The 461,373-nt window shown below is 41.8% G+C and carries 364 protein-coding genes, 3 tRNA genes and 3 pseudogenes (1 of these 370 running past the window's edge); 179 read left to right on the forward strand and 191 right to left on the reverse strand.

Annotation, left to right across the window (positions count from 1 at the left end):
* Window positions 1-2 precede the first annotated feature (2 nt).
* The 3 genes from MB380_RS00745 (at window position 3) to MB380_RS00755 (ending at window position 3,583) form a co-directional block, all read left to right on the forward strand.
* Complete coding sequence (locus MB380_RS00745; protein WP_253532130.1) at window positions 3-518, forward strand: dihydrofolate reductase family protein; 516 nt, start codon at window positions 3-5, stop codon at window positions 516-518.
* Window positions 519-693: 175 nt separating this feature from the next.
* Window positions 694-1,920: a hypothetical protein gene (locus MB380_RS00750; protein ID WP_253532132.1), complete on the forward strand. Its 1,227-nt coding sequence runs from the start codon at window positions 694-696 to the stop codon at window positions 1,918-1,920.
* A gap of 37 nt (window positions 1,921-1,957) precedes the next feature.
* On the forward strand, window positions 1,958-3,583 hold the full coding sequence (locus MB380_RS00755) for a hypothetical protein (RefSeq protein ID WP_253532134.1): 1,626 nt from the start codon (window positions 1,958-1,960) through the stop codon (window positions 3,581-3,583).
* 3 nt (window positions 3,584-3,586) lie between these two features.
* Here MB380_RS00755 and MB380_RS00760 read toward each other — a convergent pair whose 3' ends face one another.
* From MB380_RS00760 to rplK, 8 genes are all read right to left on the reverse strand, one after another.
* On the reverse strand, window positions 3,587-4,486 hold the full coding sequence (locus MB380_RS00760) for an AraC family transcriptional regulator (protein ID WP_253532136.1): 900 nt from the start codon (window positions 4,484-4,486) through the stop codon (window positions 3,587-3,589).
* Between the two features lie 10 nt (window positions 4,487-4,496).
* Window positions 4,497-5,192: a siderophore-interacting protein gene (locus MB380_RS00765; protein ID WP_253532137.1), complete on the reverse strand. Its 696-nt coding sequence runs from the start codon at window positions 5,190-5,192 to the stop codon at window positions 4,497-4,499.
* A gap of 98 nt (window positions 5,193-5,290) precedes the next feature.
* A complete protein-coding gene (locus MB380_RS00770; protein ID WP_253532139.1) occupies window positions 5,291-6,187 on the reverse strand; it encodes an alpha/beta fold hydrolase in 897 nt (298 codons plus the stop codon).
* A 70-nt stretch (window positions 6,188-6,257) separates the two neighbouring features.
* The gene (locus tag MB380_RS00775; protein ID WP_253532141.1) at window positions 6,258-7,703 is read right to left on the reverse strand and encodes a Gfo/Idh/MocA family protein; all 1,446 of its coding nucleotides are present in this window, start codon (window positions 7,701-7,703) and stop codon (window positions 6,258-6,260) included.
* A 181-nt stretch (window positions 7,704-7,884) separates the two neighbouring features.
* Window positions 7,885-8,268 (reverse strand): 50S ribosomal protein L7/L12, encoded by a 384-nt coding sequence (gene rplL / locus MB380_RS00780; protein ID WP_253532143.1) that lies wholly within the window; start codon window positions 8,266-8,268, stop codon window positions 7,885-7,887.
* Between the two features lie 122 nt (window positions 8,269-8,390).
* Window positions 8,391-8,924, reverse strand: coding sequence for a 50S ribosomal protein L10 (rplJ, locus tag MB380_RS00785; RefSeq protein WP_101728265.1), 534 nt, complete (start codon window positions 8,922-8,924; stop codon window positions 8,391-8,393).
* Window positions 8,925-8,926: 2 nt separating this feature from the next.
* Window positions 8,927-9,625 (reverse strand): 50S ribosomal protein L1, encoded by a 699-nt coding sequence (rplA, locus tag MB380_RS00790; RefSeq protein WP_101728264.1) that lies wholly within the window; start codon window positions 9,623-9,625, stop codon window positions 8,927-8,929.
* Between the two features lie 81 nt (window positions 9,626-9,706).
* Window positions 9,707-10,144 (reverse strand): 50S ribosomal protein L11, encoded by a 438-nt coding sequence (gene rplK, locus MB380_RS00795; RefSeq protein ID WP_253532145.1) that lies wholly within the window; start codon window positions 10,142-10,144, stop codon window positions 9,707-9,709.
* A 485-nt stretch (window positions 10,145-10,629) separates the two neighbouring features.
* Here rplK and MB380_RS00800 point away from each other — a divergent pair, with 485 nt between their 5' ends.
* The 3 genes from MB380_RS00800 (at window position 10,630) to MB380_RS00810 (ending at window position 13,325) form a co-directional block, all read left to right on the forward strand.
* Entirely contained in the window at window positions 10,630-11,316 is a 687-nt protein-coding gene (locus MB380_RS00800; protein ID WP_101728262.1) for a response regulator transcription factor, read from the forward strand.
* An 89-nt stretch (window positions 11,317-11,405) separates the two neighbouring features.
* Window positions 11,406-12,440, forward strand: coding sequence for a cell wall metabolism sensor histidine kinase WalK (locus MB380_RS00805; RefSeq protein WP_253532147.1), 1,035 nt, complete (start codon window positions 11,406-11,408; stop codon window positions 12,438-12,440).
* 108 nt (window positions 12,441-12,548) lie between these two features.
* On the forward strand, window positions 12,549-13,325 hold the full coding sequence (locus MB380_RS00810) for an RluA family pseudouridine synthase (protein WP_253532149.1): 777 nt from the start codon (window positions 12,549-12,551) through the stop codon (window positions 13,323-13,325).
* A gap of 9 nt (window positions 13,326-13,334) precedes the next feature.
* Here the strand turns inward: MB380_RS00810 and MB380_RS00815 are convergent, their stop codons facing one another.
* From MB380_RS00815 to MB380_RS00830, 4 genes are all read right to left on the reverse strand, one after another.
* Window positions 13,335-14,255 carry an EamA family transporter gene (locus tag MB380_RS00815; protein WP_253532151.1) on the reverse strand — a complete coding sequence of 307 codons (921 nt, stop codon included), beginning with the start codon at window positions 14,253-14,255 and terminating at the stop codon, window positions 13,335-13,337.
* A gap of 58 nt (window positions 14,256-14,313) precedes the next feature.
* Window positions 14,314-14,733, reverse strand: a complete 420-nt coding sequence (locus MB380_RS00820) for a Fur family transcriptional regulator (protein WP_253532153.1) — start codon at window positions 14,731-14,733, stop codon at window positions 14,314-14,316.
* 78 nt (window positions 14,734-14,811) lie between these two features.
* Complete coding sequence (locus MB380_RS00825) at window positions 14,812-16,713, reverse strand: ABC transporter ATP-binding protein (RefSeq protein WP_253532155.1); 1,902 nt, start codon at window positions 16,711-16,713, stop codon at window positions 14,812-14,814.
* A gap of 61 nt (window positions 16,714-16,774) precedes the next feature.
* Entirely contained in the window at window positions 16,775-17,770 is a 996-nt protein-coding gene (locus MB380_RS00830) for a gliding motility protein (protein ID WP_253532157.1), read from the reverse strand.
* A gap of 577 nt (window positions 17,771-18,347) precedes the next feature.
* Here MB380_RS00830 and MB380_RS00835 point away from each other — a divergent pair.
* From MB380_RS00835 to MB380_RS00850, 4 genes are all read left to right on the forward strand, one after another.
* Complete coding sequence (locus MB380_RS00835; RefSeq protein WP_253532159.1) at window positions 18,348-20,486, forward strand: peptidylprolyl isomerase; 2,139 nt, start codon at window positions 18,348-18,350, stop codon at window positions 20,484-20,486.
* A 238-nt stretch (window positions 20,487-20,724) separates the two neighbouring features.
* Window positions 20,725-21,318 carry a HupE/UreJ family protein gene (locus MB380_RS00840; RefSeq protein ID WP_253532161.1) on the forward strand — a complete coding sequence of 198 codons (594 nt, stop codon included), beginning with the start codon at window positions 20,725-20,727 and terminating at the stop codon, window positions 21,316-21,318.
* Window positions 21,319-21,405: 87 nt separating this feature from the next.
* Complete coding sequence (locus MB380_RS00845) at window positions 21,406-23,781, forward strand: M1 family metallopeptidase (protein WP_253532163.1); 2,376 nt, start codon at window positions 21,406-21,408, stop codon at window positions 23,779-23,781.
* 85 nt (window positions 23,782-23,866) lie between these two features.
* Window positions 23,867-24,673: a crotonase/enoyl-CoA hydratase family protein gene (locus MB380_RS00850; protein ID WP_253532165.1), complete on the forward strand. Its 807-nt coding sequence runs from the start codon at window positions 23,867-23,869 to the stop codon at window positions 24,671-24,673.
* 72 nt (window positions 24,674-24,745) lie between these two features.
* Here MB380_RS00850 and typA read toward each other — a convergent pair whose 3' ends face one another.
* Together typA and MB380_RS00860 are read right to left on the reverse strand one after the other, a co-directional pair.
* Complete coding sequence (typA, locus tag MB380_RS00855; protein ID WP_253532174.1) at window positions 24,746-26,566, reverse strand: translational GTPase TypA; 1,821 nt, start codon at window positions 26,564-26,566, stop codon at window positions 24,746-24,748.
* Window positions 26,567-26,895: 329 nt separating this feature from the next.
* Window positions 26,896-27,405, reverse strand: a complete 510-nt coding sequence (locus MB380_RS00860) for a hypothetical protein (protein ID WP_101728250.1) — start codon at window positions 27,403-27,405, stop codon at window positions 26,896-26,898.
* Window positions 27,406-27,511: 106 nt separating this feature from the next.
* On the opposite strand from MB380_RS00860, the gene MB380_RS00865 reads away from it, so the two are divergent.
* Window positions 27,512-28,576 (forward strand): acyl transferase, encoded by a 1,065-nt coding sequence (locus MB380_RS00865; RefSeq protein WP_253532176.1) that lies wholly within the window; start codon window positions 27,512-27,514, stop codon window positions 28,574-28,576.
* On the opposite strand, the gene MB380_RS00870 is transcribed toward MB380_RS00865, so the two are convergent.
* Window positions 28,573-29,457, reverse strand: a complete 885-nt coding sequence (locus tag MB380_RS00870) for a fructosamine kinase family protein (RefSeq protein ID WP_253532177.1) — start codon at window positions 29,455-29,457, stop codon at window positions 28,573-28,575. The two genes, MB380_RS00865 and MB380_RS00870, sit on opposite strands and share 4 nt — an antisense overlap.
* A gap of 281 nt (window positions 29,458-29,738) precedes the next feature.
* Here MB380_RS00870 and MB380_RS00875 point away from each other — a divergent pair, with 281 nt between their 5' ends.
* From MB380_RS00875 to MB380_RS00895, 7 genes are all read left to right on the forward strand, one after another.
* Window positions 29,739-30,884 (forward strand): 1-deoxy-D-xylulose-5-phosphate reductoisomerase, encoded by a 1,146-nt coding sequence (locus MB380_RS00875; RefSeq protein WP_253532178.1) that lies wholly within the window; start codon window positions 29,739-29,741, stop codon window positions 30,882-30,884.
* Window positions 30,885-31,033: 149 nt separating this feature from the next.
* Window positions 31,034-31,759: an RluA family pseudouridine synthase gene (locus MB380_RS00880; protein ID WP_253532181.1), complete on the forward strand. Its 726-nt coding sequence runs from the start codon at window positions 31,034-31,036 to the stop codon at window positions 31,757-31,759.
* Between the two features lie 81 nt (window positions 31,760-31,840).
* Window positions 31,841-32,773: a hydroxypyruvate isomerase family protein gene (locus MB380_RS00885; protein ID WP_253532183.1), complete on the forward strand. Its 933-nt coding sequence runs from the start codon at window positions 31,841-31,843 to the stop codon at window positions 32,771-32,773.
* Between the two features lie 647 nt (window positions 32,774-33,420).
* A complete protein-coding gene (locus MB380_RS21915) occupies window positions 33,421-33,768 on the forward strand; it encodes a Spi family protease inhibitor (RefSeq protein ID WP_409014705.1) in 348 nt (115 codons plus the stop codon).
* Window positions 33,769-33,804: 36 nt separating this feature from the next.
* Complete coding sequence (locus tag MB380_RS21920) at window positions 33,805-33,978, forward strand: C10 family peptidase (RefSeq protein WP_409014644.1); 174 nt, start codon at window positions 33,805-33,807, stop codon at window positions 33,976-33,978.
* Between the two features lie 12 nt (window positions 33,979-33,990).
* On the forward strand, window positions 33,991-34,371 hold the full coding sequence (locus MB380_RS00890) for a C10 family peptidase (protein WP_253532185.1): 381 nt from the start codon (window positions 33,991-33,993) through the stop codon (window positions 34,369-34,371).
* Between the two features lie 10 nt (window positions 34,372-34,381).
* The gene (locus MB380_RS00895) at window positions 34,382-34,855 is read left to right on the forward strand and encodes a hypothetical protein (protein ID WP_253532187.1); all 474 of its coding nucleotides are present in this window, start codon (window positions 34,382-34,384) and stop codon (window positions 34,853-34,855) included.
* A gap of 199 nt (window positions 34,856-35,054) precedes the next feature.
* Here MB380_RS00895 and MB380_RS00900 read toward each other — a convergent pair whose 3' ends face one another.
* The 10 genes from MB380_RS00900 to MB380_RS00945 form a co-directional block, all read right to left on the reverse strand.
* On the reverse strand, window positions 35,055-35,231 hold the full coding sequence (locus tag MB380_RS00900; RefSeq protein ID WP_253532188.1) for a hypothetical protein: 177 nt from the start codon (window positions 35,229-35,231) through the stop codon (window positions 35,055-35,057).
* A gap of 134 nt (window positions 35,232-35,365) precedes the next feature.
* Window positions 35,366-35,860, reverse strand: coding sequence for a GtrA family protein (locus MB380_RS00905; RefSeq protein ID WP_253532190.1), 495 nt, complete (start codon window positions 35,858-35,860; stop codon window positions 35,366-35,368).
* Window positions 35,861-35,900: 40 nt separating this feature from the next.
* Window positions 35,901-37,295, reverse strand: a complete 1,395-nt coding sequence (locus MB380_RS00910) for an NADH-quinone oxidoreductase subunit N (protein WP_253532192.1) — start codon at window positions 37,293-37,295, stop codon at window positions 35,901-35,903.
* A gap of 62 nt (window positions 37,296-37,357) precedes the next feature.
* Window positions 37,358-38,806 carry a NuoM family protein gene (locus MB380_RS00915; RefSeq protein WP_253532194.1) on the reverse strand — a complete coding sequence of 483 codons (1,449 nt, stop codon included), beginning with the start codon at window positions 38,804-38,806 and terminating at the stop codon, window positions 37,358-37,360.
* A gap of 50 nt (window positions 38,807-38,856) precedes the next feature.
* A complete protein-coding gene (gene nuoL, locus MB380_RS00920) occupies window positions 38,857-40,800 on the reverse strand; it encodes an NADH-quinone oxidoreductase subunit L (protein WP_253532204.1) in 1,944 nt (647 codons plus the stop codon).
* 71 nt (window positions 40,801-40,871) lie between these two features.
* Entirely contained in the window at window positions 40,872-41,204 is a 333-nt protein-coding gene (gene nuoK / locus MB380_RS00925) for an NADH-quinone oxidoreductase subunit NuoK (RefSeq protein ID WP_101728284.1), read from the reverse strand.
* Window positions 41,205-41,357: 153 nt separating this feature from the next.
* A complete protein-coding gene (locus MB380_RS00930) occupies window positions 41,358-42,173 on the reverse strand; it encodes a 3'-5' exonuclease (protein ID WP_253532206.1) in 816 nt (271 codons plus the stop codon).
* Between the two features lie 218 nt (window positions 42,174-42,391).
* Window positions 42,392-43,336: a glycosyltransferase family 2 protein gene (locus MB380_RS00935; RefSeq protein ID WP_253532208.1), complete on the reverse strand. Its 945-nt coding sequence runs from the start codon at window positions 43,334-43,336 to the stop codon at window positions 42,392-42,394.
* A gap of 345 nt (window positions 43,337-43,681) precedes the next feature.
* On the reverse strand, window positions 43,682-46,288 hold the full coding sequence (locus MB380_RS00940) for a carbohydrate-binding domain-containing protein (RefSeq protein WP_253532210.1): 2,607 nt from the start codon (window positions 46,286-46,288) through the stop codon (window positions 43,682-43,684).
* 204 nt (window positions 46,289-46,492) lie between these two features.
* Entirely contained in the window at window positions 46,493-46,630 is a 138-nt protein-coding gene (locus MB380_RS00945; protein WP_253532212.1) for a hypothetical protein, read from the reverse strand.
* A gap of 64 nt (window positions 46,631-46,694) precedes the next feature.
* Here MB380_RS00945 and MB380_RS00950 point away from each other — a divergent pair, with 64 nt between their 5' ends.
* Entirely contained in the window at window positions 46,695-48,185 is a 1,491-nt protein-coding gene (locus tag MB380_RS00950) for an IS1634 family transposase (protein WP_253530585.1), read from the forward strand.
* Between the two features lie 84 nt (window positions 48,186-48,269).
* Here MB380_RS00950 and MB380_RS00955 read toward each other — a convergent pair whose 3' ends face one another.
* The 6 genes from MB380_RS00955 to rsmH are packed head-to-tail and all read right to left on the reverse strand — an operon-like array spanning window position 48,270 to window position 55,190.
* On the reverse strand, window positions 48,270-49,595 hold the full coding sequence (locus MB380_RS00955; protein ID WP_253532214.1) for an NAD(P)/FAD-dependent oxidoreductase: 1,326 nt from the start codon (window positions 49,593-49,595) through the stop codon (window positions 48,270-48,272).
* A gap of 22 nt (window positions 49,596-49,617) precedes the next feature.
* The gene (locus MB380_RS00960; protein ID WP_253532215.1) at window positions 49,618-51,429 is read right to left on the reverse strand and encodes a hypothetical protein; all 1,812 of its coding nucleotides are present in this window, start codon (window positions 51,427-51,429) and stop codon (window positions 49,618-49,620) included.
* A 35-nt stretch (window positions 51,430-51,464) separates the two neighbouring features.
* Window positions 51,465-52,382, reverse strand: coding sequence for a glycosyltransferase (locus MB380_RS00965; RefSeq protein ID WP_253532217.1), 918 nt, complete (start codon window positions 52,380-52,382; stop codon window positions 51,465-51,467).
* A 60-nt stretch (window positions 52,383-52,442) separates the two neighbouring features.
* Window positions 52,443-53,282, reverse strand: a complete 840-nt coding sequence (locus MB380_RS00970; protein WP_253532219.1) for a glycosyltransferase — start codon at window positions 53,280-53,282, stop codon at window positions 52,443-52,445.
* A gap of 6 nt (window positions 53,283-53,288) precedes the next feature.
* Window positions 53,289-54,272, reverse strand: coding sequence for a glycosyltransferase family 2 protein (locus MB380_RS00975; RefSeq protein WP_253532221.1), 984 nt, complete (start codon window positions 54,270-54,272; stop codon window positions 53,289-53,291).
* Window positions 54,273-54,281: 9 nt separating this feature from the next.
* Entirely contained in the window at window positions 54,282-55,190 is a 909-nt protein-coding gene (gene rsmH, locus MB380_RS00980) for a 16S rRNA (cytosine(1402)-N(4))-methyltransferase RsmH (protein ID WP_253532223.1), read from the reverse strand.
* A gap of 367 nt (window positions 55,191-55,557) precedes the next feature.
* On the opposite strand from rsmH, the gene MB380_RS00985 reads away from it, so the two are divergent.
* A complete protein-coding gene (locus MB380_RS00985) occupies window positions 55,558-56,760 on the forward strand; it encodes a PAS domain-containing sensor histidine kinase (protein WP_253532225.1) in 1,203 nt (400 codons plus the stop codon).
* 7 nt (window positions 56,761-56,767) lie between these two features.
* On the opposite strand, the gene MB380_RS00990 is transcribed toward MB380_RS00985, so the two are convergent.
* Complete coding sequence (locus MB380_RS00990; protein WP_253532227.1) at window positions 56,768-57,982, reverse strand: acyl-CoA dehydrogenase family protein; 1,215 nt, start codon at window positions 57,980-57,982, stop codon at window positions 56,768-56,770.
* A gap of 167 nt (window positions 57,983-58,149) precedes the next feature.
* Between MB380_RS00990 and MB380_RS00995 the strand changes: the two genes are divergently transcribed.
* From MB380_RS00995 to MB380_RS01015, 5 genes are all read left to right on the forward strand, one after another.
* The gene (locus MB380_RS00995; protein WP_253532237.1) at window positions 58,150-59,544 is read left to right on the forward strand and encodes a BamA/TamA family outer membrane protein; all 1,395 of its coding nucleotides are present in this window, start codon (window positions 58,150-58,152) and stop codon (window positions 59,542-59,544) included.
* Window positions 59,545-59,652: 108 nt separating this feature from the next.
* Complete coding sequence (locus MB380_RS01000; RefSeq protein WP_143706146.1) at window positions 59,653-60,129, forward strand: hypothetical protein; 477 nt, start codon at window positions 59,653-59,655, stop codon at window positions 60,127-60,129.
* A 165-nt stretch (window positions 60,130-60,294) separates the two neighbouring features.
* Window positions 60,295-61,023, forward strand: a complete 729-nt coding sequence (locus MB380_RS01005; protein ID WP_253532239.1) for an SOS response-associated peptidase — start codon at window positions 60,295-60,297, stop codon at window positions 61,021-61,023.
* A 279-nt stretch (window positions 61,024-61,302) separates the two neighbouring features.
* Window positions 61,303-61,734: an Hsp20/alpha crystallin family protein gene (locus MB380_RS01010; protein WP_101728226.1), complete on the forward strand. Its 432-nt coding sequence runs from the start codon at window positions 61,303-61,305 to the stop codon at window positions 61,732-61,734.
* A 265-nt stretch (window positions 61,735-61,999) separates the two neighbouring features.
* Entirely contained in the window at window positions 62,000-63,541 is a 1,542-nt protein-coding gene (locus MB380_RS01015; protein WP_253532241.1) for a Do family serine endopeptidase, read from the forward strand.
* 347 nt (window positions 63,542-63,888) lie between these two features.
* Here the strand turns inward: MB380_RS01015 and MB380_RS01020 are convergent, their stop codons facing one another.
* Window positions 63,889-65,499, reverse strand: coding sequence for an IS1634 family transposase (locus tag MB380_RS01020; protein WP_253523758.1), 1,611 nt, complete (start codon window positions 65,497-65,499; stop codon window positions 63,889-63,891).
* Window position 65,500: 1 nt separating this feature from the next.
* Between MB380_RS01020 and MB380_RS01025 the strand changes: the two genes are divergently transcribed.
* From MB380_RS01025 to MB380_RS01100, 16 genes are all read left to right on the forward strand, one after another.
* Window positions 65,501-65,758 (forward strand): hypothetical protein, encoded by a 258-nt coding sequence (locus MB380_RS01025; protein ID WP_253532242.1) that lies wholly within the window; start codon window positions 65,501-65,503, stop codon window positions 65,756-65,758.
* Window positions 65,759-66,116: 358 nt separating this feature from the next.
* Window positions 66,117-67,136 (forward strand): UDP-N-acetylglucosamine 4,6-dehydratase (inverting), encoded by a 1,020-nt coding sequence (pseB, locus tag MB380_RS01030; protein WP_253532248.1) that lies wholly within the window; start codon window positions 66,117-66,119, stop codon window positions 67,134-67,136.
* Entirely contained in the window at window positions 67,137-68,324 is a 1,188-nt protein-coding gene (pseC, locus tag MB380_RS01035; RefSeq protein ID WP_253532250.1) for a UDP-4-amino-4,6-dideoxy-N-acetyl-beta-L-altrosamine transaminase, read from the forward strand. It begins immediately after the preceding gene.
* Window positions 68,321-68,953 carry a pseudaminic acid biosynthesis-associated methylase gene (locus MB380_RS01040; RefSeq protein WP_253532260.1) on the forward strand — a complete coding sequence of 211 codons (633 nt, stop codon included), beginning with the start codon at window positions 68,321-68,323 and terminating at the stop codon, window positions 68,951-68,953. The genes pseC and MB380_RS01040 overlap by 4 nt, the downstream gene beginning before the upstream one ends.
* Window positions 68,954-68,960: 7 nt before the next feature.
* Entirely contained in the window at window positions 68,961-69,647 is a 687-nt protein-coding gene (gene pseF, locus MB380_RS01045; protein ID WP_253532262.1) for a pseudaminic acid cytidylyltransferase, read from the forward strand.
* Entirely contained in the window at window positions 69,644-70,663 is a 1,020-nt protein-coding gene (locus MB380_RS01050; protein WP_253532264.1) for a GNAT family N-acetyltransferase, read from the forward strand. Before pseF ends, MB380_RS01050 begins: the two co-directional genes overlap by 4 nt.
* Window positions 70,660-71,700, forward strand: a complete 1,041-nt coding sequence (gene pseI / locus MB380_RS01055) for a pseudaminic acid synthase (protein WP_253532266.1) — start codon at window positions 70,660-70,662, stop codon at window positions 71,698-71,700. The genes MB380_RS01050 and pseI overlap by 4 nt, the downstream gene beginning before the upstream one ends.
* Window positions 71,701-71,917: 217 nt before the next feature.
* The gene (gene rfbA / locus MB380_RS01060; protein WP_101728218.1) at window positions 71,918-72,775 is read left to right on the forward strand and encodes a glucose-1-phosphate thymidylyltransferase RfbA; all 858 of its coding nucleotides are present in this window, start codon (window positions 71,918-71,920) and stop codon (window positions 72,773-72,775) included.
* A 306-nt stretch (window positions 72,776-73,081) separates the two neighbouring features.
* Entirely contained in the window at window positions 73,082-75,451 is a 2,370-nt protein-coding gene (locus tag MB380_RS01065; protein ID WP_253532268.1) for an SLBB domain-containing protein, read from the forward strand.
* A 77-nt stretch (window positions 75,452-75,528) separates the two neighbouring features.
* Window positions 75,529-76,569: a Wzz/FepE/Etk N-terminal domain-containing protein gene (locus tag MB380_RS01070; protein ID WP_253532270.1), complete on the forward strand. Its 1,041-nt coding sequence runs from the start codon at window positions 75,529-75,531 to the stop codon at window positions 76,567-76,569.
* A gap of 289 nt (window positions 76,570-76,858) precedes the next feature.
* On the forward strand, window positions 76,859-78,139 hold the full coding sequence (locus tag MB380_RS01075) for a nucleotide sugar dehydrogenase (protein ID WP_305882495.1): 1,281 nt from the start codon (window positions 76,859-76,861) through the stop codon (window positions 78,137-78,139).
* Between the two features lie 654 nt (window positions 78,140-78,793).
* On the forward strand, window positions 78,794-79,753 hold the full coding sequence (locus tag MB380_RS01080; protein ID WP_253532272.1) for an ATP-grasp domain-containing protein: 960 nt from the start codon (window positions 78,794-78,796) through the stop codon (window positions 79,751-79,753).
* Entirely contained in the window at window positions 79,750-80,403 is a 654-nt protein-coding gene (locus MB380_RS01085) for an HAD family hydrolase (protein WP_253532274.1), read from the forward strand. The genes MB380_RS01080 and MB380_RS01085 overlap by 4 nt, the downstream gene beginning before the upstream one ends.
* Before the next feature lie 140 nt (window positions 80,404-80,543).
* On the forward strand, window positions 80,544-81,668 hold the full coding sequence (locus MB380_RS01090; protein ID WP_253532286.1) for a DegT/DnrJ/EryC1/StrS aminotransferase family protein: 1,125 nt from the start codon (window positions 80,544-80,546) through the stop codon (window positions 81,666-81,668).
* A gap of 227 nt (window positions 81,669-81,895) precedes the next feature.
* A complete protein-coding gene (locus tag MB380_RS01095) occupies window positions 81,896-82,657 on the forward strand; it encodes a hypothetical protein (protein WP_253532288.1) in 762 nt (253 codons plus the stop codon).
* Between the two features lie 435 nt (window positions 82,658-83,092).
* Window positions 83,093-85,042: a nucleoside-diphosphate sugar epimerase/dehydratase gene (locus MB380_RS01100; protein WP_253532290.1), complete on the forward strand. Its 1,950-nt coding sequence runs from the start codon at window positions 83,093-83,095 to the stop codon at window positions 85,040-85,042.
* Here the strand turns inward: MB380_RS01100 and MB380_RS01105 are convergent.
* From MB380_RS01105 to MB380_RS01125, 5 genes are all read right to left on the reverse strand, one after another.
* A complete protein-coding gene (locus MB380_RS01105; RefSeq protein ID WP_253532292.1) occupies window positions 85,016-86,494 on the reverse strand; it encodes a capsule assembly Wzi family protein in 1,479 nt (492 codons plus the stop codon). The two genes, MB380_RS01100 and MB380_RS01105, sit on opposite strands and share 27 nt — an antisense overlap.
* A gap of 291 nt (window positions 86,495-86,785) precedes the next feature.
* Window positions 86,786-87,760 (reverse strand): hypothetical protein, encoded by a 975-nt coding sequence (locus MB380_RS01110; RefSeq protein ID WP_253532294.1) that lies wholly within the window; start codon window positions 87,758-87,760, stop codon window positions 86,786-86,788.
* 7 nt (window positions 87,761-87,767) lie between these two features.
* Window positions 87,768-89,171: an MBOAT family protein gene (locus MB380_RS01115; protein WP_253532296.1), complete on the reverse strand. Its 1,404-nt coding sequence runs from the start codon at window positions 89,169-89,171 to the stop codon at window positions 87,768-87,770.
* 392 nt (window positions 89,172-89,563) lie between these two features.
* A complete protein-coding gene (locus MB380_RS01120; RefSeq protein ID WP_253532298.1) occupies window positions 89,564-90,766 on the reverse strand; it encodes a DUF1501 domain-containing protein in 1,203 nt (400 codons plus the stop codon).
* Window positions 90,767-90,817: 51 nt separating this feature from the next.
* Entirely contained in the window at window positions 90,818-92,248 is a 1,431-nt protein-coding gene (locus MB380_RS01125; protein WP_253532300.1) for a DUF1800 family protein, read from the reverse strand.
* A gap of 226 nt (window positions 92,249-92,474) precedes the next feature.
* On the opposite strand from MB380_RS01125, the gene ileS reads away from it, so the two are divergent.
* A complete protein-coding gene (gene ileS, locus MB380_RS01130; RefSeq protein WP_253532302.1) occupies window positions 92,475-95,912 on the forward strand; it encodes an isoleucine--tRNA ligase in 3,438 nt (1,145 codons plus the stop codon).
* A gap of 48 nt (window positions 95,913-95,960) precedes the next feature.
* On the opposite strand, the gene MB380_RS01135 is transcribed toward ileS, so the two are convergent.
* The 4 genes from MB380_RS01135 to nadA all read right to left on the reverse strand — a co-directional run bounded on the left by MB380_RS01135 (window position 95,961) and on the right by nadA (window position 99,740).
* Window positions 95,961-97,247, reverse strand: a complete 1,287-nt coding sequence (locus MB380_RS01135) for an aminotransferase class V-fold PLP-dependent enzyme (protein WP_253532304.1) — start codon at window positions 97,245-97,247, stop codon at window positions 95,961-95,963.
* Window positions 97,248-97,563: 316 nt separating this feature from the next.
* Complete coding sequence (locus MB380_RS01140) at window positions 97,564-98,169, reverse strand: superoxide dismutase (RefSeq protein WP_101728205.1); 606 nt, start codon at window positions 98,167-98,169, stop codon at window positions 97,564-97,566.
* 88 nt (window positions 98,170-98,257) lie between these two features.
* On the reverse strand, window positions 98,258-98,677 hold the full coding sequence (locus tag MB380_RS01145; protein WP_253535493.1) for a nucleoside deaminase: 420 nt from the start codon (window positions 98,675-98,677) through the stop codon (window positions 98,258-98,260).
* A 103-nt stretch (window positions 98,678-98,780) separates the two neighbouring features.
* On the reverse strand, window positions 98,781-99,740 hold the full coding sequence (gene nadA, locus MB380_RS01150; protein WP_253532306.1) for a quinolinate synthase NadA: 960 nt from the start codon (window positions 99,738-99,740) through the stop codon (window positions 98,781-98,783).
* Between the two features lie 247 nt (window positions 99,741-99,987).
* Here nadA and MB380_RS01155 point away from each other — a divergent pair, with 247 nt between their 5' ends.
* A complete protein-coding gene (locus MB380_RS01155; RefSeq protein WP_253532308.1) occupies window positions 99,988-101,529 on the forward strand; it encodes a YifB family Mg chelatase-like AAA ATPase in 1,542 nt (513 codons plus the stop codon).
* A 97-nt stretch (window positions 101,530-101,626) separates the two neighbouring features.
* Here MB380_RS01155 and MB380_RS01160 read toward each other — a convergent pair whose 3' ends face one another.
* The 9 genes from MB380_RS01160 to MB380_RS01200 all read right to left on the reverse strand — a co-directional run bounded on the left by MB380_RS01160 (window position 101,627) and on the right by MB380_RS01200 (window position 113,294).
* Complete coding sequence (locus MB380_RS01160; protein WP_253532310.1) at window positions 101,627-103,084, reverse strand: Gfo/Idh/MocA family protein; 1,458 nt, start codon at window positions 103,082-103,084, stop codon at window positions 101,627-101,629.
* Window positions 103,085-103,287: 203 nt separating this feature from the next.
* Window positions 103,288-104,814: a S9 family peptidase gene (locus MB380_RS01165; protein WP_253532312.1), complete on the reverse strand. Its 1,527-nt coding sequence runs from the start codon at window positions 104,812-104,814 to the stop codon at window positions 103,288-103,290.
* Between the two features lie 169 nt (window positions 104,815-104,983).
* The gene (locus tag MB380_RS01170) at window positions 104,984-105,277 is read right to left on the reverse strand and encodes a type II toxin-antitoxin system RelE/ParE family toxin (protein WP_253532314.1); all 294 of its coding nucleotides are present in this window, start codon (window positions 105,275-105,277) and stop codon (window positions 104,984-104,986) included.
* Between the two features lies 1 nt (window position 105,278).
* Window positions 105,279-105,524 (reverse strand): type II toxin-antitoxin system ParD family antitoxin, encoded by a 246-nt coding sequence (locus tag MB380_RS01175; protein WP_253532315.1) that lies wholly within the window; start codon window positions 105,522-105,524, stop codon window positions 105,279-105,281.
* Window positions 105,525-105,630: 106 nt separating this feature from the next.
* Window positions 105,631-106,974, reverse strand: a complete 1,344-nt coding sequence (locus MB380_RS01180) for a TolC family protein (RefSeq protein ID WP_253532317.1) — start codon at window positions 106,972-106,974, stop codon at window positions 105,631-105,633.
* Window positions 106,974-108,065: an efflux RND transporter periplasmic adaptor subunit gene (locus tag MB380_RS01185; RefSeq protein ID WP_253532318.1), complete on the reverse strand. Its 1,092-nt coding sequence runs from the start codon at window positions 108,063-108,065 to the stop codon at window positions 106,974-106,976. Before MB380_RS01185 ends, MB380_RS01180 begins: the two co-directional genes overlap by 1 nt.
* 48 nt (window positions 108,066-108,113) lie before the next feature.
* Window positions 108,114-111,329 carry an efflux RND transporter permease subunit gene (locus tag MB380_RS01190; protein ID WP_253532319.1) on the reverse strand — a complete coding sequence of 1,072 codons (3,216 nt, stop codon included), beginning with the start codon at window positions 111,327-111,329 and terminating at the stop codon, window positions 108,114-108,116.
* A 43-nt stretch (window positions 111,330-111,372) separates the two neighbouring features.
* Complete coding sequence (locus MB380_RS01195; RefSeq protein WP_253532321.1) at window positions 111,373-112,197, reverse strand: aldo/keto reductase; 825 nt, start codon at window positions 112,195-112,197, stop codon at window positions 111,373-111,375.
* A 179-nt stretch (window positions 112,198-112,376) separates the two neighbouring features.
* Window positions 112,377-113,294 carry an AraC family transcriptional regulator gene (locus MB380_RS01200; protein WP_253532322.1) on the reverse strand — a complete coding sequence of 306 codons (918 nt, stop codon included), beginning with the start codon at window positions 113,292-113,294 and terminating at the stop codon, window positions 112,377-112,379.
* Window positions 113,295-113,511: 217 nt separating this feature from the next.
* On the opposite strand from MB380_RS01200, the gene MB380_RS01205 reads away from it, so the two are divergent.
* The 3 genes from MB380_RS01205 to MB380_RS01215 all read left to right on the forward strand — a co-directional run bounded on the left by MB380_RS01205 (window position 113,512) and on the right by MB380_RS01215 (window position 116,911).
* Window positions 113,512-113,847, forward strand: a complete 336-nt coding sequence (locus MB380_RS01205; RefSeq protein ID WP_253532324.1) for a PadR family transcriptional regulator — start codon at window positions 113,512-113,514, stop codon at window positions 113,845-113,847.
* 78 nt (window positions 113,848-113,925) lie between these two features.
* Window positions 113,926-116,436, forward strand: a complete 2,511-nt coding sequence (locus MB380_RS01210) for a PspC domain-containing protein (protein WP_253532326.1) — start codon at window positions 113,926-113,928, stop codon at window positions 116,434-116,436.
* Between the two features lie 253 nt (window positions 116,437-116,689).
* On the forward strand, window positions 116,690-116,911 hold the full coding sequence (locus tag MB380_RS01215; RefSeq protein WP_015028821.1) for a DUF2795 domain-containing protein: 222 nt from the start codon (window positions 116,690-116,692) through the stop codon (window positions 116,909-116,911).
* A gap of 62 nt (window positions 116,912-116,973) precedes the next feature.
* Here MB380_RS01215 and uvrA read toward each other — a convergent pair whose 3' ends face one another.
* The 5 genes from uvrA to mutL all read right to left on the reverse strand — a co-directional run bounded on the left by uvrA (window position 116,974) and on the right by mutL (window position 125,553).
* On the reverse strand, window positions 116,974-119,817 hold the full coding sequence (gene uvrA, locus MB380_RS01220; RefSeq protein ID WP_253532328.1) for an excinuclease ABC subunit UvrA: 2,844 nt from the start codon (window positions 119,815-119,817) through the stop codon (window positions 116,974-116,976).
* Window positions 119,818-119,931: 114 nt separating this feature from the next.
* Window positions 119,932-121,866 (reverse strand): 1-deoxy-D-xylulose-5-phosphate synthase, encoded by a 1,935-nt coding sequence (dxs, locus tag MB380_RS01225; RefSeq protein WP_253532330.1) that lies wholly within the window; start codon window positions 121,864-121,866, stop codon window positions 119,932-119,934.
* Window positions 121,867-122,045: 179 nt separating this feature from the next.
* Window positions 122,046-122,954: a rhomboid family intramembrane serine protease gene (locus MB380_RS01230; RefSeq protein ID WP_253532331.1), complete on the reverse strand. Its 909-nt coding sequence runs from the start codon at window positions 122,952-122,954 to the stop codon at window positions 122,046-122,048.
* A gap of 36 nt (window positions 122,955-122,990) precedes the next feature.
* Window positions 122,991-123,644: a rhomboid family intramembrane serine protease gene (locus tag MB380_RS01235; protein ID WP_101728186.1), complete on the reverse strand. Its 654-nt coding sequence runs from the start codon at window positions 123,642-123,644 to the stop codon at window positions 122,991-122,993.
* Between the two features lie 10 nt (window positions 123,645-123,654).
* Complete coding sequence (mutL, locus tag MB380_RS01240; protein WP_253532339.1) at window positions 123,655-125,553, reverse strand: DNA mismatch repair endonuclease MutL; 1,899 nt, start codon at window positions 125,551-125,553, stop codon at window positions 123,655-123,657.
* A gap of 326 nt (window positions 125,554-125,879) precedes the next feature.
* On the opposite strand from mutL, the gene MB380_RS01245 reads away from it, so the two are divergent.
* From MB380_RS01245 to MB380_RS01260, 4 genes are all read left to right on the forward strand, one after another.
* On the forward strand, window positions 125,880-126,404 hold the full coding sequence (locus MB380_RS01245) for a DUF2911 domain-containing protein (RefSeq protein WP_253532341.1): 525 nt from the start codon (window positions 125,880-125,882) through the stop codon (window positions 126,402-126,404).
* Between the two features lie 43 nt (window positions 126,405-126,447).
* Complete coding sequence (gene prmA, locus MB380_RS01250) at window positions 126,448-127,275, forward strand: 50S ribosomal protein L11 methyltransferase (RefSeq protein ID WP_253532343.1); 828 nt, start codon at window positions 126,448-126,450, stop codon at window positions 127,273-127,275.
* Between the two features lie 35 nt (window positions 127,276-127,310).
* The gene (locus MB380_RS01255) at window positions 127,311-132,074 is read left to right on the forward strand and encodes a hypothetical protein (protein WP_253532345.1); all 4,764 of its coding nucleotides are present in this window, start codon (window positions 127,311-127,313) and stop codon (window positions 132,072-132,074) included.
* Between the two features lie 217 nt (window positions 132,075-132,291).
* The gene (locus MB380_RS01260) at window positions 132,292-132,684 is read left to right on the forward strand and encodes a MerC domain-containing protein (protein ID WP_253532347.1); all 393 of its coding nucleotides are present in this window, start codon (window positions 132,292-132,294) and stop codon (window positions 132,682-132,684) included.
* 49 nt (window positions 132,685-132,733) lie between these two features.
* Here the strand turns inward: MB380_RS01260 and MB380_RS01265 are convergent, their stop codons facing one another.
* Complete coding sequence (locus tag MB380_RS01265; RefSeq protein ID WP_253532349.1) at window positions 132,734-134,215, reverse strand: M20/M25/M40 family metallo-hydrolase; 1,482 nt, start codon at window positions 134,213-134,215, stop codon at window positions 132,734-132,736.
* A 192-nt stretch (window positions 134,216-134,407) separates the two neighbouring features.
* On the opposite strand from MB380_RS01265, the gene MB380_RS01270 reads away from it, so the two are divergent.
* Window positions 134,408-136,495, forward strand: coding sequence for a S9 family peptidase (locus MB380_RS01270; RefSeq protein WP_253532351.1), 2,088 nt, complete (start codon window positions 134,408-134,410; stop codon window positions 136,493-136,495).
* Window positions 136,496-136,726: 231 nt separating this feature from the next.
* Window positions 136,727-138,439, forward strand: coding sequence for a DUF6089 family protein (locus MB380_RS01275; RefSeq protein WP_253532361.1), 1,713 nt, complete (start codon window positions 136,727-136,729; stop codon window positions 138,437-138,439).
* A 181-nt stretch (window positions 138,440-138,620) separates the two neighbouring features.
* Here the strand turns inward: MB380_RS01275 and MB380_RS01280 are convergent, their stop codons facing one another.
* Window positions 138,621-140,027, reverse strand: coding sequence for a serine hydrolase (locus MB380_RS01280; protein WP_253532363.1), 1,407 nt, complete (start codon window positions 140,025-140,027; stop codon window positions 138,621-138,623).
* Between the two features lie 169 nt (window positions 140,028-140,196).
* Between MB380_RS01280 and MB380_RS01285 the strand changes: the two genes are divergently transcribed.
* On the forward strand, window positions 140,197-140,637 hold the full coding sequence (locus MB380_RS01285; RefSeq protein ID WP_253532365.1) for a thioredoxin domain-containing protein: 441 nt from the start codon (window positions 140,197-140,199) through the stop codon (window positions 140,635-140,637).
* 83 nt (window positions 140,638-140,720) lie between these two features.
* Here MB380_RS01285 and MB380_RS01290 read toward each other — a convergent pair whose 3' ends face one another.
* A complete protein-coding gene (locus tag MB380_RS01290) occupies window positions 140,721-141,926 on the reverse strand; it encodes an RsmB/NOP family class I SAM-dependent RNA methyltransferase (RefSeq protein ID WP_253532367.1) in 1,206 nt (401 codons plus the stop codon).
* A gap of 517 nt (window positions 141,927-142,443) precedes the next feature.
* On the opposite strand from MB380_RS01290, the gene rpoB reads away from it, so the two are divergent.
* The 3 genes from rpoB to MB380_RS01305 all read left to right on the forward strand — a co-directional run bounded on the left by rpoB (window position 142,444) and on the right by MB380_RS01305 (window position 151,535).
* Entirely contained in the window at window positions 142,444-146,301 is a 3,858-nt protein-coding gene (gene rpoB / locus MB380_RS01295) for a DNA-directed RNA polymerase subunit beta (protein WP_253532368.1), read from the forward strand.
* 78 nt (window positions 146,302-146,379) lie between these two features.
* Window positions 146,380-150,696: a DNA-directed RNA polymerase subunit beta' gene (gene rpoC / locus MB380_RS01300; protein WP_253532370.1), complete on the forward strand. Its 4,317-nt coding sequence runs from the start codon at window positions 146,380-146,382 to the stop codon at window positions 150,694-150,696.
* A gap of 281 nt (window positions 150,697-150,977) precedes the next feature.
* Window positions 150,978-151,535 (forward strand): fasciclin domain-containing protein, encoded by a 558-nt coding sequence (locus MB380_RS01305; RefSeq protein ID WP_253532372.1) that lies wholly within the window; start codon window positions 150,978-150,980, stop codon window positions 151,533-151,535.
* 66 nt (window positions 151,536-151,601) lie between these two features.
* Here MB380_RS01305 and MB380_RS01310 read toward each other — a convergent pair whose 3' ends face one another.
* The 6 genes from MB380_RS01310 to secA form a co-directional block, all read right to left on the reverse strand.
* Window positions 151,602-152,105, reverse strand: a complete 504-nt coding sequence (locus MB380_RS01310; RefSeq protein WP_253532381.1) for a methylated-DNA--[protein]-cysteine S-methyltransferase — start codon at window positions 152,103-152,105, stop codon at window positions 151,602-151,604.
* Between the two features lie 206 nt (window positions 152,106-152,311).
* Window positions 152,312-153,163 (reverse strand): T9SS type A sorting domain-containing protein, encoded by an 852-nt coding sequence (locus MB380_RS01315; protein ID WP_310587380.1) that lies wholly within the window; start codon window positions 153,161-153,163, stop codon window positions 152,312-152,314.
* 27 nt (window positions 153,164-153,190) lie between these two features.
* Window positions 153,191-154,681, reverse strand: coding sequence for an IS1634 family transposase (locus MB380_RS01320; protein WP_253530585.1), 1,491 nt, complete (start codon window positions 154,679-154,681; stop codon window positions 153,191-153,193).
* Window positions 154,682-154,743: 62 nt separating this feature from the next.
* The gene (locus MB380_RS01325; RefSeq protein ID WP_253532383.1) at window positions 154,744-155,667 is read right to left on the reverse strand and encodes a hypothetical protein; all 924 of its coding nucleotides are present in this window, start codon (window positions 155,665-155,667) and stop codon (window positions 154,744-154,746) included.
* Between the two features lie 67 nt (window positions 155,668-155,734).
* Window positions 155,735-156,145 carry a hypothetical protein gene (locus tag MB380_RS01330; protein WP_253532385.1) on the reverse strand — a complete coding sequence of 137 codons (411 nt, stop codon included), beginning with the start codon at window positions 156,143-156,145 and terminating at the stop codon, window positions 155,735-155,737.
* Between the two features lie 494 nt (window positions 156,146-156,639).
* Window positions 156,640-159,960: a preprotein translocase subunit SecA gene (secA, locus tag MB380_RS01335; protein ID WP_253532387.1), complete on the reverse strand. Its 3,321-nt coding sequence runs from the start codon at window positions 159,958-159,960 to the stop codon at window positions 156,640-156,642.
* Window positions 159,961-160,269: 309 nt separating this feature from the next.
* Here secA and MB380_RS01340 point away from each other — a divergent pair, with 309 nt between their 5' ends.
* Window positions 160,270-163,191: an FAD-binding and (Fe-S)-binding domain-containing protein gene (locus MB380_RS01340; protein ID WP_253532389.1), complete on the forward strand. Its 2,922-nt coding sequence runs from the start codon at window positions 160,270-160,272 to the stop codon at window positions 163,189-163,191.
* A gap of 66 nt (window positions 163,192-163,257) precedes the next feature.
* On the opposite strand, the gene panB is transcribed toward MB380_RS01340, so the two are convergent.
* From panB to MB380_RS01375, 7 genes are all read right to left on the reverse strand, one after another.
* Complete coding sequence (panB, locus tag MB380_RS01345) at window positions 163,258-164,073, reverse strand: 3-methyl-2-oxobutanoate hydroxymethyltransferase (RefSeq protein ID WP_253532391.1); 816 nt, start codon at window positions 164,071-164,073, stop codon at window positions 163,258-163,260.
* Between the two features lie 134 nt (window positions 164,074-164,207).
* Complete coding sequence (locus tag MB380_RS01350; protein WP_253532392.1) at window positions 164,208-165,479, reverse strand: murein hydrolase activator EnvC; 1,272 nt, start codon at window positions 165,477-165,479, stop codon at window positions 164,208-164,210.
* 32 nt (window positions 165,480-165,511) lie between these two features.
* On the reverse strand, window positions 165,512-166,342 hold the full coding sequence (locus MB380_RS01355) for a DUF4292 domain-containing protein (protein WP_253532394.1): 831 nt from the start codon (window positions 166,340-166,342) through the stop codon (window positions 165,512-165,514).
* Window positions 166,343-166,444: 102 nt separating this feature from the next.
* Window positions 166,445-168,169, reverse strand: a complete 1,725-nt coding sequence (locus MB380_RS01360; RefSeq protein ID WP_253532396.1) for a tetratricopeptide repeat protein — start codon at window positions 168,167-168,169, stop codon at window positions 166,445-166,447.
* Between the two features lie 219 nt (window positions 168,170-168,388).
* A complete protein-coding gene (locus MB380_RS01365; RefSeq protein ID WP_253532398.1) occupies window positions 168,389-169,240 on the reverse strand; it encodes an SDR family NAD(P)-dependent oxidoreductase in 852 nt (283 codons plus the stop codon).
* Window positions 169,241-169,307: 67 nt separating this feature from the next.
* The gene (locus MB380_RS01370) at window positions 169,308-170,813 is read right to left on the reverse strand and encodes a lipopolysaccharide biosynthesis protein (RefSeq protein WP_253532400.1); all 1,506 of its coding nucleotides are present in this window, start codon (window positions 170,811-170,813) and stop codon (window positions 169,308-169,310) included.
* Between the two features lie 26 nt (window positions 170,814-170,839).
* Entirely contained in the window at window positions 170,840-174,139 is a 3,300-nt protein-coding gene (locus tag MB380_RS01375; protein WP_253532402.1) for a VCBS repeat-containing protein, read from the reverse strand.
* Between the two features lie 279 nt (window positions 174,140-174,418).
* Here MB380_RS01375 and MB380_RS01380 point away from each other — a divergent pair, with 279 nt between their 5' ends.
* The 6 genes from MB380_RS01380 (at window position 174,419) to MB380_RS01405 (ending at window position 184,891) form a co-directional block, all read left to right on the forward strand.
* Window positions 174,419-177,364 carry an FAD-binding and (Fe-S)-binding domain-containing protein gene (locus MB380_RS01380; protein WP_253532411.1) on the forward strand — a complete coding sequence of 982 codons (2,946 nt, stop codon included), beginning with the start codon at window positions 174,419-174,421 and terminating at the stop codon, window positions 177,362-177,364.
* A 205-nt stretch (window positions 177,365-177,569) separates the two neighbouring features.
* Window positions 177,570-178,661: an alpha/beta hydrolase gene (locus MB380_RS01385; RefSeq protein ID WP_253532412.1), complete on the forward strand. Its 1,092-nt coding sequence runs from the start codon at window positions 177,570-177,572 to the stop codon at window positions 178,659-178,661.
* 97 nt (window positions 178,662-178,758) lie between these two features.
* The gene (locus tag MB380_RS01390) at window positions 178,759-180,237 is read left to right on the forward strand and encodes a M17 family metallopeptidase (RefSeq protein ID WP_253532414.1); all 1,479 of its coding nucleotides are present in this window, start codon (window positions 178,759-178,761) and stop codon (window positions 180,235-180,237) included.
* Window positions 180,238-180,307: 70 nt separating this feature from the next.
* Window positions 180,308-181,822, forward strand: coding sequence for a serine hydrolase (locus tag MB380_RS01395; RefSeq protein ID WP_253532416.1), 1,515 nt, complete (start codon window positions 180,308-180,310; stop codon window positions 181,820-181,822).
* A 301-nt stretch (window positions 181,823-182,123) separates the two neighbouring features.
* Window positions 182,124-182,510, forward strand: coding sequence for a BlaI/MecI/CopY family transcriptional regulator (locus MB380_RS01400; RefSeq protein WP_101728277.1), 387 nt, complete (start codon window positions 182,124-182,126; stop codon window positions 182,508-182,510).
* Between the two features lie 38 nt (window positions 182,511-182,548).
* Window positions 182,549-184,891: a M56 family metallopeptidase gene (locus tag MB380_RS01405; RefSeq protein ID WP_253532418.1), complete on the forward strand. Its 2,343-nt coding sequence runs from the start codon at window positions 182,549-182,551 to the stop codon at window positions 184,889-184,891.
* Window positions 184,892-184,956: 65 nt separating this feature from the next.
* On the opposite strand, the gene MB380_RS01410 is transcribed toward MB380_RS01405, so the two are convergent.
* Window positions 184,957-185,946 carry an aldo/keto reductase gene (locus MB380_RS01410; protein ID WP_253532420.1) on the reverse strand — a complete coding sequence of 330 codons (990 nt, stop codon included), beginning with the start codon at window positions 185,944-185,946 and terminating at the stop codon, window positions 184,957-184,959.
* Between the two features lie 226 nt (window positions 185,947-186,172).
* Complete coding sequence (locus MB380_RS01415) at window positions 186,173-186,961, reverse strand: DUF1080 domain-containing protein (protein ID WP_253532430.1); 789 nt, start codon at window positions 186,959-186,961, stop codon at window positions 186,173-186,175.
* Window positions 186,962-187,947: 986 nt separating this feature from the next.
* Between MB380_RS01415 and MB380_RS01420 the strand changes: the two genes are divergently transcribed.
* Together MB380_RS01420 and MB380_RS01425 are read left to right on the forward strand one after the other, a co-directional pair.
* The gene (locus tag MB380_RS01420; RefSeq protein WP_253532432.1) at window positions 187,948-188,322 is read left to right on the forward strand and encodes a hypothetical protein; all 375 of its coding nucleotides are present in this window, start codon (window positions 187,948-187,950) and stop codon (window positions 188,320-188,322) included.
* A 117-nt stretch (window positions 188,323-188,439) separates the two neighbouring features.
* Window positions 188,440-188,829 carry a hypothetical protein gene (locus MB380_RS01425; RefSeq protein ID WP_253532434.1) on the forward strand — a complete coding sequence of 130 codons (390 nt, stop codon included), beginning with the start codon at window positions 188,440-188,442 and terminating at the stop codon, window positions 188,827-188,829.
* A gap of 155 nt (window positions 188,830-188,984) precedes the next feature.
* Here MB380_RS01425 and MB380_RS01430 read toward each other — a convergent pair whose 3' ends face one another.
* On the reverse strand, window positions 188,985-190,259 hold the full coding sequence (locus MB380_RS01430) for a DUF349 domain-containing protein (RefSeq protein WP_253532442.1): 1,275 nt from the start codon (window positions 190,257-190,259) through the stop codon (window positions 188,985-188,987).
* A 198-nt stretch (window positions 190,260-190,457) separates the two neighbouring features.
* Here MB380_RS01430 and ettA point away from each other — a divergent pair, with 198 nt between their 5' ends.
* Window positions 190,458-192,122, forward strand: coding sequence for an energy-dependent translational throttle protein EttA (gene ettA, locus MB380_RS01435; protein WP_253532444.1), 1,665 nt, complete (start codon window positions 190,458-190,460; stop codon window positions 192,120-192,122).
* 64 nt (window positions 192,123-192,186) lie between these two features.
* Here the strand turns inward: ettA and der are convergent, their stop codons facing one another.
* From der to era, 3 genes are all read right to left on the reverse strand, one after another.
* Window positions 192,187-193,497 carry a ribosome biogenesis GTPase Der gene (gene der / locus MB380_RS01440; RefSeq protein ID WP_253532446.1) on the reverse strand — a complete coding sequence of 437 codons (1,311 nt, stop codon included), beginning with the start codon at window positions 193,495-193,497 and terminating at the stop codon, window positions 192,187-192,189.
* 199 nt (window positions 193,498-193,696) lie between these two features.
* On the reverse strand, window positions 193,697-194,596 hold the full coding sequence (locus MB380_RS01445) for a DMT family transporter (RefSeq protein WP_253532448.1): 900 nt from the start codon (window positions 194,594-194,596) through the stop codon (window positions 193,697-193,699).
* 30 nt (window positions 194,597-194,626) lie between these two features.
* A complete protein-coding gene (gene era / locus MB380_RS01450; RefSeq protein WP_253532450.1) occupies window positions 194,627-195,529 on the reverse strand; it encodes a GTPase Era in 903 nt (300 codons plus the stop codon).
* 85 nt (window positions 195,530-195,614) lie between these two features.
* Between era and MB380_RS01455 the strand changes: the two genes are divergently transcribed.
* Window positions 195,615-195,687 (forward strand) — tRNA-Met (locus MB380_RS01455).
* A 108-nt stretch (window positions 195,688-195,795) separates the two neighbouring features.
* Here the strand turns inward: MB380_RS01455 and MB380_RS21925 are convergent.
* The 3 genes and pseudogenes from MB380_RS21925 to MB380_RS01465 all read right to left on the reverse strand — a co-directional run bounded on the left by MB380_RS21925 (window position 195,796) and on the right by MB380_RS01465 (window position 198,090).
* Window positions 195,796-196,265: pseudogene (locus tag MB380_RS21925) on the reverse strand (transposase).
* 26 nt (window positions 196,266-196,291) lie between these two features.
* On the reverse strand, window positions 196,292-197,245 hold the full coding sequence (locus tag MB380_RS01460) for a transposase (RefSeq protein ID WP_253535497.1): 954 nt from the start codon (window positions 197,243-197,245) through the stop codon (window positions 196,292-196,294).
* Window positions 197,246-197,370: 125 nt separating this feature from the next.
* Window positions 197,371-198,090, reverse strand: a complete 720-nt coding sequence (locus tag MB380_RS01465) for a hypothetical protein (protein WP_253532452.1) — start codon at window positions 198,088-198,090, stop codon at window positions 197,371-197,373.
* 135 nt (window positions 198,091-198,225) lie between these two features.
* On the opposite strand from MB380_RS01465, the gene MB380_RS01470 reads away from it, so the two are divergent.
* Window positions 198,226-198,663, forward strand: a complete 438-nt coding sequence (locus tag MB380_RS01470; protein WP_253532460.1) for an SOS response-associated peptidase — start codon at window positions 198,226-198,228, stop codon at window positions 198,661-198,663.
* 201 nt (window positions 198,664-198,864) lie between these two features.
* On the opposite strand, the gene MB380_RS01475 is transcribed toward MB380_RS01470, so the two are convergent.
* Window positions 198,865-200,094 carry a type II toxin-antitoxin system HipA family toxin gene (locus MB380_RS01475; RefSeq protein ID WP_253532462.1) on the reverse strand — a complete coding sequence of 410 codons (1,230 nt, stop codon included), beginning with the start codon at window positions 200,092-200,094 and terminating at the stop codon, window positions 198,865-198,867.
* Entirely contained in the window at window positions 200,091-200,399 is a 309-nt protein-coding gene (locus tag MB380_RS01480) for a helix-turn-helix domain-containing protein (RefSeq protein WP_253532464.1), read from the reverse strand. Before MB380_RS01480 ends, MB380_RS01475 begins: the two co-directional genes overlap by 4 nt.
* Window positions 200,400-200,989: 590 nt before the next feature.
* On the opposite strand from MB380_RS01480, the gene MB380_RS01485 reads away from it, so the two are divergent.
* Window positions 200,990-202,099 (forward strand): hypothetical protein, encoded by a 1,110-nt coding sequence (locus tag MB380_RS01485; protein WP_253532466.1) that lies wholly within the window; start codon window positions 200,990-200,992, stop codon window positions 202,097-202,099.
* A gap of 179 nt (window positions 202,100-202,278) precedes the next feature.
* Here the strand turns inward: MB380_RS01485 and MB380_RS01490 are convergent, their stop codons facing one another.
* Window positions 202,279-204,636, reverse strand: coding sequence for a hypothetical protein (locus MB380_RS01490; protein WP_253532467.1), 2,358 nt, complete (start codon window positions 204,634-204,636; stop codon window positions 202,279-202,281).
* Between the two features lie 292 nt (window positions 204,637-204,928).
* Here MB380_RS01490 and MB380_RS01495 point away from each other — a divergent pair, with 292 nt between their 5' ends.
* Window positions 204,929-205,279 carry a hypothetical protein gene (locus tag MB380_RS01495; RefSeq protein WP_253532469.1) on the forward strand — a complete coding sequence of 117 codons (351 nt, stop codon included), beginning with the start codon at window positions 204,929-204,931 and terminating at the stop codon, window positions 205,277-205,279.
* 460 nt (window positions 205,280-205,739) lie between these two features.
* Here MB380_RS01495 and MB380_RS01500 read toward each other — a convergent pair whose 3' ends face one another.
* From MB380_RS01500 to MB380_RS01540, 9 genes are all read right to left on the reverse strand, one after another.
* On the reverse strand, window positions 205,740-207,089 hold the full coding sequence (locus MB380_RS01500) for a lipase family protein (RefSeq protein WP_253532471.1): 1,350 nt from the start codon (window positions 207,087-207,089) through the stop codon (window positions 205,740-205,742).
* Between the two features lie 123 nt (window positions 207,090-207,212).
* Window positions 207,213-207,866, reverse strand: coding sequence for a glycosyltransferase family 25 protein (locus tag MB380_RS01505; protein WP_143705987.1), 654 nt, complete (start codon window positions 207,864-207,866; stop codon window positions 207,213-207,215).
* Between the two features lie 76 nt (window positions 207,867-207,942).
* Complete coding sequence (locus tag MB380_RS01510; protein ID WP_253532473.1) at window positions 207,943-209,283, reverse strand: glycosyltransferase; 1,341 nt, start codon at window positions 209,281-209,283, stop codon at window positions 207,943-207,945.
* A 138-nt stretch (window positions 209,284-209,421) separates the two neighbouring features.
* Window positions 209,422-209,859 carry a hypothetical protein gene (locus tag MB380_RS01515; protein WP_253532474.1) on the reverse strand — a complete coding sequence of 146 codons (438 nt, stop codon included), beginning with the start codon at window positions 209,857-209,859 and terminating at the stop codon, window positions 209,422-209,424.
* 4 nt (window positions 209,860-209,863) lie between these two features.
* Entirely contained in the window at window positions 209,864-212,137 is a 2,274-nt protein-coding gene (locus tag MB380_RS01520; protein WP_253532476.1) for a peptidase domain-containing ABC transporter, read from the reverse strand.
* The gene (locus tag MB380_RS01525; RefSeq protein WP_253532477.1) at window positions 212,122-213,126 is read right to left on the reverse strand and encodes a hypothetical protein; all 1,005 of its coding nucleotides are present in this window, start codon (window positions 213,124-213,126) and stop codon (window positions 212,122-212,124) included. The genes MB380_RS01520 and MB380_RS01525 overlap by 16 nt, the downstream gene beginning before the upstream one ends.
* A 65-nt stretch (window positions 213,127-213,191) precedes the next feature.
* Window positions 213,192-213,401: a hypothetical protein gene (locus tag MB380_RS01530; protein ID WP_253532479.1), complete on the reverse strand. Its 210-nt coding sequence runs from the start codon at window positions 213,399-213,401 to the stop codon at window positions 213,192-213,194.
* Window positions 213,370-214,368, reverse strand: a complete 999-nt coding sequence (locus tag MB380_RS01535) for a hypothetical protein (protein ID WP_253532485.1) — start codon at window positions 214,366-214,368, stop codon at window positions 213,370-213,372. Before MB380_RS01535 ends, MB380_RS01530 begins: the two co-directional genes overlap by 32 nt.
* Window positions 214,369-214,969: 601 nt before the next feature.
* Window positions 214,970-217,336 (reverse strand): outer membrane beta-barrel family protein, encoded by a 2,367-nt coding sequence (locus MB380_RS01540; RefSeq protein ID WP_253532487.1) that lies wholly within the window; start codon window positions 217,334-217,336, stop codon window positions 214,970-214,972.
* 779 nt (window positions 217,337-218,115) lie between these two features.
* Here MB380_RS01540 and MB380_RS01545 point away from each other — a divergent pair.
* Both MB380_RS01545 and MB380_RS01550 read left to right on the forward strand, forming a co-directional pair.
* On the forward strand, window positions 218,116-218,565 hold the full coding sequence (locus MB380_RS01545; RefSeq protein ID WP_253532489.1) for a site-specific integrase: 450 nt from the start codon (window positions 218,116-218,118) through the stop codon (window positions 218,563-218,565).
* Between the two features lie 286 nt (window positions 218,566-218,851).
* Complete coding sequence (locus MB380_RS01550) at window positions 218,852-219,052, forward strand: hypothetical protein (RefSeq protein WP_253532491.1); 201 nt, start codon at window positions 218,852-218,854, stop codon at window positions 219,050-219,052.
* Window positions 219,053-219,668: 616 nt separating this feature from the next.
* Here MB380_RS01550 and MB380_RS01555 read toward each other — a convergent pair.
* From MB380_RS01555 to MB380_RS01580, 6 genes are all read right to left on the reverse strand, one after another.
* Entirely contained in the window at window positions 219,669-220,883 is a 1,215-nt protein-coding gene (locus MB380_RS01555) for a site-specific integrase (protein ID WP_253532493.1), read from the reverse strand.
* Between the two features lie 404 nt (window positions 220,884-221,287).
* Window positions 221,288-222,085 (reverse strand): class I SAM-dependent methyltransferase, encoded by a 798-nt coding sequence (locus MB380_RS01560; RefSeq protein ID WP_253532494.1) that lies wholly within the window; start codon window positions 222,083-222,085, stop codon window positions 221,288-221,290.
* 1 nt (window position 222,086) lies between these two features.
* Window positions 222,087-222,848, reverse strand: a complete 762-nt coding sequence (locus tag MB380_RS01565; protein ID WP_253532504.1) for a biotin--[acetyl-CoA-carboxylase] ligase — start codon at window positions 222,846-222,848, stop codon at window positions 222,087-222,089.
* A gap of 9 nt (window positions 222,849-222,857) precedes the next feature.
* Window positions 222,858-223,325: an avidin/streptavidin family protein gene (locus tag MB380_RS01570; RefSeq protein WP_253532506.1), complete on the reverse strand. Its 468-nt coding sequence runs from the start codon at window positions 223,323-223,325 to the stop codon at window positions 222,858-222,860.
* Complete coding sequence (locus tag MB380_RS01575) at window positions 223,318-223,719, reverse strand: avidin/streptavidin family protein (RefSeq protein ID WP_253532508.1); 402 nt, start codon at window positions 223,717-223,719, stop codon at window positions 223,318-223,320. The genes MB380_RS01570 and MB380_RS01575 overlap by 8 nt, the downstream gene beginning before the upstream one ends.
* Before the next feature lie 595 nt (window positions 223,720-224,314).
* Window positions 224,315-225,139, reverse strand: coding sequence for an SGNH/GDSL hydrolase family protein (locus MB380_RS01580; RefSeq protein WP_253532510.1), 825 nt, complete (start codon window positions 225,137-225,139; stop codon window positions 224,315-224,317).
* Between the two features lie 205 nt (window positions 225,140-225,344).
* Between MB380_RS01580 and MB380_RS01585 the strand changes: the two genes are divergently transcribed.
* From MB380_RS01585 to MB380_RS01595, 3 genes are all read left to right on the forward strand, one after another.
* Window positions 225,345-227,078, forward strand: a complete 1,734-nt coding sequence (locus MB380_RS01585) for a glycoside hydrolase domain-containing protein (RefSeq protein ID WP_253532512.1) — start codon at window positions 225,345-225,347, stop codon at window positions 227,076-227,078.
* Window positions 227,079-227,105: 27 nt separating this feature from the next.
* Window positions 227,106-228,218: an SGNH/GDSL hydrolase family protein gene (locus tag MB380_RS01590; RefSeq protein ID WP_253532514.1), complete on the forward strand. Its 1,113-nt coding sequence runs from the start codon at window positions 227,106-227,108 to the stop codon at window positions 228,216-228,218.
* A gap of 905 nt (window positions 228,219-229,123) precedes the next feature.
* Window positions 229,124-230,122 carry a hypothetical protein gene (locus tag MB380_RS01595; protein WP_253532516.1) on the forward strand — a complete coding sequence of 333 codons (999 nt, stop codon included), beginning with the start codon at window positions 229,124-229,126 and terminating at the stop codon, window positions 230,120-230,122.
* A gap of 150 nt (window positions 230,123-230,272) precedes the next feature.
* On the opposite strand, the gene MB380_RS01600 is transcribed toward MB380_RS01595, so the two are convergent.
* From MB380_RS01600 to plsY, 5 genes are all read right to left on the reverse strand, one after another.
* Window positions 230,273-231,262 carry a VWA domain-containing protein gene (locus MB380_RS01600; protein WP_253532518.1) on the reverse strand — a complete coding sequence of 330 codons (990 nt, stop codon included), beginning with the start codon at window positions 231,260-231,262 and terminating at the stop codon, window positions 230,273-230,275.
* A 55-nt stretch (window positions 231,263-231,317) separates the two neighbouring features.
* Window positions 231,318-232,142 carry an N-acetylmuramic acid 6-phosphate etherase gene (gene murQ, locus MB380_RS01605; protein ID WP_253532522.1) on the reverse strand — a complete coding sequence of 275 codons (825 nt, stop codon included), beginning with the start codon at window positions 232,140-232,142 and terminating at the stop codon, window positions 231,318-231,320.
* A gap of 70 nt (window positions 232,143-232,212) precedes the next feature.
* The gene (locus tag MB380_RS01610; RefSeq protein ID WP_253532524.1) at window positions 232,213-233,331 is read right to left on the reverse strand and encodes an FG-GAP-like repeat-containing protein; all 1,119 of its coding nucleotides are present in this window, start codon (window positions 233,329-233,331) and stop codon (window positions 232,213-232,215) included.
* A 160-nt stretch (window positions 233,332-233,491) separates the two neighbouring features.
* A complete protein-coding gene (locus MB380_RS01615; RefSeq protein WP_253532532.1) occupies window positions 233,492-234,871 on the reverse strand; it encodes a dipeptidase in 1,380 nt (459 codons plus the stop codon).
* A gap of 135 nt (window positions 234,872-235,006) precedes the next feature.
* Complete coding sequence (gene plsY / locus MB380_RS01620; protein WP_253532534.1) at window positions 235,007-235,609, reverse strand: glycerol-3-phosphate 1-O-acyltransferase PlsY; 603 nt, start codon at window positions 235,607-235,609, stop codon at window positions 235,007-235,009.
* A 372-nt stretch (window positions 235,610-235,981) separates the two neighbouring features.
* On the opposite strand from plsY, the gene MB380_RS01625 reads away from it, so the two are divergent.
* Complete coding sequence (locus tag MB380_RS01625) at window positions 235,982-237,340, forward strand: MATE family efflux transporter (protein ID WP_253532536.1); 1,359 nt, start codon at window positions 235,982-235,984, stop codon at window positions 237,338-237,340.
* Window positions 237,341-237,380: 40 nt separating this feature from the next.
* Window positions 237,381-237,962: a ribonuclease HII gene (locus MB380_RS01630; protein WP_253535499.1), complete on the forward strand. Its 582-nt coding sequence runs from the start codon at window positions 237,381-237,383 to the stop codon at window positions 237,960-237,962.
* 49 nt (window positions 237,963-238,011) lie between these two features.
* On the opposite strand, the gene MB380_RS01635 is transcribed toward MB380_RS01630, so the two are convergent.
* Both MB380_RS01635 and MB380_RS01640 read right to left on the reverse strand, forming a co-directional pair.
* Window positions 238,012-238,848, reverse strand: a complete 837-nt coding sequence (locus tag MB380_RS01635) for a sugar phosphate isomerase/epimerase (protein WP_253532538.1) — start codon at window positions 238,846-238,848, stop codon at window positions 238,012-238,014.
* Between the two features lie 179 nt (window positions 238,849-239,027).
* Window positions 239,028-239,810 carry a TIGR00266 family protein gene (locus MB380_RS01640; RefSeq protein WP_101726884.1) on the reverse strand — a complete coding sequence of 261 codons (783 nt, stop codon included), beginning with the start codon at window positions 239,808-239,810 and terminating at the stop codon, window positions 239,028-239,030.
* Window positions 239,811-240,050: 240 nt separating this feature from the next.
* On the opposite strand from MB380_RS01640, the gene MB380_RS01645 reads away from it, so the two are divergent.
* On the forward strand, window positions 240,051-240,467 hold the full coding sequence (locus tag MB380_RS01645) for a hypothetical protein (RefSeq protein WP_253532540.1): 417 nt from the start codon (window positions 240,051-240,053) through the stop codon (window positions 240,465-240,467).
* Window positions 240,468-240,509: 42 nt separating this feature from the next.
* Here the strand turns inward: MB380_RS01645 and MB380_RS01650 are convergent, their stop codons facing one another.
* Entirely contained in the window at window positions 240,510-240,812 is a 303-nt protein-coding gene (locus MB380_RS01650) for a YtxH domain-containing protein (protein ID WP_253532542.1), read from the reverse strand.
* A 121-nt stretch (window positions 240,813-240,933) separates the two neighbouring features.
* On the opposite strand from MB380_RS01650, the gene MB380_RS01655 reads away from it, so the two are divergent.
* Window positions 240,934-241,602, forward strand: coding sequence for a YdcF family protein (locus MB380_RS01655; RefSeq protein ID WP_253532543.1), 669 nt, complete (start codon window positions 240,934-240,936; stop codon window positions 241,600-241,602).
* Between the two features lie 68 nt (window positions 241,603-241,670).
* Here MB380_RS01655 and MB380_RS01660 read toward each other — a convergent pair whose 3' ends face one another.
* Window positions 241,671-242,033, reverse strand: a complete 363-nt coding sequence (locus MB380_RS01660; protein ID WP_253532546.1) for a CoA-binding protein — start codon at window positions 242,031-242,033, stop codon at window positions 241,671-241,673.
* A 206-nt stretch (window positions 242,034-242,239) separates the two neighbouring features.
* Here MB380_RS01660 and MB380_RS01665 point away from each other — a divergent pair, with 206 nt between their 5' ends.
* Entirely contained in the window at window positions 242,240-242,821 is a 582-nt protein-coding gene (locus MB380_RS01665) for an NUMOD4 domain-containing protein (RefSeq protein WP_253532547.1), read from the forward strand.
* Between the two features lie 87 nt (window positions 242,822-242,908).
* Here the strand turns inward: MB380_RS01665 and blaOXA are convergent, their stop codons facing one another.
* Window positions 242,909-243,697: a class D beta-lactamase gene (blaOXA, locus tag MB380_RS01670; RefSeq protein ID WP_253532551.1), complete on the reverse strand. Its 789-nt coding sequence runs from the start codon at window positions 243,695-243,697 to the stop codon at window positions 242,909-242,911.
* Window positions 243,698-243,862: 165 nt separating this feature from the next.
* Here blaOXA and moaD point away from each other — a divergent pair, with 165 nt between their 5' ends.
* On the forward strand, window positions 243,863-244,105 hold the full coding sequence (gene moaD / locus MB380_RS01675) for a molybdopterin converting factor subunit 1 (RefSeq protein WP_253532554.1): 243 nt from the start codon (window positions 243,863-243,865) through the stop codon (window positions 244,103-244,105).
* A 24-nt stretch (window positions 244,106-244,129) separates the two neighbouring features.
* Window positions 244,130-244,546 (forward strand): molybdenum cofactor biosynthesis protein MoaE, encoded by a 417-nt coding sequence (locus tag MB380_RS01680; RefSeq protein ID WP_253532556.1) that lies wholly within the window; start codon window positions 244,130-244,132, stop codon window positions 244,544-244,546.
* An 11-nt stretch (window positions 244,547-244,557) separates the two neighbouring features.
* Here the strand turns inward: MB380_RS01680 and moaC are convergent, their stop codons facing one another.
* Entirely contained in the window at window positions 244,558-245,040 is a 483-nt protein-coding gene (moaC, locus tag MB380_RS01685; RefSeq protein ID WP_253532559.1) for a cyclic pyranopterin monophosphate synthase MoaC, read from the reverse strand.
* 5 nt (window positions 245,041-245,045) lie between these two features.
* A complete protein-coding gene (locus MB380_RS01690) occupies window positions 245,046-246,947 on the reverse strand; it encodes an ATP-dependent DNA helicase RecQ (RefSeq protein WP_253532562.1) in 1,902 nt (633 codons plus the stop codon).
* Window positions 246,948-247,256: 309 nt separating this feature from the next.
* Here MB380_RS01690 and MB380_RS01695 point away from each other — a divergent pair, with 309 nt between their 5' ends.
* Together MB380_RS01695 and MB380_RS01700 are read left to right on the forward strand one after the other, a co-directional pair.
* On the forward strand, window positions 247,257-249,947 hold the full coding sequence (locus tag MB380_RS01695) for a T9SS type A sorting domain-containing protein (protein WP_253532565.1): 2,691 nt from the start codon (window positions 247,257-247,259) through the stop codon (window positions 249,945-249,947).
* A 169-nt stretch (window positions 249,948-250,116) separates the two neighbouring features.
* Window positions 250,117-251,421, forward strand: coding sequence for a D-alanyl-D-alanine carboxypeptidase/D-alanyl-D-alanine-endopeptidase (locus tag MB380_RS01700; RefSeq protein ID WP_253532568.1), 1,305 nt, complete (start codon window positions 250,117-250,119; stop codon window positions 251,419-251,421).
* Here the strand turns inward: MB380_RS01700 and MB380_RS01705 are convergent, their stop codons facing one another.
* Window positions 251,422-252,267, reverse strand: a complete 846-nt coding sequence (locus MB380_RS01705; protein ID WP_253532571.1) for a PIG-L deacetylase family protein — start codon at window positions 252,265-252,267, stop codon at window positions 251,422-251,424. It abuts the gene before it with no gap.
* A gap of 121 nt (window positions 252,268-252,388) precedes the next feature.
* Here MB380_RS01705 and MB380_RS01710 point away from each other — a divergent pair, with 121 nt between their 5' ends.
* The gene (locus MB380_RS01710) at window positions 252,389-253,606 is read left to right on the forward strand and encodes an anhydro-N-acetylmuramic acid kinase (protein WP_253532573.1); all 1,218 of its coding nucleotides are present in this window, start codon (window positions 252,389-252,391) and stop codon (window positions 253,604-253,606) included.
* Between the two features lie 72 nt (window positions 253,607-253,678).
* Here the strand turns inward: MB380_RS01710 and MB380_RS01715 are convergent, their stop codons facing one another.
* On the reverse strand, window positions 253,679-256,240 hold the full coding sequence (locus MB380_RS01715) for a phosphoenolpyruvate carboxylase (protein ID WP_253532576.1): 2,562 nt from the start codon (window positions 256,238-256,240) through the stop codon (window positions 253,679-253,681).
* 238 nt (window positions 256,241-256,478) lie between these two features.
* Between MB380_RS01715 and MB380_RS01720 the strand changes: the two genes are divergently transcribed.
* The 8 genes from MB380_RS01720 to folK all read left to right on the forward strand — a co-directional run bounded on the left by MB380_RS01720 (window position 256,479) and on the right by folK (window position 263,528).
* On the forward strand, window positions 256,479-257,633 hold the full coding sequence (locus MB380_RS01720) for a cysteine desulfurase family protein (RefSeq protein WP_253532579.1): 1,155 nt from the start codon (window positions 256,479-256,481) through the stop codon (window positions 257,631-257,633).
* A 105-nt stretch (window positions 257,634-257,738) separates the two neighbouring features.
* Entirely contained in the window at window positions 257,739-258,194 is a 456-nt protein-coding gene (locus MB380_RS01725) for a nucleoside deaminase (protein WP_305882496.1), read from the forward strand.
* 30 nt (window positions 258,195-258,224) lie between these two features.
* The gene (locus tag MB380_RS01730; RefSeq protein WP_253532585.1) at window positions 258,225-259,346 is read left to right on the forward strand and encodes an XdhC family protein; all 1,122 of its coding nucleotides are present in this window, start codon (window positions 258,225-258,227) and stop codon (window positions 259,344-259,346) included.
* A gap of 146 nt (window positions 259,347-259,492) precedes the next feature.
* Window positions 259,493-260,254: a hypothetical protein gene (locus MB380_RS01735; protein ID WP_253532587.1), complete on the forward strand. Its 762-nt coding sequence runs from the start codon at window positions 259,493-259,495 to the stop codon at window positions 260,252-260,254.
* A gap of 215 nt (window positions 260,255-260,469) precedes the next feature.
* Entirely contained in the window at window positions 260,470-261,663 is a 1,194-nt protein-coding gene (locus MB380_RS01740; RefSeq protein WP_253532588.1) for a molybdopterin molybdotransferase MoeA, read from the forward strand.
* A gap of 239 nt (window positions 261,664-261,902) precedes the next feature.
* Window positions 261,903-262,301, forward strand: a complete 399-nt coding sequence (locus tag MB380_RS01745) for a hypothetical protein (RefSeq protein WP_101726863.1) — start codon at window positions 261,903-261,905, stop codon at window positions 262,299-262,301.
* Window positions 262,282-263,040: a geranylgeranylglyceryl/heptaprenylglyceryl phosphate synthase gene (locus MB380_RS01750; protein WP_253532590.1), complete on the forward strand. Its 759-nt coding sequence runs from the start codon at window positions 262,282-262,284 to the stop codon at window positions 263,038-263,040. The genes MB380_RS01745 and MB380_RS01750 overlap by 20 nt, the downstream gene beginning before the upstream one ends.
* Entirely contained in the window at window positions 263,040-263,528 is a 489-nt protein-coding gene (gene folK / locus MB380_RS01755) for a 2-amino-4-hydroxy-6-hydroxymethyldihydropteridine diphosphokinase (RefSeq protein WP_253532592.1), read from the forward strand. Before MB380_RS01750 ends, folK begins: the two co-directional genes overlap by 1 nt.
* A gap of 46 nt (window positions 263,529-263,574) precedes the next feature.
* On the opposite strand, the gene MB380_RS01760 is transcribed toward folK, so the two are convergent.
* From MB380_RS01760 to MB380_RS01785, 6 genes are all read right to left on the reverse strand, one after another.
* Window positions 263,575-264,903, reverse strand: a complete 1,329-nt coding sequence (locus tag MB380_RS01760) for a TolC family protein (protein WP_253532594.1) — start codon at window positions 264,901-264,903, stop codon at window positions 263,575-263,577.
* A 39-nt stretch (window positions 264,904-264,942) separates the two neighbouring features.
* Window positions 264,943-265,605, reverse strand: a complete 663-nt coding sequence (locus MB380_RS01765) for an ABC transporter ATP-binding protein (RefSeq protein WP_253532597.1) — start codon at window positions 265,603-265,605, stop codon at window positions 264,943-264,945.
* Window positions 265,606-265,820: 215 nt separating this feature from the next.
* Window positions 265,821-266,591, reverse strand: a complete 771-nt coding sequence (locus MB380_RS01770) for a pentapeptide repeat-containing protein (protein ID WP_253532599.1) — start codon at window positions 266,589-266,591, stop codon at window positions 265,821-265,823.
* Between the two features lie 49 nt (window positions 266,592-266,640).
* Window positions 266,641-267,681 (reverse strand): DUF4097 family beta strand repeat-containing protein, encoded by a 1,041-nt coding sequence (locus tag MB380_RS01775; protein ID WP_253532611.1) that lies wholly within the window; start codon window positions 267,679-267,681, stop codon window positions 266,641-266,643.
* 193 nt (window positions 267,682-267,874) lie between these two features.
* Window positions 267,875-268,780 carry an OmpA family protein gene (locus MB380_RS01780; RefSeq protein ID WP_253532614.1) on the reverse strand — a complete coding sequence of 302 codons (906 nt, stop codon included), beginning with the start codon at window positions 268,778-268,780 and terminating at the stop codon, window positions 267,875-267,877.
* Between the two features lie 359 nt (window positions 268,781-269,139).
* Window positions 269,140-271,722 carry a T9SS type A sorting domain-containing protein gene (locus MB380_RS01785; RefSeq protein ID WP_253532617.1) on the reverse strand — a complete coding sequence of 861 codons (2,583 nt, stop codon included), beginning with the start codon at window positions 271,720-271,722 and terminating at the stop codon, window positions 269,140-269,142.
* 166 nt (window positions 271,723-271,888) lie between these two features.
* Here MB380_RS01785 and MB380_RS01790 point away from each other — a divergent pair, with 166 nt between their 5' ends.
* Window positions 271,889-272,542: an ankyrin repeat domain-containing protein gene (locus MB380_RS01790; protein ID WP_253532620.1), complete on the forward strand. Its 654-nt coding sequence runs from the start codon at window positions 271,889-271,891 to the stop codon at window positions 272,540-272,542.
* A 67-nt stretch (window positions 272,543-272,609) separates the two neighbouring features.
* On the opposite strand, the gene MB380_RS01795 is transcribed toward MB380_RS01790, so the two are convergent.
* The 8 genes from MB380_RS01795 to MB380_RS01830 all read right to left on the reverse strand — a co-directional run bounded on the left by MB380_RS01795 (window position 272,610) and on the right by MB380_RS01830 (window position 280,741).
* Window positions 272,610-273,704 (reverse strand): NAD(P)-dependent alcohol dehydrogenase, encoded by a 1,095-nt coding sequence (locus MB380_RS01795; RefSeq protein WP_253532623.1) that lies wholly within the window; start codon window positions 273,702-273,704, stop codon window positions 272,610-272,612.
* A 234-nt stretch (window positions 273,705-273,938) separates the two neighbouring features.
* Window positions 273,939-275,315: an alkaline phosphatase family protein gene (locus MB380_RS01800; RefSeq protein WP_253532626.1), complete on the reverse strand. Its 1,377-nt coding sequence runs from the start codon at window positions 275,313-275,315 to the stop codon at window positions 273,939-273,941.
* 22 nt (window positions 275,316-275,337) lie between these two features.
* The gene (eboE, locus tag MB380_RS01805; RefSeq protein ID WP_253532629.1) at window positions 275,338-276,531 is read right to left on the reverse strand and encodes a metabolite traffic protein EboE; all 1,194 of its coding nucleotides are present in this window, start codon (window positions 276,529-276,531) and stop codon (window positions 275,338-275,340) included.
* A 1-nt stretch (window position 276,532) separates the two neighbouring features.
* Entirely contained in the window at window positions 276,533-277,681 is a 1,149-nt protein-coding gene (locus tag MB380_RS01810; protein WP_253532631.1) for a 3-dehydroquinate synthase, read from the reverse strand.
* Window positions 277,682-277,727: 46 nt separating this feature from the next.
* On the reverse strand, window positions 277,728-278,609 hold the full coding sequence (gene eboC / locus MB380_RS01815) for a UbiA-like protein EboC (RefSeq protein WP_253532634.1): 882 nt from the start codon (window positions 278,607-278,609) through the stop codon (window positions 277,728-277,730).
* Window positions 278,610-278,624: 15 nt separating this feature from the next.
* Window positions 278,625-279,644 carry a TatD family hydrolase gene (locus tag MB380_RS01820; protein ID WP_253532643.1) on the reverse strand — a complete coding sequence of 340 codons (1,020 nt, stop codon included), beginning with the start codon at window positions 279,642-279,644 and terminating at the stop codon, window positions 278,625-278,627.
* A 7-nt stretch (window positions 279,645-279,651) separates the two neighbouring features.
* Window positions 279,652-280,494 carry an EboA domain-containing protein gene (locus MB380_RS01825; protein ID WP_253532645.1) on the reverse strand — a complete coding sequence of 281 codons (843 nt, stop codon included), beginning with the start codon at window positions 280,492-280,494 and terminating at the stop codon, window positions 279,652-279,654.
* Window positions 280,495-280,668: 174 nt separating this feature from the next.
* Window positions 280,669-280,741 (reverse strand) — tRNA-Lys (locus tag MB380_RS01830).
* Window positions 280,742-281,028: 287 nt separating this feature from the next.
* On the opposite strand from MB380_RS01830, the gene MB380_RS01835 reads away from it, so the two are divergent.
* From MB380_RS01835 to MB380_RS01845, 3 genes are all read left to right on the forward strand, one after another.
* Window positions 281,029-281,589 carry a hypothetical protein gene (locus MB380_RS01835; protein ID WP_253532647.1) on the forward strand — a complete coding sequence of 187 codons (561 nt, stop codon included), beginning with the start codon at window positions 281,029-281,031 and terminating at the stop codon, window positions 281,587-281,589.
* A 48-nt stretch (window positions 281,590-281,637) separates the two neighbouring features.
* On the forward strand, window positions 281,638-282,609 hold the full coding sequence (locus MB380_RS01840; protein ID WP_253532649.1) for an aldo/keto reductase: 972 nt from the start codon (window positions 281,638-281,640) through the stop codon (window positions 282,607-282,609).
* Between the two features lie 66 nt (window positions 282,610-282,675).
* The gene (locus MB380_RS01845; RefSeq protein ID WP_253532652.1) at window positions 282,676-283,446 is read left to right on the forward strand and encodes a TSUP family transporter; all 771 of its coding nucleotides are present in this window, start codon (window positions 282,676-282,678) and stop codon (window positions 283,444-283,446) included.
* 45 nt (window positions 283,447-283,491) lie between these two features.
* Here MB380_RS01845 and MB380_RS21930 read toward each other — a convergent pair whose 3' ends face one another.
* From MB380_RS21930 to MB380_RS21940, 4 genes and pseudogenes are all read right to left on the reverse strand, one after another.
* Window positions 283,492-283,596, reverse strand: coding sequence for an IS3 family transposase (locus MB380_RS21930; protein WP_409014706.1), 105 nt, complete (start codon window positions 283,594-283,596; stop codon window positions 283,492-283,494).
* A 153-nt stretch (window positions 283,597-283,749) separates the two neighbouring features.
* The gene (locus tag MB380_RS21935; protein ID WP_409014654.1) at window positions 283,750-283,944 is read right to left on the reverse strand and encodes a DDE-type integrase/transposase/recombinase; all 195 of its coding nucleotides are present in this window, start codon (window positions 283,942-283,944) and stop codon (window positions 283,750-283,752) included.
* A 47-nt stretch (window positions 283,945-283,991) separates the two neighbouring features.
* On the reverse strand, window positions 283,992-285,482 hold the full coding sequence (locus tag MB380_RS01850; protein ID WP_253530585.1) for an IS1634 family transposase: 1,491 nt from the start codon (window positions 285,480-285,482) through the stop codon (window positions 283,992-283,994).
* 226 nt (window positions 285,483-285,708) lie between these two features.
* A pseudogene (locus MB380_RS21940) lies at window positions 285,709-285,816 on the reverse strand (IS3 family transposase); the annotation flags it as partial.
* 71 nt (window positions 285,817-285,887) lie between these two features.
* On the opposite strand from MB380_RS21940, the pseudogene MB380_RS01855 reads away from it, so the two are divergent.
* Window positions 285,888-287,161 (forward strand): annotated as a pseudogene (locus MB380_RS01855) (IS256 family transposase).
* Between the two features lie 68 nt (window positions 287,162-287,229).
* Here the strand turns inward: MB380_RS01855 and MB380_RS01860 are convergent.
* From MB380_RS01860 to MB380_RS01905, 11 genes are all read right to left on the reverse strand, one after another.
* On the reverse strand, window positions 287,230-287,799 hold the full coding sequence (locus tag MB380_RS01860; RefSeq protein WP_310587381.1) for an IS3 family transposase: 570 nt from the start codon (window positions 287,797-287,799) through the stop codon (window positions 287,230-287,232).
* On the reverse strand, window positions 287,726-287,938 hold the full coding sequence (locus MB380_RS21945; protein WP_409014655.1) for an IS3 family transposase: 213 nt from the start codon (window positions 287,936-287,938) through the stop codon (window positions 287,726-287,728). Before MB380_RS21945 ends, MB380_RS01860 begins: the two co-directional genes overlap by 74 nt.
* Window positions 287,938-288,459: a helix-turn-helix domain-containing protein gene (locus MB380_RS01865; RefSeq protein WP_253532655.1), complete on the reverse strand. Its 522-nt coding sequence runs from the start codon at window positions 288,457-288,459 to the stop codon at window positions 287,938-287,940. Before MB380_RS01865 ends, MB380_RS21945 begins: the two co-directional genes overlap by 1 nt.
* A 61-nt stretch (window positions 288,460-288,520) precedes the next feature.
* A complete protein-coding gene (accC, locus tag MB380_RS01870) occupies window positions 288,521-289,864 on the reverse strand; it encodes an acetyl-CoA carboxylase biotin carboxylase subunit (protein WP_253532657.1) in 1,344 nt (447 codons plus the stop codon).
* A gap of 92 nt (window positions 289,865-289,956) precedes the next feature.
* The gene (accB, locus tag MB380_RS01875) at window positions 289,957-290,433 is read right to left on the reverse strand and encodes an acetyl-CoA carboxylase biotin carboxyl carrier protein (protein ID WP_253532659.1); all 477 of its coding nucleotides are present in this window, start codon (window positions 290,431-290,433) and stop codon (window positions 289,957-289,959) included.
* Between the two features lie 306 nt (window positions 290,434-290,739).
* Window positions 290,740-291,309, reverse strand: coding sequence for an elongation factor P (efp, locus tag MB380_RS01880; RefSeq protein WP_253532669.1), 570 nt, complete (start codon window positions 291,307-291,309; stop codon window positions 290,740-290,742).
* A gap of 33 nt (window positions 291,310-291,342) precedes the next feature.
* Window positions 291,343-292,011 (reverse strand): hypothetical protein, encoded by a 669-nt coding sequence (locus MB380_RS01885; protein ID WP_253532672.1) that lies wholly within the window; start codon window positions 292,009-292,011, stop codon window positions 291,343-291,345.
* Window positions 292,012-292,053: 42 nt separating this feature from the next.
* Window positions 292,054-293,040, reverse strand: a complete 987-nt coding sequence (locus MB380_RS01890; RefSeq protein ID WP_253532674.1) for a beta-ketoacyl-ACP synthase III — start codon at window positions 293,038-293,040, stop codon at window positions 292,054-292,056.
* Between the two features lie 135 nt (window positions 293,041-293,175).
* Entirely contained in the window at window positions 293,176-294,117 is a 942-nt protein-coding gene (gene plsX, locus MB380_RS01895) for a phosphate acyltransferase PlsX (RefSeq protein WP_253532676.1), read from the reverse strand.
* Window positions 294,118-294,214: 97 nt separating this feature from the next.
* Window positions 294,215-294,406, reverse strand: coding sequence for a 50S ribosomal protein L32 (rpmF, locus tag MB380_RS01900; protein WP_101726835.1), 192 nt, complete (start codon window positions 294,404-294,406; stop codon window positions 294,215-294,217).
* Window positions 294,407-294,475: 69 nt separating this feature from the next.
* Complete coding sequence (locus MB380_RS01905) at window positions 294,476-295,024, reverse strand: DUF177 domain-containing protein (RefSeq protein ID WP_253532678.1); 549 nt, start codon at window positions 295,022-295,024, stop codon at window positions 294,476-294,478.
* A 62-nt stretch (window positions 295,025-295,086) separates the two neighbouring features.
* Between MB380_RS01905 and MB380_RS01910 the strand changes: the two genes are divergently transcribed.
* Window positions 295,087-295,734, forward strand: a complete 648-nt coding sequence (locus MB380_RS01910; protein ID WP_253532680.1) for a phosphatase PAP2 family protein — start codon at window positions 295,087-295,089, stop codon at window positions 295,732-295,734.
* A gap of 6 nt (window positions 295,735-295,740) precedes the next feature.
* Here MB380_RS01910 and rsgA read toward each other — a convergent pair whose 3' ends face one another.
* On the reverse strand, window positions 295,741-296,649 hold the full coding sequence (gene rsgA, locus MB380_RS01915; protein WP_253535503.1) for a ribosome small subunit-dependent GTPase A: 909 nt from the start codon (window positions 296,647-296,649) through the stop codon (window positions 295,741-295,743).
* A 582-nt stretch (window positions 296,650-297,231) separates the two neighbouring features.
* Window positions 297,232-298,212 (reverse strand): bifunctional heptose 7-phosphate kinase/heptose 1-phosphate adenyltransferase, encoded by a 981-nt coding sequence (locus MB380_RS01920; protein WP_253532682.1) that lies wholly within the window; start codon window positions 298,210-298,212, stop codon window positions 297,232-297,234.
* A 219-nt stretch (window positions 298,213-298,431) separates the two neighbouring features.
* Here MB380_RS01920 and MB380_RS01925 point away from each other — a divergent pair, with 219 nt between their 5' ends.
* Window positions 298,432-300,054 (forward strand): OmpA family protein, encoded by a 1,623-nt coding sequence (locus MB380_RS01925; RefSeq protein WP_253532684.1) that lies wholly within the window; start codon window positions 298,432-298,434, stop codon window positions 300,052-300,054.
* A 148-nt stretch (window positions 300,055-300,202) separates the two neighbouring features.
* On the opposite strand, the gene purU is transcribed toward MB380_RS01925, so the two are convergent.
* The 6 genes from purU to MB380_RS01955 form a co-directional block, all read right to left on the reverse strand.
* Window positions 300,203-301,042, reverse strand: coding sequence for a formyltetrahydrofolate deformylase (gene purU / locus MB380_RS01930; RefSeq protein ID WP_253532686.1), 840 nt, complete (start codon window positions 301,040-301,042; stop codon window positions 300,203-300,205).
* Between the two features lie 48 nt (window positions 301,043-301,090).
* Window positions 301,091-301,498, reverse strand: coding sequence for a Holliday junction resolvase RuvX (gene ruvX / locus MB380_RS01935; protein ID WP_253532688.1), 408 nt, complete (start codon window positions 301,496-301,498; stop codon window positions 301,091-301,093).
* Window positions 301,499-301,519: 21 nt separating this feature from the next.
* The gene (mazG, locus tag MB380_RS01940) at window positions 301,520-302,335 is read right to left on the reverse strand and encodes a nucleoside triphosphate pyrophosphohydrolase (protein ID WP_253532690.1); all 816 of its coding nucleotides are present in this window, start codon (window positions 302,333-302,335) and stop codon (window positions 301,520-301,522) included.
* 102 nt (window positions 302,336-302,437) lie between these two features.
* On the reverse strand, window positions 302,438-303,097 hold the full coding sequence (locus MB380_RS01945) for a thioredoxin family protein (protein ID WP_253532693.1): 660 nt from the start codon (window positions 303,095-303,097) through the stop codon (window positions 302,438-302,440).
* A 138-nt stretch (window positions 303,098-303,235) separates the two neighbouring features.
* On the reverse strand, window positions 303,236-303,763 hold the full coding sequence (locus MB380_RS01950) for a DinB family protein (RefSeq protein ID WP_253532695.1): 528 nt from the start codon (window positions 303,761-303,763) through the stop codon (window positions 303,236-303,238).
* A gap of 104 nt (window positions 303,764-303,867) precedes the next feature.
* Window positions 303,868-304,425, reverse strand: a complete 558-nt coding sequence (locus tag MB380_RS01955) for a TetR/AcrR family transcriptional regulator (RefSeq protein WP_253532703.1) — start codon at window positions 304,423-304,425, stop codon at window positions 303,868-303,870.
* A 225-nt stretch (window positions 304,426-304,650) separates the two neighbouring features.
* Here MB380_RS01955 and MB380_RS01960 point away from each other — a divergent pair, with 225 nt between their 5' ends.
* Window positions 304,651-305,928 carry a metallophosphoesterase gene (locus tag MB380_RS01960; protein WP_253532706.1) on the forward strand — a complete coding sequence of 426 codons (1,278 nt, stop codon included), beginning with the start codon at window positions 304,651-304,653 and terminating at the stop codon, window positions 305,926-305,928.
* Between the two features lie 56 nt (window positions 305,929-305,984).
* On the opposite strand, the gene MB380_RS01965 is transcribed toward MB380_RS01960, so the two are convergent.
* Entirely contained in the window at window positions 305,985-306,725 is a 741-nt protein-coding gene (locus MB380_RS01965) for a glycosyltransferase family 2 protein (RefSeq protein ID WP_253532709.1), read from the reverse strand.
* Between the two features lie 202 nt (window positions 306,726-306,927).
* On the opposite strand from MB380_RS01965, the gene MB380_RS01970 reads away from it, so the two are divergent.
* The gene (locus tag MB380_RS01970) at window positions 306,928-307,992 is read left to right on the forward strand and encodes a TerC/Alx family metal homeostasis membrane protein (protein ID WP_253532714.1); all 1,065 of its coding nucleotides are present in this window, start codon (window positions 306,928-306,930) and stop codon (window positions 307,990-307,992) included.
* A 79-nt stretch (window positions 307,993-308,071) separates the two neighbouring features.
* Window positions 308,072-308,401: a hypothetical protein gene (locus MB380_RS01975; RefSeq protein ID WP_253532717.1), complete on the forward strand. Its 330-nt coding sequence runs from the start codon at window positions 308,072-308,074 to the stop codon at window positions 308,399-308,401.
* Here the strand turns inward: MB380_RS01975 and MB380_RS01980 are convergent.
* A complete protein-coding gene (locus MB380_RS01980; protein WP_253532720.1) occupies window positions 308,369-309,772 on the reverse strand; it encodes an IS1634 family transposase in 1,404 nt (467 codons plus the stop codon). The genes MB380_RS01975 and MB380_RS01980 overlap by 33 nt on opposite strands.
* Before the next feature lie 380 nt (window positions 309,773-310,152).
* On the opposite strand from MB380_RS01980, the gene MB380_RS01985 reads away from it, so the two are divergent.
* Window positions 310,153-310,515: an REP-associated tyrosine transposase gene (locus tag MB380_RS01985; RefSeq protein ID WP_409014707.1), complete on the forward strand. Its 363-nt coding sequence runs from the start codon at window positions 310,153-310,155 to the stop codon at window positions 310,513-310,515.
* Between the two features lie 45 nt (window positions 310,516-310,560).
* Here MB380_RS01985 and MB380_RS01990 read toward each other — a convergent pair whose 3' ends face one another.
* Window positions 310,561-314,466: an AAA domain-containing protein gene (locus MB380_RS01990; RefSeq protein ID WP_253532726.1), complete on the reverse strand. Its 3,906-nt coding sequence runs from the start codon at window positions 314,464-314,466 to the stop codon at window positions 310,561-310,563.
* Between the two features lie 233 nt (window positions 314,467-314,699).
* On the opposite strand from MB380_RS01990, the gene MB380_RS01995 reads away from it, so the two are divergent.
* Window positions 314,700-317,552: a pitrilysin family protein gene (locus tag MB380_RS01995; RefSeq protein ID WP_253532729.1), complete on the forward strand. Its 2,853-nt coding sequence runs from the start codon at window positions 314,700-314,702 to the stop codon at window positions 317,550-317,552.
* 56 nt (window positions 317,553-317,608) lie between these two features.
* On the opposite strand, the gene MB380_RS02000 is transcribed toward MB380_RS01995, so the two are convergent.
* Window positions 317,609-318,244, reverse strand: coding sequence for a TetR/AcrR family transcriptional regulator (locus tag MB380_RS02000; RefSeq protein WP_253532733.1), 636 nt, complete (start codon window positions 318,242-318,244; stop codon window positions 317,609-317,611).
* 160 nt (window positions 318,245-318,404) lie between these two features.
* Window positions 318,405-319,646, reverse strand: coding sequence for a PQQ-dependent sugar dehydrogenase (locus MB380_RS02005; RefSeq protein WP_253532736.1), 1,242 nt, complete (start codon window positions 319,644-319,646; stop codon window positions 318,405-318,407).
* A gap of 263 nt (window positions 319,647-319,909) precedes the next feature.
* Between MB380_RS02005 and MB380_RS02010 the strand changes: the two genes are divergently transcribed.
* Window positions 319,910-320,254 (forward strand): hypothetical protein, encoded by a 345-nt coding sequence (locus MB380_RS02010; protein WP_101726817.1) that lies wholly within the window; start codon window positions 319,910-319,912, stop codon window positions 320,252-320,254.
* A 218-nt stretch (window positions 320,255-320,472) separates the two neighbouring features.
* Entirely contained in the window at window positions 320,473-323,496 is a 3,024-nt protein-coding gene (locus MB380_RS02015; RefSeq protein ID WP_253532750.1) for a PVC-type heme-binding CxxCH protein, read from the forward strand.
* 45 nt (window positions 323,497-323,541) lie between these two features.
* Here the strand turns inward: MB380_RS02015 and MB380_RS02020 are convergent, their stop codons facing one another.
* Window positions 323,542-324,345: an HpcH/HpaI aldolase/citrate lyase family protein gene (locus MB380_RS02020; protein ID WP_253532753.1), complete on the reverse strand. Its 804-nt coding sequence runs from the start codon at window positions 324,343-324,345 to the stop codon at window positions 323,542-323,544.
* A gap of 33 nt (window positions 324,346-324,378) precedes the next feature.
* A complete protein-coding gene (smpB, locus tag MB380_RS02025) occupies window positions 324,379-324,834 on the reverse strand; it encodes an SsrA-binding protein SmpB (protein WP_101726814.1) in 456 nt (151 codons plus the stop codon).
* A gap of 842 nt (window positions 324,835-325,676) precedes the next feature.
* Here smpB and hflX point away from each other — a divergent pair.
* The 4 genes from hflX to MB380_RS02045 all read left to right on the forward strand — a co-directional run bounded on the left by hflX (window position 325,677) and on the right by MB380_RS02045 (window position 332,004).
* Window positions 325,677-326,912, forward strand: a complete 1,236-nt coding sequence (gene hflX / locus MB380_RS02030) for a GTPase HflX (protein WP_253532756.1) — start codon at window positions 325,677-325,679, stop codon at window positions 326,910-326,912.
* 251 nt (window positions 326,913-327,163) lie between these two features.
* On the forward strand, window positions 327,164-327,814 hold the full coding sequence (locus MB380_RS02035) for a transposase (RefSeq protein ID WP_253532759.1): 651 nt from the start codon (window positions 327,164-327,166) through the stop codon (window positions 327,812-327,814).
* A gap of 47 nt (window positions 327,815-327,861) precedes the next feature.
* Window positions 327,862-330,210, forward strand: coding sequence for a ribonuclease R (rnr, locus tag MB380_RS02040; RefSeq protein WP_253532763.1), 2,349 nt, complete (start codon window positions 327,862-327,864; stop codon window positions 330,208-330,210).
* 3 nt (window positions 330,211-330,213) lie between these two features.
* Window positions 330,214-332,004 carry an acyl-CoA dehydrogenase gene (locus MB380_RS02045; protein WP_253532766.1) on the forward strand — a complete coding sequence of 597 codons (1,791 nt, stop codon included), beginning with the start codon at window positions 330,214-330,216 and terminating at the stop codon, window positions 332,002-332,004.
* 27 nt (window positions 332,005-332,031) lie between these two features.
* Here the strand turns inward: MB380_RS02045 and MB380_RS02050 are convergent, their stop codons facing one another.
* Window positions 332,032-332,448 (reverse strand): DoxX family protein, encoded by a 417-nt coding sequence (locus MB380_RS02050; RefSeq protein ID WP_253532769.1) that lies wholly within the window; start codon window positions 332,446-332,448, stop codon window positions 332,032-332,034.
* A gap of 124 nt (window positions 332,449-332,572) precedes the next feature.
* Between MB380_RS02050 and MB380_RS02055 the strand changes: the two genes are divergently transcribed.
* Window positions 332,573-333,025: a hypothetical protein gene (locus tag MB380_RS02055; RefSeq protein ID WP_253532772.1), complete on the forward strand. Its 453-nt coding sequence runs from the start codon at window positions 332,573-332,575 to the stop codon at window positions 333,023-333,025.
* Between the two features lie 81 nt (window positions 333,026-333,106).
* On the opposite strand, the gene MB380_RS02060 is transcribed toward MB380_RS02055, so the two are convergent.
* Both MB380_RS02060 and murB read right to left on the reverse strand, forming a co-directional pair.
* Window positions 333,107-333,838, reverse strand: coding sequence for an outer membrane beta-barrel protein (locus MB380_RS02060; RefSeq protein ID WP_253532774.1), 732 nt, complete (start codon window positions 333,836-333,838; stop codon window positions 333,107-333,109).
* 219 nt (window positions 333,839-334,057) lie between these two features.
* Window positions 334,058-335,074, reverse strand: a complete 1,017-nt coding sequence (gene murB, locus MB380_RS02065; protein ID WP_253532776.1) for a UDP-N-acetylmuramate dehydrogenase — start codon at window positions 335,072-335,074, stop codon at window positions 334,058-334,060.
* 590 nt (window positions 335,075-335,664) lie between these two features.
* Here murB and sucD point away from each other — a divergent pair.
* The 9 genes from sucD (at window position 335,665) to MB380_RS02110 (ending at window position 345,563) form a co-directional block, all read left to right on the forward strand.
* Window positions 335,665-336,540 carry a succinate--CoA ligase subunit alpha gene (gene sucD / locus MB380_RS02070; protein WP_101726805.1) on the forward strand — a complete coding sequence of 292 codons (876 nt, stop codon included), beginning with the start codon at window positions 335,665-335,667 and terminating at the stop codon, window positions 336,538-336,540.
* A 129-nt stretch (window positions 336,541-336,669) separates the two neighbouring features.
* On the forward strand, window positions 336,670-337,779 hold the full coding sequence (locus tag MB380_RS02075) for a DUF4271 domain-containing protein (protein ID WP_253532778.1): 1,110 nt from the start codon (window positions 336,670-336,672) through the stop codon (window positions 337,777-337,779).
* Window positions 337,780-337,861: 82 nt separating this feature from the next.
* Window positions 337,862-338,647, forward strand: a complete 786-nt coding sequence (locus MB380_RS02080; RefSeq protein ID WP_173830544.1) for a uroporphyrinogen-III synthase — start codon at window positions 337,862-337,864, stop codon at window positions 338,645-338,647.
* 113 nt (window positions 338,648-338,760) lie between these two features.
* Window positions 338,761-339,711, forward strand: a complete 951-nt coding sequence (locus tag MB380_RS02085; protein WP_253532787.1) for a type IX secretion system membrane protein PorP/SprF — start codon at window positions 338,761-338,763, stop codon at window positions 339,709-339,711.
* A 441-nt stretch (window positions 339,712-340,152) separates the two neighbouring features.
* Window positions 340,153-341,241 carry an SUMF1/EgtB/PvdO family nonheme iron enzyme gene (locus MB380_RS02090; protein ID WP_101726801.1) on the forward strand — a complete coding sequence of 363 codons (1,089 nt, stop codon included), beginning with the start codon at window positions 340,153-340,155 and terminating at the stop codon, window positions 341,239-341,241.
* A gap of 199 nt (window positions 341,242-341,440) precedes the next feature.
* A complete protein-coding gene (gene gldL / locus MB380_RS02095) occupies window positions 341,441-342,256 on the forward strand; it encodes a gliding motility protein GldL (protein ID WP_253532789.1) in 816 nt (271 codons plus the stop codon).
* Between the two features lie 96 nt (window positions 342,257-342,352).
* On the forward strand, window positions 342,353-343,954 hold the full coding sequence (gene gldM, locus MB380_RS02100; RefSeq protein WP_253532791.1) for a gliding motility protein GldM: 1,602 nt from the start codon (window positions 342,353-342,355) through the stop codon (window positions 343,952-343,954).
* A gap of 23 nt (window positions 343,955-343,977) precedes the next feature.
* A complete protein-coding gene (gene gldN / locus MB380_RS02105; RefSeq protein WP_101726798.1) occupies window positions 343,978-344,853 on the forward strand; it encodes a gliding motility protein GldN in 876 nt (291 codons plus the stop codon).
* Between the two features lie 359 nt (window positions 344,854-345,212).
* On the forward strand, window positions 345,213-345,563 hold the full coding sequence (locus MB380_RS02110; RefSeq protein WP_253532793.1) for a hypothetical protein: 351 nt from the start codon (window positions 345,213-345,215) through the stop codon (window positions 345,561-345,563).
* Between the two features lie 103 nt (window positions 345,564-345,666).
* Here the strand turns inward: MB380_RS02110 and glyA are convergent, their stop codons facing one another.
* The 6 genes from glyA to MB380_RS02140 all read right to left on the reverse strand — a co-directional run bounded on the left by glyA (window position 345,667) and on the right by MB380_RS02140 (window position 350,882).
* On the reverse strand, window positions 345,667-346,959 hold the full coding sequence (gene glyA / locus MB380_RS02115) for a serine hydroxymethyltransferase (RefSeq protein ID WP_253532795.1): 1,293 nt from the start codon (window positions 346,957-346,959) through the stop codon (window positions 345,667-345,669).
* A gap of 145 nt (window positions 346,960-347,104) precedes the next feature.
* Window positions 347,105-348,298, reverse strand: a complete 1,194-nt coding sequence (locus MB380_RS02120) for a hypothetical protein (protein WP_253532797.1) — start codon at window positions 348,296-348,298, stop codon at window positions 347,105-347,107.
* 107 nt (window positions 348,299-348,405) lie between these two features.
* Entirely contained in the window at window positions 348,406-348,906 is a 501-nt protein-coding gene (locus tag MB380_RS02125) for a hypothetical protein (RefSeq protein ID WP_253532799.1), read from the reverse strand.
* A gap of 24 nt (window positions 348,907-348,930) precedes the next feature.
* Window positions 348,931-349,182, reverse strand: a complete 252-nt coding sequence (purS, locus tag MB380_RS02130; RefSeq protein ID WP_101726793.1) for a phosphoribosylformylglycinamidine synthase subunit PurS — start codon at window positions 349,180-349,182, stop codon at window positions 348,931-348,933.
* A 44-nt stretch (window positions 349,183-349,226) separates the two neighbouring features.
* The gene (gene pssA, locus MB380_RS02135; protein ID WP_253532801.1) at window positions 349,227-349,979 is read right to left on the reverse strand and encodes a CDP-diacylglycerol--serine O-phosphatidyltransferase; all 753 of its coding nucleotides are present in this window, start codon (window positions 349,977-349,979) and stop codon (window positions 349,227-349,229) included.
* Window positions 349,980-350,159: 180 nt separating this feature from the next.
* Window positions 350,160-350,882, reverse strand: a complete 723-nt coding sequence (locus MB380_RS02140; RefSeq protein WP_253532803.1) for a GNAT family N-acetyltransferase — start codon at window positions 350,880-350,882, stop codon at window positions 350,160-350,162.
* 327 nt (window positions 350,883-351,209) lie between these two features.
* Between MB380_RS02140 and MB380_RS02145 the strand changes: the two genes are divergently transcribed.
* The 5 genes from MB380_RS02145 (at window position 351,210) to MB380_RS02165 (ending at window position 355,189) form a co-directional block, all read left to right on the forward strand.
* Window positions 351,210-351,836 carry a hypothetical protein gene (locus MB380_RS02145; RefSeq protein WP_253532805.1) on the forward strand — a complete coding sequence of 209 codons (627 nt, stop codon included), beginning with the start codon at window positions 351,210-351,212 and terminating at the stop codon, window positions 351,834-351,836.
* 118 nt (window positions 351,837-351,954) lie between these two features.
* The gene (locus MB380_RS02150) at window positions 351,955-352,533 is read left to right on the forward strand and encodes an RNA polymerase sigma factor (RefSeq protein WP_253535505.1); all 579 of its coding nucleotides are present in this window, start codon (window positions 351,955-351,957) and stop codon (window positions 352,531-352,533) included.
* 42 nt (window positions 352,534-352,575) lie between these two features.
* Entirely contained in the window at window positions 352,576-353,154 is a 579-nt protein-coding gene (locus MB380_RS02155; RefSeq protein ID WP_253532807.1) for a hypothetical protein, read from the forward strand.
* Complete coding sequence (locus MB380_RS02160) at window positions 353,129-354,214, forward strand: DUF4097 family beta strand repeat-containing protein (protein WP_253532809.1); 1,086 nt, start codon at window positions 353,129-353,131, stop codon at window positions 354,212-354,214. Before MB380_RS02155 ends, MB380_RS02160 begins: the two co-directional genes overlap by 26 nt.
* Window positions 354,215-354,289: 75 nt before the next feature.
* Window positions 354,290-355,189, forward strand: a complete 900-nt coding sequence (locus tag MB380_RS02165; protein ID WP_253532811.1) for an SDR family oxidoreductase — start codon at window positions 354,290-354,292, stop codon at window positions 355,187-355,189.
* Here MB380_RS02165 and MB380_RS02170 read toward each other — a convergent pair whose 3' ends face one another.
* The 5 genes from MB380_RS02170 to MB380_RS02190 form a co-directional block, all read right to left on the reverse strand.
* Entirely contained in the window at window positions 355,190-356,347 is a 1,158-nt protein-coding gene (locus tag MB380_RS02170) for an endonuclease/exonuclease/phosphatase family protein (protein ID WP_253532813.1), read from the reverse strand. It lies immediately after the preceding gene.
* Window positions 356,348-356,403: 56 nt separating this feature from the next.
* On the reverse strand, window positions 356,404-357,345 hold the full coding sequence (locus MB380_RS02175) for a hypothetical protein (RefSeq protein ID WP_253532815.1): 942 nt from the start codon (window positions 357,343-357,345) through the stop codon (window positions 356,404-356,406).
* A gap of 96 nt (window positions 357,346-357,441) precedes the next feature.
* Window positions 357,442-358,818 (reverse strand): HAMP domain-containing sensor histidine kinase, encoded by a 1,377-nt coding sequence (locus MB380_RS02180; RefSeq protein ID WP_253532817.1) that lies wholly within the window; start codon window positions 358,816-358,818, stop codon window positions 357,442-357,444.
* On the reverse strand, window positions 358,818-359,498 hold the full coding sequence (locus MB380_RS02185; RefSeq protein WP_253532828.1) for a response regulator transcription factor: 681 nt from the start codon (window positions 359,496-359,498) through the stop codon (window positions 358,818-358,820). The genes MB380_RS02180 and MB380_RS02185 overlap by 1 nt, the downstream gene beginning before the upstream one ends.
* Window positions 359,499-359,597: 99 nt before the next feature.
* Window positions 359,598-360,731, reverse strand: coding sequence for a glycoside hydrolase family 88 protein (locus tag MB380_RS02190; protein ID WP_253532829.1), 1,134 nt, complete (start codon window positions 360,729-360,731; stop codon window positions 359,598-359,600).
* Window positions 360,732-360,959: 228 nt separating this feature from the next.
* Between MB380_RS02190 and trxA the strand changes: the two genes are divergently transcribed.
* A complete protein-coding gene (gene trxA / locus MB380_RS02195) occupies window positions 360,960-361,259 on the forward strand; it encodes a thioredoxin (RefSeq protein WP_253532831.1) in 300 nt (99 codons plus the stop codon).
* A 61-nt stretch (window positions 361,260-361,320) separates the two neighbouring features.
* Here trxA and MB380_RS02200 read toward each other — a convergent pair whose 3' ends face one another.
* Both MB380_RS02200 and MB380_RS02205 read right to left on the reverse strand, forming a co-directional pair.
* On the reverse strand, window positions 361,321-361,473 hold the full coding sequence (locus tag MB380_RS02200) for a hypothetical protein (protein ID WP_253532833.1): 153 nt from the start codon (window positions 361,471-361,473) through the stop codon (window positions 361,321-361,323).
* 192 nt (window positions 361,474-361,665) lie between these two features.
* On the reverse strand, window positions 361,666-363,000 hold the full coding sequence (locus MB380_RS02205) for a 4Fe-4S dicluster domain-containing protein (protein ID WP_253532838.1): 1,335 nt from the start codon (window positions 362,998-363,000) through the stop codon (window positions 361,666-361,668).
* A gap of 192 nt (window positions 363,001-363,192) precedes the next feature.
* On the opposite strand from MB380_RS02205, the gene MB380_RS02210 reads away from it, so the two are divergent.
* A tRNA-Phe gene (locus MB380_RS02210) sits at window positions 363,193-363,268 on the forward strand.
* 111 nt (window positions 363,269-363,379) lie between these two features.
* Here MB380_RS02210 and MB380_RS02215 read toward each other — a convergent pair.
* Entirely contained in the window at window positions 363,380-366,676 is a 3,297-nt protein-coding gene (locus MB380_RS02215) for a VCBS repeat-containing protein (RefSeq protein WP_253532840.1), read from the reverse strand.
* 230 nt (window positions 366,677-366,906) lie between these two features.
* Between MB380_RS02215 and MB380_RS02220 the strand changes: the two genes are divergently transcribed.
* The 23 genes from MB380_RS02220 (at window position 366,907) to MB380_RS02330 (ending at window position 402,106) form a co-directional block, all read left to right on the forward strand.
* Window positions 366,907-370,038, forward strand: a complete 3,132-nt coding sequence (locus tag MB380_RS02220) for a TonB-dependent receptor (protein ID WP_253532842.1) — start codon at window positions 366,907-366,909, stop codon at window positions 370,036-370,038.
* A 33-nt stretch (window positions 370,039-370,071) separates the two neighbouring features.
* Window positions 370,072-371,622 carry a RagB/SusD family nutrient uptake outer membrane protein gene (locus MB380_RS02225; RefSeq protein WP_253532844.1) on the forward strand — a complete coding sequence of 517 codons (1,551 nt, stop codon included), beginning with the start codon at window positions 370,072-370,074 and terminating at the stop codon, window positions 371,620-371,622.
* 341 nt (window positions 371,623-371,963) lie between these two features.
* Window positions 371,964-374,420, forward strand: a complete 2,457-nt coding sequence (locus MB380_RS02230; protein WP_253532846.1) for a glycosyl hydrolase family 95 catalytic domain-containing protein — start codon at window positions 371,964-371,966, stop codon at window positions 374,418-374,420.
* Window positions 374,421-374,469: 49 nt separating this feature from the next.
* Complete coding sequence (locus MB380_RS02235) at window positions 374,470-376,122, forward strand: glycoside hydrolase family 43 protein (protein ID WP_253535507.1); 1,653 nt, start codon at window positions 374,470-374,472, stop codon at window positions 376,120-376,122.
* Window positions 376,119-377,696: a glycoside hydrolase 43 family protein gene (locus MB380_RS02240; RefSeq protein ID WP_253532848.1), complete on the forward strand. Its 1,578-nt coding sequence runs from the start codon at window positions 376,119-376,121 to the stop codon at window positions 377,694-377,696. The genes MB380_RS02235 and MB380_RS02240 overlap by 4 nt, the downstream gene beginning before the upstream one ends.
* Window positions 377,697-377,718: 22 nt before the next feature.
* Window positions 377,719-378,567, forward strand: a complete 849-nt coding sequence (locus MB380_RS02245) for a sialate O-acetylesterase (protein WP_253532850.1) — start codon at window positions 377,719-377,721, stop codon at window positions 378,565-378,567.
* A gap of 96 nt (window positions 378,568-378,663) precedes the next feature.
* Complete coding sequence (locus MB380_RS02250) at window positions 378,664-379,569, forward strand: alpha/beta hydrolase (RefSeq protein WP_253532852.1); 906 nt, start codon at window positions 378,664-378,666, stop codon at window positions 379,567-379,569.
* A 13-nt stretch (window positions 379,570-379,582) separates the two neighbouring features.
* Entirely contained in the window at window positions 379,583-381,148 is a 1,566-nt protein-coding gene (locus MB380_RS02255; protein WP_253532854.1) for a carboxylesterase/lipase family protein, read from the forward strand.
* A gap of 19 nt (window positions 381,149-381,167) precedes the next feature.
* Window positions 381,168-383,252, forward strand: a complete 2,085-nt coding sequence (locus MB380_RS02260; protein ID WP_253532856.1) for an alpha-L-fucosidase — start codon at window positions 381,168-381,170, stop codon at window positions 383,250-383,252.
* Window positions 383,253-383,268: 16 nt separating this feature from the next.
* On the forward strand, window positions 383,269-384,384 hold the full coding sequence (locus tag MB380_RS02265; protein WP_253532860.1) for an esterase: 1,116 nt from the start codon (window positions 383,269-383,271) through the stop codon (window positions 384,382-384,384).
* A 31-nt stretch (window positions 384,385-384,415) separates the two neighbouring features.
* Entirely contained in the window at window positions 384,416-385,576 is a 1,161-nt protein-coding gene (locus tag MB380_RS02270; RefSeq protein ID WP_253532870.1) for an esterase family protein, read from the forward strand.
* A gap of 10 nt (window positions 385,577-385,586) precedes the next feature.
* Window positions 385,587-386,666, forward strand: a complete 1,080-nt coding sequence (locus MB380_RS02275; protein ID WP_253532878.1) for an esterase family protein — start codon at window positions 385,587-385,589, stop codon at window positions 386,664-386,666.
* Window positions 386,667-386,702: 36 nt separating this feature from the next.
* A complete protein-coding gene (locus MB380_RS02280; protein ID WP_253532881.1) occupies window positions 386,703-387,824 on the forward strand; it encodes an alpha/beta hydrolase-fold protein in 1,122 nt (373 codons plus the stop codon).
* Between the two features lie 80 nt (window positions 387,825-387,904).
* Window positions 387,905-389,827, forward strand: coding sequence for an alpha/beta hydrolase-fold protein (locus MB380_RS02285; protein ID WP_253532885.1), 1,923 nt, complete (start codon window positions 387,905-387,907; stop codon window positions 389,825-389,827).
* A gap of 52 nt (window positions 389,828-389,879) precedes the next feature.
* Window positions 389,880-392,156 carry a glycoside hydrolase family 127 protein gene (locus MB380_RS02290; protein WP_253532887.1) on the forward strand — a complete coding sequence of 759 codons (2,277 nt, stop codon included), beginning with the start codon at window positions 389,880-389,882 and terminating at the stop codon, window positions 392,154-392,156.
* 30 nt (window positions 392,157-392,186) lie between these two features.
* Window positions 392,187-393,728: an alpha-N-arabinofuranosidase gene (locus MB380_RS02295; protein WP_253532889.1), complete on the forward strand. Its 1,542-nt coding sequence runs from the start codon at window positions 392,187-392,189 to the stop codon at window positions 393,726-393,728.
* 197 nt (window positions 393,729-393,925) lie between these two features.
* Complete coding sequence (locus MB380_RS02300; RefSeq protein WP_101726764.1) at window positions 393,926-394,624, forward strand: NrtR DNA-binding winged helix domain-containing protein; 699 nt, start codon at window positions 393,926-393,928, stop codon at window positions 394,622-394,624.
* A gap of 76 nt (window positions 394,625-394,700) precedes the next feature.
* Window positions 394,701-396,338: a ribulokinase gene (locus MB380_RS02305; protein ID WP_253532896.1), complete on the forward strand. Its 1,638-nt coding sequence runs from the start codon at window positions 394,701-394,703 to the stop codon at window positions 396,336-396,338.
* Window positions 396,331-397,821 (forward strand): L-arabinose isomerase, encoded by a 1,491-nt coding sequence (gene araA, locus MB380_RS02310; RefSeq protein WP_253532897.1) that lies wholly within the window; start codon window positions 396,331-396,333, stop codon window positions 397,819-397,821. The genes MB380_RS02305 and araA overlap by 8 nt, the downstream gene beginning before the upstream one ends.
* Window positions 397,818-398,522, forward strand: a complete 705-nt coding sequence (locus MB380_RS02315) for an L-ribulose-5-phosphate 4-epimerase (protein ID WP_253532899.1) — start codon at window positions 397,818-397,820, stop codon at window positions 398,520-398,522. Before araA ends, MB380_RS02315 begins: the two co-directional genes overlap by 4 nt.
* 36 nt (window positions 398,523-398,558) lie before the next feature.
* Window positions 398,559-399,215, forward strand: coding sequence for a fructose-6-phosphate aldolase (gene fsa, locus MB380_RS02320; RefSeq protein ID WP_101726760.1), 657 nt, complete (start codon window positions 398,559-398,561; stop codon window positions 399,213-399,215).
* A 51-nt stretch (window positions 399,216-399,266) separates the two neighbouring features.
* Window positions 399,267-400,922 (forward strand): sodium/sugar symporter, encoded by a 1,656-nt coding sequence (locus tag MB380_RS02325; protein WP_253532901.1) that lies wholly within the window; start codon window positions 399,267-399,269, stop codon window positions 400,920-400,922.
* 20 nt (window positions 400,923-400,942) lie between these two features.
* On the forward strand, window positions 400,943-402,106 hold the full coding sequence (locus MB380_RS02330) for an aldose epimerase family protein (protein WP_253532903.1): 1,164 nt from the start codon (window positions 400,943-400,945) through the stop codon (window positions 402,104-402,106).
* A 49-nt stretch (window positions 402,107-402,155) separates the two neighbouring features.
* Here MB380_RS02330 and MB380_RS02335 read toward each other — a convergent pair whose 3' ends face one another.
* Window positions 402,156-402,494: a hypothetical protein gene (locus MB380_RS02335; protein ID WP_101726758.1), complete on the reverse strand. Its 339-nt coding sequence runs from the start codon at window positions 402,492-402,494 to the stop codon at window positions 402,156-402,158.
* A 90-nt stretch (window positions 402,495-402,584) separates the two neighbouring features.
* Window positions 402,585-403,688: an endo-1,4-beta-xylanase gene (locus tag MB380_RS02340; protein ID WP_253532905.1), complete on the reverse strand. Its 1,104-nt coding sequence runs from the start codon at window positions 403,686-403,688 to the stop codon at window positions 402,585-402,587.
* Window positions 403,689-403,830: 142 nt separating this feature from the next.
* Between MB380_RS02340 and MB380_RS02345 the strand changes: the two genes are divergently transcribed.
* Window positions 403,831-403,977 (forward strand): hypothetical protein, encoded by a 147-nt coding sequence (locus MB380_RS02345; protein ID WP_253532907.1) that lies wholly within the window; start codon window positions 403,831-403,833, stop codon window positions 403,975-403,977.
* On the opposite strand, the gene MB380_RS02350 is transcribed toward MB380_RS02345, so the two are convergent.
* The 8 genes from MB380_RS02350 to MB380_RS02385 all read right to left on the reverse strand — a co-directional run bounded on the left by MB380_RS02350 (window position 403,978) and on the right by MB380_RS02385 (window position 418,444).
* The gene (locus tag MB380_RS02350) at window positions 403,978-405,789 is read right to left on the reverse strand and encodes a RagB/SusD family nutrient uptake outer membrane protein (RefSeq protein ID WP_253532909.1); all 1,812 of its coding nucleotides are present in this window, start codon (window positions 405,787-405,789) and stop codon (window positions 403,978-403,980) included.
* Between the two features lie 13 nt (window positions 405,790-405,802).
* Window positions 405,803-408,934, reverse strand: a complete 3,132-nt coding sequence (locus MB380_RS02355) for a TonB-dependent receptor (protein WP_253532911.1) — start codon at window positions 408,932-408,934, stop codon at window positions 405,803-405,805.
* Between the two features lie 497 nt (window positions 408,935-409,431).
* Window positions 409,432-410,262 carry a fumarylacetoacetate hydrolase family protein gene (locus MB380_RS02360; protein ID WP_253532915.1) on the reverse strand — a complete coding sequence of 277 codons (831 nt, stop codon included), beginning with the start codon at window positions 410,260-410,262 and terminating at the stop codon, window positions 409,432-409,434.
* Between the two features lie 101 nt (window positions 410,263-410,363).
* The gene (locus tag MB380_RS02365) at window positions 410,364-411,593 is read right to left on the reverse strand and encodes a mandelate racemase/muconate lactonizing enzyme family protein (protein WP_253535508.1); all 1,230 of its coding nucleotides are present in this window, start codon (window positions 411,591-411,593) and stop codon (window positions 410,364-410,366) included.
* Window positions 411,594-411,699: 106 nt separating this feature from the next.
* Complete coding sequence (locus tag MB380_RS02370; RefSeq protein ID WP_253532917.1) at window positions 411,700-412,641, reverse strand: RraA family protein; 942 nt, start codon at window positions 412,639-412,641, stop codon at window positions 411,700-411,702.
* Between the two features lie 32 nt (window positions 412,642-412,673).
* Window positions 412,674-413,627 (reverse strand): bile acid:sodium symporter family protein, encoded by a 954-nt coding sequence (locus MB380_RS02375; RefSeq protein ID WP_253532919.1) that lies wholly within the window; start codon window positions 413,625-413,627, stop codon window positions 412,674-412,676.
* A gap of 92 nt (window positions 413,628-413,719) precedes the next feature.
* Complete coding sequence (locus MB380_RS02380) at window positions 413,720-415,270, reverse strand: SusD/RagB family nutrient-binding outer membrane lipoprotein (RefSeq protein ID WP_253532921.1); 1,551 nt, start codon at window positions 415,268-415,270, stop codon at window positions 413,720-413,722.
* 12 nt (window positions 415,271-415,282) lie between these two features.
* Window positions 415,283-418,444, reverse strand: coding sequence for a SusC/RagA family TonB-linked outer membrane protein (locus MB380_RS02385; RefSeq protein WP_253532928.1), 3,162 nt, complete (start codon window positions 418,442-418,444; stop codon window positions 415,283-415,285).
* A 305-nt stretch (window positions 418,445-418,749) separates the two neighbouring features.
* Here MB380_RS02385 and MB380_RS02390 point away from each other — a divergent pair, with 305 nt between their 5' ends.
* The 17 genes from MB380_RS02390 (at window position 418,750) to MB380_RS02475 (ending at window position 441,152) form a co-directional block, all read left to right on the forward strand.
* Window positions 418,750-419,919 carry a LacI family DNA-binding transcriptional regulator gene (locus tag MB380_RS02390; RefSeq protein ID WP_253532936.1) on the forward strand — a complete coding sequence of 390 codons (1,170 nt, stop codon included), beginning with the start codon at window positions 418,750-418,752 and terminating at the stop codon, window positions 419,917-419,919.
* A gap of 1,619 nt (window positions 419,920-421,538) precedes the next feature.
* Window positions 421,539-423,908 carry a polysaccharide biosynthesis tyrosine autokinase gene (locus tag MB380_RS02395; protein WP_253532938.1) on the forward strand — a complete coding sequence of 790 codons (2,370 nt, stop codon included), beginning with the start codon at window positions 421,539-421,541 and terminating at the stop codon, window positions 423,906-423,908.
* A 31-nt stretch (window positions 423,909-423,939) separates the two neighbouring features.
* Window positions 423,940-425,472: a lipopolysaccharide biosynthesis protein gene (locus tag MB380_RS02400; RefSeq protein WP_253532940.1), complete on the forward strand. Its 1,533-nt coding sequence runs from the start codon at window positions 423,940-423,942 to the stop codon at window positions 425,470-425,472.
* A gap of 287 nt (window positions 425,473-425,759) precedes the next feature.
* Window positions 425,760-426,908, forward strand: a complete 1,149-nt coding sequence (locus tag MB380_RS02405; protein WP_253532942.1) for a polysaccharide pyruvyl transferase family protein — start codon at window positions 425,760-425,762, stop codon at window positions 426,906-426,908.
* Window positions 426,905-427,897 (forward strand): glycosyltransferase family 2 protein, encoded by a 993-nt coding sequence (locus MB380_RS02410; RefSeq protein ID WP_253532944.1) that lies wholly within the window; start codon window positions 426,905-426,907, stop codon window positions 427,895-427,897. Before MB380_RS02405 ends, MB380_RS02410 begins: the two co-directional genes overlap by 4 nt.
* Window positions 427,898-427,975: 78 nt before the next feature.
* Window positions 427,976-429,142, forward strand: a complete 1,167-nt coding sequence (locus MB380_RS02415) for an EpsG family protein (protein WP_253532945.1) — start codon at window positions 427,976-427,978, stop codon at window positions 429,140-429,142.
* Window positions 429,143-429,155: 13 nt separating this feature from the next.
* Window positions 429,156-429,860, forward strand: a complete 705-nt coding sequence (locus MB380_RS21875) for a DapH/DapD/GlmU-related protein (RefSeq protein ID WP_305882497.1) — start codon at window positions 429,156-429,158, stop codon at window positions 429,858-429,860.
* A gap of 3 nt (window positions 429,861-429,863) precedes the next feature.
* Complete coding sequence (locus tag MB380_RS02430; protein ID WP_253532947.1) at window positions 429,864-430,910, forward strand: glycosyltransferase; 1,047 nt, start codon at window positions 429,864-429,866, stop codon at window positions 430,908-430,910.
* 146 nt (window positions 430,911-431,056) lie between these two features.
* On the forward strand, window positions 431,057-431,545 hold the full coding sequence (locus MB380_RS02435) for a serine acetyltransferase (protein ID WP_253532949.1): 489 nt from the start codon (window positions 431,057-431,059) through the stop codon (window positions 431,543-431,545).
* A 53-nt stretch (window positions 431,546-431,598) separates the two neighbouring features.
* On the forward strand, window positions 431,599-432,690 hold the full coding sequence (locus MB380_RS02440; protein WP_253532951.1) for a glycosyltransferase family 4 protein: 1,092 nt from the start codon (window positions 431,599-431,601) through the stop codon (window positions 432,688-432,690).
* Between the two features lie 125 nt (window positions 432,691-432,815).
* Entirely contained in the window at window positions 432,816-433,568 is a 753-nt protein-coding gene (locus MB380_RS02445) for a WecB/TagA/CpsF family glycosyltransferase (RefSeq protein WP_253532953.1), read from the forward strand.
* Between the two features lie 17 nt (window positions 433,569-433,585).
* Window positions 433,586-434,536 carry a GDP-L-fucose synthase gene (locus tag MB380_RS02450; RefSeq protein WP_253532955.1) on the forward strand — a complete coding sequence of 317 codons (951 nt, stop codon included), beginning with the start codon at window positions 433,586-433,588 and terminating at the stop codon, window positions 434,534-434,536.
* Between the two features lie 105 nt (window positions 434,537-434,641).
* Complete coding sequence (gmd, locus tag MB380_RS02455; RefSeq protein ID WP_101726735.1) at window positions 434,642-435,712, forward strand: GDP-mannose 4,6-dehydratase; 1,071 nt, start codon at window positions 434,642-434,644, stop codon at window positions 435,710-435,712.
* Window positions 435,713-436,237: 525 nt separating this feature from the next.
* The gene (locus tag MB380_RS02460; protein WP_253532956.1) at window positions 436,238-437,278 is read left to right on the forward strand and encodes a hypothetical protein; all 1,041 of its coding nucleotides are present in this window, start codon (window positions 436,238-436,240) and stop codon (window positions 437,276-437,278) included.
* Between the two features lie 26 nt (window positions 437,279-437,304).
* On the forward strand, window positions 437,305-438,192 hold the full coding sequence (locus MB380_RS02465) for a YjbH domain-containing protein (RefSeq protein ID WP_253532958.1): 888 nt from the start codon (window positions 437,305-437,307) through the stop codon (window positions 438,190-438,192).
* A complete protein-coding gene (locus MB380_RS02470) occupies window positions 438,176-439,297 on the forward strand; it encodes a YjbH domain-containing protein (protein WP_253532960.1) in 1,122 nt (373 codons plus the stop codon). Before MB380_RS02465 ends, MB380_RS02470 begins: the two co-directional genes overlap by 17 nt.
* A gap of 466 nt (window positions 439,298-439,763) precedes the next feature.
* Window positions 439,764-441,152: an undecaprenyl-phosphate glucose phosphotransferase gene (locus MB380_RS02475; protein WP_253532962.1), complete on the forward strand. Its 1,389-nt coding sequence runs from the start codon at window positions 439,764-439,766 to the stop codon at window positions 441,150-441,152.
* A 36-nt stretch (window positions 441,153-441,188) separates the two neighbouring features.
* Here the strand turns inward: MB380_RS02475 and MB380_RS02480 are convergent, their stop codons facing one another.
* Entirely contained in the window at window positions 441,189-441,926 is a 738-nt protein-coding gene (locus MB380_RS02480) for a tyrosine-protein phosphatase (protein WP_253532964.1), read from the reverse strand.
* A gap of 972 nt (window positions 441,927-442,898) precedes the next feature.
* Between MB380_RS02480 and MB380_RS02485 the strand changes: the two genes are divergently transcribed.
* The 4 genes from MB380_RS02485 to MB380_RS02500 all read left to right on the forward strand — a co-directional run bounded on the left by MB380_RS02485 (window position 442,899) and on the right by MB380_RS02500 (window position 447,274).
* Window positions 442,899-443,711 (forward strand): polysaccharide biosynthesis/export family protein, encoded by an 813-nt coding sequence (locus tag MB380_RS02485; RefSeq protein ID WP_253532966.1) that lies wholly within the window; start codon window positions 442,899-442,901, stop codon window positions 443,709-443,711.
* A 623-nt stretch (window positions 443,712-444,334) separates the two neighbouring features.
* Entirely contained in the window at window positions 444,335-444,931 is a 597-nt protein-coding gene (locus MB380_RS02490; RefSeq protein ID WP_253532968.1) for a hypothetical protein, read from the forward strand.
* The gene (locus MB380_RS02495) at window positions 444,928-445,842 is read left to right on the forward strand and encodes a hypothetical protein (protein ID WP_253532969.1); all 915 of its coding nucleotides are present in this window, start codon (window positions 444,928-444,930) and stop codon (window positions 445,840-445,842) included. Before MB380_RS02490 ends, MB380_RS02495 begins: the two co-directional genes overlap by 4 nt.
* Complete coding sequence (locus MB380_RS02500) at window positions 445,835-447,274, forward strand: NAD(P)/FAD-dependent oxidoreductase (protein WP_253532971.1); 1,440 nt, start codon at window positions 445,835-445,837, stop codon at window positions 447,272-447,274. The genes MB380_RS02495 and MB380_RS02500 overlap by 8 nt, the downstream gene beginning before the upstream one ends.
* A 256-nt stretch (window positions 447,275-447,530) precedes the next feature.
* On the opposite strand, the gene MB380_RS02505 is transcribed toward MB380_RS02500, so the two are convergent.
* From MB380_RS02505 to MB380_RS02515, 3 genes are all read right to left on the reverse strand, one after another.
* The gene (locus MB380_RS02505) at window positions 447,531-448,070 is read right to left on the reverse strand and encodes a ferritin-like domain-containing protein (protein WP_253532973.1); all 540 of its coding nucleotides are present in this window, start codon (window positions 448,068-448,070) and stop codon (window positions 447,531-447,533) included.
* A 451-nt stretch (window positions 448,071-448,521) separates the two neighbouring features.
* A complete protein-coding gene (locus MB380_RS02510; protein ID WP_253532975.1) occupies window positions 448,522-449,001 on the reverse strand; it encodes a response regulator in 480 nt (159 codons plus the stop codon).
* Window positions 449,002-449,187: 186 nt separating this feature from the next.
* On the reverse strand, window positions 449,188-450,072 hold the full coding sequence (locus MB380_RS02515) for an AraC family transcriptional regulator (protein ID WP_253532977.1): 885 nt from the start codon (window positions 450,070-450,072) through the stop codon (window positions 449,188-449,190).
* 279 nt (window positions 450,073-450,351) lie between these two features.
* On the opposite strand from MB380_RS02515, the gene MB380_RS02520 reads away from it, so the two are divergent.
* From MB380_RS02520 to MB380_RS02545, 6 genes are all read left to right on the forward strand, one after another.
* Entirely contained in the window at window positions 450,352-450,705 is a 354-nt protein-coding gene (locus tag MB380_RS02520; RefSeq protein ID WP_253532979.1) for a cyclophilin-like fold protein, read from the forward strand.
* Between the two features lie 331 nt (window positions 450,706-451,036).
* Window positions 451,037-451,597: a Crp/Fnr family transcriptional regulator gene (locus MB380_RS02525; RefSeq protein ID WP_253532981.1), complete on the forward strand. Its 561-nt coding sequence runs from the start codon at window positions 451,037-451,039 to the stop codon at window positions 451,595-451,597.
* A gap of 249 nt (window positions 451,598-451,846) precedes the next feature.
* Window positions 451,847-452,245: a hypothetical protein gene (locus MB380_RS02530; RefSeq protein WP_253532983.1), complete on the forward strand. Its 399-nt coding sequence runs from the start codon at window positions 451,847-451,849 to the stop codon at window positions 452,243-452,245.
* A gap of 7 nt (window positions 452,246-452,252) precedes the next feature.
* A complete protein-coding gene (locus MB380_RS02535; RefSeq protein WP_253532985.1) occupies window positions 452,253-453,287 on the forward strand; it encodes an efflux RND transporter periplasmic adaptor subunit in 1,035 nt (344 codons plus the stop codon).
* Window positions 453,288-453,295: 8 nt separating this feature from the next.
* A complete protein-coding gene (locus MB380_RS02540) occupies window positions 453,296-456,382 on the forward strand; it encodes an efflux RND transporter permease subunit (RefSeq protein WP_253532987.1) in 3,087 nt (1,028 codons plus the stop codon).
* Window positions 456,383-456,393: 11 nt separating this feature from the next.
* Window positions 456,394-457,734, forward strand: a complete 1,341-nt coding sequence (locus MB380_RS02545; protein WP_253532989.1) for a TolC family protein — start codon at window positions 456,394-456,396, stop codon at window positions 457,732-457,734.
* 184 nt (window positions 457,735-457,918) lie between these two features.
* On the opposite strand, the gene MB380_RS02550 is transcribed toward MB380_RS02545, so the two are convergent.
* The 3 genes from MB380_RS02550 to MB380_RS02560 form a co-directional block, all read right to left on the reverse strand.
* Window positions 457,919-458,641, reverse strand: coding sequence for a hypothetical protein (locus tag MB380_RS02550; protein ID WP_253532991.1), 723 nt, complete (start codon window positions 458,639-458,641; stop codon window positions 457,919-457,921).
* Window positions 458,638-459,522 (reverse strand): RHS repeat domain-containing protein, encoded by an 885-nt coding sequence (locus tag MB380_RS02555; protein ID WP_253532993.1) that lies wholly within the window; start codon window positions 459,520-459,522, stop codon window positions 458,638-458,640. Before MB380_RS02555 ends, MB380_RS02550 begins: the two co-directional genes overlap by 4 nt.
* A 416-nt stretch (window positions 459,523-459,938) precedes the next feature.
* Window positions 459,939-461,373, reverse strand: partial view of a TlpA disulfide reductase family protein gene (locus MB380_RS02560; RefSeq protein ID WP_253532995.1) — the 3' portion only. It continues 119 nt past the right edge of the window; only the last 1,435 of its 1,554 coding nucleotides appear in the window; its start codon lies beyond the right edge, outside the window — the gene reads right to left on this strand; its stop codon occupies window positions 459,939-459,941.

A 461,373-nucleotide genomic window follows, 5' to 3' on the forward strand; every position in this document is an offset into this window, starting at 1 on the left:
ATATGAGAAAAGTTATTTTAGGTTTAGCAGTAAGCCTTGACAGTTTCATTGAAGGCCCTAACGGAGAATACGACTGGTGTTTTACCGACCAGGATTACGGCTTGAACGAGTTCTATCAAAAAATAGATGCTGTTTTTGTAGGCAGAAAAAGCTATGAAATGTCTTTCGGGTTAGAAAATAACGACTTCGGGTTTCCGAAAATGCAGGAGTACGTCTTTTCAAATACCATGCAAGAAGCAAAGGATGGCACAACTATTATATCAGGCGACATCAGGCCTGTGGTTGAAGCCATAAAACAACAGAAAGGTAAAGACATCTGGCTCTTTGGCGGTGGTAGCCTGACAGCCTCTTTAATGAATCTGGGGCTGGTAGATGAATTGTGGTTATCGGTGCATCCCATCCTCTTAGGCAAGGGTAAACCACTGTTTCAAGGGCTTCAAGGCCGGGTATCGCTTCAATTGACAGAAACCAAAACGTATGAAACCGGTCTCGTTTCTTTAAAATATACCATAGCCTGAAATATAATATTAGGGCCGGGTGCAGCTTTGTCAGGCTCCGGAAGTTTATGATTTGCCAGCCAGCCGTGGTTTGACAGGGATGATATTTATTTTTTGGTAGAGTCTGAGTTTTTTTTCTTTAACTTGGGGGAAATATCATTCTGGCTTGTCTTTAAGAAAATAACAACTTATTTAGATGGAAACAGCACTTGACCAATCGCTCGGAGGCAAACGGGCGGTATCATCTATACAACAAATTCTCTTGGGGATTCCCATTTATGTTTACATCAGCGTAGTTGCCTCAAAGCTGGTTATTTTAGGTATACTGTGGGACATCGCCTGGCACATGAGCATCGGGCGTGACGGCCTTTTCTCGGCTCCTCATGTGCTAATTTATATCGGTGCAGCTTCTGCCGGGTTATTTTCGGGCTTTAAGGTATTAAAGACGTCTTTCTGGGGTAATGACCGCGAAAAAAACAAAATGGTCAATTTCTGGGGCATTTTTTATAGTTCGCTCGGCGGTCTATTCTGTATCTGGGGTGGTCTGGCTGCCATTACCTCTGCCCCGTTCGACGATTGGTGGCATAATACCTACGGGCTTGATGTGGAGATTTTCTCTCCGCCACACACGGTGCTTCTGTTGGGCTTAATGAGTGTGCAGGTAGGAGCTATGGTGTCGGTACTGGCTTTTTTGAACAGAAAAGATACCTTTTACTTTTTATCTGCCAGCCAAGCCGAAAGGCGGTTGAAACGGCTTCAATGGATGTTTGTATTTACTGCAGGGTTTCTGGTTACTACTATGTTTACGGCACTTTCTGAATTTCTCGACCGTTGGCAATTACATGGGGTTTCTTATTATCAGATTGCCTCTGCCGCATTTCCGGTATTATTGCTGGCAACAGCACGCGGCTCGGGCATGAAATGGGGCGCTACCTACATTGCAGCTACGTTTATGTTTTTTTTCTGGGCGGTTAATGCCACATTGCGCCTGTTACCTGCCGAACCGCTTTTAGGACCTGTTCATAACAGAATCACAACGTATCAGACCCTGGGGTTTCCAATATTACTGATTTTCCCGGCAATAGGGCTTGATTTGCTGAGAGCCAGACTGGCAAATGTAAATGACTGGTTCTTAGCTTTGCCGCTGGCATTTATTTATCTGCTTATTCTGGTAGGTTTCAGTTATCCTTTTGGCAATTTTATTCTTGAATCCCCCATGGCACGTAGTTGGTTCTGGGGTAGTAGCTCGTGGTCTTATCAAAACAGCCCCGACTGGGAGTTTCGTTATAAATTTACCGAATGGAGCTCTACAAAAGGTTTGGGTAATTGGGCAAGCGGGCTAGGCATTGCCTTATTATTAAGCATGCTGTCTACACGCATTGGCTTAGCCTGGGGAAAATGGATGCAAAAAGTACAACGCTGATGACCAATAATTGAAAAGCATAAAAATGAAAAAGCAAATGACATTAAAAATAATAGCCTTTATCTTGTTAAATCTGTGCTTTTTAGTGCAGGTAAATGCCCATATCGGAAGTGCAGGCATAGTGCAGGAGGGCAAAGCCGGTAAATACCAGATACAGGTATATGTAGAACCGCCGGATGTGATTCCGGGTGTTGCCAGGGTTTCGGTTTCAGTAGATGGAACAGACATTGAAAGTGTAAAACTGAGCCCGATTTACTATTGGACAGGCGACGAGGGCTCGCCCAAGGAAGATGAAGCATTGCCGGTGGCAGGAGAACCCGGCAGATATGAGGGTAATATTTGGTTAATGGAAACCGGAGCAGCCAGTGTAAAAGTTAGGATATCAGGCAACAGGGGCGCCGGCGAGACGCTGATACCGATTGCTGCCCTGGCCACCGCTAAGCGAGACTTGCCTGAGTCTTTAGGGTGGATTTTAGGCGGTCTGGCTCTATTGCTGGTGGGAATAATGACTACCATAGTAGGCGCAAGCAATAGTGATAGCCTTTTGCAACCCGGAGAGACAGGCGGGCAGGGCTTTAAAAGACGCAAGGTGGTGGGTTCTACCATTGGTTTAAGCTTCTGCGGGCTTTTGTTGTTTGTGGGCAATTCGTGGTGGGGCTCTATATCAAAAGAATACCAGCAAAACTATATTTACAAACCTTACACGGCTACTACAAAAATAAAGGTAGAGAATGCCCGGCGGGTATTGAATTTTCAAATTGATTCTAACTCTGTTCAGGGGCGATGGACCAGTTTTCTGATTCCTGACCACGGCAAACTGATGCACCTGTTTCTGGTAAGGCAAGGCACGCTTGACGCCTTTGCGCATTTGCACCCAAGCCGGAAGGACACGCTTACTTTTGAAGCGTCCCTGCCGGATTTACCTGCCGGGAAATATCTGGTATACGCCGATATCCTTCGTTTTCATGGCTTACAATATACCATTGCTGATACGGTTGAGATTCCGGCTTTGAGAGTCGTTCAGGAAAGTTATGAGAAGCAAAACAGCGATACTGACGATACCTATGTAATTAATAACCCTATTAACAGAAAAACGCCCGGCGTGGCAGATGCCGGCATTAGTATTTGTGGCTCACCGGGGGTAAAAACCGTTTTAAAAGATGGCACAAGTATTATTTGGGAAGAGAAGCCCGGGCAGGTGCTTAGAGCAGGGCAGGTTAATACCCTTAATTTTGCTGTGATAAGTCCTGACGGTAAACCCGCCGAGTTGCAGACTTATCTGGGTATGATGGGCCATGCAGTTGTGCTGAAAGACGATGGCTCTGTTTATATTCACCTGCACCCGAACGGAACATTTTCATCAACTGCTCAGCAGGTAATGGAAAAGCGCGTTAGCGAAAATACAAATCCTGGCTATAGAGTTACCAGTGCCAGACAATTCAGAGACAGTGTTGATAACCTTTTGTTAAACTTACAGGCAATGCCCGAAACCCAGAGAGACAGACTGTTAATGGGGGGTATGACCCATAACATGAGCAGCCATCATGGGGGCAGTGTCAATTTTCCTTATGTTTTCCCCACACCGGGTAATTACCGCATCTGGTTGCAGGTAAAACGTAACGGGAAGATAATAACAGGCGCTTTTGATGCAAAAGTAATTTAAAAGTCAGGTAGGAATGTCAGTGTCCGTTATAACTGAGGCTGATTGTTGACTGTTTCGGAAATTGGATGGAGACATTCCTATAATTTTACTGAATAATCTTATAAAGTATTTATAATCTTCATAGCCTAACTGAAAGGCAATTTCTTTGATGCTTTTGTTGGTATAGAATAATAAGCGTTGCGCCTCGCGGAAAATTTCCTGTTGTATAAAATAGGTAGAAGAAAACCCTGTAACTGCCTTGATGGTGTCGTTGAGATAACTAACCGTGATATTCATTTTTGAGGCGAAATCGGCAGGTCTTTTCAGTTCCAGATAATGGTTCTGCACTAATTGATTGAATGTTTTTACAATCTCAACACTTCTGGAAGAATACTCTTGTATGCGTTTATCTTCCTGTTGCTGAAAAATGGAAACGACTTTATAGAAAAAAGAGTTGATAAGGGTTTGTATGAGTTGATGCTGAAAAGTTTCAGATTTTTTCTCTTTTAAAGAAGAATAAAGTAACTGGAATATATGATTGAACCATTTTTTTTCAATATCATGCAAACGGAGGATTACTATTTTGGTGAATGATTGCTCAATAACAGTACGGGCATTTTCATCAATCAGTTTGGCATCAAAGGCAATTAACCATCCTGCCGGAACATCCCCCAAGCCGGGTTGATGAACCTGCCCCGGAGATGAAACTAAAAGTGACGGCGAGCTAATTTCTATTTCCTGAAAATCAATATTAAAATTCAAATTACCTTCTTCAAGAAAGAAACAGGTGTAATGGTCATGGCGATGCGGAATGGAAACTTCTTCAATCAGATCTATCAATGGGTCGATTTCTGACATCGAAAAAACCTCTACCCCTATATGCCTTTCAGGCAGGTGTAATATATGGATGTGCTCTTTTGGCATGCTTATCTGTTTATGACCAGAATCCGTAGGCGTATATTTTGGCTTTTATACCCGAAATAGCTTTCAGTTTTTTTCGTAGTCCGGTTACCATCGGTATATATCCTGCAATATAAATAGAAGCATAACTACTTAAGTCTTTAGACAGATACCATTTTTCAAGTACATCTGTTGCATCGCCCTGCGGATTAGCTATAAATTCAAAATCGGGATTATCGTTTACAAGTGAAGAGGGGATTTGATAATTGTTGTCTAATACTACGGCTACATCCAGCGGGTAGTATTCCCGGTTGGTTAATTGTTTCAGACTTAAACAATGCCCTAACGCGCTGCCATCTGCCAGACAAAGTATTTTGCCATTAGTGGCCGGTAGTTGCGCCGCATGGGCTACGCCCAATAAAACCTCATCTCCTGTTTTCAGGTTCTGAGCCCAGCGGCTACCTGCTCCGTTGTGGCCTGCCTCTACAAACAACGTGCATATCTTTTTATCAGTGTTCCATAAGGCAGGCGTATAATCTCTGAACTGTAAATTATCTACTTTACATTTTACCCGCTTAATCGTGTTCCATTTGTTGAAATCAGTTGTAGGGAGGTGCACATCTATTTCATAGAGTGTTGCAGGTTCCCAGACCCTGATTCCCACTACTATTGATGGACTGAACAATTGGTCCATCAGGTTTGATACCGCCTTTGCCAGAATATTTGCCATTTTTTCTCATTTATCTGGCAAATGTACGGCAGCAATAAATGGCTTTTGTCCGACAAATAGCTTTGATAGGTGGACAAATGGCAGCTGTTTCTGTTCTGTTAATTACTATTGCTTTTGATTTTCTTAATGGCCTGTGCTAAAAGCTTATTAAATGCTTCTGGTTTTTCAATCATGGGGTAGTGCCCTGTTAAGCCCACATCAAACATTTTTACGTTTATGCCGCCTTTGCTGAAAGATAAGGTATCTGTTGGGTGCATAGAACTATTAATCAGATAAAGTACCTTGTGCCATTCTTTCAGCCGGGCATCAGCCGGATACCGCATGTTCAGTTCAAGGCTGTTTACAGCAATTACAGAATCTGATTGAATAATGTCCTCTGTAACTCGTTTCCTGACGAGGCTGTCTGTAGATGGGGCAAATAGCGTCTGATTAACAAAGCCAGAAACCACTTTTTTATAATTGGCTCGTGCCATGTTGAAAAACGCATCAGTTTCCTTTTTAGATGCTGGGGTTTCTACCCAACCGTAGGTATTAAAATTATCAATGCCTATGATACCCAGCACTGTTTGCGGATTGGTGAGAGCGGTTTCCAGAACAATGAACCCACTCATAGAGTGGCCTATTAATATGACATGCTTCAGTTGCAAGGTTTTTATAACGGCCGAAATGTCTTTCGCATAGTTTTCTACCGTCCAGCTCTGGCGATTCTTACCTGATTCACCAAAGCCGGGCAGGTCTACTGTAACTACCCTGTAACTTTTCTTAAATGCATTTACCTGGGGGCTAAAGTAAGCCCGGTTTATCCCCCAGCCATGCACAAAAAGCAAGGTAGTATCGCCGGTCCGGGTATCGTCATAAGCTATCTTCACGCCTTCATTTTCAATAACAGGCTTTATGGTTGATTCTGAACCCTTTTGCGTTGCATTACTACATGCCAGTTCAGAAACTATCAAGAGTGCAAGAAGGGTATGCTGATAAATGGTTCGTAACTTCATAAAACAGAAAGGTAAGCTTTATAACAAAAAGAGGGCATGTAACCATGCCCCCCGATGGTTTTATTATCAATTATATCCAGCCTCCTGCACGATACTCTCTTTTTACGAAAGCATTGGCCGGGTCAAAATTGGTGATTTTCATATTTTTGCCGTCCCAAAGTAGTTTTTTGCGACCAATGAACTTGTTGTTCGAATCACGGAGCAGGAACGAGCGTACGGCCAGATTACCCATCAGGACAATTTCAGTAAGTGGGCCGGCCTCTGCGAAAGCAGAGCTTGTGTAAGCGCCGTAACCTTCTTTACAGGCTTTTACCCATTGTTGCTGATGCCCTTCTGTATCGCCCTCTACCAGTGCCCGTTTCGGAGCCGGTATTTTTACGTTCAGGAATTTGGCCTCAGGAAAAAACTTAGGATTATTACCAAACAACTCGGTAGCCAGTATACCTTTTGTGCCTTTAAACAGAATACCACCGTCAGCACTGGCAAATACTTTGTCGTAATCGCAACCCTCAGGCAATTCCGGGCGGATTCCGCCATCATACCACGATAGCCCAATTTCTTTATGTACTTTTCCGGTCGGATTCGGGAATTTGAGATGAATAGCCGCCGATGGGGGGCATACATCATCATAGAAAGCCTCCTTAAAGAAATCGGCATATACTTGCCCCACCGAACATTCTACCGAGGTAGGGTAGCCCAGTTTCAAGGCACGAAAGGGTACATCAATAAAATGGCAGCCCATATCGCCAAGGGCACCGGTGCCGAAGTCCCAGTATCCACGCCAGCGGAACGGCATGTAGGCTTCGTGGTAGTTGCGCATGGGTGCAGTACCCAGCCACAGGTTCCAGTCTACGTCACCTGGTACAGGTTGTTTTTCTCCTTTATCTTTTGGCGATTGTACGCCTTGCGGCCATACGGGGCGGTTTGTCCATACTTCTACTTTACTTACCTCACCAATCATTCCGCTCTGTATAATTGCCTCGGTAATACGGGTTCCTTTACCGCTACTACCCTGATTACCCATCTGGGTAACCAATTTATATTTTTGGGCAGCTTCGGTCAGTTGGCGAGCCTCCCAGATATCGTGCGTAAGAGGTTTTTCTACATACACGTGTTTGCCCAGTTGCATGGCTGTCATGGCAATGGGGTAGTGCATGTGGTCTGGGGTGGTTACAATTACTGCATCAATGTTTTTTGCCTCTTTCTCCAGCATCTGGCGGTAATCGCGGTAATAGGGGGCTTTTGGAAATTGCGTGCGAAATTTCTTAGACATCCGGTCGTCTACATCACAAAGCGCTACAATATTATCTGAACCGTTATTAAAGGAGTACCGGATGTTCACATCGGCCTTGCCGCCACAACCTACTGCGGCTATGTTTAGTTTATCGCTGGGTGCTACAAAGCCTTTGCCCAGCACATGGCGGGGCACAATCATAAACCCGGCCGATGCCAGAGAGGCGCTCTTGATGAAGGTGCGTCTGGTAGTGTTGCCCGGATTTTTTTCAGTTTTTTTCATAGGTAAACGGGGTTTGAATGAGTTTGTTTGGTATACGCTTGTATAGGGGGGGAAATCCTGCTGAAAAATACAAAATTATATTGAGACTGAACAAATGGTAGCCAAACTTTAAGTGAACAGCAAAAAACAACAAAAGCCCGGCAGTTACCTACCGGGCTTTGAGTATGACTGTGCGAGTAAATTATTTTACTTCTACTTCTGCACCAGCTTCTTCCAAAGATTTTTTCAAACCTTCAGCTTCGTCTTTAGCTACACCTTCTTTCAAAGGTTTCGGAGCAGAGTCAACTAAATCTTTAGCTTCTTTCAAGCCAAGACCTGTAAGGTCTTTAACCAATTTCACAACTGCAAGTTTGTTAGGACCAGCAGCTTTCAAGATTACGTCGAAAGATGTTTTTTCTGCAGGAGCTTCAGCAGCTTCGCCACCACCAGCATTACCGGCTACCATTACTGGAGCAGCAGCTGCAGGCTCAATACCATATTCATCTTTCAATATTTGTGCTAATTCGTTTACTTCTTTTACAGTCAAATTTACTAATTGTTCTGCAAATGCTTTCAAATCTGCCATTTTTGTATAGAATTTAAAAGTTAATACTTGATTTTGATAAATAATTTTAATGAATAATCAGTCTGTATGACTGATGGGTGTTTACTGTATAAAGCCATTGACGGCTAAGATTGGTAAACGAATCAGGCTGCTTCTTTCTCTGACAAAGTCTTGAGAATACCAGCCAATTTGTTGCCACCGCTTTGCAAGCCAGAAATAACATTCTTGGCAGGTGATTGCAACAAACCGATAACCTCGCCAATCAATTCCTGCTTTGACTTCAGGTTCAACAACGTATCTAGTTGGTCGTGACCTATAAACAAAGCTGAATCAACCGAAGCACCTTTTAATTTGATGCTGTCTTTATTAGCTTTCAGGAAATCCTTAATCAATTTTGCAGCTATTTTGCCCGACTCTTCGTGGAACATCACACCTGAAAAACCTTTAAGAACAGTTCCGTCAAACGGCGTATAATCGGTATCTAATCTTTCCAGAGCTTTGCTGATCAATGTATTTTTCACTACACGATACTCAATACCACGCTCGAAACACAAACGACGTAATTCATTGGTTTTAGCAACGTTCAATCCGCTTGCATCGGTGATATAGAAGTAAGGGGTAGCTGCAAATTTCTCTGCAAGCTCTTCAATTATTGCTCCTTTTTCTTCTTTTGTCATGATTACAATCCATTAATGGTTGTTTTGTCGATTTGAATACCAGGTCCCATTGTGCTGGCAAGTGCTACGCTTTTCACGTAGGTACCTTTAGCAGAAGACGGTTTCAATTTCAACAAAGTTTGAATCAATTCTGTAGCATTTTCTGCTAATTTCTCAGGTGAGAAAGAAACCTTACCGATGGAAGCGTGAATGATACCGGTTTTATCAACTTTGAAGTCAATTTTACCCGCTTTCACTTCTTTTACAGCTGTTGCTACGTCGAGCGTTACAGTACCAGACTTAGGGTTTGGCATTAATCCGCGAGGGCCGAGGATTTTACCTAACTTACCAAGTTTAGCCATAACAGTTGGCATCGTAATGATTACGTCGATGTCTGTCCAGCCTTGTTCGATTTTCTGAATGTATTCGTCCAACCCTACGTAGTCAGCGCCAGCAGCTTTTGCATCAGCTTCTTTGTCAGGTGTACATAATACAAGAACACGAACAGTTTTACCGGTTCCGTGTGGTAGTGCAACCACACCACGTACCATTTGGTCTGCCTTACGAGGGTCAACACCTAAACGAACGTGAACATCTACTGAAGAGTCGAATTTAGTGTATGAAATCTGCTTCAATACATCAGCTGCTTCTTTAAGAGAATAAGCCTTTGAAGCATCATACTTCGACATTGCTTCCTTTCTTTTTTTGGTCAATTTTGCCATTGCTTTTTGTTTGGTTATAGCGTTATGCCGTGCATAACTCCCATGAATAATAACGAGCGATCTACATCACTCATTTGTTTTTTAGAACGGTGCGTTGCCTGTGATGGTAATACCCATGTTTTGGGCTGTACCGGCAATCATCTTCATTGCTGATTCCACAGTAAAGCAATTCAGGTCTGGCATTTTGGTTTCGGCAATTGTTTTTACCTGATCCCAAGTAACCGAGCCCACTTTTTTACGGTTGGGTTGGTCTGAACCTGTCTTGATTTTGGTTGCTTCTAACAGCATGATAGCAGCGGGCGGAGTTTTGATGGCAAACTCAAACGACTTGTCGGTAAAGTATGTAATTACAACCGGCAATACCATACCCATTTTGTCTTGAGTACGGGCGTTGAATTGTTTACAAAATTCCATGATGTTCAAGCCTTTAGAACCCAACGCCGGACCAATCGGTGGTGAAGGGTTAGCCTGACCGCCTTTTACCTGAAGTTTCACATAACCTGCGATGTCTTTCGCCATTGTCTTTCAGATTTTAAGGAATTTTACAATAAGATTTGATTGAATCTTGAAGAAGGGCTCACATTCCTGCCTCATTATCAAGCATTTCCGTTGATTTGGTTCAGAAATTTCGCCTGTTATCAGGGGAAGCGACATCTGTTTAAAGAGACATCAAGATAAAGACTGATTTCCGCCGTTCCGAAAAGTATTTACACACCTTTAGAAAATCGGACTGCAAAAGTAGATGTTTTCAAATTGTTTTGCAACGAAACACCAAAGTATTTTCTAAAAATCTTACAAATAGCCCCGGCAAATACGCTTGCCTCAAGCAATTGATAATAAACTGATTATACAACCCTTGCTGAAATGGCTGCCAAAGAATTTTTAAGGTAAAAATGCTATAAACAGGGGGTTAATAGCCCCATTAGATAATATTTAACATTGGCTTAACACACCTAACGATTTTTTAATCATAAATTTGCACCGCACTAATTTAAAACGCCTTTATGAGTTCTGCTCACCGTGTGTTAGTAGTTGATGATGAAGCTGATATTGTGGAGTTGTTAAGCTACAACCTTGAAAAAGAGGGGTACAAAGTTGCTACTGCCCCCGATGGTAAAAAAGCTATTGAAGTTGCACGCGAATTTCTTCCTGAATTAGTAATTCTCGATATCATGATGCCACATCTGGATGGCATAGAGGTAGGCCGGACCCTGAGGGGGATTCCGGAAATGAAAAATACGTATATTCTGTACCTGACGGCTCGTTCAGAAGAGTATTCTGAAATTGCTGCCTTTGAAGTAGGTGCCGACGACTACCTCAACAAGCCCATTAAGCCCCGGGCATTAATGAGCCGTATCAATGCGTTTTTCCGCAGGGAAGCTCAGAAAACCGACACCAGCGATTCGCTTGAAGTGGCAGGCCTAAGCATTAACCGCCAGAACTACACCGTTACCAAAACAGATGGTACTACTATAGTGCTCCCTAAAAAAGAATTTGAGTTACTTTTCTTCCTGGCGCAGTATCCTAACAAAGTATTCAGCCGGGATGAAATCCTGCAGAAAATCTGGGGTGTTGATATCTTCGTTGTTGAACGTACCATTGATGTACACATACGTAAGGTTCGGGAAAAAGTTGGCGAAAACTACATCAAAACCCTTAAAGGAGTAGGGTATATGTTTACAGATGAATAATAATCTGTAATTTTAAGAGAAAATTATCTTTTAGATTTGTGGTGTTTACATGCACTGATGATTTTCTGTATTTAATCGCGCCCTTCAGTATGTCGTTCAGCCCCCGCATCATTGCGTTTTTTCTTGCCGTAATAATTACGACAGTCTCTATTGTATTCCTCAGTTTTGTGCCTAATGTTAGCGCGGCCATGTTGTTTGTGGTGGGGGTATCTTCGTTTTTTTCGTCTTTCTTTTTTGTTTTTTATACCATTGATATCCTGATTTTCAAAGAAGTTGGGCAGATATACAAGAGTATCCAGAAGCTGAAAATCCGTGATTTTGATATCTCGCGCAAGTCACTTATTAAAAGTGTCAACCCCATCAAGATGCTCAATACCGAGATTTCTACCTATGTAAGCCGTAAACAACAGGAAATTGATGAGTTAAAAAAAATGGAGCAATACAGGCGAGAGTTTCTGGCCGATGTATCGCACGAACTGAAAACACCCATTTTTGCGGCACAGGGCTTTATTCATACCCTGATTGACGGTGCCAAAGAAGACCCTGTCATTTTAGACCGTTTTCTGAATAAAGCGGCCAAAAGTCTGGATGGGCTTGATGCGCTCGTGAGAGACCTCGTTACCTTATCGCAGGTTGAAAAGGGTGATTTAAAAATGCACTTTGAAAAAATAGAGCTGAAGCACATAACTGAAGAAATATTTGAGCAGCTGGAGTCAAAAGCCAAAACCAGGGGTGTAACGCTGAAAATAAAACCGAAAGATTTACAGGTAGCCTGGGTAATTGCAGACAAGCAGCGGATATCTCAGGTATTGACTAACCTGGTCGACAACGCCATTAAATACGGTAAAGAAAACGGCAAAATAATTGTAGAAATAGAAGAAGAGAAAAAGTATTTCCAGGTTTCTATTGAAGATGACGGCCCCGGCATTGCCCCTGAGCATCTGTCACGCATTTTTGAACGCTTCTACCGTATAGACAAAAGCCGCTCGCGCGAAACCGGAGGCACAGGCCTTGGCTTGGCTATTGTTAAGCACATACTTAACGCCCACCATTCTAAAATAACCGTAACCAGCAAAATTGACAAAGGTACCAGATTCACTTTCAAACTGCCGGTTGTGAGTTAATCATTTAACAACCATACCGGCAGGCTAAATAGACCTGAGTGTAAATTTTAAGGCATGTTTTCATAATAATAACCTACCTTTGTATAAAATTTACTTTCTTTTAGCAGTATGGATTTCGAGTTTGAGTTTGAGGAAACCCCCAAAATAAAGACTACACCAAAAAATGTTGTTTTTGAAGATCTGATAATCTTTGAAAACAACGATTATATAGTAATTAATAAGCCGCCGTTTCTGTCTAGCCTTGACGAACGCACCCAAGACAAACACCAGAGCATTCTGCGTCTGGCAAAGGCCTACTCAGATGATGCCCAGCTTTGCCACCGGCTCGATAAAGAGACATCAGGGGTATTGGCCATTGCTAAAAACCCTGCAGCTTACCGGAACCTGGCCATGCAGTTCGAAAACCGTGAGGTAACCAAGCGCTACCATGCAGTAGTAAATGGCGTACATGATTTTGACAGTATATCGGTATTTTTGCCTATTGCCCAGTTGAAAGACGGCACGGCTGTAAGGATAGACCGTGAGAAAGGTAAAATAGCTGAAACTATCTTCTTTACGCTCAAGGCCTACAGGTATCATACATTGGTAGAGTGTATTCCGGTTACAGGCCGCATGCACCAGATACGTGTGCATTTGCAATGCCTGAAAGCCCCCATTGTTTGTGACCCTACTTATGGTGGAGAGGACATCTTCCTTTCGCAGCTGAAAAGCAAAAAATTCAACCTTAAGAAAGGTACTGAAGAATTACCCTTGATAAAAAGGGTGGCTTTGCATGCGCATTCGCTTACTTTCCGATTACTGGATGGCGAGGTAATAAAGATAGAGGCTCCTTACCCGAAAGACTTTGATGTGCTGGTAAAACAGTTGGATAAGTTTACTGCCTGATATTCGGGTCTACTCAGCAGAAGTGTTTATGGCTACATTTTTTTTTCGCCCCATGGTCATTAAAATCACGCCTGTCAGAACAATGGCTGAGGCAACCAGTGAGCGTGGGGTGAGCACCTCTCCTTTAAAAATCCATCCCAAAAAGAAGGCCACTACCGGGTTTACGTACGCATAAGTAGCTGTAACCTGTGGCGGTGCGTTGTTAATCAGCCACAAGTATGCGCTGTAGCCTATATAAGAGCCCACTACAATGAGGTAAATTAATGCCAGCCAGGTTTCCTGTGTCATATTACGAAAGGCCTGCACATGATTCTCTTCAAATATCAGGCTCATTACCAGAGAGAAGCATCCGCCGGTTATCATTTGTATGGCGGTAGACTGAACAGGTTTCGGGAGCGACATATATGGGGATTTCAAAGAACCAAAAGCCCAGGCAACTGAACCCGCAAATACCAGTAAGGCCGGGAAAACGGCCACTTCCCGATTGGCAGTATTGGCCGGATTCATCGGGTCAAGGAGGTAAGCCATCCCGAATAGGCCTATCACCAACCCAATTAAACCGATAAATGTTGGCTTGGCTTTGCTGAAAAACAGAAAGTCGAGCATTATCATCCAGGCAGGTAAGGTAGCAACCAGCAATGCAACCAGGCCTGACGGCATGAAGCGCAGCGCATACGCCACTGTACAATTGCCAATGCCACTCAGTGTTACACCCACAACAGCAGCGTTACGTATCTCTTTGAAGTCGGGTATGCCATAGCCTTTCCACAAAGTAAAGATAAACAACAGTATACCGCCGGTAAGGAATCGTAAGCAGGAAACCATCATGGGCGGAAGCACCTCAATGGCATACTTCATACCTAAAAAAGTAGAACCCCAGACCACATAGACAAGCCCGAGAGCAATAATAAGCTTGGTTTTATAAGACATGGATTAAAGCAGTGAAAGCAAGGCAATTCTAAAAACAGCATGCTGAAACGGCTGGGTTTCAGGCATTGCATACAGGGCAGGTGCCTTGCATAAGCATATTAATTTCAGACAGCTTGTAGCCATCGGGTAAGCTAATCTTAGGTATATGCACACTTTCAAGGCAGGTAGTATTACCGCACGACAAACATTTAAAATGAACGTGGTCGTGATGGTGCTCTTCATGAGAGCACTCAGTAGAACGGCAGAGTGCATACTTGGTGCCGCCTTCGTCGTCCAATACTTTATGTATTATACCTTTTTCAACAAAGGTTTTCAGGGTTCGGTAAATGGTTACCCTGTCAAAGCGCTCTCCGAACAGGTTTTCCAGGTCTCCGTGCGAAAGCGCATGGCTGTAAGTCTGAAAAGACGCCAATATATCTTCACGACAGCCCGTATGGCGCAAGTCGTATTCTTTCAGTGTATTTTTAGAGAGACTCATAATTTATAAACGATAAATTCATGAAAGTCGTTTTGTATTGTCAATATCTGCACTTTTCGAGTACATTAATTACAAGACCTATTCTACCAGCAAATTTACGTTTTCAAACTGTAATTTAACCAGATTTGCGTAAATTCCTTCTTCTTTTAGTATCAATTCGTCGTGCGAACCCAATTCGGCAATCCTGCCGTCTTTTAAGACATAGATAGTATCTACATTTCGGATGGTTGCCAGGCGGTGCGCAATAATAATGGTAGTGCGGTTTTTCATCAGTTCATCCAACGCATCCTGTACCAGTTTTTCAGATTCCGAGTCAAGTGCACTGGTGGCTTCATCCAGAATCAGAATAGACGGGTCTTTCAGAATAGCCCGCGCAATGGCCACACGCTGTCTTTGTCCGCCCGATAGTTTCACACCTCTTTCGCCCACAATTGTCTGGAATTTCTCAGGAAACGACGTGATGAAGTCGTAGGCATTGGCTTTCCTGGCGGCCTCAAACACCTCGGCTTCAGTGGCGCCCGGTTTGCCATAGGCTATATTCTCAAAAATGGTGCCTCCAAAAAGCATTACCTCCTGCGGTACTATGGCAATGTTACTTCTGAGTTCGGTTACATCTTGTGTGGCAATATCTTTACCGTCAATCAGTATCTGGCCTTTTGTAAGCGGATACATCTTCATTAAAAGCTGCACCAGTGTCGATTTACCAGCCCCGCTTTGCCCAACCAATGCAATTTTCTCTCCCGATTTCACCTCAATTGATACATCTTTCAGCACGCTTACGTCAGCCCTTGAAGGATACTCAAAACCTACCTGTTGAAATGAAACATTTCCGGCTGTTTTCTTAAATTCAACCGTACGCGAAACATCTACTTCTGATTCCTCTCCCAGAATTTCCAGTACCCTTTCAGACGCCCCAATCGTTTTTTGAATCTGAGCATACATATCACCCAAACCACCAACCGAGCCTCCGATAAAACCTGTATAGATAATAAATGTAAACAGGTCTTTAAAATCAAGCTCACCACTCAGCACCAGATTACCGCCATACCATACAACCCCTACAACGCCACCAAACAATACAAAAATAATGAACGAAATAAAACCACCCCTGAAAGTAGCTGCTTTGAGGGCATATTCAACTACTTTCTGTATAGAAGAAGTGTATCTTGCTACCTCCAGACGTTCGTTGGTAAAGGCTTTTACTACATTGACCGACTGCAGGGTTTCTTCTACAATAATATTTGTCTTGGCCAGTTCGTCTTGTACAATTTTAGAATTTTTTCTGATAAACCGTCCGAAAATAATAGCGGCCACCACCAGAAACGGAAACGTAGACAGCATAAAGAGTGTCAGTTTGCCAGATATAAGCGTAATCAGTAACACACCGCCCACCAGCGTAAATATCTGTCTGAACAGCTCGGCCAGTGTGGTAGAAAGCACATCCTGCAACTGTGTTACGTCAGACGTTATCCGGCTCATCAGCTCACCCACCCGGCTTTTTTCAAAGAAAGTAACCGGCAGCGTGATAATTTTGGCATATAACTCTTTGCGGAGGTCTCGCATGGATTGCTCAGATACCCTCGTAAAAGTGTACACCCTCAGAAAAGAGAAACCCGCCTGCAGAATCAGTAAAACAACGAACAGAAAAGTAACCTCGTTTAAAGTAAATTCAGGTGCAGCATGAAAAACATTCTGAAGCTTGTCGCCTAAAATACTTGCATTGCCAATAGGGTTTGAATTAGGTATTGAAGCCGCTTTTTCAGGCGAAACAATGGCTCCTACCATCTGGCCCATTAAAAGCGGAATACTCATTGACGTAAGCTGCGACAACACCAGAAAAATGAAGCCAATCGCAAATGTCCATTTATAAGGCAACGTAAATCTGAAAACCTTCAGCGCCTTTCTGAATCCTTCTTTACTTAGTTTTTTCTTGTCTTTTTCTGAAGCCTCTTCTCCAAAACTTCGGGTTCTTTTTGCCATAGTACTTTATCCTCAGATACCGCCGGGGATTTTAAATTTTAAAAGGTAATAGGCAGGCAGACTATTCTTCTGTTTGCCCTTTATATTTCGATTGCTCAAAAATCTCGCGAGCATTGGTGTTTTCCATCAGTTGTACTAACGTAACCGCCGGGTTTTCGGTTCGATACCGGCTCACTATTCGCCAACCCACCCATTGGCCAATGCGCCCGGGGCAGTCAGCCCCTATTTCGGTTACAAATGGTCTTTCAGACACATACTTGTCTTTTATTCTGTCGTTGGTTTCAAAAAGTAGTTTGTTGTCAAGAAAATACCCCCACACGTATTCCTGATTATGCCAGGTCTTTACAAGATTTGAGTCGGCATAGGCAACTACGAGCGAATCAGCAATGTTGGGTATAACCGCCCGGGTAAACTCAAAACTCTTGCCATAAAACACCATATCGGCCAGTAAAGAACGGTCGTTCAAATCAACTCTGTTGTATTTTCTTGACAGCAAAGTAATCACCGTAGGTACCAGATAAGGTTTGTCGTATCGTTTCAGCATATAGTTAGGGTGCTGCGGGCGGTATTTGGCTCCGGGGCCAATGAAAGATTCCAACGGAATCACTATCAGACTATCAGTAACTACCAGTTCATTGTCCAGACCGGCAAACGTAGTGATAATCTTTGGCTCTTTGAAATCGGGGTAATAGAATTTTATGTGCCTGAAGGCATTTTCAAATTGAAGCCTCAGGCTGTCTGAATTGCCAAATGCCTGTTGTGTCTGCTGGTACAATTCATGAATGGCAGGGTGATGAATCAGCATATCAATCCGGTCAATGAGAGCCGGGTCATTGGCCGATGTCTGATAGAAGGTTTCAACAAAGACCGGGTGTTTTTCAAGAAAACCTTTGATTTCTTCTTTGCTTTTCAGGTTCATCAATGTGTTTTCAAGGTGCTCAATTGTCACATTTACCTGTATCTGAGATACATCTGCTTCAGCAGCAGAATCGGTATTCTGGCAGGCATAAAAACAGGATGCAATCAGAAAGAAAAAACCGGGGATACGATATTTCATACGATGAATAAGTGTTTTTTCGAAAAACGTACAAAATTAGGCAATTATTTGTCTCTAATCATGTACATTCACAAATTATAGTAGTTTTTAATGTGCCTGCCAAATAGATACAAACAACCGTGGTTGCGGCAGCTTTGATAGTTTCAATAGCCCATCAGTAACTTTTTGTTTTTGCGTAGGGTTGTGGGGCAGGTTTTATTAAAACGCAACTTTTTTGTGGCAAAGTTTGTGCAGCAATGGGTAACAGGATTTGCTGCCAGTATGCGGTTTTTAATTTTAACTGTGTTTTGGGGTACATCAAACAACTGAAAATAAATAATTTACAAAAAATAATTTGTCGGCTTTGTTGAAGAAAACGGGCAGATAGAACCCTGAAAAAGGATTTTGGCTACACCCCTGGGCAATCGGTTAAGTTACCGGATATAAAACTTCTTAAAAAACACATTTTACTAATTGTATTTCTTTGATATTATGTATGAATGTGTGTATTTTTGCGGTTCGTTTTTTTGAGTACTTTACTATTTAAACCTATATTCCTAAAAACACGGACCAAAATCTAAGTATAAAATAAAAACTAATGGCTTTAATTAACAAAATTCGGGAGCGTTCGGGAATCGCAGTTGCAGTTATTGCAGTTGCCCTTATTCTATTTATCGTTGGAGGAGACTTATTCTACGGAAGTGGCGGAAATGGAGGCTTGTTTGGTGGTAATAAAAACAAAATCGGTGAAATAGCCGGTACTACCATTGATGCCCAGGCATTTCAGGCAAAGCTGGATGCAGCACGTTCCAACTACGAACAACAGGCAGGCAGAGCTCTTCAGGAGCAGGAAGTTCAACAACTCCGCAATCAGGTATGGGAGGAGATGATTTTCGACATTGCCTATAATGAAGAATTTGAAAAATTAGGTCTGAAAGTAACACCTGAAGAGTTAAGCGAGATGATTCAGGGCACCAAAAACCTTAGCCCGCTTATCAGGCAGCAATTTACTAATCCTCAAACAGGGCAGTATGACCGCAACAGTCATATTCAGTTTATTGACGCAGCAGCTAAAAACCAATTGCCTGCACCTCAGAAAATGGCCTGGGAGCAAATCAAAAAACAGGCAATCAAACAACGTTTGTTAGAAAAATACAATGCATTAATTAGTGCGGCCACATTTGTAACAACAGCAGAAGCCAAAAAAGAATACGAAGGCCAGGTTAGCAAGGCAGACGCCCGTTATTTGTATGTGCCATTCTTTAGCGTAAACGATACTACCATTAAAGTTACAGACAGCCAGTTGTCTGATTACCTGAGTAAACATAAAAATGAATATACAGGTTATGACAGCCGCTCTTTCAACTATGTGGTGTATCAGGTTGCTCCTACTAAAGAAGACAGCGCCGCGCTTTATGAAGACATCAAATCTTTTGCAAAAGGTTTGGCTGCAGCTAAAGACCCGCAAGATTATGCCACCATCAATTCAGAAATCAGATTGCCGTTTGAGCGTTCAGCCAGCGAACTGACCCCGGAATTGAAAGCGGCTTTGGCATCGGCTATCCCTGGTGCGGTAATCGGGCCGTTTAAGGAAGGAAGCGTATATTCTATTCATAAATATGAAGGTACCACTACCGACACCGCATACACTGCAAGAGCAAGCCATATCCTGATTCCGGTAAACAAAACAGCGCCAGATTCTGCAAAAGCATTGGCGCGCAAACAGGCACAGTCTATTCTTGACCAGCTGAAACAAGGTGCAGATTTTGCAACGCTGGCTCGTACCAACAGCCAGGACGGTTCGGCTCAGCAAGGCGGAGACCTGGGTTTCTTTAAACAAGGTGCGATGGTAAAACCATTTGACAACGCCGTGTTTGGCTTTAGCGGAACTGGTCTGATACCTAATCTGGTAGAGACAGACTTTGGTTACCATATTATTAAAGTAACTGAGCCTAAGTCAAACTTAAAATATAAAATAGCCAGCATCAGCCGCGAATTACAGGCCAGCGAAGCAACCCGCAATGCGGCGTATCAAAGAGCTGAAACATTGCGTTCAGGTGCAGGTTCAGAAAAAGAGTTTGAAGAGGCCGTTAAGAAAGACCCTAAACTGGTTATGCTGAAAGCCGAAAGGGTTTTCCCTGAAGCAACTGCTTTCAACACAATACAGAACGCACGCGAAGTTGTTTTGTGGGCATTTAATGACGACACCAAAGTAGGCTCGGTTTCTAACCGCGTTTTTGAAATAGGCGATAATTTTATTGTGGCAGCAGTTACAGCTAAATCAGAAAAAGACAGCCCTAAGGTAGACGACTTCAGAGAAGCTTTAACAGCCAAAGTGCGTAACGAAATTAAAGGAGAACAGATTCTGAAAAAATTGAACGGGGCTTCGGGCACTTTAGAGCAAATTGCACAAAAATATGGTGCGGGTGCTATAGTTGAGGCCGCCAATGGTATCAGTTTTGCCACTGGTCTGTTAACTACTCCAGGTGTTGACCCTATCGCCATCGGTAAGATTTTCAGTCTGGCATCAGGCAAACGCTCAAAACCATTTGTTGGCGAAAACGGTGTGTTTATTGTAGAAACCACGCGTCTTGAAAACGCCCCAGCCATTGCAGACTACAGCCAGTATAAAGCACAGGTATTGCAACGTACCGGAGGTTTTGGCGCTTCATATATGGCCAACCAGGCTATCCGCGATAACGCGAAAATCGTAGATAACAGATCGAAATTCTTCTGATACGTCAGAAACCGTTATAAATTAAAAAATAGCAGCTTGTTTACAGGCTGCTATTTTTGCTTTATGTGCATCAGGTGTTTGTGCCAAATACAACCCAACCGGATAAAAGCCCTGCGTAAAATGTTTATGAAAGCGGGTAATTCTTAAAAATTTTAAAAATAAGCAGTGGCTTTATAATCAGGGTTTTGCAAAACTTGTATTTTTGCTATTACTAATATACTGCCTAACCACTAAACTAATGACCGAATTTTCAATTTACCTTCAGTTGGGTTATCAACATATAACCGATATCAACGGCTATGACCATATCTTATTTGTAATAGCCTTATGTGCCATTTACAGGATATCTGACTGGAGACGAATTTTAATTTTGGTAACAGCATTTACCATCGGGCATTCGGTTACACTTGCTTTAGCAGCTTTAAATGTGATTGATTATAGTACCGAACTCATTGAGTTTCTGATACCCGTAACAATTATTATTACCTGTATCAGCAATCTGTTTCATAAGAGCAGCACAAGTGTATTGGTACCAGAGCATTTTTCGCCGGTAAGGTATTTTTTAGCCCTGGGTTTTGGGCTTATTCATGGCATGGGGTTCTCTAATTACCTCCGCAGTTTATTAGGTAAAGACCAGAACATCATTCAGCAGTTGCTGGCATTTAATGTGGGGCTTGAGTTCGGGCAGATACTGATTGTATCCATCGCACTGGTATTGTCTTTTTTAATGCTCAATGTTTTCCATGTAAAAAAACATACCTGGAATCTCATACTGTCAAGTTTTGTTGCAGGGGTGGCATTTAAACTGATGACCGAGAAATGGTTTTTTTAACTGCAATCGCCCAAGGCATAAGACTAAAATAAATTGTATCAATCGCAAACATTTAACACTAACAGAGTATTAAACCTTCATCAAAGCATGAAAAAAATCTCCATTTTTATCGCGACGGTTTTGTGCGGCATGGTTTCGGCGCAAGCGCAGCAGGCGCCTGCTACCCAATACAATGCCAATACCAAATTTGAGCAAATGGGCACTGCCCTGCCTACGCCTAATACTTTTCGTACAGCAGCCGGAGCACCTGGCAGAGACTACTGGCAGCAAAAGGCAGACTACGACATCAAAGCTGAACTAAACGACAACAACCAAAGCATAACCGGTACAGAGAAAATAACCTACACCAACAATGCGCCTGAAGAGCTCCGTTACTTATGGATGCAGCTTGACCAGAACGTTTTCTCTAAAAACTCAGACGGAAACACTACCCGCCAGAGTGCCATTAACCCAACCAGTGGGTCTAGTTTTACCAGCATTGGTAATCTGAGTGGCGCTAATGATAAAGACTACGGGTATAAAATTCTGGCTGTGAAAGATGCCGCTGGAAAAGATTTGAAATATACCATTAACGGAACTATGATGCGTATAGACCTGCCAGCGCCATTGGCTAAAGGTATGGCCTTTGTGTTTCAGGTCGACTGGAAATTTAACATCATCGATTTGAAACTGGTAGGTGGTAGAAGCGGTTTTGAGCTATTTCCGAAAGATGGTAACTTACTATATGAAATTGCCCAGTGGTTTCCTCGTATGGCTGTTTACGATGACGTAAATGGATGGCAGCACAAACAGTTCTTGGGTCAGGGAGAATTTACTCTTCCTTTCGGAGATTATAAAGTAGCGCTGACAGTGCCTAACGATATGGTATTGGGTGCCACCGGAGAGCTGCAAAATCCTAAAGAAGTGCTTACTCCAACTCAATTAAAACGCATGGAGCAGGCCAAAACATCAAAAACACCGGTACTGATTGTTACACAGGCAGAAGCCGAGGCTGCCGAAAAGGGCAAGCCAACCGGCAAAAAGACCTGGATTTATGCAGCCAAAAATGTACGCGATTTTGCCTTTGCTACTTCTCGTAAATTCATCTGGGATGCCATGCAGGTAGACGTTGAAGGCAAAAAAGTATGGGCAATGTCTTTATATCCTAAAGAGGCTAACCCGCTTTGGGGACAATACTCAACCCGTGTAGTGGCACACACATTGGTTAACTACTCAAAACGCACCGTTGCTTATCCGTATCCGGTGGCTTATTCGGTTCATGGTTCGGTAGGGGGTATGGAGTACCCGATGATGAGCTTTAACGGCGCACGCCCTGAGGCTGACGGCACGTATTCAGAAGGAACTAAAAACTTTCTGATTCTGGTGATTATTCATGAGGTTGGTCATAACTTCTTCCCAATGATTGTGAATTCTGACGAGCGCCAGTGGTCATGGATGGACGAAGGCCTGAACTCTTTCCTGGAAGGGTTAACCTGTCTTGAGTGGGACAGGAACTTCCCGGCTACTGGTATAGAGCCACAATACATTACCAGTTACATGAAACTGGATGCCGATAAACAGAACTCAATTATGAGTAGTTCAGATAACATTCTGCCGGGTACTTTTGGGCCTAATGCTTATTCAAAACCTGCAACAGGGCTGAACATTCTTCGGGAGACCATCATGGGGCGTGAACTGTTCGACTACGCGTTTAAAGAGTACGCACGCCGATGGGCTTTTAAACACCCTACACCTGCCGATTTCTTCCGTACAATGGAAGACGCATCAGGCGTTGACCTTGACTGGTTCTGGAAAGGCTGGTTTTATGGCGTTGAGCCGGTTGACCAGGCCATTGCTAATGTAGAATGGTATAGTATAGACTCGCAGGACCCCACCAAAATTAAAGCAGCAGCTAAAGCGGATGCGGATGCCAAAAAAGAAACGCTGAGCAATATCCGCAACAAAACAGATATTAAACAGACGGTGGTAGAGGCAGATTCAACCATGCGAGACTTCTATAACGCTTATGATAGATTTGCAGTATCAGACGCCGATAAGAAAAAATATGAGCAGTATCTTTCTACTCTTTCAGCCGATGAGCGTAAAATGGTAGATGAAGGCAAGAACTTTTACGTTTTAAGCCTGAAAAACAAAGGTGGTTTGGTAATGCCTGTAATTATCAGAATGGAGTTTGAAGACGGCACCTTTGAAGACGTAAGAATACCGGCCGAACTTTGGAGGTTGAATGATAAAGAGGTGAAAAAGACTTTGGTAACTACCAAAAAAGTAGCGAAGTTCAAGCTGGACCCTTACCATGAGATTCCGGATATTGATACGTCTGACAACACCTTCCCTAAAGAGCCAGAACAACCTACCCGTTTCCAGGCTTTCAAGCAGAGAAGTTTTAATCCGGGGCCTAATCCAATGCAGGAAGCTAAAAAGAACCAGCCTTCTGGTGTGCAAACAAGCGGAGATAAGAAATAATAATTCTTTATAAAATAATGTTAAATTTAGCCGGAGATATGACCCTCTCCGGCTTTTTTTGTTAAACTCAGCCACGTTTAAAGCTATGCAAACAATAAAACTTACGATACAGAATCATATCGCCCATGTAGTACTGAATAGGCCCGAAAAAGCCAATGCACTCAACCAGACCGCCTGGGACGAACTCAAAGATACTTTTGAGAATCTGGATGAAAACCCTGAAGTGCGGGTAATTGTGCTGGAAGGCGGCGAGAGCAAACACTTTTGCGCAGGCATAGATTTAAGCCTGCTGATGTCGGTAGCACAAACAGATATTACGTGTGAGGGCCGTAGGAGAGAAAAAGTCAGGAAAGACGTTCTCAGGCTGCAGGCACCGGTTAATGCCATTGAAAACTGCTCCAAGCCTGTTTTAGCAGCAGTTCACGGTGGATGTATTGGTGGCGGGCTGGACATTATCTGTGCCTGCGATATACGCTATTGCACCGAAGATGCATTCTTTACTATTAAGGAAATTGACATGGGTATGGTAGCCGATTTAGGTACACTTCAGCGGCTGCCAAAGCTGATAGGAGAGGGCCGGGTGCGTGAAATGGCCTATACAGGGCGGCATGTAGGCGGCAAAGAAGCTGAAAAAATAGGCATTGTAAACAGTGCCTACAATGATAAAGCTACCATGATGGAAGAGGTTTTTAAACTGGCCGCTACTATAGCTGCCAGGTCGCCCTTGTCTATCCGTGGTACCAAGCATATTCTGTTGCATACCAGAGACCACACTGTTGCCGACGGCCTGAACTACATGGCAACCTGGAACGCCGCCATGCTGCTATCAAACGATTTGCAGGAAGCCTTCATGGCTAAAAGCCAGAAGCGGGATGCCAGTTTTGAAGACTGAGTTTTTATATGCCCATAAACGAAGAAACCCTACCGGCCGGCAGGGTTTCTTCGTTTATTACTTCTGAGCAAATTAAGCTATTGCAAAAGCGCCTTTGCTTTCATAACGTTTACGCTCGTTTTCGTCAAGGTATATTTTACGCATACGAATCGACTTAGGCGTAATCTCCAGATATTCATCTTTCTGGATATACTCCATGGCATCTTCCAGAGAGAAATTAATCTTCGGTGCAATACGCACGTTGTCATCAGAACCCGAAGCACGCATGTTGGTCAGCTTTTTGGCTGTTTGCAGGTTAATCACGAGGTCATTCTGACGGTTGTGTTCGCCTACTACCATACCCATATAAATTTCTTCGTTCGGGTCAATAAAGAAAACCCCTCTGTCTTGCAGTTTATCAATTGAATAAGGTGTTGCAGGGCCGTTACCCATCGATATCAACGAACCATTGATACGACCCGGGATTGCACCTTTAAACGGCTCATAGGCCTTGAAGCGGTGGTTCATAATGGCCTCACCGTAAGTAGCAGTCAATACATTTGAACGTAAACCAATCAAACCACGAGACGGAATATTGAACTCAAGGTGTTGTAAGTCACCTTTGGGTTCCATAATCAATAATTCGCCTTTGCGTTGCGTTACCAGCTCAATTACTTTTCCGGCTGTTTCTTCCGGTACATCTACTACAAGGGTTTCAACCGGCTCAAGTCTTTCACCGTTTTCACCTTCTTTGTATAATACCTGTGGCTGGCCCACTTGTAGTTCGTAACCTTCACGACGCATGGTTTCAATCAGAACCGACAAGTGAAGGATACCGCGGCCATACACAATAAATTTATCTTCAGTATCGCCGGTTTCAACGCGAAGGGCAAGGTTTTTCTCTGTTTCTTTCATCAGACGGTCACGTAAGTGGCGCGATGTAACAAACTTACCTTCTTTACCAAAAAACGGCGAATTATTGATGGTAAACAACATGTTCATGGTTGGCTCATCAATAGCGATACGTGGCAGGGCTTCCGGATTTTCTGCATCGGCAACGGTATCACCAATTTCAAAATCTTCAATACCTGTTACAGCACAAATTTCACCCGAACTCACTTCTGCTACTTTTGCTTTACCAAGGCCCTCAAAAACGTGTAGTTCTTTAATACGCATCTTTTTGGCGCTTCCATCTGCTTTGCAAAGCGCTACCTGCATACCTTCTTTCAGTACACCTCTGGCCACACGGCCTATGGCAATACGACCAACAAAAGATGAGTAATCAAGAGAGGTAATCTGCATCTGCGCTGTACCATCTACAACCGGTGACGCCGGAATATTGGCAACAATGGCATCAAGTAAAGGAATAATGTCAGTCGTTGGTTTTTTCCAGTCGGTACTCATCCAGCCTTGTTTAGACGACCCATACAAACACGGGAAATCAAGCTGGTCTTCGGTAGCCTCAAGGTTAAACATCAGGTCAAACACCTGTTCGTGTACCTCTTCAGGGCGACAGTTTTCTTTATCAACTTTATTTACTACCACAATTGGTTTCAAACCTAATTGCAGGGCTTTGCCTAATACAAAACGGGTTTGAGGCATCGGGCCTTCAAAAGCATCAACTAACAGAATAACACCGTCAGCCAGTTTCAAAACGCGTTCAACCTCTCCTCCGAAGTCGGCGTGGCCCGGGGTATCTATAATATTGATTTTTACATCGTTATAACGTACTGATACGTTTTTCGACACAATGGTGATTCCGCGCTCACGTTCAAGGTCATTGTTATCAAGAATCAAATCACCAAATTCCTGATTTTCTCTGAAGATTTTTGAAGCATGAATAATTTTGTCAACCAGGGTTGTTTTACCGTGGTCAACGTGGGCAATAATGGCAATGTTTCTAATATTTTGCATGAAGTCTAAAGTTATCGTAATGCGCCAATCTTTACCCCAACGCATCACGGATAAACGACTAACGAACTACACCTTTTTGAAATAAACTGCAAAATTAGAAAAATACAATGAGAAAACCTTGTTTTTGGTAGATTATCCTATCATTATTAAATTGTTAATAGGAATAGTGCAATAATATCTGGTTTTAAGGCAGGTGGTTTTTATGAAGTACTAAAACTAAACCAAAATTACGGGTTGGCTTGAAACTATTTCAGGCCTCAGGCAGTAAAAAACCGGGGCATATAAAAGTTTTTGGTAACGCTGAAAACCGGGCATTAAAAATCAAATCGTTAAAACTCTCTGAGAATAATGGGTTTCGATTCTACCGTATTTGAAACATTTCCTGCCCGGTCTTTAATCGTAATCTGATACTTAACGGTGTCTTTGGCCGGAACAGAATTATGAAAATATACAATTGAGTAGTTAAGCGTTCCTTCTATTGGGCGCTTTTTATCATCTAATTTAAGACGCGGAAAGAAGCCCGAATAAGGTACCGGTTGTGGAATCTCCTGAAATACGCCGTCCTTGCTTCTGAATATCTTTAGCAAATAATTAAAGTCCTGCTTATCTACAGCTACCTTTTTTTCTTCTTCGCTCAGGCCTAAATCTCCGTCGCCGTCTTCAAAATGTATGCTTATAATTACTGAATCTTTCTTTGAACCCGAGAAGCTGTCCAGGGTGGTTTCTTTACGTAAATCTCTAAACTCAATATATGGTATTAAATCGAACGATATGTCATTATAACAGCCAATTAGCAATACTGTTACACTAAAAACAACCAATACTGAAACCTTTTTCATCTGTAATCTGTAATTTTAGAAGCAATTTAGTATAAAAATGAAAGTTTTAGGCTTAACCGTAACATTTTTTGTTGTTATGCCCCGAAACTACCAATAAATCTATTTCATGGGTATCCGAGACGAACTCAAATCGGCAGTTCTTCAGTTAAGTGACTATCCTCAGAATCAGCATACTTTTGATGAGCTGGCTCTTGAGATTTTCCGGTTTCAGGCTGTGGCCAATCCGGTATATAATCAATATCTGGGTTTTCTGAAAATTGACCCCAGACGAATCAATCGTTTGGAGAAAATTCCGTTTCTGCCTATTCAGTTCTTCAAGCATCATAAAATCATTTCTGGCAATGCCCCCGAACAAATAGTTTTTGAAAGCAGCGGCACAACTCAGCAGAATGTAAGCAGGCATTACGTAAGCGACCTGCCTTTTTATGAACACATCAGCCAGAAAATCTTTGAGCAGTTTTATGGGCCATTAACCGACTACCATATTCTTGCTTTGCTGCCCTCGTATCTTGAACGAAATAATTCGTCGTTGGTGTATATGGTGCAAAGTTTTATTTACCGCACATACTCGCGTGAATCAGGATTCTACCTTCATAACACCGCAGAGATGCTCGATAAGCTGCAGCAGCTTTCAGAAAACAACCAGACACACCGTAAGGTTTTGTTAATAGGTGTAACTTTTGCCCTGCTTGATTTGGTAGAAGAAGGCTACGATTTGTCTTTCATGGAAAATCTGAAAGACAGGCTCATTGTAATGGAAACCGGTGGTATGAAAGGACGAAGAAAAGAGTTATTGCGTGAGGAAGTACACGCCATTCTTACAAAAGCTTTGCCGGTTAAACAGATTCACTCTGAATACGGTATGACTGAACTGCTTTCGCAGGGATATTCTATGGGTGAAGGTGTATTTCAGCTACCGGCCTCAATGAAAGTGCTGTTGCGGGAAATCAACGACCCTTTCAAAATTATCTCGACACAGTTTCATACGGGTTTATCGAAAGAAGCAGTTGTTCGTGGAGGTATTAATGTAGTAGACCTGGCCAATGTTGATTCTTGTTGCTTCATTGAAACCCAGGATTTAGGGGCTTATCAGCCAGCAAACCAGCAGTTCAGTGTTATTGGCCGGTTCGATAACTCCGATATCAGAGGCTGCAATCTGCTTGTGGTTTAAGATAAATACCGGTTAAGTGTTCTCAATACGGGCGGCAGATAAATTGCCCCGAAAATATTGACATGTACCATAAGTGCATACAAATTATAAATGCCGGCGCGGTCTTCAAACCGTGGCTGTAATGGGAAACTCTCATGATAAGCCTCGTAGAAACGGTTATCGAAACCATCAAAAAGACGGGTAAAGGCCAGTTCTACTTCGCGGTTGCCATAATATACGGCAGGGTCTATCAGGCAGGGTTCACCAATGTTGTCGGCAATAACATTGCCTGCCCACAAGTCTCCATGTAATAACGAGGGTCTTTCATCCGGAAGCAGCGAAGGAAGTAACTCGTAGAACTTCTGAAACTTGTCATATACTTCTTTATCTATCAGCTCATTATAATAAGCCAAACCAGCCTGCACATTCAGCCTTTTCTCAATAAAAAAAGGTATCCAGTTAATGTTTGGTTCATTGTTTTGTTCCAACGAGCCAATGTAATTATTAAAGCCCAGCCCGAAACAATCGCTGGTGTTTCTATGCAAGGCGGCCAGTTTATGCCCAAGGGTTTCCCAATAAAACTTATTCTGTTTATTGGCCTCTATATGTTCCAGAATCAGGTAATCGTGTCCGTCTCGCCTTCCCCAGTTTATTACTTCGGGTATTCTAATCACCTTCGTTTCGCGCAGCAGGTCAAGTCCGCGTGCCTCGGCCGCAAACATCTGGTCGTAGTTAAGCGTATTATATTTAACAAAATACTTGCCTTCACTGGTAAGTATCTGGACCGTAGCATTGATGCTTCCACCCTGTAACAGACGATACTCATTCACCTGCACATCGTGCCCCAGTGTTTCAAAAAGTATTCCCTCAAAAAATTGAAATTGGTCTTCAGCCGTTTGCATGGTTTGGTTCCTCACTTAAATATTCCTAAAGCCTTTCATGTTGCAATAAATGAAAGTTTAATCCGAATGGCAAAATAAAAACTTTCTCGTTAAATTTTACGAACTTTGCCAGCCAGACTGGCTTCAGGATGTTATTTGATTTGTAATAACCACATTTGCCCTCATATAACCCTTGTAACCGGTTTTGTTAACAGCAACAATTATAACAGCTTTGTAATAAGGATACTAATAACGCCGGTGTAATACGTTTTATTCTAAGAAAAAAGCATTCACGACACTACATGAAAAGAAGTCTCGCTATTTTGGGCTCAACAGGGTCAATTGGTACACAAGCATTGGAAGTGGTTGCCGCCAACCCCGATATTTTTGAAATAGAAGTACTCACAGCCCAGAACAATGCCGATTTGCTGATTGAGCAGGCTGCCAGGTTCAGGCCGAATGTAGTGGTAATTTCAAACGAAGCGCTATATGATCAAGTTTTTGCAGCACTTGACCCCCTTCAGATAAAAGTCTATGCCGGAGAGAAGTCGCTGGCATCGGTAGTACAGATGGAATCGGTTCAAATGGTGCTGACTGCTCTGGTTGGTTATGCAGGGCTGATACCCACCCTGGCAGCTATTAAAGCCGGTAAACATATAGCTTTGGCTAATAAGGAAACAATGGTAGTAGCTGGCGAACTGGTAACAGATTTGGCACAAAAAAATAAAGTTGATATTCTGCCGGTTGACTCTGAACATTCGGCGATTTTTCAATGCCTGGTCGGAGAATTTCATAATCCCATTGAAAAAATCATTCTAACGGCTTCAGGCGGGCCGTTTCTTGGTAAAGACCGCGAATTTCTGAAAACTGTTACCAAGCAGCAAGCCTTGAAGCACCCTAACTGGAGCATGGGCGCGAAGATTACCATTGATTCGGCATCGTTGATGAACAAGGGGCTGGAAGTGATTGAAGCCAAATGGTTGTTTGACCTGACCCCCGAGCAGATTGATGTGGTTGTGCATCCGCAAAGTATTATTCATTCTATGGTGCAGTTTGAAGACGGCAGCATTAAGGCGCAGATGGGCTTGCCTGATATGCGCGTGCCTATACAATTTGCTTTGTCTTATCCTGTCCGTTTAAAATCAGACTTCCCCAGGTTCGATTTCACAAAGTATCCGTCGCTTACTTTTCAACAGCCAGACACGCAGACATTCCGTAATCTGGGCTTTGCTTTTGAGGCACTCAGAAGAGGAGGCAATATGGCCTGTATTGTCAATGCCGCTAATGAAATAGCCGTAGCATCATTCCTGAAAGAGGAGATTGGTTTTCTTGAGATGTCTGACCTCATTGAGGCTTGTATGCACAAGGTTAGCTTTGTTAAAACCCCAACCCTGGAAGACTACATCCGTACTGATGAAGAAACCCGCCGCATAGCTTTAGAATATTGATTGAAATAAACAGCCCGTACCAGAAGTTTTATTAAACCGCAATAAGCCTGTGCAGTATGGGCTTGTTGTACCCACTAAATACCCCTGCAGATACAGTTTTGTAGTTAAACTACAAAAAACTAAGTATCTTTGTAGCAAATTATAATGATATGAAACATCCATTTTATGTTCTCTATGAAGACAATCACCTTATTATTGTTAATAAGGCGCCAGGGATTTTAGTGCAGGGAGATGCCACAGGAGACAAAACATTAGCAGACTACGTAAAAGATTATATTAAGAAGAAATATAACAAACCCGGTGACGTTTTTCTGGGTACGGTTCACCGGCTTGACCGCCCCGTGAGTGGTATTGTGGTTTTTGCACGCACCTCAAAGGCACTTGAGCGCATGAATGAACTTTTCAGGCGCCGCGATGTTCAGAAAATCTATTGGGCTGTAGTAGGCAAAAGACCAGAGAAAAAAAGCGGCAAGCTGACCCACTGGCTGGTAAAAAATGAAGAGAAAAACGTTGTTACGGCTTATGATACAGAAGTGAACGGTTCGCAGAAAGCAGAATTGAACTACCGCTATCTGGGAGAAATCAATCACTTTCATTTGTTAGAGATAAACCCTATAACGGGGCGCCCACATCAGATAAGAGTTCAGCTGGCAACTATGGGCTGCCCGATAAGAGGAGACATAAAGTATGGTTTCCCCAGAACCAACCCCGAGGGTAATATTAATTTGCATGCCCGCCGTTTATACTTTGTGCATCCGGTTAAAAAAGAACCCATTCTTTGTATTGCACCACTACCAGAGAACCCCTTCTGGGAAGAGTTTCTTGAACTGGACCCCGAAGATATCAAAACCGAGAATCTTGACTTTTTGTATTAACAAAACTCAGGATATACCCCGGATTGGTCTAAGGCATTACTTTCTTTAGCTTGCATCAATCAACCCCTTAATAGAATAAAAATGAATCGCAGAAATTTTATTTCCAAAAGCGCTATGGTTGCCGGAGCGTCTGCACTGCCATTGGGTGCTTCTTTGGCAGCTGAGGCGCCGCAAAACAACCTGGTAGCGGCCAATCAATTCAAGCTCTTATATGCACCACATTTTGGTATGTTTGAGAATCTGGCTGGAAAAGACCTGATTGACCAGCTAAAATTTATGGCCGACAACGGCTTTATGGCGCTGGAAGACAACGGAATGCTGGGGCGCCCCGTAGATGTACAAAAGAAGATTGGGGAAACCCTTGCAAAGCTGAATATGAAAATGGGGGTATTTGTGATTGACGGCGGCGATAACTGGAAAATATCTCTTACCACCGGAAAGAAAGAGTTTCTTGAAAATTTCCTTAAAACCTGCCGTGCCTCTGTAGAGGTAGCCAAGCGTGTTAACGCCAAATGGGCCACAGTAGTACCTGGATTTTTTGAAAGAAGATTACCCCTGGGCATACAAACCGCAAACGTAATTGATGCTTTACGACGCGCATGCGACATCCTGGAGCCACATGGCTTAACTATGGTGCTTGAGCCCCTTAGCGATACGCCGGAGCTGTTTTTGCGCCATTCAGACCAAACCTACATGATTTGTAAAGCAGTTAACAGCCCGTCGTGCAAGATTCTGTTTGATATGTGGCACATGCAACGCAACGAAGGCCGCCTGACACAAAATATGGACTGGTGCTGGAGCGAAATCGGGTATTTTCAGATAGGGGATGAGCCCGGCCGTAATGAACCTACTACCGGAGAGGTAAATTACAGGAGTCTGTTTAAACATATCTATAATAAGGCAAAGGCCAATAATCAGGAGTTTATTTTGGGTATGGAACACGGAAATGCCTATAAAGGGGCAGAAGGAGAGAGGAAGTTAATAGAGGCCTACCGTTGGAGCGATAATTTTTAAAATGGGTGTATTGGCTATAAAAAAGAGGTAGTTTTGAAGAAATTCTAACTACCTCTTTTTTATAAGCGTCAAAGGAAGAAATCGAACTGCAGGCCAAAGATTTTAAGGCCTTAAAGGTGTATAGGATTGGCTAATAGGGTCTTATATGGCAGTTTTGCTCGTATTTATATCATTTTGGTTCACGCCAACACTTATAAAACCTTGTCTACAAATATCGAAACATACAACTCATAAATAAACATATCGCTTTTGGGGTACGTAAAACAAAAATGAGATTTAGATTTTTTAGTGGGTAAATTATCATACAGATACGTTTCATCTTTTAGGTACCAGTAAATAAATTTAATTTCTATCCTAAAGAAAACTATGCAAAATTTATGAGTAATTAGTTAAAACAATTTAATTGTGACTTATGAAAGCGTACATTTACTATCTATTAATATTGTTGACTTTCTTCGCGTGCGATAAAGAAAAGGTTATAGCAGAACAGGAGATTGAATCACCTATGGCAGTCTCATTGAGTGAAGCTTCCAAAATCGCCCAATTAGTTACTACATCGTCAACTCCTAAAGCAAGAGCTACCCCTTGAACCTAATTTTAAATTAACGCCAATCCCCGATGAAAAAGGAGAGAATATTTGTTATGTCATAAATTATGAAGGTGGTGGCTTTGTAGTTTTAGCTGCTGACAAACGCATTATTCCAATTTTAGCTTATTCTAAAACTGGAAATTTTGAAGTTTCAAAAGATTTAACATCGTCAATCATTTATTGGCTCCATACCGTAAAGGAGGCGTTAAAAGAAGCAAGAAAAACGAGTGACAAGGCGTTAGAACTGTGGAATATTAAATATATAAACCGAATTTTAAAGAGTAATTTCGATAGTAAGCTTTTTAACAGTGCTGGTAAGGGCAGAGAAACCACTGAACCCCCAGGAGAAGACCCTGGATGTCAGTTTAGTGAGTATAATCTCGGCCCGCTTATGGCAACTATATAGGGGCAAAATGCTGGATATAACGACTTTGCACCTTATTTGGGCTGTAATTCGGCTACTGAGACTTCTAATGGTCGTGCTTGGGCTGGATGCGTTGCAACTGCAATGGGTCAGATAATGAAGTACAACCAGAAGCCATCAACTTGGAATTGGTCTGCAATGCCAAATACGCCTGGCAGTGTAACAACATCACTTTTATTAAAAGATATATGAGATAATGTTGATATGGATTATCAATGTACAGGATCTGCAGCAGCTACATACGATGGGTATTTATCGTTTAAAAATGATTATGGTTACTCTTCTGCTCAATATGATAATTACAACTATCAAACTGTAATTTCTAACTTAGATAATTTACATCCTGTAGTTCTTGCAGGAGGAAAGTATTCTGGATGGTGGATATTTGCTACCTATGACAGTGGGCATGCATTGGTTACTGATGGGTACCATACTTATAATTTTTGCGAATCAGGCACATATTTATATTTACACATGAATTGGGGACGAGAAGGGTCGCAGGATGGCTTTTATGCATATGACTATTGGTCCCCACCTTATCATTATTATGAAAGCAGCAAAGAAATGATTTATAATTTATATTAAAATACATGCTATGAAAACTACACTTCCAATTATAATAATTTTTTTCTTAGTGTCTTCATGCGAGAAGCATCCTAAGATATATGATAAAAAGGTAGAAATATATTTTGATGTATTTATTACCCAGAAGGTGACTAATAAAGATATGTTAAATCCAAATTTGAGTGATAATTTTAACTTTGGTCATATAAGTCTTGATTTTACGACACCTCCGAATCAGGATAAGTCAATAAGCTATATAGGGTTTAAAATTCCAGAATTAGGCCAAAGAGATGGCAAGTACTACTTAAGAGTTACTCCGACAATATACGAGCCCACAGAGGATGAATACAAGGTAACTATAAACTGGCCCGATGGCGGTAAAGATGAAATCTCTTGTCGGATATCCCATGTTCCATATATCATTTCAACTTATGAAATTCTACTCAATGGAACTACGATATGGAAGGCACCAAATGGTAAAAGAGAGATAACTATTATGAAATAATAAAGTTACTATTTCTAGATATTGTAAGGAAATTAATAATCGGCTTTTAAAAGATGAGAGGAATTTGAAGTTTATAAGATTGTCAATAATAAAGGTATCGGGCTCCAACCTGATACCTTTTTTATTATTGGTGTTAAATAAAAAAGTCTTATTCGTTTAAATCGAATAAGACCTTCTTTTGAAACTATCTGATTAAGAATTATTTCTTAGTTGTATCAGCAGCAGCTGTAGTATCAGCAGCAGCTGTAGTATCAGGAGTAACGGCAGTTGCAGTTGTATCAACAGATGTTGAATCAGCAGTAGTTTCTGATTTAGAAGTACAAGCTGCTAGAGATGCCATACCGGCTACGAATAAAATTGCAAATACTTTTTTCATTTCTTTATGATGTTTAAGGTTTGAAACGCATTGCAAATTTAAGTTTATTTTAAGATATAAAGCAAGCGATTCTTAAATTTTTTTTAAAATCACCTTAAATGAGGCTTAAAAAAGCAATATTATCTTGATAAAGTTCAATTCTGGCGTTCGTTACGGGTTTTTATCCTGTTATAAATACCTGTGCTTCTGAAAGTAAGAAACTTATGGCCAAAGTAATTGGCAAGAAAACTGACTCCCATACCAATTACATGAGAGCTCTTTTCACGAACAAGTAACGACTGTTCAGCAAAATACCGGTTGGCCAGATGATCAAATGCCAGAGATGAAACGCCCACCTGTATTCCCCAGGCTAATAGAGCAATGGTTAAAAATTTTACCGATTCGCGCCGCGTATTGCCTGACTCCCTGGCAGAAAATGCAAAAACTTTTGCCGGAATAAAACTTACCACAGTGGCTGTCAGATAACCAGCCGAAACACTGAAATTAAAGGCCGGTTTATCGGCAAAGCCCAAATGAAGGAAAAGATATTTATAAGGGATCTGTGTAATAAAATTTGTACCGGCGCCTAAGATAGCTGTTAAGAAAAAAGACACGAAAACCCGTAATTCTTTATTCTTTAGTTTTTTCAATATTTTAAGCAAGACATTAATATTTATAGCAATATTTCAATCACATAAGGCTTCTTAGTAAATCAGGGAAGAGGCCCAGTAATAATGTACCAAATGCGGCAGCGCCCAGAATAATCTTATGAAAGGCCGTCAGGTTAATACTTTCACCTTCTCCCTCCTTCATGTAAGCGGCAATAATGGGTTTGAAATAGTAATAGATACCAACTGCCGACATCAGAATAGCCACTACAAGCAACCAGATTTTGCCTCTGAAGGCAGCATCTGCAAAAACATAGAACTTGCCCCAGAAACCAGCCGTAAGCGGAATACCCGCCAGTGAAAGCATAGAAATGGTAAGTATAAAGGCCAGGAAAGGGCTTCTTTTACCTAGGCCATTCAATACAGATATACTCTCATCAGGGCGGCCGTTAACCAGTTTTTCTTTAGATACAGCCATTAATACGCCAAAGGCACTAATAGTGGCTAACGAATAAGCCAATGAATAGAATACTATTGAATCGTCTGATTTATTGCTTAAGCCAATGACAGCTAAAAGCATGTATCCGGCATGCGAAATGCTCGAGAAAGCAAGCATCCGTTTGAAGCTGCTTTGCGAAACCGCAGTAATGTTTCCGATAACAAGGCTAAGTACGGTCATGATAACAACCATTACCCACCAGAAGCCATACAGTGGAGAGAACGAAGCATCTAAAATACGATATATAGTTGCAAAGCCCGCTGTCTTTACAATTGTAGACATAAAGGTGGTAAAAATACTAGGGGCGCCTTCATACACATCAGGAGTCCAGAAGTGAAACGGTGCCGCCGATACCTTAAACAATAAACCTATCAGTAAGAATGTAACACCTATGTAAAGATATACCGGGCCACCATTCATTTGTGCCTGTTGTGCTACTGCTCTGGTTACATCAATATTAAACGAATAGTTGGCGCCATAAAGCATGGCAATACCAAATAGCATGATACCCGTAGCAAACGACCCCATCAAAAAATACTTAAGGGCCGCTTCGTTTCCTCTCAGATTCCGCTTGTCGCTTCCTGTCAATACATACATAGATACCGAAAGAATCTCAACTCCGATAAAAAGCATAATAAGATTCTGGAAACCTGTCATCATGATGGCACCCACCAGCGAAAACTGAAGGATAGCAAAATACTCTGCAGGTTGTGCGTGGTCTTCATCAATAAATCCCTTCGACAACGCCATAATCAGAAAAGCCGAAATCAGGAGTATTGCCGTAAAGAGTATCGACAGGTTATTTACCTGAAGCATATTGTTGAAATACAGACCCGGCTTATTCCACTCATAAAAATTGGCAATAAAGGCAATTGTTATAAATAAAAGAGAAGCAGGAAGTAGCACCTTCTTCGATTTAAGAAAACCTAAGAAAAGGGTAATAATTCCGGAAATAGAAAGTACGAGTATAGGATACATAAGGTCTATTTATCATTATCAGTTCAGGAGCAGTATAAAAACAGCCATGTATGAACTATGAATTAAGGATGAATCAGTTGTAATAAACTATTTACCGCAGGCTCAGTAATTTTCAGAAATACATTAGGGAAAACACCCATCAGTAGTACAACGGCTGCTATTGGCAACAGCACAGCAATTTCTGAGCCTTTCACATCGCTGAATTTAGCCGTTACCTCGTTGCTTGGGCCAAACATAGAACGTTGCATCAGGCGCAGCATGTAAACTGCTCCAAAAATAATGGTCAAGCCTGCAACGCCGCCTAACCAGGCATTTTTATCAAACACGCCTTTCAGCAATAAAAACTCACCTACAAATCCGTTGGTAAGGGGCAGCGCCACACTACCCAGCATAATAATCATAAAATAGATACTCAATGCGGGGGTCTGCTGTGTTATGCCACCTAATGCCTGCAGGTCTCTGGTTTGTGTGCGGTCGTAAATGATTTTCACAATAAAAAACAAACCAACTGCATTAATGCCATGCGCTACCATTTGCAGCAGGGCACCTTGTATTCCGCTCAAAGTGCCAGATAAAACACCGGCAGCCATTAAGCCCATGTGTGCAAATGACGAATAAGCAATAAGACGTTTAATATTATTTTGCTGTATGGCAATAATTGAGCCGTATATAAGACCAATTACAGACAGTACCATGGCAATTGTGCCGAAGTTGGACAAGCCTACCGGCGAAAGTGGCAGCAGAATACGAATAAGACCATAAACCCCCATTTTTGAAAGTAGCCCAGACAACAGCATGGTAGCCGGAGTAGGAGACTCACTGTACGCATCCGGTTGCCAGGAATGAAAAGGTAACACCGGCATTTTAATGGCAAAAGCTATAAAGAAAGCCCAGAAAAGCAGATTCTGATTAGCCGGCGATATAAACTTGGCTGCGTTGTAAAGTTCCTGAATATTGGCTGTTGAGGCGTTAATGTACAGATACACAATGGCTACCAGCATAAACAAGCTGCCAAACATGGTATATACAAACATTTTGAAAGTGATTTTGGGTGCATTGATACCACCCCACAAAGCAGCCAGAAAATAAACCGGTATAAGGGCTATTTCGTAAAAGAAATAGAAAACAAATATATCTTTAGCCATAAAAACTCCCATCAAAGCCGCTTCAGTCAATAGAATAAGCGAGTAAAAAGAGAATGGTTTGTTATAGCTGTTTTTAAACGTAGAAACAATAATTAAAGGCACTAAGAAGCCGGTAAGGGCAATCATTAAAAGGCTGATGCCATCAATACCCAAATGGAAATTGATTCTCAGGTCTTTAATCCAGGCATATTTTACTTCTATAATGGTCTGAGAGTCAAACGAAAGAAAAGTGTAAGCAGCTAAGGCAAACTCTGCAAGGGCTGTTATCAAGGCCACATTTTTTGATACTCCAGCATTACTACCTCTTAACAAAAACAGAATAAGACTGCCGATAAGGGGAATTAGTATAAGGATTAGTGCTAACATCCGTAATGAGTTTTAATTTTTAAGTCGTAATGTTTGGTTGAAATAATGGGTTATTTTATTCCAACAATTGCTTTAATTGTTTCCAGAACCTGAAAGCCCAGATTGATACCGATAATAACCGCGATGCCGATAACCATGGCAAACAAATAGAAGCCTGTACCACCGGCCTGTAATTTACGGGCCGCATTGCTGAACGAGTTCACAAAACCACCTACGCCGTTTACGATACCGTCGAATCCTTTCGGCTCGAAAACACCTGAAAACAGATTAGACAATCCTTTTACCGGATTCACGAATACAGCCTGGTAAATTTCGTCAATATAATACTTGTTATAGATAACTTTCTGAATGCCTGTAATTTCGCTGTCTTCAACCGGTACATTTTTGCTGTTGCCAAATCGGGTATAGGCCACAAATATTGAAATAACTGCTGCAGCTACAGAAATACCCATTAAAATCCACTCTGTTGAATGATCTACCGGATGGCCTCCAAATTCAGGATTAACCGCTTTTGACCCTTCATAAATCGGGTTCAGGAAGTCGGCAAGCGCATGAGGGAAATGGAATATTTCAGGCATACCTATAAAACCACCTACTACTGATAAAGCAGCCAGAACCATCAATGGAATGGTCATGCTCGCAGGCGATTCGTGCAAATGATGCTCTTGCTCATGCGTGCCTCTGAACGACCCCGTAAAAGTAAGGAAGAAAAGACGGAACATATAAAAGGCTGTCATCATTGAGCCAGCCACAGCCAGCACCCACATAATTTTGCTATGCTCGTAAACATGGGCAAGGATTTCATCTTTTGAGAAGAAACCTGCAAAAGGCGGAATACCTGAGATGGCAATGGTACCAATCAGGAAGGTGATAGCAGTAATTTTAATTTTGCTCCACAAACCACCCATCCGGCGGATGTCCTGCTCACCACCCATGGCATGAATCACACTACCTGCGCCAAGGAATAACAATGCTTTGAAAAACGCGTGCGTAACCACATGGAAGAAACCAGACGTATAGGCTGATACCCCTAATGCCATAAACATATAGCCTAACTGGCTAACGGTTGAATACGCCAATACCTTTTTGATGTCGTTCTGGAAGATACCGATGGTAGCTGCAAGCACAGCAGTTGCCACGCCAATCCAGGCAACAAATTCAAGTGTGGCAGGTGATAGCGTGTATAAAATATTTGAGCGTACAATCATGTAAATACCTGACGTAACCATGGTAGCGGCGTGAATAAGGGCCGAAACCGGAGTAGGGCCTGCCATGGCATCAGGTAACCAGGTATACAACGGAATCTGCGCAGATTTACCCATGGCACCTATAAACAAAAAGCCGGTAATGGCAATAATAGCGCCATTGCCAACACTTAAGCCCTTGGCTTTGTCAAAAACCTCTGCATACTCAACTGTACCGAAGTTAATGATAATAAGGAAAATACCAATCAGAAAGCCCAAGTCACCAATGCGGTTCATGATAAAGGCTTTTCTTGCGGCATTGCCGTATTCGGTATTTTTGTTCCAGAAACCAATAAGCAGGTAAGAACACAACCCGACGCCTTCCCAACCAATAAACATTACGATGTAGTTGGAACCCATCACCAATAAAAGCATTGAGAAAAGGAACAGGTTAAGGAATGACATAAATTTGCCATATCCTTCATCGTCATGCATATAGCCCATTGAATACAGGTGTATGAGCGTACCCACACCGGTAATAACAAAGAGCATCAGAATGGAAAGCTGGTCTATCTGAAAAGCGAAGTTAATCTGTAACGTGCCGACGGTAATCCAGTCGAAGACATTGACAATGATAGGCTGATTGGTTTCTGCAAATTGGTTGTAGGCTATTATAGTACCAATAAATGATAGTAATGAAGCCCCAACACCTATGGGTCCGGCTATGCTTTTTGAGATTTTACGAAAACCAAGACCGTTGATTAAAAAACCAATGAGTGGAAATAAAGGTATTAGAGTAATGATTGACATATATTAATAGCCTCAGCCTCAAAGGCATGAATAAGGTTTAAAAACTATTATATCTAAATTCTGAAGGGCAATTACCACTTCAGTTTATCCAACAAACCAACATCAATAGAGCGGATATTTCTATAGATCATCACAATAATTGCCAGCCCAACGGCTACTTCAGCCGCGGCTACTGCCATAATAAAGAATACAAAAACCTGCCCTGAGGGGTCTGCTCTGTATGACGAAAACGTAATCAATAAAAGATTAACCGCATTGAGCATCAGCTCAATAGACATAAATATGATGATTGCATTGCGGCGTATCAATACACCCACTACGCCAATGATGAATAAAATACTTGCCAATAAGACATAATTGAGCAATGGGACGGTCTGGATAATGTCTGGTATTTTATTTTGCATCTGCAGATTTGTGATTGTTTTTCCGAAAATTTTTTCGCAAAAATAATGAACAATTATCAATAAACAATTATCAACCTGAATTTTAACGGCTGGCTGATGTCATATAAATTGCTGTTGAATATAGAAGAAAAACGGTGTTTATAATCGCAAAAACTATTTTTCTATCATCATTTTCAGCTTTATTTCGGTTAATTTTCTTTTGGTGTCAAGCGGGAAATCTCCGTTTATCATCCAATCGTAATACTGAGGCTCATTTTTCAATACCAGTTTTACCGGTTTGCCATTGTGTTTGCCAAAATTAAACAGTACTTCGCCTTTGCTGTTCAGGGTCATCCGTTGTGCAAAGTCTACAATATTGGCCGATGTTAACAGGTGCAGGGCGTCCATGTCGTTTTTAACAGGCTCGTATTCTTCACCTTTGTCGTTTTTCAGTTTTACACCATCATATTTTTCAACCTGCGAGCACAGTACCTCAAGCGTAGCCAGTGTGTCAACCTCTGCACTATGGGCGCCTTCAAGGGTTTTGTTGCAATAGAATCTGTAGGCTGCCGATAACGTTCGGGGTTCCATTAAATGAAAAATCCTCTGCGCATCAATCAACTTGCGGTTTTTAATGTCAAAATCTACATCAATACGTAGAAACTCCTCAACCAGCATGGGTACATCAAAACGGTTGCTGTTAAAACCGGCCAGGTCGCATCCTTCAATAAACTGAGCCAGCGATCTCCCGATTTGCTTAAAAGTGGGGGCATCTTTTACGTCTTCATCATAAATTCCATGAATCAGGCTTGTTTCAATCGGAATCGGAATACCCGGATTAATCAGTTTTGTCTTTACCTCAACGGTTCCGTCAAGCTTGGCTTTGGCAATACACAATTCCACAATTCTGTCTTTGGTAATATTCACTCCTGTTGTTTCGAGGTCAATTACGGCAAGAGGTTTTCGGAGTTTAAGTGTATGAGTAAGCATTATTTATTATTTAAATCAGAGGCACAAAGTTAGAAAATAATCAAAAGGATTGGCCAAAACAGCATTAAATTATATTGTTGTGTCTGTATCACTAATTGGTAATCCGTGTCGGGTTCTTCTATGCGCACCAACTGTTTTATGGCAGAGGCCCGTCGCACCAAACAAAAAATGCCACCTCCTGGCAGAGCATGGCACAATATTATTTCTGGTTATAAACGTTATTTATTTTCAATTATCTCATCAATTACAAAGAAAGGGCGCTTTTTTACTTCAATGTAAATTCTACCTATGTATTCTCCAAGAATACCCAGTATAATCAGAATCACACCACTCAGAAAGTACATACCTACCGCCAGCGAAGCCGTACCCGGTGTTTCTTCAGGGGCATGCCCGAACACCTTAAAGCCTATTAAACGGTGTAATATAAAGAATGTGCCCAGAAAAAACGAAGGGATAGAGATTAGAAAGCCCATGTAAGTAGCCAACCGAAGCGGGAAACTCGAAAACCCGAATAGGCCGTCAAGGGCCAGTTGGACAAGCTTCTTGAAAGTATATTTTACTTCTCCTGCTGCCCTTTCTGCTCTTTCATAAGTAACACCCACTTGTTTAAAGCCCGCATAGGCACGCATACCTCTTACAAATCGGATCTGTTCCGGCATTTCTTCTACCAGCACATTTACTACTTTTCTGTCCATTACACAAAAATCTCCTGAGTCTAACGGAATCTCAATGTCTGATATCCAGGCCAGAATTCTGTAAAATGCCGAGTAAGCTACTTTCTTAAAGAATCCTTCTTTTCGTTTTGTTCTTACAGCATATACAACCTCATAGCCTTCCCGCCATTTATTTAAAAAACGGTTGAGTTCTTCCGGGGGGTCCTGCAAATCGCCATCCATTATCACAATGGCATCACCCTTAGCAACTTTTATACCGGCAGAAATGGCAGGTTGATGCCCGAAATTGCGCGAAAGTTTTACCACCTTAACGCGCGGGTCTTTTGCGGCCATCACCCGCATCATGGTTAAAGATTGATCTCTTGAGCCGTCATCTACCAATACAATTTCGTAATCCTCACTCCACGACGGAGCGGCAGAGGTTAGTCGATTATAAAGATTTTGCAGGTTTTCTTCTTCGTTAAAAATCGGAATGACAATAGAAATCATTATAACAGGGGCTTAGTGCAATCTTTAAATCGCAAAGATAGATTATTTAAAATACAAAAGGGCAAAGAAGAAAAATATAGACATAAAAAAGTCCTGCGTGTGGGGCAGGACTTTGGCTTATTCAGCGCGTATGATGTATAAACGACCAGTGTTCATGAAAAGTTTCGTGTTTGAAAAATTATTGTATTATTTTTCAGAATTGTTTTTTGAGTTGTATTGATAGAACTCCAATCTATAAAAAGTGTATTTCCGGATGCTATTTGTATAATGATTAGATATGCTATTTACCCAAGAAGCAAGAGGCTGCCAGTTTCTGTACAGCCTCTTGTGAAAAACTCAGATAGTTCAAAAAGTAATGGTATTCACCGTACTGGATGCCGATGTGGTGGTAGTACTTTTCAAAGTGGCACCCGAAGTAGAGTAGGTACCTCCGGTATATAAACCCCATCCTGACGAATTGCCTGTAAAACTGCCTCCCGTATAGCTTCCGCCAAAGTAAATTTTATACTGCGTATTTTTTAATAAACCAGGTGAAGAGAAGTGGAAATAATAAGTGGCATTTTTAGGCTTGAAAGTAACCAGTTCTGTGCCGGATGCGTTTTCAATATGCAGCAATGAAGAAGCGGCCAGTTGGGTGCTCGATTTGATAAACATACCTACCTGGGTTGAGGCGGCCCCCATCGCCTTCGACATATTTGAACTTGAACCTGCCGCAATCAGTGTGCCTCCGTTTACAAGAAATGTGCCGTTTACATCTATGGCTTCTTCGGGTTGGTTGGTAGGGCCGTTTACAATGGTTATACCGCCTTTAATGGTAATGTTGCCATTGCTATCTATGGCATCGCTTCCTGACACTATCAAAACACCGTTGTTAATGAACAGATTGCTTCCATCATTAGATTCTGTTCCGCCAGAAACCGTTCCTTTCGTAACATTAATACCATCGTTTGACGCAGATACATTGGTTATGCCTCCATCAAAAGTAATGGTTGGCGCTTCAATTCCCTCTGTCGATTTGGTGATATTAATAGTACCGTTGCTCACCGTAACACTGGTTTCTGATTTAATGCCATCATCGGTGGCAGCAATATTCAATTCGCCATTTGTGATTATGAAACTGCCATCGCTCTTAAAGCCTTTGGCTTCACTGGTTTGCGAACTGCTATAAGTGTATTTGCTTCCTGTGGCCGAAATAGCAGTGGCACCTCCGCTAATAGTGGCAGTACCGTCCACAGTTATGCCTTTGCCACCGGTACCGGTGTTGGTAATAGTAAGATTACCACCTTTAATAGCCAGGTTTTTATCACAATTGATACCGGCAGAAGCAGCAATGTCAGCATCGTCAGTTACATAATAAGCTGCGCCTGATACGGTTATTTTTACTGTACCTGCCGAAAGCGTGAAGTCGCCATCTGTTTTAATACCTTTGGCGCCTTTTCCGCTTACGGTAAGGGTAACAGCATCTGCTGTACCGATTGAGGTGTAACTGGTGCTTTTGATGGCGTTGCCTTTGTCTCCGGTGGTAGTTACTTTTACAGTTCCGCCTTTAATTAAAACATAGGGTGTTATGCCTGCGTCTGTTCCGTCATACTGCGCGCTGATGCCATCGTCTACACTATTAACAGTTACCGAGCCACCATTAATAGACACGTACCCTTCTTCTGCCACAATACCATCACTTGTAGCGGTTACGTTAAGGGTTCCATTATCAATCATAAAGTAATCATTGGCATGTATCCCGTCTTTTACTGCCGATTTTACAATGATATTAGATTCTTTAACATAGATATAATCGTCTGAAACTATGCCGTGCTTGTAGTTTCCGGTTATATTGAGTGTACCAGTACCCATAAAACCCAGTTGCCCTTCGCTGAAGAATGTTCCTTTCTGGTCTTCACTGCTGCTGGTATAAGTAGTGCCGTCTGCCAGAGCGTTAGTGGTTCCGCTCAGTATATTAATTGTTGCCTTTTTGCCTGACTGTATATTTATAGCAGGGCCGCTGCTGTTGGTCAGGTTCAGACCTTTCATGGTAATATTGAACTGATAATCGCTGTAAATCTTGAAACTACCTTTTGTAGCCGTACCCGATAACAGATATACAATTTCTTTGGTCGTGTTTTTAGAGGTTACGGTTACATCGGCACCATTTACGTCTACACTAACGCCATCGTTGATGAATGCGTTGTTTACCGCTGCACTGGTACCTGAATAAGCTATCACCACTGTATCTTTGGCTGGGTTCGCTATACCTGCTGTGCCGGCTGCTATGGCTAAAGTAAGGGTAGTGGTTTGCCCGCCAAAGCTAATATTAAATATGGCGGTTCCGGCTGATGTGGGTGAACCTGATATGGTATAGGTCAGACTCCCGCCTCCGCTGGCTAATGTACCCGCTGCCAGTGTTGCCGTAAGCCCTTCAACACCTGTTGATGAGGCTGTTGATGCATCGTATACTCCTCCGTTCCCGCCTGTGTATTCAAGTGTGATTGTTCCGGCATAGGCAGTTCCGCTGGTACCAGCATCGGGCGTACTTTTGACTGTAAGACTTGCTACACTGGCCTGCGATAGCGCCACAGGTAATGAAAGCGTACAGCTTTGTCCGCCTAATTCAATCGGAAAGATGGCCGTTCCCGCGGTGGCGGGTGTTCCGGTGATAATAAAGCTGGCAGTTCCGCTTCCATTAGCTAAAGTGCCTGCCGATAAAGTAGCTGTTAACCCGGTTACACCAGTTGAGGCAACGGCTGTTCCTTGGGGATATTCAGCGGCATTTCCGCCTGAATAAGGAACATTGGCAGTAGCCGTAAAAGATACCCCACTGGTTGCGTTTGCCGAGAATGTTGCTTTTGAACAATCGAGTGCTGAAATGCTCGCGGTTTTTGTGAGTTCGTCAGTTTTACATGATTGAAATAGTGATAAAACTGTTAAAAATAACAATTGAACTACGGTTTTATTCATATTGGTGGTTGTTTTAGAAAAGAAACATTGTGTATTGTGGGTATAGACGAACAAAAACTGAAAAGAGTGGTATAGGAAAGACAAACTTTATGGGCATACCAGAAAATTGAAGTGCGCCCAAATTGGATTGTAAAAACAAACAATAAAAAAAGAGACCGCCGGTTTATGGCAGTCTCCTGAATACTTATCTTATTTGTCTAATTCTTAAAAACCTATCTGGCCTGAAAGAGACGCTCCGTAAGGTACAAAATCGGCATTTATGCCCATTACTTTACAGGCTTCGGCCGCAACTCTGATAGAGTTGTTAGTCCCGACTTGTCCACCTCTTAAATTTAAAATCATAAGTTGCTGAAATAGAGTATATTAACTCTATTAATTTTGTAATTTGCTGACCTAATGGGTCAAAATGTATAAAATCAGGCAAATAAAATATTCAGAAAGTTCGGTTTCTATCCAGGTTTATAAGATTGAAAACAGGAAGCGAGTCATTGTTCGCCACATCGGCACTGCTCGTAACGAGCAGGAGAAATCTGACCTACTTGTTCTTGCTAATGATTTTATTGAAAAAATCTCTAAACAACTTTTTCTCTTTGAAGACCAGCAAGCAGGCAATGTATTTTATATCAGACAAACCGAATTTATCGGGGTTCATTATACTTTTCTTTATGATGTACTATCCAAAATTATCCTTGCCATCGGTTTTGACAAGCTAAACAATACTCTGCTTCTGGATTTGGTCATTATGCGGATAATGGAACCGGCCTCTAAACTTCGTTCTATTGCGCTTCTGGAGGAATATTTTGGTATCAAACATCGCAGACAAAATTATTATAAGACTGCTCCTGAGTGGCTTAAACTAAAGTCGAAAGCCGAGGGCATTGCTCTCGCATTTGCCAGGAAGCATTATGCCTTTAATTATGACTTATTGTTTTATGATGTCACTACCTTGTACTTTGAGACTTTTGAAGAAGATGAATTGCGTAAGAATGGATTTTCTAAAGATAATAAATTCCAACAACCACAAATTTTAGTGGCACTAATGGTCAGTAAAGAGGGATTTCCGATAGCTTACGAAGTCTTTGCTGGCAATACTTTCGAGGGGCATACCATCATTCCCGTTGTAAAAAGTTTCATCCTTAAAAATAAGGTAAAAAACTTTACAGTAGTGGCTGATGCGGCAATGATTAGTACCGAAAACATTGAGGCGCTAAGAGAAAATGACATCAGCTACATTGTAGGAGCCAGATTAGGTAATCTTTCCCATGAGTTGATAGAGGCAATAGACAAAAGTATTTTGCGTGAAGATGGCAAAAGCATCCGCATCAAAACAGACAAAGGATATTTGGTTTGCAGCTACTCCACAGTCAGGTATCGTAAGGATAAGTATGAAATGGAAAAGCAAATAGAAAATGCTAAATACATCATCGAAAACCCCTCCAAAAACAAAAAGCTAAAGTTCACCACCACGAAAGAAGAAATTATAGCACTCAACCAGAAACTAATTGATAAAACACAAAAGATTCTGGGAATCAAAGGCTATTATACCAATATAGAAGAAAGCCTTCTCAGCAATGATACCATCATAGAACGTTATCACGAATTGTTCAGAATAGAACAGGCTTTCCGAATAGCTAAAAGCGATTTACAGACAAGACCCATATTTCACTACAAAGAAGAACCTATCAAGCTACATCTGTTAATTTGCTTTACAGCACTGGTTATATCCAAGCACATAGAACTTCAAACAAACAAATCCATCCGCAAATGTATCCATGAATGTAAAAGGATAACAACGGCAAGGCTAAAAAACAAGATTACAGGAAAAGAAATAAAAATAAAGGCAAATCTAAACCCAGTAATCATGGAAATCCTAAGAAAAATCAACTTGCTGACCTAATTTGAACAAGTCAGGACAAACAATAAAAAAAGAGACCGCCGGTTTATGGCAGTCTCCTGAATACTTATCTTATTTGTCTAATTCTTAAAAACCTATCTGGCCTGAAAGAGACGCTCCGTAAGGTACAAAATCGGCATTTATGCCCATTACTTTACAGGCTTCGGCCGCAACTCTGATAGAGTTGTTGGTACTTCTTTCGTCAGGGTAAATATGAGCCATATTGGCTATGTAAAGATTTTTGGTTGGGGTCTCGCAAGCCGGTACTTTTTCAGAGAAATTCAAATCGCATACAGTTGCAGCTGTATTGGTTTTGAAGATGTACACATTTTTTATCCAGTCTTCTGAGAACTCCGGATTAATGCGTTTCAAAGGCGGAATCATCAGGTCTTTGATTTCTTCATTACTCATTTTCGCCAGGTCTTCACTCATGGCAAAGTAGCGGGATAAATACAGAATATGTGAGCCATTGTATTGCTCTTTCGGTATAAAATTGGTGTGCTCAATTACTCCACCAAACGGAAAACCCTGGTCGGCCACGTTCATCCAGTAAATATGGCTGAACGATTTTTTCATTTCCAGAATTGTACACACTGCACCGAAATACTCAATGCCGTTGGCACCAAGCGGTGAGTTTTTAATTTTATCGAAATAAATAGAAGGTATAGTCAGCAGGAATTTATCTCCTTCAATGTTCAGATTTTTGGTTTTTATACTTTTTATTTCGTTATTTTCAATCTTAAATTCTTCAACGGGTTCATTTTTGATGAGTTCCACGCCCATTTCATCCAATCTTTTCAGAAGCGTTTCTATCAGGGTTTTCCAACTTCCCTGAATATAGCCCAGGCGCTCGTCTCCCGATTTCCTTGAACCCAGTCTTTGAGCCATCCGGCCAATCATCCACGACAACGGTACCTGCCCTGCATAAGGCCCGAATTTGATATTGAGCATGGGTTTCCAGAGGGCATCTGTTATATCTCGCCCTGCCCATTTATAAAACCATTCCAGGGTAGGGGTGCCTTCATTCTCGCGCCACTTGGCCAGTTTACCCAAAAAAATACTGGTCAATCCAAAACGGATTTTGCCTAAAAAACCTACGGGCTTAAACTTCAGTAAATCAACTGGTGAATTAAAATCATATATTTTTCCATTTCTGAAAACCCCCATAGTGGTTTTTTTATAGAAGGCTTTATCAGCAATACCCAGATCTTGCAACAACCAGCGTAATTCGGCATCCTGCGTAAAGAAATGGTGGTAGTAATACTCCAATTGGTTGCCGCCAATCTCAAAAGTATTGAGTAGCCCGCCAAATTTATCGCTGCCTTCAATTACGGTTACCTTAATGCCCTGTTTGGCTGCAACGTATGCAGCCGCCAGACCGGTCATGCCACCACCTATGATGTTTAATTTCATATCAGCTTTTAATATCTTTATTTTATTGAATCTTGATTGCTTGTTCTTTTATAACTTTAAACCTGCTGTTTTCCAGCTTGCCTATCTTCATACTGTAGGATCCAACCGGCAGGTCTGGTTTGGCCACTACGGCTTCAATATGGCTATTATAGAAATTACCCGAACTTAAAAAGGTTGTAAATTTATTGGCCGGCGCCTCCAGAGTAAATGCCAGACGGGTTTTATCGTTCGTAAAAATGGCATAATAACCATCATATCTGGTACAGGCAGGAACGGCCATGTTTTCAATTTCTATCTGAATAGAGTTCGAATCGTCGGTAATTTTCACGGTTTCTGCTCCGGTGTTAGGTACCTGGTTTATATAAAGGGCTTTGTTTAGGCTGTCAATTTCTGCCGGCGTAGTATAGTTCTTAAAATGCACCCTGCTGATCCAGAGTATGTCGTTCACATATTTCATTATTCCCGGCACAAAACCTGCATAGTTGAAAGGCGGAATGGGCAGGCGTTGATATTGGTTAATTGGCACGTGGTCGTCAGGGTTCCGGGAGTTCTCAAAGGCATAGTAGTAATAACGGCCGTTGTTTTTCCAGTTCAGAATGGTAGTTCCAAAGAAACGCCTGTGTTTTTCAACCTCGTCCAGGCTTTCGTAATAAGAAAAAAGACTGAATAAAATGGCTGCAAGTATCGAAATCCGGAGGTACTTTTTCCACTGTGCAACAGCCACTACATTGAAAAAGCTCAGGTAAACAATGGCAAACAAAATAATGGAAACAGTTTTATAACGGCTGGCAAAGGCTTGTTCTAAACCCTGGCTGGCTCTTGATACCGAAAAGGCCGCTCCGCTTAAACCAACAAAAATAAAGGCAGCCAGCAAATAAAGATTGAATTTTGGGTGTGCCAGCAGTCGGGTATAAAGTCTGTAAAACCAATTGCTGTTGTCTTTCTTTGCTTTTGGCAGAAAGTGATAATACAAAAAAGTAAATAGCTGCACAGCCAGCCAGCCAACTAAAACCACCCCCGCCGAAATAGCCACCACATGTTTAAGTGTTACGTTATAGAACTGAACGGTGCTATCAATAGGAGAGCCGAAAAAGGCAAAGAAATCGCCGATGATAATATGCGGAAACTGTGTGATGTTCACCTTTACATCCGGCCGTATGCCCGGTTTCTCAAAATCATGAAAATAAAGCCAGAAACTGAATGCCAGAAATACAAAATACTGTATTTTCTCGCCTCGCGAGCGGGTGTATAGTAAAATGGGTATGGCCGCCAGAAACGCAAACATACCATTGCCATTGGTAAACATGGCTATAAAAAACAGTACAATGCTTAAATAAAAAGCCCATTTCTGTTTATTGAACAAAAGCAGACTAAAACCCCATAAACCAAAAATAATAACTACATTGGGCTGCAGTGAGGTAATTGCCCAGAAGATGTTTTCAATAGGTTGGGTGTTGAAAACAATGAACAGAATAGGTATTAAATAGGCCATTCCAAGATTTATTTCGCGAAGCAACCGATAAAAAACAAAGGGAAGAATGAGCAAATGGGCCACGCCCATCAGCATTAAAATCTTATAGTTAACTTCGCCAAACAACTGGTAGCATAATAATGTGCTGAGCCTTACATAGATTATGCGGTGCTCGCACATCTGCGAAAAAAGCAGTGTCATCTTTTCGCCAAAGGTGCTTTGCTGCATCCAGCTGGCCAGAAAACCCTCTATGCCGTGCCAGTCGTCGTTCCAACCTATGTTAAACGCATTTTTGAACGCAAAAGCATAAAATGCTACAATAGGAACCAACACCAGAATATAAATACCTAACTTTTTTTTCATAAAAGAACACGCTAAAAGGTTGGGTAGCTCTCAAACTAAACTTTCTCGACAGACCCCACGTAATCCTGAAAATGCACTGCAGGAAGAAAATTGAAATTTACACGATATGACAGTACCGTAAAAACCAGAATCAGTGAACTTAGAAAGGCCTGCATCAATATACCTAAAAACAGCAATACGCCCCACATCGGGATGTAAACACTATAGGCAAAAACAATAATAATGCTTGCAATGGCCACCATAATAAGTAATGAAATGGCTATCATTAGCCGAACCGAAACGGTGTCAATATAAACAGCAATGGCGCTCAGGCCATGTATAACCAATGAGGTATAGTTCATCTTTGACTTGCCCGTGTATCTCTCTCCTCTTTCAAGCCCAACCGATTTGTACGTTAGCCTTGACCGGATAATGCCACCGGGGTAGTGGTTCCAGATGTCTGATACGTGTGTAACCTTGTTGAGCAGTTTAAGCGGAATAACTGAAAAATTACCAAAGTTGATTACCTTACCGGTTAAAAGAATAAAAATGTATTTATATATTTTGTAGAAAATCTTGAAGAAGAAACTCTCGTTACGTTTGGTGCGGCGGGCAAAAACAATTTCTTTTCCGTTGCTTTTTATGGCTTCTGCAAGTAACAAAGGTAAATGCTCGGGTTGGTCTTCACCGTCTACATCCATTACCACCACAAAGTCGCTGTCATAATTTACATTCAGGTAAGACAGCCCAATGGCTATTGCTTTCTGGTGGCCAAGGTTTTTGTTCAGGTGCAGAATTTCAAGGGGGTGTCCTTTCAGTTTGTCTATGTTTACTTCCAGACTTGAGCAGTCGTCTACTACTAGTATCTGGTAGTTGCTGTATTCGGTGTTAGCCAATACCAAATGTATTTGGTCAGCGAGTTGATACAAGCAGTCCCAGTCATTAAAAAGTGGTGTAACAATAGTTATTTTCATAAAAAAGCGTCTTCTGTTTTTGGACTCTAACCCCCGCTCAGAAACCAGTAACACACAAAATTAGGAAAAATTACGCTCGTGTGCTTGAATTTGTTCGTCGTATCTCCTGTTTGTTTCGGCAATGGTGGCATCGTATCTGTAATCCAGCCATTCGTTCACATCGGCAAACATTTGTTTTCTGTTTTTCAGAAACCCTACATTTGTGGCCGACTGTACATTGCTTAGCCCGCCTCTGTGTTTACGGTACACACCCATCGGCTCTGGTATATAATGAATGTCGCCCTGCGCTGCCAGTTGTATCACCAATGCCCAGTCGCCGGCGGCGGCACGGCTGTGCCATGCTGCAAAATCATGGTCGCGGAAATGGTTTCTGTAAAATGTGCTGGCAGTAGCAATAAACCATCGGTCTTCCAGAATATCCTGAATGGTTGAGTGCATCTTCTGGTCTGAAGTATTGAAAAAATGCCCCGGCGAATGGTCTTCATATATCACCTGCATATTATGGTGGCAAATCATATAGCTTTTATTGGCCTCCATAAAATCAAACTGCTTTTGCAGCTTCAGGGGGTCAGTCCAGTAGTCATCTCCCTCGCACAAGGCCACATAATCGCCTTTGCAGGCTTTTATAATACCTAATACATTATTGCGCCCAGCAAACTCTTTAGGTTCTGTTGGCCCCTGGTTTTCCTGATGAAGAAAAGCATTGAATAGCTGTGGGTGCTGCGCTATGTATTCTCTGATAATGGTCTGATTATTATCGGTAGAGGCATCATCACCTATTACAATTTCATAGCTAAAATCAGTTTTTTGCATCAGAATACCATCTAATGTCTGCCTTATAAACGATTCATGGTTATAAGTAGGAACACAAACACTTACTTTGGGTCTGGTAGATTCCATGCCGTTTTATTGATTTTTTTTGAGTCGATGTGGCAATAAAGCAAAAAAACTATAGGTACTTACAAGCCATACCGGTAGTATATAATCGCGGATTATTTCCTTTTTAGTTGCATAAGACGGGTTTGCTAAACGCAGGTATTGAATAGCTGCAAAAACCTTTTTGAAGTAGGTGTTGGCATATTGTCTGCTGTCTAAAAGCATACGGTAATAGCGGGCAATATTCTTGTTGAGCGTGGTATGAAACCGGAGGTTTAGCTCTTCATCTATACCGCGGTACATTCCAATACGGTTTTCCAGAAATTCTGCATCGGCATAGCCGTCGGTGAAGCTCATGCCGCTGTGGCGGTTTTTTCGGTAGACTGACATCACCTTGTTTATGTACCTGAACTTGCCTCCGTTTTTACCCAACAGGATATACCGCGGGATGTCGCCGCTTTTTGATTCATGAAACCATTTCGGATAATTGGTAATTACTCCATGACGAAACAAAATGGCCGAAGTGGCTATAAACCAGACTTCGTCTTCACCAATAAAATCTTCAATGGTAACTATCTCTTTCTGGTCTGGAGGATTCACGAACTGATTCGGATGAGAATCATCATCAAAAATGATTTCGGCATTATGAAAACAGGCCACATAATCTGGGTTGGTGTCCAGAAAATCAGCCATCTCTTGCAGCTTGTTGTCGTCTGTCCAGTAGTCATCGCCATCCATGGGCGCAATGTATTGTCCTTTGGCTACTTCAAGGGCCACCAATGTATTATTTTTACCAAAGCCACCCAGGTTTTTTTCATGCAGCAGCGGTACAATTATGTTGGGGTATTTCTGATGATATTCTTTTATAATAGCGGCCGTGTTATCTGGCGACGCATCGTCACCCACTATTACTTCAAAACTAAAGTTCACCTTCTGGCTAAGAATAGAATCTAAGGTTTTACGAATAAACGGCTCATGTTTATAAGTTAAAACCACTACACTTACTTTTATCATCTCATGCTTCTATTTAAGGCATTCAGCAATGCGCAACTTAGCGCTTCTTGCTCGTGGATTTCTCTCTATTTCTTCCGCTCCTGCTTCAATGGCTTTTCTTGTTACAGCTTCCAGAGGTTTTATGTCGTTTCCGAAGAAATCTTTCTCAACTTCACCACTAAACTTACCGCTTCTGATGAAGTTCTTCACCAGCCGGTCTTCCAGCGAATGGTAAGACATCACCACCAATCGCCCACCGGGTTCCAATACTTCGGGCGTTTGTTGAAGAAACTCTTCCAGCACTGCCATTTCCTGATTCACCTCAATTCGCAATGCCTGAAAAACCTGTGCAAAATACTTGTTTTCTTTACCGCGCGGAGTAAATTTATTGAGTATGCCCTTTAAATCATTTATGGTTTCAATGCTTTTATTCAGGCGGGCTGTATAAATGGCCTGAGCGGCGGTGCGGGCGTTTTGGATTTCTCCGTACATGCCCAGTATTTTATGTAATTGATCAACCGAATACTCGTTTACAATGTTTTTGGCCGTGATATCAGCTTTTTGGTTCATTCGCATATCCAGCTCGGCATCAAACCGGGTTGAGAAGCCACGTTCGGGGGTATCAATCTGATGCGAAGAAATACCGAGGTCCGCCAGAATACCATCTACTTTTTTTGCACCAAACAAACGCAGGTATTGCCTGATATTCCTGAAATTAGCATCAATAAAGGTGAAGTTTTTAGAATCTATCAGTTTCGATTCTGCTTTGGCATCGGCGTCCTGGTCAAAAGCATACAATTTACCTGTGGTGAGTTTTTCCAGAATTGCCCTTGAATGGCCGCCTCCACCAAATGTTACATCTACATAAACACCATCGGGCTTGATATTCAGGCCGTCGAGGCATTCTTTTAACATAACAGGAACATGGTAGGCAGACATAAATTGCGGTTTAGTGAACCTGTTTGAACTTTTAATTCAGTGCCGAAAATGAGATATTTTTGCTCAGATAAAGTAATTTTTGAGTTCGTAGCATCGCTACAGACGAAACAAATTACTGAAATATGAGTCTAAAAATAGCCATTTGCAGACTAAAGAAATAAGTTTAAACAGGTTTCGAATCAATAATAATTGCAAAAATAGTGAAAAAACAAAATACTTCTGCCCCGTGCAAAGTATATCTGTCTGTAATGTGAGTTGGGCCAAACTAAAAATGGTGCTGTTATCGTTAAAGTTTTATGCGTTAATTAGCAGATTATCTGAAAAACATGCAGTTTTATCATAAAAACCAGTCAAACTTATTTAGTAAATGGCACGCAGAGAGGTATTTGTAAATATATATGAGCAGGTTACGGGTTGGAGATTCGTACTGATTTTTCTTTTACTGATAATAGGTGCAGCCGTATTGTATTATTTTAACCAGCTGGGGCAGCAGGTTGAAGACCGTGAAAAGAAGTATGCGTCTCTCTACGCAGCTGGTATAGGCTTTACCATTCAGGAGAACGGAAAAGATTGCCAGTATACCTACGTACAGGAAATGCTCGAAGCCAATGAAACCGTGCCTATGATAATAGTTCTGAACGGTGTGCCGTCTGAGTATTCGCAGAATATACCCGAGCTGGAAGACAAGAAAAAGAAATGGACAGCAGAGGATAAAATGGATTTTAAGTATAAAATGGTAGCTGCTATGGGGCAGGAGCATCCGCCTATACAGTTTGTGGTAGGCAGAGACATTGGCTATGTGTATTACAGCAACTCGGTAGTGGTAAAACAATTACGATACTTCCCATACATATTGCTGGCTACGTTTCTGGTCTTTGGTTCAATGGCTTATATTGCTTACAGTTCGTCTCGTAAGGCAGAACAAAACCGTGTCTGGGTTGGGTTGGCTAAAGAAACGGCGCATCAGCTCGGTACGCCGATTTCTGCCTTGATGGCGTGGGTTGAGGTATTGCGGTCAAATCCTGATTTTGATACGTCTATTGGCGATGAAATGGAGAAAGACGTAAAACGTTTGGAGACTATCACCACTCGTTTTTCAAACATCGGGTCTGTGCCGCAAATGAGTCAGGAAACATTGCCCGAAATGGTTGAGCAGTCGTTGAAATATCTTGAAAGAAGAATTTCTACCAAGGTAAAGGTTCATTTTGAAAGCCGCATACCTGCCGAAACCAGAGTGGAAGTAAACAGGCATTTATTTGAATGGGTAATAGAAAACCTCTGCAAAAATGCAGTTGACGCCATGAGCGGCAAAGGAGAATTATTTGTAAGCCTTATGCCCTTAACAAAAAGCAGGATAGCCATTGATATCCGCGATACAGGTAAGGGTATTACCCCGGCCAATCTGCGTAAAATATTTAAGCCGGGGTTCAGTACCAAAAAAAGAGGCTGGGGGCTTGGCTTAACACTTGCCAAGCGTATTATTGAAAACTACCATGATGGTAAACTTTTTGTGAAAGAAACGCAAACGGATAAAGGCACTACTTTCAGAATTGTGCTGCATGAGGCCTAGCTTCAAGTTATTTCTTTCTTACATCAAGCCCATAGCCTTTCAGAATACCGCGGGCAAGTGCGGCTTTGTGCACCTCATCCGCACCGTCATAAATACGGGCAGCCCTTTCGTGCGAGTACCAGTGTGCCAGCAGTATGTCGTTGGTCATGCCCAACGCTCCGTGCGTCTGTATTGCTCTGTCAATTACCCTCAGCATCATGTTGGCCGTAAAGAATTTTATCATAGATATCTCATCGCGTACGGCTGCGGCGCCCTGCTCGTCTATATTTTTGGCGGTTCTTAAAACCAGCAGTCGGGCGGCATCAATCTCAGCACGGCTTTCGGCAATAAAGCCCTGAATAAACTGTTTTTCGCCCAAAACAACCCCTTCTTCCATTTCTCTTGAAACGGCGTAATGGCACATCAGCTCAAAACTTCTTTCGGCTATGCCAATAAAACGCATACAGTGGTGTATTCTTCCGGGTCCTAGTCTTTCCTGTGCCAGTAAGAAACCGCTACCCTCTGCTCCAATAAGGTTGGCCTGTGGCACACGCACGTTTTCATACATAACTTCGGCATGGCTTGCCCAGCTGTCGCCGGCATGGCCCATAATCGGTATGTTTCTTACAAGGGTAAAGCCCGGGGCATCGGTAGGTACCAGTATCTGGCTGGCTCTTTTGTGCGGCGCAGCATCCGGACTCGTTACCGCCATTACAATAGCAAAAGCGGCGCCATCAGCTGAAGACGTAAACCATTTGTGCCCGTTAATTACATAATCGTTTCCGTCTTTTACGGCAGTGGTTCCCATGCGGGTAGGGTTAGAGCCTGCAAATTCGGGCTCTGTCATAGAAAAACAACTTCTGATATCCCCTTCCATCAGGGGTTTCAGGTACTGGTCTTTCAAATGTGCTGGGGCATATTTGTGCATCAGCTCTGTATTGCCAATATCGGGTGCCTGTGTGTTAAACACAAAATGGCCAAAGGGCGTCATGGCCAGTATTTCGCTAATCTGTCCAAATTCGCAAAGGCTTAACTCAAGTCCCCCGTCAGCTTTAGGCAAATGCAAGCCCCATAGCCCCGCCTTTTTTACAAGTTCCCGCTTTTGTTGAAGAACAGGCTCTATGTATGAGAAATTATGCGTCAGATTTTCAGTGGTTTCCAGCGGATATAATTCATTGACAACAAATTCTTTAATTCTGGGTAATAGTTTGCTTATTTTATCGGTAATGAAAAGGCGCTCCATACAATATGGTTTTTTAGGTTGAATGCGTAAATATGGTAATAATTTAGTTTTCCTGTATTGATTTCTGAAATTTTAAGATTATTCGTAGAAAATACCTTAATTTTGGATTTTAGAATTTGATTCCGCCTTTCTGTTCTGAAACAAAATTTCCTATCTGCCTGCATTGAATGAGTAAATTCAGCCTTTTTTTTCTGTTTGGTTTGCTGACACATTTCGGCTGTCTCGGCTTTGCGCAAGACTCCGTTTATGTAAGGCAGATATTAATTAAGGGCAATACACGCACCAAAGCCAAAATTATTATGCGCGAGGTGGCTGTAAGAGAAGGAGACAGTCTTAACAAAGCAACGCTGACAGATGTGCTTGAAACCGACCGCCGGAAGATTGTTAACACGAATCTGTTTATTACAGTTAATATTGCCGTTGCCGAAGTAAGCAGCACAGTAATTGATGTTGAGATTGAAGTAAAAGAGAGGCTCTATTTTGTGGCGTATCCGGTTTTTTATCTGGCCGACCGCAACTTTAACGAATGGTGGTATGAACGTCGCCGCGATTTAAGCCGAACCATTTTTGGCGTTTACAGCAGGCACTCAAACCTGACGGGCAATAATGACCAACTGAAACTAAGGGCCGAATTTGGATTTGTGCCTAATTTTGAAGTGGCGTACTCAACGCCTTATCTGGACAAAGAACTTACCAAACGTATTTCGCTGGGGGCCTTGTATGTAATGAACAAAACAATGGCCTACCGCACCTGGCAAGATAAGCTGCAGTTTTTTCAGAGCGAAGCCCGGCAGCGTGAGCGGCTGTATCTGTATTCTGTCTTCAGCCAGAGAAAAGGCTTTTATCAGAGCCAGCAATTAGAATTGAGTTATACGCAGGTCCAGATTGGAGATACCATAGCAGCGCTTAACCCTGATTATTTTCTTCTTGCCAGGCAAAAACAGAGTTACTTTCTGGCTAGTTATGCTTATATTTATGATAAACGCGACAACCGCCAATATGCGCTCGACGGGTACCTGATAAGTTTTTCGGCAGCCAAATATGGTTTGTTGCCTACCGATAACGTTAATCTGTTTAGTATTGCGGCTGCTTACACGCAGTATATACCACTAGGTAAGAAATTTTATGCCAATTACAGCCTGAGAGGGCGGATGTCTTTCCCTCAGAAACAACCGTTTTTACAAACACTGGGGCTGGGTTACCGAAATGACCTTGTGCGGGGCTACGAGCTGTACGTAATTGACGGCCAGCAATATGGTCTTCTGAAAACTAACTTGAAGTACAACCTGTTTAACCGTACCTTTGACCTGAAACGATACCTTAAGATAAAGCAATTTAATACTTTTCCACTCGCGGCATACTTAAATTCATTTATCGACGTTGGGTACGTTAGAAACCGTTATTCAGCGCTCAATAATAGCCGATTGGCCAATAAACTGATAACCGGAGCAGGCATTGGCCTTGATGTTGTAACGTTTTATAACGTGGTGGGGCGGGTAAATTATTCATTAAATGGTTTAGGAGAGAGAAGAGTGTTTTTTGCAGTAACCAGAGATTTTTAAATACGGAACAATAAATATTGTTATAATTCAAACAAATCCATGAAAGTCTACATTTTTGTATTAATTTTGTTCATCCTTGCTTGTAGTAACCCCCAAGAAAACCAAAAAGTGGAATCAAAAGAAGTGCAACCAACAGATGCGCCTGCAACCACTAATGTTCAGAATCTGGCGCGTACAATTATGGGTACTGGCGAAGGATTGCTTAGAGGTGTAAAATTCGGCGACTCAATTGAAGATGTCAGGAAAAAAGAAACTGTTGAGCTCTTTGAAGAGGATGAATCTCATCTGGGTTATTCTTTTGACACCGAAAACCTTGAAACGGTAGATATACTGTATGAAAAAAACAGCCAGAATCGCGTTTCGGGTATTGGTCTTGATATTTACATGAATACCGACGACACCAATGAAAAACTCAAACGGGAGCTGTCTGACTTGTTTACGGTCAGGTACGGAAAACCGGTTTCTGAGAATCCTAGTCTGGTATGGGCCATCAAACCTGCAGGGCAGGTGAGCATTAAAGTTGTTAAAAACAAGTTAGACAGAGGGTTGGAGATTAGGTTCTCTCAACCACCAAAGTCTATTTAAATATGTGCAGGGCGGCGCTCAATACCTCTGCCTGCAAGGCATCTCAAAACAAAAAAGGCACTTAACGGGTGCCTTTTGTATTTACAGGGCGGTTTTAAAGCCCGGCCATCAGCATTGATTTACTGGCGCCCTTTGTATTCAGGCCTAATTTATTTAAATGTAGCTATGTGCAGTCATTTATCGCTTAATCAAAAACCACAGGTAATTGCCGAAAGGTACCGGCTTCAGAGTTGGCAAAAAATCAAAGAGCTGCTACCGGTGTATCATAACAATGCTTATAACTACCAGGTATGGCCGGTTATTACTGGTATTGAGCCAGATGCACTGCAATTGATGCATTGGGGGCTGATTCCATCATGGGCCAGAAGCAACTTGCAGGCAGACGAACTAAAGAAGAATACCATAAATGCCCGCATTGAAAGTATATTTGAAAAACCATCTTTTGAAGACGCAGCCCGCAGAAGACATTGTCTGATACCAGCTACAGGTTATTTTGAATGGCAGGACATTAAAGGAAAAAAATACCCATATTTTATTTATCTCAAAAGCGGTGAAGTTTTTAGTATGGCTGGAATATGGGATACCTGGACAGACCATGACACCGGAGCCACCAAAGACACGTTTTCTATTCTTACTACAGAGGCCAATCCGCTGATGGCCAGAATCCATAATCTGAAACAACGAATGCCGGTAATATTAACCGAAGAAACAGAGAATGACTGGCTCACCGGCGGATTTGATGCTACCTCCATTCAGGCATTTATGAAGCCCTTTGATGCGCATAAAATGGATGCTTACACCATTGGCAGGCATATCACAGAAAAAAATTCTGACACACCCGCTGTACTAAAGCCATACACCTATCCGGAATTTATGCAAACCAGTTTGTTTTAAGTACTTTCTTAAATGAGATAATAAACGTAATAAGTCAGGTAAAAAAGCATTTGGCATAGTGGAATTGGTCACAGACCGGTTCCACTATTTTTTTTATGCCGTTTTAGCAGTGTTCAAAACAGGGTATGTGTCAAATTGGCATGAAAAATAACGTGTAAAATGCGGTATGCAGCCACTTTGTCATTGTTTTACGGGTGGTACACAAATTGTATATTACGAATCCGTAGCCACAACGGAGTGGCAAATAAAAATGTTAAACAATATTAAATTTATAAAACCATGGCAACATTAGTTAGAAGTTTCGCACCTGCATTCCCATCATTATTAGAAAACTTTTTGAACGACTTTGAGCGCGTTGCGCCAACACACCAACATTCATTCCCGGCTGTTAACGTCCTGGAGAACGAAAACTTATATAAACTAGAACTGGCTGCTCCGGGATTAAAAAAAGAAGATTTCAAAATCAATGTTCATGAAAATGTATTGACCATTTCAGTTGAACAAAAAAGTGAAACAGAACAAACCCAGAACAACGGTAAGTACACACGCAAAGAGTTTAACTACTCTTCATTCAAGCGTTCGTTTACATTACCGAAAACTGTAGACAGCGAAAAAATTGCAGCAGCATATAATGATGGCGTTTTAGCGCTTGAATTGCCCAAAAAAGAAGAGGCAAAACCAAAAGAGCCTCGCCTGATTGAAATAGCTTAATTTAAGTGTGATTTACAACAAAGGCAAGATTCTGCAAGGTTTCTTGCCTTTTGTTGCATACTGCATACCCCTAGTTAAAATTTGTTAAAAATACCGCCGGCTACGAATTATCATAAATACTTTTGCGTTAAATTTGTACAAAGCGTTAGTATAATTTTATTTGTACCCTAAAAGAAAGAAGACAGGATTTGATAATATTTTACTAATGACCGGTTTCCGGTCAGTGTAATCAGAATAATTCAGTTTTAAATTAGCTTCCAGAACTATGAACAACACATTAAAAACAATCGGTATTGCTATTGCAAGTAGTATCGTTACCATAGGTGGTTATCGTATGTTGGGTCTTGAAGGAAAAGATGTTATTTTTAATGAGTCATCTTCAACTCCTGCTATCAACAGACTAGCTAACTATTCAGGCGGAGCGGCCGTTCCCGGCGACTTTACCTATGCAGCAGAACTTTCAACGCCATCAGTAGTACACATTAAGGCCAAGTCGTCTCGTATGGTGCGTCAGCAACGCTCTATGTTTGATGATTTATTCGGCGATGATTCCCCATTCGGTTTCGGAGTCCCCCGGGGCGGAAGCCAGCAACAGGAATCTTCAGGTTCCGGAGTAATTATAGCGGCAGATGGCTACATTGCCACAAACAACCACGTAGTAGAAGGAGCTGACGAGCTGGAGGTTATTACTTCAGACCACAAAACCTACAAAGCCAAAGTGCTGGGTACTGACCCTTCAACAGACATCGCTGTTATTAAAATAGATGGCAGTGGTTTTCCTGCCATGTCGTTTGCCAACTCAGATAACGTAAAAGTTGGCGAGTGGGTATTGGCCGTAGGTAACCCTTTCAATCTCGAGTCAACAGTAACAGCAGGTATTGTAAGTGCCAAAGGCCGCAATATTGGTATTCTGGCGCAAAAACAACAAATGTTCAGACGTAACAGCGACGACCGCCAGCAAAGAACATCAGACGCCATTGAATCATTTATTCAGACTGATGCCGCCGTGAATCCCGGCAACAGTGGTGGGGCTCTGGTGAACCTGAAAGGTGAGTTAATAGGTATTAATACTGCCATAGCCAGCCCTAACGGCGCTTATGCAGGTTATGCATTTGCGGTGCCTTCAAGCATTGTGAAAAAAGTAACTGCCGACATCGTGAAATACGGTAATGTTCAACGCGGATACTTAGGCATTAACCTGTTGGAGCTTGACGGCAAAAGAGCTGAAGAAGTTGGTTCAAAAGAAACATCGGGTATCTATGTAGCTGACGTAATTGAAAACGGCGCTGCTAAAGCCGCAGGTATCAAAAAAGGTGACGTAATTGTGAAAGTTGATGGTGTTGAAACCAAAAGCGGCCCAAGATTACAGGAAATGATTGGTCGTAAACGTCCGGGTGAATCAGCAATGGTTACCGTAATACGCGACGGCAAACCAAAAGATTTTGATGTAGTGCTACGTAACAGAGACGGCGGACGCGACATTCTGAAAAAAGAAGCTGTTGAAGCCGACAGAGCTTTTGAAAAACTAGGGGTAGAGCTGTCTGACCTAACGCCGGCAGAAAAACAAAAACTGGGTGTTCAGGGCGGTGTAGTAGTAAAAAGAATTTATGATGGCGATATTGCCGATTATACCGAAATGCGTGAAGGATTTATTGTTTTGAAAGTAGGTGAGCGCAAAATTAAATCGGTCAGTGAATTTAAAGAAGCCATCAAAAATGCAAAAGAAAATGGAGACGATGGCGTATTGATTTGCGGCACTTACCAAAGCATATCACGCACGGTTTGTTATGGCGTTTCTTTAGAATAGTACCAGGGTGCCATCAGGTATTAATAATCAGGCCCTTACAATCAGATATTGCTTTAAAAAGCAGTAGTAATTCAAAAATTGCTACTGCTTTTTGTTTATATCACACTGTAAAAGCCGTAATGGGTTTTCACAAAATGCCTTATATGTTTTATGATGCCAGTTTCTGATTATTGAATCAAATCCTCTGCCAATACCGTGTATCAATAGAAGTAGTTGGCTGTTCTGTTCTTTTTTCGTTCAATCTTAACTAATTTCTTGAGTTTGACACGATTTTGGGATAAGTGGCTGATAATAAGGCACATGAATATCCAATCGGCTCTCTACAAACCGTTATTTGGAGTGCGAGTTCAGATTTTAAACTTTGCTTGCGTTTGTATGGGTAATATTGGTTTTAAGCCCAGTTTTTGGAGGATAGTTTTTTCGTTTTCTGTTGGCATAGACCTTAGATAAGATTTGGCTCCGTTATTTTCTATCAGGCTTACTTGCATTTTGTCAAGGGTATCCCTCAACCCTTTTTCAGTGATTACATTTTTATCGCGGTTAATTTTTTGTAAGACAAAGTTTTGTATGGCGAAGGCTATGTAACACAGGCATATATGTCCTTCGATTCGCTGGTCTGTCCAGTGAAACATGGGCCTGGTTTCCAGATGGGATTTGAAGGTTCTGAAGCTATGTTCTATTTTGAATAGTTGTTTGTATTGGTCCAGAACTTCGGCTACCGGCATGCTTTGATTATTGGTGCTTATAGCTAAAAACCCATCATACTTTTCGGAGACCTTTATTTTTTCTTCATTCAGGCTATATTTCTGGTTTTCATCTGATTTTAAGAAGAATCTGGTGGCTTTATTGTTGATTTTCGAAGGGTTCTTCAAGAGGTGCTGTGCGTGCTGTAGTTTATCTTCCCGGTCTTGCTTGTCTTTGGCCGCTCTTTTTGCCGAGTAGGTAGTAATAAAGGTCTTGCCTTCCTGTTTTAATGTGGTGTAGCGAATCAAAACATCTTGTCCGGTAGCATCTTTGTATATCCACTGCTGATGGTAATTCTTTAAGTCGAGTAGGGTTTGCTGCGTTTTTTGGGGCAGGCTTTTCAAACGTTCTCCAATGATAAATTCGTAGCCTTTGCTATTTGTTATTTCCAGGTTTTTCTTTGAAAGCATCCCCCTATCGGCTACTACAATTACTTTGTCAATCTGGTATCGCTTTTTAAGGTCGCCCAGTGCTTCCCTAAAAGTATCCCCTTCATAGGTGTTGCCTTTGAAAACCCTATAACCGATAGGGTTTTTCAGGTGGTCTATGAGCATACAAAAAAGAACTTGTGTTTTACCTATTTTGCCATCCTTACCAAAACCCATTTGTCTAAGTTGTCCTTCTTTCTCAACTTCGCTGGCAAAGTAGAAGGTCGTTACATCATAAAATACCACATCCAGGCTTTGATTGAAAAGATTCCGACCCGTTTGAAAAATCTGCTGCTGGATTAACTCAGTATACTGAGCCAACTTATCCAGAGCCCGATACAAGTGCTGTAATGACAATTCGGGAAGGTTTATGTACTCATCACGATGCTGAAAGTTGCTGCGTTTGCTGCAAGGGCTTTGCAGTCGTTCCAAAAGCATCAGAAATACACTGTCAAAAAGACTGAACTGAAGCTTGCTCTTTTGCTGAAGACGATCCAAAAGAAGCCTTAACCCATACTGCTCCAGGGCATAACCAAATACTTTTTGATAACCATAATTGTATCGACCTAATTCGATTAGGTCCCCTTCCAAAATAGTCTTCAACTCTCCTCCACCTAATTCGTAAAATCTGATGCCAATGTTACGAAGTTCTTCAGGCTTATAATCTTCAACCTTACCAAGAGAATACAAAACCCTCGAACTAGGCTTCCCTGACCCATTTCGGAAACTCTCCAAAATGCGCAAATAAGTGCCTGATTGCTTTCTCTCTACTTTCAAATATGCCATAATGCAAAATTACAACCATATAGCTTTGAATGTCAATAGACAAAAACACAATCGGCTCTCTACACTTTTTCCGAAAAATAGCCAAAATAGCCCCCAGTTAGCCATCCAAGAGCTTTTTCCAAAAACAACTGTCAAACTTAAGAGTGAATTTAAAGAAGCCATCAAAAATGCAAAAGAAAATGGAGACGATGGCGTATTGATTTGCGGCACTTACCAAAGCATATCACGCACGGTTTGTTATGGCGTTTCTTTAGAATAGTACCAGGGTGCCATCAGGTATTAATAATCAGGCCCTTACAATCAGATATTGCTTTAAAAAGCAGTAGTAATTCAAAAATTGCTACTGCTTTTTGTTTATATCACACTGTAAAAGCCGTAATGGGTTTTCACAAAATGCCTTATATGTTTTATGATGCCAGTTTCTGATTATTGAATCAAATCCTCTGCCAATACCGTGTATCAATAGAAGTAGTTGGCTGTTCTGTTCTTTTTTCGTTCAATCTTAACTAATTTTGTGCCTTCATGCACTCATGGGTTAGTGAACTGTTAAAAAAATATCATCAGGGTTATATCATAAATTTACCTTTGATATTTTTTGAGCCAAACTTAAACATTCTATGTCATTTACGCTGAAAGATAAATCAATCCTTATTACCGGAGGAACAGGCTCGTTAGGTAAAGCGCTTACTAAGCATATATTAAGCAGGCATCCTGAAATAAAGAAATTAATCATCTTTTCAAGAGATGAGCAAAAACAATTTCAGATGGCGCAGGAATACCCCGACAGCAAGTATCCGCAAATGAGGTACTTTATAGGCGATGTACGTGATTTTGAACGCCTGAAGCGAGCCTTACGTGGGGTTGATTACGTGATTCATGCCGCAGCCATGAAACACGTGCACATTGCAGAGTATAACCCGATGGAATGTGTAAAAACCAATGTTTTAGGTGCAGAGAACGTTATCAATGCCTGCCTGGAAACAGATGTAGAAAGGGTAGTGGCTTTATCGACAGACAAAGCCTGTGCACCTATCAATCTTTACGGAGCCACCAAGCTGGCATCAGACAAACTATTTGTGGCAGCCAATAACATAAAAGGCTGGAACCCCATCCGGTTTTCGGTAGTTCGTTATGGCAACGTAATGGGGTCAAACGGTTCGGTTATTCCCTTCTTTATGAATAAGCGTAAAGAAGGAATTATTCCTATTACAGACCCCAACATGACCCGCTTCAATATCTCTCTGCAAGGTGGAGTAGACATGGTCATGCATGCGTTGGAACACGCCTGGGGAGGCGAAATTTTTATACCTAAGATTCCTTCATACCGTATTCTGGATGTGGCTGAGGCCATAGCGCCTGAATGCGAAACAAAAATTGTTGGAATAAGACCCGGCGAGAAAATTCATGAAGAAATGATTACAGAGTCAGATTCGTTCCTGACCTACGATCTGGGTAAGTACTTTACCATTCTGCCTTCTATGCATAAATGGAAAATTGAAGATTTTACGGCCGCGTTTAATGCGCAAAAGGTACCGGTGGGCTTCAGATATACATCTGCTGAAAACACAGAATGGGAAACAGTTGAGAGCCTGAGAAAATTGATTAAAGAACATGTCGACTCAAACTTTAGTGTTTAAATGAATGTCATTCCCTACGGAAAACAACATATAACTGAAGAAGATATAGCCGTTGTTATTGAAACCCTTAAAAGTCCGTATCTGACACAGGGGCCTAAAATAAAAGAGTTTGAAGATAACTTTGCCCGGTTTATTGGCGCACGTTATGCCGTGGCGGTTTCAAACGGCACAGCAGCTCTGCACTTATGTACTTTGGCATTGGGTGTAAAAGAGGGGCAAAAGGTTATTGCCACACCCATTACTTTTGTGGCGTCGTCTAATTGTGTACGTTATTGTGGTGGCGAAATAGTGTTTGGTGATATTGACCCTGAAACCTATCTGCTAGATATCAACGCTGTAAGAGCATTACTGGAAAACGCGCCCGAAGGAACATATACCGGAATTATCCCGGTCGATTTTGCCGGAAGAGCCGTTAACATGGAAGAGTTCCGGAAACTGGCCGATGAATATAACCTCTGGATAATTGAAGACGCCTGCCATGCGCCGGGTGGATTTTTCAAGGATTCAAAAGGTGTAAATCAATATTGTGGAAATGGTAATTTTGCCGACCTGGCAGTGTTCTCGTTTCACCCTGTTAAACACATTGCCTGCGGAGAAGGGGGCATGATAACCACCAATGACGAAGAACTGTACAAAAAACTGCTTCAGTTAAGAACACACGGTATTGTGCGCGACACCAACTTATACACCAACAGCATTGAGCTGGCGGGCGGAGCAGACGCCTACCCCGGCTGGTATATGGAAATGCAGTCGCTTGGCTATAATTACAGAATTACCGATTTTCAGGCAGCGCTAGGCAGCAGTCAGTTACAAAGGATTGACCATAATCTGGCCAGCCGAAGAGCCATTGCAGCCCGGTACGATGCGGCCTTCAGAGATTGTCCTTTCATTAAGGGGCATTCGGGTGTTGTAGAAGGCCATGCCTATCACCTGTATGTAATAGAGGTAGACAACCGCCTGGGTTTGTATAACCATCTGCACGCGCATAATATTATGGCTCAGATACACTACGTACCCTCGCATATTATGCCTTATTATCGTGATTTAGGCTGGAAAGAAGGCGACAGACCAATGGCAGAAGCATATTACAAGCGCTGTTTGAGTATTCCGATGTACCATACCCTTACAACCGACGAGCAAAACTTTGTTATAGATTCCATACTTAATTTTCTGAACACCCAACCATGATAGAAAAGAATTATATCACACCGCAGGAAGAGTTTTGGGCGGGTAGCTTTGGTAATGAGTACATTCAGCGTAATCAAAGTCAGGAGTATCTGGCGTCTAACCTCAACTTCTTTGTAAAAGCTTTGCATCAGGCAGGCAAACCCAAATCTCTTATAGAGTTTGGCGCTAATATCGGTATGAACCTCAGAGCCATCAAGGCTTTGTATCCGGGCATTGATTTAGGAGGTATTGAAATTAATGAAGAAGCTGCGGGTGAATTAAGAAAAGTTATAGGTTCTGAGAACGTCTTTCAAGGTTCTATTCTTGAGTATGAGCCGGTAAAAAAATATGAGGTTGCGCTTATAAAAGGGGTCTTGATTCATATCAACCCTGAGGTGTTGCCTGTCATTTACCAGAAACTCTATGAAACCTCGGGCAGATACATTCTCATTTGTGAATATTACAACCCGTCTCCGGTCTCAATTAACTACCGCGGGCATACAGACAGGCTCTTCAAACGAGATTTTGCCGGAGAAATGCTAGAGAAATACCCTGATTTAAGCCTGGTAGATTACGGCTTTGTTTATAGAAGAGACCCGGCGTTCCCTCAGGATGACATCACCTGGTTTTTAATGCAGAAAAAAGACTGACAGGCACATGGGCAATATAGCTATTATTCCGGCAAGAGGAGGAAGCAAGCGGATTCCTCGGAAAAACGTAAAAGACTTTTGCGGAGAGCCTATTATTGCCTATTCCATAAAGGCTGCATTAAAAAGTGGTTTGTTTGATGAGGTAATGGTATCTACTGATGATAGCGAAATTGCCTCTGTCAGCCGGCAATTTGGCGCCAGTGTCCCTTTTTTCCGGTCGGCGGCAAACGCCAATGACTATGCCACAACCGCCGCTGTATTAACAGAGGTGCTAACCCAATACCAAGCCATAAATAAAAGCTATCAGTACGGGTGTTGCATCTACCCCACTGCCCCCTTTACGTCTGTTCAAAAGCTAAAGGAGGCTTATGCGCTGCTTAATGCCAATGGGTTTGATACCGTCTTGCCTGTTCAGCGTTTTTCGTTTCCAATTCAGCGTGCTTTTTATAAAGAACAAGACCAAATCAGTTGGGTAGAGCCACAACATGCCCTTACCCGCTCTCAGGATTTACCCCAGACCTATCATGATGCGGGGCAATTCTATTTCTTTCATGTAAGTTCTTTTCTGAAAAGCCAGAAACTGATTACCTCTAATTCAGGAGCGGTTGAAATAAGCGAGCTTGAAGGACAAGACATTGACAATGAAACCGACTGGAAACTGGCTGAACTGAAATTTAGACTGATGAATCCATGAGAAAATATGCCTGCCTGACGCAACAGATATTTGGTTCTGAAAAATATACCATTGTGCCTCTGCGAGACCAGGATAAATATGACATAATGCAGTGGCGGAATGAGCAGATTTATCATTTAAGGCAGGCCGCCCCGCTTACTACTCAGCAGCAGGAATGGTATTTTGATAAGGTGGTGGCTCAATTGTTTGAAACAGCCAAACCAGCTCAGTTGCTTTTCTCTTATCTTGAAAATGACACCTGCATTGGCTATGGTGGATTGGTACATATTAACTGGACAGACAGGCACGCAGAGATATCGTTTATCATGAAAACCAGCCTCGAAAAAGATTTTTTCGAATTTCACTGGCGTACGTATCTTTCTTTAATTGAAAAAGTTGCTTTTGAAGAGCTGAATCTGCATAAAATATTTACTTATGCCTTTAATTTGAGGCCTCATTTGTATGTGGCTATTGAAAAAAGTAATTACCATTTAGAAGCCACATTGCCAGGCCACTGCTTGTTTGAAGGTAAATTTATTGATGTGCTTATTCATTCAAAGTTTAATGATATCAATATCAGAACAGCCAATGAAGCCGATTTGATGCGCTATTTTAACTGGACTAATGACGAAGAGGTACGGAAACAATCTTTTAACAGCCAGCCGGTGGTACTTGAAAATCACCGGCAGTGGTTTCTTAAAAAAATAAAAGACCCCAACTGCCTGATGCTTGTTTTTGAAGATGCCCGCCAACAGCCAATAGGGCAGGTAAGATTTGAAAATAACCCCGATAAGCAAAATAGCATTGTTGGTGTATCGATTGATAAATCATTCAGAGGTAAAGGGCTGGCTGGGCAATTGCTAACAAGGGCTGTGCGGTATTTTTTAAGAGAAAACCCCGGGTACACCATTGAGGCGTACATAAAAACCGAAAATAAAGGGTCAATAGGCGCATTTAAAAGTGCCGGCTTTTTGTTTACTAAAAACTTAGATTATCAGGGCTTTGAAACTGTATTATATACAAAGAGGAATCAATGAAAATAGCGAATTACAGCATAGGGCAAAACCATAAGCCATTTATAATTGCCGAAATGAGCGGCAATCATAATCAGTCTTTAGAAAGAGCCCTGAAAATAATTAAGACAGCCGCTGAATGTGGGGCCGATGCCATTAAATTACAGACTTATACAGCCGATACCATAACTATTAACCAGAGAGGCGGGCTTTTTGATATCAAAGACGATACTTCGCTCTGGAAAAACCGGAATCTTTACGAATTGTATGAAGAAGCGCACACCCCCTGGGAATGGCACGAAGCCATGTATAAATGTGCCGCCGACAATAACATTATCTGTTTTTCTACCCCATTTGATGATACGGCTGTAGATTTTCTTGAAAACCTGGGCACACCGGCGCATAAAATAGCTTCTTTTGAAAACAACCATTTCCCGCTGTTGAAAAAGGTTGCCCAGACGGGAAAGCCCGTCATTATGTCAACAGGTGCCAGTACACTGGCCAACCTTGATGAAGCCGTAGCTGTTTTACGGGCTAATGGTTGTAAAGACCTGGTGCTGCTGAAATGCACAAGCAACTATCCGGCCAGTCCTGAAAACTCTAATGTTCGTACTATTCCACACCTGCGCGATTTGTTTCAGTGCGAAGTAGGCCTGAGTGACCACACCATGGGCATTGGCGTACCATGTGCAGCAGTAACATTGGGGGCAACCGTTATAGAAAAACACTTTTGCCTGAGCCGCGCCGAAGGCGGAGTAGATTCAGCTTTTTCGTTAGAACCTGACGAACTGAAATCGTTAGTGATTGAAACCGAAAGAGCCTGGCAGTCGTTGGGGGTTATTCAGTATGGTGTTCAGGAATCAGAAAAGAAAAGCCTTTTGTTTAAACGCTCAATTTATGTAGTAAAAGATATCAAATCGGGCGAGGCATTTACTGAAGAAAACTTAAGGGTAATTCGCCCGGGAGACGGACTACCGCCTAAATACTATGAGGGGCTGCTAGGCAAAATCAGCCATACAGACTTAAAAGCCGGTACTCCGTTGCAGTCAGTCGAATCATAAAAAACTTGTTTGGGCTGGCAAACAGGGTATTTGATACCCCGTTAATCCTTCAATCTGGATTTTTCAATTACTGGTTATTTATAAATTTTCTATAAATTTACTATACCATTACGTAAGAAAGATTTAACTTTCCGCCAAAGTACCTTCTTGATTACGTTACAGTTTAAGTTAACCTGACACGAAATCTTAAAGTTTCGTTTTACTTTATATTAAACATATGAAAGGAATTATTCTCGCCGGAGGCTCTGGAACCCGTTTACATCCGCTTACACTTGCTGTGAGTAAACAGTTAATGCCAGTATATGATAAGCCAATGATTTACTACCCATTGTCAATACTTATGTTGGCAGGAATCCGCGAGATTCTGATTATCTCTACTCCTCATGATTTACCTCACTTCAAAAAGTTATTGGGCGATGGGAGCAGAATAGGTTGTGAATTCAGCTATGCCGAACAACCATCGCCTGACGGCCTGGCGCAGGCTTTTATCATAGGTGCCGATTTTATCGGTAACGACAGTGTGGCATTGGTATTAGGCGACAATATATTTTATGGTAGCGGTTTAAGCAAATTATTGCAGAGCAGCACCAACCCCGACGGCGGCATTGTGTTTGCCTACCAGGTGCATGACCCGGAAAGATACGGTGTTATTGAGTTTGACGATAACCGTAAGGCCATATCTATTGAAGAAAAACCTCAAAAGCCTAAGTCAAACTTTGCTGTGCCGGGTTTATACTTCTATGATAACAACGTGGTAGAAATTGCCAGAAACATAAAACCATCACCGCGTGGCGAACTGGAGATTACCGACATCAATAAAGTGTATCTTGAAAGTGGCAGGCTTAGTGTAGGTATTATGAACCGAGGCACTGCCTGGCTCGATACCGGCACGTTTGTTTCTTTAATGCAAGCCGCACAGTTTGTACAGGTTATAGAAGAAAGACAAGGCCTTAAAATTGGTTGCATTGAAGAGGTGGCGTACAGAATGGGCTTTATAGATGCAGGCCAGCTTGAAACCATAGCCAAGCCCCTTGTTAAAAGCGGGTATGGTCAATATTTGTTGAATTTAATCTGATATTCATATATTTTGTTGTTGCTGAAATTCTTTAAAAAGAAAACAGGCAGAGTGTTTCTTTAATGGAAACTAATTCTGCGCCTAACCAAAATATCTTTCTGCTTTGACAACACAACCTGACTGTGAACAGAAAACACATCGGAGATGATTAATGATTCTCCGGCACATGGATGGAATAATATGTGATTGCAATGGCTGAAATTGGGTTTTATCAGATATGTAAAATGGGCGCCTGCTAATGGGTTTGCCGTAATTGTTGTTTTTTAATTTTACCCTAATTTAAGATTCCTACGTATCATTCAAATCATGGCTTCACTTAAAACTATTTTTAAGGTTCTGGTATTAATGTTTTTTATTTCGGAAGTAGCTTATTCTCAGGTTACCCAACAAATGCCCGAAAATGTTGATAAACTAACCGACAAGCAGCTGGAAGCACTTATTAAAGCCGCAGAAAAAAGAGGACTGTCTGATGCACAAATAGAGGCAATGGCTATTGCTAATGGATATAGCACTCAGGACATTGCCAAAGTAAAAGAAAGAATAAACCGCCTCAATAACAAATCGACCAACGATAAAACCGGTGTTGATAAAACAAGGAAATCAGATGATTCGAACAGAAAAAGAGAAACCGGCGGCCGTGAGCAATTAGGAGACGTTGATGTAAAAGATTTATCTGCCGAGTCGAGGCCGGAAATAGTTAATAGAAAAGATTCAGTTGCAAAGAGACCCGTCATATTCGGGAGTCAGCTCTTCAACAATAAAAACCTTACTTTTGAGCCGAACCTGAGGCTACCAACGCCAAAAAACTATGTTCTCGGGCCTGACGATGAGCTAAGAATTGATATTACCGGCTATGCGTATCAGCATTACAGCACTACGGTGTCGCCAGAAGGCACCATAAAAATTGAAAATCTACAGCCCATTTACGTAAACGGCAATACTATAGAGCAGGCAAAAGGCAAAATTGTTGCCCGGCTTAAAACTATCTTTGCAGGCTTAAGAAACGGCACGCTGAATGTAGATGTTACACTGGGCGATGTAAGAACTATAAAAATAACGGTTGTCGGAGAAGTACAAAACCCGGGTACTTATTCGCTCTCTTCGTTGGCAACTGCTTTTAACGCATTGTATCTATCTGGCGGCCCCACAGAAAAAGGGTCTTTAAGAAATATTCAGATAATACGCGACAACGCTGTTATCAAAAAAATAGATGTGTATAACTTTCTGCTTAAAGGAACCCGCGAAGATGACATGAACCTGACAGACCAGGATGTCATTCTGGTTCCGGTAGTTCAGAACCGGGTCAGAATTACAGGGCAGGTAAATAAAGAAGGTATTTTTGAGCTGAAAGAGAATGACAATTTCAAAACCCTGCTTGAATATGCCGGAGGCTTCACCGATAAGGCCTACACAGCCACAGTGAACGTAACAAGAAATACCCAGAGCGAGAAGAAAATCCTGACTTTCGACCCTCAGGCCAATCCGGAGTTTATTACCCAAAACGGTGACCAATTTCTAATAGGCACTATACTTGAGCGTTTCGAAAATAAAGTAGCAATAAGAGGAGCAGTAATGAGACCGGGTGAGTTTGCCTTAGGCGGTCAACTAAAAACTGTCAGGCAACTGATTGAGTTCGCCAAGGGTTTGCGTGAAGATGCTTACCCTGATCGGGCCATTTTAGTAAGAAAAAAAGATAATTTTGATTCTGAATACCAGGCAATTAACTTAAGGAAACTGCTGAATGGAGAAATAAGTGATATAGAATTGAAGAGGGAAGACCAGTTGCTGATAAAATCTATCAGCGAAATCAGAGAAGATAGGCTGGTTTATATTGAAGGGGCCGTTAATATTCCGGGCTTTTATGAATTTGCAGAAAACATGGAAGTAAAAGACCTGATTCTTCTGGCCGGAGGGTTATCTGACGGAGCCACCTCAAAGCGCGTTGAAATTGCACGACGGCTGTATAATGACGAATCGAACGATAAAACAACTGAAATTATTAATTTTAGTTTAGGCTCGGTACAGGAAAACGAAAATTTGACCAAACTAAAGCCTTTCGATAAGGTGTTTATCCGGAATCTGCCTAATTATGACGACCAGCCAACGGTACAGATAGTTGGTGAGGTAAATTATCCGGGTAGTTATGCGATAGAAAATAAAAGCGACCGCATTGTAGATATTATTGACCGGGCAGGAGGGTTGAGAAAGGAATCAGATATTACCAGCGCTAAACTTTACAGAGATAACAGACTGGTTTTTGTAGATTTTGAGAAGGCACTTAAAAACAGAAATACCCCATCTAATCTTTTTCTGGAAAACGGAGACAGAATAGAGATTCCTAAAGAAAGGCAAACGGTTACTATTGCAGGGCAGGTGCTTAATCCTACCAGTGTGGCTTATCAGCCGGGTTTTGTTTTCAGAGATTACATAGCACAAGCTGGGGGCTTTACCGACAGCGCTTTTGTAAGAAAAACCTACGTAATATACTCTAACGGTAGCACTGACAGAACCAGAAGCTTTTTAGGTATAAAGGCGTATCCGAAGGTAAAGTCAGGTATGACCGTAATGGTGCCAAAAAGAAACAGGGTTAGAATGACCACCGCCGAGCGAATTGCATTGAGCACTGGCTTAGTTTCATTATCTGCCGTGTTGCTAACGCTAATCAGGCTTTTATAGATATTTTTTTGATTGAGCGCACCAATAGTTGTTGAAGTAGAAAGTGGAAGTTAAAAAGAAAGCATAAGGATTACCCAATGAAGGAATCAACAAATAATACAGTTAGTCTTAATTTCAAGGCCCTTTTTCAGGTTATCTGGAAAGAAAAAATTCTTATTTTTATGATCATACTGGCTTCGGCAGGTATAGGTCTCTGGTATGGCTTTTCACAAAAAGAACAATTTACTGCTCAGGGAAAAATACTGCCCGAGATGCTGGGCAGAGGAGGGCTGCGGCTCGGTAATTTAGCAGGCATTGCAAGCCTTGCCGGTGTAGACATAGGTAGTGCAGACGGCACCGAGGCGGTAAGGCCTGATTTGTATCCGGATATTCTTAAGAGTACTCCTTTCTTTCTGGAGCTTTTCAAGCAGCCTGTTGTAACCAGAGATAACAGAAAGATAACCTTTGAACAGTTTTATGAGGGCGAATTTGAAAAAAAATCTGACGAAAAACAGAAAGATACTGTCAAGGCGCCACATAATCAAAATGGCGTTCTTGTAATTGGTAAAAAATACGAACGGAGAATCCAGGCCTTGAAAGCAAGAATTGTTGGGGTTATTGACAAAAAAAGTGGGGTTATTAATATATCTGTTAAAATGCCCGACCCTTATGTGGCAGCTGAGGTAGCAAATTTTGCTATGAATTACCTTACACAATATGTAACGCGCTACAGGGTAGATAAGGCACAGAAAGACCTTGATTTTCTGGAAGAAAGGGTAAATGTAGCCAAAGGCAAATATTACTTTAACCAAACAAAAAAGGCACAGTACAGCGACCAGTTTCAGGAGTCAACCATGAGGTTGCAATCAGCTGATATTCAGCGTGAAAGAATAGAGTCAGAATACCGCATGGCTTCTACTTTTTATAATGAACTTTTAAAAAAATATGAGGAAGCAAAAATTAAAGTTCAGCAGGAAACACCCGTTTTTAAGGTTTTAGAACCCCCAACAGTGCCTACCAGAAAAAGTGAGCCAAGAAAAAGTTTAATTCTTTTAGTAGCAGTATTTATAGGCGGCTTAATTGCCCTGATAGCCGCTTTGATAAGAAATAACAATTACTCAAAAGTTATAAATAGCTAAGGCGGCCTTTAGCTATGGTGCTGGTTACAATAATACTTGCTGCTAAACACCAAGAGGTGTTTTAATGTACAATATAGCAGCAGATAACTAATGCTACAATAAAGAAATGCCTCGTGCAATAAAATTTTCAGGGGTGTGCTAAAGGTTCACCCTGTTTTTTCTACTCTCTGTCGCTGCGTTTGCAATCAATCGGCTTTAATGCCAGTTCTAATGAATAGAATTTTAATTAGAGTTGAACTGAAATTCTGAATAGCCAATAGAATCAATACAAGCAAGCCATTTCATCATCATGCGCTTTAACGATATACAAATTACAATAGTGGGTCTGGGATATGTTGGCTTACCGCTTGCTGTGGAATTCGGGAAGAAGTTTGCGACTATAGGCTTTGATATAAATATCGATCGTATCCGTGAACTTCAGAATGGATACGACAGAACAAAAGAACTAAGCAGTAAAGATTTGGAGTCTGCCGACAAGCTTTCATTCTCTTCTTCACTGGTTACCGATGAGAAAAAACCAGGCGGGCAAAATGTATACATAATCACTGTTCCAACACCGATAGACAGCTTTAAAAGGCCTGATTTAAAATACCTGCTGGCGGCATCTCAATCGGTTGGCAGGGTATTGTCAAAAGGCGATATTGTCATTTATGAAAGCACTGTGTACCCCGGTTGCACAGAAGAAGATTGCGTGCCGGTTTTAGAGGGGTACAGTAGCCTTCGCTATAATCAGGACTTTTACTGTGGTTATTCACCTGAGCGGATTAACCCCGGAGATAAACTGCATACACTCACAAAAATTAAGAAAGTTACTGCAGGAAGCACCCCCGAAATTGCAGACTTTGTTGATAAACTATATGCTACTATAATTGAAGCCGGCACTTTTAAAGCTACATCAATTAAAGTGGCTGAGGCTGCCAAACTGATTGAAAACTGCCAGAGGGATATCAATATAGCTTTTATGAATGAGCTGGCACTTATTTTTGATAAAATGGGGCTTGATACGCTTTCTGTGCTTGAAGCAGCTGGGACAAAGTGGAATTTTCTTCCGTTCAGGCCAGGCCTTGTTGGTGGCCATTGTATAGGGGTTAATCCGTATTATCTGGCTTATAAGGCAGAGGCATTGGGGTATCATCCACAGGTGATACTTGCCGGCAGGAAGATTAATGACTACATGGGCAAGCATGTAGCCGTAGAGACGGTAAAACTTCTGATAAAAAATAACGTAATTGTAAGTAAAGCAAAGGTACTGATTTTAGGTATTACCTTTAAAGAGAATTGTCCGGATATCCGTGATACAAGGGTGTTAGATGTAATAAATGAACTGACTGACTATGGCATTTCTACTGATGTTTTTGACCCCTGGGCAGTAGCAGACGAAGTAAAGGCGGCTTATGCAATTGAATTAAAAGAAGATTTGAATTTTAAAGATTATGACGGCATAATACTGGCAGTAAATCATTATCAGTTCAATGAGTCTGCCATTCAAAATTCTCTGAGAGATTTTACCGGAGTAATTTATGATGTAAAAGGCCAGCTTGCTAAAGAGATAATTGATAAAAGGCTGTGATAAACCCAGGTTTTTCTACTTTAATATGTTTTTTTCTTTTCCTTCTAAAATCAAGTTATTTTCAAGTTAAGTCGTTGATTAAATTATTTTAATTCGTGTCGTAAAGATTTTTTAATGTTCATTTTCAAAAATAAATAGTATTTTAGCAATAATTTATTTTGATACTATCAATCACGGTAGAATAACAAATTATCCCTCTGATTTCTGATTGTTGTTTTTACTATTATTTAGCTCAATCAGTCATTTTTCTTAAAGTATTTTTAAAAATGTGTCATGGCCATTTGGCATTAGTTAATTGTGGGCACTATGGCTTCATGAAACCAAGGGTTTGATGTTAGTTATCTGCGCATGATGATAACTTGTGTTTTCTTTGTTAAACAGTTGAAAAGAGACTATAATTTATTCTGTCGAGTTCGGCGCCACGGTTGTTGAGATTTAAATGAATGGGTTGGAATAAACCAGCATATCCAGAGAGAATAATAGTCATTAAGTTTAGAAAATGCAAAGCAATTTCTGACTCCCGGGTAAGATATAATCTATAGGCTTAATCTGGTTGGTTCAATTGATTATTGTATTAAAAGACGACTGCATCAGTGTCAGATTTAGAATCGAAGAGAAAACAAACAATTAACGTTAAGTATTTAAAGTCTAAAAATGGATAATCTATTAATTACTTCTGCTGGAAGAAGAGTGTCACTAGTTAAAGCGTTTAAAAAAGAACTAAAACTATTTTTTCCCGAAAGCAAAGTTTTTGCCGTTGATTTAAATCCTGATTTATCTGCTGCTTGTTATGTTGCTGATGGCTACTTTAAAGTTGGTAAAGTAACTGACGAAAATTATATTAATGAACTATTAGAGCTTTGCCTGAAACATCATATTAAGCTTATTATTCCAACAATTGACACTGAGCTCCAGATACTTGCTAAAAACAAGCAGTTTTTCAAAGATAATGGTATAAATGTGATTGTATCTGACCCGTGCTTTGTTAATATTTGCAGAGACAAAAGAGTTACCAATAGTTTTTTTCTAGAGAAAGGTATTTTGTTCCCTAAAGTGATTGATAAAACAGAAAACTACTTTCCGATATTTATTAAACCTTACGATGGCAGTCTTAGCAGAGATACATTTACCGTTCGTAAAGCTGACGAATTAACTGCTTACCATTTTTCAAATCCTAAACTGCTTTTTTTTGAATTCATCGACCCCGAATTTCATGATGAATATACATTGGATATGTATTATGATAAGAATAATCTCTTAAAATGTGTAGTTCCCAGAAGAAGAATTGAGACCAGAGGAGGTGAAATAAGCAAAGGGCTAACGGTAAAAAATGAAATTGTTGAAATTGTAAAAGAAAAATTAAACTTCATTGAAGGAGCTATAGGTTGTATCACGTTTCAGGTTTTTTATAATTTAGAAAAAAAGAATTTGATAGGGATTGAAATTAATGCACGCTTTGGTGGAGGATATCCTTTAAGCTATCTTGCAGATGCCAACTTTCCGAGATTTTTAATCAGTGAATACCTTTTGGGAAAAGATATTGAATATTTTGATAACTGGAAAGAAAACACACTAATGTTAAGGTATGACCATGAAATTATAGTTCAGTTATGAGTTCAAAATTTGTAATTTTTGACTTGGATGATACACTTTACAAAGAAATCAGCTATTTGAAATCCGCATTTTACTCAATAGCCTACTCCCTTTTTTCAATTAAAGACGCCCCCCATGTGTATAATCAAATGCTTTCATGGTATTTTAATAAAGAGAATGTTTTCGCTAATTTGATTGAAAATTACTCGCTATCAACAGAAGTTACTAAGCTTATTGAATCTTACAGGAACCACTATCCCAATATTCAGCTTGATAAAGAAACTAGTCACTTACTTAGTGAGCTTAAAAGCAATAAAGTTAAAACGGGGTTGATTACTGATGGTTTTTCTATTACACAAAGAAACAAACTTAAAGCACTAGGTCTTGATTCATATTTTGACTCTATTGTAATATCCGAAGAGTTTGGAACTTCAAAACCCCATATAAATAACTTCGCTCATTTTTTGCAATTCGGCGCTACTGATTACTTTTATATTGCAGATAATATAAAAAAAGATTTCATTACTCCAAATGAGTTAGGGTGGTGTTCTATTTGTCTTCAGGATAATGGAGAGAACATCCACAAACAGGATTTTGATATTGAGACAAAATATCTGCCTAAATATGTACTAACTTCAATGAATGATTTACTTCCATTAATTTTTGATTGAAAATTAGTTGGTCTAATGTTTTTAAGACTTTCCACCATTAGAATGTTTATTGGAAATCGGTTGTCATTTTGTTTAAGTTATATGTTACTTTTGAGTTTTAAAAAATTCTTTGAAAGGGAAAACCAAGCAACTTTAGTAAAATGAGTAGTAAAATATGGTTGTCATCTCCTCATATGGGAGATAAGGAGATAGAATTTGTAACAGAGGCTTTTGAATCAAATTGGATTGCCCCTCTAGGCCCTAACGTGAATGGCTTTGAGCAAGATATCTGTAATTATACAGGCATTGCGCACACAGCTGCTTTAAGTTCAGGAACAGCGGCTATTCACCTGGCCTTAATTTTACTCAACGTTGGCAACGGAGACGAAGTACTTTGCTCAAGTTTTACTTTTTCAGCTACCTGTAACCCAATCGTTTATCAGGGAGCTACGCCGGTTTTCATTGATTCTGAAGAGTTAACCTGGAATATGGACCCCGAAGCACTGGAAACCGCAATTAAAAATCGGTTGGCCATGGGTAAAAAACCAAAAGCTATTATTCTGGTGCATTTGTATGGAATGCCAGCGCAGTTAGACAAGATACTTTCTATTGCAAGTAAGTATGATATTCCGCTGATTGAAGACGCCGCAGAGGCACTGGGCTCTTTCTTTAAAGGCAAAAGTTTGGGTACTTATGGTAAATTTGGCATCTACTCTTTTAATGGCAACAAAATTATTACCACTTCGGGTGGAGGGGCATTGGTATCTGATGAGAAAGATATGATTGACCGCTCCAGATATCTGGCTACACAGGCGCGTGATAATGCGCCTCATTACCAGCATTCGGCTATTGGGTATAATTATCGTATGAGCAATGTTTGTGCGGGTATTGGCAGAGGTCAGATGTTGGTATTGAATGACAGAGTAAGTCAAAGAAGAGCCAACTATTTTTATTACAAAAACGAGTTGGAAGGTAATAGTGAAATAACGTTTCTTGATGAGCCTTCTTCTGATTATTTTTCAAATAGATGGTTGACCTGTATATTGTTTGAGAATTATGAAAAAAGAGAAAAAATCAGACTTCATCTGGAAAAACACAATATAGAATCACGGCCCCTATGGAAACCCATGCATCTTCAGCCTGTTTTTACTGATGCCCCTTTTTATGGGGCCGGGGTTTCGGAAGTATTGTTTAACAGGGGTTTATGTTTACCCTCTGGCTCTAACCTGAGTGTATCTGAACTGGAAAGGATTGTTTCAGAGATAAAGATATGTATTCAAGAATAATTAATTGCCCTTATTCAATCAAACTTAGATACACTTTAAAACCATAAATGCTTGCCTGGTTTCAATTTGTTTTTTCAAAGAAGTTAAACATCAGGCTGTTTAGGGTATTTTTATCAATAATTAAAAAAATAGCACCCAATCAATAAAAAAAATAAATAATATTTTTTTTGACGTAAAAACCTGTATATATTAGCGCGTAATCAAGTAAAAACTTTAATTTGCCACGTATGAAAACAATCTTTACCAAATCATTTTGCATACTTGCCATGTTTTCTGCAAGTACTTTGGTGGGCTTTGCTCAAAAAGAAAGGAGTAACGTGGGTATTGGTACAACATTACCGCATGAATCTGCCGTTTTAGATATTAAGTCTTCAAGCCAGGGTCTTCTTATACCCCGTATGTCATTGCAGCAACGTAATTCCATTCAGAATCCTGCCAATGGGTTGATGGTCTACCAAACTGATTTAATTTCAGGGTTTTACTACTATAATGGTAGCGAATGGAAAGGTATGAGCTCAGATAACCTTAGCCCACTTATTAAAGGAGAATTTGACAATAAAAATGTCAGAATAAACCTGGGTTCTTCTAAGTCGAGCTCCCTGGGGTTTCTTGCTGTAGGTAATTTTGATGCTGAATTCCCCATGCCGACCAACAACGAGTATCGCCTTATTGTTCAGGACGGAATCATTACTGAAAAAGTAAAAGTTGCCTTGAAAAGCTCTAAAGACTGGGCCGATTATGTATTTGAGCCTTCTTATGAGTTAATGCCTCTTGATAAAGTTGAGTCTTTCATAAAAGAGAATAAGCACCTGCCTAATGTTCAGTCAGCAGAAGAATTTCATAAAAACGGCCTTGATGTATCTAAAACAAGCGCCAAATTAATGGAGAAGATAGAAGAGCTTACGCTGTATATGATTGAATTAAATAAAGAAGTAAAAGCCTTGAAGTTGGAAAATGAGCAACTAAAAAAGGCGGTTTCTAATAAATAATTCTAAGCCTTTGTAGGGAGTTGCCGTTTTAAAAGTAGCTCCCTTTTTCTATGTCCACAGCATAAGAACAGGGCTTTTGAGTGTACCAAGTGCAGGGTTTTATCTGACAACTGAAGTAATGTGTTTAGCTGAAAGATTTAATAATGTACTAAATATCAGTTATTCCTTCCGTATATGAACGTTTGTATTGGAGTGCCGCTGGTTTTGACTTTTTTATAACACCCTAAGTCTTCTCTTGTAATTTATTTATTCTATTGACTATTGCATTCTGATAGTATAAAACCAATCAAAAATGCGCTATCATTAAAACAGGTTGCAAAAGGTTATCCGCTTAAAAAGTTTTCGGTGTTAAAAAGAGTTTTTTGATTGTGCCTTGAATGATAAATAATAAATTTGCTGTGCTTTCCGATTTATAAAATTAATGATTCAGAGTCTATGACGATTTCTACACGAAAATATTCTGAGAAATTCGCCTCTAAATGGCTGATTTTTTTGGTTGATCTTATTATATGTTCCATAACTTTTACACTTGCTATTTTTGTTCACTTTGATTTCGAACTTACTTATGTAGAGCCTCAGTTTTATAAATATCATTTGTTTTTTGTTTTGCTTATTAACGGCCTCTTTTTCATTATTTTCAAGTCGTATGAGGGCATTGTAAGGCACACCAGTACAGAAGATATTACACTATTGGTGAAGGTCGTATCATTAAGCAGCATATTTATATTCTTCCTGTCAAATTTTGGGTGTTATCATAACATCATTTATTTGTGTATACCACCTCGTATAACTATTATTAGTTATTTTGTTACCCTTTTTGCACTTATTTTCAGCAGATTCCTTGTAAAAAGCCTTTATGAAACATTTTACAGAAACATTAAGGCTATCAGCCCCATTATTATTTACGGAACCGGAGACCTGGGGCGTATAACCAAAAACAGCCTGCTTAACGATAAAACCAAAAGCTATAAAATCTTATGCTTTATTGATGATAACCCACAAAAAACCAATAAAACTATTGAAGGAATAAGGGTTTTGTCAAGAAAAGACGCAATTGAAAAGTATATTACTAATCCAAGGTCTACAGAAGAAGACCTGGAAGTTGTTTTTGCCATAGAAAAAATAACGCCATTAGCAAAAGCTAAAATTGCCGAAGATTTTCTTGCTCTGGGCATTATACTTAAGTCAATTCCGCCTATTGATAAGTGGATAAATGGGGAATTAACTACCAAGCAAATACAAAATATTGAAATTGACGATTTGCTTGAGCGTGACCCGATATTTATAAATAACCGTTTTGTAGAAAGGTTTATAAAAGATAAAAAAGTGCTAGTTACCGGTGCTGCCGGTTCAATAGGGAGTGAGCTAGTACGGCAACTGCTGAAGTTTTCGCCGGGAAGAATTGTTTTGATTGACCAGGCAGAGTCGGCGCTTTATGACTTAGAGAGTGAGATACTCAGAACCTCAAATGTTGATAACAGCCAGTTGCCCGACATACGTGTAGAGGTGTACGATGTAACGAATGAAGGGTTAATGGACCACCTCTTTAATGAAGAACGACCTCAGGTGATTTTCCATGCTGCGGCATATAAGCATGTGCCTCTCATGGAAAAAAGTCCGTATCAGGCTGTTAGAGTAAATGTGCATGGTACAAAAATTATAGCAGAGCTTGCCTCAAAATATGAGGCTGAAAAATTTGTAATGATTTCTACCGATAAAGCCGTGAATCCCACCAATGTAATGGGTGCTTCCAAACGTCTGGCAGAAATGTACGTGCAGGCATTGGATAGCCACCACGGTAACAGAACAAGGTTTATAATTACCAGATTTGGCAACGTGCTTGGGTCTAATGGTTCGGTTATCCCGTTATTCAAAAAACAGATAGAGAACGGCGGCCCCGTTACGGTAACGCATAAAGAAATTATCAGATATTTTATGACTATCCCGGAGGCATGCCAATTGGTGCTTGAAGCAGGTACAATGGGTAAAGGTGGTGAGATATATGTTTTTGATATGGGCAAGCCTGTGAAAATATATGACCTTGCCAAGAAAATGATTCAGTTGTCTGGTCTGGAGCTCGATAAAGATATTGAAATAAAAATAACGCAACTCAGGCCCGGTGAAAAACTGTATGAAGAACTACTGAATAGTAACGAAAATACACAACCAACCTATCATTCAAAAATTATGATAGCCAAAGTTGTACCTGAAGACTATGACCTGCTGAAAGTGGCAATTGCCCATCTGGAAACCACTATTGCTTCGCTCAATAATAACCAGATTGTATCAGAAATGAAAAAACTGATTCCGGAATTTATCAGCAATAATTCAGTTTACGAAAATCTTGACTTTGATGAGTTAGAAGAAAGTTCTTTGTATCCCTAGGTAACCCCCTAAGGTGCTTGTGAACAGATTACCTTCATCAAATGATACAGAAGAAACAATAGAAAATTTAGGAAGTTTGTACCTTACCCGGCACAGCAAGGCAAATTGCCGGCGGTCTAGTACAAATGGGTAAGTACCTGTATTTATGTTATAAAGTGCTTTGGTATAATAATCCATGTTTTTGGCTTTCCCGCTTATACCCAAAGAAAACGCCTGAACCCGGTTTAGTATATAGGTGTCATCCTGCATTACCAGCTCTGCCGGCAAACCTTCTTTATTTACTGTCCACAAAGGCACTAACAATGGGGTTCCTATGGTGTTGCCGTAATAGGTCCAACCCCTTGTATAAGTACCATTCTGGAAATAATTATCCATACCTCTTAGTTCTGGAACTGTGTTTTCACTTCCGGTTGATCCTCCCTGGCTTCTGGTATCCAGATATTCGAAGGTAACTCTTGTTATACCTTTCTCTACGAATTTACGCCTTAAAGATACGCCAAGTAGTCCATCAGTTATATTATTGAGGTAAAACAGTGAACCATCTTCATAAATGCTTTGCCGGTACAGAAACACATCAAACAGGCGGGTGTTAATTTCTGCTGCAATATCAAAACTGCCGAGATGGTTTCCGGGTCTGTTCCAGGCTTCATTTATTGGTATGTTTGAGTTTAGGCTGCTCTCTCCTTTATTGATACTTAAACCTGAAATTATCTTTAGGTATGTAGCAAAATCTGAAGGATAGGTTGTGATAAGTGCACCTGATTTTTTGTCAATAAATGGCTCAGCTGGTCGTCCCCCCCATTGGACCTGATGGTTACCACCGGCATATAATTTTACACGCCAGTTGGGTTTCCCGATTCTTAAATACAGGTGCTTCTGGTGCAAAAAAAAGTTCTGAACAGGGCCGTTCTCAAACCAACCATGGGCAAATGCCCCTTTCACAGAAAATAGACCTTTTCCAAGAATAGAAACATAGTTGGGCAGGCCAATTTGTACTTTAGGAATAGGTAAGGCATTGCCCGACCAGATGTAAGAACCCATAGTAAGAGCGGTATCTACCAGGCCTGTAATTTCTTTTCTTCGGCCGCCGTATAATTCAAAAGCGCCAAACCTTATTTTAAGATAGGCTTCAGGAAGTAAAAACTGATTGGCTTTACCCGCATTAGCTACGGCGCTGATGCCGTATCCGTAAGAGAATTTTCTTAGTTTATGGCTTGATGATGTTTTGGTAGAATCATATTCTTTGATAAGCCCTGCCCTTAATGTAAAGATGGGGTTTTCAATCGGAACAGTACCATACTGATTAGAGTGTATCAAAAAAGGTGTTTTGCCTGAACTGGACACAAAGACTCCGCTTTCGATATGAAGCTTTGCGCCATTGGTAGGGTTCTGGCTAAAAGCAAAAGACATCGAAAGAAATATTAAAATACCAGTTCTGTAAAAAAAACTCATATATAGGGCTTTAGCAAAAAATTATCTTTTAAAAAATTTGGGTTGCTGCAATTCACGAAGTCATAATCCAATCATTCATCCTCAGGCTATCTAATGAAAGATGAAATTAAAAAGAGGGTTTAACCATGCTGATTCTTAACAATTAACATTTAATTCACAATAATCATGAGCAGTCGTTTTTCTCTCAATAGCATTAATAGTCTTCCCGGCAAAATTATTCATTGCAATATAGCAAAGATACCGTAGCCTGCAAAATGAATCGGGCATTAGAGGTTATTATATCAAATACCCTTAATTAAACTTTGAGACATATTTTCTGTTTATGTTTTCTTTGAGGCTGTCGTTAAGGTAAGCCGAGAACAACAGGGCACCTGCTTTATTCAGGTGGGTTTCGTCTTTCCATTTATCAGGTTGTTGTAAGTCTGCTAACTTATAAACATCGCTCATATCAATAACTCTGGCCGGGTTTTTTTGGGCAGAAACGAATGCTTTTAGTTTATCGCTATAAACTTTGTGGTAATAGATGTTTTTGAAATTCGGCGGAAAAACTATATAGAGTTTTACATTGAATTTTGCACATTGATTGATTACGTGCCTTAGAGCTTTTAGCTTTAGCTTATCGAGTTTAATAGGTTCAACTTTGTGCTTTACGCTTTCATGTCTGATTTTTGAGGTATCTAATCTGGCTAGCAGAGGAGAAAAACCGAATGGATTTATCATGTTTTTTTCGTTTATGTAATTAAACATAATAGGATAAACCTTGAAATTATATTTAAACATATCAGATTGTACCAGCATTGTTTCTTTCCATCCAATATCTTTTACATATTCTTTTAATAACTCGCTTTCTGCATAAAACGGATAAAGTGCTCTAAGCTCCAGATTATTCTGTTTCTGCCGCGATTCATCAAAATAATTTGCATCCATTTGCAATATTACCGAATGCGGCCTTATTTGTTCGGCAAGCAATAAATCCAGCAATATACTGCTATATAAAACGCCACCAACGGCGTTTTCACCGGCATTATATCCTTTACCCTTTAGGTTCGTAAGCAAGAGCGGGTCTATTTGGTGCCTGGCTCTTGAAGACCCCAGAATAAGAAAGTTGATGTTTCTGTTTTTTTGCAATATGTAATTGATTGTACCCCCACGTTCTCCAGAAATGGTCTTCTTAAATATAAAATGAGAGAACAAAACACCAAACAGTTTGTCTATCACCAGCAAAATCAAAATCAGAAAAGCAAGTTTAGCTAATATTTGTTTCATGGGCTGGTCAGAATTGGAAATAAATAAATTGCGTTTCGTTGATATTGCCTTGCAAAAAAACAGAAACAGTAATGAAAATAGTTAGAGCATTGAGATAGAGATTACCGGATTTCATCTCGTATATATCATCAAAGCTGAATTTTCTAAGCACAAAGTACTCAAACGCTGTCATGAGAGTCCAGCTGATAATGGCAGGCATCAAAATAAAGATATCTAACGCGTTAAATTTTGAGGGGTAAAAATCGGTAAATATGGTATGAATGATATAACTGGCCTGGTCAAAAGTTACAGACCTGAATAGAATAAGGGGAAACATTATAAGTAAATGAACATATATGTAGCCAATGGCTTTATAAATAAATCCCGGACGGCTCCGCAAAGTGAAATTCAATAGTTTTTCGGCCGTTAAATAAACACCGTAAATAAGGCCCCATATTACGAAATTCCAGGATGCACCATGCCATAAACCACCTATCAGCATAGTAATGAACAGATTCCTGTAGGCAATCAGTTTTCCTTTCTTTGTGCCGCCTAATGAAAAATACACATAATCTCTCAGCCAGTTGCTTAAAGAAATATGCCATTTTCGCCAGAGTTCGGTGATACTTGTTGAAAAAAAAGGCAGTTTAAAGTTTTCATTAAATCTGTAGCCCAGCATTCTGGCAACACCAATGGCCATATCTGAGTAGCCTGAAAAATCACAATACAGCTGATAAGTGAACATCAGCATGGTTATAAAAAAAGTAAAGCCTGAGTGATGCGTGTAGCTGTTAAAAATGGTATCAACATACTGGCTTAATACGTCTGCAACGGCTACTTTTTTAAAGAGTCCCCAAAAAAACTGGCTTAGCCCCACAGTAAAATCACGGTAAGTTATTGGGTTATCTTTTCTTAATTGGGGCAATAGATTCTCTGCTCTCTCAATTGGCCCGGCAACCAATTGCGGAAACATCATTACAAAATTTGAATAAATGAGCAGGTTCCGCTCGGCTTTTATTTTGCCTTTGTAAACTTCAATAACGTACCCCAGGCTTTGAAACACATGAAATGAAAGCCCTATTGGTAGTATTATTTCCCAGTGTCTGGCACTTCTGAATCCGAGGTAATTCAGGTTGTCGACAAAAAAGTTGTAGTACTTAAATACAAATAAAACAATACATGTATTGATGATACCAAACAGCAGATGAAGCTTTTTTGTAGCAGGTTTTGTACTGTCTTCAATTCTGATAGCGGCAAAATAATCAATAAGAATAGTTAAAAACAATATGAGAATATACGAAGGAATAAACCACATGTAAAAAACAGAACTTGAAACCAGAAGAATTACCTGCCTGTTGAATCCGCGGGAATAATAGAATAAAATAAATACAATAATGAAGAAAATTAGAAAGTCAATAGAATTAAAAACCATATAAGTTTTTCAATTAAGTATCATCAGGGTTTAGAAAAAAGCCGGAAATGTTTCTGGCGGTTATTGCTATTTGCCTTCCATAAAGCTGAAAATTATAGATATAAGCACAGCATTTGGCCTAATATCCGGCAGTATGCCAAAGTATACCAGTGTTTAGTGGTTGCAATGCTAATTATCTTAATTGAAGTAAGATAAATTAAGGTTTAGGCAAAAAGGTTAATTTTAAAAAGTCAGGGCACAAAATAACAGAAATATAAGTGAATTTAGCCTACAATTCTAGTAGAAAATTCTCTGTTTTCAGGTAGAAAACAAAAAATTCATAACCATAAAAGCAGAAAAAAAGAAGATGTATAAACTAAGTGGTTTTTATGTGAAGCAGGATATTTTTAAAATTAGACGAGTTTTAAATTTCCTGATACACGGCCCAGTATTTTTTTTGCGTCAGAGTGCAACCAGTCATTTAGCAACGATTCATAAATATCTCTGAAATCAACTGAAAATTTCAAATCGCCCTCATCCAGATTGGTTAAATCAGGGGCTTCATTCAATATTTCAGGGCGTTTGAGGCTACCGCCTATTAAAAATAAATTATTAGCTGTTCCGTGGTCTGTACCGGCACTGGCATTTTCTTTTACTCTTCTGCCAAATTCTGAGAAAGTCATAATCACAACATCGTTAATTTTATTGTTTTTTTGCAGGTCATTAACGAATACCTGTATGGCCGAAGAGTAGTTCTGCAGAAGCCTTTCCTGCTGATTTAGCTGATTAAAGTGGGTGTCGAAACCAGAAACGCTTACATAATATACTCTGGTGGGCAGGTCTGATATAATAAGTTCTGCAATAGTTTTCAGGCGCTGGCCCAGTTCTCCGACCGGATAAGTGGCCGAAGATTTATAAATTTTTGATTGAGTATGTAAGAACTCGGCTGAAGACGATGTTTCAGCAAGGGTTTTATACATATATGACAGATTCTGATTGACTGACACCGGCGCAACACCTGCAACCTTTCTGATAAACGGACGGCTAACCTGCCGGTATAGTTTTTCTGTATCTTTTACTGCCAATGCCTTTACATTTTCGCCTTTCATTGACAGGCTTAGGGTGTCGTCAATTTCCAATGCCTGATAAGGTGTACAATGCCCGGCGCAGTTGGCATCCAGGTATCGTCCCAGCCATCCGGTATTCAGGTATTCGGTTGATTCACTGGCGGTATGCCAAATATCCATAGAGCGGAAATGAGAACGGTCAGGGTTAGGGTAACCAACATTATTAATGATACTCACCAGGCCATCGTCATATAATCGTCTGAGGCCGTCCATGGCAGGGTTAAGGCCAAGTTCTCCGTTTAGTTTTAGTACTTTGTCAGGCGCAATACCAATATTGGGCCGGGCTTTATAGTAAATATCGTTTGTGTATGGAATTACCGTGTTTAGGCCATCATTACCACCTGACAACTGAACAACAACCAAAACCTTGCCGTTCACCGGCTCTACACCCAAGTGTTGTGTTTCGTAGGCTTTCAGAAAATGAGGAACCAGCATACCGCCTATGGTTGCCAATGCCGATTGCTTGATAAAATCTCTTCTTGATGCCATTATTGATAAACCAATTTAAATGTATAAATAAAAAAGACTGACAGGTTATGCCTAGCATAGCTGGTATTCAGGGAGCATCCATAAATACATGGTTGTTTTTTTCATGGCCTCTACCTGTGGCCCGGCCTTAACGTGGCTCTCAATTTCTTTCAGTATGCTTTCATCGGGCATTGCCTGCAGCAAATAATTAGTCATTTCTTCCAGCAGGTTAGTTTTTTTGCCTGCAAAGTATGGCGCTAATTTTAGCCAGTCAGATTCACCGCTGAACCCTCTTTTACGTGTCTGGTACTCCGTATTGATGTCGCCATCGCTTTTAGCGCTTATTTCGGGTTGCCTGTCTGTAAAAATAAGAGACGGAAGCTGCATTCTGAATAAAAGACTGGAGCTGTCGATCCAGTTTTTGCCTCCCGGCCACCCCGCTACATTGGGCGGATACAGTAATATCTGGCCTAACAGCCGCTCAATAAGCAATGGTGCCTCCGGGTCATCAAAATGTATTTGCATGGTTGTTTTCATGCCCACCAGTAATTCTATGGGTGATTTAATATGCGACCCGATGTTGCGCGCATCGAAGAACCAGTCTGAAGTAAAAATATGTTGAAGCAAAAGCGAAATTTCATAGCCCGATTCATAAAACCGCTCAGCAAGTTTTAGTATTTTTTCGGTATGCCAGGGGTTAGCGGTATCTTCATTTACAAGCTGCCTGTAAATTTTTTCTGTTACAAAAATGGCAGTTTCTTTTTTTTCAAGAATCATAGAGATAACTTCTTCTCCCTTAAAGTTTCCGGTTTTGCCAAAAATGGTTTTATCGCCGTCGTCATGTTGTTTTTCTTTAAAAACAAACTGGCCGTTTGTGTCAAAGTCCCATCCTGTAAACGCTCTGGCTACCTGTTTAATGTCTTTTTCGGTGTAGTTGCCTCTGCCAAGTGTAAACAACTCCATCAATTCTCTGGCAAAGTTTTCATTCGGACTTTTTTTTCGGTTCTGCCTGTTATTTAAAAACTGTAGCATTGATGGTTCTTTAGAAACCGCAAGCAGCAAATCTCCGAACTTCCCCAAAGCATATTTACGAAGGGTATTTACATAGCTTTGCGAATAATAGGCATCCTGACTTCTGGATACCAGATGTCCATGCCAGTAAAATGCCATTTTTTCTCTCAGAACCTCTTTGCCCGAACTCATCTTTTCAATCCAGGCAATATTAAGTCTGGTTTGGTCTTCCTTTCTTTGCTTCTCAATTTCAAGCTGCTTCTCTTTTAGGCGTGCCAGGTCTGTTTTGTCAATGGCATTTGCCTTTGACTTAGAATAGGTATCTGTCGTATCCGGAGGCTTCACCACTTCGATAGGGCTGAAAGATTCAGAATCTTTCAGCAGCCTCTTGAAAATTCTTTTGGCAGAATGGTGTTTGGCCTCTTTTATGGTTGAGAGTGGCGCTCCGAATCCCGCTCTCCAGAACAAGTGCTGGGTTTGCTTTTGTAACACGGCTTGTTATTTATGTGTGCAGTGTTAGATAACAATACAGTTTGTCGGTTTAATTCTGAATGATTTAATCTCAAAATTTTAATCTTAAACCCGGATAAACCAGGTTTTGAATTTGATTAAAACCTTAAATCTGTTGGTTTCAATTATTTCTATGGGCTAAAAATCGTTATCTTTGCACTCTGTTTCAGGCAGGATTTGTAAAGCCTGCCGATATTCGCTTTTACATATGCATTATAAAGAATATAAATCTGTTAACTACGCAGCCATCGCTGACGAAATTCTGGAGTTCTGGAAAAAGAATAAAGTATTTGAGCAATCGGTAGAGGTAAGAGAAGGCGCACCTGCTTTTACTTTCTATGAGGGGCCTCCGTCTGCTAACGGAACGCCGGGTATCCACCACGTAATGGCTCGTACTATTAAAGATATTTTCTGCCGGTACAAAACCCTGAAAGGCTTTCAGGTAAAACGTAAAGGTGGTTGGGATACCCACGGCCTGCCGGTTGAACTGCAAGTGGAAAAAGAACTGGGTATTACCAAAGAAGACATTGGGATTAAGATATCGGTTGAAGAATATAACCGGAAATGCCGTGAAACGGTGATGCGCTTTACCGACCAATGGAATGACCTGACCGAAAAAATGGGTTACTGGGTAGACCTTGACAACCCATACATTACCTATAAAAACGAATACATAGAGTCTATCTGGTATCTGATTAAGGAGTTCTACAAAAAAGGACTGCTCTATAAAGGGTATACCATTCAGCCATACTCGCCTGCTGCAGGAACGGGGCTTTCGTCTCATGAGTTAAACATGCCCGGCACTTACAAAGAAGTGAAAGACACTTCTCTTACGGCACAGTTTAAGGTGAAGAAATCAGACAAGTCTGACTTTTTGTTTGAAGCAGCCCAAGGCAATGAGGTGTACATATTGGCCTGGACCACCACACCGTGGACACTCCCTGCCAACTCTGCACTTACTGTAGGTAAAAACATTGACTACGTATTGGTAAAAACGTTTAATCCGTACACCTACCTGCCGGTAAATGTGGTGTTGGCAAAAGTGTTGGTGAGTAAATATTTCTCTGAGAAAGGGCTGGACGGTGATTTTGACGGCTTTGCTGCGTCAGACAAAAAACTGATTCCGTGGACAATCCTAACTGAATTTAAAGGCGCTACATTAGAAGGTATTGAGTATCATCAGTTATTGCCCTATGTTCAGCCTGATGCAGCTGCTTTCAGAGTTATTATAGGTGACTTTGTTACTACTGAAGACGGCACAGGGGTTGTACATACTTCACCAACCTTCGGTGCTGACGACTTCCGTGTTGCACAGCAAAATGGTATTCCGCCGATAATGGTGAAAGACGAAAACGGCAAAGAGGTGCCTATTGTTGATAAGCGTGGCCGTTTTGTAAAAGAAATTTCTGACTTTGCCCTGGAGTATGTTAAAGAGGCATATCTGACAGACGACGAAAAAGAAACAGAACGCCAGAAACAGGGCCGAGACAAATATCTGTCGGTAGATGAGCGCATCGGTATCAAACTGAAAACAGAGAATAAGGCTTTCAATGTTCAGAAGTTTGACCACCCTTACCCACACTGCTGGCGTACTGATAAACCGGTGCTATACTACCCGCTTGATAGCTGGTTTATTCGCACCACAGCCATGAAAGAAAGGCTGGTAGCCTTGAATAAGACCATTAACTGGCAGCCTGAAAGCACCGGAACGGGTCGTTTCGGCAACTGGCTTGAAAACGCCGTAGACTGGAACCTGTCTCGTAGCCGTTACTGGGGTACTCCGCTACCTATCTGGCGGTGCGAAGATGGTGAAGAGGTTTGTATTGGCTCATTGGAAGAACTGAAAAACGGTATTCTGCATGCCCTGAAAGATGAGGCACTATCTGCCGAACAAAAGCAGAAAAACGAGTATTTTCTTGCATTGCTGGCCGATAACAAAGAAGACCTGCACCGCCCTTATGTAGATGAGGTGTATCTGGTATCTACCAGCGGTAAAGTAATGCAACGTGAAACCGACCTGATTGACGTTTGGTTTGACTCTGGCGCTATGCCGTTTGCACAATGGCATTATCCGTTTGAGAACAAGGAGGTTTTTGATAATAATTACCCTGCTGATTTCATTTCGGAGGGTGTTGACCAGACACGCGGTTGGTTCTTTACGCTACATGCCATATCTGGTATGTTGTACGACTCTATTGCCTTTAAAAACGTGGTGTCGACAGGATTGGTGCTTGACAAAAACGGCAACAAGATGTCTAAACGCCTGGGTAATGCCGTCAATCCGTTTGAGACGCTATCTCAATATGGGGCCGACCCAACCCGCTGGTATATGATTACCAATGCCGAGCCCTGGGATAACCTGAAGTTTAATATTGACGGTATCACAGAAGTGCAACGTAAGTTTTTTGGTACACTTACCAATACTTATAATTTCTTTGCACTGTATGCCAACCTTGATAATTATAAAATGACAGAGGCCGACCGTGTGCCTTATGAGCGTTTGCCTGAAATGGACCGTTGGATTCTGTCTAAATTATATACGCTTATTAAAGAAGTTGAAGAGCAATATGAAACCTACAACCCTACTAAAGCAGGGCGTTTGATACAGGATTTTGTATGTGACCAACTCTCTAACTGGTATGTGCGTTTGTGCCGCCGCCGTTTCTGGCAAGGCGAAATGACCGAGAACAAAAAGGCAGCCTATGAAACATTACAGCATTGTCTGGTTGCAGTTTCGCAGTTGATGTCGCCTATTGCGCCTTTCTATGGAGACTGGTTGTATAGAAACATGACTGATTGTATCCGTGAGGAAGCTAAAGCCAGCAAAACCCGTTTCTTGCATGAGTCTGTGCACTTTACTGAATGGCATAAATATGACGAAACGTTGGTAGATTCTGATTTGGAAGAGTCGATGGATTTAGCGCAGAGAATATCATCGCTGGTACACTCATTGCGTAAAATACATAAAATTAAGGTTCGCCAGCCACTGCAAAGAATTTTGATTCCGGTGCTTTCTGAAAGTACGCGTGAGAAGATTCGTCATGTAGAAGAGATCATCAAGTCGGAAGTAAACATTAAGGCTGTTGAATATCTGGATGACGATTCTGGTATCCTGAAAAAGAAAGTGAAGCCAAACTTTAAAGTACTGGGCCCTAAATACGGCAAGGACATGAAAGAGGTGGGCAACTTTATTACTGCCATAACTCCGGAACAACTGAAAGAACTGGAAAAAACCGGCGAACTGGCCACGCAGTCAGCACTGGCAGCGTTTACACATCTGAAACTGGAAGACGTTGAGATACTGACAGAAGACGTACCGGGCTGGTTAGTTGCCAGCGAAGGTGGGCTAACAGTTGCGCTGGATATGACCATTTCTGAAGAACTGCGTTATGAAGGTATCGCCCGCGATTTTGTAAACCGTATTCAGAACTACAGAAAAGATAATGGTTTTGAAGTAACCGATAAAATCAGGATATCGTTAGCCAACAATAATGAAACGCTGGTAGCGGCGGTTCAGGCCAATAAAGATTATATCTGCCAGGAAGTGCAGGCGCTTTCGCTGGATGTAACTGAGGCAATTGTACAAGCCGCTGAAATTGAAATGGACGAGTTCCTGTTGCTTGTTAACGTAGAAGTAGCAAAGTAAATACTGATTAAACAGATACAGAAAAGGTGGAGCGCGCTCCACCTTTTTTTATGTTTTAGCAATGTGCTTTATGCCATCCAGCAGCCGGTCTAAGTCGTTAAGAGTAGTGTACACATGAGGTGTTACCCGTACGCCATCCAACTTTTCCCATTTAACGGGCGAGGTATGTATTTTGAATTTCCCGAGCAATTCGCCTTCAATTTTGCCGGCTTCCAGGCCTTCTATGCCAAAATGCGCCAATGCACCCGAGTATTCGGCTTTTAAAGGCGTATTCAGCTTAAACTTTGTAATACCTGAAGCCTCTTTGGCCCAGTAGTTTTTCAGATACCGCAAGCGGGCTTCTTTACGGGCATTGCCAATAGCCAGCTGGAAATTAAGCGCCTGCCCAATGGCCTGCTCTATCATAAAAGGTCTGGTACCCAGATTTTCAAACTTACGGATATTGTCAGACGTGGGCTTATCATTAGGTATCAACGGAAACACCTTGCTGATTTTCTCTTTCTTTATCCATAACATACCAGAGCCTATGGGTGCCGATAGCCATTTATGCAGGCTGGTGCCGTAATAATCACCTCCTAAATCAGGTATTTTATATTCCAGATGCGCAAAAGAATGAGCGCCGTCTATCAGTACTTCAATGCCTCTTTTATGGGCCTCGTCAGCTATTCTTCTTGCCGGTAGAATTTGTCCGTTCCAGTTTACAATGTGGGTAATATGCACCACTTTAGTTCGGGGTGTCATTTTCTCCACAAATTTCTTCACAATCAGGTCGTTGTCTTCAAGCGGCAGGTCTATATCTACATAGTTGATTTTCAGTCCGTCGCGCATTTCTCGCATCCGCCAGGCATGCAGCATATTCGGGTAATCGTAGCGGGTCATTACCACCTCATCACCTTTTTGTAACGGTAAGCCCAGAATCACGGTGTCCAGTGCTTCGGTTGCATTGCGGTTGATAGCAATTTCTTCCGGCGATACCCCCGCATATTTTGCCAGATTCTCTCTCAGGGGTTCTCTTCCCTGGTCTAGTATGCGCCACATAAAATAACTGGGCGCTTCGTTGGCAAATTTTCCATAACGTTCTACGGCATTTTGTACCACCAGGGGTGCAGGGCTTACGCCACCGTTATTCAGGTTAATAATCTGAGGAGACACCGTATAAGCCTGTTGAATCTGATACCAGTAGTCTTCGTCAGATGCCAGTTCCAACGCTGATTTATTGGTTTTTAATGAGCCGATGGTTACGAGCTCGTCGGCTGAAAGTGCCTTTAATGAGGGTAAGAGCGATGCTCCGGTGAGCGCAGATACACTGCGGATGAAGTGCCGGCGTGAGTTCATTGATTCAGTAGTTTAGGAATTGAGTGTTTGCGAATATAAGTAAAAGCAAAACAGATACAAATGGAAGAATTATATTTATTGCTGATTAGACCGGATGTCATTAAAATACATTACAAAATCCAAAAAAAACACAAAATGCCAATGTATATACATGTATGCACTTTAGCTGAAGTGGCTTAAAGCACCTCCGGAGTAAACACTCAATAAACCAAAACACTGAAAGAACAAAGAAACGGGTAGGCCGATTGATAAATTAAAAGCCGACTCAAAATCTGATTTGAGCCGGCTTTTATATATCAATAGAACGAGAATAATTTTATTTACCTGAATACAATTTCGCTACTGCATCCCAGCTCACTACATTCCAGAATGTATCTACGTAGTCAGGGCGTTTGTTCTGGAATTTCAGATAATAGGCGTGTTCCCAAACATCAAGACCCAGAATCGGTGTGCCTTTTTTATCTGCCACGTCCATCAAAGGATTATCTTGATTAGGAGTAGACGTAATAAATAACTTCCCATCGGCATCGGCTGCTAACCATGCCCAACCCGAACCGAAACGTCCAAGAGCCGCTTTTTTAAACTCATCTTTGAAAGTATCAAAAGAGCCAAAAGCCTCATCAATTGCTTTGCCAAGGTCGCCGGTAGGGGCACCACCGCCATTAGGAGACAAAATGTTCCAGAATAAATCATGGTTGAAATGGCCACCACCGTTGTTTCTTACAGGCGCAGGGTATTTGCTGATATTTGTCAACAATTCTTTCAAACTTAAACCTTCTAATTCAGTACCGGCAATGGCATTGTTGAGATTAGTTACATAGGTTTGGTGATGACGGTCATGGTGGATTTCCATTGTTGCCTTATCAAAATGAGGCTCCAGTGCGTCACTTGCATAAGGGAGCGGATCGAGTGTGTATGCCATATCTTAAAGAAAGTTTTAATTGTGATTATCAAATAACTTAGTGTTGAATGTAACGCCGTAGCTATTAGTTTAACGCGAAGCGCTAAAATTATGTTCGCAAATTTCTGAAAAAATTCTTCATTAGTGTTTCGCAATCCTTTTCCAGAATGCCTTTTACGAGCGTAGTTTTAGGATGAAGAATATTGGGAGAAACCCTGGAAAAACCACGTTTCGGGTCAGATGCCCCATATACAATCCGGTCAATCTGCGACCACCCCAAAGCCCCGGCGCACATCACACAAGGTTCAAGCGTTACGTATAAGGTGCAGTCTTTCAGGTATTTGGCACCCAGAAATTGTGCGGCTGCCGTAATGGCAATGATTTCGGCATGCGCCGTTACATCGTTCAGTTGTTCGGTCTGGTTGGTACCTTTGCCTATAATTTTGCTGCCACCTGCTACTACAATTGCACCCACCGGAATTTCCCCGGCATCACCTGCCTGAATGGCTAAATCTAATGCTTTGGCCATGAAGTATTCGTGCGAGTATAGCGGATAAGAGAGACCCACAATAGTAGAATGTTATAATAATGGCTTCCTGAAACAGGAAGCCCGGGTAAAATCAAAATTAAATTTACAACCCAAACTTCGCCGAAAGCTCCAGCATCCTTTCAATAGGTTTGCGGGCCTCTGCAATAATTTCAGGTGATAAGGTTATTTCAGGTGCTTCGTCTCTTAAACACAAATAGAGTTTCTCAAGGGTGTTAAGCTTCATGTGCGGACAATCAGAACAAGCCAGGCAGGCATGGCCATTCTTAGAGGTGGGCGCTACAATGAACTTCTTATCTGGCACGGCTTTGCGCATCTGATGCAGAATGCCCGACTCAGTAGCCACAATAAATTCTTTCTCAGGGTTGTTAATTACGTATTTTAATAATCCGGTAGTAGACCCAATATAGTCGGCCAGTTGCAAAACAGATTCTTCGCTTTCGGGGTGCGCCACAACCAGCGCGGCAGGGTGTTTGGCTTTCAAATCCTGAATCATTTTGCCAGAGAAGGTCTCATGCACCATACAGGCGCCGTTCCACAAAACCATGTTCCGGCCTGTAACTCTGTTAATGTATCCACCCAGATTTTTATCAGGTGCAAAAATTATCTTCTGGTCTTTCGGAAAACTCTCCACAATCTTCACCGCATTGCTGCTGGTGCAAACCACGTCTGTCAGGGTTTTCAAAGCTGCTGAGCAGTTTACGTAAGATATCACCAGGTGGTCCGGGTGCTGCGCTTTAAATGCCGCAAATTCATCAGCCGGGGCTGATTCTTCCAGCGAACAACCAGCGTTCATATCCGGAAGCACCACTTTCTTTTGCGGCGACAATATCTTTGCTGTTTCTGCCATGAAGCGCACACCGGCAAAAACAATCATGTCGGCATCTGTTTTAGCTGCCTGCTGAGAAAGCCCCAGGCTGTCGCCTATGTAATCGGCAATGTCCTGAATTTCAGCTACCTGATAATAATGTACCAGAATAACGGCATTCTTTTCTTTCTTCAGTCGTGCTATTTCAGCAACATAATCAATATTTTCCTTTACCATCTTCATTCTATTTGTAAAAACTGTCAATAAAACGCAAAACCTTTACTGGTTTTAGCTGCAAAGATATTGCTACTTTTGTATCTTTAATGCAATAACAATTTTTACTTACGCAAAATCTCATTCATACTGAAATAGTTTCCCGGGTCAGCCAAAACAATAGCCCTTACAAGCCGAAGTTTGCCTGATTGAAAGCAGGATTTGTTTAGTATTAAAATGATGGTTTAATTTGACAGAAAAAAACGATTATATGTTATCAAAAACCTTTGGGGCTGCTGTATATGGAGTAAATGCCACCTTGATAACAGTTGAAGTAAGTGTAGTACAAGGCATCGGGATGTCTATAGTAGGGCTGCCCGATGGTGCTGTGAAAGAAAGTCAACAACGTATTGATGCTGCGCTAAAAAACTGCAATTATCAGATTTCCAGACAAAAAACGGTTATTAATCTGGCTCCGGCCGATATCCGGAAGGAAGGGTCGGCTTATGATTTGCCGATGGCTGTGGGTATCCTGACAGCGGGTGAGTTAATCAGCCCGGCTAAAAATCTGGTAGAATATGTGATTCTGGGCGAACTGGCCCTCGATGGTACCCTTCGGCCCATTAAAGGCGTGCTGCCGATTGCTATAGAAGCGCGGAGGTCAAAGCTGAAAGGTTTTATTCTGCCTGCTGAAAATGCCATGGAGGCTTCTATCGTTAATAATCTGGATGTTATTGGGGTAAAGACCTTAACAGAAGCCATTGATTTTATAATCGGTGAGAAAGAAATAGAGCCGCTGGTAACCGATACACGTGATATTTTCTATAACTCGATTAACGAATATGAAGCAGATTTCTCTCATGTGCAGGGGCAGGAGAATATCAAACGAGCCATGGAAATTGCCGCGGCCGGTGGGCATAATGTAATTATGATAGGCCCGCCGGGGGCAGGTAAAACCATGCTTGCCAAACGTATTCCGTCTATCTTACCTCCGCTGACACTCCATGAAGCGCTTGAGACAACCAAAATCCATTCGGTAGCCGGAAAACTGGGCTTAAAGGCCTCATTAATTGCCCGTAGGCCGTTCCGCGCACCACATCATACCATTTCAGATGCGGCTCTGGTAGGAGGGGGCGGGTTTCCGCAACCCGGTGAAATTTCGCTGGCACATAACGGGGTTTTGTTTCTGGATGAATTGCCCGAGTTTAAACGCACCGTACTGGAAGTAATGCGCCAGCCACTGGAAGAACGGAAGGTGGTGATATCAAGAACAAGACAGGCGGTTGAGTTTCCGGCCAATTTTATGCTCATAGCCAGCATGAACCCATGCCCCTGCGGATTTTATAATCATCCGGAAAAAGAATGTACCTGCCCACCCGGAACCGTTGGCAAATATCTGAACCGGATTTCAGGGCCCTTGCTCGACAGAATTGATTTGCACGTAGAGGTAACACCGGTGAGTTTCGACCAGATATCATCTACCCGCAAGAATGAATCATCGGCTGTTATCAGAGAAAGGGTAATAAAAGCAAGGGAGATACAGACAAATAGATTTGAAAAATATCCGGATATTCATTCTAATGCCATGATGCCGCCCGAAATGGTGAAAGAAATATGTGAAATAGGCGATGCCGGAAAAGCGCTTCTGAAAAAAGCTATGGAACGGCTGGGTTTATCGGCCAGAGCTTACGACAGGATTCTGAAAGTATCGCGCACGATTGCCGATCTGGCAGAGTCGGAAGAAATAAGGATTGAGCATCTGGCAGAAGCCATTCAGTTCAGAAGTCTGGACAGAGAAAGCTGGGCGGGCTGATAATTGAAAGTAGCTTAAAAAAGAGAAGGCTGTTCTTGATTTTGATTGCTCAAAACTCAATGACAGCCTTCTTGATTATCTCTGAAAATCAAATTTACTAAACTTTCCAGCCATCGCGGTAAGAAGTTCTTCCTACAAACTGGTTGGCTTCTTCCAGGTTAGTAATTCTCATGTTCTCTCCGTCCCAAAGTAGTTTTTTGCGTGCGTAGAATTCCGCCTGCCCTTTGCTGTTTTCTCTGCGTAGCATATAGCTTCTGATAGCCAGGTTACCCATTAAAACAGTTTCTGTCATTGGTCCTGCATAATCAAAAGAAGAGGTAAGCCCTTTGTGTTCTTTGCTGTTAAAGCCGGCCTTACAGGCGTCTACCCATCTGCGTTGGTGTCCGTATTCCGGCTCTATATCCTTTGGCAGGTCAGGGCCTAGTTCTTTTGTGCCATCATTCAGGAATAATTTAGGCATCATTGGCGAGCTGTCATTGATATTCGTGGTTATAATGCCCTTTTCACCAATAATCATTACACCATTGCTGCTGTTGGTGCCGCCAATATCCTCATTAGCCGGTATGATATCCGGGTGAGCAGGTCTGATACCTCCATCACTCCAGGTCATTTCAATCGGCGATTTACTTTTAGCAGTAGCGCCAAAATGAAGGGTAATAAATGAAGAAGCCGGGCAACCTTCAGGGTTGTATTCTGGCGACCACATTTTTGTATAAACCGAAGCAACACTACATTCGGCGTCAGTAGGGTATTTTAATCCTAATGTTCTGAACGGAATATCTATCAGGTGGCAGCCCACATCGCCCAAAGCTCCGGTGCCGTAATCCCACCAGCCTCTCCAGCCAAACGGATGTAGATTCGGAATATACGGTTTATATTCATTTGGCCCCAGCCAGAGGTTCCAGTCTAAGTCTTTAGGTTTCAGGCTGTCGTCTGGTTTTGGCATAGCATTTCCTTGTGGCCATACCGGGCGGTTGGTCCATATCTGTACTTTGGCAATTTTACCCAGTTTGCCAGAGTCTACCCAAGCCTGTACGGTTTTAAGCAAAGGGTTAGAAGCTCCCTGATTACCCATCTGGCTCACAATTTTATGCTTTCTGGCCATTTCGGTTAGCATACGTGCCTCGCGGATATTGTGCGTCATTGGTTTTTGCACATACACGTGTTTGCCGCGTTCCATGGCAAAAGCTGCTGCAGGCCCATGTACGTGGTCAGGCGTAGAAATGGTTACAGCATCAATGTCTTTTTGCTTATCCAGCATCTCGCGGTAGTCGGCAAAAAGCTTGGCATTAGGGAATAGCTTGACAGTTTCTTTGGCTGAGCCTGAAAAGTCGACATCGCAAAGTGCCACAATTCGTTCTCTGCCTTTTACTGAAGCATTGGTGATGTCGCTGCGGCCTTTACCTCCGGCACCGATAGCAGCAATGTTAAGCTGGTCGCTGGGAGAAATAAACCCTATACCACCGAGCACGTTCCGGGGAACTATAAAAAAAGAAGACGCAATGGCTCCTTTTTTAATGAATTCTCTCCGGGATTCACTTGATTTTTCTTTCATGTTTAAAACGCTGTATAAAAGGATTGAATGATTACGTTTTTAGGTAATAAGGTCTGAAGCAAAGCTAGTTGTTTTGGCTTTGCTAAAGTAAATAATTATGCATTTATAATGGGTCAGTGAGGAAATTATTTTATTGCCAATCAGCTAAATAGAATAAATTTCGCGCCTTATTACCAAAAGCAAAATAAATGTGGCGCCGCGCTTTACTTCTGATACTTCAAAACCCTGCTGGCCCATGGTATAAAGTGCTGCATATTCGGCCAGTCGGTATGGCCTCCGTCGTGTTGTCGCCAGGCAAGGTGCCCATCCAGCATGTCTTTGTTTACAGGCGGCATCTTTTCTTTGGTGTAATCGTTCGATACCCCCAGGTCTTTTGCACCTAATAACCTGAATACTTCTCCTGCTGCTATGGTTGCCATATAACTGCCCTGCTGGTCCAGCCAGCGGGCGTCTCCTTTCTCAGGTATGCCGTAACTGATAAACGTGGGTCTTGGCGCACATAAGGCAATTAATTCGTGCGAGTCAACGGGTAAGTCACAGCCGGTTTTTCTGCCAAAAGAGGCTTCTTCCGCGCCGTATTTCATATAATTACCGGCCATCCAGTAGTATTCTCCGCCTGTAAGGCTTTCAACGGCTTCGCCAAACACCCGGCGGTGAAGCGTAGCACCCCCTTTGCCTGAAGAGCCAATCAGTCCGATAGCGAAACGGGTTTCAAAAGCCAGCGTAACCAAAGCAGCTTTACCATAGCGTGAAACGCCCTCAATACCTACCCGTTTGGCGTCTACGGCGGGGTCGGTCTCTAAATAATCAAGGCCTCTTGCGGCACCCCAGGCCCATGCTCTCAAGGCTCCCCAGTCATCTGGTTTGCGGGGCTGGCCTTTATTGACCAGGCCTATAATACCACGGGTTATGCCTGCACCGTTATCAGCCTGTATACTGGCAGGGTCAATAGTGGCATAGCCCCAGCCTGCGGCCAGCAGTTGCTCGGTAGAGGGCGACTCGCCGTTTACTGGTGGCGCAAAGAAGTTAGGCCCCGGTAAGCGGGTAATAGGCAAGTACGCAGGGTATTGGTCAAAAACAGCCTTCAGAGAAGGGTCATGCTTAATCATCATGTCTTTAAAAGCGGCGTTGATTTTCTCCATGTGCTCCGGGCCGGGCTGTGCCGGGGCAGGGAACGACGGCCTGCCGAACATCATCAAAACCGGTACGGGGCCTTTTACGTTGGCTGGTACCACCAACATCATATTGATGTCGACATTGATGAGCGGGTATTCACTATTGTCTACATGGCCTATTAGCTGTTTCGCTACCACAGGTATGCGTCCTATCAGTTCTTTGTCGGTTATTTTTACTGTCCAGGTTACGGCAGGTATTTTATCAGGCAGGCGGCCATACACTTCGCGTTCCAGGTCTTCTATCAGTTCGGGGCGGCGCTTGTTCCACCAATCTTCGGGTGTGCTTACCTTTTTCCCGTTTTTGAGGGTTAGTGCATCGGGTAGTACCGGACACGGATTCGCCATTGCTTCATCATAGTTGGCATGATTCGGAGCAGATTCATTACCACTCGGGCCGGGTCTCAGGCGTTTAATACCCAGTTGCTGCATCATGTTTTCATGGTCCTGTTGGTCGGTAAAAGTTACAGGAGAGGGTAGTTGCGCCTTAGAAGAGGCCGCTTTTTGCGCCACAACGCATGTTGACAAAAGCCACAGAGCAAAGAAAATTCTTTTCATCGGTTTATAAGATTGAATAGTTTCTTTTTTAGGAGAGTTGTGGATTTACAGAACTGTCAGGGAGTATCAGTATTCTGATTTAAAGCTAAACCGGAAAGCGGGGATTTCAAAGTATTAGTGGATTTTTGTATAAAGGGAGTTTAGGCACTAAACAGCAAATAGCATCATGTTAAAGACGGTTTTTTACATCAATGCTTACATGTGATATACGGATTATTTCTGTTATACCCTCAGAAGATATTCTGTAGAAAATGTAGTGCTTACCATATAGTGCCTTTTTGTAGCCGGGTAACACATAATCAATAGGTTTCCCAATTGCATGTCCATTTGCTATTGAGTTGAAAGATGCCAGTATGCCTTCAATATATTTATCGGCTTGTTCACGAGACCATTCGTGAATTGTATAGTCCCAAATATCCTCTAAATCCTGTTGTGCAAGTTGCGAAATTCTGTATTCAGACATATCAACCTACAGATTTTCGTCTTAACTTTTCCTGAAATTCCTGAGGATTAAAGCCTTCAACAAACCCGCTCTGCTCGCCTTCTCTCAATGCCTGTTTCAAAAGCTTTAGTTTTTCTTCTTCCTGCTCTAGTAAACGTAATCCGGCTCTAATCACCTCACTGGTTGATGCGTAACGGCCTGCTTCAATCTGCCTTTGAATGAAGGAGTCAAAATGAGACCCAATGGATATAGATGTATTTTTGCTCATGGTATTAATTGTTACCTAAACAAAAATACCAAAAATTGGTAACTTTGACAAATGCTTTACCCAACAAAAAAGAGAAACATTCAATGCTTCTCTTTTTTGTTTACGTTTACTCCTGCACATCACCCGTATAAAACTGCAGCAGTTTCTGCTGGTAACGGACCTGAATAGTGGCCCGGGCCACATTTACTTTGGCTGATGCCAGCGAGTTTTGTGCCGTAAATAAATCTATTAAGGTAGCCAGACCATTCTGAAAGCGGCCTTGCTGTAACTCAAAAGCGGCTTGTGCTGCTGATAACTGCGCCTGTGCAGTGTTGTACTGTTGTTGTGCGGTTTCGTAGTCGGTCAAGGCTTGTTTAATTTCTGCTCTGATCTGGTCTTGCCTGTCCTGAATATCCAGTTGGCGGTTCATTTCTTCTATGCGGTTTTTGGCAACAGCCGTTTTGGTCTGGTTGCGGTCAAATATATTCCAAACCAGATTTAACCCTGCATATACGTTTACCTGGTTACCCAACTGGCGCAGCATATTGCGTTGCTCAATGCTGCTCAATACATCATTACCATTGATATTCTGCTGGAAAAGGTACCTGCCTGCGGTGGTTAAACCTCCCGTAGCAACCAGTTGGGGTTTTAAATTGGCCTTAATAATCGGGGTTCTCAAGGCAATGGCCTCACGTTGCTGCTTCAGTGTCAATAAATCATTTCTTCTGCTATAAGCTGAACTGATTGCCTCCTGCGCTGAATAACCAGGCAGGCTCTCGTCGGGTAAATCCTGAAAATCGTATTCCCCGGCTGGCAGGTTTAACCTGCGTATTAAGAATATCTTGTGGTTCTGTAGCAGGTTTCTGGCAGCTATTACCTGTTGCTCGTCCAGTCGGGTTTGTGCCTGTTGCTGGTAAAGTTCATTGGGTAATCTAAGGCCGGCTTTTACAAGGCCTGTCAGTACAGTATCGCGTTCTTTAGACAGTTGCCAGTTCTGTTCGGCAATCTCAATTAACCGGCGGTCGAGCGATAATTGCAAAAATGCCAGGCTCAAGTCATTGGTTAGTTGCTGACGCGTAAATTTAAGCTGAGTGGTTGCCGCTTCTTCTGTTTTTTCTGATACCAGCACCTGATACCTACGGGCAGCGCCATCGGCCAACACATAGTTACTGTTGGCCTGCAGGTTTAGCCCTGTATAAGTACTGGCTACCAGAGAAGGCGTAGCCACGGTAAGCAGGTTACTGCCCGACTGGAAATTGAAGCCGCCGTTAAATGTAGCATTAGGCAGGAAGAGGTTCTTGCTTCCGTAAACATCCCATCTGGCAGATTCTACGCTATTCTGTGCTTTTTTAATGCCCACATTCTGCTGTACGGCCATTTGAAGCGTTTCCTGAAAACTTAAAGTTTTTACCTGTGCCGAAAGAGTGAATCCACAGCCCCAGATACATAAAATCAATATGACTCTTTTCATTATTTAGTTGCCGGTTTATTAACCACTTTTACCAGTGTGCTATCTATTAATGAGTTTCCTACGTTCAGGGCCACCACGTCTCCTTCGTTCAGGCCTGCATAAACCCGGTAATGAAGCCCGTCTCCTGCACCTATTTTGATGGGTCTGTAAAACACACGGTTGTCTTTAATAACAGGTGCAAAATACTTATCACCTTTCACCACCAATGCCTGAGCAGGCATGCTTAGAAACTCCTGAGCAGGCAGGTGAATCAGCACTTTCAGAAAACTGCCTGCCAGTATCTGGTTATTGGCGTTGTTGTATTCAATCTCGGCCAGCATCATGCGCGTGCGCGCATCCAGTTCGCCGGTCATACGGGTAATGCTGGCATGCAGGGTATCGGCCGAGCCCGGTACAAGAATATCAACCGGTGTACCCGGGCGGATAGAGGCGGCATCGGCCTGCTCTATAAATATTGTAATCCTTAAACGATTTACCTGCGACACCGTAACCACAGGCAAGGCACTGGTTTGTGAGGATGTAGCAGCCTGCAATAAAGCGCCTACGTCGGCATAACGTGCTGAAACGTTACCCGCAAATGGAGCTCTGATGATGGTGTAAGACAACTTCTCCCGCTGGGCATCCAGGCGGGCCCTGGCCATCTCAACATCGGCGCGTGCTTTATCGGTTTCCTGCTCGGTTACATATTTTTTCGACAGCAAAGACTCAACCCTGTGCAGGTAGCTTTGCTTTTGTTTCAAATCTGCCTCTAAGGCCAGTTTTTCCTGTTCCAAATCCGGAGACTCTATCACAGCAATGGTCTGGCCTGCTTTTACGTTCTGCCCTTTGTCTACATATAATTTTTGCAGATAACCACTTATTTTGGCAAAAAGTGTAACCGATTGGTAAGGACGCGCCTCTGCCGATAGCATCAGGGTTCTTTCTGACTTTTGCCGGCTAATGGTAATGGTGCTTACCGAGGTAGCATCGGCTGTTTTAGAAACCGGAGGTTCGGCAGAATCAGCCCGGTTTATCACAAAAATCCCAACCCCTATAGCCACCACAATGATGGTCAATAATCCGATCCGGCGAAGATTTTGTTGATTTTTCATATTACTTACTTGTTTTAAATGTCTGTTTGTTTCAAGGTTTTTGTTTGATCAGGCTTCTGATTGGCTGTTGTCATCCTGGTCGTCCAGCAGGCTTATATTTGCTTTGGCTTTACCTTTATATAAACCGGCATACACGGCCGGAACTACAAAAAGCGTAAACAGCGTGGCAACAATCAGGCCACCTATAACGGCACGTGCCAATGGTGCATTTTGTTCTGAGCCTTCGCCCAGGCCAATCGCCATCGGAATCATCCCTAACACCATGGCAAGGGCTGTCATCAGAATAGGGCGCATACGTACCTTTCCTGCCTCGGTAATGGCTTTTAGCACGGTATAACCTTCTGCCCGCAAATCATTGGCATAGCTCACCAATAAGGTTGCGTTAGAAGCGGCAATACCCACCGCCATAATTGAGCCCATCAGCGATACTACATTGATGGTAGTGCCTGTGGCAAAAAGAAACAGGATGATGCCCATCAATGCACCCGGGATTGATACCAGTACAATAAGCGGGTCTTTCAATGACTGAAACAAAACTACCATCAGTACATATACCAGCAATATGGCCAGCACCAGACCCTGAGCCATATTAGTAAATGACTCGTTCATTACCTGGCCTTGTCCGCGCACGTTAATGCTGAATCCCTTAGGCAACTGCCCCATGTTTTTTATGATGCGCTCAATATCTGCTGACACTGAGCCTAAGTCGCGGTCTTCTACATTGGCAGATACATTCAGCACACGCTGGATATTCTCATGGTTTATCTGGCTTGGCATAACGCCGGGGGTAATTTCTGATACATTACGCACCGTCTGGGCTATCTGCCTGGGCACGTCTGTTGGCTGCAATGTCGAGTTACTGCTTAAGGCATTGGCCGTAGCGCTGGTGGTGAGCGGCAGATTCATCAGGTCACTTACCGACTGAATCTTACTGCTTGGTGTTTTTACCACTACCGTATAGTTTACATTATTGGCCGGGTTCAGAAAATAAGAAGGTGCAAACAAACCACTCGACGACAGGTTTACCAATAAATTACTGGCCACGTCTCTCTGGCTAAGGCCCACCTGTGCTGCCCTTATGCGGTCAACGTCTACTTTCAGGGTAGGGTAGTCTAGTACCTGTTTAATGGTAACATCTTTTAAGCCGGCTACTTTTCTCAGTGAATCCCGCAATACTTTGGCCATTTCGTAGCCTTTGTTATAGTCGGTTACTTCTATCTGCACATCAATCGGCGAACTCAAGCCGAAGTTCAATACCTGCCCCACCATGTCGGCTGTCTGAAAATACGACTGTGTTCCGGGAAACTCGTTATTCAGAACCTCCCTTATCTTGTTTCTGTATATCTCGGTTGGTTTGTGGTCTTTCTTCAGGGCAATCATAATTTCGGCGTCCATACCGTTTACGTTGTCAGACTGCACATAGGCCAGGTTAAAGAAAATCGGCACACCGATATTGGCGCTGATAGTACTTAATTCTTCCGGAGGAACAATCTTCCTTACGGCTTCTTCAATTCTTTCTACATATTTTTCTGTTTCTTCAATACGCGTGCCAAAAGGCGCTCTGAAATGCAGTTTCATAAAGCCCGTATCTGTAGTGGGGAAGAAGTCGGTACCTACCATTGGGGTTATGAGTACAACCGTTAGCACTACCAGAACAAGCGAGCCTGCCAATAGTAAGCCCTTCTGTTTCAGCATTTTGCCCAGGCGGCTGGCGTAGGTATTTTGCAGACGTTCAAACTGGCGGTCTCTCCAGCGGTCAAATCGGCTGCCATGTGCTTCATGCGCCCCTGCCGAAAGCATTAATCTTGAAAGCAGCGGCACGAGTGTGCGCGATAGCACGTAAGAGGTAAGCATGGCCACTACTACCGACAAGGCCATTGGCACAAACAGAAACCCTGCCGGGCCAGTAATGAACAAAACCGGAATAAATACAATACAGATAGATAGCGTAGCAACCAAAGCGGGCGTAGCAATTTCGGCTGCCCCGTCTAGTATGGCCCGAACGAGCGATTTACCCATGCCTAACTGGCGGTGGATACTCTCAATGGCCACGGTGGCGTCGTCAACCAGCATACCTACGGCTAATGACAAGCCGCCGAGCGTCATGATGTTCAGCGAGTTACCCGTCAGGTCTAAAACAATAATGGCTGTCAGGATTGCCAACGGGATAGACGTGATAACAATGAATACGTTACGCCAGTTACCCAGAAATCCGAATATCATCAAACCAACCAGAAATATGGCCAGAATCATCTCGTGCAATACGTTATCTATGGCAGCACTTACAAATATACTCTGGTCGAAATCGGTCGTTATTTCCAGACCTTCAGGCGCCACTTCTTTTATTTTAGGAATCATGTTTTTTGATGATTCCACAATGGTAAGAGTAGAAGCGCTTGATTTACGCAATATGGTAAGATAGCTGGCGTGCTTGCCGTTAATGCGTACAATATTGGTTGGGTCGGCAAATGAGTCGGATATCTTACCGATGTCTTCAATTTTAATGGTCTGGCCGTTAATTACCTTTACCGGAATATCATAAAACTGGTCAACCGTACTCGGGCTGGCGTTCAGTGCTATGTTATATTCGGTTTCGCCCATACGGGCTGTTCCTGCCGGCAGAATAACGTTTGAGTTCTGCAGGGCAGAAATAACATCGGCGGCCGACAACCCTTTGGCTGTTAGCTGGGCAGGGTCTATGTCAATATTAATCTGGCGTTGCTTCCCCCCATAAACACCAGGGGTCTGCAAGCCCGGAATAGTAAATAAACGCAAACGCAGAAAGTTATTGGTGTAGTCGGCCACGGCATCTTCTCCCATGGTGTTACTTGAAATAATCATGTGTAACACGGGTAGGTTAGAGGCATTATAAGGCAGTAAAACAGGTGGCTGCATACCCGGAGGCATCTGCCGGAGGGCTGTGGATGATACTGCCGAGATTTGTGCCAGCGCCTGGCCCAGGTCTGTGCCGGGTTGAAAATACACCCGTAACAAGCCAATACCCGGAATAGAGCTTGACTCAATACGCGACACCCCCTGTACCTGAGAGGAAATACCCCTTTCGTTATTAATAACAACCCGGCGCTCCATATCCTGAGCTGAAAGACCCGGATATGCCCAAACGATGTTAACAACAGGTATATCAATTTTCGGGAAAATATCCGTTTGCATCGAACGGATTGCCATAATGCCCCCGAGCATCATCAAAAATGCCATGACAGCAATGGTATAGGGGCGATTAAGGGCTAATCGAACAATCCACATAAGTAAAGATTTAGGTTTTAATTATAACTATCAGACCGGCAGATTAACTAAGAACCGAGGGTTCCAGTTGCCATACAGCCAGGTTTTCCTGCAAATGTTTTTCAGATGATGTTCCCGGAATGGGAATAATATTTGATGACTTTCTCAAAAGCCAGAGTAACGAAAGTTGAGGCAGGGTAATACCCAGCTCTGCGGCTTTCTGCCGGTATTTCGGGGCTTTATCGGTGTCAATCATTGCTGTGGGGCAATAGGCAATAAACGCAATGTTTTCGGCGGCACAGGCTTTGGCAAAGTCCAGATGTGTTTGGTTAGTAATGCTGAGCGAATTTTGTACCGAAACTATTTTTGTAATGCCCTGAGCCAGCCTTAACTGCGCCGGTTTTACATTAGATAAGCCAATCTCTTTGATTTTCCCCTGTTTCTTCAGTGTTGCCAGCATCCAAACCGATTCCTCAATTGGTACTTCGGGGTCTACATCATCCAGCTGATACAAATCAATGGCTTCCACATTCAGGCGTTTCAGGCTGGCTTCAACAGCGGTTTTCAGATAACCGGGCTTACCACTGGCGAATATCTTGCCGGGAGCATATTTAACCGACCCACCTTTGGTAGCTACTATTACTTCATGCCTGAAAGGCTCTATGGCCTCGGCTAAAATCAGTTCAGAACAACCCGGGCCGTAGGCATCTGAAGTATCAAAAAAATTGACACCCAGTTCGTAGGCCTTCCGTATCACTCTGATAACCGCCTGGCGGTCGGTGGGTTCACCCCACAACCCCGCCCCGGTTGTAGCACGCATGGTACCCAGGCCAATCCGGTTTATAACCAGCGAATTGCCGATGGTGTATTGTTTGGTAAGTATGTCCATGAATACTATAATAGAAAATAGGCCACAAAGTTCAGTTTACAAAGCCTGTCAAGCACGGTAAGTATTGCATGAAGAATGGTAAAAATCGAAGATGCAGATACCCAAAACTCATGTATTATATAATTATAGCAAGATTTATTATAATTTGCAAATCATAGCCGTTCTCTTATAGTGTACTTTCAGGCGGTTTGCATGCGGTATTCGCGGGGTAACATCCCTGTTGATTTTTTAAAGAATTTGGTAAAGTTGGTTGGTTCGTCAAAGCGTAGCCGGTAGGCAATCTCTGTTACAGAGAGTTCTGTTGTATGCAGCAAAGATTTGGCCTCAAAGGCCAGTCGTTCATTAATCAGCTGTTTGGCCGACTTCCCCAGCTCACGGCGTAGCATATTGCTCAGGTGATTAGGGTGTACATTCAGTTGCTCGGCAAATTCGTTCACCGAAAATACCTTTCCTGTTCTGCCTTTTGATAGCAGCAGAAAGTGTTCTTCCAGCAGGCGTTCAAAAGCGCTGGTCAGTCGTTGGTTTTTTGAATCACCAGCGGTTTGATTGGTATGTGCCTGGTAGGTTTCCTGTGCCTTAATAAAAAAGATTTGCATCAGATGGCGCAGGATGTCCCAGCGAGATGCCCCCGTATTACCTGCTTCTTTCAGCATGAGCTCAAACAGGTCTATAAAGGGCTGTTGCTGGTCGGCTGTCAGGTCAAAAACAGCCCTGCCTTCCAGCTGATACATGGGCAGGTCTTTTACGCACTGCAGGCCTTCCGGGGTAGAGGCAAAGAAATTCTCGTTGAAAAAGCAAATGTATCCCGTCAGGTCTTCCAGCCGGTGGTATTGCTGCAAATGCCAGGGGCTTAAGAAATACAGCGTGCCGGCCTGCATCATAAAGTCTGAAATACCAACTTTAAACGCCAGCCGTCCGCTTGTTATAAGGGCAAAAATGTAGCAGTCGCTTCTGTAAACAGGGCTAAGGGCAGGTCTTGTTTTCATGGCTTCTTCAAACCTGTATAGCTGGAAATCAGACGAATACGGATTGGGTAAGCCTAAAGCCTGCATCAGTTTTGTGATGCCAATAAATACTTCGAAGTCAGGCGTTTTCACAAAAATTGGTTAAAAGCCCAAAAGTACAAAATGAAAGCAGAAATAGAATTTAAAAACTAATTAAATTCGTCCTTAAAAAACCTGATTTGCTCATGTTTTTTGGCCGTTCATCCCAAACGCATAATTTTTTAGACCAAGTATCTTGCATTGCATAGTACCTTTTATTATCTTTGTTATGTTAAATCGAGCAGAAACTGCTTTAAACGATATAGATAATATGGATTTAGAAAATGCTCAAGTGCAGATGCGGAAGGGGATACTGGAGTACTGCATCTTACACATAATTTCGAGGGGTGAGATTTATGCCTCCGAAATTCTGGACGAACTTATCAATGCCAGAATAATGGTAGTTGAGGGTACGCTCTATCCACTGTTGACACGCCTTAAAAACTCTGGTCTTTTAGATTACAAATGGGTTGAGTCAACCTCGGGGCCGCCAAGAAAATATTATGTATTAACCGAAACCGGGCAAATGTTTCTGGAAAACCTTAATGGTACCTGGAATGAGCTGTCAGAATCGGTAAGTACCATTATCAGCAAGAAAACCAAATAATCTTACAATACTGAAGACTTACCTTTCTTTTAAATAAGCCACAGCGGCAATTTCCGGTGGTATTTACAGTTTAAGACAATGAAAAAGACAATACAGATAAATATAGCAGGCGTAGTTTTTAATATTGAAGAAGATGCCTACGACAAATTAAGTAACTATCTGCGTTCTATCCAGCAGTATTTTTCTTCTTATGAGGGCAGTCAGGAAATAGTTTCTGACATCGAAGCCCGCATAGCCGAAAAATTCTGGATCAAGGGCAAGTCAGACACCGTGGCTCAGGTAATAACCCTTGAAGGCGTAAACGACCTCATCCAGTCGATGGGCAGTGTGGCCGACTTTGAGGCATTTCAGGAAGAAGAAGACCTTAAAAGCAAAGCTAATGCCAAAGCAGAAAGTACCGCGGCAGGTTCTGAGCCATCTGGGGCTTCTGCTCAGGATACCACCTCTGCCGGCCAGGCAGCCCAGCCTGCAGCCCCTAAACGCCTGTATCGTGATGTAAAACGCAAAGCACTCGGAGGCGTACTCTCTGGTCTGGCGCATTATTTCAATATGGATGTGGTTTGGGTACGCATCATATACTTGTTTTTATTTCTGGGTATTCCGCCTTTGATTGATGACCTGGCGTCAATTTCTGCTTTTGTTTTTCTTGGCTACTTTGTTTGCTGGATAGTGTTTCCACCCAATGCCAACCTTGAAGAAGACGAGAAAATCAAGAAATTTTATAGAGACAACGACAACAAGGTGCTGGGTGGGGTAGCCAGTGGTCTGGCGGCTTATTTCGGAGTCGACGTTACGGTTATCCGCTTATTGTTCGTTATTGGTGTGCCTATTGTGTTTATTGGTGGTATAACCTATATTATTCTCTGGATTGTGGCGCCTAAAGCACAAACCCTTACCCAAAAGATGGAAATGAAAGGTGAGCCAGTTACACTTTCTAATATTGAAACCAATATTAAAGAGGGTCTTAAAGTAGACAAAAGCGCTCCTGAAAATGCCTTGACCAAGGTATTGTTATTCCCATTCCGTTTAATAGCGGTTGTTATTAAGGGTATCGGCGATGTATTAAAGAATCTGGGGCCTGTAGTAAGAATTCTTGCGGGTATAGTGCTGATGTGTTTTGCATTGGTAGCTTTAGTAGCGGTAGTAGGCTCTGTGGCTGCGTTTTTCGGAGTAGCCAGTGGTATAGAAGGTACCGAGTTTTTTGATAACAGCCCTTTCAGGGTGTTTGCAGATGACATTCATCCAACTGCCGGTCTGTTTGCCTTTATGGCTATGTTTACCCCTTTTCTTGCTCTTTTACTGGTTGGTTTAATATTAATAACCAACCGCCGGATAGGTACCCGTAATTTCTGGGTTTCTTTACTCGGGCTATGGCTGGCCGGTTTAATGGGAACGGGTATTCTGGCAACTAAATATGCCATGAATTTCAAGAAAAGCGGCAGGGTTGAAGTAACCAAAAACTTCCCTTTACCAACCCAGACCCTGGTTATTGATTCTTATGACAACCATGATGATGAGTTTGACGGAATAGAAGTTAAAAATCAGGTGAGCGTAGAGCTGAAAGGCTATGAAGGCACAGACCTGAAACTGGAACAACGCTTTGAAGCAAAGGGCCGCACAAAAGCAGAAGCAGAGCAAAACGCCAGAAATGTATTATATGAAGTAAAACAGCGTGACTCGGTGCTTGTGTTTAATGAAGAAATGCTATTGGGAGAAAAGGCGCGTTTCCGCCGCCAAGACCTTGATATGACACTTTACATACCTTATAACAAAGATTTTAAGCTAACAAGAAGATTCTATTATGAGGTGTTTAGTCGTTGGAATAATGAATTTGATGTAAACGATGACGATATAGACCGATATACCTTCGTAATGAAGAGGGATTCTGGTATGGTTTGCCGCGATTGCCCCAAACTAAGCAATGAAGAACGCGAAGCCTTAAGAAACAGAGACAATTATAACGACGATGAAATATCGTTTGATACTGAGGTTTTTGAAGGCAAAGGTCAGTTTGATAAAAAGTTTGATGTACGCAATTTTAAAGAAATTGAAGTTGGAGGCGCATTTGTTGTAACGGTGCGGCAGGGAGAAACGTTTAGTGTTGAGGCTAATTCAGACAGCCAGGATAATATTGATGATCTGGATGTAAATGTAAACGGTGGGACCCTTGAAATAGAATACAGAGATAAATTCAGTTTCAGCCGCCGGAATGAAAGAACACGCATTAATATTACGATGCCAAAACTGGAAGGTCTTGACCTATCGGGCGCATCGAGCGTAAAAGTAATAGGCTTTAAAGACAAAACTCAGGACATTAACATTGAATTGTCTGGTGCAGTAAAACTGGCCTTGGACGTTGATGCACGTGAAATAGGCCTGAACGCCTCTGGCGCCTCTAATGCAGACATGCGCGGTTCGGCTAATAAGGTAGATGTAGATGCATCTGGTGCCAGTCATATTAACGCACGCAACATGGCAATTGACCAGGTTGAGGCTGACGCAAGCGGGGCAAGTAGCATAAGGCTGGGTAAAGTAAGAGCGCTGAACTCTTCTCATACCAGCGGCGCAAGTAAAATTACCCGTGAGTAACATAAACACGGAGTAGCCCGTAACAAAAAAACTCCTTTTTATTTTGATAAAAAGGAGTTTTTTTTATTTTTGTAATAGATTGATAGTCAGTAGGCTTATCTATAAAATGTAGTTTTTTTTGACGTTTATATAATATTTTAGAAAAAAAACGTTTGACAATTAGTACATTTTAGCAACAAAATACTTGACAAATTAAAAATTGTTATACTTTTGCAGCCACAAATTTTTTGTAACATTAAATAAGGAATAAACTATGTATTGGACACTCGAACTTGCGTCATACCTTGAAGACGCTCCGTGGCCCGCTACAAAAGATGAGTTGATAGATTTTTCGATTCGTTCAGGAGCACCCATTGAAGTTATTGAAAATTTACAAGAATTAGAAGACGACGGACAACCGTACGAAAGCATCGAAGAAATTTGGCCTGATTATCCGACCAAAGATGACTTTTTCTTCAACGAAGATGAATATTAGGTTTTCAGTTATAAAAAGAGCAATAAACACCGTTTATTGCTCTTTTTTCTTGATGAGGCTTGTTATTTTAATTCTTCTTTCAGAAAATACCCCGTATAGCTGCCTTTTACTTTGGCAACCTGCTCAGGTGTGCCCTCGGCAATAATCTGCCCTCCTTTGGTGCCGCCTTCCGGCCCCAAGTCAATCAGATGGTCAGATACCTTGATTACATCCAGATTATGTTCAATAATCAATACCGAATTACCCTTATCTGCCAGCTTTTGAAGTACCTCCAATAGCTTTTTGATATCCTGAAAATGCAGGCCTGTGGTAGGCTCGTCTAGTATATAAAGTGTTTTACCTGTATCTTTCTTAGATAACTCTTCGGCCAGTTTCACGCGCTGAGCCTCACCGCCAGACAACGTTGTGGCATGCTGGCCAAGCGTAATATAGCCCAGGCCTACATCAAAGAGCGTTTGTACTTTTCTGAAAATTTTCGGCTGAAACTCAAAAAAATCAAGTGCCTGTTCAACCGTCATGTCAAGCACATCTGCTATTGATTTGCCTTTAAAGCGTACTTCCAGGGTTTCACGGTTAAACCGCTTGCCTTTGCAGGTCTCGCAGGCTATGTGTACATCAGGCAGAAACTCCATCTCAATCTTTTTCATTCCTGCGCCTTCGCAGGCTTCACAACGGCCGCCTTTTACATTAAACGAGAACCGACCAGGCTTATACCCTCTTATTTTGGCTTCCGGTAATTCGGCAAACAAAGTACGTATGTCAGAAAACATACCTGTGTACGTGGCAGGGTTACTTCTGGGCGTACGTCCAATCGGGCTTTGGTCTACCTCAATTACTTTATCAATAGCCTCAAGCCCCTCAACCGATTTATATGGCAGTGGCTCTCTTTTAGAATTATAGAAATGACGGTTCAGAATCGGGAATAGGGTTTCATGAATCAACGAAGATTTGCCGCTACCACTTACACCGGTAATAGAAACCATTTTACCTAACGGTATTTTCAGGGTAACGTTTTTCAGGTTGTGCCCGGTAGCCCCTTTAATTACCAGTGCTTTATCATTGCCTTTTCTACGTTCTTTTGGTATGTCTATATTTATACGGCCACTTAGGTAGTCAGAGGTGGTACTTCTGTTTGCCAGAAACTCCTGTGGTGTACCTTTGGCTACAATGTTTCCGCCATGTCGGCCGGCTCCGGGGCCAATGTCCAAGATATAGTCTGACTCCAGCATCATGTCTTTGTCGTGCTCTACTACCAGAACCGTATTGCCCAAATCTCGCAGGTCTTTCAGGGCCTGTATCAGTTTTACGTTGTCTCTCTGGTGCAGGCCAATGCTGGGTTCGTCCATGATATACAATACGCCCACCAGCTGTGTGCCAATTTGCGTGGCAAGACGAATCCGCTGCGATTCTCCCCCTGAAAGCGTTCTTAAAGGCCTGTTTAGTGTCAGGTAGTCTAAGCCTATACCCAGCAGAAACCCAAGCCTCTTTCTTATCTCTTTTAATATCTCTTTGGCAATAATATTCTGGCGGTCAGACAACCTGCTTTCCAGGTTTTCAAACCAGGCAGCAATTTCACTGATATCCAATTCTGCCAGTTCGGCAATATTTTTTTTGTCTATTCTAAAATGCAGCGATTCTTTTTTTAACCGCAAGCCATTACAATCAGGGCAGGTTCTTATTACCAGAAAGTCGCGTACCCAATCCTGTATTTTATCGTTGTCAGAGTCCTGCTGGCGTTTCAGGAAGGTAATAACCCCTTCAAAATTGGTGTTCCATTCAGTGCCAGGATGTTTTTTTGATGGCACGGCCACCGGCTCTTCACTGCCATAAAGAATGGTCTTAAGTGCCTCGGGTGGTAGTTTATCAATCGGCGTTGAGATATTGGCCTTAAAACTTTTCAGTATAATTTCTATCTGCTTGAAAATCCACAAATCGCGGTATTCGCCCAGTGGTGCAATACCACCGCGGCTAATGCTCAGCGATTTATCAGGAATAATTGATTCTTCGGTTATTTCTTCAATCGTGCCCAAACCATTACAGGTAGGGCAGGCGCCATAAGGCGAATTGAACGAAAAACTGTTGGGCGATGGGTCTTCGTAAGAAATACCCGATTTAGGGTCGGTCAGGTTCTGCGAAAAATACTGTGCTTTGTCTTGTGCATCTACCAGCATCATAGACCCCTTGCCTTGCTTCAAGGCCGTGCTGACCGACTGGTTTAAACGATATCGGTCTTCAGATTTGGGTACTATTCTGTCAATAACCACTTCAATATCATGTATCTTGTAGCGGTCCAGCTGCATTTTTGGCGTTATGTCTGCTATTTCGCCATCAACGCGCACTTTGTTATAGCCCATTTTTGCTATCTGAACAAACAATTCCCGATAGTGTCCTTTCCGGCCTTTTACCAATGGCGCCAGTAAAGTGATTTTCTGGTTTTCGTGCTGTTGCAGAATATGGTCAATAATCTGGTCCTGCGTTTGCTTCACCATTTTATCGCCAGATACATAGCTGAATGCCTCACTGGCACGCGCAAATAGCAGGCGAAGGAAATCGTAAATTTCGGTGGTTGTACCCACTGTAGAGCGGGGATTTTTTGAAGTAGTTTTTTGCTCGATTGAGATAACCGGCGACAAACCATTGATTTTATCTACATCCGGCCGTTCCATGTCGCCGATGAAACTTCGTGCATAAGAAGAGAAGCTCTCCATGTATCGTCTCTGGCCTTCGGCATAGATGGTATCGAAAGCCAGTGAAGATTTACCACTACCCGAAATACCTGTAATAACTACAAGCTTGTTACGGGGAATGTTGACGTCAATATTTTTTAGATTATGTTCTCTGGCACCTAAAACCTCTATCTGGTCAAAGCCGGTAAGGTCGATGTCGTTCAATTGTTTTTCGCTCACAAGTATAAGGCAGATTATTTAAAACTAACGAAAAACAGGGGCTTGTGGTTCCTGTTTAAAACTAATTAAGCGGCCATAGCCGCTTAATTTCAGTATCATACATGTACAGATTTCTTAGTACACCAGAATCCTGTTATTAATCATCTCCCGGGCAGCTTCAGCTATACCTTCAGGGTCAAAACCACACTCACGGTGCAGCTCAATCTGCTCTCCATGTTCCACTATACGGTCCGGAATACCCAGGCGTTTTACCTTGGCGGTATATTCATTGTCGGCCATAAACTCTAGTACGGCACTTCCCATACCACCTTTCAGGCAACCGTCTTCTACGGTTATTACTTTATCAAATTGTCTGAACACCTCATGCAAAAGACCTTCGTCCAGTGGTTTTACAAATCTTAAATCGTAGTGTGCTGCGCTTATACCCTCGACCTCTAACATTTGGCAGGCCTCTACTGCATAATTGCCTATGTGGCCAATAGTTAGAATGGCAATGTCTGCGCCATCTTTTATTTTTTGCCCTTTACCGATGGTCATTTTTCTGAGCGGTCGTCTCCAGTCAGGTAAAACTCCCTCGCCACGCGGATACCGTATCGTAAAGGCTGTTTTCAGCTTTTGCGACTCATCCAGCTGGAAGGTGTACATCATATTCCGCAGCTCTTCTTCATTCATAGGGGCGGCTATTACCATATTCGGTATGCAGCGCATGTAAGCAATGTCATAAGCGCCATGATGCGTAGGGCCGTCGGCACCGGCAAAACCCGCTCTGTCGAGGCAAAAGATAACCGGTAGCTCTTGTATGCATACATCATGAATTACCTGGTCGTAGGCGCGCTGCATAAAAGTTGAATAGATGTTGCAATAAACTACCATTCCCTGGGTAGCCATTCCGGCAGAGAACGTAACGGCATGTTGTTCGGCAATGCCTACATCAAAGGCCCTGTCTGGTATGGCTTTCATCATTATATTTAATGATGACCCTGAGGGCATGGCAGGTGTAACACCAATAATTTTAGTGTTTACTTCGGCCAGCTCAACAATGGTATGGCCAAATACATCCTGATACTTAGGAGGCATTGGCTTGTCATAGACTTTTTTCTTTATTTCGCCGGTAACTTTATCAAAAAGCCCTGGGGCGTGCCATTTGGTCTGGTCTTTTTCAGCCGGGGCATATCCTTTACCTTTTACTGTAAGACAGTGCAGGATTTTCGGGCCCGGAATATTCTTCAGGTCTTCCATTACGCTTACCATGTGGTCAAGGTCATGACCATCAATGGGGCCAAAATAACGGAGATTTAACGCTTCAAATAAATTACTCTGGCTAAGCAAGGCGCCTTTCATGGCGTTTTCTACCTTTTGCACAATTTCTCTGGCACTTTTGCCAAAGGTGCTCATTTTACCCAGAAGATTCCAGACATCATCTTTGGCCTTATTGTAGGTCTGTGATGTGGTAATGTCGGTCAGATACTGCTTCAATGCCCCAACGTTGGGGTCAATAGCCATGCAGTTATCGTTCAGAATAATCAGCAGATTGGCATCTTTTACATCACCGGCATGGTTCATTGCTTCAAAGGCCATTCCGGCTGTCATAGAGCCGTCGCCGATTACGGCAATGTGCTGGCGTTTTTTGTTGCCGTTTTGCAGCGAGCCAACCGCCATACCCAGTGCAGCTGATATTGAGGTAGAAGAATGCCCAACACCAAACGTATCGTATATGCTCTCTTTTCGTTTCGGGAAACCAGAAATACCGCCATAAAAGCGGTTAGTATGAAACTGTTTTCTGCGGCCGGTAAGAATCTTATGGCCATAGGCCTGATGCCCCACATCCCAAACGAGCTGATCATCCGGCGTATTGAATACATAATGAAGGGCTACAGTTAGCTCAACCACACCAAGGCTTGCGCCAAAATGCCCACCATAAACAGACACAATATCTATAATAAACTGTCGGAGTTCGTCGGCAACCTGCGGAAGTTTTGAGCGGTCAAGTTTTCTTAGATCGTAGGGTTCTTCAATATTTTCCAGAAGTTCGCCGGGTGTGATGAGCATATCTTTATAACAAATTACAAGTCGATTGTTCTGCTTAAACTAAAGAAATTATAAAATGTTTATTTTCATTGTAAAAATTTACATTTTTCGCCCAAACAGTTTGCCAACCATACTTAATTTTGAAGTATGAAGTTAAATGAAGCCAACAAAGGTATAAAAAATAACAGAATTTACTTGAACTAATCTTTCTTTTGGCTGGCACGATAAAGCTTATGCTTTTCTTCTTTGGTAAGGCTTTCATAGCCAGATTTCCCAATTTTGTCCAGAATAGCATCTACTTCATCCTGGTCCGGAAAATAATTGGGGTCCAGGCCGGAGCTGCTCATACCTTTGTTAGATACCGTAGACTCACTGTATCTTCTTTGCGGTATTTTCATTTTGGGCTTTGGTCTCCAGAAATCACTCCACCAGTCAGCAACGGCTTCGATAGGGCTGCCCAGGTTAACCCCTTTGCGCAATAAATAAATGTAAGAATAGCCTGCCAAAGCACCACCCAGATGAGAAATTCCACTGCTGGGCACTATAAAAGAAAGTAGCAGAAAAAACCAGGCAATGTATTTTATTTTAATAAGAAAAAGCCCGAAAAAATAAAACTCGTATTCAGGCAGAAGCGTTACGGCCGCAAACATAACCGCACATACCGCTGCAGAAGCCCCCAGTATTGTTGAATTGATGTTATTAACCTGAGGCGCCAATAAAAGCAGGTTATAAATACCCACGTAAATAATGCCACTGAAAACCGCCCCGAGAATATATATACTTAGCAGTTTACGACTGCCTATAAACTCCTGTACCAGCGTTCCAAACCAGAACAGGGTCATCATATTAAAGAGCAGGTGCCAGAAACTGTAATGCGTAAAACCGTAGGTAAGGAGGGTCCAGGGTTGCATCACAAGTTCCCTTAAAGGCGCAACCAATATAATGTTGTTATTGATGGCTCTTTCAATAACACTGCCGCCGGGAACAAAAGACAAAATAAAGCCTGCCAGAATTAAAGACAAGAAAACCACCGCATTGATGAGCATTAGTTGCACCAATGTGTTCCCACGACGAAAAGGTCTTTTTATGTCTTCTAAGAAATTTGCCAACTTCTCTGTTTTCCTTAAACAAATTTAAACAAAAAATTAATACCGCATTTTTCCGAAACCGAAATATCTTAACAGAATGAAGCCTACCAGCAGGCCGCCTACGTGTGCAAAATGAGCTACTCCCATTGATGAGCCATGAACCCCAGAGTATAACTCATAGATACCATAAAAAGCGACCAGATACTTGGCCTTAATGGGTATCGGGAGCGGGAAAATAATCAGCTCGTTATTCGGGAACAGATAAGCGTATGCTATCAGAATACCGAAAATCGCGCCCGATGCCCCCACCATTGGCGTTAAGGCCAGTAAAGCGTAAGCATCTGACTCCGGCGAGAACTGTAGCATATCGTAAATATTTACAAAAGTGTAAATAAAGCTAGCTCCGACCCCCGTTATTAAATAGTATATTAAAAAACGTTTCGAACCCAAAAATGTTTCAATGCCCGAGCCAAAAATAAGTAAAGCAAACATATTACTTATTAAGTGGTTGAGGTTGGCGTGCATAAACATATAAGTAACGGGCTGCCATATCTTAAAATTCGGGTTCAGTAGCATCGATTCGCCAGGCAGAATCGGATTATAGAACGCAAATTGTTGTGTAATGTAATCATCATTGAGAAAGCGCGACAGAAAAAATACTACAACATTTATTATCAATAAATTACGGGCAACAGGGCTTAAATAAAACATATCTTTTGATTTATTTTTTAATAATGAGTTCGGCCAGGCGTTCTACCGATAAAATGGTCATAATCGGTTCTCCACTCGGAGTATAACCTGGAACAGCCGTTTCAAAAAGTTGATGAATCAGTAAATTTATTTCAATTTTCGAAAGTTCGCCAATATATTTGGCAGAAGATTTTTTTGAGAACGAGCGCGCCACATTCTCAATCACATCCAGATGTAAATCGCTTTGGTTGGTCTTATATTGTTGTAATAACCCCTCAAAAATCTCTTTTTCGTTTTCTTCCTGCACCTCCGGTGGTACACCACTTATTTTGATGGTGTTCTGCCCGAATTCTTCAAAAGAAAAACCCAATGCCTTAATCTCATCCTGTATCTCAAGCACCAGTTGAAAATCAGCAGGATGGAGGTCCACAGTTTTCGGGAAAAGCAGTTGTTGCGTAAACGAGTTTTTATTTTTCAGGTTGTTATGATACTTCTCGTAAAGAATACGCTCATAAGCGGCTCTCTGGTCAATAAGCATCAAACCACTTTTGGCCTGCGCCACAATAAACCTGTTCTGAACCTGAATAGCCGTTATTTCTTTTATTTCGGCCAGCCTTTTACTTTCGTCAAGAATAATATCATTGGCTTTGCTGCCCAGTGTTATGGGTGCATCGGCAGGAGAGGCGGCACTCTGAAAACCCAGGGTACTCTGGTTATTGGGCTTGAAACTCTCCATACCTTCAAACAGTTTACGCCAGTTTTCGGTATTTCCTCTGTCTCTTAATGAATCACTCATTGACGCTAGTGACTCAAGCCCCCTTCGTGGTTTTTCAAAATCTGAAATGGACTGGCTGATGGGCGTTGGTGTGTCGCTGAACCTGCCGGTTGAAGTGATATTGCCAAAATTAATATCAGATTCAAAATCAATAGTAGGTGTCAGGTTATATACGCCAATGGCCCGTCTTACTGCCGACCTGATGATGGCATACACGGCTCTTTCATCATCAAATTTTATCTCCGTTTTGGTCGGATGAATGTTAATGTCTATGTGTGATGGGTCAATCTCAAGAAATAACACGTAAAACGGGCTGCTGCCTTCGGGTATTGTGGCCTCAAAGGCACTTAGCACGGCATGGTGCAGGTAATTATGCTTGATAAACCGTTTATTGACAAAGAAAAACTGCTCACCGCGCCCTTTCTTGGCCGACTCCGGCTTACCCACAAAGCCTTCTACATTTACAAAAGGTGTTTCTTCTTCGCAATTAGCTAATTGCTCGCGGTAGTTTTTGCCAAAAATATCAATAATCCTGCGGCTTAGTTTTCCGGCCGGAAGGTTATAAACCTCCACATCGTTATGGTAAAGCGTAAACTGAATTTCGGGGTGTGCCAGTGCCACACGCTGAAACTCGTCCAGCACATGCTTCATTTCAACCGGGTTCGACTTTAGGAAGTTTCTTCTGGCGGGCACGTTAAAAAACAGATTTTTTACCTGAAAATTAGTACCCTTGGTACAAGATACAGACTCCTGACTTTTTAACTCCGAGCCTTCAATTCTAATCATCGTTCCCACCTCGTCATTTTGTCGGCGTGTACGTAATTCTACCTGAGCCACCGCGGCTATTGAAGCCAGCGCTTCGCCCCTGAACCCCATGGTACGGATGGCAAACAAATCATCGGCTGTTTTAATTTTTGAGGTAGCGTGCCGTTCAAAACTCATGCGTGCATCAGTGGCCGACATCCCCACACCGTCGTCAATTACCTGTATCAGGGTTCTGCCGGCATCTTTTACAATCAGTTGTATGGTCTGGGCCTGGGCGTCTATCGAATTCTCCAATAATTCTTTTACTACTGAAGCCGGTCTTTGCACAACTTCTCCCGCCGCAATCTGATTGGCAATCGAATCAGGTAGTAAATGAATAATATCTAGCATTTGTATGTATTTTTGCCCTCTTAACTGTTTTTAATTATTTAATTAACCTTAATTTTAAACCAAATTGTTCCTGTCTTGCAAATAAATTCAACCCCAAAGGCTTACACTTGCTCAGGGCCGCTTACAATTTTACACATATTGGTTTTCAAAAAAAGTATAAAGCATTTGCACCGCAAAATTGACGTTTTCTGAAATGAAAACAGAAAAAAACTTTATTTAATTTTAGTGGCTCTTCAAACGAACCGCCTCAAAGATGAGTTCTTATAAAAAAGCAGCGTCTTTAAATAGTGGCTCAGCATTAATCAATTACTTTAAATTCTTCTCGTATGAACAAAAAGATAGGAATACTTCTTGCCGGGGTGGCTGTATTAGCTCTGGCTTTTTTTGGCGTAAGGGCCTATACCAAAAGCAAAAGCCCTGCTGATACCGCATCGTTTAATCAGAATGGCTTATCGGTTCAGGTAGATTACTGCCGCCCTTACAAAAAAGACCGTGTGGTTTTTGGCCAGCTGGTGCCTTATGGCAAAGTCTGGAGAACCGGTGCTAACGAGGCCACGCTCTTTACAGTAAAGCAAGATGTAAAAATTGCAGGCAAACCACTAAAAGCCGGAACATATACTTTATGGACAGTACCCAATGCGGATGTATGGACTATAGTGCTGAACAGACAAACCGGGCAGTGGGGTACCAAATATGACGAGTTGCAAGATGTACTAAGGGTAGATGTGCCAGCCGGCAAAACCACCGGAACCGTAGAGCAATTTAAAATAGACTTTGCTGCAATGGCCGGGGGAGCAAACATGGTTTTGCTTTGGGAGAACACCGAGGTAAAAGTACCTGTTACACTTTAAGATAAATACTTTGTAAGTAAGAAGAATTTCCGAACTTTACAGCATGGATTATATAGAATTAACGTTACAGGCAGATGCCGATTTTGTGGAAATTCTGATGGCAGAATTGGCCGAGTTAGGTTTTGAATCGTTCGTTGAAACCGAAGACGGGCTGGAGGCCTACATTCAGGAAGAAATTTTCAATGATATGGCCGTGAAGCAAATGCTGGAAAGCTACGCTGCGCGCACGGGTATTTCGTATCAGTTTAAAAAGATAGTAAGGCAGAACTGGAACGCAGAATGGGAGAAGAATTTTCAGCCGATTCAGATTGGTGAACAGATTTTTGTTCGGGCTGATTTTCACGAACCCAGGCCCGGGTTTCCTTATGAAATCATTATTACACCTAAGATGTCGTTCGGTACGGGGCATCATGAAACCACCTCTATGGTAATGGAGCATCAGCTTAACATTGACCATACGGGCAAAAAAGTGCTTGATGTTGGCACAGGTACCGGTATTCTGGCTGTTTTGGCGTCAAAACTGCAAGCAAGCCATATTAGTGCATTTGATATTGACGAGTGGTCTGTTGAAAACACCATAGAAAACATACGGCTGAATAATGTAACAAACGTAAGTGTAAGGCAGGGTACCATAGAAGACCAACCACAAGATGTTTACGAAATTGTACTGGCCAATATTAACCGGAATATCCTTATCAGCCAGATACCGGCGTATGTTAAATTCATGGCTCCGGGCGCCGAACTGATAGTAAGTGGGTTTTATGAAAAAGATATTGCTGATATTCAAACAGTTGCCGAGTCGGCGGGGCTAAAAAAACTGGCTCATCTAAGCAAGAATAATTGGGCGGCAGTCGTTTTTAAATATAAGTAATTTAAAAGGGCGAACACAATCGCAGTTCTTTTCATATGCGGCACCTAACTATTATCTTCTGTTGTGGTATTCTTTTGTCGGTTGGGGCAAAGGCACAATCAATCAGGTTGTCAGAAAACCCACAGACCTTTATCAGTGAGATTAAGACGGTAATGGGCGCAGAAAAAAATGCCATAGCCATTGCCATGGGCGATAAGTTTGAGGTTTACTGGACAACCCGCTTTACCGACAGCCAGAAAACGGTATTGATGAACACAACCAGGCGGATGGGGCTGAAAGGGCATAAAATGGCACAGTTTTATTACCTCTTTCTGCTGATTGATAAACTGATAACACAAGAAAACTATAACAATACACGCCTTGATAATTTTCTGGGGGTGGCGCAAAAGACGGTTGAGCAATATGACCTAAAAACAGCTACCCGTGTTTTTGAAACCTTCAAGGATTTTCTGGAGAAGCGGAGAATCTATGCCTCGGGCTTTAACCGGTTATATGTACTTGGGGGTACATTCGATTTCACTTTCTCTGGTAAAATGCCAGAAGCAGCAAAAGCTGCCCCACCTGCCACTACGGCAGCTCCTGCCCCTGAAGAAGAATCAAAATTATTTGATGGCTGGGACGCCCCCGTACCCGTAACACCGCCGCTTTCTGCTGGCAATGGGTTACAGGAGTTGACTAAGAAACCCATGCCGGTGTTGTCTGGTGTGGCTGTTGAGTTCAGCAATGCCGACCTGGTTATGGCCACCGCCAGCGACTCAGTGGCTATTAGCCAAACTTCAGGCACCATAGCGTTGAAAGACGGCGTTTTTGTAGGTAAGGGCGGCACAATCACCTGGGCTAATCTCGGACTACCTCAGATTTCAGCAACCCTGGCCGACTATACCTTTGAAGTCAGAAACCCGCGTTTTACAGCAGAAGATGTTGCTTTTACCTATCCCGACCGCCTGACAGCCCCGGTAAAAGGAGTGCTGGAGTTTAAAGGCGAAAAGCGCGCCAAAAATGTACCGGCATCGTATCCGCGTTTTATGTCTTACCAGAGCGACGCCTTCATCAAGAATATCGATAAAAGTATTGAGTACAAAGGTGGGTTTTCTATTATCGGCAAAAGAATCTTTTCTTCATCTGCCAGCAATAGTTATGCATACATTACAGTAAAACAAGACGGCAAAACTGTTTTTAAAACCAGTAGTACGCGCTTCGAAATTAATGATGCTTTCATCAATGCGCAGTTGGCCAGCTTTGTAACCTACATCGGCCAGGACTCCATCTATCATCCGGCCGTAAAACTCAATTACATACCTGCCGACGGCCTGCTGAAATTGAATAAAATAGAAGCCGGCAGCTACAGAGATGCCCTGTTTATAGATTCGTATCATCAGTTGGGTATCAAATGCGATGCCATGCGGTGGAATCTGGCAGAAGGCAAAATGGATTTCTATATTGTATCCGGCAAAACGCAGGTACCGGCCTTGTTTGAATCGCTCGATTTCTTTGACGCCCAAAGGTTAGGCAGGCTCAGCGGTGGTGGCAGTTTTAATCCGTTGCTGGTGGCCTCTAATTTTGTGCAGAAAAACAACAAATCTTCTTTCAGTGTGCATGAGGTAGGCGCATTTAATAATAACCGGGTATCGGCCCAGAACCTGAAATCAGGCTTTATGCTGGCCGAGCAGCAGGGGTTTTTATACTATAACCCCATAACAGACCTCTACAGCATTACCAGAAAAGGGCAGCATTATCTGGCTGCCAACACTGGTAAAAAAGATTTTGACGACCTGCTCATACCTTCTATTTATGGCAGCAGTAAAGACTCTACCGCTAATGCTTCCTTAAACCTGACAGACAAATCACTGTTGATAAGGGGTGTGAAGCGTTTTAACCTGAGCGATTCGCTGGAAGCGTATGTATTGCCTTATGATGGTATCGTAAAAGTAGGTAAAAACAGAACCTTTGCCTTTAATGGTCAGTTAAAGGCAAAGAACTTTCGTTTTTCTGGTAAAGAACTGGTACTCGATTACGAGAAGTACTCGCTCTCTTTGCCGAGGATAGATTCAATTACCTTTACACCCCCTGATGCCTATGCCAAAGGCGCTACCAAAGAGATAGGCAGTAAATTTAAATATGATAACGCAGGCGTGGTGTATCTGAACAAACCTGATAACAAGTCGGGCCGGATGCATTTGCCGCAGTATCCAATACTGAAAATAGATAAGGGAGTAATTGTTTATTTTGATGATGCCTACAGAGGCAACCGGGCATTTAACCGTGAAGTGCGATTTGAGGTGCCGAAAATAGACTTTGACAGCCTGAACGTAAAACCTTTGGAGTTTAGTGGTACCTTCTATTCGGGTAATATATTTAAACCGTTTAAAGAAAAGCTAAAAATTCTGACAGATACCACCATCGGCTTTTCGCATAAAGTGCCCGGCGGTAAGTACCCTGTATATGGCAGCGAAACCTCTGTTAAGTTTGCCTCTGAGCTGGTGATGGACGACAAAGGCCTGCATACTAAAGGAGACATTAATCATCTGGCTGCCACTTTAACATCTGACGAAATCTTCTTTTTTACCGACTCATTAACAGCCAAAGGCAAGGTGGGTAAAGTGCTGGAAACCGCCAGGCCCGGTGGGGCTTATTACCCTAAGGTAGATGTAAAAGACTACACCCTGAAATGGATACCCAAAGCAGATTCAATGCTGATTGCCTCTACTGAAGGGTTTGATTTTTATCAGGCATCTTCATCTTTAAAAGGAAAAATACTATTAAGAAAAACCGGATTATTTGGTGCAGGCAACCTGGTTCGAAATGATTCAGAGACCGGCTCTGAACAATTCAAGTTTAATAAAGAAGGCTTTTTTGCCGATAACTCGCAGTTTAAAATCAAGGCCAGTTCTCCCTCAACCAAAGCGGTTTTGTTGGCAAAAAACGTAGATATTAATTTCAATATTACCAAAAGCCTGGTAAACATTGTGGGTAATGAAGGCAATAGCTTTAATGATACCACAAGGCAGACATCGCTGGAGTTCCCTTATGCAGCCTATAAAACCAACATAGACAAAGCAGAGTGGAACATTAAGAAAAAACAGATAAGCATGAAAGGCGATTTAGCCTCTACGCTGTTTGCATCAACTAATTCTGCCCAGGAAGGGCTGGCTTTCAAAGGGAGTTCGGCAGTATACGATATTGAGCAACTAACCTTGAATATCGGCGGAGTGCCATACATTCAATCGGCAGATGCCAGAATCATGCCTAACAAAGGGCAGGTGGCTATCAGAAAAGATGCCGAAATGCTACCTTTCAAAAATGCCCGACTGACAATTGACACCCTGAACGGCTTTCATAACCTGAGCAACGGTAACATACAGATTCTTTCCAAAAGCAGATTTACCGGAGATGCCTCCTATCAGTTTGTGAATGCCAGAAAAGATACTTTCAATATAAAAATGGGTGACTTTGAGTTAAGGGAGGTAAAGCTCCCGGCAGGGCCTGACGGCAGGAAAACAAAAGAGAAGGGGTATTCTACCTATGCTCATGCCACCGTCAGAGACCGCGATAGCGTGTATCTGTCACCAAAAATCATCTATCAGGGAGAAATTTCTATGTGGGCGCCTGTTAAAACCCTGGCTATGGATGGTTTCGTATTGCCGGTACTTAAAAAATATCCTAAACTGGGTGGTTACTGGATACCATACAAAGGAGAAAAGTCTGAAGAAGTGGTTATTACAGTTGATAAAAACCTGAAAAGTGATGAAGAACCGCTGTTTGCCGGTTTGCATTTCAGAACTACAACTTCTACTAATGGATTGTATCCTACGTTTTTGTCTGCCAAAGAAACCGAAGAAGACCAGGATGTTTTTGTGGTAAACGGTGTCTTGCGCCGAGACGAAACAAACAGGCTGTTCAGTATAAAACCTGATGACCCCAAAGCCACAGCTGTTAATAAATACGAGCTGATTGAAGACAAGGGTATTATTAATCTTGAAGGCAAATACAACCTGTTGGGTAAAGAACTGGCACAGTATATGCAAACAACAGGTTTTGCTACTTTAAGACTCGATTCGTCAAGGCATCAGTTTAATACCATGATGCTGGTAAACTTCCCGGTGGCACAGCCTATACTGGCTAATATGGCTACTAAAATTGTAAAAACTAACCTTGACCTGGGTGTAAACGAAGCCGCCATTGAGCTTAATTCGCCTGAGTTGATTTCAAAAATCTCGTATATCGTAGGCGAAAAAGACATTGAAGACTACAAGCTGCGGTCTGCTAAAGAATATGTGCCGTTATTCAGGTTTTCGCCCCGCTTTATCAATACCATTGTATTCAGCGACCTGCAGTTGGTCTGGGAGCCTAAGCAGAACGCCTACAGAAGTGTAGGCAAGCTGGGGGTATCAAACATTGGCGAGACAGATATCAATGCCAAAATAAATGGTTATGTAGAGATACGGAAAAACCCAGTTACCGGCGACGAGGTCTATGTTTTTCTGGAGCTATCGCCAGAAAGCTGGTATTATATGGGGTATAAAGAAAATGAAATGGGTATTATATCTTCTGATGATGCCTTCAATGCGCTGGTAACTAAAGGAGAGCGAAGAAAAGACCGTGGGTATCAGGTTATAGCCGTCGACCACTCAGAGGCCATTCTTTTCAGAAAGATGTTCCTGGAAACCTACCGCGGCCTGAAAGAACCACCTAAAGGAACCAAAGTTGACCCCAAGAAGCTGGCAGACGCCCCCAAAGAGGCAACGCAGAAAAAGGAAGAAAAGAAAAAGAAAGAAGAAGCAGAAAAAGAGGGTTTTTAACAGAATTAAGGGTTGGCCGACTAAGAAGCCAGCCCTTTTTTGCAAAGCAAATAACCTGAAACAGCAGCAGGAATATTGATTGATCAGCACAGCCCTGCACAACCCGAATAATGAAAACCGAAAGAACAGATAAGATTGAACTAAAACAATTGCAATGATGTTGCATATTTGTTCTATCTTTGTGTCACGGTTTCTGTGATACAATTTCACATGGAGTATGCGGAAAATATTCACTCATTATCATAATCTCAATAAAGTAGGTCTGTGGCTTTCTATACTCTGCATGGTGCATTGTCTGGCTATGCCTTTTATAATAACATCATTACCTTATCTGAGTAAAAATACCATCAGCGAAAAATCAGAGTTTTTTCTGATTGCCATAAGTGCCTGCCTGGCGGTTTATCTTTTGTTAAAAGATTACAAGAATCATCGTAATTCGCTTCCCCTTGCTTTGTTAACTCTGGCATTGGCATTTAATATGCTGGGTATCTTTATTGTTTCTAACGCCTACGAAACCATTTTTAATGTAAGCGGCGGCCTGTTAATGGCCCTTGCTTATGGCTTAAACTGGTATTTTCATAAAAGAGCCTGCCATAGCCACCAGCATTAATCATCCATAAAAAAGGCCCTCATTTTCATGAGAGCCCCGGTATAAAATCTTATTCTTTCCAACGCCAGTCTTTGCCAATTATCAGCTCGTTTTTCAGATTCTGTTTAATCAAAAACTCTTTGGTTTCTTCATCATTCATTTTCTTTGTAGGCAATGCATCAGCATTGGCCAGGGCATAAAGCATCATGGCTGTGAATCGAACATTATTGTTAATTTGTTTTTTATCAATTAAATCAAAGCGGTCGCAGTTGGCATGATAACAGTTGTAGGCTTTTACCGGGAAACTGCCCGACGGCGAGCAAACCGGCACCCCCTGTATCATAAACGGCTGGTGGTCTGAGTGCAAACCGGCTCCGTTCGGATTGGTGTTGGTATAGCTGGAATCAATTTTTCTGATTTTAGTGCCTACTTCATCAAAGAAAGCCCTCAGTTCAGGGCGCCCCATTGCATTAAACCCGCGGGCATTGTTTACCATGTCCAGATTCATCATTAACTGAACTTTATCCAGTTTTCCCTCATCCAGATATTTTTTCACCATGGCCTTAGAGCCCAGCAGGCCTTGTTCTTCGCCCATAAACATCACAAACTCAATAGTTCTTTTGGTTTTCAGTTTCAATGCCTGAAACACCCTTGCTACGTCTAAAACAGTAAAAGAGCCAATACCGTTATCCATTGCACCTGTTGCCAGATCCCACGAGTCCAGGTGTCCGCCAATTACAATTTTGTCATCTTTAAGTTTTTTAGAGCTTCCGGGTAGGGTAGCTATCACGTTCCTGGCTTTAATAGGGCGGCTGAAATTCTGCATATCAATTACCGCCAGCAGATTAGGCTCTTCGTTCATCCATTTCCGAATCTGCTTGCCACTTTCAACCGATACACAAACAGCAGGAATCGGAATCAGCGCGCCGGTAACAGAGGCCGTTCCTGTAAGCAGTACGCCTCCTTCAACCGCGTTGGCAATAATTACCCCCGCTGCGCCGTATTTAATGGCCAATGCTGTTTTTTCAGAGCGGTGCAGGTTTTTCTTGCCTTTGTTTTCCGGCGATTGCAGGTTGATATTGAACAACGCAATTTTACCTTTAACCTGATCTTTTACTTTTTCAAAGTCAGCCTCTACACCGTCGCCACAATCTACAATCGGGCCTTTGATGTGCGACGAAACCGGCGAGTGCGCCAGTGCCACTACCTCAACATCTCTGAAATTATCACTGCCTTTGGGTACAATAGCCAGGCTAACGGTGTCTCTTGCCCACGATTCAACCTCAAAAGGCATATATTTCACGTCGGCAAAACCGTATTCCTTCAACAAGTTATAGGCAAAATCCTCAGCTTTTTTACCATTCGGGCTTCCTGTAAGGCGATGCCCGATGCTTGAGGTGGCTTCACCCAGAGTTTCATACGCACGGCCGCGATTCAGAACATCATCATTGATTTTTCCGAAAACTTCTTCCAACTCGTCTTTGGGTAAAGTAAAAGCAGAAAACAACGAGACGCTTACAACAACTGTCAAAAGTAAAATTCTCTTTCTCATCTACACTGTATTTATTTTAATTTCATTTAGTTTATACCCGTAATATTAGGTATAAAAATCGTAATTATTTCTTTGTTGAACAAAAAACCGTTTTTTAACGGTTAATATAAAAACCAAAAGCCGGCGAAGGTATGCCGGTTTAAAATTCATATATTATCTGAATACAGAAAGAAAATTCCTAAAAATAACAATATGAGTACAATACAACTAATGAAACACGATGGGATTACCCCGCCCGTAGCAAAACCGCAACCCAAAGAATTATCAGTACATGGCCACACCCGCATAGATGAATACTATTGGCTTAATGAAAGAGAAAACCCCGAGGTTATAGCATATCTGAATGCTGAAAATGCCTACCTTGAGCAGGTGATAGCTCCGGTAAAGGATTTTGAAGAAAAGCTATTTCAGGAAATGAAAAGCCGTATTCAGGAACAAGACGAATCGGTGCCGGTTAAGGAAGGCAACTATTTTTACTACTACCGATATATGGAAGGTGGCGAATATCCCATTTATTGCCGCAAAAAAGAAAGTTTGAATGCGCCTGAAGAGATACTGCTCGACGGTAATAAACTCGGGAAAGCTAAATCTTACTTTAATATTGGTGGATACGAAATTACCGATAACGATGAGGTGATGGCCTATGGAATAGATACCGTTAGCAGACGCAACTATACCGTCAGATTCAAAAACCTGAAAACAGGTAAATTATATAAGGAACAGATAAAAAATACCGAGGGAGGCTGCTATGCCTGGGCGGCAGATAACAAAACATTTTTTTATATCCGCCGCGACCAGCAAACGCTGCTGGGGTATCAGGTATGGCGCCACGAATTAGATACCGACGTAAAGACCGACGTACTGGTATATGAAGAAAAAGACAACCAGTTTTACATGGGGCTTTATAGAATGAAATCAAAAAAATACATTGCCATCAGTTGCGACCACAACGGCGTATCTACCGAATACAGATTGTTAGAGGCTGCAAAGCCATTGGGCGAATTTAAAGTATTTGCCGAAAGAGAACGCGGGCATGAATACGTAATTGAGCATTTGCATGATAAATTTTATATCCGCACTAATCAGAACAAGGCCGTTAACTTTAAACTATTGGAGGTAAAGGAAAATGAAGCAGCCGATAAAACAAAATGGAAAGAGGTAATTGCTCACAGAAAAGATGTTTTTCTGGAGTCGATGGAGGTATTCACCAACCATCTGGTATTGCAGGAAAGGACAGAGGGGCTTATTCAATTGCGGGTAATTAATCAGACCAACGGCAATGACCATTATATTGAGTTCAGCGAACCCGCCTATGATGCCTACATTGGCGCTAATCCAGACTTTAACACCCATGTGCTCAGATACATTTATACATCGCTTACAACGCCCGGTTCTACATTTGACTATAACCTTGATTCCCGTGAGGTAGAACTGAAAAAACAGCAGGCCGTTTTGGGCGACTTCAATAAAAACAATTATGTATCTGAACGGGTTTTTGTAACAGCTCGCGACGGAGTAAAGGTACCGGTATCAATTGTTTATCGTAAAGACACACTGCTAAACGGCACGGCCCCTTTGTTACAGTATTCTTATGGTTCTTACGGATACTCAACCGATGCCACCTTTAGTTCGGTACGTTTAAGCCTCCTCGACAGGGGGTTTGTTTATGCCATTGCGCACATACGCGGGGGGCAGGAAATGGGCCGCGAATGGTATGACAGCGGCAAAATGTTTAATAAGAAAAATACATTTTATGACTTCATTGACTGTTCCCGATTCCTAATTGCTAACCAGTATTGCAGCCCCGCCAAATTGTTTGCCATGGGGGGTAGCGCAGGTGGGTTACTGATGGGCGCCATTAATAATATGCAGCCTGATTTGTACAAGGGCATAGTAGCAGCCGTACCATTTGTAGATGTGGTTACTACCATGCTTGATGAAAGCATACCGCTAACCACCGGAGAGTTTGAAGAATGGGGTAACCCCAAAAACAAAGCGTCTTATGACTATATGCTGTCTTATTCTCCTTACGACAATATCGATACTAAGAATTATCCTAATATATTGATAACTACCGGTTTACATGATTCGCAGGTGCAATATTTTGAGCCCGCAAAATGGGTGGCCCGATTACGCACCAGAAAAACCGACCAAAACCTGCTGTTATTGTATACAGACATGGAGGCAGGGCATGGGGGTGCATCAGGTCGTTTTTCTTCTCTGAAGCTGATAGCGAAAGAGTATGTATTTATGCTCGATTTAGCCAATGCCTTACATTGAAATTTCGAAAGGCAGGTGTAGTTCAGAAATATTCAGGGCTAAATGCGGTTTTAACCGGGTGTTTTTACCAATTAATCATATTTTCAAAAAAAATGAGCCCGTTTTTTTTAAATTTCTAACTATTTGTTTTTTATTTGCCACCATATTCCGAACAGATTGTGACCTTAATATTTTATTTAGTCCAATTTTTTTACAACATTTTATTTTTGAATTAACAAAAAATTCCCCAACATGAAGAAGGCAATACTAGTATTTGCGTCGTTATTCGTCTTTGCCCTGACAACGCAAGCTCAAGACACCTGCAAAGTTTGCAAGCCATACAAATGGGAGGCAGGCCTCCTGCTTGGAGTTAACCAGAACTATGGAGACATGCAAGAAGATGCATCTTATCTTTCACAAAACCGTCCTATGTTCGGCGCATTTGTTCGTCGTCACCTGGGTAACTATTTTGCGTTAAGAGGTCAGGTCTTCTTTGGTGGTTTAGCCGGAAACGATTTGGATAACCCTAACGGAAGATGGAATTATCGTCGCCTGAAATTTACTTCACCTCTTTCAGAATTATCTTTACTAGCTGAAGTATATCCTTTCGGCGAGCGCAAGTATTTCTGTGACGGAGGCTTTAAAAGAAACCTGACACCTTATCTATATGGTGGTCTTGCAGGTGTTTTCACTAATCCTACAGTAACGGTTCAGTCGGGTGCTACTGCCCCTCCGTTGCAATCATGGATGGATGAAGACAAAGCAAACCTTAAAAAAGGTGCGCTTGCAATTCCGTTTGGTTTAGGTGTAAAATATAATGTAGCAGAAAGATGGACATTGGGTCTTGAAGTGGGTTACCGCTACGCATTCTCTGATTATCTTGATGGAACAAGCCGCGCTACTACAAGCCTTGTGTCTAATAAAGCTTATAATGATGGTTACGCTGTAGGTAATTTACTGGTATCTTACCGTTTTGGTGATAAAGACACAGATAAAGACGGTGTTGTTGATCGTTGCGACGCCTGTGTAAATGAAAAAGGTCTTCGTAAATTCCAGGGTTGTCCTGATACAGACGGTGACGGTATCCCTGATAAAGATGATGCCTGCCCTACTCAGGCTGGTCCAATGGCCTTGAACGGTTGTCCTGACACAGATGGTGACGGCGTAGCTGATAAAGATGATGCCTGCCCAACTTTAGCGGGTCCTGCTTCTTTGCAGGGTTGTCCTGACCGCGACAAAGACGGCGTAGCTGATAAAGATGACGCTTGTCCTGACGTGCCTGGTTTGAAAGCCTTGAAAGGTTGTCCTGATACAGACGGTGACGGTATTACAGATAAAGAAGATGCTTGTCCTAACGAGCCTGGTCCGGCTTCACTGAAAGGTTGTCCTGATACAGACGGCGACGGTATTCCTGATAAAGATGATGCTTGCCCTAGAGTTGCCGGTTCTGTAGCAGCTAAAGGTTGCCCTGACCGCGACAATGACGGTGTAGCTGACGATAAAGATAAATGTCCTGACCTGCCTGGTCTTGCGTCAAACGATGGTTGTCCTGAAGGTTACGTAAACGGTATGGCTCCGGGTTACAGAACGCTAAGCGGATGTATGATTACCAAAGAAGAATTGGATGAACTAAGCGCAGCAGCTCAGGGAATTGAATTCTACAGCGGAACCAACAAATTGAAACCAACATCATACAAAAAACTTGACCGCGTTTGTACATTGTTGCAAAGATGCCCTGATAGTATGCTTACTGTAGTGGCATACAACGATGGCCCAAGCACAGCCGCCAACCTTCGTGCTGCTAAATTGCGTGCCTGCGCTGTTTATGCTTACTTCTTGAAAAAGAAATGTATCAGCAAAGCACGCATGACCTACGAAGGAAAAGGAGACGAAGATCCTTCAACTCCTTACACAACTCCGGATGGCAAGAAAACCAACACTCGTATTGAGTTCCAGTTGAAATAAGAGCTAAGTAATAAAGCAATAAATAAACCCCGGCTACGCAGTATGTGTATCCGGGGTTTTGTTTTGTATCAATGCAGATGGCCTGTTTTAAGCGCTATATTCTCTTTAAAATAAACTGTTATTGTTGTGTGATATCCATATTGGTTATACTCCATCACACATTCAGCAATACCTGGGGTTTTTATTTGTTTAATTTTAATAATTCAAAACCAATAGGCGCTACTTCTTCGGCTGAGTTAGACAATACCACAACCGCTGTTTTTTTGGTTTTATCAAAAGCAACCAGAGTTCTGAATCCCCCTGTTCCTCCCGAATGCTGATAAATGTTTCTATTTTTAGTTAAATGCCAGCCCAGACCAATAATCTGTTGGCCCTGTTCAAATGTAATGGCGTGGGTAAGGTCTATTGCTTTTTGTAGATTTGCAGGTGCCTTGTTCATGTTGGCTTGTGTATATATAACCATGTCGTTAATTGTCGACCGTATGCCGCCCGCCCCTGCCAGGCTGTTCAGGTCCCAGGGTGAGGTGGCTTCACCTTTTTCGTTGTAGCCCTGCGCAAAGTTGCCTTCCTGTTTTGCGGGTATAGTAATGAATGTATGCTTCATATCCAGAGGGCCGGTTATTTTCTGAGCCAGAAGTTTTTCGTAGGTGGTGTGGTTTTGTACAGCTAAAATATTACCTAACAATCCCACGGCAAAATTAGAATATTCATAGTTGAGGCCTACCTCACGGAACGGCTTAAAGTGTTTCAGATAGGTGTACATCCGTTCGGTATCATAATTTTTGTAGGGGTCATCTATGGGGTCTCCTTTTTTGTAAAGGTTAATTGGCAGCCTCGGAAGCCCCGAACTGTGGTTTGACAAACTTTTAAGCGTAATAGGTACACCCTTGAATGCCAATGTAGGAATAGAATCCGGAAGATATTTGTTAATTGGGTCATCGAGCGCCATTTTGCCTTTTACTACCTCATCAGCCAGTAGAATAGCAGTAAAGGTTTTACTGATAGAGCCTATCTCGAACAACGTTTTGTTTGGGTCTGGTAATTGGTGGTTTCCTCTTTTGGTTTCGCCATAATTGTAGTTGTACACCTTGCCATCAGTAACAATGGCCAAAGCCAGGCCTGTGGTATGTTTTAACTGGATATATGGCCTTACTATACTATCAACCTTAACATCTAAGGCGGTCTGCATCTTGTTATCGGTTGCAACCAGATAATCTTTTTTAGGTTTATTATCTGCATTAGGCCGGAAAAGTAGCGTAGATATTTTATCTGAGGCGTCTAATGCTAAATAAACGTCCTGGGTTGCTTTTTCAAAAATACCTTTGTAGAAAGCCACACCATCAACGCTTTTTACAAACACTGAAGATTTCCATGTACCCAGTTGGTTATGAAGCTGCGTTATTACATTTTTTAGTTCAGTTTCGGGCAGTTGCTTCCTGAACACTTCTCCGGTCAGTTGAAAGAGATTAGCCGGATTTTTTTCGTTGAATGCCTTCTCGACCAGCACCCTTACTGAATCAATTTTTTTTTGGTTTGATTGCCGTGCGGCAGAAAATGAAAGTAGCAGAAGAAATAGTATTTTTTTCATGAGGTATTGGTTTAACAGGCTAAATGTCGGTCTGTCTGGTTATATCTCAAAGTAAAACTTTATAAGAGGTAACCAGGGTGCCTAACGATTATCATGTTTTTTTGGCGTAACAAACTAAAACTCCGATTTTTATCGTTATTCTTGCAAAAATTTTAAATCGTTTTTAGAAATGAATAAAAGATTGTTTCTGGCAACTCTAGGGCTGTTTTTGAGTTGGTCAACCTTTGCTCAGCATTCATCTGCCACCGGTATTAAGTTTGAAGAGAAAACTTCATGGAAAGAAATAATTAAAAAGGCCAAAGCAGAGAAAAAGCTAATTTTTATGGATGCCTACACTACCTGGTGTGGCCCATGCAAGGCGCTTCAGGTAAAAGTATTTCCCGATAAGCAATTGGGCGAATTCTTTAACCAGAACTTTGTTAATGTAGCTATGGATATGGAAGAAGGCGAGGGCGTAAAGTTGTCTGGCATATATGATGTACAGGCCTACCCAACCTTGTTTTTTATTGACCCTAACAACGGGAAAGTGGTGCAGTCGGTTTTAGGATATACCGAAGCCCCCCAGTTGCTGAATACGGCAAAGCGTGCCGCTGCTAAAAGAAAAGTATAATAGCAGGCTGATGCCGGTTTTGTAAGATATGAACGAAAAAGAGGGGCGGATGTTCCTCTTTTTCGTTCACAGGCAATCGGGTTTTACTGTTTTTGCAGTAGAGCCATATAAAAGCCGTCATACCCCTCTTTGGCAGGTGAAGTGCGCTGCTCGCCAATGAGCTCAAAACCTGTATGGGTGGCCAGAAACTGCTGCACCTGCGCTTCGCTTTCAGAGGGCAGTAAACTACAGGTGGCATAAACCATTTTGCCGCCAGGTTTCAGCATTTTTGAGTAGTTACTTATAATTTCGGTCTGGGTTTTTCTGATGTTATCCAGAAACTCAGGCTTTAGTTTCCACTTCGCGTCGGGGTTACGTCTTAAAACACCCAGGCCAGAACACGGCACATCTAATAGCAGTCTGTCGGCGCTTTCTTTCAGCCTTTTAATGGTTTTAGCCTCTATCAGTTTAGTCTCTACATTACCAATACCATTGCGGCGGGCACGTCTTTGAAGTTCCTGCAGCTTATAATCTTCTACATCCATGGCAATAATGCGGCCTTTGTTTTCCATCAGCGTAGCCAGATGCAATGTTTTGCCTCCTGCACCGGCGCAGGCGTCTATAACACGCATACCCGGCTGAACATCCAGAAACGGCGCTATTAACTGGCTGCCGGCATCCTGCACTTCAAAGAGGCCGTTCTTAAAGGCCTCGGTGGCAAATACATTGGCTCTGCGTTTCAATACCAATGCATCATGGGCATCAGGCAGGGTTTCTGTTTCAATACCAGCCTCGTTGAGTTTCTTTTGTAGTTCAGCTACACTGGTTTTTAAGGTATTGGTGCGTAACACTACCGGAGCCTGGTGATTCATGGCTTGCAGTTCGGCGTTCCATTGTTCGCCCAATTCTTTTTCACCGGTTTCATCAATCCAGTCCGGCACTGATTCTTTTATTTTTCTGGTGTGCTGGGCTTCTTCATAACGGGCTGTAATATTTTTTAGATTCAGACCAGCAAATTCCTGCCAGTCGGGTAGTTTATCTCCCTGCAACACGCGCCAGGCGCCGAATATCTGCCAGAATTGAGCCGCCTCTGTAACTTTAGAGCCAGAGAGCTGAGTTACAAATTTCAGTAACCGCCACCAGCGTACAATCTCATAAGTGTTTTCGGCAATAAAGGCTCTGTCGCGGCTGCCCCATTTTTTGTTAGATTTCAGCACATATTCAATTACCTTGTCGGCCTGCCGGTTTTCAATAAAAATTTGTTGCAGCGCGTAAACGATGGCTTCAACCAATACTCTATGGTATTTCATTAATCAATATCTGTTTATAAAAAGCACAAAGTTCAGGCTTTTTTGTGGGATGCGGAAATACAGGGGTGTATTTTTCGAAGGCGTTCAGTTTTCAACATAAATACTGGTTCTGGTAAAAACCTTGTTCAGAAGGCCGTAGCCAGAGTAAAGTACCCTAATTACATGCTGATGGGGCGGTATTTAATGCCAAAAATCAGCAAATAAAGAAAAATTTCAAATAATACAAACATTTGTGCAATAAGAATTTGTTATTTAAGTTAATATTTTATAACTTCGCACCCTATTTAGCGATACTCTCTTTAAAAACGCTTATCATTCATGAGATTTTTGTCCGATACACAACTTGTTTCACGTAGGGCAGTTGAACAGGGGCAATTATTTTCTTCACTACGAAATATATATTTTCAGCTGGTTTTATAAGCATAAGTACCTCACTCTCAAGAGTCTGTCATAAGCTTGTTGCTATTATGAAACAGCATGTAGTTTAAAAAATTATAAACTTAAAACTTTCAAAGCCTTGAGTCTTACAGTAACCGGTAGAAAAAGTTTTGCAACGGTTTTTCCTGCTATTGATTATCCTGATTTTCTGGATGTGCAGGTAAGATCGTTTCAGGATTTCTTCCAGATTGACACACCAGCCGAAAGCCGCAAAAAAGAAGGGCTTTACAATGTGTTTGCTGAAAACTTCCCAATCGCCGATTCACGCGAGAACTACGTATTGGAGTTTGTTGATTATACAATTGACCCACCGAAATATTCGGTAGATGAGTGTATCGACAGAGGTCTTACTTACGCAGTTCCTTTAAAAGCGAAATTACGTTTGATTTGTAATGACGCCGATAACGAGGATTTCGAGACGATTGAGCAGGAAGTATTCCTGGGCAACATTCCTTATATGAACGAAAGAGGTTCTTTCGTTATCAACGGTGCCGAGCGCGTTATCGTTTCTCAGCTGCACCGTTCTCCGGGTGTATTCTTCTCTATGAGCAAGCATACAAACGGAACCAAGCTTTACTCTGCCCGTGTGATTCCGATGAAAGGTTCATGGATAGAGTTCTCTACAGATGTAAACAACGTTATGTATGCTTACATTGACCGTAAGAAGAAATTCCCGGTTACTACACTTCTTCGTGCCATCGGGTTTGGTTCTGATAAAGAAATCCTGAACCTGTTTGGTCTTTCAGAAGAAATTCCGGGTTCAAAAGAAGCCCTTACCAAAGCTATCGGCCGTCGCTTAGCAGCACGTGTTCTGAGAACCTGGACTGAGGACTTTGTTGACGAGGATACAGGTGAGGTGGTATCAATTGACCGTAACGAAGTGATTTTAGAACGTGACTCTATCATTTCGGAAGGTGACATTGATATTATCCTGAGCACAGAGCAGAAGTCGGTTATTTTACACCGCGAAGACGCCAACGTTTCAGAATTCAACATTATTTATAACACTTTGCAACGCGATAGCTCAAACTCTGAAAAAGAGGCCGTTGAGCAAATTTATCGCCAGTTGCGTAACACGGAAGCTCCTGATGAGGCCACTGCCCGTGAGATTATCCAGGGCTTGTTCTTCTCTGACAAACGTTATGATTTAGGAGAGGTAGGTCGTTACCGTGTAAACACAAAACTGAACCTGACAACTCCATTGGAAACAGGGGTGCTAACCACTGAAGATATTGTTGAGATTGTTAAGTTCTTAATCAGCCTTATTAACTCTAAGGCGGTTGTCGATGATATCGACCACCTTTCGAATCGTCGTGTGCGTACAGTAGGCGAGCAGCTTTATGCCCAGTTTGGCGTAGGTCTGGCGCGTATGGCACGTACCATCAAAGAACGTATGAACGTTCGTGATAACGAAGATTTCAAACCTGTTGATTTGATTAATGCCCGTACGCTTTCGTCGGTTATTAACTCATTCTTCGGTACCAACCAGCTGTCGCAGTTTATGGACCAAACCAACCCACTGGCCGAGATTACGCACAAACGTCGTATGTCTGCCCTTGGGCCGGGAGGTTTGAGCCGCGAGCGTGCCGGTTTCGAGGTTCGTGACGTTCACTATACCCACTATGGTCGTTTGTGTACCATCGAAACGCCAGAGGGGCCGAACATCGGTCTTATTTCATCGCTTTGTACGTATGCCAAAATCAACAGCATGGGCTTCATTGAAACCCCATACCTGAAAATTGAGAATGGTAAACTTACCAGCGAACTGATATATCTGACAGCCGAAGAAGAAGATGGTAAAAACATAGCCATGGCTACGGCCGATGTAGATAAAGAGGGTAACTTCCTGGTTGATACCTTGAAATGTCGTTATGAGGGTGACTTCCCGATGAAGACTCCTGATTCAATTGACTACATGGACATTGCCTCTAACCAGATTGTATCGGTTGCTGCATCGTTGATTCCGTTTATTGAACACGATGACGCCAACCGTGCCCTGATGGGTTCAAACATGCAACGCCAGGCAGTGCCATTGTTACGCCCTGAAGCGCCAATTGTAGGTACAGGTCTTGAAGGCCGCCTGGCTCGTGACTCACGTACCCTTGTAGTAGCAGAAGAAGATGGTGTGATTGAGTTTGTGGATGCTAACATGATTAAGGTACGTTATAACTGGACCAAAGAACAAAATCTGGTTAGTTTCGATACCAACGTTACCACCTACGAATTGATTAAGCATCGTCGTACCAACCAGGATACCTGTATCAACATCCGTCCGATTGTATTAAAAGGACAGGAAGTGAAAAAAGGTCAGATTCTGGTAGAAGGATATGCTACTCAGGGTGGAGAACTTGCATTGGGTCGTAACCTGTTGGTTGCTTTCATGCCTTGGCAGGGATACAACTTTGAGGATGCCATCGTAATTTCTGAAAGAGTTGTACGTGAAGATATCTTTACTTCTATCCATATTGAAGAATATGAACTGGAAGTACGTGACACCAAACGTGGTGAAGAGGAGCTAACAGCTGAGATACCGAACGTTTCGGAAGAAACCGTTAAAAACCTTGACGAAAACGGTATTGTACGCATTGGTACAAGAGTAAAAGAAGGAGATATCCTGATTGGTAAGATTACACCAAAGGGTGAGTCTGACCCAACACCTGAAGAAAAACTTTTACGTGCCATCTTTGGCGACAAAGCCGGCGACGTGAAAGATGCTTCGAAGAAAGCGCCACCATCAATGGACGGTGTGATTATTGATACAAAATTATTCTCTCGCCCAAGTAAAGAAGAACGTTCGAAACACAAAGACGAGCTGAAAGCCCTGATGAAAAAACACAGCAGAGCTTTGATTGAATTGCGTGACAGAATGCTTGATAAAATCGTAGAATTGCTTGACGGCAAAACTTCGGCAGGCGTGAAACATAAATTCGGTGATGAGCTGATATCGAAAGGCGTGAAATTCAACCGTTCGAATATTGCCAACAACTTGTTCCCGGATAAAAACAATTATGTTGACGAAAGCCAGTATAACGTGCCTGAAGAGGTTAACCTTTTGGGAGACGTGATTCTGGATGGTTGGACAGATGAGTTAGACACCAACAAACTGGTAGTAGCGCTTTGTAAAAACTACCTGGCTCGCCGTAGCGAGGTAATCGGCCGTTTCAAACGTGAAAGATTCGTTCTTGAAGTAGGTGATGAGCTACCGGCAGGTATCGTGAAGCTTGCTAAAGTTTACATTGCTAAAAAACGTAAACTAAAAGTGGGTGATAAAATGGCGGGTCGCCACGGAAACAAAGGGGTTGTTGCCAGAATTGTGCGTGACGAAGACATGCCATTCCTGGAAGACGGCACAACAATGGATATCGTGCTGAACCCACTTGGGGTACCTTCTCGTATGAACATCGGTCAGCTTTATGAAGTTGTACTGGGTCTTGCGGGTCGTAAGTTAGGTCGTAAATATGCTACACCAATCTTTGACGGCGCTACTGAGCAACAGGTTTCGGCAGAGTTGTCAGAAGCGGGGCTTCCTCCGTTTGGTCGTTCGCAGCTATACAACGGTCTTTCGGGTGAGCCATTCGATCAGAAAGTTACGGTAGGTATCATGTACATGATGAAACTGGGCCACTTGGTTGATGATAAAATGCACGCCCGTTCTATCGGACCATACTCTCTTATTACACAACAACCGCTGGGTGGTAAAGCACAGTTTGGTGGTCAGCGTTTCGGAGAGATGGAGGTGTGGGCGCTTGAGGCCTTTGGTGCGTCTCATATCCTGCAGGAGATTCTGACAGTTAAGTCTGACGACGTGGTGGGCCGTGCGAAAGCATACGAGGCTATCGTTAAAGGAGAAAACCTTCCGAAAGCCAACATCCCAGAGTCATTTAACGTATTAGTGCACGAGCTGAGAGGCCTTGCACTTGAAATTACCCTGCAATAAGCAATATTACCTGCGTGTTTCTTTCGGGAAACACGCATCAGATTTTAAAAAATCATTTTCACATCAATCATAAGGAAAATGTCTTTAAAGAAAAATAAAAAACTTAACAGCGACTTCAACAGCATAACCATCAGCTTGGCTTCACCTGAGTCAATCCTGGAAAGCTCGTTTGGAGAAGTTACACAGCCGGAAACTATCAACTATCGTACATACAAACCCGAAATGGGTGGGTTGTTTTGCGAGCGTATTTTCGGACCTGTGAAAGACTGGGAGTGTCATTGTGGTAAATATAAGCGTATTCGTTACAAAGGCATTATCTGCGACCGTTGTGGTGTAGAGGTAACCGAAAAGAAAGTGCGCCGCGAGCGCATGGGGCACATCGAACTTGTAGTACCTGTGGCGCATATCTGGTACTTCCGCAGTTTACCTAACAAAATCGGGTATTTGTTAGGAATGTCGTCTAAGAAGCTTGACCAAATTATTTATTATGAACGCTACGTGGTTGTTCAGCCGGGAATCAAGGCAGAAGATGGTATCTCTGCCAACGACTTCCTGACTGAAGAAGAATATCTTGACATTGTTGATAAACTGCCAAGAGAAAACCAGATGCTTGACGATAAAGACCCGAACAAATTTATCGCCAAAATGGGTGCGGAGGCATTAGAAATGATGCTTTCTCGTATCAAGCTGGATGAATTGTCTTATGACTTACGCCACGCCGCCGCTACTGATACTTCTCAACAACGTAAAGCTGAGGCTTTGAAACGTCTGAAAGTAGTAGAGGCATTGCGTGACGCCAATACACGTATTGAAAACAAACCAGAGTGGATGGTTATCCGTATGGTGCCGGTTATTCCACCAGAATTGCGTCCGCTTGTACCTCTTGATGGTGGTCGTTTCGCAACTTCTGACCTGAATGACCTTTATCGCCGTGTGATTATCCGTAACAACCGTTTGAAACGTCTGTTGGAAATCAAAGCGCCAGAGGTAATCTTGCGTAACGAAAAACGTATGTTGCAAGAGGCTGTCGATTCACTATTTGACAACTCTCGTAAAGTAAACGCCGTTCGTTCTGAAGGTAACCGTGCTTTGAAATCACTTTCAGATATGTTGAAAGGTAAACAAGGCCGTTTCCGCCAGAACCTTTTAGGTAAACGTGTTGACTACTCGGGTCGTTCGGTAATTGTGGTAGGTCCGGAATTGAAACTACATGAGTGCGGTTTGCCAAAAGATATGGCAGCAGAGCTGTTTAAACCGTTTATTATCAGAAAACTGATTGAACGCGGAATCGTGAAAACAGTGAAATCTGCCAAGAAAATTGTTGACAGAAAAGATGCCGTAGTTTGGGATATTCTTGAAAACGTATTGAAAGGCCACCCGGTTCTGCTAAACCGTGCCCCTACGCTTCACCGTTTGGGTATTCAGGCTTTCCAGCCTAAATTGGTAGAGGGTAAGGCTATCCAGTTGCACCCATTAGTTTGTACGGCCTTCAACGCCGACTTTGACGGTGACCAGATGGCGGTACACGTGCCGCTTGGCCAGGAAGCCATCATGGAGGCATCTATCCTGATGCTGGCTTCGCACAACATCCTGAACCCTGCCAATGGTGCACCAATTACGGTACCATCGCAAGACATGGTGTTGGGTCTGTACTACGTAACTAAAGGACGTGTTTCTTCTGCTGATGATCCGGTTCCTGGTGATGGAATGACATTCTATTCTCCTGAAGAGGTAATCATTGCCTTGAACGAAGGTAGAATCTCTAAACACGCACACATTAAATGCCGTGTGAAAGTGAAAGATGAAAACGGCCAGTTGGTATTGAAAATAGTAAATACAGTGGCAGGTCGTATTCTGTTCAACCAGTGTGTGCCTGAAGAAGTAGGTTATCTTGACGAATTGTTGACCAAGAAAAAACTTCAACAGCTGATTGGTCGCGTATTTAAAGAAGCCGGATATGCCCGTACAGCAAAATTCCTTGATGATATTAAAGAACTGGGTTATCAGACGGCCTTCAGAGGTGGTTTGTCAATCGGTTTGGATAACATCATTATACCGGAAGAAAAAACAAAATTGATCACCGATGCCAAAGCAGAAGTAGAAGAGGTACAAAACAACTATATGTTTGGTATCATTACCGAGCGTGAGCGTTACAACCAGATTATTGATATCTGGGGCCGTGTAAACACACGTATCCGTGAGGTATTGTTGAGACAATTAGAAGCAGACCAGAAAGGTTTCAACCCAATCTATATGATGATGCACTCTGGTGCACGTGGTTCGCAAGAGCAGGTGCGTCAGTTGGGCGGTATGCGTGGATTGATGGCGAAACCACAGAAAAATATTCAGGGTTCAGTAGGTGAAATCATCGAGAACCCGATTTTGTCAAACTTCAAAGAAGGCCTTGACGTACTAGAGTACTTTATCTCTACCCATGGTGCCCGTAAAGGTTTGGCCGATACAGCCTTGAAAACAGCCGATGCGGGTTATCTGACACGTCGTTTGCATGACGTAGCTCAGGACGTGGTAGTAAACGAAGTAGACTGCGGTACACTACGCGGTATTCAGGTTTCTGCATTGAAAGACAACGAAGATATCGTTGAGCCGTTATCAGAACGTATTCTGGGTCGTACATCAGTTTATGATATCATTGACCCACTTACCAAAAAACTGATTATCAAGTCAGGTGAGGAAATTACTGAAGAAATTGCTGCTGAAATTGACGAAACAGCCATTGAAACAGTAGAGATTCGTTCGGCATTGACTTGCGAAACGCAAACAGGTGTGTGTTCGAAATGTTACGGACGTAACCTGGCAACCGGCCGTATGGCCGACATCGGTGAAGCTGTGGGTGTTATTGCCTCGCAGTCAATCGGTGAGCCTGGTACACAGCTTACACTTCGTACGTTCCACACAGGGGGTACTGCCCAGAACGTTGCCTCTGATGCCAGCATCAAAGCCAAATTCGGTGGGGTTGTTCAACTGGAAGAGATGCGTACCGTACAATCGTCTGACCGTGAAGGTAACGAAATTACCATCGTGTTGGGTCGTCGTGGTGAAATCCGTATCGTTGAAGAAGGTACCAACAACATCCTGATTACCAATAACGTACCTTACGGTGCCACGCTTGAAGTAAAAGATGGCGATGTTGTGAAGAAAGGTGACCCGCTTTGTCACTGGGATCAGTTCAATGCCGTTATTCTTTCTGAGTTGGATGGTACCATTGAGTACGAAGCCATCGAAGAAAATATTACCTTTAAAGAAGAGGCTGACGAACAGACCGGTTTCCGTGATAAGGTTATTATTGAGTCGAAAGACCGTTCTAAAAACCCGGCCATTATTATCAGAACCGCCAGCGGCGAAGACGAAAAAGCATATAACTTACCTGTAATGGCACGTTTGACTGTAGAAAACGGTCAGGCTATCAAAGCAGGTCAGGTTCTGGCCAAGATTCCTCGCGCTATTAATATGAACCGCGACATCACCGGTGGTTTGCCTCGTGTAACCGAGTTATTTGAGGCACGTAACCCATCGAACCCTGCCGTTGTTTCTGAGATTGACGGTATCGTTCAGTACGGTAATGTTAAACGTGGTAACCGTGAGATTTTTGTAGAAGCAAAAGACGGTGTTAAAATGAAATACATGGTGCCTCTGTCGAAACTGATTCTGGTACAGGATGGTGACTTCGTTTTAGCTGGTGACCCACTATCTGATGGCGCCATTACTCCGGCTGATATTCTACGTATCAAAGGGCCTACCGCCGTTCAGGAATACCTCGTTAACGAAGTACAGGCCGTTTATCGCCAGCAAGGTGTGAAGATTTCAGACAAGCACATTGAGGTTATTGTACGTCAGATGATGCAAAAAGTTGAAATCGTTGATTCAGGAGATACTTTGTTCCTTGAATACCAGATGGTAGATAAATGGGTGGTTCGTTTAGCGAACGACAAAATTATGGACAAAAAAGTAGTAATGGATGCCGGTGCTTCTGACAAGTTTAAGCCTGGTCAGATTATCACCGCCCGCGAAATGCGTGATGAAAACAGCCGTTTAAAACGTGCTGACCTTGCGCAGATTCAGGTGCGTGATGCCATGCCGGCCGTTTCTCGTCCTACCTTGCAAGGTATCACTACTGCTTCGTTAGGTACAGAGTCATTCATTTCTGCGGCATCGTTCCAGGAAACCACCAAAGTATTGTCAGAGGCTGCTGTAAGAGGTAAGCGCGATATGCTTGAAGGTTTGAAAGAAAACGTTATCGTAGGTCACCTGATTCCTGCCGGAACTGGTAACCGTAAATACCAGAACATTCTGGTTGGTAGCAAAGCTGAACTGGAAGCCGCCGCTGAAAAGCGTCGCTCTCAGGAAGCTGCGAAACAACGCAGAGAATATGTGTAAATAATACAGTGATTTAAGTCTTTGAATCACGTAATGATAAGAACTCCTCCCTGCCTTTTGGTGGGGAGGAGTTTGTTTTTTATTGGGGTTATTAACGTATTCAGCATTACCTTAAGTTGGTAGTTTTATTTTTTTTGTAGGAACAAAATCTACAACAAATGGGGTATTATTACCTTTTTGGGCTAGTAAAAAGGTAGATAAAAGGTGTGGAATGTTTTCTTTATAGTTAATACAGAGCCTGACAGGCTCCGTAACTAATTTTCACATAAACCAATAAAAGCATGAAAACTATATCATTGTTATTAGTGTCTGCTTTCATTTCATTTGCGACACTTGCGCAGCAGTCAGACGCAAGAAAGGTGTCAGTTGGCGGCGCAGAGATGAGTTCTTATAAGAATGTGGTGACAAATCTGGAGAATTCGAGAGACCATACCAAGTTTATTTCGGCGGTTAAAGCGGTATGGTTATCCAATGCGCTGCAAGGGCCAGGGCCATTTACTGTTTTAGCGCCTACAAATGACGCTTTTGCCAGAATTGCTTCAAGACAATCTAAATCGGCGCTAAACAAGGTTTTGATGTACCACGTAATAGATGGTATCTGGGATTCAAACAGTATAAGAGCCGCCTTGAATGGAAACGGTGGTTCGGTATCAGTAAAGACTATGCAAGGTGGGTATCTGAAGTTTACAACCAGCGGAGATAACATAGTTGTTACTGACGAAAGCGGCGCAATGGCATCTATTACATCTAAGCCAATATACCAGAGTAACGGTATAACCTATGTGGTAGATTCAATACTGATGCCTTCTGAAAGCAAAATGGTAGTAAGTGGGCAATAAGAAAATCAGCGGGTTAATATATAAAGCAGTAAAAGGTTATTCAGATAATCTTTTGCTGTTTTTGTTTTAGAAGAGGTTGAGTTGCTCTTGTTTTGGCAGGCTGCCTTCATGGCGAAGAAGCCATTCTTTACGCCATAAATCTCCGCCATAGCCCACCAGTGTTTTATCAGAACCTATTACCCGGTGGCAGGGTAAGATGATAGTTAAAGGATTGTTGCCATTGGCTACGCCTACAGCTCTGATAGCCTTTTCATTACCCAACCGACGTGATAGCTCAAGATAGGAGATGGTCTTGCCATAGGGGATGCTTTTGAGTGTTTCCCAGACCAGTTTCTGGAAGTCGGTTCCTCCGGGTAATAGTGGCAAATCAAAGTCTTTTAATTCTCCCTTAAAATAGGCATCCAATTGCCTGATACATTCATCAATAATGGGTGAATTTTCGAGCGTTTCCTGCAATTGTCGGCTGGGTTTTTTCTGTGCTTCCCGAAAAAGAACATGGGTAAGGTGTGTATCGGTAGCTATAAGTTCCAGGGCTCCCAGCGGAGATTCATAGTGTTTGATATAGGTCATACAGGGCTGGATTTTAATAAAGAATACGCTCTCAATTATTTACAAATTTTTAATAAATTGGGGCTTTAAAACAAATGAAGTCACTAAAACTTAGTGACTTCATTATAATAATCTTATTTAAGACAAAAGGCTTAAAAGATAATATCAGAGTTGAATTAAAAAAGGATTCAATCTCTAATAATTAAATCTTTTTATTTTTAAGAGAGTTACTCTAATAATATGCGAATAGTTTCTTTAGGTTTGTCTTTTAATTGTGAATTATTTATGACTAAATAATAAGTACCTCTTTTAAGATTTTTTACGTCTAATTCAATTTTATTATTGCTTATTGTTTTCGCAGCATATAATTCGGAAAGAATAACTGAAATAACAGGTGCAGACGAATTCTCACTGAATAATTCTAACTTATCATTAAGATTTTTAATTTCTTTAGGACTTTCAAATTCAATAAATAAAATATCTGTGGTTGGATTGGGATAAACATTGAGTCGAAAACAACTCGATACTTCAAACGGATAATACCTATCTATAGTACCACAAGCATTAGTTTTATTTGCTTTAACAACAAAGTCACCAGCTGTACTTCCTGCTGAAATAGTGGCGCTGGAACTATTACTTGTGACTACATAACCGCTAGCACTGTAATTTTGTACTGTCCAAGTTATAGATTGAACACCAGGGCCGGATGAATTCATACTATACCATGTATATAAACAACCATAATTTGTATCATAAGGATTTACAGGGCTCCCATCTTTATTTACATTAATCTCCCCTGTGTTTAGACAAGATTCAAGTCCACCAGTCAAATTTGTTCTTATTTCAGATATAGAAGCCGATGCAAATGTCGTTGTGCCAGTAATACTAGATTCCATTAAAGTAGATGGGGTTGTAGCGCTAACATGACCGGCACCCAAGATGTGACCTAATTCATGGGCGAGAGCTTGATAATCATATAAAGGATTAGCAATCATACCATAAGCATTTGAAGTACACATTGAATTTTGAATTGCAACACCAATATACGAACCAGTGAAACTTCTTTTAGAAAAAAGTATAGCGCAATCTCTCCTGACTTGTTCAAATTAGGTCAGCAAGTTAATTTTTCTTAGGATTTCCATGATTACTGGGTTTAGATTTGCCTTTATTTTTATTTCTTTTCCTGTAATCTTGTTTTTTAGCCTTGCCGTTGTTATCCTTTTACATTCATGGATACATTTGCGGATGGATTTGTTTGTTTGAAGTTCTATGTGCTTGGATATAACCAGTGCTGTAAAGCAAATTAACAGATGTAGCTTGATAGGTTCTTCTTTGTAGTGAAATATGGGTCTTGTCTGTAAATCGCTTTTAGCTATTCGGAAAGCCTGTTCTATTCTGAACAATTCGTGATAACGTTCTATGATGGTATCATTGCTGAGAAGGCTTTCTTCTATATTGGTATAATAGCCTTTGATTCCCAGAATCTTTTGTGTTTTATCAATTAGTTTCTGGTTGAGTGCTATAATTTCTTCTTTCGTGGTGGTGAACTTTAGCTTTTTGTTTTTGGAGGGGTTTTCGATGATGTATTTAGCATTTTCTATTTGCTTTTCCATTTCATACTTATCCTTACGATACCTGACTGTGGAGTAGCTGCAAACCAAATATCCTTTGTCTGTTTTGATGCGGATGCTTTTGCCATCTTCACGCAAAATACTTTTGTCTATTGCCTCTATCAACTCATGGGAAAGATTACCTAATCTGGCTCCTACAATGTAGCTGATGTCATTTTCTCTTAGCGCCTCAATGTTTTCGGTACTAATCATTGCCGCATCAGCCACTACTGTAAAGTTTTTTACCTTATTTTTAAGGATGAAACTTTTTACAACGGGAATGATGGTATGCCCCTCGAAAGTATTGCCAGCAAAGACTTCGTAAGCTATCGGAAATCCCTCTTTACTGACCATTAGTGCCACTAAAATTTGTGGTTGTTGGAATTTATTATCTTTAGAAAATCCATTCTTACGCAATTCATCTTCTTCAAAAGTCTCAAAGTACAAGGTAGTGACATCATAAAACAATAAGTCATAATTAAAGGCATAATGCTTCCTGGCAAATGCGAGAGCAATGCCCTCGGCTTTCGACTTTAGTTTAAGCCACTCAGGAGCAGTCTTATAATAATTTTGTCTGCGATGTTTGATACCAAAATATTCCTCCAGAAGCGCAATAGAACGAAGTTTAGAGGCCGGTTCCATTATCCGCATAATGACCAAATCCAGAAGCAGAGTATTGTTTAGCTTGTCAAAACCGATGGCAAGGATAATTTTGGATAGTACATCATAAAGAAAAGTATAATGAACCCCGATAAATTCGGTTTGTCTGATATAAAATACATTGCCTGCTTGCTGGTCTTCAAAGAGAAAAAGTTGTTTAGAGATTTTTTCAATAAAATCATTAGCAAGAACAAGTAGGTCAGATTTCTCCTGCTCGTTACGAGCAGTGCCGATGTGGCGAACAATGACTCGCTTCCTGTTTTCAATCTTATAAACCTGGATAGAAACCGAACTTTCTGAATATTTTATTTGCCTGATTTTATACATTTTGACCCATTAGGTCAGCAAATTACAAAATTAATAGAGTTAATATACTCTATTTCAGCAACTTATGATTTTAAATTTAAGAGGTGGACAAGTCGGGAAGGATTAGCAATCATACCATAAGCATTTGAAGTACACATTGAATTTTGAATTGCAACACCAATATACGAACCAGTGAAACTTCTTTTAGAAAAAAGTATAGCGCAATCTCTACTTATACTGCCATTATTAGTATTCCAATAGCTTATGACTTCGCTAATAGCAGTACTTTTTTCTATAGGGCCGTTTGAATAAGGGTCAGCTGAAAATGCCCATAGAGATGTGTTTGAAACTTGAACGACAAAACCTAATTGTGCTGAATATAAACTTGCTACATTACTCATAATGCTTGCCATTGTGCTTAACCCTGTAAAATACCCATATGTAGAGAACCATTCATAATCTCCCTCAATAGCAACATTTACTACTCTACAGTAAGTGCCACTTCCCCACATTACCTTTGCATTTCTATTAACTTTATTAATTATTGAATTTGTACCACAGGTATAGGGAGTCTCTGACTTGTAAGAACTGGATTTAAAGAAGACTATTTTATTACTACTAAAGTCTTTGCCTAAAATATAGCTTAAAGGCGTAAAATGGTAATCTTCTCCAGATTCATCATGAAATAAGCCACTAATAGAAGAGTTTATTATTGAAAGGCTGAAATATTCCCCTGATTTCAATTTAATACCCTTTATAAAATATGTAGTTTCTAAAAAAGAAGAAATCTCTTTAGAGCGAGCATTTAGTTTATTAAATAATTCATAGTTTTCAAACTGAAATGAATTATCAGGGAAATATGCTCCTTTTAAATCGAATCGTAATTGCTTACTTTCTTTCAATTCTTTTATAGAACTTTCCGAAAATTCATATACCTGATAGTCCTTAAAAATAGCACTTAATTTTTTTTCCTCAGCGTCATTTAATGATGCTGATATACCTTTCATAGTCACAGCCCTTGGGCATTTAGAATAATTGCATTAGTCAGCAGAAAAAAAAGAATTTTTTTCATTGTTATAGTTGTTTTATATTTAAAATTAAAAATGGATGAGTGACTCTTCCACTACATGGGTGTAATGGTTTGCAGCGAGTAACATAAGCTGCGCCAGAAATGAGAATTTTAGTATTGTCATGTTTAAGCTCTTCTGGTAGTTTGCAACAATCAAATTTCGTTTCTTCGTAACCTTTAATTTGTAGATAATAAAGCTTGTAGTACGAGTCATATTTAATAAAAGCTGCTTCGTTAATAAACTCTACATCTTTAGTAGGCGTTAGTTCATTTTCTACATCCAAACATAAATCATTTAATAGTTTTATATCTACCACTTCTTCCTTTTTGTCTGTGGAAGGATCTAAATTTCTTTTGTTACAAGAAATATTGCATACGGTTACTAAAAGGAATAATAAAAAAAAATGTGGTTTCATAAAGATGTAATAATTTAATAGTTAAAAAATAGTTGTTCCTAAAATTGATGTAAATTAGACTCGATTTAAGTGTAAATAAAGTTATACTTAAATGTTAATTTATTGATGAAGTAAGAATTTGACAAAAAAATCAGTTATATAGCAGATGACAATTGTTTTTTAGTGGCACAGTGAGTTATTTTTATTAACTCAATTATTTTACAAGTAGTTTTATAAAACTCAAAAAATATATAAAGGTAAAATTATTTGATTAAAATAAACAAATATTCAGGTAGATTTTTATTTAAAGGCACTAAGTTTATTTATAGGTGAAATTCTTTTTATTAAATCATTAAGTTTTTAATTTCATTGATTAAATTTTGCGCCTTTTTTTTGATATAAAGTTCTTGACTGAAAGCCTGTAAACGTATAGCACAGAGCAATGACTAATGCCTTAAAACAAAAGAAGCCGCTAAAACTTAGCGACTTCCTTAATACTAATGTATTTCAATATTTTAATCAACCAGAACGGCTTTTCCGCTTATTACGTCTTCTTCCACGTGTTTATATTTTACATCACGTTTTATGGTACCATCTTTGTACTGCACGCTTACACGTTGGTTTCTATCGGCAATTTTCTGCTGGCGGGCCGGGGTGGCGCGTACAGAAGAATCAGAACCACCATCGCCCTCGTCGGCCTTATTGGTTTGCAATTTCGGTTTGTCTTCTTTCTGAGGAGCCGCCATTTGTTGGAAACGAAGCTCTACCACATTGGCTTTCATCAAGAAACTCACGGTATCTGTATTAACCTTGTTCAGGAAATTCTTAAACAACTCTACCGCCTCAAATTTATAGATTAACAAGGGGTCTTTTTGCTCATAAGAGGCATTCTGAACCGATTGTTTCAGGTCGTCCATGTCACGCAGGTGTTCTTTCCATTCCTGGTCAATTACCGTCAGCGAAATATTCTTTTCAATTTCTTTAATCAGCTCACGGCCATCACTATCTACGGCGCTTTTCAGGTTGCAGTATAAGCCTATATTTTGGGTGCCGTCACCAATAATGGCAATAAACGGCTCATCAACCATCGCACGGCGGTCTTTCAGCACATCAGCCAGTACAGGCACCATGTTTTTACGGATGGCATCATTCTTGGCTTTGTAGGTTCTTTCAGCCTGCTGATACAATCGGTCTACCAGTTTGCTGTTTCCCTTAGTGAACTCATGGCGTTCTATTTCAGGCTTAATGCTTAACTTCTGAATGCAACGCAGCTCAAACTCATCATAATTGCCCTCTGCGTTCATCACAATATCATTACAGGTATCGTAAAGAATATTGGCGATGTCTAAAGAAAGGCGGTCACCAAAAAGCGCATTTTTACGGCGTTTATAGATAGTATCACGCTGGATATTCATTACGTCGTCATACTCAATCAAACGTTTACGGGTACCAAAGTTATTTTCTTCTACTTTTTTCTGGGCTCTTTCAATAGAGTTGGTAATCATAGAGTGCTGAATCACCTCGCCTTCTTGCATACCCATTCTGTCCATTACTTTCGCTATGCGGTCAGAACCGAACAAACGCATCAGCTGGTCTTCCAGCGACACAAAGAACTGCGATGTACCCGGGTCTCCCTGACGACCTGCACGCCCTCTCAACTGGCGGTCTACACGGCGCGAATCGTGGCGTTCGGTACCAATAATGGCCAATCCACCGGCAGCTTTACTTTCAGGTGTAAGTTTAATATCCGTACCCCGACCCGCCATGTTGGTAGCAATGGTAACTGTACCTGGTTTGCCGGCCTCTGCTACAATATCTGCCTCACGGGCATGTTGCTTGGCGTTCAATACCTGATGCGGAACCTTCAGAAGTGTCAGTTTTTTACTCAATATTTCCGAGTTCTCAACCGAAGTTGTACCAACCAGCACCGGGCGACCAATTTTTACCAGTTGTTCAATTTCTTCAACTACTGCATTATATTTTTCACGAACGGTTTTATACACTTTATCTTCTTCGTCTCGGCGAACAATGGCTCTGTTGGTAGGGATACTCACTACGTCCAGCTTATAGATTTTCCAGAACTCTCCTGCTTCTGTTTCGGCCGTACCGGTCATACCGGCCAGCTTATGGTACATACGGAAATAGTTCTGAAGCGTAATGGTAGCGTAGGTCTGGGTTGAATCTTCAACCTTTACGTTTTCTTTGGCTTCAACTGCCTGGTGCAAGCCATCTGACCAACGGCGGCCATCCATGATACGACCTGTCTGCTCGTCAACAATCATTACCTTGTTGTCTAGTACTACGTATTCTACGTCTTTCTCAAACAGGGTATAGGCTTTCAATAATTGGTTAACGGCATGAATACGCTCGGCTTTGGTAGAGTAATCACGAATCAGCTCGTCTTTTTTAACAATTTTCTCCTGCTCGCTTAAATCAGATTTCTCAATGGCGTTCAGGTCAACACCCAAATCAGGCATCAGGAAGAAGTTTTGCTCTTCGCCTTCGCTGGATATAAAATCAAGACCTTTATCTGTTAACTCAATAGAGTTGTTTTTTTCTTCAATGGTAAAGTACAACGGAGCATCGGCTTCCGGCATCAGTTTCTGGTTTTCTGCCAGGTAAGTAGACTCTGTTTCATGCAAAATCTGTCTCATGCCTTGCTCAGACAAGAACTTAATCAACGGTTTGCTTTTAGGTAAACCTCTGAAAGCACGAAACAAGGCCAGGCCACCCTCTTTTTTATTACCGGCTGCTATCAGTTTTTTGGCTTCGTTCAGGTAGCTGTTGGTAAGGGTTTTCTGTGCCTCAACAATGCGCTGGATACGCGGCTTGAGCGATAGGAACAACTCTTCATCACCGGTGCGAGACATAGGCCCGCTGATAATCAAAGGCGTACGGGCATCATCAATCAAAACTGAGTCAACCTCATCTACCATAGCATAGTGGTGTTCGCGTTGTACCAGTTCTTCGGGGTCATTTACCATGTTATCGCGCAGGTAATCAAACCCGAACTCATTATTGGTACCATAGGTGATACCTGCCTGGTAGGCTGCTCTGCGAGCCGACGAGTTGGCAGGGTATTTATCGATACAGTCGCACGTGATACCGTTAAACTCAAAAATAGGTGCCATCCACTCCGAGTCACGGCGGGCAAGGTAGTCGTTCACGGTTACAATGTGTACACCTTTACCGGCCAGTGCATTCAGAAACGCAGGGAAAGTAGCCACAAGGGTTTTACCTTCGCCGGTTGCCATTTCAGCAATTTTACCTTTATGAAGCGCCGCGCCACCAATAATCTGTACATCGTAATGTACCATGTTCCAGGTTATCATGTTACCTGCTGCCTGCCATTGGTTTTGCCAGATAGCCTTATCGCCCTCAATTCTGATATGCCCTTTCTTCATGGCCAGTTCGCGGTCAAGATGTGTGGCGGTAACAACAATTTCGTTATTTTCAGTAAAACGGCGGGCTGTTTCTTTTACAATGGCAAAAGCCTTGGGTAGTATTTCAATCAGAACTTCTTCCAGTTCTTTATTGCGGTCGAGTTTAAGCGAATCAATTTTTTTGAAAACAGCCTCTTTTTCATCCACCTCCATATCAGGGTTTTCGCTGATACTTGTTCTCAATTGATTGATCTGGTCGTCGATATGAGCCAGTTTCTGGGCAATATAATTTTGTAAATCTACTGTTTTCTGACGAAACTCATCATGGGAAAGATTTTGTAACCTGGCAAACTCTTCGTTTGTCTGTCCTACATAAGGCTGTAACTCCTTATTATCTCTATCAGACTTTGTTCCAAAAATCTGGGTGATTCCCTTGGTTAAAAAATTCAACATTTGTATATCTTGTTCGTTAATTTCTGATGTATAAAAAATATTACCCGTCAAATACCTCTCCAAAGCGGGTAAACCTGCCATTTTGTCAATTATTAAATGGCTGATTGCAAACCGTTTCTGAATGAAAGGCTGCAAATTTAAGATTTTATGACAGTTTAATAACCACAAAAATAGAGGAATATTGTTAATATCTGTCCATGAAATAGGGTGAACGGTAAAATTTTAAACTTTATTTAATACTTTTTCTTTTTAGATACGTAGCAAATCTGCCTTTTCTTCTTCAATTTTGGATTTAAAAAACAGTACCCGATGTTTGAATCATTGCAGAGAGATTTTGAGGGAGAATTGTACTTCAGAAATACCGTTGTTGACGACGCCATAAGAACCGTTTATGCCACCGATGCTTCAGTGTATCAGGAAAAGCCCATTGCAGTGGCCTTGCCTAAAAGTGTAAATGATATCCGTGGCCTGATAAACCTGGCCAGTACCAGACAGCTCACTATTATACCGCGTGCAGCCGGAACCTCTCTGGCAGGGCAGGTAGTAGGCAAAGGGCTGGTGGTTGATATTTCCAAAAACTTTACCGGTATTCTGGAAATAAACAGAGAAGAGAAATGGGTGCGCGTGCAGCCGGGGGTGATTCGTGACGATCTGAATGCATATCTGAAACCTTACGGGCTAATGTTTGGCCCGGAAACTTCAACTTCAAGCCGGGCCATGATTGGCGGTATGATTGGTAATAATTCATGCGGGTTGCATTCAATTATATGGGGCACAACCAGAGATAACCTGCTGGAAGTAAAGGCTTTGTTGTCTGATGGCAGTGAGGCCGTTTTTGGAGCGCTGACAACTGAAGAACTGGATAAAAAATGCGGGCTGCAAAACACTGAGGGCCGTATTTACAGAGAAATACTAGCGCTGGTGACAGATGCTGAGAACAGAGAGGCAATCAGAGAAGGATTCCCGAAAAAAAGTGTTACCCGCAGAAATACAGGCTATGCTTTGGATGTGCTGGAAGAAATGGCCGCATTTGAGGATGACCGCCTGTTTAACCTGAGCAGCCTGATTGCCGGGTCTGAAGGTACGCTGTGTTTTGTAACAGAAGCCAAATTAAAGCTGATAGACCTGCCACCTGCTGTGGCCGGTATGGTAGCTGTGCATACTTCTACGCTCCATGAAGCGCTTTTGGCCAATCTGATTGCCCTGAAGCACGGGTGTTCGGCTTCTGAGTTGGTGGATGATTTTATTATGGAGTTCACCAAAACCAATATTGAGCAATCAAAAAACAGGTTCTTTATAGAAGGCGGCCCCAAGGCTATACTGATGGTGGAGTTTTTTACCGATACCCCTGCCGATTTGCAGGATAAGGCAGAAAAGCTGATTGCAGCGCTTAAAGAAAATAATCTGGGATACGCCTACCCCATACTTTTGGGCGATGATGCCAGAAAGGCCTGGGATGTACGGAAAGGGGGGCTGGGCTTATTAAGAAACCTGCCCGGCGATACGCAACCCGTTAACCTGATAGAAGATTGCGCAGTAGCAGTAGAAGACCTGCCTGCCTATATAGATGAACTGGAAGCATTGCTGAAAAAGCATGAGGTACAATACTCTATGTATGCGCATGCCGGGGCAGGGGAGCTGCACGTTGAACCTATGGTGAACCTGAAATCTACTGAGGGCAGAGCGCTTTTCCGTACTATTCTGGCAGAAACGGCAGCATTGGTGAAAAAATATGGTGGCTCGCTTTCAGGAGAACATGGCGACGGCAGGCTGAGGGGAGAGTTTATACCCTTTATGATGGGCGATAAAAACTATGCGCTCTTTAAAGAGGTGAAGCAGATTTTTGACCCTGCCGGTGTTTTTAATAAAGGTAAAATTGTGGATACTCCACCAATGAACGAGTTTCTGCGTTATGAAGCCGATAAACCTGCACCCCAACAAAAAACGGTATATGATTTTTCGAGGCAGGAAAGTATGCTTCGCCTGGCAGAGAAATGTAGTGGCTCTGGCGATTGCCGGAAAACCGAAATAACCGGAGGCACCATGTGCCCCAGCTACATGGCTACCCGAAGCGAAAGAGACACCACCCGGGCAAGAGCCAATATATTACGGCAGTATCTTACTGCCTCAGAAGAAAGAGAAGTAGCGGGTGAAGAAGAAACCAAAGAGATTCTCGACCTGTGTTTGTCATGCAAAGCATGCAAGTCAGAATGCCCGTCAAGTGTGGACATAGCCAAAATGAAAGGCGAGTTTTTGCAACAATATTATGATAAAAACGGTGTTCCGTTTCGGGCCAGACTGATAGGCAATTTTACCAGACAGATGCGGCTGGCAAGTGTAGCACCCTGGGCTTATAATTTTATTTTCAAGACTGAATTTACCCGCCGAATAGCCAACCGCTTGGTAGGTTTTCATTCAGACCGCTCTATGCCTTTGTTACCGGGCCAGACATTAAGAAGTTGGTTTAAGCATAACAAGGAAGTAAACGGTTTCAGGTCTGACAAGAAAGTGCTTTTATTCTGTGATGAGTTTACTGACTTTAATGATGTAGAAGTAGGCAAAAAACTGATTCTGCTTTTACAAAAGCTGGGGTATCAGGTATTGATACCGAATCATGTAGAAAGTGGCAGAACGTATCTTTCAAAAGGAATGATACGTGAGGCTCAAAAGATAGCCATACAGAATGTGAATCTGTTGAAAGATGTAGTGACACATGAAATACCCATTATAGGCATAGAGCCCTCGGCCATTCTGACACTGAAAGATGAATATCTGGAGCTGGTGCCTGAAAATTTGAGAGAAGCAGCGCAAAAGATTGCTGCCAACACTTATATTTTTGATGAATGGTTTGCTTTGGAAATAGACAGAGGGAACATCAGCAAAGAGCTATTTACCACTGAAAAGCGATTGATTAAACTGCATGGGCATTGCCATCAGAAAGCATTGTCTTCACTTACACCCAGCAAAAAGAGTTTATCATTGCCAATCAATTATGAGGTGCATCTTATTCCGTCGGGTTGTTGTGGTATGGCAGGATCATTCGGATACGAAGCCGAACACTATGAGGTATCAATGCAGATAGGTGAGTTGGTGCTTTTTCCGACGGTGAGAAAACAGCCGGAAGAAGTGATAATAGCTGCCCCGGGAACCAGCTGCCGGCATCAGATAAAAGACGGAACCGGCCGCATAGCCAAACATCCGGCTGAAATATTGTATGAAGCCTTGCTATAATGTGGGGCGAACACGTATTTCGTGCTTTTTTAATAAAGGCAACTAAAAGTTCGCCCCACAAATACTTTAATAAGACTCCCTCTCGTTCGGGAAATCTGATGATTTCACATCTTTTGTGTAGTTCACAACGGCCTCGGTCATTATGGTATGCAAATCGGCATATCGACGTAAAAAACGCGGCGAAAATTCTTTGTTAATGCCCAGCATATCGTGTACCACCAGAATCTGTCCGTCACAATGCGGGCCAGCCCCGATACCAATGGTAGGTATGCTGATACTCTCTGTTACCTGTTTAGCCAATTGTGCCGGAATCTTCTCTAACACCACACCAAAACAGCCGATTTCGTCCAGCATTTTAGCATTTTCTATCAGTTGTCCGGCCTCTTCTTCTTCCTTCGCTCTTACGGCATAGGTACCAAATTTATAGATTGACTGTGGGGTAAGCCCCAGATGGCCCATTACCGGAATACCCGCACTAAGAATACGGACAATCGATTCTTTCACCTCAATGCCGCCTTCCAGTTTCACTGCATGCCCGCCTGATTCTTTCATGATTCTGATGGCCGAGCGAAGTGCTTCTGACGAATTACCCTGGTAAGAACCAAAGGGTAAATCAACCACTACCAGGGCTCTTTTAACGGCTTTTACCACAGCCTGTGCATGATAAATCATGTTATCAACCGTAATTGGCAGGGTTGTTTCATGACCTGCCATGACGTTTGAGGCCGAATCACCCACCAGAATTACTTCTACACCGCCACCATCAATGATTTTGGCCATTGAGTAGTCGTAAGATGTTAGGCAGGCTATTTTATCGCCTTTACTTTTCATTTCCTGAAGGGTATGAGTGGTAATGCGTTTTATTTCAGAATGAGTAGACATGTCAAAAATTGTGAATTAGTGATTGAGCGAATTAGCGAATAACACTTACACTCGTTTAATTATGCGTATATGCAGATTTTCCTATAACGTTTCTGTGTGTTTTTAGTTCTTTCACTGCATTAAGAAACCCCGGGCTATTTCGGTGCCAGCCAGTTTTCGGGGTTCAGCCTTGCCGTATTATGCCATATCTGAAAGTTAATCTCGGTGGCTCCGCCTGACTCACCTGCAGTGCCAATGGTTTCTTTGGTATTTATTTTCTGGCCAACAGCGGCAAATACCTGGCTCAGATTCGCATAAACCGTAAAGTAGTCGCCGTGCTGAATAGCCACTACTTTGCCAAGCCCGGGTATAGAGGTAATGTCTTTAACTACCCCGGCATAAACGGCACGCACCGTGGCATTTGAGGGCGTCTGTATATCTATACCGTTATTGTTTATCATTACTCCATGCAGCACCGGATGTTCTTTTACGCCGAACCGGTCTGAAATAAATCCTTTTTGCACCGGCCAGGGAAGACGCGCGCGTGAAGCCCCGAAAGAACGCCCCAGGGTAGTTTCGGTTGCGTCCAGTTCAATTATTGCTTTGTTATTCTTTTTGGCTGGCGCTATGTTTTTCAATTTAGCGTCGTTATCCTGCTTTAACTCAGTTTCTTTGTTTTTTCTTGAAATCTCTCTTGAAACAATGCCGGCAATGAGGTTATCCAGTTTGGTAACTGATTGTCTGGTTGCTTCAATTTCTCGCCTTAAATCTTTTTCTTTTTTAGATAGCTCGCCCACCATCAGGGTCTGTTTGGTTTTAAGCACCTCCAGATTTTTTGTTTCTACTACTTTGGCCGTTATTATCTTTTTCTTGTCGGTACGTTTGCCTTCCAGGTTGGTTTGCCGCTCGCGGAGCAAGGCAGTAACCTTGTTCATTTGTAGAACCTGTGCCTTTCGGTTTTCGGTATATTGCTGCAGATACTTGTAGCGCATCAGCAACTCGTTAAAAGACGAGGCTGAGAATAAAAAACTGAGCTTATTAAGCTGCCCGCTATGCTTTGAGGCAGCGTAAAGCATGGCGGCGTATTCTTGTTGCAGTTTATTCAATCTGTTTTCCAGTGTTCCTTTGGCGCTGATAATATCCTGCATTTCCATGTCAATCAGCTCAATATCCTGCTCCATCAGGCTTATTTGCTCTTCCTGAGACGAAATCTGCTCTTTTAATGCCTTGATATTGCCAACGGTTACTTCTTTTTTAGCTCGTGCTGTTTCAAGCGCTTTTCTGGTTTCGGCAATTTTTTCTAGATTTCTTCTTTTTTCTGCCTCCAGTTGTGCGCGTGTTTTCCGCGTCCGCTGCGCAAACGCCGGTTGGCCTAACAAGAATAAGGAAACAAAGCAGGTAAGTAAGAAATATGTTTTATGCTTCAAAGACATCAGGTATTAAAGGTGGCTTTGCCGGGCTAATTAGACGAGTATCCTCTGGGTATGCTAAACGAGAACCCGGGACTTTCATTTAAAAATTCGACTCTATTATGCTGCAAATTTATGAAAGTCTGCGTTGTTTTATCATCTTTTGGGGTATCAATCTTGGTAATGATTTCCTTGGGGAACAAAAAATTGTTGATTTCCAGAAAATTGCTGTAGTCAATCTGCATTCTGTTGCCGCTGGTTGACTCGGCCGCTGTCAGCTTCTGCAATTTCAGGTTGCTCTCGGCAATGAAGTTTTCAATGGCTATGCCGTTTTCCAGCTGTCTGATTACAAAGTTGCCATCTTGCCTGGTTATATCATCAGTTTCGCGCTTGAGCAAAGGCATATTGCCAATGAGAATAGACTGCACCAGATTATAATTAAGATTGAATTTAAACCGGCGGCTAAGAGAGGCAAAATCGTATTTGTAATAGGTGCGGTGTAGTCTGTCAATAAAAATAACCGAGTCCTGGGTAATAATACCCCTGGCTACTTCAAGCCCTACGGCTATAGATAACCAAATTTTATTGTCTTTTTCAACGTGCACTGTTACGGGGAACGACTGAGACTCGGTACCCGAGGTGTAATTAATTTTAGAGCGTATTTTCAGAAATCTGAAATCAACTTCGGCCGGTGTTACATTTATTTTAGCCAGATTAACCGAAGGAGCCACACTATCACTTTGGGCCGGGGCACCCTCTTGAGCTATTGCTACATTGGTGGAATCGCTGGTTTCTGTTTTATATATTTTATGACGCTTACAAGCCGATGTAAATATTATTACCAGGCACGAAAATGTAAGAACTATATAACGATTAAGCATGCAAGTGCGGGTTTAATGAATTGATACAGGTTTTTCAAACGAAAAATTCAGAGTAAAAATCTTTTTAAAGCTGGTGTATCAAGGTTTTATTAAGGTGAGCAATTACTCAATCAACTGTCCTGATTGTATTTTCTTGTCTATGTTCGCGCTGTTTTCACCCAATTGGCGGGCTTTTTTCCATTGTTCTATGGCTTTATCTTTTTCACCCAACTGGTATAGCACGTCGCCATAGTGTTCAATTATGGTGCCACTCACCTCATTGTTTTGCTTTATGGCACGTTCTAATATCTCCCGCGATCTCCGGAAGTCTTTCATCACATACAACACCCATGCATGCGTATCAAGATAAGTGGCATTGTTGCCTGCCTTTTCAATTAACCTTGTAGACATCTCCAGTGCCCGGTTCAGTTTGTCTTTTCTGAGCGACAAGTAATAGGCATAGTTATTCAATACGTGTTCATCATTCGGGTCAATTTTCAGTGCGGCTTCATAGGCGTCGTCAGACTTGCTGTATTTCTTTACCTCATTGTAGGCATCGCCCAGCAAGCCATTTACAAATTTTACAAGTTCTTTATTATCAAGAGCCAGATTACGGGCTTCTTCCAACGACGTAATGGCTTTATCATAGTCTTTCTTTGCAAAATTAGCCACCCCGTTGTGGTACCAGAACAGCGCCTGATTAGGGAAATATTCAATGGCTTCTTCCGAATGTCTGGCCAGATTATCGGTCTCGTTCAGTCTCGAATCAATTTCTACAATGGCCATCCATACTTCAATAATTGATTTTTCCAACCCGGTCGATTGTACATAGCTGTCGCGGGCACCTGCTAAATCGCCTTTTTTCATTAACAAATCGCCCAATACAACATAGGCTTTGGCTTCGTCAGGCGCCTGTTTAATTAACGCTCTGGTAAGGTTGATGAGGCTTTCTGTTGTTTTCTCGTTCTTATCGTCTTCCAGCATCAGCATATAGCTTGACAATATCTTGAACTTTACATCAGACGAAAGGTTTTTATTAGAGAACGCAACCTGGAGTTCCTGACTGGTTTTATCTAAATCACCTTTTTTTCGGTATATTTCAGCAAGTAGAATGTGTGCCTCAGCAAAATCCGGATTGTGTTTTAGCGTAGTTTCAAGCATCTTCAGGGCCTGGTCATACCGTTGGTTAGAAATCAGTATTTGTGCCTGCTGTACTACATATTCTGGTTCGGTTGGCTCAGAGGCAATCAATTTGTCTCCTTCTTCAATGGCTTTTTCAAGCTTGTTTTGTTTCAGGTAAATCAGCTGTTTCTGATGCGTAATTTCTTCGCTCATCCCGATCGTTTTCTCAATCTTGTTATACACATCTATGGCGTCTGAGTATTTCTCCTGAGCAATATAGGCATTAGATAACTCCAGGTAGTTATCAATATCTCTGGGGAATCTATCTGCCAGTTTTTCATATACCGCAGCAGCTTCTTTAAAGCGTTTCTGCTTAATGTATATTTCTGCCAGGAATTTCCGGTAAAACTTGTTTTCTTCATCAAGTTTTGTGGCTTTTTCGCTGTAGATGGTAGCATTGACAATGTCGTTGGTGGCAAGGTAACTCTTGGCAATCATGAAAGTGGCACCGGGGCTGGCCGGATTCATTTCCGCTGCTTTTTTAAAATGTGTAAGGGCTTTATCGTAGGTTTCGGCAATGAAAAACTTCATGCCGTCGGTAAAAATGGCCTCTGCCTGCAGTTCCTTTTCAGAGATGGTTCCGGCATCAACTTTTTTAGTTTTCTGTGCCGTACCTGCAAAAGGCAGCAGTAGCAATGCCCAATATATGATGCTTGATAATTTCATTAATCAAAGTTTGTAGGTACTTTAACGCCCCTAAAGCCATAATATTGCCCGGTATATTTGTTGCCCGATAACGCCGATATTCAAAGTTCTCTAAATTATCTGATAATACAAAAACCATGTATTCAATCCTGGGGAGCTTTTCAGCAATCTATGAAATCTGTGCCGGATTTACAAGTTGTAATAATGCAAACGGAAAAATGAAGGTTGGCACTATTCAAACTAAATAACTGTATCCGGCTCGGTGGTATCAGGCAATTGATAGAAAAAATCTAATGGGTTTTTGAACAGGAAACGATACCCGGACCGCTCAAGCCACTTATCAGGGTTTATTACTTTAAAAGGTTGTGGTGTTGCCGGTTCTGAAAATTCGGGCACATCAAAACCAAACTCTTCGCAATTTCTTAGGTACACTTCCCGTCGGACGGGATGCTCAGGAGATACTACATTGAAAGTTTCTCCCCAGATATCTTGTTCTATTATAGTTTCAATAATTCTGATGATGTCATCGCGATGAATATAGTTTACCGGAATGCCGCCGGTGGTAAGTCCTTTCCACCCGGCAAAATATTTAGCCGGGATGCGGTCGTAGCCCATCAACCCGGCTGCTCGTAGAATGGTTACGCCGGGTATAAAATCTTTCAGCAGGTTTTCGGCTTTTACCATAGTAGGGCTGGCCGATTCCCCGGGAGTTTGCACGTCGGCTTCCACAACTTCACGATTGAGTTCGGGATATACAGAGGTAGAACTGATGTAAATAATTTTTTTAACGGCAGACATACGCACGGCCTTTAGCAAATGTGCTACCTGCTCAACATGCGCATCTGTTTTTTGCTTGCTAATGCGTGGAGGGATGTTGATAATCAGGATTTCACTATCCAGTAGTTTATCCAACTGCGCGCCTTCCGGTTCTGGATTGAGCTTGAGAATAAAAGGCTCTATGCCGTTTTGCTGCAACTTGCTCAGTTTCTCAGGTGTGGTAGTACTGCCTTTTACCAGATAGTTTTTTTCTGAAAGATAGGCGCCCAAAGGCAGTCCCAACCAACCACAACCTATAATGCTTATTGTTTTCATGTATGCCTGATGTAATTCTTAAACCAAACTGTGCTATTAAAACATCATTTCTGCCTGACTGGTTATCTCAGACACGAAAATACCGGGTAAGCCCCAGACTCTTACGCTCAAGAAAAGCAATAATGAGTATAAATAAGAGGCTCAGCGCAAGGCGGAATGGAATAGAATAGTAGGGATTGTCTATTTTGATTTGCCATACGGCAAAAATCAGTACACCTGCCGCTGTAAGATAAGCCGTAACGCTGCTTAGCTCATAGGGTATGGGGTAGTACTTTTGGCCGAACCAATAACAAAGGGCCATCATTACAAAAGAAGAGGAGGCAAAGGTAAGCGCACAACCAACATAGCCCATCTGAGGAATGAGGATGAGGTTCATAACGACTGAAATAAAAACCCCTATAAAAGTAAGAATGGTACCAAAATGGGTTCTGTTGCTTAGCTTAAACCAGATAGACATGTTCTGATACACACCTATAAACAAATTGGCCAATAATAGTATGGGTACAACTTCAAGCCCGAACCGGTAATTTTTGCCAAGCAACAGGCTGATTAAATCTATATTGAGGCTTACCCCAACCCAGATAATAATACAGGCTATGGTAAACCATTTGGTAGCTGTGGCGATCATAGCCGGAGAGTTTTTGTCTTCTGCCTTAGAGAAAAAGAAAGGGTCTGCCGCATACCGGTACGCCTGCACAACCAGCAGCATAAAAATAGACAGCTTATATACATTGGCATAAATACTAAAAGCGGCATCGGTAGAAAGGCCCTCGTAGAAACCCTCCGGTAAAATGCTTCTGAACATCAGCCTGTCGGCTAACTGATTGGTAGCACCTGCCAGACCCATAATTAACAGTGGGTAAGCATAGATAAGAACCGGTTTGAATTTCTGGAAATCGAAAGTAAACCTGAAACCGACAAACTCGCGCCAGAGCAACAACAATGTAACAAGGCTTGCAATAAAGTTTGCCCAAACGATGTAATCCGGCCCTATTTTCGGGTTATAGAAGAAATCGGCAAAGGGTTTCCAGTCTGGCAGCATGAAGCCATCATGAATGTATTTACAGAAGGTCAGGTAAAAGACGTTCAGACCTATATTGACAAATATGTTAACCAGCCGTATGGCTACAAATTTTTTGGCTCGGTTTTCGGCACGTAGTTTAACAAATGCAATGGCGGCTACGGCATCAGTTGCCAGAATAATAGCAAACCAGACAATTAGCCTTTCTTTACCGGGGAAACCCATCAGGTTAATGATTGGGGTAGCTGCAAAATAGATTATACCAGAAAAAACTACACTGGTTAGGATAACGTTTGATAATATCAGATTATAGTATTCCTGGCGGTTTTCTTGTTTACTGCCATAGCGGAAGAAAGCAGTTTCCATGCCGTAGGTATACACAATGTTTAACAGCACAGCATAAATATAAAGCTGGTTGTTGTCGGCAAGTAAGCTCTGTTCAGGAAAAACCCTTGTGTGTACGGCCACCAGAAGCCAATTCAGAAATCTACCGGCAATACTGCTGATACCATAGAGGGCCGTATCACTTGCTAATTTTTTTACTACGCTCATGTTTTAATTGAAGGGGGGTGTCCCGCTCAGAATCTGATTACCTGAACCTTGTCGTTATTTTTTGCCAAAATTAGCATATTTTTCTTTGCCCCTTTTACAATTTTCATGCGCCGTACCTGTCCGGTACTGAAAAGGCCTGTGGCGTTTGGTTTCATTACTTCAAATTTACCCTGTCCGGTACCGTGAAGTACTAATCCGCGGTTACTATCATAACGCCCTATTTCAGGTAGTACATCATAGAAATTGCCTGTAAGAATAATATCAAGCTGATTGTCATGGTCGAAATCGCAGGTTTCTATGCCATAAACCGGAGAAAACTGTACTTCAATGGGTAAGGGCAAAACACTGAAATTTCCTTTGCCGTCGTTGATAAAGAAAGAAGTCTGCGGTTGCACAACCGATTTCTCAATCATGCCCTCTTTTTGAGCGCCGGTAAATATTTCATCCACCGATTTATTAGCATAGTCTTTGTGATACACAAACCGTTCTTTGATAGACGGAATGGCTCTTTGTAAGTCAGGCTTTTGCATCATGGGTACCAGCTTGCCGCCGTTATACACGCAAATGAGTTGTTCTACCGAGCCGTTTTTATCAAAGTCGTTCACATAAAGCATGGCTGGTTGTTCTTTAGTGGCTCTGAGTTTAGAGTTTAAGCCCAGATTACCCACAATCAGGTCGGGGTCTCCGTCGTTATCAATGTCCGCCACTTTTATGGCATTCCACCAGCCTTGCGTGTTTGCCACAGGTTCTGGCATAAGTTTTCCTTTCTGATTTTTGAGAATCGTAACCGGCATCCAGTCTCCGGCCAATATCAGGTCTTGCCAGCCGTCGTTATCAATGTCAGCCCATGACGCATCCGTTATCATGCCTAATTCGCCCAGGTCTTCGGTAGTAAATTGTCCTTTGCCGTTATTTCTTAATATATGGCTTTTAGGGCTTTTGCCATATTGGGCGCTAATCATTCTTGAACCCACAAATAAGTCCTGGTCTCCATCTTTGTCAAAGTCGGCCGCCACTACACAAGAAGCATTCTGGTAAAGAGCAGGTAAAACTCCGGGCGTGAAATTCCCCTTGCCATCGTTAATAAACAGATTGTCTTTCAGTAGCGGGCTACCATTCAGAAATTCATTACCACCTGTGGCCACGTATAAATCCAAATCTTTGTCGCCGTCTGCATCAAAAAACGTAGCGGCTACCTCGTCGGCATGAGTACTGGCAAACAATTGCCCGGATACTTTGAAAGCCCCGGCTGGTGTTTGTAAAAACAGCTGACCTACGGTTTTGGCAGCAGCGCCAACATATACATCTTCCAGGCCGTCACCGTTTACATCTCCTACCGCCAAAGCAGGCCCTTCTCTTGAAAACATCTGCTTCAGGGTAGCATCACGGTTATAGTCAACAAAATCGTTTTCTATATGTTGATAGTTTAAACCCGATTGTGCAGTAATATCGGTAAAATATCTGGTTTGTGTTGCGGGTGTCTGAATGGCAGCCTGATTTGCATTTCTTTGTTCTAATACTAAATCGGCATCAGCTTTAGGGTTTTTTATGGTTTGCTTTCTGTCATTTTGCCAGATAACCGTCAGCGAGTCAATGGTTGGGTTATTGTCAAGCCCAAAGATTAAGATATGGTCGCTTGATGACTGAAACCCGTGATTGGGTATGGCCTGGAGAAACTGTATTTTGCCTTGCTGATACACATAAACTTTGGCTCCTATACCCAGCGTATTTTTATTCTGACCTTTCAGATTTATTCTCAAAAAGTGTTTTTTAAGTTTTTCAACCGTATGGTTTCTGTAAATAGATACCGGCATATTGTTGTTATTAACTACCAGGTCAAGGTCTCCGTCGTTATCTAAATCGCCATAGGCAGCACCGTTTGAGAAGCCCGGCTCGCCCAGCCCCCATGCTGCTGCTCTGTTTTCAAAGGTTAGACCACCCAGATTACGAAACGCATAATTGGCAATTGGCTGAGAAGGCATTTTCTCTACCATTTTATTGATGTTGAGCTGCCCGTTCTTGTCTAGCATTTGTGGCACCGTATTTTTATCAGCCAGAAAGCTGATAAAATCCTGGTCGGTCAGGTCATGTACTATACCATTGGCTACGAAGATGTCTTTCCGGCCGTCATTATCCATATCAAAAATTAAAGCGCCCCAGCTCCAGTCGGTGGCATATAAGCCTGACAAGGCCGCTATTTCGCTGAAAACCGGAAGGCCGTCACGGTTATAGCCACTGTTCAATTGCAGGGTATTGCGGGTATATTGATGATAGAAGTCCCGGTTTAATTTGATTTGCTCTAATTCATACGCCTCAAAGCTGGCGGTAGTTTTCAGGCGGTAGTCGTCATGGGGCAGCATGTCTGTAACAAAGATATCCGGCTGGCCGTCGTTATTGATGTCACCGATATCAGCCCCCATCGAGTTAAGGCTGGTATGCCCCATCGATTCTTCAACGGCTTCTTTAAAGGTGCCGTTTTTCTGGTTAATATACAGGTAGTCGCGTTCGTAGAAATCGTTTGAAATGTAGATGTCCAGCCAGTTGTCGTTATTCACATCTCCTACGGTAATACCAAGGCCGAAACCTATCAGGCTTCCGTAAATACCTGCCTGTTGGCTTACATCTACAAAATGATTGTTATCGTTTCTGAATAATTTATGCCCGCCAAAAGGGTCTCGCTGGCCGCGCAGGTTCTGGTATTGCAGTTTATTGACCTGTATAAAACTGTTATTGAGCAGATACATATCGAGGTCGCCGTCGCGGTCATAATCAAAAAAAGCGGCGTGGGTAGAATATCCCCCATCAAAAAGGCCATATTCCTTTGCCATTTCTCTGAAAGACGGAACACCGTTCCGTCCTACGCCCTGATTAATAAACAGCTCATTTCCCCGGGTATCATTTTTTAATTCACCAGAGTTACAAACGTAAATATCCATCAGGCCATCGCCGTTTACGTCGGCAAAGGTTACGCCGGTACTCCAGGCCTTGGTACCCTCAACCCCAGCGAGTTGAGTGATGTCTTCAAACCGAAATGAACCATCTTTTTGAGCGCCTTTATTGAGATACAGTTTATTGTCTCCCTGATTAGCCGTAAGATAAATATCAGCAAAGCCATCGTTGTTTACATCGCCAATGGCAACCCCTGCCCCGTTATAAAAATTACGGTAGTTAATGATATTCATTTCGGGGGTATCCACAATTTTATTCGTAAACTCAATGCCCGTCTGCGAGGCATCGAGCGTTTCAAACAGATAGTCCTGAGAATTTTCTTTGCAGGAAAACAGTGAAATGAGAATAAAACAATAAAGCAGTGATTTGGTCATCATGAAAATATAAGCATGTAAAATTAACAATAGAAATGGAATATTATTGCTATTGAAGAGCCAGGCGATAATTATAATTAGCACCAGATAGAGGTATTTTAATAAAGCAAAGCACAAAAAATTGACAGGCAGGGTTTTAGGCGAAAGGCTTTTTGGGGTAAATCATACACCGGCTTCCACTTTCTGACAGCGGCATGCCGAATAATTCTTTTATACTTTTTAAATTATTTAGCTTCATAATCAGTAATTTTGAGGTCTTGAAAACGCGTACAGGAAAGATAAATGACCACCGAAAGAATGCTTGATACCGAACTTAACCAGCTTGCCCGAACATTAGAAGGAGAACTCCATTTTGATAAAGTGATGCGCACACTCTATGCCACCGACGCATCGGCGTATAGAGAAATGCCATTGGCCGTTGCCATTCCAAAAAATGAATCTGATTTAAAAAAACTCATATCTTTTGCCAGAGCCAACAACACGTCGCTGATACCCCGCACCGCGGGTACATCACTGGCCGGGCAGGTAGTAGGGAACGGCATTGTGGTTGACGTATCAAGAACCTTCACCCAAATACTGGAGCTTAACCGCGAAGAAAGCTGGGTAAGAGTACAACCCGGCGTAGTGCGCGACGAGCTGAACATGTTCCTGAAGCAGCACGGGCTGTTCTTTGGCCCCGAGACCTCAACGGCCAACAGAGCCATGATTGGCGGCATGGTGGGTAATAACTCATGTGGTTCTAACTCGGTAGTGTATGGTTCTACCCGTAACCACCTGATGGAGGTAAAAGGATACCTGAGTGATGGCAGTTACGTAGAGTTTAAGGATTTAAGTATTGATGAATTTAAGAAAAAGGCCGGTTCAGCCGACGACAGTCTGGAAACCAGAATTTACAGGCATGTGAACCAGATATTGAGTAACCAGCAAAATCAACAGGAAATAAGGAATGAGTTCCCGAAGCGAACCATTGAACGCCGCAATACAGGCTACGCCATTGACGAGCTGCTGGAAACAGAAGTGTTTACCCCAAATTCAACAGCGCCTTTCAACTTTTGTAAGCTGATAGCAGGCTCAGAAGGGACGCTGATTTTCATTACTGAAATCAAGCTGCATGTAAATCCGCTGCCACCCAAATTTTCAGGACTGGTATGCGTGCATTTCAATTCGGTAGACGAGTCGCTGCGTGCCAATCTGATTGCGCTTCAATACAAGCCATCGGCCGTAGAGTTGATAGACCATTACATTTTAGAATGTACCAAAGAAAATAAGGAGCAGCGGCAGAACCGCTTTTTTGTACAAGGCGACCCCGGGGCAATACTGGTAGTAGAATTGTCAAGAGACAGCATAGAAGAAATTCAGCAACTGGGAGCTGCTATGGAAGCCGAAATGCGTGCCGCCGGGCTGGGCTATCATTTTCCGGTATTGTTCGGAGAAGATACCAAGAAAATATGGACTTTGAGAAAAGCAGGATTGGGTTTATTGTCGAATCTGCCAGGTGATGAAAAAGCCGTAGCTGTGATTGAAGACACGGCAGTTGATGTAAACGACCTGCCCGAGTTTATCGTAGATTTCAATAAGATACTGGCGCAACAGGGTATGTCGGCGGTGCATTATGCCCATGCAGGGTCAGGGGAGATCCACCTTCGCCCCATTATTAACCTGAAAACGCAGGAGGGGCATCAGCAATTCAGGTTAATTGCTGAAGAGATTTCAACCCTTGTAAAAAAATATAAAGGCTCGCTTTCTGGTGAGCATGGCGACGGACGTTTGAGAGGAGAGTTTATCCGCCAGCAAATAGGGGATAAAAACTACGATTTAATTAAAGAACTGAAGCAGGTCTGGGACCCTCAGCATATCTTCAATCCGAATAAGATTGTAGATACCCCGCCAATGGATAAGTTCTTGCGTTATGAGGCCGGCCAGCAAACACCAGCATTTAAAACGGTGTTCAGGTTTCATAATCAGGATATTTTGCAGCACGCCGAGCAATGCAATGGCTCAGGCGACTGCCGTAAAACAGAGTTGAGTGGGGGCACTATGTGCCCCAGCTATATGGCTACCCGCAACGAAAAAGATACTACCCGCGCCAGAGCCAATATATTGAGAGAAACCCTGACACGCTCTGACAAGCTCAATCGCTTTGATAGCAAAGAAGTAAAAGAGGTGATGGATTTGTGCCTGGTTTGTAAAGGCTGTAAGATGGAATGCCCGTCAAACGTAGACATGGCCAAGCTGAAAATGGAGTTTTTGCAACATTACCACGACGAACACGGCGTGCCGGTGCGCTCATGGCTGGTGGGTAATTACTCAAAAATGAGCAAGATAGCGTCTTATGTACCCTGGGCCTATAATCTGGTTTTCGACAACGCACCTTTACGTAAAATAGCGAATAAATTAGTGGGCTTCCATCCGGAGCGCACCATGCCGCTTTTGCAGAAGGATACCCTTAAAAGCTGGTATGATAAAACCGTAGCCAGAACAAACGACAAAAACGCTGAAAAGAAGGTTTATCTGTTTTGTGATGAGTTTACCAATTTTAATGATGTTGAGATTGGCAAAAAGACGGTATTCCTGCTGCAAAAGCTGGGGTATCAGGTTGTTATCCCCGAGCATACAGATGCAGGCCGGGCGTTTCTGTCTAAAGGTATGCTGAAAGATGCACAAAAACTGGCCAATAAGAATGTTAATCTCCTGAAGGGTATCATAAATGAAAATACACCTTTGATAGGCATTGAGCCGTCAGCCATTTTAACGTTCAGAGATGAATATCCTGACCTGGTTGATGCAGAGTTAATTGATGACGCCCGCGAACTGGCTAAAAATGCCCTGATGGTAGACGAGTTTATTGCCCGTGAAATAGATAAAGGAAATATCAGCAAAAACAGTTTTACTAACGAGAAAAAACTCATAAAACTGCACGGGCATTGCCAGCAAAAAGCGGTGGCATCGCTTACACCCACCAAAAAAATGCTGTCGTTCCCGGCCAATTATGAGGTCCATCTCATTCCATCGGGCTGTTGCGGTATGGCGGGTTCATTCGGTTATGAAGAAGAACACTTTGATATATCAATGAAAATAGGTGAGTTGGTGCTTTTCCCTACGGTTAGAAAACAACCCGAAGAAGTAATTATTGCGGCACCCGGTACCAGTTGCCGCCACCAGATACATGATGGCACCGGCAGAAAAGCCCTGCATCCGGTAGAGATTCTATGGGATGCCCTGGTCTGACCAGCGCTGCCGGCAAGGGTTGGTTTGTATCCAACAATATCAAAGAATATAATTTTTTAAAGAAGGGTTGTTTTTATTATGTGTACAAACAATTGAAAATCAGTTGTTTGTAAGTAAAAAATTGATTGTTTTTTTGAACTCAAACTTATAAAAGACAGTTTTGTTAGGTAAGTTTGACAGTTAATCAGGATACAAAAAGTAAAAAATGAGCAATCGCACACTGTTAAGTTTAGAGTTAACAACACCCACCGACGACGATAGACCTGTTTACCTTACCGGAAATTTCTGTAACTGGTATCCGGATATGGCAGAGTTTGAAATGCAGAGGGTAGCAAAAGGAAAATATAAGTTTAATTTTTCGCCAGAAGGGCCGCTTCCCGAAAAAATAGAATACAAATATACCAGAGGCGGTTGGGACCACGTAGAACTGGATGATTACGGTAACTCTCCGGCTAATCGGATTATCACCAGAAAACAGGGCAGTGTAAAAGACTTTGTGCCTTACTGGCGGCTAGAAGGCTCTACCGCATTTATTGCTAATCTGATGCCCGAGGTTGAATTGGTTTCCGACAGTTTTGCCATTCCGCAATTGGCAACAACCCGTGCCATTCATGTGCTTTTACCGCATGATTATAAAACAAACACAGAAAAGTATTATCCGGTATTATATATGCAGGATGCCCAGAACCTTTTCGGTGAGGGCTCTGACTATGGTAACTGGGAAATAGACAAACGCTTGTCATTACTGGCCAGGCAAAAGAAAGGCGATGTTATTATTGTAGCCATAAACCATGGAGACAAAGACCGCTTTAAAGAATACTCGCCCTACACCGTGCCCTCAAAAGGCAAAGGGTTGGGCATGAAATATGCCAATTTTGTAGTTCGCACGCTGAAACCTTATATTGATAAAAACTACCGTACCAAACCAGAGGCTACCGCAACGGGTATAGGTGGTAGTTCAATGGGCGGATTAATCAGTTTATACGCAGGTTTGATGTACCCGGAGACCTTCGGTCGATTAATGGTATTTTCACCTTCTTTGTGGGTATCAGGCAAGATTTATTTTGATATCGGCGAATTCTTCAGTCCCGTTAGCAGTAAAATATACCTTTATGGTGGCGGCAAAGAAGGTACTCCTATGATACCGGACTTGAAAAAACTAAAGCAGACCATGGAGGCACAGGGCTGGAGCCAGGAAAAACTGGAAATAAAGATTTCGCAAGACCCGAAAGGCGGGCATGACGAAAAAAGATGGGGGGAAGAGTTCCCGAAAGCCCTTGAATGGCTGTTTTATTAATGCCATGAAGCTATTTAATTGTTTTTAGCCACTGCGTTATTAAGGCATTGGCATTGGTGTATTTATTGTACAGGTCTTATTACTGAACACAAAGCTTATGAAAATTAATATCTCTTCTCAACTGAACAGCCCGCAGGCGATTGTATATCCATTGTTAGACAACGAGGAGCTATCAGCTAATCTGGTTAAAATTGCCGGTGAGGCCGGGCTCAGTGCAGACGCATTGCAACAAGATTTTAAAGCAGGGCTGAAAGAGATTCTACCACTTTACACAGCCCAAAAAGACCTTCAAAAGATTTATCTTATTGGGCTTGGCAAAGAGCCTAAACAGGCTGATTTTATCAAAGTTTTCCGTTCATTCTTTTATAAGCATAAAAAAAGGCTACCGTTGGCGGTAGGCATAGACCTGAATGCAAGCAAGCTGGAAACCAGCATTGAGTATATAATCAACGGTGTTTGTCTGGCCGAATACGAAATCGGAGTTTTTAAAACTGATAAAAAAGCGGAGGCTGATTTCTTTTCAGCTGATTCGGAGCTGACTATCGTCGTTCCTGAAAAAACTGTGGAAAAAGCTCGTACATCAGCGGAGATAGGGGAGGAGACTGCCAAAACGCAAATCAGGATTATGAGCCTGGTAGATGCCCCGGCCAATATCAAATATCCGCAAAAAATGGCTGAATACGCCCGGCAGGCAGGCGAATTGTATGGTTTTGATGTTAAGGTATTTGACGAAAAAGAATGTGAGAGCCTTGGCCTCGGTGCCTTAGTGGCCGTTGGCAAAGGCAGCACCGAAAACCCGCCGCGATTCATAGTGCTTGAATATAACCTGTCAGCACTGGCTGAAAAACCCCTCAGAAAAATCGGTCTGGTAGGTAAAGGCGTAACTTTTGATACCGGAGGGGTTTCTATTAAAGGTTCGGGTAGCATGAGCTACATGAAGTCTGACATGGGCGGGGCTGGGGCGGTATTAGGTACCATTGAACTGGCCGCTAAGTTAAAACTTCCGGTACATCTGATTGGGGTGATTCCTGTAACAGAAAACTGTGTGGATGGAAATGCTTTAAAACCCAGTGATGTAATCAATACTTATTCAGGCAAAACTATTGAGGTAATTGATACTGACGCCGAGGGTCGCATCATTCTGGCTGATGGTCTGTCTTATATAAAAAAGGTATACGAACCGGAAGTAATCATAGATTTGGCAACGCTTACGGGCAATTGCATTGCGGCACTGGGGTATAATGCTGCCGGGCTGTTATCTAATAACGATGAACTGGCAGAGCAATTATTGGCTACCGGACAACTGAGTGGCGAGAAACTCTGGCGCCTGCCTTTGTGGGATGATTACAAAGACATGATGAAGTCTGACATTGCCGATGTAAAGAACCTTTCTTCATTGCCCATTGCAGGGGCGATTACGGCGGCCAAATTTCTGGAGATTTTTATCGATGGGCACAGCAACTGGGCGCATTTAGATATCGCCGGTATGGCCTTTGCAGACTCTGAGTACGGCTCTATGAAGTCGGCCACTGCCTATGGTGTAAGGTTGTTGACCACTTGGTTGAGAGGGCTGTAATTTCAGCTTAGCTAAAACGTAATTTTCATCAGATTTTGTTTAAATTTGACCACTACCTAAACAAAATCTGATGAAAAACATTTCTCTCTTTCTTCTCCTTTTTGTTCTTTTTCCTGCCTTTGCTCAAAAGAAAAAAGCAAAGGCGCCTGTTGCTCCCGATACCCTGCGACAACTGGATGTATTTGTTAATAAAATGCTCACTGAATGGAGCGTGCCAGGTGCGGCTTTGTGTATAGTGAAAGACGGAAAACTGCTATATGCCAAAGGATACGGGGTTAAAGATGTAAAGACCCAGGCCCCGGTAACTGCGCATACGCTTTTCGGCATTGCCTCATGCTCTAAGTCTTTTACGGCGGCCTGCCTCGCTATTCTGGCTGATGAAGGTAAGCTGGACTGGAATAAGCCTGTAAAGGAATATATGCCCGATTTTCAGCTGAATGATGAATATGCCACGCGCACCATTACAGCGCGTGACTTGGTTTCGCATCGTTCAGGTCTGCCTCGTCATGATTACGTCTGGGTATCGGCTCCACTGAATAGAAAAGAAATGTTTGAGAGACTGAAATATCTGCCCCTCAATAAACCCATATATGCCCAGTATCAATATAATAACCTGATGTACATGGCAGCAGGTGTGTTGATAGAACGCCTGTCGGGTAAAACCTGGGAGGCGTTTATGCAGGAGAAAATCCTTGACCCCCTGGGCATGAAAACCACAGTATTGACCTACCCCGAAATGCTGAAAAGTAGTGATTACGCCCTTTCTTATGATGACGAGAAGAACCCCACCAAAGAAGCAGGCTTTGATAGCAATGTAGACGGCATTGGCCCAGCCGGGGCAGTAAAAGCAAACGTAACCGAAATGAGCAACTGGCTTATGCTGCAACTCAATAAAGGAAAAGCCGATGGTAAGGTAATAATATCAGAGAAAAACCTGAACGAAAACCACACCCCCTGGGCGGTTGTGCAGCCTGCTGAAGCAAAATACCCTGAACTGGGCTTTAGCACCTACGGCATGGGCTGGAACATCAACACCTATCGCGGGCATCTGCGTCGGCAGCATGGTGGTTCTATAGAAGGTTACCGGTCTTTAATGACCGTTCTCCCGAACAATAACTTGGCGGTGTTCATCACCACCAACACCGGTGCAGTGGGCTACAATTTGGTAAACACCGTTACCAATTACATTGTAGATACCTACCTTGAAAAAAACGTAATAGACTGGAACAGCCGTTTGAGAAAAGATTTCACGGATGCCAAAGAGAAATCGACCCAAGCAAAACTAGATAACGAAGCCCATCGGCAGAAAGATACCAAACCTACACACACGCTCAGCAGCTATGCAGGTTTTTATGAGCACCCTGCCTACGGAACGCTTACATTGGCAATGGATGGTGAAACACTGAAGGCCGACTTCCACACAGAAAAAATAGCGTTGCGCCATTACCATTACGATATCTTTGAAGGCCAGGGCGATTGGGAGGGTATTAAATTCAAATTCCTGATGAATGCCAAAGGAGACATCGACCGGGTCTCTGTTGAAATGCCTGCTGCCACTATGGACATTGAGTTGAAGAAGAAGTGAAGTTTATCTAACCTAACTGGCGGTTTCAAATTGATTTTCTGCCAAATAATATTTTTAACTTTTCTTTTTGAAACACCAACCAGAAAAACCATTTCGCTGGGCTGTTCTGTTTTAATCTACTCATCAACAGGCTTTTAGTAAGGCTGTTCAGTTAAAAAATCTTAATCCCAATCTATCTACGAAAAAATTCGTAATAAAATTTGGAAGTGTAATTCCTTTTATATTACATTTGTTACGAAATAATTCGTAGATGATTTCTTCGGTCCGGAAAGAAGAAAACAAATTAAGGAAAAAGATAATTATGGAAAAGCCAATCAAGATTAAACCCACAGAGTCGGAACTGGAAATATTGCAGATACTCTGGGCATTAGGTAAAGCCACAGTTCGACAGGTGAACGACGAGCTGTCTAAAACCAGAGAAGTGGGCTATACGACAACCCTCAAACTGATGCAGATTATGTTTGAGAAACAACTGGTAAGCCGTACCGACGAAGGCCGCTACCATGTCTATGAAGCCGCAGTAGGTGAGGAGTCAACCCAGGGCATGCTTCTTGATAAATTTATTGACACCGCGTTTCGCGGCTCGGCTACCCGCATGGTAATGCAGGCTTTGGGCAACCAGCAGGTAAGCAAAGCAGAACTGGATGAAATCAAAAAACTGATTGATTCTATCGAAAAAGCAAAGTAACCTATTACTAAACGTACAATACAAATACTTAACAAATTATGAAAAAGCTTTTTGACTTTACTACGGGTATCCCCGAAAACATCAGTTCTGCACTGGGCTGGACCCTCTTTCATTCGTTATGGCAGGGCATTGTTATTGTAGTTGCATTCGGCATTTTACGCCAGGTTTTCAAAGCATCTCATGCACGCTATTGGCAGGGTATAGGCTCATTAAGCCTACAATTTATTAGTGCTGTTGTAACATTTTTTGTTGTGTTCGAACCAGCTGAAAATCTGGTTGAAGGCAAAAAAAGATTCACGGCATTTTTTATTCAGAATGCGGCCACCGGCCTTGACAACGTTTCCGTCTTTGGTGCAGCCACCCGTTTATCGTTCATTCAGCAGGCAGAACTTTTCATACACTCCAACCTCGATACGTTCGTTCTATTCTGGTTCATTGGCGCTAATCTGCTTTTATTGCGTTTAATAGTAGGTTTTGTTTATGTGCAGCAATTGAAAGTACAATCTATAAACCCTGTAAAAGACGAAATACTGGGCATGATGGAAGATTTACAAGCCAGAATGCAATTAAACATACCTATCAGATTATTTGAGTCTGCCAAGGCAGTTGTACCTATGACCATCGGCTGGATAAAACCTATCGTTCTGCTACCGGCAGGTATCATGTCAGGGCTAACTGTATCACAACTGGAGGCCGTTCTGGCACATGAGCTGGCGCACATTAAACGTTACGACTACCTCGTTAATATCTTCCAGAGTTTTGTAGAAATTCTGTTTTTTTATCATCCGGCTACCTGGTTTATTTCAGCACAGGTGCGTGATGAAAGAGAAAACTGCTGTGACGATTACGCCGTTAACATCTGCGGTGACAGACTGGCCCTTGCCAAAGCACTGACCCAGGTGGCTACTTTTCAGCAGCAACCACGCCTGGCTATGGCCTTTGGCGCCAAAAGACAAACTTTTATGGACAGAATCAAGCGCATTGTGGGCATTAACGACGCCAAACCAATGAGCTACGGCAACTGGGCTGTTTTTGTAGGATTGGTTATGATTATTGCAGTTGGGGTAGCTTATGGGCAGGAGAGAATTGCCACAACTGATAAAACAACCCGAAGCAGTGCCAGGCCAGATAAAACCAGAGAAGAAATGGACTTCTACTTTTTTGAAAAAGATAAAAGGGATGTGGGTGTTTATAAGAATAAAAAAGGTGAAATAGTAAAAATTATAGAAGAAGGTAAAGTACTTGAAGGCCAGGAGTTTGATAATATGAAGCTTTTTGCTATTGATTTTCTGAGGTCAAAAAACGCAAATTTTGCAGTAGTGCCAGGTATTCATGAATCTGAAATGGATGCAGTAAGGCAACAGTTTTTTGAGCACGGAGGCTATAATGCCGATACTACAAGATTGCAACAGGTAGAGAATGAGATGGAATTGCTAAATAAAGAGATGGAGAAATACAACCAGCTAAGAGAAAAACACTGGCAAAAAATAGAGGATAAATTTAGTAAGCAGATGGAGAAGCATAGCAAAGAAATGGATTTGATATCGGCTAAAATGGAAGTGCCACAAAGAAAGATAGAGAACATATCCATAGAAATGCAGGAAGTCGACCTTGTGATAAGAAAACTCGAAAACCAGTATCGTGGTTCAAAAATGCCGGCAGATGCTGAACAAAAGGTAAAGGCTTTACAGAAAAAAGAGCGGGAGCTAGAAAATCAGATGCGCCTGGTTGAACAGGAAATGAAGAAGGTAGAACAGGAAATGATGTCTGTTCAGCAAAAAATGGAACAACTGAACGCTCCTATGGACAGTATGCAAAGGTTAGTAGAGCGTTTTGACAAACCAATGGACAGCCTTAGCCACCTGATGGAAGAAAAAGGCCGCATAATAGAAAAGCTGGCCAATGAAGAAGAAGCCCGTTTCAGGAAAGAGTTTGCCGATTTTACGGAGTCGCTCTATAAGGCAGGATTAATTAAAGACAAGAAAGATTACGAGATACGGCTGAAAAGCGAAAAGCTGCTGATAAATATGGAACCACAGCCACAGGCAGTTTATGAAAAAGTATGGAACCTGATTAATAAAAACTGGGGCAGCCAAATGAGAGGTTTGAAAGATAAAGATTTCAGGATAGAAGTAAAAGGTGAAAGTATTAATTTCAGTACTTATGCTAATGGCGGAAACATCAATCATTATTTCGGTAAAGCCCTTCCTCCTGTGCCACCCAAGACACACCTGATTGGCAGGGCCGGGGTTTTGCCACCTGTACCACCGGCGCCGTTAGATGCCCCCATTGTTCCAAAATCGCCGATAAGACGTGTCCCTCAACCTGCAGCCGCTCCTAAAGCACCTCCTGCACCAAGAGAGGGAGTTGTAAGGTATTGATTTCTGAGTTTGTCTTAAGAAAATTGTATAGAGCCACTTCAAAGGTGGCTCTATGCATTTTAACCTTAGCCATTTAAGAATTGCATACTGGCAGCCGGATAGCGGTCGCCCACAGCAATGTTCTTTGGGGCAATGCTATTTATTTCAGTTAGTTCATCTGCTGTTAATTTAATATCGGCAGCAGCCATGTTTTCGTCCAGATATTTGATGCGTCTGGTACCCGGAATCGGGAAGACGTCGTCTCCCTGAGCCATTACCCATGCCAATGCCAACTGAGAGGCCGTACAGCCCTTTTGTGAAGCCAGTTGTTTTATTTTATCTACCAGAACCAGGTTTTTGTTGAAGTTTTCTCCCTGAAAGCGTGGTGAGAATCTTCTGAAATCGTCCGCAGCCAAATCATCAAAACTTTTGATTTCTCCTGTCAGAAAACCCCTTCCCAGCGGGCTGTAAGGCACAAAACCAATGCCCAGTTCACGGCAGGTAGGTATAATCTCATCTTCAGGTTCTCTTGACCACAACGAATACTCAGTTTGCAAAGCAGACACCGGATGCACCTTAAATGCCCTGCGCAGTGTGGCAGGAGCTGCCTCTGATAAACCAATGTACCTTACCTTGCCTTCTTTCACGAGGTCGGCCATTGCGCCTACCGTTTCTTCAATGGGTACGTTCGGGTCTACCCTGTGCAGGTAATACAGGTCTATGGTGTCAATACCCAGCCTTTGCAGGCTGTTGTCGCAGGCTTTTTTACAATATTCGGGCGTGCCGTTAAAACCCCTTACGGTAGGGTCTGTCGCACTTCTTACAATACCAAATTTGGTGGCAAGCACCACTTCGTGGCGTCTTTCTTTTAAAACCTTGCCGAGCAGTACTTCATTTTTAAAAGGGCCGTAAATATCTGAGGTATCAAGTAAATTTATACCTGCATCAATAGCGTGGTTAATGGTGCGCAAAGATTCGGTGTCATCACTATTACCATAAAATTCTGACATGCCCATGCAGCCAAGACCCATCTGCGAGGCTACCAGCCCCTGATTCCCGAGTTTACTTTGTTTCATTGTAATCTATTTGAAGTGTAAGAAAATAGTACGTTGCAGGCAGAAAACAGGCCAAAATCATAAACACCTGCCTGTATATCAACAATAGGTGCAGCGGTTTGGTTTATGCTTAATAGCAGATTAAAACAATTTAATATTTCTAGTGGCATTAGTTGGTATCAAACATAAATGCCGCTCTTTTGTGGAGGCGGCATTTGTGTTTAACTTTATATGTAAGCTGTTAATATTACAGCTTTCTTATCCAGATGTTTCTGAACTGTGTTTTGTTACCGTGGTCTTGCAGGTGAATTACGTCATCACCATGTGCCTCAGGATACAAGTGCAGGCCGATGTAGTTGGTCAGACCCAGAATGGTTGTATTGTTCTGAATCAACACACCGTTATGCAATACAGTAATGCGTGCCGGGTAATCCAGGCGGCCATCTGGTTTAAAACGAGGTGCGGTATAGATTACATCATAGGTGTTCCACTCTAATGGTCCACGCATGGCGTTTACTAATGGAGCTGCGTCTTTATATATACTACCCGCCTGACCGTTACGATAAGTGCGGTTCTGGTAAGAGTCTAATACCTGTAGCTCATAACGGTCCTGGAAGAAAACCCCACTGTTACCACGGCCCTGGCCTGCGCTTGCTACTTCATCCGGGGCGCTCCATTCAATATGCAGTTGGCAGTCGCCAAATTTCAATTTGGTTTTAATGTCGCCCGATCTTGGAACTACCTCCAATATGCCGTTAACGATTTTCCATTTTGCAGGGCTGCCGTCTTTAGCGCTTACCCATTGCGACAAGTCTTTGCCGTCAAAAAGCACAATGGCATCAGACGGAGCATCGGCATTGGTCTTACCTGGTGTAACCACTACTACCTCAGGATTCCAGATTTCTGTCATTTCAGGTTTCATGGGCATAGGCGAAACTTCCGGAGGGTTAGACGGGTATCCGTTCTGAGCGTAGGTGTTACAACTGGCTAAAAGTGCAATGGCAAAAGAAGCAGCTAGAATCTGTATTTTTTTCATCTTGAATATATAAGGTTGAATGTTACTGTATCTGCCTGTAGCAGGCATAGATTTCTTTGCAAGCTACAAGTTTTTTAAAAAGAATGCTTCAAAAAAATTATAAAATTTATTCTTTATTTCTCTTTCAAATAGCCTCTGCACGCGCTTTTGGCTAATATTTATGGATGAAAAATCCCCGCGAATAAAGTGTAGAGTGTACGGAAACGGAATATAAACGTACGATAACGGACAAATTTTTGTAGCTGTTGTTTTTTTTTGGCACGCAAAAATGTATTTAAGTTGTTGACTATAAGTCTTTTATGTGTTTTTTAAAGAATTTTAATTTTTTTTGGCACGAGTTTGTCATATATATATAACGAACGGATGAAGGAAAGGGCTCGAAAACGATTTTGCCGGAATATTATTTTGTTTGTAACCTTTTTTTTAAAGTAAAGTATATACAGATAGAATAAAATTTTGTGAAACCAGTGAATCAAGCCAATGACACATTAATCTTTAACCGTTCATGAATTAGCTTTGACCGCTCATAAATTTGGAGTTAACTAATTAAAAAAGACACTCTAGATTTGAATCGTCAAAGCAGCAATAAAAATAAAAAAGCAGTAAAAGTAAAAATTAGAGGTTTTAACAAATTTTAACTTTTTGCAGAATAAAGTTTTGTTTTTGTTGCGAAAAAGTAAAGTAATTAAAAATTGACAAAATAAAATTCTGATTTCAATGACAATTAAGACTATCAAATCTACTAACCGTTTATCCTTTTAAAATAACCATTCAAGTAGTTTGTATAGCATAGTACCAAGTAAAACACATAACTTTGAATCAACAAAGAAAAACAAGTACCGGTTGAGGCAAAAAACAGAGGCATAATAAAATGAAGATTGAGAACAAAAAATCAGGTATTCATCACAAAAGCCAAACTGACAACTAAAGCCCGGCTAATTTTAAATCATCAAAAAATATTAAATAAAATCTTAAAAAATAAAATTATGAAAACGTTAACATCAACCATCGCCATCGCTTTATTAGCAACATCAATCGCATTCAACGCCAATGCTGATGATAAAAAAATTGAATATAAAAGTAGTAACCTTAACGTAGGGATGTACGAAGCCGGTTATACTAATTCAATGAAACTGAACATGAATCTTACTAAAGATAAAGGGGTTTCGGCCACTATCAAATTGATGGATGCTGACGGAAGCCTGCTACACGAAGAAGTGCTTGGTAAAAAAGTTACCGCATACAAATTGTGTTTCGATATGAGTAACATGAAACCTGGTAAATATTATGTTGAGTTGAAAAACGGCGACCGCATCATTACCAAAGAAATATTAAAAGGTACCGGTTCTTTAAGCTATTAAGCATTTAACCGCTCATCAGGTTATTTTGCCGATTAACTTAAATGCTGACACAAAAGTTTTTTAAGTGCATCTATTAAATTGAAAAAGCTAACATTTAAATTTTAAAAAATTACAATTATGAAAAAGTCTGTAAAAAATTTCGCTTTAGCTCTTGTAGCTGGTTTGTTCACTATCTCATCAGTATTTGCTACTGAATTGCCTGAAGGCAAAACTTTTGATGTGGGTATGTATCGTGTGATGAACTCCATGAAAATCAATGTTATGATTGCCAAAGAGCAAGGTAACTGGGTGGAGATTCGTGTAAAAAATGCTAAAAATGAAACCATCTATGTTGAGGTGGTAAACAGAAAAGCAACTCAGTTTGCCAAGAAATTTAATCTGGAAGGCCTGGAAGACGGCGCTTACCGTTTTGAAATTACAAATGGTAAAGAAACCGTGGTGAAAGAAGTAAGCGTGCAAACGAACTCTCCGAAACCAACTGATTACAGAACTGTAGAAGTAAAATAATAGATCATTAGTATTTAGTTTAGGGTAATCAGACAGCGTTGTGGTCATTTTCCGCAACGCTGTTTTTTATTTACGTTTAGGCATAGGTGTTTCTTAAAACAAAAGCCCTGCTTGGCACGCAAGCAGGGCTTTCTGTTATGTTACGGTTTTATACCTTATTGCACATTCTGAGCGGCACGTCTCAATTCTTCAAGAATCACTTCTTTCATCAACAACTTGCGTCGCTGTGTCTGAATGTTCGAAGTCATGATTTTGTCCATGTCAGGGTTACGTGCCACACCGTCATAGCTTTCAATGAGCTGTTTCAACTCACCTCTGGCACGGGTAACAATCGTTTCCATTTCACGATACTTGGTCAGTACCTGTTGTCTTTCGCTCAGATAATTATAGTTCGGCAATTTTCTGGTGATAACCTTCATCAGGTAGCTCAATTCAAAAATCTTGTCGCAGGCAGCTCTGAAGCGCTCTGCCACGTTCCGAACAGCCAGATGAGAAGGAACCTTGATGTTTTTCCAGTCGTTCAACAATACTTTTGCTCTTTCTGTTGATGCAAAAATATCCTTCGCTTCTGCCAGTCTTTCGGCTTCCTCCATCATTTTTTGTTGTGCCTCTACGCGAGGGTCAACGCGGGTTTTAATCTGAATACCCTTAGCCGCGCAGTATTTTTCATAATACGTGGTGGTAAGCTTCTTGAATCGGCGGAATTCAAACTTCAAACGTTTCGGAGGTACATCCCCCACGTTTTTCCATTCATTCTGCAATCTTTTCAATTCAGCAAAAGACAACTCCCAGTTACCCATGCGGAACAACTGCTCGGCGCCTTTAACCAGCTCGTTATATTTTTCCATCCGCTCGGCAATGATTCTGTTCTGCTCTTCGTAGAAGGCTTTTCTACGCTGATAGAACTCATCCAGTACTTCGCGGAATTCGGTTTCAATATCATCCTGATAAGGTTTGTCAACAGGGCCCGTTCTGATCCAGCGGGTTTTAATGTCCTGCAGCTTTTCAGCTACAATACCCCAGTCAACATCTTCTTTGGCTTCTTTGGCTTCGGCTATCAACGCTTGCTTAATAGTAAGGTTGTTTGCCTGGTTGCCAACAATAAGCCCACGAAGATAATCCTCTTGCTCATCTAACTTGTTGAGCAATGGAATGAAATCGCCGATACCGTCGAAGTTCAGCAGTCGCTTGCGAAGTTGCGTGAGTTTCGTTAAGAAGGAGCCCTTATTCTGGGCTTCAACGATTTCTGTTTCAAGTTGATTAACCTTATTTACCGCAATCTGGTAACGGTTAATGAAATACTGGAAAGCTTCTTCTTCTGTGCGTTTTACTTCGCCAATTTGTCGGTCGGGCATATCTAAATAGCCCTTTAAGAATACCTTACCGTCTTTGATGTAAGCGTATTCGTTTTCTAATGTTGCGCCGTCCATAATTAAAATCACATGGCTTGTGAGTCAAGGGTTGTGGTTTGAAAAGGTAAAATTCGCAGTTTTTTTGTATAATGCAAACTTGAATGACGATATTTGAAACAAAATTTTATTATTTGGAGAAAAAAAACAGATTTTCCCTTTATTATTCAAAAAATTTAACTTAAAACAACTAATCTTTCTTAGAAACCACGTTTAAAGATGAGTGAGCAAATAATTTTTTCTATGGAGCGGGTGAGTAAAATCATACCTCCCAATCGCCAGATTCTCAAAAATATCTACCTGTCTTTTTTTTATGGAGCCAAAATCGGCGTACTTGGGCTCAACGGCTCGGGTAAATCTACCTTGCTAAAAGTAATTGCCGGCTTAGATAAGAACATCAATGGCGATGTGGTTTTTTCGCCCGGCTATACAGTAGGTCTTTTAGAACAAGAACCACAACTGGACACGAACAAAACCGTGAGAGAAGTAGTGGAAGAGGGCGTACAGGAAATTGTGGATTTGTTGAAAGAGTTTGATGATATTAACAATGCCTTTGGTGAACCCGATGCCGACTTTGATAAACTTCTTGAAAGACAAGGCGTGGTGCAGGAGAAGCTGGACCAACTGGACGCCTGGGAACTGGACACCCGCCTGGAGCGCGCAATGGATGCCCTGCGTTGCCCGCCGGAAGATGCCAGAATTGAGACATTGTCTGGAGGAGAGAAACGCCGTGTGGCACTTTGCCGCCTCTTGCTGAAACAACCTGATGTGTTGCTGCTCGATGAGCCTACCAACCATCTGGATGCCGAGTCGGTATTATGGTTGGAAGAACACCTGCGCCAGTACAAAGGAACGGTAATTGCCGTTACCCACGACAGGTATTTTCTTGATAACGTTGCCGGATGGATTCTTGAACTGGACAGGGGAGAGGGCATTCCATGGAAAGGCAACTACTCTTCATGGCTGGAGCAAAAGCAGAACAGACTTGAGAAAGAAGAGAAGTCGGAATCTAAACGCCAGAAAACCCTGCAACGTGAGTTGGAATGGGTGCGCATGGCGCCCAAGGCACGTCAGGCTAAATCGAAAGCCCGTCTGGCTGCCTACGACCGCATGGTGAATGAAGATAGCAAAGAAAGAGAAGATAAACTGGAGCTGTTTATACCGCCGGGGCCGCGTCTGGGCAACAAGGTAATTGAAGCCAAAGGTGTAAAAATGGGCTTTGGCGACAGGCTGTTGTATGAAGACCTGAATTTTAGCCTGCCGCAAAACGGTATCGTAGGTATTATCGGGCCCAATGGTGCTGGTAAAACCACTTTGTTTAAACTTATAACCGGGCAGCTGCAGCCACTTGAGGGCAGCTTTGAGGTAGGTGATACCGTGAAACTATCTTATGTAGACCAGGAACATAACCAGTTGGAGGGCAGCAAGTCTGTTTATGAGATGATATCAGGTGGTAACGACTGGGTAATGCTGGGTAATAAGCAGGTAAATGCCCGTGGCTATGTGAGCCGTTTTAACTTTCAGGGTGCAGACCAGGAAAAGAAAATAGGCAATCTATCTGGCGGTGAAAGAAACCGTGTACATTTAGCCATGATGCTGAAAGAAGGCGGTAACTTACTACTGTTAGATGAGCCTACCAACGACCTGGACGTAAATACCCTACGTGCTTTGGAAGAAGGTCTTGAAAACTTTGCAGGTTGTGCGGTGGTTATCTCCCACGACCGCTGGTTCCTCGACAGAATTGCTACGCATATTCTGGCATTTGAAGGAGACTCGCAGGTGTATTGGTTTGAAGGCAACTTCTCTGAATACGAAGAAAACAGAAAGAAACGCCTGGGTACTGATGTAACACCTAAGCGTATTAAATATAAAAAATTGCAATAGAGTTAGTTTAAAAGCGAAGAAGCCCTGTCATCAGACGGGGCCTCTTCATTTTTATAGATGTTTTTTATTTCTGTCTGAAAAAAACCGTGATTGGTACACCATCAAAACCGAAGTGCTCGCGTATCTTGTTTTGTAAGAATCGCTCGTAGGCATCCTTGATGTACTGCGGCAGATTACAGAAAAACACAAACGTAGGCGACGGCGTTGGCAACTGAATACAATACTTAATCTTGATTTGCTTCCCTTTCAACATCGGCGGTGGCGTGTTCTCTATAATTGGCAGCATTACCTCATTCAATTTTGAAGTGGTAATTTTTTTGGTTTTGTTTTCAAAAACCTCCATGGCCTTTTCAATTACCTGAAAAATACGTTGTTTTTCTATAACCGAGGCAAATATCACGGGCATGTAATTCATGGGCGCAATGCGTTCAAGCATCTCCTTTTTCATGGTATCGGCAGTTTTTGAGTCTTTTTCTACCAGATCCCATTTATTAATCATCAGCACAATACCCTTTTTAGAATTATGCGCGTTGGCTATAATGCTGATGTCCTGCGCCTCAATTCCTTTGCTGGCATCAAGCAGAATAATACATACGTCAGAATCCTCAAGGGCTTTAATAGAACGCAAAACCGAATAAAACTCAATGTTTTCGTGTACTTTCGCTTTTTTACGGATACCGGCTGTATCGGTCAGAATAAAATCTTTGCCATAAAGTTTGTAGTGGGTATCAATGGCATCGCGGGTAGTACCGGCAATATCGGTTACAATGCTGCGGTCTTTTCCGGTAAGGGCATTCAGAAAAGATGATTTACCCACGTTCGGCCGACCCAGAATTGCAATTCTCGGTATACCTTCGTTCGGGTTTTCAATACCATCGTCTTCAAATTCTTTTACCACGGCATCCAGCAAATCACCGGTTCCGCCTCCGTCTACTGCCGAAATAGCAAAGATTTCGTTACTTAACCCCATCTCATAGAACTCTGATGCCGTTTGCTGGCGCTCAAAAGTTTCGGCTTTGTTGGCCACCACAAAAACAGGTTTCTTTGAGCGACGCAGAACGTTGGCAAAATCTTTATCCAAATCGGTTAATCCGGTCATGGTGTCTACCACAAACAAAATAACACTCGATTCCTCAATAGCAATTTCTACCTGATCACGGATGGCTTCTTCAAAAGTATCTTCCGAGCCCACCACGTATCCGCCGGTATCAATTACTGTGAAATATTTCTCTGTCCATACGGCATGTCCATAGTGGCGGTCGCGGGTAACACCCGGCATATTATCTGTGATAGCCACACGGCTCTCAATTAAACGATTAAAAAGTGTAGATTTACCGACGTTCGGCCGGCCTACAATTGCAACAATATTTGCCATAAACCCCTAACCCTTAAGCGGGTATAAATTATAAATGAAGACCTCTGAACTAAAAAAAACAAAATTTCAAACACCTTCAAAGAGAGAGGTCTGTGAGTCTCTTTGGGTATTTGCCATAATTGGGGGAACAAAGATAGGGAAAACAGAGGGAATTCTGTTGAGTATCAACACAGTACTATGGCTTTGGGTTCACGTATACCTAAAAAATTCCCCGAATATCCTGCCAGGAAATCAAAGCAATGGCCACAATGGCAAGCATAAGCCCTGCTTTGTTGAGATCCGTCAGCTTTTCTTTAAAAAACAACCAGGCAACCGTGGCCGAAACCAGTATTACGCCAATGTTGTAAATGGGGTATACAAATGCACCACTGTTACCATAGGCCGAGAGTGTAAGTATCAGGAAATAGAACGATAAAAAATTGGGTACCCCCAATGTAATACTGGCAAGCAGGTTTTTACCGGCTAGTTTTTCTTTGCCTCTTACAACCTGAATCAGTAACGATACCGCCCCGGCTATTACTGCCCCCAGCACCATTACAAGCGTAACGGGTACAGTGCGGTCAGTAGAGGTAATGTATTGCATGTTCAGGTAATTGATAGCCGTATTGGTAATGCCATATAGCAAAAAAACGGCAATGGGCAGCAGGAAATCCAGCCCTTTGCCTGAAATCTTTTCCTTGTTGGGTTTATAGGTACTTAACCCTACAGCCACAACAGCCAGTGCCAGCCCCAGATAATTGAGCCAGTCGAAGGCGCGACCAGTATTTTTTAACACAAAAAGGCTGAAAAGAACCGGAATAACCAACGAAATATTATTGGCCAGTGAGGTTACCGTAATGCCCATCTTCTGGGTAGAAACACCAGACAGAATAAAAGTGATAATAAACCCCACACCCAGCAGCAGGGCGTATAGCGGCCAGTCCTCAGTAAAATTCAGTTCGAAGTGCTGCCCTTCGGGCATCAAAGCCAGTCCTGTTAAAAAACAGACCGGATAATTGAAAGCAATAGCCTGAAAAGTGCTGATTTGGTATTTCGGGTAAATCCGGAAATTAATCAGCAACAAGACCGAAAAAACAATACTTAAGATAAGGTATAACATTGGTAGCCGGGTTTAAAACTTCTGCCTGAATTATTCGTAACCAAATTTTTCTAATTTATTGCGCTTGTTTCTCCAGTCTGGTTCAACTTTTATGTACTGTTCCAGAAAAATCTTTTTGCCGAAGAATTTTTCCATTTCCTGTCTGGCCTCTACTCCGACTTTTTTTATTCGCTCGCCCTTGTGGCCCAGCAGAATGGCCCGTTGTGTGGTACGTTCAACATAAATCTCGGCACTTACCACAATCATATCTTCTTTTTCCTTGAAGCTCGTTATTACAACCTCGCAGCTGTAAGGTATCTCTTTCGTATAATTAGTGAAGATTTTCTCGCGAATTATTTCTGCCGCAAAGAATCGCTCCGGCTTATCTGTCAACTCATCTTTAGGGAAATAGGGCGGGTGATTAGGCAGAAAATCAATGATTTTATCCAGCAGTCCTTCTACATTCTGTTGTTCCAGCGCCGAAATGGCAATTACATCAGTAGCTTTGAAGTTTTCTTTCCAATAGGCTATTTTTTCTTCTATCTGCTCTGGTTTTGCCAAATCTATTTTATTGATGATTAGCAGAATAGGAGATTCTATGCGCTGAAGTTTCTCTAGCACATCGTTCTCATCGTGTTTTTCGAAAATATCGGTTACAAACAAAATCACGTCGGCATCATCTAAAGAGCCATGCACAAAGTGCATCATTGATTTATGAAGCTCGTACACGGGCTTGATGATACCGGGGGTATCAGAATACACTAGCTGAAATTCGGTGCCATGATGCACACCGTTAACAATACCCATAATGCGGTGGCGCGTTGTTTGTGCCTTAGAGGTAATAATTGAGAGGCGTTCGCCCACCAGAATATTCATCAGGGTAGATTTACCCACATTGGGCTTACCCACAATACTGATAAACCCGGCTTTATGATTCGGAGAAATGATGTCCACAAGAAAAAATATTTGTTTTTTTGCAAAGATAGTTTTTTTATTTCGAATAAAGCTGTACCTTTGCAGTCCGATTTAGGAACAACATCGCGGGATGGAGCAGTTGGTAGCTCGTTGGGCTCATAACCCAAAGGTCACAGGTTCGAGTCCTGTTCCCGCTACTCTGATTATCAGGCAGTTACATGTAAAAATGTAGCTGCCTTTTTTTGTTGGTACAACATAGGTACAACATTTTGCTGTTTTCTTGGCTCAAGCGAAAAAGTTTGGGACTACGCATAAATCTTGGCGAGTCTAAAGAGGAAGAAAGTAATATTTCTTACACCTCTGAACTGGTTTCTTAATGCTTTGACCTTAGCGTTGAATGCTTCTGCTGATGCATTGGTACTTCTTCTGTCAAAGAAGTTCAGGATTTTCTCATAGTGGTTCTGGCAATGCTATTAAAAGAATTAAAGCTTGCCTTTTCAACTTGATTGTACCATAGTACCAGCTTTTTGAATGCTACAATTCTTTCTTTGGAATGGGTAAAAATGTCAGATAATCCTCTACTCAATACATAAGATTCTGCAATGTCTGGATATAATCTGAATAAGATTTGAGCTCTGTGTGTTTGTGATTCAGACCAGTTATGTTGCTTCTTATAAAGTAAATACCGACTTCGGGCTAAAAGTTGTTTGAGTGTATCTCCGTTCTCTAGTATTTGAGGGGTAAAAGATACTTTTTGTTCTTTAGCTGATTGCATTTGGGCTCAAGCGAAAAAGTTGGGGATTAAGCATAAATCTTGGCGAGCCTGAACAGAAAGAAAGTAATGTTTCTTACCCCTCTAAACTGATTTCTTAGTGCTTTGACTTTTGCATTGAAAGATTCAGCTGAAGCATTGGTACTTCTTCTGTCAAAGAAGTTCAGGATTTTCTCATAGTGATTCTGAATCGTTCGGGCAATTGTATTGAATGAATCGAAACTTGCCTTTTCAATCTGATTATACCATAGTGCCAGCTTTTTGAATGCTACAATCTTTTCTTTGGAATGGGTAAAAATGTCAGATAATCCTCTACTCAATACATAAGCTTCTGCAATGTCAGGATACAATTTAAATAATAGTTGTGCTCTATGTGCTTGTGATTCAGACCAGTTATGCTGCTTTTTGTAAAGTAAATATCTACTCCGGGCGAGTAGCTGTTTGATTGTATCTCCATTCTCTAACACCTGAGGCGTAAATGGTGTTTTTTGTTCTTTAGCTGACTGCATTTGCCTGTTTTCTTCTTCCATAGCATGCCACCTGTGTTGGATTCTAATCTCTTGTACTGCATCACAGGCTAGCTGTTGAACATGAAACCTATCCGCTACAAGTTTGGCTTTAGGGAATGCTCTTCTGGCTATTTTCTCCATTGTAGGAGCTAAATCTAAAGTCACTTCTTTTACCTTCTTCCTTAGAGATTCAGGTATCTGACGTAATACTTCTATGATTTTCTCACTTTCAGTGCCTTTTATCATGGCTACTAAAGTACCTTTACGTCCTTTAGCCGCTTTATTAGTTAGAATAGTATAAAGCTCTCCCTGCGATAAGCTCGTCTCATCAATAGATAGATATTCACCAATATTCTCAGTGAACAACAACCAATCTTCAGCATATGAGGCCTGTGGCCAACTCTTAAAGTCACTTAAATGACTCACGTACTGCTCCTGGAATCGCTTGCCATCTAAGCCATAAAGTTCTCCCAGTGTTTTACAACTAATGGGGGTATTATCTACCAAGTCCTTTCGGTCGGCGTTCCGATAAAAAAAATGCGAATTCCTTTGTCATTCGAGTGCCATCTGCTACCATTTCCCAATTTCTATAGACTGTTTTACCAGTAGTGAGATTCAGCAGTACCTGTTACTTTATTTGCCTCTCCAGCTAATCCCAGCGCAAATAAGTTGCCCAAGTCAACATTACCTTTATTGACTTTAACAGTTGCAGAAAATCTTAATCCTACACCTACATAAACAGGTACGATAACTGATGTTGTAACATCTGTATTAGCTGGACGGGCTTGCAATTCAGATGATTCTTCTTCATCTCTATTATGATTAGGTTTTGAGCCTATGATATAATCAAGCCCAATAAAATCATTTGAATCGGTATAACCTTTTTTTCTGGATTTGCTTCTCGGTTTATCCTCATTATTTTTATTTTCTTTTGTAATTTTTACTAATAGAGACTTAGTATCAAACTTAATATAATCTAATATTATTTCATATGTTCTGTTTTCATATCCTAATTTAGCACTACTAAAACTTCCATTAAATTTTCCATCAAGTTCTCGAATAGCAAGTCTCATAGTTTCATCATGCAAAGTTTGTAATACTTTCTCATTTCTTTCCGGAACTTGGTTTATATCAATAATCGTTGGCAATCCAGTTATACCATTAGTGTGAAAAAATTGTACTGGAAGTGGGTCAATTGGCTGATATCCATATGATTGTGCATCTTGTGGATCTCCTTGGGTTCTTAGGCCTTTGTTGTTCTTTAAAGCTCCACATCCGAAAAATATGAAGCAAATTAACAGATAGGATAAGTTTTTCATTCTTTCAAAAGATTTAAATTAATTCTTGCAATTGTATTAGAATTATTAGAGATTTCATAGAAAATCTTATTTATAGGCACTACAATTTTTTAAGTTATAATACTTTGTATTTTTATATAAAACATTCTTTTCAAAATGTGCTACCGCCTATCATTCCTAGTCAAAAAACTATCCGATTTAGCAATCTGGTATAATGACATTCTTGCCCCTGAATGGCAGGCACACATAGGTGATTTTAAAGTGAAGGTTGCTAAGCCTAGGTCAGACGAACTTATTTCACCTGAGGCAGTAGAAAATTGGAAAGCTAAACTTGATGTCATAGACTTTCCTAACTTTTATCACGTTGTTGGCCAGGCTCATCCGAAATTACCTATTATTGCCAGGAAGGGAATCTTCCTAACTGAGTGGGGGCTTATTCCTTCTTGGGCAGAGTCAGGATTAAATAGTAAGTATACTTTAAATGCTCGTGGTGAAGAAATTGATACGACGAAATCCTATAGAAATGTTCATATGGCATGCAAGAGGTCACCGGTTCGAGACCGGTTAGCTCCACCATGTTTTTCAATCTTTTAGATTCACTTAGAAAGTGAGCAATTCAAAACAGATATTTACTGCGTACCAACCCGTGTACCAATAAAATATCAATGCGAGTATTGTGAATTAAGGCTGCCCCTAATTGGCAGTTTGCGAACTGATAACAAATTACGTTCATTAATAGTCGGTATTTCAAATACATTTTCAGTGTTAAAGGAGTATCAATAAAAGCATGCCGATTTAAGTTCTTTTAATTTGAGTCTCAATTAAAGTTATCTTTTCAGGACTCACCCCATATTTTTTAGCTAATTGCCTCCATTGCCCTAAAGCGTATTTGGTTTGATCTATGATACCGTCAATCAATTGTTTTGAAAGTTTAGCTTCCAATCCTAATTTTATTAAGTGCTGCTCTTTTGGATTTTTCCCTTCTCCCATGACCATAGTGCTTTGCTCTCCCCTGGGTCCACTGGAAAAGGTAAGGTCATAAGCAGGAGATAATTGCCATTGTCCGGTTTTATCCATCAGAAAACTGAAATTTTTGGCATGATCATCCCGGTTATGAGATAACACATTGAAAACAGCCAAGCGATACATCTTTTCTACTTCACGCATATCTTTGGTAAGTGCTCCTGTGAGAGTCAGTAAATCTTCGTAATCTAATGAGGGCATTCGGTAATCACTATGCAGCAATCCTGCTGCTGTATGCATGTGATACCGCTTTGAGCCATCCCGGTCGAAACGCTTGACGGCAAAATAACCAGCTCCCTTTTGTGAGGGGAACAAATGTACCTCCGGTATATTCACGCCTGCTGCCTTCGCCATGATGGCGTAAACATACTCAATGGCACCAGCATCCTTACCATCCAACGTATTGGGAAATTTAACAAGCCAGGGTTCAAACCCTTCTGCAAGATGTTTTGCTCCATGCGATATATTTTGGCGATTCTTATCTAGTCCGATAAGGGCTTTAGGTCTGGCTCCGGCAGATGAGCCATTTAAGCTCAAGAGTTCTTTTATAACGTCACCAGAACTTCCGGTAAGGACTTCTTCAGCTTTTTCGGCGAAATAATCCAGTTGAATTAAACCATTTATATCAGGCTGACTGAAGTCCGGTTCATAGACCAAGGCTCCCATACCTTTTAATCCCACATAGGCCAAACGTTCAAGAGGTGTTATCTCTGATGACAGCACTCCCTGTGACTGCATATAGCGGTCAAATAGTAAACGTCCCCAACCATCAGGCAAGCTGTCACTGAATACCCCAGCCAGGCCTTCAAAAGGTCGTGGTGCAAATGAAGAAACTCCCGGTTTTAGTGGCAAACGTAGTGGTGAAATTTCAAGGTTCGATTGAAGAAAAGCATTGTGATACTCAAAATAGATAACTCCATCATGAGCAGCTAAACGCCCGACAGGCCAGATATCTCCACCGAAGTCCAACCCTACTTTAATATCTGCTAATGTTTTTTTCATTTCCGATGCCCTCTTTTACGTGTTAAACCTCTTTCCACTTTCAGCACATCATCAATCGAATTGAATAACGGTTTATTGGGTTTTGTAGCGTCAATGATTTCTTCAAGTCCACCAACCACTAAAAGAAGTTTGAGAAAAGATTCCAGAGAAATAAACCCCTTCTGCTCAAATTTCCTCAAGGTCGGCAGCGGAACGCCTGAGCGTTCCGCTAATTCTTCCTGAGTCATCGCCATAAGCAAACGTCTGCTACGGATATTATCAGTCAGTTTTCTTTGGGCTTTAGAAGGGGTTAAAAGTGATATCATGATATTAGTTATGCAAGCAAAAATCTATTTTTTGATACTATTGTATTACAAATGTACTTAAATTCAACTAGAAAGTCTATCTCTTTTTTATAATAAATTAGGGGATGGTATATGTATGCGCGTAGCTACAGATGGCAATAATAAACGCTCCGGAGCGACTGGTTTCGTGTATTAGCGATTCTATAACAGTCCTGTTGGGGCTAGGCAATTCAACAAAAACTGGTAGCACGGGCAGTCTCGAACCAAGCCACACATCAAGAAGTTACGGGAGCTAATCGTTTTAAATCTTCAATAAAGTGGTTCGAAAAGCATACAGTTTGGCACACTGATTCAAAATTATTTGGCGATTGACAAATCTACGCTATCGATAATTCGGGTGCCGTTAAATAAGTTTATTTTTTTTCTGTTTTATAAGTTTCTAATTTACTCCTATTATATACATATTGTAATGTAAAATTATGATTTGCAACTTCGCTGATATCATTTTTTATGAAAAGCATTTATAAAAGCGCAGTTAGGTAAATGCTTAAACAATAATGTTATAATGTTATAGTATTTCTTATATTATTCATTTTTAAATCTCCCACTCTATGAATAAGCAGCTTATGCTTAGTAGTATTAGCTTTATCTTTCTATGTTCTTCTTGTGAAAGTTATGAATTCTCGAATCTGCAATTAATTCGTCAAGGTTGGGATACATTACAGATTGAAACGGGATTTACAAAAAAGGCACTATTCGAAAAAAAAGTAGCTTTACCTACGAATGAGCAGATTACTCTTTCTACTCCTAGTAAAGGCATTTTTTACCGGGGTTCTTCACATTCTATAACCTTACCTGATCGTGATCTACCTTCTGAGGCTGAAATTACGGTACAGGTTGAAGTCGAGTTTGAAAATGGGGAAATTTTAAAAGAGCAAAGGACTATAAAGGCATCGCCCAAAAGATATTCTATGACAAATAAGATAGAATTTCCACTAGGTGATGCAACAGATAAACTTGGTTATCAGATCTTAATTGACAAAAAAAGGCCATTGCTTGAAGGTTCTTCTGATTTTGAGACTTTTGAAAGTGGCATGTCTTTTCCCACAACTTTAAAATTATTTTTAGATAATGATCCCACAGTATTAATCACTCTCACTCCGCAAGACGCAGATGGAATATTTGATTTAAATCAATCTTCTCAATTTCGAGCTTTTGAGAGCAATCTGCAAAGAAACATTAGTCAGCAGATGCGTGTGGAACTCCATGTAGAAGCTGTTTCCACCATTGATGGAAGGGAATATACATTTAAGTTAAATGATATAGTTTTTGAGCAAAAAACAAGAGAGCAACAAATTACTTATTGTCGTGAGATTGGGGAGAATATAACTTCATTTCTACAAAAAAAGATTTCACCAAATACTGGGAGAAATACTATTGCTAGTATTAGTGAAGAGTCGTGTACTTATGATCCAATTAGACATAAATATTCTTTTAGTATAATCTGCTCTTGGGAATCAAGAATGTTTAATAATCCGTGGTCTGATTACCGTACATTTAAAACTTGGGGTGCTGTTAGTGCCTACGATAATGGAAAGTGGGAGTTCTTGAAAGAGGGAGTTAATAGTGCTTTAAGAGATTCTGACGACTATGAACAAGTGCTTGGTGGAATAATAGTAGGAGCGGCTGTCGTAAATGCTCTTTCTAACCACAACCAATAAATAATTTAAAATTATTGTGCCATCAATTGACATACCAATAATTCTTAGTTCTATAGAATGAATATCATGCTGGCCTCACAGTATATTTATAATCAAAAAATATAGAGAAATCTCAGGGCGGGGCATCTAGAAAGCTTTGTAACCCAAATACTTATTCTTAATGTGGGTATTTAAAAAAGTCAAGAAGCTGCCCCTTTTTGGACAGCCTCTGTTTTTTTATAAATGATCATTTTTTGTTCTTGTGGAATAACTGTGCAGGGATTCATCGGAGCATTCGAGTTTAATATCCAGTTTCTTAATGTGGTCGTGACAAGACCATCTGGTCTAAAAATATTGGCGTTCAAGAGATGATATGCGGGCTTCCCTTCATTCCCCAGTTTGATGTGATCAGAAAAGACAATTAACTGACCTCCCTTTGCCAGATACGCGTCTACGGCATCATCCAGCATATCCCGTGAATCCGTGTAAGGCTTGTTCCCTAATGCCGCGCATTGTCTAACCCCGTTAAAAGAAGCATACTCTTCGTTATAAGTTCCAAAAATCATCAGTCGTGAGAAGTCTGTTGAGGCGATGCTACAAATCGAATTAGGGTCATTAAACAAAGGCACCAACGCACTTGGAGAAACGCGAAGAATGGCATTGCCGGTCGGCAACGGTGTCTCAACATAAGGAAAATAGGAATTGACAAGTTGGTCAAACCGGCCCCCTTCACCAACATAAAGAAAAGGCTCATTCGGATCCTGTCTGCATACCCCTTCTCCACACATTGACTGATTTGGCCCGAGGATGGGATTGCATCTTTCATAGGGAGATACTGAACACGTCAGGTTCACCATATTAAACGCACCTCCTGAATAAGGCCACAGCCGGTCGCTTTCCACCCATACTTCAATACCTGTCTGCGGGGTGGGAATTCCACATGGGTTTCCATTATTATTGCATGACACAATCGGTGCCTCTATCGACGATGGGTCGGCCTGGCGCATGGCATCGACCAGTTTTTCGGACCAGACCCGTGAATCTGATATCGAATCCAATTCCGCCCGTGTTGTTGCGGGTATCACGGCGGGCGGCTTGTTCGGCGCACTCATGGCGGCTGTTTCCCTGACCTCTGTACGGCTATCGGTTGTCGCAATCCGCGTTGTATCCCATGATCCAGGGCCTGGCTTATTTTCACTCCAATCCAGAGCCACAGGTTTGAGCATTCTGGCATGCCGGACAACCCACAAGCGTTTATTCGGGTCTGACCCCGGCACAAGCGATGGGTCAGGACAGGCCACCGTTGTTTCAATATCGCGCTCACATTGTGCCTGGGCATAGCCAATTCGATAAATAGTCTGTGGCGTGGAAATAATTGTGGTAGAATTGTACCCATCATTTCTTTTTAGTGTGCAGCGACGAGCAAGGTAACGTGCAGTTAATCTTCCTCGCCATCCACGCCCACATTCCCGAATTTCTTGTTCATTGCCTATTAAATCCCCGTTCTCATTCATTTGAAGCGGTTCAACGGGATTGATTACAAATCGAGGGGGATTGGGTTCCACTCTGCCACAATCCAGAAAAGTTCGTGGTTCAGGCGAATAAGGCTTGGCCTCACAAGCATTAGAACCGTCCTTATTCGGACGGCAAAAGAAGGTGTAATATCCCGGACCGTTGTTCTCAAGTGCTTCTTTCAGGTTGACCACCTGCATGACCACCGCATTATCGGGAATTTTGGTGATATCGTTCGCCGGATCGCGGCAATAAACCGCGATTTCCTCCGTTGTGGGCGGTGTTTGCGGTTGGGATAAATCAGGGGTGCATTCCCAATTTTTAGTCAGTCTCTGTCTTTCATTGGGCGCATCGTTGATAATGATGAAACCATCTTCCTTCACAGTTTCATCATCCTTTGATTTCAGCCGACATGTCTGGTCGCGTTTGATGACACCGTTTGTCCCGGCAGGACAAGGCATCGTGATAACCCGGTCAAAAACAGGTTCTGTCGTTTTCGACGGATCAGGCAAGCCGTTCATTCCATCCGTTAAAGCAAAACCAGCCACAAATATCGGCGAGCCATCCAGAATATCATTGCCCACCGTACAACCCAACTCAACGGCTTTCTTCGGTAGTTGAATCCAATATCCACTTTTCATGCCGACAGAATCATGACCGAATGTCGGAATCAATGAAGCCGCCATGGCATTGCCATGCATCAAAAGGCTTCCTATGCCTGACGGTAGCGCATGATAATAGGCAATCGCACCGTAATCGCCACAAGGGCTTGCGGTAATGGCCGATGGCGCTACCGGTACCTGAAGATTTGTCACCGTGAAATCATTGGCATCATCCGAAACAACTTGCCCGTCAGAGTCTAGTAATGCCCGTCGTTTCATTTTTGTGGCAGACAGATAGGAAGATAAATTCATGGCAGAGGTTGCCAGGTCCCGGGCGGTGTTTTCAATGACTGCGCGCTGGTTAATCCGTCTGATTCGCTCACTATCGTCTGGCAGGCAACCTGAAATCAGAACGACAATCAGCAGAATGACGATTTTACGCATGGTATCACCGCGGAAGTGTTTTCTTGTACATGCGTATAGTTTATGACCAAAGTATTAATATTTGTTAATATGGGCTTGATCTTGGAAGTTAAACCTGTATAATTATCTGGAAGCCTTTGCAGGCTTTAGGGCTTGGAATCCCTGATTTCATAGCGGTATGTGACCGAAATATCACTCCTCGATTTGTCGGGGAGGCCTGAATGTATGTTCAGCCCGAAAGGGTAAAGATTCAGGCGGCCTTTTCTACGAAATGGGCTTTCCAACTCCCTGACACCAATCGAGGGGGGAGTGTATGACTGAACAGAGAATAATTTATAATCCAGACACATACATTGAAGATTTAAAAAAGAGGATTGGACGTGCAAATTATGACGCACTTTATGAAGGACAATTATTAATACAAGTTCGATGTTTAAAAAGAGGGCTTCATACCTACAAAGAAATTGCAGAGATATTGAATAAATCTAAAGTTCCAGGTTCCTATCAAAATAAAAATAAAAGATGGACAGATAAAAAAGTTGGAACTGTATTGCGCAGGTATATGAAACTAATGAACTTGGAGGAAGACGATATTAGAGAAAGTTTTCCAGATATTGATAGGCTTTATAAAGATTTTATCGTCAGGCATTTTAGCTTTGAATGAACATTATCTGTGTCACAAATATTGCCAAAATTTGTGACAGAAAATAATTAGTATGTTCAGAAATTGCAGTTTAATAGTCCACTTATATTAGACAATTCCAAAGCCTTTAAAAAACTAATTTGATGTTCGCGATATCATGGGATTTTTGAACCATGATTTAATCTTCCTTTTCCTAGTAAGCTGGAGATTTGATGTTCATCCTTGTAAATTTAATATTCAATATTAAATTTACAAGGATGATATGGAAATTTGTACCGGTTGAATGAATCAAAAAATCATTCTAGATTTTTAAATAAAATTCAAAAGACGAATCCGTGTGCAAATTGTGTGCAAATAAAAAAAGCACTTACAAGATTTCCTCGTAAGTGCTTGATTATCAGTGTGGGAGTTACAGGATTCGAACCTGTGACCCTCTGCTTGTATGCCGGTTAATGAGAAGTTTTTTGAAGTTCAGATAAGTTCACTTCACCTTCAGACTGATATAATTTACCCATACAAGCTCACGGTCGGTGTTTGTTTTAAAGTTCTTAACCATAAAGGCCTTGTTGTAGGGAATTTTTTTGTCGAAAACCACTTTGTTATTTAAAACCACCTTAATGTTTTCGTCGATATTGACCATCGCCGGACTAATGAAAATATCAAATTCATTTACTCTTGATGTTTCCACATAAAAAGTGTTGCCCTTCAGTTCGGCCTTAATCATGCTGCTTTCTTCATTGTTGTAATAAGGTAGGGTGTCCCACTTTTTGCTTTTTTTGTTATAACTCTGCATGGCTATGGGCTTATGAAATGAAGCTCTGGGTTTTTTAGTATCAAACTTCCTGATAGCTATCCAGTCGCAGGTAGTGTTCATGTAATTGCCTGTTTCCCAGTTGATTGTTTTCTTAAAGGTATTTCTTGTGGTATTATTCAGGAAATTGATGCTATTCGGTATGTCTTTATCCAGATGTTTATCGTAGTGCTGATAACCCAGATACTCTTTATAGGTTACCGGGCTGCCTGATTCGGTAAGTTTTTTACGGATTACCCTTATCTGCTCAATGGGTCTCAGGTCGTCGCGGTCTGAATGCACAAGAAATAATGGGCGGTTTACCGCATTGCTTAAATAGGCATTGTTGGCAAATATATTGGTGAGCATAGAGTTATAGCATACAAAGCCTGCAAATGGGGTAGGGTAACCGAGTTGCAATAGAAAAGTGCCATCGGCGCCGTCTGAATGCCCGTATGAGAAAACCTTCTGGTCGTTTACATTCAGAAAAGACTTACAATAATTGACAATCTCAACCAGTGTTCGGTAGGTTTCATTGTTTTTTGATGTACTTACCGATTCACCAAAATCTTCAAAGCGATTAATCGCCCAGTCAAACTTTTTAGAGGGGTCGGCAAAAGGCCTGATTATGATATAGTTTTGTTTGGCCAGGGCATCAAAAAAAATATCATGAATCTTCGTTCGGGTATCGTAAGCACGTTGAAAATTGCTTTCGCCAACGGCGCCATGCAGCAAAAGCGCCATAGGGTTTTTTACTGCCGGATTATACCCTTTGGGTATAAACAGCCTGAAAGGTACCTTGCCAAATACCTTGTCTTCAATGGTAAGGATGTATTCTTTGCCGGTTTCGTTTATTTTTTCGTATTTATTGAATTGATGAATCTGATTGAGGGCCATTTGAGCAGTTATTTTGCCATCAGTCTCCAGCTGCCTGATAAATTCGGCGCGTGGTTTATTCAATAGTATTTCTTTATTGATACTTTGTGCTACAGAAACCTGGTTTATCATAACGATTGCTGAAATTAAAGTAAGTTTTTTCATGTTAACAGATTTTTTAAACTTAAAAAGCAAATGATTTATGCTGGTTTTATACATACAATCAATTTTTGCGGCATTCTGGCTCAGGTTTTGGGTTTAACATTTGCCCGGTTTTGAGAACTACCACTAATATTGATTGCGTAGGAAGGTGTAGTCTTCAAAACGGTTGGTAACGGAAGACATATCTGCTCTCTGGAAAGCTAATTTAGGCTTACTTACAAAGGAAAGCCCACGAGGGAAAAGTACATTTGCGTAAACCACATCGGCCGGGCCTCTTAGCTTGCTTAATTCATCTATTAATAACTGATACACCGAGCGATGAACCGCGTGGCAATGCAGGGCAAAACCATAGTTTATTTTTTCCCAGTATCCATTAAATTTCTCCTGCTCCATGGTATTTAAGCCAAAGAATAATGACTCCCACCGTGCGGGTATGTTATGCAGCAAAGCTGGTAGAAGCTCGTTTAATTCAGGCAAAAACTCTATGTCATCTTCTATAATCAGGACATTCTCCCAGTTTTCTTTCAAGGCCAGTCTGAAAATTTCCAGAAGCGAGAGGCATACGCCTAAGGCGCCCCTGTTCCAATGTGCCGGAAGCTCATGTATCTCTGCTGCTGTAACCATTTGTATATCTGGTCTTTCATGCCCATTAATGGCTGCAAACCTTTCAAATTCCAATTGATTTTCTCTTAGAATTTTCTCGGATTTTTCCAGGCGGTCTTTTCTGGTATCCAGATTAAGAAGAAGTACTTTCCTGAAATGCTTGTTTAGTAAATTCATGATTTTGTTTTGGTCACAGGTAAATGAGTAATTAATGAGAAAACTTTCATATAAAAATGCGAAGATCAAATCAGCGCTAAGTCTGAATCTTTTCAGTGAACTCAAATCGTGCTATTTTTTCCTGATAAGGAATCTGAAATGCCGGACTAAAAATATACTTTATTTTAGCGGTTATACTTGCTGAAGTTTCCCTTATATTGCCTTTAAGGCCTAAAGCATTAAAATGTACACGAGCCGCATTTCCACATAAATCAGAGGTTTTATTAAAGGGGTAAATAATCATGGGGACCTTGCAATAAATACTCTCACGAATGCTGTTTAAGCCCCCATGGGTTATATACAGGTCGCACGATTTCAGGATTTTTAATTGAGGAAGCCTTTTATCAATATACAACCTGTTGTGTTGTGTGTACGAAATTTTAAAATCAATGTCTCCGGTTGCCAAAATCAAATAATAATCGGGATGCTCATTTATCAGTGTTGTCAACCTGGTAAAAAAAGGAATAATTTTTTGGCTGTACTCAGCACTTAATGTACCGAGCGAGCAATATATAAGGCGGGTATCTGAATTAATTGATTTCCTGATTATAATATTTTCTAAAAATGTCTCCAGAATTTTATTTTCCTTATTTATAAACCGGTAAGGTGCCATGTTAATAAAATTCTCATTTTTTTGGGGTAAATACCAAGGATATTCTAATGCACGAGGTGCCAGAATAATTGTTTCAGTATTTAAATGCGCAGGGTTTAACTCCAGATAAAATGAGGTTTTATACCTACTTAGGAAAATACTATCAAAATCAATATTCCTTTTTTTTGATAGATGCTTTAAAAGGGAATCATCATCCCGGCCATTATATAAGAAATAGCTTATAATTTTTTTAAAATATATCTTTATAGCATGTATAGACCACGCTAATGGCGTATAAATGGCCTTCTTGTTGATGAGCTGATGGCCAAGATATAACGGCGGGATATGTGGTTTTCTGGAGGTTGCGAGTTTTGTGTTGATTATCACTATCCTTTGCCAAGGTTTGATTATCTTTAAAATAAATAAGTAATAATAAGATAAATGCGGGTCAATATAAATCACATCGGGTTCGAGATCAGTGATTAATTTTATTGCAGACATTTCAGCATTTAATAAGTTTCTTAGCCTATTTATATTGAATTTTTTCGAAAACCGGCTTGCTATAAACAAGGATATGAAAACTTTCCAGCTGGTTACAAAGTAATGGTTGAAATAAATTATAGGCACTGGCATAAAACCTGCCTTCTTCATGTAATCGTAGTAGGAAGCAGGTGATGCCATAAAAATATTACTCCCTTCTTTTTTTAGTGCTTCAGCATAAGCAAAAACACTATTAAAATGACTTGTAACCGGAAGAATTATGAACAGGCATTTTTTTTCATTCATACTATAAGTTATCTTGATTTTTAGTCGGTTTAAGCAAAAGCCATCAATTGCAGCATTTATTGCGTGATAATGAATCAGATTGTTAAACCAGCAAAATTTTTAGTCGCTACCATCAGTATTCTGCAATCATCATCCATGTTATTTATGCGGCCATGCATCTATCTTTAGTGAATTATATAAAACCCGCAGCATTGACTGCTTCCTGACCTTAAAATACAATTCGGTTCCAGAGATTTTTAATCTGGCAGTTGTTGCGAAACGAATTTGGATACTATCATTCCCTACTTCTTTAATTTCAACTATCCTTAAAGAAGTTATTCCAGATAGATGTTTGTCTTTTGCGCCTGAAACCTGAACAGGGTCTCCGTTTTTTAGGTAAATAACTTTAGAAGCATCTGTATAAGTAGTAATAGTGCTATCTCTTTCTATAGCTGTATTGCTATAAAAGCTGCCATCAGGCATGGTTACTGTTGATAAAATGACTAACAACACACATGGCACTAGCAGAAATAACCAGAGACCATGTTTTTCTGTAAAACTTGAAATGGAGTCAATACTTTCATAATCTTTGCTCATATCATTAGTCGCCCAACTCCAGTTGGTTTTTAATTAGTTGGTAATATGTGCCCTTTTGTTTAATCAGTTCTTCGTGGGTGCCCTGTTCAATAATTTTACCTGTTTCAAGCACTACTATGTTATGTGCGTTTTTTACTGTACTAAGCCTGTGGGCCACCACCACCACTGTTTTATTTGTAAAAAATGAGTTCAGATTTTCTATGATTACTTTTTCGTTTTTGGCATCAAGAGAGCTTGTAGCTTCATCAAGAAAAAGTATCTCGGGGTCTTTGTACAAAGCTCTGGCTATTAAAACTCTTTGTTTTTGACCGGTGCTTATTCCGATCCCGTTACCGCCTATTTTGGTTTTGAAACCCATAGGCAACGATTCCACAAAATCTGTAATATTGGTTAAATCTGTAGTGTATCTTATTTTAGCAAGCTGGTCTGAATTATATACATCAGCATTTCGCATGGTGATATTATTAGCTACTGTTTCAGAGAATAGATATCCCTCCTGAAGTACCACACCACATTTGCTTCTCCAATAATCTGAATCAATATTACTAAGGGGCAAACCACCAATGAGAATTTCACCTTCCAGCGGCTGGTAAAATTTCATCAATAACTTTAATAAGGTAGTCTTGCCGCTTCCACTGGTTCCGACAATAGCAGTTGTTTGGCCTTTTGGTATTGACAGATTCAGGTTGTCAAATATTAAATCGTCATAGGACTCTGTGTAACTAAACTTTAGATTTTTAATGACTATATCGGCCGGTGCTACTTCTTTTCTGAGTAATTCTATATTTGCATCTTCGTCTTCACGTTTATGAATCTCCCCCAAACGCTTAAAACTGATCTTTGAATCCTGATAAAACTGGAAAAAGCTCACAATTTGGTTAAATGGCCCATTCAATTGCCCTAGAATAACAGATACACCCAGCATTACACCAAGAGTCATGGTGCCTTCAACCACATAATTGGCAATCAAAAAAGTAACCAGTACATTTTTTATTTGTACAATCACATTATTGCCGATATTCTGATACTGCTGTACGGATAATATTCTGATATTTATATCGAACATTCTGATTTGGATTTTTTCCCATGATTTTTTTTTTTCATTTTGGGCATTATTAAGCTTTATCTCTGGCATTGAAACAATGGTTTCAATTAGGTTGTCGGTGCCTTCACTTGCAATATCAAATCGCCGGTAGTCTAGTAATTCTCTTTTCCTCATAAAAATGGCAATCCAGCATACAGACAATACAGTGCCTAACAGATACACGTAGAAAACCTTCAGGTCGTAAAAAATCAGTATGCCCATCAGCACTAAAAGATTGATGGATGATATAATAAATTCTAACAAATATGTTTTAATAAATAATTCTATTCTGTTGTTATCACTTATTCTTTGCATTAAATCTCCTGCCAATTTTGAATCGAAATAAAACATGGGCAGTTTCATTATTTTGGATAAAAACCTGGAGGTTAAGTTTATCTCGATTTTTGTGCCAATAAATAAGAGTATCCACGATTTAATGGAGTCAATTATTGATGCTCCGATGAAAATAAAAAGTTGGGTTAGCAATATAAGCTCTATATATGTCGGGCTTTTGTAGTGTATGCCTACATCAATCAGTTTTTGTGTAAGCAATGGGAAAGTTAAAATTAGCGCTCCGCTCAGAATCATACCGATAAACACTTTTAATAAGCCGAATTTGTATTGGCTTACTAATTCCCATACTTTATTAGTGTAACTCTGTGGATTTTTTGCAGGTATTTCCGGCTCTAGATAATCTGCAAAGTTTTCGTTCGGTTCAAAAAACAGGGCTATCCCATTGCCATTTGCTTCTTTACACCAATTATTGGTAAAATCGGACAACCCTAATTTAATAATACCAAAAGAAGGGTCGGCAATGATAAACATCTCTTCACTAGTAAATAGCTTAAAGAAAAATGATCGTTTTGGTATGATGCCCTTAAGAATTACAAAATGTGATTTTCTCCAGAAAAGTATGCATGGGTATGATGCCAATTTCATGAGGTCAGGCAATGATAATTCAAGTGACATTGAATCAAGATTTATCATTTTAGCCCCTTCGCTCAATCCTTTCAGTGATGTTCCCAGCTTTGCTGTCTTACAAATACTTCTAAGGTAATCAAGGCTTATGTCACGTCCATAGTATCCTCCTATCATTTTAAGGCAAGCGGGTCCGCAATCCATGCTTTCTAGTTGTCTCGTAAACCTTAATTTGTTTTTGGAAGCGAATTTCAGATAATTCAGAATTTTTCGCATAGGTTGTTAAAGTCTGCTTTTGAAATGTCGTTGTACTTATACAAATCTGATGCACCTTTTACCGCCTTAAGCTGGTTCGGAATGTAGAGGGCATATCTGAATTCTGAATCTCTGAGCGACTCAATTTTATCCGGCTTAATCAGCCATAATCTTTTAAAATTATCTTTGTCTATTACTTTAGAAAGTGATTCGCGATTTACATTCCCAAAAGACTTTTTAAGGGATAAACAATTCTTGATATTGCCACCAATGTCTATACAAACCTTAGCATTATAATAAGGATTGTAAAAATGGCTCTCCATGAAATAATCGATATTGATGACCACCTTTGGCGACGTGTAGTAAGTAGTTGTTACTTTATCAATTGTTTTTTCTGTAAATATAATTTTACAGCTGTCAGCAAACATAATTTCCGTTTCGTGATAGCCGGCAATTACTATGAAGCCAATTTTTTTATTTTTATCGAGCAGTTCATGAATGGATTCTTTTGTCAGACCTTCATACGTACTAAAAATCAGTTCAATGCACCTGATGGTTGAATTGGCAAAATAATCTAACACTTCTTGTAACTCTTTAATATTGGCAAGAGGAGATAGATATCTCAACTCTACCATTTTGCAGTTTAGCGAATCCAACTCCATTACAAGTTTTTCAATGGAAAAACCTTTAGTGTATTCTATTACCGCCGAGGCAACATTGCTGAAGCTTTTATAGACAATTTCTGTCTTTGGAAAAAATCGGGGCGTATTTGTAAAAAATACCAAATCATGCGTGGTCAGGTAATTCATGTATTCATTAAGTGTGTTTTCCTGCCCTTTGTATAGCTTATAAACTTTTTTTACAGAATAAGTATTAAGTAGGTGAACAACTTTAGATAAGCTTTTAGGGATTCTTAAAACAACACCTTTATGAAAGTCATAAATTGCACTGTTTTCAGACCCGTCCACTACAAAGCAATGAGAAAAAAGTCTGATGTATTTCTTTTTCATCTGAATCGGATTAGGAATGAGTTTTCTCAGTTTTATTAAATACCGGATACTTTGATATTAGACTTTCAGAGGTCAAAAAGATTCAGCTCAGAAACCGGTTTGTGTCCGCTATAATTGAGGTAATTCTTACTAAAGTGCCTTTTACTGGTGCCGAATCTTGCCGTAACCTTCAGTTCACCTACTTCCTCGGTTTTATAAACGGTCATACACCTATAGAAAACAGGTATTTTTAGGAGTGTTTTTTTATTGAACGGAGGTTCTTTTGTCTGCTGCATTTTTAATATCATGTTTAATTAGCCAATCTGCAATTTTTTCTTCCAGGTAAAAGTTTCCACTTGCCGACGGATGACCATATTGCCCTACAGGGTTTACTTCTATAAAATTATAATTTCCATCTTTATCAAGAATGATATCCATAGAGCCGGTATTTAGGCTGACCAGTTTCATGAATTTTGTTATCTTTTCTTTTACAATGTCAGGCAAAGAAAAAACGGTCCAGTGCTGAGTATCGGTGTTAAATCCTCTCTTGATATCCACTTCAGGGGTTTCATTACTATTTATCATTGCCATAGAATAAAAGTCACCATCCAGGTAGAACACGCGTATCTCAATGTCTCGTAGTATTTTCTCCTGAAATAATGAAGGGAAGAAAAAATCAGGCAAAGCCTCAATATCTTCGACTGAAATATCTTTTACATGGACAAAGTAGGTTTTTTCGTAATTTATAAAATAACTTGATTTATTTATTGGTTTAGTTATTACGCCATGCTTTGTAAGACTAAAGAAATGTTTTAAGTCTCTTTTATTATTAATAATGCTACTCTTTGGAACTTTAAGACCTGCGTTTTGGGCTTTGTCGGTAATGATGAGCTTGTTCACATTGGCCACGTTAGAAGCCGGAAGCCAGACTCTGTCTTTTAGTAAATAAAAAAGGTAGTAGATAAGATTAATTGCTTCATCTGTTACCTCATTTTTGATTTGCGCACTGAATGGTTCTTCATCTGAAAGTTCAAAGTAATTAAATATCCTTCGATAAAAAATCACCCTTATTTCTGATGTAATATCCTTGCCATTGTGAAAAATTTTCCTTGTGGCTATATTTACATGAAATCTTTGTTGATTATCAACCGAGTATAAGTCTTCTATTGTCACTTTAATAAAGTTTGCCTTTTTGTGCAGCAACCAGTCTATTACTTTTTCAGTGCCTTGCTCATAAGAAGAATAGGATAAAACCAATATCATATAAAATTTAGTCAGAGGTGCTTTTAAAATGTTTCAATTGGTCCGCAAAATTGATTAATGTAAACAACCAGATAAGAAAATAAAGCTATACTAAACTAGTATTTTTGTGTTCACAAAGAATAGCTAGATGGAGTATATTAACAATTTAGAGTTGGGTGCATGGTATATACTCAAATGTTGCCGGAAACTTTAATAGCCTCAGTTTCCTAAACAAAATGGCCAAACGAAACAACTTAAAATGAGGGGAGGAGTTCTCCCTCCCTTCATTCAAGCCTCAATCGTTATTATTTGACTTATCATTACTAGTTGATGAGTCATTATTATTTGACGTGTCATTTGAAACGGAAGTATCATGCGATACTGAGTATCCACCAAATACCCCTCTCGCCTTGTTAAGGTCAACTAATTGATAATTGTCAACTGAAGTCAATTTCTCCAATAATTTTTTCATTGTTATAAATGTTGAATATTGTGCCTACTCTATAAACGGTTTTCAGCATACCCGTAAACTCTATATGTGCACCTAATAAAGAATCATAATTAAATAGCCATTAAGACTGTTCGATTCATCAGCTTGAACAAGGCTATTCTGACAGAATTGTTATTTGGAGGTCCGATATGTTTCTTGACTGTTGCTTTTCGGAGCGCGTCTTTTGTTATAATCCATACCTCTGCTTATTGAATGAACTAATGTCAATGTTACTTTCCGGGAGTTCCAGCGGTTCATGCTAAATGTTTCCTGCTCGTCGGTATTTATTCTGACCCGCTCCCAATTAAAGTAAAAAGGGTCTTCAAAGGACAGTTTGACGTAGGTTCGCTCTTTAAATGTTTTACTAATGCCCAATGATAAATCGTTGCGCCTCAAAATCATTGTTTGGCCTGTTGTGTTGGGGCTTATGTACATGCCGTTAAACTCCAGATTATAGCCTTTAGGCAAAGATAGGGCGCCTGAAATATTAATAAGTATCGAGAACGCTGACTGCCGTAAAAGCATCCCATTTCCTATTGGCCCTTTAAATTGATTATAGCTTAAACCAGCGTAAGTATTTATTGATAAAATCTTATAATTGACAGGAATACTGAGGGTCAATTCAAGATTTGAACGTTGCGACAGGTTTTCGGTAGTAGAAACAAATGACGAGTTGTCCGGATTCTGATAGGCTATTGATGTGAAAACATTGTTGTATTTTTCGTAAGCCAGTGTCAGCGAGTAATTGTTTTTATAGATATACTTGCTTTCTACTCTGTTTACAAATTCAGGCTTCAAAAACGGATTGCCTACCGAATATGCATAAGCATTGAGATAGTTTGGAACGGGACTTAACTGATGATATTTAGGCCTGGATATTCGTCTTGAATACGAAAAATTCAGGACATTGTTTTCCGCAGAATCTAAAGCATATTTAACAAATAAGCTTGGAAAAAAACTGTTGTACTTCAAGACGTACGATGTTTTATAGAAGGCATTTGACCTGCTGCTTTCAAACCTTAGCCCTCCCATCAGTTCCCATCTTTTGTATTTGGGCAAGTGTTTGTTAAAATAGGCAGCATACACTTCTTCCTGGTAGTCAAACTTTCCTCCAAAAATATTATCTCCCAGATTACTTACTAATTTCTGATAATTTAAATCATAAATAGTATTTACATTGCTGAATTTTCCACCGTACTCAAGGTAACTGCCGTTGCTTTTGTTTTTAAGAATGTCCATCTGCAATGTAAATATCTTTGAATTATTACTGGTTTTATAGATAAGATTATCCAGGGTATCCTTAGTGGATTTTGTTACCGAATAGTTATCAAAATTTCCTTTATCTGCTGAAAACCAGTAGTTGGCCTTTACATCTACATTGCTACCCAGGCTGTCGAGCCTTTTCAGATAAAAAGCGCCCAGATTATCTTCATTAGTATGGATACTCTTTTTGTTTTTTCCGAATGAGTCTCCACCTGCAGTGCTGATTAATGTATTGTTTATGTCTGTATTACTTTTATTAAAATTTTTGAAACCAGACCACACAGCCCCTATTTCCTGATTGTTACGAAGGGTATTGAAATAATCCAACTGATATGATACCAGCCTGTCAGTTCTTAGCTCTTCTGTATTCTGAAATATCCGGTTATTATTCGATTTGAATTTTCTTTCTATTTCATACACATCTAATTTGGGGTCATTTATCAGGGTAATATTGGCTTCTATTATGGTGTTCTTTCTCTTATGAGAAATTTGAGGACTATACACACCTGTATGCACACCTGAATAACCATAAGAAGCAAAATTGGTAATTTTGGTGCCCTGCTGATTATTTCTTTTAGGTACTATACGAATGATGGCCGCGGTACCTTCAGCGTCATATTTTGCTGATGGGTTTGTCATAATCTCCAGTGATGATATATTTTCTGATAAATGTGTTTTCAAAAAGGCATTAAGTGCTTCGCCACTTAATTTCATGGTTCTGCCATTAATCAGGAATGTAATATTAGCGTTCCCGTTGATACTCACAGTCCCTTTAGAGTCTATCACAACGCCTGGTGCAAGTTTTAAAATGTTGTCCAGGCTTTTACCTTTAGCCAGATAATTACCTTCTACGTTGATAATTACTTTGTCCAGTTCATGTTGAATCAATGGTTTTTTGGCTTTTATCGAAATTTCGCCTAGCATTGTTGCGGTTTCTGAAATAATGAAATCCTTGATTTCATGGCTACTTTTCGTTTCTGATAGTGCTATTAACCCTGTAAAAGTTTGGTTTGTATCGCTAAACTGTCTGAATCCCAATATGTAATCGCCGTATTCAGATAAATAAATGTTGAATTTACCAGTAGAATCTGTGTATTGTCCTCGTAATACTGATACGGTGTCAGGCATTTTATAAACAAAAATTTCAATGCTTGAGAGACTTTTTCCATGCTCGTTTGTTACATTTCCAGAAATGAAAATCTTCTTTGTTTGAGCAAAGACATCTCCGGAACTCATTAGCAAAGAGATTAGAAAAAGAAAAAATACTTTCAGATGCATCATCGTTAAATTTTATCAATACGGGCCCTTGTAAGCCGCATTTTCATGATTGAATACTCCACTTTAAAATAATCCAAACATTGCTACTGGTCGTTACACTTATGTGTTTGTCTGAAAAATATAATGTAATATTGTAAAAATTATATTTTAGAAAAGACATAGTATTTCCATAACAATGACTTCATTTAAAATTTTGTCATCGCCATTAAATGATTTTTTAATGGAGTTAGGATTAAATCAATAATTCTTCTGCCTATAGCAAAAGAGCAAATTAAATTTTTAATACTGAATGGTTTCCATTCAGGACTTGCGTTTGATTGTTATAGATACAGTTTGCAAATAGATAACATACCATCACGGCATTGGTATGCAGAGGTAAAAAAACACTAGGGAGATTTTAGTACCAGCATTTAATTAGTAAATGAATCAGACCCTTCTGGCTATTAAAGAGATTATGAATTATTTACTTGTGCTAATGTATAAATTAAATATTACACTACAAGAACTTTGTCTTATTTTTCGGTGTAAAGTTATTTAACGGTACCTGTCTTGAATTGAGTTTAATCGAGTAGCAGGGATTGTCCTCTGATAACTGAAATAAAGAGTTCGTCAACAAATAGAGGTGCCCAAAAAAGTTATTTATTAGAGAAGTTTATAGAAGTTGATTTCTAACCAATTGTCCTATGTGTCATACGCAGAATTATTTTCATGCAAATTATGTGATGTAAGAATAAATTTTGCTTATATGGCTTACTTGGAAAAAAAGCAGTATTAAGAATGGACGTATCAAATATCGTCGCCGGAAAACAGCAAAAATATATGATATAAATATAACTCCTTCGCTGGAAAAAATACTAACAAACTATATTGAACAAAATGCTGATTCAAAATTTGTATTTCCAATTTTAAAGAGAGAGGAAGCTGCTTTTCGAGACAAGGAAATTCAATGGTCAAGGAGAAGGTACAACAAAAAACTAAAGACACTTGCAACTTTGTGTGGGATTGATTCAAATCTAACAAGCTATGTTAGCCGTCACTCATTTGCCACACAAGTAATGCTTCTTGATATTCCTTTAACAGCTATCAGCTCAATGCTTGGGCATTCAAGCATAAAAACCACCGAGATATATTTGAAAGGATTACCAGTAAATATATTGGATGATTATAATGATAGGCTTTTAGGGTAAAAGCAATATTTATTTTTGCTAGTAGATGGATAGGAGTGTACAGAGTAAACCTGATTATTGGGTTATTCAGAAGAGTGCTTTTCCAATTTTCTTTATATTTTTTACTGTTCTTAATTCAGATGATTCTTTTTATTTATATTTGCCAATGTCCCGTAGAAAAAATTGAAGAAAGCGCGATTAAGATTTTGAGTATAGTATAATTGATTATAATTTTTTTTTACTTGCATCTCCTAACTTTATTGCATTTAGAATTTAAGCAAGTACCAGCTGATTTAAAAAAAGATAAATGATGTCGACTAAATTTTTTACAAACGAAAATACACTTCTTACTAAAATAGAGGGCATATTCAAACATCGAAATATCTATTTCTTTGATGCACTAGTAGGATACTTCAGAGCATCAGGATATTTCCGCATTCGTCCTTTTGTAGAAAAAGCAAATGAAATACGCATTCTGGTAGGTATACGCATGATAGTAGTTCAGTGATATTAAGAATATGCTGAAAGTGAGTAAATATACCATATTTGTCATTTATCAAGTATAAAATCTCAACTATATATATATATATTCGTACTAAGGTATACTCGCTTTGTATAGGGGAACAGCAAATGAGTAATTATCTTTTTATTGTTAAAGTTATGAGCCTTGGAAGAGATTTAAGGATCACTTTTCAGTTTTATCCAGATCAAATTAAATACACTATAAAATTCGGTTTACAAAAAAAGAACTTACAAGGAAACCTCATAATTGCTTAATTATCAGTCTGGTAGTTGAGAGATTTGAACCCAGACCCTCAGCTTGTAAGGTTCTGAATTTTTAAAAAAAAAGATTAGTCACTAAGAACGTCTCGCCATGTCCATGGAACACGTATCATTCAAATAAGATTTAGCAGACAATCTTTTTAAAATTTTAAAAAGATTGCACGAACTTTAAATACTTATAGACGTGGATGTTGTTATCCCGAGAAAGAGAAAGGATGGACTGGAAGTAAAGTTTTGAAAGTCTATCAGCGATTTTTAAAGTTAAATTGAATCAACGAATATTATACCTGGAGCATCTTCCCAAATTTCTTATCGACAGGAATTTTAGATAGGTATAGACCCTAAGCACCAATAACAGAATCCAAAGCATCATCTTCATTTTGGTGGATAAAGTTCGCCTGATACCCGATTGTGGTTCTTAAATCTGTGTGACGATATAATTTTTGTAGAATTTTTATATCAATTTTTCCACCTGAAATATTGCCAAAAGTATGTCGGGAAATATGCATTGTTAAAGGCTTTGTCAATGCAATTTCTTTTGCTATCTTATCTAAAGCCTCATTAATATTCTTATCAGCATAGGATATTTTCCTTTGAACATGATAGCTGTCCTCTAAATCATCTAAAACTTTCAACTCTGGAAAAATCAAATCGTTTTTGGGTTCATGATTACGATATTGGTCTAGGATTTTGAAAACTTTTTCCGGAACCTTTAAAGAACCAGGTTTCAAGTTTTTATCCATTGAGTAGAAAAGACGGTCATTTTGAAAGTCTGTCCATTTGATTTGCAGTAAATCGCCAAGTCTGATACCCGCGAAATAAAAAGAGAATAACCACAAATTTCTGGCATGATTTAGGTTTGGCTTACTACTAAGGTCTAAGTTTTCTATCAGCTTTACTTCTTCGGAGGTAAGCCCAATTTTTAGAGAGTCTGGTATTTTAATTTGTATTTTATTTTTACCGAATGGATAATTCGTTTTATCAATAATTCCACTTGCAATAGCTTGATTAAAGATTGTCCGTATAATCATCAGGTTGTTAACTATTGACCTTTCTTTTAGCTTAGACTCACCTTTTAAATAGGCTCTATATCTTTTTAGTAATGGAACTGTAATTTCATCAAAAGTAATATCTTTTTCTTTCAGGAATTTCTTAAAGCTGTTTATTCTGGATTGTTCAGGCATTTCACGATTGTATTTACCCGCTTTCTTCATATTGGCAATAAATTCATTCGCCTGGTCAAAGAAAGATTTCCCTCCTGATGGTTTTAAATTTTGTTTTATATCATTTAGGGTTACGGTTTCTGACTTTTTTTGCAGGTCTAAAAGAACATCACTTGCTTCGGCTTTTTTCTGTTGAATCAAATTATTCAAGCGTACCGAATTGGGATGCGATTTCCGTACCTTTTGGCCGACTATGTCCCAATCTTTTTCGAGTATATTATATCCTAAGTAAATAAAAGTTGTCTTACGATCTGTTGTTATTCGTATCGTAAGAGGATAGGTGTCATCAATGTTTTTCTTTTTGCGAAGAACAGCTTTTATAGACGATGCCATAGAGAAAATTATTGTCTTTATTTTTTCGTTGAAACAAAGATAATAAAAATTTGGTACAACATAGGTACAACATTTTGTGTTTTTCCTTAAATTCTATAAGATTTTAATTTTTGTAAATGGCTAATAATGAGATATTTATAATACAATAGAAACCAATAAAGACCGATTGTTTTTGGGCTCATAACCCAAAGGTCACAGGTTCGAGTCCTGTTCCCGCTACAAAAAAGAAGGCGTAACAAATTGATTTTCAATTGTTACGCCTTTATTTTTGAGACTTAGTTAAATTTCTTATACTTGTATTAGCTGCAAAGTTTTAAGAGGTAAAAAGATAAAGTCACTACTAGTCGATATGCAAGAATTAAATTTTAAATAAAGATTTTTTATTTAAATTGTATTTATTTTTATTAAACTTCTTTATAAGAGACAACAAAAAATGAAGAAGTAATAAGCTCCCAATTATCTTCAAGTCGATTCCATATATCTACTGCTCCTATATTAGAGAACTTTGCCAAAAAAAGACCTGAATTATTTATCATTTCCATCCAGTATGAAAAGTTTTTATAGTTATTTTTAATGTTATATCTATTTGTTTCTTCCTTTTGTATGTCTGTTAATTTACTTTCCCCAACTTGCATGTCAAAAATTAATATGCTTTTTGTCTCTTTCAAAAAATTTAATATTGAAGAAAAAAGGTAGCTTATAGCATCATCTTCTAGATAATATAAAAGACCTTCCATAAAAATAATACTACATTTTGAGATATTAAATCCATTGAGTTGTAGATATTTAATTAAATCTTGAGAAAAATCATTAAAATCAAAAGGAATGCATATTGGCAAATATTTCGACCCTAATATTTTTTTCTTAGTAATTAATACTTCCTCTTTGTCTACTTCAAAGCCTGAAATAGAATAATTTAGAATGAAATCTAAAATACAGGTACAATAACCCGAACCTAGTGATACGATTTGACTAGCTTCTTTTTTCTTTAACCATATATTAATTTCATCTAAGAAAAGCTTATGACGAACTGAAATAAGGTTTTCAAAATAAGGAAGTTTTTCATTTAAATTATTCAAAATTGTTGTTGACTCATTGGAAAAAAACAACTCTGCAGAAAAATCTTTGTATAGGGAATCGTTTCTAAGGAATTCCTTATATCTTATTAGAGCCATTACGCCTTCATTTGCATAGTTTGTCATTTTAGTAAGCTGTATTTATATCTAAATCAGATACAGAAAACCATTCTTCCAATATTCCCTCTTCGTTTTTAACAATTAATGAGCCGATCGCTGAAACATTCTCTACTTTGACTAATCTTAATTTTTTATCTTTTATTGCTTGAATATCTTTACCGATAATATTTGAGTATTTTTTCCAAGTCTCAATCAAATCAATTTTGGAAAAATATAAATTTTCGAATTCCGTAAGAAAATTTTGAAAAAAAAATTCTATTTCATAAACCTTTCCCGTTATTTGGTGTAAAGAAATCGCTTTATTTCTTATTTCGTTAGGAAAGGAGGATTGATTCAAATTTATGCCAATTCCTATAATCCATCCTTTTTTATTATTAACATGAAAATTCTCACATAGTATGCCACCAATTTTTTTTTGGCTAAATAATATATCATTTGGCCACTTTAAATGGGCGCTCACTTTATAAATTTCATTTAGAGTTTTAACAGTAGCAATGGCTGGTAAAAATGATAAAGGGTTATGAAAAATGGGTTCATAAAGTAAAATCGACATCCATAAGCCTTCAGGAGTAGAGGATATCCACTTATTACCAGAAGTTCCTCTGCCTTTCGTTTGAGTGCCTGCAATGACTACAGCTCCTTCAAGGATATTAATATTATTCAATAACTCGAAGAATCTTGTATTGGTTGAGTCAGTTGTTTCAAAATAAAAAAGTTGTTTTCCGAAGGATTTAGTCTTTAAACCTTCTTGCAATGATTTCTGGGTCATAAAAGAAAACTATGAATTTGTCCTTGCTATTGAATTAATTAATGCCTCTTCCTCCTTTGTAAGTTGACCTTCCCAAAAAAACTCTACTTGGCCGACATGGAAGACACTCGCTGAATCAATCGGTTCTGTATTTGCTTTATCCGCAAACATTTTAGCATAATTCCACACAGCTCTTATACAATCCTCTTCTTGTTTGGTTTCATAGTTTTTAATTCTTTTTTCGTAGCGTCCGCACCAAGTAGTTAAAGAATGATAATTTTCATTATTATATAAAGAATTATATTCTTTTTCATGTAAAAAAGCTACTGTAAAACCAATAAGCTCATTATTGATTAAACCATTAACAAAAAATTGCTCACTAGATTTTGGACGTCCATTAGAAGTTGAATACGTTCCAATAACTCTATTCCCTGTAACTCTTATTTTAAGAGTGGCTCCTCCTCGAGAAATCCACTTACCTGATGAGATTTTATTCATATTTGACAAATATATCTTTCCCAATTCTAGTTGCAGCCCAATGAGGAGTAGGCCTCTTTTCACTGTTTTCTCTTTGTAATGTTGTTGAGCCAAGGAGCCAATGCATCAACAGCCTATTCGCTTCTGTATCAATATTACCTAGCCAAGTACATAAATTGGGGTTTTCTTTTGTGTAGTCTGCTATAAATGAAATCACATCACCAGATACAGTACCATGTACCGGCCATTTAACTTCTAAAGAAATTTTATCTCCTTTTTCAGTTGGTATTGAGTCAGCTGTTTGATAAAATCCTTTAAAATAACCTGTTTTTTCGTCTATATTTTCTATTGTTAATATAGACCCCAGCTCATTCTGCCATTTCCCTGAAATTTCCTTAATTGGATTATATGCCATTATAATAAATATTTAAAGTGAGAAAGGTTAAGAGCTACTCTATCTAAAATCTAGCACTCAACTCCTGTAAAAAGATTTATTGCGAATATGATGAGAAAAAGCCAAATTAAACAAGTGTTTTTATTTTACGGCTCCATAATATTTTTATATAAATCTTAAATCAATAATTTATTGTTGATTTTGTTGAATTCAAGTCTTTTTAGAAAAGAATATCCAGGTTTTATCGTTCGAGTCTTGTTCCCGCTACAAAGATTATCAGGCAGTTACATTTATTTATGACTGCCTTTTTTATTTCTTCCTAAAACATACCTAAAACAAATTGAAGTTTGTGAATGGCTCTTCACCTCCTTTTACTTTTCCCTCCCTCAATAAACCCTCACCAATTCCAACACCTACCACTGTTTTGTCTGCTTTATTCCCTAATATTGAACTTTCCTTAAACCACCCCACCCCAATGCCAAACCAATTACAACTGAAAAGCTTCAACGGCATACGGGCAATGGCTGCGTTTTAGGATGGTGCTGGGAAATCCTGAGCTATTGCCTTTAAATCTGCTGCATTTTCAATAACTTGTATCTGTTATAGGCCCCACAATCTAATATCTCTTCATAATCTTTATCAAGGGACTGGCTATTAACTCATATCCTTTATCTGACGGATGCAAGCCATCATAAGTCATGTCGATTGAGGCTATCGGATACGGGTATTCATCGGTTTCAGGGTTGAAGGGGATATTGATAGAATCCGGAAAACGATAGTTGGTGTAAGCACCTGTCTGTGGATTTTTAAGGCGTTTAAATTTTACCAGATTTTCCATTTCCAAGCCTTTGGTATGATACAAATCCACTACCGGGAATTTTTCATATTTGCCTATTGAATCAATAGCCATGGCGAAAGACTCAAGCGTTTGTCCGTTCTTGGGCTTATATGAGCCGAAGGCATTGTTCTTGAAATTGAAAAGATACACAAAATCTACCCGCTGCATGGGCGTTATCAGAATAATCGGCGCGGCAGGATTGAGGCTGCGTAACTTATCGATAATGATTCTGAACGAGCCGTAAACAGTATTATTGCCGGTGTTATTTTTATAATCAGTCAGTTGGCCCAGTGGTCTGCTTTGCCACCAGTCGTTCGTGCCCAGAAAAATAGAATAAACATCGGCTTTGGTTAGGTTGAGCTTCTCAATAGCATTGGCAATTCCCCCCGATGTCCAGCCGTTATGGCCCTGATTAACATACTTAATGTGTGGTAATCTTTCAACCACTAAGGTCATATACCCTTTTGTAATGCGGTTATCGGTTTCTTTCTGATGGTCGTTCAGATAGGTGATTGAGTCGCCGATAGCCACCCACGAAAGTTCTTTGAAACTGAATGAACTGAAAAACGCCAGCAGGACGATAGCAAAGGTTAGTTTTTTCATGAGGTTGAATGTTTTAGGTGAAGTAAAGTTAATCATTTTGAAAATGTTTTCAGTTTTCTGTCGTCATTTTAGTTCAAGATATAAGGAACTCACTATAAGCTTTGTAATCTTCTTCAAAAGCGTTAAAAACTCTTCAATATTTTTGTTTAATTTGAAATAGATTTAAATCCTCTATTCAACCAGATAAACCTTGAAATACCTACGCATGAAAAATCTGTTTCTGTGGGCATGTTGTTTGTTCACAAACTTTTCTTTCGCACAAGATGTAAGCCTCGCTCTTCAAAAAAAGCCAGATATTACTCCCGCTCAATTATCAGCACAATGGGCAAAAGTAAATAAAAGTGTCAACGTAAGTTTTGCCTCAGCTAGCAAGCGCTTTGCTCAGGAGTTGCCTCCGGCAATTCAACAAAATTCTATATGGACAGCCAGCGCCTGGAAAGGAGAAAAAGTTCATACCCAACTTTTGGTATGGGCAAAAACAGAGGTAAATAATGTAACAGTTAGTGTAAGCGACTTAAAAGGCAGCAGCGGAAGCCTGATAAAAAAGAACGCTATTTCAACCGGATTTGTGCAATATGTAATGACTGACGAGTTCAGAGACGGCTGTGGATACCGGAAACCTCAGAACTTCGATTCTTCTAAAGTAGCTGATATTATCAATGTAGACCTCAAGAGTATTCAGGTGAAGAAAAATACTACGCAACCTGTATGGCTCAGTATTAAAGTTCCGGCCGATTGCCAGCCGGGCATATATTCAGGGATAATTACGGTAACGGCAGATAAGAAGTATATGCTTAATGTTAACCTGAATGTGGTAGATAAAACGCTGCCACCGCCATCGGAATGGAGTTACCGACTTGATTTCTGGCAACATCCTCTTGCCATTGCCCGTGTGCATCAATTGCAACCGTGGAGCGAGGCACACTTTGCCATGATGCGAAAGTATTATACCATGCTGGCCGATGCCGGACAGAAAATCATCACTACCAGCATTGTGAATGAGCCATGGGGGCACCAGACTTATGATGATTTCCCGAGTCTGATTAAATGGACTAAAAAGAAAAACGGCGAATGGATCTATGATTACTCACTGTTTGATAAGTACGTGGCTTTTGTAATGAGCTGCGGTATAAAGAAGCAGATTAACTGCTACAGCATGGTGCCTTGGAAAATTGCTTTTACTTATTACGATGAAGCCGAAGGGAAAGAAGTCGTGTTCACGCAGGCCATTGGTACACCTGCCTATAATGAGTTCTGGAAAACCATGCTGACAGATTTTACTGCGCACCTGAAACAAAAAGGCTGGTTTGAGATAACCACCATAGCCATGGACGAACGCCCCATGCCTGCCATGCAAGCGGTTATTAAATTGCTGAAAAGCATCGATACAGGCTGGAAGGTATCTTTGGCAGGAGATTTCCACCCTGAAATTGAAAAAGATATTTTTGATTACTGTGTGGCATCCAGATGGAAGTACCCAGATGATGTTCTGCAAAGCAGAAAAAAGCAAAACAAGATAAGCACCTGGTATACCTGCTGTGCTGAGAAATACCCGAACGCTTTTACATTCTCTCCACCTGAAGAAATGGTCTGGATGGGGTGGTACACCGCTGCCACGGGCATGGATGGCTATTTGCGCTGGGCGTTTAACAGTTGGCCCAAAGCGCCTTTGACCGACAGCCGTTTTACGGCCTGGCCTGCCGGTGATACCTTTCAGGTGTATCCGGGTGCGCTGTCATCTATCCGTTTCGAGAAAATTATTGAGGGTATTCAGGACTTTGAGAAGATTCAATTACTACGAAAAGAATACCAAAGTAGACAGCAAACAGCCAAGCTTAATAAACTGGAAGCCGCACTAAAAACTTTTGAAATCAAGTATCTGGAGGTAGTAGGTGCAGAAGCAACGGTTGCACAGGCAAAAAGTTTATTAAATGAGTAGTTTATCTTATTCAATACCGATACCACTATGAAACATATTCTCAGTCTTTGCTTTTCGTTGTTGCTGATTAGTTTTTCTTCATTAGCGCAGCCCATCAAATGGTGGAATCCTGCCCAGGCTACTTATCCGGTTATTGAGGGGAGGGCTTGGCATACCAATTTGGTGAGACCTTATGACAGACTGCCTGCGAAGGCAGAAAAAACGGTACGAGACGCCGTGTGGTCGCTAGGGCAGCATACGGCCGGTGAATACATCAAATTCACCACCAATGCAACTGAAATAACGGTTCGCTACCAAATTACCAAAAACAAAAGTATGGACCACATGCCTGCTACCGGCGTTAGCGGGGTTGATTTGTATGGCTTGGATGCCAACAATAACTGGCAATGGATTCGGGGCGCTTATAGCTTTGGTGATACTGTTCAGTATAAGTTTACCAATGTTATAAGCACTGTACCTTTCAAGGAGTTTCGCCTGTATTTGCCCCTATATAATATTCCGAAATGGATGCAGGTAGGTGTGCCTGATGGAAAATCATTTACACTTATTGAGGTGAATAAAGAACCAGCTCTGGTAATGTATGGAACCTCTATTATGCAGGGTGCCTGCGCCAGCAGACCCGGTCTGGCATGGACAAATATACTGGGGCGCAAACTTAATTTGCCAATTGTTAATCTGGGGTTCTCGGGCAATGGCCGGTTAGAGCCACCTGTTATCGACCTATTGAATGAAACCAATGCCCGTCTATTTGTACTTGATTGCCAGCCCAATCTGGTTGATAAAAAAGTGTATTCCGGTGGAGAGATAGAAAACCGGATACGCACTTCAGTAAAAAGCCTGCAGGCCAAACATCCGGATGTGCCGATTCTTTTGGTAGAACACAGCTGTGGTGTGCCGGAAGTGGGAGTGGATACCACCTTTTTTAACCGATACAAATGGAGCAGTGAGGTAATGAATAAAACCTTTACCGCCATGAAAAAAGAGGGCGTAAAGCATATTTACCTGCTCACGGCAAAAGAAATAGGCTTCGATGCTGCCTCAACCGTAGACGGCACCCACCCAACCGATATAGGCATGATGAAATATGCAGATGCTTATGAGAAGGTGATTAAGGCGATTTTGGGGAGGAAGAAAAGATAATTCCTCTTTAACTCGTAGTGCATTTAAGAAGAATAGACTAATAGACTTCTAATTAGCACTAATCAAAGATTATTGAATTTAATCAGTTAACCTTCCATTCAAACGGAATCCCATAGGGATGGTATATCAGTAGACGTAGATTTGGCTTATAGCCGCGTATCCCGTCAGGGATAATATATTTATTGTTGAGTATTTAATATATCGTCCCGATGGGACTTTATACGGGTATCAGCAATATTTTCTACCGATATACTATCCCTACGGGATACCCAATCTTTCAAAAAACGCAGAATCAATCTAAAAGCAATCCCAAACAAGTGCAGATTCATTTCTGCATCAAATGACTTGAAGATGTTGAACTGGATGTTTCAATCAAACTCTTTAGAATATTTATTGGCAGTTTTTATTATCCGATTCAAAATGCACTACGGGTCTCTTTAATCAATTTTTATCAGTTAATTTCCTAAAAAGCGCTTCATTAAGTTTGTAATTAAAAATACGGTTATCTATTGAGGTTGGTACTTTTTCAATAGGGGTTTCAATGCCAAAAATTAACTCTAATTTTGGAATTAATGCCTTAATGAAATCATGCCTTACTTTTCTTTGGTTTTCAAATTTAAGGTTTCAATAGTTAGTGTCCACTTTCCAAAAATTGATAAGTTTTTGATTAATTATCTATGGGAATTTTGTTAAAAAATGGCAACGCCAAATCACTTTTGTAAAGGCTTATTTATTCGGAGTTAATCAAAATTTGAAATACAATTAAATGAATTAAAACAAAAACTATTAGATTTGTAATTTTTATTTATTCATGTAACTCCTGATTGGAAAAGTCTTGTTATTCTTGTTTTGAAATTTATACAAAACAATCAAAATCGTTGTCTGACTATAAAAATGCTTCGTAAATGAAAAAAATCATAAGTGTCTTATTACTACTTAACTTTGTGTTTGCCTGCAAACCAAAATCAGAAGAGATTGTGCCAGTTGATGAAACTGAATGCAGGCTACTATCATTCAAGGAAACTAATTATTTTGGTACAGTTACGGCCAATGAAGTGTACAGTTATAATTCTGCCAAAAGACTGATTGAACTTAAGAGCCAGGAAATGTTAGAGAAGTATGAATATAATTCAAAAGGGCTACGAATCAAAAAAACCGTGTCCAGATTGTCAAATATGAACAAAGAGGCTGAGGAGGAGTACTTGTATAATGATAAAGACCAGTTGATTAAAGAGATAAGAAGATGGCTGGATCCTACATCTGGTAAATCAACCGAGGACTATCTATTATATGAATATCATAATAATGGTAAATTACGTAAAAAGGAGTATTATTTGCATATAGTCGGAGGATTATATACAAGAGTTCAATATAATGAACAAGGACTTAGTATACTGGAGGAAGGTCCAAATGGGCTTGTCGTTAAGAATGAATACAATGCCGTTGGTAAAGTCACCAGAACAATTCAGAATTTGCCTGCACCCAATAATATGACAATGGAACAAACGGTTGAGTATAATGCAAAAAATTTGCCTATCAAAATTACTATTAAGATTAACAACACCGTAAACGGGTATCTTAATTACGAGTATAATGACAAAGGCCAGGAAACCGGTCAGTTTTACACTTTAATTGATGGAGCGTTGAACAGCAAGAAAATTACCGAGTACAACGGTGAAAACTATATTGTTAAAAATTATAACGGTAAAAATGAATTAATAGATCGAACCGAATATGAAGTTCTGAATAATCGGATTATGAAAAAAACCTATTACAAAAAGGATGTATTCCAATACTCCAATAGTTTTGCTTATGATGCATCTGGCAATATGATAAAAGATGAGATGAAGGTCAATTATCAAGCTAATCCTATAATCAAGGAATGGGCTTATGCCTGTAATTAAGGGATTATTTAATGGCAATAAATAGCTTTCTTTCAATATATTAGAAACTGTAAATAAAACTGTTTCAACGTAAAATTTACCATTACGCTAGTGTAAAAGGCATAATGCAATAAAATCAATTTGTGAGACACTGTCTCACAAATTGAAGAGTCAATCCTCCAATATATTCCCTACAAAGGTATTTTTAAAGAAAAAGGCGGTGAGTAGAAAAACTACTGCCCAGTTGAGATAGATGTAGTAAAAGTCTTCTACGTCGCGGTAGATGCTGTCTTTGATTTTTACTTTTTCAAGGCGGTTAATCTGTGCAAAAATATTCTGTAGCGTCTGGTTGTCGGTGGCTGTAAAAAACTGTCCGTTACCCTGCCGGGCAATTTTCTTAAGGGTGCTTTCATCTACTTTTACATTCTGGCTGTCTTTTCCCACCAGAATGGTGTACACCTTTATACCGAACGACTTGGCTAAATCGGCAGCTGTCAGTGGGTCGAGCGTTCCGGCGGTGTTATCACCATCACTTAATATGATGGCTACTTTACTATTGCCCGGTACCTCACGCAGGCGGTTGATACAGGTCGCCAGAGCGCTGCCAATGGCTGTACCCGAGGTTTTTATCATGTTACTGTTTATCTCATCCAGATACTCATTCAGCATATCGTAGTCGGTCGTAAGCGGACAGATAGAATAAGAGTCTGCCGCAAAAATAACCAGCCCGATACGGTCCTGAAAACGGCCTTTGACAAACTCCCGGGCCACATTTTTAGCGGCATCGAGGCGGTTAGGGCTCAGGTCTTTTTCAAGCATAGACTCTGATATATCCATTGCCAGCATAATATCAATACCTTCTGAAAACTGTTCTTTGCTTTCTCGTACACGTTGCGGACGCGCCAGTGATAACAAAACAAAGGCAATGCCAAGCACAAAAAAAAGTGGCGGCAGGAACCGTAAATAACTAATTAAGCTGGGTTTTAGCTGAGGGTTGCTCAACGATAAGCCCAGTTTCTGTTGGCCGCGGTTATAAAACAACCAGCGTAACAAAAACAAAAACGGGATGCCCGCAATGCAATACAGATACACTCGTTCAGCCCACACGAACGAACGCAGGGTTTCCCATTTGAGCCAGTCTATCGAGAACCAATCCCACATTTGTAATTAGTGAATAATTATTGAGTGAATGAGTGATTTAGTGAATGAGTGATTATTAGGATTGCTTGTAATAATCTACTGCTTTTCTTACGCTGCCGTGTTGTAGTACCAATGCGTGAGCCTCTTCATGTGGGATTTTCAGCTCTTGCATTACCATTCGGGTGGCACGTTCAATCAGTTTCAGGTTGGTAAGCTGCATATCTACCATTTTGTTGCCACGTACCCTGCCTAACTGAATCATTACTGCCGTTGAAATCATGTTCAGCACAAGCTTCTGTGCCGTGCCTGCTTTCATGCGCGTGCTGCCTGTTACAAATTCAGGGCCTACTACGGCTTCAACCGGATATTCTGCCTCGGCTGCTACGGCGCTTCCGGCGTTACAAACCACACAGCCTGTCAGGATACCGTGCTGGCGGGCAGTTTTTAAGCCACCTACTACATACGGCGTTCTACCTGATGCTGCAATGCCAATGAGGGTATCTTTATCGTTTATTTTATATTTCGCCAGGTCTATCCATGCCTGTTCAATATCATCTTCGGCATTTTCAACGGCTTTTCTGATAGCCTTGTCTCCACCGGCCATAATTCCTACCACCATGCCGTGCGGCACCCCGAAAGTAGGGGGACACTCAGAGGCATCTACAATACCCAAACGGCCGCTCGTTCCGGCACCGATGTAGAAAATCCTGCCACCGGCTTTCATGCGTGGTACTATCTGGCTTACCAATGCTTCTATCTGCGGAATGCACTTTTCTACGGCATCAGGTACCGTTTTATCTTCATTATTAATATTGATGAGCAGTTCATGCACCGACATCTTTTCAAGATTATCGTAATGCGAACTCGATTCTGTTGCCAGTTTTTCTAAGCCAAGAGACATATTCTGCTATTCGTAGTTTTTTTAAAAGTTTTAATTTAGATGCGCCAGAGCTTATAGAAAAGCAATGCACCTATTTATTCCAATATATTATCAGGTTCTTACTCGCTCTCCCTGCGGCAATAATATCCAAACGGCCGTCGCCGTCCATATCCGCACACTGCATGTCCTCGCAGGCCATTGTGTTGTCGTCAATAATGTGTTCAGTCCATTGGGTAAAAGTGGCATCAGGTATATAGAATTGAATACCTACCTTTTTATCCTTGTTTGGTTCACGCCAGCCTACGGCTATTTGCGGCCTGCCCAGGTTCAGGAAATCGGCCAGTGCCAGTGCATGCCCCTGATTCAGGTTTTCGGTCAGCACTTGAGGCTCACGGTTATTGCTTACCCAAACCAGCTTATTGCCATGCATGGGCTGAACGGTTGCAAAATAGCCATTTTTGTTTACTTCTGCATATTTCAGTTCACCAATCATCATGTTTTTGTGTTCTTTACCCGCTTTCTCCCATTTGTTGGTGTACTGATAGGTGCGAAGCCCTTCCTTGCCTCCGATGGTAAGGTATGTGGTAGTCTTCTCTTCTGTCACTTCAAAATTATGGGTCAGGTGCATGGTTGAGTCAATCAAAGTGCGCTTCCATTCCGACTTTACATTCTTTGGTACTTCATAAGCCCATATTTTCACACCCGCACCTTCGCCATTGCGGTTGCCTAAACCATGCAGCGGTACCACCACCAGTTGATATTTATTTTTGGCCTTTACCCATTTCATACGGTGAATGGTTACCTCATGATGCAACTCCACAGCCTCCCATTTTTGTGTAGGGTCAACAGGACGAATCAGATAATGCACCGAACCAGATTTTATGGGGTCTTTCGTCTCGGCCGGATTCCAGTTAGCGCCAACTGCTACTTCTACTTTGCCATCACCGTCTATGTCTCGTGCGGCTATGCACACATTATCTCGGGCTGTCAGGTTTTCAATCATCACAAAGCGTTTCCAGTCGCCGTTTCTATACCATACAAACTGTTTCTGGTCAGCCATTAGTATATCGGATCGTTTGTCGCCGTCTACATCACCAATGGCCAGTCCATAACCGATACTTACCTGATTATCGATAATTTGAGGTATAAAATTGGGGGCTTGCGCAAAACATAACTGTATTGAAAGCACACAGAAAAGGAGAGTTTTCATAGGTTGAAGGAGAATCAGTAAAACATACTACAAAGTTTACAATAAAATTAATTGATTACGATTCAACCGGAAATAAACTTTGTGTCAGGCAGCGATAAGATGGGATATAAACAGCAGAAAGCCCTCTTGGATGTAGAGGACTTTCTGATTGCGAAGAGAGTTATTTCATTAATTCCGCATAATGCTTATAAAACAAAGGAATAGTTTCTATGCCCTTGTAGAAGTTGACTAAACCATAATGCTCATTAGGCGAATGCAACGCATCAGAGTCAAGCCCAAAGCCAAACAAGATAGATTTTAATCCCAGTTCTTTTTCGAACAGAGAAACAATCGGTATGCTGCCTCCGCCACGGGTAGGCACAGGTTTTTTGCCAAAGGCTTCTTCCATAGCCAGCATGGCTGCTTTATATCCGGCCGATTCGGTAGGAGTAACATAAGGTTGCCCTCCGTGGTGGCGGGTAACTGTTACCTTTACAGTAGGCGGTGCAATGGCTCTGAAATGCGCATCAAACAGGTCTGCTATTTCTTCCCAGTCCTGGTCAGGCACTAAACGCATTGATATTTTGGCAAATGCCTTTGATGGTAAAACCGTTTTTGAGCCTTCGCCAGTATAACCTCCCCAGATACCGTTTACATCCAGTGTCGGGCGGATAGACGCACGCTCACGAGTGGTGTAACCCTTTTCGCCGGTTACTTCGGCAATATCAAGGTCAGCTTTATATTCTTCCAGACTGAACGGAGCGGCTTCCAGGGCGTCGCGTTCATCGGGTGTCAATTCAACTACTTTATCATAAAAACCCTTAACTGTTATTTTGCCGTCGGCGTCATGCATAGAGGCAATCATCTGGCATAAAACATTTACAGGATTTGCCACAGCGCCACCATAAACACCGGAATGCAAATCACGGTTTGGTCCGGTTACAGAAACTTCCATGTAGGTTAATCCGCGTAAACCTGTTTCAACAGATGGTATATCATTGGCTATGATAGAAGTATCTGAAATCAGAATCACATCAGCCTTTAGTTTCTCTTTGTTCTCTTTTACAAAATTACCCAGGTTTTCAGACCCCACCTCTTCTTCTCCTTCAAACATAATCTTTACATTGCAAGGCAGATGCCCTTCGGCCAGCATCATTTCAATGGCTTTTACGTGCATGTAAATCTGGCCTTTGTCATCGCATGATCCGCGGGCAAAAATAGCCCCTTCGGGGTGAATCTTGGTTTGTTTGATGGTAGGTTCAAACGGTGGCGAATCCCACAGTTCATAAGGGTCAGCAGGTTGCACATCGTAGTGTCCGTAAACCAGAATAGTAGGTAAAGAGGCATCCACTATTTTTTCGGCATATACTACCGGGTGCCCGGCTGTGGGGCATATCTCGGCTTTATCAAGGCCTGCCTGCTGTAACTTTTCTTTGATGTATTCGGCTGCACGAATCATGTCAGGTTGAAATTTAGAATCGGCACTGACAGACGGAATCCTCAGGAAATCAAACAACTCGTTCAGAAAACGGTCTTTGTTCTGGTTGATGTAAGTACTCATAATATTTTGTTGAAGCGCCCTTGCAAGGCGAGGCAGATAATTATTTGCATGGTAACAGAAAGCAAAAAGCCTGCTGTCTTTTACACAAAGTAAAAGAATTGCCGCAGAGAATACAAGGAATTTGGCTAACCGCTTTTATTTCTTAGTGCCGAACTTATTTTCGGTTCCGTTCATTAAGCGCTGAATGTTGTGGCGATGAGTAAAGGCCAGAACCACAAATAAAACACAGCCAAAAGCCAGATAGTAGGGGTCTTTATCAGGGTTTATTCCCCACACATTAAAGGCTATCTGTATCGGAAAGAACAGCGCACTCAGAATGGAGCCTAAAGAAACGTATCTGGTAGTAAAAACAATAAGCAGAAAAACTGCCAGGCAGATGATAACTGTGTAAGGAAACGAAGCAGCAATAACACCCAGTGCCGTGGCTACTCCTTTGCCGCCTCTGAATTGGGCAAACACCGGGAACAGGTGGCCGGCCACTGCTGAAATACCCATGAGCAGAAAGAGATATTTATTAGCATCAGGAAAAAGCAGATGGGCTGCTTCTACTGCCAGAAAACCTTTGAGAAAATCGATGAGCAGTACGATTATGCCTGCTTTGCGGCCGAAGGTGCGTAAAGAGTTAGTTGCCCCGGCATTACCACTGCCATGTTGACGGACGTCAACGCCATGAAAAATTTTTCCGTACCAAACAGCAGTAGGAATAGATCCCAGCAAATAGGCTAAAACAACGCCCATTACAATCATAAATTTTCTTTAGTTTTGATATTGATTTGCAAAGCTATATAAATATTGTGAGATTTAAAGATTTAAAAATTCATTAAAATCTATAAAATACTTATATTCAATATTTTATGAGTATAAATTTTTTCAATAAAATTGTATATTTCGCTTAAACAGTATTCGCGCATACTAACTTTCCTGTTCATGCTTTCAAGCCTCCTGTATTCAGCATAAATAGCCCTTGCAATAGATTAACAAAATGTTTTTTTTCGTCAGTCAGTAAATTTTTTTTACTGAGGCGGTGTTGTCTTTTTAAAATCACTGTTTTAATCTGGCAATAAAGCCGAGTTGTTTGGCCATTCTTTGGGGTAACTTCCGCAACATCGTATGAGTATTAATCTATTATCACCTGCTTTTCGAGACGAGGCAAAAAAAACTGTTTTACTGGCTTTGCCTATCATTGTGGCCCAACTGGGTTCTATTCTGATGGGCGTAACCGATAATATCATGGTAGGCCACTATCTGGGTAAAATCGGTCTGGGTGTGGCAGGTATAGCCAATTCAATAGCTTTTCTTATATCGTCTATCGGTGTGGGTGGGTTGGCTGTTGTGGCGCCGCTTATCTCAAAAGCAAAAGCAGAGCAGAATGCCGCAGAGGTAAACCGGTTATTTCGGGCAGCCCTTTGGGCGGCCGGATGGTTCGGTCTTTTTATGTGTATCGTTGGTTTTTTGTGCATTACTTTCTTTGAAGTATTTCAGCAATCGGCCGAAATCAATGAAAAATCGCCCGCTTTTATGGGCATCATTCTGATTTCTAATATATTCACGTTTTTGTTTATTGCTTCCAAACAATTATCAGACGGACTTTCAAAAACCAAAGTTGCCATGATGATTACCATCATAGGGCTGGTTGTCAATTTTGTATTAAATGTACTTTTAATCAATGGGTATCTGGGTTTGCCTAAAATGGGGCTTAACGGAGCTGCAGTTTCTACACTTCTGACAAAGGCTCTGATGTTTATGGTGATGCTACTGTATTTATACAGGGCAAGCGCTTTTAAAGATTACCTGAAAAGTATTTATAACTCACTGCCGGTTGCCGATTTGGTGAAGCTGATTTTTAAGATTGGCGTACCCAGTGGTTTGCAGTTTTTCTTTGAGATTGCGGCCTTTTCGTTGGCAGTGGTGATGATGGGCTGGTTGGGCGAAACCCAGTTGGCTGCGCACCAGATTGCCATTAATATAGCCTCAACCACGTACATGATGGCCTCTGGGTTGGGTGTAGCCGGGGCTATCAGGGTAGGCGAGGGCAGGGGGCTGAGGAGCATCAGAAAGATAAAGATGTCTGGCAATGTGGCTTTGCTGCTGGTGGGTACTTTCATGACCATCATGATGTTGCTTATTATTGTGCTGAACCGTTTTCTGGTAGAATTGTATATATCAGATGCCGAAGTAATTGTGCTGGCCGGTAAGTTAATGCTCATAGCAGCTGTATTTCAGTTATCTGACGGCATACAGGTAGTGGCGCTGGGTATTCTGCGTGGCATTGCCGATGTAAATATTCCTACCTGGATTACCATGTTTGCCTATTGGGTTGTAGCTTTGCCACTAGGCTATTTTCTGGGTTTTAACCTCAAGCAAGATGCCGTCGGTATCTGGATTGGCCTCTTTGCCGGCTTAACCATTTCGGCCGGATTGCTCACTACAAGGTTCTATTATATGGTGGGCAAGCTGAAAAAGACTTAACATTATCAATTGGAATTACAAGATGCTTAAAAGTCACGAGTTGCTCAGGTCATATTATAACGAAAATCTGATTGAAGCAGGGCTTGACGAGGCCGGAAGGGGCTGTCTGGCCGGCCCGGTGGTGGCTGCCGCCGTTATTTTACCCAAAGATTATAAACATAACTGGCTGAATGACTCCAAACAATTAACCAAAACCCAGAGAAACAGCCTGCGTGTAGAAATAATGAAAGAGGCTGTTGCTTATCAGATAGCGGAGGCATCTGAAAAAGAAATTGATAAAATAAATATTCTGAAAGCCAGTTTTCTGGCCATGCACCGGGCGGTTGATGCCTTGGCTACCAGACCTGAACACCTGCTGATTGACGGTAATCGGTTTGTGCCTTATCCGCTTATTCCGCACACCTGCATTATTAAGGGAGATTCCAGGTTTTTATCCATAGCTGCCGCCTCAATTCTGGCCAAAACTTATCGCGACGACCTGATGGAAAAACTAAGCGCCGAGTATCCGCATTATAACTGGCATATCAATGCCGGGTATCCTACCACCCATCACCGGAACGCCATTCTGCAGCATGGGCTGTCGCCTTACCACCGGCTTACATTCAGGGGCGTAAAACAATAAAACCCCTGTAAAGTTGCCTCTACAAGGGTTTTACTTATAAAATCAGCGCTTAGAAAGAAAGAGTTTTCAGATAAGCGGCATCGTTTTTCATACTTTCAATCGGGCTAACCGGATATTGCTCCTGCTCAACCAGATAATATCTGATACCGGCATCTTTAGCGGCACGAATCAATTGTTTGTAGTCAATAATACCTTTTTCCAAATCGGTTTGTTTGGGTCTTGGGTCTTTGGTTTCCAATTGTTTAATATGGCAAAGTTCATAGCGTTTGCCGTATTCTTTCAAGTGCGCAAGCGTATCTTCGCCAGAGGCTTCAATCCAGCACATATCTAATTCAAAACATACTAAAGACGGGTCGGTATTCTCTAACAAAATACGTTGGCCTTTTACCCCGTTGGCATTCTGAAACGAGTATGAGTGATTGTGGTAGCCGTAACGCAAACCATATTTTTTGCAGGTTTCGCCATGCTGGGTAAAGGTTTCTGCTTTCTTTTTCCAGGCGTCTGCCGAGGGTTGCATCCCAATACCCGGGCAAATTACATAGCTTAAACCGGCTTCGGCACATTTGGCTATCATTTCCTCGTTGGTTTCCTGCAGCCCCAGGTGCGTACTCACCATTTTTACGCCTATATCAGACAAAAACGCTTTGGCATCTTTGGGCGACATTCCCCATAGCGGGTCTTGTGAATAGCTCTCAAAATATTTATAGCCCATATCGGCCAATTGTTTCATATAACCTCTTGGGTCTTTAGGCAGCACATCGCGTATACTATAAAGCTGGCAACCAAATTGTTTAAGGGTTTCTTTGGCATCTACTCTGTTTACTATAAGTGCCATAGCAGCCAAAGAAGCAGATTGCTGCAGGAATTTTCTGCGGTTAATATTCATAGTTTTGAAAGAAGGTTTGATTTTTAATAACACTTGGCAATTTAGCTGATTTTACAAAACCTTTAAGATTAAGATTATGATTTTTTTTTGTGAAAACGCTAGAGTAAACCGCTTTTGCTCATAAAAAAAGGCACAAGCAGCTATTTGCCTGTGCCTATAAATATAAAGTGCCTGAAATCTTAGCTTTCAAATATATTGCCCAGCCCGCCCAGAATTGAGCCGCTTTCTTTATTGGCATTGCCACCATAAGGCGACAGGCGCTGAATCAGCTTAGAAATCGGTAAAGATTGTATCCAGACCTTCCCTGTACCGCGAAGCGTTGCCAGGAAAAGACCCTCGCCACCAAAAATCATTGATTTAAGGCTGCCCGAACGCTCAATGTCAAACTGTAGCTGAGGCTCAAAGCCAACCACACAACCCGTATCAATACGAAGGGTTTCATTATTTAACTGCCGCTCAATTACCACACCACCTGAGTGGATAAAGGCCATGCCGTCGCCTTGTATTTTTTCAAGAATAAAGCCTTCGCCTCCAAAGAAACCCGAGCCCAGGCGTTGATTAAAATGTATTGAAATACTGGTGCCCTTAGCTGCGCACAAGAATGCGTCTTTTTGCACAATAAGCGTGTTGCCCATAATATTGGCCAGGTCAACAGCCTTGATAGTGCCCGGATACGGAGCGGCAAATGCCACTTTGCGCTTCATGTTTGAAGTTGTATTGGTAAAGTGGGTCATAAAAACAGACTCTCCCATTAACACCCTTGAGCCAGCCTGAAGCAATTTGCCGAAAATGCTTTGCTGAGGTTGCGAGCCGTCGCCCATTTTAGTTTCAAACTGTATGCCGTCTTCCATAAAAAGCATTGAACCGGCTTCTGCTATAACGGTTTCGTAAGGGTCCAGTTCTATTTCTACAATCTGGATATCTTCGCCAAATATTTTGTAATCAATTTCGTGAGAACGCATGTCTTTAATGGATTAAAATGATGAGGCGAATATATAGGTTTAAGAATAAAAACTTCAAAAAAAACTACATAAATGGGCAAGCGCCACATTGGAGTGGTTGTTTTTTTATATTGTTTTTTTCCAACCAATTGCCGGTATTCAGTATCATAGTAGAAAAACATTTTATAGACAGCAACAAAACGGCAGTTTTCAACGCAAACGGAAGGCTTAACGCTGGTGCAAATTAAATTTACAGGTTTTATGAAAAAGTTAATGGTAATTATGCTGGTTGCATTGGCAACCGCGTGCTCAAAAGAGACGGCAGAGCCTCAGGCCAATTTAGGTGGCAAAATTGAAATGTCTTACGCGCAGGCAGTAATGCTTCAGGAAGGCGTATCTGTAAAGGTTACAAAAATAGAAGACAGCCGCTGCCCCAAAAATGTGGTATGTGTTTGGGCAGGTATGGTAAAGGTTTATTTCAGTGTTACTGAAAACAACGTTACCAAAGATGCCTCGGTAGAGTTATACGCCGACAACTCAAAAACCCCCAGAACAACTGTTATATTAAATGGAACAACTTATGCAATTGAAGTAACTGAGGTTTCTCCGTATCCGTCAACGCCAGACCCTATCAGTCTTGAAAATTACCGAATCATCTTTACAATTAAAAAGGTGTAAAAACAATTAAAGCCGGCTACCTAGCCGGCTTTAATTGTTTAATCAGGCCTGAGGTTCTGGTGATGGCGGTGTCTGGCTACCGGTATTTCTGGCAAAAAAATCCTGCAGAAATTTCTCAATACCCGGAAAATGTTCTTTCAGTGCTTCGGCTCCTTCAGTTTTCAGTTTCTCGAAATACTCAGGCGCTTTGTCAATGGCGCCTTCGGCCTCATCTTTTAGTTTACCGGCTTTGTCTTTCAGGTTTTCAAGGGCCTTTTCGCCCTCTTCGGTTTGTAAATATTTGTGTAATGCTACCCCTGCAACTGCTCCGAGTACAAAAGTGGCCAGATGTTTTGCGTTAATCATGGTCTTAATATATGCTTTAGTTTAAAATCATACTTTATTATAAAACGAAATTATCTGATAAAAGTGTCTGAAACTTGGTCAGATAATCTATATTTTTGTCTAAGCTAATAATGTTCTATTGATGACTGATAACTTGATTGATACCTACGCCAGAATACTATTTGATTACCATTTTCTTAAACAAACAATTAAAAAGGCCGACTGCATTTTTGTTTTAGGTAGCCATGACCCCTCAGTGGCCGACTACGCCTCTCAACTTTACCACAACGGCATGGCTCCATTTATTATTTTTTCGGGTGGGGTTGTGAGGCCGGCCGGCGAATTACGAAACACAGTGCCCAAAACAGAGGCCGAGGCTTTCTTTGACATTGCAGTTAAAAAAGGAGTGCCACCCCATGCCATTATTCTGGAAAATGAGGCTACAAACACAGGCGAGAACTTTATATTTACCAAGAAACTAATACAGGCTCAGCAGCTTAACTTCGGCAGCTTTATTCTGGTGCAGAAGCCGTATATGATCAGGCGAACCTATGCAACCGCTATGGTTCAGTTTAAAGAGTTTGATTTTGTGGTTTCTGCTATTGCTGATTCGTACGACACCTACCTGAGCCGTTGCGCACAAAACGGCATCAGCAAAGAAAGGGTAATCAGCAACATGACCGGAGACCTGCAACGGTTGAAAATTTACCCCGAAAGAGGGTTTCTGATACCCATGGATATTCCTGAAGAGGTATGGAATGCCTATGAAAAACTAATTGAAGCAGGCTATGAAGGGCGCATGGCAAGCTGAATTTTTTCCGCCCAATAAAATAATCGGCAAAAAAATCCATGTTTTTATTTTAAACCAGAATTTCAGAATTAATATTGCCCTGTTGACAGCATAACAAGCGTGCAGGCTTCTAAAGGCTCTATATTGTTTTTTGCAAGTAGGTCTTCAAATTCTGTATTTTCGGTTCCTGGGTTAAATATTACTCTTTTGGGTTTCAGACCCACAATGTAATCGTAATATTCAGGCTGGTGTTTCGGGCTTACATACATAGTTACGGTATCAATGCCATCCAGGTTTGGTTTGCTTGTCTGTATTTCTTTATTACCGATATTCCCTGTATCTCTACCTATCAGTTCAATTTCATGACCGTGATTCAGCAATCTGTTGGCTGCCAGGAATGCATATCGGGCGGGGTCGGTTGATGCACCAATGATTAATGTTTTTTTTGACATTGTCTTAATCTGTTATAGTTAAATAACATTACCCAAAGCCGGTTTTGTTCCTTAAAAATACATTAAGCAAGCCCATAAGAACAATTTACCGAATGAAATGCTGTTTAATATGCGAGGATAATCCTGTCTGATGTGGTGTACTACCTATTTTGCTGGCATAACTTTTTTGCATTGATTGAATATAGTTAAGATTAAATTTTTTTGTGATGAACCGAGGACTGAATAGCGAAAAAAATGCCCTGTGGGCAGAACGATGGACCCCCGTTGTAATAAATGTAGAAGGTGTTGAGAACCCTCCCCGTTATGAGGTCTCAAATTTTGGCAGGCTGCGCAGCCTGCAGAGTGACGTGAAAGGAACAATTATCAAAGGCTCGGTTATACAGGGCTACAGGTCTCTGAATGTGAGGCTGCCTAAAGGAAAAACGTTTAACCGTTATATCCACAAGCTTGTTGCCGAAACCTTTGTAAAAAGAGAAAGCCCCGACCATAAGTTTGTAATACACCTGGACTTCGATAAGATGAACAACCATTTTGAAAACCTGAAATGGGTAACCAAAGAAGAAATGGTTGAGCATAACCGTGAGAATCCCGCAGTGAAAAACAAACCGGTACCCAGAAACACCAAAAATTATAAACTGACAGAGACGAAAGTGCGCATGATAAAAAAGATGTTGCAGAATGAAAATACACGCCTGAAAATGATAGCCAAGCAGTTTGGTATTACTCACACACAATTGAACCGCATACGCTCAGGAGAAAACTGGGGGCATTTAAAATTAGACGAATAATTGCACCTCTATTAATGCCCTGTGCAAATGGGCAGCTAACCCAAAAAGGCCTCCAAAGAATGCAGCTTTGTTAAACTGCCACAATGCTTAAGGTATATGCAGTGCTTTTAGTATGGTATTGGTAATTTCAACTCGGTCGGCGCCAAAAGATGGTAGTTTCTTATCTACCGGTTTATATACTCTGGTAACAAAAAAATAGGTGTTGGATTTGGCTTCTATGTAGCCAATAAACCAGCCTATATCGGTAGGTGGGAAATTAGACCATCCGGTTTTTGCACGTAGCAGGTATTCCGGAGTTTGCTCGCGAATCATTATTTTCTTTACGATGTCAAACGTCCTTTTGGAGAACGGCAGTTTTTCTTCATGAAGTTTTACTAAAAATTCAAGCTGGTTTTTGGGCGAAATCAGCATGCTTGAGCCCAGCCAGAAGGTTGTAAGCCCCCCACTTATATCTTGGTTTCCGTAATTACAGGCTTTCAGATATTTCCGGTATTTGTCTTCGCCTATTCGTCGGGCAAGCTCCTGATAAAACCAGACCGTTGAGTTCTTGTAGGCATTCTTCAGGTCATGGTCGGCATTCCATGCACTTTGCGACCGCTCCTGCCCGTCCCATTTAATTATTTCATTTTCATCTTTAATGGCTCCGGTTTCCAGGGCAATCAGAGAATTTAGTATTTTAAAAGTTGAGGCTGGCGAAGTTGCTTTTAAAAACTCTCCCTTATCACTTACAAGATATTCTTTCTTTTGGTAGTTGTACATAAAAAAACCACCTTCAAGGTCTTTTTCTTTAAAATAAGAGCTGAAATCCTGAACTTTCTGCGCAGAAATATCAAATAATACGCCAAGAGAAAAAATAAAAGCAAGTAGTTTTTTCATTCTAAAGAAGCGCGGGTTAATTTTGGAATGGTTTCTAACAAAAATACGCAAAAGAGACAAGAAATATAGATGGGATTATTCAATTTCTGAAGATATTTTTATTCTTTTTTGTGAGAAACAACCCAAATAAGCTGATTGTGGAAAAGACTTAAAGGCCGCTTAAATATGAATCTGAAAGTACTGTGTTTCGGGATAACCCGCGATATCATCGGGCAGTTTGAGTATAAGGTCTCATTGCCTGCCAATGCCACTGTGGCCGACCTCAAAAATCACTTGGCCGTACAGTTTCCGGCTTTTGGCAAATTGAAATCGTTACGTATTGCACTGAACGAAGCGTATGCCGAAGACCCCATGCTATTAAAGGAAAACGATGAAATAGTGCTGATTCCCCCGGTTAGTGGCGGATAATTGTGGCGTTAATAAATTTAAAAAATGATTGACATTCAACTATTGCATACAGCGCTATCTGAACAGGCCTGCCTCGACTTTGTAAAAACAGCCGATGCCGGTGGTATTGTAACTTTCGTAGGTACAGTACGAAACGCCACCCAAGGCAAAGCAGTAGTGCGGCTTGATTTTGAAGCCTATGAGCCTATGGCAATATCAGAAATGAAGAAAATTGCTGAGGCAGCCCTGGTAGCTTTTTCATTAAAGAAAATTGCTATTCATCATAGGGTGGGTACGCTTTCAATAGGAGAAGTGCCCGTGGTAATTGCAGTGTCGGCGGCTCATAGGAAGGCCGCGTTCGACGCCTGCGAATATGTAATTGATACCCTGAAAGAAACCGTGCCTATCTGGAAAAAAGAAATATTTGAAGATGGTGAAATATGGGTATCTTCCACACCCTGATAGCACTTCTGTTACCGGGCTTCCAGCTTAAAATCTCTTTTGCCACCTGTTTTCTCAATCAAACGGGTTTCTTTGATGATAATATTATGAGAGAATGCCTTACACATATCATAAATAGTGAGTGCTGCTACGCTGGCGCCTGTAAGCGCTTCCATTTCTACACCGGTTTTACCTGTCAGTGAGGCAGTGCATTCTATTACTATTTCTTTCTGCGCATTAACGCTAATATTTACCTGGCAGTTTTCCAACCCCAGCGGATGGCAAAGAGGTATCAGCTCTCCTGTACGTTTGGCAGCCATTACCCCGGCAATAATGGCTGTCTGAAACACCGGCCCTTTTCTGGTGTGTATTTCGTTTTGTTGCAATTGGGCAAGTATCTCATCATCTACCACCACAATGCTGCGTGCTTTTGCCAGCCGTCTGCTGATTTGCTTTTCTCCTACATCTACCATGGTAGGGTTTCCGTTGGCGTCTATATGTGTAAATTCTGACATATTCTCTATTGTTTTTTCTGTAAAATACCCAATTCGCTATACCACACCTCTTCGCTTTCCAGCATTCTTCTGATAACCTCTGCAATAAAGTCTTTATTTTCAAAAAAATGATAACCCATTATCTGGTTAATGTCTGCCGGTAGAATCTCCAGTATTTTCTGGCGGTATCGGGCATAAGTATCAAAAGGTACTTCTCTTTTTTTGCGCTTCAGGCAATTATCGCAAATGCCACAGCTGGTCTCGGTAAATTCATCAAAATACTCTTGCAAAAACTGCATACGGCAAAGACGTTGTTCCTGAGCAAACTGCACTACGGCTTCTACTTTTTCTATTTCTTTCTTTTTACGTCGTTCAAATTCAACACGGTTAATCGAAAGATAGTCGGCATCCTGCCTTGCCGTCAGAAAAGTAAGTTGCGGGCTGCTTTTCTGTTTCTGGTAATCGGCTATTCCTGCCTGATTCAGGTACATAAGCATTTTTTCAACTTCACCGGGTTGCGCATAGAAATTCCGGCCTATGGCGCTTTCAGATATAGTGGTGAAGTCGGTAAACAAATGCCCACCATACATACGTAGCAGCAATTTAGTAAACCTGTCGTAACTCTCGTTTTTAATCTGAAAGTTATATAACTCATGATTATCAACCTTGAAACGGAACTTCGAGGGGCTGAAATACGAGTCGCTTAGCTGAATGAGCCCTTCGTCTTCGAGTTTTTTCAGGGCATGGTGTGTATCGTTGGCCATCAACCCGAAAGTGCCTATGAACTCCTGAAAATCAAAATCATAACTTTCAAAGTTTTCGCCACCCATTGCCAGCCTGAAGTAGTTAGCCAATGCCTGATACGTTCGTTTAAGCGCTTCAATAGGCGGATACTTCTGCTCAACCTGCTTGTAAATATCCTTCAGGTCAGCTTTAAAATATAACAGAATGGCGTAAGACTTCAGCCCGTCACGCCCTGCCCGCCCAGATTCCTGATAATAGGCCTCCAGGTTTTCAGGCAGGTCCAGGTGCACAACCACCCGCACGTCGGGTTTGTCAATACCCATGCCAAATGCGTTGGTAGCCACAATAACCCTTACCTGATTTTTTATCCAGGCTTCCTGTTTTCTGAAGCGCTCAGCCATTGAAAGCCCGGCATGGTAGTACTCAGACCTGATACGGTTGCTATTCAGCCAGTCCGAAATCTCTTTGGTTCTTCTGCGGCTTCGCACATACACAATAGCGCAGCCTTGTACTTTCATGAGTATCTCAAAGAGTTTACGTTCTTTGCTTTCCTCGCAAAAAGCCGAGTAAGAAATGTTTGGCCGGGCAAAACTCTGCTGGAAAATCTGAGTATTCTGAAAACCCAGTTTTTGGATAATATCCTGCTTTACATCTTTTGTTGCCGTTGCCGTAAGGGCTATCATAGGCGCCTTGGGCGCAAATTTTCTGAATTCCGGAATTTTAAGATACGGCGGGCGGAAATCGTACCCCCATTGAGAAACACAGTGGGCTTCATCAACCGCCAGTAAGCACACTTTCATACGTTTGGTGCGCTCTTGCATAATCTCAGTCAGTAAGCGCTCGGGCGACACATACAAAAACTTGAAGTCGCCATATACAAAGTTATCCAGAGTATAGTCAATCTCTGTCCGGTGCATGCCTGAGTAAATGGCTGCTGCCTTAATACCGCGTCTTTTCAACTGTTCAACCTGATCTTTCATCAGGGCAATCAGCGGAGTTATAACAATGCAAACACCGTCCATTTGCATGGCAGGTACCTGAAAACAAACAGATTTGCCACCACCTGTAGGCATTATAGCCAGGGTGTCGTTTCCTTGCAGCACAGAATTAATGATGTTTTCCTGTAATGGCCGGAACGAATCATACTGCCAGTATTTCAGTAATATTTCTTTTGATGCTTGCATCGTTCAAAACGCAGTTTCCGTCTAACATGCAAAGATACAGAGTTCGGCCGTTAATATATTAACTCAAGCCCGTGTATAAAAGATGTTTATTTATTTAAACAAGGGTGGAGTAAAACCAAAATTAACCGCCGATAAACTTAACGTACCAGGTATAACGTGTATCAATCAATAAATCTGCCTTTCAGTTTATACAAAATGTGATTTTATGCGTTAGAATTTATACCTTGTATAGAATTTTGTCAGCAACCTAAACCTGGCAGATTACGTAATTTAAAATAGACTTTGAAAAACAGGAATTGATATAAAAATATGAGAAAACTTTACCTTTCCGGCTTACTGGCTTTTACCGTCATGTCAGCGCTGGCTCAAAAGCCAAATAGCCCACGTGATAAAGACCTTGCAAAACCCAACACCGGCAAAATAGAGTTTATGAAGGGCAATATGATAGTGTGCCCCGGCGATTTTGTTGATGCTAACACCTACGTGCCTCCGGCTAAAGATGTTCAAGCCGCCCTGAAAGCAAAAAGCTCAAGAACAACAGCGGCTACTTCAACCACATTTATAGTTACCTATGAAGGGTTTACACCAGAAGCGCAAAAGGCATTTCAGCAGGCGGTAGATATATGGGCATCTATACTTAGTTCGCCGGTGCCTATCCGTGTGCTTGCCATCTGGCATGACATCCAAAGCAACAGTGCCACCAGTACTATTCTGGGGCAGGCAAGCCCGGCCGATTTTACACGCAATTTTCCCGGGCAGCAAAAATCAGGTACCTGGTATCCGATTGCCCTTGCTGAAAAAATTGCAGGAAAAGAACTTAACTCAATTAATGAATATGATATAAGAGCAGAGTTTAACAGTTCTGCTAACTGGTATTTAGGTAGTGGCGCTCCGGCCCGTAATCAGTTCGACTTCACATCCGTTGTATTACATGAGCTGTGCCATGGCCTGGGCTTTACCTCTTCCATGAGTTCAACGGCTACCTCTACAACGGCATCGTGGGGGTATAGCACCGGATACCCGATTATTTTTGACCAGTTTATGGAAAACGGCACCGGCCAGAAATTACTTAATACCACTTTGTTCGCCAATCCGTCTTCTGCATTGCGTCAGCAGTTAATAGGAAACAATCTTTTTTTTAACAGCCCGATGTCTCAGATGAAAGGGGACGAAAAACCCAAGCTTTATGCACCAATTGTGTATGAGCCGGGGTCCAGCGTTTCTCACCTTGACGATAACACTTATACATCGGGTAATGATAATTCCTTAATGACCTCCAGAGCCAGTTTGCGTGAGGTAATTCGTGACCCCGGCCCACTGGTACGCAATATGTTTGCTGATATGGGCTGGAAGAGCACCTCTCTGGTGCATACACCTGTTAAAAGCATTGAAAACTTTGTTTCCAGTGTAAAGATATCGGCTAAAATAACGAGTGACACCACGCTGGTGGCAGGCAGTGCCAAGTTGTATTATTCAGAAGACGATTCCATCAGTAAGGCCAAGGTTCTTGATTTGGTACGTGTGGGCAATACTGACGAATACACTGCCACTATTCCGGTTAGTAAACCCGGTGCGGTTATCAGATATTATCTGGTAGTACAAGACAACTACAAACGCACCAATACTTCTCCGGCGGAAGCGCCATCAAAAGGCTTTTATGGTTTTCAGGTAGGCGCAGCAGATATTTCAGCGCCATTTGTAACGGCTGTTCCGCTTACTTTTGTGCCACCTGCAACAAAGCCGGATGTTTTTCTGAACGCCGAAGACGACTTTGAACACGGTATAGATACTGTTTACGTAGAGTATCTGGTGAATGGGCAGGCAAAACCGGCTGTTGGTTTGAAAAAGTATAATCCGGAAACAGACGACAAGCGTTATTCGCAGGGAAGAAATGATGTATATGCCTATCTTGGCAAAGAACTCTTTGGCAACCTGCAAAAAGGAGACCGCGTTTTGTATAGAATTGTGGCCAGTGATAATTCAAAGAACAAAAACACCACAATTATTCCTTCATACTTTAATACACCCGGCAAAAATGTAACGCTTTCGCCTGATTACTTTGAGTTTGTGGTTACAGACCTGAACACGCAAGTGCCGGTGAGAGAATACAGCACCGATTTTAATACCCCTAATGCTGATTTTATCGGAATCGGGGGATGGGATATCCGGCAGCCATCCGGATTTGACGACGGTGGTTTGCACTCGGCGCATCCCTATAAAAACGGTGGAAACGAGTATCTGGAATCAAATACAATGGCCTTGTTCTTAAAGCCTATTGAATTGAAAAATCAGAAAGATTCTGCCAATATTACTTTTGATGAAATTGTTTTGGTTGAGCCCGGTGAAGCCGGCGCCTCATACGGAAGTACCAATTTCTTTGATTATGTGGTGGTAGAAGGCTCTTATGACGGTGGAGCATCTTGGGAACCCTTTGAAGATGGGTATGATGTGTCTTACAATAGTGAGTGGGTAAAGACTTATAATAATTTTGAGGAAAGTACGTATATAAATCAGGATGGCGAAACAGAAAAAGTTAATGATTCAAAAGGGGTAGGAAAGCAAAGCCTTTTTAGAACCAGAACTATCAAGATGCTTAACAGTGGTACTTTTGTAGCCGGAGAAACCATTTTGTTGCGCTTCAGATTGTTTAGCGACCAGTTGGTTCATGGCTGGGGCTGGGCTATTGATAACCTGAAAATACAGATGAAACCACCCGCACCGATACTGGCTGTTGAACCCGGTCTTGAAAAAACAATTACACTGGCACCGAATCCATCACCTGACGAAATCCAGATTACAGCCACCCTGCCCAAACCGGGCCGTGTGAAAATGGAAGTAATGGGGGCTAACGGCAAAAAAATGATGGACCGTGAGTACCTAACCGATATTAGTATGTTTTACGAGAAAATAGATGTAAGAAGTTTGAATGCAGGTACCTATCTGGTGCGTTTGCATACGGAAAACGGCATTATTGTAAAAAGATTTGTGGTGAGCCATTAATTAAGTATTAATACATTATACCGACGGAGTCTGTTCCTGCATTTGGGACAGACTCCTTTTTTTTCTGATTCAGGGCAATCAGAAAAAATAAGGAATGAATAATTGAATTTAGCTTGCCGGGTTTTTCCGGATTTTGTTTTTAATGCTTAAATTGGGTCAAAAATAGGCTATGTATAAAATAATACTTTGGGTGTTTCTGGCCATAATCGGCATTTCATGTACTACTTCCAACAATTTATCCCGTCGGCAGCCTTTTGCCCGCATGATAGACACCTCAGAAGTGTTTGCCCATAATTTTACCGGAATGGCCATTTATGACCCGACCGCGAAGAAAGCTATTTTTGAAAGAAATGCCGACAGGTATTTTACACCTGCCTCTAATACCAAGTTATTTACTTTTTATGCCTGCCTTAAAACGCTGGGCGATTCTATTCCGGCCCTGCGATATACCATTAATAAAGATTCACTGATTTTCTGGGGAACCGGAGACCCGACTTTTTTTCATCATGATTTAAAAAGCACAAAGGCTTTCAACTTCCTGAAAAGCCAGAAGGGTACAAAAAACCTGTTTTTTTCAGATGGTAATTTTACCAATCAGCCCATGGGTGAAGGCTGGGCCTGGGACGACTACAATGATTATTATTCTGCCGAAATTTATGGGTTACCCATGTATGGCAATGTGATACGTGTGAGTATTGATAAAGGCACCTTTGCCCCGCAACCTGCTATTTTTAGTAATAGTTTCTACAGAAAAGATGAGGGTAGCAGCATTAAACGTATCCAGACCGATAATATATTTGTTTTACCGAAATCTACTTTGCAAAAAAACAACTATAAAACAGATATACCCTTTAAAACCTCTTCGGCACTTACCCAGCAATTGCTGATGGACACGCTCAGAAAAAATGTAAGCCTGCTGCATGTTCCGGTGCCGAAAGATGCCAGAACTATTTACAGTATGGCCTCTGAAGATGTATACCGGTTGATGATGCAAGAGAGCGATAATATGCTGGCCGAACACCTGCTGCTGCTGTGTGGCGCTGTATTGAAGGATTCGCTGAACACGGCATTTGCAATAAAATCTGTTACCGAAAAGCACCTGCAGGACTTGCCCGATGCGCCAAAGTGGGTTGATGGTTCGGGGTTGTCCAGGTACAATCTTTTCACACCCCGGTCTATCGTAAAGCTGCTTGAAAAAATAAGCGCTGAAATGCCACAGGAAAAACTCTATACTATTTTACCTGCCGGCGGGCAAACAGGTACACTCAAAAACGTATTTAAATCTACCGGAAAGCCTTTTATTTTTGCCAAAACCGGCACCTTGGGTGGCGTTTATAACCTTAGTGGGTATCTGGTTACTAAAAAGGGCAAAACCCTGATTGTAAGCCTGATGAATAATAATTTCAACCTGCCTGCGTCTAAAATACGGCGTGAGGCAGAAAAAGTACTTACATGGGTTTATGAACACTATTGATTATTTTACTTCGGCATAATATTCTTTGTCAAATATTCTGTAATAGAGCCAGGCGGGTACCTTATCAAAGTAAGGTTGCATGTCATTAAACGTAGGTCTTTGCGAGGCATGCAACAACATGGCTTGCTTTTTAAATTCACCTGCGGTACTAATCCTGACAGCCATTGCAGGTGTTGGCAAGGTGATGTTTTTGCTGAAATTCTTCTTAAAGCTGGCCGAAATCTTCTTAGCGGTTGCTATCATAGGTGCGGGCAATGTAACCTGGTAAATCCTTGTGGGAGAAAAGCCGTTTTTGCCTTTATCTGCCAGAAAAACCTCTTTGGTATATTGCGCCATAAGGCGGTGGTCCGGGTGGCCGTATAAACCAATTACATCATCATAAGTAATTAAAACAGTAGGCTGGTAAAGGGTTATTTTCTGGCGGATAATCTTTTTTAATGAATCAGCCGGAATATCTTTAATGCCACCATCAGGGTAATTGAGTATTTCCTGATGAGCCACACCTAATAGCTCTCCTACAGCCCGAAGTTCTTTCTCTCTGATGTCAGCCAGTGCTATTTTCTTTTTTTTTGGGTCGGTTTCATTCACCATGCCGTTACTGTTGCCTGCTTCGCCATGTGTAAAAGTAATCAGGCTGGTTTCTATGCCCTGTTTGTTTAGTAATTTCAGGGTTCCGGCACAGGTAATTTCGTCGTCAGGGTGAGGGAATATAAACATCACCTTTTCTCCGGTAAAACCATCGGACAATGGAACAGAATCATCCTGCAACTGGCCTCTTAAATAGAGGAAGCCGCCGGCCAGAATAATAATAATAGCTATCAGGCTGAATAGAATTACTTTTTTCATAAACAAATGGTGAAACGTTGGTTAAAGTCTGCCACTAAGCTAGGAAGATAACGCTGGTTTTTCAATCATATAGCCTATTTTTGTGCGCACCATTTAAGGTTATCAGTAAACTCATTACCCCATGAACCGAAACATAGAAGCACTTTACAACATTGCCCAAAAGCAGGAACGAACCATTATCGGTCTGATGTCAGGCACCTCAATGGACGGTCTGGATATTGCGCTTTGCAGATTCAGAAAAAGTGGGGGTGAAACCGAAATTGAACTGGTAGATTTTGATACCATTAGTTTTGCCGAAGATATAAAAGACGAAATAAGAAAGGTATTTGCCAAAAAGGAAATTGATTTCCAGCAATTGTGTGTGCTAAACCCCTGGATTGGTAACTTACATGGGCAATTGGTGAATGATTTTCTGGCCAGCAGGGGCATCAGACCCAACGAAGTAGATGTTATAGCCAGCCACGGACAAACCGTTTTTCATGCACCTAAAATTCTGCATGGCCTGGCTAAATTCCCGAACGCTACCCTGCAGATTGGAGATGGTGACCATCTGGCCGTTAAGACAGGTATTATTACCTTGTCAGACTTCCGCCAGAAACATTGTGCTGCCGGGGGTGAAGGCGCTCCTCTGGCTGTTTATGGCGACTACCTGATTTTCTCGAAGCGCGACGAAAACCGGATTTTACTCAATATGGGAGGCATTGCCAATTTTACCTATCTGGCCGGAAACCTGGATGCCAACGAGGTTTTTGCTACTGATACCGGCCCGGGTAACACCATAATAGACGCCTACATGAAGAGGTTTTTCAACCTGGCTTATGACAAAGACGCACAGATGGCAAGCGAAGGCACCGTGAATGAGGCACTGTTGCAAGCACTAAAGCAGGATGATTTCTTTGGTAAAGGTTTTCCAAAAACCACAGGGCCAGAGTTGTTCAATCTCGGCTATCTGGCCAATGCGCAACAAAAAGCCGGTGCAGCCCATTTATCGCATGCCGACATACTGGCTACTTTGTGCCGTTTTTCTGCTGATACCATTGCCGGGGCTATTCTAAAATTAGTAGCGCAATTGCCTCAGTACAAAGCAAATCCGGCCTCGTTCAAGATTTACGGTAGTGGGGGCGGGGTACATAATCCGTTGATTATGCAATCGCTGAAAGAGTTACTACCTGCTTTTGAGTTCTACAAAACTGATGACCTGGGGATATCAGGCGATGCCAAAGAGGCGGTGCTATTTGCTACTCTTGCCAATGAAGCGCTTGTGGGTGGCAGAACCGATTTCGGCGCAAGAAAAGGTGTGCCGGGTGTATCTATGGGCAAAGTTTCTTTTCCGAATTAATAAGCAAAAAAAGGTAAAAAAAATAGCCACAGTTGAGTGTTTACTGCGGCTATTCATATATAAAAGGCAGATTTACGCCGAATTTCTACTGGCGTTGATGTTGCCGAACAAAGAGCGGGTAACCATTTTTTCGTAAACCAGCCTTAATTGTTCGTCTGTTGTTTCTTCTATTTTTTGTAGTGCATATTGCTGAATAGTGAGCAGGGGCAATACTATATGTTCGCGGTAATCGATAGACAATTTGCTTAGCCTTTCATTGGCCATCAGGCTTTGTTCGCCTGACACCCGTAGCATATTGGCAACAGTAAGCTTATATTCATCGTAAAGTATCTGCCAGAAATTGCCATATTCAGGGTCATTTTTCATATAGTAAGTCAACGGAAAATAGGTTTTGGTAAGTGCCATCATGCTATTTTCAATCAGCGTCTTAAAATACAAAGAGTTTTTATACAAAGTCTTGAGGTCTTCAAGGCGGCCTTCGTCTATCACTTTCTGCAGGGCCGAACCAAAACCGAAATATCCCGGCACGTTCTGCTTCAACTGGCTCCAGGACCCAACAAACGGTATGGCGCGCAGGTCTGATAACGTGAGTTGCTTGCCCGAACTTCTTTTACTCGGGCGGCTGCCTATATTGGTAAGGCCGTAATATTTCAACGGACTTTTGTTTTCAAGATAAGGTACAAACAATGGGTGAGCCTTGAGTTCAAAATATTTTTTCACGCCTACGTCGGCCAGCTCATCAATCAGGCTGTGTTCATAGTCGTTAATTACTGAGGCGTCGTCCTGAAAAACGTCATTGATGATACCTGCCGATAGCAACTGCTCAAAGTTGTACATTGCCTGCGACCGCGAACCATACATAGACGTAATGGTTTGTCCCTGAATGGTAATCTGAATCTCGTTATTGGCGATGGTCGGGCCTTGCGAGGCATAGAACTGGTGGGTTTTACCACCGCCACGTGCAGGCGGGCCGCCGCGGCCGTCAAAGAATATCACTTCTACTTCATTCTTGTTCGATATAGCGGTTAGTTTCTCTTTGGCCTGATAAATCTCCCAGTTGGCTTTTACATAACCACCGTCTTTGGTACCATCAGAAAACCCAAGCATGATTGACTGCTGCTTGCTGCGGTGTTCGAGATGCTTTTTGTAGAACGGTAACTGGTAAAGCGTCGACATCGTGTTTTCTGAGCTGTCGAGCCCCTCAATGGTTTCAAACAAAGGTAAAACATCCACATTGATTTCCTCAGCCTTGTAGCCGCAGAAACGGAAAAGCGCCAGTACTTCCAACACCGAGAAAACAGAGGTGGAGTTGCTGATAATGTATCGATGGCAGGCTTTTTCGCCGTTAAGGGTCTGTATCTCCTTAATCACTTTTACGGTCTTGAAGGTGTCTTTCACAAGTGCATCTTCAAAGTCGTCTTCATTTATATCTAGTTTATACTCGGTCAGGAAGCTGAGTTTTTCATCAAAATTCCATTCGGCATAAGGCTTGGCAGATATACCATATTTCTGGTTTATCTGCTCCATTACATTTTCATGTATGCTGCTGTCCTGGCGGATATCCAGGCTGGCAAAGTGCAGGCCAAACAGCTTTACCTGCTGAATAAAACGGTCTAGTAAATCAAGAAACAGGCCTTTATGTTGGGTTATCAGTATTTGCCTTACCTCGTCTAATGACGCAAGCAGTTCCTGCAATGTCAAGTCATTTTTAAGGCCGTTCATATTGGTATAAATGCGGTTGCTGATGGCTGTGAGCAATGGCATTACCCCTTTAAATGTTAAACGGCGGCAAATAATTTTGAAATCGTTATAATAGCATTTCAGGATGCTGGTTCTCAGTTCTGTCGAAACCTTTTTGGATATTTCTGCCGTTACAAAAGGGTTGCCGTCGCGGTCGCCGCCTGGCCAGAAACCCAACTCAAGCACAGGCTTGAAGCCCTGGCTGTTATTATTGTTCTGAAAATAGGTGTTCAGTTTTTCGTGTATCTCACCTATTACCTGATAATACACATGGCGCAGGTAAAATATAATACTTTGTGCTTCTTCAAGCGGGGTTGGTTTTTTATCGTTAATAAAAGGCGTTTTGCCCAGCTGTTGCAGCAGCGAGTCAATGCCGTTAATATCATTTTTAGGAATAAGCTGTTCAAGGTCTTGAATAATACGCAGCACACTGCTGGGGTAAAACTGCGTAGGGTGTGCCGTAAAAACTATACGTACTTTAAAGTTCTGTAGTTTTTTCTGAACTTCATCCAGCTTGTTTTGTTGTACGGCCAGTTCAAGTGTACTTTGTAAAGTACCTTTGCCATTGAGCGGATATAGCTTTTCAAAGGCTGAGTCTTCTACACTGTCAAAAAGTACCACCTGCCGTTCTATATAAGTTATGAACCTGAACAAAAGGTCAATTTTTTCCTTTTCTTCTTTGATAGAGGTATATTGCCTGAAAAACGTGTCGATGATTTCTTTAGGTTCTTTGCCTTCTTCAAAACCGGCCTCTGACATATCGTGCAGAAAAGGCATTAATTGACCAATTTTAGTCATCTTGTCATAAGGCAACCTTGAAAAAAGCGTATTAAATACAAGGTATTTATTATGAATTTCCTGTGTAAAAATCGAATCAATAGAATTTCCCAGCATTTTTTTACTAGTATTAATGTTTTGAATGAGCAAACTACGTAAAAATCTACTGTATTTTGATTGTTTAGCCGAATAAAGTTTGGCTTTTCTTGAAAAAGTTAAAATATTTCAAAAGATAAATCAATTCTTTTGAAAGCCATTTCTTTTTCGGTAGCAGTAATCGTTAAATTCAGTATTTTTACTTTTCAAAGGTAGATATAAACACAACACAACCCGTAGGTATTAATTTTTTTAATGCATGGAGTACCCGATTTACATGGATTACAACGCTACCACACCTCTGGTTCCTGAGGTGCTAGACGCCATGTTGCCGTATCTTACCAGCCATTTTGGCAATGCCGCCAGTCGTTTTCATGCTTATGGCTGGAAAGCAGCTGAGGCAGTAACTGCTGCGCGGCGGCAGGTAGCTGGCTTAATAGGTGCAGCAGAAAAAGAAATGGTGTTTACCAGCGGGGCAACAGAATCGGTTAATCTGGCTATTAAAGGTGTTTATGAGGCTTTTAGCGCAAAGGGGAAGCATATCATAACTGTTGAAACCGAGCATAAGGCCGTTTTGGATACCTGCGCCCATCTGGAGAAATCTGGTGCAGAAATTACGTATCTGCCAGTAGATAAAGAAGGCAATATTGATATTGAGAACCTTGAAAGGTGTATCAGACCCGATACAATTCTGATTTCCGTAATGGCCGCCAATAACGAAACGGGGGTCTTGCAACCGCTAAAAACAATAGCTCAGATAGCCCACCGGTATCAGGCGTTGTTTCATACCGATGCAACCCAGGCAGTGGGTAAACTGCCAATGAATGTAATGGATGACCAAATTGATTTGCTGAGCCTGTCGGCACATAAGTTTTACGGGCCAAAGGGGGTAGGTGCGCTATATGTCAGAAAGAACCTGAATATCATTGCCCAGCAGGATGGGGGCAGGCATGAACGCGGCTTGCGGTCGGGTACACTTAATGTAGCAGGTATAGTGGGTTTGGGCGCAGCTGCTGAACTTTGCCAACGGGATATACATGAAGAAAACGAGCGCCTTGCCGGGTTAAGAAATAAACTTGAAGAAGGAATATTAAACCAGCTGCCGGAGGCCGGAATCAATGGCAACAGGGCTAATCGCCTGCCTAATACCACCAACATCAGATTTGGCCGGATTGATGGCGAACAATTACTGATGAGCCTCAACGAAGTTGCGGTTTCTAATGGCTCGGCTTGTAATTCTGCCTCAACAGAACCTTCTTATGTGCTGAAAGCCATGGGGCTTGACGATGACACCGCCTACGGCTCAGTTCGGTTTAGTCTCGGAAGAAACACCACTGCCGAAGATGTTGCTTTGGGTATCAGTCATGTATGTGAGGTGGTAGGCAGAATGAAGCGCGAGGGAGTTTATGATTGAATGAGTATCTAAGCCCCGGAACTTAAAAGACCGGTAATGATTTGAAATGAAAGAATCCACAGGGTTATTGACAATAGAGTTATGGAAGACAAAAAAAGAGAATTTATGCAGAAAGCCATCCAATTATCATTGATTGGCAGCCAGGCGGGTGTTGGGCAGGGCCCCTTTGGGGCAGTAATAGTGAAAGATGGCCAGATAATAGGGCAGGGGCATAATCAGGTTGTTGCCACCAACGACCCTACCGCACATGCCGAGGTTATGGCCATAAGAGATGCCTGCAAAAACCTGTGGACTTTCGACTTAAGCGATTGCGAAATTTATACTTCATGCGAGCCATGCCCCATGTGCCTGAGCGCTATTTACTGGGCGCGGCTTGGTAAAATTTATTTTGGTAATACACGTAATGATGCCGCCGAAATTGGTTTCGATGACGCATTCTTGTACCATGAAATACCGCTTCCGTTAGAACAACGGAAGATACCCATAGAAGCAATGAGCAGAGACGAAGCGCATGTTGCCTTTGAGCTTTGGGCAAACAAAGAAGATAAAATAGCCTATTAAATTACGGATATGCCTTTTTTCAGGATATATATGAAAGAGATTAAGCAGATTGTTGAGGCCTATCAGAAAATAGACTTTAGTAAGAATAAAGCCGCTTTGGCAACCGTGGTGCGGGTAGAGGGCTCTTCATACCGGCGAACCGGTGCAAGAATGCTGGTGATGGAGTCTGGCGAATGGATTGGGGGTATCAGCGGTGGATGTCTGGAAGGGGATGCACTCAAAAAAGCCCGGCTGGTAATGCTGCAAAATAAAGCTACGCTGATAACTTATGATACCACCGACGACGACCCCTACCAGATAGGCGTCGGGTTGGGTTGTAATGGCATAATTGATGTGTTGATAAGTCCGCTCGACCCGCACAATGAGCAAAATGCTGTTTTGCAGCTAAGCAGTTGCCTCAACCAACGCACACCCAATGTTATTGTAACCGTAACAGATGTTAAAAAACAGAATCTGCAAGAGGCGGAAATTGAATTGGGGCAGGTTTTCAGGTATGACAACCCAGACCACTTCAACAGCAGCTTCCATCTGAACACCATCAAAGCAGATGTGGTTCATGAAATAGAAACGGCACTTTTAAACACCAAATCAGTTTCTAAAACCTATGTTTTAGCATCAGAGGCAACAATAAGTTTATTTATTGAAGTGGTGCCACCACCCGTACACCTCTATGTGTTTGGAAGTAACTACGATGTTTATCCAATGGTGCGCATAGCCAAAGAGCTGGGTTGGAAAGTAACGGTTATCTGTAATCCGGCCAGAATGCATCCGTCTCTTTTTGCAACTGCCGACGCCGTAATGCCCAAGAATCACATGCCGGTTGTAGATAGATTCACCGCGGCTATTTCTATGTGCCATGATTACGAGACCGACTACGCTAATCTGCAAACCCTGCTTAATACCGGTATTTCTTACATTGGTTTGCTGGGCCCTAAAAAGCGTACAATAAAAATGTATGCACGTATGGTTGAAGAGGGTAAGGCCATTACCACTGAAGACGAAGAACGCATATTTAGCCCCGTAGGGTTGGATATAGGCGCCAGCACGCCAGAAGAGATTGCCCTTGCCGTATGTGCCGAAATACGCGCAAATTTCAGCGGAAGAGACGCCGGAAAACTGAAATTCAGAAATAAACCTATTTACGAGACTTAAAATTTGCTTTTTTGTAAAATCTGAAATATTATTGTCCCCTGATTACCCCTACCCGGTTAACCTTAACCCTTTATAATTTTGCTATTGAGTTAGAATAAGCTACTGCTGATTGATCAGATGCTTTGGCTTTTGAAAAAACCGTCTTCATGTCACCCAGGTTTGTTTCATTACATGGGATAGTTGTTCTATTAACTGTCCTGTTCTTTCAGTTCTTGCCCGTACCGGAAATGCTTTCCTGGGAAGAGCTTTTGCTGTCTAAATTTTTGAATCAGGCGCCAACTTTGCTTTGCCTGGGGTACCTTCTATTTCACAGAAAAAGAGTTCATGACAGCCTCAGTTATTTTTTGTTGATTGCCTTTCTGTTTCTTGAAATCCTGGTCGAAATCTATTATTATTTTGTATCAACCGGTTCTTTGTTTGTTGCTAATCTTATCAATGATATTTTGGCCTTTGTGGTGTTGTTTGTGCTATATAACCAGCAGCGTTTGCGTCTACGGGCGTCTGGTATTTACAACAAAAAGCTGGGTTATGTTATTTTTGCTTGCTTTATAGTTGCATTAGGCTTTAGTTTTTCTTTGTCAAAGGCGTATGAAATCTATTTTTCTTCCGAAAAACTAATATTTTTCTTAATAATGGTTGAGATGGCTCTTAACATCATTACTGTGGGCATCAGCTTTTATGTAAACGGGCCTTTAAGCCGCAACCGATACAGGCTGGCAGTTGGTACGATAGCCATTGTTACCTTAAAAATTTATTTATACCTGAGCCGTTTTGTTTTTGAAGTTTATCCGGCTTTTGCGTTCACTATCGGAAAAATTATTTTCTCAATGGGTATTTTGCTGATTGCCGATAGTATTATGCGCAAATGTATGGTCAAAAAAAATGCTCCTGTTTTTATTCCCCGCTAAAAAAGCTTTAGTTCTTCATCCCGGCTGATTTGTAGTTTTTTTCTTCTTTGGCCAATTGTATGGCCTTAAATCATTCTAAAAAGCAAATATTGAATTAAGTTTGCATCGCCCTGTGTTTTTTTTACCATTCAGGTATTTACTTATTAATAGTTTCAGAAAACAGGCTGTTGAACCGGGCAGTTAAACAACAGATAAACCTGTAAAAGCCAGCAGATATGATAACAGTTGAACAGGCTGAATCAATAATATTGAGTCAGGCAATAACACCACAGGTAGAAAAAGTAGCAATTGAAGACGCCACAGGAAGAATACTGGCTGAAGATTTTTATGCCGACCGCGATTTTCCTCCTTTTAACAGAGTATCTATGGACGGCATTGCATTGGCTTTTAAGCAGATAGTTGCCGGTCAGGTTAGTTTTCGTATTGAAAGCACGGCAGCCGCAGGTAAGCCACAGGTAATGTTGCAAAACCCGATGAATTGCATAGAAGTAATGACGGGCGCTATATTGCCCGATGGAACCGATACGGTTATCAGATACGAGGATGTGACCATTAATGACAGCCAGGCAACCATAAATGTTATACCGGCAGAACAGGGCCTGAGCATACATAAACAAGGAGCAGACAAGAAAAAGCAAGATAAGCTCGTAAAAACAGGTACCAGAATTACACCAGCAGAAATTGGAATAGCTGCCACTATTGGCAAACATGAAATACTGGTGCAGAAAAAGCCAACAGCAGTTTTAATTGCCACCGGAGAAGAGATTATACCTGTTACTGAAACCCCGTTACCACACCAGATACGTACCTCTAACAGTTATGCTTTACAGGCTTGCCTTAAAAGCTGGGGCGTACATGCCGACATCGTTTTATTGCCTGACAACCAGGAAACTATAGAGCAGAAGATTAAGGAGTTTCTGGATACTTACGATGTGCTGGTTCTGAGTGGAGGGGTATCGGCCGGTAAATTTGATTTTGTACCTGCTGCTTTAGAAAACCAGGGGGTGCATAAACTTTTTCATAAAGTGGGGCAAAGGCCGGGCAAGCCATTCTGGTTTGGCGTGAAAGACACAAAGGTGGTTTTTGCTTTACCGGGTAATCCGGTTTCTACTTTTATGTGTTTGCACCGGTATTTTAAACCCTGGCTTGATGTGTCGCAGGGGATGACGCTTAAGCCCGAGCTGGCAGAGCTGTCGGTAGATTTTGAAGTAAATTTTCCACTCACTTTTTTTATGCAGGTGCGCATGATACAAGAACCCGGCGGCATTGTAAAAGCAATACCAGTAGCAGGAAATGGCTCCGGCGACCTCACCAGTCTGATAGAAGCAGACGCGTTTATGGAGCTGCCTATGGGCAAAGGAGTTTTCAGAAAAGGCGAACTTTACCCAGTCTGGCGATACAGGCAATAAAATTCGTTATTGGGTACCATCATAAAAAAACCGTTTACTCAAATTAGAAGTTGTTACCACGCAAATACAAAACTTTTTGACCGGCTGATAAGTTTAGTGTTTGTCGGCGCAGGCTGGCAGCTTACTGCTTAAAAACCGGAAGGATTACATTTACCTGAAATCTTTAATTGCTATAAACGGGCTTCAGCCTTTCTTTTTTTAGCATTTTTCAATAATTTTGAACAAAAATCTGTGGGAAAGTGAAAAATCTAAGAGAAACCATAACCAGAGTGCCTGTTGTACCGCCAAAGGCCAATCGTGAAGAACGCAAAGAACAGTTGCAGGAATCCATAGATAAATATTTAGGTGCCATTGAAACCCAGATAGGAGACCTTAAAAAAGTAGGTAAAAATGCTTTGGTTATCGGTGGAATCATTGTGGCCGTATATGCAGTTACCGAGCTACTTTTACCTGCCGGGAAAAAGACTATCGAAGACCCCGAGCCACTGCCTGAGCCGGAACCTGAAAAAGCCGGCGATTCTATGTTATGGGCTGCCATGAAAGGTGCTGCCACCTCTATTCTGTTAGCTGTTGCAAAAGAAAAATTACTGGAATTGATAGATCACCTCACAACTAAAGATGCCGAAGCAACTTCTTGATAAAATATTAAATCTTAATCACCTCAAAAAAAAGGCTTTAGCTGTTTTGCTTGATCCTGACAAGGTGGAGATTGCTACATTTAATCAATTTTTATACAGCTGCGTAGAAAACCGGGTTGATTTCTTTTTTGTGGGCGGTAGCCTCATTACGAATCAGATGATGGCTGAAATGATTGCCGTCATCCGCCAGCAAACCAATATTCCTGTTGTAATATTCCCTGGCAATAGCCTGCATATTGAGCCATCTGCCGATGGCATTCTGTTACTTTCGTTGATTTCAGGTCGCAACCCGGACTACCTGATTGGCCAGCATGTGATTTCGGCCCCCTTACTGAAACACAGTGGGCTTGAAATACTGCCAACCGGCTATATACTGGTAGACAGCGGCCGGCAAACAACGGTTTCTTATATCAGCAATACAACGCCCATTCCGCACGACAAAGCAGATATTGCCGCCTGTACAGCCATAGCCGGAGAAATGCTTGGCCTGCGCCTTATTTATCTTGACGGTGGCAGCGGGGCCATTAATCCGGTATCTGCTAAAATGATTCGCATGGTAAGAGAAAACATTGCTGCGCCACTTATTGTGGGCGGTGGTATTAACTCTGCCCAAAAAGCCCATGATGCCTTAGAAGCCGGTGCTGACATCATCGTAATAGGCAATGCATTTGAGAAAAACCCTGCCTTATTGCCCGAAATAGCAGAAGTGGTTCTATCTTTCAATTTAATAACCGCTTAGTGAAAATCAATCAGGTTTATCTGGGGCTTGGGTCAAATCTTGGTAACAGACAAGAGAATCTTAATATGGCCCGTATGCAAATTTCCCAAAACGTAGGTTCTATTATTGCGCAGTCTGCCATTTATGAAACAGCTGCCTGGGGGCTAAAAGAGCAGAACGATTTTCTGAATCAGGTAATTTGTGTTTCCACAACGTTACCACCTCATGAGGTACTGGCAGCCGTTTTAGCTGTTGAGCTGGCGATGGGAAGAAAGAGAGACCTTAAATGGGGGGCAAGGTTAATTGATATTGATGTGCTGTATTACAACAACGAAATTATACAACTGCCTGAGCTGGTTGTGCCGCATCCGTTTATTCAGGAACGACGATTTGTGCTGGCTCCTCTGACCGAAATTGCCGGAGCTCTACTGCATCCTCAACTTCAGCTAAGTAATGCACAATTGTTAGAGATATGTGCAGATACCAGCGAGGTCAGGAAAAAACAATAGCCGCAACAAGCCGTTGCAGCTATGTTTCTTATTATTTATTCCTTTACTAATTAATTCTCCATTCTCCGTCTTTATAGAAGTCCAGAATTTTTTGTTGTAGCAGTACTTCATATTTCGCCTGAACCAGGTTGCTTCTGGCACGGTCATAATTTACTTTAGCCAGTACGTATTCTACCGAATTTACAGTTCCGGCGCTGATTCTGCTTTCGGCAGCTTTTACATTCTGCTCGTTAATGGCTACCTGCTCAGTAGCTACCTTGTATCTTTCAGAGGCCGCATCAAAAGACTGGAACGATTGCTCAATAGCCTGGCGCAATTGAAGTTTGGCCGTATTTAAATTGTTTTCTGTCAGTTGTTGTTGCACTCTGGCGGCTGCTACCCTTGGTCTGTTTTGCAAACCACCAAAAATAGGCACACTCAGGTTTAATGACAACGAACCATTACGCGTACCGTTTATCTGCTTTATATATGTTTCGGCTTTATTGGATGTAGAATAAAAAGCGCCATAATTGGCCGATAGCGTTAAGCTTGGTATTACGTTGGCCTTTGTCGCTTTTATGAGATTGTTGAAGCTTTTCAATTGTAATTCGGCCCTTTTTACTGACGGGAAACTGTTAATCGATTGCTCGTATAATTGATTAACAAAGTTATCATCTGTTTTGTAAATGTTTACCTCATCATTAATAGGCTCAAATCTTACATTGTTTGAGGGGGTCTGGTTCATCAGCTGAAACAAAGCCAGCCTGTTGGTTTTTAATGTGTTGCGCGTGGTTACAAGGGCAAATTCATCATTAGCCAGCTGAGATTTTATCTGGAAATATTCTGTTTGGCCCAATACTCCGGCATCAACAAGCTTGGTTATACGCTCAAGCTGGGCTTTAGATGTTTCTACCTGCTGCAGCGCTACTTCAAGCAGCTCCTGCGACGCCAGCACCTGCAAATATGCCTGCATCAAATTAATAGTAATCATATTACGGCTGGCCTCAATACCTTTCTGGCCGGCCTCTTTCAGCAATATGTTCTGTTGTATCTGATTCTTTATCTGAAATCCGTTAAACAAAGCTATTGAGGCGTCAATCCCAAAGCCATTGGTGCTGTATAGCTCTTCAATGTAGGCGTTTGTAAAACGGTCAATACTTCTACCCAGGCGCACGTCCTGGCCTATGCCAAAACCTATTCTTGGATACGCCAGTGACCTCACCCGTTGTAGTTCTACATTGGCTGCTTCAGCTTGTATCTGGCTTTCGCGATAAGTAAGGTTATTCTTTATGGCTATGTCCAGGCATTCTTTCAGGGTTAGCCGGGTTTGTGCACTAACACCCGAGAGGCACATCGAAAACGAAAAAAGCAGTACGTATTTGCGTAAATTGTTCATTGTATTTTTTCTATCACTAATTTCAAAACAAGGGTTGTGTTAATCAATCCAGCCGTCTTTAAGCCTGATAACTCTATTACCATAGGTAGCGTTTTCTTCTGAGTGAGTTACCTGTACTATGGTTACGCCGTCTTTTTCGTTCAGTTCTTTAAACAGCTCCATAATTTGTTTGGCTTGTTCAGAATGCAGGTTTCCGGTAGGTTCATCGGCAAAAATTATCTTGGGTTCGGCCACAATGGCTCTTGCAATACCTACCAACTGTTGTTGTCCGCCTGATAACTGTGTCGGGAAAAGGTCTTTTTTAGCAACCATATTAAAGCGGTCTAATACGTCGGCTACTCTGCTTTTACGTTCCGAGCCAGACTGCCCTTTGTATAAAAGCGGGGTTTCTATATTTTCATAAACCGTAAGTTCGTCAATGAGATGATACGCCTGAAACACAAACCCAATGCTGGTACGGTGTAATTCGGTACGTTTTTTTTCTGAAAGTTTCTGTACCGGCATATCCTCAAACAAATACTCGCCTTCTGATGCTTCTTCAAGCAAACCCAGAATATGCAGCAAGGTTGACTTTCCAGAACCTGAAGGCCCCATGATAGATACAAATTCGCCCGGATTGATGGTCAGGTTAATATTTCTCAGCACATAAGTTTTTCCGAAACCCGCAGGGTAATATTTAGATATGTTTTTTAATTGAATCATTTTTGATTGAATTGATTAGTTCTGGTTGTTAAGATACTGTATCCTGGCCGATTTTCAGGTTTCACACTCCTACAACTGTTTGCCAAAGTTTATGCCATTAAATTTAAATGTCTTATAATAAGCTATTTAAGATGTTTTTGTAAAATAAAAATGTCCGAAAACGGACAGGATTTGTACGCCTTCGGACAAGGGGTTGGGTTCTTTGATTACTCAGGTCAGTTGATATATTTCTTCCCGTTTGAGTACTTCATATCAATACCCGAGCGGAACCTGGTGTTATCAAAATTACCAGAGTCTTTAAATTCGGCATATTTAAAATCGGCATTGTTATTAAAGGTTGAACCTTTAAATGTAACGCGTTCGTTAAAATTGGCATATTTGAAGTCGGCATAGTTTCTGAAGTCTGCGCTAAAAAAATCGGCATCATACTTAAAGTCAGAATACTTGAAGTTGGCGTATTCGCCGAATCTGCAATTAGCAAAGTTTGATTCTTTCTTAAAGCCTGCATATTTAAAATTGGCTTCTTTCTGAAACTTGGTTCCGGCAAAAGAGGCTTTGTCGGCAAAATCAGAATATTTAAACTCGCTTTTTGCTTCAAAAGTACAGTTTTCTATGGTTACACTCCGTTCAAAGTCTGTTGTAGAGGTGGCACCTTCCCCAATGCTCCATGAGGTGTTGCCCCATTTACCACCTTTTTCATTTTCAGAGTTTTTGTAAGCAATGAAATCGTTTTTAAAAACGCAGTTTCTGAAAGTTATGGGTACTTCAACATAGCTTTTATACTCTTCGTATCCTTTGCTTTTTTTGATTCTCTTTTTGTTTGATAGCTCTGTCAGATCCAGGTTACCGGTTATGGTTACACCTTCATAATTAACAGCTTTGCCCTGGTCTATGGCTTCGAAAATTGTTTTGGCCGAAACCTCTTTTTGTGCAATGGCAGAGCCGCCAATTCCGGCACATAAAAGAAAGATGAATAGTTTTTTCATGTTTTATCGGTATTTAGTAATAAATTTTATGATTTAATTCCGGATTTGCTTAATCATTAATACTGATGCTGCCAGAATTGGCATCCATTGTTACGGGTATTCCGCCACCGTTAACCGAACCTCTTACACGGTCTTTTTCGATACGACCATTGAAGTTTCTTATTTCTGGGATACGCACGCGGTTAGCATCCAAATCAAGGTTCATGCCTTTATCCAGCGGCATTCTTACCGTAATACTTCCTGCACTGGTTGATAACGACAAGTATTTACCTAATGATTTGATGTCGGCATGTATACCGCCACCACTGGTAGATGCTTTTACACTGGCAGTAATGTCTTCAAGATGTATAGAGCCACCTGAAGTTGAAGTAATGAACTCTCCACCGATTTCCTCTGCTCTGATACCCCCACCACTGGTAGAAGCTTTTACCATGCCGTTCAGCCTTTTTAGGCGAAGACCCCCGCCAGACGTAACAAGTCTGATATCGCCTTTGCAATTAGTAGCGTCAATGCCACCACCACTGGTGCTTACGTCAATGTTATCGCGGCTGTCGGTAATATCAATACCACCGCCTGATGTTCTGCCTTTAATATTACCACCCAGATTATATAGTTTCAGGCCACCACCGCTGGTAGAAAAACTCAGGTTGCCGGTAAGGTCTTTAAGGGTTATACCACCACCACTGGTTTGCAGGTCTGTTGAGATTTTTTCAGGCGAGTAAATTTTGAATGAAATATTCAACGATTTTTTCCAGTTGTTCCAGCCACTATCATTTTTTCTTCTGGCTACGCAGTAAATGGTGCTGCCTTCTTTTTTTACACTTAGTTCGTATTCTCTTAGTCTTTCCTCAATTTCAGATTTACTTAACGAGCTCCCGTTCCAGTTATTAGGTTTTACGTATATTTCAACACGGGCTTCGCTGCCTTCCTGGCCGATAACGGTAATACTACCGCCGGAGGTTTGAACATTAACATTCTGAATTTCGGCCGAGCGATACGTTTTTACAAAATATGGTGATTCTTTGTCCTGAGCATACGAAATGCTGATAGCAGATAATGCTGTTACAAACAATAAGCGTAGTTTTTTCATAATTATGTATAGTTAGAAAATGATAATTTGATACAGTTTACCTTAAGATGCAGAAAAATAAAGGCAAGTTGCGTAAATAAGACAATTTTTTTTTTGATGGTTCATTTACGGGGTCACTTCTGGCTTTGGTTTAAAAACAAACGGGCAGAATCACACCTGCGATTCTGCCCGTTTGTTAGGTGTCTTCTACCTGTTATTTGGTTGAACCCAGCAGCTCATAGAACTGGTTCAATTTTGGCATCAGAATAATTCTGGTTCTGCGGTTGGTAGAGCGCCCTTCTGCCGTATCATTGCTTGTCAGCATATTGTATTCGCCACGGCCGGCTGCAATCAGTTTATTAGGGTCTACCTTAAACTGGCCTTGTAGTGTTCTTACTACAGAAGTGGCCCTTTTTACGCTCAGATCCCAGTTGTCAGTAATACAATCATTTTTAATAGAAACGTTATCTGTGTAGCCCTCAACCATTACTTCAAGTTCTGGTCTTGACTGCACTATCTGTGCAATTTTACCCAGCACTACGTTTGCTCTTGGGGTAATTTTATAGCTTCCGCTGTTAAACAACATTTTGTCAGAGATGTTAATCATCACCACTGTTTTATCAACCTTTACTTCAATGTCTTTATCTTCAATACCGTCTTTCAGCACGCTGGTCAGGTTAACGGCTAAGGCCAGATTAATTGAGTCGGTTTTGGTTCTAGCAGCGTGAAGCCGGTTGATGTACAGGTCTTTTTGTTGCATTTGCGACAGCGTGTTGTCAATGTTAGCATTCGCGGCCTTTGATAACACCGTCAGGTCGCCCACTTGTTCCAATTGTCTGTCGCGCAGTTTTTTCAGGTCTTCCAGTTGGTCTTTCATGTAGCTAAGCTGTTGGTCGCGCTGCTGAATAGCGCTTTGCGAAGCCATATTCTGGTTTTCGGCATTTCTTGTAGCGGCGGCCAGGCGGTCTTTATAGTCTTGCACTTCGTCGCCACATTTTACCAGATTAGACTGCGAGCGATCATATTCATTTTGCAGGGCAACATATTTCTTTTTTGTTACGCACGAAGCCAGCGAAGTGGCTGCAAAAAGGATAATCAGGGGTTTTACTAAAACTTTCATGAGATTGCGTGTTTTAATATTACATATTTACGGCAGGAAGGATTTAGATATGTGATGTTGTGCTTCCGATGCCTTGATTGGATAGAAGTGCAAAAAAGTATGCCAACAGATGTATAAACGTGTCATGATTGACCATTAAAAACAATGCAGAATACACGAAAATGAGGTTTTAAAAGGTAGAAGAGCTCCATATACTTATTCCTTAAAATGGAGAAGCAGTAAGCTGCGTAGGGGAAAAAAATACTCAAAAATGGAGAGAGGCTATTATACTGAACGCGCATGGTTCAACATAATAGCCTCCTGCATATAATCAATAGACTTGCAAAATAAGCGGATATTAACTTTTTAAAAGAAACCCCTCATCTACTCACATTCACCTTCTTCACCACAGCATTTCCGTTTTCTTGTTCCAAAACAATCAAATAGGTGCCAGTAGAAAAGCCGGTAAAATCAATGGTATGCGTATCCTGCTTAACAGTAGACTTACCAACCAATCGCCCTGCTGCATCTATCAGTTTATAGGTAAACAGCCTGGCAGATTTCAGATAGACCTTATCAGCAGTCGGGTTGGGGTATAGTTGTATGTAAGGAGTATGTTCTTCATTGGCCAATAACACAGGTTGAAAAACAGCCGAGATAGGGCTCTCACACCCTTTATCAAACACCTTCACCTGATAACTGCCCAATTGAGTGAATTGGATTTTAGGGGTGGTTTGAGACAACTCACTGCCATTAAAATACCACTTGTTCCCACTTGACGCACTGGATACCAAACTATCATTCGATTGTTTAATACTAGGCTGCGGAATAACTACTTCGGTAATGGTTATGGCATTGGCCGACATCGCCGAGCAACCTTTGGTGTTGGTGACTTTTAGTTTGTATATGCCTGCGGAGGTGGGGGTATAAGCTTCTTTGGTTGCCTCTGCAATGCCAGTATTATTTTTAAACCACAAATAGCTGTTTTCTTTGGCCGCAGTAGTTAAACTGACGGCTGCACCGGTACAAATCTGGGTACCGGAAGGCGATAATATGGTGGGCGCCAGCGGCTTGGCATTTTTTCTGATTTCAAACAAATCTGTTGATGCCGAACATCCGGCATTATCAAAAACTTGTAGTATATATTTGTTTTCCTGGGTTACTACCAGCTTTGGTTCATTTGAAAAAGTATTGTCGGCAGAGGCCCAGATATAGCTGAATGGGGCAATACCCCCGGTAATGACAGGCTCCAGCACGGTTGAATCTTGTTCGCAAAACTCTTTACTGCCTGTTATTGCCGTTATTTGCAGGTTAGATGTACTCACTACGGTTATGGTAAACTTTAAACTGGGCGCACTCTGGCAGGTCTCATTATTGATGGTTTGCTGGCATACGGCACTATAACTGGTAGTGGCAGTTGGGGCAACCCAAAGCGTATCACCCGTATCACCGGTAGACCAAACCACCTTGCCTTCGCAGCCCAGCGCTCTTAATGAGGTCTGCGTGCCCTGGCAAATGATTCTTTTATCAGTTGTTACAAAAGGCGACGTTTCATTTACTATTTTCAGTGTTACCGATCTCGATAAGGCTTCGCAATTACCTTGCGGCACCTCCAGTCGGTAATTGCCATTAATAGAAGTGGTATAGGCACTGTCTGTGGCCGATGTTAAGGCAAAGTTGCCTCTGTACCACTGAATTGAAATATCTGTGAGAAGCGCCATGTGCTTAAACGAAACTTTGCCAAACGAAGCGCCAAGGTCTATGCTGCCGTTTTGGCAAAAAGTGGCGCTATTGCCTGTAATATCAAAAGACATTTTGCAGGGCGAAGCCGGAGCTGCGAGTTTGAAAACGAGAAAATTTGGAGAAGTATTGAACGTTGTGGCATTTTTTACTGCATTTACATACAAGCCAAAGTCTGATGCCTCATGAATATCCTGAATGATATAGTGATTACGGTTGAAGTTTTTTGTCCAGAGGGTCTCATTGTTATAATTGAGCTTGAAAATGGCGTTATCTCTGACAACGAAAATCTTATCATCGCCCGAAACAGCAATTTTGCCGGAAGTATAATCAACGTTTTTCCATTGAAGCACACCTGATGAATTATACTTATACAGCCCTGTATTGGTGCTGAAAACACAGCCGTTATCAGATGTCCTCTCAAAATCGCTAATGGTTTCACCGGTTAAGGACTTTGTCCAGGTTGCATTGCCATTAGAAGAATTAACCAGAACCACATAGCTGATATTTGTGGTGTTATTACGGGCTAAAACATAGAAAGATGCATCGGCAGAGGGCATAATCTGATAGCTGCCAAAGATACCGGTATTTGACCAGGCCAGTGAGCCATTGGCGTTATATTTACGAACACCGTTTGAATAGGCCACAATCAACCCATCATCAGCATTGGTTTTCAGATCAGATATGTTTGAAATATCTGTTAATTCAATGGTCCATTCTTCACTGCCGTCACTTTTTATCCTCTTTATTTCAGTTACAGTCGTGTTGCTGACAAATCGGTTGGTTAATAAATAGAATCCGTTTGACTGTGTTGGTGTGGCATTATGCACCTGGTAGCTGACATTTTTTTGCCAACTTAAATTGAGGTTATCATCATATTTTCTCAGGACCCTGTCCATCAGCAAAAATACAAGAACGCCACCATCCTGCGATGCACATTGAGTCATTACCGGAGCATTTGAAGAACCCCCTTCTGCGCTGATATACTGGTCTTTTACAAATCCATCAGCATTAAACTTGCTGATACTTGCTGAGCCGCTGTTTGAATTCTGGTATTTGATTAGTGCAAATAAATGGCCAGACCCCTTGAAAGGTGAGATGCTGCCCCCTCTTGTACCTCCACGATAAGGTTCGGCCCATTCAACTGCCGGGGGTTGTTCCTGACTAAAACCGCAAAAGAAAGTCAGTAATAGCAAAAGCGTAGCGAGTAAATTCTTTTTCATTTTTGAGACGTCGATGGATTCCGAAAAGTAATAGGATTTTGTTTGCAAAACAACATTTTGCCTGAAACCAAAAGGATAAATTAATGCCAGCAATAATTAAAAAAATATCTGGTATATTGTATGGCAGAAATCAGACTTCACCATTTAGAGATTAGACATTTAATCCATGACGGTATCAGTAAAACAATTAATTGACAGAGCAGACTACCAGGGTTTAAAAAGCGCGCTTTCTGCCAATCCGCAATTGGCAAACGAGGGCTTGCCTTACGACGAGCTGAATACAACCAGGGCACATCCGCTACACCGGATTTGCGATGGCGTTTTCATTGGCAAATATTTAGACCAGGAGGGTGTGGAAATGGCCAGACTTTTTCTGGAATATGGCGCTGATGTAAACGGAGGAGAATTAATAGAGAAAAAGGATAGCCCATTGATAGCCGCATCCAGCCTGCATGCCGATAAAATAGCTTTGCTTTATATTGAAAACGATGCGGTAATAAACCATGCAGGTACTCATGGCGGTACGGCCTTACATTGGGCAGCCTGGTGCGGCCGGCCTTTAGTGGTAGAAAGGCTGATTCAAGCACAGGCAGAAATAAACAGGAGATGTATTGATTTTCAGTCGACACCGCTTTTCTGGGCTGTTCATGGCTTGTATAGTGGTAACAAGCAAAATATGGATAGTTACCTACGGTGTGTAAGCCTTTTACTTGAAGCCGGAGCAGACAAGTATATTCCCAACAGTGGCGGAAAAACAGTTTTTGATTTGGTTGACGAAGAGGATAAAGCCTTGAGAGAATTGCTGAGTTTATTCATTTAAAAAGCCTTTCAGCAGTAGATGTGTAACTGCTGAAAGGCTTTTGTTTTCGCTTAATTGACTTAGAATTTTAGTTCTTCAAAGAAGCCATATCAATTACAAACCGATACTTCACATCGCCTTTCAGCAAGCGCTCGTAAGCTTCATTAATCTCATCCATTTTAATCATCTCAATATCGGCAACAATGTTATGTTGGCCACAGAAATCAAGCATTTCCTGGGTTTCGGCAATACCGCCAATCATTGAGCCGGCAAAGTTTCTACGGGCAGGTATCAGGCTGAATGCAGCCACAGGCAGCGGACGCTCAGGCGCACCTACCAAAGCCAGAGACCCGTCTACCTTCAATAAACCCAGGTATTGGTTAATATCGTGTTCGGCAGAAACAGCATCCAAAACAAAGTGTAGCTTGCTTCTGTATTTGGCCATCTGCGCTTTGTCTTTCGACAACACCACGTCATCGGCGCCCAGGCGTTTGGCATCTTCAATCTTAGATGTTGAGGTAGTAAAAACAATTACTTCTGCACCCATTGCTTTAGCCAGTTTTACGGCCATGTGGCCCAGCCCGCCAATACCCACCACGCCTACTTTCTTGCCCGGCCCGACGTTCCAGTGTCTGAGTGGAGAATACGTGGTTATACCCGCGCATAATAGCGGAGCAGTAGCGGCCAGGTCAAGGTTTTCAGGCACATGCAACACAAAAGATTCATCAACTACTATGCTTTCAGAATATCCACCAAAGGTGTGTGTGCCTAAATGTACATCAGGTGCGTTATAGGTGCCTGTATTTCCCTGTTCGCAGTATTGCTCCAACCCTTCCTTGCAATATTCGCAATCTCTGCAACTATCAACCATACAACCTACGGCAGCGTGGTCGCCCACTTTAAATTTGGTAACATGATTACCGACACTGACAACCTTTCCTACTATTTCATGCCCCGGAACGCATGGATAAACCGTGCCGGGCCATTCGCTTCTGGCTGTGTGCAGGTCTGAATGACAAACGCCACAATATAATATTTCAATCTCAACGTCGTGCGGTTTAGGCGTTCTGCGTTTAATTTGTAGTTGGTCTAATCGTGCATCTGCGGCTAGCGTACCAAATGCTTTTACTTCTTTTGACGGAACAACTGTTGCGCCATCGGTTACTGATTTTACGGATTCCATGGATAAGTTTTTTATAGATGTATAAGTAAAGTATTCGTGCAGTATTCGCCCATTAGCTATAAAAACGGCCAATGTGCTATTGGAAATTTTACACGAAGTGTGTCTGGCACATTTTGCCTGCCTGATTAGAAAAAAGGAAAAGCAAAGTGCGGCATGGCCGGATTCCCTAATCGGGCAGCTGTCAGTTTAAACAACCATAGAGGGTCTGTTGTTTGGCCGAAAGGATTAAAATGTTTATTTCATATTATTCCCGAACAAACTGTTCCAGATTACATCATAAACATCGGTTGCAGCTATCTCTTCGGTTATTTTTTGATTACTTACCAGTACCGGATAAAACTCTTTTCCTATATCGAGCGTGCCGTGTGAGCCCTTGACAAGACTGGCATCAAGCGGTATAACATCCATTCTGTATCTGAAGCCTGTTAGTTTACGAAGCAACTTGTAAGCGGCTCTTAATTTAATGAAAGGATTAGCCGGATTCATAAACATCTCAACGGGGTCATAGCCCGGTTTGTTATGAATATCAACGCTGCGGGCAAAATCAGGGGCCAGTTTATCATCAAACCAGTAATAGTAGGTAAACCAGCTGTCGGCCTTGGCCATTAACACAAAATCACCGGCTCTTTTATGATTGATGTGGTATTTTTGTTTCTCCGCTTCATCCATTATCAGGGCAATGCCATCAATTTTAGATAGAATTTCTTTTACCCGTTCTTTCTGGCTTTCGTCATTAACGTACACGTGAGCAATCTGGTGGTCGGAAGCCGCAAAAGCTTTTGACGCGCCGCAGTCCAGCAGTTCCAGCCCGCTTTCTACCCGTACAGAAAGTAATCCATGCTCGCGCAAGATTCTGTTGATGTGTATAGGATGGCTCACATTGTTGATACCGTACTCAGAAAGCAATATAACGTTAGCATTGCGTTGCTCATAGTAATTGACCAGCTCTTCTACGAGGCTATCAATTTCATGTAAATCTTTAGAGATTTTACCGAAATCAACACCGAATTTTTGCAGGCAATAATCTAAATGAGGCAGATAAATCAGCGTTAGCGTAGGGTCTTCGGTTCTGTCAACCTCCAATGAGGCATCGGCAATCCATTTAGAACAATCAATGCTTGTATTAGGCCCCCAGAACTTAAACAATGGGAAGGTACCCAACTTGGCCTGTAGTTTATCTCTTAAGTCGGCAGGATAGGTGTAACAATCGGGTACTTTTACACCATCTGAATGATATTGCGGGCGAGGCGTAGCTGAAAAATCGGCTGATGAGTACATATTGTACCACCAGAACATCTTTGAAACCGTAAAGGCCGGATTTTTTCTTCTGGCAGCTTCCCATATTTTTTCAGACTGAACCAGTTTGTTAGATTGTTTCCAGAACTTCATCTCACACGCATCGTGGTCATACCAGCCATTCCCTACAATACCGTGCACATCCGGGTTTTTACCGGTTATATAGCAGCTTTGCGCTGTGGTAGTAACCGCAGGGAAAGCCGGCTTAATATGCGTAAGCGTATTTTTTGCAATGAATTTCTGTAAAAACGGTGTGTGTTCACCAACGACACTGGTACTAAGGCCAACTATATCAATAACTACAGTTTTTTGCATTTTAGTAGAATTTTAGAGCCTCTTATAATATTCCTTTTACCCAATTTAATTCCCTGATGATTGACTCGTTAAGCGGAGCCTGAAATTCCTTCGGCAAAACGCCCCAGGTGTAGGTCTCTACCTCGAGGTGGCTGGTAAATGGCTTTGCCTTATGCACACCAATGGTATTGACAATATCAGATTGCGTAGAACCCAGCAAACCATACTGTTCTAAAAACAAAGGCACATGAAAATGTATGCGCCATGAGCTGATGCTGTTATCAAAGCCTGCAATGGCCTCACTTAAGTCGGGGTATTTTAAAAAGCTGCCGTCATGTCTTTGAGCAACAACCTGATGCAGATAAACGGGTTCGTTATACTGAGCAATTACGTCCAGTTTTTCCTGCGCTTGATCAGCGAAATCAACTTTCAGAGCCGAGCTTATTTGTATTTTTCCCACTTTTAGTTGCTCAGCCTCCATTTTTGCAATTACATCCTTTGGCGCCTCAAAACCAACCGCAAAATGGCAAACATCATAGCAAAGCTGAATATGCGTTTTAATGGCCTCAATGGCTTGCCCGGGCAAAAAACCTTTGGCACCCAATTGCTCAATTCCGATCGGTAACAGATAGTTATTATACCAGCTAATGAACTCTTCAGAGTTTTCCAGAATCCCGTCGGGTTCCGGTTCAATATCCAGATGAAGCGTTTTTCCGGTGCTTGCTTTTAATGCTATCAGCTCCTCAACTACCAAAATCATGTTTTTGGTAGCTTTAATGGTTGCTTCCTTTAGTGCAGCTTCGTTTAACCACCAGAACCGATAGGAGAGTGGTGAGGTAGATATACCGCCCTCTTCTAATGTGTCCGGCAATAATCGGGCAAGCAGATTAAATAACCTTATGGTATAGTCCAGCCTTTCCTGTGTTGTCCAATCGGGTGCATGCACTTGGTCTTTTACTACTGTATGATGAAAGTTTCCGAACGGGAAACCGTTCATAGTAAAAACATAACAATTCTGTGCGGTCAACCAGTTTTGAAAGGTCTCAAAATTTTGTTCTGCTGATAAATCAATACTGGCCTGATTGGCTAGTCTTAAGCCTATACCCATAGGCGCATCGGGGCAAACCCCTGCCTTGATTTCGGGAATACTGCTTTGCAGAACCGCAAAATGTTCTTTCCAGTCTTCGCCAGGATGAATATTGCTACAATAACTCAGGTGTCCGTATGGTGTTTTCATTTTAATCGAGGGTTAATTTCAGGCGGTCAACGGCCAATTTCACTAAATCAAAATCCACCTCATGAATTTCTTTGCCCTTACCAAGCTTTTCTAATATGGTTATGGTCAGCCTTCCGCCCAGGTGTTCTCTGAATTCATTCAGCCCCTCCCATAAATTCAGCTTGTCATTCGCTGCAAGCGAGTCGTGGTATAAGGTAAATCCAAGCGTCTTTAAAAGTCTGATAATGCGGTTGGCATCTTCTTCTGTTATCAGCCCAGACAACTGCGAATAAACAGAATCAAGCGCAATGCCAATAGCCACGGCTTCTCCGTGTCTTATTTCAAAATTACTCAGATATTCTAATTTATGCGCTGCCCAGTGCCCAAAATCTAAAGGCCTTGCCGAACCCATTTCGAATGGGTCACCACTTGAAATATGATTGGTATGCAGGGCAGCCGAACGAAAAATCTGTTCATTCATCACATTCATCTCGCGGTTTGCCATTGCTTGTGCATGGGTCTCCAGCCACTCAAAAAAGGGCAGGTCTTTAATTAAAGCCACCTTCACGGCTTCAGATATACCCGAACGCCAGTCGCGGTCTGAAAGAGAGGTTAAGAAGTTGGAATCATTAAATACCGCCACAGGAGGCGCAAAAGTACCGAGGAAATTCTTTTTGCCAAGAAAGTTGACACCGTTTTTAACACCCACGCCTGAATCGTTTTGCGATAGCACGGTGGTAGGTATCCGGATATGCTTTACGCCACGGTGTGCAATGCAGGAGGCGTAGCCTACCATGTCAAGAAATGCGCCACCGCCAATGGCTGCCACAAAAGAATGCCGGTCTATACCGTATTGATTGATAGCCAGCAGCACTTTGTCGAGATACTGGCTGTCGTTTTTAACTAATTCTCCGCCCGGTAAAACCAGTATTTCGTCTGCCAGGTCAATCTGGGTTTGGCCTTGAAAATACTGTTTGATTGATTCAGGCAAATACTGATGTTTTTCAGCAACACCGGCATCTATTAAAAACAATATTTTTTTCTGAAAACCGGGTTCGCCGAAGTTTGTAAGGAAATTGATAAACGCTTTGTTTTCAGAAGAAAAAAGGTTTTGTGTGAAAATAATATTAAAAGAAAAAGGCACCTGAAAGGCCTGTTGAATTACATTCATTGGTAGATAAAATAAATAAAATCTAATAAAAAGGTAGCTGCCGGGGTTATGTAACTGCAAAAAACCTGGCCAGCCATATTGAAACAGGTAACAGGCAAAGCACTGCCAGCGCCAGCAAAATATTGCCCGAAACACTTACCCACGCTGCGTTCATGACTATTAACGACAGAACCCCTGCTTTTACTGCCTTGCCAATGTTGGGGCCAATCGGGTTTGCTATGGCTGCCAGCAATGGTTTGAATATCAGATAAATATGTAAAACCACAAATGCTGCTGCTACCGGAAGATTGTTTAATTGATACGAAAAATACAATTGGGCTGTACTTACCATAATATAAAGAAACGCAGCAAAGTATAAGGTGTTTTTATTACCACCATGCACTTCGCCCCGGCTAATCATTGTAATTGCAGCAATGTAGCAAACCGGCAAAAGGCCGATAAACCACCACTGCTCAATAGAGCGCTCAATGATACTCATGCCCAGTATCAGATTACCGCCGCGGCATAAACCCATATTTATAGGGCCGAAAAAGGAATGATGTTTGCCATATTTGTTATAAACCAGGGCACAAGCTGCAACTAAAGCCGCTATTATTGCACTAAGCGGGCTATTGAACCACGCCGCCAATACTCCGGAAATCAGCAGAAAGGAGCCATATATAACGGCATTGGTCTTGCTTATCTTTCCACTTGGAATCACTCTTTCAGGGCGTTCAATGCGGTCAAGTTCCAGGTCAAAAATATCGTTAAACACAATGCCGCCACCATAAAGACCCATAGTGGCCAGGCACAAAAACAAAACACCCGTGATATTTACGTCTTCATACGAAAAAGAAAATACAGCAATAGCAACCCCGGCCAGTATATCTGATACTGCCGTAATTACATTGGCGGGGCGGGTTATTTGTATGTAAGATTTAATATTCAAGATACAAGCGGTTGTTTAAGAGATAAAAATTGAATTTTTATCAACCCTCGGAATCTGGCCACCTCTCAGAATGGTGTTCCCGTTAAATTTCAGGCTCTGGTCAATTACTACCGGGTTTTCAAAATCTGCCACATTTATCTGGCCGCTTTGCGCAAAAGCGTCAATGGCGTTCTGATAAGTAACCAGACGGATATCTTCGTCTGATATCCCTTTAATTTTCATCAGGGCGGCTGTTTTTGGTACAGCCAGAGGGTCGCTGATACCCCAATCGGCGGCCGAATTAATCATTATTCGTTCAGAACCGTATTTTTTTACAATTTCTACCATGCGTTCGTTACCCATTTTGGTAAACGGATAAATAGTAAACGCAGCCCAGAAACCTTGCTCCAGCACACTTTCAACAGTTTCTTCGTTGTTATGGTCAATTATTACCATGCCGGGGTCAATGCCATGCTCCAGGGCAATAGACATACTCAGTTCGGTTCCTTTTTTCTTGTCGCGGTGAGGCGTATGTACCTGAACGGGTAAGTTAGCTTCTTTAGCCAGTTCCAGTTGAAGCCTGTAGTATTTTTCTTCGGCGGGTGTCTGGTCGTCAAAACCAATTTCGCCCACACCTACAACACCTTCTTTGTAAACAAACAGAGGTAATACTTCCATTACCTGCTCTGCCAGTGCTTCGTTATTGGCCTCGCGTGAGTTCAGCCCGATGGTGCAATAATGTTTGATGCCAAACTGCGAAGAGCGGAATCTTTCCCAACCAACCAGGCTGCTGAAATAATCTTTGAACGAGTCTACACCTGTGCGGGGTTGTCCGAGCCAGAAAGCCGGCTCAATGATGGCAACCACTCCGGCATCTATCAGCGCAGTGTAATCATCGGTAGTTCTTGAGGTCATGTGAATATGAGGGTCAAAGAACTTCATTCCTTTGATGTAATCGGTATAATTGGCCTGAATCTCTTTTGAAGTTTTTAGCTCTTCGGCGCTTCCTTCAAAATGTGACGGATTCTGCGATATTTCTGAATGTTTCTGGCACATAACTTACTTAATAATTTAAAATACTTCTTTGGTGGTCTTCTACCATTTGCCAGCTAAGGATTCCGTTCTGCCATTGCTCATGCAAGGCTGTTTGTTTCGTTAGCAGGTCTTTAGCGGCAGGCAAATCAGACTGGCCACATACAATTGCTGCCGCAATGGTGTCAGCGGCTGTTCCTGTTGTAAACAAATGCTCAATATCTTTCAGAATCGCCTCGTTCATAAATCTGGTTACCAGACGCCAGGCCTGCGACGGAATAGTTCTGCCTGCAGCCCAACGCTCATGCGCCAGATAAGATATTGAATCGGCCAGTTCCTGATTGGCTCTTTCATCAAGCCCGTCTATATTATGAATGGGCTTATCATTAAAAATGCATTTTAAGACTAATTGATTCCAGGCCGGTTCAGAAAAATGAATTTTAGGGAACGGGTTTCCGAATGCAATAGCATCAAAAACAGGCCCGATGTTTGACCTGACGGCGTTTGTGGCTCTTAAAAGCCAATAATCGGGGAATGCCAAGAATGGGAGAGCCGCAATTAAAGCGCTGGCTTCATTGTTTTCTGCAGTATCAAAAAGGATATCCAGTGTTTTTGTGTAAGTTTCCTTATCAGTGCTATCCAGACTAGCCAGTAAATAGACTCTTACCAGTTTATCCAGTGTCCAGTTATCGAAAGAAACACCATTGATGGTATCGGCTGCAAGTACAGGGCTTTTGCTGATAAACCTTGGTACGGCCACAAATGCTACCTGTAATGATTGTAAACTACCATTACTTTTAGACTCAATCCAACTAAGCTCTTTAGCAGATGCCTGAATTTTAATTTTTTCAAGCAACAATGCAGAATAATTCATAAGGTTAGGCACTTTGTATTAATTAGAAGCAAATCTAAAGAAGAATTCTGAGCTTATTAAAGTATTTATACCAAAAATGATATTAAAATAGACAAAAGGGGCAATTTTGTGCAAATGGTTAAGCCCCCAAAACAAAAAGTACTTAACATGATTGCTAAGTACTTGATTATCAGGTGACCCCGGAGAGGCTCGAACTCTCGACCCACTGATTAAGAGTCAGTTGCTCTACCAACTGAGCTACGGAGTCATTATACTACTTTTAATTATTTTCTGAACTCTCGACCCACTGATTAAGAGCGAGCGACGTTCGCCGGGTGACGTTCACTCAGTTGCTCTACCAACTGAGCTACGGAGTCTCATACGCTGCAAATTTAATTTTTTTTGGCCTGTTGCTGCTATATTATTTAAAATTATTTTCAGTGCCTGCAATTGGTATTTAAAACTAATAATTACTTCTGTTAACGCGGGTTAATGAAAGAGAATACATCATTTTCTATATATTTGTGTATCCCTTTAACCCATTCTGACCTCGCTATGATTACGTCGCTTTCAGACTTGGCTCACCGAAATGCTTCGGGCCGGAATATTATTATATTCTTTGTGCTGCAAATGGCCATTTCAGGCGTGGTTTTGCCTTACCTGCAAACCAGGTTTGACCCACAGGGCGTATTAGGTGTGCTAGATTTGAAATTTGGATTTACGCCTGATGAAGCCTATCAACTGTTGTCGGCCTATGGCGAAGAGGGCAGAAAACTCTATTTTGTGATTGAAGCCTGTATAGATATCATTTACCCTGTTTTTTATAGCATTACCAATTTGTTGTTGTTGAGTTTTGTATTCAAAAGAGGTTTTCAGGCTGATAGTTTTATGCTGAAACTTAACGTTTTTCCGTTGCTGGTTTTCGTTAGCGATATGTTAGAAAATGCTGGTAATATTGCTATGCTGATGGCGTATCCGGAAAGAATAAACGCTGCTGCCAGTCTGGCTTCAACGGCAGGAATGTTTAAATGGACTACCTTTGGTATCAGTATAGCTTTGTTTTTAACAGGCTTGGTGGCCTGGGCTTCAGCAGTTGCCAAAAGGAAAAAAAACTGATGGGAGCGTTAATTTAAAATTTATTTTTAATCATATTAAATATCAATTATGGAGTACAGGAGATTTGGACGTACTGGCTGGAATGTCAGCGAAATAGGTTATGGTATGTGGGGCCTTGCGGGATGGACCGGCTCTGACCAGGACGAAGTAGGGCAGTCGCTTGACCGGTCGGTTGAACTAGGCTGTAACTTTTTTGATACTGCCTGGGGATATGCCGAGGGTAAAAGTGAGCAAATACTAGGAAGGGTATTGAAAAAATATGCAGACAGGCGATTGTATGCCGCCACTAAAATTCCACCAAAGAATTTTACATGGCCGTCAAAATCACATTTCCTGTTGGAAGATTGTTTCCCGGCCAGCCATATCATTGAGTATACCGAAAAAAGCCTGAGTAACCTGGATGTTGAATGCATAGACCTGCAGCAATTCCATGTCTGGGAAGACGCCTGGGCAGGTAAAGATGAATGGAAAGAGGCAGTTGCCAAGTTGAAACAGGAAGGCAAAGTGAAACACTTTGGCGTAAGTGTGAACCGCTGGGAGCCCGCCAATGTGTTGGAAACCCTGAAAACCGGGCTGATAGATTCGGTACAGGTAATATACAATATTTTCGACCAGAATCCGGAAGATGAATTGTTTCCGCTTTGTCGCGAACTGGATATTGCCGTGATTGCCCGTGTACCTTTTGATGAAGGCACCCTTACCGGTTTGCTAACCAAAGACACGGTGTTTCCGGCTGATGACTGGCGGTCTACCTATTTTGTGCCTGAAAACCTGATTCCGAGTGTAGAACATGCCGATGCCCTGAAACCATTGGTGCCAGAAGGTATGACGATGCCTGAAATGGCGCTTCGTTTTATATTAGGTAACGATGATGTACATACTATAATACCGGGCATGAGAAAGATTCGCCACGTAGATGCCAATATCGGTACCAGTGATGGCAAAAAACTAGACGAAAACCTTCGTTTGAAACTCAAAAGCCACAGATGGGACAGAACCCCGACTGAGTGGTCGCAATAGTTTTAAAAGTGAGAAAGGAACAGGACATCCAAGTCCTTTCTCCTTTTTTCATTCACCATAACATTCATGTCAGAAACCACAGTTTTGGCCTGCATAGCTGCTTTTTTTGCAGGTTTTATTGATTCTATTGTAGGCGGGGGCGGCTTAGTGCAGGTCCCTGCTTTGTTTATATTGTTTCCCGGTTATTCGGTTCCGCAGGTTATTGGTACCAATCGTTTTGCTTCTTTTATGGGTACAGCCGTGGCCGGGTATCAATATGCCAAAAAGGTGAAGATTCCGTGGAAAACCGTCATCTATGCCGGGTTAGGGGCGGCCGTAATGTCTTATTCAGGGGCGTTAATATCCAGCCTCATGAGTGCGCGCATCTTAAAGCCAACCATATTAGTGCTGATGAGTGTGATAGCCCTTTATACCTACCGGAAGAAGAATCTGGGGCATGAAGAAAAACTCCGTTTCAGCCTGGCGGTGGTTCCGCTATATGGCTTACTGATAGGCATGGCTATTGGTTTTTACAATGGTTTTGTGGGGCCGGGTACCGGCAGCCTGTTGGTATTTGGCTTCGTGAGCATGATTGGTTACAGTTTTTTGTCGGCCTCTGCCATTTCAAAAGTCATAAATGTAATAGCCGATGTAGCCTCTCTCATTTTCTTTGTCAGCAAAGGCTTTGTGGTTTTTCAGATTGCCTTTCCGATGATGTTGTGTAATATGGCAGGCGCTTATGTAGGTAGCAGGATAGCTATCCTGCGCGGCAACTCTTTTGTGCGGGTAATATTTCTGGTTGTGGTGTTTGGCCTCATTCTCCGGTTCGGGTATGACGTATGGCAGCTTTATAAATAAAACAAGCCCTTCGCTGGTGGACTGTTAACGAAATATTAGACGAAATTAGTAATAAATTTTAGAATGATGAGCTCGGTATTGTATCGGGCTCATTCCATTTAGATTGAGTTTAATTCTATCATTGTTATAGTAATTGATATGCTGCTTAATTTCTTTTTTTAAGTCATCATTTTATACATATTTATTCAGGTAAAATAGTTCTGACTTAAGTATGCCGAAGAAGTTTTCAATAATTGCATTATATAAACAATTACCTTTTCTGGACATACTTTGCGTGACTCCACTTTTCTCTAAGACATGCCTTTATTGCTTCATTTGATAGTGCCAACCTTGGTCAGAATGTAATAATAAAGTTGTTTGTCTGTCTGCTTTTTTCAAGGCCTTCTCAAGCATAGTTATCACACATTTAAAGTCAGCACGCTCGGAGAGTTCATAGCTGATGATTTCCTGATTGAACAAGTCTATCACAGGTGAAAGATAGAGTTTTCTGCCAGCCACATTAAATTCAGTTATATCGGTTGCCCATTTTTCCTGACTTGTTCAAATTAGGTCAGCAAGTTAATTTTTCTTAGGATTTCCATGATTACTGGGTTTAGATTTGCCTTTATTTTTATTTCTTTTCCTGTAATCTTGTTTTTTAGCCTTGCCGTTGTTATCCTTTTACATTCATGGATACATTTGCGGATGGATTTGTTTGTTTGAAGTTCTATGTGCTTGGATATAACCAGTGCTGTAAAGCAAATTAACAGATGTAGCTTGATAGGTTCTTCTTTGTAGTGAAATATGGGTCTTGTCTGTAAATCGCTTTTAGCTATTCGGAAAGCCTGTTCTATTCTGAACAATTCGTGATAACGTTCTATGATGGTATCATTGCTGAGAAGGCTTTCTTCTATATTGGTATAATAGCCTTTGATTCCCAGAATCTTTTGTGTTTTATCAATTAGTTTCTGGTTGAGTGCTATAATTTCTTCTTTCGTGGTGGTGAACTTTAGCTTTTTGTTTTTGGAGGGGTTTTCGATGATGTATTTAGCATTTTCTATTTGCTTTTCCATTTCATACTTATCCTTACGATACCTGACTGTGGAGTAGCTGCAAACCAAATATCCTTTGTCTGTTTTGATGCGGATGCTTTTGCCATCTTCACGCAAAATACTTTTGTCTATTGCCTCTATCAACTCATGGGAAAGATTACCTAATCTGGCTCCTACAATGTAGCTGATGTCATTTTCTCTTAGCGCCTCAATGTTTTCGGTACTAATCATTGCCGCATCAGCCACTACTGTAAAGTTTTTTACCTTATTTTTAAGGATGAAACTTTTTACAACGGGAATGATGGTATGCCCCTCGAAAGTATTGCCAGCAAAGACTTCGTAAGCTATCGGAAATCCCTCTTTACTGACCATTAGTGCCACTAAAATTTGTGGTTGTTGGAATTTATTATCTTTAGAAAATCCATTCTTACGCAATTCATCTTCTTCAAAAGTCTCAAAGTACAAGGTAGTGACATCATAAAACAATAAGTCATAATTAAAGGCATAATGCTTCCTGGCAAATGCGAGAGCAATGCCCTCGGCTTTCGACTTTAGTTTAAGCCACTCAGGAGCAGTCTTATAATAATTTTGTCTGCGATGTTTGATACCAAAATATTCCTCCAGAAGCGCAATAGAACGAAGTTTAGAGGCCGGTTCCATTATCCGCATAATGACCAAATCCAGAAGCAGAGTATTGTTTAGCTTGTCAAAACCGATGGCAAGGATAATTTTGGATAGTACATCATAAAGAAAAGTATAATGAACCCCGATAAATTCGGTTTGTCTGATATAAAATACATTGCCTGCTTGCTGGTCTTCAAAGAGAAAAAGTTGTTTAGAGATTTTTTCAATAAAATCATTAGCAAGAACAAGTAGGTCAGATTTCTCCTGCTCGTTACGAGCAGTGCCGATGTGGCGAACAATGACTCGCTTCCTGTTTTCAATCTTATAAACCTGGATAGAAACCGAACTTTCTGAATATTTTATTTGCCTGATTTTATACATTTTGACCCATTAGGTCAGCAAATTACAAAATTAATAGAGTTAATATACTCTATTTCAGCAACTTATGATTTTAAATTTAAGAGGTGGACAAGTCGGGTCTTTTGTGCGGGTAATATTTCTGGTTGTGGTGTTTGGCCTCATTCTCCGTTTCGGGTATGACGTATGGCAGCTTTATAAATAAAACAAGCCCTTCGCTGGTGGACTGCTAACGAAATATTAGACGAAATTAGTAATAAATTTTAGAATGATGAGCTCGGTATTGTATCGGGCTCATTCCATTTAGATTGAGTTTAATTCTTTCATTGTTATAGTAATGGATATACTGCTTAATTGAGACTGTAAATTAAACTGTGTCAAGGTAAAATTTAGCTAAAATGTTAATTTTACTTTAAACACAGTTTTTTTATGGAAGAGAAGAAAGAATTTGATTTCGAAGAGTTCAAAAAGCAAGCAATTGCTGGAATGTATGCTGGTAAGCCTTTTAGTGGAGAGAAAGGCATTTTTGCGCCATTAATGAAACATTTTTTGGAAGCTGCTTTGTCTGGTGAGTTAGAAAATCATCTGGCAGAATCAAAAGCAAAAGGAGTATCTAATCGTAAAAATGGAAAGACACAAAAGCAGGTAAAGAGCTTATCAGGAGAATTTGAACTGGAGAGTGGCAGAGATCGTTCTGGGACTTTTGAGCCTATGATTTTACCTAAGAGACAGGTAATAATCACAGAAGAACTCGAAGCTAAAGTTATAGGATTATACGGTTTAGGCATGTCTACCAGAGATATATCTTCTCATATCAAGGAGCTATATCAAATGGAAATATCAGCTACCCAGTTATCTACTATCACAGATAAGGTAATCCCTGCCATGCAAGAATGGCGTAGCAGACCCTTAGAGAGCATCTATCCCATTGTTTTTATGGATTGCATACATTATAAAGTTAAGGAAGATGGGAGAGTGGTTTCGCGAGCTATATACAACATCTTAGGAGTAGATTTAGAGGGGAAAAAAGATTTAATAGGTATGTATGTAGCTGAAACCGAAGGCTCTAAGTTCTGGCTTTCGGTGTTGACAGATTTAAAGAGAAGAGGTGTAGAGGACATTCTAATTGCTTGTATTGATGGACTAAAAGGTTTTCCTGATGCTATTGCTACTGTATATCCCCAGACCCAAGTACAACTCTGCATTGTCCACCAAATACGGAATAGTTTAAAATACGTTCCTGAAAAGGATAAAAAGGCTTTTATAGCTGACCTTAAACTTGTGTATACTGCTCTAAACAAAGAAGAGGGTTTTAGACAATTAGAGGCTTTAGAAGCTAAATGGGGCAAGAAATACATCATTGCTGTTCAATCCTGGTTTACTAACTGGGAAAACCTATCAAGCTTCTATGAGTATGCAGAAGACATTAGAAGATTGATTTATACGACAAACCCTATTGAGGGTTTTCATAGGCAAGTCAGAAAAGTCACTAAAACTAAAGGCTCATTTACATCAGATACAGCACTTTTGAAACTGATTTATCTGGTCGTACAAAGAATCTCCCAAAAGTGGACGGGGTCGCCCAGACTATGCCTGTCCGAAATTGGAGTGTCACCTTATCGCAGTTATACATTATTTTTGGAGATAGAATGAAATTCCATAATTTTGAAAAAACTCACTTGAAGCCAACTCCAAGTGAGTAGTAAAAATCCTTGACACAGTTCAGTTTACGCTCCCGCTTAATTTCTTTTTTTAAGTCATCAATTGATTGTTATTTATTCAGGTAAAATAGTTCTGACTTAAGTATGCCGAAGTAGTTTTCAATAATTGTATTATCTAAACAATTACCTTTTCTGGACATACTTTGCGTGACTCCACTTTTCTCAAAGACATACCTGTATTGCTTCATTTGATAGTGCCAACCTTGGTCAGAATATAATAATAATGGTGTTTGTCTGTCTGATTTTTTCAAGGCCTTCTCAAGCATAGTTATCACACATTTAAAGTCAGCACGCTTGGAGAGTTCATAGCTGATGATTTCCTGATTGAACAAGTCTATCACAGGTGAAAGATAGAGTTTTCTGCCAGCCACATTAAATTCAGTTATATCGGTTGCCCATTTTTGATTAGGCTGATTTGCCTTAAATACTCTGTTCAAAACATTAGGGGCAATTTTGCCTTGTTCTCCTTTATAGGATTTATATTTCTTCACTCTGATTATACTCTTTAAACCCAGAAATTGCATTAATCGTAAAACAGTTTTATAATTAATTACTATTCCTTTTTTTTCGAAGTAATAGTGTAATACGTCTGTATCCCAACGTTCCCTTGTGCTTATGATAAATACTTTGAATCAATGCTTTAGTGTCTGCATATTTATCTGTAAGCCGGGTTTTCTTTGAATAATAGTAAAAACTGCTTCTGGCCATGTTCATACAATTTAGCAATACGTCTAAATCATATCTATGCCTTAACTCCATTATGGCTTGTGCTTGTTATTGTTTTGAGTTAAGGCTTGTAGCTTTTTTAGTAGTTCATTCTCCGCTTTTAAACGTTCATTTTCCAACAGCAGCTTTTGATAGTCTGTTAAAGGGGCAGAAGACTTTATAGGTTTTCTTTTGATAGGATGCTTCATCTTTTTAGGACGTCCTTTAGGTTGAGGTAATAAACCCGACAACCCTTTTGATTCATACTCTCGCCGCCAGCGTATAATCACTGGCTCAGTAGGTATATTGAATCTAACACAGGCTGAACGCAAAGATAAACACTCTCTATTGATAGTTTCTGACACTTTAAGCTTAAAAGATACTTCATAGGATTGTTTATTCCTCTGGTGAAGACCCAATTCGCCATATTGCTCATAGAACATTATCCATAACCTTAAATTTGATGGATCAAATCCTTTGTCAGCAGCCACTGAAATAATGGAACGATGTTCTTTTAAAACGGCTTCTACACAATGAAGCCTGAATTCGTAATCATACTTGTTCCTTTTATACATAAAAATGCCCCCAAGAAGTGTCTAACTTTTTGGGGGCATTGTATACGGGAAGGCTTTCTTTTTATAAATCGCTGAAATCGAAGGTTTCAAGAAATTTGGTGGTAAAATGACCAGATTTAAACTGCTCATCGTCCATCAGTTTTATATGGAACGGAATAGTGGTTTTTATACCTTCAATTACAAACTCCTGTAATGCACGTTTCATTCTTGTAACAACTTCTTCTCTTGACTGCCCCGTTACAATCAACTTGGCAATCATTGAATCGTAGTTGGGCGGAATGGTATAGCCCGCATACACGTGGCTGTCAACCCTTACCCCATGCCCACCTGGCAGGTGCAGATTGGTTATTTTACCCGGCGATGGACGGAAACCGTTGCCCGGGTCTTCGGCATTGATACGGCATTCCATGGCATACAATTTAGGGAAGTAATTTTTGCCCGAAATAGGTACACCGGCAGCTACCTTTATTTGTTCTTTAATTAAGTCAAAATCTGTTACTTCCTCTGTAATAGGGTGCTCAACCTGAATACGGGTGTTCATTTCCATGAAATAGAATTTGCCGTATTTATCAACCAGAAATTCAATAGTACCTACGCCTTCGTAGCCAATGGCAGATGCACCTTTAATGGCCGCTTCTCCCATTTTCTCACGCAGCTCCTGTGTAACAACCGGCGACGGCGTTTCTTCAACCAATTTCTGGTGACGGCGCTGAATAGAACAGTCACGTTCTGAAAGGTGGCATACCTTGCCGTATTGGTCGCCCACTACCTGAATCTCAATGTGGCGGGGTTCTTCTACAAATTTCTCCAGATATAAACCGTCGTTACCGAAAGCGGCGCCTGATTCCATCTTGGCATCATCCCAGGCTTTTTCAAATTCGCTTTCTTCTTTAATGATACGCATACCACGGCCACCACCTCCGGCAGTTGCCTTAATGATAACCGGATAACCGATTTCTTTGGCCAGTCTTTTTCCTTCTTCTACCGACTCTAACAGACCCTCTGAACCCGGAATTACCGGTACGCCAGAGTTTTTCATGGTTGCTTTGGCCGTAGCTTTGTCGCCCATGTAGTTAATTTGCTCGGCAGTAGCGCCAATAAACTTAATGCCATATTCGGCGCATATTCTTGAAAACTCGGCGTTTTCAGATAAGAAACCGTAACCCGGATGGATGGCATCGGCATTGGTGATTTCGGCGGCTGATATGATATTAGGAATATTGAGGTAAGATTGCTTGCTGATAGCAGGCCCTATACAAACTGCCTCATCGGCAAAGCGTACGTGCAGACTGTCGCGGTCGGCAGTTGAGTAAACAGCCACCGTTTTTATGCCCATCTCCCGGCAGGTTCTGATGATTCGCAGGGCTATTTCGCCACGGTTGGCTATAAGTATTTTCTTGAACATATAGTGTCAATTAGGAATTGTATGCTATTTAGGCTATTAAATCTATAAACAGTTTTTATAAAAAAATGTTAGAATGCCTTTTGCTGAGAAAATCACGCAGGCTCAACCAGGAACAAAGGTTGGTCGAACTCAACAGGGGTAGCGTTCTCAACCAATATTTTTACAATTTTTCCTGATACTTCAGATTCAATCTCGTTAAACAACTTCATTGCTTCAATAATACAAACTACTTTTCCGTTAGAAACCTCGTCGCCTACCTCAACAAACGATGCCTTGTCTGGGCCCGCTGAGCGATAGAACGTTCCGAGCATAGGAGATTTAATCGTAATCAGATTGCTGGCAGGCGCGGCTGGTTGAGCCACTGGTGCAGCCGGTTGAGCGGCCACAGCAGCAGGAGCAGGGGCTGCAGCAACAGGAGCCTGAGCAACAGGTGCCGGTTGAGCAGCTACAGGCGCTACATTTGAGTAACGTTTAATAGCCAGTTTCAACTCTGATGTTTCAATATTTACTTCATCTAATCCTGATTGAGCAATAAAATCAATCAGTTTTTGAATGTCCTTTGTTTCCATGAAGGGTAAAGATTTGTCGTTTTTTAATTGAGTATAGTTTGTTTGGTTCCAGAAGTATTCTTAAACCGGTTTCTTTCCAGAGCGCTGTTCCTGTACTTTCAGGAAAGCAGACTTTTGTTTTTCAATCTCTTCAGGGTATGAAGGCGGAAAGGCAGCGGTTATTCTTCTGCAAAAGTAAACATAAAGACGACACCCACAAAGAAACTTGGAACGCCCGGGCTGGATTTAAGAATTAAAAGCACTTAAAATCAGTTTCATGTCACTCCGTATTTCTATAAAATGCGATGTCGTCTTTTATAAAATGGCTTATTTCTCTTTTACGCGTGAGTCGTATTCGTAAGTAGTAGTATTGACACGAATCAACTCATCGTTCTCAATAAAAAGAGGAACTTTTATAGTAGCACCGGTTTCAACAGTGGCCGGTTTCGACGGGCTGTTGGCGGTATCGCCTCTTACGCCTGGTTCGGTGTAGGTTACTCGTAGTTCAACATAGGTTGGTAGCTCTACGCTCAGAATAGTTTCTGTTTCTGCATGCACCAGAATGTCAACCTGCTGGCCTTCTTTCATCAGGTCGGCCTGTGGCACCAGTTTTTCTTCTATATTTATCTGTTCAAAAGTTTCAACTTCCATGAAATTGAATCCTGTTTCGTCTTTATATAGAAACTGGTATTGTCTTTTTTCTACCCGTGCAGTTGTAATGTTTACACCTGAAGTAAAAGTATTGTCAATTACCCTTCCAGTACGAAGGTTTCTGAGTTTAGTTCTAACAAAAGCTGGTCCTTTGCCGGGCTTTACGTGTTGGAACTCCACAATGGTGTAGAGGTCGTTATTCCACTCCATACAAAGGCCATTTCTGAAATCTGCTGTTGTTGCCATTACTGTTCAGTAAGCTTAATTATCAAATAGTTATTATCGTTCAAAATTAAAAACCACACTTATAAAGGGCAGAAGGGGGCTTTCATAACCAAACCGCCCGAACGGAACATCTTTCCGGTTTCTTCTGTATCGGGCATCATACTGGCTGAAAATCATGCTGAGGCCAACTTTGATGGTCAGTTCTTCCTGCGGCCTGAAACCAATATAAATTTCGTTATTGGTGGTTCCTCTTTGCCCCAGGCCCAAATTGTACCGGGTAGGTTTGGCGTTGAGGGTGTCTAACACTAAACCCGATTTGTTGTAAACAGTCAGGGAATCTTTTCTTTTTCCGAACGCCAGCCCCACGATGTCGAAGTTAGCGCCTATCACTATTTTCGAAGTTCTGAACTCCAGCATTAGGGGTACATTAAGCGCATTGGCATTGGCTCTGGGGTAAGGAGTAAAACTCACCCGTGTATTGCTGGACTCCAGCCCTTTAAAGGCATTGCCAGCTGTAAAAAAAGAGGTAAGTCTGAAACCCGTACCAACTGCAAAAGCATATTTACCACCTAAAACCAACGATTGCCCATACATTATTGATGGAACATAAGTGCTCTTCTCAAAGCCGTAGGTTACACTAAAATTTTCAATCACTCTTATCCGTTGTGCAAACGAGCCTCTGAAACCCAGAAGTAATAAAGTCAGTATCAGTATTTTCTTCATGGTATGCCGTTGTAGAGAAAAATCCTCAGTTGTTTGGTTTACTCAGTATGCCCACTTAATATAAGCCGAGCCCCATGTGAAGCCTCCGCCAAATGCTGCCAGAATCAGGTTATCTCCTTTTTTGATATGTTTTTCGTAGTCGAAAAGACAAAGCGGGATAGTTCCGGCAGTAGTATTACCATAGTTCTGTATATTGAGCATTACCTTTTCATCGCCTATACCCATGCGGCGGGCAGTGGCATCAATAATGCGCTTATTGGCCTGATGCGGCACCAGCCAGGCAATGTCGTCGCCGGTTAGGTGGTTGCGTTCCATTATTTCAGCAGAGATGTCGGCCATGTTGGTTACGGCAAATTTAAATACCGACGGGCCTTCCTGATGAATGTAATGTAATCTTTGGTCTACTGTATCATGGCTGGCCGGGAACCTGCTTCCGCCACCCTTCATAATCAGATGATTCTCGCCTGTTCCGTCAGAGCGTAACAGAAAATCCATCAATCCGTATTCTTCGGTGGTAGGCTCAAGCAAAACAGCACCTGCACCGTCACCAAACAGTACGCAAGTAGTGCGGTCGGTGTAGTCAACAATGGCAGACATCTTGTCGGCGCCAATTACAATTACTTTTTTGTATTTTCCAGACTCAATAAACTGTGAGCCAATTGATAATGCGTAAAGGAAACCTGAACAAGCCGCCAGAATATCAAAGCTGGCAATGGTTGGAATTCCACATTGGGTACATACCAGATTGGCTGTTGACGGGAACATGTAGTCGGGGGTTACCGTTGCACATATTACCAGTTCTACTTCTTCAGGCTTAGTGTTGGTTTTTTTAAGAAGACCTTTCACGGCTTCAGAAGCCATGTGAGAGGTGGCAAGACCGTCTCCTCTTTGAATATGACGTTGTTTGATACCTGTCCGGGTAGTAATCCACTCGTCACTGGTTTCCACAATCTTAGATAAATCCTCGTTTGTCAAAATATCTTCTGGCACGTAGCCATGAACACCCGTGATAGCTGCTCTAAGTTTCATTGTACAATTTTTTCCAAGCCCATTCAGAAGAAAACGATAAGGATACTTTTCTTTTTCGGGATTAGTTTTTCAGTGGGAAAAGTGTCTGTATAAATATGATGCAGATAAACCCCGCAGGTTGTCTGCCGGGGTTTATCAGTATTCGTATGCTTCTATGATATGGTCTGTTACTTTTGATTCAATCTGGCGTTTGGCCAGCAGAATCATGTTTTTGATAGCCTCGGGGCTTGAGATACCATGTGCCACAATTACGTTACCCCTGATACCTATAATGGGGCTACCACCACCCACTTCATAATTCATGCGGTCAATGAGCGGGTCTTTAATACCTCTTTCGGCGGCGTAGTCATAAAACGACTCGCCCATTTTAAAAATCACATTGCCTGTAAAACCCTCGGTAACAATTACGTCAGCCTTGCCTTCTAATAGATCACGGCCTTCGATGTTTCCGATAAAATTAACTTTTTTGTTGATTTTTAAGAGCTGATAAGCCGCCTGAACAACGGTAGAACCTTTTTGTTCTTCTTCACCTATATTCAGTAAGGCTACTTTGGGGCGTTCAATACCGAAAGAGAATCGGGCATATAAAGAGCCAAGTTCTGCAAACTCGGCAAGTACTTCCGGCTTGCAGTCGGCATTGGCGCCTATGTCTAGCATAAGGCTGTAGCCGCCGTTTTTAAGCGGAAAAAAACCAGCGATAGGAGGGCGCTGAATATTGCCTACCGTTTTAAGGGTAAACAAAGAGCCCACCATCATAGCACCTGTGTTACCGGCGCTACAAAAGGCATCTACCTGCTTTTCTTTTAAAAGTTTAAACCCAACTCCAATGCTGGAATTGGGTTTCTGAGAAAATGCCCTGGTGGGATGCTCACTCATTTCGATAATGTCATCGGCATTAACCATTTCAATAGCATGTGCAGGATACTTTAATGTTCTTAAAATATCTAGCATTATGCTTTGTTTTCCTACCAATACAATTTTAGTACCTTCAGGTAAATGATTAGCGGCAATTACGGCACCTTCGACAATGGCTTTGGGGGCGTAATCTCCTCCCATAGCATCAACGGCAATTTTCATAAAGGAATTTCTTTAGTGAATAAATAGTAACCTTTTCCTGAATTTCACCCGGAAGCCACCTTCCTAAAGAACAGAATCAGGTGTTATTACGAAAGTATTACGCTTTTTCGTAGCTTTCAACCACTAATTTACCTTTATAATACAAATTTCCTTCAAATACGTGTGCACGGTGGCGCAGGTGAATTTCACCTGTAGTTGCATCAACTGACAATGCTTTGGTCGACAAAGCGTCATGAGTTCTACGTTTATCTCTTCTGGTTGTCGAATGTCTTCGTTTTGGATGTGCCATTGTTCAATTTAATTTAATTAACAGGCTTTTTTGAAGCAGCTATTAATATTTTTGTACTTTATAATTGTCTTAATTTTGTCCGTCTTTGGTGTTTTTTAATGCTAACAACGCTTTCCAGCGTGGGTCAATGTCTTCCTCTGTTTTTACTTCTTCCTCAGCGATTTCACCTGTTGAATAGATAAATCTATCGTCATCATCTTCTTCATCTCTGAACCGCGGGTGTAGCTTTTTCATAGGAAGCGAAACCGCAATAAAGTCATAAATATGCTGTGCAAGGTTGACGGTGGCGGTATTCATCGGAATCATCTCCAGCTCGTCGGTTATTTCTTCGTGCCTGTCTCCAAACTTAAAGATATACTTTTCTTCTAATTGCACAGGTTCATCAAATAGCTCAAGGCTTCTGTCGCAGACAAGCTCAATCTGTCCTTCTATTTTAAAAAACAGCTGAATCATGGTTGAGTTTTTATCAAGCAGAACATGGGCTTTAAAGTGCCCTGATTGTATAATATCCTGCTCAAAAAACTCAAAAAATTCATCGGCTCCCTCAAATTCGTAATTATAACGTTTATTTTCGAGACCCTGAATGTGAATGTCATATTTTGATAATACCTTGCTCACGTTTTCACAGAAAGGTTGCAAATTTACTGCTAATTTTGGAATTAAGAAAGTTTTTATACAAAATGCTTAAAATTCTTAGAAATCACCGTTGGTTTTTTATCATATTTTTCATCTGGCTGGTAATTCTGGCAAGTTTACAGATTGTCTGGTCGCCTGCCGAATTGATGTTTTTTGTAAACCGGCATAACAGCCCGCTGCTTGACACCCTGTTTGGTTACATCACCCTGTTGGGCGAAGACGGCTTCTGGCTTATACCGCTGGCTGTTTATCTGTATCAGTGGTTAATGAGAAAAGAAAATGTAAAAAACCAGGCAATAATGCTCATAATTATTTGGATTACCAAGGGCCTGGTATCAGTTATTATGAAAAATGCGTTTAATCTGCCCAGGCCGATGGAGGTTTATGAGCATAGCGGCCGGGTTATACATGTAGTTGAAGGCCTGGAAATACACCATTGGCAGAGTTTTCCGTCGGGCCATACTTTTACGGCTTTTGCCTTTGCCTGTTATTTTATACTGGTAGCCAGAAACAACTTCTGGGGCTTTTTGTGGTTGGGCCTGGCAATGCTGGTAGGATATTCGAGGGTCTATTTGTTTCAGCATTTCCCGAGAGATGTTTTTGCAGGCAGTGTTCTGGGTGTTGCCGTGCCAGTTGGGCTTGTGCTCTTGTTTGATAAAATGAAATGGCCGGCCAGCAAAGCCAATGGCTGACACCTGTTATTTTCTGTTATCTTCACCCAGCACCATGCTCAGGTAGCTGTTATAGCGGCTTTCGGCAATGGTGCCTTCAATAACTGCATCCTTCACGGCGCACTTGGGTTCGTCAATGTGCAGGCAGTTATGAAAGCGGCATTTGCCCAGCTTTTCTCGCATTTCAGGAAAGTAATGGCTTATTTCTTCTTTCTCCATATCTGCCAGGCCTAGTTCTTTGATGCCGGGCGAGTCAATAATAAAGGTGTCCGGGCTAATCTCAAACATTTCGGCAAATGTAGTGGTGTGTACCCCTTTATTGGCAAAGGTTGATATTTCTGAAGTACGCAAATCTAAATCGGGGGCAATGGCGTTAATTAAGGTGGACTTCCCGACACCCGAATGCCCGGATAACAAAGATACTTTGCCATTCAGTAAATTGCGGAAGGTGTCAACGCCAATATTATTGGTGGCCGAGGTAAACACACATTGGTAGCCGAGGCTTTCGTATAGATTGGCCAGTTCTTCCTGGTAAGCAATGGCTTCATCAACCAGAATGTCCAGCTTATTAAATACCAGAATGGTAGGAATACGGAACGATTCGGCAGTAACCAGAAAGCGGTCAATAAAGCCCAGTGATGTTCGTGGAAAAGTCAGCGTGGCAATCAGTATAGCCTGATCAAGATTGGTGGCAATCAGATGGCCATGAGCCGTTTTATGCACCGACTGCCTGATAATATAGTTTTCGCGGGCGAGTATGTCGTATATAATACCGGTGTTTTCAGTTTCGCTTTCCAGGTCAAAAGCCACTTTGTCGCCGACTGCAATAGGGTTGGTTACTTTTAAATCCTTGATTTTAAACTTCCCCTTTAGACGACATTGCAAAATATTGCCCTGCTCGGTACGTACCTCGTACCAAGAGCCAGTAGAACGCATCACTAAACCTATATTCCGGCTCAATATTTTTTTTCGTTTAAAGTCTGAAAATGATAATTTACTCTAATCAAAACTTAAATTAATCTTAAAAAGTGCCAGTCATCTTATTTTTAAAGCAAAGGTACTGAACCATTTATGCCCTAAATGACCGGTAAACCTATAAAATTTACAATTGTTGGCCCAAGGGTGCCGGTACTGTTCAAAAGCCTGAAAGGCCGCTGTGGCAGCTGCATAGCAGCCTTTAAATAAATTTTTAAGATTTTTTTAAGTATCGGGCAACGTTTTGTGCAATTTTTTCGTTTATAGGTTATAGAACATCTAATATTTACTAATTATCTGGTACCACCAATGAAAAAGGGAGTTTTATTCGGATTAGCCGCTGTAGCCGTAGGAGTTGTAGTTTATTCTTTAGCCAAGAAAACCAAACCAACATTACCGTATTACAGACCCAATGTAAGATAATTTTGTGCATGCCCGTTAGCCAAAACCATTTTACAGTTTCTCAAGATTCTTAGTGATTGTCCGGCCTCAGAACCGGGTACTGCTGAGAATCTTTTCATTTCTGGTCAGGCAGTACCCATTTTATGCATGGTGTTTCAGATACTCGTTTTGCAGTTTCTGTTTTTCAATAGGCATAACACCTACGTACTCACAAACCAGACCGCCGCCCAGGTTTGATAACTCGGCAATTGTTCGGGGCGGCAGGTTTAAGCCCAGGCAAATAGCGGCAATACTTACAACGGTATCGCCAGCCCCTGAAACGTCAGTGATGCTCCTGCGATGCGCCGGTAAATGGTGTATTTCGTTTTCAAAATCAATGAAAACGCCCCTTTCAGAGAGTGTCAGAAAAATACCATTTACCCCCAGTGCATTTTTGGCTTCGGCTACTACTGCTTTCACTTCATCCAGGTTATCGGCATCAAAATCTATCTTCAGGCCTTCTTTCAGTTCTTTCAGGTTGGGTTTAAACAAGTCGGCACCTTTATAGTACTTAAAGTTTCGTTTTTTAGGGTCTACAATGGTGGGTACTTTATGTTGTCTGGCAAACGCCACTATTTCCTGAATGCTCTGTTCGTCAAGCACGCCTTTGTCATAATCTTCAAATATTACAACCTGGCAGGTAGGTATCAGCGATTTGGCTTTTTCAATCAGCTGGCTGCGTTCTTCGGCGTTAATAACGGAGTCCATCTCTGAATCGATCCTGACCACATGCTGCGAGCCCGCCAGAATCCTTTGTTTAATAGTGGTTATCCGGTTGCTGCTCTGGATGATTCCATCCGTAGGCAACTGGTTTGAAGCCAGCAGCTCTATTAATTCTTTGGCTTCGGCATCTTTACCAACCACCGAGCATAAGACAGGGGTAGCGCCCAGAGACTTGATGTTCATGGCCACGTTTCCGGCTCCTCCGAGCCTTATTTCCTTTTGCTTTACGGTTACTACGGGTATGGGCGCTTCGGGCGAAATTCTGTCAACTTTTCCGAAAATATAAGAATCAATCATTACGTCGCCAATAATCAGGACGCGAAGATTATTAAAAGAATCAAAAATCTGATTTACATTCATTCAAAAAAGTATTTGTTGTGTTCTAATGCCTCGTTTACAATGCAGGTCGCTTTTTTGGAGTTACAAAACTAAGGAATTTAACAGGATTTTTAAAAAAATCATACATTTTGGGCAATAGATTGCGTTATTTGTAAGTGAAAATTGCAGGCTTTTGATTAAGCGGTATTTATCTGCCCCTTGCAAAAGCGCACATTTATAATACCCACTACAAACAACATTATGCGTTCTTTAGCCTTTTTACTTGCTGTTTCTTCTTTTTTTGCCGTCAAAGCACAAACACTTGAACAACTGGGAACAGCTATCAATTCTGAGTATAACGAGTTAAGTCCGGTCATATCGCCTGATGATAAAACACTGTATTTTGTGCGGGTGAGCCACCCATCTAATACGTTCGGAACCAAAGGCAGCAACGATGTATGGTATTCTGAAAAACGAGACGATGGCAACTGGACGATGGCGCGCCGTATGCCCAATTCTATTAATAAAGACCAATACAACAGCTTGTTCAGTATTACACCCGACGGTAACAAGATTCTGATTTCAGGCGTGTATCATAACGGGCGAAGAGATAATGCAGTGGGGATATCGATGTGCAAAAGAACCAAAACCGGCTGGTCGGAACCCGAAGAGGTGGTTATTCCGAAGCTGGCCGATGTATGTAAAGGACAATATCTGGCAGCCTGTTTGTCAAACGACGGAAAAACACTGATACTGGCTTTTAGCGAAAAGAAGAATTCGCAGGAAGATAACCTCTACGTGTCTTTTCTTTCAAGAGACGGCAAGTGGTCTAAACCTGAAAGCCTTGGGGGAGACATCAACACAAGCAGCACAGAAACTACGCCTTTTCTGGCTTCAGACAATTATACGCTATACTTTGCCACCGATCGTAAAGATGGCTATGGCGGAACCGACATTTGGGTGTCGAAACGATTGGACAGAAGCTGGAAGCGCTGGTCGAAGCCGGTAAATATGGGTAATAAAATAAACTCTGATGCCAACGAGTATTCATTTTCAGTAGGGGCATCGGGCGAATATGCCTATGTGAGTACCAAGAAAAACTCTTTGGGCAAAGGCGACATAGTGAGGTTTAAGCTGAGAGAAGAAAAGAAAGAAGCACCTGTAATGGCCTCGGCATTGCAAACGTCACGGTCTGAAGAACAAAAGAACCTGGACAATGGCGGAACACCGATTGACGCCAAAAGCCTGGCTCCTTCGCCTGTGGTGGTTATCAGTGGCAGGGTGGTTGATAACAGAACAGGCAAACCAGTGCCTGACGCTAAAATTGTTTATCAGGCATTACCTGATGGAGAAGACGGAGAAGCCTTTACTAATCCGGTTACCGGCGAATATAAAATTGTATTGCCTTACGGCGCCAAATATAGCTACAGGGCCGAAGCCAAAGATTTTATCAGTATCGAGAAAGGAATTGACCTGACGCAAATCAGGGAATACAAGGAGTTAAAAAACGAGACACTTCGTATTGCTGCCATTGAAGTGGGTATTGATATTCCGCTCAATAATATCTTCTTTGAATACGCGAAGGCTAATTTACGCCCTGATTCGTATCCTGAGCTGGACAGAATGGTAGAAACGCTTCAAAGGAACCCGAATCTGGTGATTGAGATTCAGGGGCATACCGATAACGTGGGGTCGAACGAGAGTAACCTCAAGTTATCGCAGGATAGGGCAGAGGCCGTAAGGAAATATCTGGTTTCAAAGAAAATCAATCCTGAAAGAGTAAGCAGCATTGGCTACGGTGAAACACGCCCGATTGCCCCCAATGATACCGATGAGGGGAAAGCTTTAAACCGCAGGGTGCAAATGGCTATTGTGCGGAAGTAAATTTTTCTGAACTTTGATTTAACAGATTTAATGATTACCCAGACTTTTGAATGACTGAGTATCAATTTGATTAAATTTATAAAATCGAATAGTAGTCAATTCTAAACCGGAATCAAAAAAATCAGACTAATCAGCGTTCAAGACCTAACTACAATATCACGGTTCTGTTGCCATAAATAAAAACCCTGTCGTTAAACACCAGTTTCAGTGCCTGGGTTAGTACCGATTTCTCTACTTCCTTGCCGTCGCGTGCCATGTCCTGGTAAGTATAGCGATGGTTTACTTCTTTGATGTTCTGGGCAATGATGGGTCCCTCGTCCAGATTATTGTTCACAAAGTGGGCCGTAGCGCCAATAATTTTTACACCGCGTTCGTAGGCCTGGCGGTATGGGTTAGCGCCTATAAAGGCAGGTAAAAACGAATGATGGATGTTAACAATCTTATTGGGGTAATGCGAAACAAACTCAGGCGATAAAATACGCATATATTTGGCCAGCACCACAAATTCGGGTTTGTAGATTTCCAGCGTTCTTAAAAGCGCCTCTTCGTGTTCTTCACGGGTTTTATGCTCGTGGCTTACAAAATGAAACGGAATACCAAATTTGCTGGCCAGAGGTTGCAGAAGATTATAATTGCTTACCACTGCTATAATGTTGGCATCAAGCTCATCGAAATTATAACGTATCAGTAAGTCAGACAGGCAATGGTGTTCTTTGGTACAAAGCACCACTATGTCTTTTTTCTTCTTCGGAATTATCCTCAGGTTAATGGCATTCGAAAGAATGTTGTCTCTCAGGTCTTTCAGTACTTTTTCCGGGTTCAGTTCATCAGGCGCTTCAAATTCAGTGCGCATAAAAAACTGCCTGTCAGGGCTTACGTATTCGTCCTGGGCAAGAATATTGCACTCGTTTTTATATAAGACACTGGTTACATGAAAAATAAGCCCTTTGGCATCGGGGCCGTCCATTAAGAGAATATGTTTTACCATTACTTTACTTTTGCTGTAAACTGATCATTAATAAACGGGCACGTATATTTATATGCCCATAAAACTCTGCAATATAATCACGGCACTTATTTTATCCACATTGCCTTTTACTTGTCTGTCCTTTTTTTTCATACCACCGGCAATCATGGTTTGCACGGCCATTTTAGACGTGAAACGCTCATCAACCAGATGCACGGGCATAGCCGGAAACTGAATTTTTAACTCTTCAACCAATTTATTTACATAAAAGGTGCCGTGGGTATCGTTACCGTCCAGATTTTTGGGCATACCCACCACAAATGCTTCCACTTCTTCTGCAGCGGTGTATTTTTTCAGATAATCAATCAGTGTGCCGCTGGGTACTGTTTCCAGCGCCGAGGCAATAATCTTCAGCGGGTCCGTAACGGCCAGGCCTGTGCGTTTGGCGCCGTAATCGATGGCGAGTATTCTTGGCAATGGATTCTGTTTTTAAATTAACTACAATTTTTTGGCTTCTTCCCAGAACACGTCCATTTCGGCCAGTGTCATGTCTTTCAGTTGTTTGCTGGCGTCTTTGGCTTTTTGTTCAAGGTACTGAAAACGCTTGATGAACTTCTTATTAGTACGTTCCAACGCCGTTTCCGGATTCAGGTTGATGAACCGCGCATAATTTACGAGCGAAAACAACAAATCGCCAAACTCACCCTCGGCCTTTTCGGCATCAATTACCTCCTGCTTTTCGGCATTAAACAATTCCTTAAATTCCTGCATTTCTTCTTCAACCTTAGCCCACACCTGGCTTTTTTCTTCCCAGTCAAAGCCCACACCTCTTGCTTTTTCCTGTATCCGCATGGCTTTCACCAATGCCGGCAATGATTGCGGAACTCCGGACAGTACAGATTTATTGCCTTCTTTTAGCTTTAGTTGCTCCCAGTTCTGTTTTACCTGCTCTTCGTTTTCAACTTTCACATCGCCATAAATATGCGGGTGGCGGGCTATGAGTTTATCGCAGATGCCATTCAGTACATCAGCTATGTCAAAATCTCCGGTTTCAGAGCCAATTCTGGCGTAAAACACCAGGTGAAGCATGATGTCGCCCAGCTCTTTTTTTACCTCCGTAAGATCCTTCTCCAGAATGGCGTCTGACAGCTCATAAGTTTCTTCAATCGTCAGATGACGCAGGGTGTCCATCGTCTGTTTTTTATCCCAGGGGCATTGCTCGCGCAGTTCATCCATGATGGTCAGCAGGCGGTCAAAGGCCATGAGTTTTTCCATACGCTCCTGAGGAAATACTAAAGGAAGTTTATTACTCATATCTCAATTGTTCGAAATTTCTGTAAAGGTCGGTAATAAAAAACAAAAATGCCACCTGAATTAAACAGAGGGCATAATCAAACGTTGTAATTTGGCTTTCAATTAAGACTTCCATTTAATGGCGCAGCCGATAGGTTTAGTTGTTGTGGTTACAACGGGTTTGCCCAGCAGCAGATTGTTTACGGCATCGCTTACGTAGTGCCTGGTTACCAGGGCGGGTTCTTGCGAGTTGTCGTCAATGGCACCGATGTACTGAACAACCAGGTGGCCGTTTTCTTTTTTCAATACAAAAGCCTGCGGGGTGCGGGTGGCACCAAAGAGCCTGGTTACAGCCTGTGTGTTATCGTTCAGGTACGGATACGTATAACCTCTTTCTCTTGCTCTTGCCTGCATATTGGCAAATGAGTCTTCTTCATAGGCTTCAGGGTCGTTAGGGTTAATGGCTATAACGGGGAAGCCCTGTGCCGCATACTTTCTGTCGATGCTGTTGATACGGTCTTCGTAAGACTTAGAGAATGGGCAATGATTAGAAACAAAAATGATGACAAAGCCTTTGGCCGACTCAAAATCTTTCAGCGAAACCATTTTACCGTCAATGTTTTTCAGTCTGAAATCAGCCACCTTATCGCCAATACCATAACCGGAGGCTGCTTTATGTGGTTGGCTGGCCGATTCATGCGCACCGGCCACCGTCTGTATGTTGCTTAATAACAGGTACAGCCCGGTAAGCAGAGTCAGCATCAATCCCGGTATCGTTTTCATACAATCTGATTCAATAAGTTAGCGTAATTTTTATTGGGCAAACAAATATAGAAAGATTTGGCCGATAAAACACTTTGTTTATAAAATCGGAATTTTAACGATTATTAGATGCTAAGATTCATGTACCGCATCGGGGTATTAAATATTGCTAAAACCTGCTTTAATGGCTTTATGATGATGCCCTATGTGGTAGTGCATAAAGTAATAAATTTCACGAATAGTGAGCAGCTTTAAAACCGGATGTTTTATGCAAAGCTCGTCGAGTTCGGTTTCAGTGAAGGTATCCAGGAAATGTACCAGTGCCTCATGGTGTTTAATAAAGCTGCTCATTAAAACGGCTTTTGAAGGGTTTGCTGGTAGCTCAGGTATAAATGCGCCACGGGCTTTGAGCCCTGTACCAAGAATGGCCAGATAGCTGGACACTACTTCATCATAACTCATTTGTGGGCGGTCAATTTTACCAAACTGCTCAACCAGCACAGATTGCGGCAGGGCTAAACCCACATTCAGGGTTTTGGCAGACTGTGTAAGATGCAGTATGTTTTCAGCAATAGACCATTTATCGCCAATGGGTGCAAAGAATTTTTTTTCGTCAACAGATGCTAATGCCTGTGAAATGGTATTGAAACTAGTGGTAATTGCTTCTTTTAAAGTAGGTTTTGTCATGATTAGTAGATTTGAAATTGCAGGATGAAATCATGGGGGCCCAAAGCAGGCGCCCCCTGACCTGTTACCTGTTAACGCACTATTAAAATCTTTGTCTTTAAACATTACTTCAGTTTTTCCATTGTCCGCAGAAAAGCATCATGCAAGAACTCCTTGCTGCCATATAGTTTAGCGAACATTGCGGCTCCTTCAAACTCCATAATGGTTTGCTGTGCCATTCTGAATGCGGTATCAGGGTCTTTTCCGCTCATAAAAATATTTTGCAGGGCGTTGGTCCAATCATTCATGATAAGCTTTAATATATCATGAAACCCGGGTATAACGCCAACTGTCTCCAGTGTGGTGTTTCCTATCAGGCAGCCTCCTTCTTTTTCCAGCAGCAGCCTGCCCATTTTTTTTAGCAGTTTTTCCATGCGTTCTTCGGGGCTTACGGCAGCATCATACGCAATCGGGAATACTTTTTCCTTCAGGTAAACATGAATCCATACCAGTAAATCTTTCATCAGCATTTCTTTGCCGGAAAAATAATGATACAAGCTACCTTTAAGCAAGCCACAATTATTGGCAATGTCTTGCATGGATGTATTGTGATACCCTTTTAAACGGAAAACATCTGACGACTTAAGCAGTATTTCTTCTTTGGTAACTTTCTGAACAGGCATATTTTAAAAGCGCGTAATAGGCAGCCAAACAAATGTAAATATATTTTTTTATTTACCAAACGGTTGGTAGGTAAAATTTGATATTTTTTTGCTACTGTCTTCCATTATTATGGTAAATAAGCCTTTCATCATATAAATGCATTAAAAATCAGCCTGTTGAAACCAACTTTTCTGTAAAACCGTTTCTTGTTCGTTGGTTTTACAAACACTTTCAAGATATATTATATGAATAAAATTGCAGGACAAGTCATCATGGCTGTCGTTTTTGTGTTGATTGACCTCTACGTATGGCAGGCTGTCAGGTTATTGATGCGGTCAACAAGTGAAATGACCCAGAAGGTAATCGGAATCGGATATTGGGGTCTAACCATCTTTTCAATTGTAGGGTTGTTTGTGGTTTTTAACTATACGCCGGCTACTGCACCCGTAAGGGCAAGTTTCCGCACTTTTCTGATGGCCGGTATCTTCATTTTTTATATTTCTAAGATATTCTCGGTGCTGGTATTGTTTATTGATGATATCATCCGCTTTTTTAAGTGGATTGTCTCGTTTTTTCAAAGTTCATCTCCACAACCGGCCACTGTTACGCAGAACCTGGAACCTGTGGCAACGGGTATCAGCCGTTCAGATTTTCTGGCCAAGTCGGCCTTGGCTCTGGGTGGTTTGCACATGGGAGGTATGACCTGGGGGATTCTTTCAGGTGCGCATGACTATCATGTAAGAAAAGTAACTCTTAACCTGAAAAACCTGCCAAAGCAGTTTGACGGTATGCGGATAGCGCAGTTGTCTGACATTCACTCTGGCAGTTTCTTTAATAAAACGGCAGTAAAAGGCGGGGTGGAGATGCTGATTAAAGAAAAGCCGGATATGTTTTTTTTCACCGGCGACCTGGTGAATAATATTGCGCCGGAGGTAAAAGATTATATTGAGATTTTTTCAAAAATAAAGGCACCACTCGGAACATTCTCTACTCTGGGTAACCATGATTACGGTGATTATACACAATGGGTTTCGGCAGAGAAAAAACGCCAGAACCTGAATGACCTGATTGGGGCCCATAAAACTATGGGCTGGGATATTTTGCTTGACGAACACAGAGAAGTGAAGGTTGATGGTGAAAAACTGGCTGTTCTGGGTATTCAGAACTGGGGCGCGGGTGGTTTCTCTAAGTATGGTAATCTTGAAAAGGCGCACGCCGGTACGCAGGAGTATCCGGTGAAATTATTGTTATCGCATGACCCAAGCCATTGGAGAGGCCAGGTGCTACCTCAATATAAAGATATAGACGTGGCCTTTGCCGGACACACACATGGTATGCAATATGGGGTAGAATTGGGTAGTTTCAAGTGGTCGCCGGTGCAGTTGCGCTACAAAGAATGGGCAGGTTTGTATGAGGAGAACGACCAGAAGCTGTATGTGAACCGTGGTTTTGGTTACATCGGTTATCCGGGGCGTGTGGGTATTTATCCGGAAATTACTATTTTCGAATTGAAATCAGCATAAATTAAAAGGGCGGATATCTAATCAGATATTCGCCCTTCGTTTTAATACCGGATGGGTTATACCAGTAAGTCCCACTTATAGAGGCCGGCTCTGGTTAACAAATATCGAAGAGATACCCACAAAACACCCAGGCCATATTTAGAGCTTCTTACAAAATTGATAGAAGAGGCTTCTTCAAAATACTTGGTAGGGCAGGTAACCTCAGCTATTTCAAAATCTTTCCAGAATATCTGCGCAATCATTTCATTGTCGAAAATAAAATCATCGTCGCATTTTCTGAAAGGTACAGTTTCAAGCACTTGCCTTGAGAACGCCCGGTAACCGGTATGGTATTCAGATAGTTTCTGGTTAATCAGCAGATTCTGTGTAAAGGTAAGAAATCTATTAGCAATGTATTTATAGAGGGGCATGCCGCCTTTCAATGCGCCCTTGCCCAGTATTCTTGAGCCGAAAACAACCGGATAGAGTTCTTCTCCGATGATACTTACCATGGCTCTTATTAACTTGGGGGTATATTGGTAGTCGGGGTGAACCATCACCACAATGTCAGCCCCTATTTCAAGGGCTTTGGTGTAGCAGGTTTTCTGGTTTCCGCCGTAGCCTTTGTTTATGTCATGGCGTATTACGTGGTTGATGCCTAGTTTTCTTGCAACCTCAGACGTATCATCGGGGCTGTAGTCGTCTACTAAAATTACTTCATCGACAATATCGAAGGGAATTTCCCGGTACGTACGTTCAAGTGTTTGAGAGGCCCGGTAAGCGGGCATAACCACCACTACTTTTTTATTATTATACATATTAATTATTCGAGTTTTCGGTGCAAATTTGCATCCGATTTCCGGCAAATAGCCGTATTATTACATTTTGGTGCAAAATAGGGCATGATTCTTTTGATTTCCAAGAATAAATTAGTGAAGCACCTATTAAATACAGGCAATAAGAATGCCAGAAACTATTGAATAACACACGGAAGTAGATTTCGTTTTACACATTTATACTATGACATTATCTAGTGAGACAATATTCTTTATTGGCTTTGCCATTTTTGTAGCATTTGTGATGGCTCTTGATTTGGGGGCTTTCAGCAAATCTAAAAGCCATGTTGTGAGTTTTAAAGAGGCAGGTATCTGGAGCGCCGTTTGGGTGTCGCTGGCCATAGCCTTTTTCTTTTTTCTTCGCCAGTACGGGTATTTGATTCATGATATCAGTGATGAGAGCCATTTGCAGCATGTAAAGTCGCTTTATTACGATTCTTTACAGCTACCGCCAAATTTTGATGCCGCCCTGCGTACTTTCCAGAATAGCATGGCTATTGATTACCTGACGGGTTATCTGACAGAGTATTCGCTTTCGGTTGATAATATCTTTGTGTTTATACTGATTTTCAATTCGTTTGGGGTTGATAAAAAGTTTTATAAAAAGGTTTTGGTATGGGGTATTCTTGGCTCTATTGTTTTGCGTTTTATTTTCATTTTTATCGGGGCAGCGCTTATTCAGGAGTTTGAGTGGATTTTGTTTATTTTCGGCGCTTTTCTGATTTACACTGGTATAAATATTCTACGTAACAAGGAAGAAGATGAACAAATAGACCCGGCGCATCACCCTATTGTGAAGTTTGCTTCCAAATATTTTAACGTGTATAAGCGTAATGTAATTGACCATTTTCTGGTGTATCACCGCCGTTATAAAAAGTGGTATATTACGCCTTTATTTCTGGTGATGCTGGTTATTGCAGGTACCGACGTGGTTTTTGCTGTTGACTCTATTCCTGCTATTTTCTCGATAACGAAAGACCCGTACATTGTATTCTTTTCCAATGTGTTTGCTATTATGGGGCTCCGCTCTATGTTTTTCTTCCTGGCTAGTATTATGGGCCTTTTCCGGTTCTTAAAATTTGGTCTGGGTATACTACTTACATTCATTGGCGTGAAGATGCTGTTGCACCACCAACTGTCTGCCGTAGGATTCACCAACGTGCATTCTTTGTTGGTAATTGTGGGTATTCTGGTGGTGAGTATTGGGGCCAGTGTGGTGTTTCCGGAGAAGAAAAGTAGCGCGGAGTGATACTCCGCGTGAATGTTGCTCGGAGTGATACTCCGGGATTTCCGCTCTGAGGTGTTCTGCCTCAAAGTTTGCTGTGATAATGAAAACCCATTATAGAAGAAATTTACCTCATATTCTTCCTCCTGACGAAAGGTTGTTTATAACTTTCCGTCTGGCTAATTCTATGCCAAAAGAAATAATTAAGAAACTAATGGCCGAGAGAGAACTTGCAGAAGCACAGGTTAGAAAAATAGTTGCTGATGAAACAATAAGGAAAGTTGAACTATATAAAATTCAGAAGCGATACTTTGCCAGGTTCGACAGCTATCTGCATCAAAGCCTGAATGGGGTAACATGGCTTGGGGTTGAATCTATAGCACCTGTTTTCCTCGCTGGGTCACCCAAAATTGATATGAAACAAATTAAGTAACTTTTCCTGTTCAGGTTTAGAGATATAAATTCTGCTATGAATCGTTTGCGAGAGTTGCGTTTTGAATGATACCTGATAAATTGTTTTTGTTATTTCTAAAGCTTGCTCAACACTCCATTCTGATTGTTTCTGTTTTAATTGTCTTTCCAGCTCTTTGAAAACCTTATAGGCACAAAATGCTATACAGATGTGTGCTTCTATCCGGTGTTGGATACGATGGTATATCGGCCTTATTCTTAAATCTGTCTTAGATATTCTAAAGGCTCTTTCAATCTGCCATAAATACCCATAGTTCTCTATTACTTCATCTTTAGAGAGTTTTGTATTGGTCATATATCCTTTGAGTCCATCCCACAGGGAATCTGCTGAATATTTTTCTTTGTCTATTGAGATTTGAATACTTCCTTCCAGTTTCAGGTATTTGTTATAACCTCTGTTGTTGATACTGGTTTTGGTTAGTTTACCTGATTTTATCTGCTTTTCCAGCTTGTCTAATCCCCGCTTGCGGTTGTGGGCATCTTTTTTTGACCTTGCGTCAGAATAACTGACTAAAAGTTTTACGTTTGCGCTTTTTTCAATAAACGCGCTCTCACCATTTTGGAGTCCAAGTGCTAATATCCTGTTTTTAATGGTCGGACTTTCGGTTTTAATCCTGGCTCCTAAAATATATTCATACCCCTTTTGCTGAAGTAGCTCCATATTGTTTGTTGAAAGCAGCCCTGCATCGGCTACCACAACCAGTTTATCTAATTTGTATTTTTCTTTAAATCTATCCAGAACAGGAAGTAAGGTATGCCCTTCAAACTTATTGCCTTCAAAAACTTCGTATGCTAATGGGTACCCACCCACACTTATGAGTAACCCTAAAATTATTTGCGGATGTTGATGCTTACCCTCTTTGGAAAAACCGGTAACTCTTAACTCATCGCCTTGTTCGGATTCAAAATACAAGGTCGTTACATCATAAAAAACAATATTTATCTGTCCATGCAGTACTTTGAGCGTATGGGCATAACTAATTTCTTGTATCTTGTTCTTTTGCTTGTGGTGCAACTTATCAAGATACCGATAAATCCGCTCTACGTCAACCATCTCATTCTTGTATCTGTATAGGTATTCTGTGGTCTTTAGTTTGCTTACAGGGTAAACCAGACGGGTAATAACCAGTTCACGGAACAGTGCATCTTTGATGACTCCAAACCCGATATCATCGAAAATCTTACCCACAATAAGTTCAGGGCCAACCAGATGAAAAGATTGTAAGGCTTGAAAATATTCAGCTACCAGAGCCGTCTCATTTTCAAAACTTAAAAATTGTTGGCCACCATATTGTAACACAAATTGTTTCCCTTCTTCAAATAGCTTTTCCACTGCTTGGCTATCAGAAGAACTGCCAATGGTTTTAACCAAAACAGATTTACCATCACGTTTTTCGATTACCTGAATGCTAATAACTCCGCTTCTATTTTTCTTCTTTCGGACAAACATCGCCTATAAAGATACGCTGGGTCACCCAAATAAAAAATACAACTAATCATAAATGTTTGCTAGTCAGTTAATTAAAAATATTTCCTGCAAAAATCCAAGCACTTTTTGAAAAACCGAGGAAAACAGGAAAAATAGTTGCTGATGAAACAATAAGGAAAGTTGAACTATATAAAATTCAGAAGCGATACTTTGCCAGGTTCGACAGCTATCTGCATCAAAGCCTGAATGGGGTAACATGGCTTGGGGTTGAATCTATAGCAGAAATATTAGCGGAAGCACTACATTTCAGAAATACCAAATATTATCAGTTACATGCCTTTTGCATAATGCCCAACCATGTGCATGTGTTGCTGACTGCCACAATTCATCAGGAAGGATTTTTCAGGGTTCTGCAATCACTGAAAAGCCATACGGCACGCAAATCAAACGAATTACTGGATTTGACCGGCAATGCTTTCTGGGCACCAGAAAGTTATGACCACGTAGTGCGCAACGATGAAGAGTTTGTTCGCGTTGTGGACTATATTGTTCAGAATCCGGTTAAGGCAGGGCTGGTCAATAACTGGCAGGCATGGAAGTTTAACTATTTGTCAGATGCTGTTAAGGGCTGGTACTTGCAGCCCTGAGTATAACTCTCGGAGTGGCACTCCGAGGAACTGTTCCGCGGAGTATCACTCCGCGTTACGGCTCCAGATTCTTTCAAATTTCCACCCTTTAGCCCGCAAACTTATAGGCAAGTAAGCATGCGCCTCTTTAGGCGAAATGCTTTCGAAATACAAATCATCGTCTGTCAGAATCAACGATTCATATCTGCCAGCGTCTTTTACAGTAACATCAGCAAAGGGCAGCTCCAGGTAAAATCCGGAGTTCTCCTGAACCAGCTGGTGCTTCAACAACCAACGCGTGTTCAGCTTTTCGGTAGAAAAAGGCTCAGGCGAGTATTTACCCTCCGATACCTCCAATGCGTATTCCAGATATTTCTTCAATAGTTTCGGGCCGTTGTTGGTTGCCTGCTCTACCTGCAACTGATGAGGCAGAATACTACTTACAATATATACCTGTTCTCTGGCGCGGGTAATCGCCACATTCAGTCGGTTTTCTCCTCCCTGCTGGTTCAGGCTACCAAAGTTCATCAATAGCTTACCTTTCAGATTAGGGGCATATCCTACCGAGAAAATCACAATATCATACTCATCGCCCTGAATATTCTCAATATTTTTAATTACACCCCAGTCTTCACCCAGTTCGGGGGTAATGGTCTGGTAAATCAAATCAGCCTGTTTGAAGTTGAAAGTAACCACACCAATAGTTTTGGTTGGTAGTTTTTTCTTGAGGTCAGTTACAATTTCAAGCACCCTTTGGGCTTCAATCGGATTAGTGTTATTTTCCCAGAAACCATCCAGTTTAATAAAGCTGATGGCAGGTTTATTCTTACTTATCTCGGAATAATGAGGCAATAGTTGAAGCGAGTTCTTGTAAAAATGCTGATTCGAGAAGTCAATCAGATCTAAAGACTGGCTTCGGTAATGGCCTTTGAGCCAGGCCTGAGGCAGATACTGTGCGGCCAGGTCTAGCAGAGAGTCAATTTCTAGTGCAGGTTCGTCTTCGGCGTCTTCATCGTACCTTACCTGATACAGGTCGGTTGGCTGCAATTGCTTGGAGTCGCCGGCAATTACCACCTGCTTACCCCTGTAAATAGCCGGGATACCGTTTTCAGCAAAGCATTGAGAGGCCTCATCAAAAATTACGAGGTCAAATAAAGAGTCCTCCGGATTTTGAGCCGACAACGGAAAAATAGCAGACACCGATTCCGGCGAAGCCATCCAGCAGGGTATGAGTTTGAATATTTCTTCTGAATGATTCTCCAGTAATTTCCGTACCGACCATAACTTGCGTTTTTTGGTGGTCTGGTGTTGTAACTCCCGGTAGGTAACTACATTTTGAAGACGATTAACCTCAAGGTCCTGATATGTCTGCTCTCGCAGTTTCAGCAGCAGTATTTCCTGGCTCAGTTCCTGTTTTTTCAAGACACTTTCCTGTAACTCTGCTTCCAGTTGTTCCACCTTAAGCGAGCTAACCCCGCGGAGAATCGGATAAAGATTCTCAATGTGGTTTCTCCAGGCCAGGCGTAAAGCGTTCTGAAAAACAGCTCCTAACTCAGCAATATCAACCTGTTGGCTTTTGTAATTCAATAATCGTTGCACAATTTCCAGTTCAGCAGCCAGAAAAGACTCTTTCAGTTCATCGGCCTCTACCATCAAATCAAAGTGCTGTTTCAGGTAACCCAGTCGCCCCTTCTTTAGGTCGGGCACATCTACCAGTTTTTCTATCTGCGGTACAGAAAGATGCTCATTCCATTGTGCAAAATGCCGCTTGGTGTCGGCAATTAATTGTTCCAGCGCATTAAAAGTTCGTAAAAATATAGTCTTCGGATTCTGGAATATATGCGTTGTCTGTCTCAGAATAGCTTCTTCCTGCTGGTATTGGGCATAGGCCTTATTAGCCAGAATGAAATTCTGAAGATATGCCGAAAGGGTATCCCAACTGTCTTTTTCATCAATCAGAATTTCTTTTTTGCTAAGTTTTTCCTTTATATCCTCAAAGGTAATACGCTGATGAATCTTCTTTCTCAGGTTGCTTAGTCCTTCTTCACTGACAGGCAGCCGGTTATTAGCCAAAAGCGCTTCTATGTCTTTTTTATCTTTTGAAAACAGTTTCCAGATAAACCAGTTTAAAGCCGACTGGCTGGCAGCATAAGCTTTTTCTATCTGCGCTTTTCTGAAATTTAAATCGCGGGCCGGAATACTCGGCTCAATGCCATCGTTGATAAACAGTTTTTCAAGCGACTGGTAGATTTTTTCTATGTCAAACAGCCGGTTACTTGTAAATTTACCCTGCTGAATGATAGACCTGAAAATTTCTTCAACCTCTTTGTTTTCAAAGTTCTGAATAAATCTCTTGAGCATTTGCTCATCAAAATTATTCAGTTCAATAACTGAAAACAGTTGCCCGTGTTTTTGTTGAAAATCTATGATGTCTTCAATCGTTTCTGATATTCTGGGCAGTTCAATGAAATTTTTATTCCGGAACGAGTTCCTTAATTGCCAGAAGTCGTAACCTGCTGATGCCTGAAGTTTAGCCTCGTATTTCAAAAAGCGGTTCAGGCGTCCTTCAAAGTCGGCCAGCTCATCAAACCTGAAAGAGCGGTAAAGGTCTTGTATCTCAATGGCAGGCTTGTTAATATTGCTGCTCAGATAAAGTTCTTTTACCGACACCCCACATATTGACTCATCAAAAAGTGCGTCTTTCAGTTCCTGCAATTCTTCTGAAATCTTATCTATCCGCCTGCTGATTTGCGTAAAGTTGCGTTCCAGGAAAATGGCATCCAACCCTTTGTTCTTTTTCTGAAACTCTTCAACACGCGCTATTTGTCCGGCTATTTTATCAAAAAGTGTTTTCCTGTCGTTTTTAAAATCATGAATCAACGCTACGAAATCTGTCATCAGTATTTTTTGTAGCCGCTGGTACACGGTGTCGAGGGCCACACGTTTCTGGCATACAACCAGCACTTTTTTACCGCGGGCTGTAAAATCGGCAATCAGGTTGGCAATGAGCTGAGACTTGCCAGTGCCCGGAGGCCCCTGCACTACAACAGAGCCACCTTCTTTTACCTGTTTAATGGCCTCTTCCTGAGAGGCATCAATGGCAAAGGGTAAAAAGGCTGTTTCTTCCTTATACGGGGCCTGCGGGGCAGGTATAGAAGCATGCTCAAAAAATTCTTCAAAGGTATCAAGCTCATAATGCCCCTCTTCGGCGTTTTTTATCAGCTCTTCGTAATCAGGCACAAGGTAAGACCCCGCCTGCGGAAAAATACCCAACACCGCCTGAGGCTGTAGTTTCAGCTCGCCATTTCTTTCTGATTTATCGAGGTCGGCACGGTTTAACTTTTCAAAATCAATTAGCTGATTAGTGAACAGTTCCTGATTAAAATTAACCTCAACCGGGCTGTCTTTCAGCATTTCATATAATTGGGTACGAAACGCCAGGCTATCTTTATCAAAATCCTCAAACGATTTCTCCAGCCATTCGTCGGGTAGCTTTATCTGGTTAAAATGCGAATACGCCAACAGGAAACTCCTGTTCAGGCTTACGGGTTCATCGCGCTGTTCAAGCATCCACTTTTTGCCGTTGTTTTTTAGCGTAACCGGAAAAAACAATAGCGGGCACCTGACAACGGTGCCATCTGAAAGTTTACCTTTTACAAACGGATACCCAATGTATAAATCTTTAGCACCCCGTTCTTCTTCAATGAAGGCCTCCGTTCGTGCCAGCTTGCGAAGCCGTTGGCTGGCTTCATTTACTTTATCGAAGCGGCTGTCGTGTACATCGCACAAAGGTATCTGCGTTTTTTGTGCAATTAATTGATGGATGTAGTCGAACGACGGCTTGCTGTCAAGAAAATTCAGGATATGTAAATCAATGAACTGTTCCTGAGGTAAACTTAACAATAATAATGACCGATTACGGGACGTAAGATTAGTCAGTCTGCGGAGGTATGTCTTTAGTAATTTCTGCACGGTTCTTTCCTTTCAAAGCTCAAATATGTTAGTTTTTATGGCTGTTAATTAAACAAAGTTAACCATTCATCAACGTTCAACAAGTGTCAACATTTTTTGGCTGGTACAAATTATTTAATCATGTTATGTCGTTAATGTTAAAATTAACTCGGCAATTTAAGCGAAAGTTAAATACTTATGCTTATTTTGGGGCCTCTTTATTTGTAAATATTTACTTTATACTTCTCAAAATTATGTTAAAAAACTACCGGCGCTTCCCAATCAGGCATTTGGCTATTACTTTGCTTGTGGGTATTTTCCTGCTGGGTGGAGACGCATTCGCTCAGAAAAAAGGAAAGAGAAAGAAAAAAGGTGAAGTTGCAGCTGCGACCGAAAAACCGGTGATTCCGGACCCCGTAAAAGTTACATCGGTGGAAGGTATCACAGAGTATGTTCTTGGAAATGGCATGCGGGTACTGATGTTCCCGGATCCATCTAAGCAAACCGTTACCGTTAATATTACCTATCTGGTGGGGTCTCGCCATGAAGGCTATGGCGAAACCGGTATGGCGCACTTGCTTGAACACATGGTGTTTAAGGGCTCAACTAAACATACCAATATTCCGCAGGAACTGACCGACCACGGCGCCCGCCCTAATGGTACCACCTGGCTTGACCGCACCAACTATTTCGAGACCTTCTCGGCCACTGAAGAAAACCTGAAGTGGGCGCTGGACCTGGAGTCAGACAGAATGGTTAACTCGTTCATCAAAAAAGAAGATCTTGAAAAAGAGTTTTCTGTTGTAAGAAATGAGTTTGAAATGGGAGAGAACGACCCGGAAAGCGTATTAAGCGAAAGAGTTATAGCAACGGCCTATCTGTGGCATAATTATGGTAATTCAACCATCGGGTCTCGTGAGGATATTGAGCGAGTGCCTATTGAAAACCTGCAGGCTTTTTATAGAAAATATTATCAGCCGGATAATGCCGTACTATTGGTTGCCGGAAAAATAGATGAGGCTAAAACCCTTAAAATGGTAAACGAATATTTTGGTGTTATACCACGCCCTACCCGTGTGCTGCAGCCTACTTATACAGTTGAACCCGTACAGGATGGCGAGCGTTCGGTTACTTTGCGCCGTGTAGGCGATGTGCAGGCTATTGGCGTCGCATACCATATTTGTGGCAACGCGCATCCTGACTACCCCGCACTAGACGTGCTACAGGGTATACTGACCAGCGAACCAGCCGGTAAAATCTATAAGGCATTGGTTGAAAGCAAAAAAGCATCAGGTCAGTATTCGTATTCTTTCACTAATAAAGACCCTACATTCTTGTATTTCGGCGCTTCTGTACTGAAAGACAAAGATCTGGAAGACGCCAAAAAAACAATGCTGGCAACGTTGGATGCCGTACCGACCATGAGCATCACGAAAGAAGATGTTGACCGTGCGAAGAACGAAATCCTGAAATCGCTTGAATTGACCTTGCGCAACACCGAAAGAGCAGGCTTGCAAATGAGTGAGTATATAGGTGCAGGTGACTGGAGACTTGCCTTTATCTACCGTGATGCCGTTGAAAAAGTAAAACCGGAAGATGTAGCAAGAGTAGCTAAGTTCTACTTTAAGCCATCAAACCGTACCATTGGCTTGTTTATACCTGAAGAAAACCCTGACAGGGTACGTGTGCCGGAAGCACCGAACGTTGATGAGCTTGTGAAAAACTATAAAGGCCGCGCAGTGGTAGCCCAAGGAGAAGCTTTTGATCCGTCGCCGGCTAATATTGAAAGCCGCACAAAGCGCGGTCAGGAGCCTAACGGTCTTGAGTATGCGCTTTTGCAGAAATCAACCCGCGGAAATACGGTAAGAGCAAATATTGTTTTAAGAATGGGCGACGAGCAAAGCCTGCAAAACAAACAGACTATTGCTTCTTTTACGGCCTCAATGCTCAATAAAGGCACCAAAACCATGAGCCGCCAGCAAATTAAAGATACCCTTGATAAGCTGAAAGCGCAGGTGTTTATTGGTGGTGGTGGTAACAGTGTATCGGTAAACATTGAGTCTAACAAAGAAAATCTTCCTAAGGCGCTTGCCATTGTAAACGATATATTGAAAAACCCGGTATTTGATGCCAACGAGTTTGACAAACTGAAACAGGAAAACATTGCACAGATAGAGGCGCAGAAGAGCGACCCTCAGGGTCTGGCATTTGTGGCATTTCAGCGTACCATGAACCCTTATCCGAAGAGCGATGTGCGCTATGTAGGAACCCTGGACGAGCAACTGGAGAATGTAAAAAATGTAAAACTGGAAGACCTGAAGAAATTCTACAGTGATTTCTACGGTGCCTCAGCAGCTACCGTTTCTGTGGTAGGTGATTTCGATGAGCCAGCCATTAAAAACTTTATCAGCAACTCATTGGGTACCTGGAAAAGCCCTACGCCGTTTAAGCGCATTCAGGCTGTTTATCAAGACATTGCTCCTACAAATAACGCCATCAAAACCCCTGATAAAGCCAATGCACTATTTCTTGCAGGCTTGAACTTGCCGTTACAGGATACCGATGTTGATTACCCGGCGCTTTTGCTGGGCAATTATATGCTAGGTGGTGGCTTCCTGAGCTCTCGTCTGGCTGTAAGAATCCGCCAGAAAGAAGGTATCAGTTATGGTGTGGGTTCTCAGTTGTCTGGTGCGCCGTTCGACAAATCAGGCAATTTTATGACTTACGCCATTTATGCGCCAGAAAACGCCGAAAAACTTGAAAAGGCCTTTTATGAAGAAATGAATAAAGTAGTTACAGAAGGTTTTACTGAAGAAGAGCTGAAGGCCGCCAAAGCAGGCTGGTTGCAAAGCCGTAATGTGTCTCGTGCACAAGACAACGAGCTGTCGAGCCGTTTGAACAGCTATCTTTATTACGACAGAACCCTTGCTTTTGATGCCGATTTTGAGAAAAAAGTTGAGGCTTTAACAGCAGAACAGATAAATGCAGCTATGAAGAAATTCATTGATCCTAAGAAAATCACGATTGTGAAAGCAGGTGATTTTGATAAAAAGGCAGCTAATGGTACACCTGCACCTGCTCAGGGGGTGTCTGGTAGTAAAAACTAATATTTATGAGGCGACCTTACGGTTTGCTTAATTAAAAATCTGAATCAACGGAGGCTCTATTGCAGGGTCTCCGTTTGTTTTTGCAACTCCCGGTATTCTGCCAGCCCCTTCTCTGTAAGGTAGGGTACAATGAGTGTAAATGCAATATTCAGATACGTAAGCAGTTTGTCTTCTTCTTTGCCTTCATACAAAATCTCGGCGCTTACCAGCCAGAAATCACCAATGATAAAAAGCTGGTTGAAAAAGTTTTCATATTGCCCTGCTATCATTTCAGGTTTCAAGAATCCGGCCTGTATGCCGGCGTCTATCCCCGCCTTAAAAAAAACTCTTCTATTATTGATTAAATCGCGGTGCTTCTGTTTCAGGTTGGGGATTCTCCTAATAAGGCTGATGAAATCCTGCATCAGAAATTTATACTTATACAGTTTCTCAAATACAAAAGCAGCAAGTTTGTACAGGGTTTGCAGGTTGACGGCATCCAGTGAGGCAGGCTCATTGATAACGGCATTCAGTTCATTAATCAATTGCTCATACAGTTTTTCAGCAATGGTATCGGTATTCGGGAAATGATAGCACAGATTACCGTGGCTCATACCCAGTTCTTTTGCTATGTGCCTCACCGTTATGGCGTCTATGCCCTGTTCATTGAATAACTGAAGTGATGTATGGAGAATGCGTTCTTTGGTGGTCATGAAAAGCAATTTTTCACGAAGTTACAAAATCCTTTCAGCTTTAGTGCGTTTGTGCTAATTCAGCAGGATGTTTAGAATATTTAAAGAAATAAGCCAAAGCCCTGAACCAGATACAACTCCATCGGGCTGAATGCTTTAGCCCGATGGAGTTGTATCTAATTTATTTCTTGAAAATTCTGTAAAGCCGGCCTTCATCGGTAATGGCATATAAGGCTCCGTCAGTGCCTTGTGCAATATCGCGGAAACGTTGTTTTTCTGATTCCAGCAATCGTTCTTCGCCCGTTACCTTGTTGTTTTCTATAACCAGCCTGGCAATGTGTGTGGCACTCAGGCAAGCCAGAAACAAATTATTTTTCCATTCTGGCATGGCATCGCCGCTATAGAAAGTCATACCACTGGCCGACACGACGGGGTCCCAGTAGTAAACCGGTTGCTCCAGCCCTTCTTTTTGCTGAATAGCGCCTCCTATTTTATTGCCGTTATATTCTATACCATAAGTAATAACGGGCCAACCGTAATTTTTGCCGGGTTTTATGAGGTTTACCTCGTCTCCACCCTTAGGCCCAAATTCATTTTCCCATAATTCTCCTGTTTGCGGGTGCAAAGCAAGGCCCTGTACGTTTCGGTGGCCATAGCTGTATATCTCAGGTTTGTTGTTGGCATCTGAGGCAAAAGGGTTGCCGCTTACGGGTTTTCCGTCTTTGGTTATATATAATATCTTACCCAAAGCCGAGTTCAATTGTTGCGCCTGCGGGCGGGTTTCAAGGTCAGAGCGCTCTCCGGTACTCACAAAAAGGTTGCCGGTTTTATCAAAAAGAATGCGGCCGCCATAGTGCTTGTCGCCGTCATAAGCGGGGGTGGCTCTGTAAATTGTGGTAGCACCTTCAATTCTTTTTTCATCAGCCGACAACTTGCCTTTTCCAACGGCGGTCAGATTACCCCTCGTTTGTGGCTCTGAAAAAACCCAGTACACCATCCGGTTGCTGGTAAAGGCAGGGTCAATCGATATACCCAATAAACCACCTTGACCGTCAGCATCTACTTTGGGCAGCCCTGTAATGGGCTCGCTTAGTGTACCTGAACTGCTGGCTAAACGCAAGGTCCCTTCTTTTTCTGTAATTAACAATCTGCCGTCGGGCAAAACCGCAAGTCCCCAGGGTTTTTTCAGGTCGTTTGTAAGTACTTTACCTTCGTATGCCGTCTGTGTTTTTACGGCGGCAACGCGTGTCTGGCCTGCAAAAGCCGGTTTGTAGTTTGTATTGGGGTCTTTGGTTTCAACTGAGGCCGCAGTTGAGATACTGTCGCCATTGGCAGTAGTTTCAGGCGCTTCGGTAGAATTGTTCTTGCATGAAGATAGACCCATCAGGCCAACCACCATCAATGTCAGAATTTCGTTTTTCATTGTTGTGCTTTGTTTTTGTGTGATAAATCTGATAATTGTCAAAAACTTATGCCAGTGAAAAGATGACCTGCTGTTTTTAACTTACAATTATAAAGCAGAACCGCTGATCAATTGTAGTGTTTTAAAGCACTAGTTAAAGAGTATCGGAAAATTAAAGTGCCGTTTTAACTACTTTTATGATGTTTTCAAAAAATTTCCTTTAGTGAATTGATACCGCAATTAAATATTTAGTACATTTGTTCTAAATTTTAAATTCTGCTCCCATGACAGCAAATACACATAAATCAAATCTGGTTTTAGTTCGTAATATTTTCATAGCCATAGGCACCGGTGCGTTAATAGCCTACACTAATTTTCATGTTGAAACAGGTTATTATGCCATGAGCGCCATTGCGTTGTCTAGCTTTCTGATTGGTTTTCTGGAACCCCGCCGTGGTTGGATTCTGGCACTGGTTCAAGCAACCGTAGTAATCAGTTTTTATTACCTCAAACCCATCAAACCTGTTAGTGAAGACCTGGCCATGTTTGCCTCTTATGTGGCAGTGGTGATGTCGCTGGTGTTTAGTTTTGTTGCAGGTGGTTTAGGGCGTCTTTTTCAGAAGAAATAGAATCTGTATTTCTTTTGGTATTGAAAGGGCTTCTGATAGCCCTTTTTTTGTGCCTGTTAGTATATATTGATTGACAGGATTAAAATGGCAAACTGGCAATTTGTTTATTATATACTGGTAAAATGTCTCCAGTATGGTTTTTTACGCGCCCCGTAGCTGTTACCATCTGTTTTTTTGTTAAATTACCAATCAGAGTCATATCTTCAAAATTCTATTCTATGCGCTATTTATCCATTATTCTTGTATGGCTGCTTTTTGCATGTGAGCAAAAACCTCAAAAAGCTCTTTCGCCTGAACATCAGAAAGCGCTGGCTTCCCTTACTGTCATGGACGGTTTTAAGGTAGAAATGGTAGCTGCTGAGCCACTGATAGCAGACCCCGTAGCCATGGAAATAGACGAAGACGGCAATATGTATGTGGTTGAAATGCACGGCTACCCGCTTGATCTGAGTAATTCGGGCAAGGTAAAGCTGCTGAAAGATACAGACAATGACGGGCTGCCTGACACCAGCATTGTTTTTGCAGATAAACTAAAACTGCCCACAGGAATTATGCGCTGGAAGAAAGGCATTCTGGTTACTGATACGCCGGATATCATTTATCTTGAAGATTCCAATAACGATGGGAAGGCCGATATCCGCAAAGTGGTATTGACAGGCTTTGCGTTATCTAACCCGCAGCATAATCTGAACACACCCCGCTTTGAGCTTGATAACTGGATTTACCTGGGGCATGAAGCCATCGTTACGCCTTTTGTCTATAAAAAGGAATTTGGCGATGAAGGGAAGGATATTTATTTTGCTGATAAGCCTGATGGGCAGCATCTGGGTAAAAACGCCAACGGACGTGCAGTAAGGTTTAATTTAGATAGCTACCAGGTAGAGGAGTTGTCGGGTGAGACGCAGTTCGGGCATACCGTAGACGCCTGGGGGCACAGGTTATATACCAGTAATGCCGACCACCTGTTTCATGAAGTGCTGGCTGCACCCTACATGAAAAACAATCCTGATTTGTTGCTTCCTACTGCAACGCATGATATCTCTGACCACGGCAATGCAGCAGAAATATACCCCATCACAGAAAACCCGAATCACCAGTTGCTAACTGATGTAGGGGTTATTACCTCTTCATGCGGTGTTACCTGGTATCTGGGCGGCGCTTTCGGAGATAAATTTAAAGATGTTACGTTTGTAGGTGAACCGGTTCATAACATGGTGCATGCCGACGTTATCAAGCAGGCAGGAGCCAGTTTTATTGCCAGCCGCCTGAATGAAAAATCGGAGTTTCTGGCCTCAAAAGATGCCTGGTTCAGGCCGGTAAATTTCTATATCGGGCCAGATGGTGCCTTATACGTAATTGACTATTACCGCCAGATTATTGAGCATCCGGAGTGGATGTCTGACGAAATTAATAAATCAGGCGCCTTATATAATGGTACAGACAAAGGCCGTATTTACAGAATTGTACCTGAAAACGGATTGCCAATGGATTGGCTGGGTAAGCTGAATTTATCGAAGAAATCAGATGCTGAGCTGGTAAAATTGCTTGAGAACGACAACATCTGGTACCGGCGCACTGCGCAACGTTTGCTACTACACCGCCAGGCGAAAGGCATAGCAGGTAACCTGAGAGAAATTATAGGCAAAAGCGCATTGCCCGAAGCCAAAGTACATGCACTTTGGTTGTTGGATGGGCTGAAAACTGTAGACGTTCAGGACATTATCCAGACTTTCCGCGATGGTGAAGCAGGCGTGCGTGAGAATGGTATCAGAGTGGCTGAAAATTACATGAGCCGGAATCCGGCAGGGGCGAACACTGAAAAACTAAAGAAGGAATTGATTGCCTTGCAGAACGATGGCAACAATAAAGTGAGGTTTCAGCTATTGAATACACTGGGTTTTGTAAAAACGCCTGCTTCAGAGCAAGCCCGGCTTGCCATTCTGAAACGCGATTTTCATGATAAATGGGTCGGGGTGGCTTGTATCGCATCTTTTGCGGGTAAAGAAAACCAGGTTTTTGACTTTGCAGTAAAAGAACTGGCTGCTGAGAAATCAAATGAAACAGCCGAGTTTTTCTCTAATCTGGGGGCAACCATTGCCAATAGTGGTAATAAAGAGGTATTTACGGCAGTGTTTGCCAGGGTAAGCACCAGTAATGGCAATAGCGATGCCGATTGGTGGAAAGCCGCAACCCTTAGCGGTATATCTAAATTATGGCACTATAAGGGCATAACGGTGCCTTTGGCAGATGCACAGAAAGAACAGTTACTGACTGCTTTTTCTGCTCAAAGTACAGCAGAATACAGAAAAGCCTGCCTCGATTTGCTGGAAGCAACAGGTTTGCCCAGGTCAGCAGAGGTAACTGCTAAAATAAAAGAGGCCGGAGTAATATTGAGCGATAAAAAACAGGATGAAAAACTGCGAGCCGATGCCGTTGAGCTATTGTCTATTGCCAACGCAAGCGCTTACAAAAATGAGTTTCTGCAATTACTTAACCGCAAAGAGCCTGAACTGGTGCAGGTAACTGTTCTGAATACCCTGAGCAAAATAGGAGATAAGTCTACTTTTGATTTTCTGCTCAAAGAATTCAAGACGTTCTCGGCGCCTATTCAGCAAAAAGTGGTTGAATTACTGATGGCTAAGCCTGAACGGATTCCGTTATTGCTTTCAGCTTTAGAAACCAAGAGAATCGACAAGGCTGCCATAGGCTGGCGGCAGATGGTTGATCTGATGAATTATGAAGAAACCAATATACGTGCCTTTGCCCGTAAGGTACTTGCTGTAAATGAAGACCGGAAAGCGGTATTACAGAACTACCTGAAGGCGTTGGATACAAAAGGCGACAAAACCAACGGCAAACTGGTTTTTGAAAAAAACTGCGCTACGTGCCATCAGATTGAAGGCGTAAACGGTGTAAACTTCGGGCCGAACCTTTCTACCTTGAGAAGCCGTAATGCTACTTCAATCATTACAGAAATTATCAACCCGAATAACTCCATTGCCGATAAGTATGATTTCTGGACACTGACCTTCAAGAATAATAATACCATGGCCGGCCTGATATTGCAGGAAAACGCTAATGTGCTAACCCTGCGGGAAGTAGGCGGCAAAGAAAGTGTGATTCAGAAAAAAGATATAGCCAAAATGGTGAAGTCAGAAACTTCTATAATGCCTAACGGCCTGGAGAATGCTATCAGCATTAAAGAAATGGCAGATTTGATAGCCTTTATTCAAAACAAATAAGAGAGGCTTCAACCTCTCTTATTTGATCTTCCCAGAATAATTTTCTCAGGCATAAGGGTTACTTACATGGGTATTTTTACCTGTGCCTTTCTGATGAAAATGCCTTACGGTATCTACGGCGCTTTCTTTCAGCAGGGTTGTATCGTTGGCGGCGGTTACAAATCTGAAACCCATTTCAGACATCCGCACGGCTACTTCCGGTGACGGACACTGAATGCCCGCTACCAGATTATTTTTTGCGCAGGCATTTAGCACTTTTTCAAAGGCTTTCAGCAGCTCTGCATCATCAAAGTCGCCCTGTTTGGGGCGTCTCATGGCAATGCTCAAATCCCAGGGGCCTATATACAGCCCTGTCATGGTTGGTGTTTTGGCAATGTCTTCCACGTTTTTCAAACCTTCGGCCGTTTCAATCATGCTCATAGTTACTATTTCCTCTGTCGATTGCTCAAAATAGCCGTCTCCACCGTACACACTAGCCCTCACCGGCCCAAAACTTCTGTAACCATTGGGTATGTACCTGCAGGCGCCTACAAAACTTTCAGATTCCTCGCGGGTGTTTATCATGGGGCATATTACGCCGTAAGCGCCCATGTCGAGCATTTTCATGTGCGTAGCCGGGTCGTTCCATTGCACTCTCACCAGCGGAACCGTATCCGTGGTTGAAATAGCCTGAAGCATGGTCAGTATGGTCATGTGGTCGCTTGCCAACCCGTGCTGGGCATCAATAGTCATGGCATCAAAGCCTGAATGCGCTACTACTTCTGCTGTCCACGATGAAGGTATCGTTACCCAGGCATTAACAACGGTCTTGTCTTCTTTCCAGAGTTGTTTTAGTCGGTTAGGTCTCATAGGTTTTTGGGTGGTTTGAATGGTTCAGTAGACTTATTCTTCCCGCATGCGTTCTCTCGATACATCTCTTTCTTTAATGGTATCGCGTTTGTCATACAACTTTTTACCTTTGGCCAGTGCAATTTCCAGTTTGGCCAGGCCACCGTCGTTAATAAACAGGCGGGTGGGTATTATGGTTAATCCTTTGTCGGTCAGTTTATTATCTAAACGTTTCAGTTCTTTTCGCTTAAGCAGCAGCTTTCTGTCGCGTAGAGGTTCATGGTTATAATGCGTACCCTGGTCATATTTAGATATATTCAGGTTTTTCACAAACAATTCACCATTAATAAAAAAGCAATAAGCGTCTGTCATATTGAATTTATTCAGACGTATCGATTTTATCTCGGTGCCTGTCAGTACCATTCCTGCATCATATTTTTCCAGGAAAAAATACTCAAAGCCAGCCTTTTTATTAAATACATCAATCTTTTTTGCAATTTTCTCTTTCATAATACTACAATTGTCATAAGACGGGCTATCTGCCTTATGGTTGATTCCGTCACCATTATCCAGAACAGGTAATGAGGTGCCGGATGTTTAATGTTTCATACAATTTTTAAGAATAAAAAATCCCTGTCTCAAAAATAGTGACAGGGATTCCGACTTACGTGCTTTCCTAATAATCCATGTATAAGCTCTATCTGGATTCGATTCCAAGGTGAGAAGTTTCAAAAAAACATTGGAAACTTCCCGGTACAAAGCTGAAAATTTTATTAGATAACCATCCCTGCCACTTTCTCAAACGCTCCGTTCGTATATCTATATTCAGTCTTTGAAGGTATATTAATTAAATAGTGCAATTTATGATATATAACATGAAACCACAATGAAAAATCTAATTTTCTTATTTTATGGTAAGTTAAAACCACTGGTTCTACGGCTTTACAAACAGCATTAGCCACAAAATTAATTATCTAAATCTATGCCGGATTCCTGATTTGCCTGTCAGAAAAACAGATAAATTATTACCTGTTGGTATTCAGAAAGGTAGACTTTTTTTACTCTTTTGGTTGTTGTTCAAATATCGGGGATGTAAATTTATCCAAAAAAATATATAATGTTTCCATTTTTTTTATTATATTTATTAAGAACCATTCGTTCTCCTGAAGTCGGTCTGGCAAAAGCCTATCAGCACAGTTAATGCAATTATGTTTCTGCTTTATGATGGTATGCTGGTTATCAGGCTTCAAAATACTTGTTTGAGTGTTTTCTTCCCAATAGCGCAACGCCGCGGGTAGAAACTTTTCAAGAAGTTAAATAGTTATCGTTTAGTAAACAAAAATTAGTAAAAATTGCTTAATTCACCCATTTTTTCAACTGCGAAACATCAGGAAACGGCCGTTCTGGTTGGTCTGATTACGCAGAAACAAAACGCTGAGCGTACGTATGACTACCTCAACGAATTAGATTTTTTGGCTACAACAGCCGGAGTAATTACAAAAAAGACATTTGTACAAAGACTGGACAGAGCCGACCAGAAAACCTTTGTTGGAAAAGGTAAACTGGAAGAGATAGAAACCTGGATTATTGAAAATCCTGTTGACACCATTATTTTTGATGATGACCTCACGCCTTCTCAGGTACGTAATCTGGAAGCAGCATTTAAGGATATTAAGATTCTTGACAGAAGTCTGTTGATTTTAAATATTTTCTCGCAGCGAGCCCGTACCGACCAGGCAAAACGCCAGGTGGAGTTGGCACAATACCAATACCTGTACCCAAGGCTAACCCGTATGTGGACCCACCTGAGCCGTCAGAAGGGTGGTATTGGTATGCGCGGACCCGGTGAAAAGGAGCTTGAAACCGATAAGCGTATTGTGCAGGACAGGATTGCGTTTCTGAAAGACAAACTTGAGAAAATAGACAAACAAAGCACAACCCGCCGCAAAGAGCGTAGCCGCCTGGTGCGCGTGGCACTGGTGGGTTATACCAATGTAGGTAAGTCTACACTGATGAGGAGGCTGGCAAAGGCCGATGTATTTGCAGAAAACAAGCTCTTTGCCACTATCGATTCGACGGTAAGAAAAGTTGTGTTGGGCAATATTCCGTTTTTGCTTACAGACACCGTCGGGTTTATCAGAAAGTTGCCAACCACCCTGATTGAGTCTTTTAAGTCGACACTGGATGAGATACGAGAGGCTGATGTGCTGATACACGTGGTTGATATTTCTCACCCGGGTTTTGAAGAGCAGATTGAAGTGGTAAATGCAACACTGGCCGAGATTGGCGCTGCCGAAAAACCAACGGTACTTGTTTTTAATAAGCTTGATTTGTTTAAGCCTGAAACTGAAGAAAACCTGGACGAGCATCTGGAAACAGTAACAGAAGAAGACCTGCAACGGAACCTGGAAAAACTTAAGAAGAGTTACCTGACCAAAAATACCGAGAATGTAGTGTTTATTTCTGCCGAGCACAAAGAGAATATCGGTCAGCTGCGCGATATTCTGTTAGATAAGGTACAGGAGAAACACTTCAAAATTTATCCGAACTGGGACCCGACCCTGAATCCTTTGTATGAATGGCAGTAAGCTTGTGGCGCGAACTTTCAGTTCGTCGCAAAAACTGGTAAAGGCAACAGAAATGTCTATATCCGGTGCCGAGGCAATCAACCGCGAACTATAAGTTCGCGTCACAAGAAAATTGTGAGGCGAAATTGTAGTTCGCTATAAAATAGAATTTAGTTTATCTGTACAAATAAGTTATGGTTCAATGTTAATCTAACCGCGAACAGGATGTTCGCGCCACAAATTGCTGTTACTAACATATTGCTGTTACTCAAATGAAGCAGGAAATCAAGTCCTTTTACAGAAAAGATTTACCGCATTATCAACCACCACATGATACAATCTTTTTTATAACAACGCGCTTGGATGGAAGCTTACCTAAACATAAAATAGAGGAATTAAAAAAGGCACGAGAGAAAGAAATTCAAATCATTCAAAGTTCAACTTGTTCTCATGAAGAGAAATTAAAACAAGTAGATAATGCACATAAAAGGTTTTTTGGAAAATATGATCTTATACTTGACAATCTGACCACTGGTAACCATTGGCTTAAAATACATCCTGTTGCAGAAATAGTAGCCGAATCTTTAATGCATTTTGATGGACAGAGGTATGATTTAATTTGTTATACCATCATGTCAAATCATATTCATGTGGTTTTTGAGCTTAAGAAAGAGTTTGCCTTATATGGGCTATTGCAGTCGATTAAAAGTTTTTCAGCAAAGAAAGCAAATGAATTGTTGGATAGAACCGGACAATTCTGGCAACATGAAAGTTATGACAGAGTAGTAAGAGACAACAATGAATTGAGTAAAGTAGTTAATTATGTTCTGAATAATCCGGTTAAAGCAGGACTATGTAAAAACTGGCAAGACTGGAAACATAGTTTTGTAAGCAACAAGTACCAAGACTACACTCAGCCATGACCTAATAATAAATATAAAACAGACGGACGGTGTCCGTCAATAATAAAATGTCAAAAAACAAACATCAATCATATTATGAACGACAAAAGGCAGAAATTCTGGCCTTTTTGTCGATTAACACCACACAACCCTATACCTTACAAGACCTTTATCAACATTATGATATACATAACAAGCAGGAAAAAAAACTGTTTGCGATGATTATTGATGATTTGCTGGAAGAAGGCAAGGTACAGCAGACAGAAAAAGGCAAATATACCGTTGACGAAGAAACAAATGCAGTCGTAGGGCGGCTTGACCACGTAAACCCACGTTTTGGGTTTGTAAGGCATGACGACAGCAAGCCGGATATCTGGGTTGAAGCAGATAACCTGAATGGCGCCATAGACGGCGACCTCGTTAAAGTGGTTACTTTCGGCGACTTTTATCGGAAAGGTGAAAATCCGGAAGGCAGAATTGTAGAAGTACTGGAACGCGGCAGGAGCGAAATAGTAGGCAAAGCCCAGATTTTTGGCAATTATGCATTGGTAAGGCCCGACCATAAAAGTTTGCATGAAGATATATTTGTTCCGAAAGAAAAAATAAACGGAGCAACCAGGAACGACCTGGTAATTGTGAAGATTCTTTCTTATCCGGCCAATGGCCAGCAGGCAGTGGGCGAGATTATTGAAATATTAGGAAAAGCCGGCGATAATAATGCTGAAATGCACGCCATTCTGGCCGAATTTGGTCTGCCTATCCGTTTCCCGAAAGAAATTGAAGAAGAAGCTGAGCGTATTCCGGAAGCCATTGATGAAGCCGAGATTAAGAAAAGAAGAGATTTTAGAGAAATACTCACTTTTACAATTGACCCGCACGATGCCAAAGACTTTGACGATGCCCTGAGTTTCAGAATACTGGAAAACGGAAACTACGAGATTGGCGTACATATTGCCGACGTAACACACTATGTGAAGCCCGGCACCAGACTTGAAGAAGAAGCCCTGAACAGGGCTACCTCTATCTATCTGGTAGATAGAACCATTCCTATGTTGCCTGAAAAGCTCTCTAACAATTTGTGTTCGCTTCGCCCCAACGAAGATAAGCTTACCTTCTCGGCCGTTTTTGAAATGACCAATGAAGGTATCATTACTAAAGAATGGTTTGGGCGAACCATTATTCATTCCGATAAAAGATTTACTTACGAAGAGGCACAGGAGATTCTGGAAATAGAGGACGAACAATTAGTGGCCGACACAATAGCCAGCCAGTATGGTATGCCCTTGCATACGCTTAACAGGCTGGCAAAGATTCTTAAGCAGGAGCGTTTCAGTAAGGGAGCTATTAATTTTGAGACCAATGAAGTGAAGTTCAGGCTCGATGAAAAAGGCAAGCCGCTGGGGGTTATCTTAAAAATAAGAAAAGACGCACATAAACTGATTGAAGAGTTTATGTTGCTGGCTAACAAGAAAGTGGCCGAATTTGTATTTAATCTGGGTAAACGCAAGCAGAAAGAGCCCAACGAAGAAAACCCTGGTAATACCATGGTTTATCGTGTACACGAACCGCCAAACCCTGAAAAACTGAGTACCTTCGCCAATTTTGCAGCGCGTTTTGGGTTTACCATCAAAACAGACTCTGAGAAGGGGTTATCGACCACCATGAATAAGATGATGGAAGAAGTAGAAGGTACGCCTGTACAAAATGTGCTTGAACAACTGGCTGTAAGAACCATGTCTAAAGCAAGGTATACAACCGAACCACTAGGGCACTTCGGCCTGGCGTTTGATCATTACAGCCACTTTACTTCTCCTATTCGGCGGTACCCCGACATGATGGCGCATCGTTTGTTACAGAATTACCTGGACAAGAAAAAAGCCCCGAGCCTGGAAGAATACGAAAAGAAATCGAAGCATTCGTCAGACCGCGAGCGACTGGCAGCAGAAGCCGAAAGAGCTTCTATCAAGTACAAACAGGTAGAGTTCATGAGCATGCAAGACCACAACACCATTTTTGATGGGGTGGTAACAGGCGTTACAGACTTTGGTGTGTTTGTAGAAATAACCTCTACCAGTTGTGAAGGGATGGTTCGTCTGGCTGATTTGAATGATGATTTCTATGAACTCGATAAAGAGAATTACCGGGTTGTTGGTAAACGCAATGGCAGGGTAATATCATTTGGCGAAGCCGTTAAAGTGCGCGTAAAAGCAACAGACATGGAACGCCGAAGTATGGATCTTGAGCTGGTGAGCGTTTCAGGAAAGGCTTTCAGGGCTTCTTCAGGCGTAAATACCAAGTCGAGAAGGGCTGCCTCGCGTGACAGGGGCAGCAGAGGGGGCTCAAACAGAAGTGCAGGCAGAAAGTCAGCCAGCGGTACTGCTGGTAGTAAAGATAAAGGCAAAAGAAGAAGAAGATAATCTATGTTTTTTTCAAAAAGAGACATTCAGTTTAATCTATACCAGCTGCTCAATATTGAATCGCTAAGTCGTTATGCCTATTTTCAGGATCATAACCGGGAGTCTTTTAATATGGTGCTTGATGCCGCAGGACATATAGCCGAAAAAATGCTGTATCCGCTCCTGACAGAAATGGACAGGAAAGAACCGCAACTGGTAAACGGCAGAATAAATGTACACCCCGGTATGAAACCGATTGTAAGGCAGTTTGGACAGGATGGCTGGATAAACGCCGGGTTTTCTTATGAAGAAGGCGGGCAGCAACTACCTGTAACCGTGCTTAATGCCGCAGGGTTTATCTGTCAGGCTGCTAATTATTCGGCTAGTGTTTTTCCGTTTCTTACTTCCGGTGCCGCTAACCTCATCCGCAGTTTCGGTTCGCAACAACTGATTGATACTTTTACTCCGCCCATGTATTCTGGCGAATGGCAGGGTACTATGGCTCTTACCGAACCCAATGCAGGTAGCTCTTTGTCTGACATCAGCACCTCGGCCGAGCCAACTGAACAGGCAGGCGTCTACAACCTGAAAGGGCAGAAAATATTCATCTCTTGCGGAGACCACGATGCCTGCACCAATGTAGTGCATCTTATGCTGGCCAAAATCAAAGGCGGGCCGGCAGGAACAAAAGGCATTTCTTTATTTGTGGTACCCAGAGAACGCATCGGTGCCGGTGGTAGTCTGGTATCAAATGATGTTGTTACGGCTGGTGTATATCATAAAATGGGTTATAAGGGCGCACCCATTGCGCATTTGATGGTGGGTTCGAACGATGGTTGTGAAGGCTATCTGGTAGGAGAACCCCACAAAGGTCTTGGTTACATGTTTCAGATGATGAACGAGGCCCGCATAGGCATTGGTATTAGTGCTACCGCTATTGGTACGGCGGCTTATTATGCCTCTCTGGCTTATGCAAAAGAAAGACCACAGGGTAGAAAAATTTCTGAGAAAGACCCTTTGCAGCCGCAGACAGCTATCATCAATCATGCAGATATTAAACGGCAGTTGTTGTTTCAGAAAGCAGTAACAGAAGGGGCGTTTTCTCTTTTGATGTATTGCAGCCAACTGGCCGACCTTGCGCATGTTGAACAAGGAGAGGCTAAAGAGCGTGCGCAGTTATTGCTTGATTTACTTACGCCAATTGCCAAGTCATATCCTTCAGAAATGTGCTGTCTTTCTACCAGCGCGGCTGTTCAGATTCTGGGCGGTGCCGGGTACACCACCGATTTCCCTGTCGAACAATATTATCGTGAGGCCCGCATTCATCCCATACATGAAGGTACAACGGCTATTCACGGGCTTGACTTACTGGGCAGAAAAATCACTATTCATGAAGGTAAAGGGGCACAGCTATTCTTTGAAGAAATAAGCGAAACAATAAACCAGGCGCTGGCTATTAATGAGCTTAAACCATTGGCAGACCAATTGCAAAAAACATTGGGCAAGGCTCAACAGGTAACGGGGCATTTATTGAACCTGGCAGGCAAAGGAGAGGTTGAAAAGTATCTGTCTGATGCCACACTATACCTCGAGCTTTTCGGCCTTACTACCATTGGCTGGCAGTGGCTCAGGCAGGCCATTACAGCGCAGCAAAGTATGCCGGGTGCACATGATACAGACAGAGATTTTTATCAGGGCAAGCTCATGACAGCACGCTACTTTTATGAATACGAACTCGTAAAAGCCGACGCTCTAATGAAGCGTTTGCTAAGTGCAGACCAGGTAACCATTTCTATGCAAAGTGATTGGTTCTGATAATAGCACTGCTTCTCTGCTGAGGTGTTAGCCATGCAGAGAGAACAGATAAATACCGAAAACCATTAATAAGAAATATCCCACCAGCGAAGCCGCTCCGGCATAGTCTTTCGCAATGCGTTGCCCCGTAAACAGGCAAAGAATGGCCAGGGTAGATACCTCTAAACCTAGCACCGCAAAATCTGCCTGGCCTTCTGCAAAATAGTACACTCCACCTAAGAAGCTGAATATTCCTGCCGAAACCTCCAGAATCAGAATAACAATAAACAGCATCGTAGAAACACTGCGCAGGAATGTCTTGGCAAATACACTCTGAATATAAGACTTATTGCCGCTGAAATCAATTACTTTATCGAAACCGGATTGAAGAAACAGCACCCCGGCAAAAAGGGATATCGCAACCTGAATCAATTTAAGCAAGGTATGGTCAAAGATTGGGTTCATGGTATTTCAGTTTTTTGGCAAATATATCGAAAATACCTTATCGAAAAATATTGCAGAATAATATTTTGATTAGTGTCGGTAAAAGTGTTTTTTTGTTTGTGAATCAGAATAAAATTTTGAATCAATGGCTTCTTTCGGCTTCGTTACTCAAAAAGAGATAGATTACCTGGTAAGTGGCTTTCTGGCCAAAACGTTGCCTTCTGCTGATTGGACACACCAGGCACATCTTATTACCGGGCTTTGGCATGTAGCCGGAATGGGTTACGAAAAGGCGCTTGCTGAAATGCGCGCTCATATTCCGGTTTATAATGAAGCTACCGGAGGGATGAATACCGATTCAGGCGGGTATCATGATACCATCACGGTTTTCTGGGTCTGGTTGCTGAACGAATGCTGGATAAGGTACTCGGAGGGAGGCCGGTCATTTGAAGATATTTGTAATGCCTTTCTGCAAAGTAAATACGCAGACAGAAACAACGCCCTGATTTTTTATTCGAGAGAACGCCTTTTTTCTAAAGAAGCGCGGCTGGGTTATGCAGAGCCGGATATACAGCCTCTTGATTTTACTAAAATCTGAAGGTAGGCTTGCTGAAATTAAGCGTGCCACGGCTTTACTCGTTAGAGTTTAACCGTGGCACGCTTTGACTTTTTATTTTGATTACAGACGAATACCAAACATAATGGTGTTGCCGTTTACAGGGTTGTTATCTTTGAACACCGGGGTCATTTGATAGCGGGCAAAAAGTGTAAAGTTCTTGTGTCCTAACTCTGCTGCCAGCCCATAGTGAAACTTGTTCATGTTAAATGCGCTGTGGTCACGTTTGGTGCCGTTTTCGCCTTTAATTTTGGTGTAGCTGTTTATTCTGGCTCCGCCATAAGCACCCAGGCCAAGTATCCATTTGCTTTCTTTAAAGCCAAATTGCAACATTAAAGGCACATTGAAACTGGTAACTACAAGTTTAGATTTGTCTAATTGGTCTCTCACTTCTACAAAATCTGCTCCGGTAGCCTGATTCTTCAATGTAATATTGTCTTTAAACATATAGTTATTCCAGGCAAACTCAAATCCGGTTCCCATGGCCACATCAACTTTGTTGCCTGTAATAAGCCGATGGTTTTTCTTCCAGTTAAGTGCCACATAACGTGAGTTCCAGTTGTCAAGTTCTGGCGTTTTATCATTGTCGAAAGTGTTCAAACCCAGGTATAAACCAAAATCTCTTCTTGAAAACATATTCCGGCTTTTGCGTTCGGTGCGTTCTTCTTTATAGCTTTTGCTGTTATAGTTTCTATTGTCAGAGTCGAAGTGGTCTTCTTCATCCTGGGCCATTACACTTACGTGGGCTGTCATGGCAATTGCTAAAGCGGCGATGGTTTTTATAAGCGTTTTCATAATAGTAATAATTAATAATGGTGTAATCTGATATATTTAAAAAAACTGCCGCGGAGTTTTTAAAAAGACTTTTTTTGTTGCTTTTCATAAACAAGATGCAGAAAGCAAACACCGGGGTTGCGTAGAAGTAAAAAAAAAATTTGAGGCAATGACAAACGGCAGTAACTGCCCTGTCAGCGGTTTGGCAGGTAGATGATTCTTAAAAGTAAAAAGTATGATTTACACAAAATTGACCTCGGCTTGCAGTTGGATGCCGAATTGCTCAAGAACAGATTGTTGTATTTTCTGAGAAAGTTCCTTTATCTCGTTCCCTTTTCCGCCGCCATAATTCACCAGCACAAGTGCTTGCTTGGTGTGTACACCCACCTGTCCGAATCGCTGGCCTTTCCAGCCGGCCTGTTCAATCAACCACCCTGCCGGTACTTTTACGGTATTTTCATTTACCGGATAAGACGGTATAGACGGAAACCTCTCTTTCAGTAAATCAAATTGTGCTTTGGGTATTTCAGGATTTTTGAAGAAACTTCCTGCATTACCTATTTCGGCAGGGTTAGGTAATTTACTCTGGCGGATACCGATAACCGCCTCACTGATGGCCTTGATGCTCAGCGTCTCCACGTTCATAGCAGCCAGTGTTTCCTGAATGGCACCGTAAGCTACCTCAAAAACAGGAGCTTTACCCAGCTTAAAGGTTACATTTATAATTACATACCGGCCTTTGGCTTCATGCTTAAAAATGCTCTCACGGTAGCCAAAGCGGCATTCTTCTTTTGTAAAAGTTTTTATGTTACCTGTTTTTATTTCAACTGCTTCCAGGCTCTCAAACACTTCTTTAATCTCAACCCCATAAGCGCCTATGTTCTGCATAGGGGCAGCGCCTACTGTGCCGGGTATTAGCGACAGGTTTTCTACACCAGCATATTCATTATTGACACAGTACATCACCAGGTCATGCCATACTTCTCCGGCACCTGCTTTCAGCCAGATGTGCTCTTCGTCTTCTTTAATTTTCTCGATTCCTTTAATGGCTATTTTGATTACTATACCGTTAAAATCCTGAGTCAGTAACAGATTGCTTCCTCCCCCTAATATTAGTCTTTCAGTTTGCTGAAACGCCGGGTCATTCAGTATGGCATGCAATTGTTCAATACCTGAAACTTCAACAAAATATTTAGCAGTAGCTTCCAGACCGAAAGTATTATAAGGCTTAAGCGATACGTTGGTTTGAACCGTCATGAAGAAGAAATAAAAAGAATTTTAATTACACGTTGCGCAAATTTAGTGCTTTTGCAGGAATGAGAACTAACAAAGTTTGAAATTATAGTTTTCAAGGTGAAGTTTGTAAACGGGCAACAATAGCGGTAACGGCCTGATTTATAGATTATTATTGATTTCTGAAGATATGGCATGATTATTAACCTGCAAATTTCGTTGGTTTTTTATACTTTAAATATGAAATATTCTATATTTGCAGCATCTATTCAAGCTTACCTCTTATTTAGTAATTGATTTACTAAACCACTACTCACCCTGCCTATAAATTATTTTCAGGTACGTTTTAGCCTGCCAATCGGCACTTGCATTAAATAATTGTGAAAAATCAAAGGGTTTTGAAATTTTAGTCAGACACTTATGTCTTATAATCTGTTGACTATCAGATTCTTATATTTTTCTCCCAAAGCAGGCAGGTATTTGCATCAAAAAAACTTTTGCACTTTTCTCATTTCAAGCTACTTTTACGTAAAATTGAGAATCATTCAGTTTGCTTGCAAACGCTGTCTCTGTTTTGAGTAAAAAAATCTACTAATCATCTAATCAATGATATAATGAGCGTTTTAGTCAATAAAAATTCAAAAATAATTGTTCAGGGATTTACCGGCTCTGAAGGAACTTTCCATGCCGGACAAATGATAGAATACGGTACTAACGTGGTGGGTGGTGTTACACCCGGCAAAGGTGGCCAGGAGCATCTGGGCAAACCTGTTTTCAACACTGTTGAGCAGGCCGTAATCTCAACAGGAGCAGACGTTTCAATTATTTTTGTGCCACCTGCTTTTGCAGCTGATGCCATTATGGAAGCGGCCGATGCGGGTATCAAGGTAATCGTTTGTATTACTGAGGGTATCCCAACCAAAGACATGGTTGTGGCAAAGTCTTATATCCAAGGCAAAGACGTTCGTTTAATTGGCCCTAACTGCCCGGGTATTATCACGGCAGAAGAATGTAAAGTGGGTATTATGCCGGGGTTTATCTTCAAAAAAGGAACCATCGGTGTGGTTTCTAAGTCAGGTACGCTTACTTACGAAGCAGTAGACCAGTTAACCAAAGCCGGTCTTGGGCAAACCACGGCTATCGGTATTGGTGGCGACCCGATTATCGGTACTACTACCAAAGAGGCTGTAGAATTGCTGATGAACGACCCTGAAACAGAAGGTATTGTGATGATTGGTGAGATTGGCGGAGGCATGGAAGCAGAAGCGGCTCGTTGGATTAAAGAAAACGGTACCAAACCTGTGGTTGGTTTCATAGCCGGCCAGACCGCCCCTAAGGGCCGTCGTATGGGTCATGCGGGTGCTATCATTGGCGGAGCTGATGATACAGCTGCAGCAAAAATGAAAATTATGGCCGAATGTGGTATCCACGTGGTGGCTTCGCCGGCTGATATCGGTGCCACAATGTTGAAAGCATTAGGCAGAGCATAATAAAAATTTTATTAGATGGTAAAGGTCAGATGTAGATATCTGACCTTTTTTTGTTAATTTTGCGAAAAATTTCATAATAATAGTTTGAAAAAAGGCCTCTATTTACTCTTCCTTTTGCTTTCCTATAATTTGTTCGCTGGAACTGTCGGGCCAAACGGAGAGTATTACCTGGTGCATGATTACCATGACGACTGGCGCGTGTATAGCGACCGGGCGAAGGCTTACGTACCTTATATTTCAGAGCAGCATGTCAATTATCCGGCACATACTGTTTTTTGTGATATTGAAAGCAACCGTGGCTATAACCTGTTGATTCAGGTGCAGAAAGAAGATAACTTTTTGTTTATCAATGGCTCACTCAGGCAGAAAATACCTGCAAACAGCTGGATTGTACTGAACGTAGACAGCCTCTACAAGGTTTATCGCCAGCCCCAGATTTTCATAACTTTATACGGCTCGCCGGATATAGCGTATAAAAAACTGTATATGGGCTATAAGCGGCAATTGAATCAGAAACCTATTATACTGGCAGAGTCGGGCATTAAGGCGCAACCACGCGCGCCAACGCCATACAAAAATTATTTTGTGCTGGTGTCGGTATTTATACTGATTATATTTACCTACCTGTCAAACTCATACGTAAGAGCGTTTGACAGATACTATAATCTGCAGGATTTGTTCAAAACCCTGGTGAGAGATCAGTCTTTTCTGATTAACCGCCCGTTGAACCGTATGAACATTTTGTTTATTTCAATGCTGGCTATGCTTATCAGCTTTTTTTATATGCTGCTACAAAGCAAGGGCATTAATGTTTTTGGGTCGAAGACATTCCTGCAGGAAGGTGAAACCTTTGGTGTGCTGGCGTCAAACTATTTCCGTATTTGCCTGATTGTGTTTATTGCGCTTATTTTCAAGTATTTTTTCATCAGTCTGATCGGCCAGTTATTTAATCTCGAAAAAGTAGTAGACCTGCACTATTTTAAAATTATTCAGTCGTCTATTATTTTCTACAGTGCTTTGGTTCTGGTTTTGCTGGTGATGTTTTTAGAGTATTTTCCGATTGACCTTAACTGGTCGGCGTACTTATATACACCCGTTATTTTGTTCTATCTGGTACGGTTCTTTATTGTGTATTTTACGATAAATAGAAGTGTAACCATTCCAAGTCTTTATTTAATTTCGTACCTTTGCATTGTCGAACTGTTACCTATTGTGCTTGGAATCAGATTCGCTATTTAATGGTCGGGTGTGTTATAGACGCGATTTATTGACTTTTTTGTTGAATTAAAATAAGAATTCTGTACTTGAAACCCGCAATTGGATGAGTGTAATGACAGATAAACTTCTTCAAGAACGCCTCCGTAAAGTTGAGAGCATTTTAGTGACCCAGGCAAGACCGGCAGACGAGAAGTCTCCGTATTTTGAATTAGCCAGAAAATACAATCTTAAGGTAGATTTCCGCCCTTTCATTGAGGTAAAAGGCTTGGATCACCGCGACTTCCGCCGTCAGAAAGTGGATATCCTGGCACATACGGCTATCATACTTACCAGCCGTAATGCCGTTGATAACTTCTTCCGGATAGCGAAAGAACTACGCATTGAAATACCGATAGACATGAAGTATTTCTGTATTTCAGAGCAAACTGCCAATTATTTACAGAAATACATAGTTATTAGAAAACGTAAGATTTTTGTAGGGCAGAAAACAGCTGCTGACCTGGAAGCATTGATTCTGAAACATAAAAACGAGAAATTCCTGTTTCCGTGTTCAAACATCAGAAGCAATGATATCCCCAATATCATGAACCGTAATGACCTGCACCTCACAGAGGCCATTATGTATGAAACTGTTCCGGCTGACTTATCAGATCTGACAGAGGTTTTCTATGATATTATCTGTTTCTTCAGCCCATCAGGTATTACGTCTTTAGACCATAATTTCCCGAACTGGCAGCAAAACCATACGCGTCTGGCGGCATTCGGGCCAACCACGGCCAAGGCCATCAGAGACGCAGGCTATATTCTTGATATTGAAGCGCCGCTTCCTAATGCACCTTCTATGACAGGCGCCCTGGAACTTTACATAAAAAAGGCGAATCATATCTGACACAATTAATTAGGCTAAACTACAAGTTTAGCCTAATTTTTTACGTTATACTCTTGCACGTAGTATTTTTGCTTATATTGCTTTAGTAAAACAGAAATAGCCCCGGGCCAACTATGAAAAAAATTTACATTTTAATATTGTCTTTGGCATATTTTACAGCTTCTGCTCAACAAGACACACAATTCAGTCATTATTACTTTAACCAGTTATTCTTTAACCCGGCCACTGCGGGGTCAGAGAATGTTACACGTTTTCAGGCCCTTTACAGAACACAATATACAGGTTACCAGAGTACTTATGACGAAGGCGGCGCACCTGTTTCTCAGGTTATTTCGGCCAACGTGCCTTTAAAATTAATCAAAAGCGGTATAGGTCTTACATTCGTAAACGATAAGATAGGGGCGAGTATCCAGCGAGACCTGAAACTTTCTTATGCTTATCATATACCCATTGGCGGCAGCCAGCTGGCTATTGGTGTTAATGGGGGGCTGTATACCAGAGGTATTGATTACGGTAAATTGCGCCCGAGAGACAATAATGACCCCTTGCTGGGTACCGGTATTGTGAGCCAGTCAGAGTTCGATTTCGGCGCCGGTGCTTATTTATATAATCCTGGGTATTCGCTGGGGTTGTCAGTTAACCATATCAACGAACCCAAGTTTGGTCTGGCAACCAAAACAGCCACTAACGCGTTGCAAAGGAGTGCATACCTGACGGGCAGTATGTTGTTTGGGGTTTCTTACATGGTTGATATCAGCCCCATGTTTATTGTTAGCTCAAATCTTAGCAACATGAGCCTTACAACGGTTTCGGCCGGAGCCATAGCAACTTATGACAACACCTATTGGGTAGGTGGCAGCTATAGAATAGGCGATGCCGCAACAGCGCTTTTAGGAGCCAATATTTTTAACGGCAGCATGAGAATAGGCTACGCCATTGATGTGATAGTGAACGGGGCGAAGGCAAAAAGCGCTACCACGCATGAGATACTGCTCAGCTATTCGCTGGCACCACCAAGAGCCGGTAAAAAATCGATTATCAGAACACCACGATATAGATATTAAAACCAGCTCTGAAACTAAACTTGGATAATAAAATTGAACTGTTTTGATTAATATTGACAAGGTTTTGAATCATTAAGCAACATAAAAAGAAGGCCAGAGGAAACGTTAGTGATTCATTAGGGTATATTTCACTGCTCAGCTCTGAATCGTCAAATAATAGTTTCGGTAAATCTGCCGTTCAATAATCAAACGGAATCTTCCTCATTTTTTATTTTATTGCTTCTTTACCCGGCCCATTGCGCTGTGCAGATAAACAGCTCAGATACCGCAAAAAAAACAGTTTTTAATGCGATAATGGCCCGAAACTTGTGGATTATCCTATTGATTCAATTTTTTTCATAACTTTGCATACTAATACAATAATAAATTCATTGGCCTCGTTTTTACAACGAGTAGATTAAAATACCCCAAAATATCAGATTATTAACTTGTTTTACACGTATGAACAAGCAAACGCTTAAGACCTTATTTAGAAGTCTGTTAATTGTTGCCCCAATTGTTATGATGCAGGCGTGTGGTTCTTCGGGCAAGAATCCTCTCAGCGGACTATTTGGAGGAAAGAAAGGAAAAGGCGGTAACTCCGGAATGGATGGCATCCGTAATGGGCAAATTAATGCGAACGCTCGTAAAGGATATAAGCAGGTTGCACCCGACGGTATGGTATTGATTCCCTCAGGGTCATTGTTGATGGGTCAGGCCGATGAAGACGTGATGTCAGCAAGGGTTTCAATGAATAAACGGGTAACCATTGTGTCGTTCTATATGGACGAAACCGAAATCACCAATCATGAGTATCGCCAGTTTGTCAATCGCATGATTGAAGATTCTGCTTCTGTAATTGGCGAAGAGTTTATTATGTCTGAGTTATATCCTGATACTTTAGTATGGACCAAAGACTTTACCTATCATAACGGCGACCAGATGACAGAAGACTACTACGGGTTACCGGCTTTTGACAACTACCCTGTTGTGGGTGTAAGTTGGGATGCCGCCCGTTATTTCTGTAAATGGCGCTCAAAGTTATATAATGCGTATCTGGCAGAGCATAAGTCTTACCGCTCGCCCAGTTTCCGTCTGCCATCTGAAGCAGAGTGGGAGTGGGCCGCCCGTGGTGGTAAAGAAGGCGCCAAGTATCCGTGGGGTAACCCTTATATTGCTAACGGAAAGGGTTGTTTTTTGGCCAACTTTAAGCCGTATCGAGGTAATTACCGTGCCGACGGATACCCATACACCGCCCCTGCCAATGCATTTAATGCCAACGACTACGGCTTGTATAACATGGCAGGAAACGTAGCCGAGTGGTGTGAAGACGCCTATGCTGATTCTTACATGCCTATTACCTGGGATTTGAACCCTGTCTACAACGACGAAAACGAACCCAGAAAAGTAATTAAAGGTGGCTCATGGAAAGATGTGGCTTATTTTCTGGAAACTGGTACTAACACTTTTGAATACCGCAATGTGCGTCGTTCATACATCGGTTTCCGGTGCGTGATGAACCGCCTGGGGGGTGTTCCAGGAAGAGACTGATATGAATAATTAATTGCGAAACATGAAGGACGTGTATTCTTACAGAATGCTATCTTCGTGTTTCGCAATTGTGCTATTTAGATAAATATTTTTTTATCAGAATAATTGGTGATTAATTTTTTATAGTCGCACAAATTCTTTATTTCGTAACCGAATAACCTTATTTATACTTAAGTAAACTCTTAATTTATTTAAACAGATGGCAGCAAAGAATAATACGAATTTCTTTTGGGACAAACTAGTACCTACTATTTATGCATTGGGTGCATCAGTTGTGATTCTGGGTGCGATGGGTAAAATTATGCATTATGAGTCACTGGCATTTATGCTCCCCATAGGATTAGCAACCGAGGCGTTTATTTTCGTTTTATATGCAATTCAATCTTTTTTGTTTCCTCCGGTAGATTATCAGTGGGAAAGAGCCTATCCTGAACTGGCTGATGATTATCAGGGCGAGCCTGTAAGAAGAAGCGCTGCTGCACCTGCACAGGGCAATGGTCTTACTGCCAGATTTGATGATATGCTGGCTAATGCCAAAATTACGCCTGATGTATTTGATAACCTTAAAAGCGGTATTCAGAATCTGACAGGCCAGGTAGCTAAAATGACAGACATCAGCGATGCAACAGTAGCCACCAGCGAATATGCAAAAAATGTAAAAGCGGCTTCAACACAAATAACTGCTATGAACAGCGCCTACGGAACAGCCGTAGTAGCGATGAACAGCATGGCAGATGCCACCAAAGATGCGCAGGAATACAGAGCGCAGTTTGGTAAAATTACCCAGAATATGGGCGCTCTGAATGCCGTTTATGAATTGGAGTTACAAGACACCAACAAGCACCTGAAAGCCATGAATGCTTTCTACAGCAACCTGAGCGTTGCCATGCAGGATATGGCAGAGGCATCTAAGGAAACACAGCAATTTAAGTCAGAATTGTCTAAATTGACTAATAACCTTAGCTCGTTAAACAATGTATACGGCAGCATGTTGTCGGCAATGAGAGGCAACTAATCGTTTGGCGTTTGTTAAGCCGTCAAGTTAATCTTATGGCTTTATAAACGGCAGGCACAGTTAAAATTTTTACTAACCGTATAATACTCAATATATATGGCAGCTGGAAAAGAGTCACCACGGCAGAAGATGATCAATATGATGTATCTTGTTCTGACCGCAATGTTGGCACTCCAAATAAGTAACGCTATTCTACAAAAATTTCAGTTATTGAATAATAGTCTGGAAAGAGCAAACTCATCGGCTAATGAAACAAACGAAAAGTCGGTAGGGGCAATCAAAAAGGAAATTGAAAAACCTGGTGGCGAAAAATATGCAGATGTTTTACGTAGAGCTAATGATGTCAGAAAACTGACAGCCGAAATAGATTCTTACATAGGAAGCCTGAAGCAGGAGGTTATCAATGCCGGAGGCGGATTTGACGCCGAAACCGGTGGTGTTAAAAACCCTTCAGAAGAAGAGAAGGTTGCTATACTGATGGTAGGGGCCAACAAAAACGGTAAAGGCTATGAATTGAAGAAAAAACTGAACGAATACGTAATTGCCCTGCAAAAACTAGGCGACCCAAGCGTAAAAATGTCTGACCTGGCCATTGATGCCTCAGAAGACCCCGCGCTTGCCAAAACCGATGTTACCACCAGAAAGAAAGATTTTTCTGAACTCTATTTTGCTCAGACTCCGGTGCCTGCGGCATTGGCCGTATTGAGCCAGAAACAATCGGAGGTACGCCGTCTGGAAGCGCAGACCCTTGAGTACCTGGCCAAACAAGTAGGTATACAAGAGATTAAGTTTGACGAAATTTTTGCGGTGGTTATTCCTGATGCCCGCGCCGTAGTGGCAGGTCAGAAATACCATGCCGAAATTGCCATCGGAGCCTATTCAAAATCTATTACTCCGCGTATCAGTATCAATGGTAGCTCTATCCCTGTAAAAGATGGGAAAGGAATTTATGAACTGACAGCACAAGGTGGCGAGTACGATAAAAACGGTAAGTTGACGCGTTCTTTCAGAGCCAGTGTATCTTACCCTGCGCCTGACGGTAGCCTGAAAACCGTTGACAAAGAAGAATCATATACCGTATTACAGCCATCAGTACAGATTGAGTCTGCCTCACTGCCTCCTTTGTACTTTAAGTGTGCCAACGAGATTCAGACTTCTTCGCCTGGCCTTGGCGCGCTTTATTCACCAACTTTTGGTGGTTCAGGCGCTGAGTTCATTCCAGGTGGTGGTGGCAAGGTAACTGTGGTGCCTAATTCGGCACAGGTAACCATGAATGTAAGCAACGGTGGTTCTGTTCTGAAGAGCTTCCCTTTCAGAGTACGTCGTGTACCTAAACCTGATGTATATTTTACGAATCAGTCTGGGGCAAAATTGAACGAGAAAGGTGGAGAAACGGCGGCTTCATTGCGCGTTATTAATGCAGTGGCCGCAGCAGACGAGAACTTTAAAACTACTAACCCTAAAGATGCCGCATTCCGTGTGGCAGAGTATCAGGTTTTTCTGGCACGTGGTAGCAAACCGCTGGGTAGCGTGGTGTCTAATGGCGGCCCGGCAAATATTTCAAGTTTGGCGCAACAAGCACAAGCAGGAGACCGTTATGTAATTGAAATAAAAAGGGTAGAACGTAGAAACTTTAAAGGTGAAATTGAGTCGGTTGAGATTGGGAGTTCGTCAATTACAACAATTAACTTGAAATAAAAGGTTTAAATAAATTGAAGCTAATGAGAAAATTACAAGGCCTGGCTCTGGGTGTTGCATTAATAACCGGCCAGTTTGCAGTAGCTCAGGAAAAAACAAATGCTCAGGGTAATCCATTGTCGTTACGCCCGGTTAATGATGCTAACGTAATGTATAAAGTTACGCTATGGAGAAAGATTGACCTTCGCGAAAAGATGAATCAACCTTTTTTTGCAAAGGGTAATGAAATTACCAAGCATCTGATTGAAGGTGTGAAAGCGGGTGTTCTTGATGCCTATGCCAACGATTCATTAGTTACTAAACTGACACTGGAGCAATTCAGTGAACGTTTGCAGATTAAAGAAGAAAGTAGTGGGTTGTCTAAAGAAGAAAGAGAAGCTGGTTTTACTGATGCTCCTACCAGCGACGACGGCTGGGGTGGCGGAGGCGACAGCACCTCGAAAAATGACGGCTTCGGAAATAAAACAGTTATGCCAAGCGGTGCCACTGAGTATTTCCCGAATCAGTTAACAACCCTTGAATTGCGGGAAGACTGGCTTTTTGATAAACAACGCTCGAGACAGTATTATGATATCCAGTCTTTAGGAATCGTCATTCCTGCGGCACAGACAGCCCTGGGTTTTGACCGCGCCGTGGCGTATTTCAAGTTTAAAGACTTAGACCGTTATTTCAGATCAAATCCAAAATGTATCTGGTATAATGCAGCCAATACGGCTCAGCATAAAAACCTGGCTGATGCTTTTGAATTACGTTTCTTCCGTGGAAGAATCACCAAAAAATCAAATGCCGCAGACAGAGACTTGGACGACATCTATAAGTCGGCCCGGGAGGGTTTGCTGAAATCAGAACAACTTGAAAATGAATTAATGGAACTGGAGCATAACCTCTGGGAATATTAAGCGCATTCAATCAATAAGGCAAAAGGGGAGTAGCATCAGGCTATTCCCCTTTTTTATTGCCCTTTAGCGGTTCATCTACCTGAATACCCGGGTTTAGGGTTGTTTTAACACTCTTTAACTTTTTTTAGCATAAAAAATCTTTTATTAGCTGCAACTTTGTTCCATCAATTCGCATCTTATTGATGTGTGAATAAAAGCGGGTAAATGACAAAAAACCAACAATGCCGTTCATCAGTCTATTTAGCCATTCATCCACAACTCAAGAAAAAAATAGTACTATGTATTGCATAATACCAAACAAAACATATATCTTTGTATTGTCAATGAAATAACGGTAAATGTGCACTGAAAATAAAATTATGAAAAAGCTATTATTAATTTTTGCAACACTTCTGATAAGCCTTAACTCAATGGCTTTGAGTTTCCCTCGCAGCGCCTACGGACACCAACGTATCCTGACTAATGCAGTTGAAAAAACGGCAGCACAGGCACAATCATTGAAATCATCATTGATAAAAGAAACAGCAATCAGTGTAGAAGAAGAAACCAATCAGCAATCGTTTATACAAATGGTGGCAGATTACGTTATTCATTTGTTTACCGAAACCATATGCAAGCGCAAAAGCGTAGCAGTGGTAAATACATTTGAGAAAGAGCGCTATGAGTGCTTTGCAATTAAACAAGATTTTGAATACCAGTTTATTGGTTAATCATAAAGATTCTTATTTTCATACGGTTTAGTTAAGGTTTAGATAAAAAGCGCGGCTCTTTGAACCGCGCTTTTCTTGTATATATGCTGTATGTATATGAACCTTAGAGTTGAAACAACGGATAATCGAGCATCCAGCTATTGATTTCTTTTTTAACGGCTGCAATGGTAGCAGCTTTATCGTGGTTCATTAACACATCGTCAATCAGATTCACAATTCTTACCATATCGGCCTCCACCAAACCGCGGGTTGTCATGGCGGCGGTTCCTACACGCATTCCTGAGGTTGTCATGGCGGTTTTATCGTCAAAAGGCACCATGTTCTTGTTTACCGTAATATCGGCTTGTATAAGGGCGTTTTCTGCTATTTTACCGGTTAAACCTTTTGGGCGCAGGTCAATCAGCATCAGGTGGTTATCTGTTCCGTCTGAAATAACTTTATAGCCACGGTTTACAAATTCGGCAGCCATTACACGTGCATTTTTCTGAACCTGCACGGCGTAGTTATAGAAATTCTCGGTAAGGGCTTCACCAAATGCCACAGCTTTAGCAGCAATGATGTGCTCTAAGGGCCCGCCTTGAGTGCCCGGGAATACACCCGAGTCTAACAATGACGACATCATTCTTACATCGCCTTTAGGTGTAGTAATACCAAAAGGGTTCGGGAAGTCGTTACGCATCATTATTACCCCACCACGTGTGCCACGAAGCGTTTTGTGTGTAGTGGTGGTTACGATATGGCAATGGTCGAATGGGTCGTTCAGTAAGCCTTTGGCAATTAATCCTGCCGGGTGAGAGATATCTGCCAACAGAATGGCGCCAACTGAGTCGGCAATCTGGCGCAGACGCACGTAGTCCCAGTCACGAGAGTAAGCAGACGCACCACAAATAATTAATTTGGGTTTTTCTTTATGGGCGGTTTCTTCAACCTTGTTCCAGTCAATCAGGCCAGATTCCTGCTCAACGCCATAGAAAAACGGCTGGAAATATTTACCCGATATATTAACAGGCGAGCCATGCGATAGGTGGCCGCCATGAGACAAGTTAAAGCCTAAGATTTTGTCGCCCGGTTGTAAACATGCCAAGAAAACAGCCATATTAGCCTGCGCACCAGAATGTGGCTGTACGTTTGCCCAGGTAAGGTTAAATAGCGCCTTCAGGCGGTCAATGGCTATTTGTTCTACCTGATCTACCACCTCACAGCCTCCATAATAACGTTTACCGGGTAGCCCCTCTGCATATTTATTAGTAAGCACACTACCTGCAGCTTCCATTACCTGTGGCGAAACAAAGTTTTCAGAAGCTATCAGTTCAATACCATGTAACTGGCGATTGTTTTCTTTCGTGATTAAATCGAAGATTTCGGTATCACGATAGAGCGATGTTTGGACAGACATATTGATTATTTGATGTACGATTAAAGAAGTACGACTGATAAAATGAGTACAAATTTAATGGAATGTTGTAAGAACAAGAATTTTGCACCAAATAATCTTTTGCATGGCAGTAAATAAAACCGTACTTTCTTGAAAAAATACTATTTCATTTAAGCATTACAGTGCCGCTTATGGTTTTATCGATTAACTCGCAACTGGGTATATATGCCAGCTCGGCTAAGTAAGTGCCTCCTAAAATTAGAAAAGGAGTATTACGGGCTTTAAAAAATGCCTTTTTATAGGCGTCTTCCAGTTTTTCCAGCCCTATGGCAAGTCGTTTTTCATTGATTTCCATCTCCGTCATGGTGCCAGGGCGCTCTTTTTTCCAGAAAAACTGCTCTTTCTTTTGCTGCCAGTTTTCATTCGGGCAGTCAATGTTATTCTCCAGGCGCAATTGCAAAACCAGTACCTTTCCCATGGTGTAGGGTTCGTCGGTTGAGTAATCAATTAACGACTTCAGTATGTGAGGGTCTGCCTTACCGTCTCTGATGGCTTGTTTAACAACAGATAATATGTCTATGCGATTGGCTTTTTCCTGAAAGATTTCATCTAACAAAGTATTTTGAAAAAGATAAGAAGCCGTAACATTAAACGCATAGGGGCTGCCTTCCGGAAGAGGAGAGTTAAGGCCTATCATATTCTCGTCAGGATACCCGTTTAAATCAATTATGCTAAGGGTTGTTTGTATTCTGTTGTAGGTGTTGGCAGTGGCTATTTTGGCATTAATGAGCCGCAGACTGTCTTGCTGGGCAACAAGATTTTTAGGCATATCAGGTAAATGTATCAGGCTGTCAACAGGTACCCATTTAAAATTTTTAAGGTAGGGTTTATAATAGTTACGGAGGTCGGCGGTAATAGGGGCAACATGGTAAATAAACTGCTGCTGTTTAATTTTTTGCAGCGAGTCGCGCAGTTGTTTATTAATTGCGGGTTCAATCAGAAGTACCTGTTTCTCAAAGTCGGGCCATTTTTTGCAGGTGTCTGCCACGTTTTTGAAGAAGGCGTCTTTTCTGAAATTAGTTACTTTATAGCCTTTCTCAACTATTTTCTCAAGATACTCAAATACTTGCGGCATTTTGCCTACCATAGTGGCGCAAATGGCAGCGTTGTAGTAATCTTTGGCGAAGGGTCTCTGTACATTGGCAAAGGCTTCATTATAAAATTGCAGGGCTTCATAATAGCTGGTGTCTACAATGGCCAGTTCGGCCTCGTTAATGATAGGATAATACACCCGGGTAAAGTCTGCCTGTGCAAAGCAAAAGGGGCTGCATAGGCAAAATAGTAAGAGTAGCTTTTTCATGGTAGAAGAAGGGCAGGCAGTAAATGAGTTTTAAATGCCTATAAAATTAAAAAACCAACTCATACATGAGCTGGTTTTTTAATAGCATTAACAAATGCTTAACAGTATCATGAAAAGTATTTCAAATGCATGGCATACAAGCCTGTAAACAGCGCAGCATTAATTAATGAGACAATGCCGATAGCCCAGCCCACTTGCCCGCCTAAAATAACAATGGGGGCAATAACACCCAGGGCATTACCGGCAATATATACGAAGAATCCTTTTTTACGTAAACTCCACATCCAGATTCCGCCCAGTATCAACAACACACTTGACACAATACTTACCACACCTGTGGTTATCAGTGTTTTTTCTTCAAACATTTTGTTGGTTTCCTGTTGGCTTTCTTCTATCTTTTCCAGGTCTTTTTCTGAAAAGTACTTAGACATCATATCCATCATCATTTCATTGGCCTGCTCTTTACTGGCCACTACTTTTTCAGGCGCAAAAACATTAGGAATGGCGCCATAAAATTTGTAGGCATTCCACAAAAAAGTGAGTATGCATAAAACGGTAAGAAACGCAGGGCGAACAGGTACGGTGTTCTCATCAAATGGATTACGCATAGTAAAAATATTTATAAAGAATTGTTAAATAGCTGTAAGCTCAAAGCTGTATTCTTCCATTATCAGGTTAGCCAAAAGTTTTTTGCAGGCATCTTCTACAATGCTTTCTGCAGTAGCTTTATCGGCTGCTTCTATTTCCATGTTAATGTGCTTACCGATGCGGCAATCACTGAAACCTTGAATGTCAAGGTTTTTAAGACCCAATAATACGGCTTTTCCCTGAGGGTCAAGGATTTCTTTGATAGGCATTACGTCAATCGAAGCGAGGAATTTCATAAGTATTTACCCCCATTCCCGAAACGGGGGATTTGGTTTAAAAATTACTCCCCTTTGGGAACAGGGGCAGACTTATTATTAAATAACGATAGAACAATATAAAGGAATACCACCAGCGGGATGCCCAGAAATTGCAAAACCACCAGCAAAATTACAGAAAGAATTATAAATATGTATTTGATTTTATTATCTACCCACGAAAAATTTTTAAACTTCATGGCAAACAGGGGTATTTCTGAAACCATCAGATAACTCATGACGATAGTATAGATAATTAGAAAAGTAACGTTGAAGATAACAAATGAATAGGAGGGGTTAAAGGTGATTATCAACGGAAACGACGCCACAACCAGCGCATTGGCCGGGGTGGGTACGCCAATGAAAGAGTCTGACTGACGCGTATCTATATTGAATTTGGCCAGACGCAAGGCCGAAAATAACGCCAGTATAAAAGCTACATAAGATATTGGATGCCACGTTGTGTATGAAACCACGGTCTGGATATCATGTGCAGGCATGGCAGATTGATAACTGGTGTAACTGATAAGCCAGGCAATCATAAATGCAGGTAAGGCACCGAAAGTAACCATATCGGCCAGCGAGTCGAGTTCTTTACCAATGGCAGAGTGCTGATTGAGCAGGCGTGCCAGAAAGCCATCGAGAAAATCAAGCACACCGGCCAGAAAAATCAGGTAGGAGGCGTTTATCAGTTCACCCTGAAAAACAAAGATAATTCCGAAGCAACCGCATAGCAGGTTGCCGAGGGTCATGAGGTTAGGAACAGTAAAGAGTTTCATGTGTTGGGGTTTAGGTGACAGGTCTAAAATGCCGAAAATTACGATAATCCTCTGTTTAAACCGTGCAAATTATCATTAATCTGCATATTTATTAACTCGCAAGCATAAATTGAATGCCATAAAAAAAGCCTCGTTGCTGAAACGAGGCCTTCAGTTATTCAATAATACCGTTAATAGTGTCTATAATTCCACTAATTCCCTTGCTGCTGCCAATTTTTTTTTTCTACGTTCTTCACGTCTCAATAAAATTCTTTGTTTAAAGCGCATCCAGCGTTCGTAAAGCGGAAGTTCCTTAAGAAAATCCCAGTTTTCATGGTGCTTGCCATCGTCTTCTTTTTTCTTGGCTTCGGCCGGGTCAAACAGCATACCGGTGCAAAGGCAATGCTTACGGTTGGTACGCGTCAGGATGTCATAATTGACACAGCTCGAACAGCCCTTCCAGAAGGCGTCATCGGCAGGCAGCTCACTGAAAGTGGTTGGCTCATAGCCCAGGTCAGAGTTAATTTTCATTACCGCCAGACTGGTTGTAAGGCCTATAATTTTGGCATCGGGGTATTTAGAACGCGAAAGCTCAAACGCTTTTTGTTTGATACGCGTTGCAATGCCGCTTTTACGATATTCAGGGTTTACAATCAGGCCCGAGTTAGCTACAAACTTACCGTGTTCCCAGGTTTCTATGTAACAAAAGCCAACCCATTTACGGGTATTGGTAAGCGCTATAATGGCCTTACCTTCACGCATCTTTTCACGCAAATAATCAGGAGAACGTTTGGCAATCCCTGTACCACGGGCCTTCGCACTCTCTGCCATCTCGTCACAAATAGTTTCTGCTAAGTTATAGTGGCTTTCGTTAGCTATTTGAACAATATATTGGTCGTCGGAAGTTATATCTGTATTATTCATCGTCATTTATTGGGCTTTCCCACAAACGGAGACGCTGTATCCTAAGATTGTTAAAATGAATATAAAGAAAAAAATATCGGAGGGGTTGTTTTGCCACGCAGGCAAAAGCGGTTATGGTCGAGTCCTTTCGGACCTGACATATCGAACTGGCGTTATGGGAAGACGAATGTTCATTTTTATAAGACAGATACAAAGATGTCAGCTTTAAAATTTATATCCAAAATATAAGCCCAATATTTTTGTATGAGCTAGAATAACGAAGCACCCCGGGTTTTAGTTCGTGGATTAGAAAAAATCTGATAACTTTGAAGAAAAAATGAATAAGCATTGAATACGCGCCTGGCTACCTTTCTATCGGTTATATTGCATCCTTTATTAATGCCTACAGTTTTGTTTATGATTCTGTTCTTTCTGGCACCTGTTTCTTTAGGTTTGGAAGGTCTGGAACCCATGTTCAGATGGATTGTGATCGGCTTTGTATTCATTTATACTTTTGCCATACCAGCTTACCTGATTTACCTGCTTAATCGCTGGGGCTTTATCAGCAGCCTGCAGCTAGAAAACCTGCAGGAACGCCGGCTACCTTACCTGCTTACTGCGCTTATTTATGGGCTGCTGGGCTATTTTTTATACAGTAAAAATTCCAGCCTGTTTGCATGTGCTTATATACTCTGGAGCATTACCATCGTTATTTTGTGTGTGGCACTTATCAGTTTCCGCTGGCAAATCAGTGCACATGGTGCGGGTATCGGCGGGGTGATAGGCGCACTGGCAGGTATAATGGTAAAGATGGGCGAAAACGCCCTTTTTATGCCGCTTTTGTTTTGTATGATATTAGCGGGGTATGTACTGGGCGCCCGTCTGCAGCTCAATGCGCATACACCAAAACAAGCCTGGGCCGGCCTTTTTTTGGGTGTAGGGTTAAGCCTATTAGCGGTTTCTTACTTTTTTTAATTATTTATTCTTCTCATTATCAGGGTTTTAAGCGGTGTTTTGAAAAAACTTACCTAAATTATGCAACATTCGCTTTTTTAGGGCGTCTTTTGTTTGAAACCATAAAACAGGATAACCTCTGGCTACCACAGTATTCATTAATAAACATGCCGACCTGGTCGAGCAATGTAAACGTGGCGAAAGTAAAGCGCAGTACGAGCTGTACAGGCATTACTCTAAAGCGATGTTCAATGTCTGCATGCGCATACTGAACCATGTAGGTGAAGCTGAAGATGTATTGCAGGAGGCGTTTATTGACGCCTTTGCCAAAATCGGTGATTTTCGGCAGCAGGCAACATTTGGCGTATGGCTGAAACAGATTGTGGTTAATAAGGCCATTAACCACCTACGCTCAAGAAGAGTAGAACTGGTAAATATTGACGAATACGGTATAGGTGGAGATGGCTATGATATAGCTGATTACCCGGATACAAATACTTATACGGAAGATAACACCCGGTATGAGGTAGAACGCATCAGAAGGGCAATGGAGCAACTGCCCGAGGGTTTCAGAGTGGTGTTGTCTTTGTATCTTTTTGAAGGGTACGACCACGAAGAGATAGGGAATATATTGGGTATTAGCGAGACCACCTCGCGCACCCAGTATATGCGGGCCAAGAAGAGGCTCCTGGAAATAGTGAGCAGGCAATTGTTTTAAGTAAATGAATGAATTAAAAAATCCCGGCAAAGGGTGATAGATATGAAAGACCGTCTGGAAAGATTTGTGAGAGACAACCGTGAAGACTTTGATAGCTACGAGCCGTCTAAAGCCTTATGGAAAAAAATTGAAACCGAGGTAGCGCAACAACAACCGAAAGGCAAACCCCTGAACGGGAAGATAGTAAAATTGGGCAGGGTGCAATGGCGCATGAGTATAGCCGCAGGCATTGCTCTGATACTTACGGTAGGTTATGGTATCATTACTTATATGCAGATGCCCAATGATATAACCGGTCTGAGCCTTCCGCCTGCTTATAGAAGCGCCTATGGCAAAGAACTGGTTCAGTTTACTTCGTTAGTAGAGCAAAAAAGAGAAGAGTTAAAGGCATTAGAGAAAGAAGACCCGCAGCTCTACCACCAGTTTGATGCCGAATTGCAGGCATTAGACAAAAATTACCAGAACCTGAAAAACGAGTTGCCGCAGAATCCGAATCCGGAAGAGCTGCTGAAGGCTATGGTACAAAACTTAAATATGCAGATCGATCTGTTAAACCAACAGTTACAAATAATTCAAAAAATTAAAAATATGAAAGATGGAAAAATTAAAACGATGGTATAGCCTCCCGGGGCAATTAAGAGGGGTGTTCCGGATATTGTTCTTTTTGTCGGCTGTGCAGGCATTTGCTGTACCCAAAGAAAAAGAATGGATTGAGAAGAAGAAAATTGTCAATTTGTCTTTCTCTATATCAGCCTCAGATAAAATTTATATCCAGAATCAGTTTGGCGATGTAAAAGTAAACTTCTGGGATAAAAAAGAAGTGCGGGCGGACGTAAGTATTACAGCTAGCGCGTCGTCGGAAGACCGGGCAGCGGATTTTCTGAGCACGGTAGACGTTTTTGGCAAAAAAGAGGGTAGTGTTGTGAGTATCAAAACCATTATGAACCAATCTGAAAACAGAAGCTGGAGTAATAAAGGTGACAAACACTCATTAAAAATAGACTACATCGTGTATATGCCTAAGTCTAATCCTTTGCAGTTGAAAAACTCATTCGGCAATAGTTACCTGCCCTCGTTTTCGGCGCCGCTGCAATTAGATTTGAGTTACGGTAAACTCATTGCTGATGATTTGCTTAACTCGCAGACGGAAGTTAAATTAGCCTTTTGCCAGAACTCTTACATAAAGTCAATGAATGGTGGCAGCCTGAAAGCATCTTACTCGGGTATCAAGATGGAAAAGGCCGATAACTTTGATTTTAATAACAGCTTTGGTGATATTGACATCAAAGAGGTTGGTAAAATTGATGCCAAAATCAGCTATTCTAAAGGTAGCATTGATTTGTTGAAAGAATCAGGCACCCTGAACCTGGAGTTTTCGGGTGGGTTTAAACTGGGGAGTGTAGGCAAGAACGTGAAAGAACTGGAAATAAAAGCCAATTATTCTCCGGTAGCCCTTATACTTGCTGATAATTCAAGCTATGATTTTGATGTAAAGGTCCATTATGGCGACTTTAACTACCCTAAAGACCAGGGCGTGTCTTTTACCAGAAATACCGATACTGAGAAAAAAGACAGGTATGGGTTTAATCCAACCAAGTATTATTCAGGCAAGCTGGGTAAAGGGTCGGCAAATTGTAAAATAACGGTTGATAGTAATTTTGGCAGTGTAAAATTGCAATAATTAAGCGTTCTGCAAATCAGGCAGGGCAGGTGTTTAACGCCTGCCCTGTTTTTGTTTTCTGGCTTTGCGTAGCCGTTGAATCTTACTTTTGTAAAACTATTGGTCAACCAGGCGGATAATCCTGGCGGGTTTTTTATTTTTGTAAAAACCATAGCACAGGGCATGAGCCAGATAAAAGACAGTGTATTTATTGTAACAGGGGCTGCCTCAGGTATAGGCAGGGCACTGGCTATACAGGCCGCCGCTGCCGGAGCTAAAGTAATAGCCACAGATGTAAACCAGACAGGGCTGGATGATACCCTGGCACTGGCATCTGGTACTATTAAAAAGTATCTGCTTGATGTGGCAGACCCTGAGCAGATAAAGCGCTTTGCAAAGGATATCATTCATGAATATCCGCATGAACCCATTATACTGGTAAATAATGCAGGGGTTGCGCTGTTTTCAGGTAGTTTTCTTGAAACATCGCTTGAAGATTTTGAGTGGTTGCTCAATATTAACCTGATGGGCGTAGTACGAATGACCAAGGCTTTTTTAAGACACATGGTTAAACTGAATCAGGGACACATCGTCAATATGTCGAGCGTTTTTGGTATAACAGCCATGCCTAATAATTCGGCTTATTCTACTGCCAAATTTGGTGTAAAGGGTTTTTCTGATGTATTGAAGCTAGAGTTGCTACGAACCAGTGTAAAGGTATCGTCGGTGCATCCGGGGGGTATTAAAACCAATATTGCGGCCAATTCAAGGCTGGGGCGCACCAAAGACAATGAAGAGGGCAGAAGAGCAATTAAACAATTTGAAAAAGCCGCCCTGAAGATGTCGCCCGATAGAGCCGCAGCTATTATACTGGCTGGCATTGAAAAAGACCGGCCACGCATTATAGTAGGTAAAGATGCCAGAACCCTTGATTTAATTGCTCGGGTTTTTCCGAATACCTATCATAAGGTTCTGGCCAGAATGTTTAAACGGTAATTAGCGTTGAGCTACCAGCGGGGTTGGTTTGTCAAGAGATTTTTTAAGTACATATTTGGCCACCACCGGAAAGTGGTCTGAGAACGTAATGCCTCGCATGGTCTGGCACGACTGTACCTGCCAGTCGGCACTAAAAAACTGTTGGTCTATCCGAACCCAGTAAGGCTTGCGGTTCAGGGTAAAACCCAGACCCTGGCCGGCATCCTCAAAAGCATTTTTGAAGCTCAGGCGAAGCTTTCCGTATGCATATCCGAACGGTATTTCATTGAAATCGCCACAAATAATAACCGGATACTTACTGCCTGCCACATAAGACTCCACTTCTTTTATCTGCTCGTCACGGGCTTCAAATCCTTCTTTCAAACGGCGGAATGTGTCGCTTATTTCAACAAAAAACTCACCAATATGGCCTTTTTTGAAGGCATCTGCCGCTTTGTTGATACGCACGCCCATCGACCACAAATGCACATTTACAACCCGTACGGTGTCTTGCTCATAGGCTATGTCGGCACATATAAAACCGTTGATATTAGGCTGGCCGTCACGGTCCCAGATTTTGCTGTATTGCTTGATAATCGGATACTGTGAGAACAAGGCCAGGCCTACTCTGGTGGTTGCATCGAGCGATATCAGTTTTTCAAACTTATCCTGATACTGTTCCTCTACATGGCCGTTAGGTACGTATTCCTGAAAACAGGCAATGTCTGCCTTTAAAGTTGCCCAGTTAACATTCTTGCGGTCTGGCCCGCCAAAACTTTCACTATTGAAGCTCAGCACTTTTAATGATTGTGCCGACCCGAAGTCTGGCTGGCTGTTACCTATGCCAACAAAACGTTTAATAATGGGGAAGGTCATTAAAACCCATATAAAGCCGGCCGAGGCAATCAGTTTCTGGTTTTTATAAAGCAAATAACTGCTGGCTGTTAAACCGGCCAGTACAGCAAGCGGCAGGCTCATCATAATAAATCCGGTAAGCCAGTGCCCAAAAATAGGGTAATAGCAAAAGGCCATTGTAATAAACAGGTAAAACAATGCCATGTAAGAACGTGGATATCTCTTAAAAACGGTGGCTATGCTCTTTAACCCAACTATGGCTATTTCTCCAAAAGTCTGAATCATAGCCCATACAAATATTTTAAAGCCGTTTAATACTGTCATGTTTCCTCTGGTTTTCAGGTTAGAAATTAAACACTGGGCTTGCCGTCAGAGGCAGCCTACTTCACTTCAAATGCACCTTTTCCAATCTTGAACCCTTCTGAATAAAGTTCTATTGTATATTTGCCAGCCGTATAGGGGGCATCGTGTGTATAGATGATATCAACTTTCTGGTCATTGTTTTCAAATTGTACACTATGCCGGGTGCTGAAACCCAGCTCATCACCTTCAAAATCAAAAACGCCACTGCCGGTGTTGTCGCTTACCACGCCACCGTTGGCGTCAAGAATACGCACAATAATTTCTTTTTTGTTTTTAACTGCAATTGGATTGGCAGGCATTATGAAAGAAATTTTCAGCCGATGTATGCGAGACGCTCTGAAAGGCGTTGCTTCTCTTACTTTGCCATTGGCCGACAAAGCCGCAACCTGTACATTAATGGCTTTCATGGATGACGCCATGGTTACCTGCCTTTGTAGGTTGAAATTTTCAGCCGAGTACTCTGCCACCGTTTGCGACAAAGACTCTTTATCTGTTTTCAAGTTTTCGTTTTCAGTTAATACTACCTGCTTTTCAAACTCGAGTGTTTGGGTACGTTCTTTTAACTGAGAGTTTTCTTCTTTCAGTAAACTAAATTCTTTGTCTTTGGCTGAAAGGAAATTTTCGTAGTCTTTTATTTTGGCGTCATATTTCTGTATTGAAAAGTTTAAATCAGACTTCAGCAGTTTTTTATCGTTTTCAAGCTGTACTCTGATGCGCTTCAACTCCGTAATATTGCCACCCATCTGATTGATTTTTTCAATCTTTTCGTCGAGCGCTTTTGAGATAGAATCCAGCTTTACCTGGGTGGCCGATAATTGCTCAACCTTTTGTGTCAATGATTGCTGAAGCTCAAAAGTCTCGTTTCGGGCGCCCATAAACAAGTAACCCAACAATGCCAGGATACCGGTTAGTACTCCGAACGAAATCTTGAATACGCCTTGTGTTGCCGATGCACTCATGATACATAGTAATAGTTTGTTAACTACAAACTAACACAACCCAACTTAAAGAGCCGTTAAACTCACTTTAAATTTACCTTAAAATATGATTGAAATTTATTGAAGCGGGAAACTGAGCGTAAATGTAGTGCCCTCAGAGTCAGAATTTACGCTTATGTCGCCATTGTGCAGCCGAACAATCTGCGATACGATGGCCAGGCCAACCCCGTGCCCTTGTACACCCTGGGCCGAGGCATTGCTTCTGTAGAAGGGCTGAAAAATATATGGAATGTCTCTTTTAGGAATAGCAGGGCCACTGTTAAAAAACGATACGGTTATCTGGCCGGGGTGTGAAAAAAAGTTGACCACAGCAGTTTTATTGTCTGAAAACTTGCAGGCGTTATCAAGCAGGTTCATGAAAACCACTTTCAGGGCTGCTTCGTTACCCGGTATAATTAATGCGTTCTCATCATCAGGGAAATTGGCAAAGGTCAGTTGAATCTGGTAGTCTTCATGCCACTTCTGTACCTGGCTTTTGGCCTCCCATAAGAGTTCGTCGAGCCTGACAGGTGTGTATTTTACATTTTCTGCATTGGCCACTACATTCGCCAGATTCAACAGGGTGTTGGTCAACTGGGTAAGGGTGCGGGTGTCTTCCTGTAGCGATTTCAGACTTTTTTCGTAGGCCTCGGGGCTGCGTTTCTGAAGCAGTGTTACTTCTATCTGCGAATAAATCTTGGTAAGTGGATTCTTTAACTCGTGCGACACGTTGGCAATGAACATCTTCTGGGTTACCAGGGCTTCTTCAATGCGGTCGAGCAGTTGATTAAACGTGGCAACCAGTGTGCCTATTTCGTCATCAGGGTTTGGGTATTCTACCCTTTTTTTGACATTACGCGGGAAAATCTGATTTACCTGCCTGATAACACCCGACACAGGCGCCAATGCCCGATTGGCAAAAAGCCAGCCGGAAATACCCAGCAGCAAAATGCCTACGCCTACCATTACAATCAGAATTTTTTTCAGGTCTTTCAGTGCCTCATGCCCGGTGGCGTCAATGGCACTCACAATAACCCAGTTACCTTTATTTTTGGTGGATGCGAAATGGATGCCCAGCACCTGATAATCATTATAACTGGTGTAGGCCGTCGGTGCGGCAGATGCCACCAGCGGGAGTAGCTTTTTATGAAAGCTGGTGTCGGCAGGATGAGTAAAAAAAATGAACTGCTCGAGGGTTTCGTTATAAACCGATATGCTTTCGCTGGTTAATAGTTCTTTGTCTGATACATTCACCAGTTTCATTACCGTTGTATCGGCGGCCTGTATATCAAATAACAAAGTTGTAGTGGTAATGGCGCGGTCTTGCAGGCGTTTATAAAAACGCTTTTCGAGGTATAGTTTACTGAAGAAATAAACCCCGAAAGAAAATACCAGGAGTACCGCCGTTACCAGTATGACAAACTGATAGGTTAGCTTTGAGCGAATGTTTTTCATCAGGAAACTACTTTCAGCACATAGCCCATCCCTATTTGTGTGTGCAGAAGCTTGGGTTCAAAGTCTTTATCTATTTTTTTTCTTAAAAAATTCACATAAACCTCAATCACGTTGGTACCTGTATCAAAGGTAACATCCCAAATTTTTTCGGCCAGCTCGGCCTTTGCAATAACCCTGCCCTGATTACGGATAAAGTACTCCAATAAGCCGAATTCTTTGGCTGTCAGGGTAATTTCCTGCCCGGCGCGTGTTACGGTTTTGGTGTCCAGATCCATTTCCAGGTCGGCAACTTTCAGGGTATTTGAGGTATGCATAATACCAATGTTGCGGCGGGTAAGTGCGCGTACCCGTGCCATCAATTCTCTGAACTCAAACGGCTTGGCCAGGTAATCATCTGCCCCGGCATCCAGGCCTTCAATCTTGTCGTCAGTTGTACCCAAAGCCGTCAGAAGCAGCACCGGCGACGAAACCCCTACTTCGCGCAGTTTCCGGCAAAGCTCCAGTCCATTCATGCCCGGAAGTATGATATCAGATATGATAAGTGCATATACCTGCCTTGTGGCCAGCTGGAAACCCATGGCACCGTCGTACGCTATATCAACTTCCCACTGCTGCTCTTCCAGGCCTTGTCTGATTAACTCAATGGTTCGTACTTCGTCTTCAATCACTAAGATTTTCATGTCTGGTGGCTTTAGATTTACCAAAATTATAAAATTAAACCGAAAACGCAGCTAAGTAAGCACACTTAGCTGCGTTTTCGGCAGAAAATGCGTACCCGCTCAGCGTTTTATTTTATATACCTCTGTTAAGGCCAGCATGAAGCACCCCAGCCCGAAATCTTCATAGTCAGGAACTTTATCATAGGTAACAGGCTGGCCATCTTTTGGCTCTTTGCCTGTACCCTGCACATAGCCCAGAAATCCATTCGGATGCACACAGTTGTTCATGATGGCATGGGCTGCCTTGGCCATTGGCGGGTAAAACTTACGGCGGTCAAGAATACCCTTGTTAATGCCCCATGCCATGCCATATAAAAATAACGAAGTGCCCGTTAACTCTTTGCCTCCAAAATCGTTCGGGTCGGCCAGGCTGGCATTCCAGAAACCATCTGTCCGTTGTAAGGGTAGCAGGGCATTCATCATTTCCAGATACGTTTTTTGATATTCATCGCGGTGCGGGGCATCTTTGGGTAAAATATCCAATACACGTACCAATGCTGCTACAACCCAGCCATTCCCCCGGGCCCAGTAGCAACTTTTGCCTGCCGGGGTTGCATACGGCGGGTCAAAGTCTTTGTCCCGCCACCATAAACCATCTGCCTCATTATACAAGCCCTTTTCACCGTGCCGGGTTTTGGTATACAGATATAATTCGTGCATTTTTTCAAAATAACGGTTGTCTTCGTATATAACCCCCAACTGAGCAAACACAGGCATGGCCATCTGCAGGGCATCTACCCACCACCAGTCGTCTTTTTTTGGGTTGTTCAGCATACTATCTATAGATGCCTTAATATCATGAATACGCTCAGGTTTAGGGTCTATTACATACAAATCTATGTAGGTTTGTCCGCAGCACTGGTCGTCGGCATTGCGGGTGGCAACGCCATTGCGCAAGCTCCATTTATGGGCTTCTCCCCAGGCCACTGCGTAGTCGTAATATCTTTTTTGAGGGTCAATTTTATAGAGTGCCATCAGCCCTTCATAGTACACACCCCTGGTCCAGATATTGCTGGGTCTGGTTTTGTCTGGTCCGGCAATGGGTTTGCTGACATCCGGCCACCGGAGCATAAAATATTCGTTGGCAAGGTTGATGGTTTTCAGGATATCCTGATTTTTAGGCAGGCTTTGCGCAAAGGCACAAAAGCTGGCAAGCAAAAAAATGATAGTTAATGCAGATATAATTTTCTTCATGGAGCTTGATTACTGAATAATATACTTCTAATATGATAAAAAGACGTTTGCCAATAATAAATGGCTGCTTCCAAACACAAAGATAACGTTTTGGGTTGAGTAACTTTCCTGTGCTGTGTGGGTTGTGAGTAAAAGCCCCTGAGCAGTGCGAAGCTTTAATAAGCTGAATTATGAGATTTCTGAAACCCGGGCTGCCTGTATTTTGTTGATGATAGAAATTATACAATTATGACAGGAACATTTGAAGAACTGATAGCCTCAGAAACGCCCATACTTATTGATTTTTTTGCTGAATGGTGTGGGCCGTGCAAGGTTTTATCACCCACTTTACAGCAATTGGCGCATGAAGCAGGCGATCATCTCAAGATAGTAAAAATAGATGTAGACAGGAATCCGAAACTGGCTAATAAATACAAAATATCAGGGGTGCCTACATTAATGCTTTTTAAGAACAGTGAGCTTAAATGGCGGCAGTCTGGCGTATTGTCTTTACCGCAATTGAAAAGTGTTGTTGAGAAGTACAGGTAACAGCAAAAGAGAAACCACTCTAAGCGTATGTGCCTTTAGAGGTAGTAATAAAACGGGCAGATTAAGATATGATTTCTTTTTCAATAATGTCAGACGCTGCCTGTTCAAAGAAACGCTTGATACCATCAAAGGCACCGCTCACAATGGCCAAAGGTAAAAGAAGTGGCATGAATATTATCCATTGTAAAAACATGGATGAATTGAATTTTTTCATAATGGTAGAGGCAAACTTGTAAATAGGTAAATAAGATTACTTAAATAAACGTGGCTCTGATGGGTATAATACCGTTCAGTAACGTTTACTTCTATGTAAAGTTAAAAAAAATATCACCTAAGTGCAAAGTTTTTCTACATTAAAAATTGATTTTATGGTAAAGTTATTTTCCGGTACCTAAAATCAGGTTAATCAGGGGTTGTTGAGGTTTTCTGCCCAGTTGAATCGGTCTCCCGGCGAAAGTTTCCAGGGAGCCATGTTGTTTTCCAGATTCGAAAACATCGCATTCCATGACCCGGGCGCCGAAGATTCTTCCATTACTTTGTAACGACGCAGCTGAAGAATGATATCAAGCGGCGATATATTAACAGGGCATTGTTGTACGCAGGCATTGCAGGTGGTGCAGGCCAGAATTTCTTCTTCCGTAATGTAGTCGCCCAGCAGGGTTTTCCCGCTATCATATTCATAGCCGTTTTGTAACCAGCCTTTCTGGATTTCCTCCAGTCTGTCGCGCGTGTCCATCATTATTTTGCGTGGCGACAGTTTTTTGCCTGTTATATTAGCCGGGCAGGCAGCGGTGCAACGGCCACACTCGGTGCAGCTGTAGGCATCCATCAGGTTTTTCCAGCTCAGGTCTTTTACATCCTTAGCACCAAAGCGGCCCACTTCAGCCGGTGTTGCATCTGGTTGCTCAATTCCCAGCATGATTTTCACCTCTTTCGTTACAGCTGGCATGTTGTGCATTTCTCCTTTGGGGTCAAGATTCGAAAAGTAGGTATTAGGAAACGCCAGAAAGATATGCAGGTGTTTTGAGTAGGTAACATAAAGAGCAAAACCCATAATGCCCAGAATATGAAACCACCAGGCAATGCGTTCATAGGTAACAAGGGCGGTGTCGCTCCAATTATTAAAAACTGGTTGTAGCCATTGGCTAACCAGAAAATTACCCGTTGATGCCTCTGCATAATGGCCAAGGCCCCTTTGCTGCAAAATGGTGTCTGCGGCATTCATACTCAGAAATGCCCACATCAATAATACCTCGGTTATCAATATAATATTGGCGTCGGTGCGGGGCCAGGATGTCATTTCACGGTGACGGCTCTCCTGAAAGCGTGGTACTTTAATAACATTTCTTCTGATAAGAAATACCAGACAAACGGCTACTACACCCAGGGCCAGTAGTTCAAAAAAATTAATCAGAAAACCGTAAAGACTGCCCAGCAAAGGGTAGAACAGGCGATGGGTGCCCAGTATGCCGTCCAGCATTATTTCCAGCACTTCAATATTAATTATCAGAAAACCTGCATAAATGATAAAGTGCATCAGCCCTACAATTGGGCGGTTGAACATCTTTTTTTGCCCGAAAGCAATCAATAGCATGGTTTTAAGACGCTCAGCCGGCCGGTCGGTACGGTCTTCGGCTTGGCCCAGCAGGATGGTTTTCTTGATAAGTTTTACCCGGCGGCCTATAAAAAAACCAGCGGTTGCTAATGCGGCTACAAATAATATCTGGGCGAGTACTTGCATGATATCAGTATTTGGGAAAATAATGGTTGGTAATTTGCCAAACAGTATGCTTGCATACCATTACAAATATAGTCAAAAAACATATAAAGCAAGCGTTGTAAAAATTTTTAAGATTTTTTTTGCCTGAAATTTGTTCATAAAAAGTTTTTGTCTAATTTTGCAGTCCCAAAACACAGGGAATGGTGGTAATAAGGTAATGTAGCTCAGTTGGTAGAGCAAAGGACTGAAAATCCTTGTGTCGGCGGTTCGATTCCGTCCATTACCACCAGAAAATAAAGGCTTTATGAAGAAATTCGTAAAGCCTTTTTTTGTTTACATGAAAAATTCACGGCTCTGAAGCTGTTTAGCATCATGGCCGTGAATTTTTTTGGATGCCACCCTATGGGTGAGCCTTTTTTTGAAGCTGATAAGATTGCACCTTGCCTGCATTGGCAAAAACCTGCATTACTCCGGTTTTTTTGAAGAACACACATTTACGGGTGTCACCCTGAAAATTCAGGCCGCTTTGGTCAAAGTCAACAGGCTGAAACCCTCCCTTCCCGTTGCCCAGCAGCAGGGCGCCTTTGGATGCATCCTGCCTGCCCTGATGGGCCTCATTGGCAAAGAAATTACCCGCTAAAAGTATGTCCTGGTGCCCATCCTGATTGAAGTCTTCGGATAGTATTGAAAAAACGGGCGATTGTTGTGCCTGCCAGGGGAGTGGCGTAAGGCTGAAACCGCCCTTGCCGGTATTTATACCTATACAGCTGCGTAGTTCATAGGCTTGCTTCTCAATAGCCCCTTTCTTATCGGTTTCGCTGAAGAGGTCATCAAACAAAACGCCGGAATAGTCTTTAAAATTGGTGTATCTTTTCCGGAAACTGTTGATTTGTAGGTTCAGGTTGTCGCGCGGATGCACCGGTACCAATTGATTGTTAACATACTGGCCCATAACTGGGTCAATTCTGCCGTTGTTATCAAAGTCTTTGGCCAATAACACAACCGGGTGTTGTGGGGTGGCCTTATAAAATGAGTTCAACCCTTCATTACCCAGCACTAAATCAATCAGGCCGTCATGGTTCAGGTCGGTAGTTGCTATTGTGTTCCACCAGCCTTCTGTTCCGGCCTTTTGGGTGTGTGTAAACTGCCCTCGCTTGTTAATCAGTGTAGTCAGGGGCATCCATTCACCTACTACCACCAGATCGGTATAGCCGTCTTGATTAATGTCTATGGCGGCGGCGTCGCACACCATTCCCAGCTTGCTCAGATAAGGTGCAACCTGAGCGGTGGCATCAGTAAATTTGCCTTTATCGTTTCTGAGTATATAGCTTGGAGGGGCAACCGGATATTGATTTGGAGAAACACGCCCGCCAATAAAAATGTCAAGGTCGTGGTCGTTGTCAATATCAAGGGTGGTAATTGTACGGCTGCTTACGTGTAATAGCGGGAAATCAGCCGTGTTTTTAAAATTGCCCCGGCCATCATTGAGCCATAATTGTGGCCGGTAGGCTTCTGCTATATCCAGAGGTCGCTCGCAACTGCCTCCGGCAAAAATCAGATCCTGGTCTCCGTCATTATCAGCATCAAAAAAATGTATCGCCCCAACTTCCATCAAACGGCTGGTGGGTATTTCCTGTATCCTGCTGAATTTCCCATCCTTATTCTGCACAAAAACCTGTGTTTCGCTGCCATACAAAGCACCTCCTATGGCAAGGTCTTCCAGCCCGTCGCCGTTGATATCCGCTTTAGCTACTGCCGGCCCGGGCTTCGAGAGCATTTTATGCAAGGTGGCTGTTTGGTTAAAGTCTATAAATGTAAAGTCTTTATGCTCAAAATCGGGTGCATGGTCAATTGTTTCAAAAAGCTTTTCTGCAATCAGGGGTGAGGGTTTACCATTTGTTGCGTCTTCATATTTCAGGGTAATTGTTGTGGTCGTACTGTCTATTTCATATTTTTTCTGCACTTTGCCATCAGGCCAGGTAATCATCAGAGAGTCGATTTTTTTCTTTTTTCCTAAACCTACTACGATGTTACGTGGCATGGAAGACAGGTAGCCCCTTACAGGGTAGTTTTCAAATAACAGCACTTCATGGCCAATCCAGGCGGTTATCCGCGTTCCTATGCCTGCTTTATTATTGGCATCACCCTTCAGGTTAATGGTAAGGCTGCTATTTTGCTTATCTGAATTGTTTCTGAAGACTGATGCTTCGCTATCTACATTATTTACTATCAAATCAAGGTCTCCGTCGTTATCAAGGTCGGCATAGGCGGCTCCATTGGCATAAGACAACTCATCCAGCCCCCAGCTTTCAGATACATTTTCAAAATCAAGGTTATTCCTGTTTCTGTAAGCATAGTTTTTCAGTGGTATTTCTGGCACCATTTCCATCAGCTTTTTACGGTTTTCTACCCTCGATTTGTTTGAGCCAAACATATCTTTGTTGCGGTAATAGCTGATAAAGTCCAGGTCTGTTACGTTTTTTCTATAACCATTGGTAATAAATATGTCTTTGAGTCCGTCATTGTCCAGGTCGCAAAGAAGGGTAGACCAGCTCCAGTCTGTTTTGGCTACACCGGCCAATAATCCGTTTTCGCTGAACTGCGGAATCCCCCCCGCATTTCCCACATTGATTTGAAGCATGTTTCGCATATACTGCAACTCATAATTGTATGGTGCGTGTATACTCATTTCTTTTTTGTCGTAGTCGGGCTTGCCCAGCATTTGCTTCTGGCGGGCGTTATCTTCGGGCAGCATATCCAGCTGAAAAATATCTACTTTGCCATCCTGATTGATATCGGCGGCATCAATACCCATACCAGACAAAGCCGTGTGAGGCATAGCGGTTTTAATTACATTCTCAAATTGTCCGTTGCCCTTATTGAGATAGAGTGCATCTGAGCTCAGGAAATCGTTCGAGCAATAGATGTCAGGCCGGCCATCATTATTATAATCAGACACCACCACGCCCAGCCCCAGGCCTTCATAAATGATTCCGGCCTCTGCCGATACATCTCTGAACACCGGATGCCCGTCTGTTGTGCCATCATTTTTGAAAAGTTTGCTGGCAGAAGGATGCGACCCATCGTTCATGGCCGGCCTCAGGTAACTTGGGTTCTGGGTATCAGGCGAGGTATTCAATAAGAAGGCATCCAGGTCTCCGTCTCCGTCATAGTCTAAGAAGGCGGTTTGGGTGGTGTAGCCTGCGTAATCTAATCCGTAGGCGGCGGCAGCTTCTTTAAAAGTGGGGGCAGAGGTCTTTTGATTAATGAATAACAGGTTATGTGTGTCAGCCATTGAGGGGTGGTAGGCTACCGATATATAAATGTCATCCCAGCCGTCATTATTAATGTCAATTATCGAAACCCCGTTGCACCATCGGTTGGTTGACAGCCCGGCCTGTTTGGTTATTTTATCAAATTTCAGGTTTCCTTTATTGAGGTAAAGCTCTGAGCTTACCTGATTGCCCGTCAGGAACACATCCATTAAGCCATCATTGTTAAAGTCTCCGATTCCAACCCCACCACCATTATAAAAATTTGTAAATGTAAAAGCATTCAGCGAGTCGTTTGCCTTCAGTGAATTAACAAAATCAACGCCTGTTTCTGTTACAGCCAGTTTATTGAACAGCCTGGCGGTTTTTTTTTGGCACCCGGAGATAAATAATAGTAAAAGTAAAAATAATAGGGATGGTTTCATGATTGATTTATAGAAATTGATTGTGATTTTAATTAAATATTTCAAGAACTGCACGCGTAATTGTTAAAAAAGTACTAGTTAATAAAAAAAAAATCATACTTAGTTTTTTTTATCGTTTTTATGTGTACATTTGACACATATTTGATTTGTGTGTATTTGACACATATCAAAATTATATAAAAAAACCTTATAAAACTTCTATTTGTACAATTTATTTTAACTCTTAAAAAATGAAGGTAAACAATTACAAACCGACCATCCAGCGAGGTTTATCACGCAAGTCGATAAGGCTGTTGCTGTTTTTCTTAATGTCTTTATTTTCGGTTGGCTCACTGATGGCTCAGGTCAGAGGGGTAGTCAAAAACGAAAATGGCGAGGCATTTCAAGGAGTAAATGTTGTGATTAAGGGCGAAACCAAAGGAACAGTAACCGATGCTGCCGGCCGTTACGAAATTAAGGCTTCCAGCGAGTCTGTTCTGATATTTAGTTTCCTGGGGTATAAACCTGCTGAAATTAGAGTTGGTAATCAGAGGGAAATTAACGTAACCCTGGATGTAGATGCCGGTCTGATGGAAGAAATCGTGGTAGTTGGATACGGTACACAGAAGAAATCGTCACTGACGGGTGCAGTGTCATCCATCACCAACAAAGAGCTGGCCACGCAACCGGTTATCAGCGCCACGCAGGCCATGCAGGGCCGGGTGGCAGGGGTATCTATTGTTAATAATAGCAGCCCCGGAGCTGAGCCAACCGTTCGTATCAGAGGGGTAGGGTCCATCAGCTTGAACCCAAATCCGCTTTATGTAATTGACGGTGTGCCTGCCGGGGGCTTAAATACCATTGCACCCAACGATATTGAATCAATTGAAGTTTTAAAAGATGCCAGCGCTTCTGCCATTTATGGTTCAAGAGCGGCCAATGGCGTTGTTTTGATAACCACCAAAAAAGGAAAGGCCGGTAAACTTACCATCAGCCTTGACTCTTACGTGGGTACGCAATCTGCCTGGAAAACCCTGGACCTGCTGAACAGCGAGCAGTATATCAAATATGGTACAGCTTTGCTGTCTGCTTCGGGTCAACCTATTCCGGGTCGTTTTTCGGCCATGAACACCCCAATTTATGAGGGCGCCACTACCACATTTGCCCAAACCCAGACCAACTGGCAGGATGTAATGTTTAAAAATGGCCCGATTCATAACAACCAGCTTTCATTGGCAGGCGGAACCGAGAAATCGAAGTTTTACCTTTCGCTGGGTAACTTCAAGCAGGAGGGTATCCTGCCATTTACTGAATATGGCCGCCAGAGCATCCGGTTAAACTCAGACCATAGCATTTCTAAATATATATCAATCGGGCAGACCATGATGGTGACGCAAGACAAACGCATTGCCGAAAGAGATGCCGGTGGCCGGAGCATGGTAATGAACATTATGCGTATGGTACCCTACTGGCCTGTAAGCGATCCGACAAAACTGGGTGGTTACAGTACTACTGCACAGGGGCTTGATGCAACCGACCCTGAAAACCCGATGCGTATTGCCGTACAGGAGCAAAAAGACCAGATAGACCGCTCTTTTAAAATGTTGGGTACAGTATATGCCGAAGTGAAGTTTACTAACTGGCTGCGTTACAAATTTACCATGGGTGGCGACTACTCAAGCTCTATTTTCAACGGGTTTGTGCCTATTTATAACGACGGTAACCGTAGCCGCCAGACAGCCGAGCTTACCCAGAACAGAGGGCAGTATTTTTCTACCATACTTACTAATCAGCTAACTTTCGATAAAACCTTCGGAAAGCATTACGTAAACGCTACCGCGGTGCTTGAAAGACAGGATGCTACCTTCAAGTCTATCAACCTGACCGGCCAGAGACCTGACAATAACATTAAAGAGATACAAGGCGCCGCCAATATTAACGGTAATACCTCAAGTTCTGAAAACACCTTGTTGTCTTATGTGGGTCGTTTAAACTATGAGTACAACAGCAAATACCTTTTGAGTGCAACGGTACGCCGCGACGGCTCATCAAAATTTGCACCGGGCAATAAGTGGGGGACGTTCCCTTCGGTTTCATTGGGTTGGAGAATCAGCGAAGAAGCTTTCATGAAAGACATCGTAGCTATTAATGAACTGAAACTGAGAGGAAGTGTGGGTGTAACAGGTTATAACTCAATCGGAGACTATGACTGGCAACCGTTGATTTCAGCCAATAACACTAATTATTCGTTCGGTAATGCTTCTCAGTTGGGCTCTTATTTCAACAGCCTGGGTAACACCGGCCTGAGCTGGGAAGAAACAACCATGAAAAACCTGGGTTTAGACCTTTCGTTGTTCAGCAACAAGGTAAGTATCTCAACCGAGATATACTCACGTAAAACAGATGGTCTATTGCTGCGTGTGCCTCTGCCAGACTCAGAAGGATATTCTAACAGCCCATTGGCCAACGTAGGTAGCATGGAAAACAGAGGTTTTGAGCTTTCTCTGGGTTATCATATTGATAAAAAAGACTTCAAGTCAACCATTACAGGAACTTTTGACCTGGTAAGAAATAAAGTATTAAGCCTAGATACGCCAAATGCTACTATTAATGCAGGTAACAATGCCGATTTTGGTGGATTTGACATCACCCGCACAGAAGCAGGGAGTTCGTTACAGTCGTTCTACGGCTGGCAGGTAGAGAAAATCTTCCAAAATGAAGGCGAAATAGCGGCGGCCAACGGTGCAGACGGTAATTCAGGCACTCCGTATCAGAACGAGGCTACCAAGCCCGGCGATATCAAGTTCAGAGATCTGAACAACGACGGTAAGATTGATGCCAATGACAGAACCTATCTGGGCAGCTACCTGCCTAAATTCTCTTATGGTCTTAACTACTCAGGAACCTACAAAAACTTCGATTTCTCATTGTTCTTCCAGGGTGTGCAAGGCAATAAAATCTATAATGGAACCAAGGTGATTGGTCAGGGTATGTTAAGACTATTCAATGCCACTACTGATGTGCTAAATGCCTGGACACCATCTAACACCAACACAGATGTGCCAAGAGCCGTTAGCGGTGACCCTAACCAGAATGCAAGAACTTCTGACAGATTTATTGAAGATGGATCGTACCTGCGCCTGAAAAACCTGACCGTAGGTTATACCATACCATCAGACAAAATTTCTAAGCTGACCAATAATGTGCTTACCAGAGCCAGAATTTATTTTACCAGCCAGAACCTGCTCACTTTTACCAAGTATAGCGGCTATGACCCTGAGATTGCCTCAAGAAACGGTAACCTGCTTACCAATGGGGTAGATTACGGTATGTACCCTCAGGCGCGCACGCTTACTATTGGTTTAAACCTTGGTTTTAATTAAGAAATTGCCAAAAAAGATTTAAAATACTTCGAAATGAAAAAAACAGTATTGTTATCAGGTTTATTAGGCCTGGCCACCGTGATGAGTTGTAATGACTCTGTTTTGGACAAGGTAAATCCGAACGGTGTAACTTTTGAGACATATTTTACGAACGATAATGAGTTGGTAGCTGGTGTGAATGGCGCTTATGCCATTATTCAGGGTTTTGGCCTTGCAGCCCGTGAGTGGTTCTTTGTTCATGACCTGAGAGGCGATGAAATGGCCACAGGTGGCGGGCAGCTTGAAACCCCCCGTAACCAGTTACTTATTGGGGTGAACGACCCCGCTAACTCTGTTGCTAATTCAGTATGGACAGGTTGGTTCAGAACCATCCACCGTGCCAATGTGGTGCTTGAGAGTGCCAATAAAACCACGGGGGCGTCTTTCTCTACTGCCATAAAAAACCGTGTAACCGGCGAGGCGAAGTTTTTGCGCGCCTGGGCTTATTATGAACTGGCCACCCTATGGGGCGGTGTGCCACTTTATACTGAATACGTTAAGTCTGTTGAGGGCGCCAAGGCCAGATCAAGCCAGCAAGATGTGTACAAACAGGTAATTGATGACCTTAAAGCGGCCGAAGGCCTGCTACCTGCTACCTACGCAGCCAGTGAATATGGCCGTGCCACCAAAGGTGCCGCACAGGTATTGCTTGCCCGTACTTACCTGCAACTGGGCGACTACACCAGCGCTAAAGCCGAACTTGAAAAAGTAGTGAGCTCCGGCCTTTACAAGCTGGTTGATAACTACCTTGACCTGACTAACGAGGAAGGCGAGTTTAACTCAGAATCCATCTTCGAAGTCGTGTTTTCGCCGTCTAATGGTGCCTTTAACTGGAGTGGCCCGGATGGCGACGGAACCAGTGCTCAGGAAGAAACCATCAGAACACAGGAGTATTCGCCTATTGGCTGGAGAAACCTGATACCGTCTGACAAAATGATTAACAGCTATGAAAGCACAGTTAAGGGTGATGCCAAAAACGACCCGCGCTTTGATATGTCTTTCTGGAAGGCCGGAGATAAATTCAATAACGGTAACGATGTAATGAAAGACGAAAATGTGCAGGGTAATTCGTCAAAGTTAAACGGACAAACGCTTAAAATCAGCTGGAGAAAATATTCGGTGCTTTATAAGTCAAATTCAGGATTCACCACCAGCGGTATCAATATGAGAATTATGCGCTATGCAGATGTATTGCTGATGCTGGCCGAATGTGAGAACGAATTGGGTAATTCGACAAGGGCGATTCAGCTGATGAATCAGGTGCGTGCCAGAGCATCGGTAAATATGCCTCCTTATCCAACAGCCAATTATCCTGTCGGTTCAAAAGCACAGGTATTTGCAGCCCTACAGCATGAGCGCTATGTAGAACTGGCTGCCGAGCAGGTGCGTAACTTTGATATTATCAGATGGCGGAAAAACAAAAAAGCCACAGCAGAACCTATTTCTTATTTTGTAGCAAGCAAGCATGAATTACTGCCTCTGCCACAAACAGAAATTGATAATAATCCGAAGATTGATCCTAAAGACCAGAATCCGGGCTATTAATGCAAAGCCTGAGAATAGACCGTTGAAAGGCGGTCTATTCTTACCTGATTGATGTGATAGCCGTGTAAACACTTGGGCGATGCTACCCAAAACAATTTTTGCCTGATTTTCAATTATTTAAAGTTTTTCCGACTCCGTACAAAAAAGCCCTCTTCAGTGAAATGGTAGTGCTGGCAGATGACCAGGCAAAATTAAAAATGTAAAATTAATTCTTTTTTTTCTACAAAAATTTGGCTGAGCAGTATTAATAAGTATATTTGTGTATAAATGACACATATTCAATCCAAGTAAAAATTACACGTCTGAATCCAGATAATTTCTATTGACTACTATCCATTCTAATGAAAAAAAAACTACTCATTATCCTGTTCATTTTCGGAAAAGGAATAGCATCCGGGCAGGTTCCTTTAAAACTTTGGTATAAGCAGCCATCCGGCAATACCTGGGAAAACGCACTACCTATTGGTAATGGGCGCCAGGGTGCCATGATATACGGCAATGTGGAGAAAGAAATCATTCAGTTGAACGAACATACAGTATGGAGTGGAAGCCCTAACAGAAACGATAACCCACTGGCGCTTGAGAACCTGGCAGAAATAAGAAGGCTGATTTTTGATGGTAAGCACAAGGAAGCAGAGAATCTGGCCAACAAAGCCATTATTACCAGGAAATCGCACGGACAAAAGTTTGAACCCGTAGGCAGCCTCAACCTTTTGTTTGAGGGGCATGAAAAATATACAGATTATAACCGCGAACTAGACATCGAAAAGGCCATTGCCAAAACCAGTTATAAGGTAGGCGAGGTGGTCTATACCCGGGAGGCATTTGCTTCACTGACCGACAGGGTTATTGTAATGAGAATCTCGGCCAGCAAGGCAGGCCAGTTGTCATTTACGGCAGGGTATTCGTCTCCGCAAAAAAGAAAAACCGTTGCCACCACCACAAACCGCGAACTAACCATAGCAGGTACAACCAATGACCACGAAACCGTAAAAGGACTGGTTAACTTTAAGGGTATTACCCGTATTCAGCCGGAGGGGGGGCATCTGACACTAACCGATAGTACCCTGACCTTGACAGGCGCCAATGCGGCGGTTATCTTTATTTCAGTTGCTACTAATTTTAATAATTATCAGGACATCAGCGGTGACCAGAACAGCCGCGCCACCGAGTATATGAACAAGGCCGGCAGCAAAACCTATGCCGCCCTGCTCAATGCCCACGTAGCGGCATATCAGAAATTCTTCAATCGGGTAAAACTTGATTTAGGTACTACGCCTGCCGCTCAGGCGCCTACCAACGAACGCCTCCGCAACTTCAGAAACGTAAACGACCCCCACCTGGTAACCCTGTACTATCAGTATGGTCGCTACCTCTTGATATCTTCATCTCAACCCGGCGGGCAGCCGGCTAATCTGCAGGGTATCTGGAACCACCGTGTCAACCCACCCTGGGACAGCAAGTATACCATCAATATCAATGCTGAGATGAATTACTGGCCGGCCGAAAAAACAAACCTTTCAGAGCTGCATGAGCCGTTCCTGACCATGGTTAAAGAACTGGCAGTAACAGGCCGAGAAACAGCCAGAAGCATGTATGGAGCCAGAGGGTGGATGGCCCATCACAATACAGACATCTGGCGGGCCACCGGCGCCATAGACGGGGCTTTCTGGGGTATGTGGACCGCAGGCGGCGGCTGGGTAAGTCAGCATCTGTGGGAGCATTACCTCTACACCGGCGACAAAACCTTTCTGGCGTCGGTATATCCGGTTCTGAAAGATGCCGCTTTGTTTTATGTTGATTTTCTGGTTGAGCACCCCAAATACAAATGGCTGGTGGTGAATCCGGGTAATTCGCCTGAAAACGCTCCGGCTGCCCACGGCGGCTCATCTCTGGATGCCGGCACAACTATGGACAACCAGATAGTAATGGATGTACTCAACAACGCCATCAGGGCAGCCGGTTTGTTAAATAAAGACAAGTCGCTGGTAGATACCCTTTTGCAGGTAAGAAGCAGGCTGGCGCCGATGCAGGTTGGCAAGCATAATCAGTTGCAGGAATGGCTGGACGATGTAGACGACCCCAACGACCATCACCGCCATGTTTCTCATTTGTATGGCTTGTATCCTTCCAACCAGATTTCGGCTTACCGTACACCCGAATTGTTTGCAGCCTCAAAGAACACACTTATACAAAGGGGCGATGTGTCTACCGGTTGGAGCATGGGCTGGAAAGTAAACTGGTGGGCCAAATTGCAGGACGGCAACCATGCCTATTCTCTGATTCAGAATCAACTTACACCTTTGGGAACCAATAAAGACGGTGGCGGTACTTACAATAATCTGTTTGATGCCCACCCGCCTTTTCAGATAGACGGAAACTTTGGCTGTACCTCAGGCATTACCGAAATGCTGATGCAGAGCTCAGACGGTGCCGTTCATGTATTGCCTGCCCTGCCGGATGTATGGCAAACAGGCAGTATTGCAGGCCTGCGAACCAGAGGGGGTTTCGAGCTTGTAGAAATGAAATGGGAAAAAGGCAAAATAACCAGGCTAACGGTAAAATCTACCTTAGGTGGCAACCTTCGCTTGCGCCTGCCTAATGATGTGCAATTGGCTGGTGGAAAAATACTTAAACCGGCCGTTGGTAAAAACCCTAATCCATTTTTCGAGGTGGACGATACCCCAAAGGCTATTATTTCCGGGCAATCGACCATCCAGCCGCTGATTCTGAAAGAGACCAGATTATTTGATATATCCACCCGGAAAGGACAAACCATTGAACTAACCGGATTGTAAACCAAAATTTAAAATCACAAAAATGAAGACCCTTGTTTCCAGGCTTTTAATGATTACGCTTTTATGCCTGACCATCAGCTTTGCTCAATCACAAACCATCATAGTAAATCCTATTCTTACCGGGTTTTATCCTGACCCGAGTATAGTAAAGGTAGGGCCGGATTATTACATCGTCAATTCAACGTTTTCCTATTTTCCGGGTCTGCCCATTATGCACAGCAAAGACCTGAAAAACTGGAAACAGATAGGAAATGTGATTGACCGCCCGTCTCAACTTGATTTTATGGGCGAACGCATGACCCGTGGCTTGTTTGCACCGGCCATCAGCTATTATAAAGGTACTTTTTATGTTACCTGCACCGACATAGACCATGACGGCAACTTTGTGGTAACGGCCAAAAATCCGGCAGGCCCCTGGAGCAATCCGGTGAAGATTCCGCAAGTGCGAGGTATTGATCCGTCTATCTACTTTGATGAAGAAACCGACAAAGCCTATATCATTTATAACAGCGATGCCCCAGACAGAAAACCCCTGTATTCAGGCCATAGAACAATCAGGATGTATGAATTTGATTATCAGAATCTGAAGGTGGTGGGCGAAGAAAAACAACTGGTAAACGGCGGTGTAGATCTTTCTAAAAAACCTGTCTGGATAGAAGGTCCGCATATTCTGAAACGTAACGGATGGTATTATTTATATGCAGCCGAAGGGGGTACCTCTGTTAACCACTCTGAAGTGGTGCTACGCAGTAAATCAGTATGGGGGCCTTACATACCCTTTGAAGGAAACCCGATTTTAACCCAGAGAGAATTACCTGCCAACAGGCCTTACCCGATCACATCAGCAGGCCATGCACAGTTTGTTGAAGGCCCAGATGGCAAAATGTACAGCATTTTTCTGGCCGTGCGCCCTTATGAGGGAGATTATTACAATACGGGTCGCGAAACCTTCATCGCCCCGGTTACCTGGAAAGACGATTGGCCGATGATTGAACATGGCGAAAAGGCCATTCCGTACAGCTATAAAATAGGCATTAAAGAAATAAAACACAAAGGTGGTTTACCGCAATCGGGTAATTTTCAGTACACCATAACTTTTGACAAAGGACTAGACTACTCATGGCTGTTTATGCGTACGGTTGACAGCAGCGCTTTCAAAACCTCAAAGGCCACCGGTTTAACCCTGAAACTAAAACCAGAAACGATTTCAGAACTCGGTAATCCTGCTTTTGTGGGCAGACGCCAGCAGCACCTGAATAGTACTGCCGAAACACAGTTGAGCTTTACGCCCGGGTCTGATAAAGAAAAAGCAGGGCTGGTGATTTTTCAGGACGAACGCCATTATTACTTCATTGCGCAATCAAAAAATGAAGGCAAAGATGTAATTCAGCTTTATAAAAGCCAGCCGAAAGGGAAATCGACCGATTTAATAACCGAAGTTCCGCTGACCACCAATACAGGCAAAGTGTTTTTCAGAATCACCTCTGCCGGTGCAGACTACGGCTTTTACTACTCAACAGATGCGAAAAACTGGCAATTGCTAAAAGACAAAGTAGATGGTAAATTCCTGAGTACCAAAGAGGCGGGTAGTTTCATTGGCTGTGTGTTTGGCTTGTATGCCACCTCAACTGGTGAAAGCTCAGTGAACAGCGCTTCTTTCAGGTTTTTCAAATACAGTGGTAATGACCCCATGCTGAAATGAAAAGACTAGTACAAATATGGGTAACATGCCTGGCTCTGGGTATTATACCTAGCGTACAGGCTCAGGTAAGTAAGGCAAGAAACCCGATTATTTATGCCGATGTGCCAGACATGGCCATGATACGTGTAGGCAAGAATTACTACATGAGCAGCACCACCATGCACATGAGCCCGGGGGTTCCGCTGATGAAGTCCACCGATTTAGTGAACTGGCAGATGATGGGCTATGTATATGACACCCTGGCCAATATTCCGGCTTTGAATCTGACAGATGGCAAGGGTACTTACGGGCGGGGTTCGTGGGCAAGCTGTATCAGGTATCATCAGGGTATCTATTATGTTACCACTTTTGCGCAAACAACCGGCAAAACGCATATTTATAGCACCAGAAATATAGAAAAAGGCCCCTGGAAAGAGGTGTCATTTGCACCAAGTCTGCACGACCACAGCTTGTTTTTTGATGACGACGGCCGGGTGTACATGGTTTACGGAAACGGTAAACTGAGTATCATAGAGCTGAATGCCGATGTGTCCGGCCTTAAAAAAGGGGGCATTAACCAGACACTTATTGAAAATGCCAATGCCCCTGCTGGCGATAAAATTATGCTTGGTGCCGAGGGCTCGCAGTTGTTCAAGGTAAACGGTAAGTACTACCTTTTTAATATTGTATGGCCCCGGGGTGGCATGCGTACGGTACTGGTTCACCGGGCTGATACAATTACCGGCCCGTGGGAAGGGCGCGTGGCCTTGCAGGATTTGGGTGTGGCCCAGGGCGGCCTGATAGATACGCCCGACGGCCGCTGGTTTGCCTACCTGTTCCGTGATTTTGGTGGAGTGGGGCGGATTCCGTATCTGGTGCCTGTCAAATGGGAAGACGGCTGGCCGGTGCTGGGCGAAAACGGCAAAGTACCGGAAACGCTGGACTTACCGGCAGGAAAGGGGCTGATTCCCGGAATAGTGCATTCAGATGAGTTTACACGCAAAAAAGGTGAGCCTGCCTTGCCTTTGGTCTGGCAATGGAACCACAACCCCGATAATACCTTGTGGTCGGTAACTGACCGCAAAGGTTTTTTAAGATTAAAAACAGGTAGACTGGATACTTCTTTTGTTTTAGCACGCAATACACTTACCCAAAGAACCGTAGGGCCTGAGTCATCAGGCTCTACTTTACTTGATGTTTCAAATCTGAAAGAAGGCGATTTCGCCGGTCTGGGCCTATTGCAGAAAAACTATGGGCTGGTGGGTGTAAAAGCTACCTCAGAAGGTAAATTACTTGTGATGATAAGTGCCAATACAGGTAAACCCGTTGAGATTGAACGTATTCCGCTTACCCGAAGTACGGTTTACCTGAAAGCCGAATGTAATTTCAGAGACAGAAAAGATACTGCCCTTTTTTATTACAGCCTTGATGGCAAAACCTGGCAACGAATTGGCGAACCCCTGAAAATGCCTTATACCATACCCCATTTTATGGGCTACCGATTCGGGCTTTTTAATTATGCTACTAAGCAGCCAGGCGGCTTTGCCGACTTTGATTTTTTCAGGATCACAGATACTATTTCAAGCAATCCATAAACCGTATGGCCTCTTTAAAACTATGAAAAATGTCTTTGTTTACCTGCTGATTTCTGCTTCCCTGCTGGCAGGGCAGGTTTGTGTGGCTCAGAACCCCAACTTTCATATCTACCTCTGCATAGGTCAGTCAAATATGGAAGGTGCCGGGCGCATTGAAGCACAGGATACCCTAACTATTGACCCCCGCTTTAAAATACTGGAAGCCGTAGATTGCCCCCAGATTAACCGCGCAAAAGGGCAGTGGTATACAGCCAAACCGCCATTGTGCCGCTGCAGAACAGGGCTTTCGCCAGCTGATTACTTTGGCCGTGCCATGCTTGAAACCATGCCCAATGAGCAATCGCTCGGGCTCGTACATGTTGCCGTGGCAGGTAGCAAACTTGAAATTTTTGATAAAGTAAAGTATAAGGCTTATCTGGATTCATCCGCCAAAGAAAAACCCTGGATGATTAATATGGCCAAAGAATATGGCGGCAACCCGTACGAAAGGCTGATTGAAATGGCCAGAATTGCCCAGAAATCGGGCGTTATTAAAGGCATTCTGTTGCATCAGGGAGAGTCAAACACCGGCGACAAAACCTGGCCCGCACAGGTAAAGAAACTGTATGACGATATTCTGGCCGATTTGAACCTGGCTCCAAACTCTATTCCTCTGCTTGCCGGAGAGGTGGTGGGTGCAGACCAGGGCGGTAAATGTGCCAGCATGAACGAAATTATAGCTACGCTGCCTCAAACTCTGCCAAAAGCCGTCGTTGTTTCGTCAAAAGGCCTGCCTGCAGTGCCAGACAAACTGCATTTCAGCAGTGAGGGGGTGCGAGATTTCGGCAAGAGGTACGCTGCGGCTCTACTGGTTGCTGAAGGAAGAAAATAAACGCACAAAAGACACTTTGCCAATAGATTAGATGAATTGCTGAAACTTATTTATAATAGTATTATTTTTCTAAAATCAACCTTAAATAAAACTATCATGAAAAGGGTATATCTTATATTCTGCATTTCAGCATTTTTCAATCTTGCCCAAAGTTTGGTTACCATTGCTCAGGAAAAAATAATATTGTACCCGAATGGCGTTCCGAACGCAAAGCCCGCTGCCGTAAAAGAGACAGGGGCAGAAAACGGCGTTTACAAAGGCATCACCAACCCGACTCTGGAATACTACAAGGCTAATCCGGCACTATCTACGGGCGCTGCTGTGATTGTGGTTGCCGGCGGAGGGTATGGCGTAATTGTCTATAACGGAGAAGGCATAAATACGGCCAAAGCGCTGGCAGAAAAAGGGATAGCCGCCTTTGTGTTAAAGTATCGCCTGCCGAGTGACGAAATAATGAACGATAAGAAAATCGGCCCCTTGCAGGACGCCCAGCAAGCCATAAAGCTTGTGAGAGACAATGCCGCCGGATGGGGCATTGACCCAAATAAAATCGGAATCATGGGTTTTTCGGCCGGAGGGCATCTGGCCAGCACTGCCGCCACGCATTTCGAAAAAGCCTGGGTGAGTAATCCTGAAAAAACAAGCCTTCGGCCAGACTTCCAGATACTGGTTTATCCGGTTATCAGTATGCTTGACAGCCTCACGCATCATGGCTCAAGAGATAACCTGCTCGGCAAAAATCCATCTTCAGAAGACAAACAGTATTTTTCAAACGATTTGCAAATCAAAGCCAATACACCACCAGCGTGGCTTACCCATGCTGCAGATGATAAAGTAGTGGATGTAGACAACAGCATTGCCTACTTTGAGCGGCTCAGAAAACATAAAGTAGACGTAGAAATGCATATTTTCCCGAAGGGTGACCATGGATTTATATTCAGGCATCCGGGCTGGATGAACCCCTTGTTTGATTGGCTAAAACGTTATGGTTGGACCAAATAAATAACTGAAACTAATGAAAAAACAATCTTTATACTTATTAAAACTTTTGCTGGCGTTAGTACCTATTACCGGTGTAGCCCAACTGGACAAACCTGTAAAAGTGCAGCAGGGTTTGGTTCAGGGAACAATTGAAGGTGGTTTAGCTGTCTTTAAAGGTATTCCGTTTGCGGCACCTCCTGTCGGTGAGCTCCGCTGGAAAGCCCCGCAGCCTGCGGCCGCCTGGTCGGGCGTAAAAAATACCACACAGTTTGCTCCGGCTCCGTTTCAGGGGGGGAATCCGCCTTCAGGTAAAAGTGAAGACTGTCTGTATCTGAACATCTGGTCGCCGGTCAAAACGCCTAAAGAGAACCTGCCGGTATTGGTCTGGATTTACGGAGGGGGCTTTAGTTTCGGTGCCACTTCAGAGCCTGTTTACACCGGCGAGAACCTCGCCAAAAAAGGAGTAATACTGGTAAGCATCGCTTACCGGGTAGGGCAGATGGGTTTTCTGGCACATCCGGAGTTAAGCGCTGAAAACCCACAGCGGGTATCAGGTAATTATGGATTGCTCGATATGATTGCCGGTTTGAAATGGGTTCGGCAAAATATCAAAGCCTTTGGTGGTAACCCCGACAAAGTAACCATCTTTGGTGAGTCTGCCGGGGGTATAGCCGTCAGTATGCTTTGTGTTTCACCTTTGGCCAAAGGTTTGTTTCATGGAGCTATTTCTCAGAGTGGCGGTTCTTTTGGTCCTTACCGGAGTACAACGTATCCCGGAGAAAACATGAAGATGCTTTCTTTTGCAGAAAAACAGGGGCTAGAGTTTATGGAGAAAGCCGGTGCTAAAAATCTGGCTGAATTAAGAAGTTTACCTGCCGACAAACTGCCGTCGGGATTTGGCCTGCCCGGTGCCTGGCCTATCATTGACGGCTACGTAGTGCCTGACGACCAGCACTTACTATACGAAAGAAAAAAATATAACGATACCCCCATACTGATTGGCTATAATTCAGACGAAGGCGCTAGTTTCTCTCCACCCAAAACACCTAAAGATTATGTGGATGGTACAAACAAACGCTATGGGAAATTTGCCGATGAACTGATAAAGGCCTACCCGGTTGGTGAAACCAAGGTGCCTAAAACGGCTCGCGACCTGGCGCGTGATGCTGCATTTGGCTGGCATACCTGGAGTTGGGCAAGGCTACAATCACAAACCGGTAAGTCGAAGGTTTACTATTACTACTTCGACCAGCACCCGGAGTTTCCGGCTGATTCACCGCGGCATGGCTATGGTTCGCCTCATGGGCAAGACGTAGGCTTTGTGTTCGGACACATTAATCCGAATAGTCAGGAAAAGACGCCAAGCGATGCCGATGTCTCAGAAACAATTATGACTTACTGGACAAACTTTGCCAAATACGGCGACCCTAACGGCAAAGGCGTACCTCAGTGGGAGCCATTCAGCATTCAGAAGCCCGGTGTGATGCATTTTCAGCAAAAGGCGCAAATGGGTGGCGTGCCAAGCGCAGAGGCCTTGCAGGTGCTTGATAAATACTTTGAATGGCGCCGCACCTCAGAAGGAAAACAATGGGCCAGGTAAATTCATCTAACTAATTACAATGAAAAAAACGGTACTAAATACCTTAGTTTTAAATCTTATGGTTTTACTGGCTTTTAGCCAGGTTACCCCACCGCAGCCTTACGGGCCTGTACCCGGCGCTAATCAGCTTCGGTGGCAAAAAATGGAGTATTATGCTTTCATTCATTATTCGGTAAACACCTATACCGATATGGCCTGGGGGTTTGGCAATGAACCTTTGGCTTTGTTTAACCCTGAAAAACTCGATTGCAGACAATGGGCAAGAATATGTAAGCAAGCTGGCATGAAAGGCATCATTTTCACGGCTAAACACCATAGCGGATTTTGTATGTGGCCGTCGAAATATACAGAGTACTCGGTAAAAAACGCACCCTGGAAAAACGGCAAAGGCGACGTGGTAAGAGAGCTGGCAGATGCCTGCAAAGAATATGGCCTCAAATTCGGTGTTTATCTGTCTCCATGGGACAGAAACCATCCTGACTACGGAAAACCGGAGTATATTACTTATTTCAGAAACCAGCTGACCGAACTATTGACAAACTACGGAGATATTTTTGAAGTGTGGTTTGATGGCGCCAATGGCGGTTCGGGCTATTATGGTGGTGCCAACGAAACCCGTAAAATTGATGCCAAAACGTATTACGACTGGCCGGAAACCTATAAGCTGGTGCGTAAGCTGCAACCCAATATTGTGATATGGAATGATGGCGGAGACCGGGCCGATTTGCGATGGGTGGGAACCGAAGCAGGTTATGTAGGTGAAACCAACTGGAGCCTGTTGAATGCCACCGGCGATGTACCCGAAGATATGTTGCGCCATGGTGTTGAAAACGGCAATGCCTGGGTGCCGGGCGAGGTAAATACCTCTATTCGTCCTGAATGGTTTTATCATGAAAGAGAAGATAGAAAAGTAAAAACGCTGCCGCAATTGATGGATACCTACTATCATTCCATCGGGCGTAATGGTACACTTCTACTTAATTTTCCGGTGATGCCCAATGGGTTGATTCACCCGCAGGATGAAAAAGTGGCTATTGAATTTGCCAATGCCGTTAAAGCCGCATTTGCAAAAAATCTTGCTACAGGTGCAAAAGTGAGTGCATCGCAGGTTAGAGGTAACAGCCAGACTTATATCGCGGCCAAGGCCATAGATGCAGACAAAGACAGCTACTGGGCGGTAAACGATACAAGCAGAAAAGCTTCTCTTACCCTGCAATATACAAAGCCTATATCCTTTAACCGCTTTCTGGTACAGGAGCCTATCAAGCTGGGGCAGCGGGTAAAAGCCTTTAGTGTAGAGGCATTGGTAAAAGGCCAATGGCAGGAAATTGCCAGAGAAACCACCATTGGCTACAAGCGTATCCTGCGGTTTCCGACAATTGAAGCTACGCAGATAAGGTTTACCATTCTGGATGCCAAAAGTACCCCGCTCATATCGAATCTGGAAATTTATAATGCCCCGATTATTCTAGCTCCACCGGTTATCATGCGCGACCAGGCCGGTAATGTTCACCTTCAGTCAGGCGATGCTGAGTCGGTGCTCTATTATACATTAGATGGAAGTATGCCCGGCCCGAATACGGCCAGGTATACAGTTCCTGTAAAAAGCGGTGAAGGTAAACTGGAAGTAAAAGCCATTGCTTATAACCCGTTTACGAAGCAAAAAAGCGTGATAAGCGAAGAGAAGTTTGATGTGGCACGCAAAAACTGGGAAATACTAAGCACCGGCAAAGAAGGAGCCTATCAGGTACTGGACGGAAACCCGAATACCTCCTGGCATCAGGATAAGGGGTTGAAGATGCCGGTAGATTTAACAATTGACTTAGGTACACAGCAAATGGTGAGGGGTTTCAGATACCTGCCAGACCAGAACTGGTGGGCCGATGCCGGCATCATTACTCATTATCAGTTTGAGGTTTCAACCGATAACAAAACCTGGCAACTGAAAAGTGAAGGCGAGTTTGCCAATATTAAGAACAGCCCATTCTGGCAGGATAAGCTGTTTGAACCGTCGCAGGCCAGATACATCAGGCTGCGGGCCCTTAAAAATGTGCAGGAAGGCGCTGCTCCGGGATATGCCGAGATAGATATTATTACCCAGTAAAAATCTAAACCGTACTATGCAAAAAAAGCTGATTACAAGCCTCTTACTGATGGGTTTAGGGTTAGTGGCAAAAGCCCAGCCCAACCCCAGGCCAACGGTGGTTTCGCCGGAGGTGCATCCTGATAACACCGTTACCTTCCGCCTTTATGCACCAACAGCCAGAGAAGTAAAACTCAATGCGCAGTTTGAGAAAGCAGCAGTGGCCATGAACAAAGATGAGCGGGGTGTATGGAGCGTGAAAGTGGGCCCGGTAAAACCAGATATGTATCCGTACGCCTTTCAGGTTGATGGTCTTCCGGTATCCGACCCCGCCAATTCGGTTATTTTTCCGAATGAGGGTTTCCAGAATAGTCTGGTTGAAGTAACCGGCAGCATACCATTGGTGCATACCATTCAGCCTGTACCGCATGGTACGGTTGCTTATCGCTATTATACATCGCCCGAACTGGGTACGCGCCCGGTGGTTGTTTACACGCCTGCGGGGTATGAATCCAATACCAAAACCGCGTATCCTGTATTGTATCTGCTGCATGGCACTACCGATACCGAAGAAACCTGGACAAAGGTAGGCCGGGCCAATATTATTCTGGATAATCTGATAGCGCAGGGTAAAGCCAGACCCATGATTATTGTAATGCCTTATGGGCGGGCCTATCCGGTTATCAGCAAATCGTCAGGCAGCCTGCGAAACTGGGATAACCTGCAGGCGTTTAAAGAAGATTTCTTCAATAACCTGATGCCCTTTATTGAACAAAACTACAGAACCATCAAAGACAAAAACAGCAGGGCCATTGCCGGTTTTTCGGGCGGAGGCGGCACCACCCTTTACTTCGGACTGAACAATACCGACAAGTTTGCTTACGTGTGCGGTTTTGCTCCGGGAATGCTCAAAAACGAGTTCGACAGAAACAATGAGACAGCCTTTAAAAATCCTGAACTGGTAAATAAAAATCTGAAATTGTTCTGGATTGGGGTGGGCAAAGAAGATGGTTTGTATGGGGTAAATCAGGAATTTATAGAGGTGCTGAACCAGAAGAAAATCAGATACGAAAGCCTGATTTCAGACGGAGGACACACCTGGATGAACTGCAAACTGTATTTGTCAACCATTGCGCCCAAATTATTCCGGTAATTGATTTAAGCTTTAAATAAAAACTATGAAAATGAAAACAATTGTGACTATCCAGCTTTTAACGCTCACCCTGCTGCTGGTTTTCGCAGGCAAGGTAAGCGGCCAGCCTCCCAGAGGGCCTTTGGTGGTTTCGCCACAGGTAAATGCCGACAAATCGGTAACTTTCAGGTATCTGGCACCAGCAGCCAAAGAAGTAAAACTCAGCGGGCAGTTTCTGAAAGCCCCCGTAGACCTCGCCAAAGATGCGCAGGGTATCTGGAGCGTTACCACCGCCCCTGTAAAACCGGATATTTATCCTTACAGTTTTGTGGTTGATGGCGTTACTGTAATGGACCCGGCCAATGTAGCCTTTTTTCCGAATGAACGTTTCAAGGCAAGCCTTGTTGAGATTCCGGATGATGCACCTTCGGTGTATTCATTAACTAATGTGCCTCATGGTACCATCAGCTATGAGTACTACCCTTCTGTGGAAGGTTCAACCGGAACTTTAGTAGTGTACACACCACCGGGATACACAAAAGATAAAGCCAAAAAATACCCCGTTTTTTATCTGATAAGCGGCACAACCGATACCGAAGAGACCTTTTTTAAAGTAGGAAAAACCAACCTTATACTGGATAACCTGATTGCAGACGGCAAAGCCAAACCCATGCTAGTGGTTATGCCGTATGGTAATCCGGCGGCACGCATTGCCGAGCAGAAAAGCCAGGCTAAACCAGCCGACATCATGAACCGTGACAGCGAAGTTGCCATTAAAAGAGCCAAATTTTTTGAGACCGATTTAATCACCAATATTATTCCCTATATAGAGAAAAACTATCGCACGCTCAATAACCGTGAGAACCGAGCCATCGCTGGTTTTTCAAGGGGTGGCGGGCAAACACTCAGAGCTGCTTTTAATAATATGGATAAGTTTGCCTGGGTTTGCAGTTACGCATCGTACATATCACCCGCTGAAATGGACAAGGGGTTCAGCCACATTGGTGGCAATGCCGACAGAACCAACCAACAACTGAAACTGCTATGGTCGGGCATTGGTACTGAAGACTTTCTGTACAAAGGTACTGTTGAGTTTGAAGATTATCTGAAGGCCAGAAAAATCAACTTCAAAAGCTATGTAACGGATGGTGGCCATACCTGGATGAACGTGAAGAAATACATGAACCAAACCCTGCCCTTGTTATTTCAATAAAACTAAAATCATGAAAAAATATATCCCATTCATATTCCTGATGCTAACGGTGGGCGGGGGCGTTTTCGCACAGCAAAGACCGCCCGTTATCAGTTCGCCTGATGTGCAGGCCGACAACAGCGTTACGTTCAGATACTTTTCTAAAAAAGCGCAGAGAGTCTCGCTTTCAGGCGAATTTCTGAAAGCCCCCGTAGCCATGACCAGAGATACCGCCGGAATCTGGTCTGTTACCGTACCGGCTATTAAACCTGATATTTACCCATACAGTTATTATGTAGACAGCGTGCAGATAGCCGACCCTAACAATACTTTTATTTTTGCCAATGAGCGTTTCAAACGCAGTATTGTTGATGTGCCGGGTAAAACACCACTGGTGCATGCTTTGCAGAATGTGCCGCACGGAAAAATTCATTATCAATACTACAACTCAAAAACACTGGGGCGTACAAGAGACCTGCTGGTATATACCCCACCGAATTTTGATGCCAGCGGCAAAACCAAATATCCGGTATTGTATCTGATTCATGGCGGCTCTGATACGCAGGAGACCTGGACGAAAGTAGGCCGGGCCAATTTCATTGCCGACAACCTCATTGCTCAGGGAAAAGCAACACCCATGATTATTGTGATGCCATACGGCAATGTGCGCCCAAGCCCGATGCCAGACTTTACGAAGGAGATAGTTAATGACATTATCCCGTTTATTGAGGCAAACTATCCGGCTAAGACCGACAGTAAAAACCGGGCAATAGCCGGGTTTTCGGTAGGTGGCGGGCAAACCCTGAATATCGGGTTTACCAATACCGATAAATTCGGTTATATTTTTTCTTATGCCCCGTACACAGCTACTGAAGAATTCAAGAAGAATTTTACCGACTGGAACCCCAATGCCGGTTTGATAAACAAACAGGTGAAGCTCTTTACCATCAGCGTAGGCACAGAAGATTTTCTCTATGAAAGCGTGAAACAAAATATAGCCATGTTTCAGGAAAAGAAAATCAAGGTTGAACCTCTGATTGTGTCTGGCGGGCATACCTGGATGAACTGTAAGCTGTTTCTGGCAAATTCATTACAACAGGCTTTTAAATAATTACATACCTCTCTTACCAAAATCAACCTTAAAACAATGAAAAGCACATTATTACAACTTGCCGCTGTGGCTGCCCTTGCAGGTAGTGCTTTTGTGGCACAGGCCCAACAGGCCAACATTATTGAAGACTTCAAGCCTTCATCATTAAACCAGCCTGGGCAGGAATACCCAATGGTTAATTCGCAACGTTATGCCCGCTTCAAGATAGTTGCACCCGCCGCCGACAGTGTGCGCGTGAGCCTGGGTTTGGGCGGTGGAAAAGGCACCAAACTGGCTAAAGCAGAAGATGGTACCTGGATGGGCACCACCGAAGGCCCGATGGATGAGGGTTTTCACTACTACAATGTAAGAATTGATGGCGGGAAATTCAACGACCCCGGTGCGCTGAACTATTATGGCTCGGTTCGTTGGGAAAGCGGCATTGAAATACCTGCCCATGATCAGGACTTCTATGCCCTGAAAAACGTACCGCATGGCCATGTACAGCAGGTGTTGTTCCCATCGCCCAGCACCAATACATCCAGAAGAGCATTTGTTTATACGCCTCCGGGATACGAAAAAGATACCAAGGCTAAATATCCTGTTTTGTACCTGCAACATGGCTGGGGTGAAGATGAAACCGCCTGGAGCAACCAGGGGCACGCCAACCTGATTATGGATAATATGATAGCCGAAGGCAAAATCAAGCCCTTTATTATTGTAATGACCTACGGTATGACCAACGATGTAAAACCGGGTGGAATGCGCAATTTCAAGATTGACCCTTTTCAGACGGTGCTGATTAATGAGCTGATTCCGTATGTAGACGGCCATTTCCGTACCCTGGCCAACCGGGATAACCGCGCGATGGCTGGGTTGTCGATGGGCGGAATGGAAACAAAGACCATTACGCTTAATAACCCGGATGTTTTTGGCTATTATGGTTTGTTAAGCGGGGGGATATATGCCCCGGCTGATATCAAGGATAAGTCGAAAGTGAAATTGATTTTTCTGAGCTGTGGCAGTAAAGAACGCCCTGATGGCGTGAAAAAAGCAGCTGAAGAGCTGAAAAACGCTGGTTTTAACGCCGTTTCTTTTGTGTCAGACGGTACCGGGCATGAGTTTCAGACCTGGCGCCGCAGTCTGTATCAGTTAGCACCGCTTCTTTTCAAAAAATAAACCGTTGGTCTGGTGGGTCTTGTGGCCCGCCAGATTCTTGAAAAAATTTCTTACAGCAGGTAGATAAATTCTTACAACAGATGAAAAAAATTGTATCGCTCATCGGTATTTTAGGCATGGTGATTTCATCCTTTGCCCAGTCAATCGAAAAAGAAGCGCCCAAAGGTTTTGATAAAGAACAAACCGGCATAGCCAAAGGCAGGCTGGATTCTATAAAATATGAATCCAAAACCGTAGGCGCCACCCGTAAGGCCCTGGTGTATACGCCACCTGGTTTTGATAAAAAGAAAAAGTATCCGGTTTTGTACCTGTTGCATGGCATTGGCGGTGACGACAAAGAATGGCTGAATGGTGGGAATCCTCCGGTAATTCTGGATAACCTGTACGCCCAAGGCAAGCTGCAACCCATGATAGTGGTGATGCCAAACGGCAGGGCCATGAAAGACGACCGCGCCATTGGCAATATATTTGATCGCGAGAAAGTGGAAGCTTTTGCTACTTTTGAGAAAGATTTATTGAATGACCTGATACCCTTTATTGAAAAAAAATACCCTGTACTGGCTGACCGCGAAAACAGAGCCATTGCGGGGCTGTCAATGGGTGGCGGGCAATCGCTAAATTTTGGTCTGGGCAATCTGGACAAGTTTGCCTGGGTGGGTGGTTTTTCTTCAGCGCCCAATACCAAAAGGCCGGAAGAACTGGTACCAGACCCGGAAGAAGCCAGAAAAAAACTGAAACTTCTGTGGATTTCGTGCGGTGATGCAGACGGACTGATTACTTTCAGTAAACGCACGCATGATTACCTGTACGAGAAAGATGTGCCGCACATTTATTACCTTGAGCCGGGCGTACACGATTTTAAAGTCTGGAAAAACGGCCTGTATATGTTTTCTCAGTTTTTGTTCAAGCCGGTAAGTACCAAAGACTTTACCCGTTACTCAGTGTTGGGTACGCCCGCCGCCACCAATATCAGAAACGGCAAGTACCCGCAGATACTGCCTGATAACCGGGTGATATTTAAGGTAAAAGCGCCAGCAGCCCAAAAGGTGCAGATTGACCTGGGCAAAAAGTATGACATGGTAAAAGACACCAGTGGGGTGTGGACGGTAACTACCGACTCGGTGAGCAGAGGGTTTCATTATTACTCATTGCTGATTGACGGCGTGGCCGTGGCCGACCCCGCCAGTGAAAGTTTCTACGGAATGAGCCGAATGGCCAGCGGCATTGAAATACCTTACAAAGAAGGAGGCTTTTATGCGCTGAAAGATGTGCCTCATGGCGATATCCGCATCAAAAAATATTTCTCAAAGGCCTCTAACAGTTGGAGAGAAATGTATATCTATGCACCTCCCGGCTATGATGTGTCTACGGAAAAATATCCGGTATTATACCTGCTGCATGGCGGTGGTGAAGACCAGAGAGGCTGGGCAACACAGGGTAAAACCGATTTGATTCTGGATAACCTCATTGCTGAAAAGAAAGCAAAACCCATGCTGATTGTGATGGTAGACGGTAACGTTGGCATGGGTGGCGGCGTGGCAGGTTTTAATGAAAACGCTCTGAAAGCCTTTGAAAATGAATTGAAGAATGGTGTGATTCCGGTAATTGAAGCCAACTACAGGGTTCTGGCCGATGGCAAAAACCGGGCTTTAGCAGGTTTGTCAATGGGTGGTTTGCAGACCTTGCATGCGGGTGTGCACAACACCGAAATGTTTAATTATCTGGGTGTTTTCAGTTCGGGCTGGTGGGCAAATAATAACAAATTGTCTGACCCACAGTATGAGTACATGAAAACCAACAAAGATAAAATAAACGGCAACCTGAAAGAATTCTGGATATCGCAGGGCGGTAAAGAAGACATTGCCCATGCCAATTGCCAGATAATGATGAAAAAGTTTGACGAATTAGGTGTTAAGTATAAATACAGTGAGTATGCCGGTGGACACACCTGGCCTGTCTGGCGACATGATTTGATGGAGTTCGCTCAGCTACTGTTCAAATAATTAATTGTGGGGCATCCTGAGCATTAACGGTGTGAAGCGTTTAGAAAACAATATGAGAAAAATAGTATTCATTGGTCTGGTGTTTTGCTCTTTGTCTGTTCAGGCACAGATGCGGCCTTTTTCATTGCAGGAAGTTAAGCTAAACGATGGCATTTTTAAGAATGCTCAGGATGTTGACCTGAAGTATATACTGGCCCTGAACCCCGATAAACTGCTGGCACCTTACCTGCTGGATGCCGGTCTGCCTCCAAAAACCAGCCGGTATGGAAACTGGGAAAGTTCTGGTCTGGATGGGCATATCGGGGGCCATTATCTGTCGGCGCTGGCCATGATGTATGCCAGTACCGGAAACGCCGAAATGAAAACCCGGCTCGATTACATGATTGCTGAGCTGGCACAATGCCAGGCAAAAAACGGCAATGGTTACGTAGGGGGGATTCCGCAAGGCAAGGTGTTCTGGGAAAGAATCCATAAAGGTGATATTGACGGCAGCAGCTTTGGTCTGAACAACACCTGGGTGCCGCTGTATAATATTCATAAATTATTTGCCGGTTTGCGAGACGCCTATGTGTACGCCGGTAATCAGCAGGCAAAACAGGTGCTGATAGGCTTGGGTGACTGGTTTATTGACCTGATACAGCCCCTTTCTGATGCACAGATTCAGCAGATACTGCGCACCGAACACGGGGGTATCAACGAAACCTTCGCCGATTTGTATATGCTTACCCAAGACCGTAAGTATCTCCAGGCTGCCGAAAGGTTGTCTCATAGGGCATTATTAGACCCACTTATAGCCAAGCAGGATAAACTGACCGGCCTGCATGCCAACACGCAGATTCCGAAAGTAATCGGGTTTGAGAAAATTGGGGCTTTAACAAATAACGGCCAGTGGTCGGCAGCGGCCCGGTATTTCTGGCAGAATGTTTCACAAACCAGAAGCGTAGCCTTTGGCGGTAACAGCATGAGAGAACATTTCAATCCGGTTAATGATTTCAGCAAAATGCTGGCAACCAACCAAGGCCCAGAAACCTGCAACTCGTTCAATATGTTGCGCCTGAGCAAGGCCTTATTTCTGGATAATCAGGATGTGCAATACCTGAATTTTTATGAGCGTACCATGTACAATCATATCTTGTCCAGCCAGCATCCCGAAAAGGGCGGCTTTGTCTATTTTACACCCATCCGCCCCAATCATTACCGGGTGTATTCTCAGCCAGAAACCAGTATGTGGTGCTGCGTAGGTTCTGGCATTGAAAACCATACCAAATATGGCGAGCTGATTTACAGCCATACGGCTGATGAAGTATTTGTCAACCTTTTCATTCCGTCAAGTCTGACCTGGAAAGAAAAGGGGATTAGTCTGACACAGAAAACCGATTTCCCGTATCAAAATCAATCAGAATTGGTGTTTAAAACGGTACCTCCCAAACGGTTTGCTGTCAATATCAGGATTCCGAATTGGGCGCAGCATTATGAAGTTTTAGTGAATGGTAAAAAGCATAACTTTGTGGCGCAGCCAGCCGGTTATGCCGCCCTGAACAGGAAATGGAAAACAGGCGACAGGGTCATTATCCGTTTCAAGACAGCCACCCATCTGGAGAATCTGCCGGATGGCTCTAACTGGGCGGCATTTGTCAATGGCCCCATCGTGCTGGCGGCAGCCACCTCAACCCGCGACCTCACGGGTCAGTTTGCCGACGACAGCCGCATGGGTCATGAAACCAAAGGCCCGCTTTATCCGCTCGACAAGGCATTTGCACTGGTGGACGACTCCGGCCATTTTGTTTCAAAATTAAAGCCGCTCGGTAATCTCAGGTTTAGTTTAGATTCGCTTACACTGCAGCCCTTTTTTGAGATTCACGAAGCCCGCTATCAAATGTATTTCCCTACCTTTACAGGTAAGAATTATGAGGCGCATCAACAGAAACTGAAGCAGAAAGAAAAAGAACTGCTGGCCAAAGAAGCGCGTACGGTTGATAAGGTCAATTGTGGAGAACAGCAATCGGAAGTTGACCACCAGTATAAAGGAGAAAAAAGTTTTACCGGCTATGATGACGAGCATTTCTGGCGTTCTACACGTGCGTATTTTGCTTATCAGTTGCAAAACAAAGGGCTGGCTGGCAGACAGCTGGAAATTACCACGCTGGAAAACTTCAATAGCGGCAAAGTAAGGATATTGATTAATGGAAAACCGGTTGAACCAATCGTTAAAGCGGATAACTTACTACTAGTTACAGGTATTGATGCCGAATGGGTAGAGGTAAGAATTGAAACAACACAAAACGCTTTATCGCCCAGATTCAATCAGTTCAGGCTTATGAAGGAGTAAAAAAAAGACAAAAATAAAAATTATAATACCGTGAAAAGAACTATTCTATCATTAATTATGGTGTGTGCTGCGTTGGTAAATACACTGGCGCAAACCAAAATTACCCTGAACACCGACCTGGCTAAAACCCAGATCAGCAAGCATATTTACGGCCACTTTGCCGAACACCTGGGCCGCTGTATTTATGGTGGTATTTATGTTGGCGAAGGAAACACCAGAATACCCAACACGGCCGGTGTAAGAAATGATATTATTCAGGCACTGAAAGACCTGAAGGTGCCTAACCTGCGCTGGCCGGGCGGATGCTTTGCCGATACCTACCAATGGAAAGACGGCATAGGGCCCAAGGCTAACCGCCCCAAAATGGTTAATGTATGGTGGGGTGGCGTAACAGAAGACAACAGTTTTGGTACGCACGATTTCCTTGATTTGTGCGAGCGCATCGGCGCTGAGCCGTATCTGGCAGGCAACGTAGGTAGCGGTACCGTTAAAGACCTGACCGATTGGGTAACTTATGTGAATCATCCCGGGGGCAGCCCGATGTCGGAGCTACGTAAACAGAATGGCCGTGAAAAACCCTGGAGCGTGAAGATGTGGGGTGTAGGCAACGAGGCCTGGGGATGCGGCGGAAACATGACGGCCGATTATTATGCCAACATTTATCGCCAGTATGCCACTTTCATGACAGATTGGGACAACTCCTCTAAACTTTATCGTATTGCCTCGGGTGCCAGTGATGGCGACTATGCCTGGACAGAAACCCTGATGAAGAACATTCCGCATAAAATGCTGGCGGCTGTTGCATTACATCATTACTCGGTACTAAGCTGGACAGACAAGGGGCCGTCGGTAGATTTTACCGAAGCGCAGTATTTCAAAACCATGGATGAGGCCTGGCAGATGGAAGAGTTTATTAAAGGCCACAGCACCATTATGGACAAGTATGATCCTCAGAAAAACATAGCTTTAATTGTAGACGAATGGGGTGGCTGGTACAATGTAGAGCCGGGCACGAATCCCGGGTTTTTATATCAGCAGAACACCATGCGCGATGCCATGATAGCCGGTCTTACCCTTAACATCTTCAATAATCATGCAGACCGTGTGCGAGGTGCCAACCTGGCGCAGATAGTTAACGTGCTGCAGTCGGTAATACTGACTAACGAAGAGAAAATGATTCTGACACCCACTTATCATGTCATGAAGATGTATAATGTGCATCAGGATGCCCGACTGGTACCCATCAGTATTGAGTCTCCGGCTTATGAGTACCAGGGCAAAAAGCTGACAGCCGTTTCTGCTTCTGCTTCAAGAAATGAAAATGGCGTTAATATATCGCTTACCAATATTGATTTCAGCAAGGCCCATGAGGTAACCATTAATCTGAGAGGTGAAGACTTTTCTAAGGTTACAGGACAGATTTTAAGCTCGGCAAAAATAAGCGACCACAACACCTTTGAGCAACCGCAAAAAGTTTCGGTAAAAGACTTCAGCGGAGCCAGACTTGAGAAAGGCGTATTGAAACTTACAGTGCCGGCGTACTCGGTTATTGTGTTGAATGTAAGGAAGTAAAATCTTAAATACTTTTCGGCACTTTATACAATTTGAAAATATTGTGTTATATTTACACAATTAGATTTGCATCTACTATTAGTTTATATTAGGTTAAGATTAATTTGATTCGTGAAAATCCTTGATTTTCACGAATTTTATTGATTTTAAGGAGGGTAATACTAAAATTGCGCAAATTTTATGCATCAAATTATATAATGAATAAATACCCGCACTCCACCAGAATATTGGTGGCACTTGATTGTATAGTATTTGGTTTTGATGGTGAAGAGCTTAAGTTACTTCTGATAAAAAGGAATTTTGAGCCTGAAAAAGGAAAATGGTCTTTGATGGGTGGTTTTTTGGAAGCAGAAGAAGACCTGGAAGTGGCAGCCAACCGAATTTTATATGATTTGACCGGCTTGAAAGATATTTATTTTGAAGAAATCAAAACGTTCGGCAAGGTGGGGCGTGACCCCGTAGAACGAACGATTTCAATATGTTTTTTTGCACTGATTAACATTCATGCCCATAATCAGGACCTGGCAAAGGCGCAAAATGCCTATTGGATAAACCTGAAAAACAGACCAGACCTTATTTTTGATCATAACCAGATGGTAGACCTGGCCCTGGAGCAACTCCGTTACAAGGCTGCTTTGCATCCGATTGGTTTTGAGCTGCTGCCAGAGCAATTTACGATTCCACAACTGCAAAGGCTTTATGAAGCGATTTATGATACACCGCTTGACAGACGAAACTTTAGCCGTAAGATACTTTCAACCAAGCTTTTGATTGATACCGGAGAGAAAAATCAAAATTCAACCACAAAAAAGGCTATTCTTTATAAGCTTGACAAAGAAAAATATCAAAGCCAGTTTAATGCCTTTCACTATTTTATTTCAGATGCAATCATCTAAACTCAGATAATTCCGGATTCGCTATGTCTGGGAGTAATTTTATAAAATGAAATGTGTCATTTTAACACATAAATAAATGGAGCAAAAGTTTACAATAGGTGTTGATTTCGGAACCGACTCTGTGCGTGCTTTATTAGTGGATACTTCCAACGGGCAATGTTTAAGCACTGCCGTTGCTTATTATAAGCGCTGGCATGAAGGTTTGTATTGTAACCCTTCTATTGCGCAGTTCAGACAACACCCGCTGGATTATCTGGAAGGCATTGAAAGTGCCATTCAGACCGCGTTAGAGAATATTCCGGAAGCCGTAAAGCAGCAAATAGCCGGTATTTCAATAGATACCACGGGCTCAACGCCCGTAGCGGTAGATACTACCGGAACACCCCTGGCATTGTTGCCCGAGTTTGCCGAAAACCCCAATGGGATGTTTATTCTCTGGAAAGACCATACCGCCAATGCCGAAGCCGAAGAAATCAATAATCTGGCCCATAGATGGGACACCGACTTTACCAAATATGTAGGCGGCATTTATTCTTCTGAGTGGTTCTGGGCTAAAATACTTCATACATTAAGAGTAGACGCAGGCGTGCGAAACAAGGCATTTTCATGGGTTGAACATTGCGACTGGATTTCTGCCGTGCTTACGGGCAATACCCATCCGCTAACCATGAAACGCTCCCGCTGTGCGGCCGGGCATAAAGCCATGTGGCATGAAGAATTTGAAGGGCTGCCTTCAGAAGAATTCCTGAGCAGGCTTGACCCCCTTTTAACAGGTGTACGCGACAGGCTTTTCAGAGATACCTTTACATCAGACCAGGCAATGGGCAAAATATCTGCCGAATGGGCCCAAAAACTCGGGCTTTCATCAGAGGTGGTTATTGGTGTTGGCGCATTTGATTGCCACATGGGCGCGGTGGGCGCAGAAATTGAACCCTACGATTTTGTGCGCGTAATGGGTACTTCTACCTGCGACATGCTCATTGCGCCTAACGAAGAAATAGGCCATTTGCTTATCAAAGGTATTTGCGGGCAGGTAGATGGCTCCATTATACCGGGTATGCTGGGTATGGAAGCCGGGCAATCTGCCTATGGCGATTACTACGCCTGGTTTCAGAAAGTAATTACCGAGCCGGTGCGAGCCTTGCTGGGCGAAAAAGCAGCGGATGAACTGGCCGAAAAACTGATTCCTTATTTATCAGAAAAAGCGGCCGTTATACCGGTAACTGAAAAAGACCCGGTAGCTACCGACTGGATTAACGGCCGGCGGACACCCGATGCCAACCATGCCCTGAAAGCAGCTTTTGCCGGTATGAATCTGGGTACCGATGCCGTCAGGCTTTTTAAAATGATTGTAGAGGCAACGGCCTTTGGCTCTAAGGCCATAGTAGACCGTTTTATAGAAGAAGGGGTGCCTATTAAACAGGTAATTGCCATTGGCGGCGTGGCCAAAAAATCTCCGTTCGTGATGCAGACACTGGCAGATGTGCTGAATATGCCCATAAAAGTGGCCTCGTCTGACCAGGCTTGTGCCTTAGGTGCAGCCATGAATGCCGCAGTGGCCGCAGGCATACACCCAGACTTATTTGCCGCACAAAAGGCCATGGGGTCAGGCTTTGATGCCCACTATGTGCCACGGGCTCCGTATGTTGAAGTATATGAACAATTATATAAGAAATATCATCGATTAGGAAAATTCACAGAAAGCAATGTTTAATCTAAAATCATTTGAGGTTTGGTTTGTAACAGGTAGCCAGCATCTTTACGGAGAAGAAACCCTCCGGCAGGTAGATGAACACTCGCAGATCATAGCTGATGCACTCAATAATTCTTCTGCCATACCCGTAAAAATTGTATTTAAACCGGTGGTAAAAACCCCCGACGAGATATGGTCTGTTTGCAAAGCAGCCAATAATACCCCCAACTGCGTGGGCGTTATTACCTGGATGCACACGTTCTCTCCGGCCAAAATGTGGATTCGCGGTTTAAATGCCCTGCAATTACCCATTCTTCATTTGCATACCCAGTTCAACCGTAATATTCCTTTTGATACCATCGATATGGACTTCATGAACCTGAACCAGTCGGCGCATGGCGACAGGGAGTTCGGGCATATCATGACCAAAATGCGCCTGAACCGCAAGGTAGTAGTAGGGCATTGGCAAGATACAGAGGTGCACGATAAAATCAATGCCTGGGCACGTGTGGCCGTAGGCAGGTATCAGATGCAACACCTGAAAGTGGTACGCTTTGGCGATAACATGCGCCAGGTAGCCGTTACTGACGGCGACAAGGTGTCGGCTGAAATGAAGTTCGGTTTTTCAGTGAATACCCACGCGGTAGGAGACCTGGTGCAGGTAATTAACCAGATTACTGATGCGGAAATTGAACGTTTGATACAGGAATACGAAGATACTTACGCCTTGATGCCCTCACTTTTAAAGAACGGCGAAAGGCGCAGCTCACTGGTTGAGGCCGCACGCATAGAGGCGGGCCTGAAAGCATTTTTAACAGATGGAGGCTACGGTGCCTACACCAATACTTTTGAAGACCTGCATGGTATGCGCCAGCTGCCGGGTATCGGTTCGCAGCGCATGATGGCCGCCGGCTATGGTTATGGCGGTGAAGGCGACTGGAAAACCTCTGCCATGGTGCATGTAATGAAACTAATGGCCAGCGGTATGAAAGGAGGCAACACCTTTATGGAAGACTACACTTACCACTTTGACCCTGAAAACGCCATGGTTCTGGGTTCTCACATGCTTGAAATCTGCCCTTCCATTGCCACCGGTACGGTTAATTGCGAGGTGCATCCTTTGGGCATCGGGGGTAAAGAAGACCCTGTACGCCTGGTGTTCAATGCTGCCTCAGGCCCGGCTCTGAACGTTTCGCTGGTAGACCTCGGCAACCGCTTCCGCCTTATTGTTAATGAAGTAGAAGCAGTAGAAGTAACTGAGTCTTTTCCTAAACTACCTACTGCCCGGGCGCTATGGAAACCTCAACCCGATATGAAGGTGGGTCTGGAAGCCTGGATACTGGCAGGAGGGGCACACCATACCGTATATAGCCAGAACCTTACGGTTGAGTACCTTGAAAACCTGGCAGAAATGCTGGATATTGAACTGGTAGTGATTGATAAAGCAACCACCATCAGAGGTTTGAAGAATGAACTGAAAATCAACGAAGTATTCTACAAATGAGCGCCTATCAATCATTAAAAGAAGAGTGCTATGAAGCCAATATGATGCTGCCGAAGCTGAAGCTGGTTTTGTTTACTTTTGGCAATGTAAGTGTAGTTGACAGAGAAAAAGCTGTTTTTGCCATAAAGCCCAGTGGGGTACCTTACGGAACCCTCAAAGTTGAAGATATAGTAATTGTAGATTACGATGCCCTGGTGGTTGAAGGTAATCTGCGGCCGTCTTCAGATACCAAAACGCATGCCCGGCTTTACAAAACCTGGCAGGATATCGGCGGTGTTACGCATACACACAGCACTTATGCGGTTGCCTGGGCACAGGCCGGTATGGACATACCGGTGTTTGGTACTACCCATGCCGACCACACTCATCATGATATTCCGTGTGCACCGGTGCTGACAGACGAAATGATACAAGGAGACTATGAATTTGAAACCGGCAACCAGATATTTGATGTCTTTCAGGCCAGAGGGCTGTCGCACAAAGAAGTGGAAATGGTTCTTTTGCAGAACCACGGTCCGTTTACCTGGGGCAAAACCGCTGAAAAGTCTGTCTACAATGCTGCTGTGCTGGAAGAAGTTGCCCGGATGGCGCTGCTTACCTTGCAGATTAACCCTGATACCCCCCGTATTAAAGATACATTACGCATGAAACACTATGAGCGCAAGCACGGTAAAAATGCGTATTACGGACAAGGATGCTAACTAAACCTGATTTTTACATTAAATAATACATTACCAATGAAATTTTTTATTGATACGGCCAATCTGGCCGAAATTAAAGAAGCCAATGACCTGGGCGTGCTGGATGGGGTTACTACCAACCCTTCGCTAATGGCCAAAGAAGGTATTGCCGGCAAAGAGAATATCCTGAACCATTACAAAGCCATTTGCCAGATTGTTGATGGGCCTATTTCGGCAGAAGTAATAGCTACCGACTTCAACGGAATTATTAAAGAAGGCGAAGAACTGGCTGAGATTCACCAGAATATAGTGGTAAAAGTACCGATGGTAAAAGACGGTATTAAGGCCATCAAGTACTTTACAGACAAGGGCATCAGAACCAACTGTACCCTGATATTTTCGGCAGGGCAGGCATTGCTGGCTGCCAAAGCAGGCGCCAGCTATGTGTCGCCGTTTGTTGGCAGGCTGGACGATATATCAGTGGATGGCCTGGAGTTAATCAGACAAATCCGCCTGATTTTTGATAACTACGGGTATCCGACGGAGATTCTGGCCGCTTCGGTTCGCCATCCTATGCATATCATTAAATGTGCTGAAATCGGTTCTGATGTAATGACCGGCCCCTTGAGCGCTATTACGGCTTTATTGAAGCACCCGCTTACTGACATTGGCCTGGAGAAATTTTTGGCCGATTACAAAAAAGTAAACGGCTGATACACTCCTTTTACCAGACAACCTCATTCAACCTTATTACACCTGTATCTAATGACACTCGGACTCGAAAGCCTGGACTATATCATATTTCTGGTATATTTTGTTATTGTATCTGCTTACGGATACTGGATTTATAAAAACAAAGGGAAGCAGTCGGCCGATAGCAAGGATTTTTTCCTGGCAGAAGGCTCGCTAACCTGGTGGGCCATTGGCGCCTCTATTATTGCCTCAAATATTTCTGCCGAGCAATTTATTGGTATGAGCGGGCAGGCTTTTCAGTTGGGTATCGCTATTTCGGTGTATGAGCTTTTAGGTGGGGTATCTTTATTGATAGTGGCGGTGTATTTTTTGCCCATGTATCTGAACAACAAGATTTTTACAATGCCGCAGTTTCTTGCCAAACGCTACGACGGCCGCCTGGCAACCATCATGGCTGTTTTCTGGTTGTTTCTTTACATTTTTGTCAACCTTACCTCTATCATTTATCTGGGGGGGCTCAGTTTAGAGAAAATGACAGGTTTTAGTTTTATGACCTGCGCCCTATTCCTGACCATTTTTGCTGTGATTATCACCCTGGGTGGTATGAAAGTAATTGGCTATACGGATGTAATTCAGGTAGTTTGCCTGATTTTCGGCGGGCTGGCCACTACTTACCTGGCGCTGGAATTGTTATCGAACAAAGTTGGTACCGGCGCAGGTGTCTTAGAAGGCATGCGTCTGATAGCCCAGAAAGCCAATGGCCACCTGCACATGATTTTCAAACCCGGCGAATATCAGGTACATGACGGCAAAGGAGGTTTCATAGATGCCTATCATCAGGTACCGGGTATTATGATGTTCATTATTGGTGGGCAGTGGGTTAACAACCTTAGTTATTTTGGCTGTAACCAGTACATTACACAAAGGGCATTGGGTGCCAATATCACCACCGCTCGCAGGGGCGTGTTGTTTGCGGCCTTTATGAAAATGCTGATGCCTTTTATTGTGGTTTTACCCGGGCTGGCAGCTTATGTGATATTCAAAGAAAACGCCGATAGTTCTATTGTTAATGGCATTACCCAGAACGGCATCGTAAAACCTGATAATGCGTATCCGGTTTTGCTGAATCTGTTGCCGGTGGGTTTAAAAGGCCTGGCTTTTGCAGCGCTTACGGCAGCCATTGTGGCGTCGCTGGCGGGTAAGGCCAATAGTATTTCTACGATTTATATGCTGGATATTCACACCAAGTTTTTCAATAAAAACCTGACTGAAAAGCAAACCGTCTGGACGGGCCGCGTAGCCATTGTCATTGCCTTTATCATTGCCTTGCTGGTAAGCCCGCTTCTGGCTAATTTCGGGCAGGCTTTTGAGTATATTCAGGTTTATACAGGCTATGTTTCTCCGGGTATTCTCAGTATTTTTGTACTGGGCTTTTTCTGGAAAAAAGCTACTGCCAACGGCGCACTGGCAGCTGCCGTGCTCAGTATTGTGCTATCGACTGTAATTGCCAGTGTTTACCCCGAATTTCCGTTTATGAACCGGATGGGTCTGGTGTTCTGGATTTGCTCGCTGGTGCATATTGTCATCAGTCTTTTGCAGGGTAAAGGTAAAGACCAGGCCAATGCCTTTGAGGTAAAGAAAGAATGGTTTAAGGTAGATACGCCTTTTACCATAGGCGCCTGGGTTGTGGTGGGTATTTTTGTTATAATTTATACAGTTTTTTGGTAAACCTATTCAATCTGATAATTATGAATCTAAAAACACTGGGTGTACTTCTTTGCGGAATGGCCCTGTTTAAGAGCTGTGCCTCTAAAACATCAGAAAATACACAAATGACAGACACTGCCAAAGTGAACACCATTGAAAAAGCAGCTTTCGGCCAATTACCGGACGGCACAACGGCCGACTTATATACCTTGCGCAATGCCAGTGGCATGCAGGTACAAATTACTAACTACGGCGGCACCATTACAAGCCTGCAGGCGCCTGATAAAAACGGCAGGTTTGCAAACATTACCCTGGCCTGCGATTCTCTGGGCGGGTATCTGAAAGGTGTACCTTACTTTGGCGCCTTAATTGGCCGCTATGGTAACCGCATAGCCAAGGGTAAATTCAGCCTTGATGGGCAGCAGTACACCCTTGCGCAAAACAATGGAGTGAACGCCCTGCATGGTGGTAAAAAGGGTTTCGATAAGGTACTATGGACAGCCACAGCAGTTGACGGAGCAGAACCCCAACTGAAACTCAGCTATACTTCGGCAGATGGAGAAGAGGGGTATCCGGGTAAACTGACAGTAGTGGTAGTTTATACCCTACTGAAAGATAACGCTATAAAAATAGATTACAAGGCTACTACCGACAAGGCGACGGTTGTGAATCTGACCAATCATACATATTTTAACCTGACGGGTGATGCCACAAAAGATATTCTGGGTCATGAAGTAACCCTGCTGGCAGATAAGTTTTTGCCGGTAGATGAAACCCTTATACCTACCGGAGAGTTGAAAGCCGTAGCCGGAACACCTTTCGATTTTACGACGGCGCATTCAATAGGCGCGCGCATCAATGACCCCAAGGATGTTCAGATTATGTACGGCAAAGGATATGACCATTGCTGGGTATTTACCGAAGCCGGTAATAAATTGAAAAAAGTAGCATCTGTTTATGAACCTACTACCGGCCGTTTGATGGAGGTGTCTACCACAGAGCCGGCCATTCAGTTTTACTCAGGTAATTTTCTGGATGGAACCGTGATCGGAAAAGGCGGTATTCCTGCCCAATTCCGCACAGGTTTTTGTCTGGAAACCCAACATTATCCCGATTCGCCCAATCAACCAAAATTCCCCACTACGGTGCTGAAACCCGGAGAAACCTATCAGACTACTACGGTTTATAGTTTTTCTGCCAGATAAATAAAACAAGAAGGCCCTTACTCATAACAGAATAAGGGCCTCGTTATTTTTACGGTTTCTGGCGGGTTAGTTTCATTTCGCCTCTCTCGTTTTTTACAATAATTTCATTCTCATTAATCAGTTCACCGGTGCTGGCGATGGTCATGTCATTAAACGAAATGCTGTAAGAAAACTTCTTGCCATCTACTTTCCCGTTTTCAAGTTTGGTCTCTCCAAATTGTGTTTTCCAGGTTCCTTTTAGTTCATTTCCTTCTACTTTAAAAGTATAGGTTACTTCAAAGGTACCATTCGGGGTTTCACGAGACCCCTTCCAGTTGCCATCAATGGGGTTTTGTGCAAAAGCTGTCAATGCACCCAGCATCAGCATTAATACAAAAAGCTGTTTCATAGTTGATAAATTTTAATTGAATAATTAAACAAAAAAGATATTAGATATAAAAAAGTTAAACATTCATAAACAGGTTTTCAGGCGGTAATATCATTGTCTGAGGCCTAAAACCTTATAATAGGCCGGTTTGGGTTGATTGTTTCTGTCAAACAATAGCGGGTAGTTGGTTCTGCCCCTGATGGGCCAGTTGTTCAGCCAGCTGTCGCCGTCATTTACACCCCAGAAAGTAACCCTGGTAATCTTGTCTTTATGTTTCAGAAACAATTTAAACAGCGCTTCATAATCATCAGCCAGCTGATTCTGAACCGCCTCGGGTAAACCATCAGGGTAGGGGTTCGACTCCGCGTTGGCTGTCATACGCTGGCCCACATCTGCCCCCTGAAAATTCCTTGGTAAAATCTCTATGTCCAGCTCTGTAAACATCACTTTAACTCCCAGGGCAGCATACTGAAGGATGCTCTCCTCGATGTCTTTAAGTGGTAGCTTACCCAGATGCCAATGCCCCTGAATACCCACACCGTCTATTCTTACCCCGGCCTGCTGAATTTTCTTTATCAGATTGATGCATCCGGCTCTTTTGGCGGGTTGCTCGTTATTGTAATCGTTGTAATAAAGCTCGCTTTTGGGTGATGCCTGCTGCGCCAGCCGGAAAGCCTCCGTAATGTAGCCCTCTCCTAATTTTTGCAGAAAAACCGATTTTCGGAGGGTGCCGTCTTCATTGAGCGCCTCATTGACTACATCCCATGAAAACACCTGTCCATCATAACGGCCGGCTACGGTTTTGATGTGGTCGGTAAAGAACATTCGGATGGAGTCGGCACTCTGGATACGACGGATAAACCCGGGTAGCTGGCTGTGCCAAACTAGTGTATGCCCGTTTATTTTAATCTTATGCTTTTTTCCATAAGCTACCAGCTTATCTGCCAAAGTAAAATCGTAGGTGTCCCATTGGGGGTGCAAAAGGGCAGACTTCATAATGTTTTCGGGTGTGGCACTGTTAAACTGAGCAATGATGAGCTCATTTACGGCAGCGTTACGCTCTTCAATTTGTGCGGTATTCAAGGCGGTACCAATGGCAAAGTCTTTTTTAAATGCCTCTTTCAGGGTCTTGGCTTTTTTGGTGTTGTCCTGAAAGGTGAAGTTGGCAAACAAGACAGCCACCCAGGCAATGATGATGAACAGCTTTATTCTCATGTGGGTATTATTAAAAGTAAAATTACTATGAAATGGGGTTATGACGCTTCTGAATAAAATCTAACGCCTATAATATACAGACGTTAGACCAACTTGTATGAAACGAAACTACTATTGTTATTGGTACTGTAAACTTTCTAATATGACTGAGGTGTTTCTGCCCGGCGTGAATCAGGCCCATGAATCTGCCACGCCTGAAAGGCGGTGGCGGTATCATGGTTGGTTGCCTGAGCCACGTCTGAACAGCTATTCAGTTAAGGTAAGCGAGTGCAAATTCATTCAGACCTAATCAGTATCCCGGGTTCTGCGGAAACTTAGGGCCTTCCACCGTCCGGTCAATCTGCGATTGCGGAATAGGTCTCAGCATGTGAAAATCCTTCACATAATTGGCGGCCTCGTTGTTCCAGGCCTTTACACGTTTTACCAGCGTTTTGGTACGTACCAGGTCGTGGTATCTCATCCATTCTCCAAACAGCTCCCGGCTTCTTTCGTCCAGAATAAAGTCTACGGTTACGTTTTCCGGTTTAATTAACATGGCCTCGGCTGCGGCAGCATTTTGCGCGGCCGTGTTGGTTTTCCGGTAAGCCGCTCTCTGGCGTATCACGTTCAGCAGTTCGGCAGCTTTGGTTTTGTCTCCGGCTTGCAGATAAGCCTCGGCACCTACCAGATACACCTCTGCAAAGCGGGTAATTACCACCGGGCGGGTAGAAGGGTCATTGAAGTTACTGCCGCGGCTGGGGTCCATAAATTTCTTGATGGCCGGGTATAAGTCGGCCTTCCAAAGGCTGGGTGGAGCAATGATGCCCTTAAATGGCCTGGTGCCATAAAACTGCGGCGCGCCCACAACCTCAAAGTCAGGCAGCCATACGGCAGTATCTATCCCTATCTGGGTAGTATAGCCAATGCCGCGTTTGTTATTGGCAGAAGATGGCGTGTTGGTAACACTGGTATTGGCAATGTAAACCGAGTAAAAGGTATTGGCGTACCTGGCGTCAATGTCTCTTCTGACAAAGGCCTGGTCAAGAAAGTAGTTCTTGCCGGTGTATTCGCCGGATGTTTGTTTGACACTGTTTGGACGAATGCGTTGATACGGGCGGCCATAATAAGAATCACGGATCATGCCCGATGTACCCGAGTTAACCAGAACGCCGGAAGCATTAACGAAAGAGTTAACCCCACTGTTGTTGGGGTAGTTCCAGTTCGTAAACCAGGGTGTAAGGTTTTGTGCACCCCCGGCGCTGGCACCGGCGCCAACTGTGTAATAGCCAAACTTGGCATCGAGCATGTGATCGCTCACAAACATGGTTTCTTTGCCGTAGTCATTAGCGGGCACGAAGGCATCGCCAAAGTCTTGCCAGAGATCCAGGCCATAAGTGGCTTTGTTGGCAATAATATCGCTTGCAATTTTGGCTGCTTCGGCATAATCTGCCTGCGAGCCTGTCAGCCAGCCACGTGTAAGGTAGGCCTTGGCCAGAAAGAACTGAGCCACCGGCTTGGTAGCAGCTTTGCCCAGAAACGGAGCCGTAGGTTTGTCTGGCAATGCGGCTGCGGCCTCGGTTAAGTCTTGTATAATCAGCTTGTAAACTTCAGATGCCGGGTCTCTTTTGGCGCTTTGAGACGGTACGGTAATAAACTCGGTATTCAGCGGCACATCTCCCCAGGTCTGAACCAGATAAAAATACCAGAAACCTCTCAGAAACTTGGCTTGTGCCAGGTATTGTTTTTTGGTGGCTTCGGGCAATGAGATGTCCTGTCCGAATTTCAACACACCATTCAGGGTATTGATACAGGTAAACGAGGTAGCCCAGGCAGAACCGAAGTTGGTGCCGTTCAGGCCGTTAAAAGTGTGTACAGGTCCGCCACCGCTACTGGCACCCTGAATGAATTCGTCGGTACCGGCCTGCATTTCAGAAGAGAAACCTTCGGTGCCCCACTGGTTACGGATTTCGTTGTATACCCCGGCAATACCACCCAGAACCCCTGCAGGGCTGTTAAAAAATGAAGGTACTATCTGCGACTGGGGGTGTTCTTCAAGAATTTTTTCGCAACCCAGGCTAGAAAACAGCGTTGCGATGATGAGTATAACTTTTATTTTTTTCATGTCTTTTCAAAAATTAGAATTTAAGATTTACACCTAACGTAAACTGGCGTACCGGCGGGTTGTTGAGGTTTACTGTTACAAAGCGGTTGAAATTGCCACCCTGAATGGTGTTGCCGTATCCGTTGCCTTCCGGGTCTACAGCCAGTTTGGCTTTAACCAACGGAGAGTAAATGATAAACGGATTGGTGGCATTGACATAAACGCGAACGGTAGAGAAACCAATTTTGCTGATTACCTTGCTGTCAAATGAATATCCTAGGTTGATACTTCTCATTTTGATGAACGAGCCGTCCTGGTAGGAAGTGGTAGATGTAAAGTTGCGTACCCCACCACCTGCGTCAGGTCTAGGGAATGCATTCGTAGGGTTTTCCGGTGTCCAGTAGTCCATTACCAGCTGGTTTGAACGCCCCTGGTTAAGGAACCCAAAGCCTGAGCCACCGCCTGACGTACCAGACAGATAAGGAACTACTACTTTCATACCCATGCGGGCAAAAGTTACTATTGAAAGGTCAAATCCTTTGTAAGACATTCTGCTGGTCAGGCCTCCTTCCCATTTGGGCTGGAAATTGCCGATAATCTTGCGGTCGTTGGCATCTATTACCCCATTTTTATCAACATCTTCTACCCGGATTTCACCCGGAACCTGTACCGGTGAGGTCTGCGCTTTCAGCGTTCCGTTGTCTGCATCGGCCTGCTGCCAGATGCCTATTTTGTTGTAGTCGTAAATTACGGTAAGCGGATGCCCCACAAACCAGAAGTTACCTTTATTGTCTAGCTCGGTTGGGGTGGTTAACTGGGTGATTTTTTCCCGGTTGAAGAAGTAGGTGGCATCCAGGCTCCAGTTGAAACCGTTTTTGTTTCTCAGTACATCAAAGGTTAATGAGGTTTCAAGACCTTTACCCTCTGTTTTGCCAAGGTTTTTTAAGGTTGACCCCGCCCCGTTACTTTCAGGCAGGTTTACCGACAACAGAATGTCTTTGGTTTGTTGTTGGTAGACATCTAATGTACCCACGATCCGGTTATCAAATAATCCGATTTCCACGCCAATATCAGACTGTGAAGTAGATTGCCAGCCCAGGTTAGTGGCAGGAAGACTTGTTACGGTATAAGCCAGCACCTGCCCTGCGGTAGTGGTTCCGAAATTATAATAACCTGTCGAAAGCGCTCCCAGCGTGGCATAGGCGCCAACGTTACGGTTACCCGAAATCCCCCAGCCCCCTCTCAGTTTTAAATTGCTTAGAAAGGTTAGACCTTTCATGAAGGGTTCGTCAATGATGTTCCAGTTTAAGCCAATAGCCGGATAATTAAAGTACTGGTTTCCCGGCGACAGGGTTGATGAGCCATCACGGCGGAAGGTAGCCGTAAGGGTGTATCGGTCGTTAAAGGTATAGTTTAAACGAGCCATATAAGAAAGCAGACCGGTTTCTGCAAAACTACCATTACCCGTAGGCTGGCCTGAGGCCAAAGAGAAATTGGCTGTTTTGATGTAATCGGCCGGTACGCCTTTTACGTTAAAGCTGCTGCCCAGGTTATGATTTTTAGTAAGCTCATACAGGGCGGTAAGGCCAATTTTGTGTTTGCCGGCAAATGTTTTGTCGTAGTACAACAGGTGTTGCAGGTTCACGTCCCAATACTCGGTATTGCGGATATCGGCATTTGATACACTTTGTTCAGTACCTGTGTTTACAAAAGTATTGGGTGGCCCATAGCCGTTAAAATGAACCTGGCTGAAGTTTAATCCGGCATTGAAGCGGTATCTGAGGCCTTCAAGGATGTTTACTTCCGCATACAGGCTGTTGAAGGTTCTGATAGACCGCTCGTTTGAAATGATATCGCTGCCGCGGGTAATCAGCGTAAGCGGACTCACCGCCTGTGCTTCAATGGTTCCCTTTTTAGGGTTCAGGTTTATGGTGCCGTCTTCGTTGTAAGGCTTAACCAGTGGCGACAAGCGCACCAGTTCGGTAGGTACACCACCACCGGCAGGGTCGTTTCTTCTGGTAAGGGTATTGATGGTGTTCAGGCCTATTTTTATGCGCTTGCCTATTTTCTGGTCAATGGTAGCGCGGATATTCATCCGGTCGAAATCCTGATTAGGCATGATTCCGGTTTCATTGAAGTAGCCAATACCCAGCCCGTATTGTGTGTTTTCCACACCTCCCTGCAAACCCAGCTGATGGCTGGTATTGAAGCCGGGTTTATAGAGCAAGTCCTGCCAGTCGGTAGATACCCCGGCGGCCAGGTTGGCTTTTTCTTCTTCTGTTAGCGGATAGGCCGTTGTACCGGCACCCTGTGTGTTTAAGGCCGCAGACTGCTCCTTGAATTTGGCATACTGGGCGCCATTCATGACATTGTATTTGCCCATGATACTGGTTACGCCATGGTATCCGTCATATGTAATTACGGGTTTGCCTGTCCGGCCTCTTTTGGTGGTAATCAGTATTACCCCTCCGGCGCCTCTGGAACCGAAAATGGCCGTTGCAGATGCATCTTTTAATATTTCAAGGCTGGAGATGTCGTCCGGGTTAATGTCGTTCAGGCCACCAAAAGGAATACCGTCTACTACCACCAGCGGGCCGTCGAGTCCGTCGCCATTACCTGTAGTGATAGAACGGTTACCTCTGATACGGATAGTTGCCTGGCTGCCCGGAGTAGACCCGTTGCTTACAATAGATACACCGGCGGCCCTGCCCTTGAGTGAGTTTAACAGGTTAGGGGCTGGTACTTCTTTCAGGGTTGATTCTGAGACCGAGACAACCGCACCTGTGATGTCGCGTTTTTTCTGGGTTCCGTAGCCCACCACAATTACTTCTTCCAGGTCTGTGGAGGTATTATTGTCTAGTGTTACACTGATATTTGTCTGGTTGCCAACGGCTATCTCTTTGGTAACATAGCCTAAAAAACTGAACACAAGGGTTTCGTTGGGTGCAGCGTCAATTTTGAAATTACCCGACACGTCAGTCGTGGTTCCTCTTTTGGTGCCTTTTACGGTAATACTTACACTGGGTAAGCGCTCTTTGGTAGATGCGTCGGTGACTTGTCCGGTTAAGGATTTTGATTGGGCTGCCAGTAGCAGCGGGCACAGCAATAAAACCGAAACCCACATCCAACACGTTAACTGTTGTTTAAGGTTGTAAATTTTAATCATAAAAGAAAATAGGTTTATATGAAAAGTACAATTTCCAATACCTGACATCCAAAATTGTAGTTTTTGAACTTTTCGGTATTAAAACCCTAAACTAGTGCCTGCTATGATAAAGGCAAGTAAATGGTGTCAAATTGACACAAAATATTTTACGCCAACTATCGGTAACGTTGCCGAGCGTAGCGCCGGCATTACTTTTGGCTGCTTGCCTGGCGTATCAGAAGCCTAAAACAGCAGCAGTGTTTTCGTAAAAAAAACAGCAAAATTTTTGGTATCTTACTAAATAATCTATAAAAAATACAATACGGTACCAGGCCTGTAATGCTAAATTGTATTATGTTGTGAATAGTTTTAATTATTGGGTTATCTTGATTTCGGTTATATTTTGTGTTTCAGATGTTATCAGGGCATCATTTTAATATAATGCCGGGCTGGCTGTCAGCCCTGAAAAGATAGCATCAGCATAAGAGAAAAAGACCGAACCTACGCTGATGCGGTTTTTATTCCACCCAGTTTGTGAGCGTACCAATACCATCAATGGAAATATGGATTATGTCTTTGTGTTGCAAAGTAAAGCTGTCTGGCGGCACAATTCCGGTGCCTGTCATCAGAAAACAACCATTGGGGAAACTGCACTCGAATGTCAGGTAGCTGACCAGTTCTTGGAGTCCTCTTTTCATCTGACTCAGGCGGGTAGCGTTTGCAAATACTACGGTTGCTTCTCTTTCAATAGTTAGTCTGATTTCAGTTTCGCGGTCTATTGGCTGCCCTGTTACCCATATACAGGGGCCGATGGCTGCGCTTTTATCGTAAGATTTTGCCTGAGGCAGATACAGGGGGTTTTCGCCTTCAATGTCTCTGGAGCTCATGTCATTGCCAATGGTATATCCGGCAATTTCACCGCCGGAGTTAACAAAAAGCGTTAATTCAGGTTCAGGGACATTCCAGTTGGAATCCCGGCGAATCTTTACGCCCTGCCCGTGGCCTACGGTTCGGGCCGCGGTGGCCTTGAAAAAAATCTCGGGGCGCCCGGCTTCATATACCCTGTCATAAAAATCGCCTCCGCCTGCGTCTTTAGATTCTTCCATTCTGGCGTTTTTGCTGCGCAGGTAGGTAACCCCAGAGGCCCAAACCTCCTGTGAAACAATAGGTGGTAACAAAGCCGGGTTTAAATCAAAATTTTGTGCTGGTTGCCGGGTGGAAACGGCCTGAAGCAGCCATTGATAAAGACCGGGCTGATTGACGAGGGAATCAAAGCTAAGTTCGGCAAACGAGTAGAATTGGTCTTTATGTGCTACAAAAGGGCCCTGGGTTGTGTTGTATATTTTCATCTGGGTTGGTATGCATTGATTATGTTTTTCAGTAAGATAGGGGTAATTCCGGCACGCCGGAATTACCCTGGATAGTCTGTCAGCAAAGTGTATCGGATAAGTTACTCAAAAAACGGTACGCCGGGTGTGGCATATTTTTTCATGCCTTCTTCGTTGATTTCTACCCCGATGCCGGGTTCGTCTCTTACTCTGATATACCCGTTTTTTTCAACCATGTCGCCCTTAAAGGTGACAATTTCTTTAAACATCGGGTCTTTATGAAAGTAAATCTGCCATTCCATAATCATAAAATTGGGTACTGAAGCACACACATGGGCGCAGGCCATGGCGCCCAGGTAAGAGGCCACCATGTGCGGGGCAAACGGCACGTAATAAAGGTTGGCCAGATTGGCAATTCGCTGGCCCTCGCCCAGCCCCCCGCATTTTTGCAGGTCGGGCATGATGATATCTACGGCGCCGCTTTCCAGCAAAGGTCTGAAACCGTAGGCCAGGTAATGGTTTTCTCCGGCACAGATAGGGGTAGAGGTAGAGGCCGCTATTTTTTTGTAAGCATCTGTGTTTTCGGCCGGTATGGGTTCTTCCAGCCACATCAGCCCCAGTGGTTCCAGCATTTTGGCGGCCCGCTCGCCGGTGGTGGCGTCGTAGCGGCCGTGCATATCGGCGCATATATCAATTTTGGGGCCTACCTCTTTGCGGGCAGCGGCCATCTGGTCGTACATCCGTTGCAACTCGGCCGGGCTGGCTGTCCAGTTAAAGCGGTCATATTTGTTAGGGTCATTGGCCTGGTCGAGGTCGAACTTAACAGCCGTAAAGCCCATATCTACCGCTTCGCGTGCAGCTTTGGCAAATTCTTCTGGTTTGGGCAACTGGTTCTGATAAAGGGCGGTATCCATGTAAACCCTGACGGTATCTCTGAACTTTCCACCCAGTAGCTGATACACCGGTACACCCAGCGCTTTGCCGGCAATGTCCCAAAGGGCGGTTTCTATCGCTGTAAGCACGGCCACAAACATACCCGACTGGGCGCCTTCAAAAAAGCCTGATTTACGGATAGACTCAAACAGTTTGTGTACATTCAGGGGGTTCTGGCCCTGAATACGCCTGCCCATTGATTTGACCAGATGATAGGTGCCGGGTGTGGCATCCACCCCTTCTCCATGCCCGATAATACCCTGATTGGTGTAAATTTTTACAAATAAACTATGGCCGCCGCGTATGTAGCCCGCCTTGATGTCGGTGATTTTCAGGTCTGTGGGCGCCGAACTTTTAGGGGCTCTGTCTACGGCCTGAATAAATTCATTTCCGAATGTTGAAAATGAAGTGGCAGCCATGGCTGAGCTGATTGCTGCTTTCTGGAAAAAATTTCTTCTGTTCACTTTTTAAATGTGTTTAGCGAGAGGCAAGCTCCCGGGTGGAATATGATTGGTTGGTGCTGGGTTACCAGGTTCTTTGTTTCAGAATCTCCTGAATCTGTGCCGGGTCAACAGGTAGTTTGTTGATGTGTTCACGCAACCATTGCGAAAAATCTTTTTCGATGTCGTCTGACCAACGGTTGTCTATCTGCCCCGGTGTATATTTCTGTTCGCGCAGCCGCTGATGGCCGAACATATCCCGTAGCCTTACTACCTCCGAAACCTTTACTACTTCTTCGGCCAGATGCGGCGGTATGAAAACAACGCCGCCTTCGCGGCCCAGTACTATGTCGCCCGGCATTACGGTGGCCTTACCGATACGGGTAGGCTGATTGATGCCAACCAGGGTGGTATTTAAAGCCCTTTTGGCATCATTGAGGTGGTGCGATGGATGATAGCTTCTGAAGAAAGAAGTAAACCCGCCTATTTCTTTCAGCCCGTTTAAGTCTCTCAGGGCGCCTTCGTACACGATGCCGTTGCCGGTTTTGGCATAGATAGAGTTGCCGAGGTTGTCGCCAATGGTTGGGCCGTCTTCGTAGGCGTTAAACTGATCCACCACATAAACATCTCCTTTTACCAGCAGGTCAATCGGCCAGGCGTTCTGCGATTTAATCCGGCCGTCTTTTTCATGTCCTTTGTCGTCAATGGCTGTTTGCAGGTCTGGCCTGCCGGGCGTAAAAGTGGCAGTTACCGCCCTGCCTACCAGTACCGAATCGGGGTTGATGGTCTGCCAGTTTCCTTCAAACTGGTATTTATAATTATGGTTGCGCAATACCGCCCAGGCTTCTTCAAGCGTTACTTTTTTCATTCTTTTCAGCAGGGCGTCATCTACTTTAGGCCTGCCGTCGGCAAATCTTTCACCCTTCCATTCGCGTGTCAGGTGTAATAGGTACTCTTTTGATATTTGTTGGGCCTGCAGGGTTGCAGCTCCGAAAAGAAGCAAAATGCCCAGATAAATTTTTAGCATGCTTATGAGCGGTTTAAGGTTTGACAATGGGATTAATGACCTGCGACTGCTGCGTCTGGGTCTTCAGGAGGGCGTTTGCTCCAATAGTTGGCAATGATAGACCCTGAAATATTCATAACCGGCCCGAAGATGGCTGCTGCTACGCCTACTGTGGCAATACGGCCCATTTCATTGGCCAGCGCTGAGGCCAGTCCTGCATTCTGCATTCCTACTTCCAGTGATATGGCTCTGGCGTCTGCCTCTTTGAACTTCAGCAGGCGCGAGAAAAAATAACCGAGCGCATACCCGAAAATGTTATGAATTATGACTACAACCACTAATAGCAAGCCAACCGTTTTGAGCGAGCTGGCACCACTGGCAGTTACTATAAGAATAATGTAGGCAATACCCAGCATAGAAAAAACCGGAAGCGCCCGGTTGAACCGGGCCATCAGACGCGGTATTAATTTATGCAGGGCCAGACCTATTACCACCGGTAATATGACCATCTGCGACATATCCCAGAACATATCCCAGAAATTTACGGCTATCAGACCTCCGCCCAGCGATTTCATCAGAAAAGGGGTCATTACCGGAGCCACCAGCGTAGAGAGGGTGGTGATGGTAACAGAAAGCGCCACATTGGCTTTGGCCATTAGGGCCATGACATTTGAAGCCAGGCCGCTTGGGCTGCTGCCAATGAGTATAATGCCGGCGGCTATTTCAGGCGGGAAGTCGAAAATCATGGATAACGCCAGCCCTGAAAATGGCATAATGGTAAAGTGGCATACCAGACCAACCAGTACTTTAAGCGGAGATTTGAAGACTTCGGCAAAATCATCAATGGTCATGGTAGCGCCCATGCCCAGCATAATTACCTGTAAAACAGGCTTGATGAAAGTGTTGAGTTTAACACCCCCGATGCTGGTAAAGCTGTGCGGGAAATAGTAGCCTATTATAACAAGGAAAATAATGCCCAGGGTGTACCAGTAATCTTTGAGTTTCATCAGCTTGATTAAATAATGATTTTTGAATGGTGGAAAGGAGGGTTAAGCACCTGCTTAACCCCATAATAGGCTAGTTACATTTGTATTTTTAATTATTTATCCCAGAAAACCCTGCTGGTCAGTTTGTCGCCGCCAATCCGGCTGGCTGCTTTCTGATAATTTTCATTATTGGTAGACGACTCGGCATCCGGATACCCAAAACGTCTGGTAAAGCCGCCCTGCAGGTTATTGTTGTAATTATTCGGGCTTAAGGCCGGGAAGCCGCTTCTTCTGAAATTGGCAAATGATTCGGCGCCATTGCCCAGGCTGGCAATCCAGTATTGGGTGTTAATCAGCTCCAGGGCTTTGGCTTCAGAAAACTTCACGAGCGGGTTTTCCAGATAGCTTAATTTTAAAGCAGCAGGAAAAGCAGGGTTAGGGACGTTCGGATAAAGCGAGTACTCGTCCATCGAAGCAATAACCCCGGCCTCATAATACTCTTTGGTAGTGAGCACGTTGCTCAGGCCGGTAAGCCAGCCTCTTTGAGACGCCTCTGCCAGCAGTAACTTGGTCTGGGCATTGGTTACATAAAATATGGGGGCAGTAGCACTGCCGAAAACCGAGTAGTTCAGTTGTGAGTAATTATGGCCTGTTCCCTGCGGGCCGCGGTAAGCCGGGTTTTTTACAATGGTCAGTTGGTCATAGCCTATCGGGTAGCCGAACTGGTTGGCACGGGTGGTGTCCGGGGTAAGTGCCAGCACCTGATTCGGATCAGCATATTTACCCGATATGTATTTCAGGCGTGGGTCGTAGGTTGATTTCAACTGATTGACAAAAGGCTCAGCCAGGTAGTAAAAGTAAGGGTTGGTGCCTCTGGGGCCGGCATTGAGCGGGTTATTGTAAATGGCGTTATAGACAATGTAAGGATTATCGGCATTGGTTTGTATCAGCCCGCCTTTGTAGGCCTCCTGTACAATTGACTTCGCTTTATTCTGGTCAATTTTTGAGTACCGCATCCCTAATCTCAGCAGCAAAGAATTACCCAGCTTTTTCCATTTGTCGATTTGCTCGGCAGCCGCCAGTTTTCCAAAAAACAAATCTTCTTTCACTGCACCTTTGGAGGCATCAAGCGCCGCCACTGCCGACTTTATTTCGTTGTATAATTCATCATAAATTACTTTGTCTTCATCGTATTTCGGGTAAAACAAACCTTCCAGGTTTCCTTTTCCGGCCTGGCTGTAGGGTATGTCGCCGTAAGTATCTACCAGCACAATATAGATGTGCGATTTCCAGATGCGCGCCATCTGGTACAGATTCGCTTTGGTGGCATCTGTTTTGGTAAGGCTAATGATTTGTTCGAGTAATTTCAGAGGGCCCGGGTAGCTGTTATTCCAGCGCGGAATATTGAAGTTGTTGTTGTCTTCATTGAAATTGAAGCCCGCGGTGGCTCCGGTGTTGTAAGCATTCACAAATTGTTGTACGATGGTTTGTTCGCCTTCCCATGAGCCCGCATCGGTATTGCGCTGGGCATTGGTAAATAAAATGGCCGGGTCAATCTTGGTGAGTGCATAAGGGTTGGTGTTAATAACGGCAAACCCTTTGTCGCACGAAGAAACAACCAGAGCGGCAAAAATGGTGGTTATTGTATATATGAACTTCTTCATTTTTCTGGAATTTTAGAATTTAACATTGAGGTTAACACCGTAAGTGCGGGTGGTAGGCAAAGTGGTTTGCTCATAACCTACCCGGAAATCGCCCGATGAAGCGAAAGCCTCAGGGTCAAGGTCGGCCAGGTATTTTTTGATAATCAGCACGTTACGGCAGGAAACTGAAAGCGCAAGCCCTTTAATGAACTTTACCCGGCTGCCAATCAGTCTGGTGGCATCGTAATTGAGCGTGATGTTTCTGAGCTTGATAAAGTCAGATTTGAATAAAAACGGGTCGGCAATCTGGGCATTCCGGTAATCTGTATAAAAAGACTGCGGGTCAACGGCAGTTGTATTTTTTTCGCCGTTGGCATACACAGCCGGAAATACCACCCCACCATTGCGGCCAACCAATGAGGCCTTGGTATGCCCTTGTCTGAGGCCGTTAAGCGCCGTGGAAGAAAGTATTTTTCCACCTGCTTTGTAGTCTATATGCACCAGCAGGCTCAGGTTTTTGTAGCTGAAGGTGTTGTTCCAGCCTCCGGTAAATTTCGGAAGCGCACTTCCAAGCAGCACATCGGCGCCATCGTTAGGAACCAGTCTGCCGCTTGAGTTAACGATGATTTCGCCTTTGTCGTTTCGCTTATACGTTTTGGCTGCCAGTTGGTTCAACGGCTGGCCAACCTCATAAACCAGGCTGCCGATAAACTCATTGCCGCCAAAAGAAGTTACCACCAGACGGTTGGTGTTGGGTGCCAGGGCCAGTACTTTAGTGGTATTGATGGCGGTATTAAATGAGCTTTTCCAGGTAAAGTTTCCGGTTTGTACAGGGGTTACGTCAAGCATAAACTCCATCCCCCGGTTTTGTAACGAACCCAGGTTAAGCGGTGTGCCGTCGTAGCCTGAACTATTGGAAACCACAACAGTTAAAATCTGGTCGCGGGTTTGTTTGTCGTAGTAAGATACGTCCAGGTTAACTCTGCTTTTAAACATTCTGAGTTCCAGACCTACCTCGCGTTCGCTAACACTGAAAGGCCTTAACAAGGGGTTGGGGCTGTTGGTATTATTGATTGTGCCCAGCGGATAACCATTAAAGGCGTTCTGTAATATGCCGTAGGTAAGCAGGCCACTGAATGCATTGATACCATTGGCGCTACCCACATCAGCAAAGGATGCCCTTAGTTTTCCATAACTTAGCCAGGGTATCTCTTTCAGTAGCTCAGAGAAGATGAAGCTACCACTTACTGAAGGGTAAAACGAGCTGTTATTATTGGGGTTGAGAACCGAAAACCAGTCGTTGCGGCCGGTCAGGTTCAGGTATATCATATCTTTATAACCCAGCTCGGCAAACCCGTATAAAGAGTTTACCTGTTCGGTGTAAACCCCGAATGATTGCGATTTGGTGATACCGTTTTCAATTGAATACAGGTCTCGTACGGTAAAATCGGTTACGCTCTGGTCAAAAGTGCGGCTGCGATTGGTGAAAATATTGCCACCCAGGCTTACATCGGCAGAAAAATCACCAAATTCTTTATTACCTGCCAGCAGGAAGTCCATGTTCATCTGGCGGCCGTTGCTGGTATTAACGCCATAAGAACCGTTATAGCCTGTACCGGCCTGGTTAAGCGGGGTAGAAGTACCTACACCGGTTGGCAGGTTTTGTTCCAGAAAAGAAACGCCATAGTCCATATTCACCCGGCCCTGCAAATACAACCATTTGAAGATATCGTATTTAACAGTGGCCGTACCCAGAAAGCGGTCGCGTTTGTTTCTGATAAACTGCCTGTCCATAATATAATAGGGGTTCAGGAGCGTGGTCTGAAAGCCAGAAGTTTGCCTTTCAGTGCCGTTATCGGCTACTGCTTTTTCTTTCAGCACATCAAGACCGATAGAGTTAGATAAGCGATACAGGAAATTAGGAGACCCGATACCTTGTACCCCTACCTGTGGCGGGTTATTGTTGATTTCGTTGGTATAATTGATATTGAGGGTGGTGGTGAGTTTATTACCGATTTTCTGGTTGATACCCGCATTGAAAATCTTCTTGTGGTAATCGTTGTTCGGTGAAATCCCCAGGGCATCCTGATTCGAATATGAGGCTCTGAAACTACCCATGCCATTACCACCCGAAAGCGCAATGGTATTGGTAAAGGCGCTTCCTGTTCTGTAAAAGTTTTTGATTCTGTTCTTTTGTGGTAAGTAGGGCCTTTCTACGCCGTCAAACTGTATGGTGGGCTTGCCGTCATATTTGGCTCCCCAGCCAAACTGGCCTGTGGTAATGGCCTGGCCCTGGGTGGTAGGCTTTACACCGCCCTGCCCCTGGCCGTATTCATACTGAAAATCGGTAAAATCCAGTACCTCATCAGCCGCGTAGTTCGATGAGTATTCAAGCCCTATGCCGGTATTTTTATTACCACTCTTGGTGGTAATGATAATAGCGCCGTTGGCCGCACGAGAGCCGTAAATGGCAGCTGCCGTAGCGCCTTTCAGAACGGTCATGCTTTCTACATCATCAGGGTTAAACTGCTGCATATTATCGCCCAGGTCTACAGATGCCGTACTGGTGGCAAAACCATTGGCACCGCGTGCGCCCTGGTCCATAGGCAGGCCATTGATAACAATGAGCGGAGAATTATTGGCACCCGCAAATGCCGACTGGCCACGGAGTCTGATTTTTGTACTGGCACCTGCCCCCGATGATGGCGGAGAGATGTCAAGTCCGGCAATTTTGCCTTCCAGAGAAGCCATCACGTTAACGGTTCTGTTTTGCTGAATCTCGTTTACTTTCACGGTTTCGGCCGCGTAACCCAGTCTTTTGGATTCCTTTTTTATACCCAGGGCGGTAACTACTACTTCTTCAAGTGCCTGTGTGTCTTCTACAAGTGCCACCTCAATGGTTGAGCTGTTGCCTGCTTTTATTTCCTGCGTGAGGTATCCGATAAAGCTGAATACCAGCGTTTCGCCTGGGGCGGCATCAATTTTAAAGTTTCCGGCGGCATCGGTAATGGCGCCTCTCTGGGTTCCTTTTACGGTTATGCCTACACCGGGCATGGGGTCTTTGTTTACACTTCCGATAACACGGCCGGATAGCTGCCTGGTCTGGGCCAGCAAGGCCAGCGGACAGAGGTAGAGCCATAAGACCAGTAGCTTCAGTTTGAAACTGCTGTTTTTTGCAGGGTAAAAATGTTTCATTTTTCTGTAGAGTTTTATTCGATTAGTACAATTTTATATGATTCAAATGCTAAAAATTGTGATGCTTTTTTGAAATAATATTATCGAAACTATCGGCAAAATTTTGATTTGCAAGCGGAAAGTGTCAATTTGACACCAACTTGCAAACACGAACTATCAGAAACGTTTGTGATGCGTGTTTTGGGCGTTTTTTTGAATGTAAAAAACTGATAAATAGATATTTAAAGCCGATTTTGGGTCTTGGAGAGGAATTTTTGATTAATTTGATTATTAAAAAGCAATCTTAAAATAATACAATATCAAACATGCAGAGGTGTATTAAATGTAACACGGTAGACGGAGTAATCAAGTCAGGTTTTCTGAGAGGCAGGCAACGATTTTACTGTAAGTCATGTAACCTCAATTTTGTGCTGGAAATCGAAGAATCTGCTCCGCTAAAAAAGAACAACCAGATTACCATTGTTGATCTGGCCAGGTATCTGGGTATTTCGGCTTCAACTGTTTCAAGAGCCTTGAATGGTAAGACCGATATCAGCCCATGCACGCGTGAGGCGGTTGTGAAGGCAGCGGTTGACCTGGATTACAGGCCCAACCTGCTGGCACAAAGCCTGAATCGCGGGAAGACCAACACCATAGGGGTGGTGATACCAAATGTAGAGTTGCCTTTTTTTGCCACGGCACTGGCCAGTATGCAAAAGGTGGCTATTGAAACGGGCTACCGCATTATGGTGTGCCACTCAAGTGAGTCAGAAGAAATTGAGATACTCAATACAGATACCCTGATTGCCTGCAGGGTTGATGGATTGCTGATTAGCCATTCGAAAGAGACTACTACTTTTGAGCACATCAGACGTGTGCTGGCGAAGGATATCCCGATTGTACACTTTGACCGCGTATGCCATGAAGTAGCCACCACCAAGGTAGTACACCAGGATTTTAAAGGTAGTTTTGACCTCGTGGAGCATTTAATTATGCAGGGTTGCAGGAAAATTGCTGTCATGCTGGGCCCTGAAAAGTTTTATATTTCTCAAATCAGGCTTGAGGGGTACAAAGCAGCCTTGCAGAAGCATGGCATAGCAGTGGTTGATGAGTACATTTATTATTCTGAAATGAATAAACATGATGGCACCAAAGCCTTTGAGTATTTTATTAATCTGCCACAGCCGCCTGACGGAATTTTTGCGATGTTGTCAAGAAACGCCATTGAAATGATGGTAGCAGCCAAGAAAAAGCATATCAGAATACCGGACGATATGGCTTTTGTGAGTTTTGGCGACGAAACCCTGTGCGAACTTTTTGAACCATCGCTTACGGTTTTTAATCATTATCCTACCAAAGTGGGCGAAGCAGCCATTCAACTGCTTATTGAAAACATCAAAAACAAAAACAATCAGGAAGCCCCGGTTACTCATGCTATTCAGGGCAAACTGGTGGTCAGAAACTCATCACGCAGAGTGAAAGAATATTGTTTATAAAATCATCTGCCCTGCTTACCGGTCCGGTTTATGGCCGGTAGGCCAACTGTTTTTTCTTCACAACCGCCATTCGCGGCATGCATTCATATGCTGATACAAACCTAAGCCGAAGTAAACTACAGATAGCAGGGCTGAATGGTCTGATAAACGAGGTAAATGAATATACCACAGACTTGACTGCAATAGGGGATATGCCTTCTGTTTATTTCATTTTTAATAGTTCCTTAAGCTTTTTAGACTGCGTGTGGCTGGGTTAAAATACCCTGGCACTGAAAGAAAAAAACAAAAAAAGAGCTTTTATACTATTTTTGTGATTAAAACGTTTTATCTTTCGTCTGATTAAGCCATTAATCAAAACCCCGGATATCTGAATAACTTTGTTTCTTAGATTTTCAAGGGTCTTACATAACCTGATTTTTTATTAGAATTCTATCCTTTTTTTTACAACTGCACAAATATTTCATGCAGGTTTAACAGGTCTAACCTACCCGGATTTTAAAGAAAAAATCGTCATCATTACTACTGCTTTATACCTTCTTTGTCTGTGAAAACTTTTAAATAAAAACTGCAAAACTCATATTAATTTTTGTTAACAATTTAGATTTTTCTTTGAAAAGTATAGTGAAATTGTTATATTAATAGGCTGAATGGTTTAGTAAATTTTCAAGATTAGGTAATAATAAATTCATATCTGAGTTTCAAAAAACAGATGCCCGTAGCTATACTTTTTAAAGTAAAAGAATTCAGACAAACACCCTTGCAATACGTTAATACAGATGCGATTTACTTCTAATTAATTTTGTTTTTGTGGTATAATTTAGAATATTTTTTGCGCTTTAAATTGTAAGGTTAGTTTATTACCAAAAAAAGTAATAGTTGTATTTTACTAAGAAGTTTAACCAAATAATAGATTTATCTTGATATTGTGTTTTTTAATTGTTTACCTTTGAATAACAAGTTTATAAAACAGTTCTTAAAGCTGTGTTTTAGGTGAAGTCAATCTGCTAAGTTTTATATTAAAAAAATGAGTTTTTCATTAATTAACCGCTACTCAGTTATTTTACCTAAGTCTGACAGTTTTTCAGACAGCTGTAACAATCCATACTCATCTAAATTAGTAAAAGAATATTAACAGATATTTTACCTGCGTAGTAACAAAAGGCTGAACCCAAGTAATAATAAGTAAAGAATAATACCTTTCAAAATTAGTAAAAGAATATTAACAGATATTTTACCTGCGTAGTAGCAAAAGGCTGAGCCCAAGTAATAATAAGTAAAAAATAATACCTTCAGAATATTGTGATTTAAAAAAGATTAATTGTTAAACAGGGATTACACTAGAATTATCATCAAACTGAGTGTGATTTAAATCACAGGTTTCTGACCAACCAGAGCATTGCGTTTTACCAGCCGTGAAACGAAGCTTCTTAAAAGCTCTGATTGTAAATTGAATTTTTGCAGACAACCAAATAAGTTAACTTTAAAAAGTAAAAAAAATGCTTACCGATTTCATTGTACTAATTGTGATTCTGCTTGCAGTTTTATTCATTAACGCTGAGCGTCGTAGAGAGTCAATTGAAGATTAATCTAAAAATTAACAACAAAACACTTAAATACGGATGAATAGTAATGATTTGAACCTTTGGGAAAAGGAAGAGGAATTTGATATACGCGTATTTTTCATGAAGTACCTCCGGTATTGGTACTGGTTTTTTATCTCATTGGCCATTACTGGTATCTGGGCTTTTCTTTACCTAAGGTACACCACTCCTATTTATCAGGTTAATTCGATTTTGTTGATTAAAGACGAGAAGAAGGGGGGAATGGCCGGAAACGATGTGCTCAAAGACCTTGAGCTGTTTTCGGGTAATAAGATTGTGGAGAATGAAATGGAGGTTTTGAAGTCCAGATCCCTGATGGAGAAGGTTGTAAATGAACTGAACCTTACCGTTTCCTATTTTCAGGAAGGAGCCATTAGAGACTACGACGAGATAGCCTTTGGCTCTTCGCCAATTTGGGTTCAGCACGGAAAACTTACGCACGTTGCTTATGAAGAGCCTCTTTTTGTTAAAATTTTAAATAGACAAAAATATGAGCTGTTGAATGAGTACGGCCAATCTAAGGGAGTTTTCCAATACAGCCAGAACATCAAAAGCGAGTTTGGTATGTTCAGGGTATTTCTTCATGACTCTTTGTACCGTAAAGATAATGACCTTATCAAGGTAACATTTGCGCCTAAAGAAGGCCTTGTTCAGATGTATCAGGGTAGCTTGCAGGTAGAGTTACTGAATCAGAAAAGTTCAGTGCTTAAGCTGACTATTGAAGATGCAGTGCCGTCTAAAGGGAAAGCCTTCCTTAGCAAATTGCTTGAGGCCTACACTTTTTCTGCCTTGAGCGATAAAAACAGAGAGGCTTCTAACACCATTCAGTTTATTGACGAGCGCCTGAAGCTCATTACCAACGAACTGGGCGACGTTGAAAAAGATGTGGAGGTTTATAAAAGTAGCCAGGGTATTACTGACCTGAGTGTTGAAGCTAATTTGTTTCTGGAAAAAGTAAAAGACAACGATTCAAAACTAAATGAAGTTGATATTCAGTTAAAAGTTTTAGATGGTGTTGAGTCATATCTTAGAAGCAGCCAGACCGGCGTAGCCCCTGCTACACTGATGGTGAGTGACCCTGTTCTGACCGGGCTGTTGGGCAAATTAAATGAGCTTGATATACAGAAAGAAAAATATGCCCGCACTACACAAGCCGGCAACCCATTGCTTGAAACCGTTAATACGCAGATAGCCAATATTAAAGGGGCCATCAGAGAGAATATAGCTAACCAGAAACAAGGGTTGGTTGTTACAAGAAACAGTTTAAAGAACCTGAATAACAGGTTTGAGTCTTCTATCAGAACTATTCCTAAAAAGGAAAGAGAGTTTGTTAACATCAAGCGCCAACAGGGTATAAAAGAGAGCTTGTATCTATTGCTTTTGCAAAAACGTGAAGAAACAGCTATTTCTTACGCCTCAACAGTTACTGATAGCCGCGTAGTAGATGATCCTTACACGGTTTCAAACCCTGTAAAACCTAAAAGAAGCGTTATTTATGCCATTGCCCTGCTTGTAGGTCTGATTATTCCGGCAGCTGTTATTAACGGTAAAGATCTGATTTATAACAAAATTCAGTCGCGCAAAGAAATTGAAGCGGTAAATGGTATAACGGTGTTTGGAGAAATCGCCAAAAAACCTAAGGAGGTACAGGATAATATTCTTGACCTTACCAGCAAAAGTTTTATTTCTGAGCAATTCAGAATTCTCCGTACTAATCTACAGTACATTGGTACAACCCATGAAAAAAGCAAAACTATCTTGCTAACCTCATCTATTAGTGGTGAAGGGAAAAGCTTTGTGAGTATTAACCTTGCAGCCAGTATTGCTTTGCTTGATAAAAAAGTTGTAATTCTTGAACTTGACTTACGTAAACCTAAAGTATCTAAATATCTGGGTATTGCTGAAGACAAGGGAATTTCAAATTATCTGATTGGGCAGGCAACCGAAGAAGAACTTGTTAAGCGCAGCAGTATAAGCGATAACCTGTTCGTAATTCCTTGCGGACCTGTGCCACCGAATCCGGCTGAGTTACTTTCTAATGGCCGTTTCGAAAAGTTAATGAGCTTCCTGAAGAGCGAGTACGATTATATCATTTTGGATACCCCGCCAGTAGGATTGGTAACAGATGCTGTTATTTTAAGTCAGTATACCGATATTTGTTTCTATTTAGTAAGACACGAATTTACGCCGAAGAGCTACATTAATTTATTGGCTGACCTTAAGAAATCAGGTAAGTTTAAATCGCTTAACGTGATATTCAATGGTGTTGATTACAGCAATAGCAGTTATGGATATGGCTACGGGTATGGATATGGCTACGGATACGGTTATACTTATGCCTATGGAGAAGAGAAGAAAAAGAAAAAGTGGTGGAATGTCCTTGGGTAAACTGATTGATAAAATTGAAAATTAGTTGTTGATGAATCAAGCAAAAAGGGTAGTTTTTAATACTGGGATAACATACGCCAAAGCAGCCGTTACTGTATTTATCTCATTATATACAACTAGGTTAGTGCTTAATGCGCTCGGGGCAGAAGATTTTGGTTTATATAATGTGATTGGAGGTCTTATAGCCATGCTGGCTTTTCTGAACTCAGTAATGACTACCTCTACCCAGCGATACATCTCTCTTAGCTTAGGCGGAGGCGATATTGGTAACATCAAAAGAATTTTCGCCAATAGTATTATCGCCCATTTAATTATCGGAGTAGTAATACTAATCGGAATTGAAGTAACAGGAATGTACTTTATCTATAATAAGTTGCAGATTAATCACACAAGAATCTCAACTGCTGTATATATTTTACATTTCGTCTCTGTTTCAACCTTTCTGACGGTTATTTCGGTTCCTTATGATGCGGTAGTGAATGCACATGAAAACATGACATTTCTGGCCATTATAGGGGTATTTGAAACCATTTTGAGATTTCTGGCCGCAATTGTTATATTTTACTTTGGTGAAGATAAACTGCTGCTTTATGGGTTACTAATGCTGGTGGTAAGTTTTGTTATAAGGGTAATAAAGCAGATTTATTGTACCAGAAAATACCCGGAGTGTACGGTCAGTTTAAAGGCCGAGTATAGCAAAAAGCAGATTGTAGAGTTAGGTTCATTTGCAGGGTGGCAGTTATTCGGTAATCTGGCCGCTATTGCTCGAAATCAAGGGGTTGCAGTAGTATTGAATTTGTTTTATACAACAGTAGTAAATGCGGCTTATGGTGTGGCAAACCAGATTAATACACAGCTGATGTTTTTTTCAGAAACGATGCTGAGTGCTGTTCGTCCACAAATAATGAAAAGCGAAGGAGCCAATGATAGAGCGCGTATGATCAGGCTAGCTCTTACTGCAAACAGGTTTGCGTTTTATCTTTTTACCTTTTTTGCGGTTCCGTTTTATTTTGAATTGCCGTTTATTTTGAAATTATGGTTATCTAACGTTCCGGATTATTCAGTAGAGTTTTGTCGCGCCATTATTTTATTAACAATGGCCAGCCAGATTAACCAGGGATTGATAACAGCTGTACAGGCAATAGGAAAGATAAAGGTTTATCAGATGGTTGCAGGTGGAATTTTGCTTTTAACATTACCCGTTGGATACGTTTTTCTTAAACTTGGGTATCCGCCACAATATATAATACTGGTAGGCTTTGGATTAGAATGTATTTCTACGGTATTCAGGATATTTTACTTCAATTACCTGACCGGCTACTCAGTCAAAGAGTATTTTAAAGGAGTTATTTTTGATAGCTTCGCCAGTCTTTTACCAACAGTATTAATTGTTTGGTTTGTACAGCAGCATTTACACGGCGAGTGGTTCAAGTTTATTATTACATGCCTGGTTTCAGGAGTTACATACATTGGCTTTATTTACCTGTTAGGGTTGAAAGATGCCGAAAAAACAATGATTGCACAGTTAATTCAGACGGCAAAGAAAAAGGTTTTTAAGAGCTAGTGATTACACACATTTTAAATTGAGGTGCTTTTTTTATTATGAAAATCGGGATATTAACGCATCATTACCCTGAAAATAGAAATTACGGAGCAATGCTTCAGCTTTTTGCAACGTATACTACTCTAAGCAAGCTGGGCCACACCCCTCTAGTAATCAATTAATAAGTTTTTAAAAGAGAGCCGAAAGACGCAGTAAATTTGTGATTGCACAAATTATTATTAGTCTTACAAAGAAATTTATTAGATAATTGTTTTAGTTCTAAATTAATAAAAAGAACCTTTTGTATAATGAAAATTGGTATACTAACATTACCTCTACACACAAATTATGGCGGTAATTTACAGGCTTATGCACTCATGACTTATTTAAAGGATATGGGTCATGAAGTATGGATTATTGATCGAAGATGGAGTAAAAGTCTGATTCCGCTGTGGAAACTACCCTTTGCGATTATTAAAAGATCTATTAGGAAGTATCTACTAAATAAAAAAGATGAAATTGTTTTTAGAGAGAAGAAATGGAACGATGAATATAAAGCACTTAGTATTCATACGCAAAAGTTTATAGATAAACATATCCAACCCCAAACAACTACATTTCATACAAAAAAAGCGATATCAAAGGGGATTGATTTTTATAACTTTGATGCAATTATTGTTGGTAGTGACCAAGTTTGGAGGCCAGGATACACTCCTAACATAGAAAATTATTTTTTAGATTTTGTGAATAATAAAAATGTAAAAAAAATTTCTTTTGCGGCATCCTTTGGAACAGATGTAATGGAGTTTACAGAAGTCCAACAAAAGAAGTGTGCTAGATTGTTACGACAATTTGATGCGGTTTCTGTAAGAGAAACTTCAGGGGTTAATTTGTGCCTTGAGTATTTTAATGTGAAAGCTACTCATGTCTTAGACCCTACTATGTTATTGCCTAATTCAAAGTATTTAGATTTACTAACTGATTATACAAATAGCAGCAGGAAGTCTGGAGGTTTATTGGTTTATATTTTAGATGAAACAGCAGATAAACTGAATTTAATAAAGAAGATTTCGTCAGAATTAGCGCTATCCACTTTCAAAGTTAATAGTAAAACTGAAGATTCATCTGCACCATTGAGTCAAAGAATTGCACCTCCAACAGAAGAGTGGATTAAAGGCTTTTACGATGCAGATTTTGTTATTACTGATTCATTTCATGCCTGTGTCTTTTCAATATTATTTCATAAACCATTTGTAGTTTATGGAAATAAAGGTAGAGGTGTAGCGCGTTTTATTTCTTTACTAGAAATGTTCAATTTAATGGATAGATTGGTATATTCACTTGACGACCTAAGAGATAGTACTTTTAAGAAGGGAATTAATTGGGAGGAAGTTGATGGAATATTAGAGTTAGAAAGAAAAAAATCTCATGAATTTATCACCACTAGTCTATTATGAGTAATTTGGAAATAAGTGTAATCGTGCCCGTATTTAATTCAAGTAAACATTTATCCACTTGTATTGATAGTATTTTGGCACAAACATTTTCAAACTTCGAATTAATCTTAATTAACGATGGGAGTACAGATTCCTCAGGCATTATTTGTAATGACTATGAAAAAAGATACAATAATATACGGGTTTTTCATAAGGAAAATGGGGGTGTAAGCTCAGCCAGAAATATTGGACTTAGAGAATCACGTGGTAGTTGGATTGTTTTTGCGGATAGTGATGACTATGTTGATAAGGACTGGTTGAAGACATTTATTGATAATTCTAATAATGTTGAATTAGTTGTTCAAGGATTTAATATACTGTACAATCAAACAATTGTTTACAATGTTATAAAACAAAAGAATAAGGCAGGGGTAAATGATTGCAAAGGTAATAGTATTAAAGAATTAAAGGAGTATATTCTTTCTCTTGTTAAGGAAGAAATTATTGGTTATTTGTGGTGTAAAATGTTTAAAAGGGAGATAATTGAAAAAAATAATATTTCATTTAACACTTTGTTTAAAGTTCAAGAAGACGAAGATTTTATTTTAAGGTATTTTAACTGTATTCATTCATTTAAGAATGTCAGATATGGACAATATTACTATAACTATCCAGATTTTTCAAGTAAATATACTAAAGATATTGTTTGTTTGACATGTATTTGGAATTCCTATAAGTTATTATTTACCACAAGAGAGGAGATTGAGTTTCTTTCTAAGGCATATAATCACCAGGTTATTGAAGCAATTGTGAAAATGTATAAAACAACTTATTCCACTAATGAACGATTAGGTTATATGTCCTTTTATATTAAAGAATTTCACGAAAAAAAACCAGAAATTCGTAGTAAGAGCGGGAAGGTTTTTATATTTTTTTTATTCAAGAGGCATTTATTGATTACAGATTTTATATGCAGGATTATTTTTAATTTAAAAATAAACGGTTTATAAATAATCTATTTTTTAGTCGATAGGGGCCTAAATTTGGCTTTATCTATATATTATAGTATTTATATACTTCTGTGAATTATGTCTATATTAGAACATTATGTTCTCTTCGTATTTCTATTCTTGATTATGCATGCTTGGGGTAATGTTGGATCAAGAGTTAAGAATGTGGCAATGTATTGGATATTGGCTCTTATACCTATGTTTTGTTATTGTTTTATAGTTGGTAGTAGGTATGGTTGGGGTGCAGATTACTTATTTTATAAGTATAGATTAGAAAATGCATTTACATATAAAGAAGAGCAAATTGTTTTTAAATGGTTAAACCAAGCGATTGCATATGTAGGATTAAACTATGTAGGAGGTTATATAATTTATAGCCTTATTTATGTTGTTTGTGCATTTGTATTAATGCGAAGCTATAAGGTTCAATCTAGGTTTATGTATAGCTTTTTTGTACCTGCTACACTTATTTTCGTTACTAGCATTATTCGACAGGGTTTAGCTCTGGCTTTTGTATATCTATCAATCTATTTCCTCTTTAGGAAGAATTGGCTTGGTTTGGTAATCTCTGTTTTAATTGGTATAAATATCCATACCTCCATTCTAATTACATATTTGGTTTTATTTGGGTTTTATTTTTTTGTTAGGCAACCTTTTAATTGGAGGGTTACTATTCCAATTTATATTTTTTTTGCGTTTTTCTTTGATTATGGTAATGTGACTTTTATTTCACCCTTCATTAATAAGTATATTGTTTTAAATAGCGCCTTTCAAAGTTACGTTGAGAATGCTGATTTGTGGTTTGGGAATGATGGTTTAAATACAATTTACCAGCAGGGTACATTTACTTTAATAATGTCATCGTTATTTTATATAGCTGTTATTTATATTGGTTATTATGCATTAAAAATGAAGCCATCTCCTGAAGTATTATTTTTATATAACGCCTTTGTTTTCGGTGTTATTTTTTTTCGGGCAGTCTTTCTTTTTGAAATTTTGAGAAGAATTGCTGAACCATTCGTGATGTTTTATTTTGTTGTTCTGGGTTATTCTATTTTTGTATTTTCTAGTAATATAAAAAAATTTAATAGATTGGTAAAAGTAAATAAAATTATTTCTAGTGCATTCACTAAAAGAATTATTATATACAGAGTTTTTATTGCAGTTATAGTTGTTTATCTTTTTATGTTTTGGGGTAGATTTGTGTTTATGAATCCTGAAGCTACTTTTTATTGGAATAAGTAAATTTCATAAAAATATGTTTAAAAGAATAATAAATAAGATTATTGGTTATTGGAATCGTCGATCAAGTGATTCATTTATAAGATATCTTCAAAGTCAGGGCATTTCAATTGAAAGTGATTGCGTTTTCAGGGATGTATTTAGTACACGCATTGATATTACAAGGCCTTCTTTAGTAACAATTGGCCATGATGTTGATATGAATAGAAATTTTGAGTTATTAACTCATGACTGGGGAAGTCATGTATTTATACGGAAATACCATTCATTTATTCCTTCACATAAGAAAGTTGTAATAGGAAATAATGTTTATTTCGGGTCTAATTGTACCGTTTTGGCCGGGGCAAAAATTGGAGATAATTGCATTATTGGTGCTTTTTCACTAGTTAATAAAGAAATTCCATCAAACACTGTAGCTGCAGGTGTTCCAGCGAAAGTCATTTGTACAATTGATGAGTATTATGAAAAAAGGCGACTATTGTATATTCAGGAAGTTATAGATTTTGCATTAAGTATACGCACTAGATTTAATAGGGAACCTATAATTGAGGATTTCTTTGATGATTATCCGGTTTTTGTTGATGGTAGTAACTTTGAAGACTATAACTACCCCTATATGCAAATTTTTAATGAGGAGCAATTTAATTATTGGAAGCGTAATCATAAGGCACCGTTTAATGGTTTCAAGGAATTTTTAAATGAAGTAAATAAATACTCGTAATATATGCCTAAAGTTAGCATAATAGTACCAATATATAACGTTGAAAAGTATCTACATCGTTGTATGGATTCTTTGTTGAATCAAACTCTTCAAGATATTGAAATAATTCTAGTTAATGATGGCTCGCCTGATAATTCTCCTAAACTTTGCGAGGAGTATCGGCTTTTGGATAGTAGAATTAAAGTTGTACACAAGGAGAATGGTGGGTTAGGGTTTGCAAGAAATAGTGGAATTGAAGTTTCAAGTGGTGAATTTTTAGCCTTTGTGGATTCTGATGATTATGTTGATGTTTTTATGTTTGAAAGGTTATATTATACTGCTAAAAGCCTTAATTTTGATACAGTCTTTTGTGGTTTTAATCGGGTTAGTTCAAATCAAAAAATTACACCAGTAAGAGAAGTCGAAACAACACAAGTTTTTGAGACTAGGGAAAGTATTTTAGGGTTGCTATTTGATATGATTGGTGCAGAGCCAAATTTTCCAGCAGACAGAAAATTTGAAATGTCTGTTTGGCATGCTATATATTCAAAGCAATTAATAGATAATTATAAAATAAAATTTTATTCTGAAAGAGAGTTTATATCCGAAGATATTATATTTCATATAGATTATTTGCAAAAAAATTCTAGAATCGCAATTATACCAGATCCTTTATACTTTTACTGTGCGAATGAGGTGTCACTTTCAACCTCTTTTAGATTTGATAGATTTGAACGATATAAGATTCTTCGTGCAGAGATTAGTAGAAAAGTGTCTTTAATTGGTGATATCTCTCAATTTCAACCTAAAATTGATAGGATGTTTATTGGTTACACTCGGTCATTATTTTTTTCTCTTCTCACTTATAATCTTTCTTTCCTTGAACGGCTTAAAATATTAAAGGGAATATGTTCAGATAAGGTATGGATGGAAATATTTAAAAGCTATCCATATAGGAAATTACCTCTAAAGCATCAATCTGTGTTAATTCTAATAAAATATAAACTCATATTTCCCTTGTATGGTTTAATGTTAATTGAAAGAATCTTTAAGAGTGCTAAAGGAAATTGACTTTAGGCAGCTAAATTTATCTTCAAATAGTAAAGTAATTTATTTTGGCTAAACATATTTATTAAGTCTCTCTCTTTTTTACCAAATTTATCTTTCTTATCCTAAATATCTTACTGTTTTTAATTGACTAAATCTCTAAAGGCACGATGAATTACATTTTCCAAGATTGGCCAAATAATAAAGAAAATACAAAAGGTAAAATTATTGCATTTTTATTTCGCATTGCTTGTTTTTGTTCTAAAAATTCAATTATGAAGATTTTGTTTTTCCCTTATTTGCTTTTTTACAAGTATTTCTTTGAATGGATTCTAGGATTAGAAATCCCTTACCAAACGAAGATAGGCAGGGGGCTGAAAGTATATCACGGTTACGCTTTAGTTATTAATAGGAACTCTGTTTTAGGAGAAAATGTAACTTTAAGACATAGCACAACCATAGGTAACTCAAGTGCTTTGAGCCAATGTCCGGTAATAGGTAATAATGTTGATATTGGCTCTAATGTGGTTATTATAGGTAACATTACTATTGGGAATAATGTATTAATTGGTGCCGGTTCTGTGGTAATTAAGGATGTTCCTTCTAATGTGATGGTTGCGGGTAATCCGGCTGTTATTAAAAAATACCTTAATCCTTGAATTTTTGTTTCAGTCAGATTTAACCCTTTTTAGATTATTAGAGTTTTTTTGAAATGAATATACTAATTACAGCCCCAAGTCTTGATGCGAACAAAAATGTAAGTGGTGTTGCTTCAGTAACTAATGCTATTATTAGTCATAACATAAATCATAAATATCACCATTATTTGTTAGGTAGCCCTGATAAAAGGTTAAGCAAACCTTTATGGGCTCTTGAACTTATCAAACAGATATTATTGTTTCCGTTTTTTTTAAGAAAGCATAAAATTGATATTGTTCATCAGAATTTGCCCTTTAATCCGAAAGGATTGATTAGAGAGTATCTGATAAATACATGGTGCCGGATTTTAAAGGTTCCAGTTTTTTTGCATATTCATGGTGGAGAGTTTCTAATGAATAAAACTAATAGTCTTTTTTTTAGAATTTTATCAAATTCTATTTTTAAGAATAGTAGTGAAGTGGTTGTATTGAGTGAATTAGAGAAAATAGCTATTGCAGAGAATTACGATTTTCATAGTGCTAAAGTACTAGTAAATTGTGTAGATACATCATTATATGTTAATATGGGAAAAAAATATGACCCTAAGAAGCCAGTTTTGCTTTTTTTGGGCCGAATCCATGAAAGCAAAGGAATTCCTGATTTAATAGAAGCTTTAAAGCTCTTGAAAAAAAAGTTTGACTTTGTGTTTTATTTATGCGGTACAGGGCCATTGAAGGAAGAGTTGATAACCTCATGCCAAGAATTATTGGGTTCAGATTTTAAGTATTGGGGTATTGTTTCAGGTTCATCTAAAATTGATATAATTAAAGACTCTGATTATTTTCTGTTGCCATCCCGTTATGGAGAAGGTCTTCCTATTGCGCTTTTAGAATCTATGGCTTCAGGTGTTGTCCCTATTGTGACAGATGATGCTTCAATGAAGTATGTTGTTAAAGATGGTTTAAATGGAATCAAAGTAAAAAAATATGACCCTAATAGTATTTTTGAAAGATTGAATGAAATTATTAATAGTTCATCCTCATATGAGTTCCTTAGCAAGTCTGCCCAAAAAGAAGTGCAGGAGAAATATGATATTCGAAATTATATTCTTCAACTTAATTTTATATATAATGAAATCAAAGTTAGGTTTAAGATTCAAGATTGAGGGATTTATTTAATTTCTTCCTAACTTTTTTCTATTGTTTATGTAAGTTATTTCAAATAAGTGTCGATAAACTTATTGATTTTAACATTAAATGGATTGATTTTTTAATTTAAAATTACATTTAGATGCACAAAAAAAAGCTCATTAGTATTAACATTTCTCTTGGTAAATATCAGGAGTTTGTTGATAATATACTTGGTTTGGGCAAGAACCATACGTCTTCTTATGTTTGTGTTTCAAATGTGCATGTTTGTATAGAAGCGTTTCGCTTTAAAGATTTTTCAGAGGTAGTTAATAATGCAGATATTGTTACGCCTGACGGAATGCCGCTCGTAAAAGGGTTAAAGTGGTTGTATGGTATACAGCAGGATAAGGTTTCTGGTCCTGATCTGATGCCTTCCCTGCTAAAAGAAATGGAAAGGCAAGACCTGGCTGCGTTTTTTTACGGGTCTACTCCTGGGGTTTTAGAAAAACTGAACGGGTGGTGCAAAGATAACTTTCCTGGGCTTACTATTGCCGGCTCTGTTTCTCCTCCATTCAGGAAATTATCGGATGAGGAAATCGAGCAGGATGTCCAAATAATTAATCAATCAGGTGCGCATGTAGTTTTTGTGGCACTAGGCTGTCCGAAACAGGAACGCTGGATGGCAGCTATGAAAGGCAGAATAAATGCGGTCATGATTGGAGTAGGGGGGGCGTTCCCGATGTTAGTGGGAGAGGAGAAAAGAGCTCCGCTCTGGATGCAGAAAAATATGCTGGAGTGGCTGTTTCGCCTAATGCAAGACCCCAAGCGTTTATTTAAAAGGTATTTTGTAACCAACAGTTACTATATCTTCTTGCTAACCAAAGAAAAATTAAAGCTGACCTTTAAAATTTAAATTCTATAACTGATTAAATGCACAAGGATTCCAAAATATACGTCGCTGGTCACCGGGGAATGGTTGGCTCGGCAATTTTGAGGAAGTTACAAAAGGATGGTTATACCAATTTTGTACTTCGCACGTCAAAAGAATTAGACTTAAGAAACCAACAGGCGGTAGAAGACTTTTTTCAGACCGAAAAACCTGAATATGTATTTCTGGCTGCTGCCAAAGTGGGTGGTATTGTTGCCAATAATACCTACCGTGCAGATTTTTTATATGAAAATCTGGCAATTCAGAATAATATTATTCATAGTTCATATAAAACAGGTGTTAAAAAATTACTGTTTTTAGGTTCTTCATGTATCTATCCAAAACTGGCGCCTCAGCCTCTTAAGGAAGAATATCTTTTGAGCGGCTATCTTGAACCTACCAATGAGCCATACGCTATTGCGAAAATTGCGGGCATTAAGATGTGCGAGGCTTACAGAAGCCAATATGGTTGTGACTTTATATCGGCCATGCCAACTAATTTGTATGGGCCTAATGATAATTATGATTTACAGAATTCTCACGTTTTACCTGCCATGATTCGGAAGTTTCATGAGGCTAAAACCAATCATGTGGCCACGGTAACCTTATGGGGTACGGGGTCTCCGATGAGAGAGTTTTTGCATGCCGATGATCTGGCAGCAGCCTGTCTTTATTTAATGGAGCAATACAGCGAGCCTGAATTAATCAATGTAGGAACCGGAGTAGATGTTACCATTAAGGAGTTGGCAGAAACAGTAAAGAAAATTGTTGGTTTTGAGGGTGAGTTAATCTGGGATACAAGTAAACCGGATGGAACACCAAGAAAACTGATGGATGTTTCAAAACTGCATAATTGTGGCTGGAAACATACCATAGAGCTGGAAGAAGGAATAGGGCTGGCCTATCAGGATTTTCTGGAGCATCATGACACGCTCCGTCTGGGTACAAATTAAGACAGTTTGGTAACATTCTTGAAAAACCCGGAAAGTAAAACTTATATTTTAGTTGACATATTCAATATCATTATACACTTATTATAAACCAAAGATTGTTACTCAATGAAAAAAGCACTGATAACAGGTATCACAGGTCAAGACGGAGCCTACTTGGCAGATTTTTTATTAAATAAAGGCTACGAAGTTCATGGTATTAAGCGCAGAAGTTCGTTAATCAATACTCAAAGGGTAGACCATTTGTATGAAGACCTGCACGAAAGAGGTGTTAAATTTATAATGCACTATGGTGACTTGTCTGACTCTACCAATATCATCAGAATTATTCAGGAAGTTCAACCAGACGAAATCTATAACCTGGGTGCAATGTCTCATGTGAAAGTTTCTTTTGACGAGCCTGAATATACTGCACAGGTAGATGGTATCGGTACGCTTAGAGTTCTGGAAGCTGTTCGGCTTTTAGGATTAATCGAGAAAACTAAAATTTATCAGGCCTCAACTTCTGAGCTATATGGTTTGGTACAGGCAGTGCCTCAATCAGAAACTACGCCTTTCTATCCGCGTTCTCCTTATGCAGTTGCCAAATTGTATGGCTACTGGATTACAGTCAACTACAGAGAGGCCTACAATATGTTTGCCGTAAACGGTATTTTGTTTAACCATGAGTCGCCACTACGTGGAGAAACATTTGTTACCAGAAAAATTACCCGTGCAGTGTCTCAGATTGCATTAGGCCAACAAGACGCTTTGTATCTGGGTAATCTGGATGCGCAACGCGACTGGGGTCATGCCAAAGACTACGTAGAAGCCATGTGGTTAATTCTACAACAAGATGTACCGGAAGATTACGTAATTGCAACGGGAATCACTACCCGCGTAAGAGAATTTGTAAGAATGTCTTTTGCTGAAGTGGGTATCTCGGTAGAATTTAAAGGTGAAGGCGTAGATGAAATCGGATATGTAACTGCATGTAGCAATCCAGATTATCAATTGCCAATTGGTAAAGAAGTTGTTTTTGTAGATCCAAGATATTTCAGACCAACAGAGGTTGAATTGTTGATAGGAGACCCAACAAAATCTAAAACCAAATTGGGTTGGGTGCCTAAATACGACCTACCGGCATTGGTAAAAGATATGATGCAGGCAGATGTGGCTTTGTTTAGCAAAGGCAAATAAGAAGCATTTTATAACTGATTAATAATTAGGTATATGAGGCCATGTGCGCCAAATTATACCTAATTATTGCTCAGACAATTTTGTATTTACTGCGCATAGAATTGTCTTTAACAAAGAAAGTTTGTTTTTTTAGTGGTAATATGCCAAAAAGTTTGAATATTATTTGGCAATAATTGCATTTACCAATATTTTAGAGTTGTTGTTCCGGTTAAGTTGTTACGTCAGAGGTTTATTATCTTAATTCGCCTCATACAGATTTTCTGTTTTTTGTAAGTTTGCTATTGTTTAGCTCGTTTAATTTGTTTCTGAGCTGCCCTTCGTTTTACATCTTTTTTACTGCAACACTAAAAGTTCGCCACTACCTTAAAGGATAATTTGTCAGGAATCACAAGATTTCTCCATGTTTTACAGGCAATTTGAATTGGTCTAATACAATTCAGCGTCTTAAAACAAGAAATCTTGGTTTTTTTAGCGGCGTAATTAAGTAAATCCCCAATACAATTTTTCTTATTAATTTAAATTATCATGAAAACTGGAAGAAAATTTAAGTTTGCCAGCCTGAGTTTGGTTATGGCGTTGGCCGTTAGTATGTACAACTGTAAGTCGAAAGACGCAGAGCCTGAGATTCCTAAATTTGAGGAAAAGTACAAAGATGTAAAACTGCCAGATGTAAAGCCAACTACACCAGCAGCCGTAACCACTACGCAGGGTTCAGTAACTGCATCAGCCACAACAACGGCTTTGGCCTCTGCTCTGGCCACCGGAACAGTTACCTCTGATGTTACCACAGCTGCTGCCAACGTGGAGAAGGTGATTGCGCCCTCGGAAGCAGGTAAAATCTCCGCTGCTTTCACTCCGGCGGTGGTCAGTAATCTGGTGTCTACAGGTACTTTACCGGCAGATTTGAAAGCGTCAGTACAAGCAATTGCTTTGAATCCTGCGCTGGCTGCCTATTTGCCAAAGATTACCCTGCCATCGGTTAACGGTACGGTTGTAACGGGTTTTGTAAAAGAGTCTTCCTTTACAAAAAATGAGTCATTAATCAAGTTTCCTGATTATGCCGTGGCCGCAGTAAACAGCGCCTGTACCGACTCGGCTCAGCTGGCATTTAATCGTGCCAAAGCAACCATAGATGCAGCCAGAGCAACCCAGGAACAAACTGTAAATGCCACTTATGCTAACCGGGTAGCGGCAGCCAACAGTGCGGCATGTATTGCCACCGCAGGTACATCGTTTAGTACCAGAAACACAACTGCCAACAATTTGCTTCAGGCAGGCCTTACTGCTTTGGCTTCTGTAAAAGATACGCTAGGCGAAGCAAATTATAATTTGCTAACTGTACTTTTATATGTTAATTTTGTTCAGACTATTGAGTTGTCGGGTAATTTATATGCAGCAGAAGTAAATGCTTGTAATTTAACTACCACTGCCACCATAGCCGCTGCAGCTTCAGCGCGAGATACTGACCTCGCCGCTATTGCTACCGCTTATAATACCACCATTACTAATATGCAGGCCACCCTGACGGCGTCTTTCCAGACTTGTCATGACCAGGGCCAGGGTTAATTTTAATTCAAACGCCTCTTAAAAATATGAAAATCAAAAAAGCGCTATCGTTTATTTCTTTTAAATGGAGATTTAAGGGTAGCTCTTTTTTGATTTTTCGCTCCACCGCAGCAACCTGCCTTTTTGTTTTTGCTTCGCAATCCGTTTGGGCACAGGTGAATCTATCTGGCAAATCGGGTCTGATGTATATCCCTAATGCAACTGCTTACGAAGACGCCAGCCTCAGCTTCGGCTACAACTACAATCCGCTTAAATATTCGTTAAGAAGTAAGCAAAGAAATGCCGAGCGTGTTTTATTTGCCAATCTTACCTTACTGCCGCGCCTTACCATTACCTTAAGCCTGCTTCAACCGGTTACAACCGATACAAAAATACGTGAGGGTCTGGGAGACAGGCAACTGGATATAAGCTATCTTCTGGTAAAAGAAAAACCCAGGTTTCCTTCAGTGGCTGTTATTATTTCTTCGCCGTTTATGATTGAAACAGCCATGCTGACCAATGTTTTAGTGGCTACCAAGCACTTCAATCTGAACAAAGACCTGAACCTGGAAACAACAGCCGGGTATGGTAGCCCGTATATTCTTTCAAGAGAAGGTGATTTTAAACTGAATCTTGCGAATTCGAATATTTTTTCAAATTTAAAGTTTCAGAAAAAAAGTGATTTCATCTTCAATAACGGTTACCTTGTTGGGCCTTTTGCAGGTGTTAAGTTAGGATACCGGAATAAAGCCGGACTGATGACCGAGTGGGACTCGCAGCATTTGAATGTTGGAGCCTATTTAACACTATGGAAGACATGGACGGTTCAGGGTGGCCTACTTAACGGAGACAGGTTCATATTCGGTTCTTCAATTCATTTTCAACTGCTTAAACCAAAGAAAAGCATTGCCAAGCTGGATGAAACACTTAATTAATAGTTTACTATGCTTTTTGTGTATAACCGGTATGGGTTATGCGCAGTCTGGTAAGAAGGGGAAGACACTTCTTACCTATGAGCGTGTAAATAAAGACAGCCTCGGGGTTAGTTATGAACAACGCATTTACCGGAATCCGTTTAACGGGTTTGTTGAGTTGCGCTACTCCCTTTCAGACACCAGTAGCCAGAGGTATATTCCGTTGTTTCAGGGAGTGCCTATCGCATCCTATCAGAAAATAGGTTCGGGTATTTATTCTAAACCGCTTTCTGCATCAGCTTCCCGGCAAGTTGGGGTTAACAAATGGTTTCCGCTGAAAGATTATAAGCTTGACTTTTCTTTACTTCCCCTCTTTACAGCTAAGTTCGGTAACTTTGATAACCCTGTTGAGGCCAAGTTTAGTGTAGCTCTTAATACCCAGCTTATTTTAGGCCGAGGCCTTGCTATTACAACCGGTCTTACCATACCGATTGTCAATGATTTAGACCAGCAATCGCTGAGGTTACGTCTGGCTCCTACCTTTATTAATAAATTTCTGACTTTCAGAAAATTTAACTTTATGAGCCTTTCTGCCGGATTGTTTTATAAAGACCAGTACGGTCTCAATGCACAGTATAGGTATTTTGATGTGAACAGTCCTTGGTCGTTCGGGTTGGAGGGTTCTTTCAGCGGCTATTACAGAATATCAGGCGATTATTTTGAATACCAGTCCCTCAGGCATCTCATGGTGTTAGGTGATGTGAGCTACCGTATTTTTAAGAATGATATAACCTTAAAACTTTCGGGTGGGCAATACCTTTATAATGATAGAGGCGTAAGATTTGATTTTATACGCCAGTTCTCAAATGTAGAGATCGGGTTCTATGCATTAAAAACTACCAATGGCACATCAGTAGGTTTCAATTTTGCTATTCCAATTCCGCCTGGTGTTACTCTGCAGGGCAAGCGTGTAAGGCTTAGAACAGCAGATGAGTTCAGGTGGGAATACTTATATGTAAAAGGATATCAGATTGCCGAGCGATACAGAACAGGTTACCAACTGGATGAAAAGTTAAGGACTTATCATAGCAGTTACTGGGATAATCAGCTAAAAAGAGGCTTGTAAAAATTGCGACTTCGGTACGTATTCTATAGTATATATACGTATAGTGTGTAACGCTGATGCCAGAAGTAAAAAATTAACTGTATTTATATAAACTTAAAAAGGACTTCTTGCATTTTTCACCCCCTCCGCTATAATAAGTAAATTATATTTTCTAAGTTTGTATCAGGAAACACTGCTGTTAAAACATGATTACAATAATTGTAAATTTAATTGAAGGTTTACACAACGATTATTGCTAATGATAGGGTGGAAATTTACTTTTGCGTAGGTTGTTTTTTTATTTTGTTTGCTGCAAAATATAATGTTGAGTTATTGCCAGTTATCTCTCTTTTAAGCACAGTACTAAACTGTCAATAGGCTTTAAGTTAGCATAAGCGTGTCACGAAGAAATTATACCCAAAAAGTAGTTGCTTCAAATTCGATATTCAAACATAGCATATAATTACAGTTCTAGTTTTTAAATTATATGGTCTCAAATCTAAAAAAAGTATATCATATAAGATTATTGACAGATTCACTCTGTTTAATATTTTGCTATAGTATAGCACAGATATTAAGTGGCCGGGTTTTTCGCAATAGTGATATATTTTTAATTTTTCTTCTATTGGTAATCTGGTACTTTACCAGCCGTTATACTGAATTATACGACGAGTTTCGTACGGTAAAGTATGTAGATGAGTTTCTTGTGCTCATTCCCAATATAATTGCCCAGGGGGTAGCCTTAATGGTATATCTTTTTCTATCTAACGATAGCTTCTATTCAAGAACGCTGGTGCTGCTCAACATCATTTTTGTTTTTGTTGTGATGACAATACAGAAGTATCTGTTCAAGAAGATAAGTCTGTTGTTATATGAAAGAGGATACAAAATAAAGAATATTCTAATAGTAGGTACAGGAGACAGCGCTATGTCTTTTTATAAAATATTTAGCGATACACCGCAGTTTGGATATAAAGTAGCAGGTTTTATTGATGAATCGAAGCCTCAATATCTGAATGGCCAGTATAAGGGTAATCTGGCCAATCTTGAGAGTGTCATCAAAAAAAGCCGTATTGAAGAAGTAATTGTTGCCTTGCCTTCTTTTGACAAGGAGTATGTTGAGAAGATTATTCAGGTAACTGAAAAAGAGGGAATAAAAACCAGAATTATACCTGAGTACTCGCAATATGGGTTAAAACAATATAAACTTGAACTCTTTGGCGGTAACCCTATTCTTACTTTGCGGAAAAATCCGTTAGAAGAATGGCATTTTAGAGTTCTTAAACGTGCTTTTGATATAGTTTTCAGCCTTTTGGTTATAGTTTTAGTGTTTTCATGGTTGATACCTATTCTGGCATTAATTATCAGAATTGATTCAAAAGGGCCTATTTTCTTCCTTCAGGAGCGTTGGGGTAAAAACAATAAAAAAATTGTGTGTTTTAAATTCAGGTCCATGTATTCAGACAGTTCTACCCGTAAAAAAGACGGAGGTTTCTGGCAAACTGAAAAAGATGACCCAAGAATTACGAAAGTCGGAAGGTTTTTGCGTAAAACTAACCTGGATGAGTTGCCACAGTTTTTCAATGTATTGTTTGGCGATATGTCAGTTGTAGGGCCAAGACCTCACGCTGTGCAGCACAACATAGAAAGTAAAGAGCAGATTGATAATTATCTGATCAGGCACTGGGTTAAACCGGGTATTACAGGTTGGGCTCAGGTAAATGGATACAGAGGAGAGACCAAGGACATTTCATTGATGAAAAAACGTGTGAAATTTGATATCTGGTATATCAGCCACTGGAGTATCTGGCTGGATATTAAAATAATAGTTGCTACAGTTTATAATATGGTTAAAGGCGAAAAAATGGCCTATTAATCAACGTACATCTGAAGCAAATCAAAAGAATTTCTACTAAAGCATTTCGTTAAGAAATGCTTTATTTTTTAATAGCTTCATCAACTTCGAATCCTTCGTTAATAGCTGGATATCGGCCAGATGCCTTTCATGGTGCAGGTCGGTTCCAACAAAATCTATGATTCCGGATTCCAGCAATTTGATTGCTACTTGTTTAGTCTTTTTACCGTAGTAGCCTGCTAACGACAACAAGTTAAGCTGAAGCAGGCACCCTACCTGTTTTAAATCAGCTATTTTATCAAGACTTTCCCACCAATAAGGATAGCGCTCAGGGTGCGCCATAACAGGCGAATAACCACTGGTTTTTAGTTTAAATATAAGCTGAGATAAGTTGGGTGGCGGAGAAATGAACGACATTTCAATGAGCAGGTAACGCTTTGTACCGAAGCTTAATAACTCATTTCTTTGCAGGATGCTTTCAAACTCTTCATCCAGCAGATATTCAGCAGCGGCTTCAATTTCTATATCAAGGTTACGCGGCTTTATCGCTTCTCTTACTTCATTGAGCGCATTGTTAATGATGGCTGGTGTATTAGGAAAAATGCCTGCCTTGACATGAGGTGTTGTAATAAACTTTTTATAACCTAGTTTATGAAGCTCTTCAATATAGTTAATGGTTCGTTCCATATCCGTTGAGCCGTCGTCTATTCCCGGAAGCAGATGAGAATGAATATCGGTTTTTAAGAATGAAAGCGGATCAGCAGCAGGTTTTTTCCAATTAAAAATTGAGAGCATAAGAATTGTGTTTTAACTTATAGTTTTTCTTGAAGCAATATACCTTTATAGTAAATGCCATTCAATTTAGATTATTACTAACTTGTACGTCAGAGAATTTAAACAAAATTACGACAGAAACTCGTAATCTCATATTTTACCTGTTAAAGATTAAAAAACGTGCAGTCGGGTAATGATTAGTTAAACAACAAAGCCTCTCCGGTATGGGTTTCAAATTTTATGTTCATTGGGTCAGGCACTGTAAATGGTAAACAGGCCTTCAATATTTTATTAATCTGGTTCAGAGGGTTACTGGCATCAAATGATTTTTTATTGTATTTCTAAATACTTTTATATGAAGATTCTATAAAAAACTAAAAAATACGGTTTGGCATCAAAATATACTGTTTAAATTCTAAAACTTTCTTTTATTTTTGTAAGGCACAATTTTAAGAAAAAAGTTTTTCCGTTTTCGGGGTCTTAAATATCTGGTCTATTCTTTAAAATTGAATGCTTCGCTTGAGTTTAATTTAAATTGAGATTAATTGAAAGTTTGAAGTGCCTGATGTAAGTATAGCTTTGATTGAAAACAGAATTTAAATTATTACGTACTTTTACTAGCTTAGTTTTTCCTTGTTTCGGTTAAAGTTTGGCATGATATAAAAATTGTATTTTTTGAGTAGCAAACAACGAAAATGAACAGCCCTTTACCTGTCTACCGTGTGCACAAATCCAATCAATATTTTCAGGTCTTATTTTAAGAATACACACAGCAGTTCTGCGTATGTTAATTTTTTGAGTATTGCTGGTTGATTAATTAAATGAGAACTTAAGAAGAGTGATAAGAACCGGAGAAGGATAATACAGTGAATTAACACAAGAAATATAACAATTGAATACTTGTCTGACATTTATTGAAGTTCTATTAACTAGCCATAACTATCAGCAATTTTTATCTATTATTTTATGTTTAACAACAGCCCCAAAAAGTTAATGAAATTATTCAGAGCTTTGCTTTGTTTATCTGGTATCGTGTTTGTTGCGTCCTCGTGTGTGCGGGTAAATACAAAAGATATTACCTATTTTCAAGGCACAGATTCGGTGTCCAATCAGGTACTCCCCCCCAACCTTCCAACTGTAACCCGCATTCAGGCAGATGACATTCTGGCCGTAACCGTGAGCAGCTTAAGTGAAGAGTCTAACGTTATTTTTAATTTCCCTAACGTTAATGCCCTTACAACTACTAACTTTCCGGGTTCAACGGGTGGAGGTATGGCAAGAAATCAACCACTTGGTTATTTGGTAAATCCGCAGGGCAATATTGATATGCCCCTGGTTGGAAGTGTAAAATTGGAGGGCCTAACCTTAAAAGAAGCAGGTGATAGTATAAAGACAAAACTCCTTACATTTTTAAAAGAGCCTACTGTAAATGTACGTTTCCTGAACCATAAGTTTACAATTATTGGTGAGGTGAACAGACCGTCTGTTTTCAATCTTCTGGACGACCATACAACCTTGCCAGACGCAATTGGTATGGCTGGTGATTTAACAATTTACGGTTTGCGTAAGAATGTAATGTTGATTAGAACAACAGGAGATAAACGCGAGATAGTTAAGTTGGACCTAACCAAAAGAGACTTTTTTAATTCGCCTTATTATTACATTAAAAACAATGATGTAATTTATATTGACATCAGTAAAGGTAAAGTTACTTATACCGATCAGAGAATACAGACCATTCAGTTGATTCCAATATTTACAGGTATAGTAACTACGCTTGTACTTATTTTAAATGTCATTAAATAAGGTCTGGCCATTGGTGGTCTGATTAGTATTAAAATTCAGGAGGTATTTCAATTGGTTTGAAAATCTCTATGAAAACACAAGCCAACCCCTACAGTAATGTGCTGTGGGGGTTGGCTTTTTTTTAGAATACAGCTCTGCCTGTAAACGTATATAATGCATGAGTCAGTTAAACCTGATGGGCATTCCCAATTTATTAAATGTTAGCTTGTAGCTCAGGCTTTATCAATTCTATTTAAGGTTTCAAATCGGAAAATTGACTTGCCGTGCTGATTTAAGGGGTTGAAGTAAGTAAATGATTGTGCCACTGACAGCAAATGCACAAGATGTGTTTTTAATCTTAAATCTTTCTTATAAAATAACTTTGCATAGTATGCTTATACGCCATTTATGCTTAAAAATTGCGTTTTATTGTCAAAAAATCAAATTTTAAATTATCGTGGCAGTAATTCTACATGAGTAGAATTACTTACTATATATTCAAATTATATGGGAAAATTTTCCCATATAATTTTAGCATTTTCTTTTATTAATTAAGCACTATTATGAAATAGCTTAGAATTTCAGGAAGATGCAGATGTGGCATTGGTTTTTAGTTTTTTATATGAACTACTTACCAAAAAGCGATGGTCCAATATCTACGTATAGTTTTTGAAGCAGTATTTTTAATTGGATTACTTTATGTAATTTTTTTAAGATTAAGGGTACTAAATGCATTAAGAAGCCTGGGGGCATTTAAACTGGGTATTTTTATGTTATTTTTTGGATTCTGGATGTTTGTACAGCTTATTGACCGCTGGCAATATCAATTCCCTGATAAGAAGGTTGAGTTTTTCCCGATTGCGAGATTCGCTATGTTTGAAGGAGGGGGCAGAATACAAACCGTTCAAACCTACGAATTTGCCGGCAGGTTTTCAGATGGCAAAACAGAATACTATGCACCTTCAGATATTCTTAGAGGAGCAGGCACACCAACATTGTCAACGAAAATGAACAATGTAATTATATCCGCGCTAAAATCTGATAATGCCGAAAAAATATCCTGGGCAAAAGCAGAGATAAGTAAGTATGGCAGATCAATTTATAATGTGCTTCAATTTCAGGGGAAAGATTTACCAGACAGCTTAGATTTTCAAATTGTCAATATAGACTTAACTAAAACTACAAAAGACGCAGTATCTAAAGATTATCAAATGTCTGTTAAAAATCCCTTTAAGAAATGAAAATAACTTTACACAACGGCGCAAATGCAGATACGCTTTCTTTTGCAAGAATTTGGATATTTTTTATCTGGTTTATATGGGTTTCTACAGATAGCAGCTATCTGGTTGCCAATGCAGAACACAGCATTTTCTTTAAGCATGGCCTGATGAATATTTTAAGTGATGATTTTCTGAGGGCTATATCTCCGGGTGTAATGCTCACAGTTAAATGCGTAACCCTGTATTTTATAGTTGCAGTTATTTTTGGAATTGGAAGGTCTAAATGGAACATTTTTATTGCAGCTGTATTGCTGACATTTTATATGGGCTATATTCGCGGATGGGGCAATCATGTCAATCACCGGGAGCTTACCTTGCTATATTGTACTTATTTATTGTTGCTTTTACCATGTTATGATACCGCAAATAGCAAAAGCGACAAGCCTCAGTCGGTTTACCAGGCTGGAATGCTCGCTTTGGGAATTATAATCACTTTTGATTACGCGGTTATCGGAATTGCCAGAGTTGCCAAGGGCTTCCCAATCACGTTTCATCCTGATATTATGCGCCAATGGATAGTTTTTCATGCCTATAACCCTAGCGAATGGGGATTTGAATATGGTAAAATGGTATTAGATTATCCTTGGCTGAATTATTTAGTTGCGCCAATGCTGCCGGTTTCAACTGTTCTTGAAATCATTGCTCCTTTTGCTTTATTTACAAGTAAAAAGCTACGTATTGGGCTTGTAGTTTTACTTTTCCTGTTTCATTTAGGTATATATCTGCTAATGAATATTCTTTTTCTTGAAAACATGCTTTTACTTTTTCTATTATTGGATTATACCTCAATGATAGAGAATATTAAAAGTAAAGTAGCAGGAGCAAAATCAGGTTTTGAAAATTTAATAAACAGGATTTCGCAAAATGGGTAATCCGGATGTTGTTGTAATCGGGTCTGGGCCGAACGGTCTGGCGGCCGCTATTGAATTACAAAAAAATGGTTTGCAGGTTGTAATAGTTGAGGGGGCTGATACCATTGGAGGTGGAACCCGTACATCTGAACTTACCTTACCAGGTTTTAATCATGATCATTGTTCGGCGGTTCATCCGATGGGCTTTCTTTCACCTTTTTTTCAGAGTCTGTCATTGCAGGAACATGGCCTTGAGTGGGTATTTCCAAAGGCTTCAATTGCGCATCCGCTTGATAATGAACCTGCAGTGATTCAATATCGGTCAATTGAAGATACAAAGCTTTCAATTGGGGGTAAAGATGGAATTAAGTGGGAGAAAACATTAACACCTTTTGTAAAAAAGGCAGATGTACTTTTTAAAGATATTCTGGGGCCTTTGGGTTGGCCTGATGAGCCATTCACCTTAGCAAATTTTGGCCTAAAAGGAATGCTTCCTGCCAGTTCTCTTGCCAATAGTTTGTTTAGCCAGACCAGGGCAAAGGCTTTATTTGCAGGTTGCTCAACGCACAGCATATTGCCATTAGACATGAGCTTCTCGTCGGCAGTAGGTCTGGTATTTGCCATTTCCGGCCATGTGGTTGATTGGCCCGTTGCAAAAGGAGGCTCAATAGCCATAGCCAATGCATTGGCTTCTTATTTTATTAAGGCTGGGGGTAAAATTATTACTAACTGCTTTATAAGCAGCATGGAAGATTTACCCAAAGCAGATTACTACTTTTTTGATACCGACCCACTTCAGCTTTCAAATATTGCAGAAAAGCAATTGCCGGCCAACTACATAAATAGGTTAAGGAAATTCAATTTTGGTCCTGGGGTATTTAAAATTGATTGGGCATTACGTTCATCCATCCCCTGGAAAGATGCCAACTGCTTAAAAGCATCGACAGTACATGTTGGCGGAACATTACCGGAAATTGCGCAAAGTGAAAAAGATGCCTGGAATGGCAGACATAGCGAGTCGCCATTTGTTATGGTATGCCAGCAAAGTGAGTTTGATTTCAGCCGGGCCCCGTCAGGTATGCAAACCGGATATGCTTATTGCCATGTGCCTAACGGAAGCACAAAAGACATGACACTTGCTATAGAAAAACAGATTGAAAGATTTGCCCCGGGTTTCAAAGACACCATTCTGGAAAGAAAAACTACCAATACTTCTCAGTTTTATAATTATAACAGGAATTTTTTCGGTGGTACTATTGCCGGAGGGGCAGCAGACCTAACACAATTATTTACAAGGCCGGTAGCAAGGCTAAATCCTTATTCAACGCCGAATCCAAAGATTTATATATGCAGCGGTTCTACTCCGCCCGGGGGTGGTGTGCACGGTATGTGCGGTTACAGAGCAGCCCGATCTTTCATAAAAAGCTTACGCAAATGTCTAAGAAAGGCTTAGCTATTTCATGCCAGTGTATTTTGACATTAAGCGTAAAATATATTGGTAATTGTATAGATAGAACCAGATACTTTACCAGCTGTTTGAGTCTCAATCTTTAGTGAAAATTGTTTTTCAAAGGTTGAGAGTATTACCAAGAGACATCCAACAATACTTTAACTTAAATAGATTAAAGACTAACAACTCGCGAATAAAAAAAGGTAGTATAGGGCCATCTGGCAGATGCCTATACTACCTTAATCATTTCTAATAAACGTTATTCCTGCGCAGCTTCCACATTAATGGTAGCTTCTGCCAGTTCGGTCAGCTTTTTATCGGTCGCACCTTCTTCGTCAAGAATCTCCTGTAATAAACCTGCTGCCTCTTCGTATCCTAAAGTCTGGGCAAGGCTTCTCAACCCACCGTAAGAACCTATCTCATAGTGTTCTACTTTCTGGGCTGCCAGAATTAAACCGCAGTCACGAACGAAAGTACCCTTTTCGGTTGATTCAATTATTTCTTCCCCTTCTTTAATAAGTCCTTCCATGGCCGGGCAGTGCTTGGCTTTGGCTTTTTCGCCAATCATTTCAAACACCTGCTCAACTTTGGCAATCTGGCCTTCTGTTTCTGTTAAATGCGTTTCAAAGGCCATTTTCAACTCTTCAGAAGTGGCGGCTTTAGCCATTTTACCCAGAGCCTTTGTCAGATGTTTCTCTGCCCAGTAAATATCTTTCAGGCCATCTGTAAAAAGCTCTTTCAGCTTTTCACTTTCCTTTTCAGAAACATCAACACTACGTTTTGATTTTGAATTTTTCATTGTGTAAAAGATTTAGTTGATAATACTGAATAGTATAAGCAAATAACCATTCCATAGGTAGAAAGGGCAGGGGAGTACTTTTAAGCTGGCAAAAGATTTCATTAATTGTTCAACTGACGGGTAAGAAAATCACCACAAAACAGATAAGCAATCGTTAGGGTAAATTATTGGATATAAAGCGCAGAATAACCAACATGAAAACCTGAGGTTTAATCAATTATTCAAAACGAAAGGAAGTAGCAGTAAACGTCAATGTGTTTCCATAAATCTGATTCAGAAACAGATTATGAAAAGCCTATGCACCAACGGGGAAACCTGTTTCAGAATCTTCATCCACTCAATTCAATGAGGCGTCAACAGTAAGCAAGTGCTCAGGCATTTGCTGCCCGAGCCATAAACAAGGTGGATAGTCTAAGCTGGTACCAGAAATATAAACAAAATGCTATGTGATTCAGGCTCTTTGAAGCGAGCGCTCAGATAGAAAATACAATTCTCTTTTAGGGGTTATGTATTCTTTCCAATCAATTTTCAACACCGTATCAACCATTTTAAGAAGGTTGCTTACTTCATTGGGTTTAAGCAGGTAAAGGTTGGCGCCGGCGCAATAGGTTTCTTCAATCTCTGCTCCTGAAGAAGACGTGCTGAGAATGACACAGGGAATGGTTTTGTATAAATTGTTGGTTTTTATCATTTTCAGGCACTCTTTGCCACTCATTTTGGGCATGTTAAGGTCCAGGAAAATGATGTCTGGTTGGCTTTCGGGGCATTTTAATTTTTCAACGGCAGCCATACCATTATTCACTATTGTGAGTTCTGTGGCAAATGGTAATTCAGACAACACATTGGAAAAAAAGAATTGGTCGTCTTCATCGTCCTCTGCCAAAAGAACCTTAATTGGATTTTGCTGGTCAGTTAAAAGGTTTCTCATCATAGGAAGGCCGTTCATTTTCAGGATTCAGGGAAAATTATTTCATTACCGATATATGCATTTATATCAGCAAAGGGGCCATTTGTAACTCTATAGCACTGAAAAAGCGATTTCTTAATACAGTTCAGATGCCTGGCGGCAGGCAGAAAACTATTGCCACCAGCCGGTTGACAGGGGGATGGTTTGATCTCAATGCATCCGGTACTGAGTAGGAGTTACACCTGTTTTTTGTTTGAAAAAACGGGTAAAGTGCTGCGGATACCTGAACCCCAGCTCATAAGAAATTTCACTGAGCGATTTGCCGTGGTCAAGTATTCGTTCTTTGGCTACTTCAAGCAGGCGCAACTGAATAAATTCAAGCGCTGTTTTTCCGGTTTCTTTTTTTACCAGGTCTCCAAAGTAATTAGGCGAAAGATGGAGCAAATCTGCAAAATAGGCTACAGAAGGCAAGCCTTTGGTTTTCAGTTTTTCGCCTGTCAGGTAGTCGGTCAGTAGCTGCTCAAATTTACCGATAAGGCCACGGTTTACATTTTCGCGGGTAATAAACTGCCGGTCATAAAACCTTGCACAATATTTCAGTAGTAATTCAATATTGGCAACGATAAGGGTTCGGCTGTGTTTATCAAGATTCTGGCTTATCTCAGCCGCTATATTAGCCAGGCAGCCATCTATTAAGGTTCTTTCTTTTTCTGAGACGTGTAATGCCTCGTTTGTTTGATAGCTAAAAAACGAGTACTGATGCAGGTGCTTTACCAGTGAAGTACCTCTGATTAAATCCGGATGAAAAATAAGCGCTGTGCCATAAGGCTGGTGCATTTCCCCTTCTGGCTCATGGGTAATTACCTGACCCGGGCCAAAAAACACAATGGTTCCGTTGTCATAATCGTAGTACTGATTACCATACCTGATATCGCCGCATCTGGTTTCTTTGATGATAACGGCATAAAAAGCTAACATAAATCTGGTTTTGGGCAGTAGGGGCGACTTGCTTAGATCAACCACATTAATTAGCGGATGCAATATCGGGTTGTTGAACATCCCACTGTATTTCCTGATGGTGTCGTAGATGAGCATTGGCTGGACATGTTTTACTAATCAAAAATACCCTGAAATTTCTAAAAATATATCGCTGCCGTTGAAATTGGTAAGCAATACCGTAAAATGTATAAGATTTGTCTTACATAGGTGTATTAGTTTTGCGATGCCGGCACGTCTGGCTAAATGCAATACGAATGATGCGTACTTTCAGACCTGTCCGTGCTTGCCTGTATAGCCGATTCGGCTTCCTGTACAAAAGACATATCGGTTTATCAGGACGTAAAACCTGATAAAATTTATAACTCAACTATAGCCATGAAAACCCAAATAATTATAAAAGCAGGAGGCAGAACTTTCGGTGGCACCTTGGCCGACAGCCCAACAGCGGGGGCATTCAGAGCCATGCTGCCACTTGAAATAAGTATGACAGAACTGAACGCCAATGAAAAGTTTTACAGGTTGTCAAAGAATCTGCCGGTTAATCCGGCAGTTCCTCCGATAATCCAAAACGGAGACCTCATGTTGTTCGGGTCAAATACGCTTGTATTATTTTACAAGACATTTTCAACAACATACAGTTATACCCGGATAGGGCGAATCAATGATGCTTTAGGACTTGCGGAGGTTTTAGGTTCTGATAACAAAACCATCAGGTTTGAACTCCCATAAGGGTATTATTATCCACAGGGCTTATCACAAAGGCTTGATGCTTATTGGTGGCCTGTGTTCTTTTCATGCCGCCTGTGTCTTGCAGGCGGCCACACCTGTACACGAAAAATACGGTCGCCATTTATCATCTACTTCTGCATTCAAGCGGCATTCAGGCACATAAAAGTCCACAATTGTTGTTTAGTCAGCGTATCTCGGTCTTGTCTATACGTGGTGGCAGGTGCATAGTTGAAATCTATGTTTTCAGCAGGTAATCAGCCTTTCCCCGAATGGCATTTGTTGCAAATTGCCCAAATAATATTTACATTAAGCCAGTTTTCTTATCAGGCGTATGAATTTAGCAACTTATCTCAGGTCTCAGTCAATTGAGACAGACTCCATAACCGATTGGCTGAATAACAGCACAAAAACCAAGGTTTACCCCAAAGGCCATACGCTGGTAACAGAAGGTGAACATTCTTACCGGGTATTTTATGTAGAAACCGGCCTGATCAGGTCTTATTACATGAAAGATGATAAAGATGTAACTGAAGATTTCTTTCCGGAACAAAGCGTAACGGCCACGATAGAAAGCGCTCTTTTCGGACGGCCGTCGCGCTACAGCATTGAAGTGCTTGAAACAAGTACCATTACGACCTGTAATTTTAATGATTTTGCCCGGCTCAGTAGTCAAAACACTGAAATCAATCAGCTTGAAAAACTGGTGTTGTATAATGTGGTAAAGAAATTATCTGACAACAATTATTATCTGAAGTTTCATTCGGCCAAAGAGCGTTACGAACGAATGATTAAACAATACCCGAACATTTTATTACGTGCGCCTTTGGGTCATGTGGCCTCTTATCTGGGTATTACCCAACAGACACTAAGCGTAATAAGAGCGCAGCTCTGAGCGTACGTTGTTCTTAGTGCTGTTCAATTGGTTTGTTTTTTCTTTGCCGTGATAAACTAACGCCGCAGCGTTGCCAGCTTCTCAACCTTCCGCACCCGGTTTCATAATTTACCCAAGTATCTAAGCTATATAGTTTGAATGGGTTTTTAAATGCTTTTATTCTTTACTGATGCCTGCATTTTTTAATCTATCTTAAAAATACACAAAAACATACCCTCTACTTTTGTGCCATATTAATACATCAAAATAATGGAAACAAATGGCACACATTGGGTAATAGTGGCAGACAATGCCGGAATAGCTTCTGTTTTTCCGAATCTGAAAGATATGTTTCATGAAGAAGCTATCTCGTTTATTACCCTGGTTTATTACTCCTGGAACAATGAATTTAGTTTCAGTAAAGAGATTGAAATTTTAAAGTATCATTATCCGGGTAAGTTTATAGCATTTTATGAGGTTGGATTAGCCGCCAGCGATTTTGAGTTTGACACTACCATCATCGAAAACGTGATTAATGCCAATACCAGCCGTGAAATCAGGTTTTTGGTTTCAGGCTGCGAAGAGTTTAACCTGGTGATAGAAGAAACCCTGCAATTTCTGGATATCAAAGAAATAGTCTTCCAAGAACAATTTTTTAAAAATAACTAATTCTAAAATGAAAAAATCGGGCATTTATATTCTGTTGACGCTGCTTGTAGGTCTGGCAGGATGCAATACAAAAAGTACGGAAGCCACCACCGCCACTACCACAGCCGTACCTGTAAGTGTTGAAGAAATATCAACCACGGCCATCAGCAATGATGTTTCTGTAAGTGGGAATATTGAGGGTAACACTACTGTAAGGCTGGGTTTTATGGTAGGGGGTAAGGTTAATCTGATAACCGCCCGCGAAGGGCAGACCATCAGGAAGGGTCAGCTACTGGCCAGCCTGGACCCCACCAGTTATACCATAGCCAGACAATTGGCAGAGGTACAGGTAAATGCCGTAACCGATGAATACAACCGTTTGAAAACCCTCCATGAGCGTGGAAGCGTAACCGATAGCGATTTTTCGAAAGTTAGTTTTTCATTACAACAGGCCAGGTTACAACTGCAGCTTCAGCAAAAAAATGAGACAGACTGCAAACTATACACGCCAATTGGCGGGGTATTGCTCAAGAAAATGAGTGAAACCGGCGAAATGGTGGGTGTTGGTATGCCCGCATTTGTGGTGTCTGATATCAGCAAAGTAAAAGTGCTGGCATATATACCCGAAGGTGAACTGCACTATATCAGAATTGGGCAGCCTGCCAGCATTACCATTTCTGCGCTTGCTAAAACCTTCAGCGGTAAAGTAATAGAGGTAGGGTCGGCAGCTGACCCGTCGACCAGAGCTTTTACCATTAAAATTGAAGTTAACAACCCGGGGCTTGTTATCAGGCCGGGTATGATAGCCGAGGCTAAAATTGACGCTGATACCACCACAGAGGCCATTGTGTTAAGCGCTGAGGCCATCAATCATGACATCAATAACCAAACCTATGTATATGTGGTAGATAAAGCCCGAAACAAGGCGTACAGACGAGAAGTAAATATTGGCAAAATGATTGAAAACAAAATTGAAATCATCAACGGGCTGAACAAAGGAGACCTGGTGGTTGTGGCCGGTCAGAATAAAATAACCGATGGCACTGCTGTCATTTATAAATAATTACCGACATGAACATTATTCAGGCATCATTAAAATATAAGCAAATAACGTTATCGGTATTGTTAATGCTATTTGCAGTGGGTATTCAGTCGCTTCTGAATATGCCACGTCGCGAAGATCCCAAAATTGTGGTCCGCACGGGTCTTGTAATAGCCTATTATCCCGGCGCTAATTCTGTTCAGGTAGAAGACCAGCTCACCAAAAAACTGGAGCAGTATCTGTTTCAATATGAAGAGGTAAACAAAGCCAAAACTTTTTCGACCACCAAAGACGGCGTAGTGGTAATTAATGTAGAACTGACAGAGTCAGTAAAACAGCCGGATATATTCTGGAGCAAGCTGCGGAACCAGTTATTGGTGGCCAGGCAGATAGATTTGCCTGAAGGCGTAATGGGGCCGATAGTGAATTCAGATTTTGGCGATACGGAGGCTATGGTAATTGCGCTTGAAAGCGAGACCGCCTCACCAACCGAGCTTAAAAATTACGCGCAGAAGCTGGAAGATTATTTACGTGCCATACCGGCTACCTCAAAAGTTAAGCGCATCGGTGAGCAGAAAGAAGAAATTGTGGTTTCGTCCAGCTCAGAAAAGTTATCGCAGTATGGTATCAGCATGCAGCAGGTTGTAAAGGTGCTGCAGTCACAAAATGCCATTAACCCAACCGGCGACATTAAAACAGCCAACAGCGAAGCGCCACTATACACCAACGGGTACTATAACACAGAAAAAGACCTGGCTAACCAGATTGTAGGTACGTCGTCTACGGGTTCAGTAATTAAGCTGGGCGATATTGCCACTCTTAAACGTGAGTATGCCGAACCCCAAAGTATAATTACCGTAAACAGCCACCCTGCTATTCTGCTTGCCATACAAATGCATGAGGGTAATAATATTGTTCATTTTGGTGACGCAATTGAGCAAAAAATTGAGCAGGCAAGAGGGGTTATTCCCAGTAATGTCAAAATTACTACCGTTGTTAACCAGCCACACCTGGTGCAGGAAAACATCTCGCATTTTATCAAAGAGTTTTTTCTGGCAATTGTTTCGGTAATTATAGTAGTTATCTTATTGCTTCCTTTTCGCATTGCTGCCGTGGCAGCTACGGCCATTCCGGTTACGGTGGCAGTTACCTTTGCTACCATGCACACCCTGGGTATAGAGTTACATCAGGTTTCACTAGCCGCTTTGATTCTGGTTCTGGGAATGGTGGTAGATGATGCCATTGTGATAGCAGATAATTATGTAGAGCTACTGGATGAAGGTGTTGACCGATGGACGGCCGCATGGAGAAGTGCCAGCGACCTGGTTATGCCTGTGCTGGTGGCCACCGTAACCATTATTGCCTCTTTTATGCCCATGGTATTGTTAGATGGCAGCATAGGCGAGTTTATTTTTGCCCTGCCTATTACTGTGGCAATAGCCTTATTGTCGTCTTTTGTGGTAGCCATGCTGCTTACGCCTATGCTGTGTTACACTTTTATTAAGAAAGGGCTGCACCAGGCTGAAGCAGAAGAAAACAAGGGTAGAAAGCGTAAATCGTTGCTCGACTACATGCAGACGGGCTATAACCGATTGCTGGAAGTTTGTGTAAAATATCCGAAGACCACCATATTGGCCAGTTTGATTCCTATTGCACTGGCAGGGCTATTGTTGACGAAGGGTGTTCGACAATTGTTTTTTCCTACTGCCGAAAGAAACCAGTTTGTAATTGAGGTATGGTTACCAACAGGCACCAAACTTGAGAAAACCAGACTGGCGATTCAGAAGGCTGAAAACCTGGTGAAGAGTGATAAGCGCGTGAGCTCTTATGCTACATTTACCGGTACCGCTGCGCCCAGATTTTATTATAACTTTTCGCCTGAATTTCCAACTACTAATTACGCACAGATTCTGGTGAATACAACCACCGACAAAACTGCCGAAGAACTTGCTGAAGAACTGAGCCGGAAAGTAGACGCAGCCATACCCGAAGGCACCACTTTTGTGAAACTGATGCAGCAGGGCTCGCCGTTGAAAGCGCCGGTTGAAGTAAGAATAGTTGGTGATGACATTGTGAAACTGAAAGACATTGGCAATAAGGTAGCCGGCATTATTAGAAATACCAAAGGCAGCAGGTATGTGCGCAGCGATTTTGCCGAAGACTACTACGGCATAGGTATTAACCTGAAACCCGAAGCCGGCAGATTAGGCTTTACTACCACTAGTATTTCGCAAACGGTTTATACCGGTTTTACCGGAGCATCAATTTCTACCATGTACGAAGGCAACAACCAGATTGGTATAGTGTTGAGGCTGGACGATGTAAAACGACAAAATACAGACGACCTTCAAAAAGTCTACCTGAAGTCGCCGGTTACAGGTGTCAACGTGCCATTAAGACAAATTGCCGATATTATTCCGCAATGGCAGACAGGTAAAATTATGCATAGAAATGGTGTTCGCACCTTAACGGTTCAATCTGATTTATCAGATAACATGCTACCTGCCGAACTGCTTGAACAGGTGCAACCCACCATTGATAAACTGGCTTTGCCGAACGGGTATCATATAGAATATGGTGGCGAACATGGAAACAAGGAAGAAACCCTGAGTGAAATGGTAACGGCTATGGTGGTTAGTCTGGTACTTATTTTCTTTATTCTGCTGTTTCAGTTTAAAAACCTGAAAGAAACGACCATTGTGATGCTGACCATCCCCTTGAGTTTGTTTGGCGCAATTCTGGGCTTATTTGTAACCGGCAATAACTTTAGCTTCACGGCTTTTATCGGGCTCATTGCTTTGTCGGGTATTGTGGTCAGAAACGCCATTATATTAGTAGACCACACCAACGAACTGTTGAAACATGGTTTGGATATCAGAACGGCCGCTATTGAGAGTGGAAAGAGACGTCTGCGCCCGATTTTCCTGACCGCCATGGCAGCCGCCATAGGTGTATTGCCCATGATTATCTCAGGGTCGCCCATGTGGGCGCCACTGGCCAGTGTGCTGGCCTTTGGGGTGGTCTGGAGCATGATTATGGCCTTACTGACAGTGCCGATTCTCTACATCGGCTGGATTAAACCAGGCGATAAAAAAGATGTGTTAACGAAAAAATAAAGCCCTGAAATATGAAAACTTTCAAAATATCAATAAGTGTGTTTATAGGCTTTTTAGTAGGTATTCAGTTGGTTTCAGCACAAAACGTGAAAACTTACTCTATTCAGCAGTTGACTGATGCCGCCTTAAAGAACAACCATATACTGGCCATTAAGCAATGGCAGGTAGAGGAGAAGAAAGCTAAAATTAAAGAAGACGAGATAAAACGTCTGCCTGTTGTGAGCCTGAGCGGAACGTATCAGTATAACCTGAATCTGGCCGATATAACTATCCCGGCAGGAACAATAGGTGTAATACCCTTAAGCGCCACCAATCAGGTGCTTTTACCTAACGAAGACCGGACATTTAAAGTAGGCGAAAAAAGTACGTATAATGCCGGCGCCACTGTTTATCAGCCGATTTCTCAGCAGGCAAAAGTTAAAACAGGCATTGAGTTAAGTAAGCTGGATGTGAGCGTGTCAGAAAAAGAAAAACAGAAGATAGCTTTGCAGATAAAGCACGGCATTGAGCAACTGTATTTTGGCATATTGATAAGCCAGAAACAGATGGAAGAGGCGCAGGCTAAACTGGCATTGGCACAGGCAAGGCTGGCAGATGTTGAAAATGCCCTGCTAAGCGGAAAAACCATTGATGTAAACAAGGCAGGCCTGATGGCCGGTATTGCTGATGAAGAGCAGAATATGCTGAAACTGGACTTTCAGATTCAGAATTACAAGGCCGATATGGCAAAGCTGACCGGTATAAAGGCGGAAGATTTTAATGTTGACGGCATTTCGGATACTTTACCCGACCTGCCCAGTATGGATTCTTTTGCAAGCGAGATACCCAATAACCCCGACTTGCAACTGACAGAACTTACCAGAGCCAGAACCGAGCTGGGTATTAAAGCAGCCAAACAAAGCAACAGACCGGATGTGGGTTTGGTGGCAGGGTATGTGGTACAGGGTGGAAACCCCATTATGCCTATGAATAACCCCTTTGTGGGCTTAAGCCTGAAATGGAATATTCAGGACCTGTATGCCAACAAGCAGGTGCTACAACAAAGAACATATCAATTAAAGCAGGCAGAAGAAAACATAATGAACACCCGGCAACAGCTTGCCTATGATATAGAAAAAGCCTACCGGAAGGCGAGGCAAAGTATGGCATTGGTAAATGTAGCAGAGAAAGCGCTTCAATACCGCAGAGAAGAACTGAAACTACAAAACGACAGGCTGGCTGCCGGCATGAATTTAAAAACAGATGTACTAAACACCCGTGCATTGACAGCCAAAGCAGAAGCCGATGTGTATTCAGCCAGACTGGCTTACATTCTGGCCATTTCAGATATCAATGAGCTGATAGGTAAGTAAGTATGAGACCAAAAATTAAACTGTGTTTAAGTAAAGTTATAAATTTGCTGAAACTTTTACTTGACACAGTTTAGTTTACAGTCTCAAAGTTATGTGAATCAATTCACCAAATGGGAGTGTCTTGCGATTATCTTTATAATCAAAGTATATTCACATTCTAATAAATAAAATTTCTAAATTTCATTTATTTAAGCTCATAGGTACGGATTGTCTTAATAGGCGTTTCATTATTATTAAAATATCTGACCTCCAACTTAGATTCTTTTAAAAAGCCCTTTTCATAGATAAAGTGCCTTGATGCATTTCCATTCTCAAAAATGTAGATTTCCTCTTTTAAATATCCTTCCTCTATATATAAACTAACATTACAAAGGGTTTTCTCATAAAAATAAGACTGCAAAACCTCTGGCAAATCAAGAAATAGTGAATTTAATCTTAAATATTTAATTCTTATTCCATTCAAACTCTTAGTTACTACTGCTTTTGTTGATGCATCAGTCCCATCTGACAAAACAGAATTCGCAATATAACAGAGATTCGCTATTGAGTCCTCAATTAAAATTCTATGATTTATAGTTTTATATAGATTGCATGTACTATCAATATTGTAAATTTCTGTGTAATAATCTTTTACTAAAAGTAAATCATTAATAGAATAGCTTCCATTATCATAGACATAAGCAGTAACATTCAAATATTCATTAAAGATTATAGAATCCCTAGGCGTTTTCTCATCTTTTTCGTAAGTAATTATACTTGTTGGTGTACCTTTTGGACTAAGATACCTCTTTTCAACTAAAACTCCATTTTGTCTAATTAAACAAGTTTTCTGTAAACTACCTTTCGAATTATGAACATTACAAGATAGAAAACCAATCGCTAATAATAATAATAATCTTATTTTCATTTTTCTTTCCAAAATATACTAAGTCCATACTGAGCTGTTGAGAATAAACGTATCTTACCAGTATTTTTCATACCACTATAATCATGAGTTGCAACTCTTGTTTGTGCTACTGTAAATTTGCCAGTACCAAATTTGTTCTCTATTGCTGATTTCCAAGACTTATAATGACTATCTTCCATCTTCCAGCTCATTACATTCATTTTGTACATAAAAGAACCATTGGAAGGTTTTCCCATGTCTTTTTGGGGGACCATAGTCTGTTCGCTTCCGTCCCACTGTTTTGCACCATTGCTAAAATCCGGTCCACCCGTCAACGTATTAATAATTGCTTCATTTGCTGTTTCCATTGCACTTGTTTGCTCTTCCAAAGAAGTCTTTAAGAATTTCTTTGCTAATGGCGCATTCGCTCCATACGCAATTGTGTTTCTATATATTAACACACTGGCTATTGCATACATTTCCACTTTACTTTCAATACCATATCCTATTGAACTTTCAGCGTAAACTGTTGCTGCTCGATTTCTAAATTTGTCGTGGTCTATAGGCAACTCTTTGGCATTTTCAAACCAAGATTTTGCATCCTTGTTATCAGTCACTATTTTCCTAGTGGCAACATAAACTTTTTTATCTTTCTCGCCATCGCTTCCTAAATTAGCTCCATTCTTATCATAATAATTCCCATCCAGTTCTCCATTAATTTCAATACGGTTAATAGGATTCTTCTGAACATAGTTATATAAAGTTAGCCATTCTCTTTGCTCCTTCAAAGGATCCACTACTCCCCATCTACCAATCGTAGCGTCATACATGCGGGCGCCGTAGTCTAAGTAATTCAAATTGCCCTGCAATTCTTTGCCATTGTAGGTAAAGCGGTCTCGCATTTCAAACCTCGGTAGCTTGCTGGTATCAGCTACTACTTCGCGCTCAATGCCTACGCCCTATGGGTCGTAGTGGTTTTCCTGTGTTACCAGCGTAGGGTAGGCCTGGTTAATTGCCGTGGCATTTGGTTTTTCTACGCAGTGGCAACTGGTACGGAAGGTGTTCTTTTAACTTTTATGTATCAGATAAGCGTTCAGAGAACGCTAAACACACCGACTAAATTTAGAACATTTAGCCGAACGGGGGGCGGATTTCATTAGTATTATCACTTATTGCCCCGACATCAATCCGTTGAATTTTGCTGACAGATTTTTTCAATTGTTTTAAATACAATCTTTTATGCTTTCTTAAAGCCATGTATTCTTTCAATTGCCTTCGCCAGGTTCTAAACTGATATTTCAGGTTGTCGGGTAGCATATTATTTTTTCAGCATTTTATCAAAAATCTCTCTGATTTTAGGGTCTGATGGAGGTGGAGCATTTCCATAAATTAAATTGCCTTTGTTATCAAAAATCATATATCTTGGGATTAATGATAATTTATGTAATTGCGAGAAAACAGAATTTTCATAATTAACAAAAAGAAAATTATTTTCATCCAACTGTTCTTTAAAACTTGCCTTCTCCCAAGACAGCTTATCTTTGTCAATAGAAATATAAAGAAAAGTAATAGGCGAACTTTTAAATTCATTTCTTAATTTCAAACTATGTCTAAATTCTTTCCTACATGGTGCACACCAACTTGCCCAAAAATCAATATAAACTATTTTGCTTTTCTGTGAAATTAATAACTTGTTTAAATCAACTTTACTATTAATATTATTTGATAAAATAACAGAATTACTTATATTAGTATCTGTATCAAAATAACTATAAAAACTATTTTTAACAGACGATATTAAAGTTGAATCCTTCGAATATTTTGAAAAATCATTGTAGTAGTTTATAAATTCACCTTTGGGAAAATTATGTCCAATGTTTGATAATTCTTTTGCTAATAATGCCTGCTTATCTTCCTCACTAAATATATTACTCTCTTTAATTAATTTATAGATTTCTCTATTATCTTTGTTCACGCCATTTTTTAGGTCTAAAAACTTTGTTTTGGGTATAATATATTTTCTCACAATACTCTCGATCAATTGTTGATGAAATAAATCATAATATACTTCCACTTTTTTTCCACTATAAATTATTTGTTTCAATTCAGACTCACTTATAAGACCATTTTCTATATCTATAATTTTATTAAAAGTAGTATACTTATTTTTAAAGCAATTATATACATCTTCTGAAATATCTTCTGCTTTATAGAGCGAATCTAAAATCTTTGTGAAGTTTTGAGAATATTTTTTTGAAGCAGGGTACAAATCCTTTTTTATTAGGTTATCAATTTCAAACTTTCGAGTCATTGTTTTTTCTACACTCAAACCAGTTACAGATGCTAATAAAGTTTTGTCTGAATAAATTTTTTCAAGGTAAGAGTACGTATTATCAAAATACTTACACGGAGTAATATAAGGTTCTTTATTTATTTCTTTATTGATATATTCTTCAATATTTGTGTCTTTACTCTTGGTTATTCTGTTTTTTAATTTTAAAACAGGAAGCCTATTTACATAGGTCAACTCCAATGTATCTCCTTTCTTTATAAGATAATCAAAGTAATCAACAGCATTTATTTGATGCCTTAAAATTGCATATTCTTTTTCTAATGAAATACTTATTTTTTGTTGTTCTGTTATTTCTTTTATGGAGTAATTACTTAGTTGTAATGCGTTATCTGCATAGATTTTAAACAGGGTTTCATTAGTTAATGATAACCCTGATGCAAAATCAAACCGATTGTTAACA

It is taken from the genome of Emticicia sp. 21SJ11W-3, assembly GCF_024138715.1.
Lineage (GTDB): Bacteria > Bacteroidota > Bacteroidia > Cytophagales > Spirosomataceae > Emticicia > Emticicia fluvialis.

Coding starts and splice junctions, on each gene's coding strand:
- MB380_RS01595 (WP_253532516.1), top strand. CDS start 229,124: ATGAAAAAAATCATAAGTGTCTTATTACTACTTAACTTTGTGTTTGCC.
- nadA (WP_253532306.1), bottom strand. CDS start 99,740: ATGGTAAAGGAAAATATTGATTATGTTGCTGAAATAGCACGACTGAAG.
- MB380_RS02140 (WP_253532803.1), bottom strand. CDS start 350,882: ATGAATAATACAGATATAACTTCCGACGACCAATATATTGTTCAAATA.
- MB380_RS01025 (WP_253532242.1), top strand. CDS start 65,501: ATGCAAAATTACAACCATATAGCTTTGAATGTCAATAGACAAAAACAC.
- trxA (WP_253532831.1), top strand. CDS start 360,960: ATGACAGGAACATTTGAAGAACTGATAGCCTCAGAAACGCCCATACTT.
- MB380_RS00930 (WP_253532206.1), bottom strand. CDS start 42,173: ATGCTTACTCATACACTTAAACTCCGAAAACCTCTTGCCGTAATTGAC.
- MB380_RS00890 (WP_253532185.1), top strand. CDS start 33,991: ATGGATTATCAATGTACAGGATCTGCAGCAGCTACATACGATGGGTAT.
- MB380_RS02375 (WP_253532919.1), bottom strand. CDS start 413,627: ATGAAACTCAAAGATTACTGGTACACCCTGGGCATTATTTTCCTTGTT.
- MB380_RS01400 (WP_101728277.1), top strand. CDS start 182,124: ATGGAAAAGCCAATCAAGATTAAACCCACAGAGTCGGAACTGGAAATA.
- MB380_RS01640 (WP_101726884.1), bottom strand. CDS start 239,810: ATGCGTTCTCACGAAATTGATTACAAAATATTTGGCGAAGATATCCAG.
- MB380_RS01490 (WP_253532467.1), bottom strand. CDS start 204,636: ATGCGTAAAATCGTCATTCTGCTGATTGTCGTTCTGATTTCAGGTTGC.
- MB380_RS02285 (WP_253532885.1), top strand. CDS start 387,905: ATGAAAAAAATTGTATCGCTCATCGGTATTTTAGGCATGGTGATTTCA.
- MB380_RS02315 (WP_253532899.1), top strand. CDS start 397,818: ATGAGCGCCTATCAATCATTAAAAGAAGAGTGCTATGAAGCCAATATG.
- MB380_RS02365 (WP_253535508.1), bottom strand. CDS start 411,593: ATGGCTGCCACTTCATTTTCAACATTCGGAAATGAATTTATTCAGGCC.
- MB380_RS01695 (WP_253532565.1), top strand. CDS start 247,257: ATGAGAAAACTTTACCTTTCCGGCTTACTGGCTTTTACCGTCATGTCA.
- MB380_RS01120 (WP_253532298.1), bottom strand. CDS start 90,766: ATGGCATCAAGAAGAGATTTTATCAAGCAATCGGCATTGGCAACCATA.
- MB380_RS01505 (WP_143705987.1), bottom strand. CDS start 207,866: ATGAATTTACTAAACAAGCATTTCAGGAAAGTACTTCTTCTTAATCTG.
- MB380_RS01710 (WP_253532573.1), top strand. CDS start 252,389: ATGAACCGAAACATAGAAGCACTTTACAACATTGCCCAAAAGCAGGAA.
- MB380_RS01680 (WP_253532556.1), top strand. CDS start 244,130: ATGATTGACATTCAACTATTGCATACAGCGCTATCTGAACAGGCCTGC.
- MB380_RS02080 (WP_173830544.1), top strand. CDS start 337,862: ATGAGTGTAATGACAGATAAACTTCTTCAAGAACGCCTCCGTAAAGTT.
- moaD (WP_253532554.1), top strand. CDS start 243,863: ATGAATCTGAAAGTACTGTGTTTCGGGATAACCCGCGATATCATCGGG.
- MB380_RS02330 (WP_253532903.1), top strand. CDS start 400,943: ATGAATCTAAAAACACTGGGTGTACTTCTTTGCGGAATGGCCCTGTTT.
- blaOXA (WP_253532551.1), bottom strand. CDS start 243,697: ATGAAAAAACTACTTGCTTTTATTTTTTCTCTTGGCGTATTATTTGAT.
- MB380_RS02510 (WP_253532975.1), bottom strand. CDS start 449,001: ATGATGAGAAACCTTTTAACTGACCAGCAAAATCCAATTAAGGTTCTT.
- MB380_RS01615 (WP_253532532.1), bottom strand. CDS start 234,871: ATGAGTACTTACATCAACCAGAACAAAGACCGTTTTCTGAACGAGTTG.
- pssA (WP_253532801.1), bottom strand. CDS start 349,979: ATGAAACTCTTTACTGTTCCTAACCTCATGACCCTCGGCAACCTGCTA.
- MB380_RS02245 (WP_253532850.1), top strand. CDS start 377,719: ATGAAAAATGTCTTTGTTTACCTGCTGATTTCTGCTTCCCTGCTGGCA.
- murB (WP_253532776.1), bottom strand. CDS start 335,074: ATGACGGTTCAAACCAACGTATCGCTTAAGCCTTATAATACTTTCGGT.
- ileS (WP_253532302.1), top strand. CDS start 92,475: ATGCATTATAAAGAATATAAATCTGTTAACTACGCAGCCATCGCTGAC.
- MB380_RS02405 (WP_253532942.1), top strand. CDS start 425,760: ATGAAAATTGGTATACTAACATTACCTCTACACACAAATTATGGCGGT.
- MB380_RS02395 (WP_253532938.1), top strand. CDS start 421,539: ATGAATAGTAATGATTTGAACCTTTGGGAAAAGGAAGAGGAATTTGAT.
- MB380_RS02505 (WP_253532973.1), bottom strand. CDS start 448,070: ATGAAAAATTCAAAATCAAAACGTAGTGTTGATGTTTCTGAAAAGGAA.
- MB380_RS02110 (WP_253532793.1), top strand. CDS start 345,213: ATGAAAAAGCTATTATTAATTTTTGCAACACTTCTGATAAGCCTTAAC.
- rplA (WP_101728264.1), bottom strand. CDS start 9,625: ATGGCAAAATTGACCAAAAAAAGAAAGGAAGCAATGTCGAAGTATGAT.
- MB380_RS00950 (WP_253530585.1), top strand. CDS start 46,695: ATGTATAAAATCAGGCAAATAAAATATTCAGAAAGTTCGGTTTCTATC.
- MB380_RS02085 (WP_253532787.1), top strand. CDS start 338,761: ATGAAAAAAATTTACATTTTAATATTGTCTTTGGCATATTTTACAGCT.
- MB380_RS02090 (WP_101726801.1), top strand. CDS start 340,153: ATGAACAAGCAAACGCTTAAGACCTTATTTAGAAGTCTGTTAATTGTT.
- MB380_RS01705 (WP_253532571.1), bottom strand. CDS start 252,267: ATGAAAAAAGTAATTCTATTCAGCCTGATAGCTATTATTATTATTCTG.
- rplL (WP_253532143.1), bottom strand. CDS start 8,268: ATGGCAGATTTGAAAGCATTTGCAGAACAATTAGTAAATTTGACTGTA.
- MB380_RS01820 (WP_253532643.1), bottom strand. CDS start 279,644: ATGTGCCAGAAACATTCAGAAATATCGCAGAATCCGTCACATTTTGAA.
- MB380_RS00825 (WP_253532155.1), bottom strand. CDS start 16,713: ATGGCAAAAAGAACCCGAAGTTTTGGAGAAGAGGCTTCAGAAAAAGAC.
- MB380_RS01890 (WP_253532674.1), bottom strand. CDS start 293,040: ATGAAACTTAGAGCAGCTATCACGGGTGTTCATGGCTACGTGCCAGAA.
- MB380_RS00800 (WP_101728262.1), top strand. CDS start 10,630: ATGAGTTCTGCTCACCGTGTGTTAGTAGTTGATGATGAAGCTGATATT.
- MB380_RS02380 (WP_253532921.1), bottom strand. CDS start 415,270: ATGAAGAAGTTCATATATACAATAACCACCATTTTTGCCGCTCTGGTT.
- MB380_RS01865 (WP_253532655.1), bottom strand. CDS start 288,459: ATGTATAAAAGGAACAAGTATGATTACGAATTCAGGCTTCATTGTGTA.
- MB380_RS01730 (WP_253532585.1), top strand. CDS start 258,225: ATGAAAGAGATTAAGCAGATTGTTGAGGCCTATCAGAAAATAGACTTT.
- MB380_RS02415 (WP_253532945.1), top strand. CDS start 427,976: ATGTCTATATTAGAACATTATGTTCTCTTCGTATTTCTATTCTTGATT.
- MB380_RS01420 (WP_253532432.1), top strand. CDS start 187,948: ATGAAAACGTTAACATCAACCATCGCCATCGCTTTATTAGCAACATCA.
- MB380_RS02255 (WP_253532854.1), top strand. CDS start 379,583: ATGAAAAAACAATCTTTATACTTATTAAAACTTTTGCTGGCGTTAGTA.
- nuoL (WP_253532204.1), bottom strand. CDS start 40,800: ATGTCAATCATTACTCTAATACCTTTATTTCCACTCATTGGTTTTTTA.
- MB380_RS00880 (WP_253532181.1), top strand. CDS start 31,034: ATGAAACATCCATTTTATGTTCTCTATGAAGACAATCACCTTATTATT.
- MB380_RS02020 (WP_253532753.1), bottom strand. CDS start 324,345: ATGAGACCTAACCGACTAAAACAACTCTGGAAAGAAGACAAGACCGTT.
- MB380_RS01285 (WP_253532365.1), top strand. CDS start 140,197: ATGAATAAAAGATTGTTTCTGGCAACTCTAGGGCTGTTTTTGAGTTGG.
- MB380_RS00955 (WP_253532214.1), bottom strand. CDS start 49,595: ATGAAATTAAACATCATAGGTGGTGGCATGACCGGTCTGGCGGCTGCA.
- MB380_RS02055 (WP_253532772.1), top strand. CDS start 332,573: ATGGCTTCTTTCGGCTTCGTTACTCAAAAAGAGATAGATTACCTGGTA.
- MB380_RS02545 (WP_253532989.1), top strand. CDS start 456,394: ATGAAAACTTTCAAAATATCAATAAGTGTGTTTATAGGCTTTTTAGTA.
- MB380_RS01720 (WP_253532579.1), top strand. CDS start 256,479: ATGGAGTACCCGATTTACATGGATTACAACGCTACCACACCTCTGGTT.
- rsmH (WP_253532223.1), bottom strand. CDS start 55,190: ATGTCTGCCTACCATGTTCCTGTTATGTTAAAAGAATGCCTCGACGGC.
- MB380_RS01325 (WP_253532383.1), bottom strand. CDS start 155,667: ATGAAAGGTATATCAGCATCATTAAATGACGCTGAGGAAAAAAAATTA.
- MB380_RS01515 (WP_253532474.1), bottom strand. CDS start 209,859: ATGAGCAAAGATTATGAAAGTATTGACTCCATTTCAAGTTTTACAGAA.
- MB380_RS01310 (WP_253532381.1), bottom strand. CDS start 152,105: ATGACCTATATCAAACACTATGAATCTCCGCTGGGAGCCCTGGAACTT.
- MB380_RS02355 (WP_253532911.1), bottom strand. CDS start 408,934: ATGATTAAAATTTACAACCTTAAACAACAGTTAACGTGTTGGATGTGG.
- MB380_RS00745 (WP_253532130.1), top strand. CDS start 3: ATGAGAAAAGTTATTTTAGGTTTAGCAGTAAGCCTTGACAGTTTCATT.
- MB380_RS02465 (WP_253532958.1), top strand. CDS start 437,305: ATGAAAATCAAAAAAGCGCTATCGTTTATTTCTTTTAAATGGAGATTT.
- MB380_RS02250 (WP_253532852.1), top strand. CDS start 378,664: ATGAAAAGGGTATATCTTATATTCTGCATTTCAGCATTTTTCAATCTT.
- MB380_RS00840 (WP_253532161.1), top strand. CDS start 20,725: ATGACCGAATTTTCAATTTACCTTCAGTTGGGTTATCAACATATAACC.
- accC (WP_253532657.1), bottom strand. CDS start 289,864: ATGTTCAAGAAAATACTTATAGCCAACCGTGGCGAAATAGCCCTGCGA.
- rfbA (WP_101728218.1), top strand. CDS start 71,918: ATGAAAGGAATTATTCTCGCCGGAGGCTCTGGAACCCGTTTACATCCG.
- MB380_RS02200 (WP_253532833.1), bottom strand. CDS start 361,473: ATGAAAAAATTCAATTCATCCATGTTTTTACAATGGATAATATTCATG.
- MB380_RS01195 (WP_253532321.1), bottom strand. CDS start 112,197: ATGGACATACTTACCAAACAATACACCATCGGCAATTCGCTGGTTATA.
- MB380_RS02300 (WP_101726764.1), top strand. CDS start 393,926: ATGAATAAATACCCGCACTCCACCAGAATATTGGTGGCACTTGATTGT.
- MB380_RS01540 (WP_253532487.1), bottom strand. CDS start 217,336: ATGAGTTCCGGAGATGTCTTTGCTCAAACAAAGAAGATTTTCATTTCT.
- MB380_RS01625 (WP_253532536.1), top strand. CDS start 235,982: ATGAGTATTAATCTATTATCACCTGCTTTTCGAGACGAGGCAAAAAAA.
- MB380_RS01385 (WP_253532412.1), top strand. CDS start 177,570: ATGAGCAATCGCACACTGTTAAGTTTAGAGTTAACAACACCCACCGAC.
- MB380_RS01210 (WP_253532326.1), top strand. CDS start 113,926: ATGAAAAAGACAATACAGATAAATATAGCAGGCGTAGTTTTTAATATT.
- rplJ (WP_101728265.1), bottom strand. CDS start 8,924: ATGACAAAAGAAGAAAAAGGAGCAATAATTGAAGAGCTTGCAGAGAAA.
- MB380_RS01585 (WP_253532512.1), top strand. CDS start 225,345: ATGAAAAATCTGTTTCTGTGGGCATGTTGTTTGTTCACAAACTTTTCT.
- MB380_RS01155 (WP_253532308.1), top strand. CDS start 99,988: ATGTTATCAAAAACCTTTGGGGCTGCTGTATATGGAGTAAATGCCACC.
- MB380_RS02500 (WP_253532971.1), top strand. CDS start 445,835: ATGGGTAATCCGGATGTTGTTGTAATCGGGTCTGGGCCGAACGGTCTG.
- MB380_RS01095 (WP_253532288.1), top strand. CDS start 81,896: ATGAAAACAATCTTTACCAAATCATTTTGCATACTTGCCATGTTTTCT.
- MB380_RS01215 (WP_015028821.1), top strand. CDS start 116,690: ATGTATTGGACACTCGAACTTGCGTCATACCTTGAAGACGCTCCGTGG.
- MB380_RS01010 (WP_101728226.1), top strand. CDS start 61,303: ATGGCAACATTAGTTAGAAGTTTCGCACCTGCATTCCCATCATTATTA.
- fsa (WP_101726760.1), top strand. CDS start 398,559: ATGAAATTTTTTATTGATACGGCCAATCTGGCCGAAATTAAAGAAGCC.
- MB380_RS01690 (WP_253532562.1), bottom strand. CDS start 246,947: ATGCAAGCATCAAAAGAAATATTACTGAAATACTGGCAGTATGATTCG.
- MB380_RS01500 (WP_253532471.1), bottom strand. CDS start 207,089: ATGAAAAAACTTACTTTAATTTCAGCAATCGTTATGATAAACCAGGTT.
- MB380_RS01785 (WP_253532617.1), bottom strand. CDS start 271,722: ATGAAAAAGAATTTACTCGCTACGCTTTTGCTATTACTGACTTTCTTT.
- MB380_RS01380 (WP_253532411.1), top strand. CDS start 174,419: ATGACCACCGAAAGAATGCTTGATACCGAACTTAACCAGCTTGCCCGA.
- MB380_RS00820 (WP_253532153.1), bottom strand. CDS start 14,733: ATGAGTCTCTCTAAAAATACACTGAAAGAATACGACTTGCGCCATACG.
- MB380_RS01750 (WP_253532590.1), top strand. CDS start 262,282: ATGCCGAAGCAACTTCTTGATAAAATATTAAATCTTAATCACCTCAAA.
- efp (WP_253532669.1), bottom strand. CDS start 291,309: ATGGCAACAACAGCAGATTTCAGAAATGGCCTTTGTATGGAGTGGAAT.
- glyA (WP_253532795.1), bottom strand. CDS start 346,959: ATGTCTGTCCAAACATCGCTCTATCGTGATACCGAAATCTTCGATTTA.
- MB380_RS01475 (WP_253532462.1), bottom strand. CDS start 200,094: ATGAAAAAAACATTAGCAGATATTAAAGTAGGGTTGGACTTCGGTGGA.
- MB380_RS01100 (WP_253532290.1), top strand. CDS start 83,093: ATGACGATTTCTACACGAAAATATTCTGAGAAATTCGCCTCTAAATGG.
- purU (WP_253532686.1), bottom strand. CDS start 301,042: ATGGTAAAACATATTCTCTTAATGGACGGCCCCGATGCCAAAGGGCTT.
- rpmF (WP_101726835.1), bottom strand. CDS start 294,406: ATGGCACATCCAAAACGAAGACATTCGACAACCAGAAGAGATAAACGT.
- MB380_RS01600 (WP_253532518.1), bottom strand. CDS start 231,262: ATGTGGGATTGGTTCTCGATAGACTGGCTCAAATGGGAAACCCTGCGT.
- MB380_RS01510 (WP_253532473.1), bottom strand. CDS start 209,283: ATGAATGAAAAAAAATGCCTGTTCATAATTCTTCCGGTTACAAGTCAT.
- MB380_RS02325 (WP_253532901.1), top strand. CDS start 399,267: ATGACACTCGGACTCGAAAGCCTGGACTATATCATATTTCTGGTATAT.
- MB380_RS02290 (WP_253532887.1), top strand. CDS start 389,880: ATGAGAAAAATAGTATTCATTGGTCTGGTGTTTTGCTCTTTGTCTGTT.
- MB380_RS02060 (WP_253532774.1), bottom strand. CDS start 333,838: ATGAAAACGCTTATAAAAACCATCGCCGCTTTAGCAATTGCCATGACA.
- MB380_RS01110 (WP_253532294.1), bottom strand. CDS start 87,760: ATGAAACAAATATTAGCTAAACTTGCTTTTCTGATTTTGATTTTGCTG.
- MB380_RS01740 (WP_253532588.1), top strand. CDS start 260,470: ATGATAACAGTTGAACAGGCTGAATCAATAATATTGAGTCAGGCAATA.
- typA (WP_253532174.1), bottom strand. CDS start 26,566: ATGCAAAATATTAGAAACATTGCCATTATTGCCCACGTTGACCACGGT.
- MB380_RS02370 (WP_253532917.1), bottom strand. CDS start 412,641: ATGCTAAAAATTTATCTGGGCATTTTGCTTCTTTTCGGAGCTGCAACC.
- MB380_RS01850 (WP_253530585.1), bottom strand. CDS start 285,482: ATGTATAAAATCAGGCAAATAAAATATTCAGAAAGTTCGGTTTCTATC.
- MB380_RS02525 (WP_253532981.1), top strand. CDS start 451,037: ATGAATTTAGCAACTTATCTCAGGTCTCAGTCAATTGAGACAGACTCC.
- MB380_RS00870 (WP_253532177.1), bottom strand. CDS start 29,457: ATGCAAACGGCTGAAGACCAATTTCAATTTTTTGAGGGAATACTTTTT.
- MB380_RS01955 (WP_253532703.1), bottom strand. CDS start 304,425: ATGCCTGTTCAGAAAGTTACCAAAGAAGAAATACTGCTTAAGTCGTCA.
- MB380_RS01780 (WP_253532614.1), bottom strand. CDS start 268,780: ATGAAAGTTTTAGTAAAACCCCTGATTATCCTTTTTGCAGCCACTTCG.
- MB380_RS01560 (WP_253532494.1), bottom strand. CDS start 222,085: ATGACAAACTATGCAAATGAAGGCGTAATGGCTCTAATAAGATATAAG.
- panB (WP_253532391.1), bottom strand. CDS start 164,073: ATGTCTACTCATTCTGAAATAAAACGCATTACCACTCATACCCTTCAG.
- MB380_RS00945 (WP_253532212.1), bottom strand. CDS start 46,630: ATGATTTTAAATTTAAGAGGTGGACAAGTCGGGACTAACAACTCTATC.
- MB380_RS00835 (WP_253532159.1), top strand. CDS start 18,348: ATGGCTTTAATTAACAAAATTCGGGAGCGTTCGGGAATCGCAGTTGCA.
- MB380_RS01260 (WP_253532347.1), top strand. CDS start 132,292: ATGCGGAAAATATTCACTCATTATCATAATCTCAATAAAGTAGGTCTG.
- MB380_RS01520 (WP_253532476.1), bottom strand. CDS start 212,137: ATGCGAAAAATTCTGAATTATCTGAAATTCGCTTCCAAAAACAAATTA.
- MB380_RS01265 (WP_253532349.1), bottom strand. CDS start 134,215: ATGAGAAAGAGAATTTTACTTTTGACAGTTGTTGTAAGCGTCTCGTTG.
- MB380_RS01465 (WP_253532452.1), bottom strand. CDS start 198,090: ATGAAAAACTTATCCTATCTGTTAATTTGCTTCATATTTTTCGGATGT.
- rplK (WP_253532145.1), bottom strand. CDS start 10,144: ATGGCGAAAGACATCGCAGGTTATGTGAAACTTCAGGTAAAAGGCGGT.
- MB380_RS02340 (WP_253532905.1), bottom strand. CDS start 403,688: ATGAGAATAAAGCTGTTCATCATCATTGCCTGGGTGGCTGTCTTGTTT.
- MB380_RS01115 (WP_253532296.1), bottom strand. CDS start 89,171: ATGGTTTTTAATTCTATTGACTTTCTAATTTTCTTCATTATTGTATTT.
- MB380_RS01770 (WP_253532599.1), bottom strand. CDS start 266,591: ATGAAAAAACTATTCATCTTTCTTTTATGTGCCGGAATTGGCGGCTCT.
- MB380_RS02445 (WP_253532953.1), top strand. CDS start 432,816: ATGCACAAAAAAAAGCTCATTAGTATTAACATTTCTCTTGGTAAATAT.
- pseI (WP_253532266.1), top strand. CDS start 70,660: ATGAAAATAGCGAATTACAGCATAGGGCAAAACCATAAGCCATTTATA.
- nuoK (WP_101728284.1), bottom strand. CDS start 41,204: ATGCAAAATAAAATACCAGACATTATCCAGACCGTCCCATTGCTCAAT.
- der (WP_253532446.1), bottom strand. CDS start 193,497: ATGGCAAATATTGTTGCAATTGTAGGCCGGCCGAACGTCGGTAAATCT.
- MB380_RS01810 (WP_253532631.1), bottom strand. CDS start 277,681: ATGAATGTAATTCAACAGGCCTTTCAGGTGCCTTTTTCTTTTAATATT.
- MB380_RS00815 (WP_253532151.1), bottom strand. CDS start 14,255: ATGTCTTATAAAACCAAGCTTATTATTGCTCTCGGGCTTGTCTATGTG.
- gmd (WP_101726735.1), top strand. CDS start 434,642: ATGAAAAAAGCACTGATAACAGGTATCACAGGTCAAGACGGAGCCTAC.
- MB380_RS01840 (WP_253532649.1), top strand. CDS start 281,638: ATGGAGTACAGGAGATTTGGACGTACTGGCTGGAATGTCAGCGAAATA.
- MB380_RS02005 (WP_253532736.1), bottom strand. CDS start 319,646: ATGAAAAACGAAATTCTGACATTGATGGTGGTTGGCCTGATGGGTCTA.
- pseB (WP_253532248.1), top strand. CDS start 66,117: ATGTCATTTACGCTGAAAGATAAATCAATCCTTATTACCGGAGGAACA.
- MB380_RS01375 (WP_253532402.1), bottom strand. CDS start 174,139: ATGATGACCAAATCACTGCTTTATTGTTTTATTCTCATTTCACTGTTT.
- murQ (WP_253532522.1), bottom strand. CDS start 232,142: ATGTCTCTTGGCTTAGAAAAACTGGCAACAGAATCGAGTTCGCATTAC.
- MB380_RS02235 (WP_253535507.1), top strand. CDS start 374,470: ATGATTACGCTTTTATGCCTGACCATCAGCTTTGCTCAATCACAAACC.
- plsX (WP_253532676.1), bottom strand. CDS start 294,117: ATGAAAATTGCCGTTGATGCTATGGGAGGAGATTACGCCCCCAAAGCC.
- MB380_RS01145 (WP_253535493.1), bottom strand. CDS start 98,677: ATGGCCAAAGCATTAGATTTAGCCATTCAGGCAGGTGATGCCGGGGAA.
- MB380_RS02035 (WP_253532759.1), top strand. CDS start 327,164: ATGAAGCAGGAAATCAAGTCCTTTTACAGAAAAGATTTACCGCATTAT.
- MB380_RS02485 (WP_253532966.1), top strand. CDS start 442,899: ATGAAATTATTCAGAGCTTTGCTTTGTTTATCTGGTATCGTGTTTGTT.
- MB380_RS01140 (WP_101728205.1), bottom strand. CDS start 98,169: ATGGCATACACACTCGATCCGCTCCCTTATGCAAGTGACGCACTGGAG.
- MB380_RS01430 (WP_253532442.1), bottom strand. CDS start 190,259: ATGGACGGCGCAACATTAGAAAACGAATACGCTTACATCAAAGACGGT.
- MB380_RS02050 (WP_253532769.1), bottom strand. CDS start 332,448: ATGAACCCAATCTTTGACCATACCTTGCTTAAATTGATTCAGGTTGCG.
- MB380_RS00760 (WP_253532136.1), bottom strand. CDS start 4,486: ATGCCAAAAGAGCACATCCATATATTACACCTGCCTGAAAGGCATATA.
- MB380_RS02535 (WP_253532985.1), top strand. CDS start 452,253: ATGAAAAAATCGGGCATTTATATTCTGTTGACGCTGCTTGTAGGTCTG.
- MB380_RS01170 (WP_253532314.1), bottom strand. CDS start 105,277: ATGTCTGAATACAGAATTTCGCAACTTGCACAACAGGATTTAGAGGAT.
- MB380_RS02430 (WP_253532947.1), top strand. CDS start 429,864: ATGCCTAAAGTTAGCATAATAGTACCAATATATAACGTTGAAAAGTAT.
- MB380_RS02460 (WP_253532956.1), top strand. CDS start 436,238: ATGAAAACTGGAAGAAAATTTAAGTTTGCCAGCCTGAGTTTGGTTATG.
- MB380_RS02385 (WP_253532928.1), bottom strand. CDS start 418,444: ATGAAACATTTTTACCCTGCAAAAAACAGCAGTTTCAAACTGAAGCTA.
- MB380_RS02550 (WP_253532991.1), bottom strand. CDS start 458,641: ATGAAAATAAGATTATTATTATTATTAGCGATTGGTTTTCTATCTTGT.
- pseF (WP_253532262.1), top strand. CDS start 68,961: ATGGGCAATATAGCTATTATTCCGGCAAGAGGAGGAAGCAAGCGGATT.
- MB380_RS00990 (WP_253532227.1), bottom strand. CDS start 57,982: ATGGAGCGCCTTTTCATTACCGATAAAATAAGCAAACTATTACCCAGA.
- MB380_RS01180 (WP_253532317.1), bottom strand. CDS start 106,974: ATGAAAAGAGTCATATTGATTTTATGTATCTGGGGCTGTGGATTCACT.
- MB380_RS01800 (WP_253532626.1), bottom strand. CDS start 275,315: ATGCAAAAAACTGTAGTTATTGATATAGTTGGCCTTAGTACCAGTGTC.
- MB380_RS01080 (WP_253532272.1), top strand. CDS start 78,794: ATGGATAATCTATTAATTACTTCTGCTGGAAGAAGAGTGTCACTAGTT.
- MB380_RS01270 (WP_253532351.1), top strand. CDS start 134,408: ATGAGTACAATACAACTAATGAAACACGATGGGATTACCCCGCCCGTA.
- MB380_RS02305 (WP_253532896.1), top strand. CDS start 394,701: ATGGAGCAAAAGTTTACAATAGGTGTTGATTTCGGAACCGACTCTGTG.
- MB380_RS01975 (WP_253532717.1), top strand. CDS start 308,072: ATGAAAACCCATTATAGAAGAAATTTACCTCATATTCTTCCTCCTGAC.
- moaC (WP_253532559.1), bottom strand. CDS start 245,040: ATGTCAGAATTTACACATATAGACGCCAACGGAAACCCTACCATGGTA.
- MB380_RS00765 (WP_253532137.1), bottom strand. CDS start 5,192: ATGGCAAATATTCTGGCAAAGGCGGTATCAAACCTGATGGACCAATTG.
- MB380_RS01580 (WP_253532510.1), bottom strand. CDS start 225,139: ATGAAAAAACTAACCTTTGCTATCGTCCTGCTGGCGTTTTTCAGTTCA.
- MB380_RS01485 (WP_253532466.1), top strand. CDS start 200,990: ATGAATAAGCAGCTTATGCTTAGTAGTATTAGCTTTATCTTTCTATGT.
- MB380_RS01405 (WP_253532418.1), top strand. CDS start 182,549: ATGAAAAAGCTTTTTGACTTTACTACGGGTATCCCCGAAAACATCAGT.
- MB380_RS21945 (WP_409014655.1), bottom strand. CDS start 287,938: ATGGAGTTAAGGCATAGATATGATTTAGACGTATTGCTAAATTGTATG.
- MB380_RS01530 (WP_253532479.1), bottom strand. CDS start 213,401: ATGCAGCAGACAAAAGAACCTCCGTTCAATAAAAAAACACTCCTAAAA.
- MB380_RS02010 (WP_101726817.1), top strand. CDS start 319,910: ATGACAGCAAATACACATAAATCAAATCTGGTTTTAGTTCGTAATATT.
- MB380_RS01945 (WP_253532693.1), bottom strand. CDS start 303,097: ATGAAAACGATACCGGGATTGATGCTGACTCTGCTTACCGGGCTGTAC.
- mutL (WP_253532339.1), bottom strand. CDS start 125,553: ATGCTAGATATTATTCATTTACTACCTGATTCGATTGCCAATCAGATT.
- MB380_RS01040 (WP_253532260.1), top strand. CDS start 68,321: ATGATAGAAAAGAATTATATCACACCGCAGGAAGAGTTTTGGGCGGGT.
- MB380_RS01190 (WP_253532319.1), bottom strand. CDS start 111,329: ATGTGGATTGTTCGATTAGCCCTTAATCGCCCCTATACCATTGCTGTC.
- gldL (WP_253532789.1), top strand. CDS start 341,441: ATGGCAGCAAAGAATAATACGAATTTCTTTTGGGACAAACTAGTACCT.
- MB380_RS01995 (WP_253532729.1), top strand. CDS start 314,700: ATGTTAAAAAACTACCGGCGCTTCCCAATCAGGCATTTGGCTATTACT.
- MB380_RS01395 (WP_253532416.1), top strand. CDS start 180,308: ATGAAAAACATTTCTCTCTTTCTTCTCCTTTTTGTTCTTTTTCCTGCC.
- MB380_RS01290 (WP_253532367.1), bottom strand. CDS start 141,926: ATGAAATACCATAGAGTATTGGTTGAAGCCATCGTTTACGCGCTGCAA.
- MB380_RS00960 (WP_253532215.1), bottom strand. CDS start 51,429: ATGAAAAAAAAGTTAGGTATTTATATTCTGGTGTTGGTTCCTATTGTA.
- MB380_RS01415 (WP_253532430.1), bottom strand. CDS start 186,961: ATGAAAAAAATACAGATTCTAGCTGCTTCTTTTGCCATTGCACTTTTA.
- MB380_RS01135 (WP_253532304.1), bottom strand. CDS start 97,247: ATGAACTCACGCCGGCACTTCATCCGCAGTGTATCTGCGCTCACCGGA.
- MB380_RS01790 (WP_253532620.1), top strand. CDS start 271,889: ATGACGGTATCAGTAAAACAATTAATTGACAGAGCAGACTACCAGGGT.
- MB380_RS01480 (WP_253532464.1), bottom strand. CDS start 200,399: ATGATATCACTTTTAACCCCTTCTAAAGCCCAAAGAAAACTGACTGAT.
- MB380_RS01470 (WP_253532460.1), top strand. CDS start 198,226: ATGTGCTACCGCCTATCATTCCTAGTCAAAAAACTATCCGATTTAGCA.
- MB380_RS01845 (WP_253532652.1), top strand. CDS start 282,676: ATGTCAGAAACCACAGTTTTGGCCTGCATAGCTGCTTTTTTTGCAGGT.
- MB380_RS00775 (WP_253532141.1), bottom strand. CDS start 7,703: ATGAAAAAAACTGAAAAAAATCCGGGCAACACTACCAGACGCACCTTC.
- MB380_RS01445 (WP_253532448.1), bottom strand. CDS start 194,596: ATGTTATACCTTATCTTAAGTATTGTTTTTTCGGTCTTGTTGCTGATT.
- MB380_RS00830 (WP_253532157.1), bottom strand. CDS start 17,770: ATGAAATATCGTATCCCCGGTTTTTTCTTTCTGATTGCATCCTGTTTT.
- MB380_RS00885 (WP_253532183.1), top strand. CDS start 31,841: ATGAATCGCAGAAATTTTATTTCCAAAAGCGCTATGGTTGCCGGAGCG.
- MB380_RS01925 (WP_253532684.1), top strand. CDS start 298,432: ATGCGTTCTTTAGCCTTTTTACTTGCTGTTTCTTCTTTTTTTGCCGTC.
- MB380_RS00970 (WP_253532219.1), bottom strand. CDS start 53,282: ATGGAATCTACCAGACCCAAAGTAAGTGTTTGTGTTCCTACTTATAAC.
- MB380_RS00845 (WP_253532163.1), top strand. CDS start 21,406: ATGAAAAAAATCTCCATTTTTATCGCGACGGTTTTGTGCGGCATGGTT.
- MB380_RS01360 (WP_253532396.1), bottom strand. CDS start 168,169: ATGAAATTATCAAGCATCATATATTGGGCATTGCTACTGCTGCCTTTT.
- MB380_RS00935 (WP_253532208.1), bottom strand. CDS start 43,336: ATGATTTCTATTGTCATTCCGATTTTTAACGAAGAAGAAAACCTGCAA.
- MB380_RS02475 (WP_253532962.1), top strand. CDS start 439,764: ATGGTCTCAAATCTAAAAAAAGTATATCATATAAGATTATTGACAGAT.
- MB380_RS02350 (WP_253532909.1), bottom strand. CDS start 405,789: ATGAAAAAAATAAAAGTTATACTCATCATCGCAACGCTGTTTTCTAGC.
- sucD (WP_101726805.1), top strand. CDS start 335,665: ATGAGCGTTTTAGTCAATAAAAATTCAAAAATAATTGTTCAGGGATTT.
- MB380_RS01950 (WP_253532695.1), bottom strand. CDS start 303,763: ATGACAAAACCTACTTTAAAAGAAGCAATTACCACTAGTTTCAATACC.
- MB380_RS01535 (WP_253532485.1), bottom strand. CDS start 214,368: ATGATATTGGTTTTATCCTATTCTTCTTATGAGCAAGGCACTGAAAAA.
- MB380_RS01760 (WP_253532594.1), bottom strand. CDS start 264,903: ATGAACAATTTACGCAAATACGTACTGCTTTTTTCGTTTTCGATGTGC.
- MB380_RS01075 (WP_305882495.1), top strand. CDS start 76,859: ATGCGCTTTAACGATATACAAATTACAATAGTGGGTCTGGGATATGTT.
- MB380_RS01570 (WP_253532506.1), bottom strand. CDS start 223,325: ATGAATAAAATCTCATCAGGTAAGTGGATTTCTCGAGGAGGAGCCACT.
- MB380_RS01970 (WP_253532714.1), top strand. CDS start 306,928: ATGACATTATCTAGTGAGACAATATTCTTTATTGGCTTTGCCATTTTT.
- MB380_RS01825 (WP_253532645.1), bottom strand. CDS start 280,494: ATGAATTATTCTGCATTGTTGCTTGAAAAAATTAAAATTCAGGCATCT.
- MB380_RS00750 (WP_253532132.1), top strand. CDS start 694: ATGGAAACAGCACTTGACCAATCGCTCGGAGGCAAACGGGCGGTATCA.
- MB380_RS02390 (WP_253532936.1), top strand. CDS start 418,750: ATGCAGAGGTGTATTAAATGTAACACGGTAGACGGAGTAATCAAGTCA.
- MB380_RS02470 (WP_253532960.1), top strand. CDS start 438,176: ATGAAACACTTAATTAATAGTTTACTATGCTTTTTGTGTATAACCGGT.
- gldM (WP_253532791.1), top strand. CDS start 342,353: ATGGCAGCTGGAAAAGAGTCACCACGGCAGAAGATGATCAATATGATG.
- MB380_RS02185 (WP_253532828.1), bottom strand. CDS start 359,498: ATGAAAATCTTAGTGATTGAAGACGAAGTACGAACCATTGAGTTAATC.
- rpoC (WP_253532370.1), top strand. CDS start 146,380: ATGTCTTTAAAGAAAAATAAAAAACTTAACAGCGACTTCAACAGCATA.
- MB380_RS02490 (WP_253532968.1), top strand. CDS start 444,335: ATGGTCCAATATCTACGTATAGTTTTTGAAGCAGTATTTTTAATTGGA.
- MB380_RS01330 (WP_253532385.1), bottom strand. CDS start 156,145: ATGAAACCACATTTTTTTTTATTATTCCTTTTAGTAACCGTATGCAAT.
- MB380_RS00910 (WP_253532192.1), bottom strand. CDS start 37,295: ATGTATCCTATACTCGTACTTTCTATTTCCGGAATTATTACCCTTTTC.
- MB380_RS02240 (WP_253532848.1), top strand. CDS start 376,119: ATGAAAAGACTAGTACAAATATGGGTAACATGCCTGGCTCTGGGTATT.
- gldN (WP_101726798.1), top strand. CDS start 343,978: ATGAGAAAATTACAAGGCCTGGCTCTGGGTGTTGCATTAATAACCGGC.
- MB380_RS02190 (WP_253532829.1), bottom strand. CDS start 360,731: ATGAAGAAAATTATATCTGCATTAACTATCATTTTTTTGCTTGCCAGC.
- MB380_RS02335 (WP_101726758.1), bottom strand. CDS start 402,494: ATGAAACAGCTTTTTGTATTAATGCTGATGCTGGGTGCATTGACAGCT.
- MB380_RS01305 (WP_253532372.1), top strand. CDS start 150,978: ATGAAAACTATATCATTGTTATTAGTGTCTGCTTTCATTTCATTTGCG.
- MB380_RS00995 (WP_253532237.1), top strand. CDS start 58,150: ATGAGTAAATTCAGCCTTTTTTTTCTGTTTGGTTTGCTGACACATTTC.
- MB380_RS01725 (WP_305882496.1), top strand. CDS start 257,739: ATGCAGAAAGCCATCCAATTATCATTGATTGGCAGCCAGGCGGGTGTT.
- MB380_RS01280 (WP_253532363.1), bottom strand. CDS start 140,027: ATGAAAAAAATACTATTTCTTCTGCTACTTTCATTTTCTGCCGCACGG.
- MB380_RS02180 (WP_253532817.1), bottom strand. CDS start 358,818: ATGAAAAACATTCGCTCAAAGCTAACCTATCAGTTTGTCATACTGGTA.
- MB380_RS01965 (WP_253532709.1), bottom strand. CDS start 306,725: ATGTATAATAATAAAAAAGTAGTGGTGGTTATGCCCGCTTACCGGGCC.
- MB380_RS01070 (WP_253532270.1), top strand. CDS start 75,529: ATGAAGGAATCAACAAATAATACAGTTAGTCTTAATTTCAAGGCCCTT.
- MB380_RS02155 (WP_253532807.1), top strand. CDS start 352,576: ATGAAAGACCGTCTGGAAAGATTTGTGAGAGACAACCGTGAAGACTTT.
- MB380_RS02125 (WP_253532799.1), bottom strand. CDS start 348,906: ATGCGTAATCCATTTGATGAGAACACCGTACCTGTTCGCCCTGCGTTT.
- MB380_RS01550 (WP_253532491.1), top strand. CDS start 218,852: ATGATGTCGACTAAATTTTTTACAAACGAAAATACACTTCTTACTAAA.
- MB380_RS01185 (WP_253532318.1), bottom strand. CDS start 108,065: ATGAAAAATCAACAAAATCTTCGCCGGATCGGATTATTGACCATCATT.
- MB380_RS02170 (WP_253532813.1), bottom strand. CDS start 356,347: ATGACAGTATTAAACGGCTTTAAAATATTTGTATGGGCTATGATTCAG.
- MB380_RS01665 (WP_253532547.1), top strand. CDS start 242,240: ATGAACCGAGGACTGAATAGCGAAAAAAATGCCCTGTGGGCAGAACGA.
- MB380_RS01020 (WP_253523758.1), bottom strand. CDS start 65,499: ATGGCATATTTGAAAGTAGAGAGAAAGCAATCAGGCACTTATTTGCGC.
- MB380_RS01645 (WP_253532540.1), top strand. CDS start 240,051: ATGAAAAAGTTAATGGTAATTATGCTGGTTGCATTGGCAACCGCGTGC.
- MB380_RS02540 (WP_253532987.1), top strand. CDS start 453,296: ATGAACATTATTCAGGCATCATTAAAATATAAGCAAATAACGTTATCG.
- MB380_RS01105 (WP_253532292.1), bottom strand. CDS start 86,494: ATGAGTTTTTTTTACAGAACTGGTATTTTAATATTTCTTTCGATGTCT.
- MB380_RS01365 (WP_253532398.1), bottom strand. CDS start 169,240: ATGAAAACAATAAGCATTATAGGTTGTGGTTGGTTGGGACTGCCTTTG.
- MB380_RS02045 (WP_253532766.1), top strand. CDS start 330,214: ATGTTTTTTTCAAAAAGAGACATTCAGTTTAATCTATACCAGCTGCTC.
- MB380_RS01920 (WP_253532682.1), bottom strand. CDS start 298,212: ATGAATGTAAATCAGATTTTTGATTCTTTTAATAATCTTCGCGTCCTG.
- MB380_RS01555 (WP_253532493.1), bottom strand. CDS start 220,883: ATGGCATCGTCTATAAAAGCTGTTCTTCGCAAAAAGAAAAACATTGAT.
- MB380_RS01795 (WP_253532623.1), bottom strand. CDS start 273,704: ATGGAATCCGTAAAATCAGTAACCGATGGCGCAACAGTTGTTCCGTCA.
- MB380_RS02515 (WP_253532977.1), bottom strand. CDS start 450,072: ATGCTCATCTACGACACCATCAGGAAATACAGTGGGATGTTCAACAAC.
- MB380_RS02480 (WP_253532964.1), bottom strand. CDS start 441,926: ATGCTCTCAATTTTTAATTGGAAAAAACCTGCTGCTGATCCGCTTTCA.
- MB380_RS02015 (WP_253532750.1), top strand. CDS start 320,473: ATGCGCTATTTATCCATTATTCTTGTATGGCTGCTTTTTGCATGTGAG.
- ettA (WP_253532444.1), top strand. CDS start 190,458: ATGAGTGAGCAAATAATTTTTTCTATGGAGCGGGTGAGTAAAATCATA.
- MB380_RS01255 (WP_253532345.1), top strand. CDS start 127,311: ATGCGGCACCTAACTATTATCTTCTGTTGTGGTATTCTTTTGTCGGTT.
- MB380_RS02400 (WP_253532940.1), top strand. CDS start 423,940: ATGAATCAAGCAAAAAGGGTAGTTTTTAATACTGGGATAACATACGCC.
- MB380_RS01650 (WP_253532542.1), bottom strand. CDS start 240,812: ATGATTAACGCAAAACATCTGGCCACTTTTGTACTCGGAGCAGTTGCA.
- MB380_RS02120 (WP_253532797.1), bottom strand. CDS start 348,298: ATGAAAAAGCTACTCTTACTATTTTGCCTATGCAGCCCCTTTTGCTTT.
- MB380_RS01495 (WP_253532469.1), top strand. CDS start 204,929: ATGACTGAACAGAGAATAATTTATAATCCAGACACATACATTGAAGAT.
- MB380_RS02440 (WP_253532951.1), top strand. CDS start 431,599: ATGAATATACTAATTACAGCCCCAAGTCTTGATGCGAACAAAAATGTA.
- MB380_RS01370 (WP_253532400.1), bottom strand. CDS start 170,813: ATGAGCGTAGTAAAAAAATTAGCAAGTGATACGGCCCTCTATGGTATC.
- MB380_RS01050 (WP_253532264.1), top strand. CDS start 69,644: ATGAGAAAATATGCCTGCCTGACGCAACAGATATTTGGTTCTGAAAAA.
- MB380_RS01835 (WP_253532647.1), top strand. CDS start 281,029: ATGATTACGTCGCTTTCAGACTTGGCTCACCGAAATGCTTCGGGCCGG.
- MB380_RS00965 (WP_253532217.1), bottom strand. CDS start 52,382: ATGAAAATAACTATTGTTACACCACTTTTTAATGACTGGGACTGCTTG.
- MB380_RS01390 (WP_253532414.1), top strand. CDS start 178,759: ATGAAAATTAATATCTCTTCTCAACTGAACAGCCCGCAGGCGATTGTA.
- MB380_RS02360 (WP_253532915.1), bottom strand. CDS start 410,262: ATGAAAATATACAACACAACCCAGGGCCCTTTTGTAGCACATAAAGAC.
- MB380_RS02280 (WP_253532881.1), top strand. CDS start 386,703: ATGAAAAGCACATTATTACAACTTGCCGCTGTGGCTGCCCTTGCAGGT.
- MB380_RS01275 (WP_253532361.1), top strand. CDS start 136,727: ATGAAGAAGGCAATACTAGTATTTGCGTCGTTATTCGTCTTTGCCCTG.
- MB380_RS01525 (WP_253532477.1), bottom strand. CDS start 213,126: ATGAAAAAGAAATACATCAGACTTTTTTCTCATTGCTTTGTAGTGGAC.
- MB380_RS02270 (WP_253532870.1), top strand. CDS start 384,416: ATGAAAACAATTGTGACTATCCAGCTTTTAACGCTCACCCTGCTGCTG.
- MB380_RS01160 (WP_253532310.1), bottom strand. CDS start 103,084: ATGAAAGAAAAATCAAGTGAATCCCGGAGAGAATTCATTAAAAAAGGA.
- MB380_RS01165 (WP_253532312.1), bottom strand. CDS start 104,814: ATGAAAAGAATTTTCTTTGCTCTGTGGCTTTTGTCAACATGCGTTGTG.
- MB380_RS01355 (WP_253532394.1), bottom strand. CDS start 166,342: ATGCTTAATCGTTATATAGTTCTTACATTTTCGTGCCTGGTAATAATA.
- MB380_RS02000 (WP_253532733.1), bottom strand. CDS start 318,244: ATGACCACCAAAGAACGCATTCTCCATACATCACTTCAGTTATTCAAT.
- dxs (WP_253532330.1), bottom strand. CDS start 121,866: ATGCTCATCACACCCGGCGAACTTCTGGAAAATATTGAAGAACCCTAC.
- MB380_RS01575 (WP_253532508.1), bottom strand. CDS start 223,719: ATGGCATATAATCCAATTAAGGAAATTTCAGGGAAATGGCAGAATGAG.
- araA (WP_253532897.1), top strand. CDS start 396,331: ATGTTTAATCTAAAATCATTTGAGGTTTGGTTTGTAACAGGTAGCCAG.
- MB380_RS01175 (WP_253532315.1), bottom strand. CDS start 105,524: ATGAGCAAAAATACATCTATATCCATTGGGTCTCATTTTGACTCCTTC.
- MB380_RS01765 (WP_253532597.1), bottom strand. CDS start 265,605: ATGATTCAATTAAAAAACATATCTAAATATTACCCTGCGGGTTTCGGA.
- MB380_RS01885 (WP_253532672.1), bottom strand. CDS start 292,011: ATGAAGAAAATACTGATACTGACTTTATTACTTCTGGGTTTCAGAGGC.
- MB380_RS01960 (WP_253532706.1), top strand. CDS start 304,651: ATGAATAAAATTGCAGGACAAGTCATCATGGCTGTCGTTTTTGTGTTG.
- MB380_RS01005 (WP_253532239.1), top strand. CDS start 60,295: ATGTGCAGTCATTTATCGCTTAATCAAAAACCACAGGTAATTGCCGAA.
- eboE (WP_253532629.1), bottom strand. CDS start 276,531: ATGAAAACACCATACGGACACCTGAGTTATTGTAGCAATATTCATCCT.
- MB380_RS01715 (WP_253532576.1), bottom strand. CDS start 256,240: ATGCTGGGAAATTCTATTGATTCGATTTTTACACAGGAAATTCATAAT.
- MB380_RS02450 (WP_253532955.1), top strand. CDS start 433,586: ATGCACAAGGATTCCAAAATATACGTCGCTGGTCACCGGGGAATGGTT.
- MB380_RS00915 (WP_253532194.1), bottom strand. CDS start 38,806: ATGTTAGCACTAATCCTTATACTAATTCCCCTTATCGGCAGTCTTATT.
- MB380_RS00810 (WP_253532149.1), top strand. CDS start 12,549: ATGGATTTCGAGTTTGAGTTTGAGGAAACCCCCAAAATAAAGACTACA.
- MB380_RS02520 (WP_253532979.1), top strand. CDS start 450,352: ATGAAAACCCAAATAATTATAAAAGCAGGAGGCAGAACTTTCGGTGGC.
- smpB (WP_101726814.1), bottom strand. CDS start 324,834: ATGAAAGAGAAAATTGCAAAAAAGATTGATGTATTTAATAAAAAGGCT.
- MB380_RS00975 (WP_253532221.1), bottom strand. CDS start 54,272: ATGATAAAAGTAAGTGTAGTGGTTTTAACTTATAAACATGAGCCGTTT.
- rnr (WP_253532763.1), top strand. CDS start 327,862: ATGTCAAAAAACAAACATCAATCATATTATGAACGACAAAAGGCAGAA.
- MB380_RS02275 (WP_253532878.1), top strand. CDS start 385,587: ATGAAAAAATATATCCCATTCATATTCCTGATGCTAACGGTGGGCGGG.
- MB380_RS01660 (WP_253532546.1), bottom strand. CDS start 242,033: ATGTCAAAAAAAACATTAATCATTGGTGCATCAACCGACCCCGCCCGA.
- MB380_RS00755 (WP_253532134.1), top strand. CDS start 1,958: ATGACATTAAAAATAATAGCCTTTATCTTGTTAAATCTGTGCTTTTTA.
- MB380_RS02175 (WP_253532815.1), bottom strand. CDS start 357,345: ATGAGTGCATCGGCAACACAAGGCGTATTCAAGATTTCGTTCGGAGTA.
- MB380_RS01910 (WP_253532680.1), top strand. CDS start 295,087: ATGCTTAAAATTCTTAGAAATCACCGTTGGTTTTTTATCATATTTTTC.
- rsgA (WP_253535503.1), bottom strand. CDS start 296,649: ATGCGTTCTACTGGCTCTTGGTACGAGGTACGTACCGAGCAGGGCAAT.
- MB380_RS00770 (WP_253532139.1), bottom strand. CDS start 6,187: ATGAAGTTACGAACCATTTATCAGCATACCCTTCTTGCACTCTTGATA.
- MB380_RS01410 (WP_253532420.1), bottom strand. CDS start 185,946: ATGAAACAAAGTAAACTCGGGAATCAGGGGCTGGTAGCCTCGCAGATG.
- MB380_RS02225 (WP_253532844.1), top strand. CDS start 370,072: ATGAAAAAAACAGTATTGTTATCAGGTTTATTAGGCCTGGCCACCGTG.
- MB380_RS00850 (WP_253532165.1), top strand. CDS start 23,867: ATGCAAACAATAAAACTTACGATACAGAATCATATCGCCCATGTAGTA.
- MB380_RS02230 (WP_253532846.1), top strand. CDS start 371,964: ATGAAAAAAAAACTACTCATTATCCTGTTCATTTTCGGAAAAGGAATA.
- MB380_RS02215 (WP_253532840.1), bottom strand. CDS start 366,676: ATGAAACCATCCCTATTATTTTTACTTTTACTATTATTTATCTCCGGG.
- MB380_RS21875 (WP_305882497.1), top strand. CDS start 429,156: ATGTTTAAAAGAATAATAAATAAGATTATTGGTTATTGGAATCGTCGA.
- plsY (WP_253532534.1), bottom strand. CDS start 235,609: ATGGGCGTTGTTTTAGCCTATTTGCTGGGATCTATTCCTACTGCTGTT.
- MB380_RS00860 (WP_101728250.1), bottom strand. CDS start 27,405: ATGAAAAAGGTTTCAGTATTGGTTGTTTTTAGTGTAACAGTATTGCTA.
- MB380_RS00805 (WP_253532147.1), top strand. CDS start 11,406: ATGTCGTTCAGCCCCCGCATCATTGCGTTTTTTCTTGCCGTAATAATT.
- MB380_RS02205 (WP_253532838.1), bottom strand. CDS start 363,000: ATGCAAGTACTCGCCCAGATATTATTTGTAGCCGCATTAGCAACCGCT.
- MB380_RS02410 (WP_253532944.1), top strand. CDS start 426,905: ATGAGTAATTTGGAAATAAGTGTAATCGTGCCCGTATTTAATTCAAGT.
- purS (WP_101726793.1), bottom strand. CDS start 349,182: ATGAAATTCCTCGCTTCGATTGACGTAATGCCTATCAAAGAAATCCTT.
- MB380_RS02530 (WP_253532983.1), top strand. CDS start 451,847: ATGGAAACAAATGGCACACATTGGGTAATAGTGGCAGACAATGCCGGA.
- MB380_RS00865 (WP_253532176.1), top strand. CDS start 27,512: ATGGGTATCCGAGACGAACTCAAATCGGCAGTTCTTCAGTTAAGTGAC.
- accB (WP_253532659.1), bottom strand. CDS start 290,433: ATGGAAACAAAGGACATTCAAAAACTGATTGATTTTATTGCTCAATCA.
- MB380_RS01090 (WP_253532286.1), top strand. CDS start 80,544: ATGAGTAGTAAAATATGGTTGTCATCTCCTCATATGGGAGATAAGGAG.
- MB380_RS02555 (WP_253532993.1), bottom strand. CDS start 459,522: ATGCGAGACCGCTTTACCTACAATGGCAAAGAATTGCAGGGCAATTTG.
- MB380_RS01065 (WP_253532268.1), top strand. CDS start 73,082: ATGGCTTCACTTAAAACTATTTTTAAGGTTCTGGTATTAATGTTTTTT.
- MB380_RS01775 (WP_253532611.1), bottom strand. CDS start 267,681: ATGAAAAAACTACGCTTATTGTTTGTAACAGCATTATCTGCTATCAGC.
- MB380_RS01655 (WP_253532543.1), top strand. CDS start 240,934: ATGACTGATAACTTGATTGATACCTACGCCAGAATACTATTTGATTAC.
- MB380_RS02345 (WP_253532907.1), top strand. CDS start 403,831: ATGACTGAGGTGTTTCTGCCCGGCGTGAATCAGGCCCATGAATCTGCC.
- prmA (WP_253532343.1), top strand. CDS start 126,448: ATGGATTATATAGAATTAACGTTACAGGCAGATGCCGATTTTGTGGAA.
- MB380_RS01610 (WP_253532524.1), bottom strand. CDS start 233,331: ATGAAAACTCTCCTTTTCTGTGTGCTTTCAATACAGTTATGTTTTGCG.
- MB380_RS01205 (WP_253532324.1), top strand. CDS start 113,512: ATGGATTTAGAAAATGCTCAAGTGCAGATGCGGAAGGGGATACTGGAG.
- MB380_RS00875 (WP_253532178.1), top strand. CDS start 29,739: ATGAAAAGAAGTCTCGCTATTTTGGGCTCAACAGGGTCAATTGGTACA.
- MB380_RS01245 (WP_253532341.1), top strand. CDS start 125,880: ATGAACAAAAAGATAGGAATACTTCTTGCCGGGGTGGCTGTATTAGCT.
- MB380_RS02260 (WP_253532856.1), top strand. CDS start 381,168: ATGAAAAAAACGGTACTAAATACCTTAGTTTTAAATCTTATGGTTTTA.
- MB380_RS01085 (WP_253532274.1), top strand. CDS start 79,750: ATGAGTTCAAAATTTGTAATTTTTGACTTGGATGATACACTTTACAAA.
- MB380_RS01235 (WP_101728186.1), bottom strand. CDS start 123,644: ATGTTTTATTTAAGCCCTGTTGCCCGTAATTTATTGATAATAAATGTT.
- pseC (WP_253532250.1), top strand. CDS start 67,137: ATGAATGTCATTCCCTACGGAAAACAACATATAACTGAAGAAGATATA.
- MB380_RS01735 (WP_253532587.1), top strand. CDS start 259,493: ATGTCACCCAGGTTTGTTTCATTACATGGGATAGTTGTTCTATTAACT.
- MB380_RS02220 (WP_253532842.1), top strand. CDS start 366,907: ATGAAGGTAAACAATTACAAACCGACCATCCAGCGAGGTTTATCACGC.
- MB380_RS00895 (WP_253532187.1), top strand. CDS start 34,382: ATGAAAACTACACTTCCAATTATAATAATTTTTTTCTTAGTGTCTTCA.
- MB380_RS02435 (WP_253532949.1), top strand. CDS start 431,057: ATGAATTACATTTTCCAAGATTGGCCAAATAATAAAGAAAATACAAAA.
- MB380_RS01320 (WP_253530585.1), bottom strand. CDS start 154,681: ATGTATAAAATCAGGCAAATAAAATATTCAGAAAGTTCGGTTTCTATC.
- MB380_RS01425 (WP_253532434.1), top strand. CDS start 188,440: ATGAAAAAGTCTGTAAAAAATTTCGCTTTAGCTCTTGTAGCTGGTTTG.
- MB380_RS01700 (WP_253532568.1), top strand. CDS start 250,117: ATGTATAAAATAATACTTTGGGTGTTTCTGGCCATAATCGGCATTTCA.
- MB380_RS01635 (WP_253532538.1), bottom strand. CDS start 238,848: ATGAATATTAACCGCAGAAAATTCCTGCAGCAATCTGCTTCTTTGGCT.
- MB380_RS00900 (WP_253532188.1), bottom strand. CDS start 35,231: ATGAAAAAAGTATTTGCAATTTTATTCGTAGCCGGTATGGCATCTCTA.
- MB380_RS00940 (WP_253532210.1), bottom strand. CDS start 46,288: ATGAATAAAACCGTAGTTCAATTGTTATTTTTAACAGTTTTATCACTA.
- secA (WP_253532387.1), bottom strand. CDS start 159,960: ATGTTGAATTTTTTAACCAAGGGAATCACCCAGATTTTTGGAACAAAG.
- MB380_RS02495 (WP_253532969.1), top strand. CDS start 444,928: ATGAAAATAACTTTACACAACGGCGCAAATGCAGATACGCTTTCTTTT.
- MB380_RS01340 (WP_253532389.1), top strand. CDS start 160,270: ATGTTTGAATCATTGCAGAGAGATTTTGAGGGAGAATTGTACTTCAGA.
- mazG (WP_253532690.1), bottom strand. CDS start 302,335: ATGAGTAATAAACTTCCTTTAGTATTTCCTCAGGAGCGTATGGAAAAA.
- MB380_RS02265 (WP_253532860.1), top strand. CDS start 383,269: ATGCAAAAAAAGCTGATTACAAGCCTCTTACTGATGGGTTTAGGGTTA.
- MB380_RS02160 (WP_253532809.1), top strand. CDS start 353,129: ATGGAAAAATTAAAACGATGGTATAGCCTCCCGGGGCAATTAAGAGGG.
- MB380_RS01565 (WP_253532504.1), bottom strand. CDS start 222,848: ATGACCCAGAAATCATTGCAAGAAGGTTTAAAGACTAAATCCTTCGGA.
- MB380_RS01590 (WP_253532514.1), top strand. CDS start 227,106: ATGAAACATATTCTCAGTCTTTGCTTTTCGTTGTTGCTGATTAGTTTT.
- MB380_RS00985 (WP_253532225.1), top strand. CDS start 55,558: ATGGCACGCAGAGAGGTATTTGTAAATATATATGAGCAGGTTACGGGT.
- MB380_RS01015 (WP_253532241.1), top strand. CDS start 62,000: ATGAACAACACATTAAAAACAATCGGTATTGCTATTGCAAGTAGTATC.